Raw genomic sequence first — 461373 nt, forward strand, 5'->3', positions numbered from 1 at the left:
GCTTGAGCCCGAGGTGAACCAGGCCAATGCCCTGATCGTGCTTTCGGGTGCCGGTTTCGGCGACGTCGGCCAGGCCATCGACAACGGCGACATCGCCCGTGCCGAAAAAGCCGCCGAGCGCTGGGCGCGCATCTTCCCCGGCCATTTCTACATCGAGATCCAGCGCGCCGGCCAGCCGAACCAGGAACAGCAGGTGCGCCATTCGGTGGCGCTGGCGTCGCGCCTGGGCCTGCCGGTGGTGGCGACCCACCCGGTGCAGTTCATCAGCAAGGACGAATTCATCGCCCACGAAGCGCGCACCTGCATCGCCGAAGGCGAGATGCTGGCCAACGCCAAGCGCGTGCGCCGCTTCAACGAGGAGATGTGCTTCAAGTCCCAGGCCGAGATGGCGGAGCTGTTCAAGGACTTGCCTGGCGCCCTGGCCAACTCGGTCGAAATCGCCAAGCGCTGCAACGTCACGCTCACGCTCGGCAAACCGCAGCTGCCGGACTTCCCGACGCCGGCCGGCATGACCATCGACGACTTCCTGGTCGCCGAAACCAAGAAGGGGTTGGAGGAGCGCCTGGTCCAGCTGTTCCCCGATCCGGCCAAGCGCGAGGCCGAGCGCCCGCGCTACGAGGCGCGCCTCGAGTTCGAGAACCAGACCATCATCAAGATGAAGTTCCCGGGCTACTTCCTGATCGTTGCGGAGTTCATCCAGTGGGGCAAGAACAACGGCGTGCCGATCGGCCCGGGCCGCGGTTCCGGTGCAGGCTCGCTGGTGGCGTACGCGCTGAAGATCACGGATCTGGACCCGCTGAAATACAACCTGCTGTTCGAGCGTTTCCTGAACCCGGAACGCGTCTCGATGCCCGACTTCGACATCGACTTTTGCCAGGAAAAGCGCGAACTGGTCATCCAGCACGTGAAGGATTTGTACGGCCGCGACGCGGTCTCGCAGATCGCCACCTTCGGCACCATGGCGGCCAAGGGCGCGATCCGCGACGTCGGCCGCGTGCTCGATTTCGGCTACAACTTCTGCGACGGCATCTCGAAGCTGATCCCGTTCAAGCCGGGCAAGCCGGTGTCGATTGCCGAGGCCATCGAGGAAGAACCGCTGCTGAAAGAACGCCTGGAGAATGAAGAGGAGGTCAAGCAGCTGCTGGATCTCGCCCAGCAGGTCGAGGGCATTACGCGCGGCATCGGCATGCACGCCGGCGGCGTGCTGATCGCGCCCGGCAAGCTCACCGACTTCTGCCCGCTCTACACCCAGGGCGGCGACGCCGGCGTCGTCTCCCAGTACGACAAGGACGACGTCGAGGCCGTCGGCCTGGTCAAGTTCGACTTCCTGGGCCTGACCACGCTGACCATCCTGGACCGCGCCGTGAACTACATCCGCGCGCTCGATCCGGCGGATGCGGATTTCAACCTGGAGACGCTGCCGCTGACCGACCGGCCCTCGTACAAGCTGCTGAGCGACGCGAAAACCGTCGCCATCTTCCAGCTGGAGTCGCGCGGCATGCAGGGCATGCTCAAGGATGCGCGTCCCGACCGCTTCGAGGACATCATTGCGCTGGTCGCCTTGTATCGCCCTGGCCCGATGGACCTGATTCCCGACTTCTGCAAGCGCAAGCACGGCGAGAAGTTCGACTATCCCGATCCGCGTACCGAATCCATTTTGTCCGAGACCTACGGCATCATGGTCTACCAGGAGCAGGTCATGCAGATGGCGCAGATCGTCGGCGGTTACTCGCTGGGCGGCGCCGACATGCTGCGCCGCGCGATGGGTAAGAAGAAGGCCGAAGAGATGGCCGAGCACCGCGAGATCTTCCGCGCCGGCGCCGCGAAAGACGGCCTGTCGACCGAAAAGGCCGACGAGATCTTCGACTTGATGGAAAAGTTCGCAGGCTACGGCTTTAATAAATCGCACGCCGCCGCCTACGCGCTGCTGTCCTACCACACGGCTTACCTGAAGGTGCACCACACGGCCGCCTTCATGGCAGCCAACATGTCGCTGGCGATGGAAGACACCGACAAGATCAAGATCCTGGTCGAGGATGCGATCGATGTCTGCAAACTGACCATCCTTCCGCCGGACGTCAACGAATCGCAGTTCCGCTTCACGCCGGAAGGCGCGCCGCGTTCCGTGACCGGCAAGCAGGTCTCGAACATCCGCTACGGCCTGGGCGGCGTGAAGGGTGCGGGGCAGGGCGCGATCGAGGCGATCATCGCCGCGCGCCAGGAGGGCGGCAAGTTCAAGGACCTGTTCGACTTCTGCAAGCGCGTCGACCGCAAGCAGATCAACCGCCGCACCATCGAGTCGCTGATCCGCGCCGGCGCCATGGACGCCTTCGGCGTCGACCGCGCGATCCTGCTGGCTTCCGTCGCATTCGCGATGGAAGCGGCGGGCCAGGCCGCTGCCGCCGCGAACCAGGTGAGCCTGTTCGGCGGCGACGATTCCGACCTGGTGGCCCCGCCCGACTATGTGAAAGCCACGCCCTGGACCGACCGCCAGAAGCTGGCCGAAGAGAAGATCGCGCTCGGCTACTACCTGTCGGGCCACATGTTCGACTCGTATTCGCAGGAAGTGCGGCGCTTCGCCAAGACGAAACTGAAAGACCTGGAACCGTCGCGCGAGCCGCGCATGATGTGCGGCGTGATCACCGGCGTGCGCACCCAGATGACCCAGCGCGGCAAGATCCTGATCGTGGCGCTGGACGACAAGACCGGCGTGGTCGAGGTCACGGTCTACAACGAGGTGTTCGAGCAGAACCGCAACGCCTTCAAGGAAGACGAATTCCTGCTGGTGGTCGGCAAGGTGTCGGAAGACCGCTTCAACGGCGGCCTGCGCATCACGGCCGAAAAGGTGTTCGACATTGCCGCCGCCCGCATCCACTACGGCCACAAGCTGGAAATGGACATCGAGTGCGGCATCAGCACGGCCAAGATGGCCGAGGTGCTGTCGCCGTATCGCCACCCGGATGGGCTGCCGGTCAGTTTGCGCGTCAAGCCGCAAGGCGTGGAGTGCATTTTGCAGCTGGGCGACGAATGGCGCGTGGCGCCGTCGGATGCGCTCAAGCATGCGCTCGAGCTGAACCTGGGGGCGAAGGACGTGGCGGTCGAGTATTGATTGCGGCGCGGCGCGGTGCCGGTTGGCGCCGCGCCTATTCGTCCGCCGCTTGAACGCGTGGACGGCGCATACGCTGCACGCATGCAAACAATCGGGTGTAGCCGTCCACCCTACGACGCGCTACAGAGGTCGTGGCGGCGCGTTTGTTCATCCGTGCCCACGCGTGACCCATGCGCAGTTGCGGCGGTAGGGTGGACGGCTCTACCCGGCAATGCATTCAGCCTGCGGCCATGATGCCGTCCACGCGTTCAACGCACGCATGCGCAGCCGCGCCACACCGCGACGCCGCTTATGCCACCGCCTTGCGCTGCAAGACCTTGATCTTCCGCGCCAGGAATTTACCCAGCACGAAACCCAGGTTCCCCGCCAGCAGCTTGCGCACCTGCGAAGCGGCACGGCGGTCGGCGCGGCGGTCGTGGCTGTCCAGCACCGTGCCTTCCATCGCCGCCAGCACCGTTTCCAGCGGGTTGAACAGGTTCTGCGCCAGCAGCGCCTGCACGTCCGCACGCGCCGCCTTGCCCTCGCGCCAGCCCATCTCGTAGGTGCGCTTCAGGATCACGTTATAGAAGTGGATGGTCGCCGCGTCGATGTGCAGGCGCAGCGACTCGCTCACCGGCAGGGTCTCGAAATGCTGGCGGATGTGCAGCACGGCCTTGGCGAAGTCGGTGCACCACTTGTGCGACAGGCCGCGCTTCATGCTGCCCGGATGCTGGCGGTAGTCGAAGCAGGGCTGGGCCAGGCGCACCAGGCTGGCGCAGTCGGCGATCAATTGCGGCGTGGTGGTGATGTCCTCGAAGGTGCGGCCGGGCGGGTACAGGGGATCGGGCTGGCGCGCGTAGATCTCGCGCCGCATCACGTTGGCCCAGGCATAGCACTGGCGGTCCATGAAGAAGGTGCGCAGGATCGCTTCGCGGTCGGTCACCAGGGCGCCGGCCGGGTAGCCGCGCTCGATCAGGCGCGTGCGGCGCATGTTGTGCGGGTGCCAGTCGTTGAAGTCCACCGCGATCACGTCCGGGCGGTGCCGGGCGATGATGCCGTCCAGCGCGGCGATGGTGCCGGGCAGGACCAGGTCGTCGGCGTCGAGGAAGAGGATGTATTCGCCGGTGGCGGCGTCGAGCAGGCGGTTGCGGGTGGTGGCCAGGCCGGCATTCGCCTGGCGGATCAGGCGGATCGCCAGGGCGGGGTAGCCCTGCTGCAGGCTTTCGACCACCTGGGGCGTGGCGTCGCGCGAGCCGTCGTCGATGACGATCAGCGCATGTTCGGGCCCCATCTGGTCGAGGACCGAGCGCAGCGTCGCCTCCAGGTGCTGCTCTGCGTTGTAGGCGGGGACGAGGATGGAAAGCCTGGGTGCGGTGTGCATCGATCTCTTTCTGCGCCGATCCGGCCCGGGGCGTACGGCTGTGCACGTGTTGGCAGCCGCGCCGTCATCAGCGATAATGATTTGAAAATTTTTGTCGCCCGGTCCTGCCGGGCCGGCAAGAATATCCTACCTCTGAGCTGATGGACAATAAGTTGATGAAAACGATGGCCCCGTCGCGGCTATGGACAGGCGCCCTTGTCTTCATGGTGCCCGCGCTTTGCCTCACCACCGACCCGGGCATCGGCCTGGCGAGCTTCCTGCTTCTCCTGAGTGCCCTGTTCATGCCGCGCGCGGCCGGCGCCGCACTGCGCCGCCACTGGCCCGAGATTCGATGGGTGGTGCTGGCGTTTTTGTTCAACTTCGCGCTGGTGCTGCTGTACTACGTGCTGCGGCCCGAGCAGCCGCTCAGTTCCCTGGAAAAGCCGCTGCGCATGCTGTGCGCCGCCAGCGCGCTGGCCATGGTGCTGCTGGCGCGCCCGCCGAGCCGGGCGCTGTGGTGGGGCGTGATTGCTGGCGCCGTTGGCGCCATGTGCTTCGTCGGCTGGCAGCGCATCGTGCTGGCGATGGAGCGCCCGGGCGGCATGATCAATGCGATCACCTTCGGCGACATCGCCCTGACCATGGGCATGGTGGCACTGGCGGCCACCATCGACTTCCGGCGCGAAGGAAAGACCGTCCTGTGGCCCTTGCTGGGCGGCCTGGCCGGCATCCTGGCGCTGGTGATGACCGGTACCCGCGGCGGCTGGATCGCGCTGGCGCTGGCGGCCCTGCTGTGCATGCGCCTGGCCCACCTGGGCAGCAGCCGCAACGTGCGCCTGCTGATCGGCGCCGGCGTGGCGCTGGCCGCCGTGCTCTACTTCGTGCCGGCCACCGAGGTGCAGCTGCGCGTGCAGCAGGGGATCGATGACGTGCGCCGCTGGGAAAGCGGCGAATACAAGTTCACCAACATGGGCATCCGCCTCGAACTCTGGAAGGGCGCCGGCATGCTGATCGCCCAGCACCCGTGGGTGGGCCAGGACCCGGCGGTCGCGCACGAGCAGGTGGTGCGCTGGGTAAAGGACGGCACCCTGTCCGACGTGGCGCTGGCGCCCCAGCACCTGCATAATGACGTCTTGCAGGCGCTGGCCAGCGGCGGCGTGTTCGGTTTGCTGGCCCTGATCGGCATCCTGGCCGCGCCGTTCGCCTTCTTTGCGCGCCAGGCGAAGCTGGCCGCCCTGCGCGGCGCGCCGCCGAATGCGCCGGCCCTGGCCGGCATGCTGGTGGCGCTCGGCTACTTCGCCTTCGGCCTGACCGAAATGATGTTCTGGTCCGGCAAGGCCTGCATCTTTTACGCGCTGATGATTTTCATCCTCATGGGCCTGAGCCTGAACCAGAAAGAAGAATTTGGAAACTAGCACCATCGTCAAACGCCTGCTGGCGATCGTCAAACCCTACCGCTCGCGCGCCTTCCTCGCGCTGCTGGCGATGGCCGGCACCGCCGCCACCCAGCCGCTGCTGGCCAAGGCGCTCGAACTCCTGCTCGACAAGGGCTTCGGCCCGCACAAGGTGGCATTCAGCCTGTGGCTGGTGCCCGGCATCCTGATTTCGATCTTCGCGCTGCGCGGCGTGTTCACGTTTTCCACCGCCTACCTGAACAACTGGGTGCTGAGCCGCGTGCTGAACGACCTGCGCCGCATGGCCTTCTCGCGCGTGCTGCGCCTGCCGGTGGCGCGCTTCCATGAGGAGTCGACCGGCAAGATCATCAACACCGTGATCGGCGACGTGCGCCAGGTGGTCGACATGATCAACTCGGTGTTCGTGGCCTACGTGCGCGACGTGCTGGTGGTGCTCGGCCTGCTCGGCGCCTTGCTCTACCTGAACTGGCGCCTGACCCTGATCGCGATGGTCGTGGTGCCGCTCACCGCCGTCATCGTGCGCACCACCACCGGCCGCCTGCGCAGCCTGAACCGCGACAACCAGCGCGTGACCGCCGAGATGACGCAGGTGGTGGAAGAAGCCACGCGCGGCCACCAGGTGATCCGCGTGTTCGCCGGCGAAGAGTACGAACGGCGCCGCTTCGAGCAGCGCAGCGAAGCCATGCGCGGCTTCTCGCAGCGCATGACGGTGGCCTTTGCCGCCACCACCCCGATCACGCAGGTCGCCACGGCGGTGGCGGTGTCGGTGGTGATCGTGATGGCGATCCAGTCGGACATGACGGTCGGCGAGTTCACCAACTTCACCACCATGATGCTGATGCTGCTCACGCCGCTGAAGTCGCTGGCCGAAGTGAATGGCCCGATGCAGCGCGGGATCGCCGCCGCCGAAACCGTGTTCTCGATCATCGACGCCCCGGTCGAGCACGACCCGGGCACGCGCACCATCGAACGCGCCCAGGGCCACCTGCAGTTCCAGGACGTGAGCTTTACCTATCCGGGCGCGCAATCGGCGGCGTTGAGCGGCGTGACGCTGGACGTGGCGCCGGGCCAGACCGTGGCCCTGGTGGGCGTGTCGGGCGGCGGCAAGTCGACCTTCGTGAACCTGGTGACACGCTTCTACGACCCGCAGGCCGGCCGCATCCTGCTCGACGGCGTGCCCTACGAGGAACTGCGCATGGCCAGCCTGCGCAACCAATTGGCGATGGTGAGCCAGAACGTGGTGCTGTTCGACGACACGCTGGCGGCGAACATCGCCTACGGCGCCGAGCGCATCGACTACGAACGCCTGGCCGCGGCCATCAAGGCGGCGCACCTGACCGACGTGGTGGCCAGGCTGCCGGAAGGGGTGGAAGCGCGCATCGGCGAGAACGGCATGCGCCTGTCGGGCGGCCAGCGCCAGCGCGTGGCGATTGCCCGCGCGATCTACAAGGATGCGCCGGTGCTGATCCTCGACGAAGCGACGTCGGCGCTGGACAACGAATCCGAACGCGCGGTGCAGGCCGCGCTCGACACGCTGATGGCCGGGCGCACCACGCTGGTGATCGCGCACCGCCTGTCGACCATCGAGCGGGCCGACCGGATCGTGGTGATGGAGGCGGGGCGGATCGTGGAGCAGGGGACGCACGACGAGCTGCTGGCGGCGAACGGGATGTATGCGAACCTGTATCGCCTGCAGTTTGCGGCGGCGTCGAACGGCTGACTGGCTCCGGCCTCGTGCCGGATGAATCATCTGCTGCGTATCACCGCGTGGACACAGGTGCCTGCGCGGCCCGGCCCACCCGACATGTGCTGCGGCCAGCGGCTACGACAACGTAGGGTGGACGGCTCAACCCCAACGCGTGGACCATGTTTGCATGAATGCCGTCCACGCGTTCAAGTAAATGCAGCCCGATCGCGGTATATCATCCACCTCTTGAACGTGTGGACGGCGCCTGGGCCGCAAGCTCGCGGCGCGACGGGTCGAGCCGTCCACCCTACGGTTTCAACACCGTCCTAAAACCGCCGCAAGCCGTTCGCCAGATTGGTGAACAGGTTCGCAAAGCGGTAGAACGTCTTGTAAGCAAACCGCTTCAGTCCCAGCACGAACCCCTTCTCGCGCTGGTTGCGCACGTCGATCCCGATCACCGAGTCCTCGTGCGTCGGATACACCCCATGCGGCACCACGGCGTGAATCAGCTCGCCATGGTCGAAGGTGTATTTCAGGAACAGGTCGATCGGCGCGCGGATCGTGCGCGCATGCGCGAGCAGCTTCTTCGCACCCTGCGGCGTGATCACATACCCGGTCATGCACATGCCGACGTCGAGCTGCTTGACCAGGCTGAAGCCGGCGCTTTTATCCGAGGTCATCACCGTGTGCTTTTCCAGCGGCTCCAGGCGCACGAACGACACCTGGTCGGCAAAGCGGCTCACGTAGTCCAGTCCCGCCTCGAAGTCCGGCGTCAGCTGGAAGTCGTCTTCCAGTACCACGATCGGCTCGTTCAGTTCCACGCTCTTTTCCCAGGCCAGCAAGTGGCTCACGTAGCAACCGAGTTCGCCCGGCGCGGCGCGGCGGCGGCGGTGCACGAGGAAGCTCGCTTCGTCGTAGTTGTTCAGGTAGGGGTGCTTGTCGACGCGGCCGTCGACGGCGTCGATGAACTCGAAGGGGAGCTTGCGCGAACCGAGCTTGTGCGCGACAAGGGCGCGCCGCTCGCGGCTGGACGGCAGACTGATGACGAAGATTTTCAAGGCTGAACCTGTAGGAGTCGCAGGGAGATGCCGGGCGGGCCGGCGCAGGCAGCATGTTACCGCATCGGCCTCATCGCGTGCAGGCAGGGGCCGCTGCAAAAAAACGGCCGCCGCCGGCGCGTCCTGCGCCGGGCGGCGGCCACGCACCATCAACCGGTCAGCGCGCGTAGTGCGCCGCTTCGCCCACCAGTTCGCCGTCGTCGCTGGCGTGCTCCTCGAGCGCCTTCATGTAGCGCGCCAGGGCGTCGTCGAGCGAAGGCAGCATCAGGCCGCGCTCGCTGCCCAGGGCCGAGTAGCCCGGGCGCACCGCCTTGTAGCCGCATTCCGCCGCCGGCTTTTCCACCAGGCGGCTGGCGTCGACGTCGGCGGCCTCGCAGGCCTTGCGCGCCAGCCCGGCCCAGGTGATGGCTTCGCCATTGCTCAGGTGCCAGACGCCGCGCTCGCGGTCGATCAGCAGGTCGAGGCTGGCGTTCACCAGGTCGGGCACATAGGTCGGCGACACCACCAGGTCGTTCGAGGCCTCGAAGCGTTGGCCGCTGCGCAGCGCCTTGATGGCCTGGGTGACGAAGTTGTGGCGGTCCCAGGGGCCGAAGAAGGAGCTGGTGCGGATCACCAGCGCCTGCGGATCGGCTTCCAGCACGCGCCGCTCGGACTCGGCCTTGCTGCGCCCGTACACGCCGAGCGGCGCCACCGGGTCGGACTCGACGTAGGGCGTGTCCTTGCTGCCGTCGAACACCAGGTCGCTGGAGAAGGTCATGAAGCGGATCGCGTGGCGGATGCAGGCCAGGGCCAGCACCGTCGGGCCGTGGGTATTCGCGGCCATGCAGGCTTCGCTCTCGGCTTCGGCATCGTCGACGCGCACGTAGCCGCCGGCATTGATGATGGCCCAGGGCTTGAAGCGCCCGATCGCCGCCTCGACCGAGGCCGGGTCGGTGATGTCCATTTCCTGGCGCGTCAGCACGTGGTGGGCCAGGTTGCGCTTCTCGCAGATGCGGGCATAGGCCGAGCCGAGGGTGCCGGTGGCGCCGACGATCAGGATCGGCTGCACCTGCTGCGACTTGAAGGGATCGCGCACCGCGATGTCGGCCACGGCGGTGCGGGTGGCGACAGGTTTGCACAGGAAGCGCCCTGGACGGCGCCACCAGCCCTGGCCCTGCAGCACCGGGTTGGTCAGCGGGCGGCCGGACGACAACTCGCGCATCAGGGTGGCGACGGCGGTCGGGCGCGGCTCCGGCCCGCGCACGTCGAACGGGCCGGGCTCGTAGTAGCCGCGGCATTCGGTCACCAGGCAGTTCCAGTCGTAGGAGCCGAGCAGGGCCCAGACCGTGACGGCGCGCACGTCGGCGCCGCCGGCGCGCACCTTTTTCGCCGCGTTCCAGATCTCGAGCAGCCAGCGCATCTGGTCTTCGCGGTTGGCGTCGATGTGGGCCTCGGTGATGGCGATCGGCAGGCCGTAGCGTTCCCAGGTTTCCTGCAGCAGCGGGCCGATGCCCGGGGTCGGCGTGGCCAGCACGCGCGGGGTCTCGATGTCGGCATGCGGCACGCCGTCGTACTCGTGGCAGCGGTCCTTCGGATAGCGCTCGGTGCGGTGATCCAGCCAGCGCTCGCTGGTGGCGTAGTAGTTGACGCCGATGATGTCGGGCGGGCAGGGGTTGTCGCGGAACCAGAGCAGGTCGTCGGGCGTGGCGCCGGACTGGATCAGGTAATCCCACATCTTGTGCTGCTCGTCGACCATCCCGCAGAGCAGGTCCCAGGCCAGCCAGCGCCGCTCGTTGAAGAAGTCGGCCAGCCATTGCATCTCCGGCGTGCCATAGGTCTTCGACAGATCGTCGGTCTGGACCAGTTTCGCATCGGGGTTGACGGCGCGGATGGCGCGCATCGACAGGACGGTGGCTTTCGTTTCGATCAGCAGGGCCTGCACGAAAATGCTGTGGCTTTTCCCGTGCGGGTACCAGACGCCTGCCAGACCCGAGAAGCGCGCCGTGGTCAGGATTTCGTTGACCGGGGTGTAGTACTCGGCCCAGGGGTAGCGTGCCGCTACCGCGCCGGCGTACTCGGCGAGCTTTTCGGGGAAGGCTGGGTCGACCAGGCTCGTATGCTCCGGACCGCTGCCATGGTGGACCAGGCCGACGATCGGCGTCACGCCGAGCCGCTGCAGGGCCGGCAGGCGCGCGTCGGACCAGGACCAGTCGGCGTTCTCGATGCCGTTGGGGGCGGTGCGCTCCCACAGGACGGGATAGCGGATGGCCTTGATGCCGAGGGAAGCGAAGCGTTCGATGTCCTGCAGGCGGCTGGCGTGGCCGTTGCGGTCCATCTGGCTGAAGTACGTATCACGCACGCGGTTGACGGTGCATTCGAGTCCGCCCCAAAGCGCCAGCTCGGGTGCGGTATCTGGCTGGATATGCTTGATGCTGTTCATGAGGTTTGACCTGCTTTAGTGAAGACAGGCTTAAGCCTAGCGGCCTCGGAGATGCAGTTATGTTAAGCGGCGAACATAATGGAGACATTTCGGACTAGTCCTACTTTTACCTTCTTTTCTCTTTCCTCTGCTAAATAACCTTGATCTGCATCTAATTGGTGCATTATTGCGATTTACAAAAAGTCAAGGTTGTGTCATTCTTGCCGGTTCGGCGGGGTTTTCGGTATGCTCAAGGCATACGAAAAGGAGCGAGCCGATGTATATGGTGTACTGGACCATGGTGGAAGAAACCGAGACGACCCCGCACGCGCAGGCCTTCGGCACCGAGGAGATGGTGAAGGCGATGGGCTTCATGGAAGAGCTGCGCAAGCGCCAGCGCGCCGGCGAGGGCGTGCGCTTCGTGACCATGTGCTCCGAGCACCCCGACGTGGTGGGCCACCCGGGCGTGGACGTGACCGGGCCGGACTACAACTGGAAGAAGCGGCGGCGCTAGGGGCCCACGCTCGTCTCCAGTGCGCCGCTTTCCGGATTGAGTTAGCCGGGAAACTGGCATATGCTTGAAGAAAAAGGCAGCACAACAAGGCGGCCGGACCATCGGCCAGGCCGCCGTCCTGGAGACAACGATGAACCATCCCGTCATTCCGATCGCGGTCGCGGGGGCGAGCCGCCAGCGCAAGCGCGAGGCGCCGAAGGGCCGCCGCGTCGATCCGCAGGCGCTGGCCGAGGTGCAGGCCCTGCTGGGCGACGCGCCGCGCCGGCCTGAGCTCCTGATCGAGCACCTGCACAGGCTGCAAGACCACTTCAACTGCCTTCCCGCCGGCCACCTTGCCGCGCTGGCCCAGGAAATGCGCCTGGCCCAGGCCGAGGTCTACGAAGTCGCCAGCTTCTATCACCATTTCGAGGTCGTGCGCGAGGGCGAGGCGGTGCCGCCGGCGCTGACGGTGCGCGTCTGCGCCGGGCTGTCGTGCGAAATGGCGGGCGCCGCAAGCCTGCTGGGGCGGCTGCCCGCCATCCTGGGCGCCGACGTGCGCGTGCTGGCCGCGCCCTGCATCGGCCGCTGCGAACAGGCGCCGGCGGCGCTGGTGGGGCAGGGGGCCGTGGCGCAGGCAAGTGCCGAATCCATCCTGGCGCGGGTGGCTACGGGCGCATCCCTGGATGCGGCCGATGCCTACGTGGACTACGCGGCTTACCGCGCCGCCGGTGGCTACCGCCTGCTGCGCGACTGCGTGGCTGGCCTGCACGAGGCCGAATCCGTGATCGGCACGCTGGAGGCCTCCGGCCTGCGCGGCCTGGGCGGCGCCGGCTTTCCGCTCGGGCGCAAGTGGCGCATCGTGCGCGCCGAGCCCGGCCCGCGCCTGATGGCGGTGAACATCGACGAAGGCGAACCCGGCACCTTCAAGGACCGCGTGTACCTCGAGCGCGATCCGCACCGCTTCCTGGAAGGCGCGCTGATTGCCGCCTGGGCCGTGGGCATCGAGGCCATCTACATCTACCTGCGCGACGAATACCACGCCTGCCGCGCGCTGCTGGAAGCCGAGCTGGCCGCGCTGCGGCGCGATCCGCCGGTGCAGGGCATGCCGGCGATCCACCTGCGGCGCGGCGCCGGGGCCTACATCAGCGGCGAGGAATCGGCGATGATCGAATCGATCGAGGGCAAGCGCGGCATGCCGCGCCTGCGTCCGCCGTATGTGGCGCAGATCGGGCTGTTCGGGCGGCCGACGCTGGAGCACAACTTCGAATCGCTGCACTGGGTGCGCGAGATCCTCGAGCGCGGCGGAGAGTGGTTCGCCGGCTTCGGGCGTAACGGCCGGCGCGGCCTGCGTTCGTTCTCGGTGTCGGGACGCGTGCGCGAACCCGGCGTCAAACTCGCGCCGGCCGGCATCACGGTGCGCGAGCTGATTCTTGAGTACTGCGGCGGCATGGCCGAAGGCCACGATTTCTACGCCTACTTGCCGGGCGGCGCCTCGGGCGGCATCCTGCCGGCCAGCATGGGCGACATCCCGCTCGACTTCGACACCCTGCAGCCCTATGGCTGCTTCATCGGGTCGGCCGCGGTGGTGGTGCTGTCGCAGCACGACAGCGCAGTGGCCGCGGCCCGCAACACCATGCGCTTCTTTGCCGATGAATCCTGCGGCCAGTGCACGCCCTGCCGCGCCGGCACGGCCAAGGCGCTGAAGCTGATCGATGCGCCGCAGTGGGACGTCGCGCTGCTGGGCGAATTGTCGCAGGTGATGCGCGACGCCTCGATCTGCGGACTGGGGCAGGCGGCGCCGAATCCGGTGGACTGCGTCATCAAGTACTTCCCTCACGAACTGGACAACATGCGGGGGCTGGCATGAATGCGAACCTCAAGACCATCGCCTTCGAATTGAACGGCCGCGCGGTCGAAGCGCTGCCCGGCGATACGCTGATCGAAGTGGCGCGGCGCGAAGGCATCGACCTGCCGCACCTGTGCTACAAGCCGGGCCTGGAGGCGGTCGGCAACTGCCGCTCCTGCATGGTGGAGATCGCGGGCGAGCGGGTGCTGGCGGCATCCTGCTGCCGCCAACCCACGGCCGGCATGAAGGTCACGACCGACAGCCCGCGCGCCGTGGCCGCGCAAAGGATGGTGATCGAACTGCTGCAGTCGGATATGGCGGAGGCGCAGTACACGCGCAAGAACGAAGTGGACTTGTGGGCGCAGAAGCTCGGCGTCGGCAAGCCACGCTTTGCACCGACGCGCACGCAGCCGCAGCCCGACGCCTCCCACGCCGCCATCACCGTCAATCTCGACGCCTGCATCCAGTGCACGCGCTGCCTGCGCGCCTGCCGCGACGAGCAGGTGAACGAAGTGATCGGCCTGGCCTTCCGCGGCCAGGAAGCGAAGATCGTGTTCGACCAGGACGACCCGCTGGGCGACTCCACCTGCGTGGCCTGCGGCGAATGCGTGCAGGCCTGCCCGACCGGCGCCCTGATGCCGGCGCGCGGCGTGGCGCTGAATATCCCGGACCGGCAGGTCGATTCGGTCTGCCCCTACTGCGGCGTGGGCTGCCAGCTCACTTACCACGTCAAGGAGAACCGCATCCTGTACGTGGAAGGACGCGACGGCCCGGCGAACCACGGACGCCTGTGCGTGAAGGGGCGCTATGGCTTCGATTACGCCCACCATCCGCACCGGCTCACCAGGCCGCTGGTGCGGCGCGCGGGCATGCCGAAGACCGGCGACTTCGTCATGGACCCGGAGCGCGTGCTCGACGTCTTCCGCGAAGCGAGCTGGGAAGAAGCGCTGGCGCTGGCCGGCGGTAAGCTGGCGCGCATACGCGACGAACACGGCGGCGCGGCCCTGGCCGGCTTCGGCTCGGCCAAGGGCAGCAACGAAGAAGCCTACCTGTTCCAGAAGCTGGTGCGCACCGGCTTCAGGACCAACAACGTCGACCACTGCACGCGTCTGTGCCACGCGTCCTCGGTGTCGGCGCTGCTGGAAGGGATAGGCTCGGGCGCGGTCTCGAACCCGGTGATGGACGTCACGCGTGCCGAAGTCATTGTCGTCATCGGCGCCAACCCCACGGTGAACCATCCGGTGGCCGCCACCTGGATCAAGAACGCGGCCAGGGCAGGGGCCAAGCTGATCGTGCTCGACCCGCGCCGCTCGGACCTGGCGCGCCACGCCCACCGCTACCTGCAGTTCAAGCCCGACACCGACGTCGCCCTGCTGAACGCACTGATGCACACGATCGTCGAGGAACGCCTGGTCGACCCGGCCTTCATCGCCGCGCGCACGGTCGGCTATGCCGAACTGGAAGCGAACGTGGCCGGCTACAGCCCGGAGGTGATGGCGCCGATCTGCGGCATCGACGCCGAGACCATCCGCTACGTGGCGCGCCTGTACGCCACGTCGAAAGGCTCGATGATCCTGTGGGGCATGGGCATCTCCCAGCACATCCACGGCACGGATAACGCGCGCTGCCTGATCGCGCTGAGTTTGATGACCGGCCAGATTGGCCGTCCCGGCACCGGCCTGCATCCGCTGCGCGGCCAGAACAACGTGCAGGGCGCCTCCGACGCCGGCCTGATCCCGATGATGCTGCCCGATTACGGCCGCGTCGACAACCCGGCGGCGCGCGCGAAGTTCGAGCAAGCCTGGAACGCCACCCTCGACCCGAAGCCGGGCCTGACCGTGGTCGAGATCATGGACGCCATCTGCGCCGGCCAGATCCGCGGCATGTACATCATGGGAGAAAATCCCGCCATGTCCGACCCCGACGCCAACCACGCGCGCGCCGCGCTGGCCGCGCTCGAGCACCTGGTGGTGCAGGACATCTTCCTGACCGAGACGGCCTATCTCGCGGACGTGATTTTGCCGGCGTCGAGCTTCCCGGAAAAGACCGGCAGCTTCACGAATACCGACCGCCTGGTGCAGCTGGGCCGCCAGGCGATCGACCCGCCGGGCGAGGCCAAGCCCGATTTGTGGATCATCGGGCAGATGGCGAACCGGCTCGGCCTGGACTGGGACTACGGCCACGTGTCGGAAGTGTTCGACGAGATGCGCAAGACCATGCCCAGCATCGCCGGCATCACCTGGGAGCGGCTCGAGCGCGAAGGGGCGGTCGTGTATCCGTGCCCGGTGGAGGAGGGGCCGGGCCAGCCGGTCGTCTTCACCGAGTCCTTCCCGCGCGAAGGCGGCAAGGCGCGATTCGTCCCGGCTGACATCATTCCCGCCGACGAGCGGCCGGATGCCGACTACCCGATGGTCCTGATCACCGGGCGCCAGCTCGAACACTGGCACACCGGCAGCATGACGCGCCGCGCCGGCGTGCTCGATGCGATCGAGCCCGATCCGGTGGCGCTGGTGCATCCGCTAGACTTGCAGCGCCTGGGCGTGGAGCCGGGCGCTGCCATCACGATAACCTCGCGCCGCGGCGAAGTGGTCTTGTATGCGCGTGCCGACGACAGCTCGCCGGTGGGCGCCATCTTCGTCCCCTTCTGCTATTACGAAGCGGCGATCAACCGCCTGACGAACGCGGCGCTCGACCCCTACGGCAAGATCCCCGAGTTCAAATACTGCGCGGTGAAGGTCATGCCGGGCGGGGAGGTGGCGGCGCAGGGTAGCTACGGTGGCGGCCAGATTCTCGCCGGCGTGGCACAATTGGCAATATGAACTGTCCCGACTTGCCACGCTACCGTCCCATCCTGTCCAATGCCCAGGCCCGCCTCACGCACGACGTCGAGGCGCTGGACGAGCGCGGGCGCCGCTCGACGCTCTCGATCCCGGCCGAACGCCCGCTGACCGTGTACGTCGACAAGCGCGAGCTGGTCACGCTGATGACCCTCGGCGGGGCGCCGGAAGCGCTGACGCTCGGCTACCTGCGCAACCAGCGCCTGGTGCGCAGTATCGAGGAGGTGGTGTCGGTGCAGGTCGACTGGGCTGTCGACGCGGTGGCGGTGGTCACCCGCAACGGCATCCAGGGTGTGGAAGAGCGCACCGCGAAAAAGGTGGTCACCACCGGCTGCGGCCAGGGCTCGGTGTTCGGCGGGCTGATGGACGAAGTCGACCAGATCACCCTGCCGCCGGATGCGCGCCTGCCGCAGTCGGTGGTGTACCGCATCGTCGAGACCATCCGCACCCAGCAATCGATCTACAAGCAGGCCGGCTCGGTGCACGGCTGCGCGCTGTTTTCGAATACGGGCGAACTGCTGTACTTCGTCGAGGACGTGGGCCGCCACAACGCGGTCGATGCGATTGCCGGGCTGATGTGGCTGGAAGGGATGGAAGGCGCGGACAAGGTGTTCTACACCACGGGCCGCCTGACCTCGGAAATGGTGATCAAGGGCGCGCAGATGGGCATTCCCTTCCTGCTGTCGCGCTCGGGCACCACGCAGATGGGGCACATGGTGGCGCAGAAGGTCGGCATGTCGCTGCTGGCGCGCTGCAGCGGGCGCCACTTCCTCTTGCTGGCCGGGCAGGAGCGGCTGGTGTTCCAGCCCGAGCTGCTCGAATTGCCGCTTCCCGTCCGCGCATGAGTCGTCCAGTATGACCCTGTGGGAAGCCACGCTGCACGCGTTCGCCTTGCTGTTTTCCGGTGACGCGGCGCTCTGGCACATCGTCTGGGTATCGATCAAGACCAGCGTCATCGGCCTGCTGCTGGCCACGCCGCCGGCCGTGCTGCTCGGCTATGCGATCGCCATGCATCGCTTTCCGGGCCGCCGCATCGCCGTCTGGCTGGCGCAGTGCGCGCTGTCGCTGCCCACGGTGCTGATCGGTTTGCTGCTGTACCTGCTGCTGTCGCGCCGCGGGCCGCTCGGGCCGCTGGAGTGGCTGTTCTCGCAGTCGGGCATCATCGCCGGGCAGTTCGTGGTGGGGATGCCGGTGCTGCTGGCCTTTACGCTGGCGGCGGTGCAGGCGCTCGATCCGCGCTATGCCGAAACGGCGCGCGCGCTTGGCGCCTCGCGCTGGCGCGTGATGACGACCGTGCTGCACGAAGCGCGCTACGGCGTGATGGCGGCCGTGATCAGCGGCTTTGGGCGCGTGATCTCGGAAGTCGGCTGCGCGCTGATGGTGGGCGGGAACATCCAGGGCGAAACGCGCACCATCACCACCGCCATCGCACTCGAAACCAGCAAGGGCGAATTCGCGCAGGGGATTGCGCTGGGCATCGTGCTGGTGACGCTGGCGCTGGTGATGAACGGGGCGCTGATGCTGCTGCAGGGCGAGGCGCATACGGCCGGAGGGAGGGTATGAACGCGCTGCTCACCGTGCGCGGCCTGCGCAAGCGGCATGGCGAACGCCTGCTGTTCGATATCGACGAACTCACGCTCGACGCGGCCAGCGCCTATGTGCTGACCGGGGCCAATGGCGTGGGCAAGAGCACGCTGCTGCGCATCCTTGGCGGGCTGGAGGCGGCGCAGGTCGACAGCGTGAGCTTCGATGGCCATGCTTTCGACTTGCAGCCCTACCCGAAGGCGCTGCGCGCCGCCATCGTCTACGTGCACCAGCATCCGATCATGTTCTCGACCAGTGTCTGGCACAACATCGCCTATGGCCTGCTGGCGCGTGGCGAGTCGAAAGCCGTGGTGAAGAAGACGGTGGAGGAAGCGATGCACTGGGCCGGCGTCGAGTACCTGGCCGACACCGAACCAGCGCGCCTGTCCGGCGGCGAGAAGCAGCGCGTGGCGCTGGCCCGCGCACGCGTGCTGCAACCGCGCCTGCTGATGCTGGACGAGCCGACCGCCAACCTCGACGGCAGCGCACGCGAAGGCGTGATCGCCCTGATCCCGACGCTGATCGAGCAGGGCAGCACGGTGGTGATGGCTTGCCATGACCGCGACCTGATTGGGCTGCCGGGCGTGCAGCGGCTGAAGCTGCGTGACGGTCGGCTGGAATACCGCACCCACAGGGACGACTAGGCTCGTGGACAGGAAACGGGCGTCTTGCCGTCGCAGGCCGTGACGATGTGCGGCACATAGGCCGACAGCAGCACCGCGATCAGCAGCACCAGCATCTGCGGAATGAAGGCCCACAAATACGTGAAGTGCAGGATGATGTCGATGCGCGCGCCGTCCATCCGTTCGTCTTCGCGGTCGATGCCAGCGCGCATCGGGCTGTTCGGGCTTTCCTGGATTTCGTTGCACATGATGTGCAGGACCCGGTCCATTGCGATCCGGTCGACGCGGTTGCGCACCTGCACGCCCCACTGGTACCAGGCGATCGAAAAGAACAGCAGGACCAGGGCGAAGATCCACAGGTCCTGCTGGCGCACCGTCAGGCAGATCTTCACCGACAGGATGGTGGCGTCGACCGCACCCATCAGCACCATGGCGCTGATGATCACGCGCCACTCGTGGTCACGGCGCGTGTTGAACAGGCTCAGGTGCGAGTTGAAGATGAACTGCAGGATTTCCCGTCGGTCGACCATGGCATGCCCCTGGCGAACGTTCCCTTTACTTTGCCAATACTACGCTGCGGTATGGGAAGCGAAGGTCGCTGCGAAGCGTAGCGCCGGCGCTGTGTTCAGAGGATGGCGGAGACGTCGGCTTGGCGCCACAGCCGCGCCGCAATGTCAGAGCGCGGTGGTGCCGATGGCGCTGGCCAGGTTGCGTCTGGCGGCCGTTTCGTAACGCGCGTGGCAGGCCGGCGTCTGGAACAGGCGCCCGCGGTCGAGGAAGCCTTGCAGGATCTCGCGGCGCTTGGCCTTGAACAGTGCGTCGGGCACGTGGGCGTATTCAAGGCGGATCTGGCGCTCGTATTCGGCAAACCGATCCGGTTCGGCGCCGAGGATGGCGAGATCGATGTCGGTCAGCAGCCGGGCATCGTTCGAGGCGGGCAGGGCGTCGTGGCAGGTGGCCATGATCAGGGTGTGGATGCGGGCGCAGGCGTCTTCTGGCAGGCCGGCCGCGAGGAGCGCCCGGTCCGCCCACGCGGCTGATTGCATCTCGTTGTCGCGCGCATGCACGTCATAGACGCTGTCGTGGAACCAGAGCGCCAGTTCAACCTCAAGTGGATGTTCGGCCAGCTCCTTCACCCCATCGAAGTGGGCGAAGCATTCTTCCAGGTGCTGCAGGGTGTGATAATGGCGCTGCGGCTCGCTGTAGGCCTCAAACAGGGCTTGCAGCAGGCCGGCGGGAGCGGGTTTGCCCAACTCCTGCCACAGGGATTGCCAGCGCTGTGCGAGCGTCGCTGTCATGCGCGGCTTACATCAGGATCACGTCGTACTGCTCCTGGTGGTAACCCTTTTCCACCTGCAGCGAAATTTTCTTGCCGATGAAGTCGCCCAGCATGGCCAAATGCTGCGACTCTTCTTCCAGGAACAGGTCGACCACTTCCTGCGAGGCCAGGATGCGGAACTCGCGCGGGTTAAACTGCTTTGCCTCGCGCAGCAGTTCGCGCAGGATTTCGTAGCAGATGGTACGCGAGGTTTTCACTTGCCCCTTGCCCGAGCAGGCCGGGCAGGGCTCGCACAGGATGTGGGCCAGCGATTCGCGCGTGCGCTTCCTCGTCATCTCCACCAGGCCCAGCGCCGAGAAGCCGCTCACCGACACCTTGGTGCGGTCGCGCGCCAGGGTTTTCTTGAGTTCGGCGAGCACGGCGTTGCGGTGCTCGTTGTTCTCCATGTCGATGAAGTCGAGGATGATGATGCCGCCCAGGTTGCGCAGGCGCAGCTGGCGCGCAATCGCGTGCGCGGCTTCCAGGTTGGTTTTAAAAATCGTGTCCGCGAAATTGCGGCCGCCGACGAAACCGCCGGTGTTCACGTCGATGGTGGTCATCGCCTCGGTCTGGTCGACGATCAGGTAGCCGCCGGATTTCAGATCCACGCGCCGGCCCAGCGCGCGCAGGATTTCTTCTTCCACGCCGTACAGGTCGAACAGCGGACGCTCGCCGGTGTAGTGCTGCAGGCGCGCCAGCACGCTCGGGGTATAGATCTTGGCGAATTCGACCAGCATCAGGTAGTTCTCGCGCGAGTCGACCTGGATGGTCGCCGTCTCGTCATGTACGAAGTCGCGCAGCACGCGCTGGGCCAGGTTCAAATCTTGATAGAGCAGGCTCGTGGCGGGACGGGTGCGGGCGCCGTTCTGGATCGCGGCCCAGGTCTTGCGCAGGTAGTCGATGTCGGCCGAGAGGTCGGCATCAAGCGCTTCCTCGGCCTGGGTGCGGACGATGTAGCCGCCTTTTTCCTCGGCCGGCAGCAGGCCGGCCATGCGCGTGCGCAGCAGTTCGCGGTCGGCTTCCTTTTCGATCTTTTGCGAGATGCCGATGTGCTTGTCTTGCGGCAGGTAGACCAGCATGCGGCCGGCAATCGAAATCTGCGTCGACAGGCGTGCGCCCTTGGTGCCGATCGGGTCCTTGATCACCTGCACGGTCAGCACCTGGCCGTCGTAGAGCAGCTTTTCGATGGGCGTGGGCGGCACGTTGGAATTATCGTGCGGACGCGCTTCCCAGATATCGGCCACGTGCAGGAAGGCGGCGCGTTCCAGGCCGATGTCGATGAAGGCCGACTGCATGCCCGGCAGCACGCGCACGACCTTGCCCGAATACACGTTGCCGGCCAGGCCACGCGTCAGCGTACGCTCGATGTGCAACTCCTGCACCGCGCCCTGCAGGACCAGCGCCACGCGCGTTTCCTGCGGGGTGATATTGATGAGGATGTCTTCGTTCATGAGCGCTACGCGTGAGGATATTGTTCAGAGTGTCATGATACACGCTGGGGTGCCTGAACGTGGCGGGCAGATGAAGGGATCGGAGTACGTAGGGTGGACGGGTTTCCCGTCCACGCGTTCAACCAGTGAACGATGCATCGAAGCGTGGAGTGTGACGCGACAAAGGCAAGATCATCGTTCCGGAACGCGAACGCCAACAATCGACGCGTGGACGGCAGAGCCGTCCACCCTACGTCAAACCTGGAACCCAGCCTTGCGCAGCAGGACGGCGGTTTCGAAGATCGGTAAGCCCATGATCCCCGAATGGCTGCCCTCGATATGCTCGATGAACAGCGCGGCCAGGCCCTGGATGCCGTAGCCGCCGGCCTTGTCGTAGGGTTCGCTCGTGGCGCAGTAGGCGGCGATCTGTTGCGCAGTCAATTTCGCAAAGCGCACGTTCGACACCTGGGTTACGTGCTCGGCCATGTCGGTGTAGTGCACCGCCACCGTGGTCAGCACCTGGTGGGTACGCCCCGACAATTGTTCCAGCATGGCCCGCGCTTCGGCCAGGTCGGCCGGCTTGCCGAGGATGTCGCCGTCAATAGTGACCGTGGTGTCGGCCGTCAGCACCGGCCGCAGGGGCTGGCGACGCTGTTGCAGCACCTTCCAGGCAAATGCGCCTTTTTCCAGCGCCACGCGCACCACGTAGTCCTGCGCCAGCTCGCCCTCGAAGACATCCTCGGGCACGTCGATGCCGCGCGCCGGGTCGTTGCGCAGGCTCAGCAAATCGAAGTCGATGCCGACCTGGCGCAGCAGTTCGCGGCGGCGCGGGCTTTTCGACGCGAGGTAGATCTTCTTGTTGTGCGATTTCATGGGGCGAGAATCAAACGCGGTGATACGGATGGTTCTGGGTGATCGACCAGGCGCGGTACAGCTGTTCCGCCAGCATCACCCGCACCACGCCGTGGGGCAGGGTCATGCTGGAAATACGGATCATGCCCTCGGCGCGTGCCTTCAGCTCAGGGTCGAGCCCGTCCGCACCGCCGATCAGGAAGGCGGTGTCGCGCCCATCCTGCTGCCAGTTCAACAATTGTTGGGAAAGACCAACACTTGTCAGGTCCTTGCCCCGCTCGTCGAGGGCAATGATGCGCACGCCTTTCGGCAGCACCGCTTCGATGCGCTCGCGTTCGAGCGCCATCGCGGTGGCCGCCGTCTTGCTGCCGGAACGCTCGACCGGCTTGATTTCCTTGAGCACGATGCGCAGCTCGGGCGGCATGCGCTTCGTGTATTCCCCAAAGCCGGTTTCGATCCAGGCCGGCATCTTGTGGCCGACCGCGGCAATGATCAGTTGCATCGAAGCTTACTCGGCAGCCTTCTTGGTCACGCGCTTGATGACCTTCTTCACCGGTTCGCCTTCGGCGGTGACGGCAGCCTTGACGGTACGCTTCGGCGGCAGGGCCTTCAGCGCTTTCACGGCGGCGACTTCGGCTTTTGGTGGAGCGACCTTCACGGTCTTGCCGACGGCTTTCGAGACTGCCTTGGCAACTGCTTTCTTCGCTGGTGCTTTCACGGCAGCAGTCTTGGTTGCAGCGGTCTTGGTTGCGGTCTTGCGCTCGCGCACAGGCTTGACTTCCGGCTGGTCCTGGTTCGCGGCCAGGTGCTTGGACTTGACCTTCGACTCGGCAGCCTCAAGCGCTTCCGGCGTCGACTTGCGCTTGGCGGCGCCCAGCTTGACCGGCTTCTCGCCCCAGATTTCTTCCAGGCGGTAGTACTGGCGGATCGCCGGCTGCATGATGTGGACGATCATGTCGCCCAGGTCGACCAGCACCCATTCGCCGGTGTCTTCGCCTTCCATGCCAACGACGTCGCCGCCGGCAGCCTTGACCTTGTCACGGACCGACGCGGCCAGCGCCTTGGTCTGGCGGTTCGAGGTACCCGAGACGACGGCGATGCGGTCGAACAGGCTGGTCAGCCCGGTCGTGTCGAACAGCATGATTTCCTGGCCCTTGACGTCTTCGAGGGCGTCCACGACGAGGGTTTGCAGTTTTTTGATATCCATTAGCTTTTGTATAAATTATGTTGTTGAATGTAGTCTAGCACTACCCGCGCGAGGAGCGAGGCTGGCGCTTCTTGCGAAGCGCCCCCCGGTTTGTTCTCTCCCTTGAGCAGTGCCCGGACCTCGGTCGCGGAGATATCCACGGCCAATGTGTGTGCCATGCACACCAGCCCGGCAGGCGTGGTGCGCACTTCTTCGGGCGACGCCAGGCGCCGCGCCATTTCCTCTGCCACCGGCGGCGGCAATGCGTCCTGCTCCAGCCTGTAGCCCGGCCGGGCAGCCACGCCGATGTTGGCGAGGTCAAACAGTTCGCGCCAGTCGCGCCAGCTATCGAGCTTGAGCAACTGGTCGGCGCCCATCAGGAAAACGATGGACGCATCGTCGCCGAGTTCGGCCCGCAGGCCGCGCAAGGTCTCGACGGTATAGGTCGGGGTGCCGCGGTCGATTTCGCGGCGGTCTATCGTGGCCGGCAACCCGGCGTCGCGAAACGCCAGTTCCAGCATGGCGATGCGGTCTTCGTCGCCGGCCTGCAGCGCCGCCTTTTGCCAGGGACGGGCCGGCAGCACGCGCAGTTCGCTCGGGTGCAGCAGTTCGACGAACAGCCGCGCCAGCGCAACGTGGCCGTGGTGCACGGGATCGAAACTGCCCCCCAGCAGGGCGACGCAGGGAATCACGAAGCGAGCCAGTCCCGGTGCGGCAGGAAGTCGGTATACAGCGCCGCTTCCAGGCTGCCGTCTTCCGGATGCCAGTCGTAGCGCCACTTGACGATCGGCGGCAGCGACATCAGGATCGCTTCGGTACGGCCGCCCGATTGCAGGCCAAAGTGGGTGCCGCGGTCCCATACCAGGTTGAACTCGACATAGCGGCCGCGGCGGTAAGCCTGGAAGTCGCGCTCGCGTTCGCCATACGGCGTGTCCTTGCGGCGTTGAAGGATCGGCAGATAGGCGTCGAGGAAACCGTCGCCCACCTTCTGCACCATGGCAAAGGCCTCGTCGAAAGGCAGTTCGTTGAAGTCATCGAAGAAAATGCCGCCGACGCCGCGCGCTTCCTTGCGGTGCTTGATATAGAAATACTCGTCGCACCACTTCTTGAAGCGCGGGTGCAGGTCGTCGCCATAGGGCGCCAATGCGTCGTGGCAGACCTGGTGGAAGTGGCGCGCGTCGTCGACGTTGCCGTAGTAGGGCGTCAGGTCCATGCCGCCGCCGAACCACCAGACCGGCTCTTGCCCCTCGGCCGTGGCCTCGAAGAAGCGCACGTTCATGTGCACGGTCGGGGCGTAGGGATTACGCGGGTGCAGCACCAGCGATACGCCCATGGCTTCCCAGGCGCGGCCTGCCAGTTCCGGACGCGCCGCAGCGGCCGATGGCGGCAAATTGGTGCCCATCACGTGCGAGAAGTTGACCCCGCCGCGTTCCAGTACATTGCCTTCTTCGATCAGGCGCGAGATGCCGCCACCGCCTTCCGGGCGCTCCCAGCTGTCTGTCAAGAAAGGCTTGCCGTCCACGTCTTCCAGGCCCGCGACGATGCGTGATTGCAGGTCGAGCAGCCAGGCTTTGATGGCGGAAGGGGATGGGGTGGACATGGGATCAGGGTGCGAAACGAAATAGGTGGCGATTGTACACTGTGCGGAATGTACACATCGAAATTGCGCGGGTGGTGTGCAGATGGTAAGACAGCGTGGGCACAAGTGCCCACCCTACGAATCTTGGTGGTATGCAGATGGTGAGACAGCGTGGACACAGGTGCCTTGCGTGGCCCGGTCCACCCTACGAAACTGCATCGTACGATACGATCGGCCGAGCAGTATCCCGTACGGTGGGGGTTTCGAGGCCGGGGGCCTCGGAACCGAAGTGCCCACGCGGTTACGTGCGTGTCCGGTGGCTTGCGGCGGCGATGATTCGCCCGCCGGCTTCCGAACTCGCCCGATTACGAAATCACTTCACCCCACGCCACCCGATATCGCGCCGGAACTGCGCGCCATCGAAGCGAATCTTCTCTACACCTTCATACGCCTGCTTCTGCGCCATCTTGACGCTGTCGCCCAGCCCCACCACGCACAGCACGCGCCCGCCGTTCGACTGCAGCTTGCCATCCACGATCTGGGTGCCGGCATGGAAAGTGATGCATTCCGCCGTTTCGGCCGCAATCCCTTCGATGACATCGCCCTTGCGCGGGCTGTCCGGGTAACCGGCGGCCGCCATCACCACGCCCACGGCGGTGCGGCGGTCCCATTCCAGGTCCACCGCATCGAGCGTGCCGTTGCAGGCGTGTTCCAGCACGTTGACGTAATCGCTCTTCAGGCGCGCCATGATCGGCTGGGTTTCCGGGTCGCCCATGCGGCAATTGAATTCCAGCGTACGCGGGTTGCCCTCGGCGTCGATCATCAGGCCGGCGTACAGGAAGCCGGTGAACTGGATGCCGTCCTTGGCCATGCCCTGGATGGTCGGGTTGATGATCTCGCGCATCACGCGCGCATGCATGGCCGGAGTGACGATCGGGGCAGGGGAGTAGGCGCCCATGCCGCCCGTGTTCGGGCCCTGGTCCGCATCCTTCAGGCGCTTGTGGTCTTGCGAGGTGGCCATCGGCAGAACGTTCTTGCCGTCGCACATCACGATGAAGCTGGCTTCTTCGCCGGCCAGGAATTCCTCGATCACGATGCGGGCGCCGGCGTCGCCAAAGGCGTTATCCGACAGCATGTGGTCGACGGCGGCGTGCGCTTCTTCCAGCGTCATGGCCACCACCACGCCCTTGCCGGCGGCCAGGCCGTCGGCCTTGATGACGATCGGCGCGCCGTTCGCATCCACGTAGGCATGCGCCTCGGCGGCATCGGAAAAACTCTGGTACTTCGCGGTCGGAATGCCATGACGCTGCATGAAGGCCTTGGCGAAATCCTTGGAGCTTTCCAGCTGCGCCGCTTCGCGCGTCGGCCCGAAGATCTTCAGGCCGCGCGAGCGGAACAGATTGACGATGCCGGCCGCCAGCGGCGCTTCCGGCCCGACCAGGGTCAGCCCGACGTGCTCGGCCACCACGAAGTCGGCCAGCGCGGCCGGGTCGGTGATGTCGAGGTTCACCAGGCGCGAATCGAGCGCGGTGCCGCCATTGCCCGGCGCCACATAGACCACCTGGACGCGTTCGGATTGGGCCAGTTTCCAGGCCAGAGCATGTTCACGGCCCCCAGAGCCGACTACCAGGATTTTCATACGTGGCTTTCGCGCTTGTTCTTCGGATTTACTCTTCGATCACTGCGTTGGTGTAGATCTCCTGGACGTCGTCCAGGTTTTCCAGCGCGTCCAGCAGCTTCTGCATCTTGATGGCGTCGTCGCCGGTGAACACGGTTTCGGTGGCCGGCTTCATGATGACTTCGGCCACTTCGGCCTTGAAGCCCGCCGCTTCCAGCGCCGTCTTCACGTTCGAGAACGCGAACGGGTCGCACAGCACTTCGAAGCCGCCTTCCTCGTCCTGCACCACGTCGTCGGCGCCGGCTTCCAGCGCCGCTTCCATCAGCTTGTCCTCGTTCACGCCCGGCGCGAACAGGAACTGGCCGGTGTGCTTGAACATGAAGGCGACCGAACCCTCGGTACCCATGTTGCCGCCGAACTTGCTGAAGGCGTGGCGCACTTCGGCCACGGTCCGCACGCGGTTGTCGGTCATGCAGTCGACGATGATCGCCGCGCCGCCGATGCCGTAGCCTTCGTAGCGGATCTCTTCGTAGTCCACGCCTTCCAGGCTGCCCGAGCCGCGCTGGATCGCACGCGTGACGTTGTCCTTTGGCATATTGGCGTCGGCTGCCTTGTCGACGGCCAGGCGCAGGCGCGGGTTGGCGTCGAGGTCGCCGCCGCCCATGCGTGCGGCAACCGTGATTTCCTTGATGAGGCGGGTCCAGATCTTGCCGCGCTTGGCGTCGGTGGCGGCTTTCTTATGCTTGATGTTGGCCCATTTGCTGTGTCCAGCCATGTCGAGTATTCCTTAGACGGTGCGGGGCTTGCGACCGTTTGACCAAAAGCCCCTTATGCAAGAGTGGCCGACATTCTAGCATGCACCCCGCCCCGGAATCTGCCTCCCCACGTTATGGAAACAACAAGAGTGTGCCCCACGCAACGAGCCCGAGTCCGCCGACACAGGCCACCACCGTCCCGCCCGGCAGCAGCTTCTCGGCCAGCAGCAGCCCGGCCAGGCCGAGCAGGGCGGCGAAGTTGGTGACGCCGGCCACGAACAGCAGCAGCATCAGCAGCCAGCACGAGCCGCAACAGTAGAGTCCGTGGCTAAGGCCCATGTGCAGGGCGCCCCGCAGGCCCGAGCGCCAGCCGGTGAGCACGAAACCGAGCGGATTGCGGCATACCTGCAGGCAGGCATGCTTGGCCGGCGTCCACTGGTAGAGCCCGGCCGCTACCAGGATCAGGCCGCAGGCGCTGGCGTTCATCACGGCCATGCCGGTATCGAGGGCGCCGGCGTCGTGCAGGGCCCACTGGGCCAGGGTGGCCAGGGCGCCGAAGCCGCTCCACACGGCCAGGTAGCCGCCCACGAACAGCAGGGTTGCCAGGTTCGGGTGGCGCACCGACTGCGCCAGGCGGTTGATGCGGGCAAACAGCAGGATCGCCGGGGTGGCTGCAGGCAGCACCATGGCCGAGAGCATGGCGCCCCACATCGCCAGCACCAGCACCAGTTCGTAGGCGCGGTAGGGCGGCGTGCTCAGGGGCCGGCTCGTGTGCGCCAGGCTGGCCGGTTCGGCGGACGAGATGTGCAGCGCCTGGAATACCAGGCAGGCCCAGCACAGGGCCACGATGCCGGCCAGCCAGGCGATGACGAGCGGGCGCTCGCGCCCCGGCTGGGTATCGACGCGGACAAGGGCGGTCATCTGTACGCTCCCGTGGCCCGGTTCGGACGGCCGCGCGGCCGCCGCATGGTTATGCTCGAGTTCGGCATTGTCGCTCCTCATGAATGGTAGATGTAGAGCTTCGACTCTCCGCATGGGCTTGCGTTCCGGGCTTCTGCCGAGCTCGATTTTGTGCTTGGCCGTACAATCGACGGATGACCCAGTCCGCGCCAGGCACATCTGCCGCTTCCATACCACGTGCTACCCTCGTCGGCGGCCTCGCCATCGCCATTGCCGGGGCCGTCCTGTTTTCCACGAAAGCCGTGGTCGCCAAATTGCTGTATCGCTACCACATCGACGCAGTAACATTGATCGCCTTCAGAATGCTGTTCTCGCTTCCGGTGTTCGCTGGCGTGGCGATCTGGAAGATGCGCACGCAGGCCCCGCTGAGCTGGACTGACCGCTGGCGCATCGTCGGGCTCGGGCTCATCGGTTACTACCTGTCGAGCTACCTCGATTTCCTGGGGCTGCAATACATCTCGGTCGGGCTCGAACGCCTGATCCTGTTTCTCACGCCGACCTTCGTGCTGGCGATCACCGCCATCTTCCTGAAGCGCCGCATCACGGCCCTGGAGTGGGGCGCGCTGGCCCTGTCCTACTGCGGCATCGTGCTGGTGTTCGTGCACGACCTCGCGGGCGGGGCCGGCAGTACGGTGATCGGCTCGCTGTTCGTGCTGGGCTCGGCCATCACCTATGCCGTCTACCTGCTCGGCTCGGGCGAGATGGTGAAGCGGGTCGGCTCGCTGCGCCTGGTGGCCTACGCGATGTGCGTGTCCAGCGTGGCCGGCATCGCGCAATTCTTCCTGCTGCGCCCGGCATCCCTGCTGGTGCAGCCGCTGCAGGTGTATGGACTCTCGCTCGTCAACGGCGTTTTCTGTACTATCTTCCCGGTGTTCATGACCATGGTCGCGGTGCAGCGCATCGGTGCCGCCACCGCCTCGCAGGCCGGCATGATCGGGCCGGTGTCGACGCTGTTCCTCGGCGCTTTGCTACTGGGAGAACCGGTCACGGCGGTGCAGCTGGCGGGAACTGGCCTGGTCCTGGTGGGTATCTACATGTTGTCCCTGAAAAAATAGAAAGAGACGAAATGAAGCCGCGCATTGCCCTCATCGCACACGACAAGAAGAAAGACGACATGATCACGCTGGCCGCCGGGTACCGGGACTTCCTGGCCGGCTGCACGCTCACCGCTACCGGCACCACCGGCGGGCGCCTGATCAACGAGCTCGGCCTGGCGGTCGAGTGCAAGCATTCCGGGCCTTTCGGCGGCGATTTGCAGATCGGCGCCCAACTGGTGACCGGGGAAATCGACTGCGTGATATTTTTGCGCGACCCGATGACGCCCCAGCCGCACGAACCCGACATCAACGCCCTGGTGCGCGCCTGTGACGTGCACAACATCGCCTGCGCAACGAACGTGGCCACGGCGCACCTGGTCCTGTCCCGACTGATGAACGCCAACAACGAGGAGAAAAAACCATGATGGCCAAGGCAATCCGACTCACGCGCACCGGCGGTCCGGAAGTGCTGGAATACGTCGATGTCGAAGTGGGCGAACCGGGCCCGGGCGAAGCGCGCGTGCGCCAGCATGCGATCGGGCTGAACTACATCGACGTGTATTTCCGCACCGGCCTGTACCCGATGCCCCTGCCCAGCGGACTGGGGCAGGAAGGCGCGGGCGTGGTCGAGGCGGTGGGCGAGGGCGTGACCCACGTGCAGCCGGGCGACCGCGTGGCCTATGCCGGGCGGCCGAACGGCGCCTACAGCGAACTGCGCACCATGCCGGCCGATATCCTGGTGAAACTGCCGGACGCGATCGACTTCGAGACTGCCGCCGCGATGATGCTGCAGGGCCTGACGGTGCAATACCTGTTCAACAGCACCTACAAGTTGCAGGCTGGCCAGACCATCCTGTTCCACGCGGCGGCCGGCGGCGTCGGGCTGATCGCCTGCCAGTGGGCACGGGCGCTGGGCGTGAACCTGATCGGCACGGTCGGGTCGAAGGAAAAAGGGGAGCTGGCGCTGGCGCATGGCGCCGCACACGTGATCAACTACAACGAGGAAGACATCGTGGCGCGCGTGCTGGACATCACCGGCGGCAAGAAGGTGCCTGTGGTCTATGACTCCGTGGGCAAGGACACCTTCATCCGCTCGCTCGACTGCCTGCAGCCGCGCGGGCTGATGGTCAGCTTCGGTAACTCGTCCGGGGCGGTGCCGGCATTCACCATGAACGAACTGGCTTCGCGCGGCTCGCTGTATCTCACGCGGCCGTCGCTGGGGTCGTACGCGGCCACGCGGCCCGAGCTGGAAGCGATGGCGGCCGATCTGTTCGAGATGGTCGCTAGCGGCAAGGTGAAGATCGACATCCACCAGCGCTTTGACTTGGCCGATGCGGCCCAGGCCCACATCGCGCTCGAAGCCCGCCGCACGACGGGCTCGACGATCCTGCTGCCATGAGGGAGTTCAGCGACGACCGCGAGCCGAACGAGCCAGATGCCGGCGGCACGCCGAAGTTTGGGCGTTTATTGATCGTGCTGGTGCTGGCGGTGCTTCTCATTATCGCGATCACCTTCGGCTCCGAGGCCTATTTCTCATAGGCGGATTCGACCGTACGGTGGGCACTCCGTGCCCACGCGGTTACGTGCGTCTGCTGTTGGCTACGTGCAGTGACGATTCGCTCGTACCGTATCCGCGAGCCGAGATCGATCGTGGTCGCATGACGCCGCGCGAGCGACATTTCACGGCAGAAGTCCGAGTGATGAGCACGTAACCGCGTGGGCACGGGGTGCCCACCGTACGAACAAAATGTCGTAGCGAGCTCAAGCTTGGCCAATAAAAAAGCCGGGGATCAACCCCGGCTCTTCATTTCGGCGACCGGTTTTACCAGCCCCGCATCTCACCCATTCTTGCGCTGCAACTCCACCCGCCTGACCCCACCGCTCGGCCCCGGGAAGCCCGCAAATGCGCTCTGCACCAGCGCCGGCATCACTTCCGGCGTCGACAGTTCGCGGCTCATGTTGTGCACGGTGACATCGAACAAGCGCTTGTCGCCCGCATCCTTGATCGACACCTGCAGCTCGCGCCGGTACTGGTGCTGGATCGACACTTCATACGTCGGGAAGGGATTCCAGAACGGGTCGTAGAACGGGTGATACCAGCCCGCCCAGCGCCCGCGCGGACCGAAGCGCGGGCCCATGCGGTAATACGGATAGCCATACATCGGCACTGCCGGTTCGATCACGCGCACCGGCACGTCGGTGGTCGTGAAGCGCATGCCCACTTTCAGGGCCGCCGGCCCGGTTGGCGCTTCGCGGAAACCCAGTTGCGCCAGTTGCCCGCGCACCAGGTTCTGGTAGCTCTGGTATTCCAGGGTGTTGTCGATGGCCGGCGGCGCTTCGAAGACATAGCTCTTGTCCTCGATCTGCGCCGGCCACTGGTGGAAGGTGGTGACATCGCTGCGGATGGTGGTCGCGCACCCGCCCAACAGCAGGGCCATGGCGGCCGCGGCTGTCATCATGATCAAGCGTTTCATTCGTTTCTCTCTCTTCAATGGATAGACGGTCTTTGCCTATCCTTAGCTTGCGCCCGTTGCCGCTTTTTTACAGATAAATTTTACACCCCGTTACCAGTGCCACATCCCGACACATGCCGATACACGGAATTCAGGCGCGTCCCGCCAAACCTTGTTGGTAGAATAAGACCTTCTTCTTCGACCGTATTTTTCGGAACCATCCCATGCGCACCGATACGCCCCAGACGATCTACCGGAAAGACTACACCCCGCCCAGCTACCTCGTGGACACCGTCGAACTCGGCTTCGACCTCGATCCCGCCCGCACCATCGTCGCCAACCGGCTGACGATGCGCCGCAACCCAGACAGCGCCCAGCGCGAAATCGAGCTCTATGGCGAAAACCTGGAGCTGGTGGCGCTGCGCATGAATGGCAGGGAGCTCGGCGAGCAGGATTACCGCATCGAAGGCAGCCTGCTGACGATTCCCGATACGCCCGAAGAAGTCACGCTCGAGATCGAAACGATCTGCGTGCCGGAGCAGAACACCACGCTGAACGGCCTGTACACCTCGAACGGCAGCTTCTACACCCAGTGCGAGGCCGAAGGCTTCCGCGCTATCACGTATTTCCCGGACCGCCCGGACGTGATGGCCAAGTACACGGTCATGCTGCGCGCCGACAAGGAAAAATACCCGGTGCTGCTGTCGAACGGTAACCTGGTCGAAGAAGGCGAGCTGGGCGACGGCCGCCACTACGCCAAGTGGGAAGACCCGTTCAAGAAGCCTTCCTACCTGTTCGCCCTGGTCGCGGCGCGCCTGGTCTGCCAGGAAGAAACGTTCAGGCTGGCCGATGGCCGCGACGCCCTGCTACAGGTGTGGGTCGAAGAGGGCAACCTCGACAAGACCGACTACGCCATGCAGTCGCTGAAGAACAGCATCCGCTGGGACGAAGAGCGCTGGGGCCTGGAACTCGACCTGGATCGCTTCATGATCGTCGCCGTCAGCGACTTCAACATGGGCGCGATGGAAAACAAAGGCCTGAACATCTTCAACACCAAGTTCGTGCTGGCCAATCCGCGCGTGGCCACCGACATCGACTTCCAGGGCATCGAAGCCGTGGTCGGCCACGAATACTTCCACAACTGGACCGGCAACCGCGTGACCTGCCGCGATTGGTTCCAGCTGTCGCTGAAAGAGGGCCTGACCGTCTTCCGCGACCAGGAATTCTCGGCCGACATGGTCGGCACCGACACCGGCCGCGCCGTCGGCCGCATCGACCAGGTGCGCACCTTGCGCCAGGCCCAGTTCCCGGAAGACGCCGGCCCGATGGCTCACCCGGTGCGTCCCGACTCCTTTGTCGAGATCAACAATTTCTACACCGTGACGGTGTACGAAAAAGGCGCCGAAGTCGTGCGCATGTACCAGACCCTGCTGGGCCGCGAAGGCTTCCGCAAGGGCATGGACCTCTACTTCGAACGCCATGACGAGCAAGCCGTGACCTGCGACGATTTCCGCCGCGCCATGGCTGACGCGAACGGCCGTGATTTGTCCCTGTTCGAACGCTGGTACAGCCAGGCCGGCACCCCGGTCGTGCGCGCCGAAACCCGCTACGACGAGCTCGCCAAGACCTACACGCTGACCTTCTTCCAGTCCTGCCCGGCCACGCCCGGCCAGACCAGCAAGTTCCCCTTCCACATCCCGGTAGCCGTGGGCCTGCTGGGAGCGGACGGCAAGGACATGCCGCTCACCATTGATGGCCAGGATGCCGGTACGACGGCCGTGCTGGAACTCACCCAGTCCGAGCAGAGCTTCGTGTTCGAGAACGTACAGGAACAGCCGACCCCGTCGATCCTGCGCGATTTTTCCGCGCCGATCATCCTCGACTACAACTACGGCGACGCCGACCTGCTGCACCTGTTCAACAACGACAGCGACCCGGTGAACCGCTGGGAAGCCGGCCAGCGCCTGGCCATGGGGCGCCTGTTGAAACTCACTGGCGAAGCCGGCGTCGGCGCGCCGCTGCTGCTGGACGATACCTTCCTGCTGGCCATGGGCAAGATGCTGAGCGACGAGACCCTCGACCCGGCCTTCCGCGAGCAGGCCCTGCTGCTGCCCTCGGAAACCATGGTCGCCGAGCAGATCGCCGTGGTCGACCCGCTGGCGATCCACCTGGCGCGCCAGTTCGTGCGCGCCAACATCGGCACCCGCCTGCGCGAGCAATTGCTGGCCCAGTACCACGCGAACGCCACTCCGGGCGAGTACAGCCCGGACGCACTGTCGATCGGCAAGCGCGCCCTGAAGAACCTGTGCCTGGCCTACCTGACGGCGGCCCAGGACGAAGAGGGCATCCGGCTCGCCCAGGACCAGTTCGAGAATGCCGGCAACATGACCGACCGCGTCGCCGCCCTGAGTGCGATGATCCATGCGCGCGTGCCGACGGTCGATGCCGCCCTGCAGCGCTTCTACGACGAGTTCGAGGACGAAGCCCTGGTCATCGACAAGTGGTTCGCCATGCAGGCGTCGAGCGCCACGAGCGACGTGGCCGCCGTACGCGAACTGATGCGCCACCCGGCCTTCAACCTGCGCAATCCGAACCGCGCGCGCAGCCTGGTCTCGAGCTTCTGCGCCAACAACCCGGTGCAGTTCCACGCGCCGGACGGCAGCGGCTATGCCTTCTGGGCCGAACAGGTGATCACCCTCGACGGCCTGAACCCGCAGGTGGCGAGCCGCCTGGCGCGCGCCATGGACCGCTGGCGCCGCTACACCCCGGCGCTGCAGGAACAGATGAAGAAGGCGCTGCAGCAGGTGGCAGGGCAGCAACGCCTGTCGAACGACGTGCGCGAGGTCGTCGGCAAGGCACTGGCGAACTAAAGAACCTTGATAAACCTACTGCGCGTCGGATTTTTGCTCTGCGATGCTCGCTGTACAGTCGTACAGCTGCGCTTCTCGAGCAAAACTCCTTCCGCTCGCTACGGTTTCTCAAGGTTCTTAAAAAAAATTTAACAAACCAAAGGAAGTTCATGAAACGCGTCAGTCTCACGCAACACCTCGTGGAGGAGCAACGCCTCCACAACACTATTCCGGCCGAGCTGCGCCTCCTGATCGAGGTTGTGGCCCGCGCCTGCAAGCGCATCAGCTATGAAGTCAGCAAGGGCGCGCTGGGCGACATCCTCGGCAGCGCCGACACCGAGAACATCCAGGGCGAGGTGCAGAAGAAGCTGGACGTCATTTCCAACGAGATCCTGCTGGAAGCGAACGAGTGGGGCGGCCACCTGGCGGCCATGGCATCGGAAGAAATGGAAAGCATCCACCCGATCCCGAACCGCTATCCGAAGGGCGAGTACATGCTGCTCTTCGATCCGCTCGACGGCTCATCGAACATCGACGTCAACGTGTCGATCGGCACCATCTTCTCGGTGCTGAAGGCCCCGGAAGGCATGGGCGAACCGACCGAGCAGGCCTTCCTGCAGCCGGGCACGGCCCAGGTGGCGGCCGGCTACGCGGTGTACGGCCCGCAAACCATGCTGGTGCTGACCACGGGCGACGGCGTGCACTGCTTCACCCTGGACCGCGAAATGGGTTCCTGGGTCCTCACCCAGAGCAACATGCAGATCCCGGCGAGCACGAAAGAGTTCGCGATCAACATGTCGAACAAGCGCCACTGGCACCCGCCGGTGCAGCGCTACGTCGACGAAATGCTGGCCGGTAAAACCGGTGCGCGCGGCAAGGACTTCAACATGCGCTGGATCGCCTCGATGGTGGCCGACGTGCACCGCATCCTGAACCGCGGCGGTGTCTTCATGTACCCGGCCGACATGCGCGACCCTTCGCAACCGGGCAAGCTGCGCCTGATGTACGAAGCCAACCCGATGGCGATGATCGTCGAGCAGGCCGGCGGTGCGGCCACCGACGGCGTGAACCGCATCATGGAGATCCCGCCGACCAAGCTGCACCAGCGCGTGCCGGTGTTCCTCGGTTCAAAGGAAGAAGTCGAGCTGGTGACCCGCTACCATCAGGATCAGTAAAGCCGAGCAGTAATTTTTTGGCAAATCCCGCGCGAAATTGCCGAGCCGGACTAGCACGTTTGCTACGTTGTTGCTAGAATACGGCTCTTCGCCGGGATAGCCTGGCGTAGAGCCGCTGTAGCTCAGTCGGTAGAGCAGCGCATTCGTAATGCGAAGGTCACCAGTTCGATTCCGGTCAGCGGCACCAGAATTCATCAGTAAGATCAAAGGGTTACATGCTTTTGCGTGTAACCCTTTTTTCTTTTCCACCTACCCCGACAGCAACAAGTCCTTCATGCTCAGGCCTGGCTGCGCGCGCCTGAAGCCGACACGCGATCGAGGATGTCGTATAGGACCATGCCGGCCAGCATCGCCAGCGTGAAGATCGCTGGCTTGGCGCCGCCCGAAGCAAGCGATGCCAGGGCCGGTCCAGGACAATACCCAGCCAGTCCCCAGCCGGCGCCGAACGCCAGTGAACCCATGACCAGGCGGCGGTCGACATGCGTGGCTGTCGGCAGGCGCATGGCGGCCCCGAAGAGGGTGCGTTCGCGCTTGCGGGCGTAGCCGAACGCGACAAGGCCAACCAGGATGGCGCCGCCCATCACGAAGGCGAGCGATGGATCCCAATGGCCAGCAAGGTCGAGAAAGCCGAGCACCTTGGCGGGGTTGGTCATGCCCGATACGATCAGTCCCATGCCAAAGACGAGGCCGGCCATCAGTGCCGTGACGATATGCATATTGCTTCCTTCAGGGGAGCGCATGGCGGACTACGTAGACCGTGACGAAGCCGGCGAGCATGAATGCCGCCGTTGCGATCAGCGAGCGCGGTGACCTGCGCGAAATGCCGCATACGCCATGGCCGCTGGTACAGCCGGCACCATACCGGGTTCCCAGGCCAACGAGCAGGCCGGCAACCACCAGGGTGCCTTCATCCGCGGCGACCGTCGCTTCAGGCAGCGCCGAAACCAGCCCGTAGCAGACGGGCGCCGCCACCAGGCCCGCCAGGAATGCCAGGCGCCACCCCATGTCGCCGCGCGCCGGCCGCAGCAGGCCGCCGAGGATGCCGCTGATGCCGGCGATCCTGCCGTTGAAGAGAACGAAGACAGCTGCTGCCAGGCCGATGAGAACGCCGCCGCCGAGTGCTGTCCAGGGCGTGAAATGTATCCAGTCAATCATCTTCGCGCTTCTTCCCTGGTTGGCAGAACAGGTCATTCAGGACACCCATGATGGCGATGGCTTCCTTGCTGTCGATCCGGTAGAAAATCTGTTTGCCCTCGCGCCGCGTACTGACGAGACCTTCATCGCGCAGGACACCAAGTTGCTGGGACAAGGTCGGCTGCTGGATGCGCAACAGCGTCTCCAGCTCGCTGACGCAATACTCCCCCTGTGTCAATTGGCAAAGCAGGAGCAGCCGGTCGGGGTTGCCGAGGACTTTCAACATGCCGCACGCCCGCGTGGCAGCCGCTTGCATGGCATGGAGATCCAGTTTCAAGGTGTCGGCCATCGTCGTTCTTTCCTTTGCATCGATTTATCAGGGGATAGTATATGATTTTACGATATATATTTCAATATAATGATTGCCCCGGTCGGGCAGCAAAGTGGCATCCTTGGCCTGGCCAGGAGCCTTGCACCCCTGCCTGCGTGATCGAACCGGTTTGCCGCGCCGTGACATACCGCGTATTAAAATATAAAAAAGACATTTACATTTGTATGAATGTGATTGTCTTGGTAGAATATCGTCCGTTTGAAGGCATCACCTCTTGATCAACTGCGTTGCCTGGCTCTGACTGCCAGATATTCACAACGCACGCTCCCGGCACGCCTCGCACCTTCCTGAGCAGGACGGCAATGCCATTTGTCGCCGCGATAAGCAAGGTCTGCCCCTGACGCGTCCATTTCCCGCCCGATAAGGCACAAGGGCAGCGCCATGCTGATCTGTCACGGACAGTGGACAGCAGCGTGGGCGGCTGGGGCCGAAAGAAAGGAATCAATGACAAGAACGAACACCGTGCGCGCCACTGCCCTGGCCGCAGCCATTTTCGTTTGCATACCCGTCCGCGCCGACAGCGAAGCTAAGTCGCCGCTCAAGATCGGCGGCGCAGTCCGCTTCAATTACGTCTACAAGAGCTGGCAGGACGAGTATTCGAGCGGATTCTTCGGCCTGGATACGGCGCGCCTGAACGTCGACTACGACGATGGGCGCTTGATCGGATCGGCCGAATACCGCTACAACAACTACCCGACAGGGCAGGGCGGCTACTGGCAGCACTTCCTGCACCACGGCTGGGTCGGCATGCGCTTCGCCGACAAGAGCACGCTGCATGTGGGCCTGGACAAGCAGGCCTTCGGGCTGTATCCCTTCGCATCGAACAATTTTTACTCGTCGATCGCCTTCTATGCCGGCTTCGAAGACAAGTACGACCTGGGCCTGACCTATGCCAGCCGGCCCGGCCCCTTCGAGTGGCAGCTCGGCTTTTATCCGCGCGACGGCGGCTCCTACGGTGGCGGCGGCAACACGGCCGGCGCCTCGAACCGCTATTCGTACAACATCGTGGCCGACGACGACGAGCAGGGCTTCGGCACCGGGCAGCACGACAGCGAACGCAACACCCTGGTCGGGCGCATGGCCTGGCATGTCGGGCCGGATGCGCGGCACGAAGTCGGCATTTCGGGCCTCAGCGGCGAGATCCGCAACGGCGCCGGCGACACGACCCGACGCAATGCGGCGGCCGTCCACTACGCCGGGCCGGTGGGCCCATTCAAGCTGATGCTCGAGGCCTTGCGCTACCGCTACCGCACCAGCCATGACGCCAGCCAGACCTACGGCGGGCTCGACCCCAACAGCTTCGTGATGCTCGGCGCCTTCGGCTACCCGTATCCGCTGGCCACGAAAGGAAATATCTACATCGCCAACCTCAGCTACGACATTCCCGGCAAGCTGGGGCCGTTCGGCGGCTTCAAGGTCTACAACGACTACGGCATCCTGAAGAAACAGGTCGGCGGCTACAAGGATTCGGTGCAGAACGTCACCGGCCTGAGCTTCTCATCGGGGAAATGGGTGTTCTACATGGACTTCATGCGCGGCAAGCACCATCCCTACCTGTCGCCGGATGCCGGCGGACTGGGCGCGACGCCTGCCAAATACGACCGCTCCACCCGCCGCGTCAATCTGCAGGCCGGTTACTATTTCTGATGTCACGGGGCCGGTGTGCCTCTGCGGCGCCCGGCCGGCATGGTCAGTGACCATTTGTACCAAGCAATTTATCTTTCCTGTACGCCGTGCTTTTCACTGTCATCTTCACTGAAAAGCCATCGATCCCACAGCTCTGTTAGTCAGCGCACTGTCCGGCCTTCCCAGCTGTTATAACTTTTGTATCACGACGCGGTTTTCCCGACGGCCGCAATCGTGCAGTACGCCAGACCGGCGTACGCTGTGAGACGGGATGCGAAAGTGACGTGCTACGAAGGAAATTAACGGAACTTTTGAGGTTGCCAGATGTCGTCGATTTCATTCGTTGATGGAAGGCACAATCTGAATGACCCATTGATGTAGCGCAGTCCATTTTCGCGCCTCCGTTTTGTTTCGAGCGCAATCGGGGAGAATGTGGATCGGTATCGGTCTGCTCCGCGGTGATCACATTTTTTACGAGGACAAAAGTCATGGATAATCAGAAATCGAGCGAGGGAAAAGGCGTTGAGGCCGGCCGTCAAGGTGCAGGCAGCAGCATTGGCAAAGACCAGCAATCGGGCCTGAACAAGGACCTGCAATCGGGCGCCAGCAGCCAGAAGGGCGCCAGCGGCTCGTCGGGCAGCACCGGTTCGTCGTCGGGCAGCATGAGCGGCGGTTCGTCGTCGAGCGCCAGCCCATCGACGAGCTCGGTCAGCTCGAGCGGCAACACCGGCGCAACGGGCGGCAGCGCTGCCGGTTCGTCGGGCAGCATGGGTTCGTCGTCCTCGTCGTCGTCGACGGGCGGCACCTCGGGTTCGTCGGGCGCCATGGGCTCCTCGTCGACCGGCAGCTCGCCATCGAGCGCCGCGGGTTCGACCTCGGGCGTGGGTTCGAGCTCGGCCTCGGGTTCGTCGGCTTCGACCGGCGCAATGGGCGGCTCGTCGGCAAGCACCGGCAGCGACGCATCGAAGGATTCGTCGAAGGATTCGTCGTCGAAAAACGCGAGCGTGCTGTCGTCGGTCAAGCCTGAAGAAATGCACAAGTCGATCGACAAGGCCGCCGAGGCAGCCCAGCCGATGGTCGAGCGCGTCGTCAGCAGCGCCCACGCCGGCGTCGACAAGCTGAGCGGCCTGCTGAGCAGCGCCCAGGAAAGCTTCGGCTCGCGCAAGGAACAAGTCAACGACACCTACCAGCAACTGGCCGACTCCGGCCGCGAGTATGTCCGCAACAAGCCGGGCACCGCCATCGCCATCGCAGTCGGCGTGGGCTACGTCCTCGCCAAGCTGCTCGGTGGCAGCAACCGCCGCGACTACTGATCGCGTCCAGGCCGGTCGCGACCGGCCGCGATCGGCTGACCGCGCTTGAGGCAGCGTTGCGCTGCTTCACGCTGTCCCGTCTTTGAACTCCCGGCCAGCAGGCGCTGGCCGGGGTTCGCATTCCACAGCATTCAGAACGGAGAACTTATGCAAACGCATTCGGTGAGCGGGACCACGCACGCCCCTGCGGGCGGCATCCCGGCGCAACACCTGCCTGACGGCGCCGTCGAGGCGCACCGCTCCGGAGTATCGTGGGGCGCGATTTTCGCGGGCGCCGTGGCTGCCGCTGCGCTCTCCCTCGTGCTCTACCTGCTCGGCTCGGGCTTCGGCTTTGCCGCTGCGTCGCCCTGGTCCGACAATTCGGGCGTTGCGCTCGGCATCTCGGCCATCCTGTGGCTGACCTTTACCCAGCTTGCCGCCTCGGCTGTCGGCGGCTACCTGGCCGGACGCCTGCGCGTGAAATGGGCCAGCGTCCGCACCGACGAAGTCTACTTCCGCGATACCGCGCACGGCATGCTGGCCTGGGCCGTGGCCACGCTGCTCACCGCCGCCTTCTTCGGCGGCCTGATGGGCAAGATGGCCGGCAGCGCCGTCGATGCCGGCGCCGGCGTCGCCAGGACAGCCATTGCCAGCGGCGCCGCCGCAACGGCAGCGGTGGCGAACCAGGATGGCGGCAATGGCAACGGCGCCGGCACCAATCCGCTCGACTATTTCTCGGACATGATGCTGCGCAGCGACAAGCCGGGCACGGTCGGCGATGCCAACCTGCGCCGTGAAACCGTGCGCATCCTGGCCAACAGCGTGCCGAACGGCAGCCTGGCTACCGAAGACCGCGCCTATCTCGCTACCCGCATCGCCGAGCGTACCGGCCTGGACCGCGTGAGCGCCGAACGGCGCGTCGACGACGTCTATGCCCGCAGCGCGGCAGCGGCGGCCAAGGCCAAGGCGACAGCAAAAGAGGCCGCCGACAAGGCCCGCAAGGCAGCGGCCGGCACGGCATTGTGGCTGACCGTGGCCCTGTTCATCGGCGCCTTCGTTGCCAGCTGGTGCGCCACGATCGGCGGCCGCCTGCGCGACGCCTGAGCGCCGCATTCAACCAATCAGAAGGGAGCACACCATGCGTTCGATACTACTCTGGCTGCTGGGCGTACCGATCCCGATCATCATCCTGCTCGCGATCATCTTCTAACAGCACATTGTATTAAATAGCAGCACCCTGGAACAATAACGCCGGCACATGCCGGCGTTATTGTTCCGATTGTGCGTAGGGTGGCCGGCTCCACCCGGGATGGTGATCGCTCTCCGGCTTGTGCGCCGTCCACGCGTTCAGGCGGTGCTGGCGGGCCGGCGGGGCATATCGAACGCCGCTTGAACGCGTGGAAGGCGCCAACGCTGCATAGGGTCGGGCACCCGGGTCGAGCCTTCCACCCTACGAAACGACCGGCGCCGCGCCCGTTCGTGGCCAAGGCGGCACCTTTACTTCATCGCTGTCGGCTCGCTCACTTTTGCCGGCTCCTCGTGCGGATGCCTGCGCGCCCGGTTCACGCCGCGCCACATCAGGTTCTTGAAGTCGTCCACATAGGTGAACACGGCCGGTACCACCAGCAGGCTGAGCAGGGTCGAGGTGATCAGCCCGCCGATCACGGCAATCGCCATCGGCGCGCGGAAGCTCGGGTCGCCCGACAGGCCCATGGCCAGCGGCAGCATGCCGGCGCCCATCGCAATCGTGGTCATGATGATGGGCCGCGAGCGCTTGTGGCAGGCGTCGACCAGGGCATCGAAGCGGTCCATGCCGGCCTTGCGCGCCAGGATCGCGTAGTCCACCAGCAGGATCGAGTTCTTGGTCACTATCCCCATCAGCATGATCAGGCCGATCATGGTCGGCATCGACAGCGCGCTGTTCGTCAACAGCAGGGCGACAAACGCGCCGCCGATCGACAGCGGCAGCGCCGCCAAAATCGTCAGCGGCTGCATGAAGTCGGCAAACAGCAGCACCAGCACGCCGTAGATGCACAGCACGCCAATGGTCATGGCGATGCCGAAACTGGCGAACAGCGCCTGCATTTCCTGGGCGTCGCCGAGTTCCGCAATCGTCACCGAAGCGGGCAGCGTGTTAAAGGCGGGCAGGGCGCGCGCCTCAGCATTCACTTCGCCCAGCGAGCGGCCCGACAGCTCCACGTCGAGCGTCACGTTGCGGCTGCGGTTCAGGCGGTCGATCTGGGCCGGGCCGCTTTCCATGGTGATGCTCGCCACGCTGGCCAGCAGCACGGGACCGTTCTTGCCGGGTACCGTCAGGCGCCCGATGGCGTCGAGGTCGGCGCGCACCGCGTCCGGCAACTTGACGCGGATCGGCACCTGGCGTTCGGACAGGTTCATCTTCGCCAGCGACTGTTCATAGTCGCCGGCAGTGGCCACGCGCACTGTTTCGCCAATCGCTGCCGCCGTCACGCCCAGGTCGGCGGCGCGCGCAAAGTCGGGACGCACGATGATTTCCGGACGCACCAGCGAGGCGCTGGAGCTGACGTTGCCGATGCCCTGCAGCGTACGCAGGTCGCGTTCCGCGCGCTGGGCGGCGGCGGCCAGCGCGACGGGGTCCTCGCTCCTGAGCACCAGCTGCATCTTGCTGCCGGTGTCGGCCTGGCCGACGGTGAAGCGCGCGCCGGGGATGGCGGACAATTCCGTCCGCATCCGGCGCTCCAGCACATCGAGCTTGTCGTCGCGGTCGCTGCGGTGCACGGTGGTCACGGTCAGCACAGCGCGCCGCGCCTCGGCCGCCGCGCCGGGTGCAAAGGCGTCGCCGCTGGAGCCGCCGCCAATCGAAGAGAACACGCCGGTCACGCCCGGCACGCGCATCGTTGCCAGGCGCGCCTGCTCGGCCACCGCGTGCGTCTGCGCCAGGGTCGCACCCGGTGGCAGCTCGACGTTGATCAGTGTCTGGCCACGGTCGGCCGCCGGCACGAAGCCTGTGGGCAGCAGCGGCACCAGGGCAATCGAGGCAACGAAGAACACGGCGGTGGCAAGTGCGGTCAAGCCGCGGTGCCGCAGGCACCACTGCATGGCGCCCATGTAGCGGCGCATCAGCCGCCCGTCCTTCTGCTCGTGCTGCTTGGCGGGCTTCAGGATGTAGGCCGCCATCATCGGCGTGAGCAAACGCGCCACCACCAGCGAAGCCAGGATCGCCAGCACCGCGGTCCAGCCGAACTGCTTGAAGAAGCGGCCCGGAATCCCGCCCATGAAGGCGGTCGGCAGGAACACCGCCACCAGCGAGAAGGTGGTGGCGATCACCGCCATGCCGATTTCGTCGGCCGCCTCCAGCGCCGCCTGCATCGGCGATTTACCCATCTGCAGGTGGCGCGCGATGTTCTCGATCTCGACGATGGCATCGTCCACCAGCACGCCGACCACCAGGGCCAGCGACAGCAGGGTCACCATGTTCAGCGTGTAGCCGAACAGGTACTGGCCGAGGAAGGCGGGAATCACGGACAGCGGCAGCGCGGCAGCGGCCACCAGGGTCGCGCGCCAGTCGCGCAGGAACCACCACACCACCAGCACGGCCAGCACCGCGCCTTCGTACAGCATCTCCATCGAAGCGTCGAAGTTTTCCTGCACCGGCTCGGCGTTGTCGACCACTTCCTTGATGATCACGTTCGGGTGCGCCTTCTGCAGGTCGGCCACGGCCTGGCGCGCGCCTTCGGCCACCTCGGTTTCGCTGGCACCGCGCGTGCGGAACACCTCGAAGCCGATCACGCGGCGCCCGTCCTGCTCGGCCAGCGCGCGCGGCTCGCTGACGGTGTCGATCACCTTTGCCACTTCATCGAGGCGCACGCGGCGGCCGTCGGGAAGAGGGATGTCCATGCGCGCCAGTTCCTGGGCGCTGCCGACGGTGGCCAGGGTGCGCACCGATTGCTCGGCGCCGCTGACGTCGCCGCGACCGCCCGGCGCCTCGCGCTGCACGTTGCGCAGCTGGCGCGACACGTCCAGGGCCGAGACGCGCAGCGCCGCCATGCGCGCGTCGTCGAGTTCGACGCGGATCTCGCGGTCGACGCCGCCGATGCGTTTCACGGCGCCCATGCCGGGTACGCTCAGCAGGCGTTTCGATACGGCATTGTCGACGAACCAGCTCAGTTCCTGGTCGTCCAGCGCGCCTTTTTCTCCCCCTGCACCGGGCTTGGCGGTGGCAGTAAAGGTGAGCACCGCGCGGCCGGCGGTGGCGGTCTTGGTCACGCTCGGCTCGCGCATCTCGGCCGGCATGTCGGCGCGCACCTGGGAGACGGCGTCGCGCACGTCGTTCACCGCGTCCGACAGGTTTTTATCGAGGATGAATTCGACGGTGACCGTGGCCACGCCATCGAGCACGCGCGTGTAGATGTTCTTCACGCCTTGCAGCGTGGCGACCGAATCCTCGATCTTGCGCGCGACCTCGGTTTCCAGCTGGGCCGGCGCGGCGCCGTCGAGGGTGGCGGTGACGGTCACGATCGGCAGTTCGATATCGGGGAAGAACTGGATCTTGTTCGATTTGAAGGCGAGCAGGCCGGCCAGCGTGAGCAGGGCGAACAGCAGGATCGCCGGGATCGGGTTGCGGATCGAGAGGGCGGAGAAATTCATCGATGGCCCCTCAGCGCGCAGCGCCGCCGGCGGCAGTACCGGCTGCAGTACCGGATACGATGCCGGCCGGAGCGTTTGCCGGGGCGGCGCCCGGCGTTACCGTCGCCGGTGCATTCGCCGCCGGCGCCTTTCCAGGCGCCTGGACATTGCGTACCAAGTCACCATCGTTCAGGAAACCGGCGCCGCTGACCACGATCTGCGCGTCCGGCGCCAGCCCGCCCAGCACCTCGATGCGCTCGCCCAGGCGGCGCCCGGTCGTGATCTTTTGCTGGCTCACGCGGCTGTCCACATTCAGGCGGAACACGTAATTGAAACCGTCGCGCACGGCGATCGCCTGCTGCGGCACGGTCAGCGCGTTCGAGGCGCCCATCTCGAATTCGCCGCCGGCGAACATGCCAGCCTTCAGCGGCGCGGTGCTGCTCATGGCCGGCGGCAAGTCGACGTAGACCAGGGCGGTGCGCGTCTGCGCGTCGACGGTCGGCGCGATCATGCGCACCTTGCCTGCCACTTCGCTGCCGTTGGCGGCCTTGACGACGGCGCGCGTGCCGGGCTTGATGCGGTCGATGTCGGCCGCCGTGACTTCGGCGCGCCATTCCAGCCGGCCCTGGCGGATCAGGCGGAACAGCTCCGTGCCGGCGCCGACCACGGCGCCCACGGTGGCATTGCGCGCCGAGATCACGCCGCTGTCGGGCGCCACCACGGTGGCGTACTTCAGGCGCAGCTGTTGCTGGGTGAGGGTGGCGCGCGCCGCAGCCACGCGCGCGGTGGCGGTGTTCGCGGCGGTGAGGTATTGCGCCACCTGCTGCTCGCTCATCGCGCCCGAGCTGCGCAGGGCTTCGCCGCGGCGCGCATTGGCCGCGGCTTCCTCGGCGTTCGCCTGTGCTTCCTGCAGCGCCGCGCGCGCCTGGGCGACGTCGGCGTTCACGGTATCGGCCGAGAACACGGCCAGCACGTCGCCCTTTTTCACCACGTCGCCCACGTTCACGCGTACCTCCGTCAGGCGCAGGCCGTTCGACTCGCTGCCGATCACCGCTTCCTGCCAGGCGGCCACGTTGCCGTTGGCGCCCAGGCGCAGCGGCAGCTCGGCGGTCGCGGGGCGCGCGGTGGTGACGGTCAGTGCCGGCGTGGCCGGGGTGTCCTTCTGCTTGTCGCCGGCATCGCGGCCGCAGCCGGCCAGGGCCAGGACGATCAGCGCGGCCGAGCCGGCACGCAGGGGGAGGCGGGAAGTCGTGAATCGCATGTGCTTGGTTTCCATGTCTGCTGGGCCGCTGCCGGCAATATCGAAGCAGTTTATCGCAAAGGCAAGGCGTTTCCGCTCGCGTTCGAGTCCTGCCTCTAATCCCGTTACAATGGGTTTTTTGCGATGGAGGTGGAGATGAAACGATTCCTGTCGTTCGCGGCCCTGTCCTGTGCGCTGCCGCTGCACGCCGTGGCCCAGCACACCGCGCCGCCTGCCGATCCGCCCTGCCGCGCCGCGCCGCAAGCCGACGCACCTGCCTCGGCCGCCCTGCCGCCCCGCGCCGGCACCCAGCCCATGCCGGAGCGCGGGACCGTAGCGCCGGTGAACAAGCTGCCTTCGCATGTGGAGTCGGCTTCTTCGCGGAGGATGGCGGCGGTGAATGCGCGCCAGGAGGCGCAGGAGACGAAAAAAAATCCCGAGCCGCCTTGCCGACCGATGGCTACGCAGATCGCGCCGGCAGAGGATGGAAAGAAGAGTTAAGGGATACGTTGCACCATAACGGTGCAATTCACGCCGCACACGCACCCTGATGATGCGCTGCGGCATAAATCCTTGTCGAAGTGGTGCCGGGGCAGCAGAAGGGAGTTGATTACCGAGAGGAGATACGGTATTGATACCGTAGTTTTACCGTATTGCGGTGCACAATAAACCGCGTTATATTGGAACTGTCTCCTCCAGTTTTCTCCGAATACTGGATTACCGCCCGGTACCGCAAGGTACTCGGGCGTTTTTTTTGGCTGATGGCTTTACTGTAGGGTGGGCCGGGCCGCGCAAGGCACTCCGTGCCCACGCGGTACGCACGGGTCCGCGAGTCGTTGGCGGCGAGGTGTCGCTCGTGCCCATATGAGATGGACGGAAAGCCTTGCATGGCGATAGGGCCGGGCTCCGCGTCAGCGGGCGACGAGTCACCGCACGTAGTGCAAGCATGGGCACGTAACCGCGTGGGCACGGGGTGCCCACCCTACGGACCGGCCTGGCCGCAGGCCAGGCTCCATGTCATCGGGCGATGAGTCGCCGCATGCAGTGCAAGCATGGGCACGTAACCGCGTGGGCACGTGTTTGAGGCCCCCAGCCTCAAACACCCCACCGTACGGTCAGCGCCGCGGATGCATGCCGGCTTTTGCGTTACTCGACGCCCTCGCCCTGGAAACTCCCCGCACGCCAGGTCAGCACCAGCGTATCGCGGTGCCCATGTTCGCCCAGCGGCTGGATCGGCGTCGACTCGTGGATCACGGCCGCGTCGTCCAGCAGCAGCATGGTCCACGGTTCGGTCATGGTGAAGCGCTGTCCGCGCGGCCCGTTCGCTTCGAACACGCGCGTCTCGCCGCCCTTGATGCCGGCGCGGTCGATCAAGATCACCGCCACGTAATCGACGCCGTCGCGGTGCGCGCCTTCCGGCGTGGGGCGGCCGATGCCGTCGGCGGTGTCGATGCGGAACTGGTGGGCTTCCACGTACCAGGGCTGGGCGCCCTTCACGTCGGAGCACACGGCGCCGAGCGCGCGCAGCAGGCGCCCCCAGGACGGCTGGGCGATGGTGTCGTCTTCGATCGGTTCGAACAAACGGTGCATGCCGCCGTGCAGGGCGTTGTACTCGACCGGCTGCCAGTGCGCGCGGTGCGCGGTCTGTTCGAGCGCGGCGCCGCTGTCGACGAAGCAGGAGTGGCGGCGGCGCCGGTAGCGGCCGCCGTCCTTCAGGTAGTTGTCGAGTTCGAGGTGGTCCCAGCTCGGCGCCAGCGCCTGCAGCTCAGCCAGCGTGCAGCCGGCCAGGCGCGCCACGTCGGCCGGGCGCACGAGCGCGTAGCCGTCGCCGCGCAAAGCCTCGACGAGGCGGGAAGGGTCGGTGTAGGGTGGTTCGGAGGTCATCATGCCCGGTAGCGTAGCACCTTTCGCAGCGGGCAGTGAAGGGCGGCCCGGGCTCCTTCTCCCGGTCAAGCCGCTTGTTGTTCCCAGGTCTCGTTACCAGGTCTTGTTCAGCGTGATGCGGAACGAACGCGGCTCGATCGGGTGGAAGTGGATGTCGTCGGCCGGCGCCGCCTCGCCCGCCAGCTGCGACGCATAGTAGTAGTCGATGGCCGAGGCGCGCCGGTTGCCGAGATTGAAGCCTTCCAGTTCCACCTGCAGGTCCTTGCCGATGCGGTAGCCGATGCGGCCGTTCAGCGTGGTGCTGGCATGCGAGCGCACGCTGTTGTCCTCGATGAGCGGACGCGGGCCGAAGTAGCGCAGGCGCAGCGCGCCCGACCAGGGGCCGAGCTTGTCGACAGTGAGAGCCAGCTGGCCCACGCCCTCGACCGCGCCGGGAATCCTGGTTTCGCCCGGCGCGGCGCCGCGGTAGCGCGCACGGGCAAATGCGGCGTCGAAGTCCACGCCCAGCCAGGCCAGGGGCCGCCAGTAGTTCGAGAACTCGATGCCGTAGCGGCGGCTGGCGTCGCCGGCTTCGGTCATGCCGGCGTCGCCGATGTAGGTGAGTTCGGAGTCGAAGTCGAGGCGGTACAGCGACACCGCTGTCTGCATCTTCGGGATCGCTTCGGTGCGCAGGCCCAGTTCCATGCCGCGCGAACGCGCCAGTCCCGGCGCGCGTCCCACCGGTTCGAGCGTGGCCGGGTCGATGCCGGCCACCGTGCCGCGTGCGTCGTTGCTGTGGAAGCCGTGGCCGTAGTTGGCGTAGAACTCGGTCGACTCGAAGGGCGCCAGGATCAGGCTGAACGAGGGGCTGACCTGGGTGTCATGCGTACGGCCGCTGTTCTCGATGCGGTCGCTGCGCACGTCGAAGCGGTAGCGGTCGGCGCGCAGGCCGGCCACGGTGCGCACCATCTCGCCCCAGCGCGTGGCGCTTTCGACGAACAGGGCGCCGCTGGTCTCGACGATATGGTCTTCGCGCGTGGTGTTCAGGCGCCGGCGTGCGCGCGTGTCGTACAGTCCGTTGAAGATGTTGTCGTTCTGGAGGCGCGCGCCCACCGTCAGGTCGGAGGCGATGCGGTCGCCGCGGTGCACGTGCCAGGTCTGGGTGGCGTCCACGCCGCCCGTGACGCGCCGGTCCGGCTGGGCGAACTGGTCGCCGTTCACCGGGTCGTTCATGAAGTACGTGAAGTTCGAGTACAAATCGAGCTGGTTGCGGATCACCCAGGCGCTGAGCTTCGAGGCCGAATCGGCGTCGGTCTGGCGCCAGATGCCGGACAGGCTGTAGCGGCGCGCATTGCCGCCATCGGTGTCGTCGATGGCATCGAAGCGGCCGATCCTGCCGTCTTCCACTGCGCGCAGCGGAACCTGGTCCGTTGCGTTCCAGCGGCCGCGGTAGCTCATCGCCGTCACGCTCCAGCCGTTGTTGGCGAAGCCGCGGCTGTAGCGCAGCACGGCATTCGTCTTGCGGTAGTCGTCCGGGCGCGTCCACGGGCCGTCGTTCTTCATGATTTCGAGCGCATACAGCAGGGTGCCGCCGGCCACTTCCGGCGACGCGGCCAGCATGCCGCGCGCAAAACCATCCTGGCCCAGCGTGAGGCTGGCGATGTTCTTCACCAGGCGGTTGGCATAGCTGACCTGGGCGCTGCCGGCCGAGGAAAAATCGCCGTCGCGCGCCGAGTAGGGGCCCTTGCGGTAGTCGAGGCGGGCGACCAGTTCCGGGACCAGGAAATTCACGTCGGTCCAGCCCTGGCCGTGGGCATGACTGCGCTGATTGACCGGCATGCCGTCGAGCGAGGTCGCCAGGTCGGTGCCGTGGTCGAGGTTGAAGCCGCGCAGGTAGAACTGGTTGGCCTTGCCCTCGCCGCTGTGCTGGCTGGCGATCAGGCCCGGCATCGCCTCCAGCATTTCGCCGGGGCGGTAGGCGGTGCGCGCCGCCAGTTCCTTCTGGCCGACGGTGCCGGCATTCGCCGAGTCGGCGATGCCGAGCTGGCTCATGCGCGAGCCTTCGACCAGCACGCGCTGCAGCACCAGGTCGTCGGCCTGGGCGGCATGGTGGACGAGGAGCGCGGCCAGCGCGCACGGCAAGGGACGCAGCCTGGTCATGGTGTCAGCGGGTGGCCTGGTCGGGGTTGGCGCGGTCGAAGGTCAGGGTGCGCACGGCATTGCCGTCGTTGAGGTTCACGGTGTTCACCTGGTCGGGCAGGAAGTCGACCAGCACCGCGTTGTGGATGGCGCCGGCCTTCCACAACGGCGTCTTTTCGATCTCCTGGTAGACCGTGACGCGCTCGGCGTCGGCCGACACGCCGACCCAGCGCACGCGCAGGCGCGACTTGTCCTGGCCCAGCACCCAGAAGCGCGACTCGATGTACTTGCGCAGCACTTCCTGGTCGTCGGGTTCGGTCAGGTCGAACTGGCGCCCGTACATGTTGGCCAGCAGGGCGTCGATGTCGTGCGCCATGTAGGTGTGCACGATCTCGGTGCTGCCGGTGCGGGCGTTGAACGACACGTCGGCGATGCCCGCGTGGAAGCGGTGCGCCGACGCCGCCGTGCCGGCGCACAGCAGCACGGCGCACAGCAGCATCTTCAAGCGTTTCATCATTGCGCGGCCTTTGGCGTCTCAGGCGCGCCATTCGCCGGCGCCGCCTTTGTCTTCAGCGGCGTATTGTAGTCCTTCATCAGGTCCGTCCCGCTGCGGTTGGTCTTGAACAGCTCCAGGCGCGACGGATTTACCTTGCGCGGCCAGGCGTTGTTGTCGACGTTGATGTCGGCCGTCTCCCAGAACGGGTCCTGCGTCAGGCCCACCATCGGCTCGTCGGTGACGATCAGCTTGGTGATCTTCTTCGGCGAGTAGCGCCAGACTTCGGCCGGAATGCGCTCGATGGTCTTCTTGCCGCTCGCGAGCTGGATTTCCAGCACCAGCGGCGTCACCAGCCCGCCAACGTTGGTGAAGTCCACCAGGTACAGGTGCTTGCCCGAGGACAGAAGCGCCTTTTCCCAGTCTTCCAGCTTCTCTTGCGACTCGTTGAACTTGTTGCGGTCGGCGTTCGTGACGGTGAAGTCGTCGTGCGCGTTATAGAAATCCTTCAGCTCGGGGTGCGCGTCCACGCGGCGCGGCATGCCCTTGTTGCGCTGCTCGGTGAGCGAAGCCGGTTCGGCATCGCGCAGCTTGCGGCGCCAGGCCTTTTCGATGTCCGGATTCTGGGTGCTGACCGTGTACTCGCTGATGCCGTCCACGCTCACGTCCACCGCATCGGTGGTGTAGAACCAGCCACGCCAGAACCAGTCGAGGTCCGTGCCCGAGGCGTCTTCCATGGTGCGGAAGAGGTCCGCCGGGGTCGGGCGCTTGAACTTCCAGCGGCGGCCGTATTCCTTGAAGGCGAAGTCGAACAGCTCGCGGCCGAGCACCGTCTCGCGCAGGATGTTCAGGGCGGTGGCCGGCTTGGCATAGGCGTTCGGGCCGCGCTGCAGCACCGACTCCGAATTCGTCATGATCGGGGTCTGGTTACGGCTCTTCATGTAGTCGGTGATGTCGCGCGGATCGCCGCGGCGCGCCGGATAGTTTTCTTCCCAGGCGTTTTCGGCCAGGTACTGCAGGAAGGAGTTCAGGCCTTCGTCCATCCAGGTCCACTGGCGCTCGTCGGAGTTGACGATCATCGGGTAGTAGTTGTGGCCGACCTCGTGGATGATCACGCTGATCAGGCCATACTTGGTTGCCTTCGAATAGGTGATCTCGCCGGTCTTCTTGTCCTTGGTCGGACGCGGGCCGTTGAACGAGATCATCGGGTACTCCATGCCGCCGATCGGGCCGTTCACCGAAATCGCCACCGGATACGGATAATCGAAGGAATACTTGTTGTACTGCTCGATGGTGTGGATGATCGCCTGGGTCGAGTACTGCTCCCACAGCGGATTGCCTTCCTTCGGATAGTAGGACATGGCCAGCACGTCCTTGTCGCCACTCTTCATGCCCTGGGCGTCCCAGATGAACTTGCGGCTCGAGGCAAAGGCGAAGTCGCGCACGTTCTGGGCCTTGAAGCGCCAGGTTTTCATCGTGCCGGTGCGCTGCTTCTCGTTGGCTTCGGCTTCGGCCTGGGTCACGATCAGGACCGGCTTCTTCGCCGTGCGCGCCTGCTTCAGACGGTCGCGCTGGGCGGCGGTGAGCACCTCGCCGGCGTTCTGCAGCTCGCCGGTGGAGGCGACGATGTGGTCGGCCGGGACCGTGATCTCGACGTCGTAGTCGCCGAACTCCAGCGTGAATTCGCCGTCGCCCAGGTACTGCTTGTTCTGCCAGCCGGCCACGTCGTAGTAGGCGGCCATGCGCGGGAACCACTGCGCGATTTCGAACAAATCGTTCTTGTCTTCCTTGTCGAAGCGCTCGAAGCCCATGCGGCGGCCGATCACGCTCGCTTCGGGGATGTTGAAGCTCCACTCCATGGCGAACGACACCTTGGCGCCCGGCTTCAGGGGCTGGGGCAGGTCGATGCGCATCATGGTCTTGTTGATCGCGTAGTGCAGGGGACGGCCGTCGCCGGACTTGACGCTGCCGATCTTGAAACCGCCGTCAAAGGCGCGGCTCTCGTAGGCGAAGCGGATGGCGTCGAACTTCACGCCTTCGGCGCCGCCCTTTTGCCAGGCATCGCGCGAGGGAATGGTCGAGATGTTGCGGTTGTCCGAGTCGCCGCGGAACATGTTCTGGTCCAGCTGGACCCACAAATAGTGCAGGGTGTCCGGCGAGTTGTTGTGGTAGGTGACGGTGCCGGCGCCGGTGACCGCGCGTTTCGCTTCGTCGAGCGTGGCGCGCAGCTTGTAGTCGGCGCGCTGCTGCCAGTAGGCGTGGCCCGGGGCGCCGGAGGCGGTGCGGGTGGTGGTGGGCGTCGGCAGCAGCTCGTCGAGCTGGCGGAACTTGTCGTCGAACGGGTCGGCGGCGTGGGCGGAAGTGGACAGGGCCAAGGTCAGCGCGATGGTGTGCGCGAGGTGTTTCATGTTCATGAATATGTCGCTTCGTTTAAAACAAAACAACCGGTGGCCGCGCTCTATGCGCGACCACCGGCTTGGATCGTACGGTGGGCACTCCGTGCCCACGCGGTTACGTACATGTGATGTTTGTGTTGGCGGTGATGATTCGCTCGAAACATCAAGCAGGGCCGCAGGCCGTTGCAAGCGTTTCGAGCGACACCTTGCGGCAGCGGGCTCGCGGAACCGTGCGTACCGCGTGGGCACGGAGTGCCCACCGTACGGGTCAAGGTTCGCGGCCCGAGTACAACCTGCGGCCCGCATCTGCCAACAACCCGGTCACTGCACCGGCGGCACCGTCTCCTTCTTCGGCTCTTCCTTGGCAGCGGCGTCCTTCTCTTCCTCCGTCTTCAGCTTGGTATTGAAGTCCTTCATCAGGTCATTGCCACCGCGTTCGGTCTTGAACAGTTCCAGGCGCGACGGGGTCAGCTTGCGTGGCCAGGCGTTGTTGCTCTGGTCGATGTCGGCGGTTTCCCAGTACGGGTCCTGCACCAGGCCCGTCATCGGTTCGTCGGTGACGATCAGTTTCGTGATCTTCTTCGGCGAATAACGCCACACTTCGGCCGGAATGCGCTCGATATACTTCTTGCCGCTCGCGAGCTGGATCTCCAGCACCAGCGGCGTCACCAGCCCGCCGACGTTGGTGAAGTCCACCAGGTACAAATGCTTGCCCGAGGACAGGAGCGCCTTTTCCCAGTCTTCCAGCTTGTCCTGCTGTTCGTTAAATTTATTGCGGTCGGCATTCGTGACGGTGAAGTCGTCGTGCTCGTTGTAGAAGTCCTTCAGCTCGGGATGCGCATCGACGCGGCGCGGCATGCCCTTGTTGCGCTGGTCGGTGAGCGAGGTCGGCTCGGCATCGCGCAGTTTGCGGCGCCAGGCCTTTTCGATTTCCGGATTCTGCGAGCTGACCGTGTATTCGCTGATGCCGTCGATGCTCACATCAACCGGGTCGGTGGTGTAGAACCAGCCGCGCCAGAACCAGTCGAGGTCCGTGCCCGAGGCATCTTCCATGGTGCGGAAGAAGTCGGCCGGGGTCGGGCGCTTGAATTTCCAGCGGCGCGCGTATTCCTGGAAGGCGAAGTCGAACAGTTCGCGGCCCAGCACCGTTTCGCGCAGCACGGTCAGGGCGGCGGCCGGCTTGGCATAGGCGTTGTTCCCGAACTGCAGGACCGACTCCGAATTGGTCATGATCGGCACCTGGTTGCGGCTCTTCATGTAGTCGGTGATCAGGCGCGGTTCGCCGCGCATTTCCGGCCACTGCTCTTCCCAGGCTTCCTGGGCCAGGGTCTGCACGAAGGAGTTCAGGCCCTCGTCCATCCAGGTCCACTGGCGCTCGTCGGAGTTGACGATCATCGGGAAGTAGTTGTGGCCCACTTCATGGATGATCACGCCGATCAGGCCATACTTGGTGCGCTTCGAGTAGGTGACTTCGCCGGTCTTCTTGTCCTTGGTCGGACGCGGGCCGTTGAACGAGATCATCGGGTATTCCATGCCGCCCACCGGGCCGTTCACGGAAATCGCGGTCGGGTAGGGGTAGTCGAAGGAATACTTGTTGTACTGCTCGATGGTGTGGACGATGGCCTGGGTCGAATACTTCTCCCACAGCGGATTGCCTTCCTTCGGATAGTAGGACATCGCCATCACATCAAGGTCGCCGCTCTTCATGCCCTGGGCGTCCCAGATGAACTTGCGGCTCGAGGCAAACGCGAAGTCGCGCACGTTCTTCGCCTTGAAGCGCCAGGTCTTGGTGCCGCTGGCCCTGGTCTTTTCGGCCGCTTCGGCCTCGGCCTGGGTCACGATGACCACCGGCTTCTTCGAATTCTTCGCTTTCGCCAGGCGGTCGCGCTGGGCGGCGGTCAGCACCGCGCCCGGGTTCTGCAGCACCCCGGTCGAGGCCACGATGTGGTCGGCCGGCACCGTCAGCTCGACGTCGTAGTCGCCGAATTCGAGCGTGAATTCGCCGGCGCCGAGGAACTGCTTGTGCTGCCAGCCGTACACGTCGTAGTAGGCCGCCATGCGCGGGAACCACTGGGCGATCTCGAACAGGTCGTTCTTGTCTTCGTCGAACTTTTCAAAGCCCGAGCGGCCGCCGAGCACCTTCTGCTCGTTGATCTTGTAGTTCCACTCGACGTCGAAACTGAAGCGCTGGCCCGGTTTCAGCGGCGTCGGCAAGTCGATGCGCATCATCGTGCCGTTGATGGTGTGGGCCAGCTGGCGGCCGCCGGCCTTGACGCCGGTGATCTTGAAGCCGCCGTCGAAGCTCAGGCCCTCGAAGGTCGTGCGCAGGGCGTCGAACTTCATGCCTTCTTCCGGGCTGCGCGGCTTGGCCCAGGCCTCGCGCGAGACCACGGTGGCCGAGCGGCGTGCGCCGGAGTCGGACTTGTAGATGTTCTGGTCGAGCTGCAGCCACAGGTAATTCAGCGTATCCGGGGAATTGTTGTGGTAGGTGATCGTTTCGGCAGCGCTGATCGCGCGGTTCGCTTCGTCGAGCGTGGCGCGGATCGTGTAGTCGGCGCGCTGCTGCCAGTAGGCGTGGCCGGGGGCGCCGGAGGCGGTGCGGATCGTCGTTGCGGTCGGCAGCAGCTCGTCGAGCTGGCGGAACTTGTCGTCGAAAGGTTCGGCCGCAAAGGCGGACGCGCCGAGGCATAGCGCAGCCAGCGCGAATGGCAAACGGATCATGTTTCCCCTGTTTTTATGATGGATTTTGGAGAAAGTATTCTAATCGTATCTTTCGAGCAAGCTTGGGCTGATTTGTAAAAAAGCTGATACATGAGACGCGCCAGCCGGGACGGGTTCTTGTTACGGCGCTCCGGCAGCAGGCATCACGACGCGCATGATCTGCAACATCGAGGGGCCGAGCAGCACCACGAGCAGGGCGGGGAAGATAAAGAAAATCAGCGGGAAGAGCAATTTCGTGGCAATCTTTGCCGCATTTTCTTCAACGATCTGGCGCCGCCGCGTGCGCAGTTGCTCGGACTGGATGCGCAGCGCGCTGGCGACGCTGGTGCCGAAACGCTCGGCCTGGATCAGCATCTTGACCAACGCATCCACGTCCTCGACGCCGGTACGCAGCGCCAGGTTGCGCAAGGCCTTGTCCTTGGCGCCCCCGGCGCGCAGTTCCAGCGTCACGAGTTGCAGTTCTTCGGCCAGCACCGGGCTTTTCCGCCCCATCTCGGTGCCGACCCGGGCCAGCGCCGCATCCATCGCCAGGCCGGCTTCCACGCATACCGTCATGAGGTCCAGGGCATCGGGAAAGGTCTCGAAGATCTCGCGCTGGCGCAAGAAGATTTTGCGTTTGAGAAAAACATCTGGCAGATAGTAGCCGCAGGCAGCGGCGCTGACCAACCACAGGAAAGTGACTGCCGCGCTGCGCTCGGGGTCGTGGCGCAGCAGCAGGTAGGCGAGCATCGGCAAGCCCAGGGTCAGCATGGTCTTGCCAGCGTGGAACATGCCAGGAATGGCGGGTGCGCGCCAGCCGGCGTGAATGAAACGCAGGCGCATCGGAGAATTCTCCCAGCCTTCGGCCGGCACGGACAGGTCGGCCAGGGGCCGCACCAGCCGTGCCAGGCGCTGCATCCAACTGACGCCCTGCTCGGCCTGGCGCGCGTCAGGTTCGGCCAGGGTGGACAGGCGTGCCTTGAGCGGGTCGCGCATGAGCAGCACCAGGGCCAGCGCGGCCACGCCAAACACCAGCACGAAGGTCACGGCCAGGATCAAGATCTGTTTAGTACTCATCGTGCTTCCTTACAGTCGGATGCGGACGATCTTGCGGATCGCCAGCACGCCCAATACCATCATCAGCGCCGCTGCGCCAAGCATCTTGCGTCCGCCGGACTCGGTGACCAGCATGCCCATCATCTCGGGATTGGCCGCGTACATCATGGCGCCGGCGCCGAAGGGCAGCAGGCACAGCACCCAGGCCGACATGCGGCCCTCGGCCGACAGCACGCGCACTTGTCCGGCCAGCTTCTGGCGCCCGCGCACGATCGAGCTGATCGACGCCAGCAGTTCGGTCAGGTTGCCGCCGGTTTCGCGCTGGATCAGGACCGCCACGACGAAATACTGCAAGTCCATGCTCGGCACGCGCTGGGCCAGGTTGTTCAGGGCGTCGCCCATGGCAACGCCAAAGTTGACCTCGTCGAAGGCGGTCTTGAATTCCTCGCCGAGCGGCGCGGCGGTTTCGTCGCAGACAAGCTTGAGCGCGGTCGGGAAGGCGTGGCCGGCGCGCAGGGCGCGGCTCATCATGTCCAGCGCGTCGGGCAGCTGGCGTTCGAACTTTTCCAGCCTGGCCTGCCGCGCACGCACCAGGTTCAGCAGCGGCAGGCCGGCGGCGCCGAACGCGCACGCCAGGACCGCCAGGCCCGGCAGGCCCGCGAGCGAGGCCAGCACCAGGCCCAGCACGAAGCCGCCCGCGCACAGCAGGAGCAGGCGCTCGGCCAGGTAGCGCGCGCCGGCCTGCACCAGCATGCGGTCGAGCCGCCCGATGGCCGGCAGCCGGCGCAGCACGCGGTCGAGTTCGGGGTTGGCGCTGAGACGGCGCTCCTTGACGATGGTGACGTCGGAAGCGCGGGCGTCGCCGCCGATGATGTCGCGCAAGCGGCGCTCGACGCGTCCGGCTTCCAGACTGCGGTGCGCCTGCCAGGCGCTGGCAGCGCCCCATACCAGCAGCATCACTGCCCCGAACAGCAGGCCGATAAACAGGAGGAAGGTGGTGTCCATGCCGGTCCTAGCGTGGCTCGAAGATCTGGGCAGGCAAGGCCACGCCGAAGGTGCGCAGGCGCTCGGCAAAGCGCGGACGCACGCCGCTCGCGCTGAAGTGCCCGATCACGCTGCCGTCGTCGGCAACGCCGGTCTGCTTGAAGGCGAAGATTTCCTGCATGGTGATGACGTCGCCTTCCATGCCCGTGACCTCCGAGATCGACAGCACCTTGCGCTTGCCATCGGTCAGGCGCGACACCTGGACCACGACGCCGACCGCGGAGCTGATCTGCTGGCGCATGGCCTTTGGCGGCAAATTGCCGGCGGCCATGCTGATCATGTTTTCGAGGCGGGTGAGGGCGTCGCGCGGGGTATTGGCGTGGATGGTCGCCATCGAGCCTTCGTGGCCGGTGTTCATCGCGCCGAGCATGTCGAGCGCCTCGGCGCCGCGCACCTCGCCCAGGATGATGCGGTCGGGGCGCATCCGCAGCGAGTTCTTCACCAGCGAGCGTTGCGTGACCTCGCCCTTGCCCTCGATGTTCGGCGGGCGGGTCTCGAGGCGCACCACGTGCGGCTGCTGCAGCTGCAGCTCGGCCGCGTCTTCCACCGTCACGATGCGCTCGTTATGGCTGATGAAGCCCGAGATCACGTTCAGCATGGTGGTCTTGCCGGAGCCGGTGCCGCCCGAGATCAGGATATTCACCTTGGCTTTGCCCAGGCCCTGCAGCACCTCGGCCATGTCGGCCGTCATGCTGCCATAGGAGACCAGGTCGGCCAGGCGTAGCGGGTCGGCCGAGAAGCGCCGGATCGACATCACCGCGCCGTCGATCGCCAGCGGCGGGATGATCGCGTTCACGCGCGAGCCGTCCGGCAGGCGCGCATCGACCATCGGGCTCGATTCGTCGATGCGGCGGCCCACGCCCGAGACGATCTTGTCGATGATCTTCATCAGGTGGGCCTCGTCGTTGAAGGTGACGTCGGTCAGTTCCAGGCGTCCGCGGCGCTCGACGTAGACCTGCTTGTGCGTGTTCACCAGGATGTCCGACACGGTCGGGTCCTCGAGCAGGGTCTCGAGCGGGCCGAAGCCCAGCATCTCGTTCTGGATGTCGCGCGTCAGGGTCTTGCGCTCGGCGTCGTTGATGACGACCATTTCTTCTTCGAGCAGGCGCTCGACCAGCAAGCGCAGTTCGATCCGGATCTGGTCCGGGGTCAGGCGCTGCATGCTTTCCAGGTCGATGCGTTCGAGCAAGGCCTCGTGGATGCGTGCCTTGAGCTGGTGGTAGGCGCGGTTGTCGATCGGGCCGCGCTGGGCGGCCGGGCGCGGGGCGCCGCCGCCGAGGCGCTCGCGCAGGGAGTAGGCGGGCAGGTTCATGTGCGTGTTTCCTGGTTCAAGCGGCGCGGCGGCCGAACAGGCGCGCCATCAGGCCGGCCGGCGCGGCTGCGCCGGTGGTGCCGCCGAGATCGGCGGCCATCGCCTGCAGCGCCGCGCTCAGCGGGCTGTCCGGAACCAGGCGCGTCACCGGCACGCCCTGGTTGACCGACTTCGCGGCCGCGTCGTAGTGGTTCGGCATCGTGCGCAGGGCGATGGTATCGAAGGCTTCCTCGAGGTCGCGCAGGCGGATGTCGCTGTTCTTGTCGTGGCGGTTGACGATCAGTTCGATCTTGTCCTTGCCATAGTCCAGGTTGCGGAACACCGTGAGCAGGCGCTTGCCGTCGCGGATGTAGGGCAGCGTCATCTGCAGCACCGGGTAGACCGTGTCGGCATGGTCGAGCGCACGGATGCTCACCGGATCGAGGCTGCGGCCGACGTCGAGCACCACGAAGTCGTACTGGCGGCGCGCCAGCTTGACGATGGCGTCGATGTGCTCGGGCTTGACGTCGCTGGCCTGGGCCGGGTCGGCCGGCGCCGCCAGGATGCCGTAGTTCGGGGTGACGGAGACCATGCTCGAGGCCAGGAACGAGGGGTCGAGGCGGTGGATCTGGTTGGCCACGTCGGACAGGGTCGCCAGCGGCTTGGTGTCGGAGACGAACAGCGAGGCATCGCCGAACTGCAGGTTCATGTCGATCAGGGCGACCCGCTTGCCGGAGGCGGACAGTGCATAGGCCAGGTTGGTGGCCAGGAAGGTCGAGCCGCTGCCGCCCTTGCAGGAAATGAAGGCCAGCACCCGGCCGGCGCTGGCGCCCTGCTGGCCCAGCTTGTCGGCGATGCGGTCGAGCGCCTGCCCGAGTACCGCCGCTTCCGGCATGGCCGGCAGGACCTCGCGCACGCCCGCGCGCATGGCCTGCAGCAGGAACTGCTGCGACAGGTCGCCCGACAGCACGATGAAGGACATGCCGGGGAACAGCTGGCCGAGGCGCTCGAGCTGGTCGAGTTCGCCTTCGTCGGCGCGTGGCTGGTCGACCACCAGCACATCGGGCACGGCCTCGTCGGGCAGGGTGGTCAGGCGTGCGGGGGTACCGCCAATCATGTCGACTTCGTCGGCAGCGGGGCGGCTGCGCAGTTGGCGCGCCAGGTCGATGAGGCGGCGCTCATCGCGCGAGAGAACGGCGATTTTCACGGATTGTCCTTACTTGCTGCTGCCGAAGGTCGGGCTGTCGCCTTGCGGCACCGGCGTGACATAGGAGCCCTGGTAGTTGGCATAGGCTGCCGCAGCCGCAGCGCCGTCGATGGCGCCGGCGGCGCGCTGCGGCTGCGGCGCGATGGCCTGGCTGGCCATGATGGCGCGCACGCTTTGGCCGCCCGCGGAAGGCGTGCCGGCGACGCAGCCGGCCAGGGTCGACACAAGCGCGAGTGGCGCCATGGTGGACAGGAGGCGTTTCATTGTTTTCCCTTGGTGTTGGCGGATGGGGACTGGGATTCGTGCTGGCCATTGAGCAGGAACTCGGCGCGGCTGGGCTGCACATAATCGTCGGTCGGCAGGCGCGGCGCATCCGGCAGCGGCTGGGCCAGACGCGGCGTGACGATGAACACCAGTTCGCTGCGGTCGTTCTGGAAGTCGCTGCTGCGGAACAGGGCGCCGAGCACCGGCACTTCGCCCAGCAGCGGGAAGCGCTTGATGTTGCTGGTGACGTTGTTGCGAATCAGGCCGCCGATCGCGAAGCTCTGGCCATCCTGCAGCTGCACGGTGGTCGTGGCGCGGCGCGTCGTGAATGCCGGCAGGATCGCCGTGGCGTTCGCCGAGCCGTTCGTGCTGATGCCGATGCCTTCGCGGTTCAGTTCCGATACTTCCGGCGCCACGCGCAGGTTGATGCGTCCTCCCGCCAGCACGGTGGGCGTGAACTTCACGGCCACGCCGTATTCCCTTTCCTCGAGCGTGATCGTGTTGCCGCCGCCGATGCCACTCTGCGCGACGGGGATGAAGATCTTGCCGCCCGCCAGGAAACTCGCCTCTTGGCCGCTTACCGCCATCACGGTCGGCTCGGCCAGGATCTTCACCAGGCCATCGCGGTTCTCGCCATCGATGGCGAACTCCTTCATGCCGTTGTTCTTGATGTCGGTGATGACACCGGCGCTGCCGCTCAGCAGGTTCGACAGCAGGCCATGGGTCCAGCCGCCGCTGATCTTGCGGTAGCCGACGCTGGCGCCGAGCTTGTCGACCAGCGACTTCGACACTTCGGCGATCTTCACTTCGAGCATCACCTGCTGTGGGGCTGCCACGCTCAGCATGTTGAGGACCGGCTGGGCGGCGGGTGCGGCGGCGGGCGCCGCGCCGGAGCCAGCCGCGGCGGCACCGGCGGCAGGGGTGCCGCTCTGGAAGGCCGTGGCCAGCGCCATCAGCTGGCTGGCCACGGCCGCATCGCTGACCATGCCCGACAGCACCAGGGTATTGCCGCTGCTGCCGACCTGGATCTGTTTCTCATCCGGGAACAGGCTGTCGAATTGCGCGCGCAGTGCGCCGGTGTCGAGGCGCACGTTCAGGTCGAGCACGGTGGAACGGCCGTCACGGCCGGAAACGATCAGGTTGGTCGTGCCGATGCTGCGGGCGACGATCACGACTTCCCTGGCATTCGGCACCACCACGTTGGCCACCTCGGGCGCGCCGACCGTGACCTGGCTGGCGGGGCTGCAGAAGCGCTTGAGGACCGATTTGCCGCGCACCAGGTCGAGGCGTTCGCTGGCGCCCGTGCGGCCGCCCAGGTCGATGCAGTCGGCGGCAGCGGCGTGGCCGGCGCCGAAGGCCAGTGCCAGGGCGCAGGCGAGCCGGGTCATGTTGTTGGTGAGGTTCATGGACGGGTATTCTTCAGTTGAGTGCTTGCGGGGCGGCATCCAGGCCGCGGATCACGAGGACGCTGTCGGCCGGGGCCGGCGCCGCCGGTGCCCTGGCCGGCGCGCGCGGCGCCGATGGGGCCGGCCGCGCCGCGGCGGCAACAGGGGCCGGCTTGGCTTCAGGCAGGCCGAGGACCGATTCGCGGGTGGCGCCGCTGGTGTTGGCCGGCTGCGGATCGACCTGGTTGCGCAGCACCAGCGAGAGCGAACCGATGCTGCGCGCGAGATCGAGCTTTTCCACCTGGTCCGGAGCCAGCTCCAGCGTCACGGCATTGACCACGCGCGGCTTGGTATCGTCGCGGTTCGATTCCTGGGCCACGGCCAGCACCAGGATGCGCTCCAGTACGATCTTCGAGATCGAGGGCTGGCGCGCGCCGTTGTCGAGCGCCGTGCTTTCCAGGTTGACCAGGATGTCGACGTAGTTGCCGGGCAGGGCGAAGCCGGCCACGCCGACCACGTCGTTGACGCGCACGGTCATGGCGCGCTTGCCGGCCGCCACCACGGCCGAGAGGCCGCCCGTGGTACCGGGCGGGGCCAGCTTCGACTCGAGTACCGGTTCGCCGCGGCCGATGTCGGCACGGGAAATGCGGTTCTCGAGCTGGGCGATGTCGGTAATGGCGCCGGGCGGCACCGAACCGGCTGGCCAGTCGAGCAACTGCAGGTTGGCCGCGACCAGGCGCGTGCCCTGGCCGATGTCGGCGCTGGCGACGACGATGCGGGTGCCGGCGGCACCCTGTTCGCCCATCCATTTGGCGGCGACCAGGACGGCTGCCAGCGCCAGGAACAGGGCCAGGCCGATGATCAGCAGCGGTTTCGAATTACGCATTCAATGGTTCTCCATCTTGCCGCGGTCGCGGCGTTCGAACTGCAAGGGCTGGCCGGACTGGGTGCCGGCCACGAAATAATTGTCCCAGGCCCAGTCCAGGGCTTCCCGGCTCAGTTCCGGGACCCGGTCCTCGTAGCGCGCCAGGTCGCGCAGCTGGCGCAACAGGTCGCGCGGGTAGCAGGCCAGCAGCGGCACGCCGCGCCCGGCATGGCAGGCCAGCAGGTAGTCGAAGGCGGCGCTGTCGAAGGCCACGCCGGTATCGGCGCAGGCCTGGCGAAACAGCTGGGCATACTCGGCCTCCGATGCCGGCGGCACCTCGATCTTGTAGCCGAGCCGGCGCAGGAAGGCGCCGTCGGACAGGCGCTGGGGAACGAAATTCGACGAGAACACGACGATCACGTCGAACGGCACCTGGAAGGTATAGCCGGTGTGCAGGCTCAGGTAATCGACGTTCCGGTCCATGGGCACGATCCAGCGGTTCATCAGGGACTCGGGCGTGCAGCGCTGGCGCCCCAGGTCGTCGATGACGAAGATGCCATTGTTCGACTTCAGGTGCGGCGGCGCCTGGTACAGGCGGGTATGCGGGTCGAAGCGCAGGTCGAGCATGTCGAGTGTGAGCTCGCCGCCGGCCAGCGCCGCCGGACGGCGCACGCCGCGCACCCAGCGCAGGTCGGGCGCGTTGCCGCGGTCCAGCCCGGCGGTAGCCGGCGTTTCTTCCTCCACCTGCACGTGCTGCATGCTGTCGAAGAAGGGAATCACCTCGCCGTCGACCATCAGCGCGTGCGGCACGGCGATGCTGCCCGTTAGCAGGTCGCGCAAGCGTTCGGCCAGGTAGGTCTTGCCGCTGCCGGCCAGGCCGTGCAGGAACAGGGCCCGGCCGGAATTCATGGCCGCGCCGAGCTGGGCCAGCACATGCGGATTGGCGGTGATGCCGGCGAAGGCCGCGGCCATCGCCTCGCGCGTGACCTGCATGCCGGCCACGCTTTGTGCCCGCACCTGTTCGTTGTAGGCGGCCAGGGTGACCGGCGCCGGGCCGGCATAGGCGTTGCGGGCCAGGGCGGTGGCGGCGCGCGCGCGCCCGGCCTCGGTCAGCGTATAGGACAAATCGGCATCGGTGCCGCTGGCGCCGGTGCGCGCGATCTCGCACAGCTTTTCCGCGCGCAGGAAAGCGATCAGCGGATCGATCACGGCAGCGCCCAGCTTCAGGTGCGCGGCCAGTTCGGGCAGGCGCAGCTGGCCGCGCCGGTACAGGACCTTGGCGATCAGCTCGCTCAGGAACAGGAAAGGCAGGCCGGTCTCCTCGACGCTGCGCGGGGCGCGCGCCGCGGCCGGTGCAGCGGTATGCGGGCTCACAGCGGCAGTTCTCCATGGGTGCGCAGCCACAGCACGCAGGTAACCGTGGCGGCGGCGATCGCCACCGCATATGGCAGACGGCCGGTGCCGCCGGTCGGGGCGGCAAGGCTGCCGCCGAGCGCCGACAGGCCGCTGTGCAGCGCCATGGCCCAGGCGTTGCCGAGCACGCGGCGCAGGCTGCCCTGCCAGGCGGCGACCAGCAATGCCAGTACGCCGCCGGCAATGAGGGTCGCCACGGCGATGCTCAGGATCTGGCCGGCGCCGACAAAGGCGCCGACCATGGCCAGCAGCTTGACGTCGCCCGCGCCGATCAGGCGCAGCGCATACATCGGCAGCAGGAAGGCCAGGCCCAGGCCCAGGCCGCCGAGCGCCGACAGCATGCCCAGGCTCCCCGCCGGCGTGCCGAACAGGCCGTCGCCGGCCGGCAGCAGGGCATGCAGGGCCAGCGCCGCCAGCGCGCCGGGAAAGACCACGGCGTTCGGAATACGGCGCGCGCGCACGTCATGCCAGACGGCGGCGGCAAGCAGCGCGAACAGGAGCAGGAAGGGGAGCAGGGACAAGATGGAATCCGGTGGTGAAAAAAAATCCGGAACGGCCGATCCGTTCCGGATTGATCGGCGCCGCAGCGCCGGATGTGCCGCTTAGACGCCTTTTTTGTTCTTGATCATGTCTGCCAGCGACTGGAACAGGGTCTTGATGTTGGTGCCCAGTGCGGTGACCGCAACGGCGATGACACCAGCGATCAGTGCGCCCAGCAGTGCGTACTCGATTGCGGTGACGCCGTCTTCTTCCTTGATGAAGTTCTTGATGAATTGCATGGTAATCCCTAGATAGTTAATGTGAGTTTGCTCGGCTTATGCGCTCGTCCATACGGCCAGTGCCGCGATGACGCCGACAACGGCAACCAGGGCTGCCAGGACTGCGTACGCCATGGCCGGGCTTCCCGTACGTTCGTAGTGCTGTTCCGGGAAATCGTCCTCGTCGTACACTTGCGCTCCTGTTCAGTTGCCGCTGCGCCGCATGATTCGATGCGCAGCGCACGGATGGCATACTACGGGGAGGCGCCAGGCCGAACATCCGTCAAATATCCTGAATGGGGTAGGAATTTATGCCGGCAGGCCTGGTACATTTGTCCTGGATCGGCTAATCCAGGCCGTGAGTGGTGGCGTAGACGTAGAGTTCGAGTCGGTTGGCGACATCGAGTTTCTGATAGATCGTGCTCAGGTGGTTGCGCAGGGTGCGCTCGGAGATGGCGGCGCGGTCGGCCAGTTCCTTGTTCAGGGCGCCCTTGCCCTGCACGATCATGCCGATCACCTCGCGCTCGCGCGCGGTCAGCGAAGCGATGCGGGCAGCTTCGGGGTTGGCGCGCGGCGCCGGCGCGGCAAGCTGGCCGAGCATGGACTGCATCAGGTCATGGTCGAGCCAGATGCCGCCGCCCGCCACCTTGCGGATCGCACCGAGCACGTCGCGGGTCGGGGCATCCTTGCCCACCACGCCGCGCGCACCGAGTTTCACGGCCGACAGCAGCGTGGCCTGGTCGCGGTTCCCGCTCAGGATGACCACCCGTGCCCCTTCCGCCAGCAGGGCAGGCAGGAGCGTGAGCGAACTGCTGCCTTTCAGGTCGAGGTCGAGCAGGACGATATCGGGCTTGAGCGCGGCGCACAGGGCGGCCGCTTCGGCCGCGTCGGCGGCGCTGCCGGCAAGCGCAAGCGCCGGCGACTCGGCCTCGATCAGGCGTTCTAGGCCCCATAGCATGGTCTTGTGGTCATCCACCAGCAGGATGCGGATGCTGCTCATTCGTTACTCCGGAAAACAGGTCATAGGGGCAGGCGCATGCGCAGCAAGGTCTCCTCGCCCGCCGCTTCGACATCCAGGCTGCCGCCCAGCGCCTGCACCCGTTCCGAAATCGACTTCGGTACGAAAGGCAGGGGGGTGTGGCGCGCCTCGCGCGGATTGGCGATGCCGATGGCGAGCTGGCCTTCTTCCTGCCCCAGTGTCACGGTGGCGTAGCGCGCACGGGTGTGCTTACAGATATTGTTGACGCCCTCGGTGATGATCTGGAACACTTCGGCGGCCATGCGGTCGTGGATGGGCGGGGCATCGGCTGCCACCAGTTGCACATCGACGTTGTAGAAGGCGTGTACCTGGTTCAGTTGGCGACGCAGCGCGATCAGCAGTTCGGGTTCTTCCTGGCGACCGTTGCGGAAGCGCTGGGCGAACTGGCGCATGTCGTCCAGTACGTCGGAACACATGGCCAGCAGGCGGTCGAGCTCCGGGCCGACCGGGTTGCTGGCGTCGGCCTGGCTGCGAATGGCGGCCACCGCATGGCGCAGGCCGATATAAGGCTGGATCGTGCTGTCGTGCAGGTCGCGTGCGATGGTCTGGCGCTCGCGGAAGGCCGCTTCCGAGGCCAGGCGGTCGAGCAGGTCGATGGTCTCGATCACGGGAAACGCCTGCTCGACGATATGCTTGAGGAAGCTGGCGTCGCTGCGCCGCAGGCGCTCGTCGGCGGTCACGAAGATGCGGCCCGTGCCTTTGCGCAGCGGCAGCGGCGCGCTGATGAAGGCGCGCGCGTCGAGCAGGTCGGCGATGCGCTCGGCGGCGGCCGGATCGGCGCCTTGCCATTGTTGCCGGCCCGCCGCCAGCGCCGCGGCCTGTGCGCTGCCCGGGAAACCGCGCATGGCGCTGCGGTACAGCAGGGTGCTGCCATCCTCGCATTCCAACAGAAGCTGCACTGCCGCTTCGCTCACGCGCTGGCGGCTGATGGCGCGGCCGCTGCGCGGATGTTGCGCCGTGCTGAGCATCCAGTGTCCGGCCTTGTCCTGCATCAGGAGCACGCAGGTGCGGCCGCCGTAGAACAGCAGGATCTTCGCCATCAGCGAGTCGAGGGTGTGCTGGACGCCGAAACGGGGATTCGACAGCCGGCTGACGTCGCGCAGCAGGGCCAGGCGGCGGCGCTGGTCGAGGGCCGAGCCGCCCCAGAAGGCAATCATGTAGCCCAGTGCCAGGACAAAGGTGGCGCGCAGCAGCAGCAGGTGCAGCGATGCGAACCCGTGTACCGCGAACACGGCTGCGCTCATGACGGCGGCGGCGCCGAGCGTCAGGCGGGCGCCGGCGTCGAACCCATGGCGGAACGAAGCCGCCAGGATCGCAAAGAACAGGAAGGAGAAGAACGGGCTGGGCGCGCCTCCGCTGGCGTACACCATCAGGCCATACCAGCCGATATCGATCCAATAGACCGTCGGGCCGTGCCAGAATCCGGAGCGGTGACGGGCGATGAACAGCAACACCAGGCTATGCAGGGCATAGGCGAGGAAGACCAGCCAGGCCCAGCGGCCAGTGGCCAGGCCGCCGACCAGGCCCGGATCGGGACTCACATACAGGGTCAGCAGCGCCGACACCGAGAGCAGCAGGCGCATGCCGAATACCATCCAGGCCTCGGCGCCCGGCGCGAGTCGCTGGTCCTGGAAACGCCCCCGGGCGGCGCCGGGCCAACGGGCGAGCCTGCCTACCCATGACATCATGTTGTTGCCAGCTGACACAGCAAATAAATCGTTTTCAAAAGCATACGGCAACGGATATTGCACTGTAGAATTCACTAGTTTACTGTAATCAATAACAAAAAACTACTAAAAGTCCGAAAGATGGGCAATATGATTTCCAAACGTCAATCCGGCGCGACAATTGTCGAGATGGCGATCGTGGCACCGGTGTTCCTGCTGGTATTGCTGGCCTTGGTCGAGTTCAGCATGATGTTCTTTGCGACGCTGACGATGCAGTATGCGGTGCGCGAGGGCGCGCGCTATGCCATTACCGGCCAGCGCAACCTGGACCCGAATACCGCCAGCCAGCAGCGTTACCTCGCCGTCATCCAGAGCATCCGCGACAATTCCCTTGGCATGTACGACAGGCTGCAACCGGTGATTTCAGTCGACGGCAAAGCATATTCTGCGAAAACCTATAACGAAGGCATGTTCGGCGCGGCTGGAAACATCATCGTCCTCAAACTCGATTGCAGCTGGACCGTTACCACGCCCATGCTGGCCAGTTTTTTCGAGGATGGCAAGTATAACTTCGCGGTCGCCGCCACGATGCGCAACGAGTATTTCCCATGAAGCGCTCGCGTCACCAGTCCGGCATCGCCGCCGTCGAATTCGCCCTCCTGTTACCCATCCTGCTATTGTTGCTGCTGGGCGTGATCGATGGCGCACGGGCCTTGCAAGCGAATATCATCATGGTCAATATCGGCCGCGAAGGCGCCAACCTGGCGGCACGCGGCAGCATTCCCCTCGACACCGGAAGCCAGGATATTCTCTACGCCCTGATGGCAAGCGCGCCGCCCCTGAACGTCGAGCGCCAGGGCATGGTGTACATCACCCGTGTCATGGGTGTTGTCAGCGGCGGCAGCAAGTACAGCGTCGTGCTCGACCAGTACCGCTGGGATGATGCCAAGCGCAAGCTGGGATATCGTTCGAACGGCTACCTGCCCGATAGCAGCGTCTACAAGTGCACGAGCTGGAGCGGTACGGGGGCGTGCAGCGGCATCGACGAGAAAAAACGCCCGCTTACCACGGTCATGAGCGGCAAGCTCGGCGATGGCGAAGTCGTGCACGTCGTCGAGACCTTCTACCAGTACGACACGCTGGCGGCCGATGCCAGCACCTATCTCGGCCTTCCCCTGTTCGGCCCCGACCTGTATTCCATGACGGTTTTCTGATATGCCTTCTTCGTTCGAGCGCCAGCGTGGCGCGGTTGTCGTCATGGTCGCACTGTCCATGCTCGTGTTGCTGGCGCTGGCCGGCCTGGTGGTCGACGGCGGCCTGGCGTATCTGGTCAAGGCGCGCCTGAACGCGGCCGTCGACGCGGCGGCCCTGGCCGGCGCCCGCGCGGTCACCGCAGGCGACAACCAGACCGCCCAGGCAAGCAACGCCCGCGCCGCCGCGGCCGATTTCTTTGCCGCCAACATGCCGGATAACTACCTGTTGTCGAAACCCGAACTGCTGCGCACCGATGTCAGCTTCGATACCGGCAAAGTAACGATCGACGTCCATGCCCAGGCGCCGATGCCGGTATCGTTGATGCAGGTGCTCGGCTTTACCGAACTGACGCCGGTGGCCAGCGCCCAGACCATCCGCAAGGACCTGGACATGGCGCTGGTGATCGATACCTCGGGATCGCTGTCGTCGTCGGGCCCGGCGGTCAAGGCTGCTGCCAGGAGCTTCCTGAACAAATTCAATGTAACGCAGGACCGGGTTGGACTCGTGCATTTCGCCTATGGCGCCGAGATAGACGAGCCCATCAGGCAAGATGCGCGCGGTTTTGCGCGCGCGACCATGCTGGACAAGATCGACCAGTACAAATTTTCAGGCAATACCGCCTCGGTGGAAGGCATGTGGCAGGCTCGCAACCAGCTCAAGAGCATCCCGGAAAAAAAGCGTTCCAGCCTGCGGGTGATCGTCTTCTTTTCCGATGGCGTACCGAATGCGCTGGGCACTTTCCTGACATTCAAGAAAGCGCCGCCCTGTAACCAGGCGGGGATTATCGATGTCAACGGCAAGGGATTGTATAAGCTCGACAACAGCGTTGGCCAGTTGATCAGCGGATGCAGCGTCACCCGTAACGGAAAGCTGGCGGACACGGTCGGCGCGCTTCCGGACTGGTACAACGCGCATAACGATCCGGCCAACCCCAACAATCCGGCCGGACTGGAGTTTCCGCTGGTGACGAACTATCCGCGCCAGGTAACGGCCGACCTGAGCACGACGATCAGCATGCAGCGCAACATCGACCGTGCCGCGCGCAACCTGCCCGAGGCGGTTGCCGCGAAAGCCAGGGACGAAGGAATCTATGTGTTCACGCTCGGAATGGGCAGCGACCTGAAAGCCAAGAGCGGGGTCGACAAGGAAGTGGGCGAAGACGTACTGAAGTGCATGGCCAACGTTGCCGATGGCCCCAAACACTGTTACGACGACAAGAAGCCGGTCGGCATGTATTGCTACGCCGCTACCGAGGCGGGCCTCACCCCATGCTTCTCGCGCCTGGCCTCGGCAATCCTGCGCATCTCGAAATAACAGCGAGGGTCAGGTATGGCATTCGGACACGGCCTCTGCTGTATTCCGGTGCCCGGCCTCGTATAAGGCTGAGCTCCTGTCCGAATGCCGGGCCTTCTCAACCTGGCCCGGCTGTTGTTGTCATCGATCCGCTGCCTCCAGTATTTGCCGGATCGCCGCGGCCACGATCTCCGGATGCGTGGCCTGCATCTGGTGCGAGGCATCGGCCACCACGGTCTTCGCTTTCGGGTACAGGCCGTTCACGAAGGTCCGGGTCTCGTTGTCGAAGTTGAAGGCGCCGAAATCGACGGCGATCGCGGTCGCCGACACGGGCTTGTTCACCAGGCGGATGATGGGCTTGTCGTCGATGCGCGGCAGGGCGGCGACCATTTCGCCGGTCTCCCAGATGCTGTCGATCTCGTCGCGCACCGTGCGCGAGAAGAACAGCCATTTGCCGGCGCGGGTGTAGAGCGGAAATTCCTGCGGCCGCTTGACCACGCGCGGATACAGCGCATCGACCAGCACCAATCCCTTCACTTCCTCCGGATAGCGGCGCGCGAACAGCTGCATGTACAGGCCGCCGAGCGAATGGCCGACCAGCACATACGGCGGCTGCAGGCCCTTGCGCTTGAGTGTGGCGCGCAACTGCTCGACGATGGTGGCGCCGTCGCGCGGGGCGCTCGTGGCTTCGCTGTTGGCATAGCCGGGGCGGTTGTAGGCGAACACGGTGGCGCTGTTCTTGACGCCATCGAGTACCTTGTCCCAGCCGGCGAGGGTGGCGCGCGAGCCGTTTTCGAAGACCACGGTTGCTTTTGCCGACGGGTTGCGGATGGTGAGCGTTTCGAGCTTGCGGCCCTCGACGGTGTCGACACGCGCCAGTTCGACGGCGGCCGGTACGGGTGCGGTGACGAGGGCGAGCGTGCAGAAAGCAGTGCACAGGAGCGGGATGCGGGTGGCGGAGAGCGTCATGGTGTCGGCGTGCGGGTTGGGGAAACCGCATCCTCGACCCCGGCCGGCGCGTGGTCATGCCGATTGCGACGAACGGCAAGCGGGCGCGATGAATCGCCAGCCGGCGCGCCGATTTCTAGCATGCAGGCAATGTAGCGCTGGCATTTGAACGGCTATGCGAGCATGGAAATCACCCTCCAGTCAGCTCTACCTTGCCGAAAGGATTCACCCAATGAAGCACGACCAGGCGCCGCGCCGGGACTTCCTGCGCTACGTGGGCACGCTCGCCGCCCTCTCCGCTCCCGCGATGGGGGCCGCCGCGGCCGAAAAGGACCGCGTCACCTTCCCGCCGATCGAGACGAAAAGCGAAAAGCCCGAGAAGACCGAGCCGCCCGGCGACCCGATGAACGAGCGGGTCGGCATCGCCATCGTTGGCGTGGGCCGCATTTCGGTGAACGAGGTGCTGCCCGCTTTCGCGCAGAGCAAGCACACGAAACCGGTGGCGCTGGTGAGCGGCGACCGCGCCAAGGCGCTCAAGATCGCGCGCCAGTACAACATCCCGGAAAGCGCGGTGCTCGACTACAAGGACTACGACAAGCTGGCCGGCATGCTGGAAGTGCAGGGCGTCTACATCGCGCTGCCGAACAGCATGCACGCCGAGTACACGATCCGCGCCGCGCGCGCCGGCAAGCACGTGCTGTGCGAAAAACCGATGGCCAATACCGTGGCCGAATGCCAGGGCATGATCGACGCCTGCAAGCAGGCCAGGCGCAAGCTGATGATCGCCTACCGCCGCCAGTACGCGCCGGTCGAGCGCACGCTGGTGAAGATGATCCGCGAGAAGAAGCTGGGCGAGCTGCGCGAGTTCGTGTCGTGCAATTCGCAGAACATGGGCGATCCCCAGCACTGGCGCCTGAAGCGCGCCCTGGCCGGCGGCGGCGCGCTGCCTGACGTGGGCCTGTACTGCATCAACGAGGCGCGCTTCCTGAGCGGCGAGGAGCCGGTGGAAGTGATCGGCCATACCTGGTCGACGCCGGGCGATGCGCGCTTCAAGGAGGTCGAGGAATCCTGCCAGTTCGTGCTGCGCTTCCCGAGCGGCTTCGTGGCCAGCTGCAGCACCGGCTACGCCTCGCACAAGTCGCAGATGTTCCGCCTGAACGGCTCGACCGCGTTTGCGGAGATGAACCCGGCCTACGCCTACAACGGCAACAGGCTGCGCATCTCGCGCGTGGAAGGCGGCAAGGAGCAGGGCCAGGAGCAGACGTCCGAGATTCAGGTCGAGGAAGAGAACCAGTTCGCCAAGGAGCTCGACCACTTCGCCCAGTGCGTGCGGCAGGACAAGCAGCCGCATACGCCAGGGGAAGAGGGGCTGCAGGACCAGCGCATCATCGAGGCGATTTACGCGTCGGCGAAGAGCGGGCGGGCGGTGAAGCTGACGCCGCCGCCGGGCAAGACGCGCGGGCCGGAGCCGGAAGAAAAGGCCTGAGCCGCTTTATTCGGGATCGAAGCCGCGCACCGGGAAACTGGCGTCACGCTGGATCCAGTTGCGCGGCGAGTATGCGGTATTCGCATCGGTCGCATGCAGCGTGAACGCATGGCGCGATACGGGCGAGCGGTTCGGCGCGCTGTAGTGCGGCAGCAGGCCATGGAAGCAGACCAGGGTGCCGGCTTTCGCTTCCAGCGGCACGGCGGTACTGTCATCCGGCCACGGTGTGCTGTCCAGCTTTTCCATGTGGATGCGGTCGCCGTCGCGCAGGAAACGCTCGCGCAGCGGACCGCGGTGGCCGCCCGGCTCGGCCCACAGGCAGCCGTTGTCGACGGTGGCGTCTTCCAGCGCGAACCAGAAGGTGGTGACGCTGATCGGGGTGGAATCGAAGAAGGTCGCATCCTGGTGCCAGCGCACTTCGCCGCCGATGCCAGGTTGTTTAAAAATGTACATGGACTGCCAGACCTGCGGCCGCGTCAGCCCCAGGTCGCGCGCCACGGCGGCCAGCTTCGGGTCGCGCGTAAAACGTTCGAACACCGGGTCGAGGTCGTGCATGGCGTGGCCGATCTTGTTGATCGACAGCGCCTTGGCCTGGCGCAGCTGGCCGTCCGGGCCAAAGGCTTCCTCTTCGAAGAAGCAGCGCACCGTATTGTCCGAGCCGAGGAACCAGGCGTCGCTGGCGCGTTCCTGGTTGCGCGTGGTGAAGATCGCACGCGGGTTACTCAATTCGTCGCTGGGGTCGAAGGCGTCGACGATTTCTTCCGCACGCTGGCGCAATGCCGCGATCTCGTCGAGGGACTTGAAGTTGGGAAGGACGATGAAGCCGTCGCGCTCGAAGCCGGCGCGCTGTTCGGGTGTCAGCATGGTGGGTACAGGGTTGGTTGGGCGCAGGCGCGGATTCAAGTCGACACTGGCCGCACGTTATCGAGCGTGAACGTGAAGGCGGTGCGGCCGGCGCTGGAGGTGACGTCGATCTTGCCGCCGTGCGCACGCGCGATCTGGTCGACGATGTACAGGCCGAGGCCGAGTCCTTCGCTGCCCGGGCGCGAGGTGGCGCGCCAGTAGGGCTTGAACAGCTGGGCGATGACTTCCGGCGGCAGGTCCTGACCTTCGTTCGACACCGACAGCACGAACGTGCCGTCCTCGTGGCGCGCGTCGATGTGGACCGGCGTGCCGGCATTCCCATGGACCAGTGCGTTCGCCAGCAGGTTCGACAGCAACTGGGCCAGGCGCTCGGGGTCGCAATCCAGGCATAGCAGGTCGGGGATGGAGGCGGCGATCACGCGCTCCGGGTGCAGGCCGCGCATTTCGTCGATCACCTGTTCCAGCGTCAGGTGCACGCTGTCGTGGCGGCGCAGCTTCAGGCGGATGCCGCTGCCCATGCGTCCGCGCGTGAAGTCCATGACGTCGTCGACCAGCGAGGCCATGCGCCGCGCGCTGCGGCGGATGCGCTCGACCACGGGCCGCAGCGCCGGGTCGGCCACCTTCAGCGCGAGCAAGTCGGCGCCCAGCGCGATCGAGCCGAGCGGAGTGCGCAGGTCGTGGCCCAGCACCGCGATGAACTGCTCGCGCAGTTCGGCGGTCTCGCGTTCCGACGACAGGTCCGAGCGGGCGGCCTGCTGGCGGTTCTCGGCGTCGAGCTGCTTCGAGATCAGTTCGGCAAACAGGTGCAGGGTCGAGACGGTGACCGGGTCGGACAGCTTGATCGGTTTCGGGTCGAGCCCGCACAGGGTGCCGAAGTAGCGGCCGTCGGTGCGGAACACGGGAATCGAAAAATAGCTCTGGAAGCCGTAGATGCGCGGCGTGTGGTGGCCGGCGTACTGCGTGCTCTCGGCCACGTGGTCGATGATGACCGAACGGCCGGTGTCGCGCACTTCCTCGCACAGCGTGGTCGTGACGTCGAGTTCGTCGCCCGGTTTCAGGCCGAATTCGAGCTTGTCGAGCACGGCGCAGGTGATCCAGGCGTCGTCGGTGACGTGGGCGATGCAGACGAAGCCCAGGCCGGTCATGGCGGCCACGGTTTCCAGGATCTTCGGCACGGCGCCGATGGCCTGGATTTCGTCCACGCTCTTGCGAAGGTCTACTGCCATGCGCTTCCCCGGCGGGTAAATGTGTTAACCCGGGATTCTAACACCGTCGCGCAGCGGGCCGACGGTCCAGGCGCCGTCGGCATACACGCGTTCGTCGCCTAGATACACGGCATCGGTGACCACGAACACGTCGATGTGATAGCGCGCATCCTTGCGCTTGAAGCCCGGCTTCGGATACACGCCGTGCTTGGCGCCCAGCGACAGGTGGATGCCGCACATGCGCTCGTAGGTGCCGATGTCGTCCACGCGGCGCTCGCGCGTAAACGCGCGGTTCATGCCGAAGCCGAGTTCGCGCACCCAGACTTCGCCTTCCTCCATGCGGATGTTGTCGAGCACCTGCTGGAAGGCCGGCGTTGCGTTCTCGGTGCCGACCACGCGGCCCTGTTCCACGATGATGGTCACCGGCGTCTCGGGCCGGTTCGAGCGGTAGTTCGTATCGCCGAACACGTGGATCTGCGCGCGGCCATTCACCGCTTCCAGGTCGAGCGCTTCGGTGAAGACTTCGCCGATCGGGAACTGGCCGCCGACGTTGTGCATCTCGCTGTAGTCGCCGATGTTCAGCTTGGCCGGCTCGAAGCGGGAGGCGAACACCAGCTCCTCGCCGCCGCCGACCACGCGCCCCATCGGCGCGGTGTCGATCTTCGCCTTCAGGCCACGGCCCACGCCGCGGAAGTAGGCCGGCTCGTAGGCCAGCGCTTCGATGTAGTGCTCGGACTGCGGTCCCGGCATGCGCGACAGGTGCACGTGCTCGATCACTTTCAGGCCCAGCTTGAACAGCTCGACGCGGATGCGGAAGGCCTCGAGGCGGAAGTTGGTCGACTGGATCAGCACCACCAGGTCCTTTGCCGACAGCGCGCGGAAGCGTGCCAGTACATCTTCAGGCAGCGTGCTGTCGAAGTCGATAAAGTCGGCCTCCGGCAGGTTGCGCCGGTAGGCCTCGACCAGGGCGCGCGCCAGGCCGGTGCGTTGGTCGTAGACCACCAGCGCGCGCTGCGCCGGGCCGTGCTCGATGGCGAAGCCGAGGATGTCGCGCAGGTGCGCGGTGGCGGCATCGATGGCGTGCGCGGGCAGGTCGGGCGAGGCGATGTCGGCGGAAGCGGGGAGGGAAGTCATGGCGTACGGCGTGAGGGCATGTCGGATGCCGTCCATTATACGGTTCCGGCCCAAAGTTCCCCTCAATAGCGCGTCTTTTGATCCCTGAAGTGCCGCCTCGTGCTACCGCCCGAATGGCGCGCCGTCGCGGCTATGGCAGCGTTATGATTTAGACAGAAATCAATACTTGAATCACATGCATATTTCATTCGGCAGCGGAGCGCAATGACATACAGATGGGAAACGCCGTCCAGCATCTGGCTGGAGGACGAGAAGAGCGGACAGTTCGCGCTCGAGGCCACCGAGGGCCTGGGCCGCGTCGACTGGCAGGCGCATGCGCGCGGCCGGTTGCCCGATCTCGCCCATCTGCTCGGCGCCTCGCTGCCGGCGTCCTGCGCCTGCGCGCCGATCTATCCCGAAGGATTTGCGTTCTGTCCGACCTGCGGCCAGGCGCTGCACAAACTGGGTGGACGCGTGCTGCGCCAGCCCGACTGGTGGGGCGCATCCGGCGACCAGGCCTTGCCGCGCCACGTGCCGCATGGCTTGCCGGTGACCTCGCTGGCGCTGGGTGACAGCCTGGAAGAACGTCCAGCGGCGCCCGCGATCGGCCGCGCCGAGTTGTCGATGCCGGTGCCGCCGAACGCGCATTGCGTGTTTGCGGCCGCCACCTGGGGCTTCCCCGAACAGCGCCTGCTGGCCATTGCGCCGGCGCGCGGCGTGCTGCAATACTGGGACCCGCTGGCTCAGTTGTGGCACGTGATGGCGGCCGAGAACACGGTCAGCGAACTGCGTTTCAGCGCCGGCCAGTACGGCTGGCTGCCCGCCCTGAATCCGGCGCGCGGCGAAGTCGGCGTGGTGCCGCTTGATACCGGCCTGGCGCGGCTGTGGATCAACCCGGTCAACGACAGCTACCGCCTCGAACCCCTGTTCGCCGGCACGCTGGCTGCCGCGCCGGGCGCGATGCGCCGCCACGTCGGCTGCCCTTTTGTGGCCGACGGCCGGCTGCAACTGCTGGCCACCGATGGCGATGTGGCCAATGGCGAGATCCTGCCCTGCGACGATGCGCCCACAAGCGGCTGGATGCGCCCGATCGGCTACGACAACCGCCTGTTCTGGCTGCACGAGGGCGGGCAACTGGCCTGGCGGCCGGGCGAGGCGCCGCGCTGGATGCCCTGGTCCGGCGGCTGGTCGCCCAGGCTGGAATTCGGCGGCCCCACGCAAAGCCGCGACGGCCGCCTGTGGCAGATCGGGCACGACGGCCAGGCCTATTCCTTCCTCGAACTCGGTGCAGAGCAACCGCAACTTGAAGCCATCGACGGCGCGCGCCTTGGCTTCGCGAACCTGCTGTTCCGCCGCGGCCACGCCGTGCTGGACGAACCCTGGTCGGCCGAACACGTGGAAGACGTGCACGAGGATGACACCCTGGTCCTGCCGCTGCTGCGCAGCTTCAACAACAATCGCAGCCAGCCGAGTGGGCTGGTGCTGCGCTTCCACAAGTACACCGGCCGCGCCGAGGAAGCGCTCACGGTGCGCACCATCGCCCGCACCACGATCGAATGGATCGGCAAGCGCAACGTGATCCTCGACGAAGTGGCGCGCCTGAGCCGCCCGCTCGAATGCGTGCCCTTCGTGTACGACGGCGCGCTGTGGCTGCACCATCCCGACTGGAACGCGATGCGCGGCTGGCGCCTGGAAGAGCTGTCGTGAGCGGCCTGTTGCATCGCGTGCTGGTCCTGCTTGCGCTGCTCTGCGGCGCGCTGCCGGCCTTTGCCACGCCGCAGGTCTTCCTGGTCCAGAACTCGGGCTGGATGGAACCCTTCTACGCCGACCCGCAATCGCGCTTCAAGCCGCTGGTGACGGAACTGGCGCTGGCGGTGGCGCAGCCGGGCGATGCGCTGGTGCTGGCCGCCTTCAACCAGTCGCTGCCTGGTGCGCCGTCGCCGAAGGCGCTGGTGTCCGCCAAGGTAGGCGAGGGCATGCGTGCGCAAGTCACCAAGGCACTTGCTGGCCTGGACACTGCGCGCAAACCCGGCGGCGCCCTGGCCGATACCGACCTTGGCGAAGCCGTGAGCGCGGCCATGAGCCAGGCACTGGGTGGCAAGGACGGCATCGTCTGGCTGGTCACGAACAACCGCAACAGCCCGAACAACGACCAGGCCACGGCCCAGCGCAACCGAGAGTTCTATGAACTCATCCACCGCGGCGGCGCGATCCGCACCGCGTTGGCCTTTCCGCTGCGCATGCAGGTGCAGGGCCAGCATTACCGCGCGAACGGGCTGATGGTGTACGCCTTTGCGATCGGTCCCACCGGCGCCCAGGCGCTGGAACGCTTGCTGGCCAGCGGCAGCATCGCCAGGATCATCACCGAGCCGCCCGCGCGCCTGAAGCCGCTGGATCGCAACACCGTGCGCCTGGTGCCGCGCAAGGTGGAAGATGCGCCGGGCGTGCGCTTCTCGATGGGGCAGGGCGGCGTGCTGCGCGCCGACGTGGCGTCAAGCGCGGTATCGCCATCGGCAAAGATCGGTTGGAACATCGAGAACACGATGTACCCCTACACCATCGCCAGCGCCAGCCTGAGCGCACGTTCGAAGCTGGGCGGCGAGGACAAGCCCGTCACGCTGGGCAGTGCGCGCGTGAACGCCCTCGTTCCCGGCAAGCCGCAGCCGCTGGCCTCGACCCTGCAGCTGCCGGTGGCCCAGCTGCCCAGCAAATGGTCGATGGATGCGGTCAAGTCTGCCGGCTCGGCCTACGTCCTGCCCGGCACCATCGAAGTGCACCTGGCCGACCAGAAGCTGAATTTGTCCGGCGCCTTCCGCGAGCGCATGGCGGCGCTGTTCCCGGGCGACCCGCTGCCCGACATCTTCACGCCGCCGGCCCAGGTGCAGGCGTCCACCGCCGTGCTGCCGATCGAGGTGCGCGTGCATTACGGAATGGCGCCGCTGCTGGCCGTGGGCGGCGGCCTGCTGGCCCTGCTGGCGCTTGCTGGCGCCGCGGCGTACGCCTGGATGCGGCCGCAGCGCGCCTACGTCACCGTCGAAGACGAACTGCGCACCATGCATGCGCGCGCCGGCGCCGACCAAGCGATTTACGACAAGGCGGGCAATGAAGTCGCGCGCCTGAAGACAACCCTGTTCGGCCACCAGCTGACGGACCTGCGCGAAGGTGCGCAGGTGCGCCTGGGCCGTTAAGCCCAAAAAAAGGAAACCACCATGCAAGCGACTCCGTCCACTACGCCATCCGGCGGCCAGGCCGATCCCGGCTTCAAGCTGCCCGAGGAGAAGAACGCACCCGATGCGGCGCTGCCCCAGACCACGCCCGAAACGGCGGGTGGCCCGGTGGAGGTCGTACCCGGCCCGCTGCCGCCCGCCGTCACCGACACCTCCACGCGCGACCTGTCGATTGGCGCGGCCGTGTTCGTGGTGCTGCTGGTCGTGTACTTCTTTGTCCGCAACGCCTACGTGCACCACATGGTCGTGCGCCGCGTGGCGCCGTCGACGGCGGGCAGCGCCGGCTGGCTGCTGTTCGTCGGCCTGGCGTTTTTGTCGGCCGCCGCGGTGCTGGCCATCATCAACGCCAGCCGCTATCTCACCTGGGGCGTGACCGCGCCGCTGGTCGTGGTGGGCGCGGTGGCGCTGGTCGCCGCACTCTTCATCGGCCGCCGCTGAAATGGACAGACACATGGCAGAGATCCCCACCGCAGCAAGCATGCATCGCAAGGCCGAACTAAAGGTCGATTTGCGTCCGACCCTGTTCATCGGCGCCGGCGGCACCGGCATGGAAGTCATGATGCGCATCCGCCGCCGCATCCTGTCGGCGGTCTGGAACAAGCAGCATCCGACCCGCGTGGAGTCGATCGCCGACTTCCCGGTCGCGCGTTTCCTGCACTTCGACCTCGACAACAACGCCATCATCGACGAAGGCAAGTCACAGCGCACCGACCCCTGGTACGAACTGGTGCGCCTGACGGATGAAGAGCGGCTCGTCGAGCCGCTCGACCTCCCTCAGTACCACGAGTCCGACGACAGCCTGGCGCGCTTTCCGCTGATCGAAAGCTGGATGCCGCTGCGTCCAAAGAAGCTGCGTTCGCTCGGCATCGATCCGTCGAAAGGGGCGGGGCAGATCCGTTCGGTCGCGCGCCTCTACCTGTTCGATAAATACCCCAAGCTGCGCGGCCGCATCAAGGGCGCGCTGAATTTCTTGAGCAGTAACGCCGGCATCGAGCGCAAGGAGAATTACCAGCGCCTCGGCCTGCAGGTCGATACGTCCAAATTCCGCATCGTCGTCATCGGCTCGAACGCCGGCGGAACCGGCGCCGGTAGCGCCATCGACCTGGGCTGGATGGCGAAAGCCATCGCGCGCCAGGAAGTGTCCGACAGCCAGGTCGACCTGGTGATGTTCATGCCCTCGGGTTTTGCCAAAGCGAACAAGGAGCGCACCGAGGCGAATGCCTACGCCACCATGATGGAGCTGGAAACGACGATGCGCGACATGAATGCGCGCGTATCGTGGATGGACCCGGACAGCATCCAGGGCAAGGGCGCGCCCTTCGACGACGTGTATTTTGTCGACACGGCGAATCTCGCCAACAAGGCGACCCAGGACGTGAAGGACGTCTACCAGATGGTGGCCGACACCCTGTTCGAGGATTTCGCCTCGGCCGATTTCGCCAACCGCAAGCGCTCGGTGGCGGTGAACCAGCAGCAGCACAAGCTCGGTCCCTACAATCCGCGTGTGCCGGAAGCGCGCTTCGGCGACATGCGCCTGTCTTACTCGAAGGTGTATTCGGCCTTTGGCCAATCGGTCCTCGATACCCAGCAAAGCCTGCGCGAGGACATCCGCGCCTACGAGCTGGCGGCGCTGATGGTGAAGGAGTTCTTCGGCCTGGTCGGGCGCGACGGCGCCCTGGCGCGGCGCGCCGGCGACGCGGAGCGCGACAGCTTCATGCGCGAGCAGATGGAGATGCGCGAGCGTCCCTTCAGCGAATTCCCCGACTTTAAAAAGGGGACGGTCGACGTCACCCCGTTCCAGGAATACGCGCTCACCGAGCAGCTGTTGATGGACAAGGATGGCCGCTCGCTGCTGGAGCGCGTGGAAAGCAAGGTGCAGCTCGAGATCGACCGCATCATGGCCGGCTACGACATCAAGCTGTGGCGCGAAAAGGTGGCCGAGCTGCTGCCGCAACTGGAACGCGACGCCATCCGCGAAGCCGGCGCCACCGCCGAGACCAGCGAAGACCGCATCAAGCGCCACACCGGTGAACTCACCGGCCGCCTGAAGACGCGCGTGCGCGAACGCCTGTACGCGCTGCTCGACGACCGCAAACAGGGCGGGCTGGAATTCGTGCTCTCGCTGCTGGAGCAGGTAAAGGCGCGCCTGCTGCAACGCGATCTGATCAACGCGGAAAAGAATGGCCGCCGCTACCGCGACATCCGCGATGCGTTGCGCACGCGCCAGGTTGAAGAATCGTTGAACAACCTGGGCCAGGCCGCCGGCCGCCTGTTCGGCAAGGATGCCCAGGCGCGCGAAGTGATGGCCCACCTGAAGCGCGACATCGCCGATTACCTGCGCTTTCACTTGCTGGCGGTGTCGGCCGGCCAATCCATCGAGGTGATGCGCAACATGTCGGCCTGGCTGGGCGACCCGCAATCGACCGACGAGCAGGGCAACGCGCAGTGGAGCGGCATTGCCGGCGAATTCCAGGAAGGGCGGCGCCACGTGCAGGAGATCCTGCATGCGGTCGACAACCGCATCGCCCAGCTGCGCAGCGATGCGCGCCATGAGCACGCCACCTACATCAAGCTGGCCGGCGACGTGCAGCCGGCGCCGGTGCGGCTCACGGGCGATGTCAGTGCATGGAGCGAGGAAGTGCTGCTGGAGTTCGGCGGCTCGGGCAAGCTGTTCCCGCAGCTGGGCGACGAGCGCATGCGCTCGGACCTGCTGCTGAAACTGTTCCGCCGCGCGCAGACGCAGTTGTCGAGTTCCGACCTCGGCGCCGAGCCGAGCGACCCGCTGCTGGACCGCCTGAACGCGATGACGCCGCAGGAGCGCCAGCGCGTTTTCGCCGAATGGATACGCAGTGCCATGCCCTGGGTGAACGCCCGCTTCTCGGCCGAGTTCACTCCGAATTCGGACCAATTCAAGTGTTTTATCGGAGTGGGTGATGTAGGCGCCTGGCGCCGCATGGAGCTTGAAATCCGCGCCGCCGTGCCGACCGGCTTCTTCCACGGCGACCTGGTCTCGATCGTGAACACGGGCGTGCCCGGGCGTGCGGTGTGCTACATCGAATTGTCCGGCATCCCGATGACGGTGCTGCGCGGCCTGCCGACCTGGCGCGCCTCGTACCAGATCGAGAACCCGAAGATCCCGACCCATCTGCACTTCGATTCGACGCGCTTCCGCCATCCGATTTCGCCATCGATGGACGAGTTGAATCGCCTGGCCGACGACTACGAGTGGTTCCTGCAGGCGATCGCCCTCGGCGTCATTCGCAGGAAAGCCGACCTGGGCGACCGCGAGGCCAGCTTCCAGCCGCGCGGCCAATACCTGTTCGAAGTCGAGCCGGGTTCCGGCGAGTGGCTGCAGATCGGGAACGAGTTCGCGATCCGCTCGAACGGCTTGCCGGCGTATTACCGCGAGCAGGTGATCGCCGCCGTGCGCAACCGTTTGGCATCAAGCGGCCCGCACCAGCTGGTGCTGCTGGCCGCGCTGATGCGCCACTACCAGCTGCGCGTGTACGAGCCGCGCCTGGAAGTCGACGAGACCGGCGCCCAGCTGCCGTCGCCTTCGCTGCCGAACATCACGGCCCGGCGCCTGTACGACGCCTGGCTCCGGCGCGCGAATGCGCTCGATCCATCGCTGACGAGCGCCGCCATCGACGCCGCGCTGGCCACGCTGCCCGAGTGGACGGAAGCGGTGCCGGATTCGGCGTCGGACGCCTATAACTGGGAAGTCGAGCGGCCAATCGACAAGCGCGTGATCAAGGCCGAGTTCCTGGCCAGCGATGCACGCGCGGCGCAGGCGGTCGAGCGGCGCACGCACGTGGCCGCACCGGCGCCGGTGCCGGCAATGGCCGCCGGTCCGCGCTACAAGCTGTTCGTGGGCGGCGCCCAGCGCGGGCCGTTCGCGGTCGAGGAGATCGTGCAGCAGCTCGCGCGCGGCGAGGTCGACCTGGCCACGCGCGCCTGGAACATGGCGCAGGACACCCGTTTCGGCAAGTGGCAGACCGTGGCCGACATTCCCGGGCTTCATGCTTCGCAGTCGGACGCCATTCCCGATCCGGACGATGGCATTCCGGACCCGCAGTAGAAAGGGCGCCTGTGGCAGAAGCATCGGTTTATCGCTGTATCCAGTCCTCGTGCGGCCGCAGCTGGCCGCGCCGGGTGAACTTTTGCCCCTACTGCGGTACGGCGCAGCAGGAGGGTATCGAGCGCGGGAACGTGGCGGCGCATGCCGCGCCGGCTGCGCCGGGCGTGCGCATCGAGAAGCCGGCGCACGACGGCGTGCCCCTTGCCGCCGCTGCCGCCAGCACTGTTTCGCCGCGTGCGCCGGACAGGCCGGCGGCCGGCCCGGCGCCTGTGCCGCCGCCAAAGCCCGCATCCACGCCCGCGCCCGCATCCACACCGCGCGCCGTGCCAGCGCCGCCGGTTCCGCCAATTTCGCCGGTTCCGCCACGCGCCCGGCCGGCGCCCGGCGTGCGCGCATCCGCCTCCCAGCCGCCGCAGCGCAGGCCCGTGCGCCTGCGCTGGTGGCTGCTGGCGCTGGCCCTGCTGTGGGTGGTCTGGCTGGTCGCCAATCCGGGTAAGCGCCGTATCGAGGCGCAGATGGACAAGGCGATCGGCCTGGCCACGTCCTGCAAGCCGCGCGAAGCCCAGAGCGAACTGATCGCGCTGCGCAAGACGCGCGCCACGCCAGAACAGTTGCAGCACGTGCAGCAGGTGCTGAACGACGCCGCCGCCGATTGCACCCGCAAGCGCCAGCGCGACAAGGCCTGGCGCGAAGCGAAGACGGCGGTCGAGTCGGCGCTGGCGGCGTCCTCGTTCGACAAGGCGCGCCAGCGCTTGCGTGCGTTCACCAAGCGCTGGGGTGACGACGAGAATGCGCGGGCTCTGCGCGACAGGATCGAGGAACGCAGCCCCGAGCATCCGCGTGCCGACGGCCGGTGATGCTCATCCGTGAGCCGTGCAATGCCAGCAAGGTGTATGCTGGCTGGAACGCGAACACAGGAGGGATCATGAACACCATGACCATGTTGGGTGCGCTGCTGGTGCTGGCCCTGGCCGGCTGCTCGCCGCGCGAGGACGGCGAGGCAGGCCCTGCGCAACAGGCCGGCAAGGCCATCGACGAGGCCGGCGACAAGGTGGCGCGCGAACTGCGCGCGCCGCTGGAAAAGGCCGACGAGGCGGCCAAGCGCGTGGCCGAACGCGCCGACGAAGCACGCGACCGTTTGGCCGAACGCACCGAAGAGGCGCGCGAGAAGATCAAGGATGCGACCGATGAAGCCGGGCGCGGGTTGCAGAAAGCCGGCACGGTGGTCGGCGAAAAGGTCGAGCGCGCCGGCGAAAGAATGCAAGAATCCGCGAAGTAACCGGGTTTGTAGGGTGGGCACCTGTGCCCACGCGGTGCGGCACGTCCATGTCGAAATGCCGGGCGGAGCATCGTTGACGTTCGATCACCCGGGTGTTGGTTAACGTCGCGTCAAATCACCCGGTGAGACCGCGTGGGCACAGGTGCCCACCCTACGAACCCCAACATCGGAAACCCCAACCCCGATCACGCGCTTGCGCGCAAATCCTGCCACCCCGCCGTTACAATCGACATCTCCACGAACCCCGCGCGCCAGGCCTGCTCGAGATTCTGCTCGATCTCTTCCATCGAGGTCTGCGCCAGGCCGCTGAAGCCGCGCAGCCCGTACGCGCGGTTGCGTCCGTGGCCCTTGGCCATGTACAGCGCCATGTCGACCAGGTTCACCGCGCGTTCCCACGGCAGCGGCTGGCCGGCCGGGGCCAGCGGGTAGGGCGCGAAGCCGATCGACACCTGGGCGCTCAAGGTTTCGCCGCCATACTCGATGCGGGTCTCGGCAATGCCGGCCAGCAGGCGGCGCGCCACTTCGTCCAGGCCGCTGCGCGGGATCGCCGGCAAAAAGGCGAGGAATTCCTCGCCGCCCCAGCGCACGATCATGTCGGTCTCGCGCAGGATCTCGCGCAGGCTGGCGGCAATCTTGATCAGCACCGCATCGCCGGCGCCGTGGCCCCAGGTATCGTTGATGTGCTTGAAATGGTCGACGTCCATCAGGAACAGCGCGCTCACCAGCTCGTCGCCGGACGTGCCGACGCCGCGCTTTTCCAGCTGCTGGTGGGTGCGCATGAAGTCCTGGAAGTGGCGGCGGTTGTACAGGCCCGTGAGCGGGTCGCGCACGCTCTGCTGCTTGAGTTCCAGGTTCTTTTCGTGCAGCTGGGCGTTCGCATGGCGCACCTTGCGGTACAACAGGCCGACGATCACCGACGCCAGCGCGAATACCAGTGCCAGCAGCCACCAGATGCGCTGCTGCAGGCGGCGGTTGTCGATCTCGGCCGACTTCACCTGGTTCTCGCGCTCGAGCAGTTCGATCTGGCGCTGGCGCTTGTCGGCGTCGTACTTTTCCTGCAGCTCGAGCATGGCCTTCTGGCGGCGCTTCTCGAACAGCTCGTTCGACAGCGTGCGCTCGCGGTGGTAGGCCTTGATCGCGCCCGCATGGTCGCCGGCGCGCTCCAGGGCGCCGCCGTATTCGGCCAGCACCGTCTGCAGCTCGGGCTTGTCGCCGTTTCGTTCGTAGATCGCCAGGCCTTCCTCGAACGCGCGCTTGCCCTCGGCGATGCGGCCGCTGGCCAGGTAGGCCTGGCCGATGTTCACGCGCGCAGTGGCGCCCCCGGTCTGGTCCTTGATGGCGAGCGCCGCCTCGAGCGCCTGCTCGCCGTAGGCCAGGGCATTGCGGTAATCGTGCAGTTTCAGGTAGCAGTCGGACAGGTTCACCAGCGAGCGCGCCACCATCGACCGGGCGCCGATGCTGCGCTCGAGCGACAGCGCCGCCAGCTGCGCCTTCAGCGCGCGCTGCATCTGGCCGGTGTCCATCGCCAGCCCGTATTCGGTGCCCTTCAGGGTAGCCATGCGGCCCGGCGAATTGATCTTCTCGGCCGCCACATAGGCCTCGGCCAGCGACTCGGACGCCTTGTCGTATTCGCGCATCTGCACGTACAGGCGCGTCAGGGAGTTCAGCACGATCACCATGTGCACCGGCCCGCCATGCTGGCGCGTATAGGCCAGCACGGCCTGCATCTTTTCCAGCGCGCGCGGGAAGTTGCCGTCCTCGGCAAAGGCCTCGGCCGCCGATACGCCCACCCGCACGCGTACTTCGACGTCGTCGGTGGCCAGCGCGTGGCGTTCGGCTTCCCAGATCAGTTCGTGCGAGAGGGCGAGTTCGCTTTGCGCGTACTTGATGTAGCCCTTGCGTACCAGGCCCTTGGCGATGGCGGCGTCGTTCTTTTCGCGACGGCCGAATGCGATCAGTTCATCGCAGGTCGCCAGCGCCTGGTCGTTGCGCCCCACCTTCTGGTAGGCCACGCACAGCTCGGCCAGCATGTCGGACTTGTCGGCCACCGAGCCGGCGCGCGCCTCCGCCTCGATCCTGAGCAGCATCGGCAGGGCGCGTTCGGGAATGAAGCGGTTGACTTCGCGGATCTCGGCCAGGCGCGTCCCGAGCGGCGCCGGGGCCTCGGCAAAGGCAAGGGAAGACGTCAGCAATAGCGATGCCAGCAGCGCGCACAAGCGCTTCGATGGCTTTTTCGTCTCCCAAACTGCCGGCATAGCTTCCTCGATCTGGTCGTCGCGCCCTCTGATGAAAGGCGCCATCGACCATTATAATCGTGTTGCAAAGTGGAAATATCGTTTTTTTTATGCCGATATCGTAAAAATGCGACGCCAAAACGGCAATGTTGGCGGCTGCATATTTCGCAGTGCAGCATGGAGATAAGCGGGACTGTTAATCGTTCGCCTGCAGCCCGTCGCGCGTGAGCTGCTGCAGCAGGTAGAGCCGCTGGTACAGCCCACCCTCGATCTCCATCAACGCCTCGTGCGGCCCGGATTCGGTGATCCGTCCGTGGTTCAGCACCACGATGCGGTCGGCATCGCGGATGGTCGACAGGCGGTGCGCAATCGCAATGATGGTTACCCGCCCGCGCACTTCCTCCAGCGCCTGCTGCACGATCTGCTCGGTGGCGCTGTCGATGCGCGAGGTGGCTTCGTCGAGCAGCAGGATGCGCGGTTCGCCGGCCAGCGCGCGCGCAATGGCGATCAGTTGCTTCTGGCCCGAGGACAGGCGCGAACCGCCTTCGCCGAGCGAGGTGTCGTAACCGTTTTCCAGGGCCGCGATGAAGTCGTGCGCATGCGCCGCGCGCGCCGCCGCCTCGATCCGTTCGAAGGGCAGGCCGCGCCCCATGTCGATGTTCTCGCGCGCCGACGCGGCCAGGATGAAGGGATCCTGCGGCACCAGGCCGACTTCGTTGCGGAAGCGTTCGTTGTCGATGCCGGCGATCGGCTCGCCGCAGATCTCGATTGTTCCTTCGCCGTTCTCCCCGTCGGCGCTGTAGTAGCGCAGCAGCAGCGACAGCAGGGTCGACTTGCCGCTGCCGGTGTGGCCGACGATGCCGTAGAAGGCGCCCTGCGGGATGTCGAGCGAAATGTCGTGCAACACGTTCTGGCCCGGCACGTAGGCAAAGCTCAGGTGGCTGACCCGCACCGCCGGCGCATCCTTCGATGCCGCCATCCGCGTGCGGCCCGTGCGGCCGGCCGCGTGCTCGGCGGCGCCGGCCTCGGCCAGCAGCGCCTCCACGCGCGCGCTCGCCACCACCGCCTGCTGCAGGCCGCTGAACTGCATCGTGATCTGGATGAGCGGCTCGACCACGCGCGCGATATAGCTGATGAAGGCATACAGGATGCCCACCTCCACCGCGCCGATCTCGCGCCGCCCGAAGGCGAAGATCACCACCGCCAGCAGCACCACGTTCAGCAAATCGAGTGCGGGGCGCAGCAGGAAGGCGTTCACGCGGATCTCGGCGATGCGCGACTGGTAATGGCCCTCGTTGGTACGCGCAAAGCGCTCGCCGAAGCGGCCCGCCGCATTGCTGGCCTGGAGCACGCTCATGCCGCCGATCGATTCGGCCATCTGCCCGTTGATGTCGCTGCGCAGGGCGCGCGCACGCGTCACCGCCGGCGCCGACAAACGCTGGTAGAGCCAGACGATGACCAGCACCGCCGGCAGCAGGGCCAGCACGATGATCATCAAACGCCAGTCGAGCCAGGCCATGGCCACCGTGGTGCCGAGCAGGACGATGGTGCTGTCGAGGATGGAGAACAGCACCTGTATGTAGAGGTTCTTCACCGCCTCGGTGTCGTTGGTCACGCGGCTCACCAGCTGGCCGGTGATGGCGCGGTCGAAGAAGGCCATCGGCAGGCGCAGCACGTGGCCGTACACCCATTCGCGCAGGCGCTGCACCGAGCGCATCGCCAGGCCGGACAGCCGCACCAGCTGCAGGTAGCGCAGCCAGGTCGAGAGCCAGCCGGTGATCAATACGCCGCCCAGCAGCAAGGCCATGCGCGTCCAGTCGGCGTGGCGCGGCACCAGGTGGTCGTCGATCAGGGCCTTGCCCAGGATGGGGCCGACCACTTCCAGCGCGGCGGCCAGGACCAGCCAGAACGTGGCCCATTTCAGGTGGCGGACGTCGGGCCAGGCGGCGCGGCGCAGCAGGGCGGCGGCGCGCTTGGCTTCGGCGCGGCCGGCCTTGTCGACGGTCTTCGATTGTTCAGCTTGCATCGATGCTCGCCTCCAGTTGTTGATAGCGCCACTGGCTGGCATACCAGCCGTCCAGTTCCAGCAGGGTGTCGTGGTTGCCGGATTCGACCACGCGGCCATTCTTCAGCACCACGATCAGATCGGCATTCACCACGGCGGACAGGCGGTGGCTGGCGATGATGGCGGTCAGTTCCGGGCGCGAGGCACGCAGCTCGTCCAGGTGCTCCAGGATGTTGGTCTCGGTGCCGGTGTCCACCGCCGACAGCGCGTCGTCAAGCAGCAGCAGCGAGCTGTCGGCCAGCAGCGAGCGGGCGATCGCCACCCGCTGGCGCTGGCCGCCCGAGAGCGTGATGCCCTTTTCGCCGACCGGCGTGTCGTAACCCTGCGGGAAGCGCAGGATGTCGTCGTGGATCGCCGCCATCTTGGCCGCCTCCTCGACTTCGAGGCGGCTGGCGCCGGGGCGGGCCAGGGCGATGTTCTCGGCGATGCTGGCCGAGAACAGGAAGGATTCCTGCGGCACCCAGCTGGTGGCCGCACGCAGCGCCGCCAGGCGGTAGTCGGGCAGCGGGTGGCCGCCCCATGTCACGCTTCCCTGCTGGGGCTCGGCCTGGCGCAGCAGCACGCGCAGGAGCGTGGACTTGCCGGCGCCGGTGGGGCCGACCAGGCCCAGGGTCATGCCGGGGCGCAGCGCCACCGACACCTTGTCCAGGGCGGGCTGCGATGCGCTGGAATACGTGAAGCTGACATCGCGCAGCACCAGCGGGCCATCCTCGATGGCGTCGAGGCGGCCCTCGTCGACCACGGTGAGCGGCGCGTCGAGCATCGGCTGCAAACGCGCCAGTCCGGCGCGGCCACGCTCGATCAGCGACAGCACCCAGCCGGCCGCGAACATCGGCCAGATCAGCTGGCCCAAATACATGGTGAAGCTGGTCAGGGCGCCGATGGTCAGCTGGTTTTGCCAGACCAGGTAGCCGCCCAGGCCCAGGGTCAGCGTGCTGGCGGCAGTCAGGGTCAGGCCGACGGCCGGCTCGTAGGCCGCTTCCCATTTCTGGGCGGCCAGGCTGGCGGCGGAGGCTTTACCGGCCAGTTCGCCGAACTGCGCGGCGCTGCGCGCTTCCAGGCCCAGGGCGCGCAGGGTGCGCACGCCCGAGAGGGACTCCTGCACCTGGTCGTTCAGGTCCGAGAAACGCTTGAGCGAATCGGTTTCGGCGGTGTGGATATGGCGCGAGATATACCAGAAGGCCAGGCCCATCAGCGGGAAGGGCAGCAGGGCGATCAGGGCCAGGCGGTAGTCGACCCCGAGCAGCATCACGCCCAGCACCATCACCAGGGTCAGGGTGCCGTCGAAGCCGGCCAGCATGGCTTCGCCGGCGGCCATCTCGATGGCGTCGATGTCGTTGGTGCCGAGCGCCATCAGGTCGCCGGTGCGCTGCTTCTGATAAAACGCCGGCCCCTGGCTTGATAAGCGCGCATACAGGCGCATGCGCAGCTCCACGCCGAGGCGGTAGGCCGCCGAATACAGGCGGATGCGCCAGCACACGCGCAGCACGTAGATCGCCACGCCCAGGGCCAGCAGCTCGACGATGCCGACGATCAGGTCGTGGCGCGACAGCGTGTGCGCGGCCAGGCCGTCGATCATGGCGCCGACCTTGCGCGGCACCAGGATGCTGCAGACCGCGACGCCGACCAGCATCACCGCGGAAGCCGCGTAGGCCTTCCAGTGGCGCCGTACGAAACCGGTCACCAGACTCGCTAAACTCATGGAATTTCCTTGCTTTGCCGCCCGCGAAAAAGAAAGCGGGCCGAAGCCCGCTAGTCTACTTTCTTTGCCGGAGCAGCGCAGCGCGCCTGCCAGGCGCCTGACACAGCCTTGTGTTCAAGCAGTTGAGCGCTCAGTTGCCTTTCCTGCGGCCACGGCCGCTGCGGATTTCGGTCACCTTCGGCGCACCGTTCGATGGCGGGACCACCGGCGGCGTGGCGTCGACCGGCTCCACTTTCGGCAGCTCGATCTCGACGTCGACATCGACCGGCACGCTGGCGGCCACCGGGTGCGGCGCGAGCGGAACGTCGAGGATGTCGCTGGTGGCCTTGGCAATCGGGGTCGGCTCGACCGGCGGGGCAATGCTGGATGTCACGATGGGCGAGGTGTCGGGTGCGATGTCGGCGGCGGAGACCGAGACCGGTGCCGGCTCGCTCATTTGCGCACTCATTTGCTCACTCGGTTGCTCGGAGGCCGAGGCGGTAGCCGACGCGGTAGCCGACGCGGCTTCCTGCACCACCTCCTGCGCCGCCGCGACGGCCGATTCCACGACGTCGGCCGGCGCAGCCAGTGCCGGCGCATTCGCCGCCGCTTCCACCGCATACGTTTGCAAGGCCGCGCCGCGCAGGCCGGCGGCAATGTTGAACAGCTCGTGGCCGTAATCGAACAGGGTGCGCAACTGGCGCTGCGACTGGGCGCCGATGGTCAGGAGGTCGCGCGGATCGCGCACGGCCAGCAACTGGCGCATGGCGTTCGAGGAATGCTCGGCGGTGGCGCGCGACAGGTCGAGATTGAGCGCGAATACGCGGCTGGTACGGTCGAGTACACCGTCGCCCACGCTGCGCAGGAAGGCGAACTGGCGGTCGAGCTGGGTCTGGCGTGCTGCTTGGAACTGTTCTGGAAGTGAAGTCATCGGTATTCCTTATCGTTCGGTTATGGCGCACTGCAACATCCGGTCAGTGTAGACCTGTTGCAGAGCGTTGGAAAGCACAATCTGCCTCAGCCAGCTCGTTGTCGTATCCATACAATCTTGCACTGCAGCACTGTTACAAAGTGACACGCTAATCTCCTTTGCATGAGCAGGGAAATGGCTACAATGATTTCGACCAGACTGAGGAGTGGCCATGGACCTTGTTGTGCGCAATGCCAGCCTGCCGGACGGACGCACCGGCATCGATATCGCCGTGCAGGACGGCCGCATCGCCGCCCTCGGCCCGGCGCTGGGCATGCAGGGTGTGCGCGAGATCGACGCCGGCGGCGACCTGGCCAGCCCGCCTTTTGTCGACGCCCATTTCCACATGGATTCCACCCTCAGCTACGGCATGCCGCGCGTCAACGCATCCGGCACGCTGCTGGAAGGCATCGCGCTGTGGGGCGAACTCAAACCACAGCTGGTCCAGGATGCCCTGGTCGAGCGCGCGATGCAGTATTGCGACTGGGCCGTGGCGCGCGGGCTGCTGGCGATCCGCACCCACGTCGACGTCTGCGACGAACGCTTATTGGCGGTCGAGGCCCTGCTCGAAGTGAAGCGCCGCGTGGCGCCGTACATCGACCTGCAACTGGTTGCCTTTCCCCAGGACGGCCTGCTGCGCAGCCTAGGGGCCTTCGACAACCTGAAGCGCGCGATCAGCATGGGCGTGGACGTGGTCGGCGGCATTCCCCACTTCGAGCGCACCATGGCGCAGGGCGCCGAGTCGGTGCGCCTGCTGTGCGAATTCGCGGCCGAACAGGGCTTGCGCGTGGACATGCATTGCGACGAGACCGACGATCCGCTGTCGCGCCACATCGAGACCCTGGCGTATGAAACCTGGCGCCTCGGTATGCAGGGCAGGGTGGCCGGCTCGCACCTGACCTCGATGCACTCGATGGACAACTATTACGTGAGCAAGCTGCTGCCGCTGATGCGCGAATCCGGCGTGGCGGCGATTGCCAATCCGCTCATCAACATCACCCTGCAGGGCCGCCACGACACCTACCCGAAGCGGCGCGGCATGACCCGCGTGCCCGAGCTGCTGGCCGCCGGCATCGACGTCGCCTTTGGCCACGACTGCGTGATGGACCCCTGGTATGGCCTGGGTTCCGGCGACATGCTGGAAGTGGCCCACATGGGCCTGCACGTGGCCCAGATGACCGGGCAGGACGCCATGCGCGCCTGCTTCGAGGCCGTCACTACCACGCCGGCGCGCATCCTCGGCCTGGAAGGCTATGGCCTGGCGCCGGGCTGCCATGCCGACTTCGTGCTGCTCGACGCCGCCACGCCGGTGGAGGCGATCCGCCTGCGCGCCGCGCGCCGGCTCGTGGTGCGGCGCGGCAAGGTGGTGGCCGAAGCGCCGTCCATGCGCGCGGCCCTGCACCTGCCCGGGCGGCCCGCAAGCGTCGACTTTCGAATCGGACGCTGAATCGGCGGGAGCCGGTGCTAGAATCCCCAGCCCATGTAGTTTTTGATAAGTTTCCAACCGAGCCGTGAAAGATATCCAGATCCGCCCCGCCACCAGCGCCGATTTCGACGCGATGTGGAACATCTTCAGCGCCCACGTCGCCGCCGGGGAAACCTACCCCTTTGCGGCAGATACCTCGCGCGACGCCGCGCATGCCTACTGGCTGGGCGCCAACGTGACCACGCGCGTGGCCGTGCTCGGCGCGCGCGTGCTCGGCATGTACCGGGTGGTGCCGAACCAGCTCGGGCGCGGCCACCACGTGGCGAACGCTTCCTACATGGTCAGCCCGACGGCGCAGGGCGTGGGCGTGGGCCGCCTGATGGGCCAGGACAGCCTGGACGAGGCGCGGCGCCAGGGCTACCTGGCCATGCAGTTCAACTACGTGGTCAGCACCAACACGGCCGCCGTCATGCTCTGGAAAAAGCTCGGCTTCTCGATCGTCGGCACGCTGCCGAAAGCCTTCCGCCACCGGCGCCTGGGCTATGTCGATGCGTATGTGATGTACCAGCTGCTGCAGGACCCGGACCACTGGCCCACCACCGACGAATAAGCGCGCTTGACACCGCTTCGCACTCTGTGCGGTGCAGCACGGACGAGCCATGGCGCGGTGATACGATGAAGAGGTCGACCTGACCCTTTTATCGAAAGTTTCATTCCATGCCGAACCTCGAGCCAGACAAGAACGCTGCCTTCTACGTGGTGCTCAACGCCGGCTCCGGCCATTCCGAGACCGAGCTGCGCTGCTCGACCATCCGCGACGTGCTGGGCGAAGCCGGCCGCACCTGCCATCTCGAGATCGTGGAAGACGCCGCCGACCTGGCCGACACCGCGCGCCGCATGGCGCAGCAGGCCAAGGAGAACGACGGCGTGCTGGTGGCGGCCGGCGGCGACGGCACCATCAACACCGTGGCGCACCAGGCGGTCTTGCAGGGCTGCGTGTTCGGCGTGCTGCCGCAGGGGACCTTCAACTACTTCGGCCGCACCCACGGCATTCCCGAAGACCTGGCCGAGGCGGTGCGCTCGCTGCTCACCTCCACCGTGCAGCCGGTGCAGGTGGGCATGCTGAACGACCGCATCTTCCTGGTCAACGCCAGCGTCGGTTTGTATCCCACCCTGCTCGAAGCGCGTGAGCACGACAAGCAGCAGTATGGGCGCAGCCGCGTGGTGGCCATCCTGTCGGCGCTGAAGACCGCGCTGGGCCGGCACCGCGCGCTGCGCATCGCCCTCGAGACCGAAGGCAACACGCGCAAGCTGCGCACGCCCACGCTGTTTGTCGGGAACAACCGCCTGCAGATGGAGCAGGTCGGCATGGAGCCCCTGAAGTCGGCGCTGGAAGACGGCGAACTGGCGGCCATCGCGCCGCGCCGCGTCGGCAAGCTGGGCATGCTCGGCCTGCTGCTGCGCGGCGCCCTGGGCCGCCTGGGCGAGGCCGAGAACGTGATCGCCTTCTCCTTCAAGCGCCTCACCGTCAAGCACGCGCGCCTGTCGCCGCGGCGCACCGTGAAGGTAGCCACCGACGGCGAGGTCACGCGCATGAAGATGCCCCTCGAATTCCGCGTGCTGGAAGGGCGCCTGGCGCTGCTCAAGCCGCCGCACGCCCAGGCCGACTCGCGCGACGCCGCCTGATTTTTTTTATCCAACAGCCGGGGGGAAGTCCGTAGGGTGGACTCCTGAGTCCACGCGGTCGTGCCTTCGTACACTGCAGTACTTGCGAACAGCGTTGCAGTACGTGTTATGGGCTTACGGTCCATATATCGACATGCGTAGGGTGGACCGCGTGGACTCAGGAGTCCACCCTACGAGGATGTGAAAAAATCGCCATGGCTGCGTTGCCTCGTCTCGCCGTACGTTCGTACTGTCTTCGACTCGGCGCCTTACCCTGACGTTTTTTTCACATCCTCTACGGAATCGCGCGAAGCCGCCAGAGTGCTATTGCACGCGTTGCAGGCGGATGCCGAAGATGTCGGCGCGGTTCCAGGGGCCGCCGCTGCCGCCGGCGCCGCTGAAGCTGGCGTTGCTGTCGAGGTAGCTCATGTTGTAGAAGTCGCTCATGCGCAGGGTGTAGGCGCCGGGCTGCAGCCTGGCCGCCAGCGGCGTCGACAGCACCGTCGGCGTGTGCGTCTTGTCGAACTTCGCGTGCGGCAGCTGGACCACGCCTTGCGCCACGGTCTTGCCCTGGGCGTCGATCACGGCCAGCCACTTCACGCCATTGCTGATGCCCAGGTTGATCTGGTTGGCGCCGTTGTGATAGCGAATTTGCACGCGGTAGTCGCCGGGCTCGCCGATTCTGACGTCGCGCACCTCGAAACGGTCCGTCGGCTGGCCCCAGTCGGCCAGGCGAGGCGCGGCGTAGCGGCCGGCGGCGGGCGTGATCTTCAGGCTGGCCTGCACGCGCGGGTCGGTGACCGGGATCTCGACCGCCGGCGCCACGCAGCGCGGCACGCTGTGGTGGCTGCGGTTGCCGGAGCCGGTGAACTGCGCCTCCACCGCATAGCAGGCGTGCGGGGCGGCTTCGCGGTCGGCCCAGGCGCCGGCCGGCACGCGGGCCGCCACCAGCTTGCCGTCGCGGTAGACGTTGTAGACCGTGGCGGCGCCGGTGCTGGCTCCATCGCTCCCTTCGCCGGCGCCGATCCGCAGCCGCGCGCGGCCGTCAGGGCCGCGTTCCAGCGTCTCGATGCGCGGTTCGCGCGGGGCGAACACGGCCGGGGATTCCACATACGGATCGGCGTTCACGCGCCGGATCGTGCTATCGCCGCCCGCCAGTGCGCCGAGACGGATCTCGATCATGTCGCCGTCGCGCAGCGCCGCCCACGGGATGGTGGCGGCCGAGGGCTGGCCGTTGTGCAGGATGGACGCCACCTGGTAGTAGCCCTTGCCGCTGCTCGCCGGCGGCAGCAGCAAACGCACGCCGATGCGCTGGCCGCGCAGGCGCAGGTTGTGCAGCGTGGCCTGATCGCTGTCCTTGAAGGTTTCGCGGCGCAGTGTCGCGGTGACAAAAGGCGCCAGCCTGATCCCGTCGTCGCCGGCGGACACGCCGAACACATTCTCGACCACCATGCCGATGTAGGCGCCGACCGACCACAATTGGCGGCGCGAATTGATCACCGGCCCGATCAGCTCGGGATGCTGCTCGTCGAGCAGCAGCGGCTGGCCGGACAGCCACTCCAGATTTTCCATGTTCGAGATGTTCAGGGCCGCGCCGCGCATCAGCGAGTCGTAGGCGGCATCGGCCACGCTGGCATTCTTGCCCAGCACCGCCGCCTTCAGGCCGTAGCCGGTCACGAACGGCCACATCGCGCGGTTGTGGTAGACCGGCGTACCCTGCTGCTGGGGCCAGATCACGGGCGGGCCCATCGGGCCGTGCGGGTAGCGCGCCAGGATGCTGCGCGTCTGCGCTTCGTCGGCAATGCCGGTAATGATCGCCAGCGACTGCCCCAGCCAGTCGAACTTGTGCATGGCGGCGCCGTCGAAATGGGCGGCGCTGAGGCTGCTGTACATGCCGGCGTCGGCCAGCCACAGCTTGGCGTTGACGGCCTGTTTCAGCTCGGCGGCCCAGCCCGCGTAACGCGCGGCGCGCGTCGCGTCGCCCTGTTCGCGCGCCAGCTGCGCCGCCAGCATCAACGCCTGGTAGTGCGTGGCATTCGTCGACACCGACTTGGCGCTCGCCATCGAGGCCAGGTCGTCGACGATCCAGCTGGCGTAGCTGTTCTCGCGCCAGTCGAGGAAGCTTTGCTCGCCGGTGTATAGCCCGTCCTGCGGGTCGAAGGCGGCGACGCGGTCGATCTCGATCGTGTTCGACAGCGCCTTCAGGGCTTTCAGCGCAAAAGCCTGGTGTTCGGCCGGGGGCAGGGTGCGCAGCACTTCCTCGGCGGCGAAGGCCCAGGTCATGCGGTCGGTGCTGACCGGCCAGCTGCCGCCGCTGCCGGTGTCCTGCACGATCTGCAGGCCATCCGCCGAGCCGGCCACCTGCGGCGCCTGCGCGATGCCGGCGCGCCAGCCGGCCAGCTTGAAGTCCAGCGAATTGCGCACGCGCTGCGGGTCGAGCAGGGCCAGGCCCAGGTCGGCCGCGTAGGACAGGTCGCGCGTCCACACGTAATGCCACTTCTCGCCGGTCTCGAAGCAGTCGCAGGGAATCGCCGCGCCGCCGTTGTAGTTGCCGTCCCTGATGGCGCTGACGGCATCCTGTGCCATCTCGCTGCCGGCCAGCGCGAACAGGGCGTCGAAGGCGAGATTGCCGCTGCGGGTGTAGGGGCGGTCGGCGGTTTCAGAGTAGATGGCGTGCTGCGGCACCGGGTCGCGCAGCTGCATGGTGCTGGAATGGGTGTAGCTGCGCAGCTGGGCTTCGGGATCGACCAGCGAAAAGCGCGCCTTTTCAAGCTTGCCATCCCAGGTCGGCCAGGCCAGCGTCGACACGCGCGTGCGGCCGGCATGCGGGTCGGGTGGCGGCGCCGCGGCCGGGGTTTCCAGGCGCGTCACGGTCAGCTGCGGCGCCTGCGGATTGCGCGCGTCGAGCGTGAAGCGGTAGGTGCCGGTGCTGCGTACGAACAGGGTCGCCTCGGGGCCGGCCTGGGTCTCGAGCGGCAGCGTGGCACCGGGCTTGACGGCGACGCTCTTCCCCGCATCCGGCACCCACTCCTGCTTCCACTCCTTGTCGCCGATCTTGAAGCCGTGGTTGCCGTGGCTGACCAGGATGTCGGCCTGGTAGATGCCGCCGCCCTGGTACTGCAAGGGATTGTCGACGCCCCAGGCGTTGAAGCCGCCGCGCACGTAGAACGCCTGGCGCAGCGGGCCGGGGTCGGCAGCGACGGCGGAGATGGTGTTGGCAAAGAGGGCTGCACCCAGCAGCCAGCGGTGTGAGGACATGCGGGTTCCTGTCAGCGGTATTCGTTGCGTTCGACGATGCCGCGCAGGACGTCGCGCCCTTGCAGCATCGGGAAGTCCTGCGGGCGGTAGGCCTTGGGCTGCGCGAAATGCAGCGGCCCGATCGCGGCGGCGTACGAGGCGCGTAGCGGTTCCGCAGGCAGGGCGCGCCCGTCCAGCAGCACGCGCTTGCCGGCCAGCGTCAGTGTCGCGGGCTTGCCGGGCGCAAGCGCAAACGCGACCTGCGAGCGGCTCTTGTCCGGGTTCAGGTAGGCCATGCGCAGCGTGCGCGCCGCCTTGCCGCGCAGCGTGAAGGTCCAGCGCTCGGCGCCGTCCGCGCGTTCGAAGTCCACCTCCACCGCTTCGTCCACGCCGAAGGGCAGGGCTGCGCCGAAGCGATTCCACTGCGTGGGGATGGCCGGCTCGAAGCGCAGGGTGTCGGCGCTCAGGTCCGGGCGGAAGCCGACGTAATCCTGGTAGGCGTTGCGTGCGTATTCGGCCACGCTCCACGACTGGGCAAAGGTGCCGGTCGGCCGCAAGCTGCCATCCTCGCGCGGCAGGGCGTCCAGGTTCTCGCTCATGCTGCCGAGCGTGCCCAGGCCGAGGATTTGCTGCCCGAGGTTTTGCGTGAGTTGCCAGCCCAGGTCCTGGTAGCCGAAACGGTTCAGGGCGGTCACCGTGAAGCCGGCGTTCCAGCCCCAGATGGTGCCGTTGTGGTAGGCCGCATCCTTGTGGTGGAAGGCCGGGTTCTCGTGGCGCGGGTGGAAGTAGGGATCGTCCTGCGAGAGCGAAGCGATGCCGTAGGGGTAGAGCAGCGCCGGCACGCTGCGCTTGAGCACCTGCGCCTGCACGGCGTCGGGCACGAACCCGCCGAAGGGGATCGAGGACAGCATCAGGGCGTTCGGGCGCAATTTGGTGTCGCGGCTGCCGTCGGCGCGCAGGCGGTCGGCCATTGTCTTGCCGTCCCAGAAGCGTTTCAGGAAGCTGGCCTGCACCTTGTCGGCCAGCGCCGTCCATGCGCGCGCCCGCGCTTCGTCGCCGGCCCAGGCCGCGAGGGTGGCGCCGCTTTGCAGCGCCGTGTGCCACAGCGCCTGGATCTCGACCGCATGCGGGCCGCGGTCCGACCAGGGCTGATGGGTCGGGTTTTCGATGCGCGCATCCATCCAGGTGTCCGACGCCGCATGGCGCAGCAGGCCGTCGGCATCCACGTAGTTGGCGAGCGCGCCCTCGACATACGGCACCGCCAGCTTGTACATGTCAAGAGCAAAGGCGCGGTCGCCCGTGTAGCGGATGTATTCCATCGCTTCGCGCAGCATCCAGGGCGTGCCGTCCACCGTGTTGTAGATGATCTCGTCGGGAGACACGCGGTTCGGCACGCGGCCGTAGTCCTTGTCGCGGGGTTCGCGCAGGTTCTGGTAGCGCGCGAAGTTGGCCAGCACCGCCTTGGCGTCCGCGAACTCACCCGACACCAGCAGGGTGCCGGGCAGGGCGATGAAGGTGTCGCGGCCCCAGTTCTCGCGGAACCAGGGCAGGCCGGCCCAGATACCGGCGCCGTATTCGTTCACCACGAACATGCGCGCCGAGGCCTTGGCCCAGTTCAGCGCCTTGTCGTAGGCCTTGTCGTTTGTTGCGAGGTAGCTGCGGGTCAGGGCCTCGTACATCGCCTGGCGCTCGGCGCCGATCGCATCGCCTCGCACCAGCGCGCGCGCCCGCGTGGCGGCTTCTTCAGGCGTGGCGCCGAAGGCGGCGATCACGGTGAACGAGCGTGCCGGGGCCTGGGTGGCCAGGGTCAGGTCCGCACCCAGGGTGAACGGCCGGTCGGCCGCCAGCGCCATGAATTGCGTCGCCCCGGCGCCCGGCGCCACGCTGACGATGCCACCCGCCTGCGTGACCGCGCCGGCGGTCGTCAGGAGCGGGCGCAGCGCCAGCGTGGCATCCTTTTCATTCGTGACGCGCAGGGCCAGCGCATGCTTTTTCGACAGCAGCGCCAGTTCCTCGGTTGCCCCGCTCGCGTAGCGCACGCGGTGGCCCCAGGGAAGCACGTCCTCGGCGGCGCGGGTGCGGTCGTTCTGCACGCCGCCCGTGAAGCTCATGTAGTTATGGAAGACCGTACCGCTCTTGAACACATAGCCTTCGCCCTTGTCGTAGCTATGCGTAAAACCTTCGAAGTAGCCGGCCAGGTTGTCGCCGGCGACAAAACGCGCCTGCTGCCCGGGCGCGGCTTCGATTGCCATGTCGGCGAAAAAGGCGTCGACACCCGGCTTCTCGACGGCGCCGGCGCTGCCGAAGGCGCAAGCCAAGGTTAGAGGCAGGGTCAGGGCCATCATCGAGCGGGAGAGGAACTGCGGCATCATGCCCCCGGCAGTTCGACGACGACCACCGACTTCGGCGCCAGCTTCAGCTGCGTCGCCAGCTCGACCTGCTGGCCGGTGAGGATGTCCTTGCCGCCGGCTGCGCCCTTGAGCATCTCCTGGAAGCGCGCCGTGTCCAGCGTTGCCGCCTTGTCGCCGTTGTTCATCGCGACCATGATGCGCTTGCTGTCGTTGTAGCGGAAGTAGACCCAGGTATTGTCCTCGGGGCCGAACTGCATGGTGCGCCCGCTGTGGATGACGGCTTCGTTCTTGCGCCAGGTGGCGAGCTGGCGTACCAGGTCCTGGGCGGCGCGCTGCTGATTCGTCAAGCCGGCGCCGGTAAACGCGTTGACCTTGTCGCCGGCCCAGCCGCCGGGGAAGTCGCGGCGGTAGCTGGCGTCGTCGCGGTGCGTGACGGTGCTGGTCATCAGGATTTCGTCGCCGCTGTAGAACTGCGGGATGCGCGGCATGGTCATCAGGAACACCATGTTCATGCGCCAGCGGCCGAAGTCTTCGCCGACCGCGCTGTACATGCGCGCGATGTCGTGGTTGCTGCCGAACAGGACCAGGTTCTGCGGCTCGGGGTACAGGTAGTCGAGCGAGAGCGTCTCGTAGACGTCGTTCAGGCTGCCATCTTTCTTGAGCCCATTGCGCATCGCTTCCATCAGCGGGAAGTCCATCAGGCTCGGCAGGTAGCTGACGTAGCCGTCGTGGTTCACCTTGCCGCGCTGCCAGCGCGCCACCACCGGCGGACGGTTGTTCCACTCTTCGCCGACCATGTTCAGGTTCGGGTACTCGGCCATCAGGCGGCGCGTGTATTCGGTCAGGAAGGCGCCGTCGGAATAACCGTAGGTGTCGATCCGCAGGCCGGACAATTTGGCGTACTCGATCCACCAGATGTTGTTCTGGATGAGGTAATTCGCTACCAGCGGATTGGTCTGGTTCAGGTCGGGCATGGTGTCGACGAACCAGCCGGCGGTGAAGTTCCGGCTGTCGGCCTTCGAGGCGTACGGGTCCTGCACGGCCACGTGGTGGTGGCGGGTCGGCACGAACTTGCCGCCGAAGTTGATCCAGTCCGGCGTCGGCACGTCCTTCATCCACCAGTGGTTGATGCCGATGTGGGACAGCACCACGTCCTGGATCAGGCCGATGCCGCGTTTCTTCGCTTCATCCGACAAACGCACGAAGTCCTCGTTGCTGCCGTAGCGGGCGTCGACCTTGTACAGGTCGGTGGCGCCGTAGCCGTGGTAGGAGTAGGCCGGCGCATTGTTCTCGACCAGCGGCGTCGGCCACAGCTGGGTGAAGCCCAGGTTGGCGATGTAGTCGAGGCGGTCGATGGCGCCCTGGATGTCGCCGCCATGGCGGCCGCCGCCGTTCTTGCGGTCGGCCTGTTCCAGCAGGCCGGCCACGCTGTCGTTGCCGGGCAGGCCGTTGGCAAAGCGGTCCGGCATGATCTGGTAGATCGCGTCGCCCGTCGTGAAGCCCTGGCGCTGGGCGGAGCCAGGCTCGCGCGCCAGCAGGCGGTAGGGATGGCGTTCGGTGCGGCCAGCGCCCGTGAAGACGATCTCGAACTGGCCGGGCCTGGCGTCGGCGCCGATCTCGAGGTCGACGAACAGGTAATTGGCGTTGGCGACCCGCGTGGCCGAGACCAGGCGCACGCCCGGGTAGTCGATGGTGGGCAGCATGCCGCCGATGTCCTTGCCATGCACCATCAGCTGCAAACCCTTGTGCTGCATGCCGGTCCACCAGAAAGGCGGTTCCATGTGGTCGATGGCGGGCGCGGGCGTGGCTGCAAAAGCGGCGGCATGGGACAGGCTCAGGGCGACGAACAGGCTGATCAGGGAAGGCTTCATGGCGGAATAGGCGAGGTAAGTGAAGGAAGCGCGAGCGCGCGGGGGAGGAGGTCGTAGTTTCGCTACATAATTATTAGGCCGATGCGTGGGGAACGCCCGGTTGTCTCTCTATTATTGTGCCAAGCATACTATAGTGATATGCACAGGACAACGCGGATGTGTATCTAGTTTAGGTACATACAGCCAAAAAACCGATGTCACTCGCCGCTGGACTGGGAACGTCTGGCAAGACCAGTAGGAATTTCATTTAAGCAACACCATCCTCGTCAATGCACCGCAACAGTGCATTTTTGCACCTACTTGGTGAAAAGATACTAATTTGTAGTCCGACTACACTCGTGCGTACGGCGCTCTGTAGCCGGAATACAACGTCTTCTGTTGTTCATTCTATACAATAGCAACATACGCTACGGAATCGCGTAGTGCCGAGCAACTCCCGTTGACAGTGCATCTAGTTTTAATACAGAATTGTTGCCAGAACGTCTAAAAAGACGTTGGAATTGGATCCCGTGCCGTGGCTCTCCAGCTGTTTCCGGGAAATTACATAGTTTATTGAGGGGACAAATGAACAACTTCGCAAACAAGCGCGCTGCGAACACGGCAGGCCGTGCATTCCCGCTGAGCCCGGTTGCAGCCGGCTGCACCGTATTCCTGATGGCACTGGCCGGTAGCGCCTTCGCCCAGGAACAGCAACCGACCACCACCACCGGCGCTGCCACTACGGCAACCACGGCTGACACCACCAACAACACGCCGAACAGCGCCGTGCCGCCGGCGGAAGACACCACCGTCAGCACCACCACCACCCCGGTCACCACCGTCAGGGTCACCGGCATCCGTCGCGGTATCGAAGCGGCGATCTCGATCAAGAAGAATTCCACGTCGATCGTCGAAGCGATTTCGGCCGAAGACATCGGCAAGCTGCCGGACCAGAGCGTGGCCGATTCGATCGCGCGCCTGCCGGGCGTATCGGCCCAGCGCGGCCGCAGCTCGGGCAAATCGTCCGACATCTCGGTGCGCGGCCTGTCGCCAAGCTTCAACGGCACCCTGCTGAACGGCCGCGAAATGGCCTCGACCGGCAATGCCCGTTCGCCTGAGTTCGACCTGTTCCCGGCCGAACTGATGGGTTCTGTCGTCATTTATAAAACCCCGGACGCGAGCGTTGTCGGCCAGGGCCTGGCTGCGACCATCGACCTGCGCACCGTGCAGCCGCTCGACTTCGGCAAGCGCACCGTCGCTGTCAGCTACAAGAAGAGCCAGCTGGGCGTGAAACAGCGCGACGGCCTTCCTGAAGGCGACGGCAAGCGCTACACCCTGTCCTACATCGACCAGTTCGCGAACCGCACCTTCGGCGTGGCCGTCGGCCTGACCCGCTACGACGAACTCGGCGGCGGCCAGTCGAAGTTCAATTCCTGGGGCACGGCCGCCATGGATTACAACGGTGCCAGCGTGACGGCGCCGAACGGCTTCGGCTACGACACCGAGCAGAACAACCACAAGCGTGACGGCGCCTTCGCTTCGCTGCAATACCGTCCGAACAAGAACTTCAAGTCGACCGTCGACCTGTTCTACTCGGCCGGCGAAACCGGCCTGAAGAAGACCGGCTTCGAAGGCGGCGTGGCCGGCAACGGCGGTGGCAAGTATGAACTGCCGCACGTGCTGACCAACGCCACCATCGCCAACGGCGTGGCTACCAGCGGCACCATCACCAACTGGAAGGGTGTGGTCCGTAACCACTACGAAGGCGCGGAAGACGACCTGAAGACGATCGGCTGGAACAACGAGCTGAAATTCGGCGACTGGACCACGATGGCCGACCTGACCTGGTCGAAAGCCACCAAGCTGGGTTCGCGCTACGAAACCACGGCCGGCACCCTGCCGGGCCAGCAGGATACCCTGGCGTTCAGCGGCTTCAACGGCGCCAACGTCACCGAAGTGAAATACACCCCGGGCCTGAACTATTCGGACCGCAACGCCGTCAAGCTGACCGACACCATGGGCTGGTCCGGCGGCGCGGCGTCGCCGCAGGCAGGCTACCTCGGCCAGCCTTACGTCGAGGACGAAGTCAAGGCCATCCGCCTGTCGGCCAAGAAGGCCATGGAGTGGGGCCCGCTGATCGCCACCACCTACGGCTTCAACTACACCGCGCGCGACAAGGCCCGTAGCGGCCAGGATGGTCGCCTGGTGATTATCGGCGGCGACCCGAACGGCTTCGCCGACGTACCGGGCGGCGGCGTGGCGCCGGCTGGCGCCTCGGGCTTCAACGTGGTCACCTGGGATCCACGCGGTTCCCTCGGCACCGTGTACCAACTGGCGCCGAAAGTCGACGCCGACATCCTGAACAAGTTCTGGGACGTGAAAGAGCGCATCTCGACCGCCTACCTGATGGGTGACCTGGATGGCGAGGCATTCGGCCTGAACTACCGCGGCAACGTCGGTGTGCAAGCCATCCACACCGACCAGACCGGCGGCGGCTACCAGATCGACAATGGCCTGTGCACCGGCAATACCGCCGAGACCTGCCCGGGCAAGCGCGTCACCGACGGCGAGAAGTACTGGGATGTCCTGCCAAGCATGAACCTGTCCTTCGACCTCGGCAACGAGCAGCAGCTGCGCCTGGGCCTGGCCAAGGTCGTGTCGCGCGCTAACCTGGACGACCTGCGCGCCGGTTCGAACGTCACCCTGGGCAACCTGCAGGGCACGTCGATCCTGACCAGCAGCGGCGGCAATCCGCACCTGAAGCCGTTCCGCGCCAAGGCATTCGATTTGTCGTACGAGAAGTACTTCGGCAACAAGGGCTACGTCAGTGCCGCGTTCTTCTACAAGAAGCTCGATACCTACATCTTCCGTACCTCGCGCTTCTACGACTTTGCCGACACCATCACCCCGGGCACCTCGCTGCCGTCGACCGGTGAATACGCAGGTTCGACCATCGGTCGCCTGACCGAGCCGCAAAACGGCAGCGGCGGCAACATCAAGGGCTATGAACTGGCGGTCAACCTGCCGTTCTCGATGCTGACTCCTTACCTGGATGGTTTCGGCGCGCTGCTGAACCACTCGGACACCAAGAGCAGCATCACCCTGCCGCGCGAAGGCTTCGCCAACGTGACCGGCAGCGGCGTCAGCATTCCGCTGCCGGGCCTGTCGCGCAAGGTCTCGAACCTGCGCCTGTACTACGAGAAGAACGGCTTCCAGGTGGCTGCCGCGGCGCGCAAGCGTTCGAACTTCCTGGGCCAGGTGTCGGACTACCAGGACAACACCCAGCTGACCTTCATCAAGGGTGAAACCATTGTCGACCTGCAGGCATCGTACGAGGTCCAGAGCGGCTGGCTGAAGGGCACGAGCCTGTTCGTCCAGGCCCAGAACTGGAACAACGCACCGTTCCTGGAGTACACCGACGACGAAAACAACCCGACCAACCGCGTCGACTACGGCCGTACCTACCACTTCGGCGCCAGCTACAAGTTCTAAGCTGACCCTGAACTGAGTTACAGTAACGACCCCTGCCGGGCTCCCGCCTGCCAGGGGTCGTTTTCTTGACCTGAGCGAAACCACCATGCAGAACCTACCCATCAAGGACATCGTCATCGTCGGCGGCGGCACTGCCGGCTGGATGACGGCCGCCGCACTCTCGACCATCCTGAATGGCCGCTACAACATCCGCCTGGTCGAATCCGACGAGATCGGCATCGTCGGCGTCGGCGAAGCGACCATCCCGATGATCCAGCGCTTCAACCGCGTGCTCGGCATCGACGAGGCCGAATTCATGCGCGCCACGCAAGGCAGCTTCAAGCTCGGCGTCGAGTTCGTGAACTGGGGCCGCAAGGGCGAGCGCTACATGCACGGCTTCGGGCGACTGGGCCAGGACCTGGCCACCGTGCCCTTCGAGCAGTACTGGCTCAAGATGCGCGCGCTCGGCAAGGCGGCGCCGCTGGAGGAATACTCGATCGCGCGCATGGCGGCGAAAGCCGGCAAGTTCATGCCGGCCCGCCACGACGTGCCGAATTCGCCGCTGGCCGACATCGCCTACGCCTACCACTTCGACGCCAGCCTGTATGCGCGCTACCTGCGCAAGCTGTCGGAATCGCGCGGCGTGACGCGTGTCGAGGGCAAGATCGTGCGCGCCACCCAGCGCCCCGGCGACGGCTACATCGACGCGGTGGAACTGGAAAATGGTGCCCGCATTGGCGGCGATTTGTTCATCGACTGCTCGGGCTTCCGCGGCCTGCTGATCGAACAGACGCTGCAGACCGGTTATGAAGACTGGAGCGGCTGGCTGCCGGCCGACCGCGCGCTGGCCGTGCCCTGCGAATCGGTCAAGACCATGACGCCGTTCACACGCGCCACCGCCCACCAGTCGGGCTGGCAGTGGCGCATCCCGCTGCAGCACCGCACCGGCAACGGCCACGTGTACTGCAGCCGCTACATCAGCGACGACGAAGCCGCGGCCACGCTGCTGGCGAACCTGGATGCGCCGGCGCTGGCCGATCCGCGCCTGATCAAGTTCCAGACCGGGATGCGCAAGCAGGCCTGGAACCGCAACGTGGTGGCGGTCGGCCTGGCCGGCGGCTTCCTCGAGCCGATTGAGTCGACCAGCATCCACCTGATCCAGTCGGCGATCTCCCGCCTGATCGAGTTCTTCCCGGACCGCGGTTTCCAGGAGGTGGAGCGGGCGGAGTTCAACCGGCAGTCGCGCTTCGAGTACGAGCGTATCCGCGACTTCATCGTGCTGCACTACCACCTGAACCAGCGCACCGACTCGCCGTACTGGCTGGCCTGCGCCAACATGGCGATCCCGGACACGCTGCGCCAGAAGATGGATTTGTATCGCGCGCGCGGCAAGGTGGTACGCGTGGACAACGAATTGTTCTCGGAAGTGGGCTGGATCCAGGTGCTGGAAGGGCAGAACATGCCGGTGAACGCGTATAATCCGCTGGTTGACGTGCAATCGGAGGCTGACATCGCCGACTACCTCGACAGCGTGCGCGGCGTGATCGCCAAGTGCGTGAGCGTGATGCCGACCCACGAGGAGTACATCGCGCGTCATTGCGCGGCGCCGAAGATGTAACATTGTTCGTTTTTCCCGGCTTGCCGGCGACCGGTTTCATATGCAGCCCCTTGCGCAAGGCGCACGGGGCTTTTTTGTCGTTGTTTCCCCGGTTTTGTTAATTGTGTCCGTCCGTTCCCGGCGAGGGAGTAAACTGGCGGTTTAGTATTGTTTTTCGAAAGTCATCCATGTCCGACACCCCTATCCCATCGTTTTCCGACCTGAACATCCCGGCGCCCATCCTCAAGGCGCTGAAGGAAGTCGGCTACGAAGCACCGTCGCCGATCCAGGCCGCCACCATTCCCCTGCTGCTGGAAGGACGCGACGTGCTGGGACAGGCCCAAACCGGTACCGGCAAGACCGCGGCGTTCGCGCTGCCGGTGCTGTCGCGCATCGACACCAAGCAGACCGCGCCGCAGGCGCTGGTGCTGGCGCCGACGCGCGAATTGGCGATCCAGGTAGCCGAAGCCTTCCAGACCTACGCCGCGCACATGAAGAACTTCCATGTGCTGCCGATCTACGGCGGCCAGAGCTACGGCCCGCAGCTGCAGGCGCTGCGCCGCGGCGTGCAGGTCATCGTCGGCACCCCGGGCCGCGTGATCGACCACATCGAGAAGGGCTCGCTCGACCTGTCGCAGCTGAAGACCCTGGTGCTGGACGAAGCCGACGAAATGCTGCGCATGGGCTTCATCGACGACGTCGAGCAGATCCTGCAGCAGATCCCGGACGAGCGCCAGATCGCGCTGTTCTCGGCCACCATGCCGCCGGCGATCAAGCGCATCGCCAAGACCTACCTGCGCGACCCGAGCGAAGTGACCGTCGCCGCCAAGACCGGCACCGCCGAAAACATCACCCAGCGCTACTGGCTGGTGGCCGGCATGCAGAAGCTCGACGCGCTGACGCGCATCCTCGAGGCCGAGCCGTTCGACGGCATGATCATCTTCGCCCGCACCAAGCTCGGCACCGAAGAGCTGGCGACCAAGCTGCAGGCACGCGGCTTTGCCGCCACGGCGATCAACGGCGACATGGCCCAGGTGCAGCGCGAGCGCACCATCGAGCAGCTCAAGAACGGCAAGATCGATATCCTGGTGGCCACCGACGTCGCCGCGCGCGGCCTGGACGTGGAGCGCATCAGCCACGTCATCAACTACGACGTGCCGTCGGACCCGGAAAGCTACACCCACCGCATCGGCCGCACCGGCCGCGCGGGCCGCAGCGGCGACGCCATCCTGTTCATCACCCCGCGCGAGCGCGGCCTGCTGAAAGCCATCGAGCGCGCCACGCGCCAGCCGGTGTCGCCGCTGACGCTGCCGACCGTGAAGGCCGTGAACGACGTGCGCATCGCCAAGTTCAAGGACCAGATCACCGCGACCCTGGAAGCGGGCGGCCTGGAACAGTTCCGCGAGCTGATCGAGGAATACGAGCGCGAGCAGAACGTGCCAGCGGTGGACATCGCCGCCGCCCTGGCAAAGCTGGGCCGCGGCGACGTGCCGCTGCTGCTGGAAAAGCCGGACCGCGAAGCCCGTCCGTCGACCTGGGAAGACCGTCCGGCGCGCACCGACTTCGTCGAGCGCCTGCCGCGCGCCCCGCGCGACGCCGGCTGGGAAGAGCGTCCGGCACGGGCGCCGCGTGAACAACGTGAGCCCGGCTTCCGCAAGGAGCGCGTGATGCGCGAACCGGAACCGGGCATGGCGACCTACCGCATCGAAGTCGGCCACGCGAACGGCGTCAAGCCGGGCAACATCGTCGGCGCGATCGCCAACGAAGGCGGCATCGAATCGAAATACATCGGCCGCATCGAGATCTACGACGACTTCACCACGCTGGACTTGCCGAACGATCTGCCGAAGGACCTGGTGGATCACCTGAAGACCGTGTGGGTGGCCGGCCAGCAGCTGAACATCACGCGCGACGGCGAAGAAGCACCGGCGCCGAAGAAGGCGGCCGGGCCGAAGAAGTCGTTCGGAGCCGAGCGCCGGATGGCGGAGAAGCCTGGCTTCAAGAAGCCGCGCAAGGCCTGATGGTTGCGGCGTTGCCGCAATAGGGTAGGGTGGACGGGTTGCCCGTCCACGCGTTCAACGAACGCTGGCATTATCGGCTGTTATTCAGGCTCCTGGCCTGTGAAACCGTAGGGTGGGCACTCCGTGCCCACGCGGTACGTGCTCTTCCGCGAGTCCGCGGCAGAAACAATTCGCTCCGAAGCGTTTGCCATCATCATTGCGCTAACGATGTTCTCTCAGACGCTCTGCCATATGAATACGGCCCGGACAAATGCCGGGCCGCGTATGTTCGTCGTTCCGCGTGGGCACGGAGTGCCCACCCTACGTCAGCGGCCCGAGTGAATGTCGAGCCGCAATGGCGCATCGTTCGTCAATGTGCCGTCGCCATCGCCGGCTTAATCGTCGCAACCGGCGCCCCATCCTTCACCAGCAGCCACAGCACGCTCGACACCGCCAAACACCCGCCGCAAATCAGGAACAGGACACTCTTGTCCGCCGCGTCCTTCAACACGTAACCCACCACCGTGGTCGCCAGCTGCGGCAACACCACCGACAGATTGAACAGCCCCATGAAGTAGCCCATGCGGCGCTTGTCGACCTTTTCGCTCATGATCGCGAACGGCAAACTGACCACCGCCGCCCAGCCGATCCCCACCACCGCCATCAGCACGTACAGCGACGCCGGCGAGCGCGCGAACAGGGCAATGCCGAAGTAGGCCACCGCCATGACGCCGATGCACGCAGCCTGGGTGCGCACGCGGCCGATGCGCGCGCCGAGCGGCGCCAGCACCAGCGCCGGCAGCACGAAGCCGACCACGTTCATGATGGCGAACGAAATCGCGATCAGGTGGCCCGACTGCGCCGCCGATTCGGCGACCGTGGCGCCAGGCGCGACCACGTGCTGCTGGATAAAGGAGATGATGTAGACGAACATCGCCTGCACGCCGAACCAGCTGAAGGCGTGCGCCGTCCACAGCTTCCACAGCTGCGGCCAGTCGGTGGTGGTCGACGCAGCCGTGGCAGCAACGGCTTCCCTGGTCTCGGGCGCCAGCTCGCGCGGCTCCTTGATCAGGAACACCGGCACGATCGAGAACAGCAGCACGATCACCACGCCCACCGAGATCAGCGCGTAGTTGTCGATGTAGGCGCCGATCAGATACGCCGTCACGCCCCAGAAGCCGGAAATCGTCTGCATCCAGGTATAGCCGCGCGTGCGGGCGTCGCCTTCCGGCGTGACGTCGGCAATGATGGAGCGGGTCGGGTTGAAGCTGATGTTGATCGACAAATCCAGCGTCAGCGCCACGATCACGGCGATCACCAGCAAATTGGTCACGCCGAACAGGTCGGCCACCATCTCGATGCGCGGCAGCAGGAACACCGACAGGGCGGCGAGGGTGCCGCCGATCAGGATGAAGGGCCGGCGCCGCCCGCCCCAGAACCAGGTCTTGTCGCTGATGAAGCCGATGATCACCTGGCCCAGGATGCCAGCCAGCGGGCCGGCGGCCCAGACGATGCCGATCTCGTGGATGTCGAGGTGGTACTTGGTGCTCAGCAGCCAGCTGAGCGCGGAAATCTGGATGCACAGGGCAAAGCCCATGGCCGTGGCCGGCAAGCTGGTCAATGCGTAGAATGGATTGCTCAGCCGGCGCTGCATGTCGAGCATGGGGTCTCCTTGCTTTGTTATCTATTGTGTTATTTGACTACAAAAGGCCGTCGCAACAGGCCGGACATGCCGATTCTACTATGTCAGTGTTGGATTGACACTCGGAAAACACCATGTTATTTTGCTACAAATTATCCTGCAACCAGCCCGTCCACATGGCCTCCCGGACGGGAACGCTCCCCGCCACCCTCCAGCACCGCGCCTGACCAGCCGGCACGCAGTCATGGCGCGGCGTTTGCCACATACAGAGAGCCCGGTTTCAAGGCCGGGCCGCTTGGGGACATCGATGGACATGCACACCAACGCGCTCAAGAAGCCGCGCCTGTCGTTCTGGCAGCTGTGGAACATGAGCTTCGGCTTCTTCGGCATCCAGTTCGGCTTCGCGCTGCAGAATTCGAACACCAGCCGCATCTTCTCGACCCTGGGCGCGAATCCCGACGACCTGGCGCTGTTCTGGCTCGCCGCGCCGGTGACCGGCCTGCTGGTGCAGCCGGTGATCGGCTACATGAGCGACAACACCTGGCACCCGAAGTGGGGCCGGCGCCGTCCCTTCTTCTTCATCGGCGCCTTCCTGGCGGCGATCGCCCTGTTCCTGATGCCGAATTCCTCGGCGCTGTGGATGGCCGTGGCCGTGCTGTGGATGATGGACGCGGCGATCAACGTGTCGATGGAACCCTTCCGCGCCTTTGTCGGCGACAAGCTCGACCCGACCCAGCAGACCGCGGGTTACGCGATGCAGACCTTCTTCATCGGCTGCGGCGCCGTGATCGCTTCGCTGCTGCCGGCCATCTTCACCCACTTCGGCGTGTCGAACGTGCCGGTCGACGGCATGATTCCTGACACCGTGCGCTATTCCTTCTACGCCGGCGCGGTGGTGTTCATGGTGGCGGTCAGCTGGACCGTGTTCACGGCCGACGAACTGCCGCCGCCGGACCTGGCCAGCTTCCAGCAGCAGCGCCAGCAGGCGCGCCACATCGGCACGGCGCTGGCCGAGATCGTCGGCGGCTTCGGCAAGATGCCGAAGACCATGGTGCAGCTGGCCTTTGTGCAGTTCTTCACCTGGATCGCGCTGTTCGCGATGTGGATCTATACCGGCAGCGCGATTGCCGACGCCGTGTGGGGCACGCGCGATGCGCAGTCGGCCGCCTTCCAGGAAGCCGGCAACCAGGTCGGCATCATGTTCGCGGTGTACAGCGGCGTGTCGGCGCTGGCCGCCTTCATCCTGCCGGTGTTCGCCCGCGCCACCAGCCGCAAGGTCGTGCACTTCGTGTGCCTCGCCATTGGCGGCTTGAGCCTGGCGAGCATTGCGCTGATCGATACCAAGGAGATGCTGATGCTGCCGATGGTGGGTGTCGGCATCGCCTGGGCCTCGATCCTGACCATGCCGTATGCGATCCTGGCGGGCTCGCTGCCGGCGGAGCGCATGGGTTACTTCATGGGGCTCTTTAACTTCTTCGTCGTGATTCCGCAGATCGTCAGCGGCCTGCTGCTGGGCTTCGTGACGCGCGAGTTCTTTGGCGGGCATACCGTGCAGACGCTGGTGCTGGGCGGCGTGTGCATGCTGGTGGCGGCGCTGTTGACGCTGGCGGTGACGGATAAAGCGCCGAACCAGGCTTGATCGGAGTCCGGAACGCGTCCCGTACGGTGGGGTCATTGATGCCAGTGGCATCAATGACGAAGTGCCCACGCGGTTACGTGCGCATGTTTGCACCTGTGGCCGTAGAAGATCGCTCGAAACACATCCGCAGTCAGGATGCCGTGTCCGCAGCATGTCGTACGAGCGAACATTCCACGCCGTGTATGCCAGACGCGCACGTATCCGCGTGGGCACGGAGTGCCCACCGTACAAGAAGCCTGCGACATCATTTTTGCTCCTGTCGTATCGTAACGTTTTATCAACAAAACGTTGATAACCGAATTCATACACAGGAGCCAAGCATGACGATCCAAACCGTGGCGACCACGCCGTTCGCCGGACAGCGTCCGGGCACCTCGGGCCTGCGCAAGAAGGTCACCGAGTTCCAGCAGCCGGGCTACCTCGAGAATTTTGTGGAAGCCATCTTCCTGACCCTGGGCGACCTCACCGGCCAGACCCTGGTGCTGGGCGGCGACGGCCGCTATTTCAACCGCAGCGCCATCCAGACGATTTTGCACATGGCCGCCGCCCACGGCGTGGGCCGCATCCTGGTCGGACAGGGCGGCATCCTGTCGACGCCGGCGGTAAGCTGCGTGATCCGCAAGCACAATGCCTTCGGCGGCATCGTGCTCTCGGCCAGCCACAACCCGGGCGGCCCGGACGGCGACTTCGGCATCAAGTACAACATCGGCAACGGCGGCCCGGCGCCGGAAAAGATCACCGAGGCGGTGTATTCGCAAACCCAGGGCCTCCTAAGCTACCGCATCAGCGACGCGCCGCCCGTGAACCTCGATGAAATCGGCACCACCCAGCTGGAAGGCATGCAGGTCGAGGTGATCGATTCCGTGGCCGACTACGCCGAGCTGATGAAAGGCCTGTTCGACTTCGACGCCATCCGCGCCCTGTTCGCGCGCGGCTTCACGATGCGCTTCGACGGCATGAGCGCCGTCTCCGGCCCGTATGCGAAAGCGATCATCGAAGGCATGCTCGGCGCGCCAAGCGGCACCGTCATCAACGCCGAGCCGCTGGAAGACTTCGGCGGCCACCATCCCGACCCGAACCCGGTGAACGCCGCCGAACTGATCGCGCTGATGAGCGGCCCCGACGCGCCGGAATTCGGCGCCGCCTCGGACGGCGACGGCGACCGCAACATGATCGTCGGCCGCGGTATCGCCGTCACGCCATCGGACAGCCTGGCCATCATCGCCGCGAACGCGACGCTGGCGCCGGGCTACGCCGCCGGCATCAAGGGCATCGCACGCTCGATGCCGACGTCGACCGCCGCCGACCGCGTGGCCGCGGCGCTCGGCATCGCCTGCTTCGAAACCCCGACCGGCTGGAAGTACTTCGGCAACCTGATGGACGCCGGCATGGTGACCCTGTGCGGCGAAGAGAGCTACGGCACCGGTTCCGATCACGTACGCGAAAAGGATGGCCTGTGGGCCGTGCTGTTCTGGCTGAACATCGTGGCTGCCAGCGGCAAGACCGTGAACCAGCTGGTGAGCGAGCACTGGGCGCGCTTTGGCCGTAACTATTATTCGCGCCACGACTACGAAGCCGTCGATGCCGCCGCCGCCGACGCCATGATGAACACCTTGCGCGACAAGCTGCCGGCGCTCGAAGGACAGGCGCTGGGCGATTACCGCGTCTCCGTCGCCGACGACTTCGTCTACACCGACCCGGTCGACCATTCGGTGGCGACGAAGCAGGGCGTGCGCATCATCATGGACGATGGCTCGCGCATCGTGTTCCGCCTGTCCGGCACCGGCACCGAAGGCGCCACCATCCGCGTCTACCTCGAACGCTACGAGGCCGACCCAGGCCGGCACGACCTGGAAACCCAGGACGCCTTGTCCAACCTGATCGCGATTGCCGACGACGTTTCCGGACTGCGCCAGCGCACCGGCCGCCAGCAGCCGAGCGTGATCACCTGATCCAACCCACCACAGGAACCCCTGCATGAAACTACCCGCACTTGCCGCCTCGTTGCTGATCGCGTTTGCACCGCAAGCCCAGGCCCAGGCCCAGACCGGCATCGCCGCGCCCTGGGCGGCGCCGGCCAAGCCTTTCGCCTGGGAGAACGCGACCGTCTACTTCCTGCTGACGGACCGCTTCAACAACGGCAATCCGGCCAACGACCTGGCCTACGGACGCAAGAAGGATGCGGCGGTGCTGCGCGGTTACATGGGGGGCGACCTGGCCGGCATCACGGCCAAGATCAAGGAGGGTTACTTTACCGACCTGGGCGTGACCGCGATCTGGATCACGCCGCCGGTCGAGCAGATCCACGGCGCCACCGACGAGGGCACCGGCAAGAGCTATGGCTTCCACGGTTACTGGGCGCGCGACTTCACGGCGGTGGATGCGAACCTCGGCACCGAGGACGACGTGCGCACCCTGGTCGATACCGCCCACGCAGCGGGCATCCGCGTGCTGCTCGACGTGGTGCTGAACCACACCGGCCCGGTGACCGCGCTTGACCCGGTATGGCCGGCCGACTGGGTGCGCACCGGCCCGACCTGCACCTACAAGGATGCGCGCACGACCATGGATTGCACGCTGGTGAAGAACCTGCCCGACATCCTCACCGGCAGCAACAAGGCTGTAAGCCTGCCGCCGCAACTGGCGGAGAAGTGGAAGAAGGAAGGGCGCTACGAGCGCGAAGTGAAAGAGCTGGACGACTTCTTCAAGCGCACCGGCTACCCGCGCGCGCCGCGCTACTACCTGATGAAATGGCACGCCGACTGGGTGCGCAAGTACGGTTTCGACGGCTTCCGTGCCGACACCGTGAAGCACACCGAGCCGGGCCTGTGGAAGGAACTCAAGACCGTATCGAGCGCGGCCTTCGAGGACTGGAAGCGGGCCAACCCGAGCAAGAAGCTGGACGACACGCCGTTCTACATGACGGCCGAGGTGTACGGCTACGCGCTGCAGCACGGCCATGCCTACGACCTGGGCGGCATGACGGCCGACTACCCGGCCCAGGGCTTCGACAGCCTGATCAACTTCGCGATGAAGTCCGACGCCAAGGAAAGCTACGAAAAGCTGTTCAGCACCTATTCGCAGGCGCTGCACGGCCCGATGAAGGACTCCTCGGTGCTGAACTATCTGAGTTCGCACGACGACGGCGCCCCGTATGACGCCATGCGCGAGCGTCCTTACGAGAGCGCCAACAAGCTGCTGCTGGCGCCGGGCGCCGCGCAAATCTACTACGGCGACGAAACCGCGCGCCTGCTGAAGGTGGAAGGCGCCGAGGGCGACGCCACGCTGCGCTCGTTCATGAACTGGGACGAGCTGGCCTCGAACGCCCAGCGCGGCCTGAACCGCGTGCGCGACGTGCGCGAGCACTGGGCGAGATTGGGCCGCTTCCGCCAGGCGCATCCCAGCGTGGGCGCGGGCGTGCACCAGATGATCCAGCACTATCCCTACGTTTTCAAGCGCACGTACGAAACGAAGGAGGTGACCGACCGCGTGGTGGTGGCGCTCGGCCTGCCCGTCGATAAACCGACCGCCGTGCCGGTGACCGGCGTCTTCATGGATGGCCAGACCGTGCGCGACTGGTACTCGGGCAAGACTGCGGTGGTGAAGGGCGGGAAGGTGCAGTTCGATGCGCGCAATCCGGTGGTGCTGATCGGGCAGAACTAGCCGTCAACCCGGCCTGTCCGGTTGCAGCCTGAGCCGAACGGCTTGCTTCGGCCACGAGCAGACGTCTGGCGGGGCTCAGGGCCTCCGTTCGAGCGTCACCTCAGCGCTGAAGGACACGGCCGCGTTGGAGGCAGTGCTCATCGATCCCTCGAAGCTGTAGACGCCATTGCCCGAGGTACGGACGCGCACGTTGCCTGCGCTCATCTGAACGGTATTTTGGCCGTAGGCGGCTGCATACGCCGGCGACCGGATTTCCACTTGCATGCTACTGGCGGGATCCTGCAGGAAGCCGGCGCGGTCACGGACGGCAAAATCGCCAGCACTTATCGAGTAGGGGAATACACTGGCGCGCCGCGGTAAGGTCATCCTTATTTCAGCATGGCCTCCTTGATAAGGGGCCACGATCATGACGGTGGCGACTACAGGCTCAGCTCCATTGCCTCCGAGCGATATAAAGTCCTTCAGCGCGCAGACATCCTGGGTCGCCTGCAACGGCGCCAATGATGGCAACGCCAGCGACACGCTTCCCGATTCGAATACCGTGGCGCGCGAGTAGCGGCGCATCTCCTCCCCTGCGCTTGCCCCTCTGCGGCCCAACAGCATGCCTTCGGCGGCGGGCTGCAAGACATATGGCGTGCCAGCCGAGTCGACCAGGACGTCGCCCTGCAGCCGCAGTCGAGTTGTCGTCCGGTCACACTCCTTGCGTACGATGTCGCGTCCGGTCTGTACGAAAAGCGCCGGATAGCTATGTTGCCCTGAAAAACCTTGGTCAACCCCATACCAAACACCTTGCAAGTCCAGCGGCGTGCCGTTTTGTCCGTTGCTTCCCCCACCGCAGGCTGCAAGTACGAGTAGCGGGGCAAACAATGCGATAGTTTTAGCGTGCATCCAGACCTTTCCGGTGGAAGAAGAGTGAGCGACATATTCTTGTCATGCCGATACTAAAATTGTACAGCACAGGAATCGGCGGAATTCTCACTTTTTGTCACCGTGCCGGCGTGTTCGGTGGGCGTGCGGTGCATGCCTGGCGCGACGGAACGCGTGCATCCGGAATCTCGACTAGACTTTGCCTATTCGACCATACGAGGACCGCCATGACGCCTGTCTTTTCCCGCCGTGTTACCTATCTTGCCTGCGCCGCCGCGCTGTCCCTGTTCGCCGCCGGCGCCCATGCGGCCGCGCCTGCTGATGAACCGGCCTACGGCCCCGAACTCGAAGGCTTCGACTACCCGGCCCCGGTCAAGCAGTTCAACTTCACCTCGCAGGGCGTGAAGCTGCACATGGCCTACATGGACATCGCGGCGCAAGGCAAGGCCAACGGCCGCACCGTGGTCCTCCTGCACGGCAAGAACTTCTGCGGCGCCACCTGGAAGGCGAGCATGGACGCGCTCAGCGGCGCCGGCTACCGCGTGGTAGTGCCGGACCAGGTGGGCTTCTGCAAGTCGAGCAAGCCCCAGCATTACCAGTACACCTTCCAGCAGCTGGCCGAGAACACGCGCGCGCTGCTGGAATCGATCGGCGTGAAGAACGCCACCATCCTCGGCCACTCCACCGGCGGCATGCTGGCCACGCGCTATGGCCTGATGTTCCCGCAACTGACCGAGCAGCTGGTGCTGGTCAATCCGATCGGGCTGGAAGACTGGAAGGCGCTGGGCGTGCCTTCGCTCGGCGTCGATAAATGGTACGGGCGCGAGTTGCAGACCACGGCCGAGAAGATCCGCAACTACGAAAAATCGACCTATTACGTGAACACCTGGAAGCCGGAATACGAACCCTGGGTGCAGATGCTGGCCGGGATGTACCGCGGCAAGGGCAAGGAGATCGTGGCCTGGAACTCGGCCCTGCTGTACGACATGATCTATACCCAGCCGGTGGTCTACGAATTCCCGTTGCTGAAGATGCCGACCCTGCTGCTGATCGGCCTGAAGGACACCACCGCCATCGGCAAGGACGCGGCGCCCGAAGCCCTGCGGCCGAAGCTGGGCAATTATCCGGAGCTGGCGCAAAAGACCGTCAAGGCGATTCCGCAAGCGACCCTGGTGACCTTCCCGGAGATGGGCCATGCGCCGCAAATGCAGGACCCGCAGGCCTTCCACGAAGCGCTGCTCAAGGGCCTGGCCGCGCCGAAGTAAGCGTCAAGGCAGGGGCGGCGGCTTGCTGTATCATGTCGCCCCCGCCCACGAAAGCCGCACATGCTCATCATCACAATCAAACAGGGCAAGGAAAAGTCCATCCTTGCCGGCGACCCCTGGATCTACCTGTCCGCCATCGACAAGGTCGACGGCAGGCCGCAGGAGCGCAACAAGCCGGGCGCCACCGCCGTCGTGCAATCCTCGTCGCGCCAGTTCCTGGCGCGCGCCGCCTACAACGCCAAATCGCAGATCGCCGCGCGCGTCTGGACCCTGCGCGAGGACGAGCCGATCGACCATGCGCTGATCAAGCGCCGCGTGCAGGCAGCCGTCGAGCGCCGCCTGACGGCCTGGCGCACGGCCGATCCGCAGGCGCTGGTGCTGCTGGCCGATGGCGACAAGGACGGCTTGCCGGGCCTGCTGGTGCACGGCTACGGCGGCGCAGACGGCTACCTGGTGTGCCAGTTCAACTCTGGCGCTGCCGATCTGTGGCGGGTGGCGATCGTGCAGGCCCTGGTCAAGGCCACCGGCTGCGGCAACGTGTTCGAGCGCAGCGACGAGCTGCTGCGCAAGGGCGAAGGCCTGCCCGTGGTGTGGCGCGCGCTGGCCGGCGAGGAGCCGCCGCAGCGCCTGATGGTGCGCGAGGGGAAGGGGCTGGTGCCGATGGATATCCGCACCGGGTTCATCTATCCCCGCTGAGCCGGAGGCAGCCGGCTGGCCCTGTCCCGTCAGGGTTGCCAGTTGCAAGAAATTCAATCCTCGTGCTAGCGTACGGTCCTCATCCATTGGAGGCCCCATGAACCGTCGCACTGCCGTGCTGTCCGCCCTCACTCTTTCCCTGCTGCTGTCCGCCTGCAGCAGGGACAAGGACGACACCGCCGAGGATGCCCAGGCCCAGGCCGAAGCCACGGCGGAGGGCGAGGGCGCGCCGGCCGACGATGCGCCGGCGCCGCCGCCGCCCCGGATACAGTACTGGCCGGTCCTCGGCCCGCTGGTGGCCGGCAGCTACAGCGGCTCATGCATGCGCAAACCCGACCTGGCCAGGACCGACGCCACGATTACCGTCGGCGCCGACGGCAAGGCCGCGTCGAACGGTCTCGCACTCGATTTCATCGAAGCGCCGAAGGTCTCGCTGATGCGGGTGCGCGACGACAAGGGGGCGTACGGCACGAGCGCGATGTTCGCCATGCGGCCGGAAAAGGACGGGTTCCTGAACGTGTCTTCGCTCGACGGCGGCACGGTGAGCATCGAACGCGAGAACACGGGACTCATGTGCAGCAAAGTAGGCGGAACCGACAAGCTGAACAGCCAGCCGCTGCACCTGGCGCTGGCCGGCCTGATCAACGGGAAGAAGCAGACCGTCGGTTGCCGCGACCTCGCGAACATCATGGTGGTGCGCGATGTCGACGTCGGGATCGAGGGCAGCGTGATCCGGATCGGCGACGCAGCGTACGACATGAAGCTTGCCGCCACCGAGATGGTGAGCTTCGACGAGGCCGGCGAGAGCATGTCGCTGAGCGTGATCATGGCCGACCAGAGCACGGCCCAACTCATCTACGATGGCGCCGGAGCGCTGACCCACGTGAACGCGCGCAACAAGACCGAGGCCACCCACGCCTGCGAGCAGAAGCGTTGACGCAACGACCGCCGGCGCGGTCCCCAGCAGATACCCATCTGGTAGCAATCAAACAATGCTATCCTGTGCGCCTCCAGAGGTATCCCAGCCGTAGAGCAATGAGCACCGTACCAGACAACGACAAACAATCCAGCCGTGCTTCCTACGCCGATGGTCCGCGCCTGCTGGCCGACATCGGCGCCACCCATGCCCGCTTTGCGCTCGAGACGGCGCCCGGCGTGCTGCGCCAGACCGCGGTCCTGCGCTGCGATGCATTCAGCGGCATCGTGCCGCTGCTGAACGCCTACCTGGACGAGCATGGCGGCGAGCGCATCGCGCACGCGGCCTTTGCCATGGCCAATCCGATCAGCGGCGACCTGGTGCGCATGACGAACCGCGACTGGCAGTTCTCGACCGACGAGGTGCGCCGCACCATGGGCTGGTCGACCCTCCTGATCGTCAACGACTTCACGGCGCTGGCGATGGCGCTGCCGGGGCTGCAGGCCGGCGACGTACTGCAGGTGGGCGGCGGCAAACCGGCGCCGCATGCGGTGGCGGGCGTGCTCGGCGCCGGCACCGGCCTGGGCGTATCCGGCGTGATCCCGACCGCCGACGGTTTCATCACCCTGGGCAGCGAAGGCGGCCACGTGAACTTCGCCCCGGCCGACGAGCGCGAGTTCGCGATCCTGCAGTACGCCTGGCGCGAGTGGCCGCACGTGTCGAACGAACGCATCCTGTCCGGCCCCGGCATGGAGCTGGTCTACCGGGCGCTGGCCGAACGTAACGGCGTGGATGCGCCGGCCCGTACCGCGGCGGAGATCGTCAGCTGCGCACTCGAAGAAAACGATACGCTCTGTCTCGAAGTGCTGGAATGCTTCGCCGGCATGCTGGGCGGCGCGGCGGCGAACCTGGCCGTGACGCTAGGCGCTTTCGGCGGCATCTTCATCGGCGGCGGCATCGTGCCGCGCATCGCGCAGTGGTTCGCCACGTCGCCGTTCCGCGCGCGCTTCGAGGCCAAGGGCCGCTTCACCGACTACCTGGCGCAAATCCCGACCTACGTCATCATGACGCCGAACCCGGCCCTGCGCGGCGTGTCGACGATTTTGTCGGAACACCTGCGCGGGCGCAGCGGCGCCAACACGCTGATGGAGCGCGTGCAGCACCTGCAGCACGAACTGTCGCCGGCCGAGCAGCGCGTGGCAAGCCTGGTGCTGGAGCATCCACGCAAGGTGCTGTCCGAGCCGATCGCCGAGATCGCGCGCCTGGCCGACGTGAGCCAGCCGACCGTGATCCGCTTCTGCCGCTCGCTCGGCTTCCAGGGCCTGGCCGAATTCAAGCTGAAGTTCGCCGGCAGCCTGACCGGCTCGATCCCGGTGCGCCACAGCCAGGTGCGCATGAGCGACAGCACCCACGATTTGTCGGCCAAGGTGATCGACAACACCGTGTCGGCGATCCTGAAATTCCGCGACGGACTCGACGTGCACGCGATCGACCGCGCCATCGAGCTGCTGCGCCGCGCCAACAAGGTCGAGTTCTACGCGATGGGCAATGCGCGCGTGGTGGCGCTCGATGGCCAGCACAAGTTCTTCCGCTTCCGCATCCCGACCACGGCGCACGGCGACGCCCATTTGTTCCAGCTGGCGGCCGAACTGCTGCAGCCGGGCGACGTGGTGGTGGCTATTTCCACGGCCGGCCAGGCGCCCGAGCTCTTGAGCGCGGTGGACGCGGCGCGCGCCGCCGGCGCCAGCGTGATCGCCATCACCAGCAGCAAGTCGGCGCTGGCAAAAAAGGCGAACGTCTGCCTGGCGGTCGACCACACCGAGGACAGCACGACCTTCCTGTCGATGATCTCGCGCATCCTGCAACTGCTCCTCATCGACATCATGGCGGTCGGCATTTCGCTGGGCGACCAGGCCGGCGAGAACGGCGACATCGAAAAGCGCAGGCTGCTCATTTCGCACCTGGACGTATGAGCATGACGATCAGCCTGCGCGACGTCACCGAAGACAACTTCGAGGCGCTGATGGACATGGAGCTGCCCGAGCACCAGCGCGACCTGCTGCACTCGAACGCCTATTCGATCGCGCAGGCCAGGTTCTACGACGTGTTCGTGCCGCGCGCGATCTACCAGGACGAGCGCCCGGTCGGCTTCGCGCTCTACAACCGCGAGGACGACGGCCGGCCCGGCTGCTACGGCATCTACCGCTTCATGGTCGACTATCCGCTGCAGTCGCAGGGGATCGGGCGGCGCGCGATGGAACTGCTGATCGCGGAGATCAAGGCGCAACCCGACGTCACGCTCATCAATATCTGCTACCACCCGCGCAACGAGCGCGCCAGCGCCTTTTACAAGAGCTTCGGCTTCGTGGAGGTCGGGATCGACTGCAACCACGAGATGGTGGCCGAGATCCGGTTGCGTTGAAGCCAGCAGCGTCTGGTTCGGGTAGAAGTTGCTGCGCGCCATTGTTATAATAAAAATAATATGTGATCTGCATGGTCTAGAATGTCAAGACAGTGTTAATTTCGCGCTGCGGCATTTTTTGAAGACAGCTATGCATTTCGATATTGAACGAATCCCGACCGGCATCCCGGAACTGGATGCTGTCCTGCGCGGCGGCCTGATCCGACAGCGCGTGCACCTGATCGAAGGCCGGCCCGGCACCGGCAAGACCACGCTTGGCCTGCGCTACCTGATCCACGGCGCGCAGACCGGCCAGCGCTGCCTCTACCTGACCCTGTCCGAAAGCCACGAGGAATTGCTGGCCACGGCGCGCAGCCACGGCTGGTCGCTGGACGGCATCCAGATCGAGGAAATCATGCCCCTGCCGCCGGAAACGGTCTCGGCGCAGACCATCCTGCTGCCGACCGACACCGAACTGTCGGCCCTGGTCGGCCGGATCGCCGACATGATCGCGGAGAGCGGGGCCGAACGCGTGGTGATCGACTCGATGGTCGAGGTGCGCCTGCTGGCGCGAGACAGCCCGCACTACCGTCGCCAGATCATCGACCTGCGCCAGCGCCTGGCGCGCCTCGATGCCACTGTCATCCTGCTCGACGACCTGACGGCCGACGGCCGCGAATACGAACTGCAAAGTGCGGTGCACGGCGTGGTCACGCTGGAGCAGCTCGAGCGCAGCTTCGGCGCGGCCCGGCGCCGCCTGCGCGTGGTCAAGCTGCGCGGCGGCGACTTCCAGAGCGGCTGGCACGACTATGCGATCCAGAAAAGCGAAATCCTGGTCTTCCCCAGCCTGATCGCGCAGGAGCACCAGCGCGAGGACGGCGTTCGCGATATGTCCAGCAAGGTCGCGTGCCTCGACCGGCTGGTCGGCGGTCCGCTGACCGCGGGCAGCTCCACCATGATCGTCGGCCCTTCCGGCTCCGGCAAATCCACGGTGGCCCTGCAGTACGCCCTGGCGGCGGTGGAAAGCGGCTGCCACGTCGGTTACTTCAGCTTCGACGAATCCGAAAGCACCCTGCGCTCGCGCATGGTCGCCCACATGCACCAGGATGCCGCACCCGACGAGGAGCGCCGGTTTCACCTGCAGCGCATCAATCCCTCACGCATCTCGCCGGGAGAATTCATCTGGAAAGTGCGGCGCATCGTCGAAGACCGTAACGCGCGCCTGGTCATCATCGATTGCATCAACTCCTACCTCGACGTCATCCGCGAGGAAAAGTCGCTGCTGCTGCAGATGAACGAACTGTTTTCCTACCTGAGCAACATGAACGTCACATCGATCATCATCGGCGCGCATTCGGCCAGGCTCGATACATCCAAGGAGCCGGATGCGCTGAGCATCATCACCGACAACATCGTCTCGCTGCGCTACTACGAGCACGAGAACGTCGTCCACAAGGCGATCTGCGCCCTGAAGCGGCGCGACGGCCGCCACGAGCACGACGTTCGCGAGCTGCACCTGACCGATGCCGGCATCGAGATCGGCGAGCGGATCACGGTGCCGGTGGACGAGATCGGGGTGGCGAACTTTGACTCCTGACGACCGTGCCGCCGGCGCTGCCAGCGCCGTCGCCGTCGTGTTTGCGCCGCTCGAAGGCGATGCGGCGGCACTGCGCGGGATGCTGGAAGCCGAAGGCGTGACGGTGCGCGCCTGCGGCGACGCTGCCAGCCTGTATGCCAGCCTGGACGAACAGGCATGGTGCGCCATCGTCACCGAGGAAGGGCTGGCCCGGTGCGCGCTGGACGACCTCGACGCCGCGCTGCGGCGCCAGCCGGCATGGTCGGATTTGCCGCTGCTGGCCCTGGCCGGACCGGACCTGGCGCAGGTCGACAGCCAGCGCTTCGCACGCCTGGCGCGCATCGGCAACGTCACCCTGCTCGAACGGCCGACCTCGCGCGAAGTGCTGTTGATGTCGATCCGCTCGGCCCTGCGCACGCGCCGCCTGCAGTTCGCGGTGCGCGCGCAATGGCAGGCGCTGGAGCGGCATGCGAGTACGCTCGAAGCCGCCGTGGAAGAACGCACCGCCTCGCTCGAGCGCGAGATCGGCGAGCGCCGCCGCGCCGAGCGCGCGCTGGCCGAGGCGCGCCGGCTGGAGTCGCTGGGGCGCCTGACGGGCGGCGTGGCCCACGACTTCAACAACATCCTGCAGGTGATCTCGGGCTCGGAAACCCTGCTGCGCATGCTGCTTGCCAAGGACGCCAACGAGCGTACCGGGCGGGCGCTCGACAGCATCCGGCGCGCGGCGGGACACGGCGCGGCGCTGACCCAGCAGCTGCTCGCCTATGCGCGGCGCCAGCCCCTGAACAACGTCACGCTGGACCTGTCGCTGTACCTGCATGCCGCGGCCGAGATGCTGGACGCGGCGGGCGGTCCGGCAGTCGCCCTGGAGCTGCTCCTCACGCACGCCTTGTGGCCGGTATCGGTCGATCCCGCCCAGCTCGACGCGGCGCTCCTGAACATCGCCGGCAACGCGCGCGATGCCATGCCCACCGGCGGCCGGCTGGTACTGGCGGCCCGGAATGTCGCCTTGCCCGACCCGGCCTGGCCGGAAGGCGAGGACCTGGCCGGCGACCACGTCTGCATTACCCTGAGCGACGATGGCGAAGGCATGTCCGAGGAGACCGCGCGCCAGGCCTTCGAGCCGTTCTTCACGACCAAGTCGGTCGGCAAGGGGACCGGCCTGGGCCTGTCCCAGGTGCATGGCTTCGCCAGCCAGAGCCGCGGCCTGGCTTTTATCCGGCGCGAACGGCGCGGGACCACGGTGGGCATCCTGCTGCCGCGCAGCGCCGGCGAGGCCCAGGCGAGCCAGGCGGCCGCGGCCGAGGTGTCCGCGCATGCGCTGGCCGGCGCGCGCATCCTGTGCGTCGAGGACAATCCGGTGGTGGCGGAAACCATGTCGTCGCTGCTGTCCGTGCTCGACGCCGAGATCGTGCTGGTCGACAGCGCCGACGCCGCCATCGAGGCCGACTTCAGCGAGATCGACCTGGTTCTCTCGGACGTGATGATGCCGGGCAGTATGGATGGCATCGGCCTGGTGCACTGGCTCGCCAGCCATCATCCCGGCCTGCCGGTGGTGCTGACCAGCGGCTACCTGGTCGACCCGGGCCGGCTGGAAAAGCTGCATGTCCAGTTCCTGCGCAAGCCCTACACGCTGGCAGCGCTGGGCCAGGCCATCTCCAGCGCACTCGAGCACGCCGAAGACTGACGAAAAGGTTCATTCCTCCAGCAGCACCTTCAGCATGCGCTGCGGGTTGGCGATGAAGTCGTGCATGACGCGGTAGTGTTCGGTGTCCTCGTACGCCACCTTGACGATGCCATGTGCACTGCACTCGTAGATGACGGCGTTCGGGTAGGCCATCAGGATCGGCGAATGGGTCGCGACCAGGAACTGGCTGCCCGCGCGCACCAGGTCGTGCAGGCGGCTGAGCATGGCGAGCTGGCGCTGCGGGGAGAGGGCGGCTTCGGGTTCGTCGAGCACGTAGAAGCTCTTGCCGCCGAAGCGCTCCATGAACAGGGTAAGAAAGGCTTCGCCGTGCGACTGTTCGTGCAGCGACTTGCCGCCGTAGGAGTCGATGATCCTCGGGCCGAAGCCTTCGCGGTCCAGCCTTTCGATCTCGCTGCTGACGTTGAAGAAGCTTTCCGCGCGCAGGAAGTAGCCGTCGCGCGGCGGCATGATGCCGCGCACCACGCGCAGGTGCGCGTGCAGCGCCGAATGCGATTCGCGGGTGGCGAAGTGGAAGTTGCGCCCGCCGCCTTCGGCATTGAAACCCATGGCCACCGCAATCGCTTCCAGCAGCGTCGACTTGCCCGAGCCGTTCTCGCCGACGAAGAAGGTCACCTGCGGATGCAGGGCCAGGCGGCCGAGGTGCCGCACCACCGGCAGCGAAAACGGGAATGCGTCCGCATGGACAGCGGCCGAAGGCTTCAGGCTGACTTCCGACAGGTAGGGGCGCGTTTTCATGGTGGACTCAAGGCGGCGCGGTGTGCGTCCATTTTAACGCCGGGCAGCGACATGCCATGACAAGCCGCTTCCTTTGGCTGCGGCATGCTGCGCTTGCGTACGGTGTCTTTCCATCGACCGATGGGAGTTCAGACCGGGCGCGTGACGATAGCGCGAGCGTTGTTGGCGCTTGGCTGGCGGGTAGGTTTTGCTTGCGGTATCGGGGCTGTTGCCTGATGCGGAAGTGGTGTGTTTGATCCGCGTGGGCACGAGTGCCCACCCTACGGGAAGCGTTCCGGGCGAGTTCATGAGAAAACCAGCAAGACTTGCTCGCGCTTGCCGATAACGTCTCCCGTAGGGTGGGCCGGGCCGCGCAAGGCACTCCGTGCCCACGCGGATCATGCACACCCACACCGCATCAGGCAACAGCCCCACATCCGCCCGCCTTCAATCCTCCACGAACACCACCGCCGTCCTCGGCGGAATGCTGAACGTCCCATTGGCGCTGTCGTAACCGGCGGTGGCCGCGCGCTTGTCGCCGGCGTTCGCCGCCGTGTGCACCGGATGCAGGCGCAGCTGCCGGCCGCGCAGCCCGGCATCGGTGATTACGTGCGCCACCTTGTCGACGTTGATCAGGTAAGTCAGGCTGCCGAAGCGCGCGCCGGCGTAGCCCTTGCCGTCGATCGTGGCCGCAACCACGGTCGGTTCCTGCTGCGGCCCGGTGTTGAAGAAGCGCAGGCGCTGCGCCACGTCCTCGGCCGTGCGCATGCGCAGCAGCGTGGTGCCGGCGCGGATCGCGAGCAGATCGCGGAAGGCGTCGCGCGCAAAGGCGATATCCGCCGGCTGCGCGCGCAGGGCGGCATTCGCCAGCAGCGGCTTGAACAGCGGCCAGTCCTTGGCGTTGTCGTCCGCAGGCGGCAGGCCGGTGCCGAAATGGTTGGTCCCGTAGGTCCAGTCCAGGCGGTTGAACCAGTCGCCCGAATTGAAGCTGTTGCGGTCCAGGGACTTGGAACGCAGGATGTCCGAGCCGGCGTGGTAGTAGGCGATGCCCTGGCTGAAGGCGGTCGTTGCCAGCGCCAGGACCTGCACGCGGGCGCGGTCGGCGCTGCTGGTTTCCAGCGGCAGTTTCAGGGCGTTGTTGTCCCAGAGGGTCTGGTTGTCGTGGTTCTCGACGTAGTTGACGGTCTCGCCGGGTTCGCTGGCGTAGCCGGCCGGCTGGCCGCTGTAGTCGATGTCTTCCAGCTTGCGCGTGCTGCCCTCGAAAGTAGCGAGCGGGTAGCTGCGCAGGGTGCCGGCCAGGCCGATGCGCACCATGTCGGCGGCGCGCAGCAGATCAAGGGCAGGGCGCGTGCCGGCTTTCGCATTCGCGTCGTAGACCAGGCCGTTGATCCAGCCCTGGCGGCTGACCAGCGCCTCGCCCGAGTCACCAGCGCCGCCGCCGCGCACGGCATCGCGTGCGCGGTCGCTGAAGGTGCCGATGCCGCTGCCGTTCAGCGACAGCTGCGACGCCTGCACGAAGCGCGCGCCGTCCGCCACTTCGCCGAAGTTCCAGCCTTCGCCAAGCAGCTGCACGCTGCGGCCGGTGGCCTGGTCCACCGCGCTTTGCAGGCGTTCCATTGCCGCGCGCGGCTGGTGGCCCATCAAATCGAAGCGGAAGGAATCGATCTTGTAGTGCTTCGCCCACAGCACCGCCGAATCGATCATGAGTTTGCCCATCATGCGGTTTTCGGTGGCGGTGTTGTCGCAGCAGGTCGAGCGCTCGATGCCGCCGACCTTGTTCAGTCGGTGGTAGTAGCCGGGCACGACGCGGTCCAGCACTGATTTGCTGTCTTGCCCGGCGACGAAGGTGTGGTTGTAGACCACGTCCAGGCCCACGCGCAGGCCGGCGCGGTGCAGGTTCATCACCATCTCGCGGAACTCGACGATGCGGCGCGCGCCGTCTTGCGGGTCGCTGGCGTAGCTGCCTTCCGGCGCGTTGTAGTGCCAGGGATCGTAGCCCCAGTTGTAGCAGTCGGTATGGGCGGTCTTGCGGATCAAGGCCTGCTGGGTGTCGCTGTCGGGTGCACCGGTGGGCTGCGGCAGGGCGCAGTTCTTTTCCGGGACGCTGGCGAGGTCGTAGACCGGCAGCAGGTGGATGTCGGTCATGCCGGCCTGCGCCAGGGCCTTCAGGTGGCGCATGCCGTTCGAGTCCGCTTCGCCGAAGGCCGTGTACTTGCCGCGCTTCGGTTTGGGGACGGTCTCGTCGTCGCGCGAGAAGTCGCGTACGTGCAATTCATACACGGCCATGTCGACCGGCGACTTGACCGTTTGCGGCGCGCGTTCCTTGTACCAGCCCGCGGGCTTGAGGTTGGCGGCGTCGAGGTCGGCGATGTAGCTGCGCTGCGAATCCGTGCTCAGGCTGACCGAATACGGGTCGGTGACCAGGTTGCGCACCAGGCCGGCCTGTTCGCTGACGACGTCGACGGCATAGGTGTAGTAGCGGCCGGAGAGATCGGCGGGAAGCTGGGCGCTCCAGACGCCGGTGGCGGCGTCCATCGCCAGCTGGTGCACGGCGCCGGCGCGGCCGCTGCCGCTGTCGAACACGCAGACGGCGGCCTGTTGCGCGGTGGGCGCCCAGAGCTTGAAGCCGGTGCGCTTCTTGGTGGGTGTGGCGCCGAGGTCGGGAACTTGTTCGGCGGCGGCGTACAGGTCGTCGAGGGCGCCGGCGGCTTGCAGGCGGGTCGCGGCGAGGATGGTGCCGTCGGCGGCTTCGCGTGTCAGTACCAGCTGTTCACGGTGCAGCGCGGGCAGGCGGGCGAGGTCCTTGTCGGCCAGCTTCAGGACGGGGCCGGCGGCGAGGTACCTGAAGCGCTCGGCGGCGTCTTTTGGAACGGCGTTGGTGATCTGCAGGTCGAACGCACCGGCAGCGCCTTTCATCTTGCGGCCGACGATGGCGTCGATGGCGGCCGTGGGGGAGTGGTGGAGCCTGAACTTGCCGTTGCCCGGCGAGTCGGGCCACTTCGCCAGTTCGCGGTTCAGCCAGACGGCGCGCGCTTCCAGCGTGTGCGGGGCGGCGGCCAGCGTGGTGGCGGCGGGGCCGTTGCAGGCGTCGAGCGGAATGGCGGCGTGGGCGGAGGAGGCGAGGGCGGTGGCGAGAGCGAAGGGGGCAGTTCGGATCATGTTGTCGATTGTGGTGACGCGCGCGAATGCGAGCGTGGTGGACCGTAGGGTGGACGGCTTGGCCGTCCACGCGTCGATAGTTAGCAGCGAGATCATCGAGCACGGCATTGGAACCGGTCGTGATCAACGCGTGGACGGCAAAGCCGTCCACCCTACCGTTATACCTTCGCCGCCGACGGCGACTTCGATGAATCGAGACTGCGATAGTGGTCTACCATCTTGTACCGCTTCGCATACAACCCGAACGCGATCGCCGCCAGCGCCGCGAACCCGGCAAAGAAGAACATCTGGAACGCGATCACGCTCAGTCCCGAGCCGGCAATCGAATTCATCACCGTGTCGTTCTTCACCGCCGCATTCACCACCAGCACCCACAGGTTGCCGACCGTGACGGCCAGGCTCCACAGCGCCATGATCGCGCCCTTCATCGAAGCCGGCGCCTGGCTGTAGGCGAACTCCAGGCCGGTGGCCGAGACCAGCACCTCGCCCATGGTCAGCAGCGCATACGGCAGGATCTGCCAGGCCATCGAGGTTGGCGTGCCGGCGTCCATCGACACCTGGATCGCGCCGATCACCAGCCACGACAGGGCCGAGAAGGCGATGCCCGAGGTCATGCGGCGCAGCGGCGTCGGCGTGATACCGATCTTTTCCAGCATCGGGAACAGCACCAGGTTATTGAAGGGAATCAGCAGCATCACCAGCAGCGGATTGAGCGCCTGCATCTGCGCCGGCAGCAGGGTGAACTCGTTGCCGAACACCGAGAAGGTGGTGATCATCGAATTGGCCTGCACGATCCAGGTCGAGGCCTTCTGGTCGAATAGCGACCAGAACGGCGTGACCAGCGCGAACACGACCAGGATGCGCAGCACCGCGCGCACGCCGTCGACCGCGTCGTCCGGGTGGTGGCCGCGTGCGCGTTCCAGCTGCATCGAGATGCCCATGCCGACAAAAGCCAGCAGCAGCACCAGCGCCGTGCAGGCCGCGATCACGAAGCCCCAGCTCGGCGACATCAGCAGCGACGCGATCGCGCCGAACACACCGACCATGGCCACGGTGCGGCCGGCGCCGTTGGTGGAGAGGGCAGTGCGCGACACGCGCGAGAACGAGTGCGGGTTCGGTGCGGCGGGCGGCACGTGCACGTACTTCTTCTTCCCGCTCCAGAACACCATGGTCGCGATGAACATCATGATGCCCGGGATGCCGAAGGCGACCGCGGGCCCGTAGTTCTTCAGGAACAGTGGCATCAGCAGGGACGCGAAGAAAGAGCCGAAGTTGATGATCCAGTAAAAGGCGTCGAACACGATCTTCGCCTTGTCCTTGTTGGTCTGGTCGAACTGGTCGCCGACAAACGAGGACACCAGCGGCTTGATGCCGCCCGAGCCGAGCGCGATCAGGCCCAGGCCGAGGTAGAAGCCGTTCACGTTGTCCTCGAAGATGGCGAGGCAGGCGTGGCCGGCGCAGTAGACGAGGCTGAGCCAGAACACGGTGTTGTACTTGCCAAAGAAGCGGTCGGCCAGCCAGCCGCCCAGCAGCGGGAAGAAGTACACGCCGATCACGAAGGTGTGGAATACGTGCTTGGCTTCGCCGGTACGCTCGGACTCCGGCAGGAACAGCAATAGCGTCGAGATCAGGAAGGGTGTCAGGATGTTGCGCATCCCGTAGAAGCTGAAGCGCTCGCAACCTTCGTTGGCGATGATGTACGGGATCTGGCGGGGCATGCGTCCGCTGGAGGGCGTGGTCGGCTGGTTCATGGACTCGTCCTGGAGGTGAATGAACCCGGGATGCTATGACGCCCTTGCGGTCTTGGCAACCGGAAAATTAATGTCGGGCTAACTGAACCGTAGTTTAGCTACTTTTGTTTCATTCTGTGCAAATAGTATTTGCATGTAAGCCTTTGAATGCAAAGAATATTTGCATGTGATGATGGTGTTTTCGAAGATTGTAATGTTGCAAAAGCTGCTGTATATTGCGTAAAAACCAGCAGCCCCAAACCGAATTTCCAACTTTACTTCCCACGTCATGACCCAGACTTCCACGCAAACGAACGACTGGTGGCGCGAAGCCATCATCTACCAGGTCTACCCGCGCAGCTACCTCGACACCAACGGCGACGGCGTGGGCGATATCCCAGGCATCACCGCGAAGCTCGACTACATCGCCAGCCTGGGCGTGAACATCGTCTGGCTCTCGCCTTACTTCAAGTCGCCGATGAAGGACTTCGGCTACGACATCTCGGATTACTGCGACGTCGACCCGCTGTTCGGCACCCTGGCCGACTTCGACGCGATGGTCGCCAAGGCCCATTCGCTCGGCCTGAAGATCATGATCGACCAGGTGATGGCGCACACCGCCGATGCCCACCCGTGGTTCGTCGAAAGCCGCTCCAGCCGCGACAATCCAAAGTCCGACTGGTACGTCTGGGCCGACGCGGCGCCGGACGGCAACCCGCCAAACAACTGGATGTCGGTCTTCGGCGGCTCGGCATGGCAGTGGGACACGCGCCGCAAGCAGTACTACATGCACAACTTCCTGGTCAGCCAGCCGCAGCTGAACTTCCATAACCCGGACGTGCAGAAGGCCCACCTGGACGCGCTGCGCTTCTGGCTCGAGCGCGGCGTGGATGGTGTGCGCATGGATGCCTGCAACTACCACTTCCACGACACCGAACTGCGCAGCAACCCGCCGGCCACCAAGCGCGACACCGCCTCGGTGACCGACGTGAACCCCTACGGCATGCAGTCGCACATCTACGACAAGACGCGTCCGGAAAACATCGCCTTCCTGCAGCAGATCCGCGCGCTGCTGAACGAATACGGCGCCGTGTCGATCGGCGAAGTCGGCGCCGACGACGCGCTCGCCTGCATGGCCGAGTACACGGCCGACGGCGACAAGCTGCACATGGCCTACAGCTTCAATTTGCTGACGCCGGAATTCACGGCGAAGCACATCCGCACCCAGGTCGAGGAATTCGAGGCGCGCGTGCAGGGCGGCTGGGCTTCCTGGTCGGTGGGTAACCACGATGCGATCCGCGTGGTCACGCGCTGGCGCGGCGAGGATGCACCCGTCGCGTTTGCGTCGATGGTGCTGGCGATGCAGCTGGCCCTGAAAGGCACGCCTTGCCTGTACCAGGGCGACGAGCTGGCGCTGCCGGAAGCGGATGTGCCGTTCGAGCTGCTGCAAGACCCGTACGGCATCACCTTCTGGCCCGAGTTCAAGGGCCGCGACGGCTGCCGCACGCCGATGCCGTGGACCGATGCGGCGCCGAACGCCGGCTTCACCGACGGCACGCCATGGCTGCCGGTGGCCGAGCCGCACCGCGCCAATGCCGCCTCGGTGCAGGAAAGCGATCCCGCGTCCGCATTGAATGCCGCGCGCCGCATCATCCATTGGCGCCAGAGCCTGCCGCAGCTGACCCGCGGCGGCATCTCCTTCTTCGATGCGCCGGAACCGATCCTGGCGCTGCGCCGCACGCTCGACGGCGAGCCGACCATCCTGGCAGCGTTCAACCTGTCGGGCGCGCCGGTGTCGTTCGACTGGGCCGAGACCGCGCAAGCGCAGGACCTGGAAGGCCACGGCTTGCCGGGCGAGGCCGCGGGCGGCCGCGTCACGCTGCCGGCCTACGGCGCCTGGTTTGGCCGGGCCGCGCAAGGCACCGTCGCCTGATGGGGAGCGGGCACGAGCCTGAAAAGTTCGCGCGCACCGCCTTTGCCGATGGCCCGCGCCTGCTGGCCGACATCGGCGCCACGCATGCGCGCTTTGCCTTGCAAACGGCGCCGGGCGTGTTTCGGCAGGTGTCGGTGCTGCGCTGCGAAGACTTCGACGGCATCGTGCCGCTTCTGCGTCACTACCTGCATCAGCATGCGGGCCTGAAGCTGCACCACGCCGCCTTTGCGGTGGCGAACCCGGTGAACGGCGACCAAGTGCGCATGACGAACCGCGCCTGGGAGTTCTCCACCGAGGCCCTGCGGCGCGAGCTGGGCCTGTCGACGCTGCTGGTGGTGAACGACTTCACCGCGCTGGCAATGGCCATTCCCGTGCTGGCGCCGAACGACCTGCTGCAAATCGGCGGCGGGACGCCGGCATCGAACGCGGTGATCGGCGTGCTGGGGCCGGGCACCGGTCTCGGCGTGTCGGGCGTGATCCCGACCGCCGACGGCTTCGTTACCCTCGGCAGCGAGGGCGGGCACATGAATTTCGCACCGGGCGACGAGCGCGAGTTCGCGATCCTGCAGTTCGCCTGGCGCGAGTGGCAGCACGTGTCGAACGAGCGCCTGATCTCGGGACCGGGCATGGAGTTGACCTACCGCGCGCTGGCCCGGCGCAATGGCATCATGGACGCGCCGGCGCGCACGGCGGCGCAGATCATCGCCGGCGCCCTGGACGAAGGCGATGCGCTGTGCTTCGAGGTGCTGGAAGTCTTTTGCGGCATGCTTGGCGGGGCTGCGGCCAACCTGGCGGTCACGCTGGGGGCGTTCGGCGGCGTGTACATCGGCGGCGGCATCGTGCCGCGGATGGGGGAGTGGTTCGCGCAGTCCCCTTTCCGTGCGCGCTTCGAGGCCAAGGGGCGCTTCTCGGATTATTTGTCCAGCATTCCCACCTACGTCATCACCACGCCGAATCCGGCCTTCCACGGCGTGGCCACGATTTTGTCGGAACACCTGCGCGGACGCAGCGGCGCGAACACGCTGATGGACCGCATCAAGCACCTGCGGCAGGAACTCACGCCGGCCGAAGGGCGCGTGGCCACCCTGGTGCTGGAGCAGCCGCGCCTGGTGCTGAACGAGCCGATCGCCGACATCGCGCGCCTGGCCGACGTGAGCCAGCCGACCGTGATCCGCTTCTGCCGTTCGCTCGGGTTCCTGGGCCTGGCCGACTTCAAGCTGAAGTTCGCCAGCAGCCTGACCGGGGCGATTCCGGTGCGTCACAGCCAGGTGAGGAACAGCGACAGCACCCACGATTTGTCGGCCAAGGTGATCGACAACACGGTGTCGGCCATCCTGAAATTCCGCGACGGGCTGGACGTGCGCTCGCTCGACCGTGCGATCGAGCTGGTGAGCCGGGCACGCCGCGTGGAGTTCTACGCGCTGGGCAACTCGCGCGTAGTGGCGCTCGATGGCCAGCACAAGTTCTTCCGCTTCCGGATTCCGACGGCGCTGTACGGCGACGCGCATCTGTTCGCGCTGGCGGCGGATTTGCTGGGGCCGGGGGACGTGGTGATTGCGATTTCGAAGTCGGGGCAGGTGCCGGAGCTCCTGCGGGCGGTGGATATCGCGCGCGCCGCCGGGGCCGATGTGATTGCGATCGGCAGCGGGCAATCGCCGCTGGCGCGCAGGGCAAGCGTGTGCCTGGCGGTGGACCATGCCGAGGACAGCACCAGCTTCCTGTCGATGATTTCGCGGATCCTGCAGTTGCTGCTCATCGACATCATGGCGGTGGGCTTATCGATCGGTGCGCACAATGGGCGCGAGAAAGAGGCGGCACAGTCGGAGGTGGGCAGGTTGTTGATTTCGCATATGGGGAGTTGATTGCCCGGGCCCCGTGTTGCGGCATTGGTTTGCATGAGGAGTACCGCGTGGGCACGAGTGCCCACCCTACGAAAAGCAAGGGCAACTGCGGCATCAAGGTTGTAGGGTGGGCACTCGTGCCCACGCTGTACGGCATGTGAAAGTCGAAACGTTCAACGGAGCCACGTATCGTAGGGTGGGTTCTCGAACCCACCACCCCGCACCACGGCAGAAAGAAGAAGGTGCCGCCGACCGTGGGAGGAGTCACCACGCGTCTACCGCGAAACGCTGGTGAATCGGCCGGCAGCACCCCCACGATAATCCCCACCCAAGCGCCGAGTTTGATACAGCTCAATCGTGCTCGGCTGGCCGGCGCGGCGAACCCTCAGTCCGCCGACTTCAGCCGGATCTTGTGTATCCCACGCCGCCAATCGTCCAGCGACAGCACCGAATCGGTCTCGGTGTCTTCCACCAAAATGTCATTCCCGGTCCGCGCCACCAAAAAACTCTCGCGCCGCAGCACCCGGTCCGTGCGGTTCTCGACAAAGCTCAGCTGCCAGTAGGCGCGCCCGTTGAGCATGCGCGGCTGCGGGTCGTCCTCGATGACCGCGCCATGCGCCTTGCCCTGCGAACGCTTCTCGATCTCCGCCGACCATTCCTTCACCTCAGGCAGGGCCAGCAGGGCCGCCATGGCCTGGTCGCGCGTCACGGCCGGCTCGGCCGGCTGCTGCACCGGCGGCGGAGCGGGTGGCGGAGCGGGCGCCGGCTTTTCCTTGCAGCCGGCCAGGGCGGCGGCGGCAAGCACGGAAACGGCCAGCAGGCGGGGGAGGGCGGTCAGGGGGCCGCGTGAAATCATGATCGAACCTTGTCAAAAAACCTGCGGCCATACTAGCCGATGTGTGGATGCCGGACAAATCACCCGTCCGCCGCAGCCGGTGCGTGCGTTGCACGGTGTGGTCGATTCTCACCAATTGTTGCCGTAAGCCAACAATTTGATTCGCCCGTAAAATTAATGGAATTGAGCAAATGTAATACGCCATTCCTCCCATCCAACGCGCCGCGGCGCGTCATGTTTTTCTGTAAATCCATGAAATTCTTATCGAATATGAAAATCGGGCATCGCCTCGCGCTCGGTTTTGCCGTCGTGCTGGCCCTGTCCATCCTGGTCACGGCCATCAGTATCGTCAAACTCAACAGCGTGGCCGCCGCCGCCGAGCAGATGCTGGACCAGCCGATCAAGAAGGAACGCCTGATCGGCGACTGGGCCAGCAACATCGCCGTGGCCGTGATCCGGACCTCGGCCATCATCAAGAGCAGCGATCCTTCGCTCACCGATTTCTTCGCCAGGAACATCGAGGAGACCAACGCCAAGGCCACGATGTACCTGAAAGACGTCAAGGCGCTGCTCACCACGCCGGAAGAAACGGCGATCTTCGAAAAGATGATTGCGTTGCGCGACGGCTATGCCGGCGGCCGCAAGGAAGCCGTGCGCCTGAAGAGCGAGGGCAAGAGCGAAGAAGCGATGCAGGTGCACGACAAGGTCTATATTCCCGCCGCCAACGCCTACCAGGCGAATATCCAGGCCCTGGTGGCGCTGCAGCGCAGGCAGGTCGACGCGTTGCGCGACGAGATCCGCACCACCCGCAACGACAGCTCCCGCACCATGGTGCTGCTGGGCGTGCTGAGCGTGGCCTTCGGCGGCCTGTGCGCCTGGTGGCTGACCCGTTCGATCACGCGTCCGGTGCAGTCCGCCGTCGCCCTGGCGCGCCGCGTGGCCGCCGGCGACCTGAGCAGCCGCAGCGAAACCCATGCCAGGGACGAGATCGGCGTGCTGCAGAACACCCTGGCCGACATGAACGCCAAGCTGCACGGCCTGGTCACCGGGATCCGCAGCGGTGCGCATGCGATCGCCACGGCTTCGTCGGAAATCGCGGCCGGTAACCTGGACCTGTCTTCGCGTACCGAGCAGCAGGCCAGCTCGCTCGAGGAAACGGCCAGCTCGATGGAAGAACTGAATTCGACCGTGTCCCAGAACGCCGACAATGCGCGCCAGGCCAGCATGCTGGCCACCTCGGCCAGCGAAGTGGCGGGCCGCGGCGGCGTGGTGGTGGCGCAGGTGGTCGACACCATGGCCTCGATCAACGAATCGTCGAAGAAGATCGCCGACATCATCGGCGTGATCGACAGCATCGCCTTCCAGACCAACATCCTGGCGCTGAACGCCGCCGTGGAAGCGGCGCGTGCCGGCGAACAGGGCCGCGGCTTTGCCGTGGTGGCCACCGAAGTGCGCAACCTGGCACACCGCTCGGCCGGTGCGGCCAAGGAAATCAAGGAACTGATCGACGCCTCGGTGACGCGGGTCGATGCCGGCGCGCGCCTGGTCGACCAGGCCGGCGCCACGATGACGGAAATCGTCGGCAGCGTCCAGCGCGTGACCGACATCATCGGCGAAATCAGCGCCGCCACCGGCGAGCAGACTACCGGCATCGGCCAGATCAACGAAGCCATCAATGGGATGGACCAGGTGACCCAGCAGAACGCCGCCCTGGTCGAACAGGCGGCGGCCGCATCGAACGCGATGCACGAGCAGGCCGGCCAGCTGCTCGAAGCGGTCAGCGTGTTCAAGCTGACGGCGCATGAGCAGCCTGTGCCGGTGCGCAGTGCGCGCGCCGGCCAGCGCGCGGCGGTGCGCCCGCTGCTGGCCTGAGGGCCGATCAACCAGTAACGGGGTCAGCAGGGGATCAGGCTTCCCCTGCGATCTCTTCCTTCAGCGAGGCCATGTCGATCACGTAGCGGAAACGCACGTCGCCCTTCTCGACCTTTTTGTAGGCATCGTTGATGTCCTGGATGCGGATCATCTCGATCTCCGGTCCGATATTGTGCTCGGCGCAGAAGTCGAGCACGTCCTGGGTCTCGGCCAGGTTGCCGATCAGCGAACCCGACACCGAACGGCGCATCTGCGCCAGCTGCATGTTGTCGAGCGGCGCCAGCGGTTCCAGCGCACCGACCACGCACAGCACCGCGTCCTGCTTCAGCAGGGCGGTAAAGGGATTCAGGTCGTGCTTCTCCGGCACGGTCGAGAGGATGAAGTCGAAGCGCGCTTCCAGTTCCTCGAAGGCGTCCTTGTCCTTTTCCAGCACAGCCTTGAAGCCGAGCTTCTGCGCTTCCTCGATCTTGTCCTTGGTGGTAGTGAACAGCGTCACCTCGGCGCCCAGGGCTTTCGCCAGCTTGGCCGCCATGTGGCCGAGGCCGCCCATGCCGATCACGCCGACCTTGTCGCCCGCCTTGACGCCCCAGCGGCGCATCGGCGACCAGGTGGTGACGCCTGCGCACAGGATCGGCGCGGCCACTTCCGGACGCAGGTTGGCCGGGATCTTCAATACGAAATCTTCCTTTACGACCACGATGTTCGAGTAGCCGCCGAAGGTGTTGTCGCGGCCGTAGATGTTCTCGCCGCCGGCTTTCGCCTTTGGCTTCATTGGGCCGTTGTAGGTGGCCAGCCAGCTGTTCGGGCTGCCGCAATAGTTCTGGTCGCCTTCCTTGCAGGCTTCGCACTGGCCGCAGCTGTCGATCATGCAGCCCACGCCCACCAGGTCGCCCACCGCATGGCGCTTCACGGCGGGGCCGACGCGGGTGACGCGGCCGACGATCTCGTGGCCGGGCACGCAGGGGTAGACCGTGTTCGACCATTCGTTCTTGACCTGGTGAATGTCCGAGTGGCAGACGCCGCAGTACAGGACGTCGATTTCGACCTCGTGGGCGGCGGGGTCGTCGCGTTCGAATTCGTAGGGTTTCAGGCGGCTGAAAGAGTGCTTGGCCGCGTAGCCAGTGACCTTGATCATGTTCGCTCCGGTGGGAAAGGTGATCGGAGACGATAGGCCGCATGCATGGATGCGTCTGTTAGATTGCGCGCAGACGGGGCGATCGCGGCGGTTTCGGTGATGTTTGTGGGGAGATTCGTGGTGGTGCGTGCGGGCGTTATCGGGGCTGTTGCCTGTGCCGTTAGTGGTGTGTTGAATCCGCGTGGGCACAGGTGCCCACCCTACGGTCACCGTTATCGGCGAGTTCATACAAAACCCGAATCGCCGTTGGCAGCAAGATCATCGGAAACCCGGATACGCAGCGTGTCCCGTAGGGTGGGCACTTGTGCCCACGCGGATCATGCATTCCGCTAACATAACAGGCAACAGCCCCAATACCAGGAGAACGCATGAGGTTCATAAACCCACCCACCGCCGCCATGCTGCTGGCGTTCACACTGCACACCACCGCCCACGCCGCCCCCGACCCCCGCGCCCAGGCCGAAATCGCCCACCTGCTCGACTACGTGGCCACCCCCGGCTGCCAGTTCGACCGCAACGGCAGCTGGCACGACGGCGCCGAGGCGCGCAGCCACCTGCAGCAGAAATACGACTACCTCGTCAAGCGCAAGCTGGTCACCGACGCCGAATCCTTCATTGCCCGGGCCGCGACGGAAAGCAGCATGAGCGGCAAGCCCTACCAGGTGAAATGCGGCAGCGGCAAACCCGTCGCCAGCGCCACTTACCTGAAAGAAGAACTGCAGCGCTTCCGCAACCGCGCGCCGAAATAAAAAAAGCCTGCAAGGCGCACACCCTGCAGGCTCGACGTTCAATTCGGCAGTTCCGCCTCTGCAAGCTGCAGGCCATGCTGCTCGCACCAGGCCCCCAGCACCGCGCGCGTCTGCGCTTCGCGGAACACATGCCAGTGCCCGCTCAAACCGTTCTGCTCGACCAGCTCGCTGAATTCGCGGTAGCCGCCCGCGCGCTTGAACATCTCGCGCACACGTTCCGCATCGTCCGGCAGCGCGGCGTCGGCGAAATCGAACACCAGTTCCAGCCCCAGCGCGAGGCTGCCCACGCGCGGCACCGGCACGTAGCGGTCCGAGGTGTCGATGTCTTCCGGCAGCGGCGCCAGCTCCTCGTCCAGCGCGTCCGAGCGCAGGTACACCGCGCCCGTATCGAGGCAGACCCAGCCCTCATCCGGGGTGTCCGGGTCCGATACGGTCAGGACCGCGTCCTCGAGTTCATCTGCATTTACTGTAACCAAACTATTCTCCTAAAACAAAAAGCCCGCAGGGCATACACCCCGCGGGCCTTCAGCATACAACAGCATGGCGCCGGCGAACCGGCGCCGGGCATTACATCATGCCGTCCATGCCGCCCATGCCGCCCATACCACCCATGCCGCCCATGCCGCCGGCTGGCTTGTCTTCGGCGATTTCCGAAACCATGCAGTCGGTGGTCAGCATCAGGCCGGCGATCGACGCTGCGTTCTGCAGGGCCGAGCGGGTGACCTTGGCTGGGTCCAGCACGCCCATTTCGACCATGTCGCCATAGGTGCCGTTGGCGGCGTTGTAGCCGTAGTTGCCTTCGCCAGCCAGCACGCCCGAGACGACGACCGATGCTTCTTCGCCGGCGTTCTGGACGATCATGCGCAGCGGCTCTTCCATGGCGCGCAGGACGATCTTGATGCCGGCTTCCTGGTCAGGATTGTCGCCGGTCACTTGCAGGTTGGCGCGGGCACGCAGCAGGGCAACGCCGCCGCCTGGCACGATGCCTTCTTCCACCGCAGCGCGGGTTGCGTGCAGCGCGTCTTCCACGCGTGCTTTCTTTTCCTTCATTTCGACTTCGGTGGCAGCGCCAACCTTGATCACGGCAACGCCGCCGGCCAGCTTGGCCACGCGCTCTTGCAGTTTTTCGCGGTCGTAGTCCGAGGTCGCTTCTTCGATCTGGATACGCACTTGCTTGACGCGTGCTTCGATGTTTTCAGCCGAACCTGCACCGTCGATGATGATGGTGTTTTCCTTGCCGACTTCGACGCGCTTGGCTTGGCCCAGTTCGGCCAGGGTGACCTTTTCCAGGGTCAGGCCGACTTCTTCGGCGATGACCTGGCCGCCGGTCAGGACAGCGATGTCTTCCAGCATGGCCTTGCGACGGTCGCCGAAGCCTGGGGCTTTCACTGCAACGGTCTTCAGGATGCCGCGGATGTTGTTGACGACCAGGGTCGCCAGCGCTTCACCTTCGATGTCTTCGGCGATGATGACCAGCGGACGGCCAGCCTTGGCAACTTGCTCCAGTACCGGCAGCAGGTCACGGATGTTCGAGATCTTCTTGTCGCACAGCAGGACGAACGGATTGTCGTGGATCGCGACTTGCTTGTCCGGGTTGTTGATGAAGTAAGGCGACAGGTAGCCGCGGTCGAACTGCATACCTTCGACGATGTCCAGCTCGTCGTTCAGCGACTTGCCGTCTTCGACGGTGATGACGCCTTCCTTGCCGACTTTTTCCATCGCTTCAGCGATACGCTCGCCGATCGAGTAGTCCGAGTTGGCGGAAATGGCGCCGACTTGCGCGATTTCTTTCGAGGTGGTGCATGGCTTGGCGATCTTGGCCAGCTCTTCGACGGTGGCAGCAACGGCCTTGTCGATGCCGCGCTTCAGGTCCATCGGGTTCATGCCGGCGGCAACGAACTTCATGCCTTCGCGCACGATGGCTTGTGCCAGCACGGTTGCGGTGGTGGTGCCGTCACCGGCGTTGTCGCTGGTTTTCGAAGCGACTTCCTTGACCATCTGCGCGCCCATGTTCATGAGCTTGTCTTTCAGTTCGATCTCTTTCGCGACCGACACGCCGTCCTTGGTGACGGTTGGGGCGCCGAACGAACGGTCCAGCACGACGTTGCGGCCTTTCGGGCCCAGGGTGACCTTGACTGCGTTGGCGAGGATGTTGACGCCTTCGACCATCTTGGCGCGCGCTGCGTCGCCGAATACTACTTCTTTAGCTGCCATTTTCTGTTTCTCCGATTATGCGGTAGATGTTTTGTGGGAGGATTACGAGACCAGGACGGCCATGATGTCTTCTTCGCGCATGACCAGCAGTTCCTGGCCATCGACCTTGACGGCCTGGCCCGAGTACTTGCCGAACAGGACGCGGTCGCCGACCTTGACTTCCAGTGCGCGCAGCTGGCCGTTGTCCTGGACCTTGCCGGCGCCGACAGCCAGGATCTCGCCCTGGTCTGGCTTTTCAGCCGCGGCATCAGGGATGATCAGACCCGAGGCGGTCTTGGTTTCCTGGTCGAGACGCTTCACGATTACGCGATCGTGCAGTGGGCGAAGGTTCATGCAAAACTCCTTATTCAGTGTGTGGACTAGCTGTTAATCTGCGTTGGTCGCCGCATCGCCGATTTGTATTGACGCTGCGGCGGGAAAGAGTTGTTAGCACTCTCAACTAACGAGTGCTAATTATAGGGACGATAATTCGGCATTTCAAGTTGCCATGTTGTGAATTTGGCTGTGCTTGGTTGATCCGGATCAAACTGCCCAGACGTCATGCTGCATTCAGCAGTCAAGCGAAGGTGTGGCGAAAAACATAAACGCGGAGGTTAGCATTGATTCGGCGCCACTCGCCGCACTCTTGGCTGGTAATGACATAGATCAAACTCGACCGAACCGCACCTTGACGGCAGCCGAACGGTGGACTTCAACGGATGAGCTTACAATGCGTGCCATCCGTGCCCTGCCGCGTGTTTCCGAGAGTTGCCTGTGCCTCGACACCTTTCCTGCCTCCTGCTTGCCGCCGCAATTGCCACGACTGCCGCCGGCGCCGTCCAGGCCGCCGGGCCAACGCCTGACGCCCAGTGCGCCGCGCTCGACAAGCTCGCCTACCCGGCGGCGGACCGCCCGAGCACCGCGCAGCAGGCGGCGCTGGCAAGCTGCGACGCGCCGGCCCTGTACTACGGCATCCGCCAGCCGCGCGATGTCGCCAAGGCGCGCCACTGCGCCTTCACGCCCGACAAGGACGACGACGTATTCTCGAAAAAAGCCGGCGTGCTGATGATGCTGTACGCGAACGGGCAGGGCGTCGCGCGCAACCTGGCCTTGGCAAAGAAGGCAGCCTGCGCGGCCGGTGGCGCACCGGCCGAGCTGAGCGGGCGCCTGGCCCACCTGGACGAACTCGCGCCCGGCAAGAGCGAAGCGGGCAAGCCCATCGACTTTTGCGACGACATCACCAGCGGCATGATGATGGGTTATTGCGCCTCGCTGGATGCGGCCCAGGGCGACGTCAAGCGCGAACAAACGCTGGCGGCGATTGCCGCGCAGTTCAAGCCGAACGAACAGGCCGCGTTCTCGCGCCTGCTGAACAGCCTGTCGCGCTTTGTCGAGGCGCGCGGCGGCAACGAAGTCGACCTCGGCGGCACGGCGCGCGGCATGCTGGTCGCCCAGGAAGAAGACGCCCAGAAGGATGCCTTCCTCGCTGCGCTGCAGGCTTTCGAGCGCGGCAAGCTGCCGCGTTTCAGCGCAGCCCAGGACCAGGCGCTCGACCGCGAACTGAATACGGTTTACGGGCAGTTGCGGCGCCTGCCGGTCCAGGAATACACGACCATCAGGATGGCGGACATCCAGGCGACCCAGCGCATCTGGCTGGTTTACCGCGACGCGTGGGTGGAATTCGGCAAGCTCAGGTATCCTGCTGTCCCGGCACACGCCTGGCGCGCCCACTTCACCCAGCAGCGCACGGCCATGCTGAAGGCACTCCTGGAAGAGCTGAGCTAGCAACTGCCACGCTCTCTTGTTGACTGTCAAACCTTATCAGACCTATAGTTACGAATGATTTCCGAATTCCAAGACCTATCCGACAAGATCGAGCGCCTCGCTGCGCTGGTCGGATCGCTGCGCAGCGAAAATGCGCAACTGCGCCAGACCAACGTGCTGCTGAACGAAGTGAACACGGCGCTCATCGAGCGCCTGGTCGAAGCCCAGCGCCGCGTCGAAGCCGTGATCGAGCAATTGCCGGCGCCGGCAGGAGAAGCCGAAGAAGACGGGGACGACTCCACGAACGCCGAGGCCACCCGATGATTTATCTCGATGTCACGATCATGGGCCAGCCCTACCGCCTGGCCTGCAAGGAAGGCGAGCAGGCCACGCTGCGCGACGCCGTGCGTTACCTCGACGGCAAGATGACCGCGCTGCGCGACTCCGGCAAGGTAAAGGGCAACGACCGCATCGCCGTCATGGCCGCGCTCAGCGTCGCCGCCGAATTCCTGTCGGTCAAGTCGCCGCAAGGTCCACTTTCCGATATGACAATGCTAGAAGTGAAACAAAAGCTGGAAGTCATGCACAGCGTGCTCGACCAGGCCCTGGCGCCGCAAGAAAATTTGCCGTAACGGTCCAAATACGTTTGACATCCCGCTTCAAGCGAGTAAACTGCGAGGCACCCTGCGGTGTTCGAGATTGCCATATATTCCTTGAACCATTTGTATGCATAGGTTGCGGGATTATGTGCGATGGGCGTGAGCGTCGCTAGTTCGACGAACCCGAAATTGCGCTAACTGCGACCACCTTGAGCCGTCAGGTTCTGGGATGCCGGCATATACGGCACAGGCGGGGCTATATTCCAAAAGACGGTTGCGGGCATTGCGCTTGCAGCCGTTTTTTTCATGCGCGCACGCTTTTCCTTGCGTGCGTTTTTATTTGGCGAGAGGTCACGCACATGCGCTACTGGTTGATGAAATCCGAGCCGGATGAAGTCAGTTTCGACGACGTTCTTGCAGCGCCGGGGCAAACCGTCGCCTGGTTCGGGGTGCGCAATTACCAGGCCCGCAATTTCATGCGCGACGCCATGCAAATCGGCGACGGCATCCTGTTTTATCACTCCAGCTGCGCGGTGCCTGGCGTGGCCGGCATCGCCGAAGTGGCGAGCGGGCCGTATCCCGATGCTTCCCAATTCGATCGCGACGGCCATTACTTCGATCCGAAAGCCACGCCGGAACAACCGCGCTGGATTTCGGTCGACGTGAAAGCGAAAGAGCAGGGGCGTTATCTGCCGCTGTCGGAAATGCGCACGCTTCCCGAATTGGAAGACATGGTCTTGCTGCAAAAAGGCAGCCGCCTGTCTATTTCGCCGGTGACGCCGGGACAGTGGAAAGTCATCCTCGATTTGATCCGCGGTTAAATCCCTGTGCAGACAGCTACGGCGCGCTATCAAGCTCGCTGCAGACCATCGAAGTCTGTTACAACGAGCAAGCGCTACCGGCGTCTCGCTACTTGTCCTGCTAACAACAGGATCGTACACTGAGCCATATCGACTGTCCGCTATCGGGCAGGAGCGAACATTGGGCAGCACGGATCACTTTCACATTCCAGGTTAACTCTATGCAAATAATGATGTTTGCTGTACCCATAGGTATTTGGCTAACGATTTCATTAGTCATTTGCACTTTGCTTTGGTTAGGGTTCATGCCGCCGATTTGGATTACTTGGGATTTCGCTAGCTAATTTAGGCTTGTCCATAGTCTTGAGTCCAGGTTTAGTCACAGGCGGGCATGGTGCTTTCCCGTTTCCCGGAGGCGCTATAGTTCTGCTTGGTGGTACTAGGGACAATTCAGAAACTTTTCCATCGTTCAATTTACAGCTATGGATTTTAACGTTTTTGATATTTTCAGCTGTCAGCTGGTATTTGAAAAAATCTGAGACGCCCGACTAGCTTGCACGACGTTAATGAGGTGGCATGTAGGCGCATTTGCAGACTCGCCCACGAATTGACAGATGAAGAATGTTTGCTTATGGTCGTTAGCGGACGTCGCAATGAGGCCGCTTCCGGCCAAAAGCAGACGGTCGCATACGGTAGAGTTGCGGAGAATCGAAAGTAGATAGGCCATGAATAAAAGACGAGACGGCATGTTTTGCATCATAAATTTTGTCAGCTTACGCGGCCAGTAGGAGACGACAGTGGACGCAGCTAATCGATTGTGGCGACCTGCCATTAGGCCGGGCCTGGGTTTCGGGCTGGTATTGGTATGCGCGGCGACCTTCGCCGGTATGCGCTACATCGGCATGTTCGGTCCGACGTCGTTGAGATCGGCCCTGCCATTGAGCTTTACCATCATGGCACTGCTGCCCTGGATACTCCTCGGGATAGACGGGCGCCGTCGCATCGGACTGCGCCGCGCCGATGCACTGCGCTGGCTGCCGGCCGCCATCGCTGCCGGCGCGCTTGCCTCGCTGGCTTGCTTCGCCCTCGGCCTGCTGCTGTTCGGACACAGCGCGGATAACTGGTTTGTCAGCGTCGCGGCCAACTATCGCCGCGTCATGAACACCGCTGACATGGGCGTTGTCACCCTACACCTAGTGTTTACGTTGCCTGCCGCGCTTTTCTCACCAATCGGTGAGGAGCTGTTCTTCCGAGGCACTTTTCAGGAAGCGCTGGAACAGCGCTTTTCCGCCAACAAAAGTACCGCAATTGAGTCAGCCGTTTTTGGACTGGTGCATCTTTGCCACCACGGCCTTCTGCTTGGCGCGGCAGGACTGTCTGTGCGCCCGGTTTCTGGCACGCTGTGGGTGCTGCTGATGTTTTCGGTGGCGTGGATGTTCGCGACGCTGCGCAAACGCAGCGGTTCGCTGTACCCCGCCATGGCCTCGCACGCCGCGTTCAACGTCACCATGAACCTGGCGATCTTCGCTTGGCTCTGGTTCTAGCGCTGCCGTTCAAGCAGGAACACCGTTTCGTCCAGCGCTGCACCTACGCGATGAGTTTTATGGCTCTCAAGGTGGCTGGCGTCGAACCTGCGAAAACGGATGCTGACCAGGTGCGCATTTTGAGACCGCTTTGGGTCGACAACTGCCGTACACTGAACGGCCGAGATCGGCCAAAAGCGGACCTACCCACGACACAGCCGGAGAAACGTACCGGGAGATGGGGTGCTATAAGCGTTCAAAGGTCGTCCGAGCAAAATGCTTGGGCCATGCCATCGGTCCGTCTGCGAACACAGCAGTCATCTTAGTGTCGGGACGATCATCGTGTATGTCCGCCGTCGACCGTCGCGCAGCTATGAGCGGATCTTATTGGTTCTTATGACCTAGAGCCCTCAAGACTGCAGGGGAAGTGGAACGTGCGCATCGAGTTCCGGCTTGTGCGTCAAGTCGGGCTCGCCAATGCGGTATCCCCGGTCAAGTGACGCCAATACTAAGAGTTGCAGGAACATTGGTGGAATGAACAATGCCCACGCGGTGACCATGAGGTATAAGGGAGTGACCGTTAGGCCACAGATTCCTATCGATGCAAGGGTGCCCGTATGGATAGCCACCGCCGATACGACAAATCGGGCACGGCACACCGGAATCTTTGTCCAAGGAACCAGATACATTAATGCGGCAGCTAAGTAAAGAAGCGCTACCGAACCTGCAGAAAACAGGATGCCGATGCAAATGCCGGTAGCGAGCAACAGCAAATACCAGCCAAGAACATGAGTATTACGTGACGGCCTGCCGGCGTCAGCTGCAGTCCAGTGCACTCTGGCTCGAAATAAAAGAAGTCCCGACAGGGTAAGTCCCGGCATTCCGAGGAAGACGTGAAGTCCCCAGGATCCGTGCAGTTGCACTGCTCCCGCTTGGCTGAGCACCAATCCAAGTACCGTGCAGAAGAACGATGGGAATATGCTGTTTGCAGCAAACCGCCTAGTCTTCTCGTCAATCATCGACATACAAGCTCCTTCATCGGTTTGTTTGCAGTTGCCGGCGTAACGTCATTCAACTCTGAAGCAGTTATATCCAAACAGCAACTTCAAAGTAACGGTGGCTTGGGCGCGATCAAAATTTGCAGATTTGCTTTTGCAATCGCTTCGAGAAGCCAGCCACATCAGTTGTGGCTCCTCAACGTATCTTCCTCGTTCGCCTCTACGATTCCCATTTGCAATGTTTGTTTTGTCAAATGGTTGAGTTAGCAGGAGGATTGACCCGTGCTCATCGGAACAGTAGTGCGAACCTTACCTGTTGCACGGCGGCGCAGCTTGCGATGGAAGCGATCGGAAGACGGCGCCATCGCCATCATCACTGCCGTCGTCATCATTATCATGATCGGTATGTTCGGGCTAGCTCTCGACCTCAGCCGCAGCTACAACAGGAAAGTGGAACTACAAAGTATCGTCGATGCCGCTGCCCTGGTCGCTGCGGGCGCCCTGAATGGGACCGACGAAGGTATCGACAAAGCGGTTGACGAGGCTGAGAAAGCTGCGGTATTCAATACCTTCTCATATGCCAACAGCGGCGTGATTTCCTGGTCCAGCGCTGCACTTACTTTTTGCACGCGGCCCGATTGTGGCCCCAGCGAGTGGATGAATGCCGAAACAGCGAAGCCCAACGCTTCGAAGATTTTTTTTGCTCGGGTCGACACATCAGTCCTCGACCCCAATCCTGGGAAAATCCAGAACTACTTGATGCCCATCCTGTCATCAGACTTGGTGGAGACAGACGTAGCAGCCTCGGCTGTGGCTGGCCGGGATTCGCTGGACGTCTTGCCGCTCGCGATCTGCGCGAATTCGAACACGGATGCAAGCCAGCTCCTCCCATCCGGAGAACTCGTGGAGTTTGGCTTCAGAAGAGGCATCTCCTATGACCTGATGAATCTGAATCCTAACGGAGGGTCCCCCGAAAATTTCCTCGTGAATCCAGTCGCGCCTCCCGGCACGGTTGGTACGACCATGATGAACCGGATGGACGTCGTCGCGCCATTTATTTGCACAGGAAAGATGGCGATGCCCACTTTGCGGGGGGGTGATATTACGGTTGAGCGGGGCTTCCCGATTGACAAGCTCTACGACTATTTAAACTCCCGGTTTGGTACGTATGGCACGTCCTCCAAGTCATGCGTGGCATCTACGGCACCAACCGATCCAAACATCACGATCTTCGATCTTGCCAGCGTAACGTGGATGAAAGATAAGCCAGAAGGTCTCTCCGCCAATTCATTAGTGGCCCCGGATCCCCTACTGACGGTAGCGGAAAAACCAGGGGGCGCGACGAAGACCGCGTATGGACCCTTGTGGTCATATGCGAAGGCAGCCAAGTATTCATCTTACCTTGCATATAAGGGCAAGGAACCCTCTGGGGGCTATGCTACCTTCAATGCTACGGCTGCAGATTGGGCCCTTCTCTACAATCCTGGGAAGCCTGAACCAAAGTCCTACACAGGCATACCCTACCTCGCAAACGGTGGAAAGACGCCGTACAAGCCCTACCGCAACACACGGGTGCTTCGCATTCCCTTATTGCACTGCCCGGTATCAACGGAATCCAAGACAACGGCAGAGGTAGTCGGGATTGGGAAATTCTTCATGACGGTCCCCGCAAGTTCATCTGCCCTGCACGCGGAGTTTGCCGGAACGGACACCGAGATCGCTACGGGCGGAAATGTGAGGCTATACCGATGAGAAAAGCACTCAAGGCGATTAGACGCCAGTATGAAGATGGGTCAATCGTAGTCGAGACGGCGCTCGTGCTTCCTATACTCGTGCTATTTCTTGGGCTGCCGTCCATTGTTCTGGCCTTTTATTTTCGTCAGTACTCGGCTGCGCAAAAAGCTGCGCATGACGCAGCGCTTTATCTGTCGACCGCGCCAATCGTGGAATTCACAACGCCAGGGTCGGATGGCCAATTTGCTGCTCTGACCGTGGCTAAAAGGATTATTGCGCAGGAGATGGCCGGCGTCATCCCTGACGAAGTTTCCGTGGATCCCTACATTACATGCCAATACCGAATCGGAACGACCCTGAAGGGGAATGCATGTACCCCGCAGCTTTTTAAAAACGATGCCAGCCCATTGGTGCGATTCGATGTGGCGATCAACCTACCTTTCATTAACCCACTCACGGGCCAACCAATCGCTTCGATGTCCATAAACCCTATTCCATCGATGCCTTACGTAGGGAACTAAGATGAAACGGATCGCATTCAAGGGACGAAGAAGGCAGGCGGGAGTGGCGGCCGTTGAATTCTCACTTGTCGCAATTATTTTTTTTACGCTTGTGTTCGCCACACTTGAGCTAGCACGCGTCGAGTATCTCCTTAATACGCTGGGAGAAGTGACTCGCCGCGCCGCTACCGCCGCTGCAAACGTCGACTACACAGATAGCACCGCATTGGAGAGGGTCCGAGCCTATGCTGTGTTCCGTAATTCATCTGGGCCGCTGGTGCTTGGAGAGCCCGTCATCTCTGACCACGTCAAGATCGATTACCTGTGGCTCTCAAAAGCGGACTGGGACTTCAAACACATGAATACTCTTCCGGCATGCCCTGAGGGGAACCGCTCGAACTGTATGGCTAATCCGCATGCCGACAACTGCATTCGTTTCGTGCGTGCGAGAATTTGCGCTTCCATGGATTCGGAAGGTAATTGCGAGCGCCTACCCTACCAGATGGTTTTTCCGCTCCTCGACCTTTCCAAGATGAACATGCCTGAATCGGAGACAATTGTGCCGGCAGGTAACCTCGGTGCCACTCTCGGTTCGATACCATGTACCTGACGTATCGCCTACGACGCAGGCGCGCGTTATGACATATCCGCTTCGGGTCGTAAGCGGACGCTACAATAGGTCTGCAAACGGCCAGAAGCAGACATTACATAAAAATTTCCATGTCAAAGAATATCAATGGTTTGTAGTTCGGGGAAGAATTTCACTCTGGAGTGAAGCTCCTAACGTCATGCTTGAATTCGATCCTGAGGGAAGTGCTTACTGTGTTCTCTCAGCAAAAGACGCGTCAGAACTTGCCCAGATCGTTATGGACCGAGGCAGGGGCCGTCGAGTAAATCGCCCATGACTCAGAGCCACTGATCGCGCTAGTTTTTGCCTCGGTTCCCCACTGTAAGCTGGACGTCACCCATGCAGTTGCTTTCGTCCAGATTCTGCAGACGATGGCAGACGCGGTCAGGCAAGAACCGCAGTGAGATCCATTAAACTGACGAACGTCCGTTTCGGGGCGATAGCTGACGTACACTGACCAAGCGAAAGCAATCGGCAGAAACGGCCCTTTGTAAATGCCTGAGACAATACAAACCGACAGGATCTGATGCACGCGATTTACTTCAGATGGAAAGTTGCGCTTGGCCGTGAAGCAGACTTCGAGCATGCCTGGCTCGAATTGACCGAACTGATACGCGATACGCACGGCGGCCTTGGCTCGCGCCTGCATCGGTGCACCGACAGCCATTATTTTGCGTATGCCCAATGGCCATCCGAACGCGCCTGGGCGACACAGCCCGAACCGACCGCACGCATGATCGAACTGTGAAACCGGATGCGTGAATGCGCCGAACTGGTAGACGGCCCACTCCGGGGTGAGGTTGTCGCCGACCTGCTGATATCGCCCGCTCCCGGCTAAGGGAACAGGCAAGAGCATTTGCAGGCGCAAGCGACGTCAATCACTGTCCCGCGGTGCCAGGCGCAGCGCTTCCTTGCAATCGACGCTGCAGCTGGTCCTTGGCCACCGCAAGCGCGTTGTCCGGCGCTGCTGCGATATCCGGGATGACGCCCGTTCCTTCCCAGTTGGTTCCGGTAATCGGGCTGATGGTGCGCCGGCTGGGGATCACGGCATAAAAATGTTCGCCCAGGCGATAAGGACGCGCGGCATGGGCGCCGCCCCAGGTCCGCTCGCCGATCACGGTGGCGCGTTTCATTGCCTGCATCGTGTACACGAATGCTTCGGCTGCAGACTTCGTATTCGTGTCTGTCAGGATGTAGACCGGCTTCTTGCCGCCATAGCGTTTGCCGTCAAGCTGATCCTGGGTCCAGTACTGCGTGGTGACGTTGGTGGCACGCTCCCAGGTATCGTTGAGGCGAGTGCGCTCGTCAACGAAATAGCTGATCAGCAGCGCCACCGAATCGCCGCCGCCGCCGCCGTTATTGCGCAGATCGACGATGAGGCCATCGGTATCGGCGAGTGCATTCATCGCCGAGGCGAGCTTTTCGGAGATTAGGAAAACCGGACCGAACGTGGAAATCTGCAGGTAGCCGATATTCGGGCTCAGGCGATCGACCTTGTCGATGCCGAGGTTCGACGCGAGGACCCTTTGCAGTACCGCAGGCGGCACTTGCTTTTCCCACTCCGCCCGCGTCTTGGGTGGCGGCGGCATCGTTTCGTCAAGCGGCACCGGGCGGGCGCTGAAATCGACCGACATGTGCTTGTCGCCGACAACGGTCTTGATGTCCTCCGACAGCTGTTTGGCCAGCTGTTTGCCGTCCGTGATGCCATCGTACTTGCCTTCGCGCTGGTGCTGGCGCAGCACCGCCTCGGCTTGTTTGGCTTTGTCTGGGAAAACGTAGTGGGTATTGAGCTTGGCAACCAGTGTGTCGACGATCTCCGATGTGGTGGCGCGATTCAATTCCATTGCCGGCGGGGGATTGGCGATTGCGCCTGTCATCGTCAGCATCAGCAAAGCCGGTATGGCCATCCATTTCTTGTTCATTTTTTTCCTTTGAATCCAGCACGCGGGTTTTGATATTGGGTCGGTAAATCAAAAAACGGAAACGTCATCAATAAGGCAATGGAGCGAAACAAGAATAGCACAATAATTACTAGGCGATAGCAATTTATGTTACTCCAATAAGGCATCGGGTGAGGCGGTGTCGGCCAAGCCGCGACGTCGGCATGCAACATCATAAATATTTTCTTGCAATAATTCGATGATTGGCTAACAATCGAACCATGAGCACTGTATTCAAAGCCTTGTCCGACCCAACCCGCCGCAAGGTCCTGCAATTGCTGCAGCAGGGCCCCATCGGCGCGGGCGAACTCGCGGACATGTTCGACGTCTCCAAGCCCACCATGTCGGCGCACTTCGCGGTGCTCGTCAATGCCGGCCTGATCGACGCCGAAAAGGAAGGGCGCAACATCACTTATCGCCTCAAGCTGTCCGTGCTCGAGGAGGCGTTGCTGGCGTTTGCGCAAACGTTTGGTTTGCAGGTCACCCGGCCGGAAGATGGCCATCCCACAACGACATCGAAACAGGAGACACCATGAAATCTGCTGCATCGTTTGGCCGGCCGCTGCTTGGCGCGGCGTTGATTCTTGCCGTATCGGGGGCGCTGGCCTGGGCCGCGCCCGAGCACATCAGCGACGAGCTGAAGCAGCGACTCGTGGCCGCCTTGCTGGGTGCGGTGGTGGTGATCTACGCCAACGCCATTCCGAAATCGCTGACGGCGCTGGCGCAACTGCGCTGCTCGCCCGAGCGCGAACAGGCCGCACGCCGCTTCGCCGGCTGGAGCCTGGTTCTGGGCGGCATCAACTACATGCTCGCCGCGCTGTTCGCACCGCTGGGCGCGATGCACCTGGTCGGCGGCAGCCTGCTGGGCGTGGCGCTGCTGGCGGCTGTCCTGCGCTGCTACGGCGTGGGTTCACCTGCTGCACGCGGTTGAGGAGGCGGCCATGTTTGCGATGCTGATGGGCTTGAAGTCGATTGCGCCGCGTGAGTTGCATGCGCTGCAGGAGCATAGCGGGCAGGGCGCGCCGACCGTGGTCGACGTGAATGCGCGCCACTCCTGGCTGAAAGCGCGCGTGCCGGGCGCGATCAATCTGCCGCCGGATATCGAGGCAGCCATGCTGCCGGCAGACCGCGCCGCGCCACTGGTGTTCTATTGCTCGAATCCGCTGTGCCGCAAGGCGCCGCAGGCGGCGCGCAAGGCGGAAAAGCTGGGCTATGCGGACGTGCGCGTGATGTCGGCCGGTATTACCGGCTGGGTCGGCGCCAGCCTGCCGGTCGACAGCGGCGGCTGACGATGCGGATCACGCCGCCGGGCAGAGCGCCCGTGCGGCCTGAGCCAGCCGTTTATTTGCGCTTCATGCCGGGAATTTGGCCTGCCGCGGGCGCGCCCGCCTTGTTCGGGTCCAGCGCTGCCGGCAAGCCGAGCTGCTTGCGGCAGCTGTTGCGCATGGCCAGCTCCTGGGCGGCGACTTCCTCCGCGGTCCCCGGCGGCGCCTTGCCGGGGTTGGCCTGCATGTACAGTGCGGCCTTTTGCGCACGCGCGCTGAATTTCTCGATAAAGCAATCGCAATACGCCGGATACTTCGGATTGCCTTTCAGGTCGGATTCGCCGCCGTAGGCCGCCGGCATGTCGGCCGCCCTTACGCACATGTCATGGTAAGTCTGCTGTTGTGCCTGCGCTGCCGGCGACATGGCCAGCAGCGGGATGGCAGTTGCGAATGCGCGTGCGAACAAAGTACGGACCGACATGTTTCCTCCTGAAATAAATAATGAAAACGCAACAGGCAGTATAGTGTGAAGATATTGTTGGGAACACGCTGATGTGCTCCGTTCGGCGCGGTCATGCGCCATGGCTGAAAACTTGACGACATTGCAACCCTTGCTCGACCTGATCAACCTCATCCCACGCGACTGGATCCTTCCACCCGCCAACCTGTTGCTGCTGATCGTCATCGGTCTCCTGATCCGGCGCCGCTGGCCGCGTACCGGCAACATCCTTGCCGGCGCCAGCCTGGCGCTGCTGGCCTTCCTGTCCACCACCGGCGGCGCGCGCCTGCTGGTGACGCCGCTGGAAGCGATGAGCACGCCGCTGCGGGCGCCGGAAGCGGCCGGCGCGCAGGCCATCGTCGTGCTCGCCTCCGGGCGGCTGCAGCGCGCACCCGAATACGACGACCGCGACATTCCCGACTACATCGCCCTGGCGCGCGTGCGCTATGCGGCGCATTTGCAGCGGCGCACCGGGCTGCCGCTGCTGGTCAGCGGCGGCAACGGCGCCAGCGGCATCGATCCACCCGCGCGCGACCGTGCCTATGTGAAAGCGGATGCCATGGCGACCGCCTTGCGCGAGGACTTCGGCGTGCCCGTGCACTGGATCGAGCGCCACTCGCGCGATACGAACGAGAACGCCAGCGACAGCGCCGTGCTGCTGCGCGCCGCCGGCGTCAGGCGCATCCTGCTCGTGACCGACGCCATGCACATGCCGCGTTCCTGCGCCGCGTTTGAACGCGCCGGGCTCGATGTCGTAAGTGCGCCGACCATGTTCTTCAGCCAGCAGGCACGCGGCAGCAGTTCCTGGGTGCCTGGCGCCGAGGGCATGCGCCGCTCGCGTTATGCCTTGTATGAATGGATGGGAAGCATCTGGTACCGCCTGCGCGCCGGCGGCAAGGACGGCCGCGAAGCGTCCATCGCAGCGAAGTGTTACGGTTCATGAGGGTGTCGACGATGCAGCTTTTCTTTTTCGTTTCCATCCACCGGGCGGGGGACGCATGGACCCGTTGATGATCCTGGCCCTGCTGGCCATGGGCTGCTTCGGCGGTTTCGCCGCCGGCCTGCTCGGCGTTGGCGGCGGCATGATCCTGGTGCCCTTCATCACCATGGTCCTGGCCGCGCGCGGCGTGCCCGACGAGCTGGTGGTGCACATGGCGATTGCCACCTCGCTCGGCACCATCATGTTCACCTCGCTGTCCTCGGTACGCGCGCACCACAAGCATGGCGCGGTGGTGTGGCGCATCGTGAAGTTGCTGGCGCCGGGCATCCTGATCGGCTCGACGGTTGGGCCGTGGATCGGCAAGCAGATGAACACGGCGACGCTGTCGATGTTCTTCGGTGTCTTTGTCGCGTTCTCGGCGACGCAAATGCTGGTCAACAAAAAGCCGGCTGCCGCGCGCGATTTACCAAAGGCGCCGGGCATGTTCGCGGCGGGCGGCGTGATCGGCGTGCTGGCGGGGCTGGTGGGGGCGGGCGGCGGCTTTGTCTCCGTGCCCTTCATGACCTGGTGCGGCGTGCGCATCCACAACGCGGTGGCCACCAGCGCGGCGCTCGGGTTTCCGATCGCGCTGGCGGGCACGCTGGCGAACGTTGTGTATGGCTGGGGCGAGCCGGGCTTGCCGGAGTATTCGCTCGGGTTCATCTATGTGCCGGCCTTGTTGATCATCGTGGCGGCCAGCGTGGTCATGGCGCCGATTGGCGCGCGCACGGCGCACCGGATGCCGGTGCGGCAGTTGCAGCGGATATTCGCGCTGATCCTGTATTCGCTGGCGGCGTACATGTTCTGGAAGGCCGCCACGACGTAAGCGGCGCTCCCGCCAAGGCTACCCGCGCGGGAACATGTCCCCCGGCGTCACACCCGTGAACGAACGAAACGCCGCGATAAAGGCCGACATGCTGTCGTAGCCGCAAACGACAGCAACATCGGTCACGCGGTCGCCGCGCTCGAGCATGGGCAAGGCGGCCAGGATGCGCAGGCGCTGGCGCCAGGCGCGGAAGGTCAATCCGGTCTGCTGCAGGAAAAGGCGGCTCAGGGTCTTTTCCGATACCCCCAGCCGCCGCGCATGGTCGAGCAGCCTTGTGTCGTTGTCCAACTGCGCCTCGAGCGCGCGGCAGATCGAGCGCAGGCGCGGGTCGCCCGGCCAGGGCACCGCGAGGTCGGCTTCGGGCGCGCCTGCCAGCTGGTCGAGCAGCACGCGCACCAGCCGGCCGTGGGCGCTCGCTTCGTCGTACTCGGCCGGATAGCCGCTGAAGGTGCGTATCAATTCGCGCAATAGCGGCGTGACTTCCACCACCCGGCAGGCGGCGCCGGCATCCTCCAGGGTCTCGGGCGCGACATACAGGCTGCGCAATTCCGTGCCCGCGAAGCTGTGCACCGCATGCGGCACGCCGGCCGGAATCCAGATGGCGTGCAGGGGCGGCGCCATGTAGCGCGCGCTGTCGGTCACCACTTCGATGACGCCGCGCGCCGCATACGACAGCTGCGCCCACGGATGGCGATGGCGCTGGCCGATGGCGCGGTTCGGCAGGCCCAGGGCATGGCCGTACACGGGCCGCGGCAGGGTGTGGAAAGCCCGCAGTTCCTCCAGGTCGCGCGATGCGATGTCCGTTTGGCGATGTTTCATATCCGGTCAGCGTTAAACCTCAACAGCGCGCTACGGTACAGTACCGGCCATCGATTCACAACGGGTAGCGGCCTGTCGTCATCGGCCCTGGCCGTGTCGCGCCTGCGCTGCCTGTCCGACGCCTCCTGTCTTTCCCCATGTTGAAACAACTCCCACGCACACGCCGCGTCGTCCGGCGCAACGGCAAGCCCTTCGCGGCCAGCCCCTTGCTGGCGGACGCCCTGCCGCGCTGGCGCTCGCGCTTCCTGCAGCGCCTCCTCGTGTGCGGGTTCGCCGTTCTGACGGCGCGCGCGGTCTGGCTGCAGTGCGTCACCGGCGACTTCCTGCAGCAGCAGGGCGCCTATCGCTACGCGCGCACGCTGACCCTGGCCGGCACGCGCGGCCGCATCCTCGACCGCGACGGCGCGACCCTGGCCGCCTCGGTGCCGGCGGTGTCGGTGTGGGCCGTGCCGAACGCATTGCGTGAGGCCGCACCCGATACGGTCGACGCGCTGGCGCGGCTGCTGGGGATGGACGGTGCCGAGATCCGCAGGCAGGCCAGCCGCACCAGGCAGCTGGTTCCCCTCAAGCGGCAGGTGGAGCCGGAAACCGGGCGGCAGCTGGCGGCCCTGCGCATCCGCGGCATCGGGCTGACTGAGGAAACGCGCCGCGTCTACCCGCAGGGCGAAGTGGCCAGCCAGATCGTCGGGTTCGTCGGCCGCGAAGGCAATGGTCTGGAGGGGATCGAACTGGCGCGCGAAGACCGTTTACCCGGCAAGCCGGGCGACCGCCGCGTGATCCGCGACCGGCTCGGGAACATCGTCGAGGAGACGGGCACGGTCTCGCCGCAGCCTGGCCAGGATGTGGTCCTGTCGATCAGCAGTGCGCTCCAGTACACCGCGTTCAAGGAGTTGAAGGCGGCCGTCGAGACCTTCCAGGCGCAGGCGGGCAGCGCCATCGTAATCGACACGCTCACCGGCGAAATCCTGGCGCTGGCGAATTACCCGAGCTACGACCCGAACATCGCTTCGGAACGCCAGCGCGCGGCGATGCGCAACCGGGCGCTCACCGACAGCTACGAGCCGGGTTCGGTGCTCAAGCCGTTCACGGTGGCGCTGGCGATCGACCAGGGACAGGCAACGCCCGATACCCTGGTCGATACCGGCGCCGGCCGCCTGGTTATCCACGGCGCGCCGATATCCGATACCAGCGCCCATGGCGTGATCAGCGTCAGCGATGTGCTGCGCTATTCGTCCAACATCGGCACCGCGAAGCTGGCGCTCGGGATGCGCCCGCGCGACATGTGGGAAATGTTCACCAAGCTCGGCTTTGGCCAGCCGCCGCAGCTGGGCTTTCCCGGTACGGCGGCGGGGCGGCTGCGCCCCTACGCCTCGTGGCGGCCGATCGAGCAGGCGACCATGAGCTACGGGAATGGCATCGCCGTGTCGCTGGTGCAGCTGGCGCGCGCCTATACCGTCTTCACGAACGACGGCAAGGCGATTGCCCTGACGCTGGACAAGCAAACCGGTACGCCGGCGGGCACGCAGGTGATCGCGCCGGCCACCGCGCATGCGATGCGGCGCATGCTGGAAAACGTGGTGACGAATGGGACGGCGAAGGGAGGGCGGATTCCCGGCTACCGGGTCGGCGCCAAGACCGGTACGGCTTATAAAGCGGTGAACGGGCGCTATGTGTTGCCGCGCAAGTACGTCGCCTCGTTCGTCGGCATCGTGCCGATGTCGGCGCCGCGTTTCATCGTGGCGGTCGTGATCGATGAGCCGTCGGGCCGCCAGCACTATGGCGGGCAGGTGGCGGCGCCGGCCTTTGTGGGGATTGCTTCGAAGGCCTTGCAGGTGGCGAACATCGCGCCGGATGCGGCCGTCGATGAGGCGATGCCGCCAGCCGCGGCGGGCGACATCGAGGACTGATCTATCAGGTCGAGCGCAGCGTCTGCTTGCCGTCGCGCGAGGAATAGGCCCAGGCCAGCATGACCAGCGCCGCCACGATCATCGGCAGCGACAGCACCTGCCCCGAGGTAATCGGCAGGCCCATGACCGTGGTTTCCCAGTCCGGCACGCGGAACCATTCGGTGAAGAAGCGCGCGCAGCCGTACAGCAGGGTGAACATCGCGCCCACCGCCAGGCGTGGACGCGCCTTGCGTGCGAATGGCCACAGGATCAGGAACACCAGGATGCCGTCGATCAGCATCTGGTACAGCGGCGACGGGTGGCGCGGGGTATCCAGGAAGCCGATGCCGTTCGGGTTCGGCCACAGCATCGCCCACGGCAGGCTCGGGTCGGCGATGCGGCCCGGCAGTTCGTGATTGATGAAATTGCCCAGGCGCCCGGCGGCGTAGCCCAGCGGCACCATCGGCGCGATAAAGTCGTAGACGTCGAGGATGTTGCGCTTCGATTTGCGGGCCCACAGCGCCATCGCGATCAAGACGCCCAGGAAGCCGCCGTGGAAGGACATGCCGCCCTTCCAGACCTTCAGGATTTCCAGCGGATTGGCGAAGAAATAGCCCGGCTGGTAGAACAGCACCTCGCCCAGGCGCCCGCCGAGCACGACGCCGAGCATGCCGTAGAACAGCATGTCGTCCAGGTCTTCCGGCTTCCAGCCCTGCGCGGCGATGTGCGGCTGCTTGATGCGCACGCGTCCCAGGATGATGAACATCGCGAACGCGAGCACGTACATCAGGCCGTACCAGTGGATGTCCACGGGGCCGACCGAAAACGCGATCGGGTCCGGATTCGGGTGTACCAGCATATTATTCTTTCCTCAGTAATTCCAAAAAGCCCCGCAGCACCGGCGAGGCATTCTCGCGGCGCCAGGCCAGTCCCAGTTCTACCAGCGGTGTCGGATGGGCAAGGGCACGGTATTCTACGCCGGGACGCTGCAGGTTCGACACGGATTGTGGCACAAGTGCCAAGCCCATGCCCGCAGACACGAGGCTGACGATGGTCTGCATCTGGATCGCTTCCTGGCCGATCGATGGCGTGAGGCCGGCGTCGTGGAAGCAGCTGAGGATGGCGTCGTACAGGGCCGGAGCACTTTTGCGCGGGAAAATAATGAGCGGCAGATGGGGCAGGGCGTGCAGGTCGACCGGCTTGCCGTCCGCGGGAAGCAGGCCAGCCGGCGCACACAGCACCAGCGGTTCTTCCAGCACGCTGGCGTAGTCGAGCAGGGCCTGCGCCTTGTCGGGCAGCGGCGGAATCAAGAGGCCGGCGTCGATCCGGCCCTGCAGCAGGTCGTCGACCTGCAGGTCGGTGGTCGCTTCCTGCAGCACCAGTTCGACGTTCGGAAACGCCGCAGTAAAGTCGCGCAGCAGCGGCGGCAGCACGCTGTAGTCGGCCGGCGTGACAAAGGAGAGGGCCAGGCGACCCGACTCGCCGGCGGCGGCACGGCGTACCAGGTCCGGCATGGCGGCGGCTTGCTCCAGCAGGCGGCGCGCCTCGGGCAGCAGGGCGGCACCGGCAGGCGTGAGCTCGACCTGGCGCCGGGTGCGCAGGAACAGCGGCGCACCCAGGGTTTCCTCGAGCGCGGCAATCGTTTGCGACAGCGGCGGCTGGGTCATGTGCAGGCGCTGGGCGGCACGGCCAAAATGCAGCTCTTCGGCCACGGTCACGAAATAGCGCAGCTGGCGCAGTTCAAGATTCATCGATATGTGTTTCCATTGTTTTTATTGCGATTGATACGTTTTGCGTATCACAGCCCGGCAAATCTTATATTTGACGCCCCTTGGTGCGCAAGGCATTCTCTCAAGACTGTTTTTAAGGAGTTATGCCATGGCCAACCCACCGCGTTACAACCGCCGATCCAGCAATATCACCGAAGGCGTGGCCCGCGCGCCGAACCGTTCGATGTACTACGCGATGGGCTATCAAAAGGACGATTTCGACAAGCCGATGATCGGCATCGCCAACGGCCACTCGACCATCACGCCCTGCAACTCGGGCCTGCAGAAGCTGGCCGACGTCGCGATCGGCGCCGTGAAGGAAGCCGGCGGCAACCCGCAGGTCTTCGGCACGCCCACCATTTCCGACGGCATGTCGATGGGCACCGAAGGCATGAAGTTCTCGCTGATCTCGCGCGAGGTAATCGCCGACTGCATCGAAACCTGCGTGAATGGCCAGTGGATGGACGGCGTGGTCGTCATCGGCGGCTGCGACAAGAACATGCCGGGCGGGATGATCGCCCTGGCGCGCGCCAACGTTCCGGGGATCTATGTCTATGGCGGCACGATCAAGCCGGGCAACTGGAAAGGCAAGGACCTCACCATCGTGTCGGTGTTCGAGGCGGTGGGCGAATTCACGGCCGGGCGCATGAAGCAGGAAGACTTCGAGGGCATCGAGACGAATGCCTGCCCGTCGTCGGGTTCCTGCGGCGGCATGTACACGGCCAACACCATGTCGTCCTCGTTCGAGGCGCTGGGCATGTCGCTGATGTATTCGTCGACGATGGCGAACCCGGACGACGAAAAGGTCGGCTCGGCGGCCGAATCGGCGCGCGTGCTGGTGGAAGCGGTAAAGCGCGACCTGAAACCGCGCGACATCATCACCCGCAAGTCGATCGAGAACGCGGTATCGCTGATCATGGCCACCGGCGGCTCGACCAACGCCGTGCTGCACTATCTCGCCATTGCCCACGCCGCCGACGTCGAATGGACGCTGGACGACTTCGAGCGCGTGCGGCGCAAGGTGCCGGTGATCTGCAACCTCAAGCCTTCCGGCCAGTACGTGGCGACCGACCTGCACAAGGCAGGCGGCGTGCCGCAGGTGATGAAGCTGCTGCTCGATGCCGGCCTGCTGCACGGCGACTGCATCACCATCACCGGCCGCACCCTGGCCGAGGAACTGGCCGATGTCCCGTCCGTCCCACGCGCCGACCAGGACGTGATCCGCACGATCGACGGGGCGCTGTACGCCCAGGGCCACCTGGCCATTTTGAAAGGAAACCTGTCGCCGGAAGGGGCGGTGGCGAAGATCACCGGCCTGAAGAACCCGGCGATTACCGGCCCGGCGCGCGTGTTCGACGACGAATACTCGGCGATGGACGCCATCCTCGGCGACAAGATCAACGCCGGCGACGTGCTGGTGCTGCGCTACCTCGGCCCGAAAGGCGGTCCGGGCATGCCGGAAATGCTGGCGCCGACCGGCGCGCTGATCGGCAAGGGCCTGGGCGAATCGGTGGGCTTGATTACCGATGGACGCTTCTCGGGCGGTACCTGGGGCATGGTGGTCGGCCACGTGTCGCCGGAAGCCTTCGAGGGCGGGACGATCGCGCTGGTGCAGGAAGGCGATTCGGTGACGATCGACGCCAACCAGTTGCTGATCCAGCTGAACGTGCCTGAAGAAGAAATCGCGCGCCGCCGCACCGAATGGACCCAGCCGGCGCCGCGTTATACGCGCGGCGTGCTGGCCAAGTTCGCCAAGCTGGCGTCGAGTGCGAGCAAGGGCGCGGTAACAGGGTAATGTGGACGACGACCGGGGACGATTCCCCGGTTCTTATTTGCGCTTGTCGAACGACTTCTTTACGCGTGCCTGGCGGCGCCTGTCGTCTTCGTCATGGGCTTTCTTCTTGTCCCAGCCGAGCAGCTTTTCGATGTACTCGAACCAGATGAAGGCGAACACCATCAGGCCGACGATCCACCACCAGGACAGCTCGGCAAAGCGCCAGACTTCAAAGAAGCGCAGGACGACGAGAGCAAGAATCAACAGGATCAGTGGCATGGCGGGTTCCTCCGGAATGCGGCCATCTTACAAGCGTTTTCAGTGCTCTGTGGCAAAATAACGCCCTGTGGCGGAAACGCCTCCCCAAAACGTAAGCGTCGTTACAGAGTGTGACGGCGGCTTATCACCGCTGGGAAACGCGGTAAAATGCGGGCATTAACCATGGAGAGTCCTAGATGAAACGGTCCCTGATGTTGTGCGTAGTGTTGTCGGCCCTCGCATCCTCAAGCGCGTTCGCGCAAGCCGACCTGGCGAAAGCGAAGAACTGCATGGCTTGCCACGCCGCGGCAACCAAGCTGGTGGGTCCGGCCTACAAGGACGTCGCTGCGAAATACGCCGGCCAGAAGGGCGCCGAAGACAAATTGGTGGCCAAGGTCATGAAGGGTGGCTCGGGCGCCTGGGGCCCGGTGCCGATGCCGGCCAACCCGCAGGTGAGCGAAGCGGAAGCGCGCAGCCTGGTGAAGTGGGTGTTGGCGACCAAGTAATTCAGAAGCATCGCGATGAAGCGCGCCGGCGTGAGCCAGGCGCGCTTTTTTTTTCGTCCCGCGATCCTGGGCGGACGCTGGCGATACTGCTGGCGTGACCCTTCGCCCGGTGAATTCGCCGAAACGTGTGCAATATTGTTGGCTTGACCCGTAGCGTGGGCACTCTGTGCCCACGCGGTTACGTGCATGACCGTTCTACGTTGGCGGTTATGTCTCGCTCGCGGAGCATGCGAAAGGCCAGTGGCTTCGGATTGAGCTTACGAGCGACACGCCACGGCCGGTGGTGCAAGGATGAACACGTAACCGCGTGGGCACGGAGTGCCCACCTTACGTTGACGCAAGTGGCTTCGGCGACAGGTCGATATGCGGCAGAGACCTCGATCAACGAATCACATCCAGCTTGCTCTTCTTCCCGCCCTTGTACGTAAACAAGGTCAGCGCCCCATTCTCGATATCGCCCTTGCTGTCGAACCTGATATCCCCCGTCACGCCCGTGTAGCGGATCTTCTTCAGCTCAGGCAAGTATTTCACCGGTTCGACCGACTTCGCATTCTGCATGGCGGCTGCCATCACCATCACCGCGTCATACACATACGGCGCATACAATTGCACGTCCTGGCCGGTTTTCTGCTTGAAGCGGGCGCGGAAGTCGCTCATGGTCTTTTCCTGCGCGGCGCCGGTCACGCCGCCGGCCTCGGCGCAGATCACCTTGCCTTCGGCGCCAACCGCGTCTCCAGCCAGGCGGCCCAGGGCATCGGTGCAGATCCCGTCGCCGCCCATGAACTTAGCGGTAATGCCCAGGTTCTTCATCTGCTTGAGCATCGGCCCGGCCACCGCGTCCATGCCGCCAAAGAAGATCAAATCCGGCTTCTTGGCACGGATCGAAGTCAGGATCGCCGTGTAGTCGGTGGCGGTGGCGCTGGTGAATTCCTTGCCGACGATGTTCACGCCGCTGCCCTTGGCATTCTTCGCGAACTCCGATGCCACGCCCTGGCCATAGGTGGTGCGGTCGTCGATGACGGCGATGTTCTTCGCCTGCAGCGTGTCGACCGCGTAGCGCGCCAGGGTACCGCCCAGCTTGGCATCGTCGGCCACCACGCGGAAGGCGCCGGCATAGCGCTGGCGCGTGTACAGCGGCGACGTGGACGCCGGCGAAATCTGCGGGATGCCGGCCTCGTTGTAGATTTTCGAGGCCGGGATCGAGGTGCCCGAGGCCAGGTGCCCGATCACACCTTTCACTTTCGCGTCGACCAGTTTCTGGGCCACGGCCGTGCCTTGCTTCGGATCGGAAGCGTCATCCTCGGCCACCAGCTGGAAGGTGATCTTCTGGCCGTTGATCACGATGCCCTTGGCATTGAGTTCCTCGACCGCCATGCGCGCGGCGTTTTCCATGTCCTTGCCGAGGTGGGACACCGGACCCGAGGTCGGGCTGACGTGGCCGATCTTGACGACCTGCTGGGCGCTGGCGCTCCCGGCAACCAGCAACGCGACGGCAAACGGGATGCACTTCGTGGTCATACGGTCTCCGATAGGTGGATGGCGTCAGCCTGCAAACCGCCAGCGTGCGCCGGTTTTGGATGAATGCAGAGCAAAAGGTACAACAATTTATAGGCGTGGAAAAGCGATAAAAGGGGGCTGCGCGGCGGTGGGGCGGAGGAGGGGCGCGGTGCACGCGGGCAGGGCGCAAACGAGCGGCATCCGCCCCGTGGCGGGGCAGGTTGCGTGCGGCGAAATCGAGTTATTTTTGTCCGAACTGGACGGAAGCGACCTGCTGGGCGACGACCTGCTCGACGGCCTGGCGCACGCCTTGCTGGATTTGTTCGTTGGCCGAGGACAAGGCGCTGCGGACGATGGCGTCGATTTGCGTTTGCAGCTGCAGCACCACGCGCTCGGCGATGCGGCGTTCGAGTTCGTCCCAGTCGGGTTCGGCGGCCGGCGCCGGGGTGGCCTCGGCAGCCGGTTCCGGCGTGATCTCTGCGGCGGGCGCTGGCGCTCCCTGCGGAATGGACTCGGCAAACGGTGCAGGCGCCGCGGCCGGCTCGGGTTCGAAGACCGGCTCCTGTTCCGCCGGTGCTGCTTCTGTCGCCGGCTCCAGCGCGGGGATCGGCGCCGCCTCGACGGTCGGCTCCACAGGCGCCGTTTCAGGCTTGGCCGGCGGCACCGGTTCCAGCACGAATGGCTCCAGCACAACTTCAGTCAACACGGGAATGCTGCTATCGAAGGCTGGATTCTTGTTCATGATTGGTTGGCGACGAAGTGAGTCAGCGGGTAGGACTGCTTCTTGTAGGCGACGTAGCGCTGGCGGCCGGCGGCCGCGTCTGCTTCGTCGGTCGAGATGATCTCGAACACGCGGGCGAATTCGGCAAACGTCGACGGCGTGCGGCGCGTGAGGTTGACCAGCATTTCGCGGTGGGGCAGGTCGACGTCTTCGCGGTCGGTGATGACGATCGGCGTCTCGGCGGCGAGCGGGTCGCCTGCGAGCACGTGGGGGATGAAATCGGTGTCGGACAGCGTCCACAGCGCTTCGTTCAGGGCGGCGGCCTGGGCCGCGTCTTCGGCAAGCAGCACGACCTTGGCGCGCGTCGACCAGGCCTTGCGCGCGAGGCGGCAGGCGTAGATCAGCTTGTCGGGGATGTTGGTGTGGAAGTCGATCCGGGTCATGGATGGGATTGTAAACCGGAGCGGGTGCAGATGGTGAATTCGCGTACAGGAGAGGTTTCCCGTACGGTGGGCACTCCGTGCCCACGCGGTTACGTGCGTGACCGTTCTACGTTGGCGGTGAAGATTCGCTCGCAGAGCGTGCAAACGGCCAGGGGCTCCGTTTTTGGGTTACGAGCGATACCTTACCGCCGCAGGTGCAAGCAGGCGCACGTAACCGCGTGGGCACGGAGTGCCCACCGTACGGGTCGCGCCGGCGACGTTGGCTGCCGGCGCGTAGATCAAGCGTTCATGCCGTTATGCCGCAACAACGCATCAATCGACGGCTCCCGCCCACGGAACGCCTTGAACGATTCCAGCGCCGGACGCGAACCGCCCACCGCCAGGATCTCGCGCTGGAAACGGCGCCCGGTTTCCACCGAGATCTCGCCGCCGCCAGCCGCGACCGCTTCTTCGAACGCCGCATACGCATCCGCCGACAGCACCTCGGCCCATTTGTAGCTGTAGTACCCAGCGGCATACCCACCCGCAAAGATATGCCCGAACGAATGCTGGAAGCGGTTGAACGATGGCGGAATCATCACCGAGAACTTCTGGCGCACATCGTCGATCAATTGCTGCACGGTCTGCTGGCTGTTCGGATCGAAGTCATAGTGCAAATGCATGTCGATCAGCGAGAACTCCACCTGGCGCAGGGTCTGCATGCCCGACTGGAAGTTTTTCGCGGCCAGCATCTTGTCGTACAGCGCGCGCGGCAGCGGTTCGCCGGTCTTCACGTGAGCGGTCATGCCTTGCAGCACATCCCACTCCCAGCAGAAGTTTTCCATGAACTGCGACGGCAGCTCGACCGCATCCCACTCCACGCCCGAGATACCCGACACCGACAGTTCCTCGACTTCGGTCAGCATGTGGTGCAAGCCGTGGCCGAACTCGTGGAACAGGGTCGTCACTTCATCGTGCGTGAACAGCGAGGGCTGCAGCTTGCCATCGACGCTTGCCGGCGGCGTGAAGTTGCAGGTGAGGTAGGCCACCGGGGTTTGCAGGATGCCGCCGGTCGTCATGCGGCGTCCGCGCGCATCGTCCATCCAGGCGCCCTGGCCCTTGCCAGCGCGCGCGTACAAATCGAAGTAGAACTGGCCGACCAGTTCGCCATCGCGCTCGATACGATAGAAGCGCACGTCCGGATGCCACACCGGCGCGTCGTCCGGCTTGATCGTGACCGAGAACAGGCTTTGCACCACCTTGAACAGGCCTTCGATGACCTTGTGCTCAGGGAAGTATTCCTTCACTTCCTGGGCCGAGAAGGCGTAGCGCTTCTCGCGCAGCTTTTCCGAGGCATAGGCCACGTCCCAGGCCTGCATGTCCTCGATGCCGAGCTCGTCCTTGGCAAAGGCGCGCAGTTCGGCAAGGTCTTTCTCGGCGAACGGACGCGCGCGGCGCGCCAGGTCTTCGAGGAAGCTGATCACGTGCTCTGGGCTCTCGGCCATCTTCGGCACCAGCGAGACCTCGGCAAAGTTGCGGTAATCCAGCAGTTTCGCTTCCTCGTCGCGCAGCTTCAGGAGCTGGGCGATGTTCGAGGTGTTGTCCCATTTCTCGAGTTCGCTGAACACGGTACCGGCATCCGACGCCTTGGTGGCGCTTGCGCGGTAGATCGTTTCGCGCAGGGCGCGATTATCGGCAAATTGCAGGACCGGGAAATAGGACGGGAAGTGCAGGGTGAATTGCCAGCCGGTCTTGCCTTCGGCTTCGGCAGCGGCGCGCGCGGCGGCTTTCGCATCCTCGGGAATGCCGGCCAGGTCCGCCTCGTTCTCGACCACGTATTTGTAGTCGTTGGTCGCATCCAGCACGTTCTGCGAAAAGCGCGTCGAGATGGCGGCGTGCTGTTCCTGGATGTCGCCGAAGCGTTCCTTCTTGTCTTGCGGCAGCTCGGCGCCGCCCAGGCGGAAGTCGCGCAGGGCGTTCTCGACGATGCGCTTGCGGGCCGGCGACAAATTGGCGTACTCGGCGCCGGCGCGGATCGCCTTGTACTTGTCGAACAGCACTTCGTTCTGGCCCAGGGTGGTCCAGAACTCGGTGACTTTCGGCTGGTTCTCGTTGTAGGTGGCGCGCAGTTCCGGCGTGTCGGCCACGTGGTTCAGGTGGTTCACGATGCCCCAGGCGCGGCCCAGGCGCTCGGTCGCTTCCTCGAGCGGGATCACGAAGTTATCCCAGGTGACGTTATCCGACGGCGCCTCGAGCTTGGCGACGGTTTCGGTGGCTTCTGCGATCAATTGTTCAATGGCAGGCGTGACGTGTTCCGGACGGAACAGGTCGAAACGCGGCAGGCCCGAGAGATCGAGAAGGGGATTGCTGGTGTTCATAAGGTTCCTTCCTTTGTTCATGCGACGCCCGGCGCGGGGACCATCCCCGCGGCCGGCGCAAGCCGTTCCTGTTGCTTGCCGAGCACGCGTTCGGCGGACTCGACGGTGTTCATCAAGAGCATGGTGATCGTCATCGGACCGACGCCGCCCGGCACCGGGGTGATGTGGGCAGCGACTTCGGCCACGGCGGCGGTATCGACGTCGCCGCACAGCTTGCCGTTGTCGTCGCGGTTCATGCCGACGTCGATCACGATCGCGCCCGGTTTCACCATGTCGGCGGTGACGGTATTGCGGCGGCCGACGGCGGCGACGATCACGTCGGCCTGGCGGGTGTGGTAGCCCAGGTCCGGCGTCGCGCTATGGCAGATGGTGACAGTGGCATTCGCTTGCAAGAGCAACAGCGCCATTGGCTTGCCGACGGTGTTCGAGCGGCCGATGACCACGGCGTGCTTGCCGCGCAGGTCGTAGCCGGTGGATTCGATCAGCTTCATGCAGCCGTACGGGGTGCAGGGGCGGAAGCCTGGCAGGTTGGCGACCAGTTCGCCGGCCGACAGCACCGAGTAGCCGTCCACGTCCTTGCTGGTGGCAATGGCTTCGATGACCTTGTTCGGGCTGATGTGCTTGGGCAGGGGCATTTGCACCAAGATGCCGTGGATGCTCGGGTCCTCGTTCAGCGCGGCAATGCGTGCCAGCAGGGCGGCTTCGGTGAGGTCGGCATCGTATTTTTCCAGTACCGAATGGAAGCCCACGTCGCCGCAGGCCTTGACCTTGTTGCGCACGTAGACCTGGCTGGCCGGGTCTTCGCCGACCAGGATCACGGCCAGGCCGGGCTTCTGGCCGGCGGCGGTGAGTTTGGCCGCGCGCTCGGCGATTTCGGCACGCAGTTGTTGGGAAAGTTTCACTCCGTCGATCAGTTGGGCTGGCATGGTGGGGCTCATCACTGGACAAAGATGAAATTATAAAGCCCACCGGGTATCGCGCGCCGCGCTATGCGCTTCGTTGTCATATTCGTAGGGTGGACCGGGCCACGAGAGGCGGCTCTGCCGTCCACGCGTTCAACGCACGGTCGCATCCCACGGTGCTTATCGGAGGGAAGATTGCATTCCACGCCATTCACACGCCGGTTGAACGCGTGGACGGGAAACCCGTCCACCCTACAATCCCATATTGTGAAATGCTATATCGTATTTTGAAAAAGGCACGCTTCGCTGGTAAAATCCGATGGCTTAAATTACGTTAACTGTTCATCAAATCCGCCGCCGGCGATCTGGGGATCGGGGTGGGGCCACAAAAGGAGACGCATTACCATGTCAGCTCAACTCGACCAATTGACGGCCCAAGCCGCCAATGACCCGGACGCCCTCGAGACCAAGGAGTGGCTCGACGCGCTTGAGGCGGTCATCGAAAACGAAGGTACCGAACGCGCCCACTACCTGATGGAGCGCCTGGTCGACCTGGCGCGCCGCCGTGGCGCCCACATCCCGTTCTCCAGCAACACCGCCTACGTCAACACGATTCCGGCGCACCTGAACGTCAACTCGCCGGGCAACCTCGAATACGAAGAGCGCCTGCGCTCGTGGATGCGCTGGAACGCGATGGCGATGGTTGTCAAGGCCAACCGCGCCGACGGCGACCTGGGCGGCCACATCTCGTCGTTCGCCTCGCTGGCCAACATGCTGGGCATCGGCTTCAACCACTTCTGGCACGCTCCGACCGACACCCACGGCGGCGACCTGCTGTACATCCAGGGCCACTCCTCGCCGGGCATCTACGCGCGCGCCTTCCTCGAAGGCCGCATCTCCGAAGAGCAACTGCTGAACTTCCGCCGCGAAGTCGACGGCAAGGGCCTGTCCTCGTACCCGCACCCGAAACTGATGCCGGACTTCTGGCAGTTCCCGACCGTCTCGATGGGCCTGGGCCCGCTGATGGCGATCTACCAGGCGCGCTTCCTGAAGTACCTGCATGCCCGCGGCATCGCCGACACCGCCAACCGCAAGGTCTGGGTCTTCTGCGGCGACGGCGAGATGGACGAGCCGGAATCGATGGGCGCGATCGGCATGGCCGCGCGCGAGCGTCTCGACAACCTGGTCATGGTCGTCAACTGCAACCTGCAGCGCCTCGACGGCCCGGTGCGCGGCAACGGCAAGATCATCCAGGAACTCGAAGCCGACTTCCGCGGCGCCGGCTGGAACGTCGTGAAAGTCATCTGGGGCTCGCAGTGGGACGCCCTGCTGTCGAAAGACAAGGACGGCATCCTGCAGCGCGTGATGATGGAAACCGTCGACGGCGAATACCAGAACTACAAGGCCAAGGATGGCGCCTACGTGCGCAAGCACTTCTTCGGCAAGCACCCTGAGCTGCTGAAGATGGTCGCCAACATGAGCGACGACGACATCTGGCGCCTGACCCGCGGTGGCCACGACCCGCACAAGATCTACGCCGCTTTCAAGAACGCGCAAGAGAACAAGGGCACGCCGACCGTGCTGCTGGTGAAGACCGTCAAGGGCTTCGGCATGGGCAAGTCGGGCGAGGCGCGCAACACCGCGCACCAGACGAAGAAGCTGGACGACGAAGCCATCCGCGAAATGCGCGACCGCTTCGCGATCCCTATTCCCGACGACAAGCTGGCCGAGATCCCGTTCTTCAAGCCGGCCGACGACGCGCCGGAAATGAAGTACCTGCACGAGCGCCGTGCGGCCCTGGGCGGCTACCTGCCGCAGCGCCGTTCGAAGGCGGACGAGCAGTTGGTGGTGCCGCCGCTGGAATCGTTCAAGGCCGTGCTGGAACCGACCGCGCCGGGCCGCGAGATCTCGACCACGCAGTCGTATGTGCGCGTGATTACCAGCCTGCTGAAGGACCCGAGCCTGGGCCAGCGCATCGTCCCGATCCTGGTCGACGAATCGCGTACCTTCGGCATGGAAGGCCTGTTCCGCCAGATCGGCATCTTCAACCAGCAGGGCCAGTTGTACGAGCCGGTCGATAAAGACCAGGTCATGTACTACCGCGAAGACAAGGCCGGCCAGATCCTGCAAGAGGGGATCAACGAAGCGGGCGGCATGAGCTCGTGGATCGCGGCAGCGACCTCGTACTCGTCGAACAACCGCACCATGGTGCCGTTCTACACCTTCTACTCGATGTTTGGCATGCAGCGCGTGGGCGACCTGGTCTGGCTGGCGGGCGACATCCGTGCGCGCGGCTTCCTGATGGGCGGCACCGCAGGCCGCACCACGCTGAACGGCGAAGGCCTGCAGCACGAAGACGGCCATAGCCACATCATCGCGGCCACCGTGCCGAACTGCCTGCCGTACGACCCTACTTTTGGGCACGAAGTGGCGGTGATTATCCGTGACGGCCTGCGCCGCATGGTGGAAGAACAGGAAGACGTGTTCTACTACATCACCATCATGAACGAGAACTACGAGCAGCCAGGTCTCACCGCCGGCACCGAAGAGGGCATCCTGAAGGGCATGTACCTGTTCAAGAAGGGCGGCGAAACCGAGCACCGCGTCCAGCTGATCGGTTGCGGCACCATCCTGCGCGAGTCGATCTTCGCCGCCGAGCTGCTCTCAAGCGACTGGGGCATCGCCGCCGACGTCTGGTCCGCACCGTCGCTGACGCTGCTGGCCCGTGACGGCCAGGACTGCGAGCGCTGGAACATGGTGAACCCGGAAGCCGAACAGCGCGTGCCATACGTGACCTCGCTGATGCAGGACACCACCGGCCCGATCGTCGCGACCACCGACTACATGCGCATGTTCGCCGAACAGATCCGCGCCTACATGCCGAAGGACCGCACCTATAAAGTGCTCGGCACCGACGGCTTCGGCCGCTCGGATTCGCGTGTGAAGCTGCGCGAGTTCTTCGAGGTGAACCGCTACTACGTCGTGGTTGCCGCCCTGCGCGCGCTGGCCGACGAAGGCAAGATCGACAAGTCGGTCGTGGCCCAGGCGATCGCCAAGTACGGCATCGATGCGAACAAGCCGAATCCGGTGACCCAGTAATGCAAGTTGTGTTGCGCCGCTCCGCCCTCTGAGGAGGGAGGAGCGGCGTGCACCCTATAAAAAATAACGGAGCTAACACTATGAGCATTGTGGAAGTCAAAGTCCCGGACATCGGCGACTTCAAGGAAGTCGAAGTCATCGAACTGATGGTCAAGCCGGGCGACACGATCAAGGTCGACCAGTCGCTGGTGACCGTCGAATCCGACAAGGCGTCGATGGAGATCCCGTCGAGCCATGCCGGTGTGGTCAAGGAAATCAAAGTCAAGGTCGGCGACAAGGTTGCCGAAGGTTCGCTCGTGCTGATGCTGGAAGAAGCGGAAGGCGGCGCTGCTGCACCGGCGGCTCCGGCTGCTGAAGCTGCACCGGCTCCTGCTGCCGCGCCTGCGCCGGCTCCTGCTGCTCCAGCACCCGCACCAGCTGCTGCGCCAGCACCTGCGCCAGCTCCGGCACCAGCTGCCGCACCGGCGCCTGCCGCCGCACCAGCCGGCGATGCCTCGAAAGCCCACGCCTCCCCATCGATCCGCAAGTTCGCGCGCGAACTCGGCGTCGACCTGTCGCGCGTGCCGGGCACCGGTCCGAAGAACCGCATCACCCAGCAGGACGTGCAGAACTTCGTCAAGGGCGTGATGGCCGCACCGGCCGCCGCGCCGGCAGCCAAGGGCGGTTCCGGCGTCGGCCTGGACCTGCTGCCATGGCCGTCGCTCGACTTCTCGAAGTTCGGCGCCACCGAAACCGTGCCGCTCTCGCGCATCAAGAAGATCAGCGGCCCGAACCTGCACCGCAACTGGGTCATGATCCCGCACGTCACGCAGTTCGACGAAGCCGACGTCACCGACCTGGAACAGTTCCGCGTCGATTCGAACGCCGCGCTGGCCAAGCAGAAGTCTGCCGTCAAGCTGACCATGCTGGCTTTCGTGATCAAGGCCTCGGTCGCCGCGCTGAAGAAGTACCCGCAATTCAACTCGTCGATCAGCGAAGACGGTTCGGCCCTCATCGTCAAGCAGTACTACAACATCGGCTTCGCGGCAGACACCCCGAACGGCCTGGTGGTCCCGGTCGTGAAGGACGCCGACAAGAAGACCGTGTCGCAGATCGCTACCGAGATGGGCGAACTGTCCGCACAGGCCCGCGAAGGCAAGCTCTCGCCAGCCAACATGCAGGGCGCGAGCTTCACCATTTCGTCGCTGGGCGGCATTGGCGGCACCGCCTTTACGCCGATCATCAACGCGCCTGAAGTGGCCATCCTCGGCCTGTCGAAGTCGGCCATGAAGCCGGTCTGGGACGGCACCACCTTCCAGCCGCGCCTGATGCTGCCGCTGTCGCTGTCGTACGACCACCGCGTCATCGACGGCGCCGGCGCTGCCCGCTTCGCCGCCTACCTGGCCGAAGTGCTGGCCGACCTGCGCAAGACCCTTCTGTAAGGAGCGCCGAGCATGAGTACTGTTGAAGTAAAAGTCCCGAACATCGGCGATTTCAAGGACGTCGAGATCATCGAACTGATGGTCAAGCCCGGCGACACGATCAAGGTCGACCAGTCGCTGGTCACCGTGGAATCGGACAAGGCCTCGATGGAGATTCCGTCGACCCACGCCGGCGTGGTGCAGGAACTGAAGGTCAAGGTCGGCGACAAGGTGAACGAAGGTTCGCTGCTGCTGATGCTGGATGAAAGCGGTGCGGGCGCCGCGGCGCCTGCCGCTGCTGCGCCGGCCCCTGCCGAGAAGCCTGCCGAATCGTCGAAGCCCGACGCGCAGATCGGCGCGCAAGCCGTTGCGCCGACCGCCGCCGCAGGTCCGACCGACTCCTACGCACCGGCGCATAAAGCCGATGCCGCCGCCCCGAACGCCGTGCCTGCGCCGAACGCGGCCAGCTACAGCGGCCAGGTCGACGTCGAATGCGAAATGATGGTGCTGGGCGCCGGCCCTGGCGGCTACTCGGCCGCCTTCCGTTCGGCCGACCTGGGCATGAACACGGTGCTGGTCGAGAAGTACGCCACTCTCGGCGGCGTCTGCCTGAACGTGGGCTGCATCCCGTCGAAGGCACTGCTGCACGTGGCGCACATCATGGACGAGACCGCGCACATGGCCGACCTCGGCGTCTCCTTCGCCAAGCCGGACGTCGACCTCGACAAGCTGCGCGCGCACAAGGACAAGGTCATCAAGACCATGACCGGCGGCCTGGCCGGCATGGCCAAGGCGCGCAAGGTGAACGTGGTGCAGGGCGTGGGCCAGTTCCTGTCGCCTAACCACATCGAAGTCAGCGCAGCCGATGGCAGCAAGAAGGTCGTGAAGTTCGCGAAAGCGATCATCGCCGCCGGCTCCGCGGTCGTGAAGCTGCCTTTCGTGCCGGAAGACCCGCGCATCGTCGACTCGACCGGCGCGCTGGAACTGCGCCAGGTGCCGAAGCGCATGCTGGTCATTGGCGGCGGCATCATCGGCCTGGAAATGGCAACCGTCTATTCGACCCTCGGTGCGCGCATCGACGTGGTCGAGATGATGGATGGCCTGATGCAGGGCGCGGACCGCGAGGCCGTCAAGGTCTGGCAGAAGTTCAACGCCCACCGCTTCGACAACATCATGTTAAAGACCAAGACCGTCGGCGTGGAAGCGCTGCCGGAAGGGATCAAGGTCACCTTCGAATCGGCCGAAGAAGGCGTCGCCGCACCGGAACCGCAGCTGTACGACATGGTGCTGGTGGCGGTTGGCCGCAGTCCGAACGGCAAGAAGATCGCCGCCGACAAGGCCGGCGTGGCCGTGACCGACCGCGGCTTCATCGGCGTAGACGGCCAGATGCGCACCAACGTGCCGCACATCTTCGCCATCGGCGACCTGGTGGGCCAGCCGATGCTGGCGCACAAGGCCGTGCACGAAGCGCACGTGGCTGCGGAAGCGGCGCACGGCGAGAAGGCTTACTTCGACGCCAAGGTCATTCCGTCAGTGGCCTACACCGATCCGGAAGTGGCATGGGCCGGCATCACCGAAGACGAAGCCAAGCAGAAGGGCATCAAGGTCGAGAAGGGCCACTTCCCGTGGGCTGCCTCGGGTCGCGCCGTCGCCAACGGCCGCGCCGAGGGCTTCACCAAGCTGCTGTTCGACGCCGAGACCCACCGTATCATCGGCGGCACCATCGTTGGCACGAACGCCGGCGACATGATTGGCGAGATTGCGCTGGCAATCGAGATGGGCGCGGATGGCATCGACATCGGCAAGACGATTCACCCGCACCCGACGCTGGGCGAGTCGATCGGCATGGCGGCAGAGGCCTATGAAGGCGTCTGCACGGACTTGCCGCCGCCGCGCAAGCGCTAAACGTCAGCAGTTCGCAGTAAGGAAAACGGGACCGGATGGTCCCGTTTTTTATGATCAGCCGCTACGCGAAAATGGATGGTGACGCCAACCGTACGGTGGGCACTCCGTGCCCACGCGGTTACGTGCGTATCCTTTTTGCGTTGGCGGTGATCGTTCGCCCACCGGCCCAACCATCATCGGGGACGCTGGCCGGGTTTGACGTTCGCGGGCGACATGCCACGGACGCGGGCCAACCGCAGACGCACGTAACCGCGTGGGCACGGGGTGCCCACCGTACGGGATATGTTCCGGGCCGCGTCACATCTGCCGGAACAGATCGACGTAGTTCCGGCTCACCACCAACTGCTCCTCTCGCCCCTTGAGCTTCACATGCAAGCGCCCGCGAAAGTCCGTCCGCGTGCCCGCCACATGCTTCGCCGCGACAATCACCCCGCGGTGAATCTGCCAGAACTGCTGCGGATCGAGTTGCTCCTTCAGCTTGGCCAGCGGCGTGCGGATCAGGCTTTCGCCGTCCGCCAGGAAGATGCTGGTGTACTTGTCGTTGCTCTGGAAGTAGATCACCTCGTCGACCGCAATCAAGCGCGTTTCCTGCCCCTGCGCCGCGCGTATCCACTGCAGCGGCGCCGGCGCGGGAGAAGCCGCAGGCGCGGAAACGCCCAGCTGCCGCAGCAGCGCCTGCAAGGCATCCGGCGCCACGCTCGGCGCCGGCGCCGACGAGCGCAAGGCCTCGCGCAACCTGTCCACGGTACGCTGCAGCCGCTCCAGCCCGATCGGCTTCAACAAATAATCAAACGCCGCGTGCTCGAACGCATGCACCGCGTACTGCTCGTGCGCGGTGGTGAACACGACCCGCGGTGGACGACCGCCGGCGCACAGCCGCGCCGCCAGCTCGATCCCGGTCAGCCCCGGCATCTGGATATCGAGAAAAACGACATCCGGCGCCAGCTCGTCGATCAGCTCCAGCGCCTGGATGCCGTTGGCGGCGCGCGTCACGCGCAGTTCGGGCCAGGCCCGGGCCAGCTGGGCAGCGAGGTAGTCGAGCAGATGCGGTTCGTCGTCGGCGATCAGGGCGCGGGGGGAGTCGATGGCGTCACCTTCGTGAGTGGCAGCAGCAGGCGCGAAGTCACGCCGCAGGCTTGGTTTTCGATTAATTGTAGCTGAGCGGTCGGGCCATGCAGCTGGTGCACCCGCTCGCGCAGGTTCGACAGGCCGACGCCGCCGCCAGGGCGCGGCGGTGCATGCCCCAGGCCCATGCCGCTGTCGCTCACCTCCACGCACAGCGCATCGTCCACCAGCCGCGCCCGCACCAGGATCTCGCCGCCTTCCATCTTCGGCTCGATGCCATGCATGATGGCGTTCTCCACCAGCGGCTGCAGCAGCATCGGCGCGATCGGCAACTGGCGCGTGTCTGAATCCGCCTCGATGCGGTAGCGCAGGCGCGCGCCCATGCGTACGCCCAGCACGTCGAGGTAGGCGCGGACCAGGTCGAGCTCACCGCCCAGCGTGGCCGATTCGGCGCGGCTGGCGGCCAGGCTGGCGCGCAGGTAGTCGATAAAGCGCTCCAGCATGCGCCGCGCCTGGGCCGGCTGGGTGTCGATCAGGCTGACCACGTTGGCCAGGGTGTTGTACAGGAAGTGCGGTTCGATCTGGGCCTGCAGCGCGCGCAGTCTGGCCTCGGCCAGCATGCGCCCGGCGGCGGCGATCTGCTCCTGCTGGCGCGCGGCTTGCGTCTCGCGTTCGATGCGGCGCTCGCCGGCAAACAGCACCAGGCGGATGATGACCGCCGTACCGACGGCATACACGGCGATGGTGATCATCGGCCCCGAACGCAGCACGTCGAGCGGATGGGCGTTCGACAGCACGACGCGCATCAGCCCAATGCCGAGCAGGGCGCCGATGCCGGACACCGCCATCTGCGCCAGGCGCGGGCGCCAGCCCTTGCCCGACACCGCCAGCGGCGCAAAGCGGCGCAGGCCGTACAGGGCGCCGTGGATCAGGAAGCCGACCACGTTGGCGCCGACCAGCATGACGGCCAACCGCGGCCCGAACGGCCCGGGCCGGCCAGCCAGCCACTGTTCGGCGGCGGCGAGCGCCAGGCCGATCAGGCAGTTCCAGACGAAGGTATAGACCAGGTTGCGCAGCGGCGACGCGCGGATGCGGCGAAACGGCGCCAGCACTTCAAGCGGATGCACGCCGCGCGGCGCGGATTCGGGAGGGTGGGAAGACATGGTCATGGGGTGGTCAAGTAGTCAGGAAATTACCATGAAAGCAGTGCGGCGTGCGATAGGGCAAGCTGGCCAGGGCCAGCGGTCCGTTACTGATCTTCGCCGCGTCGAATACACTCAGTACGCCCACGCCGCGCCGGGTGTCCTGGGCCACGCCGACCAGGTAGCCGTCGCGTTCATGGCGGGCGCCGCGGCGCGGCACCAGCACGTGTTCCTCGACCTGCCAGCCGGCGCCGAAGCGGTAGCTGTCGACCTTGCCGTTGTCGGTATCGACCACGTTCACCGTGTCGAGCACCAGTTCGCGGTTGGCGCGGTCGCAGCTCAAGAGGGCCAGGCGGCGGTGGCGCGTGCCGACCACCTGCGGCATCACGCGCGGGAATTCGCTGGTGCCAAGCAGGCGCGCCGTCGTGGCCCGGCCGCTGGCGTAGTCGAGGCAGACCTGCACGGCCTGGCTGCGGCCCGGCGCGTTGTCGGCGCGCGTGCCGCTCATCAGGCTGCCCAGGCCGGCGAGGGCGTCGCCCGCGTGCAGCACCACGTCGAAGCGGGTGCAGTCGCCGTCGTCCCAGGCGTTCCCGAGGTGGAAGACCATCTGCGGCGGCAGCTCGAAGACCTGGCGCAGCGTCAGCGTGTCCTTGGCCACCACGACCACGCGCGTCGGCCGCGCCCTGGCGCCGCTGCCGGCCCAGCTGTGCCGCTCGGCGAAGCTCAGTGCGGAATCGCCGCTGAAGTCATAAGGCGGCACCACGAACACCAGGTGCTTCGCGCTGACGGCGAAGTCGTGCACCATCGCCAGTTGCGGCACTTCGAGCACGCCCGTGCGCAGCAGCGTACCGGCGGCATCGATCTGGTACAGGGCCAGGCGGTTGGCGCCGGGCAGGGCGCCGAAGTTCCACATGCCGCCTTGCGGATCGAGCTTCGGATGCGCCGAGAAGGGCATCGCCTTCACGTCCTCGCGCCAGGTCTTGATGCCGAGCGTGGCCAGCGTGCCTGGATCGACCTCGGTGGCCGAGCCGCCCTCCCACAGCGCGTACAGGCGGCCATTGAAAGGGAGCAGGTTGGTATTCGCCGCGTTCAGGGTGTCGTTGTCGCGAAAGCCGCGGCGCGCGAACATGGTGCCGAAGGCGGGGTACAGGAACTGGCCGGCCTCGGACTCGTCGCGGAAGCGCCGGGTTTCGACGAAGCGCCCGTGGTGGCGCACCTTGCCGCCGCCGATGGTCCAGCCCTGGACGAAGCCGTCGCCGTCGAACCAGTGGTGGTAGCGCTCGCCGCCGAGTTCGAAGCGGCCGGGCCCGTTGCGGTAGAAGTTACCTTGCAGGTCCTTCGGCAGGCCTCCTTCGACCACGGCCAGGCCCGACTGCTCGCCCACCTGGTCGGCATACACGGCGAGCGACTTGTCGCGCGCCAGGGCGGCGTGGAAGCGCTGGTAGGTGGCGGCGTCGGCGCGGGCGTTGCCGGTGAGGGCGAGGGCGCCCAGGCCCAGGCCAGCGGAAAGGAAGTGGCGGCGGTCCATGGCAGCCTCAGCGCAGCGAAACGGTGACGGCGGCGCCGGCGGCCGGCACGGTGAAGCGCGCCTGCTCGAACGACGGCGGCCCCATGTTGCCGAGGGCGTTGTTGCTGAAGGCGTAGTCCTCGGACGGAATGCCCATCATGTTCTTGTCCATCTTGCCGTTGCCGTTGGCGTCGTGGAACAGGGCGAAGCCGTAGGCGCCGGCCGGGACGTCCTTGACGACGACCTTGGTGCTGCCATTCGCGGCCGGGGCGGCGCCGGCTTTTACGGTGCGTTTCAGGAAGCCGTCGGCCGAATCGTAGAGCGCGACCATGATCTGGCCCTGGTCGTTCTTCACGCCTTCGACGGTGATGTTCAGGTCGCCGGCATGGGCGCTGGCGGTTGCGGCGGCAAGGACGAAGGCGAAGCAGGTGGCAAGGCGGTGCGGTGTCATGGCGTTCTCCAGTGGCGTTGTAGGTGAAGCCACTGTAGCGGTGCGCCTTGTCGGCCGTGGGCCGATGCGACGAAGGACGGCCCTGCCGGCGCCAGTTGCATGCCGGCGGCGCGAGTTGCTGGCCCTAGCGTCCGACGCCGTTGTTGGTGCCGTTGTTGTTCATGCGCTCGTTCTCGAGAGCTTGCTTGTCGATTTCAACCGTATCGGTTGCGCCGCGCTCCGATCGCTTGCGGGGAATCATCGAGCCGGTCCGCCCATAGGCGTCGGAAGCGCGTTCCTTGCGTGAGGATTTGCTCGGATCGGTGTCGGCAGTGCTGGCGCACCCGACAAGAGACAACATCAATCCTGCCAACAAAAGCAGTCCTTTCATCATTGCTCCTTAGAAGTTGAGACGGGCGGAATGCCCATGAGAACGAACTCTAGCATTGCACGAACAAACACATTCTCTTCAATTGTCACATTTGCATGCATGCCGGCGGTGCCAGTTGCCAGTGCCGATGTTGAACTGCGCCGCCGGCTTGCTATGATGAAGATGCAGCGGTCATCGATGGAGACAACCATGGAAGAGCACGGCAACGAATTCATCGGGACGGTGTTCGTCCTGCCCGAATCGCGCAGTTTCGAGCTGAAGACGACGCTGCACGGGACGCCGGTCACGCTAACCGGGACGGTGTCGCAGCAGCTGGCGGCCCAGTTCGCCGGCAACCTGGCGGCCGGCGCGCCGATCGACGTGCGCCAGCTGGCGTTGCAGCCGCGCCGGGTGGAAGTGCTGACGCGCGAGATCCACGAGCGGCACCGGGCGCCGCGCAAGATGCACTTCCTGATGCGGGTGATCGACGGGGCCTAGCCTTGCTGCTGCCGGGCTGCGCTGCTGCAGTCTAGCGGTCGGCTTCAGCCTGCCTGTCGAGCGTGACCGTCTGCACCTTGCTCGGCTCCGACTTCTTGCGGCGGATGAGCGAGCCGGTCGGCAGGTCGTCATTCGAGGCGCGCTCCCTGCTCACCACCTGGCTCCCGTCCGTTCCCGATGCCGTTCCAGACGGGCTCGCACACCCGGCGATCAACACGACCACGCTTGCCAGCAGACAGAGTTTCTTCATCCTTCGCTTCCTCCATGTAGAACGGGCACTGCGCCCGTGATTGCCAACTCTAGCATTCCACAGGTGGACGGAAACTCTTCAATTGTCACATTTACATGCACGGCGGGTGGCGCAGGGGCCCGCTTCCTACCATTTCCTACTTCAGCTTCACGGGCGCCACCGTGGTGCCTTCCTTCACCTCAATCGCCGCATCCTCGAAGCCCGGCGGCCCGAACTTGCCGCGCGCATCGCGGCTGAAGCCGTAGTTCTCTTTCGGAATGCCGATGAAGCTGCGGTCGAGCTCATTGTTTTCGTTCTCGTCCTGGTAGGCCATGACGGCCCAGTTGCCGGCCGGGATGTCCTTCAGCGTGATCACCGTGTCCGTACCCTTGGCCGGGGCCGAGCCGCTGTAGCCGCATTGCTTCAGGAAGCGTTCCTTGTCGCACAGCGCGACGTTGATCTTGCCCTTGCCGGCCATGACGCCCGAGACGCGTACCTCGACCGTGGCGGCCGATGCGCCCGCCGTCAGCGCGCAAAACAGGGTGCAACCGAAAACCAAGCGTGAAAACATGTGTCGTCCTTTATTCATGAGGGGTGATAAGCCGCTTCCCCAGCCGTGCGCGGTGTGCGCCATGGTAGGCTGTGGGTATCCCGGCTTCTTGTTGATTCGTTAAACCATGCTGCTCAATACGCTCATCGTCGTGCTCACCGTCGTGTTCATGGAACTCTTCTCCATCGTCGCGCACAAGTACGTCATGCATGGCTTCGGCTGGGGCTGGCACAAGTCGCACCACGAGCCGCGCACCGGCTGGTTCGAGAAGAACGACTTGTACGCGGTGGTCTTCGCCGGCGTCGCCATCGCCCTCATCTACGCCGGCACGCGCGGCTACCATCCGCTCGAGTGGATCGGCGCCGGCATGACGGCCTACGGCCTGCTCTACTTCGTCGCCCACGACGGTTTGGTGCACGGGCGCTGGCCCTTCCGCTACGTGCCCAAGCGCGGCTACCTCAAGCGCCTGTACCAGGCCCACCGCATGCACCACGCGGTCGATGGCAAGGAAGGCGCGGTCTCCTTCGGTTTCCTGTACGCGCCTTCGGCCGACAGCCTCAAGCAGCAGTTGCACGCGCTGCATGGAGGCCGCCTGCAGCGTCACCCTCAGCGCCGCCAGCCGGGCGGCTCCACAGCCGGGCAGGGCGCGGCGAACTCGTCGTCCGAATCCGTGAACTGAGCGCATCGCACCCGCCGCGCAGCAGCAGCCACAACTTGGTGAGCTTGCTCGTGCCGGCGCGCGTGTCCCAGGCGTGCGGCCCGCGCCGCTTCACCACGATGCCGATCTGCCGGTACACCAGGCGCGCCGTGGCAATCGCCCAGGCCGAACGCAAGGGCAGCGCAGCCAGGCCTGCATAGGCCGATTCGTAATACGGCTCGGCATGGTCGACCAGGCGTGCGGCGATCTTCGCCAATGCCTCGCGGTGGCGCGGCAGCGCGATCTCGTCCTGCGGGATGCCGGCTTCGCGCAGCCAGGCAGCCGGCAGGTAGCAACGGCCGATGTGCGCATCGTCGACGATGTCGCGCGCGATGTTCGTCAGCTGGAAGGCCAGGCCCAGGTCGCAGGCGCGGTCCAGCACGGCCGGGTCGCGCGCGCCCATGATCGAGGCCATCATCAGGCCAACCACGCCGGCCACGTGGTAGCAGTAGCGCAGGGTGTCGTCGATGGTCTCGTAACGGGCGCCCTCGACGTCCATGGCGAAGCCGGCCAGGTGGTCGTAGGCATGGCGCGGTTCGATGCCGTGCCTGAGCGCGACTTCCTGGAAGGCGGCAAAGGCCGGATCGTGCATGCGTTCGCCGGCGTAGGCGCGGCGGGTCTGGTCGCGCAGCAGGGCCAGCTCCTTGACGGGATCGTGCCCGGCGGCATGTGGCGCCGGCGCGCTGGCGGCAGGGGCGAAGCCCAGCTCCTGGCCATCAACCACGTCGTCGCAATGGCGGCACCAGGCGTACAGCATCAGCACGCCGCGCCGGGTCTCGGCATCGAACAGTTTCGCCGCCGCCGCAAAGCTTTTCGACCCGACCTCGATGGTCTGGGTCGCATGCTGCATCAGCGCTTCGCTCATGCCGCCACCTCGCCCAGCATCAGGCCGGCGGTGGCCTTGGCCGAGCCGATCACGCCTGGCACGCCGGCGCCGGGGTGGGTGCCGGCGCCGACCAGGTAGACATTCGCCAGCTCGGCGTCGCGGTTGTGCGGACGGAACCAGGCGCTTTGGGTGAGGATCGGCTCCAGCGAGAAGGCCGAGCCGTGGTGGGCGTTGAGCTGGTCGCGGAAGTCGAGCGGCGTGAAGATGCGGCTGGTGACGAGCTGGCTGCGCAGGCCCGGCATGTAGCGCTTTTCCAGATACTCGAAGATGCGATCGCGGTAGAGCGGGCCTTCGACTTCCCAGTCGATCGGCGCATTGCCCAGGTGCGGCACCGGCGCCAGCACGTAATGGCTGCCGCAGCCGGGCGGCGCCAGCGAGGGGTCGGTGACGCAGGGCGCGTGCAGGTAGAGCGAAAAATCGTCGGCTAGCGATTCGCCGTTGAAGATGTCCTTGATCAGTTCGCGGTAGCGCGGGCCGAAGCACACGGTGTGGTGCTGCAGCTGCGCATGGTGGTGGTCCAGCCCGAAGTAGAGCACGAACAGGGAATTGCTGAAGCGTTTCTTCTTCAGCGCATCGGCTTCGGCCGTGCCGCGCGCATCGTGGCCGAGCAGCTTGGCGTAGGTGTGGACCACGTCGGCGTTCGAGGCCACGGCGTCGGCCTGGAACAGGCGGCCGTCTTCCAGGCGCACGCCGGTGGCGCGGCCGTTGCTCGTTTCGATGCGTGCCACCGGCGCGTTCAGTTCGAAGCGCCCGCCAATGTCCTGGAACAGTTTTACGAGTCCTTTCACCAGCGCCCCGGTGCCGCCGCGCGGGAACCACACGCCCCAGCGCCGTTCCAGCGCGTGGATCAGGGTGTAGATCGAGGACGTGGCAAAGGGATTGCCGCCCACCAGCAGCGAGTGGAAGGAAAACGCTTGGCGCAGGTGCTCGTCCTGGATGAAGCGCGAGACCATGCCGTACACGCTGCGCCAGGCCTGCAGGCGCGCCAGCTGCGGGCCGGCCTGGATCATGTCGCGGAAGGACAGGAAGGGTACGGTGCCGAGCTTGATGTAGCCTTCCTCGAACACCGCCTTTGAATACGCGAGGAAGCGCTTGTAACCCTCGACGTCGGCCGGGTTGCGCGCGTGGATCTGGCGGTCCAGGGCTTCCTGGTTGTTCAGGTAATCGAAGTGGCTGCCATCTTCCCAGCACAGGCGGTAGAAGGGCTCGACCGGCAGCATCTCGACGTAGTCCTCGATGCGCTTGCCGGCCAGCGTGAACAGCTCCTCGATGCAGGACGGATCGGTGATCACGGTGGGGCCGGCGTCGAACACGAAGCCCTGGTCTTCGTACACGTAGGCGCGGCCGCCCGGCTTGTCGCGCTTTTCCAGCAGGGTGGTCTGGATGCCGCGTGCTTGCAGGCGGATGGCCAGCGCCAGGCCGCCGAAGCCGGCGCCGATGACCACGGCGGTTTGTTGTTGGTTCATTCGGAATTCCTGATCTGACGAGGGTGGATCTTGCGGGCCGCCTCGAAGGCGGCCACCAGGGGTACGGGCGGTTTGCCGCTGAGGATGCGCGCCTTGTCGCGCAGGCGCAGGCGGCCGGCATAGAAATGTTCGATCAGGCGCGGCGACAGGCGGTAGAAGCGCCCCATCACGCGCCAGCGTTTGTCGGGGCTGCCGGCCAGGAACAGCATGCGGTTGAGCAGGCGGAAGAAGCGCTGGGCGCGCCACTCCTGTTGCGCTTCGTCGCGGATCGCGGCGAACAGGCGCGGGGCGCTGAATTCCGAGAAACCGGCGATGCGCTCGGCCAACCGCACCGCATGCGGCAGCGAGTAACCCGTGGTCGAGTGGAACAGGCCGGCGCGCAGGCCGGCGCAGGGCTGGCCATCGAGCTCGCGCCAGTAGGCGTCGAAGTCGCCGGCCAGCACGATGGGGAGCGAACCGTGTTCCTCGCGTAGCACCTCCGTGATCTGCCAGCCGCGCGCCTGCGCATACGCAGCGATGTTCGCGCGCAGGCGTTCCGGCTCCCAGGCGCCGGTGTCGACGTAATGGGTGTCTTCGATCAGCAGCGTGTGCGCGTCGAAGGGCAGGGTGTAGACGAAGCGGTAGCCACCCTGCTGCTCGACGCTGGCGTCCATGATGATGGGGGCAGTGAGGCCGTGCGGCGCGGCCAGGCGCACTTCCTGTCCGAGGAAGGTCTGGTAGCCGAGCGCAAGCCGATCCGACGCGCGCACGCCGCGGCCGTCGATCACGGCGCGCGCGCGCAGGACTTCGCCGCCGGCCAGCGTGACCGTGGTCGGGCTCAAGGCCTCGATCCGCACGCCGGTGCGCAAGGAGGGGCCGAGCGCCGCACCGATGACGCGCGCGAACGCGTCGGACGTGACGCTGGCGTAGCCGCTGCCCAGCGTGCGCGCATAGTCGGGAAAGACCACGTCGTAGCGCGGCCAGCGCCTGGCGACGACCGGCGCGATCCAGGCATGCTGCTCGGGTGTCAAATCGCCGTCGTGGAAGGACCAGGTGTGGTTGCCGCCGATGCGCTCGCTCGCTTCCAGCAGCAGGATGCGCAGGCCCGGGCGCAGGGTGTGCAGGCGCCAGGCGATCAGGCCGTTCGCCAGGCCGCCGCCGGCCAGGATCAAATCGTATTGCGCTGCGCTTGCCATGACGGGTTTATCCAAGGCTGGCCACGCCCGTCTCGGCCCTTGCCGCCGGCCCTGCCTGCACCGGCGCCTGGACGGGCTGGCGCACGGCGAGCCGCTGGCCCAGCGCCTCTTCGACCAGGCTGGCCGCGCGCGGCGTGCCGCCGGCGCGTGCCAGGTCTTGTGCCAGCGGCGCCATGCGCCTGGCGAAGCCGGCATCGTCGAGCAGGCGGCGCAGCAGGCGGCCGATCTGCGCCGGGCTGGCAAAGCGCGGCGACGCCGACAGGCCGATGCCGGCATGGCGGATGCGCGCCGCCGCGCCGGGCTGGTCGAAGGCGATCGGCAGCGCCAGGATCGGGGTGCTGGCGGCAATCGCATCCATTACCGTGTTCGAGCCGGCATGCGAGATCACGACGTCGGCGCGCGCCAGGACTTGTTCTTGCGGCGCAAAGGCGACCACCCAATCGGCCCCCGCGTCGCGCAGGGCCTGGGCCTGGCGTTCGTCGAGGCCGCCGCAGTGGGCGACCAGCAGCTGCACGTCCTGCTTGCGGCACGCCTGGACGATGCGCTTGAACAGCCCGAAGCGCCCGCCCTGCAGGGTGCCGAGCGAAGTGAAGACGAAGGGGCGGCCGGGATCGATATCCGGCATGCGGCGGCCGTCGTCAGGAACTTGCGCGGCCCGCGTGAAGCGCAGCGGGCCGACATGATGGAAATGCGGCGGCAGCGCCTTGCGCGGGAAGTCGAAGCTCTCGACCGTCTGGCTTATCTGCAGCAGCGGCGACAGGCATTCGTGCATGGCGCTGCGCGGCGCCAGGCCCAGGCTGCGCGCCTGCGCCGCAATCACCTCGGCATGCGGCGACATCAGCCAGTCGTAGACGCGGGTGCTGCCCTCGACCATGTGGCGCGCGCGCTCGCTGTCCTCGAAATCGAAGGGCATGACCGGCAGCGGGATGCCGGGCTCGCGGTTCACCGGCAGCGCGTTCGCCACCGAGGCGAAAGGCAGGCCCATGCCCTCGGCCACCAGGCCGCCGGCCGCTTCCATCTGGTCGCACAGCAGGGCGTCGATGCCGAGCGCCTCGATGGCGGGCGGCAGTTCGCGGCACAGCATGTTTGTCGTGCGCGCCATGTCCTGGATCACGCGGCGCAGGCCCAGCGGCCCGCCGGGATTGGCGGCGCGTTCGATCGAGGCGGCCAGCGTGCCGGCCGGGTGGGTGTCGCGGCCGACCGCGTGGAAGCCGAGGCGCGGGTCCTTCAGGTAGGCGCCGGCGTCAAGCTGGTGCAGGAAGGTGATGCGGTGGCCGCGCGCAGCCAGTTCGAGGCCGAGCGCCGCCATCGCGTTGTAGTGGCTGTAGAACGCCGGTGCGACCACGCCGAAGTGGGCCATGCGGGGGAATCTCCAGTTACACGGGTTGATTCGACGGGGTGCAGGCGGCCATGGTCAGTGGCGCACCGCGTAGTCTGGCTGCTGGCCGGCGAAATACTGCCCCGCGCCGCCGCCGAACAGGCTGCCCACGAAGCGGCGCGTGCCCTGCTTGCTGCCGATGGCGTCGGTCAGGCAGCGGTCGGCCTCGTGCAGGTGGTCCATCAGGCGCCGCCGCGCTTCGTCGAAGCCAAGCGTGTTGATGAAGGTGGCCTTGTTGACGTCCTTGCCGGTGTCCTTGCCGGTGATGGTCGGGTCCATGCCGGGGCCGTCCTGGAAGTCGTCGCGCAACTGGAAGGCGTGGCCGGCCGCCAGCGCAAAGGCGCGCAGCGAACGGGCCACGCAGTCGTCAGTTTCGGCAATGATGGCGGCCATGTCGACCGCGGCGCCGAGCAGCACGCCGGTCTTCAGTTCGTTGGTGGTGGCGATGTCCTCGGCCGAGCGGGCGGTGGCCTGCAAATCGAGGAACTGGCCGCGCACCAAGCCCTGCGCGCCGATGGTTTCCGACAGCCGCGCCACCAGGCGCGCGCGCACCGCCGGCGGGATGTCCTGGGCCGAACCGAGGATGCCGAAGGCACGGCTGAGCAGGGCGATCGAGGCGAGGATGGCGACGTCTTCGCCATACTGCACGTGGATCGTGGGCTTGCCGCGGCGCAGCTGGGCGTCGTCCATGCAGGGCATGTCGTCGAGCACCAGCGAGGCCGCGTGCACCAGCTCGACGGCGCAGGCGACGTCGATCAGGGCCGGCGAATCGCAGCCGAGGTCGCGCGCGACCAGCATCAGCAGCAGCGGGCGCATGCGCTTGCCGGAACCGAGGGCTGCGGCGCGCATGGCGGCGGCCAGGCGGTCCGAGCTCGGGCCTGCATCGGCGAGCAGGGCGGCCAGGCGTTCTTCCACTTCCTGGCGCACCATGTCGAGTTCCGCCCCGGTGAACTCCGTCGGGGCGTCCATCTCGCGCTTGGCGAATCTTTCTGCTTGCGTACCCATGCGCGCTCCTCCGCCAATGTGGATGTGTGAAATTGATGAATTCGGAGCCAATCATACCGGAAACTTGACTGAATAATAATCAACAAATTCAACGGTGCGCGGTATAGACAAGTTTGGCGTTTTGGCCGTGGCGCCGTCATTCGTGTGCATCGAAGCCGCTGCAGGCAATTATTCCATGGTCTGGCCTGCCGCGGCCCGCTGCGAGCGGCAAGCCGGGGCGCAAACTGTTTGAGACGCCGCGCAAAGTGCCGGGTCCGTTCGCGCCGGCCAAGGGGAACGGCATAATGGCAGCTCATCAATAAATTGCCCTGAGACCTCGTGCGCCTGTTTGCCAAAACCTGCCTCTGCCTGTCCGTTCTATCCACCGCCGTGCCGCGCCTGGCGGGGCCCGATACGCCTGCCGTATCCGCCACCGCATCCGCTGCACGCGTTACTGTCGGCAAGCTCGAACGCCTGGCGCTGGCGCCATCGAAGTTCGTCGAGGCACGCCCGGTGGAAGTATGGGTGCCGGACGATTACGCTCAGAAGATGCGGGCCGGCAAGCGCTTCCGGGTGCTCTACATGCACGACGGCCAGATGCTGTTCGATCCGTCCACGACCTGGAACAGGACCACCTGGCACGTGCACGAGACCGTTCTTCCAAACTTACGCAAAGCTAAGCATCGTTAACTTTTCTGTTGGATTCCTGGTTCACAGGGGCCGGTTTCACTCTGCGCATGAAGCACAGGGCCAGCGCCTTCCCCTCCACAGGCCGACACGGTGGAACTCACCGCCATGTTTCTTAAATTGATTGCCGCGTTAACGTCGCGGTCATGGTGCGTTGCGCATCCAGGGCAGGTCCACTGGCGTACGTCCAGGCTGAGTGCATCGCGCTTGTAACCACAGCAGGAACAGGTCTTGCTGCTGGGGTACCAGCGATCGATGACGATGATTTGCCCACCGCGCCGCTGCGCTTTGTACACGAGCTGGCGGCGCAGTTCGGCAAAGCCCATGTCGGCTATCGCACGCGACAGGCAGCGGTTCCCGAGCATGCCCTTGACGTGTAGATCCTCGATGCCAATGGTGTGATAGCGCCGGGTGATACTTGCGCTGAGCTGGTGCAAGCCGTTCGCACGCACGTTGGCGATCCTGGCATGCAGGCGGGCCAGTTTGGCTTTGGCCTTCTTGCGATTGCATGAACCCTTTACCTTGCGCGATAGCGCGCGTGACAGTCGACGCAGGCGATCCAGCAAGGTTCGCAATGCCTTGGGTCCGACGACTTTCTCTCCTGTCGACAAGGTGGCCAGGTGCGTCACGCCGAAGTCGATGCCGACCGCGCCTCCGTTTTCGGCTGGCGGCAGCTGTGCGTCTGAGGTGTCGATACTGATGCTGGCATACCAGTGGCCGGCCGTGCGTGAAACGGTCGCAGAGACAATCCGTCCTGTGTAGCGCAGGCTTTCACGCATCCTCAGCCATCCGAGTTTCGGAATACGGATGCGTTTGCCATCGACCCGGAACTGGTCGTTGGTCAGTGTGAACCGGTCGTTGGTGCCCTTGCGCCGGAATTTCGGGTAGCGTGCCCGTTTCTCGAAGAAGTTCTGGAAAGCGCGGCCCAGTTGCATGATCGCCAGCTGTGGCGCATTTTTCGTCACGTCCAGCATCCACGGAAATTGCGTGCGCTTGATGGCGTTGAGCTGGCGCCGCAATGCCGCCTCGTTTGGCTTGGGCAAGGCTGGGTTGAGCCTGCACGCTTCGAATTGCCGTCCCCATTCGGCCAGTGCCCAGTTGTAGGCGAACCGCGCGGTTCCGGCTACACGCGCCAGATATGTAGCCTGCACCTTGTTGGGGTCGAGCCGAATACGATGGGCCAGGATCATCACGCCTCCTTTACCCATGTTCGACACTGTCAATCAGTTATCGGTTCCGATGACTGCGCCTGTCTTACAGCTGCGCAGAAAACACAATACAAGTGCTTTTTACGGGTGGTAATGAGGGGAGCAAACTTATCCATCTTGGATAAGTTTGCGTATTTTTAGACAAATTAGCGGTTACTGCTAAACCCTGGCGCGATTGAATCGCGAAGGAAAAGTGGAGGACACGATCATCGTCGGCGTCTTCAACATCGCGCAGAACCGCTACTTCGAATACTTCCCCGAGAAATTTCTCGACGAGATGACGGCCCGAAGCACGCGCCGGAAGCCGACGACTACCTGCGCTTCCTGGTGCAGGAACTCAAACCCGTGATCGACGCCAGATACGCCACGCGCACCGACGCCGCCGGCACCTTCGTCATGGGCTCGAGCATGGGCGGCCTGATTTCGGTGTATGCGATGAGCGAATACCCGCAGGTGTTCGGCGGGGCGGCCGGCCTGTCGACGCACTGGCCCGGCACCGGCAAGCACAACGCCGCCTTGCCGCTGGCAGCCTACAACTACCTGAACCGCAAACTGCCGCCGCCGCAGGGGCACAAGCTCTACCAGGACCACGGCGGCGTCGGCCTCGACGCGCTGTATGCGCCGTACCAGGCTTTCGTCGACCAGATCGTGCGCGACAAGGGTTATACGGCGTCGAATTACCTGAGCAAGGTGTATCCCGCCGACGACCACAACGAAAAGGCCTGGGCCGCGCGCCTGGAAGTGCCGCTGGTCTTCCTGCTGGGTAAATAAACAGCCGGGCTTTTTGCTACATCTTGACAAACTTTCCCGCGCGCAAATGCATATCATTCGCCGGCATACTTGCCATTGCTGATGTCTTCATCCTGCAACGCTGTTAGAATGCCTCATCAATACGAATGAGAATCATTGTTATTCATGCGCTGCGAACAATCTCATGACACGGCTGGCGCCCATCTGCTGGTGGTCGACGACCATCCGGACATCCGCCAGTCGCTCACCCTTTACCTGCAGCGCCAGGGCTGGCGCGTGCTGGCCGCGGCCGATGCGCGCGAAGCCGACGCGCTGCTGGCGCGCGAGCGCATCGACCTGGTGGTGCTGGACGTGATGATGCCGGGCGAGAACGGCCTGTCGCTGTGCCGCCGCATCGCCGGCGCGCAGGCGGCGCCGGTGATCCTGCTTACCGCGATGGACAGCTCCCGCGACAAGCTGGCCGGTTTCGACAGCGGCGCCGACGATTACGTGGTCAAGCCGTTCGACCCGCCCGAACTGGTGGCGCGCATCCGCACGGTGCTGCGGCGTTGGCGCAGGGGAGGCGGCGCAGCCACGCCGGCCGCACCGAAGGCCCGCCCGCGCTACCGCTTCGACGGCTGGACGCTCGACCTCGGCCGGCGTGAACTGTTCGACCGCGACGGCAAGCCGGTGGCGCTGAGTGGCGCCGAGTTCCGCCTGCTGCAGGTACTGGTCGAGCATCCCGGCGTGGTGCTCAGCCGCGACCGCCTGCTCGACCTGGTCGGCGACGGCGAGGCCAGCAATTTCGACCGCAGCATCGACAGCCAGGTCAGCCGCTTGCGCAAGAAACTGGAACCCGATCCGCGCCGTCCCGGCCTGCTGAAAACCGTGTGGGGCAACGGCTACCTGTTCGCTCCGGCCGTCAGCGCCTCGCTGGCGCCGGCATGAGGCCTGGGCGCATCCTGCATCGCCTGTGGCCCGACACCATGGCCGGCCAGCTGATCGGCCTGCTGCTGTGCGGCCTGCTCGGCGCGCACCTGCTCGCGGTGCTGGTCAGTTCGAAAGGCGACGGCGGCATCCACACGCTCTCGCGCAAGCAGGTGGTCGACGACACGGTCGTTGCCTGGCGCCTGGCCCGGCATACGGAAGCGAATGCCGCGCTGGCCGCCTTCGATTCGCCGACGGTGCGCTTTCGGCGCACGCCCGCGCAGCCGGCCATGCCGCCGGCCAGCAGCGACGCGGTCGCGCAGCGCGAAGCAGCCATCATCGGCGAGGCCTTGCGCGCGCAGCTGAAGCTGGCGCCGCAGGACGTGCGCATCGGCTGGCACAGCATCCATCTCGACACGCCGGACCCTGAACTGGCGCTGGCCCTGCGCCTGCCCGACGGCGCCTGGCTGGAAGGCATGCAGCGGCCCACGGTCGACCGCCAGTGGTGGCGCCCGCTGCGCTTCTCGGTCCCGGTCAGCACCTTGCCGGTGCTGGTGATCGTGATCGTTTTCGTGCGCCGCATCCTGCGCCCGGTGCAGGCGCTGGCGCAGGCCGCCGACCGCGTCAGCCGCGGCGAATACGGCGCGCCGCTCGCCTTGGCCGGCCCGCGCGAGGCGCGCGAGGTAACGGCATCGTTCAACATCATGCAGTCGCGCCTGGCGCGCTATCTCGACGACCAGCGCCGCATGCTTGCCTCGATCAACCACGACCTGCGCTCGCTGGTAACGACCCTGCGCCTGCGCGCCGAACTGATCGACGACGAGCCGCTGCGCGCGGCGATGCAGCGTACCCTGCGCGACATGGCGGCGATGATCGAAGAAAGCCTGCGCTTCGCGCGCGACGACGCCATCGACGAGCCGAGCGTCGACATGGATATCGGCCTGCTGCTGCGCGACCTGGTGGCGGACCAGCGGGCGCAGGGGCGCGACGTGACACTGTGCGAGCCAAAGGAGCCGGCCCTGGCCTGCCGCTGCCGCCCGCTGGCCCTGAAGCGTGCCCTGACCAACCTGGTCGAGAACGCGGTGCGCTACGGCGGCGGCGCGCGCATCCGCTACGCGCGCACGCGCCAGGCCGGGCGCCATCCGCACCTGACGATTGCGATCGAGGATGACGGCCCGGGCATCGCGCCCGAACAGCTGGAGAACGTGTTCAAGCCCTTCTACCGGCTCGATGCGGCGCGTCATCCGGAGACGGGCGGCGTCGGGCTGGGACTGGCGATCGCGCGCTCCTGCGTCGAGGCGCATGGCGGCCAGCTGGTGCTGGAGAATCGGGAAGGGCAGGGCTTGCGGGCGCTGGTCACGCTGCCTGTCTGAAAGCGGGGGGGCAGGTCCGGGATCCCGACCCTCTCAAGCTGACCCTCGCTGTTGAAATAAAAAATGCCGCCCGACTTGCGTGGGGCGGCGTGCGCGTGTGCGCTAGTTGGTCATGGTCAACTGTAACTGGTCCAGGTCTGGGGAATATCGATCTGGCCGGTCTTGGCGGCGTTTGCATAGGCGCGCATTTCGGCGACGACGGCTTCCAGCTGTTCGTTGCCCGGGTTCTGCAGGAACCCCTTCATGCGTTCGTGCAGCGCGGCTTGCTGGTCGCGCCATTCATAACGGGAAGTCTTGCTCATACTGCCCCCTTGCAAATGAACACTGTGATGTTCTTGTTGAGATCCATGACATCCTCCTTGATAAGGGAGTCAGGTTCTCACACAACCATGCCCGGGTTCGGTGCGCTGACGCACATTTGCTCAGCAGTATCGGCAGGAAATGGCGCTATCGCAAGACCGCGCGATAGAACATGGTCAGCCGTTCATCGAGCAGGCGGTGGGCCTCGGCGCTCGATGGCTGGGCGTTGGGAAATACGAAGCGCTGCACGCTGTCGCCCGAGATAATGCTGATCAGGAAAGCCGTCAGCTGGCCGAAGGGCAAATCCTCGCGCAGCTGGGCGCGCACGTCGGGGCGGGCGAAGTAGCGGTCGATCATTTCGCGCGTCAGGCGCGGGCCGGCGCCGTAGAAAGTGTCGGCCAGCTCGGGGTTGCCGGGCGCTTCGGCAATCACCACGCGCTGCATCGCAATCAATTGATCCTTGCACAGCAAATCGAAGAACTGGTGGGCGAAGTCACCGACCACGTCGCGCAAGGGCCGCATGTCCTTGTCCATGTCGCGCATGCGGAAGAACTGGTCGCGGCGCGCCACCAGCACGGCATTCAGCAGGCCGGCCTTGCCGCCGAACTTCACATAGATGGTGCGCACCGCAACGCGCGCGGCGCGGGCGATGGCTTCCAGGCTGGTGCGGGTATAGCCGTTGGCCAGGAACAGGCGGGCGGCGGCGTCGATCAGGTCCTGGGTGCGTGCTTCGACGTCACCTGCCTTGGGACGGCCGGCGCTGCGCGGGCAGGCTGCCGTTGACACGTTTGCCGGCGGGTTTTCTTCAGTCGATGCGAGTGCTTGCAATGGTTTGCTCATGCCCTCACTGTAAATCACCAACAAATGAAATGCAACCGTTTCATTTCTTGACGAACCCAGGCGAATGCCGAATAATGTAGGACAACACTTATTCCCTTTTCGGAGTTGCCTTCATGTCCCAACCGCAGACTTCGGGCCCGCAAGCCCCGCTCGGCGCCGTTCCACCCAACGCACCAGCCGCTGCCGGCAAGACCCCGCCCAACAAGCGCGTGCTGGTCGTGGTCGGCCTGATCGCCCTGGCCGCCGTCGTCGCCGGCGGCCGCATGTGGTACCGCAGCCATAACTTCGTCGAGACCGAAAACGCCTACGTGGCAGGCCACGTGCACCCGGTGTCGTCGCGTATCGCCGGCGTGGTCACGCGTGTGCTGGTCGAAGACAACCAGCACGTGAAAGCAGGCGACCCGATCGCCGAACTCGATCCGGCCGACCAGCACGTGCGCGTCGAGCAGATCGAGGCGCAGATCGCCAGCGCGAAACAGCAGGTGATCCAGGCCGATGCGCAAGTGGCGCAGGTCAAGGCGCAAGCCGAAGCGGCATCCGCCCAGGTCGGCCAGTCGCAGGCACTGCTGGTGCGTGCGCGCCAGGACGCCGAGCGTTTCGGCCAGCTCTACAACACCACCATGAAGGCGGTCTCGAAGGCCGAGGTCGACGCCGCGAACGCCGCGCGCGCCGCCGCCACCGCCGATGTCGCCGCGCGCCGCGACACCGCGAACGCCGCCAAGGCGAACATCGCCGCCGCCACCTCGGCGCGCGACGTGCTGAATGCGCAGATCAAGGTGCTGCAGGCGCAACTGAAGGACGCGCAGCAGCAGGTCGGCTACAGCCGCATCGTGGCGCCGGTCGACGGCCGCATCGGCCGCCGCAGCGTGGAAGTCGGTGCGCGCGTGCAGCCGGGCCAGCAACTCGTCGCCGTGGTCGAGGACAAGGTCTGGGTCACCGCCAACTTCAAGGAAACCCAATTGGCCGGCCTGAAGCGCGGCCAGGAAGTGGAACTGGCCGTCGATGCGCTGCCCGACGAGCACCTGGTCGGCCGCGTGGACAGCTTCTCGCCGGCCTCGGGCAACCAGTTCGCGCTGCTGCCGGCCGATAACGCGACCGGCAACTTCACCAAGATCGTGCAGCGCGTGCCGGTGAAGATCGTGTTCGACCAGAAGGACGTGCAGCGCCTGTCCGGCCGCCTGGTGCCGGGCATGTCGGTGGTCGCCGAGATCGATTTGCGCCAGAAGGCCGAAGCCACCCATACCGCCGCCAGGTAATCGCCCGAGCCAACACGCCAAGGACCACCCATGAGTAGTATGACCAAGGCCGCCCCGGCAGCCTTCCCGGGCGCGCCGGCTACCGGCGCCGCCATCGGGCTGCGCACCTGGATCGCGGTCGCCGCCGGCATGCTCGGCGCCTTCATGGCGGTGCTCGACATCCAGATCACCAACTCGTCGCTGCGCGACATCCTGGGCACGCTGTCGGCGACCCAGGAAGAGGGGTCCTGGATTTCCACCGCCTACCTGTGCGCCGAGATCGTCGTGATTCCGATGACGGCGCTGTTCGCGCGCGCCTTCGGGGTGCGCAACTACATGATCGGCACCACCGCGCTGTTCCTGGTCTTCTCGACCCTGTGCGGCGCGGCCTGGAACCTGGAAAGCATGATCGCTTTCCGCATGATGCAAGGCTTCACCGGCGGCGCCCTGATCCCGATGGCGATGACCCTCGTGATGACGCGCTTGCCGTCGTCGAAGCGCGCGGTCGGCATGGCCATCTTCGGCCTCACCGCCACGCTGGCGCCGGCCATGGGCCCAACCCTGGGCGGCTATCTGTCCGAACTGTACAGCTGGCCCTCGATCTTCTACATCAACTGGGTGCCGGGCGTGCTGCTGATCGCGGGCATCATGTGGGGCCTGGACAAAGAGAAGGCGCAGATCGGCCAGCTGGTGCACGCCGACTGGCTCGGCATCTTCCTGATGGCGATGGGCCTCGGTTGCCTCACCATCTTCCTGGAAGAAGGCAACTCGAAGGACTGGTTCGATTCGAGCTTCATCATCAGCTTCGCTGCGCTGGCGCTGATCGGCATCCTCGGCTGGGTCGCGAACAGTTTCATCCGCCAGCAGTCGTTCGTGAATTTGCGTCTGTACGGCCAGCGTAACTTCCTGGTGGCGACCGTGCTGTCGGCCGTCACTGGCATGGGCCTGTACGGTTCGTCGTACCTGCTGCCGCTGTACCTGGGCCAGATCGCCGGCTACACGCCGATGCAGATCGGCGAAGTCATCGCCTGGGTCGGGCTGCCGCAGCTGATCGTGATGCCGTTCGCGGCGGCTCTGTCGTCGAAAGTCGACAACCGCATCATGTGCAGCTTCGGTTTGCTGCTGTTCGGCGGCTCCTGCCTGATGAACGCCTTCATGGACGCCACCACCGGCTACGACCAGCTGATGGTGACCCAGATCATCCGCGCCATCGGCCAGCCCTTCGTGATGCTAACGCTGTCGAACTTCGCCATGCAGGGCATCGCCCCGAAAGACATGCCGTCGGCCTCGAGCCTGTTCAACATGACGCGTAACCTCGGCGGCTCGGTCGGTATCGCACTGCTGGCGACTTCGCTGACCAACCGCGAGCACTTCCACTCGGCGCGCATCGGCGAATCGGTGTCGAGCTATGCACCGGCGACCCAGGAACGCCTGGACCAGATGACGCAGGCCTTCATGGCGGGCGGCATCGACCCAGCCACGGCGGCCAACCAGGCGCTGGCCGCGCTCGACCGCATCGTGCGGCGCGAATCGTATGTGATGGCCTACAACGACGGCTTCTGGATCGTCGGCCTGATCCTGATCTCGTGCATCGCCGTGGTCTGGCTCGCCGACAAGGTCAAGTCCCCCGGCGGCGCCGGCGGCGGCGGCCATTGAACCCCATTCGATTGAAGAGAAAAACGATGTTCGATTCCCTTGCCAAGAACCTCCCGCGCCGCGCGGCGCTTGCCATTGCCGCCGCCATGCTGGTGTCCGGCTGCTCGACGATCGGTCCCGACTTCGTGGCGCCAAAGCCTGCCGAAGGCGCGGCCTTCCGTCATGCCGAGGCGGCCCCGGTCAGCGATGGTGCCCGCCTGCCCGCCAACTGGTGGACCGTCTTCAACGACGCCACCCTGAGCGAGCTGGAAGCGTGCGCCCTGCGCGACAGCCCGGGCGCGAAGGCCGCGGCCCAGCGCCTGCTGCAGGCGCAAGCCCAGCTGGGCGTGGTGCGCGCCGGCCAGGCGCCGAACGTGTCGGTGAATGCCGGCGTCTCGAACGCGCGCACCTCGGCCGAAACGGCGCAGGGCCTGGCCCTGGGCGGGCGCTCGATCGAAGGTAACAATTATTCGGTCGGCGCTTCGCTGTCGTACGAGCTCGATATCTGGGGCCGCGTGCGCCGTATCGTGGAAGCGGCTGATGCGCAGGCACTGGCGGCCCAGGACGACCGCGACGCCGTGCTCCTGATGCTGACCGGCCAGGTGGCGCAGAGCTACTGGCAGCTGCGCGGGCTGGATGCGGAACAGGCGATCCTGGCGGATGCCTTGTCCGCACGCCGCGAAGCGCAGGAGCTGATCGAAGCGCGCTTCAATGCCGGCCTGTCGAACGAGCTGGACGTGTCGCGTGCCCGCATCGAGCGTGCGAATGCCGAAGCCGATCTGCACGAAGTGCAGCGCCAGCGCAATGCGGTCGAGCATGCGCTGGCGGCGCTGGTTGGCGTCTCGCCGAGCACGCCGCTGGTGCCTAGCGCCGCGAAGACGGCGCTGCCGCTGCCGCCGTCCATCCCGGTCGGCTTGCCGGCCAGCCTGCTGAGCCAGCGTCCGGACCTGGCCGCGAGCGTGGCGAATCTGAAAGCGGCGAATGCGCAGGTCGGCGTGGCCGAGGGCATGTTCTATCCTTCGCTGACCTTGACCGGCAACTTCGGCTACGCGTCGGAGTCGCTGCGTGACCTGGCGGGCGGCAGCGCGCGCCAGTTCTCGGTGGGGCCATTGGCCCTGTCGCTGCCGGTCTTCGACGGCGGCCGCAACCGCGCCAACCTGGCGCTGTACCAGGCGCGCTATGAAGAAGCGGTGGCGAACCACGAAAACCGTTTGCTGACGGCGCTGCGCGAAGTGGAAGACGCGCTGTCGGATGTACAGCAGCGCCAGAAGCAGGGCGACGTGCAGGCCCAGGCCCAGGAAGCCGCGGCACGCGCGCTGCTGGTGGCGCAGGCGCGCTACGAGCGCGGCGTGTCGACCTACCTGGATGTGATCGACGCCCAGCGCAGCACGCTGGCGGCGGACCGCGCGGCGGCGCAGATCCGGACCCAGCGCTTGCTGGCCTCGGTGGCCGTGGCCCGTGCGCTGGGTGGCGGCTGGGAACAGGCGCCGGCGCTGGCGACTGTGCGGTAAATAGTGTCGCAAGCGGGCCAGAAAATATCCCTGGCCTGCGCCCCTACCCGTACGGTGGGCACAGCGTGCCCACTGTACGGGTGACGTTCGCGGCGAGATCGTCGCATTCACACCTAACAGGATTACAATCCCCCGCTGCATCCACACCAACAGGGGACACATGAAATACCTTCTCGCTCCACTCGTGCTGGCCTTGGCCGCCGCCGGCGCCGCCGCTACAGCTGCCGCCGAAGCACCCGCCACCAAACCCGGCCCCGCCAGCGTCGCCGAACTGACCACCATGGCCAAGCGCTTCGCCCCCGTCGAACTGCGCGCCGACACCTCCAAGCTCTCGCAAGGCGACCGCGCCGCCATCGCCAAGCTGGTGGAAGCCGCGAAAATCGTCGACACCCTACAACTGCGCCAGCGCTGGGCCAACAACGAAGCCCTGTGGGCCGCCCTGCAAAAAGACAACTCCCCGCTCGGCAAGGCGCGCCAGGATTACTTCTGGCTGAACAAGGGCCCGTGGTCCATCATCGACGGCAACCGTTCCTTCATGCCCGCCGAGTACGCCGGCATCGCCATCCCCGCGCGCAAGCCCGACGCCGCCAACTTCTACCCGGCGGGCGCCACCAAGGAAGCCCTGGAAGCCTGGATGAACGCGCTGCCGGCGAAGGACAAGGAAGCCGCCCAGTGGTACTTCACCGTCATCCGCAGCGACAAGGCCGGCAAGTTCCGCACCGTGAAGTATTCCGAGGAATACAAGCCGGAACTGGAAAAGCTGGCCAGGCTGCTGCGCGAAGCCGCGAGCCACACCGACAACGCCTCGCTGAAGAAATTCCTCACCCTGCGCGCCGACGCCTTCCTGTCGAACGACTACCTGGCCTCGGACTTCGCCTGGATGGACCTCGACAGCCCGGTCGACATCACGATCGGACCCTACGAGACCTATAACGACGAACTGTTTGGCTACAAGGCCGCCTTCGAGGCCTACGTCAGCGTGCGCGATCCCGAGGAAACCCGGAAGCTGGACTTCTTCGGCAAGCACATGCAGGAGCTGGAAGACAACCTGCCGATCGACAAGCAATACCGCAACCCGAAGGTCGGCGCCATGGCGCCGATGGTGGTGGTCAACCAGGTCTACGGCGCCGGCGACGGTAACATGGGTGTGCAGACCGCCGCCTACAATCTGCCGAACGACGAGCGCATCATCCGCGAGCGCGGCTCCAAGCGCGTGATGCTGAAGAACATCCAGGAAGCCAAGTTTGAATCGACCCTGAAGCCGATCACGAAACTGGTATTGCGCCCGCAAGACCAGAAAGACCTGGATTTCAACTCCTTCTTCACCCACATCCTGGCCCACGAAATCACCCACGGCCTCGGCCCGCATGTGACGAAACAGGGCGGCAAGGAATCGACGCCGCGCCAGGACCTGAAAGAGACCTACTCGACCATCGAGGAAGCGAAAGCCGACGTCACCGGCCTCTGGGCCCTGGCCTACATGATGGACAAGGGCCAGCTGAAGGACACGCTGGGGCAGGGCGAGGCAGCCGAGCGCAAGCTGTACAACACCTTCCTGGCCTCCTGCTTCCGCACGCTGCACTTCGGCCTGACCGATTCGCACGCGCGCGGCATGGCAATCCAGGTGAACTACCTGCTCGACAAGGGCGCTTTCGTCTCGCACGGCGATGGCACCTTCTCGGTCGACTTCAAGAAGATCAAAGGGGCCGTGATCGACCTCGACCGCGAGTTCCTCACCATCGAGGCGACCGGCGACTATGCGCGCGCCAAGGCGATGATGGCGCGCTATGTCGTGATCCGTCCGGACGTGCAGAAGGCGCTCGACAAGATGAAGGCGGTGCCGAACGATATCCGCCCCGCCTTTGTCACGGCGGCCTCGTTGAGCGGCGCCGGCAAGTAAGCACACTGCACTGTGTTGAAAATGGCACAGCCGGAAAGGCAAACTGTCGCGTTCGCGCCGCAGAAGAGGGCGCTGGCGTTGCCGGTTTGAACACGGACAAAAATATTTCTGATTGGGAAGATATTCTCGGTTCTAGAATTGCTTGAGAGCATTTGAGCTCGATGCGTTCTAGCGCAGTACATCCAGTACAACCGGAAGTCTTCCATGTCCAAGTATCTTGCCGCTGCCGCCTTTGCCACCCTGTTCGCCGGTGCCAGCGCCGGCGCCCGGTCCGCCGAACTGACCGCCCTCGAAGGGCGCTGGCTGCAGGCGGCGGCGCCGGTCCTGTCCTATTCCCGGCAGCTGGCGCTGCCGATCGACATCGTGGTCCAGCCCCAGCCGCGCGCCAACGACGTGCCGCTGGCCATGGGCTTCGACAAGGGGCGCTGCAAGCTGGTGCTGACCCTGCGCGGCAATCCCCAGGCAGAAACCATACTCGACGGCGTGCCCGATGCGCAGCGCGGCGAACTGATCGAGGCAATGACGGCGCACGAGGTGGCGCATTGCTGGCGCCACGTGCGCGGCGCCTGGAAGGCCTTGCCGGCCGGCTTCGTCGAGGTGGGCGAGGAGCGCGCCGCCAGCAGCGAACTGCTGGCCGCCTCGAAGGCGATGCGCGAAGCGCGGCGCGAGGAAGCCTATGCCGACCTGGCGGCCCTGGCCTGGACCCGCCAGCGCAATCCCGATGCCTACGGCCGCGTGCATGCCTGGTTCGAAGCCGTGCGCAAGGAGCAGCCGGTGGCACGCAGCGGGCACGACACCCGCCTCTGGGTGGAGCTGGCGCGCGACGCCAGCCGTCTGGCCGATACCGGCGCCCCGTTCGACGATGCGGCGCCGCTCTGGCGCGAGGGCTTGCTGAAGGCCGAGTAAATCTTCCGCTGGCGGCCGCATGCGCCGCCGCAGCGCGTCCATAGTTTTTCCGGCAACGGTACGCTGTCGCACAGAAGTTGGTGGGGGTGCGGCGTTTAATGACGCCATCACAACAACCGACATGAGGGACACTGCCATGAACTCCTTGCTTGCAACCCTGCTTGCCACCGCAGCCGGCGCCAGCTTCGCCGTCGCTCCTGCCCAGGCCCAGACCCAGGACGCGGCGGGCTACCGCGATGCCGTCCAAAAAGTGTCGGCCGACTACAAGACGGCCAGCGCCAAGTGCGATGCCATGAAGGGCAACGACAAGGACGTCTGCATGGCCGAGGCCAAGGTGGCCCGTGCACGCGGCGAATCGCAGGCCGTGGCCAAGTACGAGAACAACGAATCGGCGCGCTCGCACGCCCGCGAAAAAGTCGCGGACGCCGATTACGACCTCGCCAAGGAAAAATGCGATGCCCGGAGCGGCGCCGACAAGGATAGCTGCATGGACAACGCCAAGTCGGTGCACACCGCCGCCCTGGCCGATGCCAAGGCCGGCCGCGACGGTTCCACGGCGCTCGGTGCCAGCGGCAGCGCCGGCCTGATCGCCAGCACCGACACCAAGGACCCGGCCAAGGCCGCAGCCGTTGCCAAGTGCGAACAAGCGACCGGCGGGAGCAGCGCCGGCTGCCTGGTCGACAGGGAGGGCAACGTGACCACCATGGCCAACCGCGCCGAGAACGCCACCGACCGCGCCGCCGACAAGACCCGCGCCGCCGCCTCGACCGCCGTCGACAAGACCAAGGAAGTCGCCTCCACCGCCGTCGACAAGACCAAGGCCGCCGCCTCCACCGTTGCCGAGAAGACCGGCCTGGACGGCGCCGGCGAACGCCTGCGCGCCGCCGGCTCGACCATCGCCCAGAAGACCGAGAGCGCGGTCGACAACCTCGGCGACAAGACCCGCCAGGCCGCGGCCAGCGCCAAGGAAAACACGCAGGAGGCGATGCAAACCGCCGGCGAGAAGACGCGCGACACAGCCGCTGCTGTAGCCGACCGCACCGACCGTGCCACCGACAAGGCGGCCGACAACACCCGCGAGGCAAGCCGCGACGCCACCCGCGGCACGGCCGTGGCCGCTTCCGACACGGCGATCACCACCAAGGTCAAGGCGAACATCTTCAAGGAACCCGACCTGAAATCGATGGCAATCCACGTCGAGACCGAGAAGGGTGTGGTGATGCTGAGCGGCTTCGTCGAATCGAAGGCCGAGGCCGACAAGGCCGTGAAGGTGGCCAAGGAAGTCGATGGCGTGACCAGCGTGAAGAGCGCAATCAAGGTCAAGTAAGAGGTCAAGTAAGCGCTCGCCCATGTGCTGTGCCGCGCTGCGTGGCCGTTTGGCCCCGGCGCGGTTTTCCCGACGCGGCTGTCCTTGAAGGCAATCGCGTGTCCATCGCTGTCGTTTTTTTACCGTCGCCCGCAGGCAAACCGAACGGCGGCGGTGGCCCTGGCGCCTACCCACCCGGGATGGCGCGGTATAATTTTCGGGTGAATAAACTCGAAGCCTTTGGATTCATCGTGGCCCAGGCGGCCCGCGGTGACATTACCTTCCCTACCAGCGTGAACGCCGTGCTGCGCCTGCAGCAGGCGCTCGACGATCCCGACTGTCCGCTCGACGACGCCATCCGCCTCGTGCTGGCCGAACCGCAACTGGCCGCGCGCACCGTGGCGCTGGCCAATTCGGCCGCGTTTTCCGGCGGCGGCGGCCCGCCCGTCACCAATGTGCGCGCGGCCGTGATCCGCATCGGCTACCGCCGCCTGCAGGCCCTGGTGGCCAGCCTGGTGGTGCGCCAGTTCGGCAGCCGCATCAAGGACCCCGGCCTGCGCATCAAGGCCGAGCAGTTGTGGGAGCACACGGTGCACGTGGCGGCGCTGGCCCAGGCGCTGGCGCGGCGTGTCACCTTCGTTAATCCCGACACGGCCCTGTTCGCCGGCATCATCCACGAGGTCGGCGGCTTCTACCTGCTCTCGCGCGCCGACGAATTCCCCGGCCTGCTCGACGACGACGTTGAGAAATGGGGCGAGCTGTGCGAAGACGTGGTCAGCCTCGAGGTGCTGAAAAAGCTGTCGGTGCCGGCGCCGGTGGCCGACGCCATCGGCGAACTGCGCCGCGGCTGGATCAACATGCCGCCCTCGACCCTGCTCGACACCCTGCTGCTGGCGAACCAGTATGCGCCGGTGCCGTCGCCGCTGGGCGCGGCGCCGGCCGAGCTGCCGGCCCACGGCGACAGCGCGCTTGACTTCGTGCTCGACGAAGAGATGCTGGCCGAGGTACGCGCCGAGGCGGCCGCGACCCAGGCAATCATGGGCGGGCCGCTGCTGGTCTGATCCGGGCCAGACTGGCGGCGGATTTTTACAGGAACCAAGGACAAGGCCAGCCGTTCTAACGCATGAGAGTCCATCTCGTGCGGAGGGAACGTGGTGCGTCGCGTGGTCCTGGTCTGTCCGAAAACGGCGTCGTCATTCCTGCGGCTGCTGTGCCTGGCCTGCCTGCTGGCGGTGGCGCCGGCCTGCGCGCAGTCACGCGCATCCGCTGCGGGCGGCGCCCATGACGCTGCTCCTGCCGCTGCTCCTGCTCCTGCCGCTGCTCCTGCCCCACTCGCCGCCTCCGCTGTCGTCTCGGTTTCCTTGCTCACCATCGACGGCCCGATCGGCCCGGCCTATGCCGACTACGTCGAACGCGGCATTGCCCGCGCCGCGCAGGAGCGGCGCGCCCTTGTCGTGCTCCAGCTCGACACGCCCGGCGGGCTCGACACCGCCATGCGCAGCACCGTGCGCGCCATCCTGGCCGCGCCGCTGCCGGTGGCTTGCTACGTCGCGCCCAGCGGCGCCCGCGCGGCCAGTGCCGGCACCTATATCTTCTACGCCTGCCACATCGCCGCCATGGCGCCCGGCACCAACCTGGGCGCAGCCACGCCGGTGCAGGTTGGTACAGGCGGTCCAGGCACGGCCGGTCACGGCACGGCCGGTCAAGGCACCGGCAGGCAAGGCACCGCCAGTCAAGGCATGGCCAGTTTGAGCACGGCCAGCCCAGGCGCGGGCGGTCCAGCTACGGCCAGTCCCGGGCCCACCGGCCCCGGCCCGCCCGCAGCCGGCAAGGACAAGGCGCCGTCAGCCATGGAGGCCAAGGCTGTCAACGATGCCGCCGCCTACATCCGCGGCCTGGCGCAACTGCGCGGGCGCAATGCGGACTGGGCCGAGAAATCGGTGCGCCAGTCGCTCAGCCTGTCGGCCGGCGACGCGCTCGCCGCCGGCGTCGTCGACATCGTCGCGCGCGACCTGGCGCAGCTGCTGGCGCTGGCCGACGGCCGCGTCGTGCGCGTGCAAAACGCCGACTGGCGCGTGGCCGTGGCCGGCGCCTGCGTGCTCGACGCCGCGCCCGACTGGCGCACGCGCTTCCTCGCCGTGATCGCCAACCCGAGCGTGGCGCTGATCCTGCTGACGGTCGGCATGTACGGCCTGCTGTTCGAATTCATGAGCCCGGGCGCGGTGCTGCCCGGCGTGATTGGTGCGATCTGCCTGCTGCTCGGGCTCTACGGCATGCAGCTGCTGCCCATCAATTACTCGGGCCTGGCGCTGATCTGCTTCGGCCTGGCCTGCATGGTGGCCGAAGCTTTCCTGCCCAGCTTCGGCGTGATCGGCCTGGGCGGCGTGGTCGCCTTTGTGATCGGCGCGCTGCTGCTGATGGACAGCGAGGCGCCGGGCTTCGGCCTGCCGCTCGGCTTCGTGGCGAGTGTCGGCATCACGGCGGCGCTGCTGGTCGGCGCCACGGCCCAGGTGGCGCTGCGCACGCGGCGCCGGCCCGCACCCGGCGTCACCGCGGGGCTGGAAGGAGAGATGGCCGAGATGCTGGGCGACGCCGTGCGCGAGGGCTGGGCGAACGTCGGCGGCGAGACCTGGCGCGTGGTCAGCGACACGCCGCTGCGCAAGCGGCAGCGCGTGCGCGTGGTCGGGCGCAGCGGGCGCGTGCTGCGGGTCGTGCCTGCCGATGCATCGGCGAGCGCCCGCGCGCCGCCTGCCAACTAACGGCGCGCCGCAGGCATCCTGTGCGCCCATCGAGGAGACTGCCATGCTGTTCGAACTGGGTTTCGGCGTCGGCTTCCTGCTGATCCTGCTGGCGCTGCTGTTCGCGCTCTCGGTGCGCATCCTGCGCGAGTACGAGCGTGGCGTGGTGTTCCAGCTGGGGCGCTTCTGGTCGGTCAAGGGGCCGGGGCTGATCCTCCTGATCCCGGTGCTGCAGCAGATGGTGCGGGTCGACCTGCGCACCGTGGTGCTCGACGTGCCGAAGCAGGATGTCATCTCGCGCGACAACGTCTCGGTAAAGGTGAACGCGGTGCTGTACTTCCGCGTGATCGACCCCGAGCGCGCGATCATCCAGGTGGCCAACTTCATGGAGGCAACCAGCCAGCTGGCCCAGACCACGCTGCGCTCGGTGCTCGGCAAGCACGAGCTCGACGACATGCTGGCCGAGCGCGAGCGCCTCAACATCGACATCCAGCAAGTGCTCGACGCCCAGACCGACGCCTGGGGCATCAAGGTGGCGAACGTCGAGATCAAGCATGTCGACCTCGACGAGTCGATGGTGCGCGCGATCGCCCGCCAGGCCGAGGCCGAACGCGAGCGGCGCGCCAAGGTGATCCACGCCGAGGGCGAATTGCAGGCGTCGGAAAAGCTGATGCAGGCGGCCGAGGTACTGGCGCGCGAAGGAGGGGCGATGCAGCTGCGTTATTTGCAGACCCTGTCCACCATTGCGGGAGACAAGACGGCGACCATCGTGTTTCCGCTGCCGGTCGACATGCTGGGCAGCCTGATGGAAAAGCGCGGGCGCTGAGCCTGGATGGTATGCCATGCTCGTCAATGCAAAATGGCACGAGCATGGGGTATTTCGCAGCTGCCGAAGGCGGCATCGGAGCCGCCGGGCGCCCGGCACGTACTGTTCAATTCCAGGAGGCGAAGGTGCCGGCCCTGCGCCGGCCTGTACGCGGCAGGCCTTGCTTATCGCTGGCGCAAGGCGGCCTGGGGAACAGGCTTGCGCTCCATGGCAAGCATCCACAGCGCCAGCCCCACGCCGGCCACGGCCATGCCGGCCGCCACCCACTGCGGCGACGCATAGGAATAGCCCAGCGTCAGCGGAATCCCGCCGAGGAAGGCGCCGGTGGCGTTACCGATATTGAAGCCCGACTGGCCCAGCGACGAGCCAAGCATCTCGGCTTCGCGCGAATGGCCGATCAAAAGCATCTGGATCGGCGGACCGAGCGCCAGCGCGTTCGCACCGGTGGCAAAGGCCAGCACCAGCATCGCCGGCTGCGACGTGGCCAGCAAGCCGTTCAGCAGCAACAGGACTGTCATGCTGGTGAGCAGCAGGGCCACCGCGCGCAGCGGTGCGAAGCGGTCGGCCAGGCGCCCGCCCAGGGTCACGCCCACGGTCATGCCAACGCCAACCACCGTCATGATCAGCGGGATCTGGCCTGGGGCAAACCGGGCCATATCGGTCAGCAGCGGCGCGATGTAGCTGAACCAGGCAAAGAAGCCCCCGGTGCCGATCGAGGTGATCGCCAGCGCCAGCCACAGGCTCGGCTTGCGGAAGATCTTCAGGTCCTTCCTCAGGCCGGCGCTGGGCGTGGCCTCGAAGTAGGGTACCCATTGCTTCAGGCTGAGGGCGGTGGCCAGGCCGATGGCGGCCACGACCAGGAACACCAGGCGCCAGCTGACGTTGTGCCCGAGCCAGGTGCCGAAAGGCACGCCGAGTACGTTGGCCAGGGTCAGGCCGGTGAACATGGTTGCCAGCGCGGCGGCCACCTTGCCCGGATCGGCCAGGCGGCTGGCCACCACGGCGCCGACGCCGAAGAAGGCGCCGTGCGGCAGGCCGGCCAGGAAGCGCGACGCCATCATCAGCCCGAAGTTCGGCGCCAGCGCGGACAGGCCATTGAATACCGCAAACATCAGCATGAACCAGATCAGCACGCTGCGCGGCGGACGGCCGGCCACCAGCGCCACCAGGGTCGGTGCGCCGACCACCACGCCCAGCGCGTAGGCGGAAATCAGATAGCCGGCCTGGGGAATGGTGATATCGAGGCCGGTGGCGATGTCGGGAAGGATACCCATCATCACGAATTCGGTCATGCCAATACCGAACCCGCCCAGGGCCAGGGGAAACAGGCTTTTCTTCATCAAAATACGGAATCTTTTCTTGTAGGTTGCCCGCGACACGCCAGAGACGGTCGAAGGTGGTCGGCCACTATAGCGGCTGGCGGGTGAGCAGTCAGCTTTCGTGTCGTGATGTCTGGTATTCCGTGCACTGATAGTGCCGGCGTACTCATCCTTCGTCGTCGCGCAGCCAGGCAATGCGGCCATGCCCGGCCTCGTTCAGGCGCGCGGCAAAGGCGCCCGCCGCCGCCTCGGGCAGGCTGAAGGCAAACACGACGTCATTGCCGTGCGCCACGTCCAGCAGCGTGGCGCCGGCGCCGTCGATCTCGCGCCGCACCAGGCCCTCCAACGGGTAGGGCGCGCTGCAGCGCAGGACCGTCTTGCGGATGATGGCGATCTTGTCGGCCTGCAGCAGCGCCTGGGCCACGCTGTCGGTGTAGGCACGCACCAGGCCGCCGGCGCCCAGCTTCACGCCGCCGAAGTAGCGCACCACGGTGGCGAGCACGCCTTCCAGGTCCTGGTGGCGCAGCACGTCGAGCATGGGGCGGCCCGCGGTGCCGCTCGGCTCACCATCGTCCACGGCCGCCGACTGGCCGCCGGCCAGCAGCGCCCAGCACACGTGAGCCGCACCCGGATGCTGGGCACGCAAGGCCGCCACGACCTGCTGGGCGCCGGCCCGGTCCGCCATCGGCTGCACGCAGGCGATGAAGCGGCTCTTCTTGATGAGCAGTTCGTGGTGGACGGGGGCGAGGATGGTCTGGGGCATGGTGCCTTGTGCCGGAAGCGAAACAGGAAGCGGAAACAAAAACGCCAACCGTGCTGGTTGGCGTTTTTGTCGATGCTTTACTACTGAAATTCTTTGGTAGGCCGTGCGGGATTCGAACCTGCGACCAACGGATTAAAAGTCCGCTGCTCTACCAGCTGAGCTAACGACCCGAAGAAGGCAAGATTATAGCCGGACTCTGGCAAGACGCCAAGGGTTTCGTGCAAATCATGCGAAATCGCAATACCAAGGCCGGTTTTTGGTGGCAGGCAGCGTGCAGACCCGCGGGCCGGCGCAGCGATGCGGCGCGTGATGAAGCTACATGTCGAGCTCGCTTCGCGCCGGCACCGGCCGGGTGTTCAGGTTTCGACTTCCTTGTCTTCTTCCTGGGCTTCGTGCATTGCTTCCGGTTCCAGCTTCTCGGCATCGACGTTCAGGCGGATGAACAGGCCCCAGCTTGCCAGCAAGACCCCGGCGGCGACACCGATCGAAGCGACCTCGGGCAGCAAGTCCGGCTTGGTGTGCAGGAACTGGAACACGCCGATCAGGCACTCGACCGCCAGCGACACCACCACCACGATCAGGAAGCGCGACAGGAAGCGCCGCACGCGGGTGGGCGCGCTGGTGTGCACGGTGCGCTGGACTTCCTCTTCGAGTACGGTCTGGCCCAGTTCGAGGGCGGCAACCGCGATGGTAACCAGACCGACGCATTCGAGGATCACCTGGAAGCGTTCCTTGACGGCGTGGTCATGACCGGGGCCGATTGCAGTCCAGATTTCAATTCCGGCCAATACGATCAATGCGAAGCCACAGGTGAAGAAGAGCAGAGCGGCAAGAACGTAGCCGACGGTGCTGAGTTTATGGAGTGCTTTCATGGGAATGTCTTGTATTCGAATTTTGTGAACACTTTAGCATCATTGCAACGAGGCACGCGTTCCGCTACGCGCTGCGTATGTGGGGACGCCGGCGGCAGTGAAAACGACAACGCCAACCCTCCGGTTGGCGTTCTTCTTGCGCCTGCCTGTCAAGTCAGTCAGGCGGATTTGCGGCGGCGCGAAACGCCCAATGCACCCAGGGCCAGGCCGACCAGGGCGATCGAGGTGGGTTCAGGAACGTCTGCGGCAACTGCGGTCTCGCCCGCCGTGATCGACAGGCCCGTGTTTTCGTAGCCGTAAGCCGCCACGGATGCAGGGAAACCATTGCCTGCGGTCGTGTTGATCAGCGCCCAACCGTAGTTCAGGATGCCCGTCGTTTCGTTGAGGAAGCGCAAGCCGACATATTCCTGGCGGCCGGCCTGGAAGTTATCGCCCCGGGTCTGGAACTGGTTGAACTGGCCGGTCGAGGAGATCAGGTCGCCGAATTGCAGCACGCGAGCCTGCGCCGAGGTGCCCGGCGTGCCAGTGGCGAGGATGCCCGACGGCGCGGGGGCGCCATAGAAGGTCAAGCCGGAAGTGTTGTTGTAAGGATTGAAGTCATAGCCGACAAATTCGGTCGAGCTATATTCGCCCGTGACGAAATTGAAATAAACGCCGTCGATGTTGTTAGGAACATTGATGGGGGCATTTGCAAAATCGACGGAGATGACAGCGGCATGCGCTGTGGGTGCGAGGAACAGCATGGCAACAGCACCGGCGAGCAGGCTGCGTGCGATCTTGGAGGTTTTCATGGGTTTTCCTAGTTTGGGTTGTGATTGACTCACGCAGCTCTTCAGCAGGCGCTTAATTGTCGATCAGCAAAAATCGAACCAGGCAAATCATTCTCAATAGAATCAAGCGCTTGTATGTACGATGTCGATCATTTTTTGCCTAAATGTAAAAAGTTTCGACAAGTAAATGATGCCTGCTGCGAACTTGCAGTACGGCTTCCTGGTCTGTGTCGCAAAGAAAGCTAGTGTTTGCTTGTCGGTTTGCTGTCACAGCAAACCGTGATTTTGCTCAACAATGACGTGGCTCAAGGTAACGCGGGGATCAAACCGCATGATGACAGATGCTTTTCTGCACTTTTGCATGACGCCATTTTGTCCATACCGATTACCAAGGAGTGCATCTGGTCATGAGCATGGCATTGACCCAACGGATCGCTGCTGCGTTGTCCGGGTTCTCGAGCACACGCCGCCTCTACGAACTCGTTATCGACGACGGACGTTCGGGCCCGCCGGCAGGCGGCCTGCTGGTGGAGGCCTTTGTCGCGTCCGATGGCCTGCAGGAAGTCGGTGTGCGCGACATCATCGTGCTGTCGACCAGCATCCACATCGATCTCGATGCCTTGCTGGGCGAACCGGCCGCATTGGAAGTCTGCCTGGCCGATGGCAAGCGTGAACGCTACGGCGGCGAGATCTGCGAAGTGGCCATGCTCGGCAGCGACGGCGGCCTGGCGCGCTACCGGATCCGGCTGTCGCCATGGATCTGGCGCCTGGGCCAGGTGCGCAACAGCCGCGTCTGGCAAGACAAGCGCGTCACCGACATCGTCGACGCCGTGTTTGCCAGCTACCGGCCGCTGGCGCGCTGGCGCTGGAGCGAAGACACCGGCCCCTTCCTGCGCGACACCCCGGCGCGCAGTTACTGCTGCCAATACCGCGAGTCCGATCTCGACTTCGTGCGTCGCATCCTGGCCGAGGAAGGACTGGGCTGGCGCATCGAGCAGGACGCAGACGGTCCAATGCTGGTGCTGTTTGGCGACAGCAGCCATCCGCGCGCATTGCCGCAAGACTTGTCGAGTGCGGCAAGCGGCGGTATCCGCTACCACGCGGCACGCGCGGTCGAGCAGGACGATACGGTGCAGGCCATGGCCATGCAGCGCCGCCCGCACGCCTCGCTCGCCATGATGCTGAGCTACGACCACGAGGCCAAGCAGATCGTCGCCGCCGGTTCGCCCACGCGCCTGAAGCGGCCCCGCAATCTCCCCGAGCTCGAAGCCTTCGACGTGCCGGGGCTGGATGCTTTCGCGACGCTTGCCCAGGCGCGCCACTACGCCGACCTGCACATGGAAGGAAAGGAAGCGCGCGCCGAGCTGTGGCAGGGCCGCTCGACCGTGCGCACGCTGCGCGCGGGAACCCGGCTGACGGTGCATGGCCTGCCCCTGCGCGCACTCGGAGCCCGTCCGGCGTTTGCCGTCACGCGCGTGCTGAGCGTTGGCGTGAACAACATGCCGCCGTCTGCGCAGCATGCCCTGGCCGAACTGTTCGGCCCGATCCCGGAACTACTCGAAGAAAGCGTGCAGCGCGACTGGCCGCAGGATGTCCGCCTGGCGATCGCCCAGGCGCGCGAGACCGGCTACGCGAACTGTTTCGACGCCATGCCTGCCGATCTGCCGTGGCGCCCGCAACTCCCAGGCAGCGACGGCCGCAGCAAGGCCAAACCCACGGCGCACGGTTCGCAGAGCGCCATCGTGATCGGCGCCGACGGCAGCGACCGGCCGAACGGCGCCAACGAACTGTACTGCGACCGCCTGGGCCGGGTGCGCATCCGCTTCCACTGGCAAAACGGCACCCATGCCAGCTGCTGGGTGCGCGTGGCCCAGCGCCTGGCCGGCGGCGGCATGGGCAGCCAGTTCCTGCCGCGCATCGGCCAGGAAGTGCTGGTGCAATTTCTCGAGAACGACATCGACCGCCCGATCATCGTCGGCGCGCTCTACAACGGCCAGGGCGAAGGCGGCATTGCGCCGACGCCGGGCGGGCGGCGCGATACCGGCGACCGCTCGAAGGTCTTCACTTTTGCACACGACCACCATCCTTCTGCACAGGGCAATCTGGCTGGCGGCAACAGTCCGGTGTGGCATGGCGCCTCCCCCGCCGACGCCGGCCATCGCAATGCGGCTGCGCAATGGGGCATCCGCAGCAAGGAGTTCGGCGGCAGCGGCTATAGCCAGTTGCTGTTCGACGATACCGATGGACAGGGACGGGTACAGCTGAAGTGCACGCATGCCGCGACTGAGTTGAATCTCGGGCACCTGATCCATACCGCGGACAATTATCGCGGCAGCTTCCGTGGACTCGGGGCGGAATTGCGGACTGACGCGTATGGCGCGGTGCGGGCGGGGGCTGGGTTGCTGGTGTCGAGCTACAGGATTGCGCATGCGGCCGCTGCACGCGATCCCGTGGGAGAGAACGCTAGGGCGGTTGGGCTGCTGCGACAGGCGACCAAGCTGGCTGAAAGCTTCAACTCCGCTGCGCTGACGCATCAAACGGTCGGGCTGGCATCACACCTTGGCGCTGACAAGCCGAATGCGAGTTTGCTGGATGAGCAGTCGGGGCCTTTGAAAGCCTTGCTGGCGGCGATGTCGGGCATGGTGGGTACCGCGTCGCTGGAGGAGGCCTTGGCCGATGTCAGTGCGCGCAATACCGCGGCAGGTGCGGACAAGGTCCCGCATTCGACCGCCGGAGTGATCGCGATTGCGGCCAAGGATGGGTTCGGAGCAAGTGCCGGGCAGAGCCTGCAATTGTCGAATGGCGAGACGGTTTCCCTGATGAGTGGGCAGGACACGCAATTTGTGTCTGGTGGACAGATGCGCGTGCATACCGGACAAGCGATCGGCGTGCTGGGCGGGGCGGTGAAGGCGGGCAAAGGCGGCGTTGGATTGCAACTGATTTCGGCGAAGAATGATATCGATATTCAGGCGCAGGGCGATGAATTGAAAGTGCAGGCGCGCGATGAGGTGAATGTGATCAGCGCGAATGCGCATATCGATTGGGCGGCGGCGAAGAAGATCAGCTTATCGACGGCGGGCGGGGCGAATATCACGATTGAGGGCGGGAATATTACGGTGCAGTGTCCAGGGAAGATTGTAGTGCATGCGGGGAAGAAGAGTTTTGTCGGTCCTGCTCGGCTAGAGTATCCGATGCCAAAATCTGGTATCTGTGAGGACTGCATTTTGAAAGCTGCACTTCAAGGATCACCTTTTACTCCACGAACATAATGACTATTAATTCTGATTGGATCTGTCTTCGCACTAAATTGGAGCGTGACCTGTCCTTACTCTTCGCTTCTTGTCCCGCAACAAATCTATTAAAACACTACGCATTAGTAGATGCTGCTCAAGTGCCGGCAATGCGTAACGATACACATTTAATAGCGCGTCTGCAAGGCGTGACATTGTTTTCGCTAACTAAGGAGCATGGAATTGAAAAATACGGACCAATATTGATTCCACTTCGCGAAGTAAGCAGTAAAAGTATCGACGCAAGTCTCATTTCAGCAATGAAAAATGGCTGGACAGTTACTTGGCTTAGCTCGGCTTTACCTTTGATTGAACTTGCAAAACATCTTGCCCAATACATGAACGGGCGCTTTGCTGATGGGCGGGAAGTTTTAGTTCGCTACTACGACCCAAGAGTCTTACCCATTTTCTTCGACTGTGTGGAAAAAACTTTGAGCGAAGGGCTTATGGCACCTATCAGGCACTGGGCATGGTGGGACCGCCAGATGAATCTCATTACTCGAATTGGCGGTCAATTTGAGTCTGTAAGCAAATTTGCGGAAATTAATATTTCCGAACAAATGCAGGGAATATTTTCAAAACGGGCAACAGAAGACCTAATTCAAGGTATGTTGCTTGAGCATGCAGATAAAGATGAGTTTTCGTCGTGGCTCCCTCAAGTGCTTTACTGTGCAGTTGTAAAACATGTTTCAGTTGCCAAACACATCGGCCTAACTTCGTTAAGCAATATTTATCTGTATACGTCACTCGCATTGCGAGTGCACCCACGATTTTTTTCGCTTTTGTGCTTGGAATCAAATAGCGATTATCTAAATGCGATCGAACTCGACTTTCCGCAGCTTGTTCTCGAGGTAAGCGACGCCGACTGGGATATCCTAAGCAACGATGGGAAGCTTGAGTTAGAGAAGTTGCGACAAAATTTAACGGCAGAAATATGCCTTGACGTAAAATCCTTATAGGTCAATAACATGACGAGTGTCTCAAAAAATAAAGTTCATGCAAGCACCGGGGCAGCTCTTGCATATACAAACAAAAAACTTGATCCTTCCTGTACAGATTGCTCGGATATCCCTCCCGTATGTGCAATTATTCTGTATCCAAATTTGGCAACACCATTGATCTTACATTCTAGTGAAAAAATATTGAATTTTTTTATTGCTGCAGAAGGAAAGTCTAAAGTACTTTTCGGCATCAATCCAGCGTCAATATCCTATCCACTGCCAGCTCCGCTTGCTTATCTTTATGTAGATAAGCATCTTCGCATCTATTCAATCAATGAAAAGAACCTTAAAGAAGATACGAAGGATGGTCGATTTTGGAAAGATGGAAAGATTTGTGCAAAGGCTGCGCAATACGTAAAGGTTTGGTGTATTGGACCTCTTGATAAAGGGGTAGTTAAAGATATTACGGGTAAAACTGTTGCGCATCTGAGGTCTAAAACAGTACAGGAATTTAATAACAGGAAATCTGCTTACGAGGACGCTGCCGATCCCTTGGTTCAGAATTCCGACTTGGAGTGGTTATATCAGATACAAATCGAGTTGGAAAATCTCCCGATGAAAATCTCGGAAGAAGAAATGGTAACACTTGCATGGATGATCCCGATGGCAACTCGTTATAGGAAGGAGAGAGAGTTGCAAGGTATTGAGGACTGGGAATATCAAGATAAGCTCATCCATGATTTTCTGGAGGCGCAAAAACGTAGTACAGAAAAAAATCACGTGCCAGATTTATATGAATTTGATGTTGCTACAGCATCGTCCAGTAAATTTCCGAAAATTAAACAGCGCATACCCCATCGTTTAAAAGCCTGGCATCCAATCATTATAAAAAGCAAGCACTCGTTGAAGATTGGCCACCTAAGTGACGTTCACATAAATAGCCGACAATTCTCTCTTGCTGCATCTGATGTTCAAGTCATTGAAGGTGTGTCAAGACGAATAGGAGAGAAAGTAGATAATTGTTTCGTTGCGTTGAAAGAGCTTCTTGAAAAGATGAAAGGGGCCGGGGCTGACGCTATATTTATAACTGGGGATCTCTTGGATTTCAACCGTAATCTTGATCCTCGTCAGGTGGTCGGTTCTAGTCCTAAAGACCAGTGGCCAATTTATAATTTGTTGGAAAATATTGATGATGGCAAGCTTTATCCTCGAGGACTTGACGATATGCTTGTCTTTTCTCTCATCCGATACTGTTACGAAAAACTAAATCTTCCTGTATATGTCACAACAGGAAATCATGAGGCGTACGATGTTCCTTATGGACTTTCGCCTCGAGCAAACCCGTTTGTCATGGGTTCTGCTATTAAGCAAATTACCTCGCATACTACAGCGGTTGTTCCTGCACGGCTACGTGCTTCAATTTTAAAAGGTGACCATGCCTTGAAAATTGCGAGAAAAACTTCTGATCAAATTAAATCAATTCCATATCTAGGGCCAGATTGGTCGAATCTAGTGGGAGGGTGGGAGGAGCTGCTGAAGAAAGCCTCCAAGAAAATGGGCGTCACTACCGATCCGCATGATTTCAAGTTGTTTGATACAAAAATGAATGACGGTATCCCTGCTGATCATAATCTTACGATCTATGAAGCATGCTTGGTGTATGGTCCTTCATTTCCTCAAGTTGTAAAGCCGTTCAACTTTTATCCAGAGAATTTCGACTGGTTTTTCAATCTTTTTACGCCGTTATCGGATTTTCGAGTAGATTATCAAAACCAAGTACTCGTCGGGCTTGATTGGGGTAATAGTGAGATAATGGTGAACCTCGATGTGTCTGGTAAGGAGCTCTATAATACACCGTGGAACTCCGCAGGAATCATGGGGGCTCTCATGGGACTGCCACGCGCAAATGAATCACTAAATGAAAGACAACGAAACTTGATTGAAGAAGCTCGTCGCAGTCATAAGCGAGTCATGTTATTTGCACACTTCACCTTAATTAATTACGATTTGCCTTTTTCGTTAAGCTACAAAACACCAGAGTTCTTGCCACGGGACGACATATTCAATGAATTCACCAAAGGTACATTCAGTAAAGGCCGAGATTGGCTTTATCCAAGGCTGAATAACGGGATTCATTATACCTTGTCCGGGCATTCGCATCGCAGTGGTGTATATCGTTTGAGTATGTCCGAATCTGGGACAATGTCAGCCAAAGGTTATCAACCGGCAGAGTGCGACAAGTTAAGTGAAACCGTATCGCTGACGTATAAAGATTTCTTCAAAGCTTCTTCGACGTCACGTGTTGTAGTGTCTTCTTGTGGCGGACCAATTGGTGTTCAGAACCTTAAGGGCGAACTTTATGGATGGAACCTCATGCCACCCTCTGGAACTTTGGTGAATATTGATGTCGATGACCCTACAGAACTACAGCGTATTGTACCTACGAAGTATAACGGTGCTCGTCCAAGATTTTGCGTTGCTCTCGATTATGTTCAAGTACATTGCAAGAAGCAAGTGTTAGCTTGGATTCCAACTGGTAATCAAGGGCATTACTGGATGATTATTGGAAATGTTCTCGAAATTCAGCATTGCATTACAAAAGCTACGATATATGTATGGGACGACAAATCGCAGAATTTTGCTGAATTTTTTTGTGGAGTGGCACCAATGCCTGGGCACGCTACCTTATATAACTTCCATATCGCGGATCATGCAGGCTTTTTTAAAAAGGCCTTATCAAGAAAAAGCGAAGATTTACACAGGAAACATGTATTTATACAGGTGAATTTTGACCATGCATTAGCTATGAATCCACTATATAGTCACTACAATTTTGATGATCCATGGATATTTCGTATTGATGTGCAAAGTAGTGAGGGGCCTCAACCGTTTATTACGCCAGCCGGCGAGAGGCGTGCAGAGATTCCCGATTGGGAATGGGTTGCGATGACTAATCCATCAAGATACCCAAAGCAAGAAACGGGATTATTATAATTAGGGGGAGGCAATGAAATTTTTTCGGCGAAGACTACTATTCTCAGCTTCTTCCATCATCATTAGCAGTGTTTTCTGTCTTGCGTGCAAACCTGTGGTAAAGACAAAAAAGCGGGAAAGAGGAGAACTCATGTTGACTAACCCGACAGCGGCCGAGTTAAAAATACTGTCAAGTACGAAGCCCCATCAAGTGGAGAGCGTTGGTGAAATTACACTTAAAATTAGCAATAGGACTTTTAGTGGTGAAGTGCAGCTCAATGAATTTATTTGGAATGATATTGAATTTGAAAATTGCGATTTCATCAACTGCTCAATGACCAGAGGAACGATTCGAAATGCTCGATTTATAAATTGTCTCTTTTTTGCTAATCTATGGCAAGACCGAAATTGGGAAAATGTCTCCTTTCGCGACTGTGCTTGGCACGGCCCGTTTAAAATGGGAGCAAGGAAAGGAGGTGAATTAATCCAGTTCGAGGAATGCGAGTTCATTGGGGCAACAGCAGAGGAACTTGGATACGGAGGAAGAGTTGAATATTTTGGAAGTATTGGTGGAACCAATGGGAAGGCACTGTACCGCCAATGCAAATTCGAACGAACTTTTGTCCATGGAGGGTTATCGACCGAATTTCTCAAAAGCGAGATGTCAGACGTTGTCTTTTACGGTCAAGACAATTCGAGAGTCGTACTCGAAAATGTTATAGGATCGGGTGTAGTCGAATTGGGAAATAATATCTTTGCGACAGTGAAATTTAAGGAGTCGATATTTTCTGATCGTTTGACGCTCGAAGGTGCAACGATTGGGGCAGCAGTTTTTGAGGAGGTAAATGCAAACTTGGATCTGTCAATGGTTAAGGCCGAGTCTATCGTCCTAGCTCATGTAACATTTAACGGGTCTGAGGAGCCAAAGCCACAATTGCAATATGGATTAAATTGTGAATCTTCTAAGATCAAGCGTCTTACAATCGAAAATTGCAGTTTTTCACGTCTAGGTGCGGAATTGCATTTATCAGGAGAGGAGACTTCGGAAGAGCTAACAGTAGGGCCGTTGGCAACCTCTAAAAATGTGTACTCAACAGATATTGAAAATCTCGTTATACGCTCGACACCCATTATAAATGGCCATTTCAAGTATATGCGTATAACGGAGCTTACGATGGAAAATTTGCGAATCACTTCTGCGGATTTCTCCAGATCGATAATTGGGCTGTTTACTGCAAATAATGTTGTCTTGGCTGAGAATTTGGAATTGGGCGATGTAATTGTCAAGAAAAACGCAAGCAGCATCCGATTTCACTCATCCAGTTAAACAAATACTTCAAGAAGCACATGCTTTATAGTTAATTCGTATTCGAATATGAACTCAAAATCCAAAACAAAAAAGGCGCCATGATCACTCATGACGCCTTCAATGCTGCTGCTAAATTCGTGGTAGGCCGTGCGGGATTCGAACCTGCGACCAACGGATTAAAAGTCCGCTGCTCTACCAGCTGAGCTAACGACCCGAAAGAGGCAGTATTATAGCCGGCGATTTTGATTTGCGCCAGAGGTAACTTGCATCACCCGCCAGACAGAGCCGAGGTCACCTTCAGCACTTCCTCCGCCGTGGTCACACCCTCCATGATCTTCATCGCCCCGGCAATGCGCAGCGGCTTCATGCCGTCGAGCACACTCTGCTGGCGCAAGGCCGCCAGATCCGCCGACGCGCCGATCAGCTGCGTGAATTCTTCCGACACCGTCAGCAACTCATACAAGCCGGTCCGTCCGCGATAGCCGGTCTGCCGGCATTCCGGACATCCTATAGGCCGATAGACCGTCTCCGGCTTCGGCAAGTTCCACGTGCCGCCGATACTTTGCCAGACGTCGTCGCTCAATTCGCCATCCGGCGCCTTGCACTCCGAGCACAGCGTACGCACCAGGCGCTGTGCCATCACCCCGATCATGGTCGCTTCCAGCAAGTAATCCGGCACGCCCAGTTCCAGCAAGCGCATGATGGCGGACGGTGCATCGTTGGTGTGCAGGGTCGACAGCACCAGGTGTCCGGTCAGCGCGGCCTGGATCGCCATCTCGGCCGTGGCCAGGTCGCGGATCTCGCCGACCATGATGATGTCCGGGTCTTGCCGCATCAGCGCACGCACGCCATCGGCAAACGACAAATCGATACCGGGCTGCACCTGCATCTGGTTGAACGAAGCCTCGACCATTTCGATCGGGTCTTCCACGGTGCACACGTTGACCTCGTTGGTCGCCAGCGCCTTCAAGGTCGTGTACAGCGTCGTGGTCTTGCCCGAACCGGTCGGGCCGGTCACGAGAATGATGCCGTGCGGCCGATTCGTCAGCGCATCCCACCGCTGGGCATCGACAGGTGGGAAGCCGAGTTCAGGCAAGGTCTTGACCACCACTTCCGGATCGAAAATGCGCATGACCAGCTTTTCGCCAAACGCGGTCGGCATGGTCGACAAACGCAACTCGACTTCCTGGCCGCTATGCGTGCGGGTCTTGATGCGGCCATCCTGCGGACGGCGCTTTTCGATCACGTCCATGCGGCCCAGCAGTTTGATGCGCGCAGTCATCGCCAGCATGACGGCGGCCGGCACCTGGTATACCTGGTGCAGCACGCCGTCGATGCGGAAACGAACCGCGGCGAATTCGCGTTTCGGCTCCAGGTGAATATCGGATGCGCGCTGCTCGAAGGCATAGCCCCACAGCCAGTCGACGATGTTGACGATGTGCTGGTCGTTGGCGTCGAACTGTTTGTTCGCCTTGCCCATCTCGACCAGTTGCTCGAAGTTGTTGCGCAGCGCGACATCCTGCGCATTTGTCTTGCTGGCGTCGCGGATCGATTTGGCCAGGCTGAAGAACTGGGAAATGTATTGGGCAATATCCAGGGGATTGGCCAGCACCAGTTCGATGCGCCGGCGCGAAATCCTGGCGATCTCGTTTTCCCATTCGATGGCGAAGGGATCGGCCGTGGCCACCGTCAGCGTCGTGGCGCTCATGTCGACCGGCAGGATATTAAACCGCGCCGCATAGCTGGCCGACATCACGTCCGCCACGCGGGTGAAATCGATTTTTAATGGGTCGATGCGAATGAAGGGCAGGCCGACCTTGGCCGCGCACCATTCGGTGAGAATGTCGAGCGTCAGCAGGCGGTGCGGCGGCTGGTTCGACAGCAGCTTGCATTGCGCGACGGCGGTGAGCGGATGCATCGAGCCGGCTGCGTTTTTCAGAATGCCCTGGGCCTGGGCGAAATGGGCCTTGACCTTGTCTTTTTCGACGATGCCGTCAGCCAGCAACCAGGAAAAGATCGCCTGCAGGTCCAGGCGCCGCGGCCGCTGGGACGGGCGGGGGAGGGAAGCGGTTTGCGGTGCGTTGGCGTTCATCGATCCCTCTGTTCAATGCGTGTTAGCGCGATGCCTCGATGCCTGCTTGAAGTCCTTTGACCCAGGATTTGGCCGGCAATTTGGTGGCGGCCACGATCTGCGCCGCGCGTGCGGCCAATGCCGCGCTGTCGAGTTGCGGCGCGTTCTTGAAGCATAGCGCCACCACGTTGCCGTCGTGGACTTCGGGCAGGCAAATCACCTTGTCGAAAGCGAATTTCATCGCCTTCAGGTTCTTGTTGTAGCTCGGATGGTCGCCGAACAGGTTCACCGTCATGATGCCGCCCGGCGCCAGGCAATCGCTGCAGGCGCGGTAGAACTCGGGCGTGTCGAGTACCGGACCCTTGGCGGTGGCATCATATAAATCGCATTGCAGCACGTCGAAGGCGCCGTGGTTTTCCGGGTCCTCGACGAAATCCAGCGCATCCATTTCCAGCACATTGAAGCGCTCGTCTTCAAGCGGCAGTTTGAACATGGTGTTACAAATGGCGATCACCGAAGGATTGAGTTCGACGGCGGTTACCAATGCGTCCGGAAACTGGCGGTAGCAGAATTTGGTCAGCGTGGCGGCGCCCAGGCCCAGTTGGGCGATACGGCGCGGCGATTCGATGAACAGCATCCAGGCCATCATCTGCTGCGCGTATTCGAGTTCCGGCCAATCCGGTTTGCGGATGCGCATGGCGCCCTGCACCCATTCGGTGCCGAAGTGGAGATAGCGTACGCCGTCCTGTTCGGACAATGTCACGGGCGCGAATTTCGGTTTGCGTGCGGGCCGGCGCGAGGATTCGGCGAGTTCGATGGATTTACGTTTGATGAGCATAGGGCGACCTGTTGAATCGGCCTATTATCGGGGGAGGGGTTCCCGCTGCGCAAGCGCAACGGGATTGGAAGGCGGCGCGGAGAAGGAGGGGGCGTTCTCCGAGCCGATACAACTAAGCTACAACGATGACTGATTAATACTGCTGGTCCGGCTCGACCGACACGCGCAGGCGGATGCGGTTGCCCGGGTCACGGCTCATGAAGGCGGTGTGGTTCTGGCCGCGGTATTCGTACGTCACGTCATAGCCGGTGGTGCGCGATTCGAAGGAATCGACGGTGCGGCACTGGCGCACGGCCTGTTCTTGCACGCCCTGGTCGTAGTTGCGGCCGTTGTTTTCGACACGGTCGCCAACCACGGCGCCGGCGATCGCACCGGCGGCGGCGGCGGCGACTTTACCGCTTCCGCTGCCGACCTGGCTGCCCAGCAGGGCGCCGGCAATGCCGCCGACCACCGAGCCGCCGGCGCCGCGCTGCTGCTGGACCGGTACCTGCACGTATTCGGTGCGGCATTCCTGACGCGGCTGGCGGATTTGTTCGACGCGCGGCTGTACCCGCACCACGCGGCCGAAATCCTCGAAGTCGGCAGCCTGGGCGAGCGGCAGCGCGCACAGACCCAGGGCGGAAATCATCAGTTTGCTTGTCATGTTCATGCTGAACCTCGTTCATCCGGTGCTGTTGGTAAGGGCGGATTTTTTCATCCACGGATGTATGTTAATCCTGCTGGCCGCGTAAAACCAATCTACGTAGCAACAAAATGTAACAGCGAACGGCAGAGCAGCCCTACCGCGCCAGAATGACAAAACGCGTCAAATCGTGCGGATTCGGACTGAAATGCGCCAGATTTTTTCAATTTTGGGCCGCAAAGTCACATTCGGGTTGCTTCGGTAACTACAAAACGTTACCCTTACACAAATTAGGGTTTATTGGCGCGTGGAAACGATTTAGGAGAGCAGCGTTGCCGCCCGGGCGTGCATGGTGAGCAGTCCCCGGCGATTCGAACCACTACACCAGGTCGACTTGAGGGAAAAATGAGTTTGTTGATGAGAGTGCCGTCCAATCTTGTGCAGTCCATTCGGGCCTATCGGGTGCCGGAACTGCAGGAAGAGGCGGCGCGCATGGGCCACCATTTCCTGTATGCGCACTGCGCCAACACGTTGACCAAGCAGCAAGTGTGCGCCCGCATCGGCGAACAATTTTACTTTCCTAAACCCTCCAGCAAGAATTTCGACGCCCTGCGTACCACGCTGACTGAAACGATCCACGGCGCCGGTCCCCAACCGGGCTTCCTCGTCGTACTGGAGCAATTGCCCAATACGCAAAAGTTCGACAAGGAAGCACGCGAAACCCTGCTCGACGTGTTCCGCGACACGGCCGAATTCTGGGCCGAGAAACGTGTTCCCTTCCGCGTTTTCTATTCCTTCGAGATCGACGCGGCCGGCCTGGAATCCGGCCCTTCATCCAGTCTGTAATCGGCCGGTCGAGGCCGATTCCTGCTTTTCCATACCACAGTTGCGCCACGCGCATACGGTACAATGCGCGCTATGAAAAACATCGTCATCCTCATCTCCGGCCGCGGCAGCAACATGGAAGCGGTCGTGCGGGCGGCCCGGTCGGAAGGCTGGCCGGCGCGGGTGGCGGCAGTGATCAGCAACCGGGCCGACGCAGGCGGCCTCGCGTTTGCCGCGGCGCACGGTATCCCGACCGCCGTGGTGCCAAGCATGAACTACCCGGACCGCGCCAGTTTCGACGCCGCCCTGCAGCACGAAATCGACCGCTTTGCCCCTGACCTGGTGGTTCTGGCCGGCTTCATGCGCATCCTGACGGCGCCCTTCGTGGCCCATTACGAAGGACGCATGCTGAACATCCATCCTTCGCTGCTGCCGGCCTATCCCGGGCTGGACACGCACCGCAAGGCACTGGAAGCCGGCGAGCGCGAGCATGGCGCGACGGTGCATTTCGTCACCGCCGAGCTGGACCACGGCCCGATGGTGGCCCAGGCGCGCGTGCCCGTGCTGCCTGGCGACACCGAAGACAGCCTGGCAGCGCGCGTGCTGGCCGAAGAACACAAGCTGTATCCCTACGCCGTTCGCCTGTTCATCGAGGACAGGCTGAGCATCGAACAAGGCGGCGTGCGCATCGCGCAGCCCGCCTGATTTTTATACGTATCTGATTCAAGGAATTCCATGAGATTGCCACCAGCAATTCTCGGCAACACCGAAGAGGTGCTGCGCGAGATCTTGCGCTTTACGGCCCCGGCCGACGTTACCCTGTCGCGCTACTTCAAGGACCACCAGCGTCTCGGCCCGCGCGAACGCGGCGTGGTTGCCGAAGCGGTGTACGCCGTGCTGCGCAACAAGACCTTCTTTACCGATTTCGGCGGCACCGGCGGCACGCCGTCGATGCGCCGCCTGGCCCTGCTGGGCCTGTCGGAAACCGTCGGCATCGACGCCCTCGGCGGCTTGAGCGAAGACGAAACCGCCTTCCTGAACCGCATCAAGGAAATCGACCGCAATTTGCTGCCGCCACTGGCGCGCGCCAACATGCCGCAGTGGCTGTACGACAAGCTCGTCGCCCAGTTCGGCGAAGGCGAAGCCCAGGAGCTGGCCGCCGTGCTGAATACCCCGGCGCCGCTCGACCTGCGCGTGAATGCCATCAAGGCGAACCGCGACGAAGTCATCGCCAAGCTGGCCGAAGCGCCGATCGTGGCCGAGCCGACCCCGTATTCGCCGCTTGGCCTGCGCGTCAAGAAAAAGCCGAACCTGCAAGGCCTGCCGCTGTTCAAGGAAGGCGCGATCGAGGTGCAGGACGAGGGCAGCCAGGTGCTGGCCCAGATCCTGGCCGCGCGCCGCGGCGAAATGGTGGTCGATTTCTGCGCCGGCGCCGGCGGCAAGACCCTGGCCCTGGGCGCGACCATGCGCAACACCGGCCGCCTGTACGCCTTCGACGTGTCGGAAAAGCGCCTGTCGAAGCTGAAGCCGCGCCTGGCGCGCAGCGGCCTGTCGAACGTGCACCCGGTGCTGATCGCGCACGAGCGCGACGCCAAGATCAAGCGCCTGGCCGGCAAGATCGACCGCGTGCTGGTCGACGCGCCATGCTCGGGCCTGGGCACCCTGCGCCGTAACCCGGACGTGAAATGGCGCCAGCCGGAAGGCGCCGTGGCCGAGATGCAAGAGAAACAAGCGTCGATCCTCGACGGCGCTGCGCGCCTGCTGAAGGGCGGCGGCCGCCTGGTGTACGCCACCTGCTCGCTGCTGAACGAAGAGAACGACGTCATCGTCGAGCAGTTCCTGGCGTCGCACCCGGACTTCGAGCTGGTGCCGATGAACAAGGTGCTGGCCGAGCAAAAGATCGACCTGGAAATGGGCGATTACCTGAAGCTCTTGCCGCACAAGCACCAGACCGACGGCTTTTTCGCCGCCGTGCTGGAGCGCAAGCCGATGGCCGCCAAGGCGCCGAAGGCGGCCGCGCCTGAAGCCGACGCGGAGTAAATCACAACGTGCAAACGATGCCGCTGACCGACCTGCTGCAGGACCTGCTCGAGGACATCAGTAACCCGCGCATCCTGTGGCAGGCGCTGGCGATCGTGGCTGCGGTGCTGGTCGGCCTGCTGCTGGCGCGCCTGATCCGGCGCAGCTGGCTGCACGAGGACGACAACGCCGGGGCGATTCGCCGCCTCGGTGTCGAAAGTTTCGGCCGCGTGCTGGCGCCGCTCCTGATCACGGCGGGGGTGTGGCTTGCAAAGCTCATCCTGGCCCGCTACCAGAACGTGCACCTGCTGGCCGTGGCCTTGCCGCTGTTCGCGTCGATGGCCCTGATCCGCATGGTGTTCTACCTGCTGCGGCGGGTGTTCGCGCGGCGTGGCCCGCTCGGCACCGCGCTGCAGACCTTCGAGAAGGTGCTGGCGCTGGTGGTCTGGGTTGGTGTTGCGCTGTATCTCACCGGCCAGTGGCCGGACATCTTGCATTTCCTCGAGAATCGCCAAATCCCACTCGGCAAGAACTCCGCTTCGCTGCTGGCGATCCTGCAAGCAGTGGTCTCCGTCGTCGTCCTAATGATGCTGGCCCTGTGGGCCGGCGCCGCGCTGGAAGAGCGCCTGATGCGCCTCGAGGGCATGCACACCTCGCTGCGCGTGGTGCTGGCGCGCATGGGGCGGGCGATCTTGATCCTGGTGTCGGTGCTGGTCAGCCTGGGCCTGGTCGGGCTCGACCTGACGGTCTTGTCGGTGTTCGGCGGCGCGCTCGGTGTCGGCCTCGGTCTCGGCATGCAGCGTATTGCCAGTAACTATGTGTCTGGCTTCATCATCCTGTTCGAGCGCAGCCTGTCGATCGGCGATCCGATTGCCGTCGACAAGTATTCCGGCCGCGTGGCGCGCATCAATACCCGCTACACCGTGCTGCAGGCGCTCGACGGTACGCAGACCTTGCTGCCGAACGAAATGCTGATCACCGGTGTCGTAACGAACCAGTCGGGCACGAACCGAGCGGTGCGCCTGAACACGAAGATCACGGTCGCCTACGACAGCGACCTGAACGCGGTGATGACGCTGCTGGCGCGCCAGGCCGACGAGGTCGAGCGCGTGGTGGCCGAGCCGGCGCCTTCAGTGCAACTGAACGCTTTCGGGCCGCATGGCTACGAGCTTGAACTCGGCTTCTCGATCGTCGATCCGGAGAAGGGCAGCGGGGGTGTGATCTCGGCCGTGAACCGGAACATCTATGCGCTGGTGCATGCCGGCGCCATCCGTCTCGGCCTGCCACCGCAGAATCCGCCTCCAGCGCAACAGACCTAATGCATATTCACTAACAGGATGGCGCACGTTAGGTAAAGAAGCGCATTTATATGCGTTGTTCGTGCCGTGCGTCATGAGAAAGTGCGTAGAATGCGGGGTTGTTTGGCCGGCGCGTGCGCGCTGCCTCGCGCGACTGCCTCACAGAAAGATCGGCGCGCAGTACAGTCTGACCTTAACTTGGAGCAGTAATGACCTTTAGCAATATCCTGCATTCTGTGCTGGAATTCATGACCACCGGCCTCGTCGGCCTGAGTCCCTGGGAAGTCGTGATCTACACGCTGGTGGTGACGCACATCACCATCGCCGGCGTCACCATCTACCTGCACCGTCACCAGGCGCACCGCGCCCTGGAATTGCATGCGATCCCGAGCCACTTCTTCCGCTTCTGGCTGTGGATGACCACGGGCCAGGTGACCAAGGAATGGGCCGCCATCCACCGCAAGCACCACGCCAAGTGCGATACCGAGGAAGATCCGCACAGCCCGCAAACCCGCGGCATCAAGAAAGTGCTGCTGGAAGGCGCGGAGCTGTATCGCGCCGAGAGCAAGAACAAGGAAACGCTGGAAAAATACGGTCACGGCACGCCGGACGACTGGATCGAGCGCAATCTCTACACCCGGTATAGCTGGGCCGGCGTCTCGGCGCTACTGGTCATTAATTTCGTGCTCTTCGGCGTGATCGGCATCACCATCTGGGCCATCCAGATGCTGTGGATTCCGATTACCGCGGCCGGCATCATCAATGGCCTGGGCCACTGGTGGGGCTACCGCAACTACGATTGCAACGATGCGGCCACCAACATCTTCCCGTGGGGCATCCTGATCGGTGGCGAAGAGCTGCACAACAACCACCATACCTATGCCACCTCGGCCAAGCTGTCGAGCAAGTGGTATGAAATCGACCTCGGCTGGGCCTACATCCGCGCTATGGAAATGGTTGGGTTGGCAAAGGTGAAGAAAGTCGCACCGAAGCCGAAGCTGGCCAAGGACAAGGTTGTTGCCGACCTGGAAACCCTGCAGTCGGTGATCACCAACCGCTACGATGTGATGGCCAAGTACGCCAAGTCGGTCAAGCACGCCTTCCACGAGGAATTCGAGCACCTGAAGCACAAGGCCGAGCTGGAAGCGCGCTTCCTGAAATCGTCGCGCAAGCTGCTGCAGCGCGAGCCGGGCAAGCTGGAACTGTCGCAAAAAGCCCAGCTGATCGAGCTGTTCAAGCACAGCAAGGCGCTGGAGACCATGCACCAGATGCGTGTGGAACTCGGCGCCATCTGGGAGCGTTCGCATTCGACCCGCGACCAGCTGCTGCAGCAACTGCAAGACTGGTGCACGCGTGCCGAAGCCTCGGGCATCAAGTCGCTGCAGGAGTTCTCGATGCGCCTGCGTAGCTACGCATAAACGCCTTTCTGCGTTATCGACAACGGCTCCTGCGGGAGCCGTTGTTATTTATTTTGTAGCCACGGTGCGTATGCAATCTGCGTGCATACTGTCGAGTTTCTTTACAACCGCTGTGATTGGGACAGACAGGATTCCTACAAGTAATTGATTCCAATCGTAAATATATTTATGGCACAGGACTTGCTTCTCATTTCGTATTCGCAAAACCGATTTCCATCGATAAAGAGCTAATTATGAAATTTCTGAACAAGCTAGCCTGCACCGCTGCCTTGGCCCTGTCATTTGCCAATGCCAATGCTGCCGTCAATAGCGCAGTCATGAACGACTGGGTCTTCAATCCGAATGGCGGCGGTTTTGCCAGTGGCCACAAGATCAACGAATACCTGGATGTGAACGGCAATGCCTTCATCCAGCTGACTCCGAACGGCACGGGTTCCTTCACGTTCGTCGAGCACGCTGTTTTCAACATCACGCAAGCCGACAGCAAAGCCGCGCTGTTCCCGGTGAAGTATGCAGGCGGCAATATCAGCGCCGTCTTCCAGGCCTCCGGTACCGGCACCTTCAATGGCGCCTTTGCGTTTACCGGCGGTACCATCACGATGTACCAGAACCCGGTCGACGGGGAATATGGCTCGACCGCGGGCGTCTATGGGGCCAACCTGGGCACCGAAATCGCCAAGTTCAATGTGCTGGCCGGCGGTGGCGGCCTGGTGGATGCAAGCGGCCGGCCAACCGGGAATGGCCAGGTCAGTGTGCTGGCGTCGGCCGACGTCGGTGCCATCAAGGCCGGGTATTTCTTCGACGGCAAAGGCAAAGACCTGTCGACCGAGTCCATCCTGTCGTTCGCTTTCACCAATGCCAACAATGTGGCCAGGCCGGACGCGGTCCTGGTGAGCGAACTGGTCTGCGAATTCTCCGGCTTCAAGGGCAAGGGCTGTACCAAGGGTACCTACGCCAACAAGCCAGGCGAATACTTCCTGTTCTCGAACAATGGCCAGTTCAAGCTGGCGACCGAAGTACCGGAGCCGGGTTCGCTGGCCCTGTTCGGCATTGCCATGCTGGGCGCCGGCGTCGTGGCCCGCAAGCGCGCCAACAAGGCATAAGCGCTCTACAAGCGTTCAGGAAGAAGAGCGGGCTTGCCCGCTCTTTTTTTCGCCCGTAGCCTTACCCGCAGCGGGCGCAACGGGCAACAAAAAAGCCGCACACTTGCGTGGGCGGCTTTTCTTGTACTGAACCAGGATCGATTACTTGATCTTGGTTTCCTTGTACGGAACGTGCTTGCGTGCTTTCGGGTCGAACTTGATGATTTCCATCTTCGCCGGCATCGTGCGCTTGTTCTTGGTGGTGGTGTAGAAGTGACCAGTACCTGCGGTCGATTCCAGCTTGATTTTGTCGCGGCCAGTTTTTGCCATGATAGCTCCCCTAATTAGACTTTTTCGCCACGAGCGCGCATGTCGGCCAGAACGGCGTCGATGCCCAGCTTGTCGATAACGCGCAGGCCGGCGTTCGACAAACGCAGCGAGACCCAACGGTTTTCGGATTCGACGTAGATGCGACGGTTCTGCAGGTTAGGCAGGAAACGGCGTTTCGTTTTGTTGTTTGCGTGGGAGACGTTGTTGCCAACCATAACTCCCTTGCCAGTAACTTGGCAGACACGTGCCATAGCGCACTCCTTAAGAATAAACTTCCGAATTCGGAAAAACGAGAGTATAGCGTGAAAACCATCGCGGAATCAATCACTTGCGAAAAACAATGGTGTCTTGATTGCTCCATCAGATTTAACAATTGTAAAAACAGGGCTAGCGCCTTGTTTTCATGCGGTTAACTGAACAGTGAGGCCGTAGCTACCAACGATGCTCGCTGTCGATTGCCAACAACATGGCTTGTGTTTCCAAAACGCAAAATGTTAAAGTAATGCCACTTTTAAATTCCTTTTTGATAAAGAAAGCGGCGTATGCGCATCCTTCCGAGTCTGTTCCTGGGTCTGGCATTTTTCACTTCCCAGGCCGCCATGGCCAATCCTGCCACCAACCAGCTCGGCGAATGCCTGAAGAGCAGTACCAACGGCAAGGATCGTACGGACTTGGCGCGCTGGATCTTTATCTCGATGTCGGCCCATCCGGAAATGAACAAGCTCACCACGGTCACCCCGGCCACCCGTAACGATGCCGACAGGGGCATGGCCCAATTGGTGACCCGCCTGCTGACCGAGAATTGCACCGAACAAACGCGCGCAGTCATGCAGGCCGAAGGCAGCCAGGGCATGCTCTCCGCTTTCCGTTCGCTGGGCGAAGTGGCGATGATGGAATTGATGTCGAATGCCGAGGTGTCCGCCACGATCAGCGGCTACACGAAGTTCCTCGACCAGGGCAAGTTCGAGGCGCTGCTGCGCAAGTAACGCGGATGTGAAGTGACGGCGGTAGTGCACAGCCGTCACAGCTGCCCGTGTTCGGCAAACGAATGTACCTGGGTCCCGGCCACCACGAAATGGTCGAGCACGCGCACATCGATCAGGGCCAGTGCCTGGACCAGGGCATGGGTCAGGCTGAGGTCGGCCTCGCTGGGCGCGCATTCGCCCGACGGGTGGTTGTGGGCCAGCATGACGCCGGCGGCATTCCGGCGCAGGGCCGCCTTGACCACTTCGCGCGGGTAGACGCTGGTATGCGTCAGCGTACCGCGAAACATTTCCTGTGCATCGATGAGGCGGTTCTTGACGTCGACGAACAGCACCACGAAGGATTCGTAGGCCTGCAGTCCGAACTTGCCGCGCAGGTAGTTCTTCACCACATCCGGCGAGCACAGGGCCTGGCGGAAGAGTTGCTCGGCAATCGCCCGGCGCGACAGTTCCATCACCGCCTGCAGCTGGGCATACTTGGCCATGCCCAGGCCATTCACCTCTGAAAACTCCTGCGGCGTGGCATGCAGCAGGCGCTGCAGCGAACCGAAGTGTTCGAGCATGTGCTGGCCGAGTTCCACGGCGTTGCACCCGCGTACACCCACGCGCAGGAAGATCGCCAGCAGTTCCGCATTCGACAGCGCTACCGCGCCTTCGCGCGCCAGCCGTTCGCGCGGCCGGTCCTGTTCCGGCCAGTCGTTGATACCCATGTTGCTCCTTGTACCATGAAGGAAGGGGAGGCGGCCGGCGCCCGCCGCGGCAGGGCGGGGGGCTGCACGACTCGCCGCCACGCATTATGGGCAGCGTGCAAAAGGCGGTGCTGATCTGACGCTGATGTCGGCGACGTGCGTCGCGATTCAGGGCTGGCGCGTGAACGACACGGGCTGCGTCGTTTGCTTGCGCCGGATCACGACCGTACCGGCCAGCTTGTCGTGCCATCCCTGTTTTTTCGGATCAATGGCCACCCACAGCAGGCCCAGGCCAAGCGGGATGGTCGAGACGTAATAGCCGAGATACCGTCCGATCGACTGGCCGGCCGTGGGCTTCGCGCCAGTCCTGGCATCCACCACCTGCGTGGAGAGCAGCATCTTGCCCGGGGTGGCGCCGCGCGCGATCCAGAAGGCGATGACCGCAATCGCAGGCAATACATAGGAAATGAGGAAGTCGGCCGGACCCTGGATAAAGCGTTCGCTCACCCAGTAATCGCGGCCATACACGGCCAGTAACAAGGGGATGGTGATGAACACGGCCAGGATGGAATCGATCACGGCCGCGGCAACGCGAATCCAGAATCCTGCATATTCATAGTGCGTTTCATCGACCATTACCCAGCTCCGGAAAGGCGGCCAGGCGGCCGCGCGGAGCAACGGTAGCATCAGGCATGGCAGGGCGCAATATGCGTACTGCGCCCTGTCGATGGAACGGTGTCCTCAGCCGGCGGGTTCGTTCAAGGGCTTCTCGAAACGCACCTGCTCCGACATCCCCGCTTTGCGCCGCACGACCACGGTATCGGCAAGCTTGCCGTGCCAGCTCTGCTTGCGGGCATCGAATACGACCCAGAGGTAGCCGAGAAAACAGGGCAAGGTACCTCGCGCGGCGCATTTGCTGCCGAAAAAAGCAGCGCCCGGCGGCGGGAAGGGCGGCAGTGCCTTACAATAGCGCCTTGTCCGTCATCGTGTCCGTCACTTCCAAGAACATGTCCAACGCTTCCCCGGCCGTCGTTACCGAATCGGCTTACCTGACCCTGCATTACCGTCTTTCCAGCGCCGATGGTACCGACATCGTCACCACCTTCGGCACCAATCCCGCGACCCTGATGCTGGGCCAGAACCAGCTGGCGCCTTTCCTCGAAGAACGCCTGCTCGGCATGGCGGAAGGCGAGCACAAGACCTTTACCCTGAGCGCCGCGGATGCCTTTGGCGAGCGCAACCCGGAGCTGATCCAGTGGGTGTCGAAAGCCACGCTAGACGAAAACTCGGTGCCGGACGCCGACTACAAGGCGGGCGACCTGGTCGACTTCGCCGCGCCCGGCGGCGGCCGCTTTGCCGGCATGCTGCGCGAAATGGGTGAGGATGCCGCGCTGTTCGACTTCAACCACCCGCTGGCCGGCCAGTCCCTGCAATTCGAAGTAAAACTGCTGTCGGTCCTGTAAAAGGAAAAGTTATGGAAAACGAGATTCTGCTTGCCCAGCCGCGCGGCTTTTGCGCCGGCGTCGACCGTGCCATCGAGATCGTCGAACGCGCCCTGTCGCAGTTCGGCGCGCCCATCTACGTGCGCCACGAAATCGTCCACAACGCCTATGTCGTGGCCGATCTGCGCAACAAGGGCGCCATCTTCATCGAAGAGCTCGACGATGTCCCGGCCGGCAACACCCTGGTGTTCTCGGCCCATGGCGTGTCGAAAGCGGTGCGTGCCGAAGCCGAGTCGCGCGGCCTGAAGATTTTCGATGCTACCTGTCCGCTGGTGACCAAGGTGCACGTGGAAGTGTCGAAGATGCGCAAGCAGGGCGCCGAGATCATCATGATCGGCCACGACGGCCACCCGGAAGTCGAGGGCACCATGGGCCAGGCCGAAGAGGGCATGCACCTGGTCGAAACCGTCGATGACGTGGAAAAGCTGCAGGTCGCCAATCCGGAAGCGCTGGCCTATGTCTCGCAGACCACGCTGTCGGTGGACGACACCCTGGAAATCATCGCCGCCCTGAAGCGCCGCTTCCCGAACATCATCGAGCCGAAGAAGGGCGACATCTGCTACGCCACCACCAACCGCCAAGAAGCCGTGAAGTTCATGGCACCGCAGGTGGAGGTCGTGGTCGTGGTCGGCAGCCCGAACAGCTCGAACTCGAACCGCCTGCGCGAAGTGGCCGAGAAGATGGGCACGCCGGCCTACATGGTCGACGACGCTACCAAGATCGAAGCGTCCTGGATCGAAGGCAAGAAGCGCATCGGCGTCACGGCCGGCGCCTCGGCGCCCGAGGTGCTGGTGCAGGCCGTCATCGACCGCCTGAAGGCCCTTGGTGCGGCCAGCGTACGCGCGCTCGAGGGCGTGGAAGAGAACGTGACCTTCCCGCTGCCGAAGGGCCTGGACGGCGTGCGCGCCGAGGTAGCGTAAATTCCTGCGATAGCACCGATGGCTGCGACGATTTCCGTTGTTCGTTTTTCAAAAAGCTGGCTATGATGGCGACGCTCGGAATTTTTGTCGTGGCAACTGTTTGACCTTGCTGGCATTAACCCTGCTGGCATAAAGATTGCACCGTCTTTGCCAGGTAAAACGACGTCAAGCCAAAGAGCGGCACTTCGGGATTCCCGACGTGCCGTTTTTGTTATCAAAAGAAAGAGACAGCGAAACGATGGAGACTTTTGTCCAGCAGATACTCAACGGGCTGGTGCTAGGCAGCATGTATGCACTGGTCGCGCTTGGGTACACGATGGTCTACGGGGTACTGAACCTGATTAACTTCGCCCATGGCGACGTGTTGATGATCGGCGCCATGGTCGGCCTCTCGATCCTGCATGCCCTGGAAAGTCATTTCCCCGGCTTGCCCGGCTACCTGCAGCTGGCCATTGCCATCCTCGGCGCCATTCCCGTGGCGATACTGGTCAACGTGCTGATCGAGCGCGTAGCTTACCGCCGCCTGCGCAATGCGCCGCGCCTGGCGCCCTTGATCACCGCCATCGGCGTCTCGATCCTGCTCCAGACGTTTGTCATGGCCATGCCGTTCTGGGGCCGCAACCCGCTGCCTTTCCCGCAAGTGCTGTCCTCGGACCCGATCATGATTGGCGGCGCCATGATTTCGCAAACCCAGGTGCTGTTGCTGGCGCTGGCGGCCATTTCCATGGTTGCACTCGTGCTGCTGGTTGAACGCACCAAGATGGGGCGGGCGATGCGCGCGGTGGCGGAAAACCCTCGCGTCGCCAGCCTGATGGGCGTCGATTCGAACCGCGTGATCGTCGCCACCTTCGCCATCGGCGCCGCACTGGCGGCCGTGGCCGGCGTGATGTGGGGCGCGAACTACGCCACGATTTCCTTCACCATGGGCGTGCTGCCGGGCCTGAAGGCCTTCTGCGCCGCCGTGCTGGGCGGGATCGGCAATATCTACGGCGCCATGATCGGCGGTCTTCTGCTCGGCATCATCGAAGCGCTGGGCGCCGGCTACATCGGCGACCTCACCGGCGGCTTCCTCGGCAGCCATTACCAGGACATCTTCGCCTTCGTGGTGCTGATCCTGGTGCTCACCGTGCGTCCGTCCGGGATCATGGGCGAGCGCGTGGCCGACCGTGCGTGAGGAGTCGATATGTCCTTGATTACCTTCGACCTCCAGCACCAGCCGCGCCGGGCGCGCATCAACATGGCCCTGCTGCTGGCCCTGATGATCGCCTTTCCCTTCTTCGCTTCGCAGTACGGCAATTCCTGGGTCCGCATCATCGACCTGGCGCTGCTGTACATCATGCTGGCCCTGGGCCTGAACATCGTGGTCGGCTTTGCCGGCCTGCTCGACCTCGGCTATATCGCCTTCTTTGCCGTTGGTGCCTATCTGACCGGGCTGTTCGCCTCGCCGCAGTTCGCGGCCCTGCTCGAATCGCTGGTCTATAACTATCCGGCGCTGGGGGAATGGCTGACAACCCTGTTCGGCGAAGAGATCCGGCAAAACGGCATCCATTTGTCGGTGTGGGCGATCGTGCCGCTGGCGGCGCTGGTGGCCGCCTTTTTTGGCGCGCTGCTCGGCGCGCCCACGCTGAAACTGCGCGGCGACTACCTCGCCATCGTCACGCTCGGCTTCGGCGAGATCATCCGCATCTTCATGAACAACCTGATCGAGCCGATCAATTTTACGAACGGTCCGCAGGGAATCAACATGGTCGACCCGATCCGCATCTTCGGCGTGTCGCTGGCCGGGGAAGCGGGTTCGCAGTCGACGGTGTACATCGGCGGCTACGGCATGCCGTCGGTGAACGCCTACTATTTCCTGTTCCTGGGGCTGTGCATCGCCACCATCTTCATCACCAGCCGCTTGCAGCATTCGCGCCTGGGCCGGGCCTGGGTGGCGATCCGCGAAGACGAGATCGCGGCCAAGGCGATGGGCATCAATACCCGTAACGTGAAGTTGCTGGCGTTCTCGATGGGCGCCTCGTTCGGCGGCGTGGCGGGGGCCATGTTCGGCGCCTTCCAGGGTTTCGTTTCTCCAGAATCGTTCTCGCTGACCGAGTCGATCGCCGTGCTGGCGATGGTGGTGCTGGGCGGCATCGGCCACATCCCGGGCGTGGTGCTGGGCGGCGTGCTGCTGGCGGCCTTGCCGGAAATCCTGCGCCACGTGGTCGAGCCGGCGCAGGTTGCCCTGTTCGGCGAAAAGCTGGTCGAAGCCGAAGTGCTGCGCCAGGCGCTGTACGGCCTGGCCCTGGTGCTGATCATGCTGATCCGTCCGGCCGGCCTGTGGCCCTCGCCGAACAAGGAAGAACGCCCGAACGCGGCCCTGGCGCGCGAAGAAGAAGAGGAGGCGGCGGCATGAGCGAGGTCCTGTTGAATATCTCCGGCGTCAACAAGCGCTTCGGCGGCCTGCAGGCGCTGACCGACGTCGCGATCCAGGTGGAACGCGGCCAGATCGTCGGCCTGATCGGCCCGAATGGCGCCGGCAAGACCACCTTCTTCAACGTCATCACCGGGCTGTACCAGCCCGATAGCGGCACCTTCGAGCTGGCCGGTCAACCGTATTCGCCATCGGCGCCGCATGCGGTGGCGAAGGCGGGGATTGCGCGCACCTTCCAGAACATCCGCCTGTTCGGCGAAATGAGCGCGCTGGAAAACGTGATGGTAGGCCGCCACGTGCGCACGAAGCAGGGCGTGTTCGGCGCCATCTTCCGCCACAAGGCGGCGCGCGAGGAAGAAGCGGCGATCCGCGCCCGGGCCCAGGAACTGCTGGATTTCGTCGGCATCGGGCGCTTTGCTCATCGCACGGCGAAGTTCCTGTCGTATGGCGACCAGCGCCGCCTGGAAATCGCGCGCGCCCTGGCCACCGACCCGCAGCTGCTGGCGCTGGACGAACCGGCGGCCGGCATGAACGCCACCGAGAAGCTGGCCCTGCGCGAGCTGCTGGTGAAGATCAAGAACGAAGGCAAGACCGTGCTCCTGATCGAGCACGACGTGAAACTGATGATGGGCCTGTGCGACCGCATTACCGTGCTCGAGTACGGCAAGCGCATCGCCGAAGGCTTGCCGTCCGAGATCCAGAAGAATCCGGCGGTGATCGCAGCCTACCTGGGAGGGGCCCACTGATGAGCGGCAGCATCCTGAAAATCGAGGGCCTGCAAGTGGCCTATGGCGGCATCAAGGCGGTCAAGGGCGTCGACCTGGAAGTGGGTAAAGGCGAGTTGGTGACCCTGATCGGCGCGAACGGCGCCGGCAAGACCACGACCCTGAAGGCGATCACCGGCACGCTGCCGACGGCCAAGGTGGATGGGCGGATTTCCTACCTCGGCGAGCCGCTGACCGGCAGCCAGTCCTTCCGCCTGGTGCAGCGCAAACTCGCCATGGTGCCGGAAGGGCGAGGCGTGTTCACGCGCATGACGATCCACGAGAATTTGTTGATGGGCGCCTATACGCGCGACGACAAGGCCGGGATCGAGGCGGATATCGAGAAGTGGTATGCGGTGTTTCCGCGCCTGAAGGAACGTTCGGCGCAGCTGGCCGGGACCTTGTCGGGCGGCGAGCAGCAGATGCTGGCCATGGCGCGCGCGTTGATGTGCCATCCGACCCTGCTGCTGCTGGATGAGCCGTCGATGGGGCTGGCGCCGATCATGGTGGAGAAGATCTTCGAGGTGATCCGTGATGTGTCGGCGCAGGGGATCACGATGTTGCTGGTCGAGCAGAATGCGAAACTGGCGCTGCAGGCGGCGCACCGGGGGTATGTGATGGAGTCGGGGACGATCACGATGACGGGGAATGCGCAGGATATGCTGCACGATCCGCGGGTGCAAGCGGCATACCTGGGGGAATAGGTGAAGATCAGAGGTAGTTCCTGTAGCCACAAGTAGCGACCGTAAGGTGGGCACACCGTGCCCACGCGGAAGTTAGCGCTTTGTTAGCGGCATTAAAACCGATCAGGTCGCATGCCGCAAACATGTCCCGGGCCATACCGCGAACCCTGACCAGGACCGCACACATCAACGCCGCGCTCGAGCGCCAACACGGCGCAAACATCCGCGTGGGCACTTTGTCCTTAATGCCCCCGGCATCAAGGACCCCACCGTACGGGATACGCCAACGATCTGTAAACGACAAACGGGGCCGGCTGACATCGTCAACCGGCCCCGTCTTTTACTACTGCTGAATGCTTACGCTGCGGCAGCCGCTGCGGTGTTGGCAGCAGCAGCCGGTGCCTTGGCAGCCACGTTCGAGTACTGCGAGATCGCGGCGTTCATGTTGCTTTCGATCGCTTCGACAGCCTGCTTGGTGGTCTTGCTGAACTGCTCGTAGCCGGCGTTGGCGTTGCTGATCGCGGTCTTGACGGCGGCCACGAAGGTTTCCGAACCGGCCGGGGCGTTCTTGCTCACTTCGTCGACCAGGGCGATGACCTTGCGGTTGGCTTCGACGATCTGGCCTTCGGCGGCTTTCGAGAACTCGGCGCCGGTGCCGCTGGCGATCGAGGCCAGCTGGCGGCTGTAGGTCAGGGCTTTTTCGGCATTCGGCTGGGCCTGGGCGGCGGACAGCTGGAAGAATTCCTGCGGGTCCTTGGCGGCCAGCAGCTGGCGAGCGGCGCTCGAGCTGTCCGACAGGGTGGCGCGCGCCGTGTTGATGTTCAGTTCAACCAGCTTCTCCATGCTTTCGAAGGTCTTCGAGGTCAGCGACGACATCAGGGCGAATTGCGATTCGAGGTTTGCTTTGGTGGCATTCGAGAACTGCTCTGGGATTGCAAACATAGGGTTCTCCAAACAAGACGTTATAGGGTGAATGCTGCTTAAGAATACTGCTCAGGAAGACTACCTGGACCGGTGAAGCGGGAAGCTGGCCGGTGCATCGGAAGGATTGTGCACCGCAACAGAGCGAATTTTTCCTCACTTTGGCGAGCAGGTCAAGCGTTTTTGGTGCGACGCACCATCCCGGCCGGCTTTGTTGTGTTCTTGCATCGGATGAAATACTTCTCAACAATAAAAATGAGGCCTCTGCCATCGTACCTATCGTGCGTGAGGATTTTTCTGCTACGCAAATTTGGATGGGCAGGCATGCTAGACTTGTCTTTCATGCCATCTCGCCCACCACCTTCCGCCGCCATGTCCGAGACGACCGCACCTTCGCGCCAGGCCCAGCGCTGGCTGGCGCCGCTGCCGCTGTTCTTCGTGGTCTTGTGGAGTACCGGTTTCATCGCCGCCAAGTACGGCCTGCCGTATGCGCCGCCGCTCACCTTCCTGATCCTGCGTTGCCTGGGCGTGCTGCTGGTGCTGGTTCCCATCGTGCTGATCTGGCGCGCGCCCTGGCCGGGCGGGCGCATCCTGCATGTCGCTGTGGCCGGCCTCTTGCTGCAGGCGGGTTACCTGGGCGGCGTCTGGAGCGCGATCAAGATCGGCATGCCGGCCGGCCTGTCGGCCCTGATCGTCGGCATGCAGCCTATCCTGACCGCCGTGGCGGCGCCGCTGATCGGCGAGCGGGTGCGTCCGCGCCAGTGGCTCGGGCTGGCGCTGGGCCTGGCGGGCGTGGCGCTGGTCGTGTACGCCAAGCTCGATTTGGCGCACCTGTCGGCCTTGCCGATCGTGTATTGCGTGCTGGCGCTGCTGTCGATTACCGCCGGCACCATGTACCAGAAGCGCTACTGCCCGCAGTTCGATCTGCGTACCGGCACCGTGATCCAGTTCGGCGCGACCGTGGCGGCGCTGTTGCCGCTGGCGCTGCTGTTCGAGGAATTCGACCTGCCGCTGGCGACGGTGGAGTGGAATGTCCACTTCGTCGGCGCCTTGTTGTGGTCGGTGTTCGCGCTGTCGATCGGCGCCATCTTCCTGCTGTTCCGCCTGATCAGCCGCAGCGCCGCCACCGAAGTCACGAGCCTGCTCTACCTGACCCCGCCCACCACCGCCATCATGGCCTGGCTGCTGTTCGGCGAGGCCCTCGGCCCGCTCGGGCTGGCCGGCATGGCGGTGGCCGTCGCGGGTGTCGCATTCGTCGTCAACAAGGAGAAACGATGATTTCCAACCCACAGCAAGAAGCGGTCGATGCCGCCATCACCTCGCGCCGTTCGATCCGCGCCTTCCTCGACAAGCCGGTGGCGCGCGAAGACCTGGAACGGATCCTGGAAGTGGCGGCGCGCGCGCCTTCCGGTACGAATACCCAGCCCTGGAAGGTGTACGTGCTGACCGGCCAGGCGCGCCAGGACTTGTCCGATGCCATCCTGGCCGTGCACACCGACCCGGAACAAGCGCGCCAGCACACCGAAGAATATGCCTACTACCCGCGCGAGTGGGTCTCGCCCTTCATCGACCGCCGCCGCAAGGTGGGTTGGGACCTGTACAGCCTGCTGGGCCTGACGCGCGACAACAAGGCCGGCATGGCGGCCCAGCATGCGCGCAACTTCGCGTTCTTCGACGCGCCGGTCGGCCTGATCTTCACCATCGACCGCATCATGGAGCAGGGCTCCTGGCTCGACTACGGCATGTTCTTGCAAAACATCATGGTGGCGGCGCGCGGGCGCGGGCTCGATACCTGCCCGCAGGCCGCCTTTACCCAGTACCACCGCATCATTGCCGCGCAACTCGGGCTGCCGGCGAACGAGACCGTGGTATGCGGCATGGCGCTGGGCTGGGCCGACCCGGGCAAGATTGAAAACTCGCTCATCACTGAGCGGGAGCCCCTGGCCGGCTTCGTTCGTTTCGTCGAATAAACTACAACCCCTGTAAATACCTGAATTAAAAGGCAGTTTTGTTCACTGTGCGTGCGCCACACACTGTTGAACCTCGCGTTGAAGTGCGGCAAAATGGTGACGAAATCGTGAATTCTGCTTGTGCCTGTGGCTGAGCGGACTACACTTGGCTCATGACTCATCAGTTCGGCACGCGGCAAGGTAAAGGGGTAGAAATGATCAAGCTTGCATTGGCGATGCTCGTGTCGCTGTTCCTGGTGGTGGAGCCGGTCTCCGCGGCAGGAGCGGGTGCGGGAGCGCAAGCCCAAAAGCAGGCCAGTTCGGCCAAGCAGAAGCGCCAGGCCGCCAAGAAACCGGTCAAGAAAAAAGCCGCCGCCAAGCCCAAGCGCGCCCGCAAGGAAGCGGTGGTGGCCGACAACAAGCGCGGGCGCCTGGTGCGCCGCGTCGAGGTAGTGAACGGCAAGCGCCGCGTGACCTACCAAGGCGTACGCAAGGCGACCCCGGCCGTGGCTGCGATGCGCACCGCCGGCGACATTGCCGGCCTCCACAAGACCGACGACCCGCTGTCGCTGCGCTCGAATGTGGCCTTCGTGCTCGACCAGAACAGTTCCGAAGTCCTGTTCGAAAAGAACGCCAACGTGGCGCTGCCGATCGCCTCGATCACCAAGCTGATGACCGGCCTGGTCGTGGTCGAAGCCGGCCAGGACCTGAACGAAACGCTCACCATCACCAACGCCGACGTCGACCGCCTGAAGTACAGCAGCTCGCGCCTGCCGGTCGGCGCGCGCATGACCCGCAACAACCTGTTGCACATCGCCCTGATGAGTTCCGAGAACCGCGCCGCGTCCGCGTTGGGGCGTAACTATCCGGGTGGCATCGAGGCCTTTGTCGCGGCGATGAATGCCAAGGCGAAAGAGCTGGGCATGAACGACACGCGCTACGTCGATTCCAGCGGCCTGTCGAGCCAGAACGTCTCGAGCGCGCGCGACCTGGCCAAGCTGGTGGCCTTTGCCCACCAGAAGCCGCTGCTGCGCCAGTATTCGACCGACCCGAACTGGGTGGTGGAGGCAAGCGGCCGGCCGATGCGCTACTCGAATACGAATTACCTGGTGGCGCTGCCGGACTGGAACATCGGCCTGCAAAAGACCGGCTTCATCAACGAAGCAGGGCGCTGCCTGGTGATGCAGGCCATGATCCAGGGCCGCAATGTGATCATGGTGTTCCTGGATTCAAAGGGCAAGATGTCGCGTACCGCCGACGCCGGCCGCATGCGCCGCTGGCTGGAAGCGCTGACGCCGGACAGCATCGTGCCACCCGTGCACGCCGCCGCGCCAGCGGCGAACAGCGCAGTCAATACCTCGTTTTCGACGGTGACGGCGGCGACCGTACTGCAGAAGCGCTGACCGGAGAAGATCCTCAGGCGGCCGAGGCCGGGCGGAAACCAAGCGTCGCCGAAATCTGCCCGGCGGTCTGCACCAGATCGTCGAGCCAGTCTTCCTGCAAGCGGTCGGCCGGGGCCGAAATCGACAGGCCCGCCACCAGCTTGCCGCCGTCGTCGTAGATGCCGGCGGCCATGCAGCGCACGCCCAGTTCCAGCTCCTCGTTGTCGCGCGCATAGCCGCGTGCGCGCACCAGGCCCAGTTCGCGTTCGAGCTTGGAGAGATCGGTGATGGAATTCTTGTTGTGCCCGGCCAGGCCGGTGCGGGTGGCATAGGCGCGGATGGCTTTTGCTTCGTCCACCGACAGGAACAGCTTGCCGGTGGAAGTCAGGTGCAGCGGGCCGCGGCCGCCGATCGCGCGCACCACCTGCATGCCCGAGCGCTCGGAAAAGGCGCGGTCGATGTAGACGATCTCGTCGCCCTGGCGCACCGACAAATTCACGGTCTGCTGGGTCTTCTTGTGCAGGGCGCGCATGAAGTCGAGCGCCGCTTCGCGCACCGACAGCCGGCTCTTCACCACATTGCCCAGTTCCAGCAGGCGCATGCCGAGGCGGTAAGTGCCCGGCTCGACGCGGTCGACGAAACGCGTGACCACCATGTCGTTCAGGATGCGGTGCGCGGTCGACGGATGCAGGCCGGAGACCTTCGAGAGTTCCTTCAGGCTGACAGGGTCCGGATAGGTGGCCAGGGCGTCGAGCAGGGCGACCATGCGTTCAATCACCTGGATCGAGGTCTTGGTTGGTTCAAGGGTGTCGATTTTCATGATGTGGTTGGTGCAGTGCAGTATCGTTTTACTTTATACCATAATGCGAAAAACGGCGACGGATTCACTAGTGCCCGGCATCTAACACAAGCCGATTCCCGCCACGGGAGGGTTTTTAGCAGTAACCGCTAATTTGTCTAAAAATACGCAAACTTATCCAAGATGGATAAGTTTGCTCCCTCATGACCACCCGTAAAAGCACTTGTATTGTGTTTTCTGCGCAGCTGTAAGACAGGCGCAGTCATCGGAACCAATAACTGATCGACAGTGTCGAACATGGGCAAAGGAGGCGCGATGATCCTGGCCCATCGTATTCGGCTCGATCCCAACAAGGTGCAGGCAACGTATTTGACGCGTGCAGCCGGGACCGCGCGGTTCGCCTATAACTGGGCACTGGCCGAATGGGGACGGCAATTCGAAGCGTGCAGGCTCAACCCAGCCTTGCCCAAGCCAAACGAGGCGGCGCTGCGGCGCCAGCTCAACGCCATCAAGCGCACGCAATTCCCGTGGATGCTGGAAGTGACGAAGAATGCGCCACAGCTGGCGATCATGCAACTGGGCCGCGCTTTCCAGAATTTCTTCGAGAAGCGGGCACGCTACCCGAGGTTCCGGCGCAAGGGGATCAACGACCGGTTCACATTGACCAACGACCAGTTCCAGGTCGATGGCAAACGCATCCGTATTCCGAAACTCGGATGGCTGAGGATGCGTGAAAGCCTGCGCTACACAGGACGGATTGTCTCTGCGACCGTTTCCCGCACAGCCGGCCAATGGTATGCCAGCATCAGTATCGACACCTCAGACGCACAGCTGCCGCCAGCCGAAAACGGAGGCGCGGTCGGCATCGACTTCGGCGTGACGCACCTGGCCACCTTGTCGACTGGACAGAAAGTCACAGGACCCAAGGCATTGCGAGCCTTGCTGGATCGCCTGCGCCGCCTGTCATGCGCTCTGTCGCGCAAGGCAAAGGGTTCATGCAATCGCAAGAAGGCCAAAGGCAAATTGGCCCGCCTGCACGCCAGGATCGCCAACGTGCGCGCGAACGGCTTGCACCAGCTCAGCGCAAGTATCACCCGGCGCTTCCACGTCATCGGCATCGAGGATTTAAACGTCAAGGGCATGCTCGGCAACCGCTGCCTGTCACGTGCGATAGCCGACATGGGCTTTGCCGAACTGCGCCGCCAGCTCGTGTACAAAGCGCAGCGGCGCGGTGGGCAGGTGATCGTCATCGATCGCTGGTATCCCAGCAGCAAGACCTGTTCCTGCTGTGGTTACAAGCGCGATGCACTCAGCCTGGACGTACGCCAGTGGACCTGCCCTGGATGCGCAACGCACCATGACCGCGACGTTAACGCGGCAATCAATTTAAGAAACATGGCGGTGAGTTCCACCGTGTCGGCCTGTGGAGGGGAAGGCGCTGGCCCTGTGCTTCATGCGCAGAGCGAAACCAGCCCCTGTGAAGCAGGAATCCAACAGAAAAGTTAACGATGCTTAGCTTTGCGTAAGTTTGGAAGAACGGAAGGCATAATGACAGTTCTGCATGTCATGACGGAAATTAAATGGAAGAGCCAGTCAGCGAGTTCAAGAGCAAGAGCGGGTTTCGGCGCATCATCAACGCCTCCAATTATTCGATCCAGGGCCTGGCCACGGCCTGGCGCATCGAACATGCCTTCCGCCAGGAGGTATTGGTGTTCGTACTGGGCGTGATCTTCGCCTTCATCCTGCCGGTGTCCGGCTTCCAGAAGCTGGTGCTGATCGGCGTGCTGCTGCTGGTACTGATCGTCGAGCTCATCAATTCGGCCTTCGAGGCCGTGGTCGACCGCATTTCGCTGGAGCGCCATCCGCTGTCGAAGAATGCCAAGGACTTCGGTAGCGCTGCCGTCGGGCTCACGGTGGTATTGGCCGCGATCACCTGGGCGACGATTCTTTATAACCGGTTTGGGTGATAACTCGACAAGCTTATATAAAATGCTCCACAATAGGCACGATGTCTTCCGGCGGCGTCATGGTGGCGCCGCCTGCGCAACGTCCTGAATGGAGATGAACATGAGCTTACGCCTTGGCGACACCGCACCTGATTTTGAGCAAGATTCCAGCATCGGCCGACTCCGCTTCCATGAGTGGGCAGGCGATTCCTGGGTCGTCCTGTTTTCGCACCCTGCCGACTTCACCCCGGTCTGCACCACCGAACTGGGCCTGACCGCCAAGCTGAAGCCGGAGTTCGACAAGCGCAACGTGAAGGCCATCGCGCTGTCGGTCGACGCCGCTGAACAGCACAAGAGCTGGATCAAGGACATCGAGGAAACCCAGCAGACCGTGGTCGGCTTCCCGATCATCGCCGATGCCGACAAATCGGTCTCCGCGCTGTACGACATGATCCACCCGGAACAATCGGCCACCGCCACCGTGCGCTCGCTGTTCGTCATCGACCCGAAGAAAAAAGTGCGCCTGACCATCACCTACCCGATGAGCACCGGCCGCAACTTCGACGAAGTCCTGCGCGTGATCGACGCCCTGCAGCTGACCGACGGCTACACCGTGGCCACGCCGGGCAACTGGAAGGATGGCGACGACGTGATCATTCCGCTGACGGTGCAGGACCCGGCGGTGCTGGCGGAAAAATATCCGAAGGGCTTTACGTCGCCGAAGCCGTACCTGCGGTTGACGCCGCAGCCGAACAAGTAATCGGCGTTCGTCCCTCCGATTAACCCACACACTGGTCGGAGGGAGTAGGGTGGGCTCTTGAGCCCACGCGGTGCTCCAGTAATGTGTCGATATGCATCCCGGTAGGGGAACGTACACGGGCGTCCCGGTTGGGCCGCGTGGTATCAACCGATGGGACCGCGTGGGCACAGGTGCCTTTCGCGGCCCGGCCCACCCTACAAATTCAACGTCCCGCCTTGCCCCTAAGCTCAGCCTCCGCATAAGCAAATAAGGAAGCTGTCGTTTGTCCCACGGCTGACCCGGCTTACTCTTGGGTTCACCTGAGGGACCATGCATGTTAATCACCTATATCACCGCCGGCTTCGCAGTCGGCTTGCTGGTGGGCATGACGGGCGTCGGCGGCGGCTCGCTGATGACGCCGCTGCTCACGCTGCTGTTCGGCGTTTCGCCCACCGTTGCCGTGGGTACCGACCTGGCCTTTGCCTCGATCACGAAGAGCGCCGGCACCATCACCCACCGCTTCAACAACACCGTCGACTGGACCATCGTGCGCCGCCTGTGCCTGGGGGCGCTGCCGGCGGCGCTGGTGTCGACGCTGGCGCTGCGCCACTTCGGCGCGCTCGAGGCCCACATCGGCCAGGTGATCCGCTACGCGATCGCCGGCTCGGTGATGCTGACGGTGGTGGCGCTGCTGCTGCGCCGGCGCATGATCGCCTGGATGACGGCCCACCCCGGACGCCAGCTGCAAGGCCGCAGCCTGACCGTCGCCACCGTGGTCTCCGGCGCCATCCTCGGCGTGCTGGTGACGGTGTCCTCGATCGGCGCCGGCGCCATCGGCGCGACCCTGCTGGTGCTGCTGTATCCGAAGCTGACGCCGGCCGAGGTGGCCGGCACCGACATCGCCTACGCCGTGCCGCTGACGGCGATCGCCGCCCTCGGCCACTGGTGGCTGGGCTCGATCGACTGGATGCTGCTGCTGACCCTGCTGATCGGTTCGCTGCCCGGCATCACCCTTGGTTCCATGCTGGCGCGCAAGGTGCCGGAGCGCTTCCTGCGCGCGCTGCTGGCAGTCACGCTGACCGGCGTCGCGGCCAAGCTGGTCTACTGATCAGAACTGGAAATAAATGAAGCCGCCCTGGCCGCGCGTCATGGCGGCCACCATGTACAGGGTGGCGACCAGGCCCACGCCGAACAGCCAGGCCGGCTGCGCCGTCACATAGGCCATGAAGCGGTCGCGCCAGTGCACCGGCGTGAAGTGCAGGCCTGCGGCGGCGGCCAGGGCCAGGAAACCGGCCACCGACAGCGGGAACTGGCCCGCGGCCGGCTGCACCAGGCGCAGCATGTAGTCGCCGGCCGCGTCCAGGTCGGTGCTGCGGAACAGCAGGCGCGTCAGCACCACCACCACGAAGATGAAGGCGACCTGCAGCGCCAGGCGCCGGCCGCGGTAGACCAGCGGGGCGCCGCGCCGGGCGCGCGCCATGTCGCGGTGGTGGCCGATCGCCACCATCGAGCCGTGCAGCAGGCCGTACACCACGAACTTCCAGCCGGCGCCATGCCACAGCCCGATCGCCACGAACACGATCAGCAGGTTCACCCAGGTCGGCACCACGTGCCACTTCGAGAGCGGCTCGTACAGGTAGTTGCGGAAGAACGAAGACATGGTGATGTGCCAGCGCTGCCAGAAATTCGCGATGCTGGTGGCCAGGTAGGGCCGGTTGAAGTTCACCGGCAGGCGGTAGCCGAACAGGGCCGCGGCGCCGCGCGCCATGTCGGTGTAGCCGCTCAGGTCGAGATAGACCTGGAAGCTGTAGCCGAACAGGGCCAACCACAGGAAACCCGTGGAAAAGTCGCCCGGCCGCGCAAAGGCGGGGTCGACCAGGCAGGCGCCCAGGGTATCGGCGATCAGCACCTTCTTGACGATGCCGCGCATGATCAGCGCCAGCCCTTCGAATTGCTGGGCCTGGGTCGCCACGCGCGGCGTCGCCAGTTGCGGCAGGAAGTACTCGGCGGTGACGATGGGCCCCGACAGCAGGCGCGGGAAGAAGGCCATGAACAGCGAAAAATCGAGCAGGCTGCTGGGGCGCGCGATGCGGCCGGCGTACAGCGCCACCGGATAGGTGAGCGCCTGGAAGGTCAGGAAGGAGATGCCGACCGGCAGCAGGATCTGCACGAAAGGCACCAGGCTGCCCATGCCGAGCCAGTCGGACAGGGAATTGACCATGGTCCCGAAGAAGTTCAGGTACTTGAAATAGCCCAGCAGGCTGAGGCTGAGCACCACGGCGCCGGTGATCGCGCGCTTCTGGGCGCCGCGGTCGGTGTTGTGGGCTACGGCATTGCCGGCCACGTAGTTGATGGCGGTGAGGGCCAGCAGCAGGCCGCAGAAACGCCAGTCGATGGTCGCATAAAAATAATAGCTGGCCGCCGTCAGCAGCAGCTTTTGCGCGCCGTGCCGCCCCTGCAGCAGGCGGTGTACGGCGAGCACCGCCGTGAGGAAGACCAGGTAGCCGAAGCCGGTAATGTCCATCGTGAAGTTCGCTTCCGGGTTCAGTGTGATGCGGCGGAGTTGTGGGCAACGACACCGGCCGGGCGCACCAGCTGCGTGTCGTTCACCAATGCCTGGTAGATCAGCTGCGAGGCCGCTTCTTCGCCGGCGGCCGTGAAGTGGGCGGCGTCGACGAAATACTTCGGCCCACCCGGCATGGCCTGGCCCAGGTCGACCAGCGGCACCTTGCGGCTGCGCGCCACCTCGGCGATCACGCCATTGAACAGGTTGCCTGCCTTGTTCAGCCCCTCGTAGTCGAGGCAATGGTTGTAGTACAGGGCGCTGGTGGCCAGCTTGCGGCCGGCCGCGCCGTCCTCAGGCCGGAAGCCGCGCGCCACGGTCAGCAGGACCGGCGCGATGCCGGCGCCTTCGAGCTTGGTGACGATGCTGTCCAGCCCCTGGCGGTAGGAGTCGGGAATGCGGTCGGTCGGGTCGACGATGCCGGCGCGCCCCGGGGAATCGCGCAGCGCCACGGTGTTCTTGGAAATGATGGTGCCGCTCAGGGTCCAGCCCGGCAGCGAAGGCGCCGGCAGCGGCTGCAGCGGCGACGAGACCCCGGCGCTGTTGCGGCAGATATAGGCCATGTCGTTGAAGCCCGCATACACCAGCACCGCGGTCGGGCGCAGCGGCATGATGCCGCGTTCGACCAGGATCTCGATTTCGCGCAAGGTGTAGCCCTCGACACCGGCATTGATGACGTTCACCGTGCGGCCCGGCATGGCCTGGCGCAGCTGGCGTTCGAGCAGGGCCGGGAAGGTGGCGCTGTTGGTCTTCGCATACGCGCCGGCGACGGTCGAGGCGCCGACGACGACCAGCCGGAATTCGCCGGGAGCTGGTTCGGGCGTGATCTCGGCGCTGCGAAAGCCCAGCGAATTGGTGCTGAATTCGCGGCCCTCTTTTTGCGACACGTCGCGCAGATTGGGACGGTAGGTCTTGACGCCGTAGTGCTCGTTCATCGCCACCCGGCTCTGGCCGGTGGCCAGGTCGAGCGCGCTGCGCCCGGTTTTCAGGTAGGCGCGCGCCTGCAGCAGGACTTCGCCGCCCACCAGCAGGGCCAGCGCCACCAGGCCGGCGCGCAGCAGGCCGCTCGAACGCCAGCTGGCGTCGTTGGCCGCGCCGCCCGGGGCGGCCGCAGGCCGGTCCTTCAAGGCTTCGAGCGAGGCAATCGACTGCGCCTCCCAGTTGTCCGGCACCGTGCCCAGGTACTGTTCCAGCGCCAGCGACAGCTCGACCAGGTTGATCGAGTCGCCGCCCAGGTCGAGGAAACTGTCCTGCGGGCGTACGTCGGGGTTGCCGAGGATGTCGCGGTAGGCATCGATCAGGCGCTGCTGTCCTGGCTGGGCCTGGGCCTGGGCCGCGGCTTCGTGGCCTAGGCGCAGCACGGTGCGGTAGTCGAATTTGTTGGAGGGCAGGACCGGCAGCGCGTCCAGGTGCAGCACGGCCAGCGCCGACAGCGGCAGGCCGAAGCGCTGTGCCAGCGCCTGCCTGAGTTCCTGCTTCACCCCGGCCGGGTCGGCGGCGCCGGTCAGCGCCACCACCACCAGGGCGTCGTCGCCGCTGACGATGCCCTGCAGGCCGCGTGCATGGACCCAGCGTTCGATCTCGTCGAGGCTGATGCGCAGGCCGACGATCTTCGAGAAGCGGCTCTTGCGGCCGACGATGGCATAGCAGCCGTTTTCCTTGCGGCAGGCCAGGTCGCCGGTGCGCAGGACATCCGGGCCGCAGCCCAGCGCCAGGTCCGCAGCCGATTCGGCATAGCCCATCATCACGTTCGGGCCGCGGTAGACCAGTTCGCCCGGGGTGTCGGCGGCCAGCACCGGTTCGCCATCTTCGCCGATCAGTTCGAAACTGCCGCCGGGAATCGCGACGCCGATGGCATCGATGTTGTCCAGCAGCTGCTCCGGCGGCACGTAGGCCATGCGCGGGCTGGCCTCGGTCTGGCCGTACATGACAAAGACCTGCTTGCGCGCGGCCGCCGCCCATTGCGCATACAGGCGCACGCGCTCGGCCGGCAGGCGTCCGCCGGCCTGGGCCAGGTAGCGCAGGGAAGGATAGTGGCGTCCGCGAAAGCCCATCCGTTCCAGCAGGTCGAAGGTAAACGGCACGCCCGACAGGCTGGTGGCCGCTTCTTCCTCGAAAAAGGTCCAGAACTGCGGGTCGGCGACCGAGCGCGCGGTGAGCAGGATGGTGGCGCCGGCGTGCAGGTGCGAATTCAGGACCGACATGCCGTAGGAGTAGTACAGCGGCAGGCTGGTGATGGCGCGGTCGTCGGCGCCGATGCCGAGGTAATCGGCGATCGCGGCGGCGTTCGACTGGATATTCGCACGCGACAGGCGCACCAGCTTCGGGCTGCCGGTCGTGCCCGAGGTCGACAGCAGGATGCACAGTTCAGGGTGTAGCGCGGGCGCAGGCGCCGCCGGCAAGGCTTCGAAGCCCCAGCCATGTTCGCCTTCGCGGTAGACCAGCGCCGCGCCATAGGTGAGGCTGGTGCGCGGGTCGGCTGCGGTCGAACCCGGTTCGGCCAGCACCACCGGGTAGCCCGCATGCAGGCAGGCGAGGTAGGCGACCACGCAGTCGACGGTGTTGGCAGCTTCGAGGATGACCAGGCGGCCAGGGGCCGGCAGGCGTGCGGCCTGGGCCTCGACGGCCTCGGCCAGTTGCGCGTAGCTCAGGCGCACCCCGGTATCGGTGACGATGGCAGACGCGGCGCCACGTTCGCGCAGGCGCCTTGCAAACAGCAGTACCGACATGGATACGTCTCTCCCGAATGGCGCGTAAGCCGTTCCCATGCCGGCAATGGCGCGGTCAGGGCGTCCTGGATGGTGACTGTGGATAGATTTTCCACTTACTGTAAGTATAAAAGAAATTGTTATTAAGTAAAGCGGGTAAAGTTATTCTGTTGTAAAAATATAATTTCCTTAAGGAATTTTTCTTACGGGCTTGATGAAGAGAGAGGGCATCGGTGGGGTAGTGCTTAATCGTTAGCGCCCGGTTAATAGCGTATTCATCTATACAAATGACGTTTCTTTCGTTTGTTTTATGAGTAGCAAGTGAGAATATGGACGCCTATTAGAAGAAAATGTAATAAGGCATCCATGAAAAAGCCACGCGCACCCGGCCGGGTCATTCCCGGCTTCGGGCTCTCGCTCGGGTTCACGATCTTTTATCTCGCATTGATCGTGCTGATCCCGTTGTCCGCCGTGTTCCTGAACACCTTCACCATGAGCTGGGAAGCGTTCTGGCGCGCCGTCACCTCCGAGCGCGTGATCGCCTCCTATAAACTCAGCTTCGGCGCTTCGCTGATCGCGGCAAGCTTCAACGTGGTGTTCGGCGGCATTGTCGCCTGGGTGCTGGTGCGCTACCGTTTTCCCGGCAAGCGCTTCGTCGACGCCCTGGTCGATTTGCCATTCGCGCTGCCGACCGCCGTGGCCGGCATTACATTGACGTCGCTGTACTCGGCCAACGGCTGGATCGGCCAGTACCTCGATAAAGTCGGCATCAAGGTCGCCTTCACCCCGCTGGGCGTGGTGGTGGCGCTGACCTTCATCGGCCTGCCCTTCGTGGTGCGCACGGTGCAGCCGGTGCTGGAAGAAGCCGAGCGCGAGCTCGAGGAAGCCGCCGCCAGCCTGGGCGCCAGTCCGCTGCAAACCTTCATTCGCGTGGTGTTGCCGGGCATCGTGCCGGCGCTGCTGACCGGCTTCGCGCTGGCATTCGCGCGCGCCACCGGCGAGTACGGCTCGGTGATTTTCATCGCCGGCAACCTGCCGATGGTCTCCGAGATCACGCCGCTCTTCATCATTACCAAACTGGAGCAGTACGATTACGCCGGCGCCACCGCGATTGCGGTGGTGATGCTGATCTTCTCGTTCATCCTGCTCCTCACGATTAACTTGCTCCAGGCATGGACGCGCAAACGGGCAGGCAAGAAATGAGTGCCGTACTTGACAAACCAACCGTGGCCGCGCCGCCGCACCATGTGCGCAGCGCGCCGGCCAACACCTTCGAGCCGCGCTGGGTGCGCTGGACGCTGATCGCCGTCGCGCTCGCCTTCCTGACGCTGTTCCTGTTCGTGCCGCTGGTGGCGGTGTTCACCGAAGCCCTGAAGCGGGGCTGGGACACCTACGTCGAAGCCATCCTCGACCCGGACGCGATTTCCGCCATCAAGCTGACCCTGATCGCCGCCGGCATCGCCGTGCCGCTGAACCTGGTGTTCGGCGTGGCGGCCTCGTGGGCGATTGCCAAGTTCGATTTCAAGGGCAAGAGCGTGCTGCTGACCCTGATCGATTTGCCGTTCTCGGTGTCGCCGGTGATCGCCGGCTTGATCTACGTGCTGCTGTTCGGCGCCCAGGGCTGGTTCGGCGAATGGCTGGCCGCGCACGACATCAAGATCCTGTTCGCGGTGCCGGGCATCGTGCTGGCGACCGTGTTCATTACCTTCCCCTTCGTGGCGCGCGAGCTGATTCCGCTGATGCAGCAGCAGGGCACCGAGGAAGAAGAAGCGGCGCTGGTGCTGGGCGCCTCGGGCTGGCAAACCTTCTGGCGCGTGACGCTGCCGAACATCAAGTGGGGCCTGCTGTACGGCGTGATCCTGTGTAACGCCCGTGCAATGGGCGAGTTCGGCGCGGTGTCCGTGGTGTCGGGCCACATCCGCGGCGAGACCAACACCATGCCGCTGCAGGTGGAAATCCTCTACAACGAATACAACTTCACGGCCGCGTTCGCGATCGCGTCGCTGCTGGCGCTGCTCGCGCTGGTGACGCTGGCCGTCAAATCCTTTATCGAATGGCGTCTGCACCAATCTCGCAGCGCAGACAACGGCACCACGGAGCGCACGCAATGACGATCGAAGTCCAACACATCCGCAAGCAGTTCGGCCAGTTCAAGGCGCTCGACGACGTTTCGCTGCAGTTCCCCGACGGCCAGCTGACCGCCTTGCTCGGCCCTTCGGGCTGCGGCAAGACCACGCTGCTGCGCTGCATCGCCGGCCTCGAGCATCCAGACTCCGGTTCGGTGCTGCTCGACGGCCAGGACGCCTCGCACCGCCACGTGCGCGAGCGCCAGGTCGGCTTCGTGTTCCAGCACTATGCGCTGTTCAAGCACATGACCGTGTTCGAGAACGTGGCGTTCGGCCTGCGCGTCAAGCCGCGCAAGGAACGGCCGAGCGAAGCGCAGATCCGCGAGAAGGTGAAGCGGCTGCTGGAACTGGTGCAGCTCGACTGGATCGCCGACCGCTATCCGCCGCAGCTGTCGGGCGGCCAGCGCCAGCGCATCGCCCTGGCGCGCGCGCTGGCCGTGGAGCCGCGCGTGCTGCTGCTCGACGAACCCTTCGGCGCCCTGGATGCCAAGGTGCGCAAGGAACTGCGCCGCTGGCTGCGCCGCCTGCACGACGAGCTGCACGTGACCTCGATTTTCGTCACCCACGACCAGGAAGAAGCGCTGGAAGTGGCCGACCAGGTGGTCGTCATGAACAAGGGCCGCATCGAGCAGCTCGGCACACCGGAAAGCGTGTACAACGCGCCTGCCTCGCCCTTCGTCTACAGCTTCCTGGGGAACGTGAACCTGTTCCACGGCCGCGTGCACGAGGGCGTGCTGGCCAGCGGCGACGCCCTGTTCGACGCGCCGCAGCTCAATGGCGTCAGCAATGCCGACGGCATCGGCTACGTGCGTCCGCACGACCTCGACGTCGAGCGTTACACGCCGGGGCAGGAGGGCATCGTGGTCAAGCTGCGCCGCGCGCACGCGATCGGCCCGCTGGCCCAGCTCGACCTCGAGCGCGAAGACAATACCCAATTGATCGAAGCCGTGATTCCGAACGAGCGCTTCGCGCGCCTGGGCTTCAAGGAAGGCGAGACGCTGGTGGTGCGTCCGCGCCGCATCGAAGTGTTCGTCGACGGGGGAGGCGGCATATGAACTTCCAGCAGCTGCGCTCGGTGCGCGAAGCGGCGCGCCGCAACTTCAACCTCACCGACGTGGCGAACGCGCTGTTCACGTCGCAGCCGGGCGTGTCGCGCCAGATCCGCGAACTCGAGGAAGAACTCGGCGTCGTCATTTTCGAACGCAACGGCAAGCGCCTGACCGGGCTGACCGCGCCGGGGAAGGGCATTTTGAAGATCGTCGAGCGCCTGTTGGTGGAAGCGGAAAACCTGGCGCAGGCGAGCCAGGAATTCGCCGACCAGGACAGCGGCACGCTGACGATTGCCGTCACCCATACCCAGGCGCGCTATGCGCTGCCGCAGGTGGTGCAGTCCTTCCGCAACGCCTTCCCGAACGTGCGCATCGCCCTGCAGCAGAGCGCGCCGGAGCACATCGCCGAATACGTGCTGTCGGGGCGGGCCGACATCGGCATCGCCACCGAGGGCTTGTCGGCGTTTCCGGACCTGGTGTCCTTCCCGTGCTACCGCTGGAGCCACGTGGTGGTGGCGCCGGACGGGCATCCGCTGCTGGCGAGCACGCCGCTGCGCCTGGAGGACCTGGCGAATTACCCCTTGATTACCTACGACGTCGGCTATACGGGCCGCGGCCACATCGACGAAGCCTTCCGCACGGCCGGGCTGTCGCCGGACATCGTGCTCACCGCCATGGATTCGGACGTCATCAAGCAGTACGTGTCGCTGGGGATGGGCGTCGGCATCATCGCCTCGATGGCGTTCGACCATGGGCGCGACAAGGGCTTGCGGGCGGTGGAGTCCTCGCACTTGTTTGCGCCGAATGTGACACGGCTTGCCGTGCGGCGCGGGGCGTATTTGCGGGCATATGCCTACCACTTCATCGAGCGCTTCGCGCCGGGGTTCACGCGCTCGGATATCGAGCGGACCTTGCAGGTGGAAGTCGAAGCGTAGGGTGGACGGCTCCGCCGTCCACGCGTCCAAGCAACGTTTGAACGGTCGCGAACTTTATTGTCCGGGATTCGTGATGCGCGCGTGAATGGCATCGATCGCATCGGTCACTTCACGCGACAACACGATCTGAGCCGCATCGATGTTCTCCTTCAGCTGCGCCAGGTTGGTCGCCCCGATGATGGTCGCCCCCACGAACGGGCGCGAATAACACCAGGCCAGCGCCATCTGCGCCGGCGTCAAGCCGTTCGCCTTTGCCAGCGCCGCATATTCGCGCGTCGCTTCCAGCACGGCGGGCCGCACATAGCGCGGGCTCCAGTTCGGCGGGAAGATCGTCAGCCGCCCATGCGCCTTCGGATCGTCGATGTACTTGGCGGTCAGCTGCCCAAAGGCGAGCGGGCTATAGGCCAGCAGGCTCACTTCCTCGCGGAAGCAGGTCTCGTCCAGCAGCGTTGTCTCGAAAGCGCGCGCCGTCAGGTTGTACAAATTCTGGATGGTGGCGATGCGCGGCAGACCTTTCACTTCGGACTGCTTGATCCACTCGCTCACGCCCCAAGGGCTTTCGTTCGACACGCCGATGTGGCGGATCTTGCCGGCCTTGACCAGCTCGTCCAAGGCGCCCAGCGTTTCCTCGATCGGCACGCTGTTGCGTTCGCGCCTGGGATTGAAGCTGTTCGAGCCGAAGATCGGCACGTTCCGGCTCGGCCAGTGCACCTGATACAGGTCGATGTAATCGGTCTGCAGGCGCTGCAGGCTGGTCTCGACCGCCGCGCGCACGTTGGCTGCATCGAGGTCGTGCGACGCGCCGCGGATCCAGGCCATGTTCGCATTCGGCCCGGCGATCTTCGAGGCGATGACCACGTCGTCGCGCCGCCCGCGCCCCTTCAGCCAGCTGCCGATGAAGCGCTCGGTCGATCCTTGCGTTTCGGCGCGGCCCATGACCGGGTACATCTCGGCGGTATCGATGAAATTGATGCCGCGTTCGAGCGCATAATCGAGCTGGGCGTGCGCATCATGCTCGGTGTTTTGCTCGCCGAAGGTCATCGTGCCCAGGCAGACCTTCGACACGTTCAGGTCGCTGCGTCCCAAGCGTTTGCGTTCCATGCTCATCCCCTCAAGGCATCCGCGCACTCGCGCACCAGCGCCGGGCCGCGGTAGATCAGGCCGCTGTACAGCTGCACCAGCTGGGCGCCGGCCTCCATCTTCGCCCTGGCATCCGCGCCCGACAGGATGCCGCCCACGCCGATGATCGGGATGTCGTCGCCGAGTTCCTTCTTCATCGCGCGCACCACGATGTTCGACAGATCGAACACCGGCATGCCCGACAGGCCGCCGGCTTCGTGGCCGTGGCGCAGGCCGACCACGTGGTTGCGGCTGAGCGTGGTGTTGGTGGCGATCACGCCGTCGATCCGGTGGCGCAGCAGGGCGCCGGCGATGTTCTGGATCTGGTCGGCGTCGATGTCCGGGGCGATTTTCAAGGCCAGCGGCACGTAGCGGCCGGTGTCGTCGGCCAGGCGCGTCTGCTCACGCTTCAGCTGGGCCAGCAAATCGTCGAGTTCCGAGGCGCCCTGCAGTTGGCGCAGATTCTTGGTGTTCGGCGAAGAAATGTTCACCGTCACATAGCTCGCGTACGGGTAGACCTTGCGCAGGCAATGTACGTAATCCTCGGCCGCGCGCTCGATCGGCGTGTCGGCGTTCTTGCCGATGTTCAGGCCGAGCACGCCTTGCTTCTCCTGGTGGAACTTCGAGGCCTGGACATTCGCGACAAAGGCGTCGACGCCGCCGTTGTTGAACCCCATGCGGTTGATGATGCCCTGCGCGGCCGGCAGGCGGAACATGCGCGGCTTCGGGTTGCCGGCCTGGGCGCGTGGGGTAACGGTGCCGATCTCGATCGAGCCGAAGCCGAGGGCGGCCAGGCCGTCGATGTAGGCGCCATCCTTGTCGAGACCGGCGGCCAGGCCGACCGGGTTCGGGAAGGTGATGCCCATCACGGTGCGCGGATCGGGCGCGGGCTTCCTGAACATTCCCGTCATGCCGCGTTCGGCGGCGCGGCGCAGGGCCGGCAGGGTCAGGTTGTGGGCGGTTTCGGCTGGCAGCGTGAACAGCAGGGGACGGGCGAGGGTGTACAGGAGTTTGTCGGACATGGAACGCTCGTAGAAAGGATCGCAAGCATTGTACCGTGCGCGTACCGACAATCGTAGGGTGGACGGCTCGTCATTCAGTCCCCCGGACTGAATGACTCCACGCGTTGATAGTTTGCAGCAAGATCATCCGGCACGAAAACGGAGCCGGTAACGAACGACGCGTGGACGGGAAACCCGTCCACCCTACGTGAAATAGCGTCCTGCAGCGGTCAGCGCTCGAGGATGCCCCATTTCCCGCCGATGCGCGCTTCCAGCGGCCGGAAATTCGTTTTATACGCCATCTTCGGACTCTGCTCGATCCAGTAACCGAGGTAGACATACGGCAGCCCCAGCTCGCGCGCCTGGCCTACCTGCCACATCACGTTATAGGTGCCAAAGGAGGCGCCCGGCACGTCGGGGTCGAAGAAGGTGTAGACCGACGACAAGCCGTCGGACAGCACGTCGATGATCGACACCATGCGCAAGGTGCCGTCGGGTTCGCGGAACTCGACCAGGCGCGTGTTGACCCGGCTTTGCAGCAGGAACTGGGCGTACTGGTCGCGGCTGTCCTGGTCCATGCCGCCGCCGACGTGGCGCGTGGTCTGGTAGCGCAGGTAGAGCGCGTAGTGCTCGTCGGAGAAGGCGAGGTTGGCAACCATCGCGCTCAGGTCGCCATGGCGCTTCCAGGCGCGGCGCTGGGTGCGGCTGGGGGCGAACTCGGCGCAGCGCACGCGCACCGGGATGCAGGCCTGGCAGCCGTCGCAATACGGGCGGTAGGTGAAGATGCCGCTGCGGCGAAAGCCGTTCTTCACGAGCTCGGAATACACGTCGGCATTGATCAGGTGCGAAGGCGTGGCCACCTGCGAGCGTGCCTGGCGCGCGTCGAGGTAGCTGCACGGATAGGGTGCGGTCGTGTAGAACTGCAGCGTGGAGAAGGGCAGGTCGTTTAGGTGCGTCATGCAAGACTCTCGGGACGGCGTGATGGACCTATTCTAACGAAAGCAGGGGCGCGCACTGTTAAGAACCTATCCCAGTAGGGAATGAGTCGTTGCTGACGCGCCTGGAAAGCGGGGGCGGCGTTGCTCGTCCTTGCATGGCTCGCCATGCGGCGTCCTCGCGCCTAGCCCGCGCTTCCCAGTCATCGCCAGCAACTTCCTCCTCCCTACTAGGATAGGTTCTAAGTGCTCAACGGAGCGGCCACTTCCCAATGTTCGATCGCCGGTTCGCGGATTGCCGAACGCAGATGCTGCAAAAAGGCGCTGCGCGCGATCGGCGCCGCGCCCAGCGAGGCCAGGTGGCCGGTCTCCTGCTGGCAGTCGATCATGCGCACGCCGTGCGCGCGCAGGAAGGACACCAGGTAGGCCAGCGCCACCTTCGAGGCGTCGGTGACGCGCGCGAACATCGATTCGCCATAGAACATGCGGCCGATGCACACGCCATAGGCGCCACCAACCAGTTCGCCGTCGAGCCAGACTTCCGACGAGTGCGCATGGCCCATCTCGTGCAGGCCGCCATAGCCGGCGATGATGTCCTCGGAAATCCAGGTGCCGGGCCCGTCCTTGCGAGGGGCGGCGCAGGCGCGCATCACGGCCTCGAAGTCGCTGTCGAAGCGCACCTGCCAGGGGCCGCCACCGGTACGGCTGCGCTCGACGCGGCGCAAGGTTTTCTTCAGGCTGTCGCTGACCTTGAAATGGTCGGTGTACAGGACCATGCGCGGGTCGGTGCTCCACCAGAGGATGGGCTGGCCTTCGGAAAACCAGGGAAAGATGCCGTTGCGGTAGGCTTGCAGCAGGCGCTGCGGAGACAAGTCGGCGCCGGCCGCGAGCAGGCCCGGCGCATCGATGGTGAGCGCCTCGGACACATCGGGGAAGGGCGTATGCGCCTCGAGCCAGGGGATCATGCGGCCTCGCTGCTCAGTCGGGTTCGCGTGGGGCGATCATCGGGCGAACGATATCGTGGGTATGCACGCCATGGCCCACGTCCTTCCCGCCCTCGCGCATTTTGACGCGGTCGGCAAAGAACAGTTCCAGCGTCTTGCGAATCGTCGGGAAGGCCAGGTCGTCCCAGGGAATGTCGCTTTCGGTGAACAGCTGCACTTCCAGGCTTTCCTCGCCGGGATGGAAATCGAGGTCGACCAGGCGCGCCAGATAGAACATGTGGACCTGGTGCACGTGCGCCACGTTCAGCAGGGCGAACAGGGGGCCGAGTTCGATGTTGGCGCCGGCTTCTTCCTCGGTTTCGCGCGCGGCGGCTTCGCCCGTGGTTTCGCCGTTTTCCATGAAGCCGGCCGGCAGGGTCCAGTAGCCGTAGCGCGGCTCGATGGCGCGCCGGCACAGCAGGATCTGCAGCTGGCCCTCGTGTTCCCAGACTGGAATGGTGCCGATCACGTTCTTCGGGTTCTGGTAATGGATGGTGCCGCACTGCGAGCACACATGGCGCGGCCGGTTGTCGCCCTCGGGGATGGCCAGCGCGACCGCGTGGCCGCACTCGGAACAGAATTTCATAGATAGTGACGAAAATGGACGTGTGCTTACTTTACACCGAATGGCCCCGGCTGTGCCGCGAGTGCAGCCCGGCAGTGGCGATCCGCCTGGCCACCGGAAGAAGCGTGTGTGCTGCAATCGCACATCGGCGGAGGATTGCATTTGCCTAAACGGCCGAAGCCGCGTATAATTCATTTCATCAGACGCGGGGTGGAGCAGTCTGGCAGCTCGTCGGGCTCATAACCCGAAGGTCACAGGTTCAAATCCTGTCCCCGCAACCAAATTCGAAGCCGTTGATTCCTTGGGATCAGCGGCTTTTTCGTTTTCCGTCCGGAAAAACACTCGATGTAAATCAAATACACTGCGTTTCCACGGCACTTGCCGAGCCCGGTATTGTCGAACTGGAGACTGGCTCGGCTGTAGAAACGCAGCGCGCCGGTGATTCCATGCTGATTGCAGCAAACAACGGACTCGACCATGATTACTGTTGACGACATCAACGAGGCCTGGGGCTGGGTGGGGCTGACCGCCGTCGAAGTGCTGGGCGCCAATGCCTTCGGCAATTTGATCATCCGCGACGCCGACGGCAGCTACTGGCGCCTGCGCCCGCAAGACCTGTGCTGCGAACCGGTGGCCGAAGACCGCGCCGCATTCGATGCCCTGTCCTATAACCAGGATTTCCTGAACGACTGGTACATGCCGGAACTGGTGGACCTGGCCGAATCCACGCTCGGCCCGCTCACCGAAGACCGCACCTACTGCCTCAAGATCCCGAGCGCGCTCGGCGGGCACTACGGGCGCGAAAACCTGGCCACGGTGCCCTTGTCGCAATTGATCCGGTTCTCGGGAGAAGGCGCCCAGCATCTCGAAGGCCTGCCGCGCTGGTGTTGAATAGGGTTTGTAGGGCGGGGACTCGTCCCCACCGTTCCCACTACAAACTCGCCCACAAATACGCCGCCGCCATGGTCCGGTGCGGTGCATACGCCGCCAGCCAGTCCTGTGCCTGCGCAATCGACGGCTTCTCCGCCATGCCCTGCGCCCGCCCGATGGCGCTGCGCACCGCCACGTCTCCCTCCAGCGAACAATCCGCGTAGCCATAGCCGCGCAGCAGCGTGTAGTTCACCGTCCAGGGTCCGATGCCCTTGATCGCCAGCAGTTGCGCCACGCTGTCCTGCGGATCGTCGTTCAAACGCACATCGAGTTCGCCATCGGCCACCATGCGCGCCACGCGCAACAGCGTTTCCGCCTTCGCGCGCGAAAACTTGCGGCTGGTAAGCGTGTCGAGCGCGAGCCGGGCAACGTCCGCGGCCTCCGGATAACACCACAGCCCGCTGCTGTGCGGCCGGCCCGCCTGCGCGATGAAAGTCCGGCGCAAGCCGATGGCAAACGGCAGATTGATCTGCTGGCCGATGATGGCCCAGGTCAGCGCCTCGAACACTGTCGCCGACTGCACGATGCGCAGCCCCGGCAGGCGCTCGACCAGCGGACCGAAGAAGGCATCACCGCGCACGAATGCGGCAAACGGTGCCGGATCGATGCGCAGCGCCAGCATGCTGCGCAGCGCTTCCCCGGCAAGTGCCTGCGTGGCCGCGTCGAGCGCGCCATCCGCCTCGATGCGGCAGCGCGCCTCGTCATCGAGGAAGTCCACGGTGAACAGCAGCGGCACCCCGCCCAGCAGCACCGCCTTGCGCAGGGTGCGGCCGCTGACCTGTTCGGCCAACCCTTCCGCATCGCGCGCATGGAAGGCGAGTACCTCGTCCACCCGGTATTGCAGCGGCAGCGCCAGGGACAAGGTTTGCGTGGACATTACTTGCCTGCGCGGGCCACTGCGGTGCGACCCAGGCGCGGCACGAAGCCGGTCACCAGGGCCGTGCCGACCAGCACGATGCCGGACCCGGCCAGCGTATGCCAGCCCACCGCTTCACCCAGGAATAGCGCGCCCCACAGGATGCCGAACACCGGGTTCAGGAAGGTCACCGTCAGCGCCGAGGTCGGGCCGACATCGTCGATCAGCTTGAAGTAGATCAGGTAGGCGATGCCGCTGCACAGCACGCCCAGCGCCAGCACTGCGGCCCAGACGCCCGGCGTGGGCGTTGCCGGTGCAGGAAAGAAGGGCAGCGCCGGCAGCACGAACAGGGCCGCCGCCCACATGGTGCCATGGGCATTCGCGAACGGATCGACGCTTTTGGCCGACTTGGCGTACAGGCTGGCGATGCCGTAGCACAGCGCCGCCGCCAGCGCGGCAGCCACGGCCAACGCCGCGCCCGGGCGGGTCGACACATCGTCGAAGCCGACCAGCAGCGCCACCCCGGCCGTGCCCAGCACCAGGCCGAGGCCGGTGCGCGGCGTGATGGTGCCGCGGCCCCAGAGCGCGCCGAGCAGGGCGCCCCACATCGGCGCGGTGGCGTTCAGTACCGACAGCACCGAGGCGCTCAGGGTGCGCGCGCCCCAGGCGAACAGCAGGAAGGGCAGGGCGGAATTGAAGAAGCCCAGCATCAGGTAATGCTTCCAGTTGGCGCGGATGTCGAGGCGCTTGCGCAGCACCAGGCCGACCAGTGCCAGGAACAGGGCGGCGAACAGCACCCGGTATTCGATCAGCACGGCGGGCCCGAGCACCGGGGCGCCGATGCGCATGAAGAGGAAGGAGCCGCCCCAGATGGCGGCCAGCAGCAGCAGACGCAGGAAATTCGAGGTGTTCATGTTGTTATTGTCGGCAAAGGCAGGGACAAAGGCGCATCGTGACGCGCGCTGCCGTGGCGCGCATCCCTGTTATTGCTCTGGAATTGTAGCCGCTTGCCTTAAGTACCCACCCATAAATAAATGTGTTTTTGGCTGCCATAACCGGCGCGTTGCTGCGTTGGCTCGTGCTTGCAGTGCTCGCACTGCGGCGCGCTCGCCGCCTTGCACCGCATCCGGTTCTGTTTGCCAAAATTCACATTTATTTCCGGTTGGGTACTTAGCTAGCGCAGATGTCGGTGCCGGCCGGCTGCGGCGCGGCCGCGTGCGGCACCAGCATCGCTTGCGGCACGCCGTTCTTGATGGCCGTCATTTCGGCCAGGATGGCAATCGCGATCTCGGCCGGGGTCTTGCTGCCGATATACAGGCCGATCGGACCGTGCAGGCGGTCGAGCTGTTCGTCGTCCAGGTCGAACAGTTTCAGGCGCTCGCGGCGGCGCGCATTGTTGACGCGCGAGCCGATCGCGCCCACATAAAAGGCGTCGGACTTCAGCGCTTCCATCAGGGCCAGGTCGTCGAGCTTGGGGTCGTGGGTCAGCGCCACCACGGCGCAGCGGGCGTCGAGGCGCGATTCGATGACCAGGTCGTCGGGCATGGCGTGCACCAGCTCCACGCCCGGCACATTCCAGTCGGCGCGGTATTCCTCGCGCGGGTCGCAGACGATGACGCGGTAATCCATGCCGCTGGCCACTTGCGCCAGGAAGCGCGACAAGGGACCGGCGCCGATGATGAACAGGCGCCAGCGCGGGCCGTGCACGGTGACCAGGGCTTCGTGCTCGACGCGCAGCACGGCGTTCGGAGCGGCCGGGCTGAGCGTGACCACGCCCGTGTTCAGGTCGATGCGGCGTTCCAGCAGTTCGCCGCCTTCGAGGCGGTGCAGCAGTTCGCCGATGCCGCTGGCGGCGCTCAAGGGTTCGATGGCCAGCTCGATGGTGCCGCCGCAGGGCAGGCCGAAGCGGTGCGCGTCGTCGGCGCTGATGCCGTAGCTGACGATGTGCGGTTTGGCCTCGGGCGAGATGCCCTTGGCGCGCACGTTCTCGATCAGGTCGTCCTCGATGCAGCCGCCGGAGACCGAACCGATCACGCGGCCATCGTCGCGCACGGCGAGGGTGGCGCCGATCGGACGCGGGCTCGAGCCCCAGGTCTTGATCACCGTGACCAGTTCGCAGCGGTGGCCCGCGGCGATCCAGCTGGCGGCGGTTTTCAGTACGTCGAGGTCGAGGCTGTCCATGGTTCAGGGGCTGGCGCTGCTGGCGCTTGTGGAGTATGGATGACAATCATACAAAAAAAGCGGGCAGGGTGTCGGCGGGGAGGATGGGACGGCGGGTCTTTCCTTTGGATGCGCAGGCGGGGCGAAGGCTGTGCGGCCTGAACATGGCCAACACGGCGCAGATGTTCGCGTGGGCAGTGGGGCTGGCTAAATGCCAGCACCACAAAGTGCCCACCGTACGGTTGAAGCCAGCAATACTTGCCAAGAATCGAGAACATCACCGGTACGGTGGGCACCCCGTGCCCACGCGGAACGATGCGTCATGTTGGCGCGATTTGAACGTGAAAACGTGCCAACCCGGCCGCATCCCATGAAGGACCCGCGGCCTCCAACGATCAAGGCGCAATCGCCCTTTTCGCCGCCCGCTTCGCCTTCACATCCGCCACCGCCGCATCGATCGCCGCCAGCCTTGCCGCCATGCCCGGGTGGTTCGCGGTATGCCCGTTCGCTACGCTGGCCGGGTAGGCCGCCGCGAAGCGCTTCCAGAATGCCGACACGCCTTCGATGTTGTAGCCGGCGCGCGCCAGCAGGTAAATCGCCAGGCGGTCCGCCGCCGCGTCCGATCCGGCCGGCATGGCCTTGATGCCGGCGGAACCGTTCAGCATCGACAGGTCCGGCGTCACGCGCGTGAGGTTGGTGATCACGCTGTCGATGGTGGCCGAATTGCGCTGCGCCGCCGGGTGGCCTAGCATGTTGTGCGCCATGGTGCGCGCCAGCACGTAGGCCAGCTCGTCGTCGCTCTTCGCCACGGCGATCATGCCGCGCGTGACCATGACGCGGCCGCCGTCGGCATACGCGTTCACGTTGTCCGCATTGCCCAGTTCGATGGCAAAGCTGCAGGCGCGCGTGACCGGGATGGTCAGCTCGCGGGTGCGGCCGTCGCGCTCGATCGTGAACGGCAGATTCGATTGCGCCGCCACCAGCGGGCCGAACACGGCGCCGACGGTGCTCGGGGCGGTCGGCCCGGTCGGCAGCGGCTTGCCGCCGGCCGAGACCAGGCCGTCGCCCAGGCGCAGGCCGGCTTTCGCCGCACCGCTGCCGGCCAGCACGCCGGTTACCTGCAGGCGTTCATCCATGCCGAAGGCCACGTGCGCGGCCTCGTTGTATTCGCCCGGGTAGGAGTAGCGGTTCTTGGCGGTAAAGCCGAGCAGGTTGCGCGCGTGGCGCGTGCACAGCTCGGCATTGTCGATCAGCAGCGGCGCGGCCACGCGGTATAGGCGGTCCTGCAGCGCCGCCATCTTGGTGAGCGTGTCGGCCGCGGCGGCCATTTGCGGGGTGAGCGGCTGGGCCTGCGGTGTTTCGGTGGCGGCATTCGGGAAGCCGCCGGTCTGGCCACCGGGGCCTGGCGTGGCGCAGGCGCTCAGCAGCGCGGCGACGGTAACGGCCAGCGCCGCAGGGCGCAGGCGATGGATGCGGATCATGGTCCTCCTCGGGTTATTGTTTTCCGGTGCTGCCGAACCCGCCGGCGCCCCGTTCGCTGGATGCGAACTCCTCTACCACGTTGAAGCCAACCTGCAGGACAGGCACGATCACCAGCTGGGCCAGACGGTCGAGCGGCTGCAGCGTGAAGCTGGCAGCGCCGCGGTTCCAGGTCGACACCATGAGCTGGCCCTGGTAGTCGGAGTCGATCAAGCCTACCAGATTGCCCAGAACGATGCCGTTCTTATGGCCGAGCCCACTGCGCGGCAGGATCATTGCCGCATAACCCGGATCGGCGACATGGATTGCCAGGCCGGTCGGGATCAGGACGGTCTGGCCCGGCTCGATGACGAGCGGCGCATCGATGCAGGCGCGCAGGTCGAGGCCGGCGCTGCCGGGGGTTGCATAGGCCGGCAGCAGTTCCTTCATGCGCGGGTCGAGGATTTTGACGTCGATGGTCTTCATGCGTGTTACTTCGTGAATCGGTGAATTTAAGTCAGCAGCGAGCGCTGTTCGAGGCGCTTGCCGATTTCGGACACCAGCTGGCGCGCCAGCGTGAGCTTGTCGGCGCGCGGCAGCACGGTGTGGCCGCTGTCGTCGAACAGGACGATGGAATTCTCATCCTGCCCGAAGGTGTGGTGGCCGATGTTGCCGACCAGCAGAGGAATCCCCTTCTTTTCGCGCTTGGCGGCGCCGTACTCGACCAGGTTTTCCGACTCCGCCGCAAAGCCGACGCAGTAGGGCCAGCCCGACAGCGAAGTGGTCGCCGCCACCGCGGCCAGGATGTCCGGGTTCTGGGCGAATTCCAGCTGGGGCGGGGCGCCGCCTTCCTGCTTCTTGAGCTTCTGTTCGCTGGCATTCGCCACGCGCCAGTCGGCCACCGCCGCCACGCCGATGAACACATGCTGGCCTTCGACGCCCGCCATCACCGCGTTGTGCATCTGGGCGGCCGACAGCACGTCGATGCGGCGCACGCCGTGCGGCGTGGCCAGGGCCGTCGGGCCGGACACCAGCGTCACCTCGGCGCCGGCTTCGCGCGCCGCGCGGGCGATCGCATAGCCCATCTTGCCCGAGGACAGATTCGTGATGCCGCGCACCGGGTCGATCGCCTCGAAAGTCGGGCCGGCCGTGATCAGGACGCGCTTGCCCGCCAGGACTTTCTGCTGGAACGAAGCGACCAATTCCTCGAGCAATTGCTCGGGTTCCAGCATGCGGCCCAGGCCGACCTCGCCGCAGGCCTGCTCGCCGGCCGCCGGGCCGAAGATGCAGACGCCATCGCCCTGCAAGGTGGCGATATTGCGCTGGGTGGCCGGGTTCTGCCACATCTCGACGTTCATCGCCGGGGCGACGAGCAGCGGCACGCCGTGCGGACGCGCCAGGCACAGCGTGGAGAGCAAATCGTCGCAGGCGCCGTGGGCGAGCTTGCGGATGAAGTCGGCCGAGCAGGGCGCGATCAGCACGGCGTCGGCGCCGCGCGTGAGGTCGATGTGCGCCATGTTGTTCGGCATGCGCGGGTCCCATTGGTCAGTCCAGACCGTGTTGCCCGACAGGGCCTGCATGGTAACCGTACCGATGAAGTGGGTCGCCGCTTCGGTCATCACGACCTGCACTTTGGCACCCTGTTTCGTCAGCGCGCGGCACAGTTCGGCCGCCTTGTAGCAGGCCACGCCCCCGGACAGGCCGAGGACGATTTTCTTGCCCTGCAAGTCCATGCTCATGTCAGCCTCCTTCAGTGTTGGTTCAGTTCTTGCTCAGTTTTTATTCACGCGACGCAGCTCGTCCAGGATGAACAGCGCGGCGCCGATCGAGATGCCGATGTCGGCCACGTTAAAGGCCGGGAAGTGGCCCCAGCCACGCCAGTAAAAGTCGAGGAAGTCGATCACGTGGCCGTAGGCGACGCGGTCGATCACGTTGCCCACGGCGCCGCCCAGGATCAGGGCCAGCGACCAGCAGAACAGGCGCTGGCCGGCGTTACGCTTGAGCAGATACAGGATGAAGCCGATCGCGCCAATGGCAATCGCGGTGAAGAACCAGCGCTGCCAGCCGCCCTGGTCGCCCAGGAAGGAAAAGGCCGCGCCCGGGTTATACACCAGCACCAGGTTAAAGAAGCTCGTCACCGGCAGGGTCTCGCCATAGGTGAACAGCTTCGAGACGGTGATCTTGGTCAGCTGGTCGACCAGCACGATCAGCAGGGCGATGCCCAGCCATGGGGCGATGCCGGCGCCGGATTTGTGGATCGTGGAAATGCCTGGTTTCTTCTTGGTTGCCATGGGCTTGTTTGCGAAAGATTAAGGAATCAGGTGTAAAAAAACCGCCATGCCGGGTAAGACATGGCGGTTGCTTGACGACAGCTTACGCGAAACGGCGTGCTTCGCCCTTGCCGAACAGGTTCGCCACGCAGCGGCCGCACAGGCCAGCATGCGCGTGGTCGACCCCGACGTCGCGGCGGTAGTGCCAGCAGCGCTCGCACTTCTGCGCTTCCGATGGCGTCACCTGCACGCTTTCCTCTGCCTCGTTCGCAGCCTGCTCGACGCTGGCCTGCGAGGTGATGAAGACGAACTTCAGGTCGTCGTCCAGGCTGGCCAGCAGGTCGTGCTTCTCGCCGGCCGCCTTGATGGTCAGCTCGGCCTGCAGCGAGGAACCGATGGCGCCCGAGGCACGCACTTCTTCCAGCTGCTTGGTCACATCCGCACGCACGGCGCGCAGCTGGGTGTACTTCGCCAACAGCGCTTCGGCATCGGCCTGCTCCGGGAAGTTCCACAACGTTTGGGTGAAGATGGTCTCGTCGCTGTCGGCAAAGGTCTGCTGGCCCGCGAACACGGCCCAGGCTTCCTCGGCCGTGAACGACAGGATCGGCGCCATCACGCGCAAGAGCGAGTGGGCGATGTGCCACAGCGCGGTCTGGGCCGAGCGGCGCGCAACCGAATCCACGCCAGTCGTGTACAGGCGGTCCTTCAGGATGTCGAGGTAGAAGCCGCCCAGGTCTTCCGAGCAGAAGTTCTGCAGGCGCGACACCACAGGGTGGAACTCGTAGCGCTCGAAGTGGGCGGCGATATCGCGCTGCAGGCGCGCCGTTTCGGCCAGCGCGTAGCGGTCGATCTCGAACATCTCGGCCAGCGGCACGGCGTTCACTGCCGGGTCGAAGTCCGAGGTATTCGCCAGCAGGAAGCGCAGCGTGTTGCGGATGCGGCGGTAGGCTTCGGTGACGCGCTTGAGGATTTCTTCGCTGATCGCCAGTTCGCCGGTGTAGTCGGTCGAGGCCACCCACAGGCGCAGGATATCGGCGCCCAGGCTGTCCGAGATCTTTTGCGGCGCCAGCGTGTTGCCCAGCGACTTACTCATCTTCTTGCCGTTTTCGTCGACCGTGAAGCCGTGGGTCAGCAGCGCCTTGTACGGCGGCACGCCATTGAGCATCGACGAAGTCAGCAGCGACGAGTGGAACCAGCCGCGGTGCTGGTCCGAGCCTTCCAGGTAGAGGTCGGCCGGGAAGGCGGACTGCTCCTTGTGCGAGCCGCGCAGCACGGTCTGGTGGGTGGCGCCCGAGTCGAACCAGACGTCCAGCGTGTCCTTGTTCTTCTCGTAGATGTCGGCATCAATGCCCAGCAGCTCGCGTGGGTCGAGCGCCTGCCAGGCGTCGATGCCGTTCTGTTCGATCAGCTTGGCGACCTGCTCGAGCAGCTCAGGCGTGCGCGGGTGCAGGGCGCCGGTTTCCTTGTGGATGAAGAAGGCCATCGGCACGCCCCACTGGCGCTGGCGCGACAGGGTCCAGTCCGGACGGTTCTCGATCATGCCGTGCAGGCGCGCCTGGCCCCAGTCCGGGAAGAACTGGGTCTTCTCGATGCCGGCCAGCGCGGTTTCGCGCAGGGTGGCGCCGCCGTCCTTCGGCGTGATGTCCATGCCGGCGAACCACTGGTTGGTGGCGCGGTAGACGATCGGGGTCTTATGGCGCCAGCAGTGCATGTAGCTGTGATCGAACATCTTGAGTTCGAACAGGGCGCCGGCGCCGCGCAGGGCGTCGCAGATGGGTTTGCTGGCTTCCCAGATGGTCATGCCGCCGAACAGCGGCAGGCTGCTCGCAAAGCGGCCGTCGCCCATCACCGGGGTCAGGATCTCGTCGTCCTTCATGCCGTGCGCCTTGCACGAGATAAAGTCTTCCAGGCCATAGGCAGGGGCCGAGTGGACCACGCCGGTACCGCTGTCGGTAGTCACGTAGTCGGCCAGGTAGACCGGCGAAGTGCGGTCGTAGAAGGCGTCCTGCGCGTGCAGTGGGTGCTTGAAGCGGATGCCTTCGAGCTTGGCGCCCGTGGTGGTGGCGATGACCTGGCCTTCGAGCTTGTAGCGTTCGAGGTTGGCGGCGACCAGGTCTTGCGCCAGGATCAGCAGCAAGGCTTGTCCATCGCGCTCGGCTTGCACCAGCGCGTAGGTCACTTCCGGGTTCACGTTCAGGGCCTGGTTCGACGGAATGGTCCACGGGGTGGTGGTCCAGATCACGATGAAGCCATTGTTCGTCGGCAGTTGCGGCAGGCCGAAGGCGGCTGCCAGCTTTTCCGGTTCGGCGAACGGGAAGCCGACGTCGATCGCCGGGTCGCGCTTGTCCTGGTATTCGACTTCCGCTTCGGCGAGGGCCGAACCGCAGTCGAAGCACCAGTTGACCGGCTTCAGGCCGCGGTAGACATAGCCCTTGTCGAGCAGCTTGCCGAGGGCGCGCAGCTCGTCGGCCTCGTTACCGTAAGCCATGGTCATGTAGGGGTTTTCCCATTCGCCGAGCACGCCCAGGCGGATGAAACCGGCGCGCTGGCGGTCGATCTGTTCCAGGGCGTAGGCGCGTGCCTTTTGAAGAACTTCCGCAGTAGGAAGATTTTTGCCGTACAGCTTTTCGATCTGGATCTCGATAGGCATGCCGTGGCAGTCCCAGCCCGGCACATACGGCGCGTCGAAGCCGGCCATCGTGCGCGATTTGACGACCATGTCCTTGAGGATCTTGTTCACGGCGTGGCCGAGGTGGATGTCGCCGTTCGCATACGGCGGACCGTCGTGCAGGATGAACTTCGGACGGCCGGCGGCTGCCTTGCGGATGCGCTTGTAGATCTGCTTGTCCTGCCACTGTTTCACCCAGCCCGGTTCGCGCTTGGCGAGGTCGCCGCGCATCGGGAAGGGAGTGTCGGTCATGTTGACCGGGTATTTGCTCTCAGGCTTCTTGGTGCCTTTCTGGGCAGGGGCATTCTGGACGGGTTTGCTGTTTTCGGACATATGCTTTTTTCAGTAGGAGTATTCGGTGTTGGCTACGCTGGCATGGCGACGCTGGTCGCGCCAGGCAGGCAGCCGCGCTGGGCGGAGGCCTTGCGCGTCAAATTCGGTCGGTGGCGGTGAGGGCGCCGGCGCGTGCTGTTTCGCTGCCGCCGTTTTGCTGGCCTCCCGCGTCGCGGCGGGCGAACCAGGCGCGGGCCTGCTCGGCGTCGCGGTCGATGGCGGCGGTGAGGGTCGGCAGGTCGACGTATTTTTCTTCGTCGCGCAGCTTGTGCAGGAACTCCACGCGCACCAGCTTGCCGTAGCAGGACTGGGCGTAGTCGAAGATGTGTACCTCGAGCAGCATGCGGCCGGCGTCCTCGACGGTCGGACGCACGCCCAGGCTGGCGACCGCCGGCAGCGGCGCATCGGTCAGCCCGTGCACCTGCACCACGAAGATGCCTTGCAGGGCGGGGCGGTGCATGACGCGCAGGTTCAGGGTCGGGAAGCCGAGCGTGCGGCCGAGCTTCTGGCCGTGGATAACGTGGCCCGAGATCGAGTAGGGGTGGCCGAGCAGCCCGTGGGTTGCCGCGAGGTCGCCGGCAGCCAGGGTCGCGCGCACCGCCGACGAAGAAATGCGCTGTTCGCCTTCGCGCACCGTGGGCAGGGTTTCAACCTGGAAGCCGTAGCGTTTTCCCGCTTCGATCAGCATCGCGACATTGCCGGCGCGCCTGGCACCGTAGCAGAAGTCGTCGCCGACCATCAGCCATTTCACGTGCAGGCCTTCCACCAGCACGCGCTCGGTGAATTCCTGCGGCGACATGGCGGCAAAGTGTTCGTTGAAATGCTCGACGATGACGCGGTCGATACCGCCGTGTTCCAGCGCCTCGAGCTTGTCGCGCAGGTTGGCGATGCGCGCCGGTGCGCGGCTCAAATCGTTGGCGCGGCGCGCGAAGTATTCGCGCGGATGCGGTTCGAACGTCATCACGGCCGCTTCCAGCCCGAGGCTGTCGGCAGCCGCCCGCACGCGCGCGAGCAAGGCCTGGTGTCCGCGGTGGACACCGTCGAAGTTGCCGATCGTGAGGGCGCAGGGTGCGCGCGCCTGGTCATTGGGAAGTCCGCGAAATACCTTCATTGGTTCCAGAGTGCCATGCTCGCCCGTCAATCCGGGGTGAAATACCTGATTATACGGTATCGGCTTGTTGCATAGCGGAAGAGGGCGGGAGGTGGGATGTGAACGTGCTGTCGCGCTCATCCTTACGGGTTCTCTGCGTTAGCTTAATCGTACGGTGGGCACAGAGTGCCCACCGTACGGGTAACGCCAGCACATTGGCGGGCGCCACGGACTAGCATGCTGTTCGACTTCGGCCCACAAAAAAACGCCGCCCCGAAGGGCGGCGCTGTCACGCATCAAAGCAGTTGAACAATCAAGCCAGCGGCTTGTTGATCGCCATGATCCAGTAGCGTGCCAGGTCGGCGGTGCCGTCCTTGCCTGCCACGGTTTTCAGGGTGCTGATGGCTTGCTGCTTCTTGCCGGCAGCGGCATAGGCTTCGCCCAGGCGCAGCTTGGCTTCGTCAGGGTACTTCAGGCCGCCTGCCTTGATGGCGCTTTCCATCAGTTTCAGGCCCTTGTCGGCCTGGCCCGACTGCACCATGCTGTAGCCGAGGCCAACCAGGTTGTCGTTGTCCTTGGCCGCCGTGTACTCGGCTTCCAGGGCAGCGATGCCCTTGTTCTGGTCAGCCAGGGTCTTCTCGGCCAGGTCCTTCAGGCGCTGGTGACGGGCTGCGTCGGGGCCGGTGCCCAGGGCGCCGCTCTTGTAGCCCTTGTCGATGATCTTCAGGGCTTCGGCCGGGGCCTTGGCCTGCAGCACGAGCTGGGCCATTTCCATGTACTCGCTCGGCTTCTTGAGCAGGTTGTTGGCCAGCTTCAGGCGGTAGACGTCGACGGCCAGGCGGCCCGAGAAGCCGGGTTTGCCTTGGACGCGGTTCAGCAGGTCGTTCCAGTACTGGGCCTTCGGATAGCTGGCGGCCAGCTTCTCGATGGTGTTGACGTAGCCGACCTTGTCGTTCTTTTTCAGCTGGATGTTAGCCAGCATGCCGAGCATGTCTTCGTTCATGCGGCCCGATTTCTCGGCGGCGCGCAGCTCGGATTCCAGGGCGGCGACATTGCCCTGTTTGTAATAGTTCTGCAGCAGGTAGGCGCGCAGTTTCGGATCGTCGCGGTCCTTCAGCTGGCGCTGGATGGCTTCGTTTGCCTTGTTCAGGTCGCCGCCGCGCATGTAGATGCCGATCAGGCCTTCCGAGAACTGGCCGCGTTCGCTGGCCGACAGCTTGCCGGAAGCGATCAGGGCTTCGAAGGATTTGGCGGCGGTGTCGTAGTCGCCGGCCGACGAGGCTGCCGAGGCACGGACGCGCTCGATCAGGAAGCTTTCGTTGGCGGTCTTGTTGGACACCTTGTCCGCTTCGCGCAGTTTTGCCAGGGCGTCCTTGTGCTTGCCCTGTTTCATCAGCGCCTGGGCTGCCTGCAGCGGTTTGCCGATCTCGGCGCGCACGGCTTCTGCCGCGTGGACAGGGGCCAGGCCAATGACGGGAGTTGCTGCGGTGAAGCCGAGGGCGGCCAGTGCGAGGCCGAGGTGTGCGAGACGGAATTTGCTCATGTGTCGAAAATCCTCTTTGGAAATGGACACGGCAGGGAAACCCTGCCGTGTTGGTCAAACCTGGTGCGGTTACTGGAACTGCTCGTTACCGACCATGCCGATCTTGGTGACGCCGAGACGCTGGGCGGTAGCCATGACACCGGCAACAACCTTGTACTCGACCAGCTTGTTCGGACGCAGGTGCACTTCCGGCTGGTTGGGCTGGGCTGCCACTTCATTCATCTTGGCTTCCAGGGTCGCACGATCCGGGATTGCCTGGCCGTCCCAGAGAACGGTACCGTCGAAGTCCACGTCGATCGTGACGACTCGGGGCTCTTCAGTCTGCGGCGGCGGGGTGCCGACCGGCATGTTCAGATTGACCGAGTGGTTTTGCTTCGGAATCGTGATAATCAACATGATAATCAAGACCAACAGAACGTCGATCAAGGGGGTCATGTTCATTTCCATCATCGGTTCCGGATCAGCTCCTTTGGCGGAGCCTGAACCTACGTTCATACCCATGGTGTTTCCTTTTCAAATGTTGGGGAGGCGGGCGCGAACCGGGCCGAAGCCCGGTTCACTGGTTGGCTTGTCAGCCGCCCTTGTCAGGTGGTTCGATAACGAAACCGACCTTTTGCACCCCAGCACGCTGTGCCGTGTAGATGACCCGGCCAATCGATTCGTATCGAGTGGTCTGGTCGCCACGCACCTTCACTGCAGGTTGCGGCACTTTCACCGACTGCTCCGCGAAGAACTTGAACAGCTCGTCCGTGTTCGCGATGCGCGTCTGGTTCCAGTACATCTCGCCGTCTTTGTTGACGGTGATGTTGATGTCTTCCGGCGCGGTCTTGGTGACCTGGTTCGTTTCCGCCGGCAGATTCACTTTTTGCAGCTGCAGGACCACCGGGCTGGTGATCAGGAAGATGATCAGAAGAACCAACATGATGTCGACGAGCGGCGTCGTGTTGATTTCTGACATCACGGCATCATCATCTCCGGAATCGGAGCCGACACTCATTCCCATAATTTATCCAATCTTGTTAGACGGACCGGGTATTAGCCGATCTTCTTGGCCGACGCAGCAGCGCGAGCGGCTTCCGAGGTGTTCATCGCGCCCGAGATCAGGACCGAGTGCACGTCGGCGCTGAACGAACGGATGTCTTCCATGGCCGACTTGTTGCGGCGGACCAGCCAGTTGTAGCCCAGAACGGCAGGAACTGCAACGAACAGACCGAAGGCGGTCATGATCAGTGCTTCACCCACAGGACCTGCAACCTTGTCGATCGACGCGTTACCCGACATACCGATGTTGGTCAGCGCGTTGTAGATGCCCCAGACGGTACCGAACAGACCGATGAACGGCGAGGTCGAACCAACGGTTGCCAGGAACGACAGGCCATCTTGCAGACGCGACTGGACGCGGTCCACTGCGCGCTGGATCTGCATGGTCACCCAGGTCGACAGGTCGATCTGCTCGAGCAGGGCGCCGTCGTGGTGCTGGGTTGCCTTGGTGCCGGTTTCAGCGATGAAGCGGAATGGCGAACCTTCTTTCAGCGCGGCCGAACCGGCAGCGATCGAGTTGGCTTTCCAGAACTTCGACGACGTTTCCTTCGACTGGCGCATGATCTTCGACTGGTCGATCAGCTTGGTGATGATGATGTACCACGAACCCATCGACATCAGCGACAGGATGATGATGGTGCCCTTGTTGACGAAGTCGCCTTCTTCCCACATGGCCTGGAAGCCGTACGGGTTGTGGACTTCTTCTTTTTCGCCAGCGGCAGCGGCCGGAGCGGCTGCGTCGCCTGCAGGAGCGGCGGCGGCGTCAGCGGCCGGAGCGGCAGCGGCGTCGGTGGCCGGAGCGGTTGCCGCCGGGGCTTCTGCGCCTGCAGCCGGTGCGTCAGCGAAGGCCGGTGCCGAGACCAGGGCCGATGCCGCCGTAACCGAGAACAGGACAGCCGCCAGAACAGCGGACAAACGGGTATTCTTAAACATGCTTCCTCCAGAAATATAAAATAGACAGTTCGCTGATCAGATGACAACGAAAATCATAATGTGAGACGGTGAGCTGTCTCGGTTTATTGGTCCAGCGACCAGACGTACTGAACTGGAGCCCATGCCTGCTGAGGCTGACCGTTAACGACGGCCGGTTTGAAACGGCACTTGCCGATGGCTGCCTGAGCGGCCCTGTCCAGATCACGCGAACCGCTCGATTTCGTGACCTTGGAGTCGATTGCGCGGCCATCCACACCGATCAGGAACGAAAGCGTCGTCGTACCTTCTTCTTCGTTACGTGCTGCCGACTTCGGATACTCTGGCTTGGCGCAGCTGCTGAAGTCTGCGACTGCCGGGGTGCTGACCGGTGCCGGTGCCGGGCCTGGAGGCGCAGCTGGCGGAGCCGGTGGTGCCGGTGGTGCCAGGTTGGTCGTCGGTGGCGGCGTGTTCGTCGCGGCTACAATGGTGTTTTGCGGCGGCGGCGGTTGCTGCACCTGGACCTCGACCGGCGGGATGAATGGCGGTGGCGGTGCCTTCATTTCCGGCGGCGGCGGCGGCGGCGGGGTTTCTGGTGGAGGAGGCGGCTTCACCTCTTCGATCAGCTTGGTTTCCACTGCTTCCTGCACCTTCGTGATCACCTTCGTACCGAGACCATTAATGATCCCCCAGGCGACCAGGACGTGCAACAGGACCACAATGGTGATACCAGTGAGATTCTTCCCCGGTTCCTTATCATGTGAAAAATTCATGCCTGCTTTCTCCAATACCAACTCTTTTTGTTGCTACTAAACCCACAAAACACGACGAAAAGACAAGGCCGCATCCGGGACATCGGCGAATTATACCTACGAATTCTTTTTTGCACAGGTATTTTTGAGGCCCTGAAACGCACGTAAATGCCTGTAAAAACAAGCAATACAGCTCATCCGGCCGCACTCTCACTGTGCAAAAAAGCGCACTCAAATGCTAGCAAAAATTACAAGAAACCACCTTGTTTCGGTATCAACTGTAGAACATCAGGAAAGACCAGCACCTAGACCGAATTTTGCACGCCATATTTGCTGCTTAGCAAATATCATATAGTGCAATGCTGAGCTTTTTGCAAACTATAGCCAGTTTCACCAAAGTGGGGCGTGCGTTAGGTAACACAGCAATAGCGTGCACGGGGCATGGGCATGAGCCCCGATGATGTCGATACAACTTATTGATATGGCTCAGTAGAAGAGTTGCAAAAAGGCACGAATTCCTGAGAATTCGTGCCTTCGGACTCGGTTTTGGAGGGATGGGAAGGCAGAGTGCGGTCAGCGGCTGCGTTTCTCGCGCCGGCAATCGAGGAAGCTCACCACATGGCCGGCGGTGTCGACGGTTTCCAGGCGCACGTCGAAACCCCAGAGCCGGGCCACGTGCTTCAGCACCTCCTGGGCCTGGCCGTTCAGGGGGCGGCGCTGGAACTGGGTATGGCGCAGGGTCAGGGCGCGGTCGTCGCGGGTGTTCACCTGCCAGACCTGGATGTTGGGCTCGCGGTTGCCGATATTGTATTGTTCGGCAAGCTGCTGGCGCACGTAGCGGTAGCCGGCTTCGTCGTGAATGGCGGAAATGGTCAGCTTGTCGCTGCGGTCGTCGTCGAGCACGGCAAAGAAATGGAAGTCGCGGATCAGCTTGGGCGACAGGTACTGGGCGATGAAGCTTTCGTCCTTGAAATTACGCATCGCGAAGTCCAGGGTCTTGCGCCAGTCGCTGCCGGCGATGTCCGGGAACCAGGAACGGTCTTCATCGGTCGGGTTCTCGCAGATGCGGCGGATGTCGCTCATCATCGCGAATCCGAGGGCATACGGATTGATGCCGGAGTAATACGGGCTGGTTGCCGCCGGCTGGAAGACCACGTTGGTATGGCTTTGCAGGAATTCGAGCATGAAGCCGTCGCCAACGATCCCCTCTTTATGTAGTTCCTGCAAAATCGTGTAGTGCCAGAAGGTGGCCCAGCCTTCGTTCATGACCTGGGTCTGGCGCTGCGGATAGAAGTACTGGGAAATCTTGCGCGTGATGCGCACCAGTTCGCGCTGCCAGGGTTCGAGCAGCGGCGCGTACTTCTCGATAAAGTACAGCAGGTTTTCCTCGGGTTCGATGGGGAAGCGCGGCGGCGGGGTATTCCGTTCCTCTTCCTCGCGCCGCGGTACGGTGCGCCAGAGGGCGTTCACCTGCGACTGCGCATACTCTTCGCGCTCTTTCTGGCGCGCCGCTTCCTGGGCCACGGACAGTTTCGCCGGCCGTTTGTAGCGGTCGACGCCGTAGTTCTGGATCGCGTGGCAGGAATCGAGCAGGTCTTCCACCGCGTCGATGCCATAGCGCTGCTCGCATTCGGCAATGTAGTTCTTGGCAAACACCATGTAGTCGACAATCGCCTCGGCGTCGGTCCAGGTACGGAACAGGTAATTGCCCTTGAAGAAGGAGTTGTGGCCATAGGCGGCGTGGGCGATCACCAGCGCCTGCATAGTCAGGCTGTTTTCCTCCATCAGGTAGGCGATGCAGGGATTCGAGTTGATGACGATTTCGTAGGCCAGGCCCATCTGCCCGCGTTTATAGCTTTTCTCGGTCGTGAGGAAATGCTTGCCGAAGGACCAGTGGTTGTACGACACCGGCATGCCGACCGAGGTGTAGGCATCCATCATCTGCTCGGCGGTGATGATCTCGAGCTGGTTCGGGTAGGTGTCGAGGCCGAACTTCTGCGCGACCCGGCGGATTTCTTCATGCGCCTGTTCGATCAGGTCGAAGGTCCACTCCGACTGTTCGGGCAGGGCCCTGGGGTTGGGGGTACGGTCGTCTGGCATATGCGTGCCTATATATATAGTAGGGCGGTTAGCGAAGGGCTCCCCGCCTATTTCGGCTGTTTCTTGAACAACTCCCGGAACACCGGATAAATGTCGGCCGGCGTCACGATCTTCTGCATGGCGAAATTCGGGTGGTGGGCCGCCACTTCGGTATATTGCTCCCACAAATTCTGGGGCGGGCCGTCGGTGATCTCGACATAGGTGTAGTACTGGACTTTCGGCATGATGCCGTTGCTCAGCAATTGCTTGCACAGCACGGAATCGTTGTCCCAGTTGTCGCCGTCCGAGGCCTGGGCCACGTAGGTGTTCCAGTCGGCGCTGGAATAGCGTTCGCCGATCACCTTTTGCAGCAGGTGCAGGGCCGAGGACACCACAGTGCCGCCGGATTCGCGCGAGTGGAAGAATTCGTCCTCGTCGACCTCGGCCGCGGCCGTGTGGTGGCGGATGAAGACGACGTCGATGCGTTCGTACACGCGCTTCAGGAACAGGTATAGCAGGATGAAGAAGCGCTTGGCCGTGTCCTTGCGGGTTTCGTCCATCGAGCCCGAGACGTCCATGATGCAGAACATCACGGCCTGGGTGCTGGGTTTCGGCACCTTGATGCGGTTGCTGTAGCGCAGGTCGAAGGGGTCGATGAAGGGAATCGCATTGATACGGGTGTGGTAGTGGTGGATCTGGCGCCGCAATTCGATCACGCGCGGATCGTCTTCGCTCACTTCCTGCTCGTGCAGCGCCTGCAGTTCTTCCTTGGCGCGCTCGAGTTCGCGCCGGCTCGGGCCGCCGACGGCGATGCGCCGGCCCAGGGCGCCGCGCAGCGAGCGCAATACGTGGATGTTCGAGGGGGTGCCGGACACGTTGTAGCCGGCGCGCTGGGTCTTGAAGTCTATCGTCTGGGTCAATTGCGTCTTGACCATGTTCGGCAGTTCAAGATCCTCGAAGAAGTAGTTCATGAATTCTTCGCGCGAGAGTTCGAAGATGAAATCGTCCTCGACCGTTTGCTCGCTGTTGCCGGCGCGTCCGCGCCCCGAGCCGCCGCCGCCGCTGCGCGGGCGGTTGAACTGGTCGCCTTTCTGGTATTCGGTGTTGCCGGGATTGACGGTTTCCCACACGCCGCCGTGGGCATGGCCGAAATGAGGTTCGTTGACGTCCTTGACCGGGATCGAGACCTTTTCGCCGTTCTCGATATCGGTGATCGAGCGGCCCTTGATGGCGCGCCCGACCGCATCCTTGATTTGCGCCTTGTAGCGGCGCAGGAAGCGTTCGCGGTTGACGGCGGACTTGTTCTTGCCCTGCAAGCGTCGGTCGATGAGGTAAGTCAAAACATGCCTCCTGCTGAAATTCGGGGCGGGCCGGCAGTTGTGTCAACGCCTGCGCGGCACCCCTATCTTAATCCTCCCCGTGCGCATGAGGGGTGCGCACGGCTGGCAGGGTCGTCAAAAATGCGCATGCCAGGCTTGGGATGCCAGCCGGCAGCGCCTCGACTTTCCTTCCCGAAACAGGCGCCAGAGGCGGGCGCCCGTTCCGTCATGCCATCACGAGGATTTCCGCACGCGCAGATACCATTCGCACAGCAGGCGTACCTGCTTGGCCGTGTAGCCCTTTTCGACCATGCGGTTGACGAAGTCGGCGTGCTTGGTCGCATCCTCGGCGCTGGCCTTGGCATTGAACGAAATAACCGGCAAAAGTTCCTCCGTATTCGAGAACATTTTTTTCTCGATGACGGTGCGGAACTTCTCGTAGCTGGTCCAGGCCGGGTTCTTGCCGCCGTTGGTGGCACGTGCCCTCAGGCCGAAGTTGACGATCTCGTTGCGGAAATCCTTCGGGTTCGAAATGCCGGCCGGCTTCTCGATTTTTTCCAGCTCGGCATTCAGCGATTCGCGATCGAAGCTTTCGCCGGTGTCCGGATCGCGGAATTCCTGGTCCTGGATCCAGAAGTCGGCAAAGGTCACGTAACGGTCGAAGATGTTCTGGCCGTATTCGGAATAGCTTTCCAGGTAGGCGGTCTGGATTTCCTTGCCGATGAAGTCGACGTAGCGCTGTGCCAGGTGTTCCTTGATATACGAGTGGTAGCGCTGTTCCTGCTCCGGCGGGAATTGCTCGCGCTCGATCTGCTGTTCCAGCACGTACAGCAGGTGTACCGGATTGGCCGCGACTTCGGTGTTATCGAAGTTGAAGACCTTCGACAGGATCTTGAACGCGAAGCGCGTCGACAAGCCGTTCATGCCTTCGTCCACGCCGGCATAATCGACGTATTCGTGCAGGGACTTGGCTTTCGGATCGGTGTCCTTCAGGTTTTCGCCGTCGTAGACCAGCATCTTCGAGTACACGCTGGAATTCTCGGGGTCCTTCAGGCGCGACAGGATCGCGAACTGCGCCATCATGCGCAGCGTTCCCGGCGCGCAGGGGGCACGCTCGAGCGAGGAATTGCGAATCAGCTTGTCGTAGATCTTGATCTCGTCCGACACGCGCAGGCAGTAGGGCACCTTTACGATATAGATACGGTCGAGGAAAGCCTCGTTGTTGCGGTTATTGCGGAAGCTCTTCCACTCCGATTCGTTCGAGTGCGCCAGGATGATGCCTTCGAAGGGAATCGCACCGAAGCCTTCGGTGCCCTTGTAGTTGCCTTCCTGGGTGGCGGTCAGCAGCGGGTGCAGCACCTTGATCGGCGCCTTGAACATCTCGACGAATTCCATCAGGCCCTGGTTTGCCAGGCACAGGCCGCCGGAATAGCTGTAGGCGTCGGGATCGTCCTGCGAATAATCCTCGAGCTTGCGGATATCGACCTTGCCCACCAACGACGAGATATCCTGGTTGTTTTCGTCGCCCGGTTCGGTTTTCGAAATCGCGACCTGTTTCAGGATCGACGGATAGCGCTTGACGACGCGGAACTTGTTGATGTCGCCGCCGAATTCGTGCAGGCGTTTCACGGCCCAGGGGCTGGGGATCGAGCGCAAATAGCGGCGCGGGATGCTGTAGTCTTCTTCGAGGATGACGCCGTCTTCTTCTTCGTTGAACAGGCCCAGCGGCGACTCGTTCACGGGCGAACCCTTGATCGCGTAGAAGGGCACCTGTTCCATCAGGTGTTTCAGCTTTTCCGCGATCGAAGACTTGCCGCCGCCAACCGGCCCCAGCAGGTAGAGGATCTGCTTGCGCTCTTCCAGGCCTTGCGCCGCATGGCGGAAGTAAGAGACGACCTGCTCGATGACTTCCTCCATCCCGTAGAATTCCTTAAAGGCGGGATAGATCTTGATGACCTTGTTGGCGAAGATGCGCGACAGCCGCGGATCGAGCCGGGTATCGACCAGCTGCGGCTCGCCGATCGCCGCGAGCATGCGCTCGGGCGCGCTGGCATAGGTCAGCGGGTCTTTCTTGCACAGGGCAAGGTACTCCGACAGGGAATATTCTTCTTCCCGGGTACGCTCATAACGGGCTGCGTAGTTGTCAAAAATGGTCATGTGCATGTCCTTTAGTTTGCTAACGACGATCACTGTCACGACAGTCGGAGCGATGCCGACTGCCAAGTCCCGTTTTTTCTTGGCGTACTTCCTTGTTATGAGCGGGCGCCCCGGGTAGCGACGCGCAAATGGCGGCGGCTCGGGCGAAAACTTCTTGTTATAGGCGGCTTGTGACCGGCTTTTCCTTTGTGGAGAGTCTTCTTGTATTGCTGAAATTTATTATGTGCCTATCCGTTCTCGAAGTCAAAGCAGTATCGTGTGCACGACCGTAACAGCAACAAGTCTTTGATTGTGAAGGAAAAACAAGGTTTTTCAGGCAGTATGGAAAAGGGCGAAAAATGGTTCGGGCGAACCCCGCCAGAGGGTTGTTTCGCCCTGTTTTCGCGGTGCAAACTGATGAGTTGTCAAAAGCCTCGAATCGATAGTGCACGATGCCGCCAACAGGTGGCGCACGCATACTGCATACTGTTTCCAGCCCGTTCTTCACCCCGCCTATCGAATGAAAACAGGGCTGCGGCGGCATGCGGTACACTTGCCGGTCGAGCCCTATCATACCGACTTTAGCTGGAGAAAATCATGCTGACCGAGCAACTGCGCACCACCCTACAACAGATGCCGAAAGCGGAGCTCCACATCCATATCGAGGGCTCGCTGGAGCCTGAACTGATCTTTGCGCTGGCGCAAAGGAACGGTGTATCGCTGCCTTATCCCTCGGTCGAGGCGTTGCGCCAGGCCTACGCTTTCAGCGACCTGCAATCCTTCCTCGACATTTATTACGCCGGCGCCAGCGTTTTGCTCACCGAGCAGGACTTCCATGACATGACCGCGGCCTACCTCGCCAGGGCCGCCGCCGACAACGTGCGCCACGCCGAGATCTTCTTCGATCCGCAGACCCATACCGCGCGCGGCGTGCCCTTCGAGACCGTCATCAACGGCATCTGGCGTGCCTGCCAGGAAGGCCCGATCAGCGCCACGCTGATCATGTGCTTCCTGCGTCACCTGTCCGAAGACGACGCGCTGGCCACGCTGGACCAGGCGCTGCCGCACCGCGATAAATTCATCGGCGTCGGCCTCGACTCGTCCGAAGTCGGCCACCCGCCGGAAAAGTTCGCGCGCGTGTTCGAGCGTGCGCGCGGGCTCGGCCTGCGCGCCGTGGCGCATGCGGGCGAGGAGGGGCCGCCGGCCTATATCGAGAGCGCGCTCGACGTCTTGCAAGTCGAGCGCATCGACCACGGCGTGCGCTGCCTGGAAAGCCCCGAACTGGTCGAGCGCCTGGTGCGCGAACGGATGGCGCTCACGGTCTGCCCGCTCTCGAACATCAAGCTGCGCGTGTTCGACGTGATGGCCGCGCATAACCTGCGCACCCTGCTCGACAAGGGCCTGGCCGTCACCATCAACTCCGACGACCCGGCCTATTTCGGCGGCTACCTGAACGAGAACTTCATTGCCGCCTTCGATGCGCTGCCGCTGGACGTCTCGCATGCGCGCCAGCTGGCGCGCAACAGCTTCGCCGCCGCCTTCCTCGACGACGAACAGAAGCGCGCCTTCCTGGCCGAAGTCGACGCCTTCTTCGAACACGCGGCGGCCGACACCGTCGTCAACCCGACTTAACGCAGCGATAAAAACAAGGAGCCGCCCGTGCTGATCCAGTCCCTCCGCATGACCGCACGCGACTGGCGCGCGGGCGAACTGCGCTTTTTGCTGGTGGCGCTGATCGTCGCCGTCGCCGCACTCTCATCCGTCGGTTTCTTCATCGACCGCATGCGCGCCGGCCTGGCGCGCGACGCCAACCAGCTGCTCGGCGCCGACCTGCTGGTGAATGCCGACCAACAGGTGGCGCCTGCCTGGCGTGCGGAAGCCCAGCGGCGCGGGCTGCTGCTGGCCGACACCGTCACCTTCCCCAGCATGGCGCAGGGCGGGGAGGGCGAGGATTCGCAGGCCCAGCTGGCCTCGATCAAGGCTGTTTCTAGCGGCTATCCGCTGCGCGGCGAACTCAAGATCACCACCAATCCAGATGACGCCAGCAGCGCCATCGGCCAGCGCACGCGCGAGGTGCCGGCGCCCGGCACGGTCTGGGTCGACGCCAATTTGCTGCCGGCCCTCGGCGTGAAGGTCGGCGACGCGCTGCAGCTGGGCGACAGCCGCCTCACCATCGCCCAGCTGCTTGCGGCCGAACCGGACCGCGGCGCCTCGTTCGCCAACTTCGCGCCGCGCGTGATGCTCAATCTCTCCGACCTGCCAGCTACCGGCCTGGTCGACAACTTCGCGCGCGTGACCTATCGCATGCAGGTAGCGGCGCCTTCCAAGAACGACCTGGCGCGCGTGCGCGAGTACGAAACCTGGGTGCGCGCGCGCATCAAGGCCGACAACGTGAAAGGCGTGCGCGTCGAGTCGCTCGAAAACGGCCGCCCCGAAATGCAGGCCACGCTCGACCGTGCCGACCGCTTCCTGTCGCTGGTGGGCCTGCTGTCGGCGATGCTGGCGGCAGTGGCCGTGGCGATGGCGGCGCGCCGCTTCATGCAAAGGCACCTCGACGCCTGCGCCATGCTGCGCTGCCTCGGCATGACCCAGAACCAGGTTGGCGCCATGTACCTGATCGAGTTCGCACTGGTCGGCCTGGCGGGCAGCCTGGTTGGCGTGGCGATGGGCTTTGCCGCCCACTTCGTGCTGCTGGAACTGATCGGCGCCTTGCTGCCGGCCGATTTGCCACCAGTGTCGTTCCTGCCAGCGCTGCAGGGCATCGCCACCGGCATGCTGCTGCTGGTCGGCTTCGCGCTGCCGCCGGTCCTGCAGCTGCGCAACGTGCCGCACAACCGCGTAATCCGGCGCGAACAGGCCGTGCCCCAACCCATGGCGCTGGCCACCTATGGCCTCGGCACCGGCGTGTTCGTCGCCCTGCTGCTGTGGCAGGCGGGCGACCCGAAACTGGCCTTGCTCACCGCCGGCGGCTTCCTGGCCGGCTTTGCCTTCTTCGCCCTGGTTGCCTGGCTCGGCCTGCGCCTGCTGCGCCGGTTGCGCGGCGTGTCCAGCAACCAGAGCTGGCGCTTTGCCGTGACCTCGCTGCAGCGCCGCCCCGGCGCCACCGTGGTGCAGGTGGTGTCGCTGGCACTGGGCCTGATGGCGCTGCTGCTGCTCACCGTGGTGCGCGGCGACCTGGTCGCGGCCTGGCAGCGCTCGACGCCGGAGAATGCGCCGAACCGCTTCATCATCAACGTGCTGCCCGACCAGAAGGAGGATGTGACGAAGCGTATTGCGGACGCCGGCGTCGAGCAACCGGTGCTGTACCCGATGATCCGTGGCCGCCTGACCGCGGTGAACGGCCGGCCGGTCACTTCCAGCACCTACACGAGCGACGACGCGCGCCGCCTGGCGAACCGCGAATTCAATCTGTCGACCATGGCCGATGCGCCGGAGGGCAACGACATCGTCGCCGGCAACTGGTATCGCGATGCGCCGGGCGTGTCGGAAGCCTCGGTCGAGCAGGGCATCGCCAAGACCCTGGGCCTGAAGCTGGGCGACGTGATGCGCTTCGACATGGCCGGCATCGTGGTCGATGCGAAGATCACCAGCCTGCGCAAGCTCGAATGGGGCTCGATGCGCGCCAACTTCTTCGTCATCATCAACCCGCAGGCGATGGCGAACGCACCGGCCACCTACATGACGGCCTTCCACCTGCCCGAGCGCGGCGCGAACCTGGCCAGTTCGCTGGCGCGCGCCTACCCGAACCTGACCGTGATCGACGTCAGCGGCATCATCCGCCAGATCCAGGAAGTGGTGGACCAGGTGGTCACCGCCGTGGAGTTCCTGTTCCTGTTCACGCTGGCCTCGGGCGTGCTGGTGCTGTATGCGGCGCTGATGGGGTCGCAGTCCGAGCGCACGCGTGAAGCGGGGCTGTTGCGGGCGCTGGGTGCCACGCGCAAGCAGCTGGCGACGGCGCAGCGCATCGAGTTCGTGCTGGTCGGCGGCCTGGCTGGGCTGCTGGCGGCAACCGGCGCCGCGGCGCTGGGCTGGGGGCTGGCGACTTACCAGTTCAAGTTCGAATGGGCCTTCGAGCCGGGCGTGTGGCTGGCGGGGATTGCGGTCGGCGCGGCCTGCGCGCTGGTCGGCGGCTGGCTGGGCCTGCGCAGCGTGCTGCGCCAGCCGCCGTTGCAGACCTTGAGGGAAGCGTAGGGTGGACGGGTTTCCCGTCCACGCGTTCAACGTACTCATGCGTCGGCATTGCGATTGTTCTGGCGGAGTTTGAACGCGTGGAAGGCGAAGCCTTCCACCCTACGAACCCCACGGCGCGGCGCCGCTGCGCTATCATCACTGTATGTCCGAGAACCAAACCCTGTACGAAATCATCGGCGGCGAAAGCCGCTTGCGCGAACTGGTCGACCGCTTCTACGACCTGATGGAACTGGAGCCGGAATTCGCCGGCATCCACGCGCTGCACCCGAAACCGAACGACAGTTCGCGCGAAAAGCTGTTCATGTTCCTGTCCGGCTGGATGGGCGGGCCCGACCTCTTCATCGAACGCTACGGCCACCCGCGCCTGCGCGCACGCCACCTGCCGTTCGGTATCGGCACGAGCGAGCGTGACCAGTGGTTGCGCGCCATGGCCTGGGCGATGGAAGACATCGGCATGGACGACGACTTGCGCATGCGCCTGATGACCTCCTTCTACCAGACCGCCGACTGGATGCGCAACAAGGCCGACTGAATGAGCACCCTTCAATTCGCGGCGTTGCTGGCGGCGGCGCTTGTCGTGATCGTGCTCCAGGTGCTGGTGCTGCTGCGCGCACGCGGCGGCAGCGCGCAGGGCAACGGCCAGCAGTTCGAACGCGTCGAGCGCGAGCTGCGCCTGGAGCTGCAGCACAGTGCGCAAGCCACGCGCCAGGAACTGGCCGGCCACATGGCCCAGCACCAGGCGGCCACCGTCCAGCAGCTCGACAGCATGCGCCAGCAGATGCAGCTGCATGCGGCCGGCGGCCGCGAGGAACAGGCGCGCGCCCTGAAGCGCTTTGCCGACACCCTGCAGCAGACCCTGGCCAACCTCACCGAATCGAACGCCCAGCGCATGCTGGAAGTGCGCGCGACCCTGGAAACCAAGATCCGCGACCTCCAGACGGACAACGCCAGGCGCCTCGAAGAGATGCGCCAGACCGTCGACGAAAAGCTGCACACGACGCTGGAAAACCGCCTCACCGAATCCTTCCGCCACGTCTCCGAGCGCCTGGAAAAGGTGCACCAGGGCCTGGGCGAAATGCAGCAGCTGGCGATCGGCGTGGGCGACCTGAAGCGGGTGCTGACCAACGTGAAGACGCGCGGCACCTGGGGCGAAGTGCAGCTCGAGATGCTGCTCGAGCAGGTGCTGACGGTCGACCAGTACGCGAAGAACGTCGAAACCGTGCCGGGTTCGAACGCGCGCGTGGAATTCGCGATCAAGCTGCCGGGCGTGGTCGATGGTGGCGCACCCTTGTGGCTGCCGATCGACGCCAAGTTCCCGAAGGAGCAGTACGAACGCCTGCTCGACGCCCAGGACCGGGCCGACGCCGACGGCGTGGCGCGCTACGGCGCCGAGCTCGAACGCGCGGTGCGGGGCGAAGCCAAGACCATCTGCGACAAATACGTGTCGCCGCCGCAGACCACCGATTTCGCCATCCTGTTCCTGCCGACCGAAGGCCTGTACGCCGAAGTGATGCGCCGTCCTGGCCTGGCCGACGAATTGCAGCGGTCCCTGCGCGTGACGATCGCCGGCCCGTCGACCCTGACGGCTTTGCTGAACAGCCTGCAGATGGGCTTCCGCACGCTGGCGCTGGAAAAGCGCTCGTCGGAAGTGTGGCAGGTGCTGGGCGCGGTGAAGACCGAGTTCGCCAAGTTCGGCGACGTGCTGGCCGCCACCAAGGCGACGCTGGAAAAGGCCGCGAAGAACATCGAAAACGCCGAGGTGCGCAGCCGCCAGATGGCGCGCAAGCTGAAATCGGTGGAGGCCCTGCCGAGCGAGGCGGCGCAGCTGATGCTGGGGCCGGACGGCGCGGACCGGGACGACTGAGCGCGCGCCCGTCATAAGGGCCCGACGCATCCTCTGCCATGCGCGCCACCATGCCCCGCCATCGCCGGCTCCATACCGGCAACACCTGGTTCTTCACGCTGGTGTCGTTCCGGCGCAATCCTGTCCTGTGCCTGCCGCCGATTCGCTCGGCATTGCGCCGGGCCATCGTCGACGTCCGCGGCACGCGTCCCTTCGATATCGACGCATGGGTGCTGATGCCGGATCACCTGCATTGCATCTGGACCCTGCCCGAGGGCGATGCCGACCATGCGGCACGCTGGGCGATGATCAGGAACGCCGTGTCGCGCGTTGCCCTGGTGTCCACGGTATCGACCGGTACGCGCAATCCGTCGCGCATCGAACACCGCGATGCGTCGGTCTGGCAGCGGGGCGTCGATGCGCACCAGATCCGCAACGACCGCGAGTTCGCGCGTCACGTGGATTACATCCATTTCAATCCGGTGCGGCATGGACATGCGGCGCGTGCGGCGGATTGGCCGTATTCGACGTTTCACCGGTACGTGAAACAGGGTGTGTATCCGGCCGATTGGAGTGGGACGCCGCAGGTGGAGGCGATGTGGATCGAGTAGGGTGGACGGATCCTCCGTCCACGCGTTCAAGCTGCGCCGGCGTTCCCGATACTTACCGGATTGCGCTCACTCCCAACACAATTCCAGCATCTCCACCGGCCCGCACCAGTCCGCCGGATACCTTCCTTCCTTCACGAATTTGCCGAAACTCGAATACGGCCACAATGAAGCATGCGCAACATGCCCATGCCTCACAGGGTTGATATGAATGTAATCGGCGTGCCGTTCGAAATCGCACCCATCCCGGATCTGGTGTTCCCAAAACCGCCTCTGCCAGATGGTGGAATCCCCACGGCGTTTCATGGCCGCAGAACGCGGCGCTGCATCGTTATAGCTGCGGCACACGTACGACACATGATGTTTGATTTCACGCCAGCGTTGCGAAAAATCGGTATCGTCTGGCGGCAGCGTCCAGATGCAATGAAGATGATCGGGTAGTTGCACCCAGGCGTCGATGGTGAATGGCCGGCGTGCGCGGACGGTGTGGATGGCGTCGCGCAAGGCGGTAAGAATAGCATCGTCGCAGAGGATGGGGCGGCGGCGCCAGGCGACGAGTGTGAAGAAAAAGGTGGAGCCGGTGAGGGCGCGGCGGAAATGGGACATCGCGCCATCGTAGTGGCGTGGTCATCGCCGCCGGATGAGATCGGTCAAATGTACGGCAAGGCGCGGTAGTGCGTGAGTTGGTTGAACGCGTGGACGGCGCAGCCGTCCACCCTACACGAGACCTTCGAACAGCATCACGTCGACCATGTCGCCAGCGGCGACATTTCCCTGCCCGTCATGCAGCACCACCATGCAGTTCGCTTCCGACATCGAGCGCAGGATGCCCGAGCCCTGCGCGCCGGTGATGCGCACCTGCGGCATGCCGTCTTCGCCATGCGACAGGATGCCGCGCTGGTATTCGGTGCGGCCCGGCTTCTTGCGGATCGCGCCTTCGGACCGCGCGCGCAGCAGCGGCAGCGGGGCGTCGGCGCCCATCATGCGCAGCAAGGCTTCGCGGGCGAAGAAGTAGAACGACACCATCACCGCCACCGGATTGCCGGGCAGGCCGAACAGGAAGGCGCTGCGCCCGTTCGAGCCGATCCGGCCAAAGGCCAGCGGACGGCCCGGACGCATGCCGATCTTCCAGAAGGTGACGTCGCCCAGGCGCGCCATGATCTGGCGCGTGTAGTCGGCCGCGCCCACCGAGACGCCACCCGAGGTGATGATGGCGTCGGCGTTCTCGCAGGCGGTGCGCAGGGCCGCTTCCAATGCTGCAGGGTCGTCGCGCACGATGCCCATGTCGACGATCTCGCAGCCCAGGCGCTGCAGCATGCCGTAGATGGTGTAGCGGTTGCTGTCGTAGACGCTGCCGGTGTCCAGGGCCTGGCCGATCGAGCGCAGTTCGTCGCCGGTCGAGAAGAAGGCCACGCGCAGGCGCCGCACCACGGGCAGTTCGGCGATGCCGAGCGAAGCCACCAGCCCCAAATCGGCCGGGCGGATGATCTTCCCCGCGCGTAAGGCAGGGCTGCCGGCCTTCAGGTCTTCGCCGGCAAAGCGCCGGTTGTCGCCGGCGCGGATGGTGCCGGCGGCCAGCACGATTTCGCTTGCGCTCTCCTGGGCCACGAATTCCTGCGGCACCACGCTGTCGCAGCCTGCCGGCATGACGCCGCCGGTCATGATGCGCACGCATTCGCCCGGCCCCGGCGCCACATCGGAAGGACGGCCGGCATACACGGTGCCGACCACTGTCAGGCGCGTGTCACCGTCCGGCACCAGGTCAGTACCGCGCAGCGCATAGCCATCCATCGCCGAGTTGTCGTGCGCCGGCACGTTGATCGGCGAGACGATGTCGCGCGCCAGCACGCGGCCGAGGGCGGCGCGCAGGGCCACCTGCTCGACGGCGCCGACCGGCTGCACGAATTCGCGGATGATGCGCTGGGCGTCGCGCACCGGCAGCGCCTCGGGATCGTAGGCGGACAGGCAGCTCGTGACGTCGGCCAGGCGCGGCGGACGGGTAGGGTCCAGGCTATGCAGCTCGTCGAGCGTGTTGATGTTGCGGAAGGCGTCGGCATCCTCGAACAGGACCTCGACCGCCTTCACGTCCTTGTACCAGCCGTCCATGCGCCGGCCACCCTCGGCCAGGTACGACGACAGCACCGGCAGAAGCGATGTCTTGACCAGGCAGAACACCGGATGCGCCTGCACCCGCATTCCCGGTTCCCCGGTCGCGGCAAAGGCCAGGTCGGCATCCTGCGCTTCCAGCGCGGCCAGCAGGCGTTCGGCCAGGTCCGGCGGCAGGAAGGGCGAATCGCAGGGGGCGGTCAGCAGATACGGTGTCGTGCAGCGCCGCAGCCCGGTTTCCAGCCCGGCCAGGGGGCCGGCGAAGCCGGCTAAATCGTCCTGCCACACCGGCACGCCGAAGGCGGCATAGGTGTCGAGGTTCTGGTTGGCGTTGATGGCCACGCTCCCCACCTGCGGCGCCAGGCGCGCCAGCACGTGGGCCGCCATGGTGCTGCCACGGAAGGGCTGCAGGCCCTTGTCGACGTGACCCATGCGCGAGCCGCGTCCGCCCGCGAGGATCAAGCCGCTGATCGATGCTTTCTTGTTCATGTGATGTTCAAGGCGGACCCTAGCCGCCGATGTAGGACATTTCGACGCGCCGCGCGCCGCGCTGCAGGCCATCGGTATTGATGGTGCGCGTTTCCGAATAGCGGTCGTCGCGCCCGCGCCAGAGGCGGGCGACGGCGCCCGAGATCGCCAGGTCGTCGTGCCCGGCGCGCAGCAGGGCGCGCAAATCGTGGCCGCGGGTGGCGAACAGGCAGGTGTAGAGCTTGCCTTCGGTCGACAAACGCATGCGGCTGCAATCCTTGCAGAAGGCGCCGGTGACCGAGGAGATGACGCCGATTTCGCCGCCGCCATCGAGGTAGCGCCAGCGCGCCGCGGTTTCGCCGGTGTAGTTGGCGCTCAGGGGCGCCAACGGCAGCTCGGCGCCGATGCGCCGCACCACTTCGTTCGAGGGCACCACTTCGTCCATGTTCCAGCCGTTCGAGGCGCCCACGTCCATGTATTCGATGAAGCGCAGGATGACGGGCGAGCCTTTGAAGTGGCGCGCCATCGGCACGATCTGGTCGTCGTTGCTGCCGCGCTTGACGACCATGTTGACCTTGATCGGCCCCAGGCCCACGGCATGCGCGGCCTCGATCCCGGCCAGCACGTCGGCCACCGCGAAGTCGACGTCGTTCATGCGCTTGAAGACGGCGTCGTCGAGGGCGTCGAGCGAGACCGTCACGCGGTCGAGGCCAGCGTCCTTCAGGGCCTGCGCCTTGCGCGCCAGGATCGAGCCGTTGGTGGTGAGGGTCAGGTCGAGCGGACGGCCGGAGACCGTGGGCAGGGCGCGCAGCATCGCCACCAGGTGTTCCAGGTTCTTGCGCAGCAGCGGTTCGCCGCCGGTGAGGCGGATCTTTTCCACGCCGTGGGCGATGAAGATGCGCGCCACGCGCGTGATTTCCTCGAACGACAGTAGATCGCCGTGCGGCAGGTAAGGGTAGTCCTTGCCGAAGACTTCCTTCGGCATGCAATACACGCAACGGAAATTGCAGCGGTCGGTGACGGAGATGCGCAGGTCGTGCAGCGGACGCGCAAGGGCATCGGCCAGCTGGCCGGTGGGGTGTTCGGGAGTTGCGGGAACGGACAGCGCGGGCGAGCGCAGGTCGTTCAGCATGATGATTTTTTCAGCCATGCGATACGATAGCATGCGAGGGAAAAGCGCACAGGCGACGGGCCGGAATCGGGCACGGCCGCAAGCCGGTGCTGGACAAGAAGAAAAGGGAGCCCGCAGGCTCCCCTTTCAATTACAGCAACGCTGTCGGGATTACTGGCGCGTATCGACCTGGATCAGCGGCTCGTCGACCGGCGCCACGACCGGCTTGCGGGCGCGGCCAAGGCGGACCGGAGCGGCGGCTGCCGCGGCGGCTTCCTGGGCTGCACGCAGCTTTTCAGGATCGGTCGCGGCCAGGGTCAGGCCGGCGCTGCCGAGCATCTCGTCGAGATTGCCCGACGCGGCTGCCGGTGCCGGAGCAGGCGCAGGAACAGGCGCAGGTGCAACGGCGGCCTGGACCGGTGCCGGCTCGGCTTTCACCGGCGCGGCGGCTGGTGCCGGCTCTGCTGCGGCCGGGGCCGCAGCAGGTTCGGCAGCCGGTGCGGCAGCTGGTTCGGCCACGGGTGCGGCCACCGGTGCGGCCACAGGTTCAGCCACAGGTGCGGCCGCAGGTGCAGCCACTACGGGCACATCGGCAATCGCAACAGGCTCGGTCGCCGGTGCGAATGGCTCGACAGCCGGCGTCGCCTGACGCGGGGTCATCGATGCCGCGGTCGGGAAGAACCACGCGTCGGCAGTCGGCGCCTGCACCGTAGGTGCGGCGGCTTGCGCCGGCGCAGCGGCTGGAGCAGGGGCGGCCGGCGCGGCTTTCGCCACAGCCTTGGCCTGGGCGGCGGCTACCGAAGCAGCGGTCGGGAAGGGCCATGGTGCCTGCTTGTCCTGCTTCGGTGCGCGCGGCTTGCGGCCTGGCTTCTCGGCGCCGGCGGCAGCCTGGACCTTGGCGGCTTCTTCGTCGGCTACCGGCATGAAGACCGGGGCGCCATCGTGTTCGCCGTGTTCGCCCGCTTCCATGCCCTCGGCCTGGTCGCGGTCGCGGCGGTTGCGGTTGCGGCCACCACGGCGGCGGCGGCGGCGCGGCTCGTCGCCGCCTTCGGCATCGAGTTCCTCGCCGTTAGGACCGGTCGAGACGACGGCTTTCACCGCGTGGTCGAGCTGGTCGCCATGCGGCGTGGTGGTCGACAGTTCGCTCACCGGCGTCGGGATTGCCTCGACCGCGTTCAGCTCTTCGACCTTGGTTTCCACAGGCTGGCTGCGCTCGCCACGCTCGCGCGGCTGGCGCGGTGCGCGTTCCGGACGCTCGGCACGCTCGCCGCGTTCCTGGCGTTCGCCACGGTCCGCACGCGGTGCGGCAGTGGTCGCTGCTACGGCGCCCTGGGCGGTATCGAGCGGCTCACGCGGTGCGCGCGGCTCGCGTCCTTCACGCGGCGGACGTGGTGGACGCGGGGCTTTTTCCTCGCGCTCGGCCTTGGCGGTCTCGTCGACGCCAGGCTTGGCGCTCAGGTCGCGTTCTTCACGCTCGCGGCCAGGCTTGCCGTTGCGGCCATTGCGGGCGCGCGGGCCACGGCTATTGCGGTCGCCGCCACGTTCGGCCGGGGCAGGGGCGGCCGGCTTGACCGGCTCGACTGGCGCCGGCGGCGGGGCGACGGGTTCCGGGGCGCCGAAGAAGAAGCTCTTCAGCTTGGCCATGAAGCCGACCGGCGCCGGGGCGACCGGGGCAGCCACGACCGGAGCGGTAGCCGACGCCTCGACCGGCTTGGCAGGTTTCACAGGCTCGCTGCGGTCGACCACCGGGGCCGGCTGGGCCGGGGTGATGCTCTTGACCACGGCTTCCTGGCGCGGCTTGGCTTCTTCCTTCTGGCGCTTGCTGTAGGCCATGTCGGTTTCGGCGGTTTCGGCCAGGGTGTAGCTCGACGGCGCTTCTTCCAGGCGCGGATCGTCGTGCTTGATGCGCTCGAGCTTGTAGTGCGGGGTGTCGAGGTGCTTGTTCGGCACCAGGATCACGGTGATGCGGTGGCGGTTCTCGATCTTCAGGACTTCGCCACGTTTTTCATTTAACAGGAACGCGGCGACGTCGACCGGCACCTGCACGTGGATGGTGGCCGAGTTTTCCTTCATGGCCTCTTCCTGGATGATGCGCAGGACTTGCAGGGCCGAGGATTCGGTATCGCGGATGTGGCCGGTGCCCGAGCAGCGCGGGCAGGTCACGTGCGAGCCTTCCGACAGCGAAGGACGCAGGCGCTGGCGCGACAGTTCCATCAGGCCGAAGCGGGAAATCTTGCCCATTTGCACGCGGGCGCGGTCGTGGTGCAGCGCATCCTTCAGGCGCTGCTCGACTTCGCGCTGGTTCTTCGCCACTTCCATGTCGATGAAGTCGATGACGATCAGGCCGCCCAGGTCGCGCAGGCGCAGCTGGCGCGCCACTTCGTCGGCCGCTTCGCAGTTGGTGTTGAAGGCGGTGGTCTCGATGTCAGAGCCGCGCGTGGCGCGTGCCGAGTTGACGTCGATGGAGACCAGGGCTTCGGTGTGGTCGATGACGATCGCGCCACCCGATGGCAGCGGCACGGTGCGCGCGTAGGCGGTTTCGATCTGGTGTTCGATCTGGAAACGCGAGAACAGCGGCACGTCGTCGCTGTAGCGCTTCACGCGGTGCGCCATGTCGGGCATCACGTGGCTCATGAACTGCTGGGCCTGGTCGTAGATGTCGTCGGTGTCGATCAGGACTTCGCCGATGTCAGGCTGGAAGTAATCGCGGATGGCGCGGATGACGAGCGACGATTCCTGGTAGATCAGGAAAGGACCGGCGGCCGACTTGCCGGCGCCTTCGATCGCGCGCCACAGCTGCATCAGGTAGTTCAGGTCCCACTGCAGTTCTTCGACATTGCGGCCGATGCCGGCGGTGCGGGCAATCACCGACATGCCGGTTGGCAGGTCGAGCTTGTCCATGGTTTCGCGCAGTTCCTGGCGCTCTTCACCTTCCACACGGCGCGACACGCCGCCGCCGCGCGGGTTGTTCGGCATCAGGACCAGGTAGCGGCCGGCCAGCGAGATGAAGGAGGTGAGGGCCGCGCCTTTGTTGCCGCGTTCCTCTTTCTCGACCTGCACCATGATTTCCTGGCCTTCGCGCAGGGCTTCCTTGATGCTGCAGTTACGCACATCGACGCCATCGCGGAAATAGGAGCGGGCAACTTCTTTGAAGGGGAGGAAACCGTGGCGGTCTTCGCCGTAGCTGACGAAGCAGGCTTCGAGGGAGGGTTCGATGCGGGTGATGACACCCTTGTAGATATTCGACTTGCGCTGTTCGCGTCCGGCCGTTTCGATATCGATGTCGATCAGTTTCTGGCCATCGACGATCGCTACGCGCAGCTCCTCTTGCTGCGTAGCGTTAAACAACATACGTTTCATTTTTATAAACTCCGCGGCCCGTGGGCCGTGCCAAAGCCGCCTTGCCAGGGCGGCCAAAGTACAGGGACATACGCGGGAGGGGAGTGTTGGAGGGGGTGGTTGCCCGGGCGTGGGGGCCGGCAACGCAAACGCGTCGCTGCCGCCACAGGGCGCAAATGGGGTCGATCGTCATGCCGAGGGCACGCCGCAACTGTAGCTGTACCCGGGCCGCTTCAGGAGCGGCGCAACAGAGTCAGCCAGGCGGTGCGCGCAACAACCAGCCAAACCGTGCCAGCGCTCTTCATACTGCAGACTTCGAGCAGGCGAAAAATCAGCCTTTACTCGCTAGCCTTACGGATGAGGCCTACATCAGGTCGGGCGAACGACAAGCGTTATCGACACCATCAACCGGCGAGCCTGCAATACACAGGCTTGCCGGTACTTATCCTTACAGTTCCAAACAATCCAATCCGGCACTCCTGCGCGTGATCCGATTACAACTGCGGTGCAACCCTGATCCACGCAGGAATGTGCGTACACGTTTTTTCCATCGAATTTGCTGTCAGCGGGGCCGATGGAACGCGCCCCTGTGTAAAATATCGTTTTAATTCTTACACCTGCAGAGGTTTCACCGCCGCCTGTCGATTATATATTCAAAATGAAGGACTTAGAGAGAATTTCTGGGAAGACAGGGCAAATGAAGATGCAAAATGATGTTGTTCCCCCTTCATCACAGGCGTTAGCAGCAAGTTTCGTCACCATCACCGAAGAAGAAGCCGGCCAGCGTATCGATAATTACCTGCTACGCGTGTGCAAGGGCGTACCGAAAAGCCATATCTACCGTATCCTGCGCTCGGGCGAGGTGCGGGTCAACAAGGGGCGTATCGACCAGCTCTACCGCCTGGAAGCGGGCGACCTGGTGCGCATTCCGCCGATCCGGATTGCCGAAAAGGCGAGCGCGGCTCCGGTGCCGGGCGCCGAATTCCGCATCGTGCACGAAGACAACCACCTGCTCGTGATCGACAAGCCGGCCGGCGTGGCCGTGCATGGCGGCTCGGGCGTGTCCTATGGCGTGATCGAGCAACTGCGCGCGGCGCGTCCCGACGCCAAGTTCCTGGAACTGGTGCACCGCCTCGACCGCGAAACCTCGGGGCTGCTGCTGCTGGCCAAGAAGCGTTCGGCGCTCACCAATTTGCACGAGCAAATGCGCGACGGCCACACCGACAAGCGCTACCTGGCGGCCGTCACCGGCGACTGGGTCAACAAGCGCCAGCACGTGAAGTTGCCCTTGCATAAATACAGCACACCGGACGGCGAGCGCCGCGTGGTGGTGCAGGCCGGCGGCATGGAATCGCACACGGTGTTCAGCCTGCTGCGCAAGTGGCCGGAGTTCGCCCTGCTGGAAGCCGAGCTGAAGACCGGGCGCACGCACCAGATCCGCGTTCACCTGGCTTCGTCGGGCTTCCCCATCCTGGGTGACGAGAAATACGGCGATTTCGCACTCAACAAGCAGTTGCAGAAAGCCACGGACAAGCGCGGTGCGCTGCGCAGGATGTTCCTGCACGCCTATAAAATCACCTTCACGCACCCGGATACCGGAGCAAAGATGACGCTGCAGGCACCGCTGCCTGCCGAGTGCGACCGTTTCTTGGTAAGCTTGGGTCAGCCGATGAATTGATGTTGGACCGTGTGGATACCGGCGTAGGGTGGAAGGCTCTGCCTTCCACGCGTTCAGCACGCGTGCGCGGCTGCGCAGGGTGTGAAACGCAACGTGCACGAATGAATGAACGGTAACAATCGACCCGTGGAGTCATTCAGTCCGGGGGACTGAATGGCAAGCCGTCCACCCTACGGGTTAAGAATAATCACAGGAGCCGGCACGTCCGGGAGCAATGGCAAGAAAGCAATTTGATCTGATCGTGTTCGACTGGGACGGCACGCTGATGGACAGCACGGCCGCCATCGTCAAGTGCATCCAGGCGGCGGCGCGCGACGTCGGCCTGCCGGTGCCGAGCGACGAGGCGGCCTCGCACGTCATCGGCCTGGCCCTGCCCGAAGCCATGCAGGTGGCCGTGCCCGACATGGAGCCGGCGATGTACCCGCGCATGGTCGAGCGCTACCGCCACCACTTCCTCACAAAAGACCACGAACTGGTGCTGTTCAAGGGCGTTCGCGAGATGTTGGCCGAACTTTCCCAGCAGGGATACTTCCTGGCGGTGGCCACGGGCAAGAGCCGGGTGGGCCTGAACCGGGCACTGAACGCGGCCGGGCTGCTGTCGATGTTCGATGCCACCCGCTGCGCCGACGAAACCTTCTCGAAGCCGCATCCGGCCATGCTGCAGGAACTCACGCGCGAACTGGGCCAGGACATGCGCCGCACGGTAATGATCGGTGACACCACCCACGATTTGCTGATGGCGAACAACGCGGGCGCCGCCGGCATCGCGGTCGAATACGGCGCCCATCCGGTCGACCAGCTGCTGGCCTGCCATCCGGTGTTTTCCGCGAAAACCGCGGTCGAGCTGCACGCCTGGCTGGCCGAGAACGCATGATGGAAGTGTTCATCTGCGATTCGCACGACCTGGTCGACGGCGGCCAGGGCGTGCGCTTCCCGGTGCGCGCCTTTGGCGACCCGGCAACCGGCTTCGTAGTACGCTTCGGCGGCCAGGTCTATGCTTACCTGAACCGCTGCGCCCACGTGCCTACCGAGCTCGACTGGGTAAAAGGCCAGTTCTTCGAGTCGAGCGGCGAATTCCTGATGTGCGCCACGCACGGCGCCGTCTACCGCCCCGAGACCGGCGTCTGCGCGGGCGGGCCTTGCCGCGGAGCGCGCCTGCGAGCAATTGCCGTGCGCGAAGCCGACGGCCAGGTGTTGTGGCAACCCGACGAGCGCATCGGCGCGCCGGCATGATGGACTGGACAAGCGCACGCCCTTAACTTTATCGACTGCTTATGAGCGACAACATCAGGAACGATGGCGAAAGCCGGCTGGCAGCCAACCCGACCGCAAGCAACTGGGAACGCGAAACCCTGGAGACGCTCGTCTTCGCCACGATCAAGGAGCGGCGCGCGGCGCGGCGCTGGAGCATCTTCTTCCGGCTCGCCTTTTTGCTGGTGCTCATCGTCGGCCTCTGGACCTACCTCGGATTGAGCTTCGGCAGCGACGATGAAAACCTCGGCCGCCATACGGCCCTTATCGAAATTAACGGCGAGATCGAAGCAGAAGGCAGCGGTTCCGCCGACAATGTGATTCCTTCGCTGAACAAGGCCTTTGCCGACGCCGGCTCGGCGGCGGTGGTGATGCGCATCGACAGCCCCGGCGGCAGCCCGGTCCAGGCCGGCATCATCGTGGACGAGATCCTGCGCCTGAAAAAGGGTTATCCGGACAAGCCGCTGTACGTGGTGGTCGACGAAATCTGCGCCTCGGGCGGGTATTACATAGCCGCCGCGGCCGACAAGATCTACGTCAACAAGGCCAGCATCGTCGGCTCGGTGGGCGTGCTGATGGACAGCTTCGGCTTTACCGGCACCATGGAAAAGCTGGGCGTCGAACGGCGCCTGATGACGGCCGGCGCCAACAAGGGTTTCCTCGACCCCTTCAGCCCGCAGTCGGAGAAGCACCGCGAGCATGCGCAGGAAATGCTGAACGAAATCCACCAGCAATTCATCTCGGTGGTGCGCGCCGGCCGCGGAGCGCGCCTGAAGGAAACTCCGGAAACCTTCTCCGGCCTGTACTGGACCGGCGCCAAGGCGGTGGACATGGGCCTGGCCGACGGCTTCGGCACGGTCGACACCGTAGCGCGCGACATCGTGAAGGCCGAGGACATCGTCGACTACACGGCCCACGAAGGCTTGCCGGAGCGGGTGCTGAAGAAATTCGGCGCCTCGGTGGGCGAGGGCGCGGTGAAGACCATGTCGCACACGGTGTTGCCGCAACTGAAGTAAGGTGGGCACCGGTTCGGATGGAAGCGATCCCGGATTGAACTGATCTTACTCAATTGCTCCTTGAAAGTTCCGCAAAGTGTCCTATAGTGGACTTCGTGGTTCTTTCCAGGGAGGGCGACCAATAACAAGTGCCAACCTGTTCGCAATGTTTCATTCGTTGACGCTCGCACCGCATGCGTGCGGTATTTGAGAGAATTCTATTCCTCACACCACCTGCCCTCCAGGGGAAGTGAAAACGACGGTGCAAGCCGTCGTTTTCTTTTGTGGAGGACGTCGAGAGCAGGAATTCAGGCGCGGGCGTCGTCGGATTCGACTGCGTGGAGCAGGGATGTGCCGTCGTCGTGCTGGACGAAGCCGCCGGCTTCGAGCCAGGACTGGAAATCGCGCTGGGCGCGGGCAAACCAGGCGGCGCGCAGGGGCGCGTCCGTCTGGCCATGCAGGTGGGGAACATTGCCGCCGCGGGTCCAGCGGGCAAACGCGAGGCGGGTCGGGAACATGACCGTGTGCGAACGCGCCAGCGACAGGCGCATCGCTTTCACCGATGCCGGCGCAACTGGGTGGACATTGTCCTGGGTAATTTTCACTGGTTGCATTATCGTCATCCTCTGAGTAGCCTGCTGGTTATTCCTACCGCATCCCTCATCAATTCCGCCGGTTGCGTTAGGCCGATTCCTAATGGAGTTGAAGTCTATCAATGGTTGGTCTGCTCCGATTGATCTAGCTCAAACGAGCGCCTCATCTTTATCCGGGTAGTAATTTCTCCGGCCTTTGCCGCGCATGGGCCATCTGGTACAGTCTCGCCCATGAGTAAATTATCCCTGGACCGTATCCTGCAATCGCAGGGTTTTGGTACCCGCAAGTATTGCCGCGCCCTGATCGAAGACGGCGACGTTGCCGTGAACGGCGTCATCGAAGACAACTACAAGGCCACGATCGACACCGCCGGCCTGGTGCTGACCGTGTTCGACGAAGAATGGGTCTACCGCGAGCATGTCTATATTGCCTTGTACAAGCCGGCAAACTTCGAATGTTCACGCAAACCCAGCCACCACCCGGGCGTGCTGACCCTGCTGCCGGAACAGTTCGGCTGGCGCGAAGTGCAGCCGGTCGGCCGCCTCGACCACGACACCACCGGCTTGCTGCTGATGTCCGACGACGGCCCCTTCATCCACGCCCAGTCCTCGCCCAAGCGTCACGTGCCGAAGATCTACCAGGCCACCACGGCCGAGCCGGTCACGGCCGAGCTGGTCGAGCAATTGCTGACCGGCGTGCAATTGCACGACGAGCCGGCGCCGCTGAAGGCCGTGTCCTGCGTGCAGCGCGGCGACCATCAGCTGGAAATCGTGCTCGAGCAGGGCAAGTACCACCAGGTCAAGCGCATGCTGGCCGCAGCCGGTAACCACTGCAGCGCGCTGCACCGCTCGGCGATCGGCGGGTTGACGCTGGAAGCGCTGGGGCTGAAGGAGGGGGAGTGGTGCTTCCTGGAGCGGGAGCAGCTGGATTTGCTGGTGCCGGCTGGTTGATGTGAGGCTGCGGTGACGCGTGGGCTTCGATATAGGCCGCAGTACTGCGGGCGTGGGTTGAACATGTGAGGCTGCGGTGACGCGTGGGCTTCGATATAGGCCGCAGTATCGCGGACGTGGGTTGAACGCGTGGGCTTCGATACAGGCCGCAGTACTGCAGACGTGGGTTGAACGCGTGGGCTTCGATATAGGCTGCAGTACCGTGGACGTGGTATGAACGCTTGGGCTTCGATATAGGCCGCAGTATTGCGGACGTGGGTTGAACGCGTGGGCGGCGCTCACGATGCGGCTGTTCTTCTTGCCCGGTATAGCCGACCACCCTACCGTGCGACAATAAATCTGAACTTCTTGCAAACTTGTATTGACTCGCGTCAGATCGTGGTCGGCGCGAGCTTGCGCTGACGGACGCGACGACGCCTTTTTGCAACCGTTGATTTCGTTTCAGCTCCAGATGCCGCTTCCATTCCGACCCTTCCTGCTCACGCTGCCCCTGATCTGCGCCGCCGGCGCCCATGCCCAGGACACACCGAAAGTCCTGGCCGACTGCGCCAACATCCAGGACAGCACCGCGCGCCTGGCCTGCTTCGATACCCTGGCCGCGATTCCCGCCCCGCGCACCGAGGCGGCGGTGGTGGTGAACCCGGCGGACGGCACCCCGGCCGCGACCGTGCCCGTGGTCACGGCCCAGCCTTCCGCCGAAAGCAGCGCCAAGTTCAGCCAGCTCGACCATTGGGAGCTCGACGGCCCCTACCGCCGCGGTGTCTTCAAGTTTCGCCCGCACTACGCGAGCTACCTGATCGCCACCCGTAGCTACCGCCCGAACGAGGCGCCGTATGCGCCTTACCGCGAACTGAACGACGATGCCGATCTGTCGAAGGCCGAGCTGGCTTTTCAGCTGAGCTTCAAGATGAAGATGATCGAGGGCGCTTTTGGCAAGCCGGTCGACCTCTGGTTCGGCTATACCCAGAACAGCTTCTGGCAGGCAGCGAACAGCAAGGCCTCTAGCCCCTTCCGCGAAACCAATTACCAGCCGGAGGTCATGGCGATCACGCCGCTGGCGCTGAACCTGGGCGGCGTCGACCTGCGCTTCGCCGGCCTCGGCTTCGTGCACCAGTCGAACGGCCAATCCGGCACGCTGTCGCGCAGCTGGAACCGCTTCTATGCCCAGTTGGGCGTGGAAAAGGACGGCTTCTCGGCCACCGCGCGCGTCTGGAAACGCCTCAACGAAAGCGACGACGACAATCCGGACATCGTCGACTACATGGGCCGCGGCGACCTGGCGCTGGCCTACCGCCGCGAGGGCCACATCTATTCGTCCACGCTGCGTTATAACTTCCACACCGACAAGGGTGCGATCCAGGCCGGCTGGGCCTTCCCGCTGGCGGGCAACCTGAAAGGCTATGCCCAGGTCTTTGCCGGCTATGGCCAGAGCCTGATCGACTACAACTACTTCCAGCGCTCGGTCGGCTTCGGGGTGCTCGGCACCTTCTGACGGCAGGCGGGCAGGGGAGCGCACGAGAATCGCGCTCCCCTTGCGGGCGGGCCGCATGCAGCCGGCGCCGCATGCGGCTAGCGTGCCCCTCCCCAGAACTCGCCGCCCACCCCATCCCCGCGCAGGTCCACTTCCACCGGCCGTGCCATCCTGCGCATCGTCTTCGCCACCCGCACCGTGCCATCCGGCTCGTGTAACCGGTACCACAGGAAGGCGACGCCGGACAGGCGCAGCTTCTGCCCGGTAAACAGATTGTCTTTCACGATCGTCATGCCCTCCAGCCGCAGGTCGAGGTCGAGCACGCGCAGGCCACTGGTGCGTTGCGCATAGCCGAGATAGCGGGCGGCGTTGAACAGGGGGCTTTTGTCCCCCGCCTCGCCGGCCTTGAGCGATTCGACAAAGGCGTCGACCGTCTTCAGCAGGGAGGCGCCGGCGGTCTCCAGGGCGGCCAGGTTCTTCTTCTCCTCGCCCTTGGCCGCGTCGGCCAGCCGGCCGACGATCACGATCCGGTTCGCCAGTCCGCCGCGCTCGGCCACCAGCGCACGCACCCTGCCGAGCAGGGTGTCGTACCCCTTACCGTCGAGCTCGCCAAGATAGCCGGAACCGAGCCCGCCGATGCGGTCCGGACAGTGCTGCTGCAGCGCGGTGACGAACATGCCGCGCGCGCCGTCGCCATAGGCAATACCGGCGGCGCTGACATCCGACTTGAAGAGAGCGGCCAGGTCGGCAGCGGCGCGCAGCGTGGCCGGCACCACCGTCAGGCCGATCGCAAGAGCGCCGCCCGCATCGAACTTCTGCGGCGCGCGGGCAGCGATGACGCGGTCGAGCTCACGGTTGCGCTCGGCCAGGTCGGCCGCATGGCGCACCAGTGCATCCTGCACCAGGCGCGCTGCCAGTACGCCCTGGGCGGTGCCGGCCTCATAGACGGCTACGCGTTCGCCGGCGGGCAGGGCAGTGCACACCTCGACAGCCAGTTCTTGCGCCAGGTCAAAGGCCTTGACCAGGCCAGCGGCGCCGAACTTCGTCACATTCGTTTCGCCGCGCAGGGCTTCGCTCGAAGCCGGCGGCAGGCGAGCCAGCACTTCGGCGCGTTCGGCTTCGGCGGCGGCTGCACGCGCCTGTGCTTCACGCTGGACCATCAACGCATCCGCCGTAGCCTGGTAGATCTGTAGTTCGAGAGCGGCCTTGAGCGCATCGATCTGGGACTTGGTCTGTGCACAGGCAGGCCGGGCCAGGAACATTGCCAGGAGTATTGTAAGCGAGCGGGAAAAGAACATGTCGGTTACCTCCGAATTAGTGCCATACAGTAACCATTGAGTCTGCTGTACTTACGCAAGCTGACGTTTGAGTGTGCTCAATATAGATTTGGAAATTCCTTGTCGAGAGAGCGAACTCGTTGACGACAAAAAGCAACAATTCCACCGTCAACCCATTCGGATCATCTTGTTACATTTTGTGAGAATTGCATTAAAACAATAGTTCATTCTTTTCAACCATTTTTTACTGCTTCTTCAATTTCTCATAGGAGAGCAGGCTCATCGATAAGATTTTGGAAATGTGAAAATTCACACTGCCGAGAAGCCCAAGGAAATTCACATTGAAAAAAAGGAATTTGTAGTAGATTTTTTCGCATTTACACGGTTTTGAGTTCCCCGGGGAAAGCTTGGACTGAGGAAATACCCATGTGTACAATGCGAACCTGTTGGTTGAAGTCGTCTTTTCCTGTCTCATGCGTTGCGTCAATACGCTGGTAAAAGTCGCATACAAAACACAAGCCAGCATTCGAAACGTACGCCTGCCGAGTCACCGGAAAAATCGATGTCAGTCACCCTCCCCAGGGCATTGAAGCGCATCAGCTTCATCGCCATGCTTCCTCTTTTCGTTACCGCCTGCGCCAACATGGAGCCAGGCATGCGCATCGACGTCGATCGCGTTCCGAGCACCCATTCCGCGCCGATGCCGGAACCCGTCATCAAGCTGATCACACCCGACCTGATCCAGGAAGAGCGCACGGCCAGGGAGCAGAACGCGGATCAACGCGTGCAAGCCCTGTTCGGCGATGCGCGCCCTTACGTGATCGGCGCCGGCGACCTGTTGTCGATCCTGGTCTGGAACCACCCTGAGCTGAACATCGCCGCCACCGGCGCCCAGGCCCTGTCGAGCTCGGGCGCCCAGTCGCCGGCCGCCTTCGTGGTCGATAGCCAGGGCATGATCCAGTTCCCTTACGTCGGCCCGATCAAGGTTGCCGGCCTGACCGAACTGGAGGCGCGCAGCCTGCTGTCCAAGCGCCTGATCGAATCGATCAAGAACCCCGACCTGACCCTGCGCGTGCTTGCCTACCGCAGCAAGAAGATTTATATCGACGGCGACGTCAAGGCGCCCGGCAGCCAGGCCATCGACGATGTGCCGATGACGCTGCTCGAAGGCGTGAGCCGTGCCGGCGGCTTCCTACCGACAGCCGACCAGAGCCAGGTGATCGTGGCGCGCAAGGGCATCACTTATCCGGTGAACGTTCCGCAGCTGGTGCGCCAGGGCGCCGACATGTCGCGCCTGATGCTGGCCTCCGGCGACGTGGTGCGCGTGCCGAGCCGCGACGAAAGCAAGGTCTACGTACTGGGCGAGGTCAACCGTCCGTCGGCGCTGCCAATGAACAACGGCAAGCTCACCCTGGCCGCCGCACTCGGCGAAGCCGGCGGCCTGAACCAGCTGAGCAGCTCGGCACGCCAGGTGTACGTGATCCGCGGCGCAAACCTGTCCGAACCGACCGTCTACAACCTCGACGCCGGCTCGCCGGTGGCGCTGGCCATGGCCGAGGGCTTCGAACTCAATCCGAAAGACGTGGTGTACGTGGATGCCGCCGGCCTGGCGCGCTACAACCGCATCGTGAACCTCATCCTGCCGACCGCTGCGACGGCGGCCACTTCCGTGGGGCAGATCAACCGATGAATAACATTCTTGTCGTTTGCATTGGCAACATCTGCCGTAGCCCGATGGCCGAAGTGCTGCTCCAGCAAGCACTGCCGGGCCGTATTGTCCGTTCCGCCGGCCTTGGCGCGCTGGTAGGCAAGGGCGCCGATCCGCATTCGATCGCGCTGATGGCCGAGCAGGGCATCGACCTCAACGGTCACGTGGCCCAGCAGATTTCCCAATCGCTGGTGAGCGACGCCGATGTCATCTTCGTCATGGATACGGAGCAGAAACAGCACATCGAAAGCCAGTTCCGCGGCGCCCGCGGCAAGGTCTTTCGCCTGGCCGAAGCGGCCGGCGTGGATATCCCCGATCCGTACCGCGAGGGGATCGACAGCTTCCGTAACGCTTACCGCCTGATCGCCGACGGCGTGCAGGTGTGGGCAGGGCAGATCAAGCAGATTGGCTGACGGCGATTCGCCGCTGCTCTCCATAGATTCGACTATTCCGAGTTCCCATGAATAAACCGGCAGTAACCAACGTAATGAACCCTAGCCAGGGCGTCGAGCAGGAGGACGATTCGATCGATCTGGCTTCGTATATTGATCTCGTCGTCGAGAATCGGTGGCTGATTGCGATCGTGGCACTGATCGTCACCATTCTCGGCGCGACATATTCGGTTATCGCAACTCCGGTCTATCAGTCGAACATCCTGGTACAGGTTGAAGACGGCTCCGGTTCATCCGGCATGCTGTTAGGCGATCTGGCGAATGCGTTCGAAATGAAATCGGCGGCAACGGCGGAAATCGAGATTCTGCGTTCGCGTTACGTCATCACGCACGCTGTAACGAACGCACAGCTGGATTTGACGGCCGAACCGAAGCGTTTCCCGATCTTCGGTGATTGGGTCGCACGCCGGACGACGGGTCTTACCGAACCTGGCCTGTTTGGCATGGGCAACTTCACTTGGGGATCGGAAGACATCGCTGTATCGACGTTCGCGATTCCGGTCCGCTTCGAAGGCGAAACCTTTGTCTTGACTGCAGGGGAGAATGGCGCTTACTCCATTGCACATGACGAATCCGGTATTGCCGGCACCGGCCGCGTTGGCGAAACGCTCTCGCTGAAGACTCCGGACGGTGACATCAAGCTTCACATTGATCAGCTGCAAGCAAAGGCAGGAGCACAGTTCCGAATCGTGCGTGAGCCGGTTCTGCAAACTGTCGAACAGTTGCAGAAGTCGCTGATGATTGCGGAACGCGGCAAGCAGTCCGGCATTATCGGCATCTCGCTCGAGGGTAGCGACCGCGCCAGGACCACGCTTACTCTGAACGAGATTGGCCGCGAGTACCTCCGCCAAAACGTCGAGCGAAAATCGGCTGAAGCGGAAAAATCGCTGATCTTCCTGGAAAAGCAACTGCCGGAACTCAAGCGCAATCTCGAGCAAGCAGAAGCGACATACAACGCGATGCGTAACAACCGCGGGACGGTTGACCTGGGCGAAGAGGCCAAGTCGATTCTCCAGCAATCCGTGTTATCGCAGACAAAGCTTGTCGAGCTCAAGCAAAAACGCGATGAACTGCTAACCCGTTATCAGCCGGCAAATCCGCTGGTCAAGGCCGTGGACGAACAAATGCGTACCTTGAATGCCGAGATTGGGGCAGTCAATACACGCATCAAGAAGATGCCGGCCATCGAGCAGGACGTGCTTCGCCTGACCCGGGACATCAAGGTAAATACCGAGCTATATACGTCGCTGCTCAACAGCGCGCAGCAGCTGAAGCTAGTCAAGGCGAGCAAGGTTGGCAATGTTCGTTTGCTCGACGAAGCGGTCATGCCACTGCGCCCTGTACGTCCGCAACGCGCGTTAATCGTCGGCAGCGCGCTGATTGCTGGGCTAGTGCTCGGCGTAGCATGCGCTTTCGCACGCCGTACCTTCTTTGGCGGCATCGAAGACCCAAGCGAGATCGAGCGCATGCTGGGATTGACCATCAGTGCCGCGATTCCACACAGCGTAAAACAGGAAGCGCTCATCAGCGAAATGAATGCAGGCGCAAAGAAAGTGTCGGTACTCGCAAAGGACGATCCGACTGACCTCGCCGTCGAGAGCCTGCGCAGCTTCCGCACCGCGCTGCAGTTCTCGATGCTCGGAGCGAAGAACAGGATTGTAATGATTACCGGCCCGACGCCGGGTGTCGGCAAGTCCTTCGTCTCGGTCAATTTTGCTGCAGTTCTCGCCTCTGCCGGTAAAAAGGTACTGCTGATCGACGGTGACCTGCGCAAGGGTTATTTGCAGCGTTATTTCGGCCTGGACCGGAAGAGCGGGCTATCGGAAGTGATTTCGCACGAGCGTACCTTTGAAGAGACGGTGCATCGGAACGTTGTTGAGAAACTCGATTTCCTGTCGACCGGTATCCTGCCACCGCAGCCATCGGAATTGCTCGAACATGCCAATTTCCAGGCGCTGCTGGAAGAGCTGTCGTCCCAGTACGATCTGATCGTCATCGACACCGCGCCGGTCCTGGCAGTGGCGGATAGCCTAGTCATCGCTCCGCACGTAGGCACCATCTTCAGCGTCGTGCGCGGCGATGTCAGCACCATGGGCGAGATCGACGAGACCGTGAAGCGTCTGACGCAAGCGGGGCATAACGTCGCCGGGGTAGTCTTCAACGACTTGCGTCAGCGGATTGGTGGGTATGGTTTTGGCTCTAAATACGGCCGTTACCGCTATGCCCAATATAAATATTAAGGCACGCAGTTTCTTCCATAATTGCCGAAGACTCGATAAGTGAAATTAAGCTTGCATCGCCATAAAATTCGCTCCGCACTTGGCGCAGTGAGCATACTTTGGGGTGGGAGTATATCCGGGGCCGGGATCGCGCTGCTGTGTAACCTCTACTTGGCCTACAAATTAGGGCCACAGGGGTTTGGCGAATTTTCTGCGGCCTTCATGGTGGCGACTATTGTCGCTCCTTTGGGAGGGCTTGGTGTGAACAGCTTCATTTTGCGGATATTTGGACATGAAGGATGGGGAGGGCTCTTGTGGGGGCGCGCAATCATCATGTTCACTTTTCTAACCACTATTCTAGCTGTCGCGGTCATGCTGATATATGCATCAGTCAGATATGTTACCGGCAGCAACGATGCGTTACTGCTATTCATAGTTGCCCCAACTATTCTTGGGCAGGTGGCAATTTCGATCGTCTCAAGCAAACTACAGTTGGAAGAAAACTACCGAGGGGTCGCAGCGTGGCAAGTTTCCAGCAACGTCGCTCGATTATTTTTTCTGCTATTAGTAGGTACAGTATTTGAATTATCGACAGGATTTGCTGCGACAGTATATTCAGTCGTATCGTTGCTGCTTACCGTAGCGGCAATCCCTCATGTTATTGCATTAGGAAATTCGAACTTAAGATTACAAGGGCATGGGACTGCGCCTGCTAACGTACATTCCAAGCATCAGCCCTCCATGGGCGCTGTTGCCAAGGAGTCTTGGCAGTTTGGACTTGGTGGTTTTTTGTACCTTGTTTACTACCAAGGCCCCATTGTCATGCTCGCGCCTCTCTCAAATACAGAGGACGCTGGAATTTATAACGCGGCTTATCTCATCTTGGGTGCATGTTACTTATTTCCGGGTGTGGTTTTCCAAAAATATCTCCTTCCGAAGCTACATCGTTGGACCGCTAGTGGACACTCACAGCTGCAAGCAATTTACTTCAATGGTAGTGGCGTAATGCTCGGAATCGGTGCGTTGGGCGGCATAATGGTAGCCCTTTCGTCAGATTTTTTGATTGGGCTGCTATTTGAACGGAAATTTTCAAGTGCGGCACATGTCGTTGCTTTACTGGCGATCTGTATTCCATTGCGCTTTTTTGCATCAAGCGCAGATGCGGTATTGACATCGGGCGCCCGGCTCAAGGAAAAAATAAAAATCCAAGCTATTGCTGCTACATTGTGCATCGTACTTAATTTGATTTTAATTCCAAAATTTGGAATTGATGCAGCAATTCTAGTAACGATTTTTTGCGAGATTTTTGTGACGGGCTCTCTCCATAAGTTCGCTTATGCGGAAATGTATAATAAAAGCAAACAGGACGACATAGAGGGTAAATTGTGAAATTTTCATTCCTTATGGCTGTAAATCGCGATAATCCATACCTTGATGCAGCCATCAAAAGTGTACTTAATCAAACTGACCCGGACTTTGAATTCTTTATTGTTGCTAATAATTGTAGCGACGAACTTTGGAATTACTTGAATTCGTTTGCGGATGCTCGATTGAGACTGTTCAGAACGCGAATTGGACAGCTATCTTTCAATCTTAATTACGGGTTGAATAAGATCGGGACTGGCTATGCGCTACGTATGGATGCTGATGATATTTCGATTCCTGAAAGACTTGCCTTAACCAAACAAGCGCTTGTTGAGAATAATTATCCAGACATATTGGCTGGATCGGCCATGATCATCGATCAAAACAGCGCGCGTACCGGTACCGTTACCGTGCCGTTAGCGCATGATGAGATTGTGCGAAAACTTTGGTACAAGAACCCCATCGTCCATCCTGCATGTGCGTTGCGTGTGGAGTCAATTCTTAAAATTCGTGGCTATAGCGGCGGATTTCTTTCCGAGGACTACGAACTTTGGATCCGTGCTGCCAGGGCCGACGCCATTAGATTTACAGGTATTGCCTCGCAACTCATTGAATATCGTGTCCATGGAGACCAGGCACGTGGTCAGACGTTGGCATATGCAGAGGCAGCAGGCGTGCGGGTACGTGAATTTGTACTGAATCGTGACATCAAGTTTCTTTTTGGTGCTTTGTATTCAACCTCAAAATATTTCTACCGTTCGATCGTAAGCAGCTTTGTTCGCAAGGCGTCATAGTTATTAAAGTGGTGTAAAATTTTCTCCAAGATGAACTCAACGTTTCCTGTTTCACGGCAACGTGTATTGTATGTACTTGCAGTTGCGTGCTTTTATGTGATCGCGAGTATTGTGGGTGCCCGTGGCGAAGACATCGGGAGCGATACTCAGAACTATATCTCGCTGTTTCAACGAACACTCGCATGCGAATGTGTCGTTGATACGGTAGAGCCGCTGTTTGGAGTAATGACGCATTTTAGTACGTACCTGAGCAGCGATGAAACTTTTTTTCTTGGAATTGTTTCGATCTTTCAATTGCTAGCTGCTTTGTGGCTCGCGACTGTTCTTCATCGTTTATTAGGATTTCATTCATACGACATCCGATTCCTTTCTTTGTTCTTGGCATCACTGTTTCTGTCCCCATTTTTTCAGGCTGGACAAATTAATGTCATTCGACAGGGTTTGAGTGCATTTTTCGTAGTGTTGGCTATTCTGGCAATCACTGAGCGAAAGTATTTGGCTAGCTTAATGTTGAGTATCATCGGCATCGGTTTTCATTACTCAGCATTGCTATATCTTTGTGCGATTCCATTGTTGCTGATCCGTCACTCTCATCGACGCCTAGTTTTCATCATTCTTGTTTTTCTGTACGCGACTGGTCTTACGCAATATTTGGTGAGAGTATTTTCGGAATTGCTTGGATTGCCTGTATATGCATTTGTATCTGATTATGGCGAGACCTCTGACTATGTAGGGGGAGTACGTTTAGACTTTCTGGCATTTTCGCTCATACCTATTATTGTGTCGTGGTTTGTGAACTCAATCACTGGAAATGAGATGAGTCGCGAGCGCATCCGTTATGTATCCAATATTTACATGGTTTTGTTGGTCCCATTCTTATTGTTTGGTTGGGCCGCTTATTCGGATCGCTTTGCATATGGGGCGTGGCTTCTAATGCCGGCTTTTTTGACAATATTTTTGGTTCGAATTTTGCCACGCAGGGCTTTTGTGCTTCCGATAATTATCCTCATATCTGGGGCGTTGTACTTTGTTAACTCTATAAACGTTTCTGCTTAATAGACGAGCGAATAAAACGTTAGCTGACATTTCTAAATATGCAATTGGCAAATCTTTACGGTTGGGGTTCTTATGGCGACAATGCGTTCTCTTTTTATTCAACTGGCGCCTTATTGGGTCCAGGATCTGGCAGTCTCATACTATAGTTGGAAATTGAATCGCCCTCGTCGCTCAGGATCATATGCCGCCTCGAAGGAATTCTTTTCTCGTATGCAAAAGGCATCGAATAGAGAAATAGGACAAATCGCGTCTGCCCGCTTGGTTCAATTTTTAGATTATGCATGTAAAAATTCGCAGTGGTTCAATACGGTAAATTCAACGTCCCTTTCTGATTTTGCGATTCTTGAAAAGCGCGACGTCATACAAAATCTCGATCGGATCCGGACAATCGATGAGCGAGATGCTATCATCAGTCTTACTGGTGGGACAACTGGCGCTTCTATGAAAGTTCTATACGATCCTTCAGATATGCAGGAACGTATCGCTTTACTTGATTTTTTCCGAGAACAGTTCGGTTATCGTTGGGGAGCTAAGACAGCTTGGTTTAGCGGTAAGTCGATTGTCACGCCAGAAGATGTAAAAATAGGCCGTTGCTACAGAGATGACTTATTTAATAAGATCCGCTATTTCTCCACGTTTCATGTGAATGTGGCGAACTTCGATAGCTACTGGAAAGCTTTAAATAAGTTTGAGCCGGAGTTTATTGTTGGGTTTCCATCAAGCATCTACGAAATTTGCATTATCGCGAAAGAACGAGGGTTAAGTCTAAAAAATCCAGTACGGGTGTATTTTCCAACTGCTGAAACAGTCTTGGCAGTTCATAGGGAAACGATTTCGGCAGTGCTTGGATGTACGGTTGCAGATCAGTATGCGTCGTCCGAAGGGGCGCCTTTCATCCTGCAATGCTCAGCAGGGCGTATGCATATGTATCCTTTGTCGGGAATTTTTGAGGTCGTTGACGATGATGGTCAACCGGCACGAGAAGGTGAGATGATCGTGACGTCGTTTACCACCAAGGGCACGCCGTTAATTCGTTATCGGATTGGCGATCGTGTTGCGTTGGAGGATGAAACCTTCGTGTGCTCTTGTGGTTCTGAACATCCAGCTATCAAATGGTTGGAAGGCAGGACTACTGATTTTGTGTGGTCTCCCGAAAATGGCAAGGTCAGCTTGTCTAATTTATCTAATGCCACCAAAGACGTTGCAGGAATAATCTGCTTCCAGATTAGCCAGAAAGAGAGAAATTCGATTTCGGTGAGCGTTGTTGCTAGTGATGCGTTCGATTCGAATGAGAGGAAGAAATTCGTGGAAGCTTTACGTCTACGAGTGGGAGAAAAAATGAAAATTCATCTGAAACTCGTTGATGAGATCCCCCGCGAGCGCAGTGGGAAATTCCGAGTTCTAAAAAATTCATTGGTGGAGATGCGCTCGTTTTCGGAAGTTGAAGATAGTGTTTGTCATAATTAATGATTTTTCGTGGTGAGTAATTGAAATTCCTTATCTTGGCGAGTTACGCTAGTTCGGTTCTGAATTTTCGCGGTGCTTTATTGGAGGCCTTGCAGCAACAAGGGTGTGAAGTCCATGTTGCCGCTCCAGGACTATTTTCAGGCAGTGCTGATTATACTGAGCTGGATAAAAAAGGATATGTTATCCACAATGTTTCGATGCGACGTACTGGAATTAATCCGGTTGGCGATCTACTTACGTTTATAAGCATACTCGGTCTTATTTTCAAAGTGCGGCCTGATGCATTGCTGAGTTATACGGTCAAGCCAGTTGTTTACGGTACATTGGCGGCTACACTGTCACGCGTTCCAAAGCGCTTTTCCCTGATTACGGGACTTGGATATGCATTTGGTGATGCTAGAAGTCTCCTCGGCCGCTTGGTCCAAAAAATCGCGCAGGGACTCTACAAAGTGTCGTTGTTAGGTGCGACGAAGGTATTCTTTCAAAACCCCGATGATCAGCAGTTGTTTCGCCATCTTGGGTTACTCAAAGCGAATTCGAAATCTGCGGTTGTAAACGGGTCGGGAGTCTGTCTTGTTAATTTTGCAGAGTGTGAGCCACCTAAGGATCTTCAGTTTCTTCTGATCGCGCGTCTATTAGCAGCAAAGGGGGTGCGGGAATATGTTGAGGCAGCGCGTAAGATCAAACGCAAAGCTCCAGCAACGCGCTTTGTTTTAGTTGGTTGGATCGACGATAACCCCGATGCAATCAGTCAGGAGGAACTCGACACCTGGATTTCCGATGGGACTATCGAATTTCTCGGGAAGTTGTCGGATGTGCGAGAAGCATTGAGTAAGTGTAGTGTGTTCGTATTGCCATCTTATCGCGAAGGAGTTCCTCGGACTGTACTTGAGGCCATGGCGATCGGTCGCGCGATTATTACTACAGATACACCGGGTTGCAGGGAAACTGTGATTGAGTCGCACAATGGATTTCTTGTCCCGTCGAAATCCGTAGATGAACTATATTTTGCGATGTTGCGGTTTGTTGAAAATCCTGTGCTGGTCTACGAGATGGGTAAGAATTCTCGGCACTTTGCTGAAGAAAAGTTCGATGTCGAAAAAGTCAATCGAGCGATGTTGATCGAGATGGGTTTAGGCCAGGATGCACACTAGGTATAAAGAATGAAACGACTAGTTGATTTTTCTGTTGCTCTGCTTTCGATAGTTTTACTTGCCATTCCATTGTGTCTTGTGGCCTTGCTCGTGCATATTAGGTTAGGCAGTCCGATAATTTTCCGCCAGCGCCGGCCTGGCCTGAGCGGGCGGACTTTCGAAATGGTCAAATTTCGCACTATGACGGATGAGCGTAATGTGCATGGTGAACTTCTTCCCGATGTTGAGAGACTAAACAAGTTCGGGAAATTTTTGCGATCGAGTAGCATCGACGAGCTTCCAGAGTTATGGAATGTCCTTAAGGGTGAGATGAGTCTGGTAGGGCCACGTCCTTTATTGGTGGAGTATCTTGATCTTTATAACGAGGAGCAGGCGCGACGACATGAAGTTAGACCCGGGATCACAGGCTGGGCTCAAGTCAATGGGCGAAATGCCCTGAGTTGGGAAGAGAAGTTTAAGCTTGATGTTTGGTACGTAGACAACCGATCTTTTTGGCTTGATATAAAAATCCTCTGGCAAACCGTACGAAAGGTTTTCGTGCGCGAGGGTATTAGTGCAGCAGGGGACGCCACAATGCCTCGTTTTACTGGACCAACTGATAGGTGAGACGAATGCAACTTGCAATTCTTGGTGCTAGTGGACACGGGAAGGTTGTGGCAGACGCTGCCATTGCTGCCGGTTGGCACGAAGTCGTTTTTTTTGATGATCGCTGGCCAGCTTTCGCCGATATTGGCCCATGGAAGGTTGCAGGCGATACCGAGAGGTTGCTCGGATGTTTGGGTAAATTCAATGGCGTAATTGTCGCGATCGGAAATTGCGAAACGAGAGCTGAAAAACAACGCATGTTGCAGGCGGCAGGAGCTCAAATGGCTGTGATTATTCACCCGCGCGCTACGATCAGTCCGCATGCTCGGATAGGCGCGGGTTGCGTTGTTATGGCGGGTGCGGTCGTCAACATCGATGCCTCTATTGGAGAAGCAGGGATTGTCAATACGGGCGCTACTGTTGATCACGACTGTATATTGCAGGAAGCAGTGCATGTTAGTCCTGGCGCTCACTTGGCTGGGAATGTAGCTGTCGGCCATGGCAGCTGGATCGGTATAGGTGCTGTGGTTCGCCAGGGAATCAACATTGGTTCGGGGGTTACGGTCGGAGCAGGCGCCGTCGTAGTTAAACCAGTTCCAAATAACGCAATAGTCATTGGTAATCCGGCTGCGCCTATTCGGCGAGCTTAGCAACAGGTTTCTAGAAAAGAATAAAGATCAGGTATCCATGTTAAACACGAAGTTTTCCCCTTGGCCCAGCTTCACCGCCGAGGAAGCATCCGCAGTCCAGCAAGTCCTGCTGTCGAACAAAGTCAACTACTGGACCGGCACCGAAACCCGCCAGTTCGAAAAGGAATTCGCTGCCTGGAGCGGCACCGCTCATGCCGTGGCACTCGCCAATGGCACGCTGGCCCTCGACGTCGCCCTGAAAGCCATGGGCATCGGCCCTGGCGACGAAGTCGTGGTCACGCCGCGCACCTTCATCGCCAGCATTTCCTGCGTGGTGAACGCCGGTGCGACGCCGGTGTTCGCCGACGTGGAGCCCGATAGCGGCAATATTTCGGCCCGCACGATCGCGCCCGTCCTGACGTCGCGCACGAAGGCCGTCATCTGCGTGCACCTGGCGGGCTGGCCCTGCGACATGGACCCGATCATGGACCTGGCCGACCGGCACGGCCTGCGGGTCATCGAGGACTGTGCCCAGGCCCATGGCGCCATGTACAAGGGCCGCATGCTCGGCTCCATTGGCCATGCGGGCGCCTGGAGCTTCTGCCAGGACAAGATCATGACCACGGGCGGTGAGGGTGGCATGGTCACGACGAACGACGAAGCGTTGTGGCGCGTGATGTGGTCGTTCAAGGACCACGGCAAGAGCTATGAGGCCGTGTACGAGCGCGAGCACCCGCCGGGTTTCCGCTGGCTGCACGAAAGCTTCGGCACCAACTGGCGCATGCTCGAAATGCAGGCGGTGATCGGCCGCATCCAGCTGGCGCGGATGGCTGCGTGGACCGAGGCCCGCACCGCCAACGCCATGGCGATCTGGAACACCTGCCGCCTGCACGAGGTGGTGCGGGTACCCGCGCTGCCGCAGGAGCTGACGCATGCGCATTACAAGTGCTATGCCTACGTGCGTCCGGAGCAGCTCGCCGATGGCTGGAGCCGTGACCGGATTGTCGAGGAAATCAACAAGCTCGGCGTGCCTTGCTACCAGGGTTCCTGCTCCGAGGTCTACCTGGAGAAAGCCTTTGACGAGACGGGTTTCCGCCCGGCCGAGCGCCTGCCTGTTGCCAGGGAGCTGGGCGAAACGAGCCTGATGTTCCTGGTGCACCCTACGCTCACCGGCAAGGAAATCGACCAGGCCTGCACCGCGATCCATCAGGTGCTATCGGCCGCGAGTCGAATCGCGGCCTAGCAAGACAACGCGGGCATGCATGGGCGCGCCTGGTCGCTATCAATACAAGAAGAGGCACGAGCCTCGCTGAAAGTGATGATGAGTAAGTTTGCCGATTTGTTACTGTCGCTGCCGCGCGCCGCCAAGCGCGCTGTCGCATTACTGATGGACGTTGCGCTGTGCGTTGGTTGCGTATGGGTCGTATTCGGTCTCAGGCTGGAAGACTGGGACTTCATGCATGAGCCGCAGCTGCGGGTCCTGGGCGCTGCCGTTGGCGTTGCCATTCCAATCTATATCGTCACCGGCATGTACCGCGCCATCTTCCGTTTTTCGGGCAGTGCCGCGTTGATGTCGCTCGTCAAGGCGAGCACGGCAGTGTGCCTGCTGTTCCTCCTGATGTTCACCTTTATCGGCGTGGCGGGTGTGCCGCGCAGTATCGGGCTTGCCGTTCCGTTGATGCTGTTCGTGACCATTGGGGGCAGCCGCCTGTTTGTGCGTTATTGGCTGGGCGGGCGGTATGTCCGCAACCTCGACCGCCGTGCGCTGCCGCAAGTGTTGATCTACGGGGCCGGCTCGGCCGGGCGCCAGTTGGCGGGTGCGCTCGCCGGCGGCCGCGAAATGGTCGTGCGTGGTTTCGTCGACGATGCCCGCAACCTGCAGGGCGGCACCATCGATGGCCTGCGCGTGCATGCGCTGGCGGAGTTGCCGAGGCTGGTCACGCGCCGCGGCGTGACCGACCTGCTGCTGGCCCTGCCTGCGGTGAGCCGTACGCGGCGCGCCGAGATCATGCGCCTGATCCAGGAGCTGAAGCTGCCGCTGCACGTGCGCACCTTGCCGCGCCTGGCCGATCTGGCCCAGGGCAAGGTGCGGGTGCGCGACCTGCACGAGCTCGATATCGAGGATTTGCTGGGCCGCGATCCGGTGCCGCCGGATGACGACCTGCTGCACCGTAATATTCGCGGCAAGGTCGTGCTGGTGACGGGCGCCGGCGGTTCGATCGGCAGCGAATTGTGCCGCCAGATCGTGAAGCTCGAGCCTGCGGTCCTGGTTCTGGTCGAGGTCAGCGAGTTTGCGCTGTACACGATTCACCAGGAACTGCAGCCGATCGCGGCGGAGGGCGGCATACGCCTCCTGCCGATGCTGGCCTCGGTGCGCGACGAGGCGCGCATGCGCGAAGTCATGCGCACCTGGCGCCCGGATACGATCTACCACGCGGCGGCCTACAAGCATGTGCCGCTGGTCGAGCACAATCCGGCCGAAGGCGTGCGCAACAATGTGCTGGGCACGCTGGTGACCGTCAAGGCGGCGGCCGAGTACGGCGTCAGCGACTTTGTGCTGATCAGTACCGACAAGGCGGTACGCCCGACGAATGTGATGGGGGCGAGCAAGCGGCTTGCCGAACTGGTGCTGCAGGCAATGGCGCAACGCGGCGGGGCAACGCGCTTTTCGATGGTCCGCTTCGGCAACGTGCTCGGATCGAGCGGCTCGGTGGTGCCGCTGTTCCGCGAACAGATCAAGGGCGGCGGGCCGATCACGCTCACCCATGCCGACATCACCCGCTACTTCATGACCATTCCCGAGGCGGCGCAGCTGGTGATCCAGGCCGGCGCCATGGCCGAGGGCGGCGATGTCTTCGTGCTCGACATGGGGGCGCCGGTGCGCATCATCGACCTGGCGCGCCGTATGGTCGAGCTGTCGGGCATGTCGCTGAAGAGCGCCGAGCATCCCGACGGTGATATCGAGATAGCGGTCAGCGGCTTGCGCCCGGGTGAAAAGCTGTACGAGGAATTGCTGATCGGCGATAACCCGACCGCTACCGCGCATCCGCGTGTCATGCGCGCGCGCGAGGAATCCATCGAATGGGAATTGCTGATGACGAAGATGGCTGCGCTCGAAACGGCGCTCGCGGCAAACAATGTGGCGCAGATCAGGCAGATACTCCACGGGCTGGTATCGGGTTACCGGCCGGCGGACGAGATCGTGGACTGGGTGCACCTGGAGCAGGTGCGCCAGGCGCAGGAGGCACGGCTGGTTGCCAACAGCTGAGTGCGGCAACCGGGCGCGTCAGATCGCTGGATCAGCTGAGGCGGGGGCGCAGGTCGATACGGTCAGGCGCGCGCTGCATGCGCAGGGCAGGGGCGGCAGCGGTTTCCGCGAGGTCGCACACGGACATCAGGTCCTCGGCCCATTGCGGATACGTCGGTTCGCCTCCCGCGTTGATCGCTGCCTGGTATTCCTGCAAGGCTTCTTTCGCCATCTGGCGCAGTCGTCCGATCCTGTCCATGGGTGCCCCCGTATCCGAATGAGTGGTGATAACGATTCAGTGATGATGCAGTGAGATTCTCACACTTTCTCACATCGCTGGATATTACCTTAACTCTGCTGTTTGCTGTCGCACGCTCGAGTGTGATCGACAAAGTTGTTGCAAGGAAACATCATTTCTGCGTCCGGCGTCGACATGAACCCCTGCAATTGTTCTTTAGTAAAAATTTGATATTGATCCAAGTGAAAACATCGCGACGTCATCTCTACTGTGCAGTACTTGCTTCGCCTTTCCTGACAGCCAGTGTGTCGGCACAGACCAGTGCGGTTCCATCGTGGATTGGCAGTGGTGTGCCTTCCCTGGCAACTTCGGGCTCATCCGGCACGCTGAACGTGCCGGATGGACGCACACTGCCAGACGGGACCATGGTATTTGGCCTGACCAACTACGTAGGTCCAAGTTTTACACGATTCAAAAGCGGTGAAAACTATCACTTTGCATTGGGCTTGCTGCCGCACCTGGAAATTTCCGGCCGGCTTGCCGAGCTGGACGCGTACGTCGGGGATCGTAACGGCGCGCGCGACCTGTCCGCCAACGTCAAATTCATGCTCCCGCGTTTCTACGACTGGCAGCCCGACATCGCCATCGGCGTCAACGACATCAGCGGTGGCGCCACGTATTTCAAGTCGACCTACGTGGCAATGAGCGACCGGCTCGGGCCGCTACGCTGGACCATCGGCGCCGCCAAGGGCGAGGATTATCTCGGCAATTATTTCGCCAGCGCCGAACTGCCGCTCTGGCGCAGCGGCGCCTCGGTCATCCTCGAGCGCAACGGCAGCGCCAATAACCTTGGCCTGCGCTACGCGAGCCCGGCCATTGCTTTCCTCGCGAACGCGCGTGTGGTCGCCAGCGCCCAGCGTGCCTTCCGCACCACCACGCCTGCCGGCAAGCCGTACGAGCGCTCGGCGTTCGGTGTCAACCTGGTGATCCCGGTTGGCGAAAACGGCCGGACCTGGGATGTGCCGGCACGCCCGGCCGCCGTCGCCGTCGCGGCCGCGTATCCGCAAGCCGCGCCGGTAACGATGCCAGTGCAGCAGGGCGCCGGGCCAGCGGCGCCGGCGCCCGCCGCCCTGCCTGCCCGCAGCACCATGGCAAGCGCTGCCTATGCCTCGAACCAGCCTGCACTGCCGCCGCCACCGGCGCTGGTTCAGCAGCCGCCCATGCTTGCCGGCGACGCGATGCTGCGCATCCGCACGGCCCTGGTCGAAGCGGGGCTGGAGCGCGTACGCATCGGCAAGCGCGGCGCCGAGCTGGTTGTCGAATACGAAAACCACCGCTACAACCAGAACGAAGTCGACGCCATCGGCATCGCACTCGGCGCCGGCGTGGCGCTGGCGCCGGCCGAAATCCGCTATGTCTCGGTCGTCACCAAGAAGAGCGGCCTGCAGCTGTACAAGACCACGGTCGAACAGACCAGCTACCGCCGCTTCCTCGACGACGGGCAGTGGCGCGAGGCGCAGTCCGCGCTGTCGTTCCAGCTGCGGCCCGACGGCGGGCTGGGTGTGCAATGGCTCGACACGCAGGAAGGGCCGCGCGGCTATTCGCGCATCCGGGTCGAGCCGCGCACGACGCACTTCGTCGGCACCGAGAAGGGTTTGCTCGACTATAGCCTGGCCGCCAACGTCCAGGCCATCGTACCGGCCTGGACGGGGGCCGAGCTGTACACGAGCTACGTGCGCACCGTGGCCGAATCCGGCGACGTGGCGCATGGCTTCCTTGGATGGGCCCAGCAACGCGACGGCCTGCGTACTGCCGTGCTGAGCCAGTCATTCTGGCTGACCGACAGCATCGTCAACGTGACATCGGCCGGCAAATACATGTACGACCTCGAAGGCGTGCAGAACGAGACCACCTGGTTCCCGGGCGAAGGCGCCGACCAGGTGCGCGTGCAGTACACGCACCTGCGTGAAAAATTCCGCTACCGCACCGACCACATCGAGGCCGGCGCCGTCTCCTACCTGTGGGCCTATGCGCCCCTGAATGCGACCGTCGAAGCCGGCTACCAGCGCTATCGTGGCGAAGACCAGGGCCCGTTCCTGCAGCTGAGCCGCTGGTTCGGCGACGTGCAGGCGCAGGCTTACGTCAAGAAGAGTGAAATCGAAACCCGCATCGGCTTCGGCATCGCAGTCCCCCTGACCCCGCGCAAGGGCATGAAGCCTGGCTGGACCCACCTGGAAGGTGCGGCCAGCTACATGGTGCGCCTGGAAACCAAGTATGCCCGCAGTGGCGAATGCAACTGCATCAACATTGGTGTCGTCGAGGAGCTGCCGATGGTAAATGGCGCCCGCGCCAACCTGTTCAATGGGGGCCGGATCGGACGCGAATACTTCGTGCGCCAGATGCCGCGCATGCGGGAAGCATTCCTGACCTATACCGCATTGGAAAATTGAATTCTGAAATCCATGTTTTTAATAATAGCCCCGCCGGTTTCGCGCATTTGAATTGGCAAAAGGGGCAGGGAAGTTCGCGTGATAATTGGTGAGTTATCAGTCACTTAGCGGCCGAGCAGTTGCTGCCAGAAAACTACTGTTCTATAGTGTAGGGCTGGCAAATGAAGCGGGCGTATCACGTATGTTGAAAGCCGGGCCTGGACCGGCGTGCAGCAAGCACGAAGATTTTTAAATTAAGTAAAACAACTCGAAAAAGGATGGTTTGAATGAACAAGAGCTTTCAACTAAACACCGCTTTGAAATTGGTGTTGATGGCTGGTATGGTGTCGACCCTGGCAGCCTGCGGCGGCGGTGGGGGCGGCCACAATGAACCGCCGGTTTCCACCACGCCACCACCGCCGCCTGTCACCACGCCGCCGCCTGTCAGCTACGCGATCACGATGACCGGTACCGCCGCTACTGGCGCGGCAATCGCCAACGGCACCGTCACCACCGCCTGCAAGACCGGTTCGGCCACTGCGCTGACGAATGCCGACGGCTCGTTCACCGTCAAGGTTCCGGCACCGGCCGAAGGTCCTTGCATCCTGTCCCTGACCCAGAACGGCGTGACCCTGCGTTCGATCGCCTCGGGCGACGGTGCCAAGGCCAACATCACCCCGCTGACCGAGATGTTCGTTGCCTACGTGGCGACCTCGTCGGGTACCGGCGTTGCCGCCACGCCGGTCCAGCTGGCCCAGAGCGCCAACGTCCGCATCATCGTCGGCAACGCCACCATGATGCAGGCAACCGCCAACCGCGTGGCCCTGATCGCCTCGACCGCAGCCAACGGCGTGGCAGTTCCGAGCGACTTCCTGAGCGCTACCCTGGTTCCAAAGAGCGCAACCAATCCTGGCAATGCCCAGGATGCGGTACTGGAAGCCCTGAAAGCAGCCGGTATTTCCGGTGCAAACGGCTCGGTGGTGGCCTCGGTGCTGGAAAACCTGCGCAAGGATGCGATCCTGAATACCGTTACCGGCGGGACGGGGAGCGGTGGCTGATAAGTCATCATAAAAACAAGAAAGCCGCGACCGGCGTTGCGGCTTTCTTGAATGATGCGAAGGTGTGAGTTGGGCAGCCAGGCAGATATGCTGCCCAACTCCACTGAAATAATTTTCGGCAACAATATTTTAATGTGCGAAATTTTGCCGTGCACCGGGCCCCATTTCTGATTCCGGATGTCGGCGGCAACACATTAAATGTGGTGCCCACGCCTCAAAATATGTAACAAATTGTCTGTGAATATGATGGAAATTTCCGCAAAGCCTTTATATGCGGAAAATAAAGTTTCGTTTACTTTAAAAAAACGTATATAAATCAATAGCTTGAGTATGCCGGCCTGGATCTTTTCAAGTTAATGCACCTACGCACGATTGCTGGGAGGAGGGTGCTTTCTTCAAAGAAATGAGATAGAATTGCTAAGTTATTCAAGTGTCATCGTGGATCGATTGGAAACTCATTTCATAGTCTCTGAAGTCGGCTTGACGGTATCGCTGGTCTTCTCGCTGGTGCTCGTTGCAACGACGCGCTGGCACGGCCGGTTTACGCTGGATGCAACGCGCGGCGTACAGAAGTTCCACAGCGCTCCAACGCCGCGGATCGGCGGACTGGCCATCATTTTCGGCCTGTTCGTGGCCTGCGCCTTGTCGTCGGATGCGCAGCAGGACCTGTTCGCGCCGCTGCTGCTCGCCTCCCTGCCCGCCTTCCTGTTCGGCATCGCCGAAGATTTGACGCGCCGCGTCTCGATCGGCGCGCGCCTGCTCGCGACCATGGCCAGCGGTGTGCTGTGCTGGGCGCTGACCGACGTCCATATCCTGGAAACCGGCCTCGACCCGCTCGACGCGGCCCTGGCCTGGCTGCCGCTGTCGGTGCTGTTTACCGCGTTTGCGGTGGGCGGCGTGGCGAATGCCGTGAACATCATCGACGGTTTCAATGGCCTGGCCAGCGGCACCGTGGTCATCGGCCTGGTGGCGCTCGGCTTCATTGCCGACGGTTACGGCGACGCCGAACTGGCGCGCCTGTGCTTCCTGATCTGCGCCGTGACTGCCGGTTTCTTCCTGGTTAATTTCCCGTTTGGTAAATTGTTCCTCGGCGATGGCGGTGCCTACCTGCTCGGCTTCCTGCTGTCCTGGCTGTCGGTGATGCTGGTCTACCGCAATCCCGACATCTCGCCCTGGGCGCCGCTGCTGGCCTGCGCTTATCCGGTATTCGAAACCGTGTTCACCATCGCGCGCCGCCTGTGGTGCCGGCGCCATCCGGGCCAGCCGGACAGCTGCCACCTGCACAGCCTGGTCAAGATCGCGATTACTGGCCGCTATTTCCGTGCCTTCAGCGCGCCGCTGCGCAATGCCTTCGTATCGCCATTCTGCTGGGCCATTGCCGCCGTGCCGGCCTGGTTGGCGGTGCGCTTCGCCGACAATTCCCCGGCGCTGCTGCCAGCCACGCTGGCCAGCTTCGCGCTGTATCTCGGCTTCTACTGGTACGTGGCGCATGCCGCCCGCGCCCGCCGCCGCCGCGCCATGCGCAGCCAGGCGCGCGTGGCCGCTTCCATCGCCGCGCTGGCCGCCGAGCCAGAGCCGGTCCAAAGCTGATCCGGCAAGGTCCGCATTTCTCTTCACCAGCTTGAAGCGATGCGGACGGTCTTCCGGCAGGCGCCGAATTACCGGCCTTTCCCCCTCTTGTTTCGTCTATGGCTCTACGGCAACAGCGGCGATAATCGCATCCTGGCTATTTTGGCGGTAACAGGGAGCGGACATGGCGGAAGACAGCGACGCAGAGAAGACAGAAGACGCATCGCCCAGAAAATTAGAGAAAGCGCGTGAAGAGGGCGATATTCCGCGCTCGCGCGAAGTCGCGACCTTTGCCGTCCTGATGACTGCCGGCGCCGGCCTGTGGATCACGGGCGGCAGCCTGGTCGGCCGCCTGGAAAGCGCGCTCGCCTCCGGCCTGACGCTCGACCGCGAGCAGGTCTATAACTCCGCCGTGCTGCTCGAGCGCATCATCAACGACGTCGGCGGCGTGCTGCTGGCCTGCCTGCCGCTGGCCTTTGCCATCATGCTCGTTGCCCTGGCGGCGCCGATGCTGGTCGGCGGCTTCAATTTCAGCTCGAAAGCCTTCATGCCGAACTTCATGAAGCTGAACCCGATCTCGGGCATCGGCAACATGGTGTCGACGAATTCCCTGATCGAACTCCTGAAAGCCATCGCCAAGACCCTGGTGGTGGGTGCCGTGGCCTGGATCGTGATCCGCAGCGAGACCGATGCCGTGCTGGGCCTGGCGGTCGAGCCGCTCGGCACCTCGAGCGGCCACCTGGGCGATTTGCTCGCGCGCACTTTCCTGTACATCGTCGGCGCACTGGGCGTGATCGCCCTCATCGACGGGCCGTACCAGATTTGGCATTACAACAATAAACACAAGATGACGCGCCAGGAAATGATTCAAGAATCGAAAGAATCCGACGGCAATCCTCAGATTAAAGGGAAGATTCGCCAGATGCAGCGGCAAATGGCGCGCAACCGCATGATGCAAAATGTGCCTACTGCAGATGTGGTCGTGACCAACCCGACCCACTACGCGGTGGCGCTGAAGTACACCGACGGCCAGGCCGGCGCGCCGCGCGTGGTGGCCAAGGGCGTGGACGAAGTGGCCGCCAAGATCCGCGAGCTGGCGCGCGAGAACAAGGTGGCCCTGCTGGAAGCGCCGGCCCTGGCCCGTGCCCTGTACAAGCACACCGAGATCGACGACGAGATCCCGGAAACGCTGTACTCGGCGGTGGCGGAAGTGCTGGCCTATGTGTTCCAGGTACGTAACTACAAGGCTGGCGGCCGTTACCCGGATCGCCCGACCAAGCTGGCAGTGCCGCCGGAGATGGACCCGCTGAACCCGGCTTCGCAAAAGAAACCCGATTCCACCCGATAACGGAGTAATGCATGAATAGTTTGAGACTGCCAGCATGGCTGACCGGCCTCGGTAGCAGGGGCAGCGCCCTGGCTGCGCCGATCCTGATCATCCTGCTGCTGGCAATGATGATCCTGCCGCTGCCGGCGTTCGTCCTCGACCTGTTCTTCAGCTTCAATATCGCCCTGTCGGTGATCGTTCTGCTGACCGCACTGTACACGGTCAAGCCGCTCGACTTCATGGCTTTCCCGGCGATCCTGCTGGTGTCGACCATGCTGCGCCTGTCGCTGAACGTCGCATCGACCCGTATCGTGTTGACCGAAGGCCACACCGGCGGCGCCGCGGCCGGCAAGGTCATCGAGGCTTTCGGCCACTTCCTGATTGGCGGTAACTACACCGTCGGTATCGTGGTGTTCGTGATTCTTACCATCATCAACTTTACCGTCGTTACCAAGGGTGCGGGCCGTATCGCCGAGGTCGGCGCGCGCTTCGCCCTGGATGCGATGCCGGGTAAGCAGATGGCGATCGACGCCGACCTGAACGCCGGCATGATCGGCGAAGCCGAGGCGCGCAAGCGCCGTGACGAAGTGGGCCAGGAAGCCGAGTTCTACGGCGCCATGGACGGTGCCTCGAAGTACGTCAAGGGTGACGCCGTGGCCGGTATCATGGTTACCCTGATCAACGTGATCGGCGGCCTGATCGTCGGCGTGGTGATGCACGACATGGCCGTCGGCGACGCCGCCAAGACCTACACCCTGCTGGCCATCGGTGACGGCCTGGTGGCCCAGATTCCCTCGCTGATCATCTCGATCGCCGCCGGTATGGTGGTCTCGCGCGTGGCCAACGACCAGGACATTGGCGGCCAGATGGTCGGCCAGCTGTTCGCCAAGCCGGAAGTGCTGTACATCACCGGCGCCATCATCGGCGGCCTGGGCCTGATCCCGGGCATGCCGAACCTGGTGTTCCTGCTGCTGGCCGGCTCGCTGGTTGGCTCGGGCTACCTGCTGGCCAAGCGTGCCAAGGAGGCCCCGCAGCGCGAAGCCGAAGCGGCGGCCGACGAAGCGGCAGCCGGCGCCAGCACGGCGGCCAGCGCCGAGACCGAAGAAGCGACCTGGCAGGACATCATGCCGGTCGATACCCTGGGCCTGGAAGTGGGCTACCGCCTGATTCCGCTGGTCGACAAGACCCAAGGCGGCGAGCTGCTCAAGCGCATCAAGGGCATCCGCAAGAAGTTCGCCCAGGAAGTCGGCTTCCTGGCGCCGCCGGTGCACATCCGCGACAACCTGGAACTGAAGCCGTCGAGCTACCGCATTACCATGAAGGGCGTGGAAGTGGGCACCGGCGAAGCGATCAACGGCCAGTTCCTGGCGATCAACCCGGGCATGGCCAGCGGCACCCTGCCGGGCCAGCAAACGGTGGATCCGGCCTTCGGGCTGCCGGCTGTCTGGATCGAGGCTGGCCTGCGCGACGAAGCGCAGAACCTCGGGTATACCGTGGTCGACGCCGGTACGGTGGTGGCCACCCACCTGAACCATTTGATCACGACGCATGCGTCGGAGCTGCTGGGGCGCATGGAAGTGCAGGCGCTGCTCGACCACCTGGGCAAGGAATCGCCAAAGCTGGTCGAAGACCTGGTGCCGAAGGTCGTGTCGCTGTCGACCCTGCAGAAGGTCTTGCAGAACCTGTTGCTCGAAGGCGTACACATTCGCGACATGCGCAGCATCATCGAAACGCTGTCCGAACATGCGGTCCAGACCCAGGACCCGACCGAGCTGACCGCGCTGGTGCGTATTGCGCTGGGACGTGCGATCGTGCAGCAGCTGTTCCCCGGCACCAACGAATTGTCGGTGATGACGCTGGACAACCGCCTCGAGCGCTTGCTGATGCAGGCGCTGGGCGCCGGCGGCGACGGCACCGGCATCGAGCCGGGCCTGGCCGATACCATCGCCCAGCAGGCGCACAATGCGGCGCAGCAGCAGGAAGCCATGGGCCACACGCCGGTGCTGCTGGTGCCAGGCCCGCTGCGCGTGCTGCTGTCGCGCTTCCTGCGCCGCGCGCTGCCGCAACTGAAGGTCTTGTCGCATTCGGAGATTCCGGAGACCAAGACGATTCGGGTGACCAGCCTGGTGGGTGCGCAGTAAATAAGAGCAGTGGCGCCGGAGCGAACACCGGCGCCATTTTTTTCGTACGTTTTCACGGGGCCGCGTCTGCCGCAATCCGGCCCAAACGCCGTTCGCGCCTGTCTACGCTGCACCCCTTCCGAGAAATAACCCCTTTTTCCCCGCTTTCTCTCCAGATGCTTGCTTGACGGCATCGTCAATAATCATGGCATTAGACAGGGATGCTGCCTGTCGCACCAACATGATGCAGTGCGGAGAAAAAGATGAATGTGAAGAAATTTACTGCTGCGAGTTCCCGGGAAGCCTTGCGCAAGGTGCGCGAAGCGCTCGGGCCGGATGCCGTCATTCTTTCCAATCGTCCCGTCGATGGCGTGGTCGAGATCCTGGCCTTGGACAATGATGATGTCGCCTCACTGGCCGCACCCGCGCCGGAGTCGGACATGGCCCAGCCTCAGCCGCGCCTGAGCCAGCTCGATGCTGCCGAGCGTGACGCGCCGGCCTTCGTCAACCGTCGCGGCAGTGCGCCGGCCGTGGCGCCGGAACAAGTGTTCGCGCGCCGCGCCGCCCAGGCCGAGCCGGATTTCGCACCCGAGCCGGAGTTTGCCGTGCGCCGCCCGGCTGCTGCTGCTGTTGCTGCTGTTGCGCCGGCCTTCGACATGGCCGCCATGAGCCGGATGATGCAGGATGCCATGGCGCAGGCCAAGGAATCGGCGGCCGCCGAGATGAGCGGCATGATGAGCGAAATCCGCGCCATGCGCGGGATGATGGAAAGCCAGCTGGCCGAGCTGTCCTGGGGCGGCACCCAGCAGCGCGAGCCGCACAAGGCCGTCGTGCTGCGCGAGATGCTGGCCGCCGGCTTCTCGGCCTCGCTGTCGCGCTACCTGATCGACAAGCTGCCGGCCGACAAGGATGCGGCGGAATCCATGCGCTGGATCAAGACCGTGCTGGCGCGTAACCTCACCACGATGTCCGACGAAGAGTCGCTGCTCGACCGCGGCGGCGTGTTCGCCCTGGTCGGCCCGACCGGCGTGGGCAAGACCACCACCACCGCCAAGCTGGCGGCGCGCTGCGTGCTGCGCCATGGGGCCGAGAAGCTGGCGCTGATCACCACCGACGCCTACCGTATCGGCGGCCACGAACAGCTGCGCATCTACGGCAAGATCCTCGGCGTGATGGTGCACTCGGTAAAGGACGAAGCCGATCTGCGCATCGCCCTGAAAGAGCTCAAGAACAAGCACACCGTGCTGATCGACACCATCGGCATGTCGCAACGCGACCAGATGGTAACCGAGCAGGTGGCCATGCTGGCCGGCGCCGGCGCCGACGTCAAGCGCCTGCTCTGCCTGAACGCGACGTCGACCAACGAGACCCTGAACGAGGTCGTGCGCGCCTACCAGGGCAGCGGCCTGTACGGCTGCATCATGACCAAGCTCGACGAAGCCGCCTCGATCGGCAACGTGCTCGACGTAATGATCCGCAACAAGCTGAACCTGCACTACATCTCGAACGGCCAGCGCGTGCCGGAAGACCTGCACCTGGCCGACCGCGCCATGCTGGTCGACCGCGCCTTCCGCAGCCGCCGCGACGCCGGCAGCCAGTTCGAGGATGCCGACCTGCCGATGATGATGGCCAATACCGGTAACCTGAACAACGACCACACCTTGCGTGGAGTGTACTTTGGCTAGTTTCGATTTCGACCAGGCCGAAGGCCTGCGCCGCATGCTGGCCGGGCCCAAGCCGCGCGTGGTGAGCTTCTTGTCGGCGACGGCGGGCGACGGCAAGCGGCCGATGCTGGTGAACCTGGGCGCCTCGCTGGCCCGGGCTGGCAACGATGTCCTGATCGTCGACGCCTGCCAGGGCGGGACCGGCATTGCGCATGCCCTCGACCTGGACCGCCACACCAGCCTGTTGCAGGTGGCGCGCCAGGAGTGCGCGCTGAACCAGGTGGTGCAGCGTGCGCCACAAGGCTTCAGCGTGGCCACCCTCGTGCGCGAAGGCGCGGCGCCGCGCGCCGGCAGCGACGAAGCACGGCGCCTGGCGAAGGCCTTCGACGTGCTGGTGCAGGGGCAGGGCGGCATCGTCATGGTCGACGCCGAACTGCAGCGTGACGGCAGCTTTGCCGTACCGGTGCTGGCCGAGTCGGAAATCGTGGTGCAGGTCTCGGCCAGCGCCGCCTCGATCACCAGCGCCTATGGGCTCATCAAGCGCCTGGCGCAGGAGTTCGGGCGGCGTCCGTTCGGCATCCTGGTCACCGGCGCCAGCGAAGCGGAGGCCCGTGTCGTTTACGATAATATGTCGCAGGCGGCAAGCCGTTACCTGGCAGTAAGCCTGACCTCGATGGGCTCGGTGCCGGCGGACGAATACCTGCACCGCGCCGCGCGGCTTGGACGGTCCGTGGTGGACGCGTTTCCGATGGCCGGGGCCTCGGTGGCATTCCGTCAGCTGGCCGGGCGCTTCGCCCTGCCGGACCTGGCCGGACGGGGACGCCGCGACGGCGCGCGCTACTAGACTTACAGAAAAAGACCACGCATGTATACCGTCAAAGGGAAAGCGGACAAGAACCATTTGCTCGCCCAGCATCAACCGCTGGTCAAGCGCCTGGCGCACCAGATGAAGGCCAAGCTGCCGCCGTCGGTCGAGGTCGACGACCTGATCCAGGCCGGCATGATGGGCCTGCTCGACGCCATCAACCGCTACGAGGACAACCACGGCGCCCAGTTCGAAACCTATGCCGTGCTGCGCATCCGCGGCGCGATGGTCGACGAACTTCGCGCCAACGACTGGATGCCGCGCAGCACCCGCCAGAACATGAAGAAAGTGGAATCCGCCATGACCGCTCTGCAGCAGCGCCTGGGCCGCGCGCCGACCGAACTCGAGGTCGCCAGGTCGCTCGAGATTCCGCTCGAGGAATACCAGGAAATGCTGTTCGAAGGCGGCGGCCACCAGCTGGTCTACTACGAGGACTTCCACGACGACGACGGCAACGACAGCTTCCTCGACCGCTACGCCGTGGATGAGGACGACCCGCTGCGCGCGCTGCTCGACACCGACTTCCGCTCGGCCGTGATCGAGGCCATCGACGGCCTGCCGCCGCGCGAAAAGATCCTCATGGGCCTGTACTACGAGGAAGAGCTGAACCTGAAGGAAATCGGCGCCGTGCTCGGCGTGTCCGAGTCGCGTGTCTCGCAACTCCATACACAGGCGGTGGCGCGGCTGCGTGCGTCGCTGCGGGAGAGACTGTGGACTTCGCCAGCCTGATCGGCCTGGCGCTGGCGCTGGCCGGCCTGTTCGTCGGGCACATGCTCGACGGCGGCCGCTTTGCCTCGCTGATCCAGCCGGCGGCGTTTGCCATCGTCGTGGTCGGCACCTTCGGCGCGGTGCTGCTGCAATCCGAAGCCAGGACCTTCCGGCGCGGCATGCGTATGCTGCGCTGGGTATTCTTCCCGCCGAAAAGCGGGCGCCAGCCGCTGGCGCAGGCGATTGCCCTCTGGAGCCTGTCGGCACGCCGCGACGGGCTGTTGTCGCTGGAACAGTACATGGGCACGAATGACCTGTTCGTGCAGAAGGGCCTGCGGCTGGTGGTCGACGGTATCCACCCGGACAAGCTGCGCAATTTGCTGGAAACCGAGATCAACGCCTATGAATTCGGCGAGCGCCAGGCGGCGCGCATCTGGGAGTCCGCCGCCGGCTACGCGCCGACCATCGGCATTTTGGGCGCGGTGCTGGGGCTGATCCATGTGATGGAGAATCTGTCCGATCCCTCGCGCCTGGGCTCGGGCATTGCCGTGGCCTTTGTCTCGACCGTGTACGGTGTGGGACTGGCCAACCTGTTTTTCCTGCCGGTGGGGAACAAGCTGAAGGCCATCGTGTCGGACCAGGTGGCGCAGTACGAAATCCTGCTGGAAGTCTTCCACGACCTCGCCACCGGCAACCATACCCGCGTGGTGGAAGAGCGCGTGGCCAGCCTGCTGGCGAAGCGCTGAGGCAATGGCGCGCAAACGCTACGACGAGGACGGCAACGCCGGCCATGGCGCCGGCGCCGGGGACAACCACGACCGCTGGCTGATTTCCTACGCCGACTTCATCACGCTGCTGTTCGCTTTCTTTGTCGTGATGTACGCGGTTTCGGTGGTCAACGAAGGCAAGTACAAGGTGCTGTCGGATGCGCTCGGCAGCGCCTTCGGCGGCAACCCGGAAACGCCGCAGGCCAGCAGCGCCATCGACGCCTTGCCGCTGAGCGGCATCATCGCGCGCAAGAGGGCCGAGGCCGCGAAGCGCGAGCGCGAGCGCATGAACACCCTGGCGCGCGACCTGAACAATTCGCTGATGCCCCTGGTCCAGGCCGGCAAGGTGCGCGTGGTGCAGACCGGGCGCGGGGTCAGCGTCGAGATCAATGCCAGCATCCTGTTCGCCGAAGCCCAGGCCGCGCTCGGCGAAGAGTCGCGCGAGACGCTCGGCACCGTGGCGGATTTGCTGAAGAACGACCCGCATGCGATCGAGGTCGAAGGGCATACCGACAACGTACCGATCGCCAGCCCGCTGTTTCCGTCGAACTGGGAATTGTCGGCCGTGCGCGCCAGCAGCGTGGTGCGGCTGTTCATCGACAACGGGATTGCGCCGGCCAGGCTGACGGCCGTGGGGCATGGGGCGAACCAGCCGGTGGCGTCGAACGGGGACGAGGCGGGCAGGGCGCGTAACCGGCGGGTGGCGATCACGATTTTGACGGCGGTGCCGGCGACAGTGGAGCCGGTGGGCCGGTGAAATAATATTTCATTGGAGCGGCTTTGGTGAAATTTTCTTTCACCCAAACATTCTATACCGCGTGGGCACAAGTGCCCACCCTACAACAGCAGAGTTCGTAGGGTGGGCACTTGTGCCCACGCGGTCTCACCGCTCGCCACCATCACACACACCTTGGCAAATTCCGCTCCCGCCCGCACAATGCATGAGACCAGCCTCACGGAGTAATCATGCAACGCAGACCCTTCCTGCTCACCGCCCTGGCCGCGCTGAGCCTTCTCCCCGCACTGGCGGGCGCCGCCGGAGCCGACCGAGTGAACGTCAAGCAGACCATCGACATCGAGTCGAACAACGGCCGCGTGCTGGTGCTCCTGACGGTGTTCAACTACGGCAAGCAAACGATCTGGATCCCACGCGAAATCGCGGAAGGAAAGGAATTGACCGGGCGCCGCTTCGACGTGCGCGGTTTCGATAACCGCCCGCTCGACTACACTGGCAAGATGGTGAAACGCGCCGCCCTGACGGCTGCCGACTACCAGGCCGTGGAACCCGGCAAGACCCTGAAGAGCACGATCGACATCACGCCCTCGTACGCATTCAAGGCGGGCCGGCACACCTATAACATCGGTTACGCCGGTCCCTTCCTCACCGATGCGAACAAGCCGGACCAATTGGCGGAAAGCCCCGCCAAGCCGACCACCTTTGCCCACTCCGGCAAATAGCGAATAAAAGGCGAATAAAAAGGGAATAAAGCGCATCACGAAGCCGGCTCCAGGAGCCGGCTTCGTTACATCGGCCGCCCGATCAGTTCAATGCCGGGGTGTTTTCCGAGAAATACTCGTGCGAGTCGGCATTGTCGACCGCCAGGTTCGGATTGCTGATCGCCAGGCTGGCGGCGCCGCTCTGGCCATACACGTGGTCGTCGGTGCCGGCGACCGCGTTGAAGTGGCTCATCTCGTGCACCAGGGTGCCGCCTTTCGAGTCGGTACCCGTCAGCGGCGCCGACCAGAAGGCCTTGCAGACGTAGATGCGGTAAGGCTGGGTCGGGTACACGTAGGCGTAGGCGCTGTCGTTGCAGTTGCAGTCGACGATCACGTTCTTGGTATCGAAGGCGTTCTTGATCGCGGCGTAGTGCGACTTGACCGTGTTCTGGCGAGTCGAGGTCACGGTGCCGAACCATTTCTTGTAGCGCGTGCCCATCACCCCATTCGTCATGTAGGTGTTCGAGTTGTTGGTCATGGTCTTGGCCGCCGAGATCGCCGAGGTGATGGTGCTTTGCTGCGAGGCGCTGCACGAGCTGAAGCTCAGGGCCGCCGCCTGCACTTCGCCGCCCTGCAGTTTCAGGGCCTGCATGATCGGCGAGGCCGAGCCGCGCGGCAGGCGGCCTTCGATGTAGAGCGAGGCGGTGTCCGATTCCAGCACGTCCGCCGTGGCGCCGCCCGCGGCCGTCACCTCGCCGCCGATGCGGCTCTTGTTACCCAGGAACAGGTCGGGCGAAGCGGCGCGGTAGCGCACCGCGTAGTCGCCGCTGACGCTCATGTCGTACAGCGCCGACAGCTCCACCTTCACCGTGTGCGAGGCGCCTGGCTTGAGCAGGTAGTAGTCGGCCTGGGTCGGGGCCGGGCGCTTGACCAGGGCGCCGGTGTACGGCACGGCCGCGCCGTCGCGCTGTACCTCGAACAGCGGCGCGCTCATGCCGGCGAAGGGCGTGCGCCACTTCAGCACGTACTGCGGGCTGTTCGAGGTGTTCGTCATGGTCACGTTGACGACCACGTTGTCGCTCGCGCCGAGCATGTTTTTCTCGGGCGTGACCGCGACCTTCACGCCGTTCGATCCTGCCTGGGCGCCGAATGCAACGCCCAGTGCCGCCATACCGACTACCGCCTTCCAGATGCTGTTCCTGCTCATGTGGCTTCTCCGTATGTAAGTTTGTGTTGGCCCAACCGCAGCCTTGTTATTAATGAGTTTTCGCCGAAAGCTTGATCACAATCTAACGAAAACTCACATACATACTGATCAATTCATGAGTTCCTAGCAATTCAAATCGGATAGTGCGCACCTTTCTTTGCGAAAAAATAAGAAATATCAATAATTGCAAGAAAAGTGTGGCATGTCGCCGGTTGTCGTGCTAGGTCGTACATACATCAGGGCAAGGCCGGCGTGTTCTCCCCGAAGTACTCATGCGAATCGGCATTGTTGATCGCACGCTCGGGCGAGGTCCGCGCCAGGTCGGCCGCGCCGCTTTGCCCGTACACGTGGTCATCGGTACCCGCCACCACATTGAAGTGGCTCATCTCGTGCAGCAGGGTGCCGCCCATCGAATCGGTGCCGGTCAGCGGCGCGGTCCAGAAGGCCCGGCACACGTAGATGTTGTAGGGCTGGGCCGGATAGACATAGGCGAAATAGGGCTCGTTGCAGCCGCAGTCGACCTTCACCGGCTTCGTCTCGAAGCCGTCCTTGATCGCGCTGAAATTGCTCGTTACCGTGGCCACGCGCGTCGCTTCATGCGGGCCGAACCAGTTCACGTAGCGCTGGCCCTGCTGCTTGCGGCTGGTGAGGTACTCCAGGCCATCGGCCGCCATCGCCGTGCCGGCGGCAAAGGCATTCGTGATCGAGGTTTGCTGGGCATTCGAGCACGAGCTGAAAGTGAGGCCGGCACTGGCCGCAGGCAGGGCCGACAACTGCGGCATCACCGTGCCGCGCGGCAGGCGGCCCTCGATCCAGATGGCGGCCGGGTTCGAGGCCAGGTCGCCGACCAGGATCTGCGTGCCGGCGCCGGCCTTGGCGCTCGGCGCCGCGTTGCTGGTCAGGTAGCGCACCGAATAGGCGCCGGTCACCGCCATCTCGTACAGGCTCGACAGTTCAACCCGGGCGCTGCGCGATTCGCCTGGCGCCAGCACGATGTAGTCCGCGTCAAGCGGCGCCGCACGCTTCACGTGGCGCCCAAGGTAGCGCACCGGCTGGCCGTCGCGCGTGATCTGGAACAGGGCATGTTCGGCCGGCACGAAGGGCGTGCGCCATTTCAGCAGGCGCTGCGGCGTGGAGCCGGTATTCGTCAGCGTGACCGTGACGTTGACCTCGTCGCCCTTGCCGAGGGAACTCTGCTCAGGCGTGACACTGACGGCGATGTTGGCATGAGCGGGCAGGGCGCAAGCCAGCAGCAGGGTGCAGGCAGTGTGAATGGCAAGGTGGCGCATCGATTCCTCCGTCAAAAAATAGACCAAGGAATACTGTGTGCCTGTTATACGGTAGAGAATTTGCGCAACTGCAAGGTTTTCGTAAGGTGGGTTGTCGAACCCACCTGGCTGTTACCATCCGCCTGCAGACCCACAACCTGGACAGGAATTCTGGTAAGCCATCCGGAGCCACTGCAAGGTCGCCGGATTTATTTCTCGGCCGGCTTACTCAAGGAATAAGTGATGCGCGCATTATCCGACCAGCTGTTCTCGCCCAGCCGTGGCAAGGTGTCGTGCGATCTGGCGAAGGTCAGCGTGCGCTCGCCGTCCTCGATCGTGACCGTGTCGTAGGAAGGAGTGGGTACGCCGATGCTCGTCACATCCATCTCGGCGCACAGGTCGGCAAACAGGCCGACGGTGCCCAGCACCAGCCGGAACTTGAAGCTCTCGGCCTTTGCCATGGCGACCTGGGCCATGCAGGCCAGGCGCAGGTCGCCCATGCGCGCGACATTCGCCGGCAGCCCGGGTGAGCGCACCTGTATGTTGGGATGCAAGAAGCTGCCTTTCGGGAATTCCTTGTTGGCGACGACCATCGCATCGCCATCGTCCACCACGCCGTCCTCGGGCAAGGTAAAGCTGGCGGCCGAGGCCATCGCGAGCGGAAGACGTTTATCCTCCAGGACGATCTCGACCTGGTTACCTTCTTGCGCCGGATCGATCTTCGGCAACCGGAAGCTCAGCTGCGCACCGGGCGCCTGGGCAGGGGCCTGCTTCGCGAATACGGCCTGTGCCTTCTGCAGCACTTCATAGCGCCAGGCCATTGCCTGGCCCGGCGCCGATCCGCTGACGTGAACAACCTGGAGGCCGCTGCCCGCTGCCCGCTGGCTCGGCCGCCTGGACGTTGGCGCCGAGCACAAGGGCGGCAAGGAGAAAACGCATGGACATGTCAATGGACCTGTTATCGAAAAACCCGAACATAACAGCTGGCCAACGCTGCAAGCTCGCTTAAGCGACAGAACGTCAGAATGACGGGGCAGGCCGTACGAAGCGGGGGGCAAATCTGCTATCCGGGCGTTCCATTTTACGCGGCCATTTTTACAGGCGCATCGTCGACATATTCCCGACCTTCTTCAGGCGTGGTTGTTGGTGCAGCATGACGGGCTGCCCGCGCATTTCCCCGTTTAATCAGCGGCAGTTCGAAAAACCGGTAAGAGTAATGAGCAAGTACAACAGTCAATACCGAAAGCGCCAGCGCCATCATGAATGGCGACGAAAAACCGTGGTTAGCAGTGGCCAACTGTTGCCAGAGGTAGATGCCATACGAAATCCGTCCCACGTGCGCAAGGCGCCCATTGGTAAACAATGAGCGGATGCCGGCGCGGTGGACCGGCGTGCCGAAAACGATAATACAGATCAGTACCGGCAAGACAAATGCAAGCAGTCGCCTGAGCGCGAGTGGCTGGGGAAGCAGGCCGATGGCAAGGACAAGCAAGACGATAGCAAGCCACCCGAGTAGCGGAAGTCTGGCAAGCAGCGGACTGAGTTTTTCCCAATACAGGGCAAAAAGGCATCCCGCCAACATGAAGAGCATATAGCCCAGGTAGGTGGTAATGGCGCTGTTTTTCCACACCAGGGCAAGGACGACAAGGGGAGCGGCGAGCACTGCCGTTTTCAGTGCAGCATTGGCGGTACGCACATGGCGGCCGGCCAGGAACAGCAATGGGAATATCAGATAAAACTGCTCTTCGTAGGCAAGACTCCAGGTATGGCCGATCTCCCAGGGGCAGGAAGGACCGAGCTCACGGAAATTGCACAGGAAGGCAGCCACCTTCAGGAACTGGACAATACCCAGGTCGAATACACCGAAGTGATTCAGGACGGCTATGCAGAGGAGATACACCGCCAATGGAGGCAGGATCCGGTAAGCACGCCGGATATAGAAACCGCGCATGCTGACGGTTCCCGATGCCGCGGCTTCGCGCATCATGCCACGGCAAATCACATAGCCGCTGATGCAAAAGAATAGTTGGACGCCCAGCGGACCAGACTTTCGTATCGCCGACAGGATATCGGGAAAAGCGTGTTGATACCACGGGTCCAGGAAGCGCACCAGGTGGCTGACCACCACCATCGTAATGGCGATAAAGCGCCACACGTCGATATGCTGGATTCGACCCTTGTCCACTTTTAAACTTTCAAGAAGGAAACGACAGATAGTAGCTTGAAAGTTATCATCCAGCCATAAAGTTTTTATAAAAAAACATCGGCGATGGCCGGCTTATGTTGGATAGCCGGGCTCAGGTTTCGGCAAGATGCTGGTAGACGAAGGATTTCAACGCAAGCTCGGTGTTTTCATCCATCCCGGAGTCGAAAGCGATGCCGTAGCTCATTTGCTGGGAAAGCCGGCCCTTGATGCCGCGAATCGTTCCGCTCAGTTGCACCGTATGGGTTCTGCCGCCGATCTTGAAGCGGAACGCCAGCTTGAGAACGGTGCCGGTATCGCCCAGCACGAAGCCGGTGGAAATCGCGCAGCCTCCGCTCGACAGGTTGGTGATGATGCCCGGAACGGTGCCGTCGACGAGGGTGATCGAGGTGGGCAGCTTGACCTCGACACGCAAGGACTCGCGGAACGGCTTGCTGACCGCTTCGGTCGGATAGCGCAGGAACAGGTGTCCGCTTGGCAAGGATGCAAAGCGCATCAGCGAGGTCTTGAAGGCGCATACCGTGCGTCCGAAGATGACCTGCGCGGTCATCGGCAAGCCTTCGAAGTGCTGCCAGCTCTGGCCATTGGCTGCGCGCACCGCCGGCGCCGACACGATAATCGACTGCAATGGAATGCGGCCATAGAAGTCGACTGGCGCCGAGCGCGCCTCAAAGTCGCCTGGAAACTGGAAGGTCAGGACCATGCCTTCGGCATTGTGCTTCAGCGACTGGAGCGGATCTCTGATGGAGGCAAATCTGCCGTTTTTGTCATCGCTGGGGTCGACCAGGTCACCTTGCTTGTCGCCGGCAAGGGCAGCACGCATGGGCCGGGCCAGCAGCATGCGGTTCAGTGCAGTGGTATCCGGGATGACGAACCCTGCCGGGGCAAGCAGTTCCCCTGTTCGTAGATATAGCGCCCATGGCAAGGGTTTCCCCAGCGGCATGTCGTTCTCGGATACATAGACGAACTGTTGCTTGCTCATTTGGATTACTCGTTACGCTGCCGGACGCTCTGGAGCTGGATGTTGACATAAATCAATGTCAATGACAATGGATATGGCAGCAACGTTGTTGTCACTATACAAGGGCTGCGCACGGGTGAGGAAAGGAGGGTGCCTTATCGCGTCATTGCAGCCCAACAATGCATTTGCTATCGTTGAATTTCTTCTCGCAGGCTGGAGCAAGTGCGACGTTGGCGCCTGCACGGGAATCGGCCAACACCGAGCCGCCGGCATGATGATGCGGACCGGGCACGGCAGCCGCACAGGCAAGCATTGTCGCCTCGCTACACGTCAGATCACACCGAGACGAACCTGCGCCCCGCGCCCGCTCCGAAGCTCAGTCCCTTCGCCCCGTACAAGGGCGATTCAGCCGCGCCGGCAGGGGTGCGCAGCGCCTGCAGCACAGTCTGGTTGTGCGCCAGCTGGCGGTTGATCAGCAGGCCATTAACGCGATTCAGTTCCTTGGCTTCAGCGGCGGCTGTCAGCAAGCCCGACCATTGCGTGCGCGTGGCGGCGTCGGCATGGGATGCCACCCACGCTTCCATGCCCGCTTCGCCGGCTTCGAATCCCATCCCGCCCAGGGTCGCATGGCGCTGGCGCGACAGCTGCACCAGTTCCTGTACCAGTACGACCTTGCCTGGAGTGAGTTCGGCCAGCGCGTCCGCGTCCGCCGCCACCAGTAGCTGCTGTTCCTGCTTCATCAGTTGGATCAGCGCGACAACGCGCTCGTGTTCGGCAGGGAGGGTGGCTTGCGGACGGGTCATGGGTCGTTATCGGTTGCGTGAGTGGAGCAGGTCGCGCACGGTATCGAGTAAGCCGTCCGCGATCCTTTCGGAATTGACTTGGAACTGCCCATCGGCAATTGCCATCTTGATACGTTCAACTTTCTTGGCATCGAACACTTCGTTCGCCTTGCCGCTTGCTCCCACGCTCTGGGCTTGCGACGACAGGCGTACGCTGTCGGTCGGGACCGAGGCGCTGGCAGCCGCTTTTTCAGCCTGCTTTGCGGCGGCGGCTTGGGTCTGGTTCTGTTGCTGAAGGGCTTGCGCGCCTTTGAGGGTGTCGTTGATTTTCACAGCCTATCCTTTCGCGTCGGAGCAGGAACTCCGGGATCTCACTGTGTAACGGCTTTCCATCCACAAACTTTAGCGCTTGGAGCCTTTCAAACGAGGTTTTTTTACAATGTCACTTCAACCACGCCGCCGGCGCGCGCCGTACCGCTGATGATCGCGCCGCGCAGGGTGCGTACCTGCACGACTTGCCCTTCGCCGGCATTGCCGATGGCCTTGCCTTCGCCGGTGACCGAGAAATTCTCGCCGCGCGACACGATCCGCACCGTCTGGTTCTGCTGCACAACCGGCTTGCTCTTCAGGGAATCGAGCCGTAGCGGCGCCCCGGCGGGCAGCGATACGACCGGCGTGCGGCCGATGGCCTGCGCCATGTCGGTGATGATCCCGTTCGGCATGGCGGCGATGTCGCCTTGCATCGTTGTCAGCTGCCCGGCGTCGATCGCCTGGCCCTGGGCCAGGGGGACGGCGGCGGTGACGTAATCGGCCAGCACGCTGACCTGTGCTTGCAGGAACACCTGCCACACCGGCGCCGTGCAGCGCACGCCCACCGTGGTCTTGCCCCAAGGGCGGGCACCAGGCTGCTGAAAGGCTTCCGGCGCCGGGCAGGCGGCCAGCGACAGGCGCGGGTCGACCGCACCCACCTTGACGTTCACCTTGCCTGGCAAACCGGCGCTTTGCGCCTGCAGATAGTGTTCGGCCACCTTGCGCAGGGCGGCGCCGTCCTGGCGCAAGGCGGTTACCTGGGCAAAGGCGGCAGGCACAGCCAACAAGATAGCAGCGGAAAACAGCAGCGAACGTTTGAACATGGCAGCCAACGTGGTTCTGAATGACGCCATCTTAAGTGGCTTGATGCCACACCGAAACTTCGAATAAGCCGGGTTTGGCGCTCCTGCTTCTTCGATTGGCTGGTGTTGCCCATACGTATGATTCACGCTGTCCCAACAAGATATCGGTCCGGAGGCGGCATGATCGGCAAAATCGACAATTACTTACGCTTCAATGAAACAGCGCTGTCCCTGCGCTCGCAGCGCCAGGAATTGCTGGCTTCGAACATCGCGAACGCCGACACCCCGCACTTCAAGGCCCGCGACATCGACTTCGCCAGCGCCATGCAGGGCGCACTGTCGAAAGGCAGCGGCAACAGCGGCCTGGCCGCCACCAACAATGCGCACATGCAGGGCGCGGCGGATGGCAAAACACTGCCCGACGGCACCCCGGTGCTGTACCGCGGCGTGGTGCAGGGCGCGGTTGACGGCAACACGGTCGACATGGATGTCGAGCGCAACCAGTTCGCCGACAACGCGCTGCGCTACGAAGCCGGCATCACGATGATCAACCACCAGATCCGCGGCCTGCTGGCGGCGATCCAGAACGGGCAGTAATCATGTCGCTCTTTAATATCTTTAATGTTTCCGGCTCGGCCATGAGCGCCCAGGCCCAGCGCCTGAACACGGTGGCCAGCAACCTGGCCAATGCCGACAGCGCCACCTCGGCCAGCGGCGAAGCCTACCGCGCCAAGCAGGTGGTGTTCGAGGCGGTGCCGATGGCCACCGGCGGCACCGGGGTCAAGGTGCGCGAAGTGGTCGAAGACCCATCGCCGCTGAAACAGGTCTACGACCCGAAGAACCCGCTGGCCGACGAAAAAGGCTATGTGTCGATGCCGAACGTGAACCCGGTGGACGAAATGGTCAACATGCTGTCGGCCTCGCGCTCGTACCAGAACAACGTCGAAACCATGAACGCGGCAAAAAGCATGCTGCTGAAAACCCTGACCCTTGGTCAATAACCTGAGCGACTGATCCATGTCCACCGTAAACAGCGCCGGCTCCGGCACCACCATCAACGATTTGATGTCGACCATGAACGTGAAGAAGGGCGCCACCGATAGCGTCCAGGCCGACACCGACAAGTTCATGACCCTGCTGGTGACCCAGCTGAAAAACCAGGATCCGCTCAACCCGATGGACAATGCGCAGATGACCAGCCAGCTGGCCCAGCTGCAGACCGTTACCGGCGTGAACAAGCTGAACGATACCCTGGAAAGCCTGAAGTCGAGCTACCAGTCGAGCGAAGCGATGCAGGCGACGAACCTGATCGGCCACGGGGTGCTGGTCGAAGGCAACAACATCAACCTCACCGGCGGCAAATCGGTGTTCGGCGTCGAACTCGCCACCGCGGCCGACAGCGTGAAGGTGGTGGTCAGCGATCCCAGGACCGGCAAGGACGTCGCCACCATCGACCTCGGCGCCATGGAGGCGGGCGCCACGCCGCTGGCCTGGGACGGCAGCTCGGATGCGGTCGACGCCGCGGTGCTGGCCGACGGTGGTTACAGCTTCCGCATCGAAGCGTCGCGCGGTGGCCAGCCGCTCACCGACGTCAAGGGCCTGAGCCTGGACAGCGTCGCCAGCGTCAGCACGAATACCAAGGACGGGGTCAAGGTCAACCTCGCGGGCAAGGGCGCCATTACCCTGGCCGACATCAAACAAGTCCTGTAAGCCGAGCCGCTTACCTTTATCTTATCTGGAGAACTAAATGTCTTTTCAACAAGGTCTGAGCGGCTTGAACGGCGCTGCCAAATCCCTGGACGTCATCGGTAACAACATCGCCAATGCCAGCACCGTCGGTTTCAAGAGCGCCCAGGCGCAGTTCGCCGACGTCTATGCCAACTCGCTCAGCGGCGCCACCGGGGTCAACGCGGGGATTGGCACCAAGGTGTCGCAGATCGCCCAGCAGTTTACCCAAGGTAATGTCGAATCGTCGAACAACTCGCTCGACGTGGCGATCAATGGCCAGGGCTTTTTCCGCACCGTATCCTCGGGCGCGGTCCAGTACACCCGGAATGGCCAGTTCTCGCTCGACAAGGAAGGCTATATGGTCAACGCCCAGGGCGCCAAGCTGACCGGCTACGGCGTCGGCGTGAACGGCGGCGTACTGGCCGGCGCGCCGAATCCGCTGCAGATCAGCACCTCCGACCTGAAGCCGGTCACGACCAGCAAGATTGGCATCGAGATGAATCTCGATTCGCGCGCGGCGCCGCCGACCGTGACCCCGTTCGACGCCAACGATCCGAACAGCTATAACAAGCAGACCCCGATCGATGTCTACGACTCGCTCGGCAACCCGCATGTGCTGTCGACCTTCTACGTGAAGAACACGGCCGGTAGCTGGGACGTGTTCGTGGCGAACGACGGTGTCGAAGTGAACAGCCTGGCCGTAGCCCAGGCGGCACAGGGCAATACCGCCGAATTCGCGGAAGTTAACGCCGCACGCGCCGAGTGGGACGCGGCATCGAAAGCGATCCCGCCGGTGCAGGCGACGATCACGGCGGCATTGACGCGCTACGCCACGGCGGCGTCGGCGATGGTCGCGGCGGCGGCGACGGCGGTACGCGGCGAGCCGGGTGCGGAAGCGGCGATCCGCAGTGCCGGGGACACGGCGGCGCTGGTGGCCGGGAATACGCCGGACATGGTCGACAAGGCCATCGCGGCGGCGGTGCGCGTGCCGGCCAAACCGGTCGGTACCCTGAATTTCGACCAGAATGGTTCGCTCAACGCGACTACCACGACCGATGGCGGCAAATTCACGGTCGATTTGCCGATCTTCCCATCCACCGGTTCGACGCCGGTCCAGTCGATGGAACTGAGCTTCACCGGCACGACCCAGTATGGCACCACCACCAGCGACAAGCGCCTGGTCCAGGACGGCTACGCGGCCGGTAGCCTGCAGCGCTTCTCGATCGGCGACGACGGCATCATCCTCGGCCAATACAGCAACGGCCAGTCGAAAGCGATGGGGCAGGTGGTGCTGGCGAATTTCGCCAATACCAACGGTCTCGAGCCGCTCGGCAACAATGCCTGGTCGGAGTCGTCCGATTCCGGCATTCCGATGATCGGCGCCCCGAACTCGGGCAGCTTCGGCGTGCTCCAGTCGTCGGCGGTGGAAACCTCGAACGTCGACCTGACGGCCGAGCTGGTCAACATGATCACGGCGCAGCGCGTGTACCAGGCGAATGCGCAGACCATCAAGACCCAGGATTCGGTGTTGCAGACCCTGGTCAACCTGCGCTAATCGAAGTAGGGCATCGACCATCGACCGCTAGTTGGACGCGTGGACGGCGAAGCCGTCCACCCTACGGCGAACCGTTTTTTGTAGGGTGGACGGCTTCGCCGTCCACGCGTTCAACGAACAGAAATAACCCGGCACGATAAAGAAGGAACACACATGGACCGCTTGATCTACACCGTCGCCTCCGGCGCCAAACACGTTCTCGAGCAGCAGGCCACGACCTCGAACAACCTGGCGAACCTGAACACGACCGGTTTCCGCGCCCAGTTGGACACTTTCCGCGCCGTGCCGGTGCAGGGCGAAGGCCTGCCGACCCGCACCTTTGTGGTCAACAACACCGTCGGCGCCGACTTCAGTTCCGGCCCGCTGCAGATGACCGGGCGCGACCTCGACGTCGCCATCAAGGGCCCGGGCTGGATCGCCGTGCAGAACGCCGACGGCACCGAGTCGTACACGCGCAACGGCGCCCTGCAGGCAAGCCCGAACGGCGTGCTGACCACGCCTTCCGGCCAGACCATCATGGGCGAGGGCGGCCCGATCACGATTCCGCCGGACGTGACCGTGACGGTCGGCGGCGACGGCACCATCTCCACCATCTCCAACGTGGAGCGCCCCGCCGCCCCGGTCATCCTCGGCCGCCTGAAGCTGGTCAACCCGGACCAGAACAGCCTCACCCGCGGCGACGATGGCCTGTTCCGCATGAAGGACGGCAGCAGCGCCCCGGCGGACCCTGCCGTGCGCGTGGCCGGCGGCGCCCTGGAAGGCAGCAACGTGAACGCGGTCGATGCCATGGTGTCAATGATCGGCCTGGCAAGGTCCTTTGAAACGCAAATGAGCCTGATGAAGAACGCCGAGAATAACGCCGCGAAAGCCAGCCAGATCCTCGCTTTGAACTAAGTGTTTCTCCAGCATAATTCTGTTGTGCGTGGGGCGTTGTTGCCACCAGCGCCGCCGCCAACAGGAGAAACCCATGATTCGTTCGCTGTACATCGCCAAGACCGGTCTCGAGGCGCAGCAAACCAACCTCGACGTCATCACCAATAACCTCGCCAACGTCAGCACCAACGGTTTCAAGAAGTCGCGTGCGGTGTTCGAGGACCTGCTTTACCAGACCCAGCGCCAGCCAGGCGCCCAATCCTCGCAGCAAACCAACCTGCCATCCGGCCTGCAGCTCGGTACCGGTGTGCGCGCCGTCTCGACCGAGCGCATCTTCACCCAGGGTAACCCGCAGGAAACCGGCAACTCGAAGGACGTCATGATCAATGGCGGCGGCTTCTTCCCGGTGCTGCTGCCCGACGGCACCCAGGCCTACACCCGCGACGGCTCGTTCCAGACCGACGCCAACGGTACCCTCGTCACCTCCAGCGGCTACCCGCTGCAGCCGCCCATCACCGTGCCGGCGAATGCCGAGAGCATTACCGTCGGCCGCGACGGCACCGTGTCGGTGAAGACCGCCGGCTCGACCGCCATCACCCAGGTCGGCAACCTGCAATTGATGACCTTCATCAATCCGGCCGGCCTGGAGTCGAAAGGCGAGAACCTGTACCTGGAAACCACCGCCTCGGGTAACCCGAACGCGAACACCCCGGGCACCAACGGCGCCGGCGTGATCATGCAGGGCTATGTGGAAACGTCGAACGTGAACGTGGTCGAGGAAATGGTCAACATGATCCAGACCCAGCGCGCTTACGAGATCAACAGCAAGGCGATCACGACGTCCGACCAGATGCTGCAAAAACTGGCCCAGCTCTAATCCGACTTCTTTTACGCCCAACCATGAAGAAAATCGCTTTCATCGCCACGTTCTCCGTCGTCATCGCCGGCTGCGCCACCACGCCCAGCTCGATCGTGCAGGAAACGCGCAGCGCCCGTCCGGCCCTGGCCGAAGTCGCGCCGCCGCTTGATGGCGCCATCTACAACGCCGCGCGCTACCGCCCGATGTTCGAAGACCGCCGTGCGCGCCAGATCGGCGACCTGTTGACCATCAACATCGTCGAGAAGACCTCGGCAAATAAAGCCGGCACCAGCTCGGGCAACAAGACGGGCAGCGCCAGCTTCGGTCTGCCGGGCCCGCTGCAATCGAAACTGGGCGCGAACGTGGCCACCGAAGGCGGCATCAAGTTTGCCGACGGCGACAACCAGAGCGCCAGCAATGCCTTTACCGGCACCATCGGCGTGACCGTCACCGAGGTGCTGTCGAACGGCAACCTGATCGTGGCCGGCGAAAAGCAGGTGGCGATGAACAAGGGCATCGAGTTCATCCGCTTCTCGGGCATGGTCAGCCCCGACACCATCCAGAACGGCAATGTCGTGTCCTCGACCTTGGTGGCCGATGCGCGCGTGGAATACCGCACCAGCAGCCAGCTCGACCGCGCCGAGATGAACTCGATGATGTCGCGCTTCTTCCAGTCGCTGCTGCCGTTCTAAGTCTTTCTGATTCCGGAGTGATCATGCGTTTGAATTTCCCGCTGCTGGCGCTGTGCGCTGCCCTGACCGCGACGTCTACCTTCCTGGCGCCGCTGGCGCATGCCGAGCGCCTGAAGGACATGACCAGCATCGCCGGCGTGCGCCAGAACCAGCTGTCGGGCTATGGCCTGGTGGTGGGCCTGGACGGCACCGGCGACCAGACCAGCCAGACCCCGTTCACCGTGCAGTCGATCATCGCCATGCTGCAGCAGAAGGGTGTGAACCTGCCGCCGACCGGCCAGCTGCAGCTGAAGAACGTCGCGGCCGTGATGGTCACGACCTCGCTGCCGGCCTTCGCCCAGCCGGGCCAGAACATCGACATCACCGTGTCGTCGATCGGTAACGCGAAAAGCCTGCGCGGCGGTACGCTCTTGATGACCCCGCTGCACGGCGCCGATGGCCAGGTCTACGCCATGGCCCAGGGTAACGTGCTGGTCGGCGGCGTGGGTGCCTCCGCCGGCGGCGGTGCGCAAGTCCAGGTGAATCACCTGTCGGTCGGCAAGATCTCGGCCGGCGCCACCGTCGAGCGCGCGGTCGCCTCGAACCTGGGCGAAAACAACCAGATCCGCCTGGAGCTGAACAACACCGACTTCGCCACCGCCAGCCGCGTGGTCGAGGCCGTGAACAACCAGTTCGGCGCCGGCACCGCCACCGCCCTCGACGGCCGCGTGATCCGCGTGCGCACCCCGGCTTCGTCGGATGCCCGCGTCAGCTTCATTGGCCTGCTGGAAAACATCGATGTCAAGCCGGCCGCCGCCGCCGCGAAAGTGATCCTGAACGCGCGCACCGGTTCGGTGGTGATGAACCAGGCCGTCACGCTCGACACCTGCGCCATTTCGCACGGCAACCTGTCGGTGACGATCGGCGCCGACACCAACGTCAGCCAGCCGGCGCCGGGTTCGCGCGGCCAGACCGCGGTGACCACCACGCCTAGCGTGGAAATCAAGCAGGACCCGGGCAAGGTGCTGCTGGTGAAAGGCGGCGCCTCGCTGGCGGAAGTCGTGAAGGCCATGAATTCGATCGGCGCTTCGCCGCAAGACCTGCTGGCCATCCTGCAGGCCCTGAAAGCCGCAGGTTCGCTGCGCGCCGAACTCGAGATCATCTAAGGACCCGCCATGATCGGTAACAGCCCATCCACGAACGACCTGAGCAGCAAGTTCGCGCTCGACGCGCAAGGCCTCGGTTCGCTCAAGCAGTCGGCGAAAGCCGGTTCGCCCGACGCCCTGAAGGGCGCGGCGACCCAGTTCGAAGCCATGTTCATCAACCAGATGATGAAGAGCATGCGCGACGCCACCCCGCAGGATGGGCTGATGGACAACCAGCAGACCAAGATGTTCACCTCGATGCTCGACCAGCAGCTGAGCCAGAACCTGGCCAAGCGCGGCATGGGCCTGGCCGACGTGCTGACCCGCCAGCTGTCGGTGCAGACCGACGCCAAGGCGCTGGCCATCGGCAGCGAAGCCTCGACCACGGTCGGCCGCGACGGCGTGGCCGCCGCGCTCGAGATTCCGCTGAAGCCAAAAGCCGGTCCGCTCAAGGAAGGCCTGGACGCGGGCCTGCAGACCCAGGGCATCAGCGCCAGCGGCCGCACCCAGGCGCCGCACGTGCAGGCCTTCCAGGAAAAGCTGGGCGCCCACGCCGCCGCGGCCGAACAGGTCACCGGCGTGCCGGCCAAGTTCATGCTGGGCCAGGCCGCGCTGGAAACCGGCTGGGGCAAGCGCATGATCCGCAATGCCGACGGCACGAACAGCAACAATCTGTTCGGCATCAAGGCCGGCCCTGGCTGGAAAGGCAAGGTCGCCACCGCCGTGACCACCGAATACGTGAACGGCGTCGCCCAGCGCCGCGTGGAAAAGTTCCGCGCCTACGACACGCCGGCCGACTCGTTCAAGGATTACGCGCGCATGCTGGCGAACAATCCACGTTACGAAAAGGTCATCAACAGCGCAGGCAGCCCCGAAGCATTTGCCCACGGCCTGCAGCGCGCCGGCTATGCCACCGACCCGAACTACGGCCACAAGCTGAGCAAGATTATCAAGAACTCACTGGCATGACGACATACGCAAGGCGTTCAAGTTTCGACGCAACTTGCCGTAAAAGACAACATCAATAGAGAAACGACATGTCCGGAAACCTTCTCAGCATCGGCAAGACAGGCTTGTACGCGGCCCAGGCCGCGCTCAGCACGACTGGCCACAACATCACCAACGCCAATGTGGCCGGCTACAGCCGCCAGGGCGTGGTGCAGGCCACGTCGACCCCGGTCGAGACCGGCTCCGGATTCGTTGGCACCGGCACCAAGATTGCCGAAATCAAGCGCTACAGCGACGATTTCCTGAACACCCAGGTGCGCACCGCAGGCGCCAGCAAGGCGTCGTTCGACACCTATTACGCGCAGATCAGCCAGGTCGACAATTTGCTGTCGAATACCACCTCGGGCCTGTCACCGGCGATGCAGAACTTCTTTGCGGCAGTGCAGGACGTCAGTGCCAACGGCGGGTCGGCAGCGTCGCGCCAGTCGCTGCTGTCGGCAGGCGCCTCGCTGGCCGGCACCTTCCAGCAGATTGACATGCGCCTCGAGGAAATTGATGCCGGCGTCAATACGCAGATCGAATCGAACGTCACCCTGATCAATTCCTATGCCCGGCAAATCGCAGACCTGAACAACAAGATCGCCGGTTATGGCACAGGCAGGCAGCCGAACGACATGCTCGACCAGCGCGACCAGCTGGTGACGGAGCTGAACCAGCACGTCAAGGCGACCGTCACGGTCGGGAACAACAATGCCCTGAACGTCTCGATCGGCAATGGCCAGCCGCTCGTCATGGGCCAGCAGTCGTTCCAGCTGGCGGCGTTGAAGTCGCCGACCGACTTGTCGCGCGTGACGGTAGGCTATGTTACCGGCGACAAGACGGTGGCCTTGCCGGAAAATGCGCTGGCCGGCGGCGAGCTCGGCGCCTTGCTGGAGTTCCGCACGAACACGCTGGACCGCGTGCAGAACGCGGTCGGCCGCCTGGCGATCGGCCTGGCGACCAGCTTCAATGACCAGCACAAGCTCGGAATCGATCCGGCGCGTGCACAGGGCCAGGATTTTTTCAGGACGGGCCAGGCCTACGTGGCGGCGGCCGTGACCAACGTGCGGCCGGCCACGGCGGCTGTCGATGCCGCCATCGCCGACCCGGCGCTGCTTACCGACAGCGACTACCGGGTGGAGACGGACGGCAGCAGCTTCTACGTCACGCGCCTGTCCGACAAGGAGCGCACCAAGGTCGATCCCTATGATGCGAACGGCACGACCTTCAGCAAGGACGGCGTGGATTTCCATTTTTCCGGCACCCCGATCGCCGGCGACAGCTACCTGGTGCGCCCGAGCGCCAACGGTGCGTCGAGCCTGCAGCTGGCGCTGTCGGACGTGAGCCAGATCGCCGCCGCCGCGCCGCTGGCGACCGCGGTTCCGCAGTCGAACAAGGGAAGCGGCCAGATCAGCGCCGGTAGCGTCGACGCCGGCTATTTCGCGGCGCCACCGGCGCTGCCCGTGACGCTGAGCTACACCGGCGGCATGCTGTCCGGATTTCCCGATCCGGCCGCGGTGACCGTCGATGGCAAGGCGGCCGAGCCCGATGCCGACGGCAATATCGCGTTCAAGGCCGGCGCGACCTACAGCTTCAATGGCGTGAGCGTGAAGCTGTCGGGCGCACCCATGGATACCGACAGCTTCAGTATCGCTGCCAACACCGGCGCCAGCGCCGATACCCGCAACATGCTGGCGCTGGCCGGGCTGCAAACGAAAAACATCCTGAATAATGGCAGTGCCACGTTCCAGTCGGCATTTGCCCAGACCGTCAGCTCGGTCGGCAACAAGACGCGCGAAGTGCAGGTCAGCGCGAGCGCGAGCGAGGCGCTGTTCAAGGAAGTGCAGGCCTCGGCCGAGAATGTTTCAGGTGTCAACCTGGACGAGGAAGCGGCGAACCTGATGAAGTACCAGCAGGCTTACCAGGCCGCCGGCAAGGTGATGCAGATTGCCACCAGCATCTTCGACACCTTGCTGTCGATCGCACGCTGAACCCGGAACGCAAGCGGAGCACACCATGCGCATCAGTACCCGAACCATCTATGAAAACGCCACGAATCAGCTCAACTCGCTGCAGTCGCAACTGGCGAGGACGCAAAACCAGCTGTCGGCCAATACGCGCATCCTGACCGCGGCCGACGACCCGATCGCTGCGGCGCGCGCGCTCGAGGTGACGCAGTCGCAGTCGCTCAACACCCAGTACGCCACCAACCGCAACAGCGCCAACAGCGCCCTGGCCCTGGTGGAGCAGGCGCTGAACGAAGGCGGCAACCGGGTGATGGATGTGCAAACCTTGCTGGTGCAGGCCGGCAATGGCGCGCTCAACAAGAGCGACCGCGAGAAGATCGCCGGCGAAATCGAGGCGCGCATGCAGGATCTGCTGGGTGTGGCGAACAGTACCGACGGTAGCGGCCATTATCTGTTTTCCGGCTACCGCAGCACCACGGTACCGTTCGTCGAGGTCGAGGGCGGCGCGGACTACCAGGGCGACCAGGGCCAGCGCATGCTGCAAGTGGGCGCCTCGCGCACCCTGGCCATCAGCGAGACCGGCAATGCGGTGTTCGAAGGCGCACGTACCGGCAACGGCAGCTACCAGACCGTCATGGCCGCGGGCAACAAAGGCTCGGCGGTGGCCACCAGCGGGTCGGTGGTCGATCCTTCGCTGCTCAATGGTCATGCGTACACGCTGTCGTTCCAGCAAACCGGAACGCCGGCCGCGACCACCTATACCGTGACCGACAATACGACCGATCCGCCGGAGCAGCTGGTCAGCGGCAAACCCTATATCGAGGGCCAGAAGATCACCGTTGGTGCGGTGTCCTTCGACGTCAAGGGCAGCCCTGCCGACGGCGACAGCTTCGAGGTCAAGCCGTCGCAAAAGGAGTCGGTGTTCGCGACGCTGTCGAACCTGGTGACGGCCTTGCGCACGTCGACCGACGACGAAGCCGGCCGCGCGGCACTGACCAACAAGCTGACGGTGGCCGGTGAAAACCTCGGCTCCGCGCTCGACAATATCCTGTCGGCGCGGGCCTCGGTCGGTTCGCGGATGAAGGAAGTGGACTACCTCGAGAGCGCCGGCGCCGACCTGGGCGTCCAGTACGCATCGACCCTCTCGAAGCTGCAGGACCTCGACGTGGTCAAGGCCATTTCGGATTTCTCGACCCAGCAGTCAACCTTGCAGGCAGCCCAGGTGTCGTTCAAGACCATGTCGGGGCTGTCGCTGTTCAATTACATCAGCTGATTGCGGCGGCGGCGAGCGTAAGCGGCGCCCAGCATCGCCACGCCGAACAGGGCCAGGCTCGATGGTTCCGGCACGTCGGCAGCGATGTTCGAGCCGTTGAGTCGCAGGCTGGCGCTGCGCAGGGTGAAGTCGCTCACAACCCACGATTCGTCGTAGAACGACAGGTAGAACTTGCCGCTGCTGGCGATGTTCGAGAACACATCAGCGTGGCTGGCAGCGTCGATGTGGAAGGTCTGGCTGATGACAGTGTTGCTTTTGGTCATGCTCATCAGGTTGCTCGAAACATGATCGGCCTGGTCGCCAACGCCCACGAACCAGTTTTCATAGGTTTTCGTCTTGCCGAGGCTGAAGAAGTCATTGGTATTGCTGAAGCTTAACGTCAGGTCGAAGCTGTCGATGCTTTTGTAATCGATCGTGCTGAAATCGAATTCGTCGTTGAACTTGGTGCAGCCCGACGCCGTATCCTTGACGGTGACTGCGTTGCCCGTCACTTTGTCGCAAGGCTTGCGTATGCCGGTATTCGGGTTGACATTGCCGTTCGCGCTGCCGTAGTTCTTGTCGACCGATCCTAGCTCAATAACACTTGCATTGGCGGAAGCCGCAGCGGCGAGCAGCAGGGCAGGAAGGGCGCGCTTGATCATTGCTTTCATTATTTCTCCAGTTGGTACAGGTATCGAAAAGGACTTCCTTACCTGTTAGGCAAACATCGTGCCAACTGGAAATTATCTTGTAAATTCAGAAACTTAGATTCTTTGTCGCTTTTTTAAAGTTACACAGTGTAAAGAATTTCGACAAAGAATTAAAATTTTCGATATGCCAACTGTATTTACGATGGCAATCTGTCGTCATTGCATACCATTTCTTGCAATTTTTCTTGCGACAGCGCGGCGCTGAAGTAATAGCCCTGCATCTGGTCGCAATGATGGGCACGCAGGAACGCGAGCTGCTCGAAGGTTTCCACACCTTCGGCAATGACCTTCATTTTCAGGTTGTGGCCGAGCGCGATGATGGCGCGCGTGATCACGGCATGGCCGTCGTGCAGGCCGCCGCCCAGGAAGGACCGGTCGATCTTGATGAAGTCGACCGGGAATTTCTGCAGGCGGCTCAGGCTCGAATAACCGGTGCCGAAGTCGTCGATCGACAGGCGCACGCCCAGCGTCTTCAGTTCGGCCAGCGCCTCCGTCGCCTCGGCTGGCCGGTCCATCAGCTGGCTTTCCGTCACTTCCAGTTCCAGCATGTGCGGGTCGACCCCGTGGCGCTTCAGCACCTCGGCCAGGTGGCGTGCAAACTGGCGCTGGCGTAACTGCCGCGCCGACAAATTCACCGAAATCACGAAGTCGTCGATGCCGAGCGCGCGCAAGGCTTTCAGGGCGCCGCATGCCTCGGCGATCACCCACTCGCCCAGCGGCACGATGAGGCCGGTTTCCTCGGCTACGGGAATGAATTCGTCTGGGGAAATCATGCCTTGTTCGGGATGGCGCCAGCGCACCAGGGCTTCGGCCCCGACCACCTTGCCGGTGCGCAGGTCCACCTTCGGCTGGTAGCCGAGCATCAGTTCGTCGTTGCGGATGGCGCGGCTCAGGCTTGCCTCCAGCATCAGGTGCTGGTGCACGATCTGGTTCAGCTCCGCCGTATAGAACTGGGCATTGTTCTTGCCCAGGGCCTTGGCGTGGTACATGGCGGCATCGGCGGCGCGTATCACGCGGTCGACGCTGTCACCGTCGAGCGGGAACAGGCTGACGCCGATGCTGGTGCCGGGCACGATTTCGCGGCCGGCCACGTCGATCGGCGCGCGCACGCTGCGGCGGATGCGCTCGACCAGGTCGGCCACATGCTCGGCGCTGGGCTGGTCGTTGATCACCAGCACGAACTCGTCGCCGCCGACGCGCGCGACCGTGTCGTGTTCGCGCACGTTCGCTTTCAGGCGGCTGGCAATTTCTTGCAGCACCACGTCGCCGGCTTCGTGGCCGAAGTTGTCGTTGATGTGCTTGAAGTTGTCGAGGTCGAGAAAGGCCAGCGCACCCAGCACCCCATATTCCAGCGCATGGTCGATCGCCTGCTTCAGCTGGTCTTGCAGCAGGGTGCGGTTGGCCAGGCCGGTGAGCGGGTCGTGGTGGGCCAGGTGGTGCAGGCGGCGCTCGTAATAGCGCGCTTCGGTGATGTCGTTGATCACCGCCACGAAATGCGTCACCTCGCCATCGATGTTCGTCACCGGGTCGATGCGCAGGTCGTTCCAGAACACTTCGCCGTTCTTGCGTACGTTGCGCAGCACCGAGCGCACGCTTTCCTTGTGCACGAGCGCATCGTGGATGCGCCTGTGTTCCGACACGTCGCAGCCTTCGATGCGCATGAAGCGCGGGTTGCGGCCCTTGATTTCCGCCAGCGTGTAGCCGGTAATCTGCTCGAAGGCGGGGTTGACGTATTCGATCTTGTTGTCGCCGCCTTCGCAGCAGGTGATCAGGATCGCGTTCACGCTCGAGAACATCGCGCGCTCGCGCACCCGCAGCCCCTGCTCGGTGCGCTTGCGTGCCTCGATGTCGAGCCCGGTGCCGAATACGCAGGGCAGGCTGCCCAGGCTGGTGCGCGCGCAATGGAACAGGAAGGTGGTGCGCTTGCCGTGCTTGCTGATCAGTTCGGCTTCGTGCGAGGAACTGCCGTAGTCGAACGCGTCCAGGATCTTTTGCACGATCATGGGCCGCTCTTTTTCGTCGAAGAAGAACTTGACGTTACTCGTCGGCAGCTCCTCGCTCGACATTTCCAGCGCTTCTTCAAGCTGGTGGTTCCACAGCAGCAGGTGGCCGCTCTGGTCGATCACATAGAACACGCAGGGCAGGCCTTCGATGATGTCGGCCACCGGCAAGTCCTGGATCAGCGAATAGCGCGGCGGGCTATGGCCGTTGCGCGGAATGACGATCACGCTGTAGGCGCCGGGCTGGCCCGGATCGTAGGATTGCGGCGCCACCGTCACGCGGATCGGCAGGCGGTGGCCGTTGGCGCACAGCAGGAAGCCGACCGATTCGGCATCGGCGCGCGCCGCCATCGACACGCCGCCGCCGGCGCCATCGTCGTCGAACTCGACCACGCGGTCCAGGGTCTGGTGGCGGATGTCCGACGCTGTGTAGCCAGCGAGCATTTCGCAGGCCCGGTTCCAGCTCGTGATGACGCCGGCGGCGTCGACCACGAAGACGGCAAGGGGCAGGGGTGAGAGATTCAAGCGATTCTCCTGGACCGCCGCGCAGGTGCAGTGCGGCGCTTACCATGTATTTACAGTCCATGATACCGCTTTGATCAGGTGTGCGCGCGGACATGTTTCTGGCGTGCGGACGGACAATCAAGCAGCCGTGTCGGAATGGCAGGCCCCGCTGTCCTGCACACGGTCGGTATCGAGGGTCTGCACGTCACAGGCAGGCGCGCCAGCCTGTGCCTGTCGCGTGCGATGGCTGGTCCTGTGTAAGCATGGGCTCGACGGCTAAGGCAGCGCCCGCGGCCCGGTTGCCGGCGCAGGCCCCGGGGGGCGGTCGGCGGCGGTCCGCGCGAGCCGCCGCCCAGCCTCGATTCCCTCGTTGAACAGGTTGACGATCGGCGTACCCAGGTAGGGCAGGCTCAGGCTCAGGGTCAGGAGCCCGACCCCGAGCGTAACCGGGAAGCCGATCCCGAAAATGTTCAGCTGCGGCGCCGCCCGGGTCAGGATGCCGAGCGCGACGTTGACAATCAGGATCGCGGCGATGATCGGTAGCGCCAACTGCAGCCCTGCCGAAAAGATGCGCGAGCCCAGGCGCACCAGTTCCAGCGGTGCCGCCAGCGACAGGGGCGTGGCCGAGATCGGCAGGCTGGCAAAGCTTTCGGACAGGGCCGCCAGCAGCACCAGGTGCGCGTTCACGGCGAGGAAAGCCATGGTCGCGACCATCGACATGAACTGGCTGATCGCCGCCGAGCGGCCATGGGTGGAGGGGTCGAAGAAGGAAGCGAAACCGAGACCCATGGTGGAACTGGCCAGTTCCCCCGCATACTCGAACGCGGCGAAGACCAGGCGCATGGAAAAGCCCATCGCCAGCCCGATCAGCAGCTCCTGCACCAGGATCAGCAGGCCGGCGTACGACATCGGATCGAGGGCGGGCAGGGCCGGCACCGTGGGTGCGATCACCAGCGCAAGCAGCACCCCGAGCACCACCTTTGCCGACACCGGCACGCTGGTATGGCCGAACACCGGGGCGGAGGCGACCAGCCCGAGGATGCGCGTCAGGGGCCACAGCAGGCCCGCGATCCAGGCATTGATCTCGCCCGATGTCAGGGTCAGCATCGAACGCGAACCTAGCCGACCATGCCGGGAATCCCGGTGAAGACCTGGCGCATGTAGTCGAGCATGACCGACAGCATCCACGGCCCCGCCACCACCAGGGCGATGAACACGCCGACCAGTTTCGGAATGAAGGAAAGGGTCGCTTCGTTGATCTGAGTCGCGGCCTGGAAGATGCTCACGACGAGGCCGATGATCAGCGCCACCAGCAGCAGCGGCGCCGACACCAGCAGGGTGATTTCCATGGCCTGCTTGCCGAGGGTCATGACGGATTCCGGAGTCATCGCCGCCTTCCTAGTTGAAACTCTGGGACAGCGAGCCCAGCAGCAGTTGCCAGCCGTCGACCAGCACGAACAGCATCATCTTGAACGGCAGCGAAATCACGGCCGGCGACATCATCATCATGCCCATCGCCATCAGCACCGAGGCCACCACCATGTCGATGATGAGGAAGGGGATGAAGATGGCGAAGCCGATCTGGAAGGCCGTCTTCAGCTCGCTCGTGACGAAGGCCGGGATCAGGACGCGCAGCGGCACGTCTTCCGGGCCCTGCAGGGCCGGCGTGCGCGAGATCTTGGCGAACATGGCGAGGTCCGACTGGCGCGTCTGCTTCAGCATGAAGTCCTTCAGGGGCGCGGCGCCGCGGTTCATCGCCTCCGTCATCTGGATGCGGTTTTCCTGCAGCGGCACATAGGCCTCGGTATAGATCTTGTCGAAGGTCGGCCCCATCACGAACAGGGTCAGGAACAGGGCCAGGCCGACCATCACCTGGTTCGGCGGCGCGGTCTGGGTGCCGATCGCCTGGCGCAGTAGCGACAGCACGATGATGATGCGGGTAAAACTCGTCATCATCAGCAGCGCGGCCGGCAGGAAGGTAAACGCCGTCATCAGGAGCAGCGTCTGCACCGGCAGCGAGTACTCGGTGCCGCCGCCCGGGGCGGGGCTGGTGGTCAGGGCGGGAATGCCCGGCTGGGCCAGCGCCGCCAGCGGCAGCAGGGCGGCCAGGCCGGCGACCAGCAGGAATGTCTTATGTCGCATTGCGTTTGTCGATCGTCTTTTTGAGCCAGTCGGAAAAATTCGTGACCGGCAATGTATCGGCGGCCAGGGTGGCGCCCGATTGTACGCCAGCCTCCTGCCGCGGCATCGTGGCGAGCGCGTTCACGCGCCCCGGCGAGGCGCCGACCACGATCCACTGGTTGCCCACTTCCACCACCATGATGCGTTCGCGTCCGCCGATGTTCAGCGCCCCGACCAGGCGCAGGTTGGCGGAATTGCCGGTGAGCCTGGGCCCCCAGCGCTTGGCCGCCCAGGCCAGCGCCGCCAGCAGGCCCAGCACCAGCAGCAGGGCGAAGATGGTCTGCATCAGCATGCCGGTGGAGGGAACGTGGGCGGGCTGGGGAATCGTCGCGGGCCGTGCCGGGGTGCCGGGGATGGCGGCCGGGGCCGCGGGGACGACGGTGGCGGGCGGGTCGTTCACCGGGTTCTGCGCCGTGGTCGGCACTTCGCCGACGGTGGTGGCGCGTTCCGGCGGCACGATATCGACCTGGGCGTCGGAGGAAGCCGGCGCGCTGGCCGGCGCAGTGGCCGATGAGGCGGCCGGCGCTTGTGCAGCAGGCCTTGCCGATGCGGTGGCCGCCGGCGCCTGCGCCGAGGCCGCCAGCGGCAGCCAGCAGGCCGCCGCCAGCATCGCGCTCGCCCCGCACCCGCGCAACAGGGACAATTGCGGACATCCATGTCCGGTCATGCGGGCGAGGGCAAGCGTGGGCATCATTTATTCAATTTTCTGATCCGTTCCGATGGCGTGATGATATCAGTCAGGCGGATGCCGAACTTGTCGTTCACGACCACGACCTCGCCCTGGGCGATCAGGCAGCCGTTCACCAGCACGTCCATCGGTTCGCCGGCCAGGCCGTCGAGCTCGACGACCGAACCCTGGGCCAGTTGCAGCAGGTTCTTGATCGCGATTTTCGTGCGGCCCAGTTCGACGGTGAGTTGCACCGGAATGTCGAGGATGAAGTCGATGTCATTCGGCGTTTCCGGACGCGGACTCCGGGTACCGAAGTCCTGGAACACGGCGGCCGTGGCGGCCTGCTGCTTCTGCAATGCGGCGGCTTCGGCAGCGGCCTGCTCGGCTATCGCGGCACCCCAGTCGTCGTCGAGGTGTTGATCGTCCTGGTTGTCAGACATGGTGTTTCTCCTGATTGAAGCTGTCGGTATTTGCCAGCAATTTCTCGACTTTCAGTGCATATTGCCCATTCGCGACGCCGTACGTGCATTCCATCACGGGCACGCCGTCGACGGTGGCCTGGATGGTGTCGGGAACGGAGATCGGAATGACGTCGCCGATCTTCATGTTGAGGATGTCGTCGAAATTCGCCTTGCCATGGCCGAGTTCGGCCACCAGTTCGACCTCGGCGATCTGGATCTGCTGCGTCATCAGGCGGATCCAGCGTTTGTCCACTTCGAGCGCCTCGCCCTGCAGGCTCGACGTCAGCGCATCGCGGATCGGCTCGATCATCGAGTAGGGCATGCAGAAGTGGATCTGGCCCGATACCGGCCCGAGCTCGATGGTGAAGGTGGACGATACCACGACTTCGTTCGGGGTCGCGATGTTGGCGAACTGGGTGTTCATCTCCGAGCGGATGTACTCGAATTCGATCGGGTAGACCGGTTCCCACGACTTGCCGTAGGCCTCGAACACGATGTCCAGGATGCGCAGGATGATGCGCTGCTCGGTCTGGGTAAAGTCGCGGCCTTCCACGCGGGTGTGGAAGCGGCCGTCGCCGCCGAACAGGTTGTCCACCAGCAGGAATACCAGGCCCGGATCGAAGACCATCAGCGCGGTGCCGCGCAAGGGCTTCATGTGGATCAGGTTCAGGTTGGTCGGCACCACCAGGTTGCGGATGAATTCGCTGTACTTCGACACCCGCACCGAGCCCACCGAGACCTCGGCGCTGCGGCGCAGGAAGTTGAACAGGCCGATGCGCAGCAGCCGCGCGAAACGCTCGTTGATGATCTCGAGTGTCGGCATGCGGCCGCGCACGATCCGCTCCTGGGTCGCCAGGTTGTAGGTGCGGACTCCCGAGGTGTCTTCAGGCGCGGAGATGTCGTCCTGATCGCCGTTGACCCCCTTGAGGAGGGCATCGACTTCTTCCTGTGAGAGGAAATTATCGGCCATGATGTTTCTTTACTGGATGATGAACGAGGTGAACAACACGTCGGAGACTTCCTGTTCGTCGCCTTCTTCTTCGAACGGCACTTGTACCACGGCCTTGATCTCGGACGCCAGCTGCTGCTTGCCTTCGACGGTGCTGATCTCGGACGCCTTCTTGCCCGACAACAGCAACAGCACGCGGCTGCGCACCTTGGCCATGTTTTCCTTGATCAGGGCGCTTTGTTCCGGGCTATTCACCTGCAGGGTAAACTGAACCTGCAAATACTGGTCGCCGTTCTCGGGCTGCAGGTTCACCACGAACTGTTCCACCGGAATGTACTCGGCCTTCTGGGCTTCCTTGGCCTTCTTCTTTTTCTTCGGCGCTTCTTCGTGGGCCTCGGCATCGCCGCTGCCGTGCAGGAAAAACCAGCCCGCGCCGGCGCCGCCGCCCAACAGGAGCACGCCCGCGATCGCGATGATCATGAGCTTCGTCTTCGACCGACCGGCTGGTGCTGCCGCGTCTGCGTTCGGGTCGGCCTTCGTTTTCGGATTCGCTTTCAAGATGCCTCGTGCCAAATGGGTTGCGTAATTATGGCATTATCGAGAAAAAGTGCGCAGCGGCAAGCCTTGAAAAGAAAGGGGAAGGTGGGCTATCTCGGGGTTTGTCATCCGCCATCGGCCGATGCGGAAAGGCGTAGGGTGGACGGCTCCGCCGTCCACGCGTCGATAGTTAACGGCAAGATCATCGCACGCGGGGCCGATAGCGATCACGATCGACGCGTGGACGGCAAGCCGTCCACCCTACAGCCGCAAAAAAACGGCCGCGCAAGCGGCCGCTGTTCGATCAGGCGAAGGTGTCGACGGCCCCGGCGCCACCGAGGATGCTGGTGCGCTGGCGAGGCGTCACTTCGGCCACGGCGCTATCGCCGCCGCCAGCACCGCCGCCGTTACCCGAGCGCCCGGAGCCTTGTTGGCCCTGCTGCTCGTTACCATTATTCCCCGAATTCACGCTCGCATTCCCCAGCGCGATCCCGCTCTCGCTCATCATCTCGCGCAAGCGCGGCAGGGAGTTTTCCAGGGCCTGGCGCACCTCGAGCTGTTGCGACGAGAAGGTCACGCTGGCCATGTCGTTCGACACGTTCAGCACCACCTGCACCGGGCCCAGGTCCGGCGGGTTCAGTTCCAGCGTCGCGCTCTGCTCTTCGCCGCCCACCATCCAGATCACTTTCTGGCCGACCTGGTTATCCCAGGCGGGCGTGCCCACGCGCGCGCTCAGGCGGTCGGTCGGCACGGCGCCCGCGGCCTGGGCGTTTTGCAGGGCGTTCGTCTGTGCCACCAGGTTGGTAAAGGTTTCCGGCGCGGCCGTTTCCTTCAGGGCGGCCGTGCTGTCGTGCAGCCTGGCGGCGAACTGGCCGGCGTCCGCCTGCTCGCCGGCCTTGCCCAGCTCCATGGCGCGCAGGTCGATGCCCTGTGCCGCCTTGTCCTGGCCGTCGGCCGCTGCCGCCAGGGCATTGGTGTCGAGCTTGATGGCAGGCTCGCCTTCGAAGCCCAGCTTGCCCTTCAGGCCGGAACTGGCGCCGCCGGCGGCGCCGGTATCGAACGCCGGCGTGGCTTTCGCCGCCGCCTGCGGCTGGCCCAGGCTGGCCAGCATGGCGAGCATGTCGGTGACCGAATCGGCCGCCTTGCTGTCGCCCTGCGCCCCTTCCTCACCTTCGCCGCTGTCGGTAGCGGCCTTGGTGTCGGTGCTGGCCTGGGCGGCATCAACCTTGTTGGCGCCGTCTGCCTTGGCGCTGTCCCTGGCCGGTTCTTTCGCGGCTTCGCGTGCCGGCGCCCTGGCTTCGTTGGCGGCTGGCTTGCCGGCTTGCGCCTGCGGTTTCGCCACAGCTTGCGGCTGGGCCGGCTGCGGCTGCATCTGCGGAGCCGGTTGGGCTTGCACCTGCGCCTGGCGCTGCTCCAGCTGGCGCTGCTCGATCTGACGCGTCAGCGTGGCGCCGAAGTTCACCCCGTCGGTGTTCAGCACGGCATTGCCGCGCATGTTCTGCGGTTGAGCATTCAAGCCGTTCAGGCCGTTCGCGCCATTGGCCTGGAACGCAAGGGAAGTGGTGTGCATCGTCATGATTCGTTCAACGTTGGTTGCGGACGGTACGCGCAGCGTGGTCATCCATCATTTTCTGGTCGCGCTTGTCGGCGATCTTCTGGGCTTCAGCCAGCGCACGCTCGTTCAGCGTGCGGTAGGACAGTCGCTTGCGCTCGCTTTCCTGCCAGGCTTTCTTTTCCTGGTCGCCCTTGTACTTCGCGTGTTTCACGACTTCGGCCTGGCCATTGATCGCGTTGTCGAGCTTGCCGACAAAGGCGACAAAGTTCTGGTAGGCGAAGGGCGTGATGCCTGCCATCTGCTGCTGGTCCAAGCGGTTCGCGTAATCGTCGCGGTAGCCGAGCAGCATCTGGTACTTCTGCTCGGCTTCTTCGACCGCCTTCAGCGCGGCGCCGAGACGCTTGGCCGCGTCGTCGGACTCGCGCTGGGCCAGTTCGATCAGGGTTTCAAGGGCGGAGGTATTTGCCATAATGGATTAGTATATCCACGCAGCAACCATGCCGATCAGCTGAACAGAGAGGTTAATTGCCCCAAGCTCTGGTCCAGGCCGGTGTTTTCGAAGATTTCCTGGCACAGGAATTCCTCGATCTTTTCGTTCAGCGCAATCGCCTGGTCCAGCACCGGATCGCTGCCCGGTGCATACGCGCCCACGCTGATCAAGTCGCGCGAGCGCTGGTAGCGCGAATACAACTGTTTCAGTTTGCGCGCCGCCAATTGGTGCTCGTGCGTGGTAATGCCGTGCATGGCGCGGCTGATCGATTGTTCGATGTCGATGGCCGGGTAGTGGCCGGCTTCGGCCAGGTGGCGGTTCAGCACGATGTGGCCGTCGAGAATACCGCGCGCCGCATCGGCGATCGGGTCCTGCTGGTCGTCGCCCTCGGACAGCACGGTATAGAAGGCGGTGATCGAGCCGCCGCCCTCCAGGCCGTTGCCGGCACGTTCCACCAGCACCGGCAGCTTGGCGAACACCGAGGGCGGATAGCCCTTGGTGGCCGGCGGCTCGCCGATCGCCAGGGCGATCTCGCGCTGGGCCATCGCATAACGCGTCAGCGAATCCATGATCAGGAGCACGCTCTTGCCCTTGTCGCGGAAGTGCTCGGCAATCGCCGTGGCATAGGCCGCGCCCTGCAGGCGCATCAGCGGCGGGCTGTCGGCCGGAGCCGCCACCACCGCCGAGCGCGCCAGGCCTTCCGGCCCCAGGATCTGCTCGATGAATTCTTTTACTTCGCGGCCCCGCTCGCCGATCAGGCCGACCACGATGATTTCCGCCGTGGTATAGCGCGCAATCATGCCCAGCAAGACCGATTTACCGACACCGGTACCGGCGAACAGGCCCAGGCGCTGGCCGCGGCCCACGGTCAGCATGGAATTGATGGCGCGCACGCCCACGTCCAGGGTGTCCTTGATCGGCGCACGGTCGAGCGGGTTCACGGGGCGGGCATTGATCGGCGCCATGTCGTTGGTGCCGAGCGGCCCCTTGCCGTCGAGCGGGCGGCCGGCGCCGTCGACCACGCGGCCCAGCAGTTCGATGCCGACCGGCAGGTGGCGCGCGCGGTCGCTCGGGCGGCGCCGCGGGTGGGCCACCGTGCCCGGACGCGGCACCGGCGTTTCCACCGGAAACACGCGCGAACCCGGCACCACGCCTTCGACATCGCTTTGCGGCATCAGGAACAAACGGTCGCCCTCGAAGCCGACCACTTCGGCCTCGATCTTCGTGCCGCTCGACAGCGGGATGGTGCAGGCGCTACCGACAGCCAGGCGCAGGCCCACGCACTCCATCACCAGGCCGGCCACGCGCGTGACGCGGCCCGACACCTGCATCGGCTCGACAAAGCCGAGCAGGGCGTCGCAATCGGACAAATACGATTTCCAGCGCGCCGTGTGGCGATCAAGCGTGGCCGTCGTCATCAGCCCAGCCACTCCACGTTCTTGCCCAGCGCATGCGACAGGCGGGTCCAGCGCGCCTGGGCCGTGGCATCGATCTGGTTGCTGGCGGTATCGACCTTGCAGCCGCCGCGCGCCACCTGCGGATCGGCGACCAGGCGCCAGCCGCCCTTGTCGATCTCGTCGCCCAGGCCGGCGCGCACGATCTCGATGTCGTCCGGATGCACGGCCAGCACGGCAGGCTGCTGCAGCACCGGCAGGTATTCGATGGCTTCGCGCACGATCGGGATGATGATTTCCGGGCGCACTTCGAAAGCGGTGCGCACCATCGAGCGCGCCAGGTGCAGGGCCAGGTCGAGCACGTCGGAGGCGATGCTGTCGTCGGCCTGCGCCAGCGCCGTGGAGAAGCTGGACGCCACCGCGCGCAGGCTCTCGATGTCGGCCGACGCTTCCAGGCGGCCCTGTTCCAGCGCCTCGGCGTGACCGGCCGCGTAGCCGGCGGCGCGGCCTTCTTCCAGCCCTTCGGCATGACCCTCGGCGCGCGCCGCTTCGCGCAGCGCTTCGAGCTCGGCGGCGGTTGGCAACTGAAGTTGAGGGACTGCCGCCGCGGCGGCAACGCCTTGGGCTGGCGCTCGTGCCGCTGCCGCCGCGGCGGCAGTTGCCTTTTCCCGCTCCTCGGCCGCGATGCGGGCTGCCAGCGTGCTCGGGCGCTGGTCGCCGAAGGAGTTCATTTCCCAGCGCTTGAAGGCGCCTTGCGTGTCTTTGTTCATCGTCGCAGTTTAGCCGATTAGACGAAGGAGTCCTCGCCCTTGCCGCCCAGCACGATCTGGCCTTCGTCCGCCAGGCGGCGCACGATCTGCAGGATCTGCTTCTGCTGGGCTTCCACTTCCGACAGCCGCACCGGACCCTTCGACTCCAGGTCTTCGCGCATCATTTCGCTGGCGCGCTGGCTCATGTTCCTGAAGATCTTTTCGCGCAGGTCCTGCGAGGCGCCTTTCAGGGCGATGATCAGCATGTCCGACTGCACTTCGCGCAGCAGCAGCTGGATGCCGCGGTCGTCGATGTCGATGATGTTGTCGAACACGAACATCTCGTCCATGATCTTCTGCGCCATGTCGTTGTCGTAGTTCTTGATGTTTTCCATCACCGCGCTTTCCTGCTCGCCGGCCATGAAGTTCAGGATCTCGGCCGCCGTGCGCACGCCGCCCAGCGACGACTTCTTGATGTGCTCGTTACCCGACAGCAGCTTGGTCAACACGTCGTTCAGCTCGCGCAGGGCCGCCGGCTGCACGCCGTCCAGGGTGGCGATACGCAGCACCACGTCGTTGCGCAGGCGGTCGGTGAAGTGGCTCAGGATCTCGCAGGCCTGGTCGCGCTCGAGGTGGACCAGGATGGTGGCGATGATCTGCGGGTGCTCGTTGCGGATCAGTTCCGACACCGACTGCGCGTCCATCCACTTCAGGCTTTCGATGCCCGAGGCGTCCTTGCCGCCCAGGATACGGTTCAGCAGCACGGCCGCCTTGTCGTCGCCCAGGGCCTTGGTCAGCACTTCGCGGATGTACTCGTCCGAGTCGAGGCCGACCGTCGAGTGGGCATCGGCTTCGTCGCGGAAGCTTTCCAGCACGTTCACCACCTGCTCGTGCTGGACCGCCTTCATCGAGGCCATCGCCGCGCCCAGCTTCAGCACTTCGCGCGGGCCGAGGAACTTCATGACCTCGGCCGCTTCTTCCTCGCCCATGGCCAGCATCAAAATGGCCGCTTTCTGGATACCGTCTTGTTTGTCGCTCATTGTTCCGACCCCACCCATGCCTTGATCACGTTTGCCACGATGCGCGGATCGTTACGCGCCATCTCTTTTGCCATCGCCAGGTTGGCGCGATAGCTGCGTTCCCGCGGTTCTTCTTCCGGAGGCAGCGGCATCCCGTCCGGACCCAGGGCCGGCTTGCCGCCGCTGCCCAGCTCGACGGTGCTGCTGCCGTCGTCGTCGTCGCTGTCTTCGCTCTTTTCCTTCTCGTCTTCCGGCACGGCGGTCACTTCGTCGAACTTGTTCATCACCGGCCGCAGCAGCGGACGCAGGATGCGGAAGTACAGGAAAGCCAGGATTGCCGCAATCAGCAGGTACTTGCCCACTTCCATTGCCAGCGGCAGGTTGGAAGGGTCCTTGTACCAGTCCGGGCCGGCTTCGTCCGGCTTGTCGACACCTTCGAACGGGGCATTCGCCACGTTCAGGGTATCGCCGCGCGCTTGCGAGTAACCCATCGCCTGCTTCACCAGCTCGTTGATCTGCGCCACTTCGGCAGCCGGCAGCGGCTTGACGGTGACCTTGCCGGTGGCCGGATCGACGGTACGGCGGTAATTCACCACCACACCCACCGTCAGGCGCTTGATGCCGCCCATCGGACGCTGCTCGTAGCGGATCGTCTTGTCCACTTCGTAGTTGGTGGTCGCATCCTTGCGGCTCGGGCCGCTCTGCGCCGGTGCTGCACCCGGCGCACCAGGAGCGCCCCCTTCAATCGGCGCGGTCGCCACGCCCGGCGGCTGGTTCGACAGCGCCCCCGGGATGCCGTTGGCGTTGCCGCTCGACGGGCCGGTCTGTTCCGAGGTCTGCTGGCTGCGGATCGCCTGCGGTTCCGGCGGCGAGTTCGGCTTGTACATCTCGGCGGCGGTGTCGACCTGCGCGAAGTCCACTTCGGCGGTCGCTTCGGCGCGCACATTGCCCTTGCCGACGATCGGCGAAATCAGCGATTCGACCTGCTTGATGATGTTCTGCTGCACCTGCTCGACGTATTTCAACTGGCTGGCGTCGAGCTGCTTGCCCAGTCCACCGGCCTTGGGCTGTTCCGACAGCAAATTACCGTTCTGGTCGACCACGGTCACGTTGCCGATGGTCAGTTCAGGAATGCTCGATGCCACCAGGTGCACGATGGCGCTGACCTGGCCCGGGTCGAGGGCGCGGCCCGACTGCAGGTTCAGCAGGACCGAAGCGGTCGGCTTTTGCTGGTCGCGCACAAAGACGGACGGCTTCGGCAGCGCCAGGTGGACACGGGCGCCGGCCACCGAACCGAGCGACTGGATCGAACGGGCCAGCTCGCCTTCCAGCGAGCGCTGGTAGTTCACCTGCTCGACGAACTGCGACACGCCCAGTTTCTGGTTTTCCAGCAGCTCGAAGCCGACGTTGCCACCCTTCGGCAAGCCTTGCGCTGCCAGCTTCAGGCGCAGGTCCGGCACTTGCTCGGCCGGCACCAGGATGGCGCTGCCGCCTTCCGAGAACTTGTACTTGACGCCCATCTGGTCGAGCGAGGCGGTGATGGCGCCGCCGTCCTTGTCGCTGTAGTTGGCGTACAGGACGCGGTAGTCCGGAGTCTGGCTCCACATCCAGAGCGCGACGACGACGGCCAGCACGGCCGCCACGCCACCACCGGCCACCACCTTCTTGCCCATGGGGGTTTTATGGAAGGGTTGCGGCTGGGCTGGGGTGTCGATCAGTTCGTCAGCAGTCGTGGCGGCCATGTGCTTGTCCGTGAGGGGGAAAGAAATCAGGAGCAGATTATGAAGCCGTAGAGCAACATTCAAACCCCGGAACAAGAGGGGCTTTCCCCTCCTGATCGGCGCCATTTGTTGCGCGCGCGCTGGTATTCTGACAGCCTGAAATTGCCTGTTTGCATTTTATGCACGGGCAGGCACGATAATGCGGACTGAGGAGAACCCATGAGCATAGGCGGCATCGGCGGCATCGACAGCAGCCGCATCGAGTCCATGATGAACCAGCTGAAGGCGGCGGCCAGCAAGCCGGCCGCGCCGTCGCTGGGCGCTGGCGCGGTGGGCGGCCTGGGAGGCATGGGCGGGCTCGGCAAGGCAGCGGGCGTCGCCGCCAACGAAGGCGCCTCGAAGGTCAGCTTTTCCGACGCGCTGAAGAATTCGCTGGAACAGGTGAGCAATTCGCAAAAACATGCGGAAGAGCTGGGCCAGAAGTTCGCGCTGGGCGACGACAGCGTGAGCTTGTCCGACACCATGATCGCCATGCAAAAATCAAGCATTGCTTTCCAGGCGACGGTACAGGTACGCAACAAGCTGGTGTCGGCCTATCACGAAATCATGAACATGCAGGTGTGATTCTGCCGGCGGGGGAAGGTGGCCGGCGTTTCAGGCCAGGCCCGCCAGGCGCGCATTGCGTTCGCGTTCGAGCCTGGTGATGTAACGCTGCAGCGCCGCCATGTCGGTACGCGGCATGTCGGTGAACATGCAGCCGACGCGGCGGCTGGTCTTGTTGTTGAGCATGGTGAGTTCGATGGCATTGCGCACCTGCAAAGTGGTGTGCACGAAACCGGCGTCGGGCAACTCGATGCGGCAGCCGTCGAAGCTCTGGCCTACGATCGCATTCAGGATCATCTTGTTGTCGAGCAGGGCGAGGCCGCCGGCGCCGATGTCGCTCAGCGGGAAGCTGGCATCGCCGCCGCCGAGTTCCGGGGGCGTGGGGATGAATACCTGCACCGGGTTGCTCACCGGCGTGGCCACGCGGTAGAACTCGCGCCGCTGCAGGCGGATCAATGCCTCCGGGAGTTGGGCGGCCAGCGCCGCCGCGCCAGCGAAGGCGCGCTCCTGCAAGCCGGCAGCGCGAAACAGGATGCGGATCTTGTCGAGATAGGTTTCGCACATCACCTGGCCGGCGCGCAGGATGCGTTCGTTCTGCTCGCGGTCGATCGACCGGTCGAGGATGAGCGCGCCGCGTTCTGCATCGACCTCGAGCACCGAGGTAACGCAGACATCGGCCTCGCCCTTGATCTTCATCCGTATCAACTGCTTTTTTTCGCCGATCTGGCGCAGCAGCGCGATGATCTCCTTGCGCGAGCGTACTTCGTAATCACGCCAGTCATCCGAGTCCGCATCATGTATTGCTTGCATCTTGTTCCGCCGGTCTTGCAGGTGAGTCGATGAAGAGTGCGCTGTCGGGCGGGGCGGAAAGCGGCCAACCGTGCTGTTGCGCTGTCTCAATATGATATAGCCATGCCAACAGTTCCGCAATTGCGCGGTACAGGGCGGGCGGAATCTGGCCGTCGAGATCGACGTCCATCAGCAGCGCGACCAGTTCCTTCGATTCGTGGATGAACAGGCCGGCTTCCTGCGCCTTTTCGATGATGCGCCCGGCCACCAGTCCGCGTCCCTTGGCCACCACGGTTGGTGCGCCGGCGCCGGCCGTGTAGGCCAGGGCGACCGCGCGCTGCTGGCGCGCGCCGTCGCTGCCGCCGTGCTTGGCCTGGCCGTCATCGTGCACCCTGTCCTTCATGGGGCGCTCCTGGTACGGATGTGCAGCACGGCCAGCTCGCCGCCTGCCGCGGCCAGCGCGTCTTCCAGGCGCGCTGCGCCCGCGCGCAGCGGACCCAGCGCGCCGTCGTCTACCTGCAGGTCGATGCGAACCTGGCCGCCGCGCAGGCTCACGCGGGCCTGCACTTCGCCGAGTCCGGCAAAGCGCAGGCGCAGGTCGCTGTGCCAGGCTGTTTCCTGTTGCGCGGCGTCGCGCCCGCCGTCGTCCTGGCCCGCTTCCCGCGCTACCTTCCATTCGAATGGCTGGCCCGCAGCGAGTTGACCCTGCCACGCGACCTGTCCTTGTTCATGGCTGGCCAGCTGCATGTCGATCAGACGCGCCAGGGCCGGGTCGGTGGGTGGGGTACCGGCCGGCTTGTGTGCTTGCGGCTCGGTCATGAGTTCGGCCAGTGCGCGCTTGCCCTCGCTCCATTCGGCCACGTGCGATTCGTAGAACAGGCCGCTTTTCGAGATGGCGCCTTGCAGCCGGGCGGCAAGCTGGGCAGGGTCCGGAGGCCCTGGCGGCAGCAGTGGCGTGGTGCCGGCAACGGCCGTGCCCTGGCCCGTCGCGCCCTGCAGTACCTGCGCCAGCAGGCGTGCGCCCGGGCTCAGGTCGGCGGCACCGGCGCCTGCCAGCGCGCTCGCCAATGAGGCCGCGGAGGCGGCCCCGGCGCCGGGCAGCAGCGGGCTGGCTTGCAGGGTGGTATTGCCGAGCTGGAAGGTCGGCTGGGGCGAGGCCGCCAGCACTTTCATCGGCAGTGTGGCCCCGGGCTGGGTGCCGGACGGCAGCGCCATGCGTACCGCCGTGTCGGCCACGCGCACCATGAAGCTGCCGTCGCCGAGGCGGGACAGCACCGTGACCGGTACCTTGCTGCCCAACATGGTCGCCAGCGAGCGCTGGAAGGCTTCGGTACGCGGATCGCCCGTGCGTTCGGGCGCCGCCACCGGCTGCGCCGGCAGCGGCGCACTGACGCCCGGGCCCGAAATCCGTTCCACCATCGCTCAGCCTGCCGCTGCGTCGGTCATGGCGCCGGCCGCCGTGTCAGACGCTGCCGTAGGCGCCGGCCAGGCGGCGCTGGGCGCCGGCATTGCCGAGCAGGGCGGACAAATGGGCAAGCCATGGCATGGTCAGGTCGCGGATGCGCTGGTCATCGGCAAGGATGCGCCGGATGCAGTCGGCCTTGGCCTGGCGCCCGGCCGGGTCCAGCTCCTTGCCCTGGCCATTTTTTTCACAACCTCTGAGGGTGTCGATGTGCGCCGCGCATTGGCGTTCGAGTTCAGCCAGGCGGTCCCAGTCGCCGGCTTCGGCGGCGGCAAGCATGCGCCCGCCAAGCGCGGCGACGGCGGCATATTCGGACAGCACTTCCTGGCCCGTCATCATCAGGCGCCTCCGGCACGCGCCGGCGCGTCGGCCGCCGCCGGCTGTCCGCCGATCCGGGTCCAGCTTTCGCGCAGGCCGGACAGCAAGGTCTGTACTTCGTCGAGCAGCGCGGACTTGTTGTGCAGGTTGGCGCTGAGCAGGCGGTCGGACATGTAGGCGTAGAGCGCGTCGAGGTTGGCGGCGATGTCACCGCCGGCTTTCTTGTCGAGGCTGGCGCGAAGGCCATTGTCGATGATCGACAGCGCCTTCGAGATGGCGGCACCCTTTTCGGCGACACGGCCAGCTGCCATATGGACGCCTGCGCTCCTGATCGCCGACAGGGCGCCGTCGTACAACATGACGATCAACTGGTGGGGAGAGGCGGCGATGACTGAAGTTTCCAGGCCTACTTTCGCATAGGCGTGCACGCCACGCTGCGTTGATCCGAACATCGGGTTCTCCAAATACGTCGTTTGTATGCGCGTCGCAGGAATGCCGCGCAGGTGTTGATGCCGCGGCAGGCAGGGCGCAAGAGGCCGCTTGCCATCCATCGGCGACGGTGGTTTCCTTGCTTAACGGCAGGATTTAACGGGACTTGAGTAGCGTGGATGCCGTTTTGTTCGGGGCGCACCGGGCCGGCGCAGCCGTGCAGGGCGGCTTCAGTTGGGGCGCGCCTGCTTGCGCCGTTCGTGGTGGCGGCGGTGCAGGGGCGATTGCAGGGCGCGCGCGAGGATGTCGCGCGGCACTTTGCAGCTGTCGAGATACTGGAAAGCGAAATCGACGCCGCGGATATCGACCAGATACAGGGCGTACTCGGCAGCCAGGGCGGTTTCTTCGTCGATTCTTCGCTGGATCATGAACTTCTCCCTTCCTGCCGCCAACAGGCGCTGGCAGGCACTATGCATCGTTGACACGATCATATGCCGCTGCCATGGGCGCGCACTGCAGGAAGTTGTTAGCAATTGTTTCGGCTGTAGGACGGCATCCGGGAGCCGGATGGCGGTGCTGCATCGCGCGTGGCATGTCGTCGCTTGGCTTGATGCGCAAGGATGAAAGCGGCGGCAGCGTCCGCTTCCAGAGGACGTGCATACAGGAATCCCTGCCCCTGGTCGCAGCCCGCTTCGCGCAGCACCGCGGCCTGGGCCTCGGTTTCCACGCCCTCGGCGATCACGCCCAGGTTCAGGCTGTGCGCCATGGCCGTGATCGCCTGGACAATGGTGCGCGAGTCGCTGCTGTGCTCGATATCGTCGACAAAGGACTTGTCGATTTTCAGTTTGTCGATGGGCAGGCGGCGCAGGTAGCTGAAGCTCGAATAGCCGGTGCCGAAGTCATCGATGCTGAGCGCCACGCCGAGCGACTTGAGCTTGTGCATGATGACCATGCTGTGGCCCGGGTCGGCCATCGACACGCTCTCGGTCAGTTCGAGTTCGAGCAGTTCAGGCGAGAGCCCGGCTGCGGCCAGCTGTTCGCTGACGATGCCGACGATGTCGCTTTGCATGAACTGGCGTGCCGACAAATTCACCGCCAGCGGCGCCGTCGGCACGCCGGCGCTGCGCCAGGCCGCCAGCTGCGCCACCGCGGTCCTGACGATCCATTCGCCGATCGGCGCGATCAGGCCGGTTTCCTCGGCGATCGGCACGAACTCCGCCGGCGACACGACGCCGTGCTCGGGATGGCGCCAGCGCAGCAGCACTTCGAAGCCGGCCAGGGCGCCGCTGTCGAGCGCCATCTTGGGCTGGTACTGCAGGAACAGTTCAGCGCGTTCGAGCGCGCGCCGCAGCTGGCCTTCCAGGGTCAGGCGGCGTCCCAGTTCGCGCCGCTGGGCGGGCTCGAAGCGGACGATCCGTCCTCCGCCCTGGGATTTGGCATGACGCATGGCCGTGACCGCATTGTTGAACAGGGCGTCGGGCTCGGCGCCGTCGCGCGGGTAGCAGGCGACACCGACGCTGCAGGTGATGGAGATATCGGCGCCGGCCGCAAAGGCATGGCTGCTTACTGCCTGCATCAATCCGTCGAGGCGCGCCAGCAGGCGCGTTTCGCCGCCGGGATCGTTGAGCAGCATGACAAACTCGTCGTTGCCCGAGCGCGCCAGCATGTCGCCTTCACGCAGGTGCGCCTGCAGGGTACGTGTCACCGCCACCAGGGTCGCATCGCCCACGGCGTGGCCCAGCACTTCGTTGACCCGCTTGAAGCGGTCCAGGTTGAGGCAGGCCACGACGCCGCCGGCCTGCTCCCCTTCCCATGCCGGGATGCTGTCACCGATGGTGCGCAGCAGGGCCTGGCGGTTGGCCAGGCCGGTCAGGGCGTCATGCGTCAGCAGGTACTTCACCTGCCCGGCCGCGACCGGTACCGGCGCCAGGGCGGCGTTGTGCAGCAACTGTTCGTGCAATTCCTGGGCGGCGCGGGCAAGCTGGCGGTGGTAGATCAGTTCCTCCGCCATGCGCGCCAGCGCATGCAGCTCTTCGAGCTGGCCGGCGTCGAGGGTGCGCGGACGGGTGTCGAGCACGCACAGGGTGCCGAGTTTCGCACGCTCGACCGAATACAGTTGTACGCCGGCGTAGAAGCGGATGTGGGGCTTGCCCACGACGAGGGGGTTGTCGGCGAAGCGTTCGTCGAGCAAGGCGTCCTCGACCACCAGGGCCTGGTCGCTCAGGATCGCATGGCCGCAGAAGGAAACATCGCGCGAGGTCGTCTGGCCGGCAAAGCCACAGCGCGACTTGAACCATTGGGTATCGCTGCCGACCAGGGAGATGAGCGCGGTCGGCATATCGAGCAGCTTGCTGGCCAGGTGGGTGATGCGGTCGAAGGCCACTTCCGGCTCAGAACCGTAGAGTTCCGTGGCATACAGTGCGGCCAGGCGTTTTGCTTCGTCTACCGGGATCTGAGGTCTTTGCATATGTCACAATTCACCGGGGCGGGCGCGTCCGTTATGATGATTTCATTACGCCAGAATACGAATGAAGATGCAATGCGCGCACGGCTGGGAAACGCGATTTCATGCACAGTGAATTGTGAAATCCAGTCGCTCAAGAATGGCCACCGCGGATGGCCTTCGGGCACCATGGCGCCGCCGCCGGGGCTTCAGGCCAGGCCGGCCAGGCGGGCGTTACGGGTGCGTTCGAGGTTCAGGATATAACGCTGCACGGCGGCCATGGCGGCGCGCGACATGTCGAGGAATTCGCAGCCCAGGCGGCGCGTGGCACGGTCCTGGTCGGGCGCCTCGCTGCAGTTGCGTACCTGCAGCGAGGCGGTGACGGTGCCGATCTCCGGCAAGGCGATCTCGCAATCCTGATAGACCTGTCCGATCGCGCTGCCAAGCGCACGCGCGTCGTCGCGCAGCGCGATGCCGCCGCAACTGATGTCGTGCAGTAACACAGCCAGTTTGCCGCCGGCCCGGGGAATGAGGGCATGCAAGGGCTTTGCCGACGGCGCCGGCATGCGGTAGTAGGCGCGCCGCTGCAGGCGGATCAGGCTCTGCGGCAGGGCGGCGCGGAAGGCTGCCGCGCCGTCGACGCGCACCTCGTGCAGGCCGGCGGCGCCGAACAGGATGCGGATGTTATCGAGCGTGGTGTCGCAGATCACCTCGTCGGGGGCCAGCAGCGCGGCGGCCTTGTCCGGGGCGCCCTGGAGCAGCAGCGCGGTGTCATCGGCCTCGAGCAGGCGCAAGGTCGCCAGCGGCGCCGCGGGGGCGGTCGCGTCGAACAGCCGCAGCGGTCTTTCCTGCTCGGCCAGGCGGCGCAGTACGGACAGGATATCGGCGCGCGATGCGAGCGCGAATTCCTGCCAGTGTTCGGGTTGTACGTCGGTGAATGCTTGCATTGCCAATTGCTGATTGCCGGAGCGGCGCGGAGTCGGGAGGCGGGAGCCGCAGAACGTGTGAAAAAATGGCCATGGCGGCGTTGCCTCGTCTCGCCGTACGCTCGTACTGTCTTCGACTCGGCGTCTTGCCCTGACCATTTTTTCACACGCTCGCAGGGAGGCTCCGGCCTATTGCCTTAATTCAATACTTACTTGAGTTCAATATAATATAGGCAAGAGACAGATCCGGCAATCCATCCCGGTCCCGGTTTCTCACACGCCGCCGTAGGCGCGCTGCAGTTTGCGTTCGGTACCGGTATTGCTGATCCGCCTGGACAGTTCCGCCATCCAGGGGCTGACCAGATCGCGGATGGCGCGGTCGTCGGCCAGGATTTTCTGGATCAGGGCGATTTTGCGCCCGCGGCAGGCAGGCGGCAGGGGCGGCGCAGGCGTGCCGCGCAAGACCGCGATGTGGCGGGCGCAGCTCGATTCGAGTACGGTCAGGCGGTCCCAGTCGGCCTCTTGCGCGGCCGCCAGCATCTGTCCGGTGAGCATGCCCACTTCTTCGAACAGCTCGATGATGTGATCGCTGTTCATCATGGCTCAGGCTCCGGCGATGGCAGGGGAACGGTGCGCTCCGGCGCTCCTGGCGGCGTGCGGATCGATCGCTTCCCAGCTTTCCTTGAGTTCGCGCAGCAGACCCTGTACCTCACTGATCGGCGCGGCATGGTTGTGCAGGTTGGCGTCGAGCAGGCGCTCGCCCATGTAGACGTAGAGTGCGTCGAGGTTGGCGGCGATCTCTCCGCCGGCATCCTTGTCCAGGCTGGCGCGCAGGCCGTTATCGATGATGAGCATGCCTTGCGAAATGAACTTGCACTTGGCCGGCACGTCGCCCGTGTTCATCGCGTGCAGGGCCTTGGCCAGGGCCGCCAGGACACCATCGAAGAGCATGACGATCAACTTGTGCGGGCTGGCCGCATTGACGCCGGTTTCCAGGCCGATACTGCCGTATGCGCCGGCGCCGCTGCGGGTGGTCGATCCAAACATGTGATTCCTTCCTTCTCGTGGAGTACGGCACGCGCGGCGATCGATTCGCAACGCGGCCTGAAGAATGCACAGTGTAGGGGAAGGGGCGCGGCCACCATCGCGCCATCAGAGGTGAATTTACCTGCCAATTCGCGCTGCCGGCGCGCGCTCAGCTATTGTTGGCCAGCAGGCTCAACTGTTGCGTGAGGAAGGAACTGGTGGACTGCATGCTGGCAATGGCGGTGTCGAGCGCCGAAAACTGGGCGCGGTAGCGCTTCTCGGTCGCCTCCAGGCGGGTATTGACCGAGTCGCGCTGGTCGCCCAGGTCCTCGATCTGCTTGTTGATGCTGGTGTTCTTGTTGCTGAGTACGCCGACCGGGCTCAGGATCTTACCGAGCAGTACGTCCATCTGGTAGCCATAGCCCTTGGCCGTGGCCGAGGTCGCGAACAGCTTGCTGATGTCCTTGGCCGGATTGGCCGCCGCCGCGCTGAACTTGGTAGCATCGAGCGCCAGCGTGCCGTCTTTCTGGAAGCTGATGCCGGCGTCGGACAGCGTGCCCATGCCGCCGGGCGCGCCCGGAATGCCTGTGCTGAACAGGGCCCGCATCTGGCTCTGCACGCTGCGCATGGTGCTGTCGCCGTTCAGGGCCGCGCCGACGCCCGTGGCCACGTTGTACGCGGTGGCGTCGGTAATCGCCTTGTTGGCGTCGTTGTAGGCCTTGATGAAATTCTCGACCGCGGCCTGGGCACCGCTGCTGTCGCGCGCCAGGCTGATTTTCGTGCTCTTGCCGGGCTCGGCCTTGGCCAAATCGAGGGTCACGCCCTGGATCGCGTCGGCGATCTTGTTGCTTTGCTTGGTGATCGGGACGCTGTCGACCACGATCACTGCGTCCTGGGCCGCCACGATCTGGTTCATGCTGCTGCCGCCCGCGCCGGTGGGGTCGTAGGCGAAGGCGTTCAGCGACGGGTCGCCCGCCGTCACCTTGAGCGCGCTGGCGGTGCCGGTGTCGTTGCTGGTGAAGGTCAGGATGTTCTTGCTGCCGTCGTTGATGATGCTGGCGCTCACGCCCATGTTCGCGTTGTTGATCGCGTCGCGCATGCCGGCCAGCGTATTGTTGCTGCTGGTGATCGTCACGGTCTTGGCGGCCTTGGCGCCATTCGGCGTGAACACCGGCGGCTCGGCGCTGTCGTAGCTGCCGAAGTCGAAGGTCAGGGTGCCGCTGCCGACGATGTCGCTGGTATTCGAAAAGCCGACGCTGGTCTTGAGCTTTTGTGCCTGGGCCAGGCTTTGCACTTCGACGTTGTAGTTGCCGGGCACCGCACCGGCGCCGGGGGCGGCGGCGAGCAGGGTGCTGTCGGCCACGCTTGCCTTGACCGGGGTCAGCTTGTCGGTGGTCGCGATCGCCTTTGCGGCCGTCTGCAGGGCGGCCAGGGCATTCTTGACAGTGCCGAGCGTGGACAGCTTGGCCTGGTAACTGGCTTCCTTGGTATCGAGCGCCTTGAGCGGAGCGCGCTCGACCTCCATCAATTGCTTGACGAGGCTGGTGACATCGAGGCCGGAACCGACTCCCGTGGAAGAGATTGCCATGTAGTTACTCCTGTTGAAAGCGCTGCCGGGCTGACGAAGCCAAGCGGCAACCGGTCATTCTACGCGGTTTCGCGCACCAGCAAACCCTGTAGTTTATCGAGCGCCTTGGAGATTTCCAAAGCTTCAACGGTGGGAATCTGGCGCAAGACCGTATCGGTCTTCGTATCGATCAGCTTGATCACCGGGGTGCCGGTGTCCTCGTCGATGCTGAAACGCAGGTCCTGTGCGCCCGGGCCGATATTGTCCTGGATCTTCTTGACGGCATCGCGCAGCTCGTCCATCGTGGCCGGCTTGCCCGATGCCGCGACCGGCCTGGCGCTGGCGGCCGGCAGGACCGGCTCCGTGTTGTTGTAAATGTGCCGCGTCGGGACTGGTGCGGTGGCGGCGCCGCTGGCGGCCGGGGTGATCGAATCGCTTGCCATGGTGGATCCATTTCGTGACAAAGGCGCGCTGCCTGCCGGGAGCGCGCCTTTGTTGCATCAGTCGGATGTGAGGCGATTAGCCACGCAGCAGGGACAGCACGCCGTTCGGCAGCGAGTTGGCCTGGGCCAGCATCGCGGTACCTGCCTGCTGCAGGATCTGGCCGCGCGTCATCGACGCGGTTTCAGCCGCGAAGTCGGCATCCTGGATGCGGCTGCGCGAGGACGACAGGCTTTCCGACGACGACTGCAGGTTCGACACGACGGCGCTGAAGCGGTTCTGGTAAGCACCCATGTTGGCGCGCGAAGTGTTCACCGACGACAGCGCCTTGTCGATCGTGTCGATCGCCGCCTGCGCGCCGGTGGCGGTGCTGACGTCGACCGAGCTGATGGTGCCGGTCGACTTGGTGTCGGCGGCTTTCAGGCCGGTGTAGGCGGCCAGGCCGGCGTTTGCATTGTTCTCGCCGCCGACCACGATGCCGTTGACGTTCGAGCTGCTCAGGGTGACCGAGCCGGTGAAGGTGCCGGCGGTGATGCCGGTGGCAGCCGCTGCCGTGCCGGTGCCGTCTTCCAGCTTGATGTCGCGGCCGTCGGCGGCGCTCAGCGAGATCTTGCCGGTGACCGAATCGGCCTTCGCCGTCACGCCGGTCTTGTCGCTGACCGCATTGATGGCGGCGGCGGTGTTCGCGCCCTGGCCGGATGCGGTACCGCCGTCGGCGATGGCGCCGACTTCGACGCCGTTGATCTTGAAGGCGCCGGCGGCATAGGCGCCCGCGGTCGGCGCAGTGCCGGCAGTGGAGGTGCCTGCGACGCTGGCGGTCAGGCCGGTGCTGTCGGTGAATGCAGTGACGGCAGCTGCATTGGCGCTCGAGTCGGTCAGCTTCAGTTCGATGGCCTTGCCGTTGGTCGAGGTCAGCTTGACCGCGCCCGTGTCGTCGACCGTGGCCTTGACGCCGGTCTGGTCGCTCACCTTGTTGATCGCATCGGCCACCTTGGTGCCTTTGTCAATGACTGCGGTCGAACCACCGGCAGTCGGCGGATTGGTGGCGCCATTGAATTGCGTGCCGGCTTCGATTTCGCCGATGTTCACGCCATTGATCGAGAAGGTGTTGGCCGCCAGCTTGGTGGCGTCGGTTGCCGCCACGCCGGTCGCGGCGATCGAAGTCGCCACCGTCGCATTCGCGGTCGCGGTCACGCCCGACTGGCCGGCTGCGGCGTTAATGGCCTGGGCCACTGCGTACGCGCTGCTCGAGGACTGGCCGGCCTGGGCGCCGGCGGTCGAGGCGCCGATCTGGGTGCCGTTCAGGGTCAGGTCGCCGGCGGCCAGGGCCTTGGTGGTCAGGCCCGAGGTCAGCGAGGACGAACCGGTGGTGCCGCTGCCGAGCTTGGTGGTCTGCAGGTTGGCGATTTCCTTGATCTGGATGCGGTCGTTGCTGCTGTTGTTGGCGCCGACCTGGAAGCTTTGCGCGCTGAACGAACCGTCGAGCAGGTTCAGGCCGTTGAAGTTGGTCGATTTCGCCACGCGGTCGATTTCTTCCTTCAGCTGGCCGACTTCGGTCTGGATCGCAGCGCGGTCGGTGTCCGAGTTCGAACCGTTCGAGGACTGCACGGCCAGGTCACGCATACGCTGCAGCAGGTCGGTGGCCGAGGCCATGCCGGCTTCGGCGGTCTGGGTCAGCGAGATGCCGTCGTTGGCGTTGCGGGTTGCCTGGTTCAGGCCGTTGATCTGCGAGGTCATGCGGGTCGAGATCGCCATGCCGGCGGCATCGTCCTTGGCGCTGTTGATGCGCAGGCCGGTCGACAGGCGCTGCAGCGAGGTTTCCAGCGAGGTTTTCGACGTCGACAGGTTACGCTGTGCGTTCAACGACGAAATGTTGGTGTTGATCATGCTTGCCATGTTATTTCTCCAAACTCTGTTTTCGAGGGGGGCAACTTGCCACTTCTGCTGGGCTGCCACGCTTTTGAATGACAATCTCACTGCAGTTGAATCAGGTAACGGAAGGGATTCGAAAAAGTTGATACCCAGAACGAACTTTTTTCAAATTTTTTTCGCGGCGCCCCGGCCGGCCCGCAAAAAGGCCGCCGCGCCGGGCCCCGGACGTATAATTATTCAGAGCAGCAAGACAAGATTCCAACCTGAGGGAGCAGAGACATGGGGCAACTGGCATTGGTAGTGATCGCGCGCGACGAGGCCCGGCATATTGCGCGTTGCCTGGAGTCGGCGCGACCTGTCGTCGACACGATGATCGTGCTCGATACCGGTTCCGCCGACGCCACCGCGCGCATCGCCGCCGAACACGGCGCGCGGGTGGAGCAATTCGCCTGGACCGGCGATTTCGCCGCCGCCCGCAATGCGGCGCTGGCCCTGTCGGGTGCGCGCTGGAACCTGGTGCTGGACGCCGACGAGTGGCTGGCCGCCGATGCCGACGGCGCGCGCCTGCTGGCCCAGGCCTGCGCCGGCGAGCCGCTGGTCGGCTTGCTGCCGGTGCGACTGGCCTTCGACCTGGCGGGGCGCACGCTGGCCGCGACCACGTGGCGTGCGCGCCTGCTGCCCGGCGACGTGCGCTATGCCGGCACGGTGAACGAGGCGCCGGTAAGCGCCTTGCCGCGCCAGCGCATCGCGCTGCCGATCCACAACGACGGCATGCGCCAGGCCGGACGCGCCGCCAGGAATGCGCAGCGCGCGCAGCTGGTGGCCGCGGCGCTGGCGGCCGCCCCCGACGATGCCGGCCTGCTCTACCAGGCCGGCAAGCTCGACGAGGCACGCGGCGCGTATGGCGCCGCCGCCGGCCACTACCTGCGTGCGCTGGAGCTGGCGCAGCCGGGCGACGCCTGGCGCCATGACCTGGTGGTGCGGGCGCTGTTTTCCTTGAAGATGGGGAAAGAACATGCATTGGCGGTCCAGTTGGCCGAGCTTGAAATGGCAAACTGGCACGACTCGCCGGACTACCATTTTGTCCTGGGAGACTTGTTGCTCGACCTCGCCCATTGCCAGCCCGAGCGGGCCGACGAGCTGTTGCCGATGATCGAGGCCAGCTGGCTGACGTGCCTGGAACTGGGCGAGCAGCCCGACATGGAGGGCGCGGTCAGCGGCCGCGGCGGCGTGTTGGCCGCCCACAACCTGGCGCTGCTGTACGAGAGCCGCGGCGATGCCGGGCGCGCGGCCCATTACCGCGCACTGGCCGAAGCCTGACCAGGCCGCCGGGCGGCTGGCTCAGTCCGCCACCACCACCCGGTTCTTCCCGCTCTGCTTGGCCTGGTACATCGCCTTGTCCACCCGCGCCAGCAAGGTCGCCTGGTCTTCGTTCGGCAGGCGCAGGGCCACGCCGGCCGAAAAGGTAATCAGCAGCTTCTCGTTATCGTGCAGGAAGAAATGCTTGGTCAGCTCGCGCTGCAGGCGCACCATGGTCTGCACCGCCGATTCCACCGTGGTGTCGGTCATCAGGATCATGAATTCCTCGCCGCCGAAACGGGCGATCACGTCGATCGAGCGCAGCGTGCCTTTCACGACCCTGGCCAGGTGGCGCAGGGCGTTGTCGCCGGCCAGGTGGCCGTAGGTATCGTTCAGCTTCTTGAAGTTGTCGAGGTCGAGCAGGGCCACGCACAGCGGCGAGCCGCGGCGGTCGGCGCGCGCGCTTTCGCGCTCGAACACGTCGTCCAGGCCGCGCCGGTTCAGGGTGCCGGTGAGCTGGTCTTCGCGCACCAGTTCGCTCAGGTGCTGGAGCCTGGCTTCGAGTTCCTTGATGCGTCCTTCGGCTTCCTGCACTTCCTGGTGCGCGGCCAGCATGCGGTCGCGCGAGGCCAGGGCCTCGGCCTGGGCGTTGCGGGTTTCGCGCAGCACTTCGTCGAGCACCTCGTTCAGCTCGCCAATGTCGCCGGCGTGGCGGATCCGTTCGGAGAATCCACCGAGCTTGTCGCTGAAGTCGCCGGTCGAGGCCGCCACCGAGCTGAGGCGGTCGATGAAGGTCATCATCATGTTCTTGACGGTCGACTTCACGTCCGCCAGGCCGTGCTTCAGCTGGCCCTGCTTGTAGATCACGTCCTTCAGGCTGCGCGTGGCGTCTTCCAGCGCGCGCGCGTCGATCGGGCCGGCGATCAGGTCCTGCACGGCGGCGATCTGGCCGCGCATCCAGCTGTCGTCATCGAGCAGCCCGCTGACGTTTTCCAGCAGCAGCTTGAACAGGCGCAGCAGCAGTTCCTGCTGCTCGCCCGAATCACCGCTGTGCAGTTCGATCTGGAAGCAGAGTTCCTTCAGGCGCCCCGCGATTTCCTGCAGCGCCGCTTCGCTGTGCGCGATCTTGACGGCCGCGCCGAGCGATTCGGCCTCGGTCGCCAGCGCCGACTTGGCCGGCAGCAGCGAGGCCAGGGCAAAGGCCAGCGTGCGGCTCAGCAATTCGCGCAGCAGGACCGTGTCGCGGCTTTCCATGCCATAGGTGACGCCGGGCGGAATGCCGCGCCGCAGGTGCTTTTCGACCAGCTGCGACAGGGCGCGCGCATAGGCTTCCCAGTCGCGTCCCTTCACGGCGCGGTTCAGGCGGCGCCCGTATTCGGCCAGCTCGCCCGGCGTATCGGTGATCTGGGTGGCGAACCCGGCCAGCACGTCCTCGGGCGCCGGGCCGGTCAGCGGGATCGCCTGGACCGGCGCCTGGATTGGTGCGGCAACTGGCTTCGGCAGCCCGGCGATCTCGTTGTAGATCTCGGCGTAGGCGTCGGGCGTAGGGGCGATGCGGCGGGTGGCGAGGCGGCGGAAAGCCTCGCGGGCGATCTCGACAGGACTCTGGACAGGCGGGTTGGACGGATTGGACATGTTACAGCGCAAGTATTTTCAAGTTTGGCGTAATGATAAGCAGTTTTTCCTTACGTCATTACGCAAATAGAGGGCAAAAGACCTCTTACTTGACGCTAATGTTTCCTTTATTCCACAAGCTGGTTCCGGATCGCGTAGGTCGTCAGTTCGGCACTGGTTTTCAGCTTCATTTTCGACAACAGGCGCGCGCGGTATTCGCTGACCGTCTTCACCGACAGCGACAGGTCGCGCGCGATCTCGCTCACCGTCTTGCCCGAGGCGATCATGGTCAGGGTCTGGAATTCGCGGTCCGACAGACTGTCGTGGACCGGGGCCTCGTGGTCGCTGCCGACGCTGTTCGCCAGCGCCTGGGCCAGGGCCGCGCTGACATATTTCTGGCCGCCCGCTACCTGGCGGATCGCCTGCACCAGCTCGCGCGGCGCGCTCTGCTTGGTGAGGTAGCCCGCGGCGCCCGCCTTCAGCGCGCGGATCGCATACTGGTCTTCGCGGTGCATCGACAGCATCAGCACCGCCAGGTCCGGTTTGTCGTCCTTGATCTGCTTCAGCACCTCGATGCCGTTGCGGTCGGGCAGGGAGATGTCGAGCAGCATCACGTGCGGCTTTGCGCGGCGAAACAGCTTGACGGCGTCGAGTCCGTTCTCGGCCTCGCCGGCCACGACGATGTCGCGCTGCTCGGCCAGGATCTGCTTCAGGCCTTCGCGCACGATGGCGTGGTCGTCGGCGATGAACACACGGATAGTTGCTTTTTCGGTCATTGTTACGTGTTACTTTCGTTCACATCTCGGGGCGGCGCCAGTGTCAGCCTGATCTTGATGGTCACCATCGTGCCACCTCCCGGCGCCGCCGACAAGCTCAAGGTGCCGCCCAGCGCCCGTGCCCGCTCGCTCATGCCGCGCAGGCCAAAGGAGTGCGGCTTGAGGCGGTCGGCCGGCAGCATGCCGCGCCCGTTGTCGGCAATGACGAGCGTGAGGTGCTGGCGCTGGCGCCGCAGCGTCACCGTCACCCGGGTCGCGCCGGCATGCTTGGCGACGTTCGTCAGCGCTTCCTGGAAGATGCGGAACAGGGCCGCCGCATGGTCGGGGTCGAGCTCGATGTCGCGCTCGGCGCTGCGGAAGATGCAGGCAACGCCGGTCGTCTTCTCGAACTCGCGCGCCTGCCACTCAAGGGCGGCGACGATGCCGAGGTCGAGCGTGGACGGCCGCAGATCGAGCGAAATGCGGTGCACCGCCTCGATGCTGCGGTCGACCAGGCTGTCGAGATACGCCGCCTTTTCCTGCAGCCCCGGGTCTTGCGGCAGGCGCGCGCTCAGCATGGCCAGGGCCATCTTGATGGCGGTGAGGTTGCCGCCCAGGTCGTCGTGGATTTCGCGGGCGATGCGCGCGCGTTCCTGTTCCTTTACCTGCTCGCTGTGCTCGGTCAGCTCGGCCAGCCGCGCGCGCGAATGCAGCACGTCGAGCTGCTCGTTCTTGCTCTCGGTGATGTTGGTCATGATGCCGTCCCACTGCACCGCCCCGTGCGCCGCCGGGTGCGGGGTGGCGCGCAGGTTGATCCACTTGACGTCCTTCCAGGCCTCGATCCAGATGCGGCCTTCCCAGTTCCAGCCCGACAGGCTGATCTTGGAGACCGCCATCGTTTCCAGGTAACCCTTGCGGTCTTCCGGCAGGACCAGGCGCAGGAACAAATCGGGATCGGCCTGCAGCGCCGCCGGCTGTACGCCGAGCAGGGCGGCGCAGCCTTCGCTCAGGTAGGGATACTCGTGGCGGCCGTCGGCGCCGAGCACGAACTGGTAGACCAGGCCCGGGGTGTGGTCGACGATGGCGTTGTAGCGCGCCTGCGACTGGGCCAGGGCGGTGGCGGCGGCCTGCTCGGGCGAGAGGTCGTCGCCGATCGCCAGCAGCAGGTCGCGGCTGTCGCGCTGGATGCGCAGGAAGGTCAGCTTGGCCGGGTACAGGCTGCCGTCGGCGCGGCGCAGGCGCGTGCGCAGGCAGCGCTGCTCGCCGATCTCGTCGCCCAGGCCGGCCAGCAGCCCGTGCAGGGCGGTGCCGTCAAGTTCGGGCGCGACCAGGCTGACGCTGGCGCCGTGCAGGCTGGCGTTGTCATAACCCAGGTTCTGGCGCGCGGCGCCGTTCACGTCGACCAGGGCCAGGCTGGCGGCGTCGATCAGGAACATTTCGGAGGTGGCCGCCTGCATCGGGGCGGCCAGGGTCGGCTCGGCTGTGTTCATGGGCGTTCGGATTCGGTGGATTGGCGGCGCCGGCGCCACAGCGACACGAAGCGCCGGAAGGCGCGCGCGCTGCGCGTGGCGTGGCGGCTGCCGAAGGGCACCGACGGCCGCAGCTGGCGGCGCAACAGGCGCAGGTTGCGGCGCAGGCTGCTGCGCAAGGCAGACACGCCGCGCCGCAGTCGCACATACGTCGGGCTGGCGCGCAGGCGGGCGATGACGTGATCTTTGAACATGATGAAGCGATTGTGCCGCCGCGCAAACCAGACCAGCGCCAGCAAGGAAGGCAGCGTGAGCACGTACAGGCGCGCCACCACCACCGCGCCGCCCAGCTTGGCCGCGACGAAGGTGGCCACGCCCCACATCGGGTGGCCATGGGCGATCGCCAGCAGGGCCAGCAGCTTGACCGGCAACAGCAGCAGGCCTGGCAGCGCAAACACCAGCAGGGCCGGGTAGGGCGGCAGGCGCCGCACTGCGTTTTCCAGCCAGGCCAGCGGCGGCCAGTCGGCGATGCCGCTGGCGAAGCGGCTGCCGGCGCGCCACAGCCATTCTTCCAGCACGAGCAGCAGCGCCGCAAGCGTCAGCAGCGGTGCGAGCAGCGGGTGGCGGGCGGATGGCGTCGGCTTCATCCCTGCGATGATAAAGCAATCCGGCGGCGCTTCCGGCCCCATATCCTTATAATAAGCTTATGAATAAGGCATTCGTAAAAGAGAGCGACAACGACGACGATGACGACGCCGTCGCACTGGCGCAGGCGATTCCGCCTGGCGCCAAGAACTACATCACGCCCGCCGGCTACAAGGCCATCAAGGACGAGCTGCTGCAGCTGATCGACGTCGACCGGCCGGAAGTGGTGCGCGTGGTGCACTGGGCCGCCTCGAACGGCGACCGTTCGGAAAACGGCGACTACATCTACGGCAAGCGGCGCCTGCGCGAAATCGACCGCCGCATCCGCTTCCTCACCAAGCGCATGGATTCGGCCTTCGTGGTCGATCCGAGTGTCCATTATGGAAACGATCAAGTGTTTTTTGGCGCGACTGTTTCCTATTCGAATACAGCCGGCGAAGAGCATACGGTGACCATCGTCGGCGTCGACGAGCTCGACCCGCTGCGCGGGCGCATCAGCTGGGTGTCGCCGGTGGCGCGCGCGCTGACCAAGGCGCGCGAGGGCGATATCGTCACCCTGCAAACGCCGCAGGGCGTGGAGGAACTGGAAATCCTCAGCGTCGAGTATCCGGAGCCGATCGCCGACTGATCCGCGCCCGAATCGGGCATGGCTGGTAAGATGCGGGCCATGAACCGACCTCACGACCCCGCACGCGAGTCCGACGTCCTGGCCGCGCTGCGGCAAGGGACAAACGACCGCCACGAACGCCTCGACAGTGGCTTGCCCCTGTCGAAACCCGATGCCACCCTGGCCGACTATGCCTATCACCTGCAACTGCTGCGCGCCTGGCTGGCGCCGATGCAGCCGTGGCTGGCCGGCTTCCACGACGGCCCGCAAGGCGCCGGCGGCTTGCCGGCAGCGCCGCACCTGTTCCTGATCGAAGCCGACCTGGCCGAGCCGTCGCTGGCCGGTTTGGTTGCGCCGGACTTCCCGTTGCAGTCAAGCTGGCCCGATGAAGCCAGCGCCGCCTACCGCTGGGGCGTGGCGTATGTCGTCGAAGGCTCGCAGCTGGGCGGCGCCGTGCTGTATAAACGCCTGGCCGGGCAACTCGCGCCGCACCCGCTGCGCTACCTGCGCGGTTCGGGCGAAGCAGGCCCGGGCCCGCGCTGGCGCGCCTTCATGCTGGCGCTGCGCGCCGAAGTGCGGGGCGAAGAAGAAGTCGCCGACGCCTGCGCGGGCGCCTGCGATGCCTTCGACCGTATCCTGGCGCTGGGCAGGGTCTGACAGGCAGCGCGATGGCAGGCGCACGCTTCCTCTGGCTGGCGCTGCTGTTGCCGTTCAGCGGCAACGCCTGGGCGCTGTGCGCGGGCGGCCACCCGAACCTGACGCTGGCCCAGGAGATGCGCGAGGCGCGCTTCGTCGTGATCGCGCGGCCGCAGACATTCATGCATGTGCAGGACCTGGCCGAGGACCCCGACGGCTACGTCGCCACCCGCGTGCGTTTGAAGGTCGACGAAGTCCTGTACGGGAAGGCGCCGGCCGAAGTAACGCCACTGGCGAGGAATCGCGCCACGCTGCGGCAAGTGCGCGGCATTGCTGCCGGCCGGCGGTGATGCGTAGGGTGGTCGGCTCTATTCGGCGGCGTGCGGACACGCGGCTGTTGCGCCGCCCACGCGTTCAACCGGCCTCCGCTCAGCCGCGCATCTGTTCCGGCGTGGATTGCACGCGTGGACGGCGCGATCGCCGGAAGATGTTCATCCGAGCGGGTGGAGCCGTCCACCCTACGAAAACAGCCCACCGAGGTGGGCTGTTCGTTTGTATCGATTGAAACTCAGGCCCGCTCGCGCTCGACCCGGTTGACCCCCGCCACCCGCCGCAAATTGCGGATCAGGTGCGCCAGGTGCACCCGGTCCTTCACCTGGATGGTGAAGCGCAGCTGCGTCATCATGTTTTCGTCGTCCTCATCCATGCCGACATAGGTGATGTTGCCGTCCGACTCGCCGATCTCGGCCGCCACGCGCGCCAGAATCCCCTTTTCGTTGTTGATCAACAAACGGATGCGGCAGTCGAAGCGGCGGTTCAGCTCCTCGCCCCACTGCACGGCAATCCAGCGGTCCGGCTCCTTGGCGCGCAGGCGCTTGGCCGGCAGGCAGTCGGCGGTGTGCACCACCAGGCCCTGGTCGCGCCGCAATTGGCCGACGATGCCGTCGCCCGGGATCGGCAGGCAGCATGGCGCCAACTGCACCGACACGCCTTCGCTGCCGTAGATCGTCACCGGGTCGATCTCGCCCGACAGCGGCGTGGAAGACGGCAGGGTGTCGTCGCCGCCATCCATCAGGCCGAAGATGTGGCGCGCCACCAGCGCCGGCATGCGCTTGCCGATGCCGATGTCGGCGTACAGCTCGTCCATCGACTTGGCCGAGGATTCGGCCAGCACGCGCTCGATGGTCGAGGCTGGCAATTCGCCGGTGACGCCGCGCGCAGCCAGCGCCTGGGCCAGCAGGTCCTGGCCGAGTTCCACCGATTCGTTGACGTTGATGGTGCGCAGGTGGTGGCGGATCGCCGAGCGCGCCTTGCCAGTGCGCACATAGCTGAGCCAGGTTGGGCTCGGGCGCGAATCCGGGTCGGTGACGATCTCCACGATGTCGCCGTTGTGCAGCTCGGTGCGCAGCGGCTGGGTTTCGTTGTTGATCTTCACCGCCACGCAATGGTCGCCGATGCCGGTGTGGATCGAATACGCGAAGTCGAGCGCCGTGGCGCCGCGCGGCAGGGCGATGATCTTCGACTTTGGCGTGAACACGTACACCGAATCCGGGAACAAATCGACCTTCACGTGTTCCAGGAACTCGGCCGAGTCGCCGGTCTGCTGCTGGATGTCGAGCAGGGACTGCAGCCAGGCGTGGGTACGCTGCTGCAGGTCCGACATGTTCTGGTCACCGGTTTTATACAGCCAGTGCGCCGCCACGCCGCTTTCCGCGGTGCGGTGCATGTCCTGGGTGCGGATCTGGAATTCGACCGGGGTGCCGTAGGGGCCGATCAGGGTGGTATGCAGCGACTGGTAGCCGTTGATCTTGCGGATCGCGATGTAATCCTTGAACTTGCCAGGCATCGGCTTGTACAGCCCGTGCAGGGTGCCGAGCGCCACGTAACAGTTGGGGATGTTGTCGACCACGACGCGGAAACCATACACGTCGAGCACCTGGGAGAACGACAGGTGCTTGTTGCGCATCTTTTTATAGATGCCGAACAGGGTCTTTTCGCGCCCATACACCTCGGCCTGGATGCCGGCCATGGCCAGGGTCTGCTTCACCGACTCCAGGATCTTTTTCACCACCTCGCGCCGGTTGCCGCGCGCCGCCTTCACCGCCTTGGTGAGCGTGCGGTAGCGCAGCGGGTACAGGTGCGAGAAGGCCAGGTCCTGCAGCTCGCGGTAGATGTTGTTCAGGCCGAGGCGGTGCGCGATCGGCACGTACACTTCCATCGTCTCGCCGGCGATGCGGCGCTTCTTGGCCGGCACCATCACGCCAAGGGTGCGCATGTTGTGCAGCCGGTCGGCCAGTTTGATGAGGATGACGCGCACGTCCGAGGCCATGGCCAGCAGCATCTTGCGGAAGTTTTCCGCCTGCGCTTCCACCAGGCTCTGGAACTCGATCTTTTCCAGCTTCGACAGGCCGTCGACCAGGTTGGCGACCGGTGCGCCGAAGCGTTCGATCAGCTCTTCCTTCTTGACATCCTGGTCTTCGATCACGTCGTGCAGCAGGGCGGCCATGATGGCTTGCGCATCGAGCTTCCACTCGGCGCAGATCTCGGCCACCGCGATCGGGTGCGAGATGTAGGGTTCGCCGGACTTGCGTACCTGGCCAAGGTGCATCTCGTCGGAGAAGCGGTAGGCTTCGCGGACTTTCTTCAGTTCGGCCGGGGTGAGGTAGTCGGACAGTTTGTCGATCAGCTGGGTGACCGAGGCTACGCCGGGGGCAGGCGCCTCGGCAGTGTCGTGCGGCTTGCCGGAGCGCCTGGCGCGGGCAGGAGGATTGCCAGAATGGGTCGTATCTGGGGGAAACAGGTTCATACGTTATGTCGATCAGCCGCAGTGTAGGGACAGAATAACAGAATTACGGACTGCCGAATGTGACGAACCCGCGGTGGGGGCCGCGGGTTCGTCGGGTGTCACTACCAGTCTGTGACTGGAAATCACATCGCGAAAATTACATCGGCACTTTCTTCAGCATTTCCAGGCCAACTTTACCGGCGGCGATTTCGCGCAGGGCGACGACGGTCGGCTTGTCCTTGGCTTCGACTTTCGGGGTGTGGCCCTGGAGCAGCTGGCGTGCGCGGTAGGTCGCGGCCAGGGTCAGCTGGAAGCGGTTCGGGACGTTTTTCAGGCAATCTTCGATGGTGATGCGGGCCATGGTGGTAACTCCAGAATAGATGGAAGCAGCGGCGCGGGCGACGCTGGAAAAATTACGGTTGTTGCAGTACGTGGATACCCAGCTGGGCAAACAGCGAGGCGTTGCGGGCGGCCTGTTGGGCGAAGCGGCAACGTGTCGCCTGGACAATCGCCTGTAGTTGGGCCAAGGCGACGTTGAACTCTTCGTTGATGATAGCATATTCGAACTCGGGAGCGTGAGCGATCTCGCCCCCGGCCGCCAGCAAACGGCGCGTGATGATGTGCGGTTCGTCGGTGCCGCGCTTGTGCAGGCGCTCTTCCAGGGCCGCGATCGACGGCGGCAGGATGAAGATGCCGGCAGCATCCGGGAACTGCTTCTTCACCTGGCGCGCACCCTGCCAGTCGATTTCCAGCAGGATATCGGTACCGGACTTCATTTTTTCTTCCACGCTCAGGCGGCTGGTGCCGTAGAAGTTGCCGTGCACCTCGGCCCATTCCAGGAATTCGCCGCGGTCGGCGCGGCGCTCGAAATCCTCGGCGGTGGTGAAGTGGTAGTGCACGCCGTCTTCCTCGCCTACGCGCGGCGCGCGCGTGGTGGTCGAGATCGAGAGCTGGATGTCCGGTTCCTGCTTGAGCAGCGCGTTGACCAGGGTCGATTTGCCGGCGCCGGACGGGGCGGCGACGACGAACAGGCTGCCGGAGAAGGCGGTGGTGAGCATGGTGTGTTCCTTTGATTCGTGTGTTCTTGGTGGCGGCTTCGCCGAAGCCGCGATTGTGCATCATATAGCTGAACGCGTGGACGGCAAAGCCGTCCACCCTACGAATTGATCTTACCCGTAGGGTGGACGGGTTCCCCGTCCACGCGTTCAAACGGTGTGGGCAAGCCACACCATCATTCAGATTGTACTTACTCGAGGTTCTGCACCTGCTCGCGCATCTGCTCGATCAGCAGCTTCAGCTCCATCGACGCATCCGCCAGCTCCTTCACCGAGGCCTTGGCGCCCAGCGTATTCGCTTCGCGGTTCAGTTCCTGCATCATGAAGTCGAGGCGCTTGCCGACCTGGCCGCCCTTTTTCAGGATGTGCCGGGTCTCGTTCAGGTGCGCCGACAGGCGCGACAGTTCTTCCGATACGTCGATGCGGATGCCGTACAGGGTCACTTCCTGGCGGATGCGCTCGAACACTTCCTGGCGGCTCAGCACCGACGGATTGCCGTGGCCGGCCAGGCCCAGGGCGTCCTGCATGCGCTCGACCGCCTTCTGCTGGAACTGAGAAATGACCTGCGGGATCAGCGGAGTGATGCGCTTGACGATGGCTTCCATCGCCTCGATGCGCGAGATCAGCATCGCTTCCAGCGCCGCGCCTTCGCGCCGGCGGCTGTCGACAAAAGCCGCGATGGTGCGGGCGGTGAGGGCGGCGACGTCGGCCTGGAGCGACTCCTGGCCCACGTGCGATTCCTCGACCACGCCCGGCCAGCGCAGCAGCTCGGCCACCGTCATCGGCTGGGCCTGGGCGAAGTGACGGCTCACTTCACCTTGTAGGCGCGCCAGGTCGGCCAGCAGTTCGTGGTTCAGGGCCTGGGTGCCGCCCGCTGCCTTGCGCCCGAAGGACAGGCGCGCCTCGACCTTGCCGCGCGTGATGGCGGCCATGATCGCGGCGCGCAGGTCCGGTTCAAGCGCACGCAGCTCGTCGTTGATGCGGAACTGAAGATCGAGGAAGCGCGAATTGACGCTCTTGATTTCGATCGTGAGGGTGCCGGCAGCGCCTTCGCTGGTGGCAACCGCATAGCCAGTCATGCTTGAAATGCTCAATGGAGTCCCCGTTTTCACGGCGCCCGGCTACCGGCAAACGACGCGCGCGATGTGCGCGTATTTACCTTGCCCGACGCTCATTATTCTTTACAAGACCGACATTTATCCACACAATCGCCGTGTTATGCAAGGAACTCTTCAGTATGGCCGCACAAAATAACGCACCCTTGCCGGATGGGCTGGAGATTGCCGGATATCGCATTGTAAAGAAAATCGCGTCTGGCGGGTTCAGTATTGTCTATCTTGCATATGATGCCGAGGGCAGCGCGGTCGCCATCAAGGAGTACCTGCCGAGCGCGCTCGCGCTGCGCCAGCCGGGCGAGCTGGCGCCGACCATCCCGAAGCCGAACGCACCGTTGTTTCGCATCGGCCTGAAATGCTTTTTCGAGGAAGGGCGGGCGCTGGCGCGCATCGTCCACCCGAACGTGGTGCGCATCCTGAACTTCTTCCGCGCCAACGAGACCGTGTACATGGTGATGGCCTACGAATCCGGCCATTCGCTGCAGGAACACATCGCGCGCGTGGTGGGCAAGGGCAGCCGCCTGAAGGAAAGCTTCATCCGCAAGGTCTTCAAGGGCGTGTGCCAGGGCCTGCGTGAAGTGCACGCCAACAAACTGCTGCACCTCGACCTGAAGCCGGCCAACATCTACCTGCGCAGCGACTGCTCGCCGATCCTGCTCGACTTCGGCGCCGCGCGCCAGGCGATCAACAAGGACCTGATGGCGCTGGCGCCGATGTACACGCCGGGCTTCGCCCCGCCCGAGCTGTACGTGAAGGGTTCGGCGCTGGGGCCGTGGTCGGACATCTACAGCATCGGCGCCGCGCTGTTTTCCTGCATGAGCGGCGGGCCGCCCCAGGCCGCCGACGCGCGCCGGCAGGAAGACAAGATGGGGCCGCGCTTCGACTACCTGGCCACCATCTATTCGCCGGAACTGGCCGGCGTGGTGCGCGCCTGCCTGTCGCTCGACCCGATGGCGCGCCCGCGCAGCGTGTTCGAAGTGCAGAAGGTGCTGCAGACGGCGCCGGCGCTGCTTGAGGAGACCGCGCCCGCATCCGCTTCGGCTTCGGACCCTGCGGCTTCCGTGGCCGCCGGCCCGGGCGGTTTGCGCGGCCTGTTCGGCCGCCTCGGCGCCTTCGGCCGTGCAAAGAACGGCAGCAACGATTAAGGAACCCCGATGCAGTTTTCCGTCTACCAGCAAAGCCACATCGGCGCCCGCCGCGTCAACCAGGACCGCATGGGCTACTGCTTCACGCGCGACGCGCTGCTGCTGGTGCTGGCCGACGGCATGGGCGGCCACCTGCACGGCGAGATCGCCGCGACCATCGCCATGCAGACCCTGTCGATGATGTTCCAGATGCAGGCGCGTCCCACCATCAAGAAGCCCGAGCGCTTCCTGGAGGAGGCGATCACCCAGGCCCACCGCGACATCCACGCCTACGCCGCGCGCCATAACCTGGCCGACACCCCGCGCACCACGGTCGTGGCCTGCCTGGTGCAGCACAACTGCGCGCTGTGGGTCCACTGCGGCGACTCGCGCCTGTACTGGGTGCGCGGCAACCGGGTGCTGGCCTGCACGCGCGACCACTCGCACCTCGAATACCTGATCGACAAGGGCAAGGCCAGCCCGGCGGACCGCGCCGGCCACCCGGACCGCAACAAGCTCTATAACTGCCTGGGCGCCCAGACCCCGCCGCGCGTCGACATCGCGCAGCAGGTCGGTTTGCAGACCGGCGACGTGCTGCTGCTCTGCTCCGACGGCTTGTGGTCGTCGGTACCGGATGCGGAGATCGTCGGCAAGCTGGCCACCCGCAGCGTGGTGCAGGCGGTGCCGGAACTGGTTGCCAGCGCGGTGGCGCGGGGCGGCCCGCGCTGCGACAACACGACGGCCCTGGCGATCGCCTGGCAGGGCATGGACAACGCCGACGCCCACCTGCCGAACGTGGTCTCGACCCAGATGCTGCCCGAGGACCAGGTCAGCAGCACCATCGGCAGCGTCGACGCCGTGGTGGGCACAACTTCGGACCTCGACCCCTTCGATGAAGACGCCATCGAAAAGGCGATTGCCGAGATCAACCAGGCCATCGAGAAGTCGTCCCACCTCCTCAAATAAACCAGGGTTTGCCATGACATTCATCCGCACGGGCGGCCGCGCCGTCGACCAGCTGCGCAGCATCCGCATCACACGCCACTACACGAAACACGCCGAAGGCTCGGTGCTGATCGAATGCGGCGACACCAAGGTGATCTGCACCGCCAGCATCGAAGACAAGGTGCCGGGCTTCCTGAAAGGGAAGGGCCAGGGCTGGCTGACCGCCGAATACGGCATGCTGCCGCGCTCGACCCACTCGCGCATGGACCGCGAAGCCGCGCGCGGCAAGCAGTCCAGCCGCACCCAGGAAATCCAGCGCCTGATCGGCCGCTCGCTGCGCGCCGCCTTCGACCTGGAAGCCTTTGGCGAACGCACCCTGCACCTGGACTGCGACGTGATCCAGGCCGATGGCGGCACGCGAACGGCGTCGATCACCGGCGCGATGGTGGCGGCCCATGATGCGTTCTCGACGCTGGTGGAACGCGGCGTGCTGACCGCGGTGCCGGTGAAGCATTTCGTGGCCGCGATCTCGGTCGGCGTGGTGCAGGGCACGCCGGTGCTGGACCTCGATTACGTGGAGGATTCGGGCTGCGATACCGACATGAACGTGGTGATGACGGAGGAGGGGCACTTCATCGAGGTGCAGGGGACGGCCGAAGGGGCGGCGTTCGACCGGGCGGGGATGAACCGCCTGCTGGACCTGGCGCAGGCCGGCATTGCCGATCTGGTGACGATGCAAAAGCAGTCGCTGGGCATCCTCTAGCCCGCGGCCGAAATTGTACGGTGGGCACCCCGTGCCCACGCGGTTACGTGCTTTTCCTTGCACCTGCTGCGGCGATGGTTCGCTCCGCGGCGTTGACTATGGACGACATGCCAACAATGCGCTTTTGGATGCCGTGCCATATGCGCCGTTTTCCGATTAAACCCGCGTTAACAATGATCATCGTTCCGCGTGGGCACGGAGTGCCCACCGTACGGTCGCCGTCGCCGCTCATTCACCGCAAGCGGTAAAATACCGCCTTCGCTCCATCCCGCCCGCAAACCACCATGACCCAACGCCTGATCCTCGCCTCGAACAACGCCGGCAAACTGAAGGAATTCCAGCAAATCCTCGGCCCGATCGGTTTCACCCTGCACCCGCAAGGCGAATTCAACGTCCCCGAGGCGGAAGAGCCGTTCGCCACCTTCGTCGAAAACGCCTTGACTAAGGCGCGCCACGCCGCGCGCCTGACCGGCCTGCCGGCCCTGGCCGACGACTCCGGCGTCTGCGTCAACGCCCTTGGCGGCGCCCCCGGCGTGTACTCGGCGCGCTTTGCCGGCGAACCGAAATCCGACGCCCGCAACAACGAAAAACTGGTGGCCGACTTAGCGCAACACGAAGACAAATCGGCCTATTACTACTGCGTGCTGGTCTACGTGCGCCACGCCGACGACCCGCAGCCGATCATCGCCGACGGCCGCTGGGACGGCGAGATCATCGCCACCCCGCGCGGCGACAATGGCTTCGGCTACGACCCGCACTTCCTGATCCCGGCGCTGGGCAAGACCACGGCCGAACTCACGCCCGCCGAGAAAAACGCACAATCGCACCGCGGCCAGGCCCTGCGCGCACTGGTAGAGAAACTGAAATGATCCCGATCAAAGTCGCCGGCGTGAACGTTGGCGAAGCACGTTCGCCGGCACAGGCGGCCCTGCAATACCTGCAGCCCGGCTCCCTGAACCTGACGGCCCTGCCGCCACTGTCGCTCTACATCCACTTCCCCTGGTGCGTGCGCAAGTGCCCTTACTGCGACTTCAATTCGCACGAGGCCAAGGGCGAATTGCCCGAAAAGGAATACCTGGACGCGCTGCGCCTCGACCTGGAACAATCGCTGCCGCTGATCTGGGGCCGCCGCATCCACACGGTCTTCATCGGCGGCGGCACGCCGAGCCTGATGTCGGCCGCCGGCCTGGACCGGCTGATGTCGGACCTGCGCACGCTGCTGCCGCTGGAGCTCGACGCCGAGATCACGATGGAAGCCAATCCCGGCACCTTCGAAGTCGAAAAATTCCGCCAGTACCGCGAGAGCGGCATCAACCGCCTGTCGATCGGCATCCAGAGTTTCAACGGTGAGCACCTGAAGGCCCTGGGACGCATCCACGACGAGCGCGAAGCGCTGCGCGCGGTGGAGATCGCGCACAACACCTTCGATAACTTCAACCTCGATCTGATGTACGCGCTGCCCTCGCAGACCCTGGAGCAGGCGCGCCACGATTTGCAGACCGCGCTGTCGTTCGCGCCGCCGCACCTGTCGCTGTACCACCTGACGATGGAGCCGAACACGGTCTTCGCCAAGTACCCGCCCAGCCTGCCGGACGACGACGCCAGCGCCGACATGCAGGACATGATCGCCGAGACCATGCCGGCCGCCGGCTACGAGCACTACGAGGTGTCGGCCTATGCCCAACCGGGCCGGCGCGCACGCCACAACCTGAATTACTGGAACTTCGGCGACTACCTCGGCATCGGCGCCGGGGCCCACTCGAAACTGTCGTTCCCGCACCGCATCCTGCGCCAGGCACGCTACAAGCAGCCCGGCTCTTTCATGGAAGCGGCCAAGCGCGGCAACCCGGTGCAGGAAGAACACGAGATCGCCCGCGCCGACATGGGCTTCGAGTTCATGCTCAATACCCTGCGCCTGACCGAAGGCTTCGACCCGAACCTGTTCGGCGAACGCACCGGCATGAGCATCACCGCGATCTCCAAAGCCCTGGATGCCGCCGAGGCAAAAGGGCTATTGACCCGCGACTTCAAGCTCATCAAACCTACCGAGCTGGGTCAGCGCTTCCTCAACGACCTGCAGGAAATGTTCCTCGGCGAGACGAAATAACGGACATCGGTGGATGCGGTGGATACAACCGCGAACGTCGGGATACGGCCACGAACATCGATTGGCGTAGGGTGGGTTCTCGAACCCACCAATCCGAACGGCCGCGCTCCCGACACAAAACGACCGGACGCGGGTCTTACCCCTGCGTCGCCCCCGCCAACGCCACAATCGTCTTCGCCAAGCCCTCCACCACCCGCGCCATGCTGTCGTAATCCAGCTTGTCCGGCGTATCCTGCGCCGTGTGGTAGTAGGGATAGCGCATGAACGCCGTATCGGTAATCATCAGCGCCGGATACCCGTGCCGGTTATACGATGAATGATCCGATAAGGTCACGCCCATCGTATGCGCTGGCGCCGCCAGCCCCTGTGCCGGGAAGTCCGACGCTTGCTGAAACGCTGCCAGCGCCTGCCGCACCAGCGCCGACGATTCGATCGTGCCGACAAAGGCAATGAAGTTCCCCGTGTCCGGATACTGCCCATCCAGCCCCGGCGGCAGCTGCTGGCTGCCTGCCGCGTCCGAGTAATAGCCCATCGTCTCCAGCACCAGCGCGCCTTCGACCGCCAGGCCTTGCCGTTTCAGCTCGGCCGCATGCTGCATGCTGCCCATTTCCTCGCCCAGGAAGAAGGGCGGTTCCTCGTTCACGAAAAACACGAAGCGCACCTCGGTGCCGCTGGCCGGCTGCACCGTCTTGAGCAGGCGCGCCAGTTCCAGCACGGCGGCCGTGCCGCTGCCGTTGTCGTTGGCGCCGGGCGCTCCTTGGGCCGAATCGTAATGCGCGCCGACGATGAAGATGCGCTCCGGCCGCTTGCCCTTCGCCACGTTCGCCACCGCCACCTCGATGTTGCGTACCCTTTGCCCGCCGGCCTCGTATTCTTGGCGCCCCGGCATGTAGCCGGCTTTTTTTAGCGTGGTTTCGATGTAGACGGCGGCGCGCTCGAGCTGGGCCGGCCGGCGCGTGTTGTGTTCTTCGGAAGCGACGGCGCGCACATGCTGGCGCATGCGCTCGGCCAGGTCGGGCGCGGCAGCGGCGTTCTCGGGCGTGAAGGTCATGACCGCCACCAGGATGAGCAGGATGAGCGCAACGATAACTTTCCAGTGTGATTGAAAGAAGTTTCGCATGGCAGTATGTGGCGCCGCATGAGCACCTGGGTGGCGCCCTTCGGTGGCATCCTCAGTGACATTCACTAGTAGACCTGTTCAGTGTAGCCAAGTTCAACCCAGCACCACCACACGAATCCGTGGCGAAAAACGTAGGGTGGTCGGCTGCACCCGGCATGCTGCATGACCGTGACGTGTGCGCCGCCCACGCGTTCAACGCACGCCGCACATGGCCCGCGCTTGCACACGGTGTTCGAACGCGTGGACGGCGCCAACATCGCTGCCGATCAAACACCTGGGTGAAGCCGTCCACCCTACGGCTGTCCCGTGTAGCCAAGTTCAACTCAAACCAGTGCATGTATCCGCGGCGAAAAAAAACCGGAGCACTTGGCTCCGGTTTTTCATGTAACAAGCTGAACGATCAGCGCGACGCCTGCGCCTCCGGCGCCGGCTCGCTCCACCCGCCACCCAGCACGCGGTACAGCGTGACCTGGTTCTGCAAGCGCGCCAGGTTCGCTTCCACTGCCTGCTGCTGCGCCTGGAACAGCGAACGCTGGGCATCCAGCAAATCAAGCTGGCTGGCCGCGCCGCTGCGGTAGCGCAGGTCGGACAGGTTGAAGCGGTCCTGCTCGGCCTCGGCCACCGCGCGCTGGGCGCGCAGCTGCTCGCTGTAGGTGGCCTGGCCGGCCAGCGCGTCCGCCACTTCGCGGAACGCGGTCTGGATCGAGCGCTCGTACTGGGCCACGGCGATGTCGCGGCCGGCACGGGCCGATTCCACGCCGGCCGTCACGCGGCCATAGTCGAAGATCGGCAGCACGGCCTGCGGCGCGAAGCTCCAGCCGAAGGTGCCGCTCTTGAACAGGCCCGACAGTTCGTCGCTGACGCTGCCGGCGCTGCCGGTCAGCGAAATGCGCGGGAAGTAGTTCGCGCGCGCCGCGCCGATGTTGGCGTTCGCCGCGATCAGCTGCTGCTCGGCCGAACGGATGTCCGGACGCACGGTCAACAGATCCGACGGCAGTCCGGCCGGCAGGTCGGGCAATTCGGTCGTTGCCAGGGTGGCGCCCTGCGGCAGGTCGGCCGGGATCGGCTGGCCAACCAGCAGGGTCAGCAGGTTGTTGTCCTGCTGGCGCAGGCGGCGCAGTTGCGCCAGGGTGGCGCGTGCCGTTTCCACCAGCGAGGCCGACAGCTGCAGATCGAGCTTCGACGACACGCCGTTCTCGAAGCGCAGCTGGGTCAGGCGCAGCGATTCTTCACGGGTTTTCAGGGTCTGCTCGGTGAGTGCCAGCAGTTCGTCGTCCGCCAGCAGCGACAGGTAGCTGTTGGCGACCGAGGCGATCAGGCTGATGTGCGTGGCCTTGCGCGCTTCCTCGGTGGCGAGGAATTGCGCCAGCGCCGCTTCCGACAAATTGCGCACGCGGCCGAACAAGTCCAGCTCGAAGGCGGATACGGTCAAGCCGGCCTGGTACACGCTCTGGATCGGCAGGTCTTCGCCGGTGGTCTGGCGGCTGCCGGTGACGGCCGCCGACACGGTCGGCAGGCGGTCGGCACGGGCGATGCGGTACTGGGCGCGGGCCTGCTCGATGTTCAGGATCGCCACGCGCAGGTCGCGGTTATTCGCCAGCGACAGCTCGATCAGCTGGCGCAGGCGCGCATCGGCAAAGAAGCGCTGCCAGGCGAGGTTCGCCGGCGCTTCGCCGGTGGCGGTCGGCAGGGCCGCGCCGCCGGCTTGCGGCAGTTCCGGGAAGCTTGGTGCCACCGGCGCGGCCGGGCGCTCGTACTTCGGCGCCAGGTTCACGCAGCCGGCCAGGGCCAGCGCCAGGACCAGCGGAGTAAAACGTTTAGTCTTGGTCATTACAGTCATTGGATTTTTTCCTTCGCTACGCTGCCGGTGTCTTCGTGGTGCGTGTACAGGTCGTTCTGGCGCTTGCTACCCTTGAACAGCGTACGCACCACAACGAAGAACACAGGCACGAAGATCACGCCCAGCACGGTTGCGGTGATCATGCCGCCCATCACGCCGGTACCGATGGCGCGCTGGCCGGCACCGCCGGCGCCGCTTGCGATCACCAGCGGCAGCACGCCGAGGATGAATGCCAGCGAGGTCATGATGATCGGACGGAAACGCAGGTGGGCCGCTTCGAGTGCCGCCTGAATCGGCGACTTGCCCTGGGCCTGCAGGTCCTTCGCGAACTCGATGATCAGGACCGCGTTCTTCGCCGCCAAACCGATAATCGTGATCAGGCCGACCTTGAAGTAGACGTCGTTCGACAGCCCGCGTGCATAGGCCGCCAGCAGCGAACCCAGGATACCCAGCGGCACCACCAGCAGCACGGCCACCGGAATGGTCCAGCTTTCGTACAGCGCGGCCAGGGCCAGGAACACCGCCAGCAGCGAGAAGGCGATCAGGATGAACACGGTCGAACCCGACAGGATTTCCTCGCGCGACTGGCCGGTCCATTCATACGCGAAGCCAGGCGGCAGCTGGGCTGCCAGGCGCTGCATTTCTTCCAGTGCCTGGCCGCTCGAATAGCCCGGAGCCGGTTCGCCGGTGATCTTCATCGACGGATAGCCGTTGTAGCGGATGGTCTGCATCGGACCCGTGACCCATTCGGTCGAGGCGAACGAGGACAGCGGCACCGGGCGGCCCTGGGCGTTCAGGGCGTTGATGCGCAGCAGGTCGTCCGGTTGCATGCGGTTCGGCGCGTCGGCCTGCACGATCACGCGCTGCAGGCGGCCGGCGTTCGGGAAGTCGTTCACGTAGCTCGAACCCAGCGAGGTCGACAGCGCATTGTTGATCGCGCCGAAGGTCACGCCCAGGGCCTGCGCCTTGTCGCGGTCGATGTTGAGTTTCAGCTGCGGCGCGTCTTCCAGGCCTTCAGGGCGCAGGCCGGTCAGGACCTTGCTCTGCATTGCCATGCCCAGCATCTGGTTACGTGCCTTCACCAGCGCTTCGTGGCCGTTGCCGCCGCGGTCCTGCAGGCGGAACGAGAAGCCGGTGCCGGTACCCAGTTCAGGGATCGGCGGCGGGCTCACCACGAAGATGAACGAGTCGCGCAGGGCGCCCATGTGCATCGTGATGCGGTTCGCAAAGGACTGCGCATCCTGGCCATCGCCCTTGCGCTCGCTCCAGGCCTTCAGCGGAATGAAGGCGAGACCCATGTTCTGGCCCTGGCCCGAGAACGAGAAGCCGGTCACGGCCACGATGTTCGCGTATTCCGGCTGCTTCATGACGAAGTCTTCGAGCGCGTGCAGCACGACGCCGGTACGTTCGGCGGTGGCGCCTGGCGGCAGCTGGATGTTGGCGATTACGTAGCCCTGGTCTTCGTTCGGCAGGAAGGAGTTCGGCAGGCGCGTGAACAGCAGGCCGACCACGCCGACCAGCACCACGAACACGACCATCCAGCGGCCGGCGCGTTGCAGGATCGAGCCGACGAAGCCCTCGTAGCGCTTGGCGCCGGCGGTGAAGTTACGGTTGAACCAGCCGAAGAAACCCTTCTTCTCGTGGTGGTGGCCGGCTTCGACCGGTTTCAGCAGGTGGGCGCACAGCGCCGGCGTCAGCGACAGCGCCAGGAAGGCCGAGAAGGCGATCGAGGTCACCATCACCGCCGAGAACTGGCGGTAGATGTTACCGACCGCGCCGGCGAAGAAGGCGAGCGGCACGAACACCGACATCAGGACCACGGTCACGCCGATGATGGCGCCCGAGATCTGGCCCATGGCCTTGCGGGTTGCCTGCAGCGGCGGCAGGCCTTCTTCGGACATGATGCGTTCGACGTTCTCGACGACCACAATCGCATCGTCGACCACGATACCGATCACCAGCACCATGCCGAACATGGTCAGCACGTTGATCGAGAAGCCCAGCGCCAGCAGGCAGGCGAAGGAACCCAGCAGCGCGACCGGAACGACGATGGTCGGGATCAGGGTGTAGCGGAAGTTCTGCAGGAACACGTACATCACGACGAACACCAGCGCGATCGCTTCGAGCAGGGTGTGCACGACCTGTTCGATCGAGATGTCGATGAAGGTGGTCGAGTCGTACGGGATCGTGTACTTCATGCCATGCGGGAAGAACTTCGACAGTTCCTGCATGCGGGCCTTGATCAGGTCGCCGGTTTCAAGGGCGTTACCCGATGGCGACAGCTGGACGCCGATACCGGCCGACGGCTTGCCGTTCAGGCGCGCCGACGTGGCATAAGCCTGGCCGCCGATTTCGATGCGGGCCACGTCTTTCAGGCGCACGGTGGAACCGTCCGGATTGGCGCGCAGCACGATGTTGCCGAACTGCTCGACGGTCGCCAGCTGGCCGGCCACCACGACGGTGGCGGTGATCTGCTGGCCCTGCGCCAGCGGCAAATCGCCGATGGTGCCGGATGCGACCTGGGCATTCTGCTGGCTGATCGCGGTGTTGACGTCGGACGGCGCCAGGTTGAAGCCGACCAGCTTGGCCGGATCGATCCAGATACGCATCGCCTTTTCGGTACCGAACAGCTGGGCCTGGCCCACGCCCTTGATACGCTGCAGTTCCGGCAGGACGTTACGCGAAGCGTAGTCGCCCAGTGCCACCGGGTCCCAGTTCGGATCGTCCGACGACAGGATGGTGAACAGCAGGAAGTTCGAACGCGACTTGTCGACGCGCACACCCTGCTGGGTCACGGCCGGCGGCAGGCGCGGAGTCGCACGCGACAGGCGGTTCTGGACGTCGACCTGTGCCAGGTCGGGGTCGGTGCCGGTCTCGAACGAAATGGTGATGGAACCGGTGCCGTTGGCCTGGCTGGTCGATTCCATGTAGATCATGCCCTGGGCGCCGTTCATCTCGCGTTCGATGACGGAGATGACGGAGTCCTCGAGCACCTGTGCCGACGCGCCCGGATAAGCGACGTTGACGACGATCGCAGGAGGCGCCACGGTAGGGTATTGCGCGATCGGCAGCTGATTGACGGCTACACCGCCAAGCACCATGATGAACAGCGCGATCACCCAGGCAAAAATAGGGCGGTCAATAAAAAAACGTGCCATGAAAAGTCCTGTTCGTTTTACTCAGTGATGACTCGGCGAGCCATTACTGGCGGCTCTGGCCTGGGGTCGTCGCGCCGGCGGCCGGCGAACCGGCATCCGGGGTGCGCGAACCGGCCGCGGCATTCGTGGCGGTGGCGCCGGCGGCGTTCGGCTGTTGCGCCGGGTTGCCAGCTGCGGCGGCCGGAGCGGCGTTGGCATTCGGCGCGGTCCAGGCGACCGGCTGCACCGGGGTGCCCGGCGGCAGCATCTGCAGCTTCTGGAAGCCGTCGACCATCACGCGTTCGCCTTCCTTCAGGCCGTCGGTGACGACCCAGTTGCTGCCTTCCTGCGACGCGATCTTGACCGTGCGCGGGGTAGGCTTGTTGTCGGCGCCGATCACCATCAGCGAGTCGCCGGTCTGGCCGCCGCGGGTCACGGCCTGCTGCGGGACCAGGATGCCCGACGGCAGTTCGGCCTGCGCCAGGCGCACGCGCACGTACTGGCCCGGGAGCAGGGCGTTGTCCGGGTTCGGGACTTCGGCGCGCAGGGTCACCTGGCCGCTGGTCGGGTCGACGGTCACGTCCGAGAACAGCAGCTTGCCCTGGCGCGACAGCACGGTGCCGTCGTCGAGGATCACCGAGACCGGAATGGCCGAGTCGATGCCCTTGCCGCCGGCCTGCTTGCGCAGGCGCTGCAGTTCCGAGGCCGACTGGGTGATGTTCAGGTACATCGAATCGGTTTGCTGGATCAGGGCCAGCTGGGTGGCTTCGGCGGCCGAGACGAGGGCGCCTTCGGTGACCAGCGCGCGGCCGATGCGGCCCGAGATCGGTGCGTACACGTTCGAGTAGCCGACGTTGATCTGCGAAATCTTCAGCTGGGCCTGGGCCGAACGGACGTCGGCACGTGCCTGTTCGGCGGCGGCGACGGCGTTGGTGTATTCCTGCTTGCTGATGGCGTTGGCCTCGACCAGCGGCTTGTAGCGGTCGACGATGGCCGATGCCGCGGTCAGGTTGGCCTGGGCGCGGCCGACCGAAGCCTGGGCCGCGTTCAGCTCGGCCTGGTAAGGGGCCGGGTCGATCTGGTACAGGGACTGGCCCTGCTTGACGATGCTGCCTTCGGTAAAGGTACGCTTCAGCACCACGCCATTCACGCGGGCACGGACTTCAGCCGTGCGGATCGCTTCGACGCGTGCCGGCAGTTCGGTTTCGAGGGCAACCGACTGGAATTTGGTGGTGATGACCCCGACTTGCGGCGGCGGCATCTTGGCGCCGGCGGCGCCTTGTTCGGCATCTTTCTTGCCGCAGGCCGACAGCAGGGTCACTGCCATCAGCGTGCAGGCGGCGATCCGGGTCAGGGACAGAGGAGAGGAGTGGGCAGAGCGCATTACGTGTGCTTCCTTCTGGTTTTATTAAAAAGACAAAACCGCCCTCAAGGTCTCTGTCGAGACCCTGTGCACGGTATGTCACTGGCTTTTACGAAATTTTTTATATACTATCACGAGTGTATGTTTAATGCGTGTGACATCAATAAATTGGAGTGAGACATGGCCCGCAGGACCAAGGAAGAAGCGGCCGCTACGTGGGACAGCATTCTTGATGCAGCAGAGCAATTGTTCGTTGAGCAAGGGGTCTCGCGGACGACCTTGCAGCATATCGCAAGCGCTGCCGGCGTGACGCGCGGCGCGATTTATTGGCACTTTGACGATAAAAGCGCGCTGTTCAATGCCATGATGGAAAGGGCGACGCTGCCTTTCGAGTGCGCTTTCAGCGTGCTCGAGTGCAGCGGCGGCGCCGATCCGCTGCGCGACATGCGCACCTTTATCCTGGAAATCTTCCGCGTCACCGAGCAGAACCCGCAGGCGCGCCGGGTATTCGAGATCGCTACCCTGAAGGTCGAGTTCGTCGACGAGCTCGACGCCGTGCGCGTGCGTCGTAGCCAGAGCCAGCAGGAGTGGATGGCGCGCGTCGAATCCTTGCTTACCCTGGCGCGCGAAAAAGGACAAATCCATGGCGCGGTGCCGACCCACGTGGTCGCGCTCGGCTTGTGGTCGATGATGGACGGCCTGCTGCGCAACTGGATGTTCGAGCCCGACTCGTTCGGCCTGCTCGACACCGGGGCGCAGATCCTCGATACCCTGTTGCAGGGATTGCGCGCATAAAAAAACCAGCAGCAGCCGCAAGGCCGGTGCTGGCGTTCCTGTCGAAACGGATGGCGCCTGGCAGCGAAGGCCGCCAGGCTGTTACCCGATCAACGCAATTCTTCGATCATCTTCTTCAGCTTGGCCGAATCCGCCACGAACGCGCGGATGCCTTCGGCCAGCTTCTCGGTGCCCATCGCGTCTTCGTTCAGCATGAAGCGGAAGGTCTTTTCGTCGATGGCGATCTTCTCGATGTCGGCGCTTTCGTCCGCCACCAGCTTGCGCTCGACCGCGGCGTCGCTGTCGGCCAGCTTCTGCAGCAGGTCCGGCGAAATGGTCAGCAGGTCGCAACCGGCCAGCTCCAGGATCTGCGAGGTGTTACGGAAGCTCGCACCCATGACTTCGGTCTTGTAGCCGAACTTGCGGTAGTACTGGTAGATGCGCTTGACCGACTGCACGCCCGGATCGTCGGCGCCCTGGTAGTCGGTGCCGGTGGACTTCTTGTACCAGTCGTAGATGCGGCCGACGAAGGGCGAAATCAGCTGCACGCCCGCTTCGGCGCAGGCCACGGCCTGGCACAGCGAGAACAGCAGGGTCAGGTTGCAGTGGATGCCATCGCGCTCCAGGATCTCGGCGGCGCGGATGCCTTCCCAGGTCGAGGCGATCTTGATCAGCACGCGCTCGCGTGCCACGCCGGCCTTTTCGTACAGGGCGATCAGTTCGCGGCCCTTGGCAACAGTCGCTTCGGTATCGAACGACAGCGCCGCATCGATCTCGGTCGACACGCGGCCTGGCACGTACTTCAGGATTTCGACGCCGAAGGCGATCAGCAGGCTGTCGACGATCGCTTCCACCGACGCGCCATTCGCGTCGGCGACGGCCTTTTCCAGCAGCGGACGGTATTCCGGCTTCTGCACGGCCTTCAGGATCAGCGACGGATTGGTAGTCGCATCCTGCGGCGCATAGGCCTTGATCGACTGGAAATCGCCGGTATCGGCCACGACCGTGGTGTATTGCTTCAGTTGTTCGAGTTGATTCATATAATTTGCCTATTTAACAATGTAACCGAATATTCTGTGCATACGTAGGGTGGGCACTCGTGCCCACGCGGTACAAACGCCTGCATATCGAACATCCAAACGTAGGGTGGGTTCTCGAACCCACCAACACGGCCAATCAGCAATCCGTCGCCTCGATAAACGCGGCTACCATCGCCTCCAGCCCGATACGATCCTCTTCCGTAAACCGCTCCAGGATCGGACTATCGATATCGAACACCCCCACCAGCCTGCCATCCTTGATCACCGGCAGCACGATTTCCGCATTCGACGCCGAATCGCAGGCGATATGCCCCGGAAACGCATGCACGTCCGGCACGACAACGGTCTTGCGCTCGACGGCGACCGTGCCGCACACGCCGCGCCCGAACGGAATGCGCGCGCAGGCAGGCTTGCCCTGGAAAGGCCCGACCAGCAGGTCCTGGCCTTCGCCCTTCTTCGACGGCACGGTGAAATAGAAACCGGCCCAGTTCAGGTCGGCAAGGGTGTCATAGACCAGTGCGGAAAACTGCGAGGCGTTCGCGGTCAGGTCGCGTTCGCCTTCGAGGACGCTGGCGACCTGGCGTACCAGCAGGTCGTAGTCGGGACGGGTGCTGCGTTCTGGATTGATGTGCATGGACGGGCCGTGGTGCTGGACGAAAACCGCTATTCTACAGCCAGCCCGGACGATCCTGGGCGCGCACCCTGCGCACCCTGGTGGATGCCCGCTGCGGGCGCTGCCGCGTCAGCGCAGGCGCGCCGCCAGCTCGGCCATCTGCGCCTTCCACTTTGCCGCCTGTTGTCCCGACCACAGCTGCGCCAGCTCGGACGACCCGGGCTGGCCAACCCGCGCCAGCGCCTTGTGCGCGAGCGGCGCCAGGCTGGCGATCTGCGCACGCGGCTGGCGCTCGAGCCAGGCCGACAGCGCACGCGGCAAGGTAGCGCTGCGCTTTCCGCGCGCCGCCGCCACCACCTCGGCCGCCGCAACCACCATCGCGCCGTCGGGGGCATCGACCACGTCGGCGGACAAGGCCGCTTCCAGCGTGGACGCCAGCGCCGCCTTGCCCTGCGAGCCGGTGCACTCGCCGATCCAGTCCAGCGCGTCGTCGTTCTCGAAACTGCCGGTGCCCCAGGCGCCTGCCCAGGCGGACGAGGACAGGGCCATGCACAGCGTGAATGCAGGGAGGATTTTCATTGTTTGTCTCGTTGTCCTGGTGCTGCAAGGTCGGGCCGTTCGGCATAGGATGTATTTACTAATGACAAGTATAAACTTGCATTTCTTTTATGACAATGTAAAACATTCATCAACGACAAGGCCCCGGCAACGCATGGCGCTGCCGGGGCCGGGGTGCAACAACGCAGGCGGATCAGTTCAGCACGATCTCGAACAGCGCCGTCGTTCCGCTGATCTCGTTCGACACCACCAGCATCGGCTTGCCGTTCGGCGATTTCGAAGCCGGAATCACGACCAGGCCTTCCGGACCGCGGTCGCCGCCGTTCACGATGCCGTTGTCGCCGTTCGCGTTCTTCACCACTGTGCCGCTGCCGGCGCGGGTGTTGATGTAGGTGACATACCTGGCCGCTGCGGGCGTGGTGACGTCGTACACCATCACGCCGCCGACGCGCTCCAGGCCAACGAAGGCAAAGGTCTTCTTGCCGAAGCGCTGCACCACCACGCTTTCCGGTTCCGGCCCCTTGTTCGGACTGCGCGCATCGAGGGCGTCGGCTTCGTCGTGGCCGGTGTTGAACGGGAAGTCGTAACCCGGCGTGCCGGCCAGCTGCGCCGTGATCGTCTCGAAGCCGTCGCCAGAGTCGTACACGCGTGCGCCGGTCGCGGCATTCCAGATCGAGAACGAACGGCCGCCGAAGGCGTAGAGCTCGGTGCACTGGCCGGCCGCGTTTTTTCCCGTGTTATTGCCGCTGTTGTTGCCGTTCGGCGTAGTAGTGATGCGCAGGCGGCCCAGGTTCGAGTCGCGCGTCAGGTTCGCCAGGTCGCCGCTGAAGCGGGCCGGGTCAAGGCCGACCGTGCCGCAATAGTCGCGCACGCGGGTTTCCTCGTTGAAGCCAGGCCAGTCGGCGCGGGCGTCGCCTTCGTTGGCGGTGACCAGGTAGGTCACGCCGCCCACCGCATAGTTGGCGATGCCGTCCGGCAGGTACATGCCCTTTACCGGCACCGGCGCGATCTTCACCAGCGGGGTGCCGCTATTGGTGTTCACGCCGCCGTCCTCGTTGCTGACGTCCATGCCCAAGCCGGCCAGGCTGTGGTCCTTGTAGCCGAGCGGACGCACGGCGGTGACGTTCGCCGCGGCGATATCGACCACGGCGATCGCATTGTTTTCCTGCAGCGTCACGTAGGCGGTCTTGCTGTCGGCGCTGACTGTCACGTATTCCGGCTCCAGGTCTTGCGCCACCGTCGCCCCGGGTCCGTAGATGCGCACGCCGCTCGCGCGCAGGGCGTCGGCCTGGCTGTTAAAGGCGCCGAAGCCGGCGCGGCGCTCGACCGGTTTGCGCACGTCGCTCACGTCGATGATGCTGACCGAGCCTTCCGGATCGGCGGAATCGGCCTGGCCATAGCTGTTCGGCTCGCCCTCGTTGGCGACGACCACGTAGCGTCCGTCCGGCGTAAAGGTCAGCATGTCGGGCAGGGCGCCGACGCCGACGGTCGACAGCGTGCTCAGGTCGGCCGCGCTGACAAAGGCGACCGTCCCGTTGGCGGTCTTCGGATTGGCCTGGATCGCCAGCGCCACGACACCGTTCGACACCGTCACGCTGTTCACGCTGGCCAGGTTGGCGCCGTAGGATTCGGTGCGCAGGGTGCCGACCTGTATCGGGTTGCGCGGATCGGCGATGTTCCACACCTCGACGGTGCCGGTGCCGGAACCGTTGACCACGAACAGGCGCTTGCTCAGCGGGTCGTAGGCCGGGATTTCGTGGGTGTCGGCCAGCTTGCCATCGACCAGGTCGCCGCCGAAGCCGGCGATTTTCGCCAGGCTCAGGCTGGCGGGTGTGGGGTCGATCAGCGGCAGTCTGGCGGCGGCCTGGTCCAGGGCTTCGGCGAAGCTGCTGTTGTTGTCGCTGACGGCCGTGCCGAGCTTGACCAGCAAGCCGTCGATGGCGTTGCCGGCTGTGGCGGTGAAGGCGGTGGCGACCGGGTCGAAGCCGGACGGCAGCGCCACCGAGGCCGGCAGCAGGGTGGCCAGCTGCGCCGTGGCAGCCGCCGGCGCTTCCTTGCCGATGGCGCGCAGCGCGGCTGGATCGGCTTTCATGCGGGCGAACCAGGCGCTCGGGTTCTGGCCCGCCAGCACGGCCGTTTGCAGGCTGCTCAGCGTGGTGACGTTCGCCACGCCTTCGCTGACGGCCAGCGCGTGCAGGCGCTGGGTGTTCCCGGCGCCGCCCGCACTGCCGATGCGCCCGCCCGACACTTCGATGGCGCAGGGCAGGGCCAGGTCCTTCGATGGCGTGACCGCCCAGGCGCCGTCGCTGCCGGTGCTGATGCCGTCCTGGCTGCCGGCCGCACATTGCACGGCAACGCGCGCACCCACCAGCGGCGCGCCGACCGCGGCCACGCCATGCAACTGGATCGCATCGCCGTCATCGGCGCCGCCGCATGCCTGCAACATCACCATCGTTGCGACCGCCACAGCGATCACGGTTCCTCGCCCCTTGTATGCCTGCATTTTGCGTCTCCTTGGAAAGGCTTGCATTCTAGGAAAGGCACATGACAGGATCGTGACGCCTGGCGGCAAACGGTTTTCATGGAATGTGCTCGGCGTCCGGCGGCGGAACGATCCAGCTGTGCATGCGCTCCTCGTACACGGACACGGTCGGCGCGGGAAAGTCGGGTTCGGCGAACGCCCCGACCGGAATCATGACGAAGCCGGGCAGCGCCTCGGGTTCGTAGTACACCGTGGTGCCGCAGATCGGGCAGAAGTGGAAGACCGCGCGCGTGCCTTCGTCGCCGGTGCGCACATACCGCGTCGAGCAGCCCGCGACGGCGACGTTCTCGCGCGCGAAGCGCGCCTGCTGCGCAAACGGGCTGCCGGTGCGGCGCTGGCAGGCCAGACAGTGGCAGATCGATTTGCGCACCGGGTCGCCGCTGGCCTGGGCCGTCAGCTGGCCGCAACTGCAGGATGCAAGTCTGGTTGACATGGTGTCCCCGGCAGGTCGTCGTTGCGCTTACTGTTCAACGCCTTCGGACTGGCTGTCCTGGACCATCATGATCAGGTGCTTGCTGAGTTCTTCGTTGTCGCCGCCCAGCCTGTCGCCATTGTGCAGCGTTACCGTCACGATGCGTGATTCGATGTCCATCTCGAGCTGGCTGTAGAAATTGAAGATGTAGCCGCCATGCCCGACCAGGTGCCTGCCGTTCACGGTGCGCACCCATTCGCCCAGCCCGTAGCCGGTGGCTTTCCCGCCGGGCAGCACGTAACTCGCATTCATGCGTTTGACGTTCGCCGGCGAGACCAGTTTCCCGCCTTGCAGCGCCAGCATGAAGGTGGTGAGTTCATCGACGGTGCTGACCATGCCGCCTGCCGCGTGGAGGTTGCTGTTGGCGAGCAGCCAGGCCGGTTTCGGGCCGGCCTGGTAGCCGGTGACCAGGCCCGGATGGAAGGTCTTGTCGTCGCCCGAGCCGGTGTGTTGCAAACCCAGCGGCCGGCAGATGCGGCTGTCGATGAAGGCGTAGAACTCCTGGCCCGACACGTGCTCGACGATCTGCCCCAGCAGGTGGTAGCCGGTATTGTTGTAGGCGAACCGGGTGCCAGGCGCGGACAGCAGCGGACGCTTGCGCGCCGGCGCCACCAGTTCGTCGAGCGTGTGTTCGAGCCTGGCGGTGGTGCGCCAGTAACCGGAATCCATGGTGAGGTTCGGGATGCCGCTGGTATGCGTCAGCAGGTGCTCGACCGTCACCTTGTTCCATTGTCCTGGCGCCTTCGGCAGGTAGCGCGAGATGGGTGCGTCGAGCGCGATCTTGCCTTCGTCGACCAGGAGCATGACGGCAGTGGCCGTGAACAGCTTGGTCGTCGAGCCGATGCGAAATACGTGCTCGGGCTGGATCGGCACGCCCAGCTCCACGTTGGCCATGCCGTAGCCCTTGCGCAGCAGCAGCCTGCCGTCCTTGATCACCAGCGCGGCCACGCCGGGCAGGCCAGGCCGGAAGCGGCTGGCGACGATGCTGTCGAGCGACTCTTCGAGCAGCGTCGGGCTTGCCGGCGCCGCCATGACAGCAAGGGGAAAGCAAAGCAGCAACGCCAGGCGTTTCATCGGGTCTCCTGAGTACGTCATGAACGGAACATCGGCGTGATCTGGAGTGCGGCCTGATCGCCACACCGCGCCGCAGTCAGCCAGCGGAGGCGTCGGCAAGGAAGCATGCCACCGCAACGGCCATTGTGCCAGCGAACAGGCTGCCGAACGCGATTTTCACTTTCGTCCAGCCATGGCCCAAGCCCGCCTTGCAGGCCTGCTTCGCGCCCGTCATGGCAGCGTGGAGTCCACGGCGGCGGGCGCCGACAGCGCCCGCCGCAAATCGTCCAGCGTGGCCGGCTTGGTCAGGTGCAGGTCGAACCCGGCTGCGCTGGCGCGGCCGAGGTCGGCCTGCTGTCCATAGCCGGTCAGGGCCACCAGGCGCGTGTCATTGCCGCCGCGCCGGATCGCCGCCGCCAGCGCATAGCCGTCCATGTCGGGCAGGCCGATATCGAGGATGGCCAGCGCCGGCCGGCAGCGCATGCATTCGGCCAGCGCCGCTGCCGCGGTATGCGCGACGCGCACCTCGTGGCCGAGCTGCTCCAGCAGCAGGGCGGTGGTGGCGGCGGCATCGGCGTTGTCGTCCACCACGAGTATCGATTGACGCTGCGCTGGCGCCGCATGCACCGCGGCCGGCGCAGGCGCGGCCTGCGCGGCGAGCGGCAGCTCGACCACGAAGCGGCTGCCGCAGCCTGGACCGTCGCTGTGGGCGCGGATGCGGCCGCCGTGCAGCTCGACGATCTTGCGTACGATCGCCAGGCCCAGACCGAGCCCGCCGGTGCTGCGCGCCAGCTGCTGCGGCGCCTGGTAGAAGGGCTCGAACACGCGCGCCAGCAGTTCGGGCGGCATGCCGATGCCGCTGTCGGCCACTTCCAGCCGCGCCCAGCCCTCGCTGGCGCTCAGGCCGACGCGCACCACGCCGTTGCCGAAGCGTTCCGCGTTCGACAGCAGGTTGTTGACCACTTGCGCCAGGCGGCTGTCGTCGCCGTTCACCCACAGCGATTCGGGCGCCGCCAGTTCCACCGTCATGCCGGGGCGGACGGTGGCGGCGTGGCGCACGAGTTCGGCGAAGTTGAGCGGCTTCACGTCGAGCTGCATCTTGCCGGTGGCGATGCGCGAAACGTCGAGCAGATCGTCGACCAGGCGCTTCATGTGCTGGACCTGGCGCCGCATGATGGTGCGTTCGCGCTCGCTGGACCGCTCGCCGCGCAGGTCCATCAAATCGAGCGAGGCGACGATTGGGCTGAGCGGGTTGCGCAGCTCGTGGCCGAGCATGGCGAGGAATTCGTCCTTCGCCCGGCTGGCTTCGTGGCTGGCGGCCAGCGCTTCCTCGAGCGAGGCAAGCAGGCGCGAGCGCTCGGCTTCGTGGGCGGCGCGTTGGGCCGCGGCGGCCTCGATGGCCTGGCCCATGAGCGCGAATTCCTTCACGCGTGACGGCGCGATGTGCGCGTCTGCGCCGGCGCCCAGGGCCGCCGTTCCTTGCTGCAGGCTGCGGAAAGTGCGGGCGATGCGCGCCGACAGCAGCCAGGCCGCGCCGATGCTGGCCAGCAGCGAGGCCGCCAGGCCCCAGCCATAGATGGCCACGCCCTGGAAGGCCGCCGCACCGATGGTCGTCTTCGGGACGCCCACCGCAATCGTCCAGCCGTAGTGGGAGACCCGGGTATAGGCGCTGGCGACGGCTTCGCCTTCGAGCGTGGTGGTGTCGCCCACGCCCTCCGGGGCCGCGCCCTGCATCAGCCTGGCCAGCGAAGGGCTGGGCGGGCGGGTGACGGTGGCCGCCTGGTTCGGCGAACGCGCCACCACCGCGCCGGTGGCGTCGAACACGCCGATGACCGACCCGGCCGGGGCGTGCTGGCGCTCGATGACGCGCAGGATGCGGTCGGGCTGGATCACGGCGGTGAGGGCGTACAGGCGCCCGGCCTGGTCGCGGATCGGCACGCGCACCGGGAAGGCGGCGCGCCCGCGCGGGCCATGGGTGACGCGGCCGACCAGCGGCCTTTGCACGGCCAGCAGCTGCTCCAGGCTCTCGGGGTCGGCCACGCGTCCGCCGGCGGCGCCGAAGGGATTCGTGGTGCGGAACAGGACCTTGCCGTCGGCATCGGTCAGGATCACGGCCAGCCACTCTGGCTGGGCCGCCGCCTGGGCGCGTGCGGCTTCGTAATAGGCGCGCAGGTCGCCGGCATCCATGGCCGGCGTGCGCGCCATGCTGGCCAGGGTGGCGATGGCGCCGTCGAGTTCCGCGTCCACCGCGCTCGACAGGGCGCGCGCCTGGTCCAGCATCGCACGCTCCTGTTCGCGCTGCTGGTACTGGTCGGCCATGTCCAGCGACCACAGGCCGAGCAGGGCCAGCGGCAACAGCCCGATCGCACTCAGGAGGATGAGCAGCCGGCGCAGCGAAAAGGTGAAACCGGGAGTCGACTGCATGGTTGGCCTTGTGGCAAAAAGGCATTATAAGGCGAAACGCGCGGTGTCAATGCGTGGTGGAATGCCCGGCGGAAATCTCCCGCGGTGATTTTGACAATGCCCGCTGTTCCAGGCGACGCGTTCAGGCGCGCCGCAGGAAAGGCGCCACTTTCTTTTCCAGCAGCCGCACCAGCTCGGGCTGCATGTAGGCGTAGTCGTCGGGAATGTCGAGGCAGACGACGCGCTTGCCGTTCAGGTGGCGCTGGAACTGCTTCGACAGCCGGCTGCGGTGCACCTTTTCCATCACGAAGACGATTTCGGCCCAGGCCAGTTGTTCCGGCGACACCGGAACATCCGCATCGGCGCCCACGCCGGCCGAATCGGTCTCGATGCCGGGCCAGGTGGCGAACACCTGCTCGGCGGTCGGGCTGCGCAGGCGGTTATGCGTGCAGATGAAAAGGGCGCGCAAATCGAACGGTTCAGCCGATGAAGGAATCGAACTGCATGTCGAACTCCTGCAACGCCTTTTGCGCGTTCTGCATCTTGCGCCGGAATTCCGGTCCGCGCTGCAGCGCCAGGCCCACGGCCAGCACGTCGATCACGACCAGATAGGCCAGGCGCGCCGAGATCGGCGTGTAGGGGTCGATGTTGAAGACCAGGTCGATCGGGATCAGCACGGTCGCCATGTCGGCCAGCGGCGTGCCCGACGGCGCCAGCACGATCACGTCGGCGCCGCCGCGCCGCGCCAGCTTGGCCGAGCGCGTCAGCGAGGGGTTGTTGCCGCGCTGGGAGATCGCCACCACGCAGTCGCCTTCGCGCAGCAGGGCCGCCGCGATCGAGTGGATCGCCGGGTCGGTGTAGCAGACGGTCGGCACGCCGGAGCGGAAGAATTTGTGCTGGGCGTCGGCTGCGACGAAGCCCGAGGTGCCCTGGCCGTAGAACTCGATCTTGTTCGCACGCGACAAAATGTCGAGCGCTTTCTGGACCGATTCGGCATTCAGGTTGTTGCGTAAATCGAGCAGGGTATTGATCGAGCGGCTGCAGATTTTATTGACCAGGTCCGCCGCCAGGTCGTCCTGGGCCGGCTGCTCGTTGGCGGCGGGCAGGGCCAGGGCCAGGCCTTGCGCCAGCTTCAGCTTGAACTCGTGCCAGCCGTCGTAGCCGAGGGTGCGGCAGAAGCGCACCACGGTCGGCTCGGACACCTGCGCGCTTTTTGCCAAGGCCGTGATGTTCTGGCTGACGGTGGCGCTTGGCGCTTCCAGTACCGCCAGCGCCACCTTGCGCTCGGACTTCGAGAGCGAGTCGAGCTGGGTGCGGATCGAATCGAGCAGCATGGCTGGTTCAATCCTCAGGCAGCGCTTCTTCGCGCCACTGCAGGCCGTCGCGGCCGATCAGGGCGCTCGATGCCGCCGGGCCCCAGGTGCCCGATGCATACGGCACCGGTGCGCTGTCGTCCTGCTCCCAGTGTTCCAGGATCGGCTCGACCCATTCCCAGGCTGCTTCGAGTTCGTCGCCACGCATGAACAGGGTCAGCTGGCCGCGCAGCACGTCCAGCAGCAGGCGTTCGTAGGCTTCCATGCGCGGCGCCTTGAACTGTTCGCGGAAGTCGAGTTCGAGCTCGGCCTGCTTCAGGCGCATCGAATCGCCCGGCGTCTTGGCCATCAGGTTCAGCGACAGGCCTTCGTCCGGCTGCAGGCGGATCACAAGGCTGTTCGGCTGGAAGCTCGACGTCGGCTGGTTGAAGATCGAATGCGGAATCTGCTTGAAGCGCACCACGATCTCGGCCAGGCGGTCGGCCATGCGTTTACCGGTGCGCAGGTAGAAGGGCACGCCGGCCCAGCGCCAGGTGTCGACTTCCGCCTTCATGGCGACGAAGGTCTCGGTCTTCGAGCTTTTCGGTGCGTCCGGCTCGTCGCGGTAGCTCGGCACGGCCTGGCCGTCGACGTAGCCGCCGCGGTACTGGCCGCGCACGATGTTTTGCGACAGCGTGGTCGGGGTAAAACGCTTCAGCGAGCGCAGCACCTGCAGCTTGGCGTCGCGCACGGCGTCCGGTGCAATCGAGGTCGGCGGCTCCATCGCCACGATGCACAGCAGCTGCAGCAGGTGGTTCTGCAGCATGTCGCGCAGCGCCCCCGAGTTGTCGTAGTAGCCGAGGCGGTTGCCGACGCCGATCTTTTCCGCGATGGTGATCTGCACGTCCGAGATCCACTCGCGGCGCCAGAGCGGCTCGAACAGCACGTTACCGAAGCGCAGGGCCAGCAGGTTCTGCACGGTTTCCTTGCCCAGGTAGTGGTCGATGCGGTAGATCTGCGATTCGGCGAAGACCTTGCCGACGTCCAGGTTGATCTGCTTGGCCGACGCCAGGTCGCGGCCCAGCGGCTTTTCCAGCACCACGCGCGAATGCGGCGTGGCCAGGCCCGTCTCGGCCAGGTTGTCGCAGATGCGCGCGAACAAACTTGGCGGCGTGGCCAGGTAGTAGACCCGGGTAATCGCTTCGTCGTCGCGCAGCGCCGCCACCAGCGGGCCGTAGCTGTCGGCCTGGGTGGCGTCGAGCGCGACGTAGGTGATGCGCTGCAGGAAGCGCTGCCATTTGTCCTCGACCACGGTTTCCTTGATGTGCGGCTTGGAGTTGGTCTCGACCATGTCCAGGAAGGCCTGCTGCGAACTGTCGTCCTTGCCGACGCAGATGATGCGCGCCGTGTCGGGCAAATCGCTGGCGACGTCGCGCGCATACATCGCGGGCAGGAGCTTGCGCATCGCAAGGTCGCCGCTGCCGCCAAAGAAAACGAGGTCGAAATCGGAAAGGGCCATGGTGGTATCGAGGGCAAATGAGTAAGGATAAGGTTCATGTAAATTTACTACATGAATATGCTCTTTGCAAGAAATTCTACTACGCGATGCCGGAAGGAGGGATGGTGCCACAGGTGTGGCAAGCGGGGCGCGCCCGTCGCGTGACGAGACACCTGAAAGCGTGTAGGGTGGACGGCTCCACCCTGGCAAACGAATAGACGGCACGCCTGCGCCGTCCACGCGTTCAACGCACGGCCAAGCCGGCGCGGCCGATGCCGAAGGGGGGGCTTCGTTTTGAAGCGTGTGATATGGAGCACGGTTTGAACGCGTGGACGGCGCACGCGTTCCGGATAACCAGCTGTCAGGGTGTAGCCGTCCACCCTACGTGATCGCCACAGCAGAGACGACGAATCAGCGACGATACTCCGGTCCGACCTGCCCAGCCACATCCACGCGCAGCGCCAGCACCTTGCCGGTCAGCGGATACTGCTCCTTCTCGGCATTCGAGCGGCCATGGCTGGCGCTGGTCACGTACAGCGTGCGCAGGTCCGTGCCGCCAAACGCCACCGCTGTCGGGCAGCGCAGCGGCAACTGCACTTCGCGCAGCAGTTCGCCGGTTGGCGAGAGCTTGAGCAAACGCGCACCTTCGAACATCGCGACCCAGTAGTTGCCTTCGCTGTCCACCGCCGCGCCGTCCGGACGGCCGCCGTACTCGGGCGCGTTCTTGTCGGCGTCAAACGTGACCAGGTTGCGGTTCAGCGTCGCCTGGCCCGCCTCGGCGTCGAAGTCGTACAGGTCGATACGGTGGCTGGTGGTATCGGCATGGAACATGCAGCGCCCGTCCAGCGACCAGGCCAGGCCATTCGAATTCGTCATGCCGCCCGACCAGGCCAGGCGGAGTTGGTCGCGTTCGAGCACGTACATCTCGGCGGCCGGCTTGTCACGCGGCTCGTACATGGTGCCGACCCAGAAGCGGCCCATCGGGTCGACGCGGCCGTCGTTGAAGCGCACCTGCTTCGTGTCGTACGGGGCCGGGCAGATGTCTTCCATCTCGCCGCTGGTGGTATTCAGGCGCACGAAGCCTTTACGGGTGGCCACCACCAGGTTGTTGTCGGCGTCGGCGGCGATCGCCGACGGCTCCGAGCCCATCTTCCAGGACGTGAACTTGCCGCTGGCCGGGTGCACGCGGTTCACGGTGAGCCCGTTGATGTCGACCCAGTACAGGGCCGATTCGACGTCGTGCCACAGCGGGCATTCGCCGACCTGCATCGCTTCGTCGTGGACGACTTCGATCTTCACATTCTTCATGGTGGTTTCCGCGTGTTTGCTCGTGCTTTTGCTCGTGCTGTTAATCGTTAAACGGCGGCCTTTGCGCGCGCGATCAGGCCGTTGGTGGAACTGTCATGCTGCTCGGGCTGCGCGTCGCCTGCCAGTTCGGCCTCGATCTTCTTGGCCAGCACCTTGCCCAGCTCCACGCCCCACTGGTCGAAGCTGTTCAGGTCCCAGATCGCGCCTTGTACAAACGTCTTGTGCTCGTACAGGGCCACCAGGGCGCCCAGCGTGGCCGGGGTCAGGTATTCCATCAGGATCGTGTTGCTCGGGCGGTTGCCGGGGAAGGTCTTGTGCGGCGCCAGGCGCTCGACTTCGCTCAGCGACAGGCCCTGGCCCTGCAGGTCCTGGCGCACCTCGTCCAGCGTCTTGCCCTTCATGAAGGCTTCGGACTGGGCGAAGCAGTTCGCCAGCAGGGCGGTGTGGTGGTTGTGCAGCTCGTGGGCCGGGCGCAGGGCGGCGATGAAGTCGATCGGCGTCAGGTCGGTGCCCTGGTGCAGCAGCTGGAAGTAGGCGTGCTGGCCATTGGTGCCGGGCTCGCCCCAGATCGCCGGGCAGGTCGGCGTATCGACCGGCTCGCCGTCGCGCGTCACGCGCTTGCCGTTGCTTTCCATATCGAGCTGCTGCAGGTAGGCCGGGAAGCGGTTCAGGTCCTGGTGGTAAGGGGCGATGGTGACCGAGGTCGCGCCCAGGAACTGGCGGTTCCAGAAGCCGACCAGGGCCAGGATCATCGGCATGTTCTGCTCGATGGGCGCCGTGCGGAAGTGCGTGTCCATCTCGTGGGCGCCGGCCAGGAAGGCGGCGAAGTAGCCGTAGCCGACAGCCAGGGCCACCGGCAGGCCGATCGCCGACCACACCGAATAGCGGCCGCCGACCCAGTCCCAGAACGGGAACATGTTCTCGGGGTCGATACCGAAGGTCTTGATCGCTTCCACATTCGTCGACACCGCGACGAAGTGTTTTGCCAGCGCTTCTTCAGGCGCATGGGCGAGGAACCACTTGCGCGCGGTCTGCGCGTTCATCATGGTCTCGGCCGTGGTGAAGGTCTTCGAGGCGATGATGAAGAGGGTGGTTTCGGGATCGACCTGTTCCAGGGCCGCGTCCATGTCGTGGCCGTCGACGTTCGAGACGAAGTGCAGGGTCAGGCGCGGGTGGCTGTACTGGCGCAGGGCCAGGCAGACCATCTTCGGGCCGAGGTCGGAGCCGCCGATGCCGATGTTGACGATGTCGGTGATGGGTTTACCGCTATGGCCGACCCAGGCGCCGCTGCGCACGGCATCGGTAAACGTCTTGATGCGCGCCAGCACGGCGTGCACGTCGGCCGTGACGTCCTGGCCGTCGACATTCAGCTGCGCCTCGCGCGGGGCGCGCAGGGCGTTGTGCAGGACGGCGCGGTTTTCGGTGTTGTTGATCCTGGCGCCGGCGAACATGGCGTCGCGCAGTTGCTCGACGCCGCGCTCGCGCGCCAGGCTTGCCAGCAGTTCAAGCGTGCGCCCGTCCAGCCGGTTTTTTGAATAGTCTAGGAACAGGCCCGCGGCATCCAGCGAGAGGCGCTCGAAGCGCTGGGGATCGGCCGCGAACAACTGGCGCATCTGCCAGTCTTCGGCCTCGACGGCGTGGGTTTCAAGGGCCTGGAAGCTGGCGGTGCTGGTCAAGGAAGGCTGGGGCATGGCTCGCGCGTGATAGTGTTTTGGACAGATTATCGAATAATACAGGAATCGTTCGTAAATTCACTACACAATGGATGAGTCCGGACTCGCGGATGTTATTCGATATGCCAACGTTGTACCGCGTGGGCTCAAGAGCCCACCCTACAAAAGCGGTCAGCGCCGGCGGCCCGGTTTTCGTAGGGTGGGCACTCGTGCCCACGCGGTATGGAACCGCCGAGCAATTGCAATCCCAACCCCACCCGATACCCCCAACCCAATTCTGTAGTAAAATTTCAGAGTCAAATTTTCGAAGGAACGATTATGGCGCTGCACCCTGTAGTTGAACAGGTAACGAACCGGATCATCAAGCGCAGCCGCGCCTCGCGTGCGGCCTACCTGGCGCATCTCGAGGCCGCACGTGTCCAGGGCGTGCAGCGCGGGGCGCTGTCGTGCACCAACCTGGCCCACGGCTTTGCCGCTTTCCCCGCCAACGACAAGCTCAAGCTGCGCGAGCAGAAAAAGCCGTCGGTGGCCATCGTCTCGTCGTACAACGACATGCTGTCGGCCCACCAGCCCTTCGAATACTTCCCGAAGGTGATCAAGGAAGCCGTGCGCGACATCGGCGCCGTGGCCCAGTTCGCGGGCGGCGTGCCGGCCATGTGCGACGGCGTCACGCAAGGCCAGCCGGGCATGGAACTGTCGCTGTTCTCGCGCGACACCATCGCCATGGCCACCGCCGTCGCGCTGTCGCACAACATGTTCGACGCCGCCCTCTACCTCGGCATCTGCGACAAGATCGTGCCGGGCCTGTTGATCGGCGCGCTGCACTTCGGCCACATCCCGGGCGTGTTCGTGCCGGGCGGCCCGATGACCACCGGTATCTCGAACAAGGAAAAGGCGGCGATCCGCCAGCGCTACGCCAAGGGCGAAGCCACGCGCGAGGAACTGCTGGAAGGCGAATCGGCGTCCTACCACGGCGCCGGCACCTGTACCTTCTACGGCACCGCCAACAGCAACCAGATGCTGATGGAAATGATGGGCCTGCACCTGCCGGGCGCCGCCTTCATCACGCCGGGCACGCCGCTGCGCGACGCACTCACCGCCGCGGCCTCGCACCAAGCGGTGGCGATCTCGCAGCAGGGCGGCAGCTACATGCCGATCGGGCACATCGTCGACGAGAAGAGCATCGTGAACGCCATCGTCGCCCTGCACGCCACTGGCGGCTCGACCAACCACACCCTGCACCTGGTGGCAATCGCGCGCGCGGCCGGCATCGTGATCGACTGGAACGACTTCGACGAACTGTCGAAGGTGGTGCCGTCGCTCACCAGGATCTACCCGAACGGCGAAGCCGACGTGAACCACTTCCAGGCCGCGGGCGGCCCGGGCTTCGTGATCCGCGAACTGCTCGACGCCGGCCTGGCCCACGAGGACGTCAACACCATCCTCGGCCGCGGCCTGCGCAATCACTGCAAGGAGCCTTTCCTGGGCGAGGACGGCAAGGTGGTCTGGCGCGACCTGCCGCAGCAGAGCGGCGACGAAAGCGTGCTGCGCCCGGCCTCGAACCCCTTCGCCAGCAATGGCGGCATGGTGCTGGTCCAGGGTAACCTGGGCCGCGCCGTGATGAAGGTCTCGGCCGTGAAGCAGGAATACCACGTGGTGGAAGCGCCGGCGCTCACCTTCGATTCGCAGGAAGAGTTCATGCAGGCCTACAAGGACGGCAAGCTGAACCGCGACTTCGTCGCCGTGATCCGCTTCCAGGGGCCGCGCGCCAACGGCATGCCGGAACTGCACGCCCTGACCCCGGCGCTGTCGAACCTGCAGGACGCCGGCTTCAAGGTGGCGATGGTGACCGACGGCCGCATGTCCGGCGCCTCGGGCAAGGTGCCGGCGGCGATCCACGTGTCGCCGGAAATCCTGGCCGGCGGCCCGCTCGGCCTGGTGCGCAACGGCGACATCATCCGCGTCGACGCCACCAACGGCACGCTCGAAGCCCTGGTGCCGGACGACGCCTGGGCCGCGCGCACCATGGCAACGGCCGACCTGTCGAAGAGCCATATCGGCATGGGCCGCGAGCTGTTCGCCATGTTCCGCGGCCATTCGAGCCCGGCGGAAGAGGGCGCGGCCACCTTCCCGCTGCCGTCGCCGATTCCCACCACCGTACCGCTGCATGAAGGCGTCGATGCCAACGAAGTCGTGCCCGGTTCCGACGAAGACTTTCTCTTTAGGACGCAGAAATGACCATGACCGTACTTGACATCATGCGCTCGGCGAGCGTGATCCCCGTGATCGCCATCGACGACCCGGCGCACGCCGTACCCCTCGCCAAGGCCCTGGTGGCCGGCGGCATCCGCGTGCTGGAAGTGACCCTGCGCACCGCGCACGGCCTGCAGGCGATCCGCGACATGGCGCAGGTCGAAGGCGCCATCGTCGGCGTCGGCACCCTGACCCAGCCGGACGAATTCGCCGCCGCGCGCGACGCCGGCGCCGTGTTCGGCGTCTCGCCCGGCCTGACGCCGACCTTGATCGAAGCGGCGAAAAAGAGCGGCCTGCCGCTGCTGCCGGGCGTGATGACGCCGTCGGAAGTGATGGCGGCGCGCGAAGCCGGCTTCAGGCAGCTGAAGCTGTTCCCGGCCGTGCCGGCGGGCGGCGTCGGCATGCTCAATGCAATCGGCGGCCCGCTGCCGGACGTGACCTTCTGCCCGACCGGCGGCATCTCGATCGACACCGCGCCAGCTTTCCTGGCCTGCAAGAACGTGGCCTGCGTGGGCGGCTCCTGGCTGACGCCGAAGGATGCGCTGGCCAGCGGCGACTGGGATCGCATCACCGAGCTGGCAAAGGCGGCGGCGGCCTTGCGCAAGCAGTAAGCCGGTACGCCACACGCTGGCGGGAAGCGAGGGGGACGGCGACAGGGACCTGTGGCCGTCCCCCTTCGTTTTTGCCGGGGCTGTCAGGTGCTCGTAGCCGTGGCGTTTGTATCGGTTCATGCAGCTTACGACTCGCCAAATGTAAGTCCAACTCTGCTATTCTGGCGATCCTGTTAACTTTTTCATACTGAACGAACCGCCATGAAGCGTCTCTCGATTCTTGCCCTGCCTTTGTTGATTGCCGCAAGCCTGACCGCTTGCAAACGCCACCAGAACGATGCCCAGGACGCGGACAAGCAGGCGCCTGCGGCCACGACGCAGGCGGCAGAGACGCCTGCCGCGGTTCCGGCGCCTGCCGCCGAGACGCCTGCGGCGGCGCCCGCCACGGCGGCAGCCAAGCCTTTCGATTTGCAATCGGTCCCGGTGACGACCAAGGAATTGCCTCCTTTCCCGTACGTCGCCATGCCTGCCGAGCTGAAACCAAGCGATGTGAGAGTGGAGAGCGATCTCGATTTCGATCGTGCCTACGTGATCGCCGGCGAAGAACTGCGCCGGGTCGAAGGCAAGGTCATGCACCGGAAATTCTCGCTGAGCGACATGAAGTGGTCGGAGCTGGCCGCACACCGCAACTATGAAATGGCCCTGAAATCGCTCGGCGCGACGCGGGTCGACGCCGTCCACCCGAGGAACGAGAAGTTCATCGAGCGCAATGGCGGCAGCTACCAGGCCATGTACGGCAAAATGAACCTTCCGTATATCGATGCGAGCACGGACCCGGATGCGCCTAATTTCGAGCAATGGCTGATCCGCACGCCCCAGACGAACATCTGGTTCACGCTGTATGTGGACGGCGGCCAGGTCGGCGTCGTGACCGTCGAAGAAAAGGCCATGCAACAGCAGGTGCAGGCCTTGCCCGCCGCCCAGCTGTCCAGCGCCCTGAAGAAGGACGGCCACGTCGCGCTTTACCTGAACTTCGATACCGACAGCCAGGTCATGCGCCAGGAAAGCCAACCGGCGGTGGACGAGATCGTCAAGCTGATGCAGGGCGAGCCCAGCCTGAAGCTGCGCGTCGAAGGCCATACCGACGCCACCGGCGACGCGGTCCACAACCGCAAGCTGTCGCTGGCACGCGCCGAATCGGTGGTCCAGGCGATCACCGCGAAGCAAATCCCCGCCGAGCGCCTGAGCGCCGTCGGCAAGGGCCCGGACCAGCCGCTGGCCGACAACACGACCGAAGAAGGCAAGGCGAAGAACCGCCGCGTCGAACTCGTGCGCGTGTGACCGGGCCGCGCGCCGGCCGTGCTGCATGCCGGGCGCGCTTTCCATGCGGCGCCTGTGGAATCCGGGCAGGCGCTTTCCTGCGCCGGATTCCAGGATAAGGATGCGTAAAAGCCGGGATTACCGGCGCTCGCTCTGGCGGCGGCTCCGGAGCGTCAACACCAGTGCAGTAAGAATCCCCGAGCCGACGAACGCGTAGAAGATGATGTTGAACGCCTTTTCAACATTCATTCCGGGATCAAGAAAGAATATTGATACATAGACAACGGTCACCGCTAAGAAGGCGATGCCAAGTGAGATGAATATGGTTTTCATGCAAACGGCTCGATGATAGGGCAATTGAAATACTGCCCAGCTTTACTGCCGCCTGCCTGCACAACTTCTTCCGCAAAGGAAGCGCAGTTATGGGCCACGATGCCCCACAACCACGGCTTTTGTACCAGTTCATGCAGCTTCTCATGCGCGCCTTTAGGATTGGGCAGCTTGATATGCCAACGGCGAATTTCACGCTTGCCGTTCTCTTTCAAGTACCGCATATAGTTGCTATCTGGTATGAATTTAGGTGCCTTGTAGAAACCAGAAATATGTACATACCAACTCCAACTACCGCTGATGTGCAGCAGCGTATGACCGCAAGCGTTGACGCCATCGCCTGACACAATAACTGCACAAACGTGCCGGAAGTCGCGTTCTTCCAGCGGGCATATAACCATTGCAGCGCCTTCATACTTGGACATATCGCCCTCGGGTTAGCAGACCTTGTTGGCGCTGCAATCCCAGCCGCCCGAGGTATTGCCCTGAGCACCGCCCCGGATGCTCTGCTTCGTGTGGCTCCACTTGATTTTCGCGTAGGCCAGATGAACCTGTTCGCTGATAATCCCGCCGTTGCCGCTGTCGGGTGTGATGTTCGCAATCATCAAGTTCTCTAACTCGATCTTGAAGTACGGGATTGGCTTGCCGTCGCCGTCAGCCCGCATGAACTCAAACACCGCCCTGGGGATGGTCTTGCCCGCTGCGCAGGTTTGCAGCAATACCGGGCTGGCAATGTCGGCCAGCTTCTTGAAGGTGATCGGGTAAAGCTCGGCCCTGCCGCTGGTGTGCCCACCAGCAGTCGATAGTGTTTCGGCTCTTGGCTGGTGGACTACATAGACGACATTGTTTACCTCGATCCATTGCTTATGTTTCTCGTCTTCCGATTCCCCGTTGATCCCCTCGATTTTCAGATAGGCGTCAATCATTCGTTCCTCCGTTACGGGTTGAGCAAGCGGACGATTGTCGCCTGGCTTGGCCGTGGCGACATTGGGAGTCGTCAACGACAGTCGTCTATAATTCCAGCAATCTCGTTAGATGGAAAGTCACCCGATATGCGTACCAGGGCGCGCCCTTTGACCGAGGGCGAAATCGCGCTGGCGTCCCTGCTGTTCCGCGACGCCATCGATTACCGGCGCGTGCGTATTCATGCCCGCCGCTACATGCCGTTCCAGCCGAAGAACTGCGCCATGACGCCGAACGGCAGCATGTACTTTCACGCCTCCTGCTTCCTCGACGATTACTCCCAGGCAAATCCCATCGGTCAGCACTGGTTCATGCACGAGATGGTGCACGTCTGGCAGCACCAGCTCGGCTATCCGGTGCGCCTGCGCGGCGCCGTGCGCCTGGGCCTGCGGTACAGCTACGAATTGCGCGAGGGCGCGACGCTGGCCGACTACAACATGGAAGCCCAGGGGGACCTGCTGGCCGATTACTTCGTGCTGAAATTCCTGCGCCGGCCAGACGCCATGCGCCAGCGCCAGTACGGTAACGGGCTGGCGCTGTACGAGCGGGTGCTGGCCGGCTTTTTGGCTGATCCGCGCGACCGTGCCAGCCTGCACCGCGGCCTGGCTGGCCGCATTGCCCGCTTCGCCTGACCAGCTCTGTCCAGCCTGTTACGGCGTTCTTGTCTACCCATCCAGCATTGAGTTTCCTCAATGCTGCCATGCGGCAACAGCCTAGGCTTGGAATCCCTGCCTGCTCTCCTGTTTTCCGACGCCATGAAGCTGTTGCCTATCCTGCTACTGACCGTCCTGCTCGCGCTCGAGGCACAGGCAGCGCAGGCGGCGCGGCGCATCGGCGAGGCCGAGGTGCGTGCCGGGGCGAACGGGGTGCCATGTTTTACGATTTCGAAGCGCGAAGAGCAACGCGGCGGCGCGCCGGACTTCCAGGCGGTGACGGTCAGCGACAGCAGTGGCAAGCCGATGTGGAAAATGGCGATGCCGCGCGAGCGTACGTTTCCCGTCACCCATAGCATGTGCATCCCCTACGCCGGGCGGGTGCAGGCCTTGCCGCAAACGCCGGCGGCGGCGCTGGAACCAGGCAAGGCGTATCAGGTGCTGATCGATGCGCGCAAGGCGAACAACGCTGGCAGTCCGCTGCGCTACCTGGCCTGGTTCTGCCTGGCGCCTGGGAGCGCCCCGGTTGGAACGGGCATTTCCCCGATAGGCATGCGCGGCGACTGCCAGCCAGGCAAAAAAACTGCGCCGCGCCAGTCCCGATAAAACTTTTGCCTGCCTGTTGGTTCGATAAGCTTTTATTCGAAGCGGCCGTGCACTGGGCACGGGTTCCTGCAATTCATTTTTCATTCATGTGAATTGCTCTGCAATAAAAAGAAAACAAGTAGCGTATCGATCAGATAATGCCGATGCCACTTTGTTATCCGCTTCGTTAATAAACAAGAATTGAACTGTCGCTTAAAAGCTAAACCCGCGGTAAACCCGGCATCAATCCTTTGCCGTACGGAAATCATCTGTATAGACTTGTCTCAACTTGCTTGTCAGTCGATGTGTTGTGTCAAACCTGGCAGCGCAAATCATTCACACCGCCTGTTATCGAATCACCCACGCACTGTTGCGTCATCGCGGTCTTGATATCCGACCCCTGATAGACGATTCCTGAAACATCTTCCACACCTTGCTGACATGACTATCCGAACCCGCCTGATAGCGACCATGGCATTGCTGAGCGTCCTGATGATCTTCATCGGGACCGCCGGCATCCTGGCCCTGAACGACACCAATGCCGTTCTCAAGAACGTCAACGAAAACTCGATGGTCTCCATGAAGTCCATCATGGATACCCAGATCCAGATCGACCGCGCGCGCCTGTCGATCGACCGCGTCGCGCTCCAGCCGGATGCGGAAAACGCCGCCGATACCCTGACCCGTGCCGAAGGCTTCCTCGATGCCAGCGACAAGGCCTGGGGGCGTTACCTCGCCCTGCCGTTCGACGACGGCGAGCAGGCAATGGCGAAAGGGGTCGACGCGGCGCGCCAGGCCCTGGTCAAGGACGGCATCCGCGCCGCCATCAAGGCGCTGCGCGAGAAGAACCAGCCCGAGATCGACCGCCTGATGCTGAGCGAAGTCACGCGCCTGTTCCGCATCTACACCGACAGCGCCGAAAAGCTCTCGTCCTACCAGCTGGAATCGGCCACCCGGCAGTATACAGAAAGCCAGGCGGCCTATCACCGCAACATGGCGTTCTCGGTCGCCGCCATCGTGATTGGCCTGCTCGCAGCGCTGATCTCGACCGTGCTGCTGCTGCGCGCCGTGATGACGCCGTTGACGCAGGCCCTGGGCCACTTCAACGCCATCGCCGCCGGCAAGCTGACCAACACCATCGATGCCACCCGCAAGGACGAGATGGGCGCACTGATGCGCGGCCTGGCTGCAATGCAGGACAGCCTGGCCGACACGGTACGCGGCGTACGCAGCGGCAGCGACGCGATCGCCACCGCCAGCGGCGAGATCGCCGCCGGCAACCTCGATTTGTCGAGCCGCACCGAGCAGCAGGCCGCCAACCTGGAAGAAACGGCATCCTCGCTCGAGGAACTGACTTCGACCGTGCGCCAGAATTCGGAGAATGCGCGCCAGGCCAGCCAGCTGGTCGGCTCGGCATCGCAGATCGCGGTGCAGGGCGGCGAGATCGTCTCGCGCGTGGTGGACACCATGGCCTCGATCAGCCAGTCGTCGGACAAGATCGCCGACATCATCGGCGTCATCGACAGCATCGCCTTCCAGACCAACATCCTGGCGCTGAATGCCGCCGTGGAAGCGGCGCGCGCCGGCGAACAGGGCCGCGGCTTCGCCGTGGTCGCCACCGAGGTGCGCAACCTGGCGCACCGCTCGGCCAGCGCCGCCAAGGACATCAAGCAGCTGATCACCGATTCGGTGGAGCAGGTCTATACCGGCAGGGCGCTGGTGAACGAAGCGGGAACGACGATGCAGGAAATCGTCGCCAGCGTGCGCCGCGTCACCCAGATCATGGACGAGATCAGCGCCGCCGGCAGCGAGCAGGAAGTCGGCATCGAGCAGATCAACACCGCCGTGGCCGAGATGGATGTCGTGACCCAGCAGAACGCCGCCCTGGTCGAGGAAGCCGCGGCCGCATCGCAGTCCATGCAGGAGCAGGCTGCGAAGCTGGCCGGGATGGTGAGCGTGTTCCAGGTGGCCGGGAATGCGGCTCAACCGGTGGCGCAAGCCGCGGCGCAACGGCTGGCGGCGCCGGTCCGGGCCGCCAAGGCGCCTGCTTTGAAGCCGGTGCGCAAGCTGGCACACGCGGCTGACAGTGAAGGCGAATGGGAGCAGTTCTAGGAACAGTTCCGAGGCTGGCCGCTCAGCGCGCGGCGCCGGATGGCGCCGTCATGCCCAGGTGTCCGGCCAGGGCTTCCAGCCCACCGGCCAGCACCCGGCACAACAGCAGCAGCGGCAGGTAGACGACGAAGGTCCAGGCGTTCTCTTCGCCCAGCAGCGCGCGGTAGCCGGCCACCACGGCCAGCACCACGAACATGTGCGACAAATACAGCTCGTAACTCAGCTCGCCCATGCGCGCCAGCCAGCCCAGGCCGCGCCGTGACGCCGGCGGATGCGCATGGAAGGCGAGCAGCAGCAGGCAGGCGCCGAGGCACAGCCAGTACAGGCCGGACTGGTACAGGTGGCGCCAGGTTACGTCGCTCCACACGAAGGCCAGCACCAGGCACAGCGCGCCGCACACGGCCATCGCCCGCGCCTGGCCTCGCGACGGCGACCAGCGCCGCGCCAGCAATGCCGCCAGCACGCCCCAGGCAATGGCCGCCATGCCGGGCAGGTAAGCCTTCTCGCGCCAGACGTCGTCCTGCGGCGGCACCAGGTCGCGCAAGGGCGACAGCGCCAGCGCCCACAGCAGCAGCACGCCCACCAGGAGCTTGCGCGGCAGCCACAGGCACAGGAGCGGGAAGCCGAGATAAAAGGCTTCTTCGATCGACAGCGACCACAAGACATCCCAGCCCGCCGGCGCCCAGCCGGTGCGCCTTTCGTACAGGTTGAAGGTAAAGGTGAGCGCCGAGGCCAGCAGGCCGAAGGTGGATTGTTCGCCCTCGGGCGCGAAGCCCGGCACACCGAGCCAGGCCAGCGCCGCCAGCACCGCCAGGACCAGCCCGAGCAGGGGCAGGATGCGCCTGGCGCGGGCGGCGTAGAAGCGGCGCAGGTCGACGCGCTCCAGGCTGCCGTCGCGGTCGATGATGCGCGTCGTGATCAGGAAGCCGGAGATGACGAAGAACACGAACACCGCTTCGTAGCCGTTGAAGCTGACGGCGTCGACCAGGCGCTTTGGCCACCACTGGCCAAGCAGGCTGGGGCCGAGCGGCAGGCGGAAGGGCAGGGCCAGGTGGTGCACGATCACCAGCAGGATGGCCAGGCCGCGCAGGCAGTCGATGCCGGCGTTGCGGCTGCGCGCAGGCGCTGCATGTGCGGCCGCCTGCCGCGTGCCGTCTTGCGGAGCCAGGGTGCCGGTGTTCATCGGGTAGCGGAGTCCTGCCGGGTGATCGACGCGATATCGTCGAGGATCGCATAGCCGGCCGCCACGCGGGCGGGGATCGGGTAGTTTTTGTTCGCCAGCATGACGATACCGATGCGCTGCTCGGGAACGAAAGCCGCATAGGCGCCGAAGCCGCGCGTGGAGCCGGTCTTGTTGAACAGGGTGCCGGGCGGCGCCGGCGTCGGCGTCAGCTTTTGCGCCGGATTGGCGTCGTGGATCATGCTCGCCGCGTTCCCGTCCAGCAGGCGCTGCATGGTGAGCGGGCCGCGGTACTGCTCCCAGCCGAGGCCCTGCACCATCGTTCCCACCGCGTAGTAGCCGATGTGGGTGCCTTCGACGGCGCGTCGCGTTGCCTTGTCCAGGCTGGCAGGGTCGATGTTGGCCTGCAGGTAGCGGACCATGTCGGCGGCGTTCGACTTCACGCCATAGCTCTCCGCATCCAGTGGTCCAGGATTCACCCGCACCGGCTTGCCCTGGTCGTCGTGGCCCCAGGCGTAGTCGGGCATGGCCGCTGCGGGCAGGCGGATGGCAGTGCGGTACAGGCCAAGCCTGGGAAACAGCCCGCGTTCGAGCGCGTCGCTGAAGTCGGTGTGCAGCGCGGTGGCGGCGATCCTTCCCAGCAGGCCGATGCTGGGGTTCGAGTAGCGGCGCTGCGTACCTGGCGCGGCGTCCGACTGCCAGGCGCCCAGCCAGGCCAGCAGTTGCGTCTCGTCCTCCACCTCGTCGGGTACCTGCAGGGGCAGGCCGCCGGCGGTATAGGTGCCGAGGTCGAGCAACGTGGCCTTGTCGAGCGCGCTGCCCTGCAAGGCGGGCAGGTACTTGCCGGGATGGTCGTCGAGCAACAGCTTGCCGCGCGCCTCGGCATCGGTGGCCAGCATGGCCGTGAAGGTCTTGCTGATCGAGCCCAGTTCGAACAGCGTGTGCTCGCTCACTGGCCTGGCCGGCGCTGTGGCGGCCAGGCCATAGTTGAAGAACAAAGCCTGGCCGTCGACCGTGACGGCCACCGCCATGCCGGGCACGCCATGCTGTTTCATCAGCGGCTGCACGGCGCGGTCGACGATGCGGCGAATGGCGGCGGCGTCCGGCGTGGCTGCTGCGGCGGCGGGAAAGATACCTGAACAAAGGAGGGCGATGGCGAGGCGGCGGATGGACACGATGGCTCCGTTCTGACAGTGGCTGGCCGCACAGTATAAAAGCGCCGGCAGGGCGCAGACAGCAGCGTCGTCCCGCCCACGCCGGGTTTCGTCACATGGCCGCTCGTACTGCATCCAGGTGGCGTTCGCTGACGGCTACCACGGCGCCGCAGCGCAGCGTGAGGCGCCAGGTGGCATCGCCGCTGCTGTCCAGGCGCGCGATCTGCTCGCGCCGCACGATGGCGCTGCGGTGCACGCGCAGGAAGGCGCCCGGCGCCAGCAGGGCTTCCAGGCTGCCCAGCGTGATCCGGTGCAGCACGCTGCGCGCGGCCAGGTGCAGTTCGACGTAGTTGCCGGCCGACGCGGCCCAGCAGATCTCATCGATGGCGATGCGCTCGATGCGTCCGACCGAGCGCACGTTCAGGTGGTCCGGCCTGCCCGCATGCGCATAGTCGCGCAGGGCCGCGCCATAGGCCGCGCGCTGGCGTCCGCGCAGCAGGGCCGCACTGCGTTCCACGGCCTGGGCCAGGCGCGCATCGTCGACGGGTTTGAGCAAGTAGTCGAGGGCGTGCACCTCGAAGGCCTCGACCGCGTGCGCGCTGTGGGCGGTCACAAAAACGATCAACGGCGGCTCGGGCAGGCGGGCCAGTTCGCGCGCCAGCACCAGGCCGGATTCTTGCGGCATCTGGACGTCGAGGAAGACCAGGTCGATCTCATGACTGGCCAGGACCGTGCGCGCCTCCGCGGCGCTGGCGCATTCGGCCACCAGTTGCCAGTCCTGATGGGCGCACATCGCCAGGCGCAGGTTGCTGCGGCCGGGCAGTTCGTCGTCGACGATCAGGTAGCGTACGGGCATGGCGCTAGTCCTCTCCGACCAGCGGCAGGCGCACTTCGGCAACGAAGCGCTCGCCCTGCAGCCCGGCCTGCAGCGAGGCGCCCGGATGCATCAGGCGCAGGCGCTCGCGCGTGTTGGCCAGCCCGAGTCCGGCGCCGGGATTGGCCGGGGTGCCGGGGCCGGCCGGGTTGGTGACGCGGATCGCCAGGGCGCTGCCGACCTGGGCGAAAGTCATGCGGATGTCGCCGGGGCCGGCGCGGCAGTCGAGGTCGTGGCGCAGCGCGTTCTCGATCAGCGGCTGCAGCAGCAGCGGCGGGCAGGCGGCGTCGTGCAGGAGGGGGCCATCGCCTTCGATCCGCACCTGCAGCCACTCGCCATAGCGCAGGCGCTGCAAATCGAGGTAGCCGCGCACGAAGTCCAGTTCCTCGGCCACCGTGGAGCTGCTGCGCGTACTCGCCGCCAGCGCATAGCGCAGCAGTTCGCTCAGGCGGCCGATGCCGCCCAGGGCCAGGGCCGTGTCGCCGCCGCGCACCAGGGCGCTGATCGCGTTCAGGGCGTTGAACAGGAAGTGCGGTTCGAGCTGGGCGCGCAGGGCCAGCATGCGCTGCTCTTCCAGTGCCAGGCGCAGGTGCAGCATGTCGGTTTGCGAGCGCTGCCAGGCCAGCTCGCGTTCGCGTGCGCGGCGGCAGGTATGCAGGGCGAGGACGGCGGCAAAGGTGCCAGTGGCCGAGAACCAGCCGACCAGCAGCATCTTGCGCAGCAGCTGCCAGACGTCGCCGAGGCTGGCGATATCGAGGTAGCCGCGCATCCACGCCATCCAGGTCCATTGCGCGGGCTGGAACACCAGCACCAGGCCGAGGAAGAGGGCGAATACGTGGCGCGGCCGCTCGGTCAGGCCGGGCCAGCGCGACAGCGCCAGCGACAGGCCGGCGCTGAGCACGATCAGCGGCACCGCGTATTCGAGGAACCAGGTGGCGAGCAGGGCGGGGTAGTGGCTGTCGATGCCGCCGCGCAGGTTGTCGCTGTAGGTTTGCAGGGCGCCGAGCATGCTGATCGCCGTCCATAGCAATACGGCCAGGGCGATGGTCCTGGGTGCGGCAGGGGAAAAGTCGGGGCGGTCCTTCATCGACAAAAGTATAACAGTGGCAACAATTGTCGGACCGCCGCCGCTGCCGCCGTCGTCACACGAAACCGGGGTTTCGTCCCCGCGCTGCTGCCCGTGTGCGGACGGCGCTGCAGAATCGGGCGCTCATCATCCTTTTCGGGAGGTCGCTTGAAACGCCTGATCCTTGCCCTGTTCTTTCCGCTTTGCCTGGGCGCCGCCGCCGCACCCCTGCCTTACCGGCTGGACGGCACCGAGGTGCGCGACATCCACTCCGCCAGCCTGAAGCGCGACTACCAGCTGCTGGTGGCGCTGCCCGACTCGTATGCGAATTCGCAGCGCCGCTACCCGGTGCTGTTCGTCACCGACGCCAACTACGCCTTTCCGGTGGTGCGCGCCATTGCCAGCCGCCTGGCCAAACACGCCGGCATGGAAGAGGCGATCGTGGTCGGTTTGTCGTACGCGAAGGGCGACACGCCCGGCTACAGCCGCCGCCGCGACTACACGCCCTCTACGCCGCGTTTCCAAACCTACGTCTCGGACATGCCGGGCCGCGCTCCCGCCTTTGGCGAAGCCGGCGCCTATGGCCGCTTCATCGCCGGCGAGGTGTTCCCGCTGATCGCCGCGCAGTACCGGGCCGACATGCGGCGCAAGGCCTTCGTCGGCCATTCCTACGGCAGCCTGCTGGGACTGGAGATCCTGATGACGAAGCCGGCCACCTTCGAGCACTACATCCTCGGCAGCCCTTCGCTGTGGTTCGACCGCGGCGTGCTGTTCGCGCGCGAAGAGGCCTACGCCAGGGCGCAGCGCGATTTGCCGGCCTCGGTGTATTTCGGTATCGGCGGGCGCGAGACGCTGGCGCCGGGCAAGCGCCGTTCGCGTTCGGAAGAAGAGGCCGACATGGTGGCCGACCTGAGGGAATTCGATGCGGCCTTGACGAGCCGCCGCTATCGAAGCCTGCGCACGCGGCTCGAGGTCTTCCCGGGCGAAGACCATGCCAGCGTGTTTCCCTTCGTGTTCACGCACGGCCTGCGCGCCTGGCTGGACAAGCCGCGCTGAGCGTCTGCGTCAGGCGCCATGGCGCGCACGCGGCAGGTGCACGGTGAAGGTGGTGCCGTCTTCCGCGGACGACGCGACAGTGAGCGCGCTGCCATGCGCTTGGACGATTTCGTGGGCAATAAACAGCCCAAGCCCAAGGCCGGTGTCGTCGCGTGCCTGGTGTGAGGTGGCCGATGAGGTCGATGCGCGGCACAGCGGTTCGAAGATGCGCGGCAGGTCGTCTTCCGGAATCGGTCGCCGCCGTTGTGCACGGTCGCCACCACCTCTCTGTCGTCGTCGCCATTCAGGACCACGTCGACGAACCTTCATGATAGGAAGGCGGCAGAGGGTGTTTAGCAGCAACCGGAAATTTGTCTAAACATACGCAAACTTATCCAAGATGGATAAGTTTGTTCCCCTCATTACCACCCATAAAAGCACTTGTTCTGGCCAGCTGTATGACAGGCGCAGTCATCGGAACCCGAAACTGAACGACGGTGTCAAACATGGGGTAAAGGAGGCGCGATGATCCTGGCCCATCGAATTCGGCTCAACCCCAATAAAGTGCAGGCAACGTATCTGGCGCGTGCAGCCGGGACCGCGCGGTTCGCCTACAACTGGGCACTGGCCGAATGGGGGCGGCAATTAGAAGCGTGCAAACTCGACCCAGCCTTGCCCAAGCCAAACGAGGCGGCGCTACGGCGCCATCTTAACGCCATCAAGCGCACGCAATTCCCGTGGATGCTGGAAGTGACAAAGAATGCGCCACAGATGGCGATCATGCAACTGGGTCGCGCTTTCCAGAATTTCTTCGAGAAACGGGCACGCTACCCGAAGTTCCGGCGCAAGGGTGGCAACGACCGGTTCACATTGACCAACGACCAGTTCCAGGTCGATGGCAAACGCATCCGTATTCCGAAACTCGGATGGCTGAGGATGCGTGAGACCTTGCGCTATATAGGACGGATTGTCTCTGCGACCGTTTCACGCACGGCCGACCACTGGTACGCCAGCATCAGCATTGACATCTCCGACGCACAGCTGCCGCCAGCCGAAAACCAAAGCGTGGTCGGCATCGACTTCGGAGTGACGCACCTGGCCACCTTGTCGACGGGAGAGAAAGTTGTTGGGCCAAAAGCACTGCAAACATTGCTGGATCGCCTGCGCCGCCTGTCACGTGCTCTGTCGCGCAAGGTAAAAGGTTCGTGCAATCGCAAGAAGACAAAAGCCAGACTGGCTCGCTTGCACGCCAGGATCGCCAACGTGCGCGCAACCGGCTTGCACCAGCTCAGCGCAAGTATCACCCGGCGCTTTCACACCATCGGCATCGAGGATCTGCACGTCAAGGGCATGCTCGGCAACCGGTGCCTGTCACGCGCGATTGCCGACATGGGCTTTGCCGAACTGCGCCGCCAGCTCGTGTACAAAGCGGTGCGGCGCGGTGGCCAGGTAATCGTCATCGATCGCTGGTACCCCAGCAGCAAGACCTGTTCGTGCTGTGGTTGCAAGTTTGATGCACTCAGCCTCGATGTACGCCAGTGGACCTGCCCTGGATGCGCAACGCACCATGATCGCGACGTCAATGCGGCAATCAACCTAAGAAACATGGCGGTGAGTTCCACCGTGTCGGCCTGTGGAGGGGAATGCGCTGGCCCTGTGCTTGATGTACAGAGCGAAACCGGCCCCAGTGAAGCAGGAATCCAGCGAAAAGTTAACTATGCTTAGCTTTGAGTAAGTCTGGGAGAACGGAACTGCGCCTTGTTCGACAGGATGATGCGCTTGGTGCCGTCCGGCTCGACGATGTTGATGCGGCCCACGGTAATCTCGTCGAAGGTCTCATGGCGTGCAGGCGTCCTGGCGCCGGTGAGCGTGACGATGGCGGCCAGGGCGGCTGCCATGGTGGCTGCGCCGGTAAGAAAAGTGCGAATCTGTGACATGGTTTCTCCTCTGGTTGGCGAATCAACGCAACTTGGTTTTCAGGCGGCGCAGGCGCCATTCCAGGAACAAGCCAATGAAACCGCTGGCCAGCACGATCGCGCCGATGTATTGCAGCAGGCGGTTAGCGGGCGCCTGCACATATCTGGTATCGATCAGGTCGAAGCGGCGGCGGCCGTTTTGCGCCGGCTCGCTATATACGGTGCCGCGGCTCTCCGGCCACTCCACGGTCATGGGCCGCGCCCGGTCGCTGCGGAAGGCCGCCATCTGCTTCGACGTTTCCGGTTGCGTCAGGAGGCCGGCCGCCATCTTCAGGGCCACGATTTCGTCGTGCTTCTCGAAGATGTTTTCCGGCTCGCCGTTGAGAATCACGCCGGGCGAGGTGTATTTGTAGATTTTGTTGGAAAAGAAAATGCCGTCATTCGCGGCCAGCATCAGGGCAAAGCCGAGTAGCCAGGCTGCGCCGGAACCGACCAGCCACTTCTTCGAATCCTTCAGTTGGGTGGCGCTTGCCACCGTGGTGAACCGGGTCACGGCGGGAATATGGTTGAGCGTCGTCGACAGCACGTCCCTGTCGACCTCCTTCAGGAAGCTTGCCTCATCCATCCCCAGGCCGGCGAGGATGGTGGAAAACATCTCGGCCGAGGGCACGGATTTATCGTTTTCCAGTTTCGACAAATAGGATTGCTCGATGCCTGCCGCCTGCGCAAACTGCGGCTGGGTGAGTCCTTTCTCGGTTCGGATCTGTTTCAGTCGTTCGCCAAAATTCATGATCAGCTTTCCTTTTATTGATGGGAAAGTCATATTCTTTGCCATTCATGCATGACTTGAAAGATGAATATCCGCGAATACAGATGAATATGAAAGGAATCGACTCCAGTCAGGCTGATTCTGGTTCATGGCACACGACGCACAGCTTGTTGCCGTCCGGGTCCCTGACATAGGCCGCGTAATAATGCGCGTGGTATTCCAGCCTGAGGCCAGGTGCGCCTTCCGTTGCGCCGCCATGCCGCATCGCCGCCTCATGCGCCGCGTCCACCACCGCCCAGCTGGCGGCCATGAATGCCACCATCTGGCCATTGCCCGCGGCATGCGCCATCCGGTCATACGGCGCGCCGATCAGGAACAGGGGACGCGGCCCCGGCTCAGATTGCCAGCCCGCCCATGGCCGTTCGCGGTCGCAGAAGCGCAGGGATTGCCGAGGACGTCCATCAGCGCCGTATAGAACGACAGGGCGTGTTCGAAATCAGCGACGCCGACGAAAACATGTGAATACATGGCAGCCCGCGGCTTGCCTTACTGCGCGTTCAGGAAGGTCTTCATCTCCGCCTGGAAGCGCGCCGGCTGGTCCCACATGATGAAGTGGGCGCTGTCCGGGATGCGGGTCAGGGTGAGCGCCTTGACCGGCGAATACGCGCCCCTGTAGGCGGCGTCGAACTGGGCGGCCGGGATCGGCACCGTTTTGGGCTGGACGTAGAGCACCGTCACCGGCACCGTGATCTTCGCCAGCTCGGGAATCAGGTTGGTGACGATCAGCTCGCGGTACGCGCGGATGCTCACGTCGGCGTCGCTGCTCATTGAATCGCTCACCGCGCCGGCGCGCATCGATTCGGTGTCGACCATGCCGGCGATGGTGGCGTTGGCATTCGTACGGCGTTGCTCGGGCGAGGCCGCGCGCATGCCGGCGGCAACCTGGTCTGCCACCGCCGCCACCTTGTCGGGGCCCGCGCCCGGCCCGGCGAAGAACATGCCGAGATAGGGGAACATGTCGACCACCATCAGGCGCGACAAGCTGTCCGGATGGCGCGCGGCCAGCATCATGCCGATGGTGCCGCCCATCGAGTGGCCGATCACGGCCGGCCCCTTCAGGTCCGCTTCCTTGATGTAGCGCGCGATTTCGTCGGCCACCGGCGCGGCCACGTTGCCTTCCTTGTTGGCGCCTGCTGGCTGGCCGGCGAAGCCTGACACCTGCACCAGGTGGTAGCGGTAGCCCGGCACGGCGGCGACCGTCGAGGCCCAGGTGCGCGGCGAGGAATTCAGGCCGGGGATCAGGACCACGTCCGGACCGGAACCTTCGGTACGCACCGTGATGCGTTCCGAGGCGAAGGGCGCGGCCAGCGCTTGCGTGAGCGGCAGGGCGGCGCCGGCGGCCAGGGCGGCGATGAAGGTACGGCGCGAAAGCAGTGTGAAGCGCATGCAGATCCCCAGGTTCGTTGTTGGATAATTATTCGTGGCGCAGGCAATCGACCGGCAGCAGGCGCGAGGCCCGCCGCGCCGGATAAAAGCCGAAGAACACGCCGACCGCGCTGGCAAAGGCGCAGGCCACGATCACGGCCTTCAGGCCGACCGCCACCTCGAAGTCGGCAAAGGCGGTAACGGCCGCCGCGCCGGCCGCCGCAATCGCGATGCCGACCGCGGCGCCGGCCAGGCAGATCACCACCGCCTCGACCAGGAACTGCAGCAGGATGTCGCGCGGCTTGGCGCCGATGGCCATGCGGATGCCGATCTCGCGGGTGCGCTCGGTCACCGAGACCAGCATGATGTTCATGATGCCGATCCCGCCCACCAGCAGCGAAATCCCGCCGATCACGCCCAGCAGCAGGGCAATGCCCGTGCTGATCTTGGCGCCGGTGGCGGCGAAGGTCGCCATGTTCTGCACGCGGAAGTCGTCCGGGTCGTCGAGCTTGATGCGGTGGCGGTCGCGCAGCGCTTCCTTCATGTCCTCGACCGCGTCGTTCATCAGCGCTTCCGAGCGGCCCTGGGCGGCGATGTAGTGCACGTTGTCGGGGAAGGGCCCGCGCACCATGTAGGCGCGCGCCGCCGTGATCGGCACCAGCACCATCTCCGACAAGTCGCCGCCGTCGATCTGGCGCCCTTCGCCCTGCAGCACGCCCACCACCTGGAACGCCACGTTCTCGATGCGCAGGTAGCGTCCCAGCGGGTCGAGACGGTAGAAGAACTGGTCGGCCACCTTCTGGCCGATGACCACGGTGCGCGAGGCGGCGCGCACGTCGTCGTCGGTGAACATGCTGCCCTGGTCGATCTTCCAGTTGCGGATCTTGAACATGGCCGGCGTCACGCCGAACACCAGGCTCGACGACGTCTCGTTGCCGGCGGCGAGCTTGAAGCTGCCCTGCAGCGCGGGCGCGGCGCCCGACAAACTCGGCAGGCGGCCAAGGGCCTCGGCGTCGGCCAGCGTCAGCGAGGGCGCGGCGCCGCTGCGCATGCGCTCGGCCTGGGTCCGGTCGCCGCCCGGGAACACGTAGACCATGTTGGTGCCCAGCGCCTGCAGTTCCTTGGCGATGAAGCGCTGCATGGTGTCGCCCAGGGCCAGCATCAGCACCACCGAGGCGATGCCGATCACGATGCCGAGCATGGTCAAGGCGGTGCGCAGGCGGTTTGCCGCCATCGAGCGGAAGGCTTCGACGATCACTTGCAGGAGCTTCATGCATTGCTCCCCTGGCCTGGCGCATGCGCCAGGTGCTCATGGCTGGCGGCCAGCTGGCGCAAGCCTTCCCCGGCCGGGCCGTCGTACAGCACGCGGCCATCCTTCAGGCGCACCAGGCGCCGGCTCCAGGCGGCGATGTCGGGTTCGTGGGTGACCAGCACGATGGTGATGCCGCGCTCGCGGTTCAATGCCTGGAACCCGCGCATGATCTCGTCGCTGGTTTGCGTGTCGAGGTTCCCGGTCGGCTCGTCGGCGAGGATCAGCGGCGGGTCGCCCACCAGGGCGCGCGCGATCGCCACGCGCTGTTGCTGGCCGCCCGAGAGCTGGTTCGGCGTGCGCTTGCCGAAGCCGGCCAGGCCCACGCGTTCGAGTTCGGTCGCGGCCTTGGCCAGTGCGCGTGCGCGCGGCACGCCGGCGTAGATCAGCGGCAGCGCCACGTTCTCGGCCACGCTCATGCGCTTGATGAGGTTAAAGCTCTGGAACACGAAGCCGATGGTGCGGTTGCGGATCTCGGCCAGCTGGGCGCGGCTCAGGGCGCGCGTGTCGGCGCCATCGAGCAGGTAGTCGCCGCCGGTCGCCTGGTCCAGGCAGCCAAGGATGTTCATCAGGGTCGACTTGCCGGAGCCCGACTGCCCCATCACCGCGATGAAGTCGCCGCGCCCGACCTGCAGGTCGACGCCGAACAGCACCGGGGTTTCGACGCTGCCGGAAAAATAGCTCTTGGTGACGGCGCGGATGTCAATCAGGGCCTGATGCATCACATGCCCTGGCTAGGCGCCAGCGACCGCGTGACCACGCGCTCGCCGGCCTTCAGGTCGCCGCTCACGATCTCGGTATAGCGGAAGTTCGACAGGCCGATGCGCACGTCCACCGGCTTGGGCTGGTTGCGGGCGTCGAGCTTGTAGATCTTGAAGACGCGCGCCGTGTCGCTGCGGTCCTGCAGCGCCAGGTCATCGTCCGGCGCCGCGGCCGGGGCCGCAGCCACGGTCTTGTTCGCATCCTGCTTTTCACGCTCGGCCTTGCGCTCCTTTTCCTGCTCCTCGTCGGACAGGCGGAAACGCAGCGCCGCGGTCGGGATGCGCAGCGCCTTGGGGCGGTTGTCGACCACCAGGCGCACCTGGGCCGTCATGCCGGGTTTCAGCAGTTCGTCGGTGTTGTCGACGTCGAGCACGACGTTGTAGGTGACCACGTTCTGCACCACGTTCGGCGCCAGGCGGAACTGGCGCATGGTGGCGTTGAACTCGCGGTTCGGATAGGCGTCGACCACGAAGCGTCCGGCCAGGCCGCTCTTGAGTGCGCCGACGTCGGCTTCCGAGACACTGGTGTCGATCTGCATCTTGGTGAGATCCTGGGCGATCTGGAACAGGTTCGGCGTGTTGAACGAGGCGGCGACGGTCTGGCCCAGGTCGATGGTGCGCTTGATGACCACGCCGTCGATCGGGCTGCGGATCACGCTGTTGTCGAGGTCGGCCTGGGCGCGGTCGACCTGGGCCTTGGCCAGCAGGATGTTGGCGCGTGCCACGTCGAGCTCGCGGCGCGACTGGTCGAGCGCCGAGCCGGACACGAAATTCTGCGCCACCAGCTGGCGGTTGCGTTCGTAGTTGGACTGGGCCAGGCTGAGCGAGGCCTGGCTCGAGGCCAGGCTGGCGCGCGCCTGCCCGACCTGGGCGTTGAAGATGGTGGGGTCGAGCTTCAGCAGCACCTGCCCCTTCTTCACGCGGTCGTTGAAGTCGGCCTTCAGCTCGACCACCGTGCCCGAGACCTGCGAGCCGACGTTGATCAGCGCAACCGGGTTGATGGTGCCGGTGGCGGTGACGGTGTGGGTGATGCTGCCGGTATCGACGGTGGCCACGCGGTAGGCCAGCGGCGGCACCTTCGGCTCCTTGCCGCGGCTGGCGACGGCCAGGGCCACGGCGCCGGCGCCGAGGAGGAGGGCGGCCACGATGACCCGTTTCTTCGTGAAGATCTTCATTCGGTTCTGCCTGTCACAATCCGATGCCAGAGATTAATTTTGAACAGTGTCGAAGATTTTTGTTGTTTCGGCAATGCATTATGGGTATGCATGTCGCGAAATCGGATATGCACGCCGCCAGCCGGGCGCGGGCGATGAAAGGTGGCCGAAAGGCGGAGCGAGGGTAGGGCGATCCGTTAAAATGTCACCTTCATTACCGATTTATCCATTACCAATCCAGGCGAATCATCATGACTCAGGACGAACTCAAGCAAGCCGTTGCACGCGCCGCCATCGACTACGTGGTCGAAGGCGAAATCATCGGCGTGGGCACCGGCTCGACGGCCAACTTCTTCATCGACGAGCTGGCGAAGATCAAGGACCGCATCAAGGGCACCGTCGCATCGTCGGAAGCCACCGCGGCGCGCCTGCGCGGCCACGGCATTCCGGTGTTCGACCTGAACGAGGTCGAATCGATTGCCGTCTACATCGACGGCGCCGACGAGATCACCGACGAAGGCGCGATGATCAAGGGCGGCGGCGCGGCGCTCACGCGAGAAAAGATCGTCGCCTCGGTGTCGAAGCAATTCGTGTGCATCGCCGACGGCTCGAAACTGGTGCCGACGCTCGGCAACTTCCCGCTGCCGGTAGAAGTGATCCCGATGGCGCGCGCGGCCGTGATCCGCCGGCTGGCGGCGCTCGGCGGCCAGCCGCGCCTGCGCACCAAGCCAGGCAGCACCGACGCTTTCATCACCGACAACGGCGGCGAGATCATCGACGTGGCCGGCCTGGCGATCGCCGATCCGGTGGCGCTAGAAACGCAGATCAACGGCATCGTCGGCGTGATCGCGGTCGGCCTGTTCGCCCAGCGCGGCGCCAACGTCTGCCTGCTCGGCACCGCCGACGGCGTCAAGACCCTGTCCTTCTGATCCTGACTGTTCATTCCACGGAGACGCGATGAAACGACTGCTGGCGCTGGCGGCCCTGGTCCTGGTGGGTGGCTGCGCGATGTTCAGGTCCAGTCCCATGCCCACGGCCGCGGCGCCGGCGCCAGTCAACCGTGCTCCCGCGGCGGGCCTGGCCGACGCGAATGGCGTGCCGATCGAGCGCGTTCCCTACCGGGTGGGCGTGTCTTCGAACACGGTCGAGCAGCTGGCGCGGCAACATGCCTGCATCGGAAGCAGCGGCGCCGGCCTGATCACCGCGGAAGGGCCGGTCGAGGTCTACCGCATGCAATGTGCCGACGGCAAGGTGTTCATGGCGCGCTGCGAGCTGCGCCAGTGTCGCAAGATGTAAGACCGTGCCGGCTTCGGGAAGGCTGTTGCTTTCCTGATGCTTGCCGAGGCGCAAGTCGATGTGAAGCCTCCGAATGAATCGTGTATATTGGCGGGTTTAGTGACTGACCAGTCATTTTTTGGCGGGCTCTTCGGCCTGCCGATTCCTTCCTTTTATCCATGAATCCACTTTCCGCCCAATTCGACCGGATCGACCCGCGCCGGATCTATCTCCAGCGTTTCCTGTTGCTGTGCCTCTTTCTTTGCTACCCGCTCTCGCGCATGGTGCCGGTGGCCTGGGGCTGGGAAAACGGGGTCGTGGAAAATACCCAGGTCGTGGTCTTGCTGGCCGGCCTGTTCTTCGCCGCGCGCGCCTGGCTGCGCGGCCCGAACGATGTGCGCTCGGCGCTGGCCCTGTGCGCGATTCCGATCTGGATGATCCTGGCCGGCCGCGAACTGAGCTGGGGCGCCGTGTTCCTGCCGCCGCTGGGCTTTACCCCCGACGGTCCGGTCTACTCGTCGAGCATCCTGCCCTACCGGCCGGCAGTCCCCTTCGTGGCCGGTTTGCTGGTGCTGGCTTCCCTGGTCATCGGCTGGCGCCGCGGCGTGCATCGCCACCTCAAGAATATCGTCGCGCACCGCGCCTTCCCCTGGCTGTGCGTGCTCATCGTGCTCGGCGCCGCGCTCGGTTCGACCATCGGGGAGGGGCATCTGCCCAGCTTTGCACGTGACCTGGTCAAGCGTTCGGAAGTGCTGGAAGAGATGGCCGAATGCGTGGGCTACCTGGCGATGGTGACGGCGCAAAGCGTACTGCTGCGCTTCAAGGCGCCGGCGCTGGCCGGTGCGCGTACGGTAGAAGCCTGATCCGGCGTACTCCTTCATGCAAATGAATTCGTCCGTGCGCCTGCAGCGCATCTTGCTGCTGTGCCTGTTGCTCTGTTATCCGCTGTCGCTCGTCATTCCGCTGGCGTGGAGCTTCGAAAACGGGATCATCGAAAATGCCCAGGTAGTGGTCTTGCTGGCCGGCCTGGTGCTGGCCGGCCGTGCCTGGCGGCGCGGCTCGAAGGGCGGCGCCGCCATGCTGGGCCTGTGCGCAGTGCCGGTCTGGTTCCTGCTGGCCAGCCGTGAACTGAGCTGGGGCGCCGTGTTCCTGCCGCCGCTGGGCTTCGGACCCGAAGGGCCGGTGTTTTCGTCGCGCGTGCTGCCTTACCGGCCGCTGGTGCCGGCGATTGCCGGCTTGCTGGTGCTGGCGTCCCTGGTCGTTGGCTGGCGCCATGGCGTGCACCGTTACCTGAAGCGGGTGATCGTGGGCGGCGGCTTCCCCTGGATGTGCGTGCTCGTGGTGCTTGGCGCCGCGCTCGGCTCGACCTTCGGGGAAGGACATGTGCCGGCGTTTGCGCGCGATTGGGTGGCGCATTCGCAGGTGCTGGAAGAGTTGTGCGAGCTGGTGGGGTACATGGCGCTGGTGCTGGCGCAGGGTGTGGTGCTGCGCTACAGGGCGCCGGTGAAGACGCCTGTATCGAAGCGCGCCGCCGAGAGCATCAACTAGGCTGCGCCGCTCAAGTATTGGTTTCGTGTAGGGTGGACGGGTCTCCCGTCCACGCGTTCGACCTGCGCATGCTTTACCACGGTGCTTCTTTGGTTTGAACGCGTGGACGGCGAAGCCGTCCACCCTACGGAGACCCACGTGAGCACGCACACCGTCTGCACCATCGGCCATTCGAACCAGTCCATCGAGGAATTCATCGAACTGCTGCGCCTGAACGAGGTCGAATGCGTGCTCGATATCCGCACCGTTCCCAAGTCGCGCCACAATCCGCAGTTCGGGCAAGACCAGTTGCCGGCCTCGCTGAAGGAAGCCGGCATCGGCTACCGACAGATTCCCGGCCTGGGCGGGCTGCGCCGTCCGCGTCCGGATTCGCCCAACGGCGGCTGGCGCAATACCTCGTTCCAGGGCTACGCAGACTACATGCAGACGCCGGAATTCAACAGGAACGTCGACCTGGTGGTTGACCTGGCCGAAACAACCCGCTGCGCCCTGATGTGCGCCGAAGCCGTGCCCTGGCGCTGCCACCGTTCGCTGGTGGGCGATGCGCTGCTGGTGCGCGGCGTGGAGGTGGAAGACATCATCGGTAAACAAAAACGGCGTCCGCACAAGCTGACGCCGTTCGCGCAGGTGGAGGGCACCCGCATCATCTACCCGCCCGAAGGGGGCGAGCAGCTGGGACTCGATCTCTGATTACGCGGTCGGCGGCACGTAGCCAACCGCCTGGTCCGCGCCTTCGCCGAAGAAGTGCTTTTCCATCTGCGTGGCCAGGTACTTGCGCGCGCGGTCGTCGGCCAGGTTCAGGCGGTTTTCGTTGATCAGCATGGTCTGGTGCTTCAGCCATGCCTGCCAGGCTTCTTTCGAAACCTGCATGTAGAGCTTCTTGCCCATTTCGCCTGGCACGGGCGGGAAATCCAGGCCTTCGGCTTCCTTCTTGAGTTTGATGCAATTAACGGTGCGGGCCATGGTCGTGCTCCTGATGTTCGATGTAAAAACAGCGATTATAAAGTCTTGATGAAAATCTGACTCTTGCGCTGCCAGTTATACATGTGGGCGCGGTCCTTCGGCAGGTCGTCGACGGTGGCCGGCTGGAAGCCGCGCTTCTTGAACCAGTGCGCGGTGCGCGTGGTCAGCACGAACAGCTTGGTCAGCCCGGCGGCGCGCGCGCGGTTTTCCATGTGCTTCAGGATGCGCTCGCCGTCGCCCTGGGCCTGGACGTCGGGGTTCACGGTCAGGCAGGCCATCTCGCCCATCTTCGCGTCCGGGAAGGGATACAGGGCCGCGCAGCCGAAGATCACGCCGTCGTGCTCGATGACCGAGAACTGCTCGATCTCGCGCTCGATCAGCTCGCGCCCGCGGTAGACCAGCGTGCCGTCGGCTTCCAGCGGTTCGATGAGCTTGATAATTCCGCCGACGTCCTCAATTGTGGCCTGGCGCAGGCTTTCCAGGTTTTCGTGGCTGATCATGGTGCCCACGCCGTCGTGGGTGAACAGTTCGAGCAGGGCCGAGCCGTCCATCTGGAAGGGCACGATGTGGGCGCGGTCGACGCCGCTGTTGCAGGCCTTGACCGCATGCTGCAGGTAGAACGAGGCGTCCTGCGGCAGGAAACCGGCCTGCAGCACGGCTTCGGCCTGGTGCGACGACAGTTCGCGGATCTCGGCGCCGGCGGCATCCGTCATCATCGGCGTTTCGGTAATGTAGATCAGCTTGTCGGCATGAAGGGCGATGGCGGCCGAGGCGGCCACGTCTTCCATGGTGAGGTTGAACACCTCGCCGGTCGGCGAGAAGCCCAGCGGCGACAGCAGCACCAGGTTGTCCTCGGTCTGCAGGATCGGGGCGATCTTGTCGGCCGCGATCTTGCGCGTCATGCCGGTGAGCTCGAAGTCGACGCCATCGATCACGCCGAGCGGGCGGGCGATCACGAAGTTACCCGACACGATGCTGATCTGGGCGTTCGACATCGGCGTGTTCGGCAAGCCCTGGCTGAAGGCGGCCTCGATGTCGAGACGCAGTTCGCCCGCGGCTTCCTTGGCGCATTCCATGGCGGCGGTGTCGGTGATCCGCACGCCGTTGTGGAAGCGGCCTTCGACATTGCGCAGGCCGAGCTGCTCGGCCACCTGCGGCCGCGAACCGTGCACCAGCACGATGCGGATGCCGAGTGCGACCAGCAGGGACAGGTCTTGCGCCAGCACCGGCAGGGCGCCGGCGGCCACGAGTTCACCCGGGAAAGCGACGACGAAAGTCTTGCCGCCAAATGCATGAATATACGGCGCGACAGAGCGCAGCCACTGGACGAATTGGGTAGGGTTTTCCATTTGCCGCATTATAATTCGCTGCGCGACTTGCGCACCAAATACCTCGTAAAAACAATGTCTGAACAGAGTAACAAGCCTTCGCCGGACGCGGCGCGCGCAGCATCTTCTCCATCCGAATCGAACCCGCGGCGCGAGCGCGCCGGCGGCGAGTTGCGTGCGCCGATGACGCAGACGCCGGACGGGCGTTTGCAGACGAAGGGCGAGCGCCGGCATGCGGGCGAGGGCGGTGCGCAAGTGAAGGGAGGCGAGCAGGGCGAACGCCGCGCGCAGCGTGCGCCGCGGCCGCAGAACGAGCGTGGTGCGCAGGGCAAGCCGGCGCAGGACGGGCAGCCGCGCGAGCCGCGCCAGCCGCAGGGCGAGCGTGCCGAGCGTGCACCGCAGGGCGAGCGCGCCGAACGTGCGCCACGTCCACCGCGCGACGACGCCAGGGCGCCGCGCGCGCCGCGCGTGCGCAATCCGCTGCCGCCGATCAGCTATCCCGAAGACCTGCCGGTATCGGGCCGCCGCGCCGAGATCGCCAAGGCGCTGATGGAGCACCAGGTCGTGATCGTCTCGGGCGAGACCGGTTCCGGCAAGACCACGCAGCTGCCGAAGATCTGCCTGGAGCTGGGCCGCGGCGAGAACGCGCTGATCGGCCATACCCAGCCGCGCCGTATCGCCGCGTCGTCGACCGCGAAACGCATCGCCCAGGAACTCGGCTCGCCGCTGGGCGAGCACGTGGGCTTCAAGGTGCGCTTCAACGACACCCTGCAGCCGGGCGCCTCGGTGAAGCTGATGACCGACGGTATCCTGCTGGCCGAAACCCAGACCGACCCGCTGCTGCGCGCCTACGACACCATCATCATCGACGAGGCGCACGAACGCAGCCTGAACATCGACTTCCTGCTCGGCTACCTGAAGCAGCTGCTGCCGCGCCGTCCGGACCTGAAGATCATCATCACCTCGGCGACCATCGACGCCGAGCGCTTCGCGCGCCACTTCGCCCAGGAAGGCAAGCCGGCGGTGCCGGTCATCGAGGTCTCGGGCCGCCTGTACAAGGTGGAGGTGCGTTATCGCCCGGTCGACCGCGACCCGGTCGTGGTGGGCGGCGGCGTCGACAACAAGCCCGCACCGAAGGCGCAGCAGGCGCGCGACAAGCGCGACCTGATCGATGCCGTGGTCGATGGCGTGGATGAACTGTGCCGTATCGGCCAGGGCGACGTGCTGGTCTTCCTGCCGGGCGAGCGCGAGATCCGTGACTGCGCCGAAGCCTTGCGCAAGCAGCATCCGCCGCACGTCGAGATCCTGCCGCTGTTCGCGCGTTTGTCGGTGGAAGAGCAGGACAAGGTATTCCGCACCACGAATGCGCGCCGCATCGTCCTGGCGACCAACGTGGCGGAGACCTCACTGACTGTGCCCGGCATCCGCTATGTGGTCGACGCGGGCCTGGCGCGCGTAAAACGCTACAGCTTCCGCAACAAGGTCGAGCAGCTGCAGGTGGAACCGATCGCGCAGTCGGCCGCGAACCAGCGCGCCGGCCGTTGCGGCCGCGTGGCCGATGGCGTCTGCGTCCGCCTGTACGAGGAAGACGATTTCCTGCAGCGGCCGAAGTTCACTGAGCCGGAAATCCTGCGCTCGTCGTTGGCGGCCGTCATCCTGCGCATGAAGTCGCTGCACCTGACGGATGTCGAGACCTTCCCCTTCATCGAGCCGCCGCAGGGCCGCGCGATCGCCGACGGCTACCAGTTGCTGCAGGAAGTCGGCGCCGTCGACGACACCAACGAGCTGACGCCGCTCGGCCGCAAGCTCGCGCGCCTGCCGCTCGACCCGCGCGTGGGCCGCATGATCCTGGCCGCCGTCGACAACGACTGCCTGAACGAGATGCTGATCATCGCCTCGGCCCTGTCGGTGCAGGACCCGCGCGACCGGCCGATGGAATACCAGCAGCAGGCCGACGAAAAGCACAAGAAGTTCGCCGACGAGAAGTCCGAGTTCAACAGCTACCTGAAGATCTGGGCCTGGTTCGAAGACGCCATCGCGCACAAGAAGTCGAACCGCCTGTTGCAGGAAAACTGCCGCGCCAACTTCCTGTCGCAGGTGCGCCTGCGCGAGTGGCGCGACGTGCATTCGCAATTGCTGACCATCGTACGCGAGCAGGGCTGGCGCCTGAACGCGGCCGCCGCCACCTACGACCAATTGCACCTGGCGCTGTTGACCGGCCTGCTGGGGAACATCGGCTTCAAGGGCGAGGACGAGCCGGGCGCCGGTTACCTGGGCGCGCGCGGCATCAAGTTCCACGTGTGGCCGGGTTCTTCGCTGGTGAAGAAACCGGGCAAGTGGATCATGGCGGCCGAACTGGTCGAGACCACGCGCCTGTACGCGCGCACCGTGGCGCAAATCCAGCCCGAGTGGCTGGAAAAGATCGGCGGGCACCTGCTGAAGAAATCCTGGGGCGAGCCGCGCTGGGAAAAGCGTCCGGCGCAGGTGAGCGCGCTGGAACGCGCGACCCTGTACGGCATCGTGGTCTACAGCGGCCGGCGCATCAACTACGCGCTGCACAACCCTTATGAAGCGCGCGAGATTTTCATCCGCGATGCGCTCGTCGCCGGTGACTACGACACGCGCCAGCCCTTCTACGCGCACAACCTGAAATTGATCAAGGAGATCGAGAACCTCGAGCACAAGTCGCGCCGCCAGGACGTGCTGGTGGACGACCAGCTGATCGCCGCGTTTTATGACGCCGAGATTCCGAAGGACGTGGTGAACGGCGCCGGCTTCGAGAAGTGGTACAAGGACGCCTCGCGCGACAACCCGAAGCTGCTGTACCTGAACCGCGAAGAACTGATGCGCCACGAGGCGGCCGGCGTGACGACCGAGCTGTTCCCGAAGACGATGAACGTGACCGGCATCGAGATGGGCCTGTCCTATCACTTCGAGCCGGGCAGTGTGCGCGATGGCGTGACGCTGTCGGTGCCCTTGTTCGCGCTGAACCAGATTCCGCAGGAGCGCGCGGCCTGGCTGGTGCCGGGCATGCTGAAGGAGCGCGTGCACCTGATGCTGAAGTCCCTGCCGCAGAAGCTGCGCCGCCACTGCGTGCCGCTGCCGGATTACGCGGCGCGCTTCGTCGAGCGTATCCATGCGGCCGGCGTGTTCGGTCGCGGCGACCTGATCGACGTGCTGATTGCGGACGTGCGTGCCGAGACCGGCGTGAACGTGCTGACCGGCGACTTCAAACTGGAGACCCTGCCGGCCCACCTGTTCATGAACTTCAAGGTGATCGACGAGCATGGGCGCCAGCTGGACATGGGGCGCAATCTCGCCACCCTGCAGGCGGAACTGGGCAGCCAGGCGCGCGAGAGTTTCCAGAAGATGGCGGAAGCGGCGCCGGCGGCCGTGGGCGGTCTGCGGCCTGCCGTGGCGACGCCGGCGAGCTGGGGCAAGGGCAAGGCGCCATCGACGCCGGTTGCCGCTCCTGCCGCTGCCTCGGCTGCACCTGCGCCTGCTCAGGGCAAGGGGAAGGGCGGGAATACGCCTGCTGCGGCTGCGGCGCCTGTGGTCAGCCAGCACACCGGCTTGACGAGCTGGAGCTTCGGCGAGCTGCCGGAACTGCTGGAGATCAAGCAGGGCAAGCTGACGCTGATCGGCTTCCCGGCCCTAGTCGACAAGGGCACGCATTGCGACATCGAGGTCTTCGACGATCCGAACGTGGCGGCGCGCACTCACCGCATCGGCCTGCGCCGGCTGTTTGCGCTGCAGTTGAAGGACCAATTGAAGTTCGCCGAGAAGAACATCCCGGGACTGCAGGGCATGGGCATGCAGTTCATGACCGTGGGTTCGCAGGAGGAGCTGCGCGACCAGATCATCCAGAAGGCGATCGACATCGCCTGCCTGCAGGACCCGCTGCCGCACGATGCGGCCTCGTTCAACAAGCGCAAGGACGAGGGCAAGGGGCGCATCGGCTTGCTGATCAACGAGATCGCGCGCCTGGTGGGGTCGATCCTGGCCGAGTTCCATGGCATGCCGAAGCGCTTGAATGGGCTGGCTGCGCCGGTGGCGGCCGACATGCAGGCGCAGCTCCAGGCGTTGGTGCACAAGCGCTTCATTGCCGACAACGAGTATAGCCAGCTGGCGCACTTCCCGCGTTACCTGAAGGCGATGAACGTGCGGCTGGAAAAGCTGCGCGGGAATCCATCGCGCGATGCGCAGTTGATGGCGGAGTGGCAGAACGCGGCCAGCCAGTACCAGCGCATTTCCAAGCAGCCGGGCAAGAGCCTGGACCCGCGCATGACGGAGTATCGCTGGATGCTGGAGGAGTTGCGGGTGTCCTTGTTTGCGCAGGAATTGAGGACGCCGATGCCGGTGTCGGCGAAGCGGCTGCAGAAGGTGTGGGAGTCGATGATCCGCTAAGGCCGTTTTCGGCCAGCGGCAGTGACCGTACGGTGGGCACTCCGTGCCCACGCGGTTACGTGCTCATCCAGCGTCCGCTGCGTGAATGCTTCGCTCCGGAACGCCGGCGATATTGTTGGCGCTAACGTGACGCTTTTGGATGCTGTGGTGGCGTGATGCGGCTTGCGTCACAGTGAGAAGCCAACACGGCGCAGGCGTTCGCGTGGGCACAGAGTGCCCACCGTACGGTTCAGGCCGCAGGCCCTGTGAAACGAATTCGCCACGCATCAGGTGGCGAATTCGCCTGGCTATTCTCAGCCGATATTGCTGCCCCTGATCTTGCTCAGGTCCTTGTCGTCGCCCAGGTTGCCCGGACGTGGATCGATGCTGCCGCCACCGCCGGTGCCCAGCGCCGAATCGTCGCTGATCCCGGTGCCGCTGCCCATCGTGCCTCCACCGGCGGCGCCCAGGCTGCCACCCGCACCCGTACCGCTGCCCGCATGCCCGGCACCCAGCCCGCCACCCGCACCCATGCTCGAGGCCGAGCCGCTCAGCCCGCCTACCGTTCCGCTCATGACCACGCCCGGCCCCATCGTCGGGGCGCCGCCGCGGGCCGGGTCGGTGCCATAGAAACTGTGGATCCCGTTAGCCCAGGTGACGTCGGCCATGTCTGGCCAGGAATCCTTGTTGAAGCCGGGCGCCGTTTTCAGGCGTTCCTTCTCGACGTTCAGCACGAAACGCTTGTTCACGGTGTCGAGGTGCAGGGCCTGCCAGGGCACGGCGAACAGTTTTTCGCCCATGCCGAGGAAGCCGCCAAAGGCGAGCACGGCGTAGGCAACCTGGCCGCTGTTCATGTCGAGCATGATTTCCTTGATGTCGCCGAGGTCTTCTTCCGCCCCGTTGACGACGCTGTCGCCGATCAGCGTGTCGGCGCCCATCAGCGAGGGGCCGGGACCGGCGCTGCCGGTGTCCTTGTACATGCCATATTTGTCACGATCTGCGTAGCCCATCTCGTTCTCCCTGGTCGGTATGGAAAATATGGTTGCAAGCGCTTGCCTGTCGAGGATAGGGGCCGGCCTTGCGGCACCCATGATATGGCTCAATCGTGCCGGGGCGCGCGCGTTTGCCTGTCACGGCAGCGTCATTCGAGCATGCCTAAGATATCGCTATGCGCGCTGGCGCACAGAAGAAACTCAGCTGTGTAGTTATTCTGCCAAGTAATGTTTCGGAGGCTAAAGAGATGACCGTCACTTCGCGCTGCAACCACCCCGGCCCACTGGGCAAACTGATCCCGACCCGTTCGATCTCGTCGCTGCTGACGCGCCTGCTGCGCAAGCGCTGATCGCGTCCTGCAAGCCTTGCCGGCCGCGCCAGGACGCTCGTCCCGCGCGGCCATCGATGCTTGCCGTAGTAGCGACGGCGCTTACGGATTCCCCGCGCCGCCGGCCACGCCGTACACCTGCCCGGTCGTGTAGCTCGACTCGTCCGCCGCCAGCGTCACGAACGCCAGCGCCAGTTCGGCCGGCTGGCCCGGGCGGCCCATCGGCGACTCTTCCCCGAACTTCTTCAGGTTTTCCGGCGTCTGCCCGCCGCAGACCTGCAACGGCGTCCAGATCGGCCCCGGTGCGATCGCGTTCACGCGGATGCCCTTCTTGCCCAGCTGCTTGGCCAGCGACTTGGTGAATGCCACCTGGGCCGACTTGGTCGATGCATAGTCGAGCAGGTTCTCGGAAGGGCTGTAGGCCTGCACCGAGGCGGTGTTGATGATGCAGCTGCCCTGTTTCAGGTGCGGGATCGCCGCCTTCGTGATCCAGAACATCGCATACACGTTGGTCTTGAAGGTCCAGTCGAACTGCTCGTTGGTGAGATCGAGGATGGAGTCGTGCGACTGCTGGCGCGCCGCGTTGTTCACCAGGATATCGAGCCCGCCCAGCTGGCGCACCGCCTCGGCCACGAGCTTGCGGCAAAAGGCTTCGTCGCGGATGTCGCCGGGAATGGCTACCGCCTTGCGGCCGGCGTCCTGGATCAGCTTTACTACTTCGCGCGCATCGGCTTCCTCGGCCGGCAGGTAGTTGATGGCCACGTCCGCGCCTTCGCGCGCAAAGGCGATGACGGCGGCGCGGCCGATGCCCGAGTCGCCGCCGGTGACGAGCGCCTTGCGCCCGGCCAAGCGCCCGCTGCCGCGGTAGGTGGTTTCGCCGTGGTCGGGGCGCGGGTTCATCTTGCTGGCCAGCGCGGGCCAGGGCTGCGACTGCACGGCGAAGGGCGGGCGCGGGTAGCGTGCGGCGGCATCCTTTGCGCGGCCGGCGGGCGGCTGGCCTGGCGCGGCATCGCCGCTCTGGGCCATGGCGGGGGAAGTGGCGACTGCGGCGGCCGAGGCGGCAAGACCGGTGGCGACGGTGCTGACGAAGCGTCGGCGCGATGGCTGCGCACCATCGGCCGGCTTCTCGTTGTTCGAATCCATGTGTGCTCCTGGGTTGGTGGAAGTGGCGCCGCGACCCGACGGTGTCGGCGGCTGTAATCGATGGTAGCGATTCCCGGCAGAGCGCGGCATACGGTAGGCGCGAGGCCCCAATGCAAACCCGGCCGATCGGGTAGACTGCCGGGTTCAGCAACGAGCGGGCGGTAAGCAGTGAAACGAATAACGGTCATCGCGGCGCTGGCAGGCGCCGTTCTCCTGGGCGGCGGCGCGGCCTGGTACTTCACAAACAGCGGCGACGCCAGCGCACCGCGCCGCGCCTTGCTGCCGCTGCCCGAGGCGGCAACAAAGCCCGCATGGACGGCGCGCGTGACGCCGCTGGCCGGCGACGGCATCAACGGTGTGGTCGATGGCGACAGCGCCGTCAGCCGCTTCAGCGACCCCTTCGGCGTGGTGGTCGACGTGAAGGGCAACGTCTTCATCGCCGATGGCGGCGACAGCAACCGCATCCGCCGCATCGGTGCGGACGGCGTGGTCGGCACCTACGCCGGCGGACGCGAAGGCTTTGCCGACGGCATGCGCGAGGCGGCTGCCTTCAACACCCCATCCGCGCTGGCGCTGGACCGCGCCGGCAATCTGTACGTGGCCGACACCGGCAACCACGCGATCCGCAAGATCGCGCGCGACGGCAGCGTGACCACGCTCGCCGGCGATGGCCAGCCCGGCTACCTCGATGGCATCGGCCGCACGGCGCGCTTCAACGGCCCGGTGGGCGTGGCGGTCGACCGGGACGGCAACGTGTTTGTCGCCGACACCTACAACGACCGCATCCGCCGCATTGCCCCGGACGGCACGGTGACCACGGTGGCCGGGAATGGCCGGCCGGGTGCGATGGACGGCGCCGCCGCCACGGCCGGCTTCGACACGCCGGTCGGCATTGCGGTCGACAAGAGCGGTACGCTGTTCGTGGCCGATACCGGCAACAACGCGGTCCGCCGCATTGGCCTCGATGGCGTGGTGACGACGGTCGCGGCGCCGATCCCCGGCGAGCCGAAGCCGGTGCTGACCCGGCCCGCCGGGCTGGCGCTGACAAAAGACGGCTACCTGTACGTGTCCAGCGGCGCCGGCGGGCGCATCGTCCAGATCGCGCCGGACTTCACCTATCACGCGCTGCCTGACACCGACCGTCCGCCAGAAACCAGCTATGGCAGCGACGGCACGGTGCGCCTGTTCGGGCCGCGCGGCATTGCCGTGCGCCGCGATGGCAGCCTGGTGGTGGCCGACGCCCAGGCGCTGCGCGTGTTCTCGCTGGCCGCGCCGCGCGCGGGCGAAGCGGTACCGACACCCCTGCCGGCGGCGCCGGTCACGCGCACCGAGCCGATGCCCTGGCCGGTGGGGCCGCAGACCGAAGTGCACGAAGTGGTCGGCGTGATGGGCGAGGTGCGCGGCAGCTACGATGGCGAGAGCCGCCACCACTTCCATGCGGGCCTGGACATCCGCGCCGACGTCGGCGCGCGCGTGCTGGCCATCGTGCCCTCGAAAGTCAGCGACCCGTATCCGAACTGGGCCTTCGGCAACCTGGTCGAGGGCATGAGCGTCGGGCCGCTGTCGTACATCCACATGCGCGTGGGGCGCGAGAGCAACGGCAAGGCGCTCGATCCGCGCTTCCATTTGCTGCTCGATGCGCGCGGCAAGCCCGAGCGCGTGCGCGTGCAGCGCGGCACCCGCTTTGCGGTGGGCGATGCGCTCGGCACCATCAACCCGATGGCGCACGTGCACATGGAGCATTACCCGGCCGGGGCGCCGTCGAATCCGCTGCTGCTGCCTTTCATCGGCCTGCGCGACACGATCGCGCCGACCATCAACGGCATCGCCCTGTACGACGGTGGCGGGCGGCGCATCAAGGCGGGGCGCAAGGGCGAGCCGCTGCGCATCGAGCGCGCGATGGGCGACGTGAACATCGTGGTCGATGCGTATGACCAGATGGACGGCAACCTGGCGCGCCGGCGCCTGGGCTTGTACAAGCTGGGCTACCAGGTGCTGCGGGCGGATGGCACGCCGGTGGCCGGTTTCGAGCAGCCCTTGATCACGCAGGTGTACGACCGCTTGCCGCGCGATCAGGAGGCAGTAAAGCTGATGTATGCAGACAGCAGCGGGATCACGGTATATGGCAGCAAGACCACGCGCTTTGCGTATGCGGTGAGTAATACCCTGCAGGGTGGGCAGGCGCTGCCGGGGAGCTGGAAGGTGGGCGGGCTGACGCCGGGCGAATACATCCTGCGGGTGTATGTGGCCGACTACGCGGGGCTTGTCGCCGTGGAAGGGCGGGACCTCTCCGTATTGGTGGAGTAGATACTGCAGCCTCGACTGCCTGCGCTTATTCGTACAGGGTGCCGAGGGCGACCGGCTTTGTCTCGGTGAACACCACGCCATCGGCCGGCCAGTCGGCAAACCGGTAGAGCGCGACCTTGTACCGCCCCATCGTATTGTTCTCGAAAGGCTGTCCTTCGCTCATCGGCAGCAGCCGCTCGGTACCGGCCGCGTCGCGATGCAGCACCCGCGGCGGCCCACCGGACAGGCGGTAGACGAATTTGACGCCGGCGCAGTGCTTGCCCAGCAGCCGGAAGCGGTAGCCCGATACACGCTGCGCATCGATCAACTGTGCGCACGCCGCGCGCAGTTCGGCGGACGGATAGATGCCGTCGGCCTTTTCCCGGATCGAGTAGCGTCCGCTGAAAGCGTAGTGGCCCTTCTGGCGGTTCAGGCGCAGCACGGCATCCTCGTCAAACGCGGTCTTGAGCATGGGCAGCACGGCGCGGCCGATTTCGTCGACCGCAATCTCGACGTTCGTCGTCTCGCCCACGATTTGCACGCGCAGGCCCTCCATCGGGACATCCGGCCGCAAGGGGCGGATCTGCATGTGCGCCTGGATCAGCGGCCGGGTGCGCAGATAAGGTTCGAAGAAGCGGGCCGCCTGGTAGGCGCGCCGGTAACTGTGCCATTCCGAGTCGCGCGCCGCGTTCACGAACACCTTGGGCGGTTCCGGTTCCGGTACCTGCTCCGGTTGCGGCGCGGCCCGGGCCTGCACAAGCAAGGCTGCAACAGCCAGCGCCAGGCCGGCGAACATCGTTTTCCTCATCGAATCCTGTCAAGGCGCAGTGCGCGCGCAGTGGTAATCCAGCAGCGCCATTCTATGGCCGCCCCGGAAGTGCTTTCCATGTGCCGAAAGTCATGGCCGGGCGGCCAGACGCTTCCTACGCCGCAGGGGCTCGCGTAAAATTGCATTTTGGACATATCATAACGCAAACATGCACCCACTCCCTTTCCATGAACGGCCGCCTGCCGCCACGCGCTACGCCGGCGCGGCGCTTGCCGCCGGTGGCATTTGCGCCATCTCGGAACTGGCGTCGCGCTGGGTGCGCGGGACGAGTGGAGACAATCTGCACAATCCGATCGGCATGGCTGCCACCCAGGTCGCGACCATGTTTACGCCGGCGCCTTCGCTCGTCAGGGCAGGTTCGGAAAGAGCGGAGCTGGCGCTGCGCCTGTTCGTGGGCGCCGAGGCGCTGCTGATCGCGCTCTTCATCGTCCTGCTGTACCGCTGCACCTTCCGCAAGGGCGGCCCGGGTACGATGCTATTGATCGGAGTCCAGCTGGCCATCGGCATGGTGCTCGATTCGCTCGTCTTCAGCCTGCTGGCGACGGTGCAGCTGGCGGCGCTGCTGCCGCTGCGCACCGGCCTCGCCGGGCTGGCCGCACAGTTCGTGGTGGGCATGGCGCTGGATGTGTACCTGCTGCTGTACGCCGAGTCGCAGTTGAGCGACGGCAGCGTCCGCACGGTGCTGGCAGTGCTGGTCTTCGAACGCTGCATGCTGCCGCTGGCGTTCGGCTTCGCCTGGCTGGTGCGCAAGGACCGCGAGGTGCGCCTGAAGCTGGCCGCATCGCATGCGCAGCTGCAAGCTACCCAGGCGCTGCTGGGCGACACGGTGCGTGCATCCGAGCGCATGCGCATTGCGCGCGACCTGCACGACTCCATCGGGCATCACCTGACTGCGCTCAACCTGCACCTCGACTTGGCGCTACGCCAGGCCGGGACCGGCGCCGGCGCGTCCCTGCACACCTCGCGCGAGCTGGCCCATGGCTTGCTGTCGGAAGTGCGCGGCGTGGTCGGCATGGAGCGCGAACAGCGCCAGGTCGGTATCGGCCAGGCCCTGCGGCTGTTATGCGCAGGCATTCCGGCGCCGGCGATCGCGCTCGAATTGGCCGACGACATCGACGCCTGTTCGCCGGCGGCGGCCCACGCCCTGTTCTGCTGCGTACAGGAGGCACTGACGAATACCATGCGCCATGCGCGTGCGTCGAGACTGGTGATCCGGGTAGCGCGCCGTGGCGAAGCGCTGGTTGCGTCGGTGGCCGACGATGGCCGCGGCAGTGCCGCGCCCGAGGGCAACGGCCTGGCCGGCATGCGCGAGCGGGTGGCGGAACTGGGCGGCATGCTGCGCATCGACGGCAGGTCCGGCCGCGGCTTCGCGCTGTCGATCGAACTGCCGGCGTACGGGGTGGCGGCATGATCCGGGTTGTGCTGGTGGACGACCAGACGCTGGTACGCAGCGGCATACGCGGCCTGCTGGAGCTGACGCCCGACATCCGCGTAGTGGCCGAAGCGGCCGACGGCGCCGGCGCGCCAGGCGTCATCGCCGCGGCGCAAGCGGACGTCCTGCTGCTGGACGTGCGCATGCCCGAGGTTTCCGGCATCGAATTGCTGCAGCGCGAAGGCGCGGCACTGCCGCCCACGATCCTGTTGACCACCTTCGACGATGACGCGGCCTTGTTCGAAGGCATGCGTGCCGGCGCCCGCGGCTTCCTGTTGAAGGACATTTCGCTCGAACGCCTGGCCGATGGCATCCGCAGCGTGGCGGCGGGCGCAACCCTGTTCCGTCCCGCGCTGACCGAGCGTACCCGCGCCAGCTATGAACGCAGCAGCAGCGGGATCGGGCCTGCACCGGCAGCGGCGCTGACCGGCCGCGAGACCGAGATCCTGGCGCTGATGGCGGCGGGCTTCAACAATGCCGAGATCGCCGCCGCGCTGGGGCCGAGCGAAGGCACCATCAAGAACCACGTGTCCAGCATCCTCGCCAAGCTGGGCGTGCGCGACCGCGTGCGCGCCGTGCTGCGTGGACTGGAGCTTGGATGCATATGAAGTCCGTCCCTGCCTGCGCGCTGGCTGCGCTGCTGGCCAGCGCCGGCTGTCGTGCCGACTCGCCTTTCCTGATGCCCGAGCACTCCAGTGAATTCGCTGTGGGGGCGGCGTGGGTGTACCGGGAAGAGGACCAGGGCAGCGCGCGCCGCGCCGCGTTTTTGCAGCCCCATTTCCAGGGCGAGTGGAGCAATGGGGTATTTGTGAACGGGCTGTGGCTGGGCAGGCAGCTCTCGGGCACGCCGCACCTGCGCTATGGACCGATGCTGAGCCTCGGACGCGTACGCACTTCGCAGGATGGCAGCGATGGCCGCCTGCGGCCGGTGATCGGCGCCTTCTGGGAATACCAGGTCCTGCATAACCTGGCCATCAGGACGCATGGCTTGCGCCTGGCCGGCAAGCATGGCGGCGGCCTCCTGGATGTACAGCTGGCCTCGGCCGATAGCGTTGCGCCGCACCAGACGCTGGGCTTCACGGCCGGCCTGCGCCTGGCCGACCGGCGCTACCTGCAAGCCAGGTTTGGCGTCGGCGAGGGAGCGTCGGGCGGGGTGAAGGACGTGTATGTCGGGAGCTTCTGGGAGTGGGACCTCAATACCAGGTACACCGTCCGTGCCGCACTCGATTACGCGCGGCTCGAAGGCAGTGCGGCGGCCAGCTACTGGACCGCCAGGCGCAACAGCCTGGCGTCGTCGGTGCGGCTGACCTACCGTTACTGACTGTCAGAAGCTGAATCTGGCGCCGGCCTCGAGCTTGCGTACGATGAGCTTCGAATCGGCGGTGCGTATCGTGCCGTAATCGTTCAGTTCCAGCGTCAGGGCAGCCCTTGGCGTCAGGTCGTAGGCCGTGCCGATCCCGAACATCGGCCGCACCTCGTGGCGGCGCGTGGCCGTGCCGCCTTGCTCGAGTTTCTGGAAATGGCGCGCCGCGCCCAGCTTGCCGCTGAACGACCAGGCATCGTTGACGCGGTAGCTGGCGCGTACCGCCGTGTACACCAGGTTGGTTTTCAGGGTGGTGTCGTAGAGCGCGCCGGTCTCGGCCTTGTCGAACGTCGCTTTTCCATACGACGCGAAACCGCCTTCCAGCGCCCAGGTGTCGTCGAACGCATAGCCGCCGTACAGTCTGCCGAACAGGGTCATGTCCTCGCCGGCGGGTGCGCCAGGCGCGGTCCGGTACTTCAGGCTGGTGCCGTTGCCGAGTGCGGCGCCGACGTATGCTTGCTGCGCATGCGCCGACGATGCGAACAGGGAGGCGACGACGAGGGGCAAGAGTGATTTGAGCATGGTGCTTTCCTTGGTTGGTGGAGCCCAGATTCTAGGAAAGCCGCACACGGCGCACATGTGCCATCGGTCATGCATATTGCGCAGACGCGGTGCGGGCGGGAGGCCGCACCACGATCCGCCATGCTAGCGCAGCAGCTTCAGCCCCGGCGGCAGCGCCTCGCCCAGCATGCGCGTCTCGCTGGCCTGGTCCAGTTCCACTACCTCGCGCACCATCGCGGTCCACGACGAGGGCGCGCCAGTTGCCCCGAGACGGCGCAGTACCTCAAGCCGCACCGGCTCCGATACATCGCGCGAGCGGTCGCCCGTCATGCGCGCGATGTGCGTGGCCGCAAACCCCGCCGGCTCGACCTTCTTCCAGTCCAGCTTCAAGAGCTTGCCCAGCCATTCCTCGGCCGCCTCGCTTGGGGCCACTTCATGCGCGCTGCCGTGGAAGGACTGGCGCGCACCGACCCGGCCCAGCGCCCACAGGTAGCGCGTATAGCTCGCCGCCGTCTTCGCATCCAGCTTGGCGCCGCTCGATGGAATGGCGGCGATCTGCTCCATCATCCAGTTGCCGATCTCCGCCTTGTAGGCCGAGGGAATGCGTTCCAGCGAGGCGCCCAGGCGCAGCATGTCCTCTTCGCTGCCATCGACCAGCGTGATCGGCCGCTTGCCGCGTTCCGACGCATCGGCCTGCAGGTTGAAGGCGAAGTCGTCGAGCAAACGCAGTTGCGCTTCGGTGTCGAGACCGCCGGCCACGCGGCGCCACAGCGTCCACCACTCGGCGCGTACCTGGCTGTCCTTGTGGTACTGCACGCCATGTTCGAACATGGCCCATAACCCCTCGATGCGCCAGCCGTCGAGCGGGTGGCCGAAGCCGGGACGCAGGCTGTAGCCGGCCAGGTTCAGCCAGGCGCGTTCGTGCTCGGCCGACCTGCGCCGGCCCTTGGCGCGCTCCATCAGCGCGTCGAACAAGCGGCGCAGCAAGGGCGTGGCCCAGCCTTCGCGCCGGCCCAGCAGGTGTTCCAGGCTGGCGCGCAGTTGGCGCACTTCCTTCGGGTCGACCTGTTTCGAGCGGGTGCCAAAGATGCGGTCGATCTTCTCGATGGCAGCGCCTAGTTGCGGCGGCAGCGTTTCCTCTTCCGGCGTTTCAAGGATGTCGCCACCTTCGGCCTCGCGCAACTGGAAAGCCAATTGCCAGCGCTGGCCATCGGCGGCCACGCAATGCACTTCCAGCGAACCGACTTCGCTCAGCGTGGCCGCCAGTTGCACCGGGATGTCGCTCAGGGCCGCCGCACCGGGCGCGGCGCGCAGCACGGTGGCGATCGGTGGCAGGCGCACCACATCAAGCGGCGCCAGGGACACCAGCTCGCCTGGCTGGGGCGCCTGGCCGGCATCGGCAATCGTCGACACCAGGTGAAAGCGCACCGGCCGCCCCAAACGCAGCGCGAACGTGCGTTCATGCAGCAACACTTCGGTGGCGGCCGGCGTCCCGCGCGGCAGCAGGCAGACCGCGCGCAAGGCGCCGCCGCTGGCCCGTTCGCCTTCCAGCAGCAGGTAGTAGCTGCGCGCCGCGCCGCTTTCGATGGATGGCGCCTGGCCCTGGCGCGCCAGCGAATAGGCGACGCCGCCACGGGCCACGGCCACGTCGGGGTTTTCGTTGTGCAGGATGGTGAGCGGGGCGCCGCGCCATTGCGCCAACACGGCGGCCAAACGTTCGGCCAGCGCCGCGCCACGGAACACGCCGCCGTTCAGCAGCAGGGTGTCCGGCACGGGCAGGGCGTCGTCGTCCGCAGGCAGGCCAAGCGCTTCGCGCGCCGCCACGGCGTGCTGGCGCAGGAAGCTGGCCAGGTGCCGCGTGACGGCCGGATCGCTCGCATACGGCAGCCCGAATTCGACGATGCCGGCACGCGCGCGGCGCGCGCCTTCCTGTTCCGCGTTGAGCGGGAAGAAGCCGTCCAGTACCACGCGTTCGATATCTTCGCGGCGCAAATCGGCCTTGCGGCTGCCGCCGATCAAACGCGAGCCGGAACCGAGCAGGGTGACGGTGACCAGTTCCGGCGCATCGGGCGCCAGCAATTGCTCCTTGGCGGCGCGGCAGCGTTCGGTCAGCTGGGCCAGGCGCGCGGCCGACAGACGTTCGCGTGGCGCGTTGTATCCAGCCGCGTCGCCAGCCGCCTCGTTCATGCGCGCTTCCACCAGATGGGCCAGCGCGAGGTCCATGTTGTCGCCGCCGAGGATCAGGTGGTTGCCCACGCCGATGCGGGTGAGCGTCGGTTCGCCATCGACCAGTTCGACCTTGACCAGGCTGAAGTCGGTGGTGCCGCCACCGACGTCGGCCACCAGCACCAGGCGCGTCTGCGCCAGGTCTTGCGTCAGCGTGGCACGGTGGCGGTACAGCCAGTCGTACAGCGCCGCCTGCGGTTCTTCCAGCAGGCGCAGGTGCGGCAGGCCGGCCAGCCTGGCCGCTTCCAGCGTGAGGGCACGCGCGCCTTCGTCGAACGAGGCCGGTACGGTCAGTACCAGTTCCTGCCGTTCGAGGGGATGATTGGGAAAACGGGTATTCCAGTTGGCGCGCAGGTGGGCCAGGTAGCTGGCGCTGGCGGCCACCGGCGACACCTTGGGTACGTCGGGCTCGGCGCCCCAGGGCAGGATGGCCGCCATGCGGTCGACGCCGGGATGCGAAAGCCAGCTCTTGGCACTGGCCACCAGCCGGCCCGGCGTCGCGGCGCCCAGGTTACGGGCAAGGCGGCCGACGGCGACCTGCCTGATACCGGCCACGTCGTCTTGCAGCCAGGGCAGCTGCAGTTCGCCGGCGGCGAGTTCACCCTCGGCAGGATGGTAGCGGTTCGAGGGCAGCAGCGGCGCGCCGGCCACTTCGCCGGGCGCCACCAGTTGGTCAATGAGGAAAAGAGAAACAGGTTCCGCGGCAATGGATAGCCCGCCTGGCGGCGCGCCCTCCATTGCCGCGTAAGCCAGCACCGTATTCGTGGTGCCGAGGTCGATGCTGACCAGGTGGGTCACTGGGTATCAGAGGCGTTACGAACGTCGAACTCGACTTTCCAGCGCTGGCCTTCCGGCGACAGTGCCGCCAGTTCCAGCGTGCCCGCCTCGGTGGCCAGCGCGTGCAGCTTCACCTGCACCACGTCGCCCGGCGTACGGCCCTCGGCCGGCAGGGTGGCCTGGATCTCGTTCATCTCCTGCAGCTCGTCTGGACCCCAGAAATCGAGCACGTCGCCGATCTGGTCTTGCCGGCGCGTGGTCGAGCCGAAGAAGCGGAAGTGCACCGGCTCGCCCACCACCAGGCCGAATTCCTGGCCCGGCAGTTCGAGTTCGCTCCCTTCTTCCATGCCGAAAGGCGCCACGCACAGGGCCTGGATCGGCGGCTCCATGCCGGGAATCGCCGGCATCGAGGACTCCACGCCCACGTAGTAGGAACGTGCCGTGCCGCCGCGGATGCGCACGCCGCCGCCGCGGCGGGCATAGCTGTAGTAGGCCGCGCCACGGGCGACGGCCAGGTCGAGGTCGGCGCCTTCGAGCATGCGTGCCGGTTCCGCGCCTTCCATGTAGAGCCAGTCGTTGATGGTGTCCATCACGCGCTGGGCGAGGATGCTTGACTTGAACACGCCGCCGTTGAACAGCACCGCGCTCGGATGCAGGAAGGTGTGTTCGGCCGACACGCGGCCCGCGAAACCTTCCAGTTCGGCGGTGGCGCCGGCCTGGCGCGCCAGGAAGGCGCTCAAGTGCTTGGTAATCGCCGCATCCTGCGCGTAGGGCAGGCCAAGCTGCGTCAGGCCGGCGCGGGTGCGCGTGGCCGGGCGGGCAGACGCTTCCACGCGCGGGAAGAAGCCGTCGGTGATGAAGGCGGTGACTTCCTCGCGCGTGAGTTCGGTGCGGATCGAGCCGCCGATGAGTTTCGAGCCGCGGCTCGGTACCACGATCGGCCAGGTGGTGGCGTTCGGGTCGGCCAGCAGGTGTTCCTTGGCGCCACGGCAGCCGTAGGTGAGGGCGCGCATCTGCCAGGCATCGAGTTGCGTGCCGTTGGCGGCGAGTTTACGCGCCACCAGGTGCGCCAGCGCCAGGTCCATGTTGTCGCCGCCGAGCAGGATGTGGTCGCCCACGGCCACGCGGTGCGGTTCCAGCTTGCCATCGCGTTCGAGGATGGCGATCAGCGAAAAGTCGCTGGTGCCGCCGCCCACGTCCACGACCAGCACGATGTCGCCTGCCTTGACCTGCTTGCGCCAGGCCCCGTTGCTGCCCTGGATCCAGCTGTACAGGGCCGCTTGCGGTTCTTCGAGCAGGGTGGCCGAGCTGTAGCCGGCGTTGCGCGCCGCTTCCGCCGTCAGTTCGCGCGCGCCCGGGTCGAAGGAGGCGGGAATGGTGACGGTGACTTGCTGCTGGTCGAACGGCGCTTCCGGATGCGCGTGGTCCCAGGCGCGGCGCAGGTGCTGCAGGTAGCGCGTGGAGGCTTCCAGAGGCGAGACGCGCGTGACTTCTTCCGGCGCATCCGACGGCAGGATGGCGGCGCGGCGGTCCACGCCTGGGTGGCACAGCCAGCTCTTGGCGCTCGACACCAGGCGGATCGGCGTGGTGGCGCCACGGCTGCGCGCCATTTCGCCGGCAACCGCCGTTTCGCCTTCCGTGGACCACGGCAGGGCCAGTTCGCCCGGCGCCAGTTCGTCTGGATGCGGCAGGTAGAGGAAAGAGGGCAGCAGCGGCAGCGCCTCGACGGTGCCCGGTGCGCTCAGCTGCGGGATCGGCAGCACGCCGTGCGCGGTCTGCTCGCCGTCGCTCGCTTCCAGGTCGACGTAGGAGAGGGCGCTGTGCGTCGTGCCCAGGTCGATGCCGATGGCGTAACGGGCGCTCACAGTTCCACCTCGGCCGGGGCGATGACGCTGGCGTCGTGTTCCTTGGCCAGCTGCGGCAGGCGCACGTCGGTTGCGCGCCAGCCGCGGTGGCTCAGCGTGCCCTTGAACGGCGCCTTGCCGACCACGTTGCCGGTCAGGCGCACGCTGGCGGCATCAAAGCCTTCTTCCAGTGTCACGCGCGCGCCTTCGGCTTCGCTGCGCACCGGGGCGATGGTGAAGTGTTCCTTCAGGACGCGGGCGCAGCCTTCGTGCACCACGCGCGCGGCGGCGCCGATGTCGGCGTCGGCATAGCTGGCCAGGTTTTCGTTGGCGAAGTCGATCAGGCGCGCTTCGCGCTGCAGCAGGGTCAGGAGCTGCAGGGCCGATTCGGGCGTGTTCACGCGCAGCGGCGTTGGGGCCGGAGCGACGGGCGCCGGGGCCGGCGTCGGGACCGGGGTTGGAGCAGGGGCGGGCGCGGCCACGGGGCCAACCTGGTCATCGCGCACGCGCGCGGCAAATTCGGCGTCGCCGGCGGCCTTGAAGAAGGCGCCGAAGGCAAGCGACAACCGGCTCCAGAAGCCTGGCAGTTGGGTCGGTGTATTCATTCCTGGTGTTCTGTAGGTGAGGGACGGGACGCTGTTGGACAGCACCGGGGTCCGGAAAACGCGAATGATACCAGTTCGACCATGAGTGGCGCACGCGTGCACCTCAGTCCTGCCGGGGCTGCGGCCGGCACGCTTGCCAAAATGCGTTGACTTTATCTTCTGTTTGTTCTTTAATTTCTGTCATAACAGAAAAGAGAGAAAATCATGGATATCAGCCCGACCGAACAAAAGTTCATCCTGCATTGGGGCGAGATGGGCACCCGCTGGGGCGTGAACCGCACCGTGGCGCAGATCCATGCGCTGCTCTACCTGGCCGAGCGTCCGCTGCCGGCCGACGACATCGTCGAGGTGCTGGGCGTGGCGCGTTCGAACGTCAGCAACAGCCTGAAAGAACTGCAGAGCTGGAAGCTGGTGCGCGTGACCCACGTACTGGGCGACCGGCGCGACCACTTCGTGGCCTTGCAGGATGTATGGGAAATCTTCCGCGTGATCCTGGAAGAGCGCAAGCGGCGCGAGATCGACCCCACCCTGAGCGTGCTGCGCGAGTGCGCCATCGAAGGCACCCAGGACGAGCAGCTCGATGCCGCCACGCTGGCGCGCATGCAGACCGTGCTCGACTTCCTGGAAATGCTGAGCACCACCTTCCAGGACTACCAGCACCTGTCGCCGCAAACCCTGCAGCGCTTCATCAAGATGGGCGGCAAGGTGGCGCGCTTCCTCGGACCGAACGACAAGGAGCCGGCATGAACATCCTGACCCTGTATTTCGACGGCCGCTGCCCGTTCTGCGTGAAGTCCATGCTGAAGCTGAGGAAGTGGAACACGGCCGGGCGCCTGGCATTCGTCGACATCACCGAGCCCGGCTTCGACCCGGCCTCGCTCGGCGCGGACATGGCGGCACTGAACCGCGAACTGCATGCGCGCACGCTTGATGGCCGGGTGCTGGTGGGTATCGACAGCATGCTGGCGGCCTATACCCTGGTGGGGCGGGGCTGGATGGTCTGGCCCTTGCGCATTCCCTTCCTGCGGCCGCTGTTGGCCAAGCTGTACCGCTGGTTCGCGCGGCATCGCTACGCGATTTCGCGCCGCCTCGGCATCCGCCTTCCGCAGGGCTGCGACGGCGATACCTGCGGCATCGGCAGTCCCTTCCTCAACTAGGAGCGCGGCATGAACATGACCTTACGCGGATGGTTGATCCGCTGGCTGCTGCTGGTGTCGATCGCCCACGTGCTGGTGGGCGCCGTGCTGCCGTGGGTGGCGAC

The 461373-nt window shown here is 64.4% G+C and carries 403 protein-coding genes, 4 tRNA genes, 1 other RNA gene and 2 pseudogenes (2 of these 410 only partly in view); 192 read left to right on the forward strand and 218 right to left on the reverse strand.

The window, feature by feature from the left end:
* Window positions 1-3109, forward strand: the 3' portion of a protein-coding gene (gene dnaE, locus ACWYRN_RS12865; protein ID WP_488687824.1) for a DNA polymerase III subunit alpha. 389 nt of this gene lie to the left of the window's left edge; 3109 of the gene's 3498 nt are visible here — the last part of the coding sequence; its start codon lies beyond the left edge, outside the window; it ends in the stop codon at window positions 3107-3109.
* A 289-nt stretch (window positions 3110-3398) separates the two neighbouring features.
* Here dnaE and ACWYRN_RS12870 read toward each other — a convergent pair whose 3' ends face one another.
* Entirely contained in the window at window positions 3399-4469 is a 1071-nt protein-coding gene (locus ACWYRN_RS12870) for a glycosyltransferase family 2 protein (RefSeq protein ID WP_488687825.1), read from the reverse strand.
* 155 nt (window positions 4470-4624) lie between these two features.
* Between ACWYRN_RS12870 and ACWYRN_RS12875 the strand changes: the two genes are divergently transcribed.
* Window positions 4625-5863: an O-antigen ligase family protein gene (locus ACWYRN_RS12875; RefSeq protein WP_488687827.1), complete on the forward strand. Its 1239-nt coding sequence runs from the start codon at window positions 4625-4627 to the stop codon at window positions 5861-5863.
* Window positions 5853-7583 (forward strand): lipid A export permease/ATP-binding protein MsbA, encoded by a 1731-nt coding sequence (msbA, locus tag ACWYRN_RS12880; RefSeq protein ID WP_488687829.1) that lies wholly within the window; start codon window positions 5853-5855, stop codon window positions 7581-7583. The genes ACWYRN_RS12875 and msbA overlap by 11 nt, the downstream gene beginning before the upstream one ends.
* Before the next feature lie 293 nt (window positions 7584-7876).
* On the opposite strand, the gene ACWYRN_RS12885 is transcribed toward msbA, so the two are convergent.
* Both ACWYRN_RS12885 and ACWYRN_RS12890 read right to left on the reverse strand, forming a co-directional pair.
* A complete protein-coding gene (locus tag ACWYRN_RS12885; protein WP_229437194.1) occupies window positions 7877-8608 on the reverse strand; it encodes a glycosyltransferase family 25 protein in 732 nt (243 codons plus the stop codon).
* Window positions 8609-8765: 157 nt separating this feature from the next.
* Window positions 8766-11027 (reverse strand): family 1 glycosylhydrolase, encoded by a 2262-nt coding sequence (locus ACWYRN_RS12890; protein WP_488687831.1) that lies wholly within the window; start codon window positions 11025-11027, stop codon window positions 8766-8768.
* Window positions 11028-11283: 256 nt separating this feature from the next.
* Here ACWYRN_RS12890 and ACWYRN_RS12895 point away from each other — a divergent pair, with 256 nt between their 5' ends.
* The 6 genes from ACWYRN_RS12895 to ACWYRN_RS12920 all read left to right on the forward strand — a co-directional run bounded on the left by ACWYRN_RS12895 (window position 11284) and on the right by ACWYRN_RS12920 (window position 18410).
* The gene (locus tag ACWYRN_RS12895; protein WP_229437192.1) at window positions 11284-11520 is read left to right on the forward strand and encodes a hypothetical protein; all 237 of its coding nucleotides are present in this window, start codon (window positions 11284-11286) and stop codon (window positions 11518-11520) included.
* 130 nt (window positions 11521-11650) lie between these two features.
* Window positions 11651-13366, forward strand: a complete 1716-nt coding sequence (locus ACWYRN_RS12900) for an NADH-ubiquinone oxidoreductase-F iron-sulfur binding region domain-containing protein (RefSeq protein ID WP_488687832.1) — start codon at window positions 11651-11653, stop codon at window positions 13364-13366.
* Window positions 13363-16164: a formate dehydrogenase subunit alpha gene (fdhF, locus tag ACWYRN_RS12905; protein ID WP_488687834.1), complete on the forward strand. Its 2802-nt coding sequence runs from the start codon at window positions 13363-13365 to the stop codon at window positions 16162-16164. Before ACWYRN_RS12900 ends, fdhF begins: the two co-directional genes overlap by 4 nt.
* Entirely contained in the window at window positions 16161-17027 is an 867-nt protein-coding gene (locus ACWYRN_RS12910) for a formate dehydrogenase accessory sulfurtransferase FdhD (protein WP_488687835.1), read from the forward strand. Before fdhF ends, ACWYRN_RS12910 begins: the two co-directional genes overlap by 4 nt.
* 10 nt (window positions 17028-17037) lie before the next feature.
* Window positions 17038-17745, forward strand: a complete 708-nt coding sequence (locus ACWYRN_RS12915; protein ID WP_229437188.1) for an ABC transporter permease — start codon at window positions 17038-17040, stop codon at window positions 17743-17745.
* Window positions 17742-18410: an energy-coupling factor ABC transporter ATP-binding protein gene (locus ACWYRN_RS12920; RefSeq protein ID WP_488687837.1), complete on the forward strand. Its 669-nt coding sequence runs from the start codon at window positions 17742-17744 to the stop codon at window positions 18408-18410. Before ACWYRN_RS12915 ends, ACWYRN_RS12920 begins: the two co-directional genes overlap by 4 nt.
* Here the strand turns inward: ACWYRN_RS12920 and ACWYRN_RS12925 are convergent.
* The 11 genes from ACWYRN_RS12925 to ACWYRN_RS12975 form a co-directional block, all read right to left on the reverse strand.
* Complete coding sequence (locus tag ACWYRN_RS12925) at window positions 18407-18919, reverse strand: hypothetical protein (RefSeq protein WP_488687838.1); 513 nt, start codon at window positions 18917-18919, stop codon at window positions 18407-18409. The two genes, ACWYRN_RS12920 and ACWYRN_RS12925, sit on opposite strands and share 4 nt — an antisense overlap.
* A 144-nt stretch (window positions 18920-19063) precedes the next feature.
* Complete coding sequence (locus ACWYRN_RS12930) at window positions 19064-19687, reverse strand: HD domain-containing protein (protein WP_488687840.1); 624 nt, start codon at window positions 19685-19687, stop codon at window positions 19064-19066.
* 7 nt (window positions 19688-19694) lie between these two features.
* Window positions 19695-21158: a ribonuclease G gene (gene rng, locus ACWYRN_RS12935; RefSeq protein ID WP_488687842.1), complete on the reverse strand. Its 1464-nt coding sequence runs from the start codon at window positions 21156-21158 to the stop codon at window positions 19695-19697.
* A 234-nt stretch (window positions 21159-21392) separates the two neighbouring features.
* Entirely contained in the window at window positions 21393-22010 is a 618-nt protein-coding gene (locus tag ACWYRN_RS12940) for a Maf family protein (RefSeq protein ID WP_488687843.1), read from the reverse strand.
* A gap of 10 nt (window positions 22011-22020) precedes the next feature.
* Entirely contained in the window at window positions 22021-22491 is a 471-nt protein-coding gene (rlmH, locus tag ACWYRN_RS12945) for a 23S rRNA (pseudouridine(1915)-N(3))-methyltransferase RlmH (protein WP_229437182.1), read from the reverse strand.
* Window positions 22492-22497: 6 nt separating this feature from the next.
* Window positions 22498-23196 carry a ribosome silencing factor gene (gene rsfS / locus ACWYRN_RS12950; protein WP_488687845.1) on the reverse strand — a complete coding sequence of 233 codons (699 nt, stop codon included), beginning with the start codon at window positions 23194-23196 and terminating at the stop codon, window positions 22498-22500.
* The gene (locus ACWYRN_RS12955) at window positions 23196-23867 is read right to left on the reverse strand and encodes a nicotinate-nucleotide adenylyltransferase (protein ID WP_488687847.1); all 672 of its coding nucleotides are present in this window, start codon (window positions 23865-23867) and stop codon (window positions 23196-23198) included. The genes rsfS and ACWYRN_RS12955 overlap by 1 nt, the downstream gene beginning before the upstream one ends.
* Complete coding sequence (gene hemF, locus ACWYRN_RS12960) at window positions 23864-24775, reverse strand: oxygen-dependent coproporphyrinogen oxidase (protein WP_488687849.1); 912 nt, start codon at window positions 24773-24775, stop codon at window positions 23864-23866. The genes ACWYRN_RS12955 and hemF overlap by 4 nt, the downstream gene beginning before the upstream one ends.
* A 352-nt stretch (window positions 24776-25127) precedes the next feature.
* Window positions 25128-26393 carry a phosphoribosylamine--glycine ligase gene (gene purD, locus ACWYRN_RS12965; RefSeq protein ID WP_488687850.1) on the reverse strand — a complete coding sequence of 422 codons (1266 nt, stop codon included), beginning with the start codon at window positions 26391-26393 and terminating at the stop codon, window positions 25128-25130.
* 28 nt (window positions 26394-26421) lie between these two features.
* Window positions 26422-27147: a YebC/PmpR family DNA-binding transcriptional regulator gene (locus ACWYRN_RS12970; RefSeq protein WP_488687852.1), complete on the reverse strand. Its 726-nt coding sequence runs from the start codon at window positions 27145-27147 to the stop codon at window positions 26422-26424.
* 112 nt (window positions 27148-27259) lie between these two features.
* On the reverse strand, window positions 27260-28048 hold the full coding sequence (locus ACWYRN_RS12975) for a DUF2182 domain-containing protein (RefSeq protein ID WP_488687853.1): 789 nt from the start codon (window positions 28046-28048) through the stop codon (window positions 27260-27262).
* Between the two features lie 173 nt (window positions 28049-28221).
* Here ACWYRN_RS12975 and ACWYRN_RS12980 point away from each other — a divergent pair, with 173 nt between their 5' ends.
* Genes ACWYRN_RS12980 through ACWYRN_RS12995 form a run of 4 tightly spaced genes read left to right on the forward strand, consistent with a single transcriptional unit; the run spans window position 28222 to window position 30663 of the window.
* The gene (locus ACWYRN_RS12980) at window positions 28222-29142 is read left to right on the forward strand and encodes a DMT family transporter (RefSeq protein ID WP_488687854.1); all 921 of its coding nucleotides are present in this window, start codon (window positions 28222-28224) and stop codon (window positions 29140-29142) included.
* 11 nt (window positions 29143-29153) lie between these two features.
* Window positions 29154-29549, forward strand: a complete 396-nt coding sequence (locus tag ACWYRN_RS12985; protein WP_488687856.1) for a methylglyoxal synthase — start codon at window positions 29154-29156, stop codon at window positions 29547-29549.
* A complete protein-coding gene (locus tag ACWYRN_RS12990) occupies window positions 29549-30523 on the forward strand; it encodes a quinone oxidoreductase family protein (protein ID WP_488692814.1) in 975 nt (324 codons plus the stop codon). The genes ACWYRN_RS12985 and ACWYRN_RS12990 overlap by 1 nt, the downstream gene beginning before the upstream one ends.
* The gene (locus ACWYRN_RS12995; RefSeq protein ID WP_488687857.1) at window positions 30520-30663 is read left to right on the forward strand and encodes a hypothetical protein; all 144 of its coding nucleotides are present in this window, start codon (window positions 30520-30522) and stop codon (window positions 30661-30663) included. The genes ACWYRN_RS12990 and ACWYRN_RS12995 overlap by 4 nt, the downstream gene beginning before the upstream one ends.
* A 299-nt stretch (window positions 30664-30962) precedes the next feature.
* Here the strand turns inward: ACWYRN_RS12995 and ACWYRN_RS13000 are convergent, their stop codons facing one another.
* Window positions 30963-31598: a DUF4136 domain-containing protein gene (locus tag ACWYRN_RS13000; RefSeq protein WP_488687858.1), complete on the reverse strand. Its 636-nt coding sequence runs from the start codon at window positions 31596-31598 to the stop codon at window positions 30963-30965.
* Window positions 31599-31801: 203 nt separating this feature from the next.
* Between ACWYRN_RS13000 and pepN the strand changes: the two genes are divergently transcribed.
* From pepN to ACWYRN_RS13015, 3 genes are all read left to right on the forward strand, one after another.
* Window positions 31802-34447, forward strand: a complete 2646-nt coding sequence (pepN, locus tag ACWYRN_RS13005) for an aminopeptidase N (RefSeq protein WP_488687859.1) — start codon at window positions 31802-31804, stop codon at window positions 34445-34447.
* A 149-nt stretch (window positions 34448-34596) separates the two neighbouring features.
* Window positions 34597-35601 (forward strand): class 1 fructose-bisphosphatase, encoded by a 1005-nt coding sequence (locus ACWYRN_RS13010; protein WP_488687861.1) that lies wholly within the window; start codon window positions 34597-34599, stop codon window positions 35599-35601.
* A gap of 111 nt (window positions 35602-35712) precedes the next feature.
* Window positions 35713-35788 (forward strand) — tRNA-Thr (locus ACWYRN_RS13015).
* Window positions 35789-35879: 91 nt separating this feature from the next.
* Here ACWYRN_RS13015 and ACWYRN_RS13020 read toward each other — a convergent pair.
* Genes ACWYRN_RS13020 through ACWYRN_RS13030 form a run of 3 tightly spaced genes read right to left on the reverse strand, consistent with a single transcriptional unit; the run spans window position 35880 to window position 37084 of the window.
* Window positions 35880-36317: a YeeE/YedE family protein gene (locus ACWYRN_RS13020; protein WP_488687862.1), complete on the reverse strand. Its 438-nt coding sequence runs from the start codon at window positions 36315-36317 to the stop codon at window positions 35880-35882.
* Between the two features lie 10 nt (window positions 36318-36327).
* Window positions 36328-36756 (reverse strand): YeeE/YedE family protein, encoded by a 429-nt coding sequence (locus ACWYRN_RS13025; protein ID WP_488687863.1) that lies wholly within the window; start codon window positions 36754-36756, stop codon window positions 36328-36330.
* Window positions 36749-37084 carry a metalloregulator ArsR/SmtB family transcription factor gene (locus ACWYRN_RS13030; protein ID WP_488687865.1) on the reverse strand — a complete coding sequence of 112 codons (336 nt, stop codon included), beginning with the start codon at window positions 37082-37084 and terminating at the stop codon, window positions 36749-36751. The genes ACWYRN_RS13025 and ACWYRN_RS13030 overlap by 8 nt, the downstream gene beginning before the upstream one ends.
* A gap of 486 nt (window positions 37085-37570) precedes the next feature.
* Here ACWYRN_RS13030 and ACWYRN_RS13035 point away from each other — a divergent pair, with 486 nt between their 5' ends.
* From ACWYRN_RS13035 to ACWYRN_RS13045, 3 genes are all read left to right on the forward strand, one after another.
* Window positions 37571-38773 carry a hypothetical protein gene (locus ACWYRN_RS13035; RefSeq protein WP_488687866.1) on the forward strand — a complete coding sequence of 401 codons (1203 nt, stop codon included), beginning with the start codon at window positions 37571-37573 and terminating at the stop codon, window positions 38771-38773.
* A gap of 467 nt (window positions 38774-39240) precedes the next feature.
* Window positions 39241-40065: an ElaB/YgaM/YqjD family protein gene (locus ACWYRN_RS13040; RefSeq protein ID WP_488687868.1), complete on the forward strand. Its 825-nt coding sequence runs from the start codon at window positions 39241-39243 to the stop codon at window positions 40063-40065.
* Window positions 40066-40212: 147 nt separating this feature from the next.
* Complete coding sequence (locus ACWYRN_RS13045) at window positions 40213-41148, forward strand: hypothetical protein (protein ID WP_488687869.1); 936 nt, start codon at window positions 40213-40215, stop codon at window positions 41146-41148.
* Between the two features lie 393 nt (window positions 41149-41541).
* Here the strand turns inward: ACWYRN_RS13045 and ACWYRN_RS13050 are convergent, their stop codons facing one another.
* Window positions 41542-44670, reverse strand: coding sequence for an efflux RND transporter permease subunit (locus tag ACWYRN_RS13050; protein WP_488687870.1), 3129 nt, complete (start codon window positions 44668-44670; stop codon window positions 41542-41544).
* A 10-nt stretch (window positions 44671-44680) separates the two neighbouring features.
* Window positions 44681-45910, reverse strand: a complete 1230-nt coding sequence (locus ACWYRN_RS13055) for an efflux RND transporter periplasmic adaptor subunit (RefSeq protein WP_488687871.1) — start codon at window positions 45908-45910, stop codon at window positions 44681-44683.
* 135 nt (window positions 45911-46045) lie between these two features.
* Between ACWYRN_RS13055 and ACWYRN_RS13060 the strand changes: the two genes are divergently transcribed.
* Window positions 46046-46390 carry a hypothetical protein gene (locus ACWYRN_RS13060; protein WP_488687873.1) on the forward strand — a complete coding sequence of 115 codons (345 nt, stop codon included), beginning with the start codon at window positions 46046-46048 and terminating at the stop codon, window positions 46388-46390.
* Between the two features lie 645 nt (window positions 46391-47035).
* Here the strand turns inward: ACWYRN_RS13060 and ACWYRN_RS13065 are convergent.
* The 18 genes from ACWYRN_RS13065 to ACWYRN_RS13150 all read right to left on the reverse strand — a co-directional run bounded on the left by ACWYRN_RS13065 (window position 47036) and on the right by ACWYRN_RS13150 (window position 67490).
* Window positions 47036-47776: a 2OG-Fe dioxygenase family protein gene (locus ACWYRN_RS13065; RefSeq protein ID WP_488687874.1), complete on the reverse strand. Its 741-nt coding sequence runs from the start codon at window positions 47774-47776 to the stop codon at window positions 47036-47038.
* A 90-nt stretch (window positions 47777-47866) separates the two neighbouring features.
* Window positions 47867-49912: a TonB-dependent receptor gene (locus tag ACWYRN_RS13070; protein WP_488687875.1), complete on the reverse strand. Its 2046-nt coding sequence runs from the start codon at window positions 49910-49912 to the stop codon at window positions 47867-47869.
* 4 nt (window positions 49913-49916) lie between these two features.
* On the reverse strand, window positions 49917-50408 hold the full coding sequence (locus tag ACWYRN_RS13075; protein WP_488687876.1) for a DUF6702 family protein: 492 nt from the start codon (window positions 50406-50408) through the stop codon (window positions 49917-49919).
* Window positions 50405-52798, reverse strand: coding sequence for a M1 family metallopeptidase (locus tag ACWYRN_RS13080; RefSeq protein WP_488687878.1), 2394 nt, complete (start codon window positions 52796-52798; stop codon window positions 50405-50407). The genes ACWYRN_RS13075 and ACWYRN_RS13080 overlap by 4 nt, the downstream gene beginning before the upstream one ends.
* Before the next feature lie 303 nt (window positions 52799-53101).
* Window positions 53102-55501, reverse strand: a complete 2400-nt coding sequence (locus ACWYRN_RS13085; protein ID WP_488687879.1) for a M1 family metallopeptidase — start codon at window positions 55499-55501, stop codon at window positions 53102-53104.
* Window positions 55502-55621: 120 nt separating this feature from the next.
* A complete protein-coding gene (locus ACWYRN_RS13090) occupies window positions 55622-56557 on the reverse strand; it encodes a type II secretion system F family protein (RefSeq protein WP_488687880.1) in 936 nt (311 codons plus the stop codon).
* Between the two features lie 9 nt (window positions 56558-56566).
* Window positions 56567-57541 (reverse strand): type II secretion system F family protein, encoded by a 975-nt coding sequence (locus ACWYRN_RS13095; RefSeq protein ID WP_488687882.1) that lies wholly within the window; start codon window positions 57539-57541, stop codon window positions 56567-56569.
* A gap of 7 nt (window positions 57542-57548) precedes the next feature.
* Window positions 57549-58892: a TadA family conjugal transfer-associated ATPase gene (locus ACWYRN_RS13100; protein ID WP_488687883.1), complete on the reverse strand. Its 1344-nt coding sequence runs from the start codon at window positions 58890-58892 to the stop codon at window positions 57549-57551.
* 16 nt (window positions 58893-58908) lie between these two features.
* On the reverse strand, window positions 58909-60078 hold the full coding sequence (locus tag ACWYRN_RS13105; RefSeq protein ID WP_488687885.1) for a CpaE/TadZ family protein: 1170 nt from the start codon (window positions 60076-60078) through the stop codon (window positions 58909-58911).
* A gap of 9 nt (window positions 60079-60087) precedes the next feature.
* Window positions 60088-60342 carry a hypothetical protein gene (locus ACWYRN_RS13110; protein WP_488687886.1) on the reverse strand — a complete coding sequence of 85 codons (255 nt, stop codon included), beginning with the start codon at window positions 60340-60342 and terminating at the stop codon, window positions 60088-60090.
* Window positions 60339-61748, reverse strand: coding sequence for a type II and III secretion system protein family protein (locus ACWYRN_RS13115; protein WP_488687887.1), 1410 nt, complete (start codon window positions 61746-61748; stop codon window positions 60339-60341). The genes ACWYRN_RS13110 and ACWYRN_RS13115 overlap by 4 nt, the downstream gene beginning before the upstream one ends.
* Window positions 61749-61761: 13 nt before the next feature.
* Entirely contained in the window at window positions 61762-62613 is an 852-nt protein-coding gene (cpaB, locus tag ACWYRN_RS13120; RefSeq protein WP_488687888.1) for a Flp pilus assembly protein CpaB, read from the reverse strand.
* Window positions 62614-63966: a DUF8689 domain-containing protein gene (locus ACWYRN_RS13125; RefSeq protein WP_488687890.1), complete on the reverse strand. Its 1353-nt coding sequence runs from the start codon at window positions 63964-63966 to the stop codon at window positions 62614-62616.
* Entirely contained in the window at window positions 63963-64526 is a 564-nt protein-coding gene (locus ACWYRN_RS13130) for a prepilin peptidase (protein ID WP_488687891.1), read from the reverse strand. The genes ACWYRN_RS13125 and ACWYRN_RS13130 overlap by 4 nt, the downstream gene beginning before the upstream one ends.
* 81 nt (window positions 64527-64607) lie before the next feature.
* Window positions 64608-64784: a Flp family type IVb pilin gene (locus ACWYRN_RS13135; RefSeq protein ID WP_488687892.1), complete on the reverse strand. Its 177-nt coding sequence runs from the start codon at window positions 64782-64784 to the stop codon at window positions 64608-64610.
* 36 nt (window positions 64785-64820) lie between these two features.
* The gene (locus ACWYRN_RS13140; RefSeq protein ID WP_488687894.1) at window positions 64821-64955 is read right to left on the reverse strand and encodes a hypothetical protein; all 135 of its coding nucleotides are present in this window, start codon (window positions 64953-64955) and stop codon (window positions 64821-64823) included.
* A gap of 154 nt (window positions 64956-65109) precedes the next feature.
* Complete coding sequence (locus tag ACWYRN_RS13145; RefSeq protein WP_488687895.1) at window positions 65110-65763, reverse strand: LuxR C-terminal-related transcriptional regulator; 654 nt, start codon at window positions 65761-65763, stop codon at window positions 65110-65112.
* Between the two features lie 20 nt (window positions 65764-65783).
* Window positions 65784-67490, reverse strand: coding sequence for a sensor histidine kinase (locus ACWYRN_RS13150; RefSeq protein WP_488687897.1), 1707 nt, complete (start codon window positions 67488-67490; stop codon window positions 65784-65786).
* Window positions 67491-67610: 120 nt separating this feature from the next.
* Here ACWYRN_RS13150 and ACWYRN_RS13155 point away from each other — a divergent pair, with 120 nt between their 5' ends.
* Genes ACWYRN_RS13155 through ACWYRN_RS13165 form a run of 3 tightly spaced genes read left to right on the forward strand, consistent with a single transcriptional unit; the run spans window position 67611 to window position 70037 of the window.
* On the forward strand, window positions 67611-68081 hold the full coding sequence (locus tag ACWYRN_RS13155) for a TadE/TadG family type IV pilus assembly protein (RefSeq protein WP_488687899.1): 471 nt from the start codon (window positions 67611-67613) through the stop codon (window positions 68079-68081).
* Window positions 68078-68683: a TadE/TadG family type IV pilus assembly protein gene (locus ACWYRN_RS13160; RefSeq protein WP_488687900.1), complete on the forward strand. Its 606-nt coding sequence runs from the start codon at window positions 68078-68080 to the stop codon at window positions 68681-68683. Before ACWYRN_RS13155 ends, ACWYRN_RS13160 begins: the two co-directional genes overlap by 4 nt.
* A gap of 1 nt (window position 68684) precedes the next feature.
* On the forward strand, window positions 68685-70037 hold the full coding sequence (locus ACWYRN_RS13165) for a vWA domain-containing protein (RefSeq protein WP_488687901.1): 1353 nt from the start codon (window positions 68685-68687) through the stop codon (window positions 70035-70037).
* 120 nt (window positions 70038-70157) lie between these two features.
* On the opposite strand, the gene ACWYRN_RS13170 is transcribed toward ACWYRN_RS13165, so the two are convergent.
* Window positions 70158-70985 (reverse strand): alpha/beta fold hydrolase, encoded by an 828-nt coding sequence (locus tag ACWYRN_RS13170; protein WP_488687903.1) that lies wholly within the window; start codon window positions 70983-70985, stop codon window positions 70158-70160.
* 211 nt (window positions 70986-71196) lie between these two features.
* Here ACWYRN_RS13170 and ACWYRN_RS13175 point away from each other — a divergent pair, with 211 nt between their 5' ends.
* Window positions 71197-72450, forward strand: coding sequence for a Gfo/Idh/MocA family protein (locus tag ACWYRN_RS13175; RefSeq protein ID WP_488687905.1), 1254 nt, complete (start codon window positions 71197-71199; stop codon window positions 72448-72450).
* A 6-nt stretch (window positions 72451-72456) separates the two neighbouring features.
* Here ACWYRN_RS13175 and ACWYRN_RS13180 read toward each other — a convergent pair whose 3' ends face one another.
* From ACWYRN_RS13180 to ACWYRN_RS13190, 3 genes are read right to left on the reverse strand one after another with little or no spacing between them, the layout of a single operon-like run.
* Window positions 72457-73314, reverse strand: coding sequence for a phytanoyl-CoA dioxygenase family protein (locus tag ACWYRN_RS13180; protein WP_488687906.1), 858 nt, complete (start codon window positions 73312-73314; stop codon window positions 72457-72459).
* Between the two features lie 35 nt (window positions 73315-73349).
* On the reverse strand, window positions 73350-74540 hold the full coding sequence (locus tag ACWYRN_RS13185; RefSeq protein ID WP_488687908.1) for a GAF domain-containing sensor histidine kinase: 1191 nt from the start codon (window positions 74538-74540) through the stop codon (window positions 73350-73352).
* Between the two features lie 24 nt (window positions 74541-74564).
* Complete coding sequence (locus ACWYRN_RS13190; RefSeq protein WP_488687910.1) at window positions 74565-75653, reverse strand: M29 family metallopeptidase; 1089 nt, start codon at window positions 75651-75653, stop codon at window positions 74565-74567.
* 204 nt (window positions 75654-75857) lie between these two features.
* Between ACWYRN_RS13190 and ACWYRN_RS13195 the strand changes: the two genes are divergently transcribed.
* The 6 genes from ACWYRN_RS13195 to ACWYRN_RS13220 all read left to right on the forward strand — a co-directional run bounded on the left by ACWYRN_RS13195 (window position 75858) and on the right by ACWYRN_RS13220 (window position 84216).
* A complete protein-coding gene (locus ACWYRN_RS13195; RefSeq protein ID WP_488687911.1) occupies window positions 75858-77339 on the forward strand; it encodes a hypothetical protein in 1482 nt (493 codons plus the stop codon).
* The gene (locus ACWYRN_RS13200) at window positions 77336-78820 is read left to right on the forward strand and encodes a hypothetical protein (RefSeq protein WP_488687913.1); all 1485 of its coding nucleotides are present in this window, start codon (window positions 77336-77338) and stop codon (window positions 78818-78820) included. Before ACWYRN_RS13195 ends, ACWYRN_RS13200 begins: the two co-directional genes overlap by 4 nt.
* Window positions 78821-78841: 21 nt before the next feature.
* Entirely contained in the window at window positions 78842-79297 is a 456-nt protein-coding gene (locus ACWYRN_RS13205; RefSeq protein ID WP_488687915.1) for a hypothetical protein, read from the forward strand.
* A 13-nt stretch (window positions 79298-79310) separates the two neighbouring features.
* Window positions 79311-82937 carry a tubulin-like doman-containing protein gene (locus ACWYRN_RS13210; protein ID WP_488687916.1) on the forward strand — a complete coding sequence of 1209 codons (3627 nt, stop codon included), beginning with the start codon at window positions 79311-79313 and terminating at the stop codon, window positions 82935-82937.
* An 11-nt stretch (window positions 82938-82948) separates the two neighbouring features.
* On the forward strand, window positions 82949-83794 hold the full coding sequence (locus ACWYRN_RS13215) for a hypothetical protein (RefSeq protein ID WP_488687918.1): 846 nt from the start codon (window positions 82949-82951) through the stop codon (window positions 83792-83794).
* A 68-nt stretch (window positions 83795-83862) separates the two neighbouring features.
* Complete coding sequence (locus tag ACWYRN_RS13220; protein WP_488687920.1) at window positions 83863-84216, forward strand: hypothetical protein; 354 nt, start codon at window positions 83863-83865, stop codon at window positions 84214-84216.
* Between the two features lie 185 nt (window positions 84217-84401).
* Here ACWYRN_RS13220 and ACWYRN_RS13225 read toward each other — a convergent pair whose 3' ends face one another.
* The 4 genes from ACWYRN_RS13225 to ACWYRN_RS13240 form a co-directional block, all read right to left on the reverse strand.
* Complete coding sequence (locus ACWYRN_RS13225; protein ID WP_488687922.1) at window positions 84402-86471, reverse strand: tetratricopeptide repeat-containing diguanylate cyclase; 2070 nt, start codon at window positions 86469-86471, stop codon at window positions 84402-84404.
* A gap of 175 nt (window positions 86472-86646) precedes the next feature.
* Entirely contained in the window at window positions 86647-88476 is a 1830-nt protein-coding gene (locus ACWYRN_RS13230) for an ABC transporter ATP-binding protein (protein WP_488687924.1), read from the reverse strand.
* Window positions 88466-90217, reverse strand: a complete 1752-nt coding sequence (locus ACWYRN_RS13235; RefSeq protein ID WP_488687926.1) for an ABC transporter ATP-binding protein — start codon at window positions 90215-90217, stop codon at window positions 88466-88468. The genes ACWYRN_RS13230 and ACWYRN_RS13235 overlap by 11 nt, the downstream gene beginning before the upstream one ends.
* A 130-nt stretch (window positions 90218-90347) precedes the next feature.
* Window positions 90348-91127, reverse strand: coding sequence for a phasin family protein (locus ACWYRN_RS13240; RefSeq protein ID WP_488687928.1), 780 nt, complete (start codon window positions 91125-91127; stop codon window positions 90348-90350).
* Window positions 91128-91338: 211 nt separating this feature from the next.
* Here ACWYRN_RS13240 and ACWYRN_RS13245 point away from each other — a divergent pair, with 211 nt between their 5' ends.
* The 3 genes from ACWYRN_RS13245 (at window position 91339) to ACWYRN_RS13255 (ending at window position 94278) form a co-directional block, all read left to right on the forward strand.
* A complete protein-coding gene (locus tag ACWYRN_RS13245) occupies window positions 91339-92613 on the forward strand; it encodes an amidohydrolase family protein (RefSeq protein WP_488687930.1) in 1275 nt (424 codons plus the stop codon).
* Window positions 92614-92677: 64 nt separating this feature from the next.
* Entirely contained in the window at window positions 92678-93202 is a 525-nt protein-coding gene (locus ACWYRN_RS13250; RefSeq protein WP_229439757.1) for a GNAT family N-acetyltransferase, read from the forward strand.
* A 107-nt stretch (window positions 93203-93309) separates the two neighbouring features.
* Window positions 93310-94278 carry a diacylglycerol/lipid kinase family protein gene (locus tag ACWYRN_RS13255; RefSeq protein ID WP_488687933.1) on the forward strand — a complete coding sequence of 323 codons (969 nt, stop codon included), beginning with the start codon at window positions 93310-93312 and terminating at the stop codon, window positions 94276-94278.
* A 303-nt stretch (window positions 94279-94581) separates the two neighbouring features.
* Here the strand turns inward: ACWYRN_RS13255 and ACWYRN_RS13260 are convergent, their stop codons facing one another.
* The 3 genes from ACWYRN_RS13260 to ACWYRN_RS13270 are packed head-to-tail and all read right to left on the reverse strand — an operon-like array spanning window position 94582 to window position 101716.
* Window positions 94582-97515 (reverse strand): MGH1-like glycoside hydrolase domain-containing protein, encoded by a 2934-nt coding sequence (locus tag ACWYRN_RS13260; RefSeq protein ID WP_488687935.1) that lies wholly within the window; start codon window positions 97513-97515, stop codon window positions 94582-94584.
* An 11-nt stretch (window positions 97516-97526) separates the two neighbouring features.
* Complete coding sequence (locus tag ACWYRN_RS13265; protein ID WP_488687937.1) at window positions 97527-99866, reverse strand: amylo-alpha-1,6-glucosidase; 2340 nt, start codon at window positions 99864-99866, stop codon at window positions 97527-97529.
* On the reverse strand, window positions 99863-101716 hold the full coding sequence (locus ACWYRN_RS13270) for a glycoside hydrolase family 13 protein (RefSeq protein ID WP_488687939.1): 1854 nt from the start codon (window positions 101714-101716) through the stop codon (window positions 99863-99865). Before ACWYRN_RS13270 ends, ACWYRN_RS13265 begins: the two co-directional genes overlap by 4 nt.
* Before the next feature lie 564 nt (window positions 101717-102280).
* On the opposite strand from ACWYRN_RS13270, the gene ACWYRN_RS13275 reads away from it, so the two are divergent.
* The 3 genes from ACWYRN_RS13275 (at window position 102281) to ACWYRN_RS13285 (ending at window position 108784) form a co-directional block, all read left to right on the forward strand.
* A complete protein-coding gene (locus tag ACWYRN_RS13275) occupies window positions 102281-105187 on the forward strand; it encodes a TonB-dependent receptor (RefSeq protein WP_488687941.1) in 2907 nt (968 codons plus the stop codon).
* Window positions 105188-105272: 85 nt separating this feature from the next.
* Window positions 105273-106784, forward strand: coding sequence for a tryptophan halogenase family protein (locus tag ACWYRN_RS13280; protein ID WP_488687943.1), 1512 nt, complete (start codon window positions 105273-105275; stop codon window positions 106782-106784).
* 167 nt (window positions 106785-106951) lie between these two features.
* Window positions 106952-108784, forward strand: coding sequence for a DEAD/DEAH box helicase (locus ACWYRN_RS13285; protein WP_488687945.1), 1833 nt, complete (start codon window positions 106952-106954; stop codon window positions 108782-108784).
* Between the two features lie 349 nt (window positions 108785-109133).
* Here ACWYRN_RS13285 and ACWYRN_RS13290 read toward each other — a convergent pair whose 3' ends face one another.
* A complete protein-coding gene (locus tag ACWYRN_RS13290; protein ID WP_488687947.1) occupies window positions 109134-110426 on the reverse strand; it encodes an MFS transporter in 1293 nt (430 codons plus the stop codon).
* Between the two features lie 286 nt (window positions 110427-110712).
* Between ACWYRN_RS13290 and ACWYRN_RS13295 the strand changes: the two genes are divergently transcribed.
* From ACWYRN_RS13295 to ACWYRN_RS13305, 3 genes are all read left to right on the forward strand, one after another.
* Window positions 110713-112044 (forward strand): MFS transporter, encoded by a 1332-nt coding sequence (locus ACWYRN_RS13295; RefSeq protein WP_488687948.1) that lies wholly within the window; start codon window positions 110713-110715, stop codon window positions 112042-112044.
* A 320-nt stretch (window positions 112045-112364) separates the two neighbouring features.
* On the forward strand, window positions 112365-113996 hold the full coding sequence (locus ACWYRN_RS13300) for an alpha-D-glucose phosphate-specific phosphoglucomutase (protein ID WP_488687950.1): 1632 nt from the start codon (window positions 112365-112367) through the stop codon (window positions 113994-113996).
* Between the two features lie 25 nt (window positions 113997-114021).
* The gene (locus tag ACWYRN_RS13305) at window positions 114022-115707 is read left to right on the forward strand and encodes an alpha-amylase family glycosyl hydrolase (RefSeq protein WP_488687952.1); all 1686 of its coding nucleotides are present in this window, start codon (window positions 114022-114024) and stop codon (window positions 115705-115707) included.
* 75 nt (window positions 115708-115782) lie between these two features.
* On the opposite strand, the gene ACWYRN_RS13310 is transcribed toward ACWYRN_RS13305, so the two are convergent.
* A complete protein-coding gene (locus ACWYRN_RS13310) occupies window positions 115783-116595 on the reverse strand; it encodes a hypothetical protein (RefSeq protein WP_488687954.1) in 813 nt (270 codons plus the stop codon).
* Between the two features lie 206 nt (window positions 116596-116801).
* Here ACWYRN_RS13310 and ACWYRN_RS13315 point away from each other — a divergent pair, with 206 nt between their 5' ends.
* From ACWYRN_RS13315 to ACWYRN_RS13345, 7 genes are all read left to right on the forward strand, one after another.
* Entirely contained in the window at window positions 116802-117839 is a 1038-nt protein-coding gene (locus tag ACWYRN_RS13315) for an alpha/beta fold hydrolase (protein ID WP_488687955.1), read from the forward strand.
* A 60-nt stretch (window positions 117840-117899) separates the two neighbouring features.
* A complete protein-coding gene (locus ACWYRN_RS13320) occupies window positions 117900-118535 on the forward strand; it encodes a class I SAM-dependent rRNA methyltransferase (RefSeq protein WP_488687957.1) in 636 nt (211 codons plus the stop codon).
* 97 nt (window positions 118536-118632) lie between these two features.
* On the forward strand, window positions 118633-119472 hold the full coding sequence (locus ACWYRN_RS13325; protein ID WP_488687959.1) for a hypothetical protein: 840 nt from the start codon (window positions 118633-118635) through the stop codon (window positions 119470-119472).
* A gap of 98 nt (window positions 119473-119570) precedes the next feature.
* Window positions 119571-121424: a glucokinase gene (gene glk / locus ACWYRN_RS13330; protein WP_488687960.1), complete on the forward strand. Its 1854-nt coding sequence runs from the start codon at window positions 119571-119573 to the stop codon at window positions 121422-121424.
* Window positions 121425-121426: 2 nt separating this feature from the next.
* On the forward strand, window positions 121427-121873 hold the full coding sequence (locus tag ACWYRN_RS13335; protein ID WP_488687962.1) for a GNAT family N-acetyltransferase: 447 nt from the start codon (window positions 121427-121429) through the stop codon (window positions 121871-121873).
* Window positions 121874-122003: 130 nt separating this feature from the next.
* Window positions 122004-123449, forward strand: a complete 1446-nt coding sequence (locus ACWYRN_RS13340; RefSeq protein WP_488687964.1) for an ATPase domain-containing protein — start codon at window positions 122004-122006, stop codon at window positions 123447-123449.
* Window positions 123439-125115 carry a response regulator gene (locus ACWYRN_RS13345; RefSeq protein ID WP_488687966.1) on the forward strand — a complete coding sequence of 559 codons (1677 nt, stop codon included), beginning with the start codon at window positions 123439-123441 and terminating at the stop codon, window positions 125113-125115. Before ACWYRN_RS13340 ends, ACWYRN_RS13345 begins: the two co-directional genes overlap by 11 nt.
* A 9-nt stretch (window positions 125116-125124) precedes the next feature.
* On the opposite strand, the gene ACWYRN_RS13350 is transcribed toward ACWYRN_RS13345, so the two are convergent.
* The 3 genes from ACWYRN_RS13350 to ACWYRN_RS13360 form a co-directional block, all read right to left on the reverse strand.
* Entirely contained in the window at window positions 125125-125871 is a 747-nt protein-coding gene (locus tag ACWYRN_RS13350) for an AAA family ATPase (protein WP_488687968.1), read from the reverse strand.
* A gap of 426 nt (window positions 125872-126297) precedes the next feature.
* A complete protein-coding gene (locus tag ACWYRN_RS13355; protein WP_488687970.1) occupies window positions 126298-129009 on the reverse strand; it encodes an alpha-1,6-glucosidase domain-containing protein in 2712 nt (903 codons plus the stop codon).
* Window positions 129010-129167: 158 nt separating this feature from the next.
* Complete coding sequence (locus ACWYRN_RS13360) at window positions 129168-130760, reverse strand: POT-type proton-dependent oligopeptide transporter (protein ID WP_488687971.1); 1593 nt, start codon at window positions 130758-130760, stop codon at window positions 129168-129170.
* A 268-nt stretch (window positions 130761-131028) separates the two neighbouring features.
* On the opposite strand from ACWYRN_RS13360, the gene ACWYRN_RS13365 reads away from it, so the two are divergent.
* The gene (locus tag ACWYRN_RS13365; protein WP_488687973.1) at window positions 131029-132672 is read left to right on the forward strand and encodes an alpha-glucosidase; all 1644 of its coding nucleotides are present in this window, start codon (window positions 131029-131031) and stop codon (window positions 132670-132672) included.
* On the forward strand, window positions 132672-134534 hold the full coding sequence (locus ACWYRN_RS13370; RefSeq protein WP_488687975.1) for a glucokinase: 1863 nt from the start codon (window positions 132672-132674) through the stop codon (window positions 134532-134534). Before ACWYRN_RS13365 ends, ACWYRN_RS13370 begins: the two co-directional genes overlap by 1 nt.
* 364 nt (window positions 134535-134898) lie before the next feature.
* On the opposite strand, the gene ACWYRN_RS13375 is transcribed toward ACWYRN_RS13370, so the two are convergent.
* Window positions 134899-135369: a hypothetical protein gene (locus ACWYRN_RS13375; protein ID WP_488687977.1), complete on the reverse strand. Its 471-nt coding sequence runs from the start codon at window positions 135367-135369 to the stop codon at window positions 134899-134901.
* Window positions 135370-135618: 249 nt separating this feature from the next.
* On the opposite strand from ACWYRN_RS13375, the gene ACWYRN_RS13380 reads away from it, so the two are divergent.
* Window positions 135619-137220, forward strand: a complete 1602-nt coding sequence (locus tag ACWYRN_RS13380) for a methyl-accepting chemotaxis protein (protein ID WP_488687979.1) — start codon at window positions 135619-135621, stop codon at window positions 137218-137220.
* A 34-nt stretch (window positions 137221-137254) separates the two neighbouring features.
* Here the strand turns inward: ACWYRN_RS13380 and ACWYRN_RS13385 are convergent, their stop codons facing one another.
* The gene (locus ACWYRN_RS13385) at window positions 137255-138355 is read right to left on the reverse strand and encodes an NAD(P)-dependent alcohol dehydrogenase (RefSeq protein ID WP_488687981.1); all 1101 of its coding nucleotides are present in this window, start codon (window positions 138353-138355) and stop codon (window positions 137255-137257) included.
* A 368-nt stretch (window positions 138356-138723) separates the two neighbouring features.
* On the opposite strand from ACWYRN_RS13385, the gene ACWYRN_RS13390 reads away from it, so the two are divergent.
* Window positions 138724-139104: a YfeK family protein gene (locus tag ACWYRN_RS13390; RefSeq protein WP_488687982.1), complete on the forward strand. Its 381-nt coding sequence runs from the start codon at window positions 138724-138726 to the stop codon at window positions 139102-139104.
* Window positions 139105-139142: 38 nt separating this feature from the next.
* On the opposite strand, the gene ACWYRN_RS13395 is transcribed toward ACWYRN_RS13390, so the two are convergent.
* The 3 genes from ACWYRN_RS13395 to groES all read right to left on the reverse strand — a co-directional run bounded on the left by ACWYRN_RS13395 (window position 139143) and on the right by groES (window position 141651).
* On the reverse strand, window positions 139143-139580 hold the full coding sequence (locus ACWYRN_RS13395) for a hypothetical protein (protein WP_488687984.1): 438 nt from the start codon (window positions 139578-139580) through the stop codon (window positions 139143-139145).
* A 91-nt stretch (window positions 139581-139671) separates the two neighbouring features.
* Complete coding sequence (gene groL, locus ACWYRN_RS13400) at window positions 139672-141318, reverse strand: chaperonin GroEL (RefSeq protein ID WP_488687985.1); 1647 nt, start codon at window positions 141316-141318, stop codon at window positions 139672-139674.
* A 42-nt stretch (window positions 141319-141360) separates the two neighbouring features.
* The gene (groES, locus tag ACWYRN_RS13405) at window positions 141361-141651 is read right to left on the reverse strand and encodes a co-chaperone GroES (RefSeq protein ID WP_229440121.1); all 291 of its coding nucleotides are present in this window, start codon (window positions 141649-141651) and stop codon (window positions 141361-141363) included.
* A gap of 420 nt (window positions 141652-142071) precedes the next feature.
* Here groES and ACWYRN_RS13410 point away from each other — a divergent pair, with 420 nt between their 5' ends.
* From ACWYRN_RS13410 to ACWYRN_RS13435, 6 genes are all read left to right on the forward strand, one after another.
* Window positions 142072-143082, forward strand: coding sequence for a lysozyme inhibitor LprI family protein (locus ACWYRN_RS13410; protein ID WP_488687988.1), 1011 nt, complete (start codon window positions 142072-142074; stop codon window positions 143080-143082).
* Window positions 143083-143136: 54 nt separating this feature from the next.
* Window positions 143137-143385, forward strand: a complete 249-nt coding sequence (locus ACWYRN_RS13415; RefSeq protein ID WP_488687990.1) for a hypothetical protein — start codon at window positions 143137-143139, stop codon at window positions 143383-143385.
* Window positions 143382-143693 carry a cell division protein ZapA gene (locus ACWYRN_RS13420; protein ID WP_192049165.1) on the forward strand — a complete coding sequence of 104 codons (312 nt, stop codon included), beginning with the start codon at window positions 143382-143384 and terminating at the stop codon, window positions 143691-143693. The genes ACWYRN_RS13415 and ACWYRN_RS13420 overlap by 4 nt, the downstream gene beginning before the upstream one ends.
* Window positions 143694-143739: 46 nt before the next feature.
* A non-coding RNA gene (gene ssrS, locus ACWYRN_RS13425) (6S RNA) lies at window positions 143740-143921 on the forward strand.
* 98 nt (window positions 143922-144019) lie between these two features.
* On the forward strand, window positions 144020-144481 hold the full coding sequence (locus ACWYRN_RS13430) for an EVE domain-containing protein (protein WP_488687992.1): 462 nt from the start codon (window positions 144020-144022) through the stop codon (window positions 144479-144481).
* Window positions 144482-145257: 776 nt separating this feature from the next.
* Window positions 145258-146004: a CPBP family intramembrane glutamic endopeptidase gene (locus ACWYRN_RS13435; RefSeq protein WP_488687994.1), complete on the forward strand. Its 747-nt coding sequence runs from the start codon at window positions 145258-145260 to the stop codon at window positions 146002-146004.
* Between the two features lie 389 nt (window positions 146005-146393).
* Here ACWYRN_RS13435 and ACWYRN_RS13440 read toward each other — a convergent pair whose 3' ends face one another.
* Window positions 146394-147008, reverse strand: coding sequence for a hypothetical protein (locus tag ACWYRN_RS13440; RefSeq protein ID WP_488687996.1), 615 nt, complete (start codon window positions 147006-147008; stop codon window positions 146394-146396).
* 255 nt (window positions 147009-147263) lie between these two features.
* Between ACWYRN_RS13440 and ACWYRN_RS13445 the strand changes: the two genes are divergently transcribed.
* From ACWYRN_RS13445 to ACWYRN_RS13455, 3 genes are read left to right on the forward strand one after another with little or no spacing between them, the layout of a single operon-like run.
* On the forward strand, window positions 147264-148733 hold the full coding sequence (locus tag ACWYRN_RS13445) for a pilus assembly protein TadG-related protein (protein WP_488687998.1): 1470 nt from the start codon (window positions 147264-147266) through the stop codon (window positions 148731-148733).
* Window positions 148730-149236, forward strand: coding sequence for a TadE/TadG family type IV pilus assembly protein (locus ACWYRN_RS13450; protein WP_488688000.1), 507 nt, complete (start codon window positions 148730-148732; stop codon window positions 149234-149236). Before ACWYRN_RS13445 ends, ACWYRN_RS13450 begins: the two co-directional genes overlap by 4 nt.
* A gap of 1 nt (window position 149237) precedes the next feature.
* Window positions 149238-149825, forward strand: a complete 588-nt coding sequence (locus ACWYRN_RS13455) for a TadE/TadG family type IV pilus assembly protein (RefSeq protein ID WP_488688002.1) — start codon at window positions 149238-149240, stop codon at window positions 149823-149825.
* Window positions 149826-150060: 235 nt separating this feature from the next.
* On the opposite strand, the gene ACWYRN_RS13460 is transcribed toward ACWYRN_RS13455, so the two are convergent.
* Entirely contained in the window at window positions 150061-150711 is a 651-nt protein-coding gene (locus tag ACWYRN_RS13460) for a hypothetical protein (protein ID WP_488688004.1), read from the reverse strand.
* 10 nt (window positions 150712-150721) lie between these two features.
* A complete protein-coding gene (locus ACWYRN_RS13465; RefSeq protein ID WP_488688006.1) occupies window positions 150722-151765 on the reverse strand; it encodes a S41 family peptidase in 1044 nt (347 codons plus the stop codon).
* A gap of 239 nt (window positions 151766-152004) precedes the next feature.
* Here ACWYRN_RS13465 and ACWYRN_RS13470 point away from each other — a divergent pair, with 239 nt between their 5' ends.
* Genes ACWYRN_RS13470 through ACWYRN_RS13480 form a run of 3 tightly spaced genes read left to right on the forward strand, consistent with a single transcriptional unit; the run spans window position 152005 to window position 153072 of the window.
* A complete protein-coding gene (locus ACWYRN_RS13470; protein ID WP_488688008.1) occupies window positions 152005-152319 on the forward strand; it encodes an autorepressor SdpR family transcription factor in 315 nt (104 codons plus the stop codon).
* Window positions 152316-152714: a hypothetical protein gene (locus tag ACWYRN_RS13475; protein WP_488688010.1), complete on the forward strand. Its 399-nt coding sequence runs from the start codon at window positions 152316-152318 to the stop codon at window positions 152712-152714. The genes ACWYRN_RS13470 and ACWYRN_RS13475 overlap by 4 nt, the downstream gene beginning before the upstream one ends.
* A gap of 10 nt (window positions 152715-152724) precedes the next feature.
* Window positions 152725-153072, forward strand: a complete 348-nt coding sequence (locus ACWYRN_RS13480) for a rhodanese-like domain-containing protein (protein ID WP_229440113.1) — start codon at window positions 152725-152727, stop codon at window positions 153070-153072.
* Window positions 153073-153124: 52 nt separating this feature from the next.
* Here the strand turns inward: ACWYRN_RS13480 and ACWYRN_RS13485 are convergent, their stop codons facing one another.
* On the reverse strand, window positions 153125-153529 hold the full coding sequence (locus ACWYRN_RS13485; protein ID WP_488688012.1) for a hypothetical protein: 405 nt from the start codon (window positions 153527-153529) through the stop codon (window positions 153125-153127).
* Window positions 153530-153641: 112 nt separating this feature from the next.
* Between ACWYRN_RS13485 and ACWYRN_RS13490 the strand changes: the two genes are divergently transcribed.
* Both ACWYRN_RS13490 and ACWYRN_RS13495 read left to right on the forward strand, forming a co-directional pair.
* Window positions 153642-154490 carry a YdcF family protein gene (locus ACWYRN_RS13490; RefSeq protein WP_488688014.1) on the forward strand — a complete coding sequence of 283 codons (849 nt, stop codon included), beginning with the start codon at window positions 153642-153644 and terminating at the stop codon, window positions 154488-154490.
* Between the two features lie 55 nt (window positions 154491-154545).
* The gene (locus tag ACWYRN_RS13495) at window positions 154546-155352 is read left to right on the forward strand and encodes a sulfite exporter TauE/SafE family protein (protein ID WP_488688016.1); all 807 of its coding nucleotides are present in this window, start codon (window positions 154546-154548) and stop codon (window positions 155350-155352) included.
* An 18-nt stretch (window positions 155353-155370) separates the two neighbouring features.
* Here ACWYRN_RS13495 and ACWYRN_RS13500 read toward each other — a convergent pair whose 3' ends face one another.
* On the reverse strand, window positions 155371-156171 hold the full coding sequence (locus ACWYRN_RS13500; protein ID WP_488688018.1) for an AraC family transcriptional regulator: 801 nt from the start codon (window positions 156169-156171) through the stop codon (window positions 155371-155373).
* 137 nt (window positions 156172-156308) lie between these two features.
* On the opposite strand from ACWYRN_RS13500, the gene ACWYRN_RS13505 reads away from it, so the two are divergent.
* A complete protein-coding gene (locus tag ACWYRN_RS13505) occupies window positions 156309-158078 on the forward strand; it encodes a peptidoglycan D,D-transpeptidase FtsI family protein (RefSeq protein WP_488688020.1) in 1770 nt (589 codons plus the stop codon).
* 4 nt (window positions 158079-158082) lie between these two features.
* Here the strand turns inward: ACWYRN_RS13505 and lgt are convergent, their stop codons facing one another.
* Window positions 158083-158916 (reverse strand): prolipoprotein diacylglyceryl transferase, encoded by an 834-nt coding sequence (lgt, locus tag ACWYRN_RS13510; protein WP_229440014.1) that lies wholly within the window; start codon window positions 158914-158916, stop codon window positions 158083-158085.
* A gap of 1 nt (window position 158917) precedes the next feature.
* A complete protein-coding gene (locus ACWYRN_RS13515; RefSeq protein WP_488688022.1) occupies window positions 158918-159808 on the reverse strand; it encodes a LysR family transcriptional regulator in 891 nt (296 codons plus the stop codon).
* Window positions 159809-159935: 127 nt separating this feature from the next.
* Between ACWYRN_RS13515 and ilvD the strand changes: the two genes are divergently transcribed.
* A complete protein-coding gene (gene ilvD, locus ACWYRN_RS13520; RefSeq protein WP_488688024.1) occupies window positions 159936-161621 on the forward strand; it encodes a dihydroxy-acid dehydratase in 1686 nt (561 codons plus the stop codon).
* Between the two features lie 33 nt (window positions 161622-161654).
* On the opposite strand, the gene ACWYRN_RS13525 is transcribed toward ilvD, so the two are convergent.
* Window positions 161655-161879 (reverse strand): TIGR04438 family Trp-rich protein, encoded by a 225-nt coding sequence (locus ACWYRN_RS13525; protein WP_488688026.1) that lies wholly within the window; start codon window positions 161877-161879, stop codon window positions 161655-161657.
* Between the two features lie 176 nt (window positions 161880-162055).
* Here ACWYRN_RS13525 and ACWYRN_RS13530 point away from each other — a divergent pair, with 176 nt between their 5' ends.
* A complete protein-coding gene (locus ACWYRN_RS13530; protein WP_290421760.1) occupies window positions 162056-162364 on the forward strand; it encodes a c-type cytochrome in 309 nt (102 codons plus the stop codon).
* A gap of 381 nt (window positions 162365-162745) precedes the next feature.
* Here the strand turns inward: ACWYRN_RS13530 and ACWYRN_RS13535 are convergent, their stop codons facing one another.
* The 5 genes from ACWYRN_RS13535 to folD form a co-directional block, all read right to left on the reverse strand.
* Complete coding sequence (locus tag ACWYRN_RS13535) at window positions 162746-163882, reverse strand: branched-chain amino acid ABC transporter substrate-binding protein (protein ID WP_488688028.1); 1137 nt, start codon at window positions 163880-163882, stop codon at window positions 162746-162748.
* Window positions 163883-164102: 220 nt separating this feature from the next.
* Window positions 164103-164567: a hypothetical protein gene (locus ACWYRN_RS13540; protein WP_488688030.1), complete on the reverse strand. Its 465-nt coding sequence runs from the start codon at window positions 164565-164567 to the stop codon at window positions 164103-164105.
* 32 nt (window positions 164568-164599) lie between these two features.
* Window positions 164600-165025 carry a DNA polymerase III subunit chi gene (locus tag ACWYRN_RS13545; protein ID WP_229440008.1) on the reverse strand — a complete coding sequence of 142 codons (426 nt, stop codon included), beginning with the start codon at window positions 165023-165025 and terminating at the stop codon, window positions 164600-164602.
* A gap of 278 nt (window positions 165026-165303) precedes the next feature.
* Entirely contained in the window at window positions 165304-167382 is a 2079-nt protein-coding gene (locus tag ACWYRN_RS13550; protein WP_488688033.1) for a M3 family metallopeptidase, read from the reverse strand.
* A 17-nt stretch (window positions 167383-167399) separates the two neighbouring features.
* Window positions 167400-168308: a bifunctional methylenetetrahydrofolate dehydrogenase/methenyltetrahydrofolate cyclohydrolase FolD gene (folD, locus tag ACWYRN_RS13555; protein WP_488688035.1), complete on the reverse strand. Its 909-nt coding sequence runs from the start codon at window positions 168306-168308 to the stop codon at window positions 167400-167402.
* A 381-nt stretch (window positions 168309-168689) separates the two neighbouring features.
* Between folD and aceE the strand changes: the two genes are divergently transcribed.
* The 3 genes from aceE (at window position 168690) to lpdA (ending at window position 174688) form a co-directional block, all read left to right on the forward strand.
* The gene (aceE, locus tag ACWYRN_RS13560) at window positions 168690-171383 is read left to right on the forward strand and encodes a pyruvate dehydrogenase (acetyl-transferring), homodimeric type (RefSeq protein WP_488688037.1); all 2694 of its coding nucleotides are present in this window, start codon (window positions 168690-168692) and stop codon (window positions 171381-171383) included.
* A gap of 80 nt (window positions 171384-171463) precedes the next feature.
* Window positions 171464-172804, forward strand: a complete 1341-nt coding sequence (gene aceF / locus ACWYRN_RS13565; RefSeq protein ID WP_488688039.1) for a dihydrolipoyllysine-residue acetyltransferase — start codon at window positions 171464-171466, stop codon at window positions 172802-172804.
* Window positions 172805-172816: 12 nt separating this feature from the next.
* Window positions 172817-174688: a dihydrolipoyl dehydrogenase gene (gene lpdA / locus ACWYRN_RS13570; RefSeq protein WP_488688041.1), complete on the forward strand. Its 1872-nt coding sequence runs from the start codon at window positions 172817-172819 to the stop codon at window positions 174686-174688.
* A 297-nt stretch (window positions 174689-174985) separates the two neighbouring features.
* On the opposite strand, the gene ACWYRN_RS13575 is transcribed toward lpdA, so the two are convergent.
* From ACWYRN_RS13575 to ACWYRN_RS13595, 5 genes are all read right to left on the reverse strand, one after another.
* The gene (locus ACWYRN_RS13575) at window positions 174986-175732 is read right to left on the reverse strand and encodes a LytR/AlgR family response regulator transcription factor (protein ID WP_488692816.1); all 747 of its coding nucleotides are present in this window, start codon (window positions 175730-175732) and stop codon (window positions 174986-174988) included.
* 20 nt (window positions 175733-175752) lie between these two features.
* Window positions 175753-176922, reverse strand: coding sequence for a sensor histidine kinase (locus tag ACWYRN_RS13580; RefSeq protein WP_488688043.1), 1170 nt, complete (start codon window positions 176920-176922; stop codon window positions 175753-175755).
* Window positions 176923-176929: 7 nt separating this feature from the next.
* Window positions 176930-178423 carry a carotenoid oxygenase family protein gene (locus ACWYRN_RS13585; protein ID WP_488688045.1) on the reverse strand — a complete coding sequence of 498 codons (1494 nt, stop codon included), beginning with the start codon at window positions 178421-178423 and terminating at the stop codon, window positions 176930-176932.
* A gap of 7 nt (window positions 178424-178430) precedes the next feature.
* On the reverse strand, window positions 178431-178853 hold the full coding sequence (locus ACWYRN_RS13590) for a DUF2141 domain-containing protein (RefSeq protein WP_488688047.1): 423 nt from the start codon (window positions 178851-178853) through the stop codon (window positions 178431-178433).
* Window positions 178854-178977: 124 nt separating this feature from the next.
* Window positions 178978-179223, reverse strand: coding sequence for a hypothetical protein (locus tag ACWYRN_RS13595; protein ID WP_488688049.1), 246 nt, complete (start codon window positions 179221-179223; stop codon window positions 178978-178980).
* Window positions 179224-179412: 189 nt separating this feature from the next.
* Between ACWYRN_RS13595 and ACWYRN_RS13600 the strand changes: the two genes are divergently transcribed.
* Window positions 179413-179700, forward strand: coding sequence for a hypothetical protein (locus ACWYRN_RS13600; protein WP_488688051.1), 288 nt, complete (start codon window positions 179413-179415; stop codon window positions 179698-179700).
* A gap of 31 nt (window positions 179701-179731) precedes the next feature.
* On the opposite strand, the gene ACWYRN_RS13605 is transcribed toward ACWYRN_RS13600, so the two are convergent.
* Window positions 179732-179950: a hypothetical protein gene (locus tag ACWYRN_RS13605; protein ID WP_488688053.1), complete on the reverse strand. Its 219-nt coding sequence runs from the start codon at window positions 179948-179950 to the stop codon at window positions 179732-179734.
* Window positions 179951-180086: 136 nt separating this feature from the next.
* Window positions 180087-180500 (reverse strand): DUF2141 domain-containing protein, encoded by a 414-nt coding sequence (locus tag ACWYRN_RS13610; protein WP_488688055.1) that lies wholly within the window; start codon window positions 180498-180500, stop codon window positions 180087-180089.
* A 184-nt stretch (window positions 180501-180684) separates the two neighbouring features.
* On the opposite strand from ACWYRN_RS13610, the pseudogene ACWYRN_RS13615 reads away from it, so the two are divergent.
* Window positions 180685-180951, forward strand: a pseudogene (locus tag ACWYRN_RS13615) (sterol desaturase family protein); the annotation flags it as partial.
* Window positions 180952-181036: 85 nt separating this feature from the next.
* Here the strand turns inward: ACWYRN_RS13615 and crtB are convergent.
* From crtB to ACWYRN_RS13640, 5 genes are read right to left on the reverse strand one after another with little or no spacing between them, the layout of a single operon-like run.
* Window positions 181037-182041, reverse strand: a complete 1005-nt coding sequence (crtB, locus tag ACWYRN_RS13620; protein WP_488688057.1) for a 15-cis-phytoene synthase CrtB — start codon at window positions 182039-182041, stop codon at window positions 181037-181039.
* Entirely contained in the window at window positions 182038-183528 is a 1491-nt protein-coding gene (locus ACWYRN_RS13625; protein ID WP_488688059.1) for a phytoene desaturase, read from the reverse strand. The genes crtB and ACWYRN_RS13625 overlap by 4 nt, the downstream gene beginning before the upstream one ends.
* Window positions 183525-184703, reverse strand: coding sequence for a lycopene beta-cyclase CrtY (gene crtY, locus ACWYRN_RS13630; protein ID WP_488688061.1), 1179 nt, complete (start codon window positions 184701-184703; stop codon window positions 183525-183527). The genes ACWYRN_RS13625 and crtY overlap by 4 nt, the downstream gene beginning before the upstream one ends.
* A 7-nt stretch (window positions 184704-184710) precedes the next feature.
* Entirely contained in the window at window positions 184711-186063 is a 1353-nt protein-coding gene (locus ACWYRN_RS13635) for a glycosyltransferase (RefSeq protein ID WP_488688063.1), read from the reverse strand.
* Between the two features lie 54 nt (window positions 186064-186117).
* The gene (locus ACWYRN_RS13640) at window positions 186118-187086 is read right to left on the reverse strand and encodes a polyprenyl synthetase family protein (RefSeq protein WP_488688065.1); all 969 of its coding nucleotides are present in this window, start codon (window positions 187084-187086) and stop codon (window positions 186118-186120) included.
* 318 nt (window positions 187087-187404) lie between these two features.
* On the opposite strand from ACWYRN_RS13640, the gene ACWYRN_RS13645 reads away from it, so the two are divergent.
* Window positions 187405-187755: a hypothetical protein gene (locus ACWYRN_RS13645; RefSeq protein WP_488688067.1), complete on the forward strand. Its 351-nt coding sequence runs from the start codon at window positions 187405-187407 to the stop codon at window positions 187753-187755.
* Here the strand turns inward: ACWYRN_RS13645 and ACWYRN_RS13650 are convergent.
* Window positions 187752-188942, reverse strand: a complete 1191-nt coding sequence (locus ACWYRN_RS13650; protein WP_488688069.1) for an RNA-guided endonuclease InsQ/TnpB family protein — start codon at window positions 188940-188942, stop codon at window positions 187752-187754. The genes ACWYRN_RS13645 and ACWYRN_RS13650 overlap by 4 nt on opposite strands.
* Before the next feature lie 345 nt (window positions 188943-189287).
* On the opposite strand from ACWYRN_RS13650, the gene ACWYRN_RS13655 reads away from it, so the two are divergent.
* The 3 genes from ACWYRN_RS13655 (at window position 189288) to ACWYRN_RS13665 (ending at window position 191989) form a co-directional block, all read left to right on the forward strand.
* Window positions 189288-189731, forward strand: coding sequence for an alpha/beta hydrolase-fold protein (locus ACWYRN_RS13655; protein ID WP_488688071.1), 444 nt, complete (start codon window positions 189288-189290; stop codon window positions 189729-189731).
* Between the two features lie 144 nt (window positions 189732-189875).
* The gene (locus ACWYRN_RS13660) at window positions 189876-190637 is read left to right on the forward strand and encodes a response regulator (protein ID WP_488688073.1); all 762 of its coding nucleotides are present in this window, start codon (window positions 189876-189878) and stop codon (window positions 190635-190637) included.
* Entirely contained in the window at window positions 190634-191989 is a 1356-nt protein-coding gene (locus ACWYRN_RS13665; RefSeq protein WP_488688075.1) for an ATP-binding protein, read from the forward strand. Before ACWYRN_RS13660 ends, ACWYRN_RS13665 begins: the two co-directional genes overlap by 4 nt.
* Before the next feature lie 116 nt (window positions 191990-192105).
* Here ACWYRN_RS13665 and ACWYRN_RS13670 read toward each other — a convergent pair whose 3' ends face one another.
* Both ACWYRN_RS13670 and ACWYRN_RS13675 read right to left on the reverse strand, forming a co-directional pair.
* Window positions 192106-192291: a hypothetical protein gene (locus ACWYRN_RS13670; protein WP_229438241.1), complete on the reverse strand. Its 186-nt coding sequence runs from the start codon at window positions 192289-192291 to the stop codon at window positions 192106-192108.
* Window positions 192292-192436: 145 nt separating this feature from the next.
* Window positions 192437-193129 (reverse strand): TetR/AcrR family transcriptional regulator, encoded by a 693-nt coding sequence (locus tag ACWYRN_RS13675; RefSeq protein WP_488688078.1) that lies wholly within the window; start codon window positions 193127-193129, stop codon window positions 192437-192439.
* 113 nt (window positions 193130-193242) lie between these two features.
* On the opposite strand from ACWYRN_RS13675, the gene ACWYRN_RS13680 reads away from it, so the two are divergent.
* The 9 genes from ACWYRN_RS13680 (at window position 193243) to ACWYRN_RS13720 (ending at window position 205186) form a co-directional block, all read left to right on the forward strand.
* The gene (locus ACWYRN_RS13680; RefSeq protein WP_488688080.1) at window positions 193243-194385 is read left to right on the forward strand and encodes an HlyD family secretion protein; all 1143 of its coding nucleotides are present in this window, start codon (window positions 193243-193245) and stop codon (window positions 194383-194385) included.
* Window positions 194386-194415: 30 nt separating this feature from the next.
* Window positions 194416-196020 carry a DHA2 family efflux MFS transporter permease subunit gene (locus tag ACWYRN_RS13685; RefSeq protein WP_488688082.1) on the forward strand — a complete coding sequence of 535 codons (1605 nt, stop codon included), beginning with the start codon at window positions 194416-194418 and terminating at the stop codon, window positions 196018-196020.
* A 26-nt stretch (window positions 196021-196046) separates the two neighbouring features.
* Window positions 196047-197510 (forward strand): efflux transporter outer membrane subunit, encoded by a 1464-nt coding sequence (locus ACWYRN_RS13690; protein WP_488688083.1) that lies wholly within the window; start codon window positions 196047-196049, stop codon window positions 197508-197510.
* A gap of 160 nt (window positions 197511-197670) precedes the next feature.
* Window positions 197671-199410 (forward strand): dipeptidyl-peptidase 3 family protein, encoded by a 1740-nt coding sequence (locus tag ACWYRN_RS13695; protein ID WP_488688084.1) that lies wholly within the window; start codon window positions 197671-197673, stop codon window positions 199408-199410.
* A 204-nt stretch (window positions 199411-199614) separates the two neighbouring features.
* A complete protein-coding gene (locus tag ACWYRN_RS13700) occupies window positions 199615-200316 on the forward strand; it encodes a hypothetical protein (RefSeq protein ID WP_488688086.1) in 702 nt (233 codons plus the stop codon).
* A 136-nt stretch (window positions 200317-200452) separates the two neighbouring features.
* Window positions 200453-201643 carry a BON domain-containing protein gene (locus ACWYRN_RS13705; RefSeq protein WP_488688087.1) on the forward strand — a complete coding sequence of 397 codons (1191 nt, stop codon included), beginning with the start codon at window positions 200453-200455 and terminating at the stop codon, window positions 201641-201643.
* Window positions 201644-201843: 200 nt separating this feature from the next.
* Window positions 201844-202683 carry an HDOD domain-containing protein gene (locus tag ACWYRN_RS13710; RefSeq protein WP_488688089.1) on the forward strand — a complete coding sequence of 280 codons (840 nt, stop codon included), beginning with the start codon at window positions 201844-201846 and terminating at the stop codon, window positions 202681-202683.
* Window positions 202684-202773: 90 nt separating this feature from the next.
* A complete protein-coding gene (locus ACWYRN_RS13715; protein WP_488688090.1) occupies window positions 202774-204381 on the forward strand; it encodes an NfeD family protein in 1608 nt (535 codons plus the stop codon).
* A gap of 43 nt (window positions 204382-204424) precedes the next feature.
* The gene (locus tag ACWYRN_RS13720; RefSeq protein WP_229438252.1) at window positions 204425-205186 is read left to right on the forward strand and encodes a slipin family protein; all 762 of its coding nucleotides are present in this window, start codon (window positions 204425-204427) and stop codon (window positions 205184-205186) included.
* 164 nt (window positions 205187-205350) lie between these two features.
* Here ACWYRN_RS13720 and ACWYRN_RS13725 read toward each other — a convergent pair whose 3' ends face one another.
* The 5 genes from ACWYRN_RS13725 to ACWYRN_RS13745 form a co-directional block, all read right to left on the reverse strand.
* Window positions 205351-206526 carry an MFS transporter gene (locus ACWYRN_RS13725; protein WP_488688091.1) on the reverse strand — a complete coding sequence of 392 codons (1176 nt, stop codon included), beginning with the start codon at window positions 206524-206526 and terminating at the stop codon, window positions 205351-205353.
* A gap of 145 nt (window positions 206527-206671) precedes the next feature.
* Complete coding sequence (locus ACWYRN_RS13730; RefSeq protein WP_488688093.1) at window positions 206672-207268, reverse strand: IMPACT family protein; 597 nt, start codon at window positions 207266-207268, stop codon at window positions 206672-206674.
* A gap of 94 nt (window positions 207269-207362) precedes the next feature.
* A tRNA-Lys gene (locus ACWYRN_RS13735) sits at window positions 207363-207438 on the reverse strand.
* A gap of 186 nt (window positions 207439-207624) precedes the next feature.
* On the reverse strand, window positions 207625-208140 hold the full coding sequence (locus tag ACWYRN_RS13740; protein WP_488688095.1) for a hypothetical protein: 516 nt from the start codon (window positions 208138-208140) through the stop codon (window positions 207625-207627).
* Between the two features lie 158 nt (window positions 208141-208298).
* Window positions 208299-208931: a PEP-CTERM sorting domain-containing protein gene (locus tag ACWYRN_RS13745; protein ID WP_488688097.1), complete on the reverse strand. Its 633-nt coding sequence runs from the start codon at window positions 208929-208931 to the stop codon at window positions 208299-208301.
* Window positions 208932-209317: 386 nt separating this feature from the next.
* Here ACWYRN_RS13745 and ACWYRN_RS13750 point away from each other — a divergent pair, with 386 nt between their 5' ends.
* From ACWYRN_RS13750 to ACWYRN_RS13765, 4 genes are all read left to right on the forward strand, one after another.
* Window positions 209318-212179 carry a type VI secretion system Vgr family protein gene (locus ACWYRN_RS13750; protein ID WP_488688099.1) on the forward strand — a complete coding sequence of 954 codons (2862 nt, stop codon included), beginning with the start codon at window positions 209318-209320 and terminating at the stop codon, window positions 212177-212179.
* On the forward strand, window positions 212179-213159 hold the full coding sequence (locus tag ACWYRN_RS13755) for a DUF4123 domain-containing protein (RefSeq protein WP_488688101.1): 981 nt from the start codon (window positions 212179-212181) through the stop codon (window positions 213157-213159). The genes ACWYRN_RS13750 and ACWYRN_RS13755 overlap by 1 nt, the downstream gene beginning before the upstream one ends.
* Window positions 213160-213168: 9 nt before the next feature.
* Window positions 213169-216135, forward strand: a complete 2967-nt coding sequence (locus ACWYRN_RS13760) for a metallophosphoesterase (protein ID WP_488688103.1) — start codon at window positions 213169-213171, stop codon at window positions 216133-216135.
* 130 nt (window positions 216136-216265) lie between these two features.
* On the forward strand, window positions 216266-217441 hold the full coding sequence (locus ACWYRN_RS13765) for a hypothetical protein (protein ID WP_488688105.1): 1176 nt from the start codon (window positions 216266-216268) through the stop codon (window positions 217439-217441).
* 120 nt (window positions 217442-217561) lie between these two features.
* On the opposite strand, the gene ACWYRN_RS13770 is transcribed toward ACWYRN_RS13765, so the two are convergent.
* The 4 genes from ACWYRN_RS13770 to ACWYRN_RS13785 form a co-directional block, all read right to left on the reverse strand.
* Window positions 217562-217637: transfer RNA gene (locus tag ACWYRN_RS13770), tRNA-Lys, on the reverse strand.
* 54 nt (window positions 217638-217691) lie between these two features.
* Window positions 217692-219515, reverse strand: a complete 1824-nt coding sequence (gene tfpB / locus ACWYRN_RS13775) for a type IV pilus assembly ATPase TfpB (protein WP_488688107.1) — start codon at window positions 219513-219515, stop codon at window positions 217692-217694.
* 22 nt (window positions 219516-219537) lie between these two features.
* On the reverse strand, window positions 219538-220332 hold the full coding sequence (locus ACWYRN_RS13780) for a spermine/spermidine synthase domain-containing protein (RefSeq protein ID WP_488688109.1): 795 nt from the start codon (window positions 220330-220332) through the stop codon (window positions 219538-219540).
* Between the two features lie 133 nt (window positions 220333-220465).
* Window positions 220466-220981, reverse strand: coding sequence for a glycine zipper 2TM domain-containing protein (locus tag ACWYRN_RS13785; RefSeq protein ID WP_488688110.1), 516 nt, complete (start codon window positions 220979-220981; stop codon window positions 220466-220468).
* A 378-nt stretch (window positions 220982-221359) separates the two neighbouring features.
* Between ACWYRN_RS13785 and ACWYRN_RS13790 the strand changes: the two genes are divergently transcribed.
* The 6 genes from ACWYRN_RS13790 (at window position 221360) to pepA (ending at window position 227617) form a co-directional block, all read left to right on the forward strand.
* Entirely contained in the window at window positions 221360-221800 is a 441-nt protein-coding gene (locus ACWYRN_RS13790) for a barstar family protein (RefSeq protein ID WP_488688111.1), read from the forward strand.
* A 72-nt stretch (window positions 221801-221872) separates the two neighbouring features.
* Window positions 221873-222484: a phosphoribosylglycinamide formyltransferase gene (purN, locus tag ACWYRN_RS13795; RefSeq protein ID WP_488688113.1), complete on the forward strand. Its 612-nt coding sequence runs from the start codon at window positions 221873-221875 to the stop codon at window positions 222482-222484.
* Window positions 222485-222514: 30 nt separating this feature from the next.
* A complete protein-coding gene (locus ACWYRN_RS13800; RefSeq protein WP_488688114.1) occupies window positions 222515-223819 on the forward strand; it encodes an RsmB/NOP family class I SAM-dependent RNA methyltransferase in 1305 nt (434 codons plus the stop codon).
* A gap of 17 nt (window positions 223820-223836) precedes the next feature.
* Window positions 223837-225117 (forward strand): mechanosensitive ion channel family protein, encoded by a 1281-nt coding sequence (locus ACWYRN_RS13805; RefSeq protein WP_488692817.1) that lies wholly within the window; start codon window positions 223837-223839, stop codon window positions 225115-225117.
* Between the two features lie 227 nt (window positions 225118-225344).
* Complete coding sequence (locus ACWYRN_RS13810; RefSeq protein WP_488692818.1) at window positions 225345-226514, forward strand: DesA family fatty acid desaturase; 1170 nt, start codon at window positions 225345-225347, stop codon at window positions 226512-226514.
* Between the two features lie 233 nt (window positions 226515-226747).
* Window positions 226748-227617, forward strand: coding sequence for a flocculation-associated PEP-CTERM protein PepA (pepA, locus tag ACWYRN_RS13815; RefSeq protein ID WP_488688116.1), 870 nt, complete (start codon window positions 226748-226750; stop codon window positions 227615-227617).
* 141 nt (window positions 227618-227758) lie between these two features.
* On the opposite strand, the gene rpmG is transcribed toward pepA, so the two are convergent.
* A complete protein-coding gene (gene rpmG, locus ACWYRN_RS13820) occupies window positions 227759-227929 on the reverse strand; it encodes a 50S ribosomal protein L33 (protein ID WP_182991897.1) in 171 nt (56 codons plus the stop codon).
* An 11-nt stretch (window positions 227930-227940) separates the two neighbouring features.
* Window positions 227941-228177, reverse strand: a complete 237-nt coding sequence (rpmB, locus tag ACWYRN_RS13825; protein ID WP_005665737.1) for a 50S ribosomal protein L28 — start codon at window positions 228175-228177, stop codon at window positions 227941-227943.
* 291 nt (window positions 228178-228468) lie between these two features.
* Between rpmB and ACWYRN_RS13830 the strand changes: the two genes are divergently transcribed.
* Window positions 228469-228912, forward strand: coding sequence for a hypothetical protein (locus ACWYRN_RS13830; protein ID WP_488688117.1), 444 nt, complete (start codon window positions 228469-228471; stop codon window positions 228910-228912).
* A 35-nt stretch (window positions 228913-228947) separates the two neighbouring features.
* On the opposite strand, the gene radC is transcribed toward ACWYRN_RS13830, so the two are convergent.
* From radC to ACWYRN_RS13845, 3 genes are all read right to left on the reverse strand, one after another.
* Entirely contained in the window at window positions 228948-229619 is a 672-nt protein-coding gene (gene radC / locus ACWYRN_RS13835; RefSeq protein WP_488688119.1) for a RadC family protein, read from the reverse strand.
* A gap of 147 nt (window positions 229620-229766) precedes the next feature.
* Window positions 229767-230234 carry an RDD family protein gene (locus tag ACWYRN_RS13840; RefSeq protein WP_488688120.1) on the reverse strand — a complete coding sequence of 156 codons (468 nt, stop codon included), beginning with the start codon at window positions 230232-230234 and terminating at the stop codon, window positions 229767-229769.
* Between the two features lie 105 nt (window positions 230235-230339).
* The gene (locus tag ACWYRN_RS13845) at window positions 230340-230492 is read right to left on the reverse strand and encodes a hypothetical protein (RefSeq protein WP_488688122.1); all 153 of its coding nucleotides are present in this window, start codon (window positions 230490-230492) and stop codon (window positions 230340-230342) included.
* Window positions 230493-230605: 113 nt separating this feature from the next.
* Between ACWYRN_RS13845 and ACWYRN_RS13850 the strand changes: the two genes are divergently transcribed.
* The 6 genes from ACWYRN_RS13850 (at window position 230606) to ACWYRN_RS13875 (ending at window position 235901) form a co-directional block, all read left to right on the forward strand.
* Window positions 230606-231061: an FKBP-type peptidyl-prolyl cis-trans isomerase gene (locus ACWYRN_RS13850; protein WP_229438272.1), complete on the forward strand. Its 456-nt coding sequence runs from the start codon at window positions 230606-230608 to the stop codon at window positions 231059-231061.
* An 11-nt stretch (window positions 231062-231072) separates the two neighbouring features.
* Entirely contained in the window at window positions 231073-232020 is a 948-nt protein-coding gene (ispH, locus tag ACWYRN_RS13855; protein WP_488688123.1) for a 4-hydroxy-3-methylbut-2-enyl diphosphate reductase, read from the forward strand.
* Window positions 232021-232258: 238 nt separating this feature from the next.
* The gene (locus tag ACWYRN_RS13860; protein ID WP_488688124.1) at window positions 232259-233194 is read left to right on the forward strand and encodes a branched-chain amino acid ABC transporter permease; all 936 of its coding nucleotides are present in this window, start codon (window positions 232259-232261) and stop codon (window positions 233192-233194) included.
* 9 nt (window positions 233195-233203) lie between these two features.
* Window positions 233204-234415 carry an ABC transporter permease subunit gene (locus tag ACWYRN_RS13865; protein WP_488688126.1) on the forward strand — a complete coding sequence of 404 codons (1212 nt, stop codon included), beginning with the start codon at window positions 233204-233206 and terminating at the stop codon, window positions 234413-234415.
* Window positions 234412-235179, forward strand: coding sequence for an ABC transporter ATP-binding protein (locus ACWYRN_RS13870; RefSeq protein WP_488688128.1), 768 nt, complete (start codon window positions 234412-234414; stop codon window positions 235177-235179). The genes ACWYRN_RS13865 and ACWYRN_RS13870 overlap by 4 nt, the downstream gene beginning before the upstream one ends.
* On the forward strand, window positions 235179-235901 hold the full coding sequence (locus tag ACWYRN_RS13875) for an ABC transporter ATP-binding protein (protein ID WP_488688130.1): 723 nt from the start codon (window positions 235179-235181) through the stop codon (window positions 235899-235901). The genes ACWYRN_RS13870 and ACWYRN_RS13875 overlap by 1 nt, the downstream gene beginning before the upstream one ends.
* 336 nt (window positions 235902-236237) lie before the next feature.
* On the opposite strand, the gene phaP is transcribed toward ACWYRN_RS13875, so the two are convergent.
* Window positions 236238-236822 (reverse strand): TIGR01841 family phasin, encoded by a 585-nt coding sequence (gene phaP, locus ACWYRN_RS13880; protein ID WP_229438278.1) that lies wholly within the window; start codon window positions 236820-236822, stop codon window positions 236238-236240.
* A gap of 351 nt (window positions 236823-237173) precedes the next feature.
* Between phaP and ACWYRN_RS13885 the strand changes: the two genes are divergently transcribed.
* From ACWYRN_RS13885 to ACWYRN_RS13895, 3 genes are all read left to right on the forward strand, one after another.
* Window positions 237174-238079: a DMT family transporter gene (locus tag ACWYRN_RS13885; RefSeq protein WP_488688133.1), complete on the forward strand. Its 906-nt coding sequence runs from the start codon at window positions 237174-237176 to the stop codon at window positions 238077-238079.
* On the forward strand, window positions 238076-238771 hold the full coding sequence (locus tag ACWYRN_RS13890) for a nitroreductase (protein WP_488688134.1): 696 nt from the start codon (window positions 238076-238078) through the stop codon (window positions 238769-238771). Before ACWYRN_RS13885 ends, ACWYRN_RS13890 begins: the two co-directional genes overlap by 4 nt.
* Window positions 238772-238965: 194 nt before the next feature.
* On the forward strand, window positions 238966-240153 hold the full coding sequence (locus ACWYRN_RS13895) for a serine hydrolase (protein ID WP_488688136.1): 1188 nt from the start codon (window positions 238966-238968) through the stop codon (window positions 240151-240153).
* Window positions 240154-240166: 13 nt separating this feature from the next.
* On the opposite strand, the gene ACWYRN_RS13900 is transcribed toward ACWYRN_RS13895, so the two are convergent.
* Window positions 240167-240952, reverse strand: coding sequence for an IclR family transcriptional regulator (locus tag ACWYRN_RS13900; protein WP_488688137.1), 786 nt, complete (start codon window positions 240950-240952; stop codon window positions 240167-240169).
* Window positions 240953-241246: 294 nt separating this feature from the next.
* On the opposite strand from ACWYRN_RS13900, the gene ACWYRN_RS13905 reads away from it, so the two are divergent.
* From ACWYRN_RS13905 to ACWYRN_RS13920, 4 genes are all read left to right on the forward strand, one after another.
* The gene (locus ACWYRN_RS13905) at window positions 241247-242437 is read left to right on the forward strand and encodes an RNA-guided endonuclease InsQ/TnpB family protein (protein ID WP_488688139.1); all 1191 of its coding nucleotides are present in this window, start codon (window positions 241247-241249) and stop codon (window positions 242435-242437) included.
* A 74-nt stretch (window positions 242438-242511) separates the two neighbouring features.
* Window positions 242512-242898 (forward strand): diacylglycerol kinase, encoded by a 387-nt coding sequence (locus ACWYRN_RS13910; RefSeq protein ID WP_488688141.1) that lies wholly within the window; start codon window positions 242512-242514, stop codon window positions 242896-242898.
* Between the two features lie 100 nt (window positions 242899-242998).
* Window positions 242999-243637 carry a peroxiredoxin gene (locus ACWYRN_RS13915; protein ID WP_488688142.1) on the forward strand — a complete coding sequence of 213 codons (639 nt, stop codon included), beginning with the start codon at window positions 242999-243001 and terminating at the stop codon, window positions 243635-243637.
* A gap of 313 nt (window positions 243638-243950) precedes the next feature.
* Window positions 243951-244724 carry a sulfite exporter TauE/SafE family protein gene (locus ACWYRN_RS13920; protein ID WP_488688143.1) on the forward strand — a complete coding sequence of 258 codons (774 nt, stop codon included), beginning with the start codon at window positions 243951-243953 and terminating at the stop codon, window positions 244722-244724.
* Here the strand turns inward: ACWYRN_RS13920 and ACWYRN_RS13925 are convergent, their stop codons facing one another.
* Together ACWYRN_RS13925 and ACWYRN_RS13930 are read right to left on the reverse strand one after the other, a co-directional pair.
* Window positions 244725-246140 carry an MBOAT family O-acyltransferase gene (locus ACWYRN_RS13925; protein ID WP_488688144.1) on the reverse strand — a complete coding sequence of 472 codons (1416 nt, stop codon included), beginning with the start codon at window positions 246138-246140 and terminating at the stop codon, window positions 244725-244727. It lies immediately after the preceding gene.
* Between the two features lie 20 nt (window positions 246141-246160).
* Window positions 246161-248908, reverse strand: coding sequence for an AMP-binding protein (locus tag ACWYRN_RS13930; protein ID WP_488688146.1), 2748 nt, complete (start codon window positions 248906-248908; stop codon window positions 246161-246163).
* A 345-nt stretch (window positions 248909-249253) separates the two neighbouring features.
* Between ACWYRN_RS13930 and cysT the strand changes: the two genes are divergently transcribed.
* The 4 genes from cysT to ACWYRN_RS13950 are packed head-to-tail and all read left to right on the forward strand — an operon-like array spanning window position 249254 to window position 252997.
* Complete coding sequence (gene cysT, locus ACWYRN_RS13935) at window positions 249254-250090, forward strand: sulfate ABC transporter permease subunit CysT (protein ID WP_229438289.1); 837 nt, start codon at window positions 249254-249256, stop codon at window positions 250088-250090.
* A complete protein-coding gene (cysW, locus tag ACWYRN_RS13940) occupies window positions 250087-250998 on the forward strand; it encodes a sulfate ABC transporter permease subunit CysW (protein ID WP_488688148.1) in 912 nt (303 codons plus the stop codon). The genes cysT and cysW overlap by 4 nt, the downstream gene beginning before the upstream one ends.
* Window positions 250995-252068: a sulfate/molybdate ABC transporter ATP-binding protein gene (locus tag ACWYRN_RS13945; RefSeq protein WP_488688150.1), complete on the forward strand. Its 1074-nt coding sequence runs from the start codon at window positions 250995-250997 to the stop codon at window positions 252066-252068. Before cysW ends, ACWYRN_RS13945 begins: the two co-directional genes overlap by 4 nt.
* Window positions 252065-252997: a CysB family HTH-type transcriptional regulator gene (locus ACWYRN_RS13950; RefSeq protein ID WP_488688152.1), complete on the forward strand. Its 933-nt coding sequence runs from the start codon at window positions 252065-252067 to the stop codon at window positions 252995-252997. Before ACWYRN_RS13945 ends, ACWYRN_RS13950 begins: the two co-directional genes overlap by 4 nt.
* 54 nt (window positions 252998-253051) lie before the next feature.
* Here ACWYRN_RS13950 and ACWYRN_RS13955 read toward each other — a convergent pair whose 3' ends face one another.
* The 5 genes from ACWYRN_RS13955 to ACWYRN_RS13975 form a co-directional block, all read right to left on the reverse strand.
* On the reverse strand, window positions 253052-254098 hold the full coding sequence (locus ACWYRN_RS13955) for an aldo/keto reductase (protein ID WP_488688154.1): 1047 nt from the start codon (window positions 254096-254098) through the stop codon (window positions 253052-253054).
* A gap of 2 nt (window positions 254099-254100) precedes the next feature.
* Window positions 254101-255138 (reverse strand): quinone-dependent dihydroorotate dehydrogenase, encoded by a 1038-nt coding sequence (locus ACWYRN_RS13960; protein ID WP_488688155.1) that lies wholly within the window; start codon window positions 255136-255138, stop codon window positions 254101-254103.
* Window positions 255139-255347: 209 nt separating this feature from the next.
* Window positions 255348-256076 (reverse strand): arginyltransferase, encoded by a 729-nt coding sequence (locus ACWYRN_RS13965; protein ID WP_229438295.1) that lies wholly within the window; start codon window positions 256074-256076, stop codon window positions 255348-255350.
* Window positions 256077-256294: 218 nt separating this feature from the next.
* Window positions 256295-257017 carry a leucyl/phenylalanyl-tRNA--protein transferase gene (gene aat, locus ACWYRN_RS13970; RefSeq protein WP_488688156.1) on the reverse strand — a complete coding sequence of 241 codons (723 nt, stop codon included), beginning with the start codon at window positions 257015-257017 and terminating at the stop codon, window positions 256295-256297.
* Window positions 257018-257030: 13 nt separating this feature from the next.
* Complete coding sequence (locus tag ACWYRN_RS13975; protein ID WP_488688158.1) at window positions 257031-257621, reverse strand: NUDIX hydrolase; 591 nt, start codon at window positions 257619-257621, stop codon at window positions 257031-257033.
* 183 nt (window positions 257622-257804) lie between these two features.
* On the opposite strand from ACWYRN_RS13975, the gene ACWYRN_RS13980 reads away from it, so the two are divergent.
* A tRNA-Met gene (locus tag ACWYRN_RS13980) sits at window positions 257805-257881 on the forward strand.
* Window positions 257882-258077: 196 nt separating this feature from the next.
* Window positions 258078-258491: a T6SS immunity protein Tdi1 domain-containing protein gene (locus tag ACWYRN_RS13985; protein WP_229438298.1), complete on the forward strand. Its 414-nt coding sequence runs from the start codon at window positions 258078-258080 to the stop codon at window positions 258489-258491.
* Window positions 258492-258531: 40 nt separating this feature from the next.
* Here ACWYRN_RS13985 and ACWYRN_RS13990 read toward each other — a convergent pair whose 3' ends face one another.
* The 17 genes from ACWYRN_RS13990 to ACWYRN_RS14070 form a co-directional block, all read right to left on the reverse strand.
* Window positions 258532-259407, reverse strand: coding sequence for a DNA-3-methyladenine glycosylase 2 (locus ACWYRN_RS13990; RefSeq protein ID WP_488688160.1), 876 nt, complete (start codon window positions 259405-259407; stop codon window positions 258532-258534).
* Entirely contained in the window at window positions 259407-260300 is an 894-nt protein-coding gene (locus ACWYRN_RS13995) for a DMT family transporter (protein WP_488688161.1), read from the reverse strand. Before ACWYRN_RS13995 ends, ACWYRN_RS13990 begins: the two co-directional genes overlap by 1 nt.
* Window positions 260301-260556: 256 nt before the next feature.
* The gene (locus tag ACWYRN_RS14000; protein ID WP_488688162.1) at window positions 260557-261567 is read right to left on the reverse strand and encodes an XdhC family protein; all 1011 of its coding nucleotides are present in this window, start codon (window positions 261565-261567) and stop codon (window positions 260557-260559) included.
* Window positions 261568-261941: 374 nt separating this feature from the next.
* Window positions 261942-263027 (reverse strand): M48 family metallopeptidase, encoded by a 1086-nt coding sequence (locus ACWYRN_RS14005; RefSeq protein ID WP_488688164.1) that lies wholly within the window; start codon window positions 263025-263027, stop codon window positions 261942-261944.
* 13 nt (window positions 263028-263040) lie between these two features.
* Window positions 263041-263490 carry a dUTP diphosphatase gene (gene dut, locus ACWYRN_RS14010; protein ID WP_488688166.1) on the reverse strand — a complete coding sequence of 150 codons (450 nt, stop codon included), beginning with the start codon at window positions 263488-263490 and terminating at the stop codon, window positions 263041-263043.
* Between the two features lie 26 nt (window positions 263491-263516).
* On the reverse strand, window positions 263517-264737 hold the full coding sequence (coaBC, locus tag ACWYRN_RS14015; protein ID WP_488692819.1) for a bifunctional phosphopantothenoylcysteine decarboxylase/phosphopantothenate--cysteine ligase CoaBC: 1221 nt from the start codon (window positions 264735-264737) through the stop codon (window positions 263517-263519).
* 39 nt (window positions 264738-264776) lie between these two features.
* Entirely contained in the window at window positions 264777-265295 is a 519-nt protein-coding gene (gene lspA, locus ACWYRN_RS14020) for a signal peptidase II (RefSeq protein WP_488688167.1), read from the reverse strand.
* A gap of 82 nt (window positions 265296-265377) precedes the next feature.
* Window positions 265378-268275: an isoleucine--tRNA ligase gene (gene ileS, locus ACWYRN_RS14025; RefSeq protein WP_488688169.1), complete on the reverse strand. Its 2898-nt coding sequence runs from the start codon at window positions 268273-268275 to the stop codon at window positions 265378-265380.
* A gap of 97 nt (window positions 268276-268372) precedes the next feature.
* Window positions 268373-269386, reverse strand: coding sequence for a bifunctional riboflavin kinase/FAD synthetase (locus ACWYRN_RS14030; RefSeq protein ID WP_488688170.1), 1014 nt, complete (start codon window positions 269384-269386; stop codon window positions 268373-268375).
* 292 nt (window positions 269387-269678) lie between these two features.
* Window positions 269679-270908 carry a tetratricopeptide repeat protein gene (locus ACWYRN_RS14035; RefSeq protein ID WP_488688171.1) on the reverse strand — a complete coding sequence of 410 codons (1230 nt, stop codon included), beginning with the start codon at window positions 270906-270908 and terminating at the stop codon, window positions 269679-269681.
* Between the two features lie 69 nt (window positions 270909-270977).
* A complete protein-coding gene (locus ACWYRN_RS14040) occupies window positions 270978-271409 on the reverse strand; it encodes an ExbD/TolR family protein (protein WP_229438308.1) in 432 nt (143 codons plus the stop codon).
* Between the two features lie 70 nt (window positions 271410-271479).
* Entirely contained in the window at window positions 271480-271911 is a 432-nt protein-coding gene (locus ACWYRN_RS14045; protein ID WP_488688172.1) for an ExbD/TolR family protein, read from the reverse strand.
* A gap of 32 nt (window positions 271912-271943) precedes the next feature.
* Complete coding sequence (locus ACWYRN_RS14050) at window positions 271944-272882, reverse strand: MotA/TolQ/ExbB proton channel family protein (protein WP_488688173.1); 939 nt, start codon at window positions 272880-272882, stop codon at window positions 271944-271946.
* 83 nt (window positions 272883-272965) lie between these two features.
* Window positions 272966-273631, reverse strand: a complete 666-nt coding sequence (locus ACWYRN_RS14055; protein WP_488688175.1) for an energy transducer TonB — start codon at window positions 273629-273631, stop codon at window positions 272966-272968.
* 552 nt (window positions 273632-274183) lie between these two features.
* Window positions 274184-275710 carry a SpoVR family protein gene (locus tag ACWYRN_RS14060; RefSeq protein ID WP_488688177.1) on the reverse strand — a complete coding sequence of 509 codons (1527 nt, stop codon included), beginning with the start codon at window positions 275708-275710 and terminating at the stop codon, window positions 274184-274186.
* A 47-nt stretch (window positions 275711-275757) separates the two neighbouring features.
* Entirely contained in the window at window positions 275758-277029 is a 1272-nt protein-coding gene (locus tag ACWYRN_RS14065) for a YeaH/YhbH family protein (RefSeq protein WP_488688179.1), read from the reverse strand.
* A 213-nt stretch (window positions 277030-277242) separates the two neighbouring features.
* The gene (locus ACWYRN_RS14070; RefSeq protein ID WP_488688180.1) at window positions 277243-279165 is read right to left on the reverse strand and encodes a PrkA family serine protein kinase; all 1923 of its coding nucleotides are present in this window, start codon (window positions 279163-279165) and stop codon (window positions 277243-277245) included.
* 576 nt (window positions 279166-279741) lie between these two features.
* On the opposite strand from ACWYRN_RS14070, the gene ACWYRN_RS14075 reads away from it, so the two are divergent.
* The 5 genes from ACWYRN_RS14075 (at window position 279742) to ACWYRN_RS14095 (ending at window position 285789) form a co-directional block, all read left to right on the forward strand.
* Complete coding sequence (locus ACWYRN_RS14075; RefSeq protein WP_488688182.1) at window positions 279742-280776, forward strand: adenosine deaminase; 1035 nt, start codon at window positions 279742-279744, stop codon at window positions 280774-280776.
* Window positions 280777-280803: 27 nt separating this feature from the next.
* Complete coding sequence (locus tag ACWYRN_RS14080; RefSeq protein WP_488688183.1) at window positions 280804-283335, forward strand: ABC transporter permease; 2532 nt, start codon at window positions 280804-280806, stop codon at window positions 283333-283335.
* A 142-nt stretch (window positions 283336-283477) separates the two neighbouring features.
* Window positions 283478-283867, forward strand: a complete 390-nt coding sequence (locus ACWYRN_RS14085) for a group II truncated hemoglobin (RefSeq protein WP_229438317.1) — start codon at window positions 283478-283480, stop codon at window positions 283865-283867.
* Entirely contained in the window at window positions 283868-285199 is a 1332-nt protein-coding gene (locus ACWYRN_RS14090) for a DNA recombination protein RmuC (RefSeq protein WP_488688184.1), read from the forward strand.
* A gap of 38 nt (window positions 285200-285237) precedes the next feature.
* A complete protein-coding gene (locus tag ACWYRN_RS14095; RefSeq protein ID WP_488688186.1) occupies window positions 285238-285789 on the forward strand; it encodes an REP-associated tyrosine transposase in 552 nt (183 codons plus the stop codon).
* A gap of 66 nt (window positions 285790-285855) precedes the next feature.
* On the opposite strand, the gene ACWYRN_RS14100 is transcribed toward ACWYRN_RS14095, so the two are convergent.
* The 4 genes from ACWYRN_RS14100 to ACWYRN_RS14115 all read right to left on the reverse strand — a co-directional run bounded on the left by ACWYRN_RS14100 (window position 285856) and on the right by ACWYRN_RS14115 (window position 292831).
* Window positions 285856-286392: an REP-associated tyrosine transposase gene (locus ACWYRN_RS14100; RefSeq protein ID WP_488688188.1), complete on the reverse strand. Its 537-nt coding sequence runs from the start codon at window positions 286390-286392 to the stop codon at window positions 285856-285858.
* Window positions 286393-286503: 111 nt separating this feature from the next.
* Window positions 286504-288381 carry a molybdopterin molybdotransferase MoeA gene (gene moeA / locus ACWYRN_RS14105; RefSeq protein WP_488688189.1) on the reverse strand — a complete coding sequence of 626 codons (1878 nt, stop codon included), beginning with the start codon at window positions 288379-288381 and terminating at the stop codon, window positions 286504-286506.
* A 19-nt stretch (window positions 288382-288400) separates the two neighbouring features.
* Window positions 288401-289510: a GTP 3',8-cyclase MoaA gene (moaA, locus tag ACWYRN_RS14110; protein WP_488688190.1), complete on the reverse strand. Its 1110-nt coding sequence runs from the start codon at window positions 289508-289510 to the stop codon at window positions 288401-288403.
* 132 nt (window positions 289511-289642) lie between these two features.
* Window positions 289643-292831: an Rne/Rng family ribonuclease gene (locus ACWYRN_RS14115; protein ID WP_488688191.1), complete on the reverse strand. Its 3189-nt coding sequence runs from the start codon at window positions 292829-292831 to the stop codon at window positions 289643-289645.
* Between the two features lie 676 nt (window positions 292832-293507).
* Between ACWYRN_RS14115 and ACWYRN_RS14120 the strand changes: the two genes are divergently transcribed.
* The 4 genes from ACWYRN_RS14120 to ACWYRN_RS14135 all read left to right on the forward strand — a co-directional run bounded on the left by ACWYRN_RS14120 (window position 293508) and on the right by ACWYRN_RS14135 (window position 296755).
* Window positions 293508-294488: an RluA family pseudouridine synthase gene (locus tag ACWYRN_RS14120; protein ID WP_488688193.1), complete on the forward strand. Its 981-nt coding sequence runs from the start codon at window positions 293508-293510 to the stop codon at window positions 294486-294488.
* A 214-nt stretch (window positions 294489-294702) separates the two neighbouring features.
* Window positions 294703-295362, forward strand: coding sequence for an HAD-IIIA family hydrolase (locus ACWYRN_RS14125; protein ID WP_488688194.1), 660 nt, complete (start codon window positions 294703-294705; stop codon window positions 295360-295362).
* Entirely contained in the window at window positions 295359-295721 is a 363-nt protein-coding gene (locus tag ACWYRN_RS14130; RefSeq protein ID WP_488688196.1) for a Rieske (2Fe-2S) protein, read from the forward strand. Before ACWYRN_RS14125 ends, ACWYRN_RS14130 begins: the two co-directional genes overlap by 4 nt.
* Before the next feature lie 41 nt (window positions 295722-295762).
* Window positions 295763-296755 carry a S49 family peptidase gene (locus ACWYRN_RS14135; RefSeq protein ID WP_488688198.1) on the forward strand — a complete coding sequence of 331 codons (993 nt, stop codon included), beginning with the start codon at window positions 295763-295765 and terminating at the stop codon, window positions 296753-296755.
* Window positions 296756-297042: 287 nt separating this feature from the next.
* Here ACWYRN_RS14135 and ACWYRN_RS14140 read toward each other — a convergent pair whose 3' ends face one another.
* Window positions 297043-297348: a hypothetical protein gene (locus ACWYRN_RS14140; protein WP_488688200.1), complete on the reverse strand. Its 306-nt coding sequence runs from the start codon at window positions 297346-297348 to the stop codon at window positions 297043-297045.
* Window positions 297349-297558: 210 nt separating this feature from the next.
* On the opposite strand from ACWYRN_RS14140, the gene ACWYRN_RS14145 reads away from it, so the two are divergent.
* Both ACWYRN_RS14145 and ACWYRN_RS14150 read left to right on the forward strand, forming a co-directional pair.
* Window positions 297559-298278, forward strand: coding sequence for a pseudouridine synthase (locus ACWYRN_RS14145; protein ID WP_488688201.1), 720 nt, complete (start codon window positions 297559-297561; stop codon window positions 298276-298278).
* Window positions 298279-298729: 451 nt separating this feature from the next.
* Window positions 298730-299770 carry a phospholipase A gene (locus ACWYRN_RS14150; RefSeq protein ID WP_488688203.1) on the forward strand — a complete coding sequence of 347 codons (1041 nt, stop codon included), beginning with the start codon at window positions 298730-298732 and terminating at the stop codon, window positions 299768-299770.
* A 77-nt stretch (window positions 299771-299847) separates the two neighbouring features.
* On the opposite strand, the gene ACWYRN_RS14155 is transcribed toward ACWYRN_RS14150, so the two are convergent.
* The gene (locus ACWYRN_RS14155; protein WP_488688204.1) at window positions 299848-301047 is read right to left on the reverse strand and encodes a hypothetical protein; all 1200 of its coding nucleotides are present in this window, start codon (window positions 301045-301047) and stop codon (window positions 299848-299850) included.
* 541 nt (window positions 301048-301588) lie between these two features.
* Here ACWYRN_RS14155 and ACWYRN_RS14160 point away from each other — a divergent pair.
* The 12 genes from ACWYRN_RS14160 to ACWYRN_RS14215 all read left to right on the forward strand — a co-directional run bounded on the left by ACWYRN_RS14160 (window position 301589) and on the right by ACWYRN_RS14215 (window position 315723).
* Window positions 301589-302716: a polysaccharide biosynthesis/export family protein gene (locus tag ACWYRN_RS14160; protein WP_488688205.1), complete on the forward strand. Its 1128-nt coding sequence runs from the start codon at window positions 301589-301591 to the stop codon at window positions 302714-302716.
* Window positions 302713-303147, forward strand: a complete 435-nt coding sequence (locus ACWYRN_RS14165; RefSeq protein WP_488688207.1) for a low molecular weight protein-tyrosine-phosphatase — start codon at window positions 302713-302715, stop codon at window positions 303145-303147. The genes ACWYRN_RS14160 and ACWYRN_RS14165 overlap by 4 nt, the downstream gene beginning before the upstream one ends.
* A 47-nt stretch (window positions 303148-303194) precedes the next feature.
* Entirely contained in the window at window positions 303195-305426 is a 2232-nt protein-coding gene (locus ACWYRN_RS14170) for a polysaccharide biosynthesis tyrosine autokinase (RefSeq protein WP_488688209.1), read from the forward strand.
* A 39-nt stretch (window positions 305427-305465) separates the two neighbouring features.
* The gene (locus ACWYRN_RS14175; protein WP_488688211.1) at window positions 305466-306794 is read left to right on the forward strand and encodes an oligosaccharide flippase family protein; all 1329 of its coding nucleotides are present in this window, start codon (window positions 305466-305468) and stop codon (window positions 306792-306794) included.
* Entirely contained in the window at window positions 306791-307564 is a 774-nt protein-coding gene (locus tag ACWYRN_RS14180) for a glycosyltransferase (RefSeq protein WP_488688213.1), read from the forward strand. Before ACWYRN_RS14175 ends, ACWYRN_RS14180 begins: the two co-directional genes overlap by 4 nt.
* Window positions 307565-307660: 96 nt before the next feature.
* Window positions 307661-308620 (forward strand): EpsG family protein, encoded by a 960-nt coding sequence (locus tag ACWYRN_RS14185; protein ID WP_488688215.1) that lies wholly within the window; start codon window positions 307661-307663, stop codon window positions 308618-308620.
* A 72-nt stretch (window positions 308621-308692) separates the two neighbouring features.
* A complete protein-coding gene (locus ACWYRN_RS14190; RefSeq protein ID WP_488688217.1) occupies window positions 308693-310087 on the forward strand; it encodes a phenylacetate--CoA ligase family protein in 1395 nt (464 codons plus the stop codon).
* Between the two features lie 20 nt (window positions 310088-310107).
* Window positions 310108-311241 (forward strand): glycosyltransferase family 4 protein, encoded by a 1134-nt coding sequence (locus ACWYRN_RS14195; RefSeq protein ID WP_488688219.1) that lies wholly within the window; start codon window positions 310108-310110, stop codon window positions 311239-311241.
* A 9-nt stretch (window positions 311242-311250) separates the two neighbouring features.
* Window positions 311251-311847, forward strand: coding sequence for a sugar transferase (locus tag ACWYRN_RS14200; protein ID WP_488688220.1), 597 nt, complete (start codon window positions 311251-311253; stop codon window positions 311845-311847).
* 5 nt (window positions 311848-311852) lie between these two features.
* On the forward strand, window positions 311853-312476 hold the full coding sequence (locus tag ACWYRN_RS14205; protein ID WP_488688221.1) for an acetyltransferase: 624 nt from the start codon (window positions 311853-311855) through the stop codon (window positions 312474-312476).
* Between the two features lie 37 nt (window positions 312477-312513).
* Window positions 312514-313698, forward strand: a complete 1185-nt coding sequence (locus ACWYRN_RS14210) for a DegT/DnrJ/EryC1/StrS family aminotransferase (protein WP_488688222.1) — start codon at window positions 312514-312516, stop codon at window positions 313696-313698.
* Window positions 313699-313773: 75 nt separating this feature from the next.
* Window positions 313774-315723, forward strand: a complete 1950-nt coding sequence (locus ACWYRN_RS14215; protein WP_488688224.1) for a polysaccharide biosynthesis protein — start codon at window positions 313774-313776, stop codon at window positions 315721-315723.
* Window positions 315724-315754: 31 nt separating this feature from the next.
* Here the strand turns inward: ACWYRN_RS14215 and ACWYRN_RS14220 are convergent, their stop codons facing one another.
* On the reverse strand, window positions 315755-315961 hold the full coding sequence (locus ACWYRN_RS14220) for a hypothetical protein (RefSeq protein ID WP_488688225.1): 207 nt from the start codon (window positions 315959-315961) through the stop codon (window positions 315755-315757).
* Window positions 315962-316365: 404 nt separating this feature from the next.
* Between ACWYRN_RS14220 and ACWYRN_RS14225 the strand changes: the two genes are divergently transcribed.
* The 11 genes from ACWYRN_RS14225 (at window position 316366) to ACWYRN_RS14275 (ending at window position 329905) form a co-directional block, all read left to right on the forward strand.
* Window positions 316366-318390 carry a YjbH domain-containing protein gene (locus ACWYRN_RS14225; protein ID WP_488688226.1) on the forward strand — a complete coding sequence of 675 codons (2025 nt, stop codon included), beginning with the start codon at window positions 316366-316368 and terminating at the stop codon, window positions 318388-318390.
* A gap of 266 nt (window positions 318391-318656) precedes the next feature.
* On the forward strand, window positions 318657-319427 hold the full coding sequence (locus ACWYRN_RS14230; RefSeq protein ID WP_488688227.1) for a hypothetical protein: 771 nt from the start codon (window positions 318657-318659) through the stop codon (window positions 319425-319427).
* A gap of 480 nt (window positions 319428-319907) precedes the next feature.
* Complete coding sequence (locus ACWYRN_RS14235) at window positions 319908-321017, forward strand: MraY family glycosyltransferase (RefSeq protein WP_488688229.1); 1110 nt, start codon at window positions 319908-319910, stop codon at window positions 321015-321017.
* A gap of 163 nt (window positions 321018-321180) precedes the next feature.
* Window positions 321181-322344 carry a flagellar biosynthesis protein FlhB gene (flhB, locus tag ACWYRN_RS14240; protein WP_488688231.1) on the forward strand — a complete coding sequence of 388 codons (1164 nt, stop codon included), beginning with the start codon at window positions 321181-321183 and terminating at the stop codon, window positions 322342-322344.
* A gap of 11 nt (window positions 322345-322355) precedes the next feature.
* Window positions 322356-324464, forward strand: coding sequence for a flagellar biosynthesis protein FlhA (flhA, locus tag ACWYRN_RS14245; RefSeq protein ID WP_488688233.1), 2109 nt, complete (start codon window positions 322356-322358; stop codon window positions 324462-324464).
* A 242-nt stretch (window positions 324465-324706) separates the two neighbouring features.
* A complete protein-coding gene (flhF, locus tag ACWYRN_RS14250; protein ID WP_488688234.1) occupies window positions 324707-326128 on the forward strand; it encodes a flagellar biosynthesis GTPase FlhF in 1422 nt (473 codons plus the stop codon).
* Window positions 326121-326951 carry a MinD/ParA family ATP-binding protein gene (locus ACWYRN_RS14255; RefSeq protein ID WP_488688236.1) on the forward strand — a complete coding sequence of 277 codons (831 nt, stop codon included), beginning with the start codon at window positions 326121-326123 and terminating at the stop codon, window positions 326949-326951. The genes flhF and ACWYRN_RS14255 overlap by 8 nt, the downstream gene beginning before the upstream one ends.
* 21 nt (window positions 326952-326972) lie before the next feature.
* Window positions 326973-327701 carry an RNA polymerase sigma factor FliA gene (locus tag ACWYRN_RS14260; protein WP_305823561.1) on the forward strand — a complete coding sequence of 243 codons (729 nt, stop codon included), beginning with the start codon at window positions 326973-326975 and terminating at the stop codon, window positions 327699-327701.
* Window positions 327683-328426 (forward strand): flagellar motor protein, encoded by a 744-nt coding sequence (locus ACWYRN_RS14265; protein ID WP_488688238.1) that lies wholly within the window; start codon window positions 327683-327685, stop codon window positions 328424-328426. Before ACWYRN_RS14260 ends, ACWYRN_RS14265 begins: the two co-directional genes overlap by 19 nt.
* 4 nt (window positions 328427-328430) lie before the next feature.
* Complete coding sequence (gene motD / locus ACWYRN_RS14270; protein ID WP_488688240.1) at window positions 328431-329204, forward strand: flagellar motor protein MotD; 774 nt, start codon at window positions 328431-328433, stop codon at window positions 329202-329204.
* A gap of 209 nt (window positions 329205-329413) precedes the next feature.
* Window positions 329414-329905 carry a hypothetical protein gene (locus tag ACWYRN_RS14275; RefSeq protein WP_488688241.1) on the forward strand — a complete coding sequence of 164 codons (492 nt, stop codon included), beginning with the start codon at window positions 329414-329416 and terminating at the stop codon, window positions 329903-329905.
* 82 nt (window positions 329906-329987) lie between these two features.
* Here ACWYRN_RS14275 and ACWYRN_RS14280 read toward each other — a convergent pair whose 3' ends face one another.
* The 8 genes from ACWYRN_RS14280 to flgA all read right to left on the reverse strand — a co-directional run bounded on the left by ACWYRN_RS14280 (window position 329988) and on the right by flgA (window position 337438).
* A complete protein-coding gene (locus tag ACWYRN_RS14280) occupies window positions 329988-331091 on the reverse strand; it encodes a M35 family metalloendopeptidase (protein WP_488688243.1) in 1104 nt (367 codons plus the stop codon).
* A gap of 236 nt (window positions 331092-331327) precedes the next feature.
* Window positions 331328-332380, reverse strand: a complete 1053-nt coding sequence (locus ACWYRN_RS14285) for a M35 family metallo-endopeptidase (RefSeq protein WP_488688245.1) — start codon at window positions 332378-332380, stop codon at window positions 331328-331330.
* A 188-nt stretch (window positions 332381-332568) separates the two neighbouring features.
* Window positions 332569-333180, reverse strand: a complete 612-nt coding sequence (locus ACWYRN_RS14290; protein ID WP_488688247.1) for a hypothetical protein — start codon at window positions 333178-333180, stop codon at window positions 332569-332571.
* A 260-nt stretch (window positions 333181-333440) separates the two neighbouring features.
* Complete coding sequence (locus ACWYRN_RS14295; RefSeq protein ID WP_488688249.1) at window positions 333441-334514, reverse strand: acyltransferase family protein; 1074 nt, start codon at window positions 334512-334514, stop codon at window positions 333441-333443.
* Between the two features lie 142 nt (window positions 334515-334656).
* The gene (locus ACWYRN_RS14300) at window positions 334657-335544 is read right to left on the reverse strand and encodes a PilZ domain-containing protein (RefSeq protein WP_488688251.1); all 888 of its coding nucleotides are present in this window, start codon (window positions 335542-335544) and stop codon (window positions 334657-334659) included.
* Between the two features lie 314 nt (window positions 335545-335858).
* Window positions 335859-336326: a flagella synthesis protein FlgN gene (locus ACWYRN_RS14305; protein ID WP_488688252.1), complete on the reverse strand. Its 468-nt coding sequence runs from the start codon at window positions 336324-336326 to the stop codon at window positions 335859-335861.
* Between the two features lie 6 nt (window positions 336327-336332).
* The gene (flgM, locus tag ACWYRN_RS14310; protein ID WP_488688254.1) at window positions 336333-336638 is read right to left on the reverse strand and encodes a flagellar biosynthesis anti-sigma factor FlgM; all 306 of its coding nucleotides are present in this window, start codon (window positions 336636-336638) and stop codon (window positions 336333-336335) included.
* A 101-nt stretch (window positions 336639-336739) separates the two neighbouring features.
* Complete coding sequence (flgA, locus tag ACWYRN_RS14315; RefSeq protein ID WP_488688256.1) at window positions 336740-337438, reverse strand: flagellar basal body P-ring formation chaperone FlgA; 699 nt, start codon at window positions 337436-337438, stop codon at window positions 336740-336742.
* Between the two features lie 159 nt (window positions 337439-337597).
* Between flgA and flgB the strand changes: the two genes are divergently transcribed.
* The 11 genes from flgB to flgL all read left to right on the forward strand — a co-directional run bounded on the left by flgB (window position 337598) and on the right by flgL (window position 348475).
* A complete protein-coding gene (gene flgB, locus ACWYRN_RS14320; protein WP_305823551.1) occupies window positions 337598-338014 on the forward strand; it encodes a flagellar basal body rod protein FlgB in 417 nt (138 codons plus the stop codon).
* 2 nt (window positions 338015-338016) lie between these two features.
* Window positions 338017-338418 carry a flagellar basal body rod protein FlgC gene (gene flgC / locus ACWYRN_RS14325; protein ID WP_488688258.1) on the forward strand — a complete coding sequence of 134 codons (402 nt, stop codon included), beginning with the start codon at window positions 338017-338019 and terminating at the stop codon, window positions 338416-338418.
* Window positions 338419-338434: 16 nt separating this feature from the next.
* Window positions 338435-339127: a flagellar hook assembly protein FlgD gene (locus ACWYRN_RS14330; protein WP_305823549.1), complete on the forward strand. Its 693-nt coding sequence runs from the start codon at window positions 338435-338437 to the stop codon at window positions 339125-339127.
* A 37-nt stretch (window positions 339128-339164) separates the two neighbouring features.
* Window positions 339165-340700 carry a flagellar hook protein FlgE gene (locus ACWYRN_RS14335; protein ID WP_488688259.1) on the forward strand — a complete coding sequence of 512 codons (1536 nt, stop codon included), beginning with the start codon at window positions 339165-339167 and terminating at the stop codon, window positions 340698-340700.
* A 153-nt stretch (window positions 340701-340853) separates the two neighbouring features.
* Window positions 340854-341594, forward strand: a complete 741-nt coding sequence (gene flgF, locus ACWYRN_RS14340; RefSeq protein ID WP_305823547.1) for a flagellar basal-body rod protein FlgF — start codon at window positions 340854-340856, stop codon at window positions 341592-341594.
* Between the two features lie 73 nt (window positions 341595-341667).
* Window positions 341668-342450 carry a flagellar basal-body rod protein FlgG gene (flgG, locus tag ACWYRN_RS14345; protein WP_488688261.1) on the forward strand — a complete coding sequence of 261 codons (783 nt, stop codon included), beginning with the start codon at window positions 341668-341670 and terminating at the stop codon, window positions 342448-342450.
* 23 nt (window positions 342451-342473) lie between these two features.
* Entirely contained in the window at window positions 342474-343124 is a 651-nt protein-coding gene (locus ACWYRN_RS14350; RefSeq protein ID WP_488688263.1) for a flagellar basal body L-ring protein FlgH, read from the forward strand.
* Between the two features lie 23 nt (window positions 343125-343147).
* A complete protein-coding gene (locus ACWYRN_RS14355) occupies window positions 343148-344269 on the forward strand; it encodes a flagellar basal body P-ring protein FlgI (protein WP_488688265.1) in 1122 nt (373 codons plus the stop codon).
* 9 nt (window positions 344270-344278) lie between these two features.
* Entirely contained in the window at window positions 344279-345217 is a 939-nt protein-coding gene (gene flgJ, locus ACWYRN_RS14360; protein ID WP_305823543.1) for a flagellar assembly peptidoglycan hydrolase FlgJ, read from the forward strand.
* A gap of 68 nt (window positions 345218-345285) precedes the next feature.
* A complete protein-coding gene (gene flgK, locus ACWYRN_RS14365; RefSeq protein ID WP_488688267.1) occupies window positions 345286-347226 on the forward strand; it encodes a flagellar hook-associated protein FlgK in 1941 nt (646 codons plus the stop codon).
* Between the two features lie 25 nt (window positions 347227-347251).
* A complete protein-coding gene (gene flgL / locus ACWYRN_RS14370) occupies window positions 347252-348475 on the forward strand; it encodes a flagellar hook-associated protein FlgL (RefSeq protein ID WP_488688269.1) in 1224 nt (407 codons plus the stop codon).
* Here flgL and ACWYRN_RS14375 read toward each other — a convergent pair.
* The 15 genes from ACWYRN_RS14375 to fliF form a co-directional block, all read right to left on the reverse strand.
* Window positions 348463-349125 (reverse strand): PEP-CTERM sorting domain-containing protein, encoded by a 663-nt coding sequence (locus tag ACWYRN_RS14375; protein WP_488688270.1) that lies wholly within the window; start codon window positions 349123-349125, stop codon window positions 348463-348465. The genes flgL and ACWYRN_RS14375 overlap by 13 nt on opposite strands.
* A gap of 176 nt (window positions 349126-349301) precedes the next feature.
* Complete coding sequence (locus ACWYRN_RS14380) at window positions 349302-351689, reverse strand: sensor domain-containing protein (protein ID WP_488688271.1); 2388 nt, start codon at window positions 351687-351689, stop codon at window positions 349302-349304.
* A 255-nt stretch (window positions 351690-351944) separates the two neighbouring features.
* Window positions 351945-352775 (reverse strand): flagellar biosynthetic protein FliR, encoded by an 831-nt coding sequence (gene fliR, locus ACWYRN_RS14385; RefSeq protein WP_488688272.1) that lies wholly within the window; start codon window positions 352773-352775, stop codon window positions 351945-351947.
* 11 nt (window positions 352776-352786) lie between these two features.
* Window positions 352787-353056, reverse strand: coding sequence for a flagellar biosynthesis protein FliQ (fliQ, locus tag ACWYRN_RS14390; RefSeq protein WP_488688274.1), 270 nt, complete (start codon window positions 353054-353056; stop codon window positions 352787-352789).
* 10 nt (window positions 353057-353066) lie between these two features.
* Window positions 353067-353810, reverse strand: a complete 744-nt coding sequence (fliP, locus tag ACWYRN_RS14395; RefSeq protein WP_305823536.1) for a flagellar type III secretion system pore protein FliP — start codon at window positions 353808-353810, stop codon at window positions 353067-353069.
* Window positions 353800-354543, reverse strand: a complete 744-nt coding sequence (fliO, locus tag ACWYRN_RS14400) for a flagellar biosynthetic protein FliO (RefSeq protein ID WP_488688275.1) — start codon at window positions 354541-354543, stop codon at window positions 353800-353802. The genes fliP and fliO overlap by 11 nt, the downstream gene beginning before the upstream one ends.
* Entirely contained in the window at window positions 354540-354959 is a 420-nt protein-coding gene (fliN, locus tag ACWYRN_RS14405; protein ID WP_488688276.1) for a flagellar motor switch protein FliN, read from the reverse strand. The genes fliO and fliN overlap by 4 nt, the downstream gene beginning before the upstream one ends.
* Window positions 354952-355950 (reverse strand): flagellar motor switch protein FliM, encoded by a 999-nt coding sequence (fliM, locus tag ACWYRN_RS14410; RefSeq protein ID WP_305823533.1) that lies wholly within the window; start codon window positions 355948-355950, stop codon window positions 354952-354954. The genes fliN and fliM overlap by 8 nt, the downstream gene beginning before the upstream one ends.
* A gap of 9 nt (window positions 355951-355959) precedes the next feature.
* Window positions 355960-356409: a flagellar basal body-associated protein FliL gene (gene fliL, locus ACWYRN_RS14415; RefSeq protein WP_488688278.1), complete on the reverse strand. Its 450-nt coding sequence runs from the start codon at window positions 356407-356409 to the stop codon at window positions 355960-355962.
* A 361-nt stretch (window positions 356410-356770) separates the two neighbouring features.
* Window positions 356771-358042 (reverse strand): flagellar hook-length control protein FliK, encoded by a 1272-nt coding sequence (locus ACWYRN_RS14420; protein WP_488688280.1) that lies wholly within the window; start codon window positions 358040-358042, stop codon window positions 356771-356773.
* A gap of 7 nt (window positions 358043-358049) precedes the next feature.
* Complete coding sequence (fliJ, locus tag ACWYRN_RS14425; RefSeq protein WP_305823530.1) at window positions 358050-358490, reverse strand: flagellar export protein FliJ; 441 nt, start codon at window positions 358488-358490, stop codon at window positions 358050-358052.
* Window positions 358491-358525: 35 nt separating this feature from the next.
* Entirely contained in the window at window positions 358526-359929 is a 1404-nt protein-coding gene (gene fliI / locus ACWYRN_RS14430; protein ID WP_370663700.1) for a flagellar protein export ATPase FliI, read from the reverse strand.
* Entirely contained in the window at window positions 359929-360675 is a 747-nt protein-coding gene (gene fliH, locus ACWYRN_RS14435) for a flagellar assembly protein FliH (RefSeq protein ID WP_488688282.1), read from the reverse strand. The genes fliI and fliH overlap by 1 nt, the downstream gene beginning before the upstream one ends.
* Window positions 360676-360692: 17 nt before the next feature.
* Window positions 360693-361694: a flagellar motor switch protein FliG gene (gene fliG / locus ACWYRN_RS14440; RefSeq protein ID WP_305823528.1), complete on the reverse strand. Its 1002-nt coding sequence runs from the start codon at window positions 361692-361694 to the stop codon at window positions 360693-360695.
* A complete protein-coding gene (fliF, locus tag ACWYRN_RS14445) occupies window positions 361691-363415 on the reverse strand; it encodes a flagellar basal-body MS-ring/collar protein FliF (protein ID WP_488688285.1) in 1725 nt (574 codons plus the stop codon). Before fliF ends, fliG begins: the two co-directional genes overlap by 4 nt.
* Window positions 363416-363613: 198 nt before the next feature.
* Between fliF and fliE the strand changes: the two genes are divergently transcribed.
* Window positions 363614-364018, forward strand: coding sequence for a flagellar hook-basal body complex protein FliE (fliE, locus tag ACWYRN_RS14450; RefSeq protein WP_488688287.1), 405 nt, complete (start codon window positions 363614-363616; stop codon window positions 364016-364018).
* 30 nt (window positions 364019-364048) lie between these two features.
* On the opposite strand, the gene ACWYRN_RS14455 is transcribed toward fliE, so the two are convergent.
* From ACWYRN_RS14455 to ACWYRN_RS14515, 13 genes are all read right to left on the reverse strand, one after another.
* Entirely contained in the window at window positions 364049-364807 is a 759-nt protein-coding gene (locus ACWYRN_RS14455; RefSeq protein WP_488688289.1) for a flagellar brake protein, read from the reverse strand.
* Window positions 364791-365189: an EscU/YscU/HrcU family type III secretion system export apparatus switch protein gene (locus tag ACWYRN_RS14460; RefSeq protein WP_488688291.1), complete on the reverse strand. Its 399-nt coding sequence runs from the start codon at window positions 365187-365189 to the stop codon at window positions 364791-364793. The genes ACWYRN_RS14455 and ACWYRN_RS14460 overlap by 17 nt, the downstream gene beginning before the upstream one ends.
* Complete coding sequence (locus ACWYRN_RS14465) at window positions 365186-366202, reverse strand: flagellar hook-length control protein FliK (RefSeq protein WP_488688292.1); 1017 nt, start codon at window positions 366200-366202, stop codon at window positions 365186-365188. Before ACWYRN_RS14465 ends, ACWYRN_RS14460 begins: the two co-directional genes overlap by 4 nt.
* A 46-nt stretch (window positions 366203-366248) precedes the next feature.
* Window positions 366249-366587, reverse strand: a complete 339-nt coding sequence (locus tag ACWYRN_RS14470; protein WP_488688294.1) for a flagellar protein FliT — start codon at window positions 366585-366587, stop codon at window positions 366249-366251.
* Entirely contained in the window at window positions 366587-367018 is a 432-nt protein-coding gene (fliS, locus tag ACWYRN_RS14475; protein ID WP_305823521.1) for a flagellar export chaperone FliS, read from the reverse strand. Before fliS (ACWYRN_RS14475) ends, ACWYRN_RS14470 begins: the two co-directional genes overlap by 1 nt.
* A gap of 207 nt (window positions 367019-367225) precedes the next feature.
* Window positions 367226-367423, reverse strand: coding sequence for a hypothetical protein (locus ACWYRN_RS14480; protein ID WP_305823520.1), 198 nt, complete (start codon window positions 367421-367423; stop codon window positions 367226-367228).
* 98 nt (window positions 367424-367521) lie between these two features.
* Window positions 367522-369462, reverse strand: coding sequence for a putative bifunctional diguanylate cyclase/phosphodiesterase (locus ACWYRN_RS14485; RefSeq protein ID WP_488688296.1), 1941 nt, complete (start codon window positions 369460-369462; stop codon window positions 367522-367524).
* Between the two features lie 185 nt (window positions 369463-369647).
* Window positions 369648-370385, reverse strand: coding sequence for a flagellar brake protein (locus ACWYRN_RS14490; RefSeq protein ID WP_488688298.1), 738 nt, complete (start codon window positions 370383-370385; stop codon window positions 369648-369650).
* A gap of 252 nt (window positions 370386-370637) precedes the next feature.
* Window positions 370638-370964, reverse strand: coding sequence for a flagellar protein FliT (locus ACWYRN_RS14495; RefSeq protein ID WP_488688299.1), 327 nt, complete (start codon window positions 370962-370964; stop codon window positions 370638-370640).
* A 3-nt stretch (window positions 370965-370967) separates the two neighbouring features.
* Entirely contained in the window at window positions 370968-371411 is a 444-nt protein-coding gene (gene fliS, locus ACWYRN_RS14500; RefSeq protein ID WP_305823516.1) for a flagellar export chaperone FliS, read from the reverse strand.
* A 148-nt stretch (window positions 371412-371559) separates the two neighbouring features.
* Entirely contained in the window at window positions 371560-372978 is a 1419-nt protein-coding gene (gene fliD / locus ACWYRN_RS14505) for a flagellar filament capping protein FliD (RefSeq protein ID WP_488688301.1), read from the reverse strand.
* A gap of 59 nt (window positions 372979-373037) precedes the next feature.
* Entirely contained in the window at window positions 373038-373400 is a 363-nt protein-coding gene (locus ACWYRN_RS14510; RefSeq protein WP_488688303.1) for a flagellar protein FlaG, read from the reverse strand.
* 76 nt (window positions 373401-373476) lie between these two features.
* Window positions 373477-375294, reverse strand: a complete 1818-nt coding sequence (locus ACWYRN_RS14515) for a flagellin N-terminal helical domain-containing protein (protein ID WP_488688305.1) — start codon at window positions 375292-375294, stop codon at window positions 373477-373479.
* 255 nt (window positions 375295-375549) lie between these two features.
* Here ACWYRN_RS14515 and ACWYRN_RS14520 point away from each other — a divergent pair, with 255 nt between their 5' ends.
* A complete protein-coding gene (locus tag ACWYRN_RS14520; protein WP_488688307.1) occupies window positions 375550-376590 on the forward strand; it encodes a glycosyltransferase in 1041 nt (346 codons plus the stop codon).
* Window positions 376591-376611: 21 nt separating this feature from the next.
* On the opposite strand, the gene ACWYRN_RS14525 is transcribed toward ACWYRN_RS14520, so the two are convergent.
* The 4 genes from ACWYRN_RS14525 to ACWYRN_RS14540 all read right to left on the reverse strand — a co-directional run bounded on the left by ACWYRN_RS14525 (window position 376612) and on the right by ACWYRN_RS14540 (window position 381054).
* On the reverse strand, window positions 376612-378204 hold the full coding sequence (locus tag ACWYRN_RS14525) for a GGDEF domain-containing protein (protein WP_488688308.1): 1593 nt from the start codon (window positions 378202-378204) through the stop codon (window positions 376612-376614).
* Window positions 378205-378311: 107 nt separating this feature from the next.
* On the reverse strand, window positions 378312-378959 hold the full coding sequence (locus ACWYRN_RS14530; protein WP_488688310.1) for a response regulator: 648 nt from the start codon (window positions 378957-378959) through the stop codon (window positions 378312-378314).
* Between the two features lie 2 nt (window positions 378960-378961).
* A complete protein-coding gene (locus tag ACWYRN_RS14535) occupies window positions 378962-380428 on the reverse strand; it encodes a sensor histidine kinase (protein WP_488688311.1) in 1467 nt (488 codons plus the stop codon).
* Complete coding sequence (locus ACWYRN_RS14540) at window positions 380425-381054, reverse strand: hypothetical protein (RefSeq protein ID WP_488688313.1); 630 nt, start codon at window positions 381052-381054, stop codon at window positions 380425-380427. Before ACWYRN_RS14540 ends, ACWYRN_RS14535 begins: the two co-directional genes overlap by 4 nt.
* 59 nt (window positions 381055-381113) lie before the next feature.
* Here ACWYRN_RS14540 and greB point away from each other — a divergent pair, with 59 nt between their 5' ends.
* Genes greB through ACWYRN_RS14555 form a run of 3 tightly spaced genes read left to right on the forward strand, consistent with a single transcriptional unit; the run spans window position 381114 to window position 382645 of the window.
* Window positions 381114-381680: a transcription elongation factor GreB gene (gene greB, locus ACWYRN_RS14545; RefSeq protein WP_229438395.1), complete on the forward strand. Its 567-nt coding sequence runs from the start codon at window positions 381114-381116 to the stop codon at window positions 381678-381680.
* Window positions 381681-381719: 39 nt separating this feature from the next.
* Window positions 381720-382316, forward strand: a complete 597-nt coding sequence (locus tag ACWYRN_RS14550) for a biliverdin-producing heme oxygenase (RefSeq protein WP_488688315.1) — start codon at window positions 381720-381722, stop codon at window positions 382314-382316.
* A gap of 11 nt (window positions 382317-382327) precedes the next feature.
* Window positions 382328-382645 carry a hypothetical protein gene (locus tag ACWYRN_RS14555; RefSeq protein ID WP_488688317.1) on the forward strand — a complete coding sequence of 106 codons (318 nt, stop codon included), beginning with the start codon at window positions 382328-382330 and terminating at the stop codon, window positions 382643-382645.
* A 218-nt stretch (window positions 382646-382863) separates the two neighbouring features.
* Here the strand turns inward: ACWYRN_RS14555 and ACWYRN_RS14560 are convergent, their stop codons facing one another.
* The 4 genes from ACWYRN_RS14560 to ACWYRN_RS14575 form a co-directional block, all read right to left on the reverse strand.
* Window positions 382864-385101, reverse strand: coding sequence for a RelA/SpoT family protein (locus ACWYRN_RS14560; protein WP_488688319.1), 2238 nt, complete (start codon window positions 385099-385101; stop codon window positions 382864-382866).
* A 136-nt stretch (window positions 385102-385237) separates the two neighbouring features.
* Window positions 385238-385441 (reverse strand): DNA-directed RNA polymerase subunit omega, encoded by a 204-nt coding sequence (gene rpoZ, locus ACWYRN_RS14565; RefSeq protein ID WP_005665923.1) that lies wholly within the window; start codon window positions 385439-385441, stop codon window positions 385238-385240.
* Window positions 385442-385493: 52 nt separating this feature from the next.
* Window positions 385494-386138, reverse strand: a complete 645-nt coding sequence (gene gmk, locus ACWYRN_RS14570) for a guanylate kinase (protein WP_488688323.1) — start codon at window positions 386136-386138, stop codon at window positions 385494-385496.
* Window positions 386139-386326: 188 nt separating this feature from the next.
* Complete coding sequence (locus ACWYRN_RS14575; RefSeq protein ID WP_229438404.1) at window positions 386327-387214, reverse strand: YicC/YloC family endoribonuclease; 888 nt, start codon at window positions 387212-387214, stop codon at window positions 386327-386329.
* 158 nt (window positions 387215-387372) lie between these two features.
* Between ACWYRN_RS14575 and ACWYRN_RS14580 the strand changes: the two genes are divergently transcribed.
* From ACWYRN_RS14580 to hemW, 5 genes are all read left to right on the forward strand, one after another.
* The gene (locus ACWYRN_RS14580; RefSeq protein WP_488688324.1) at window positions 387373-388395 is read left to right on the forward strand and encodes a serine/threonine protein kinase; all 1023 of its coding nucleotides are present in this window, start codon (window positions 387373-387375) and stop codon (window positions 388393-388395) included.
* A 9-nt stretch (window positions 388396-388404) separates the two neighbouring features.
* Window positions 388405-389340, forward strand: a complete 936-nt coding sequence (locus ACWYRN_RS14585) for a PP2C family protein-serine/threonine phosphatase (protein WP_488688325.1) — start codon at window positions 388405-388407, stop codon at window positions 389338-389340.
* Window positions 389341-389353: 13 nt separating this feature from the next.
* Complete coding sequence (gene rph, locus ACWYRN_RS14590) at window positions 389354-390082, forward strand: ribonuclease PH (RefSeq protein WP_488688327.1); 729 nt, start codon at window positions 389354-389356, stop codon at window positions 390080-390082.
* 284 nt (window positions 390083-390366) lie between these two features.
* Entirely contained in the window at window positions 390367-390951 is a 585-nt protein-coding gene (gene rdgB / locus ACWYRN_RS14595; protein ID WP_488688329.1) for an RdgB/HAM1 family non-canonical purine NTP pyrophosphatase, read from the forward strand.
* Window positions 390948-392189 (forward strand): radical SAM family heme chaperone HemW, encoded by a 1242-nt coding sequence (gene hemW, locus ACWYRN_RS14600; RefSeq protein WP_488688330.1) that lies wholly within the window; start codon window positions 390948-390950, stop codon window positions 392187-392189. Before rdgB ends, hemW begins: the two co-directional genes overlap by 4 nt.
* Window positions 392190-392325: 136 nt before the next feature.
* Here hemW and ACWYRN_RS14605 read toward each other — a convergent pair whose 3' ends face one another.
* The 4 genes from ACWYRN_RS14605 to ACWYRN_RS14620 all read right to left on the reverse strand — a co-directional run bounded on the left by ACWYRN_RS14605 (window position 392326) and on the right by ACWYRN_RS14620 (window position 399670).
* Window positions 392326-393240 (reverse strand): M28 family peptidase, encoded by a 915-nt coding sequence (locus tag ACWYRN_RS14605; protein WP_488688331.1) that lies wholly within the window; start codon window positions 393238-393240, stop codon window positions 392326-392328.
* 469 nt (window positions 393241-393709) lie between these two features.
* Complete coding sequence (locus ACWYRN_RS14610) at window positions 393710-395140, reverse strand: efflux transporter outer membrane subunit (RefSeq protein WP_488688333.1); 1431 nt, start codon at window positions 395138-395140, stop codon at window positions 393710-393712.
* A 5-nt stretch (window positions 395141-395145) separates the two neighbouring features.
* Window positions 395146-398307 carry an efflux RND transporter permease subunit gene (locus ACWYRN_RS14615; protein WP_488688335.1) on the reverse strand — a complete coding sequence of 1054 codons (3162 nt, stop codon included), beginning with the start codon at window positions 398305-398307 and terminating at the stop codon, window positions 395146-395148.
* 43 nt (window positions 398308-398350) lie between these two features.
* A complete protein-coding gene (locus ACWYRN_RS14620) occupies window positions 398351-399670 on the reverse strand; it encodes an efflux RND transporter periplasmic adaptor subunit (RefSeq protein WP_488688337.1) in 1320 nt (439 codons plus the stop codon).
* A gap of 159 nt (window positions 399671-399829) precedes the next feature.
* Here ACWYRN_RS14620 and ACWYRN_RS14625 point away from each other — a divergent pair, with 159 nt between their 5' ends.
* Window positions 399830-400444, forward strand: a complete 615-nt coding sequence (locus ACWYRN_RS14625; protein ID WP_488688339.1) for a TetR family transcriptional regulator — start codon at window positions 399830-399832, stop codon at window positions 400442-400444.
* A gap of 89 nt (window positions 400445-400533) precedes the next feature.
* On the opposite strand, the gene tal is transcribed toward ACWYRN_RS14625, so the two are convergent.
* The 12 genes from tal to pgi all read right to left on the reverse strand — a co-directional run bounded on the left by tal (window position 400534) and on the right by pgi (window position 414893).
* Window positions 400534-401463 carry a transaldolase gene (tal, locus tag ACWYRN_RS14630; RefSeq protein ID WP_488688341.1) on the reverse strand — a complete coding sequence of 310 codons (930 nt, stop codon included), beginning with the start codon at window positions 401461-401463 and terminating at the stop codon, window positions 400534-400536.
* 136 nt (window positions 401464-401599) lie between these two features.
* On the reverse strand, window positions 401600-402097 hold the full coding sequence (locus ACWYRN_RS14635) for a GAF domain-containing protein (protein WP_488688343.1): 498 nt from the start codon (window positions 402095-402097) through the stop codon (window positions 401600-401602).
* A 108-nt stretch (window positions 402098-402205) separates the two neighbouring features.
* Entirely contained in the window at window positions 402206-402655 is a 450-nt protein-coding gene (locus ACWYRN_RS14640; RefSeq protein ID WP_488688344.1) for a DUF4259 domain-containing protein, read from the reverse strand.
* A gap of 172 nt (window positions 402656-402827) precedes the next feature.
* Window positions 402828-405137, reverse strand: coding sequence for a choice-of-anchor I family protein (locus ACWYRN_RS14645; RefSeq protein WP_488688346.1), 2310 nt, complete (start codon window positions 405135-405137; stop codon window positions 402828-402830).
* Window positions 405138-405213: 76 nt separating this feature from the next.
* Window positions 405214-405609 (reverse strand): GFA family protein, encoded by a 396-nt coding sequence (locus tag ACWYRN_RS14650; protein ID WP_488688347.1) that lies wholly within the window; start codon window positions 405607-405609, stop codon window positions 405214-405216.
* A gap of 27 nt (window positions 405610-405636) precedes the next feature.
* Window positions 405637-406722, reverse strand: a complete 1086-nt coding sequence (locus tag ACWYRN_RS14655) for a serine hydrolase domain-containing protein (RefSeq protein ID WP_488688348.1) — start codon at window positions 406720-406722, stop codon at window positions 405637-405639.
* Between the two features lie 210 nt (window positions 406723-406932).
* The gene (locus tag ACWYRN_RS14660; RefSeq protein WP_488688349.1) at window positions 406933-409125 is read right to left on the reverse strand and encodes a hybrid sensor histidine kinase/response regulator; all 2193 of its coding nucleotides are present in this window, start codon (window positions 409123-409125) and stop codon (window positions 406933-406935) included.
* Window positions 409126-409246: 121 nt separating this feature from the next.
* Window positions 409247-409573, reverse strand: a complete 327-nt coding sequence (locus ACWYRN_RS14665) for a low molecular weight protein tyrosine phosphatase family protein (protein ID WP_488688350.1) — start codon at window positions 409571-409573, stop codon at window positions 409247-409249.
* 10 nt (window positions 409574-409583) lie between these two features.
* Window positions 409584-410438, reverse strand: coding sequence for an SIS domain-containing protein (locus ACWYRN_RS14670; protein WP_488688351.1), 855 nt, complete (start codon window positions 410436-410438; stop codon window positions 409584-409586).
* Between the two features lie 7 nt (window positions 410439-410445).
* A complete protein-coding gene (gene zwf, locus ACWYRN_RS14675; RefSeq protein ID WP_488688352.1) occupies window positions 410446-411915 on the reverse strand; it encodes a glucose-6-phosphate dehydrogenase in 1470 nt (489 codons plus the stop codon).
* Window positions 411916-412305: 390 nt separating this feature from the next.
* Window positions 412306-413202 (reverse strand): SMP-30/gluconolactonase/LRE family protein, encoded by an 897-nt coding sequence (locus ACWYRN_RS14680; protein ID WP_488688353.1) that lies wholly within the window; start codon window positions 413200-413202, stop codon window positions 412306-412308.
* Window positions 413203-413249: 47 nt separating this feature from the next.
* Window positions 413250-414893: a glucose-6-phosphate isomerase gene (gene pgi / locus ACWYRN_RS14685; RefSeq protein ID WP_488688354.1), complete on the reverse strand. Its 1644-nt coding sequence runs from the start codon at window positions 414891-414893 to the stop codon at window positions 413250-413252.
* Window positions 414894-415193: 300 nt separating this feature from the next.
* On the opposite strand from pgi, the gene edd reads away from it, so the two are divergent.
* From edd to ACWYRN_RS14700, 3 genes are all read left to right on the forward strand, one after another.
* Entirely contained in the window at window positions 415194-417113 is a 1920-nt protein-coding gene (edd, locus tag ACWYRN_RS14690; RefSeq protein ID WP_488688355.1) for a phosphogluconate dehydratase, read from the forward strand.
* Window positions 417110-417739, forward strand: a complete 630-nt coding sequence (gene eda / locus ACWYRN_RS14695; protein WP_488688356.1) for a bifunctional 4-hydroxy-2-oxoglutarate aldolase/2-dehydro-3-deoxy-phosphogluconate aldolase — start codon at window positions 417110-417112, stop codon at window positions 417737-417739. The genes edd and eda overlap by 4 nt, the downstream gene beginning before the upstream one ends.
* Before the next feature lie 201 nt (window positions 417740-417940).
* On the forward strand, window positions 417941-419020 hold the full coding sequence (locus ACWYRN_RS14700) for an OmpA family protein (RefSeq protein WP_488688357.1): 1080 nt from the start codon (window positions 417941-417943) through the stop codon (window positions 419018-419020).
* 117 nt (window positions 419021-419137) lie between these two features.
* Here ACWYRN_RS14700 and ACWYRN_RS14705 read toward each other — a convergent pair whose 3' ends face one another.
* From ACWYRN_RS14705 to ACWYRN_RS14715, 3 genes are read right to left on the reverse strand one after another with little or no spacing between them, the layout of a single operon-like run.
* Entirely contained in the window at window positions 419138-419332 is a 195-nt protein-coding gene (locus ACWYRN_RS14705; RefSeq protein WP_488688358.1) for a hypothetical protein, read from the reverse strand.
* Complete coding sequence (locus tag ACWYRN_RS14710) at window positions 419329-419754, reverse strand: hypothetical protein (protein ID WP_488688359.1); 426 nt, start codon at window positions 419752-419754, stop codon at window positions 419329-419331. Before ACWYRN_RS14710 ends, ACWYRN_RS14705 begins: the two co-directional genes overlap by 4 nt.
* Window positions 419755-419766: 12 nt before the next feature.
* On the reverse strand, window positions 419767-420255 hold the full coding sequence (locus ACWYRN_RS14715; RefSeq protein WP_488688360.1) for an Hcp family type VI secretion system effector: 489 nt from the start codon (window positions 420253-420255) through the stop codon (window positions 419767-419769).
* A gap of 126 nt (window positions 420256-420381) precedes the next feature.
* Here ACWYRN_RS14715 and ACWYRN_RS14720 point away from each other — a divergent pair, with 126 nt between their 5' ends.
* From ACWYRN_RS14720 to ACWYRN_RS14730, 3 genes are all read left to right on the forward strand, one after another.
* Complete coding sequence (locus ACWYRN_RS14720; protein ID WP_488688361.1) at window positions 420382-420924, forward strand: Rhs element Vgr protein; 543 nt, start codon at window positions 420382-420384, stop codon at window positions 420922-420924.
* A gap of 123 nt (window positions 420925-421047) precedes the next feature.
* Window positions 421048-421551, forward strand: coding sequence for a hypothetical protein (locus ACWYRN_RS14725; RefSeq protein WP_488688362.1), 504 nt, complete (start codon window positions 421048-421050; stop codon window positions 421549-421551).
* 450 nt (window positions 421552-422001) lie between these two features.
* A complete protein-coding gene (locus tag ACWYRN_RS14730; RefSeq protein WP_488688363.1) occupies window positions 422002-423642 on the forward strand; it encodes a methyl-accepting chemotaxis protein in 1641 nt (546 codons plus the stop codon).
* Between the two features lie 22 nt (window positions 423643-423664).
* Here the strand turns inward: ACWYRN_RS14730 and ACWYRN_RS14735 are convergent, their stop codons facing one another.
* The 4 genes from ACWYRN_RS14735 to ACWYRN_RS14750 all read right to left on the reverse strand — a co-directional run bounded on the left by ACWYRN_RS14735 (window position 423665) and on the right by ACWYRN_RS14750 (window position 427937).
* Window positions 423665-424825 (reverse strand): acyltransferase family protein, encoded by a 1161-nt coding sequence (locus tag ACWYRN_RS14735; RefSeq protein ID WP_488688364.1) that lies wholly within the window; start codon window positions 424823-424825, stop codon window positions 423665-423667.
* Window positions 424822-425997: a class C beta-lactamase gene (ampC, locus tag ACWYRN_RS14740; RefSeq protein WP_488688365.1), complete on the reverse strand. Its 1176-nt coding sequence runs from the start codon at window positions 425995-425997 to the stop codon at window positions 424822-424824. Before ampC ends, ACWYRN_RS14735 begins: the two co-directional genes overlap by 4 nt.
* Window positions 425998-426088: 91 nt before the next feature.
* Window positions 426089-426832: a LytR/AlgR family response regulator transcription factor gene (locus tag ACWYRN_RS14745; protein ID WP_488688366.1), complete on the reverse strand. Its 744-nt coding sequence runs from the start codon at window positions 426830-426832 to the stop codon at window positions 426089-426091.
* A 4-nt stretch (window positions 426833-426836) separates the two neighbouring features.
* On the reverse strand, window positions 426837-427937 hold the full coding sequence (locus tag ACWYRN_RS14750) for a sensor histidine kinase (RefSeq protein ID WP_488688367.1): 1101 nt from the start codon (window positions 427935-427937) through the stop codon (window positions 426837-426839).
* 147 nt (window positions 427938-428084) lie between these two features.
* On the opposite strand from ACWYRN_RS14750, the gene ACWYRN_RS14755 reads away from it, so the two are divergent.
* A complete protein-coding gene (locus tag ACWYRN_RS14755) occupies window positions 428085-428972 on the forward strand; it encodes an alpha/beta hydrolase (RefSeq protein WP_488688368.1) in 888 nt (295 codons plus the stop codon).
* Between the two features lie 9 nt (window positions 428973-428981).
* Here the strand turns inward: ACWYRN_RS14755 and ACWYRN_RS14760 are convergent, their stop codons facing one another.
* The gene (locus ACWYRN_RS14760) at window positions 428982-429281 is read right to left on the reverse strand and encodes an ATP-binding protein (protein WP_488688369.1); all 300 of its coding nucleotides are present in this window, start codon (window positions 429279-429281) and stop codon (window positions 428982-428984) included.
* A 195-nt stretch (window positions 429282-429476) separates the two neighbouring features.
* Here ACWYRN_RS14760 and ACWYRN_RS14765 point away from each other — a divergent pair, with 195 nt between their 5' ends.
* Window positions 429477-430676, forward strand: a complete 1200-nt coding sequence (locus ACWYRN_RS14765) for an RNA-guided endonuclease InsQ/TnpB family protein (protein ID WP_488688370.1) — start codon at window positions 429477-429479, stop codon at window positions 430674-430676.
* Here the strand turns inward: ACWYRN_RS14765 and ACWYRN_RS14770 are convergent.
* From ACWYRN_RS14770 to ACWYRN_RS14800, 7 genes and pseudogenes are all read right to left on the reverse strand, one after another.
* Window positions 430673-430888 (reverse strand): hypothetical protein, encoded by a 216-nt coding sequence (locus ACWYRN_RS14770; protein WP_488688371.1) that lies wholly within the window; start codon window positions 430886-430888, stop codon window positions 430673-430675. The two genes, ACWYRN_RS14765 and ACWYRN_RS14770, sit on opposite strands and share 4 nt — an antisense overlap.
* Window positions 430889-430910: 22 nt before the next feature.
* Window positions 430911-431657 carry a helix-turn-helix domain-containing protein gene (locus ACWYRN_RS14775; RefSeq protein ID WP_488688372.1) on the reverse strand — a complete coding sequence of 249 codons (747 nt, stop codon included), beginning with the start codon at window positions 431655-431657 and terminating at the stop codon, window positions 430911-430913.
* A gap of 109 nt (window positions 431658-431766) precedes the next feature.
* Window positions 431767-432164: pseudogene (locus ACWYRN_RS14780) on the reverse strand (VOC family protein).
* An 18-nt stretch (window positions 432165-432182) separates the two neighbouring features.
* Window positions 432183-433082 carry an alpha/beta fold hydrolase gene (locus ACWYRN_RS14785; protein ID WP_488688373.1) on the reverse strand — a complete coding sequence of 300 codons (900 nt, stop codon included), beginning with the start codon at window positions 433080-433082 and terminating at the stop codon, window positions 432183-432185.
* A 28-nt stretch (window positions 433083-433110) separates the two neighbouring features.
* Window positions 433111-434334 carry an ABC transporter permease gene (locus tag ACWYRN_RS14790; RefSeq protein WP_488688374.1) on the reverse strand — a complete coding sequence of 408 codons (1224 nt, stop codon included), beginning with the start codon at window positions 434332-434334 and terminating at the stop codon, window positions 433111-433113.
* Window positions 434331-435092, reverse strand: a complete 762-nt coding sequence (locus ACWYRN_RS14795; protein ID WP_488688375.1) for an ABC transporter ATP-binding protein — start codon at window positions 435090-435092, stop codon at window positions 434331-434333. The genes ACWYRN_RS14790 and ACWYRN_RS14795 overlap by 4 nt, the downstream gene beginning before the upstream one ends.
* Window positions 435092-436306, reverse strand: a complete 1215-nt coding sequence (locus ACWYRN_RS14800; protein WP_488688376.1) for an efflux RND transporter periplasmic adaptor subunit — start codon at window positions 436304-436306, stop codon at window positions 435092-435094. Before ACWYRN_RS14800 ends, ACWYRN_RS14795 begins: the two co-directional genes overlap by 1 nt.
* 230 nt (window positions 436307-436536) lie before the next feature.
* Here ACWYRN_RS14800 and rpiA point away from each other — a divergent pair, with 230 nt between their 5' ends.
* From rpiA to ACWYRN_RS14825, 5 genes are all read left to right on the forward strand, one after another.
* Complete coding sequence (rpiA, locus tag ACWYRN_RS14805; RefSeq protein WP_229439255.1) at window positions 436537-437214, forward strand: ribose-5-phosphate isomerase RpiA; 678 nt, start codon at window positions 436537-436539, stop codon at window positions 437212-437214.
* Window positions 437215-437242: 28 nt separating this feature from the next.
* The gene (locus ACWYRN_RS14810) at window positions 437243-437581 is read left to right on the forward strand and encodes a hypothetical protein (RefSeq protein ID WP_488688377.1); all 339 of its coding nucleotides are present in this window, start codon (window positions 437243-437245) and stop codon (window positions 437579-437581) included.
* Window positions 437582-437739: 158 nt separating this feature from the next.
* On the forward strand, window positions 437740-438423 hold the full coding sequence (locus ACWYRN_RS14815) for a hypothetical protein (protein WP_488688378.1): 684 nt from the start codon (window positions 437740-437742) through the stop codon (window positions 438421-438423).
* Window positions 438424-438439: 16 nt separating this feature from the next.
* Window positions 438440-439108, forward strand: a complete 669-nt coding sequence (locus tag ACWYRN_RS14820; protein WP_488688379.1) for a hypothetical protein — start codon at window positions 438440-438442, stop codon at window positions 439106-439108.
* A gap of 138 nt (window positions 439109-439246) precedes the next feature.
* Window positions 439247-439798: a DUF488 domain-containing protein gene (locus tag ACWYRN_RS14825; RefSeq protein ID WP_488688380.1), complete on the forward strand. Its 552-nt coding sequence runs from the start codon at window positions 439247-439249 to the stop codon at window positions 439796-439798.
* On the opposite strand, the gene ACWYRN_RS14830 is transcribed toward ACWYRN_RS14825, so the two are convergent.
* The gene (locus ACWYRN_RS14830) at window positions 439799-440071 is read right to left on the reverse strand and encodes an oxidative damage protection protein (protein WP_229439260.1); all 273 of its coding nucleotides are present in this window, start codon (window positions 440069-440071) and stop codon (window positions 439799-439801) included.
* A gap of 35 nt (window positions 440072-440106) precedes the next feature.
* Window positions 440107-441420 (reverse strand): amino-acid N-acetyltransferase, encoded by a 1314-nt coding sequence (gene argA / locus ACWYRN_RS14835; protein WP_305824265.1) that lies wholly within the window; start codon window positions 441418-441420, stop codon window positions 440107-440109.
* Window positions 441421-441474: 54 nt separating this feature from the next.
* Between argA and hrpA the strand changes: the two genes are divergently transcribed.
* Entirely contained in the window at window positions 441475-445806 is a 4332-nt protein-coding gene (gene hrpA, locus ACWYRN_RS14840; protein ID WP_488688381.1) for an ATP-dependent RNA helicase HrpA, read from the forward strand.
* 293 nt (window positions 445807-446099) lie between these two features.
* Here the strand turns inward: hrpA and ACWYRN_RS14845 are convergent, their stop codons facing one another.
* Window positions 446100-446795, reverse strand: coding sequence for a PRC-barrel domain-containing protein (locus ACWYRN_RS14845; protein WP_488688382.1), 696 nt, complete (start codon window positions 446793-446795; stop codon window positions 446100-446102).
* Between the two features lie 413 nt (window positions 446796-447208).
* Window positions 447209-448249 carry an SDR family oxidoreductase gene (locus tag ACWYRN_RS14850; RefSeq protein ID WP_488688383.1) on the reverse strand — a complete coding sequence of 347 codons (1041 nt, stop codon included), beginning with the start codon at window positions 448247-448249 and terminating at the stop codon, window positions 447209-447211.
* A 168-nt stretch (window positions 448250-448417) separates the two neighbouring features.
* On the opposite strand from ACWYRN_RS14850, the gene ACWYRN_RS14855 reads away from it, so the two are divergent.
* Complete coding sequence (locus tag ACWYRN_RS14855) at window positions 448418-450556, forward strand: gluconolaconase (protein WP_488688384.1); 2139 nt, start codon at window positions 448418-448420, stop codon at window positions 450554-450556.
* A 25-nt stretch (window positions 450557-450581) separates the two neighbouring features.
* Here ACWYRN_RS14855 and ACWYRN_RS14860 read toward each other — a convergent pair whose 3' ends face one another.
* The gene (locus tag ACWYRN_RS14860; RefSeq protein ID WP_488688385.1) at window positions 450582-451343 is read right to left on the reverse strand and encodes a hypothetical protein; all 762 of its coding nucleotides are present in this window, start codon (window positions 451341-451343) and stop codon (window positions 450582-450584) included.
* A gap of 169 nt (window positions 451344-451512) precedes the next feature.
* On the opposite strand from ACWYRN_RS14860, the gene ACWYRN_RS14865 reads away from it, so the two are divergent.
* The 3 genes from ACWYRN_RS14865 to ACWYRN_RS14875 are packed head-to-tail and all read left to right on the forward strand — an operon-like array spanning window position 451513 to window position 454117.
* Window positions 451513-452775 carry a sensor histidine kinase gene (locus tag ACWYRN_RS14865; protein WP_488688386.1) on the forward strand — a complete coding sequence of 421 codons (1263 nt, stop codon included), beginning with the start codon at window positions 451513-451515 and terminating at the stop codon, window positions 452773-452775.
* On the forward strand, window positions 452772-453404 hold the full coding sequence (locus ACWYRN_RS14870) for a response regulator (RefSeq protein WP_488688387.1): 633 nt from the start codon (window positions 452772-452774) through the stop codon (window positions 453402-453404). The genes ACWYRN_RS14865 and ACWYRN_RS14870 overlap by 4 nt, the downstream gene beginning before the upstream one ends.
* Window positions 453395-454117 carry a MipA/OmpV family protein gene (locus ACWYRN_RS14875; RefSeq protein ID WP_488688388.1) on the forward strand — a complete coding sequence of 241 codons (723 nt, stop codon included), beginning with the start codon at window positions 453395-453397 and terminating at the stop codon, window positions 454115-454117. Before ACWYRN_RS14870 ends, ACWYRN_RS14875 begins: the two co-directional genes overlap by 10 nt.
* A gap of 3 nt (window positions 454118-454120) precedes the next feature.
* Here the strand turns inward: ACWYRN_RS14875 and ACWYRN_RS14880 are convergent, their stop codons facing one another.
* The 4 genes from ACWYRN_RS14880 to ACWYRN_RS14895 form a co-directional block, all read right to left on the reverse strand.
* Window positions 454121-454681, reverse strand: a complete 561-nt coding sequence (locus ACWYRN_RS14880) for an outer membrane beta-barrel protein (RefSeq protein ID WP_488688389.1) — start codon at window positions 454679-454681, stop codon at window positions 454121-454123.
* A gap of 123 nt (window positions 454682-454804) precedes the next feature.
* A complete protein-coding gene (locus ACWYRN_RS14885; RefSeq protein ID WP_488692821.1) occupies window positions 454805-457624 on the reverse strand; it encodes an Hsp70 family protein in 2820 nt (939 codons plus the stop codon).
* Between the two features lie 56 nt (window positions 457625-457680).
* Complete coding sequence (locus ACWYRN_RS14890; RefSeq protein ID WP_488688390.1) at window positions 457681-459528, reverse strand: Hsp70 family protein; 1848 nt, start codon at window positions 459526-459528, stop codon at window positions 457681-457683.
* Window positions 459525-460112, reverse strand: coding sequence for a DUF2760 domain-containing protein (locus ACWYRN_RS14895; RefSeq protein WP_488688391.1), 588 nt, complete (start codon window positions 460110-460112; stop codon window positions 459525-459527). Before ACWYRN_RS14895 ends, ACWYRN_RS14890 begins: the two co-directional genes overlap by 4 nt.
* 204 nt (window positions 460113-460316) lie before the next feature.
* Between ACWYRN_RS14895 and ACWYRN_RS14900 the strand changes: the two genes are divergently transcribed.
* The 3 genes in view from ACWYRN_RS14900 to ACWYRN_RS14910 are tightly spaced (at most 9 nt apart) and all read left to right on the forward strand, a layout consistent with a single transcriptional unit that may run on beyond the window.
* Complete coding sequence (locus ACWYRN_RS14900) at window positions 460317-460859, forward strand: GbsR/MarR family transcriptional regulator (protein WP_488688392.1); 543 nt, start codon at window positions 460317-460319, stop codon at window positions 460857-460859.
* Window positions 460856-461269 carry a thiol-disulfide oxidoreductase DCC family protein gene (locus tag ACWYRN_RS14905; protein ID WP_488688393.1) on the forward strand — a complete coding sequence of 138 codons (414 nt, stop codon included), beginning with the start codon at window positions 460856-460858 and terminating at the stop codon, window positions 461267-461269. The genes ACWYRN_RS14900 and ACWYRN_RS14905 overlap by 4 nt, the downstream gene beginning before the upstream one ends.
* 9 nt (window positions 461270-461278) lie before the next feature.
* A protein-coding gene (locus tag ACWYRN_RS14910) for a cell division protein (protein ID WP_488688394.1) crosses the window boundary here: on the forward strand, window positions 461279-461373 show its 5' end (the start). Its footprint extends 352 nt past the window's final position; 95 of the gene's 447 nt are visible here — the first part of the coding sequence; the start codon lies at window positions 461279-461281; the stop codon falls past the right edge of the window.

The organism is Massilia sp. BAP21, assembly GCF_057801335.1.

Coding starts and splice junctions, on each gene's coding strand:
- ACWYRN_RS13600 (WP_488688051.1), top strand. CDS start 179,413: ATGGAAGAGCACGGCAACGAATTCATCGGGACGGTGTTCGTCCTGCCC.
- ACWYRN_RS13380 (WP_488687979.1), top strand. CDS start 135,619: ATGAAAATCGGGCATCGCCTCGCGCTCGGTTTTGCCGTCGTGCTGGCC.
- motD (WP_488688240.1), top strand. CDS start 328,431: ATGGCGCGCAAACGCTACGACGAGGACGGCAACGCCGGCCATGGCGCC.
- flhA (WP_488688233.1), top strand. CDS start 322,356: ATGAATAGTTTGAGACTGCCAGCATGGCTGACCGGCCTCGGTAGCAGG.
- ACWYRN_RS14490 (WP_488688298.1), bottom strand. CDS start 370,385: ATGCAAGCATTCACCGACGTACAACCCGAACACTGGCAGGAATTCGCG.
- ACWYRN_RS13080 (WP_488687878.1), bottom strand. CDS start 52,798: ATGAACATGAAACACCTCGCGCACACCATCGCGCTGACCTTGGCCCTG.
- ACWYRN_RS14165 (WP_488688207.1), top strand. CDS start 302,713: ATGAATAACATTCTTGTCGTTTGCATTGGCAACATCTGCCGTAGCCCG.
- ACWYRN_RS14640 (WP_488688344.1), bottom strand. CDS start 402,655: ATGAAAATCCTCCCTGCATTCACGCTGTGCATGGCCCTGTCCTCGTCC.
- ACWYRN_RS14785 (WP_488688373.1), bottom strand. CDS start 433,082: ATGCGCTTCACACTGCTTTCGCGCCGTACCTTCATCGCCGCCCTGGCC.
- ACWYRN_RS12940 (WP_488687843.1), bottom strand. CDS start 22,010: ATGAAATCGCACAACAAGAAGATCTACCTCGCGTCGAAAAGCCCGCGC.
- ACWYRN_RS14135 (WP_488688198.1), top strand. CDS start 295,763: ATGAGCGACAACATCAGGAACGATGGCGAAAGCCGGCTGGCAGCCAAC.
- ACWYRN_RS13495 (WP_488688016.1), top strand. CDS start 154,546: ATGGACCCGTTGATGATCCTGGCCCTGCTGGCCATGGGCTGCTTCGGC.
- ACWYRN_RS13955 (WP_488688154.1), bottom strand. CDS start 254,098: ATGGAACGCAAACGCTTGGGACGCAGCGACCTGAACGTGTCGAAGGTC.
- fliJ (WP_305823530.1), bottom strand. CDS start 358,490: ATGGCAAATACCTCCGCCCTTGAAACCCTGATCGAACTGGCCCAGCGC.
- ACWYRN_RS14480 (WP_305823520.1), bottom strand. CDS start 367,423: ATGATCCAGCGAAGAATCGACGAAGAAACCGCCCTGGCTGCCGAGTAC.
- aat (WP_488688156.1), bottom strand. CDS start 257,017: ATGATCCCCTGGCTCGAGGCGCATACGCCCTTCCCCGATGTGTCCGAG.
- ACWYRN_RS13680 (WP_488688080.1), top strand. CDS start 193,243: ATGTCCCAACCGCAGACTTCGGGCCCGCAAGCCCCGCTCGGCGCCGTT.
- flgB (WP_305823551.1), top strand. CDS start 337,598: ATGATCGGCAAAATCGACAATTACTTACGCTTCAATGAAACAGCGCTG.
- ACWYRN_RS13995 (WP_488688161.1), bottom strand. CDS start 260,300: ATGAACACCTCGAATTTCCTGCGTCTGCTGCTGCTGGCCGCCATCTGG.
- ACWYRN_RS14810 (WP_488688377.1), top strand. CDS start 437,243: ATGAAACGACTGCTGGCGCTGGCGGCCCTGGTCCTGGTGGGTGGCTGC.
- ACWYRN_RS14605 (WP_488688331.1), bottom strand. CDS start 393,240: ATGACCTTCACGCCCGAGAACGCCGCTGCCGCGCCCGACCTGGCCGAG.
- ACWYRN_RS13050 (WP_488687870.1), bottom strand. CDS start 44,670: ATGAATTTCTCCGCCCTCTCGATCCGCAACCCGATCCCGGCGATCCTG.
- ACWYRN_RS13210 (WP_488687916.1), top strand. CDS start 79,311: ATGGCAGAGATCCCCACCGCAGCAAGCATGCATCGCAAGGCCGAACTA.
- ACWYRN_RS14765 (WP_488688370.1), top strand. CDS start 429,477: ATGATCCTGGCCCATCGAATTCGGCTCAACCCCAATAAAGTGCAGGCA.
- ACWYRN_RS12980 (WP_488687854.1), top strand. CDS start 28,222: ATGACCCAGTCCGCGCCAGGCACATCTGCCGCTTCCATACCACGTGCT.
- ACWYRN_RS14905 (WP_488688393.1), top strand. CDS start 460,856: ATGAACATCCTGACCCTGTATTTCGACGGCCGCTGCCCGTTCTGCGTG.
- ACWYRN_RS13285 (WP_488687945.1), top strand. CDS start 106,952: ATGTCCGACACCCCTATCCCATCGTTTTCCGACCTGAACATCCCGGCG.
- ACWYRN_RS12930 (WP_488687840.1), bottom strand. CDS start 19,687: ATGACAGCGACGCTCGCACAGCGCTGGCAATCCCTGTGGCAGGAGTTG.
- ACWYRN_RS14280 (WP_488688243.1), bottom strand. CDS start 331,091: ATGAGCAGGAACAGCATCTGGAAGGCGGTAGTCGGTATGGCGGCACTG.
- ACWYRN_RS13305 (WP_488687952.1), top strand. CDS start 114,022: ATGAAACTACCCGCACTTGCCGCCTCGTTGCTGATCGCGTTTGCACCG.
- ACWYRN_RS14285 (WP_488688245.1), bottom strand. CDS start 332,380: ATGCGCCACCTTGCCATTCACACTGCCTGCACCCTGCTGCTGGCTTGC.
- ACWYRN_RS13660 (WP_488688073.1), top strand. CDS start 189,876: ATGCGCTGCGAACAATCTCATGACACGGCTGGCGCCCATCTGCTGGTG.
- ACWYRN_RS14055 (WP_488688175.1), bottom strand. CDS start 273,631: ATGAATTTTTCACATGATAAGGAACCGGGGAAGAATCTCACTGGTATC.
- ACWYRN_RS14350 (WP_488688263.1), top strand. CDS start 342,474: ATGAAGAAAATCGCTTTCATCGCCACGTTCTCCGTCGTCATCGCCGGC.
- pgi (WP_488688354.1), bottom strand. CDS start 414,893: ATGCCCCAGCCTTCCTTGACCAGCACCGCCAGCTTCCAGGCCCTTGAA.
- ACWYRN_RS13635 (WP_488688063.1), bottom strand. CDS start 186,063: ATGGCCCACTTCGGCGTGGTCGCACCGGCGTTCTACAGCCACTACAAC.
- ACWYRN_RS13790 (WP_488688111.1), top strand. CDS start 221,360: ATGAGTTTGTTGATGAGAGTGCCGTCCAATCTTGTGCAGTCCATTCGG.
- ACWYRN_RS13340 (WP_488687964.1), top strand. CDS start 122,004: ATGCATTTCGATATTGAACGAATCCCGACCGGCATCCCGGAACTGGAT.
- hemW (WP_488688330.1), top strand. CDS start 390,948: ATGATCCCGATCAAAGTCGCCGGCGTGAACGTTGGCGAAGCACGTTCG.
- ACWYRN_RS13160 (WP_488687900.1), top strand. CDS start 68,078: ATGAAGCGCTCGCGTCACCAGTCCGGCATCGCCGCCGTCGAATTCGCC.
- ACWYRN_RS14515 (WP_488688305.1), bottom strand. CDS start 375,294: ATGGCAAGCATGATCAACACCAACATTTCGTCGTTGAACGCACAGCGT.
- purD (WP_488687850.1), bottom strand. CDS start 26,393: ATGAAAATCCTGGTAGTCGGCTCTGGGGGCCGTGAACATGCTCTGGCC.
- ACWYRN_RS13275 (WP_488687941.1), top strand. CDS start 102,281: ATGAACAACTTCGCAAACAAGCGCGCTGCGAACACGGCAGGCCGTGCA.
- ACWYRN_RS13640 (WP_488688065.1), bottom strand. CDS start 187,086: ATGGGTACGCAAGCAGAAAGATTCGCCAAGCGCGAGATGGACGCCCCG.
- ACWYRN_RS13195 (WP_488687911.1), top strand. CDS start 75,858: ATGACATACAGATGGGAAACGCCGTCCAGCATCTGGCTGGAGGACGAG.
- ACWYRN_RS13035 (WP_488687866.1), top strand. CDS start 37,571: ATGACAAGAACGAACACCGTGCGCGCCACTGCCCTGGCCGCAGCCATT.
- ACWYRN_RS14710 (WP_488688359.1), bottom strand. CDS start 419,754: ATGTCCAAGTATGAAGGCGCTGCAATGGTTATATGCCCGCTGGAAGAA.
- ACWYRN_RS14005 (WP_488688164.1), bottom strand. CDS start 263,027: ATGATCCGCATCCATCGCCTGCGCCCTGCGGCGCTGGCCGTTACCGTC.
- rpoZ (WP_005665923.1), bottom strand. CDS start 385,441: ATGGCCCGCATCACCATCGAAGATTGCCTGAAAAACGTCCCGAACCGC.
- rng (WP_488687842.1), bottom strand. CDS start 21,158: ATGAACGAAGACATCCTCATCAATATCACCCCGCAGGAAACGCGCGTG.
- ACWYRN_RS13470 (WP_488688008.1), top strand. CDS start 152,005: ATGAGCACTGTATTCAAAGCCTTGTCCGACCCAACCCGCCGCAAGGTC.
- ACWYRN_RS14090 (WP_488688184.1), top strand. CDS start 283,868: ATGAGCACCCTTCAATTCGCGGCGTTGCTGGCGGCGGCGCTTGTCGTG.
- folD (WP_488688035.1), bottom strand. CDS start 168,308: ATGCCAGCCCAACTGATCGACGGAGTGAAACTTTCCCAACAACTGCGT.
- ispH (WP_488688123.1), top strand. CDS start 231,073: ATGGAAAACGAGATTCTGCTTGCCCAGCCGCGCGGCTTTTGCGCCGGC.
- flgK (WP_488688267.1), top strand. CDS start 345,286: ATGTCCGGAAACCTTCTCAGCATCGGCAAGACAGGCTTGTACGCGGCC.
- ACWYRN_RS13375 (WP_488687977.1), bottom strand. CDS start 135,369: ATGATTTCACGCGGCCCCCTGACCGCCCTCCCCCGCCTGCTGGCCGTT.
- ACWYRN_RS14655 (WP_488688348.1), bottom strand. CDS start 406,722: ATGAAACGCCTGGCGTTGCTGCTTTGCTTTCCCCTTGCTGTCATGGCG.
- fliF (WP_488688285.1), bottom strand. CDS start 363,415: ATGGCCGCCACGACTGCTGACGAACTGATCGACACCCCAGCCCAGCCG.
- fliO (WP_488688275.1), bottom strand. CDS start 354,543: ATGATGCCCACGCTTGCCCTCGCCCGCATGACCGGACATGGATGTCCG.
- ACWYRN_RS14060 (WP_488688177.1), bottom strand. CDS start 275,710: ATGCCAGACGACCGTACCCCCAACCCCAGGGCCCTGCCCGAACAGTCG.
- ACWYRN_RS13700 (WP_488688086.1), top strand. CDS start 199,615: ATGTCCAAGTATCTTGCCGCTGCCGCCTTTGCCACCCTGTTCGCCGGT.
- ACWYRN_RS14075 (WP_488688182.1), top strand. CDS start 279,742: ATGCTGACCGAGCAACTGCGCACCACCCTACAACAGATGCCGAAAGCG.
- ACWYRN_RS14095 (WP_488688186.1), top strand. CDS start 285,238: ATGCGCGCCACCATGCCCCGCCATCGCCGGCTCCATACCGGCAACACC.
- ACWYRN_RS14485 (WP_488688296.1), bottom strand. CDS start 369,462: ATGCAAAGACCTCAGATCCCGGTAGACGAAGCAAAACGCCTGGCCGCA.
- ACWYRN_RS13525 (WP_488688026.1), bottom strand. CDS start 161,879: ATGCCACTGATCCTGTTGATTCTTGCTCTCGTCGTCCTGCGCTTCTTT.
- ACWYRN_RS14000 (WP_488688162.1), bottom strand. CDS start 261,567: ATGGACAGCCTCGACCTCGACGTACTGAAAACCGCCGCCAGCTGGATC.
- moeA (WP_488688189.1), bottom strand. CDS start 288,381: ATGAACAAGAAAGCATCGATCAGCGGCTTGATCCTCGCGGGCGGACGC.
- ACWYRN_RS14035 (WP_488688171.1), bottom strand. CDS start 270,908: ATGAGCAAATTCCGTCTCGCACACCTCGGCCTCGCACTGGCCGCCCTC.
- ACWYRN_RS13320 (WP_488687957.1), top strand. CDS start 117,900: ATGCTCATCATCACAATCAAACAGGGCAAGGAAAAGTCCATCCTTGCC.
- ACWYRN_RS14260 (WP_305823561.1), top strand. CDS start 326,973: ATGTATACCGTCAAAGGGAAAGCGGACAAGAACCATTTGCTCGCCCAG.
- ACWYRN_RS13020 (WP_488687862.1), bottom strand. CDS start 36,317: ATGCATATCGTCACGGCACTGATGGCCGGCCTCGTCTTTGGCATGGGA.
- ACWYRN_RS12915 (WP_229437188.1), top strand. CDS start 17,038: ATGACCCTGTGGGAAGCCACGCTGCACGCGTTCGCCTTGCTGTTTTCC.
- ACWYRN_RS14455 (WP_488688289.1), bottom strand. CDS start 364,807: ATGCAAGCAATACATGATGCGGACTCGGATGACTGGCGTGATTACGAA.
- ACWYRN_RS14610 (WP_488688333.1), bottom strand. CDS start 395,140: ATGACCAAGACTAAACGTTTTACTCCGCTGGTCCTGGCGCTGGCCCTG.
- ACWYRN_RS13385 (WP_488687981.1), bottom strand. CDS start 138,355: ATGATCAAGGTCACTGGCTACGCGGCCAAGCACTCTTTCAGCCGCCTG.
- ACWYRN_RS13265 (WP_488687937.1), bottom strand. CDS start 99,866: ATGATGCCGCAGTTCCTCTCCCGCTCGATGATGGCCCTGACCCTGCCT.
- ACWYRN_RS14510 (WP_488688303.1), bottom strand. CDS start 373,400: ATGGCAAGCGATTCGATCACCCCGGCCGCCAGCGGCGCCGCCACCGCA.
- ACWYRN_RS13065 (WP_488687874.1), bottom strand. CDS start 47,776: ATGATGACCTCCGAACCACCCTACACCGACCCTTCCCGCCTCGTCGAG.
- ACWYRN_RS12920 (WP_488687837.1), top strand. CDS start 17,742: ATGAACGCGCTGCTCACCGTGCGCGGCCTGCGCAAGCGGCATGGCGAA.
- cysW (WP_488688148.1), top strand. CDS start 250,087: ATGAGTGCCGTACTTGACAAACCAACCGTGGCCGCGCCGCCGCACCAT.
- ACWYRN_RS13900 (WP_488688137.1), bottom strand. CDS start 240,952: ATGAAAATCGACACCCTTGAACCAACCAAGACCTCGATCCAGGTGATT.
- ACWYRN_RS14130 (WP_488688196.1), top strand. CDS start 295,359: ATGATGGAAGTGTTCATCTGCGATTCGCACGACCTGGTCGACGGCGGC.
- ACWYRN_RS13180 (WP_488687906.1), bottom strand. CDS start 73,314: ATGCTGACACCCGAACAGCGCGCCGGCTTCGAGCGCGACGGCTTCATC.
- ACWYRN_RS13875 (WP_488688130.1), top strand. CDS start 235,179: ATGAGCGGCAGCATCCTGAAAATCGAGGGCCTGCAAGTGGCCTATGGC.
- fliE (WP_488688287.1), top strand. CDS start 363,614: ATGAGCATAGGCGGCATCGGCGGCATCGACAGCAGCCGCATCGAGTCC.
- ACWYRN_RS14790 (WP_488688374.1), bottom strand. CDS start 434,334: ATGAAGCTCCTGCAAGTGATCGTCGAAGCCTTCCGCTCGATGGCGGCA.
- ACWYRN_RS14140 (WP_488688200.1), bottom strand. CDS start 297,348: ATGCAACCAGTGAAAATTACCCAGGACAATGTCCACCCAGTTGCGCCG.
- ACWYRN_RS13335 (WP_488687962.1), top strand. CDS start 121,427: ATGACGATCAGCCTGCGCGACGTCACCGAAGACAACTTCGAGGCGCTG.
- ACWYRN_RS12990 (WP_488692814.1), top strand. CDS start 29,549: ATGGCCAAGGCAATCCGACTCACGCGCACCGGCGGTCCGGAAGTGCTG.
- rpiA (WP_229439255.1), top strand. CDS start 436,537: ATGACTCAGGACGAACTCAAGCAAGCCGTTGCACGCGCCGCCATCGAC.
- ACWYRN_RS14290 (WP_488688247.1), bottom strand. CDS start 333,180: ATGGCCTGGCGCTATGAAGTGCTGCAGAAGGCACAGGCCGTATTCGCG.
- fliG (WP_305823528.1), bottom strand. CDS start 361,694: ATGAGCGACAAACAAGACGGTATCCAGAAAGCGGCCATTTTGATGCTG.
- groES (WP_229440121.1), bottom strand. CDS start 141,651: ATGAACCTTCGCCCACTGCACGATCGCGTAATCGTGAAGCGTCTCGAC.
- lpdA (WP_488688041.1), top strand. CDS start 172,817: ATGAGTACTGTTGAAGTAAAAGTCCCGAACATCGGCGATTTCAAGGAC.
- ACWYRN_RS13860 (WP_488688124.1), top strand. CDS start 232,259: ATGGAGACTTTTGTCCAGCAGATACTCAACGGGCTGGTGCTAGGCAGC.
- ACWYRN_RS13675 (WP_488688078.1), bottom strand. CDS start 193,129: ATGAGCAAACCATTGCAAGCACTCGCATCGACTGAAGAAAACCCGCCG.
- flhB (WP_488688231.1), top strand. CDS start 321,181: ATGGCGGAAGACAGCGACGCAGAGAAGACAGAAGACGCATCGCCCAGA.
- ACWYRN_RS14670 (WP_488688351.1), bottom strand. CDS start 410,438: ATGCTGCTCGATTCGATCCGCACCCAGCTCGACTCGCTCTCGAAGTCC.
- moaA (WP_488688190.1), bottom strand. CDS start 289,510: ATGGCTGAAAAAATCATCATGCTGAACGACCTGCGCTCGCCCGCGCTG.
- ACWYRN_RS14850 (WP_488688383.1), bottom strand. CDS start 448,249: ATGGATTCGAACAACGAGAAGCCGGCCGATGGTGCGCAGCCATCGCGC.
- tfpB (WP_488688107.1), bottom strand. CDS start 219,515: ATGAACGCCAACGCACCGCAAACCGCTTCCCTCCCCCGCCCGTCCCAG.
- ACWYRN_RS13240 (WP_488687928.1), bottom strand. CDS start 91,127: ATGACTTCACTTCCAGAACAGTTCCAAGCAGCACGCCAGACCCAGCTC.
- ACWYRN_RS14635 (WP_488688343.1), bottom strand. CDS start 402,097: ATGCACATCAATCCAGAACGCAGCACCCGTCCCGACTACGACCTGCTG.
- ACWYRN_RS12910 (WP_488687835.1), top strand. CDS start 16,161: ATGAACTGTCCCGACTTGCCACGCTACCGTCCCATCCTGTCCAATGCC.
- ACWYRN_RS13485 (WP_488688012.1), bottom strand. CDS start 153,529: ATGTCGGTCCGTACTTTGTTCGCACGCGCATTCGCAACTGCCATCCCG.
- ACWYRN_RS14730 (WP_488688363.1), top strand. CDS start 422,002: ATGGCATTGCTGAGCGTCCTGATGATCTTCATCGGGACCGCCGGCATC.
- ACWYRN_RS13290 (WP_488687947.1), bottom strand. CDS start 110,426: ATGCTCGACATGCAGCGCCGGCTGAGCAATCCATTCTACGCATTGACC.
- ACWYRN_RS13350 (WP_488687968.1), bottom strand. CDS start 125,871: ATGAAAACGCGCCCCTACCTGTCGGAAGTCAGCCTGAAGCCTTCGGCC.
- ACWYRN_RS13415 (WP_488687990.1), top strand. CDS start 143,137: ATGATTTCCGAATTCCAAGACCTATCCGACAAGATCGAGCGCCTCGCT.
- ACWYRN_RS13545 (WP_229440008.1), bottom strand. CDS start 165,025: ATGACCCGGATCGACTTCCACACCAACATCCCCGACAAGCTGATCTAC.
- ACWYRN_RS14900 (WP_488688392.1), top strand. CDS start 460,317: ATGGATATCAGCCCGACCGAACAAAAGTTCATCCTGCATTGGGGCGAG.
- ACWYRN_RS14230 (WP_488688227.1), top strand. CDS start 318,657: ATGAACAAGAGCTTTCAACTAAACACCGCTTTGAAATTGGTGTTGATG.
- ACWYRN_RS14145 (WP_488688201.1), top strand. CDS start 297,559: ATGAGTAAATTATCCCTGGACCGTATCCTGCAATCGCAGGGTTTTGGT.
- ACWYRN_RS12985 (WP_488687856.1), top strand. CDS start 29,154: ATGAAGCCGCGCATTGCCCTCATCGCACACGACAAGAAGAAAGACGAC.
- ACWYRN_RS14550 (WP_488688315.1), top strand. CDS start 381,720: ATGAACCGACCTCACGACCCCGCACGCGAGTCCGACGTCCTGGCCGCG.
- ACWYRN_RS13500 (WP_488688018.1), bottom strand. CDS start 156,171: ATGAAACATCGCCAAACGGACATCGCATCGCGCGACCTGGAGGAACTG.
- ACWYRN_RS13110 (WP_488687886.1), bottom strand. CDS start 60,342: ATGAAACGCCTCCTGTCCACCATGGCGCCACTCGCGCTTGTGTCGACC.
- ACWYRN_RS14870 (WP_488688387.1), top strand. CDS start 452,772: ATGATCCGGGTTGTGCTGGTGGACGACCAGACGCTGGTACGCAGCGGC.
- ACWYRN_RS13295 (WP_488687948.1), top strand. CDS start 110,713: ATGGACATGCACACCAACGCGCTCAAGAAGCCGCGCCTGTCGTTCTGG.
- ACWYRN_RS14120 (WP_488688193.1), top strand. CDS start 293,508: ATGAAGATGCAAAATGATGTTGTTCCCCCTTCATCACAGGCGTTAGCA.
- ACWYRN_RS13370 (WP_488687975.1), top strand. CDS start 132,672: ATGGGGAGCGGGCACGAGCCTGAAAAGTTCGCGCGCACCGCCTTTGCC.
- ACWYRN_RS13475 (WP_488688010.1), top strand. CDS start 152,316: ATGAAATCTGCTGCATCGTTTGGCCGGCCGCTGCTTGGCGCGGCGTTG.
- greB (WP_229438395.1), top strand. CDS start 381,114: ATGAATAAGGCATTCGTAAAAGAGAGCGACAACGACGACGATGACGAC.
- flgF (WP_305823547.1), top strand. CDS start 340,854: ATGGACCGCTTGATCTACACCGTCGCCTCCGGCGCCAAACACGTTCTC.
- ACWYRN_RS14795 (WP_488688375.1), bottom strand. CDS start 435,092: ATGCATCAGGCCCTGATTGACATCCGCGCCGTCACCAAGAGCTATTTT.
- crtY (WP_488688061.1), bottom strand. CDS start 184,703: ATGGCAAGCGCAGCGCAATACGATTTGATCCTGGCCGGCGGCGGCCTG.
- cpaB (WP_488687888.1), bottom strand. CDS start 62,613: ATGCGTAATTCGAAACCGCTGCTGATCATCGGCCTGGCCCTGTTCCTG.
- aceF (WP_488688039.1), top strand. CDS start 171,464: ATGAGCATTGTGGAAGTCAAAGTCCCGGACATCGGCGACTTCAAGGAA.
- ACWYRN_RS14865 (WP_488688386.1), top strand. CDS start 451,513: ATGCACCCACTCCCTTTCCATGAACGGCCGCCTGCCGCCACGCGCTAC.
- ACWYRN_RS13325 (WP_488687959.1), top strand. CDS start 118,633: ATGAACCGTCGCACTGCCGTGCTGTCCGCCCTCACTCTTTCCCTGCTG.
- fliD (WP_488688301.1), bottom strand. CDS start 372,978: ATGGCAATCTCTTCCACGGGAGTCGGTTCCGGCCTCGATGTCACCAGC.
- crtB (WP_488688057.1), bottom strand. CDS start 182,041: ATGAGCGAAGCGCTGATGCAGCATGCGACCCAGACCATCGAGGTCGGG.
- ACWYRN_RS13810 (WP_488692818.1), top strand. CDS start 225,345: ATGACCACCGGCCTCGTCGGCCTGAGTCCCTGGGAAGTCGTGATCTAC.
- ACWYRN_RS14520 (WP_488688307.1), top strand. CDS start 375,550: ATGGGGCAACTGGCATTGGTAGTGATCGCGCGCGACGAGGCCCGGCAT.
- ACWYRN_RS14680 (WP_488688353.1), bottom strand. CDS start 413,202: ATGAAGAATGTGAAGATCGAAGTCGTCCACGACGAAGCGATGCAGGTC.
- ileS (WP_488688169.1), bottom strand. CDS start 268,275: ATGTCCGAAAACAGCAAACCCGTCCAGAATGCCCCTGCCCAGAAAGGC.
- coaBC (WP_488692819.1), bottom strand. CDS start 264,737: ATGGACTTGCAGGGCAAGAAAATCGTCCTCGGCCTGTCCGGGGGCGTG.
- ACWYRN_RS13535 (WP_488688028.1), bottom strand. CDS start 163,882: ATGACCACGAAGTGCATCCCGTTTGCCGTCGCGTTGCTGGTTGCCGGG.
- ACWYRN_RS13185 (WP_488687908.1), bottom strand. CDS start 74,540: ATGGCAGTAGACCTTCGCAAGAGCGTGGACGAAATCCAGGCCATCGGC.
- ACWYRN_RS13230 (WP_488687924.1), bottom strand. CDS start 88,476: ATGCAAGCTGAACAATCGAAGACCGTCGACAAGGCCGGCCGCGCCGAA.
- ACWYRN_RS13610 (WP_488688055.1), bottom strand. CDS start 180,500: ATGTTTTCACGCTTGGTTTTCGGTTGCACCCTGTTTTGCGCGCTGACG.
- ACWYRN_RS13850 (WP_229438272.1), top strand. CDS start 230,606: ATGTCCAACGCTTCCCCGGCCGTCGTTACCGAATCGGCTTACCTGACC.
- ACWYRN_RS13280 (WP_488687943.1), top strand. CDS start 105,273: ATGCAGAACCTACCCATCAAGGACATCGTCATCGTCGGCGGCGGCACT.
- ACWYRN_RS12925 (WP_488687838.1), bottom strand. CDS start 18,919: ATGGTCGACCGACGGGAAATCCTGCAGTTCATCTTCAACTCGCACCTG.
- ACWYRN_RS13515 (WP_488688022.1), bottom strand. CDS start 159,808: ATGAATCTTGAACTGCGCCAGCTGCGCTATTTCGTGACCGTGGCCGAA.
- ACWYRN_RS14070 (WP_488688180.1), bottom strand. CDS start 279,165: ATGACCATTTTTGACAACTACGCAGCCCGTTATGAGCGTACCCGGGAA.
- ACWYRN_RS14375 (WP_488688270.1), bottom strand. CDS start 349,125: ATGAAAGCAATGATCAAGCGCGCCCTTCCTGCCCTGCTGCTCGCCGCT.
- ACWYRN_RS12870 (WP_488687825.1), bottom strand. CDS start 4,469: ATGCACACCGCACCCAGGCTTTCCATCCTCGTCCCCGCCTACAACGCA.
- ACWYRN_RS13205 (WP_488687915.1), top strand. CDS start 78,842: ATGCAAGCGACTCCGTCCACTACGCCATCCGGCGGCCAGGCCGATCCC.
- ACWYRN_RS14735 (WP_488688364.1), bottom strand. CDS start 424,825: ATGAACACCGGCACCCTGGCTCCGCAAGACGGCACGCGGCAGGCGGCC.
- ACWYRN_RS14045 (WP_488688172.1), bottom strand. CDS start 271,911: ATGGGAATGAGTGTCGGCTCCGATTCCGGAGATGATGATGCCGTGATG.
- lspA (WP_488688167.1), bottom strand. CDS start 265,295: ATGGCAACCAAGAAGAAACCAGGCATTTCCACGATCCACAAATCCGGC.
- rsfS (WP_488687845.1), bottom strand. CDS start 23,196: ATGGATATCAAAAAACTGCAAACCCTCGTCGTGGACGCCCTCGAAGAC.
- ACWYRN_RS13440 (WP_488687996.1), bottom strand. CDS start 147,008: ATGTCGATGATTGACGAGAAGACTAGGCGGTTTGCTGCAAACAGCATA.
- hrpA (WP_488688381.1), top strand. CDS start 441,475: ATGTCTGAACAGAGTAACAAGCCTTCGCCGGACGCGGCGCGCGCAGCA.
- flgL (WP_488688269.1), top strand. CDS start 347,252: ATGCGCATCAGTACCCGAACCATCTATGAAAACGCCACGAATCAGCTC.
- ACWYRN_RS13650 (WP_488688069.1), bottom strand. CDS start 188,942: ATGATCCTGGCCCATCGTATTCGGCTCGACCCCAACAAGGTGCAGGCT.
- ACWYRN_RS13780 (WP_488688109.1), bottom strand. CDS start 220,332: ATGCTCATCAAACGTAAATCCATCGAACTCGCCGAATCCTCGCGCCGG.
- ACWYRN_RS12875 (WP_488687827.1), top strand. CDS start 4,625: ATGAAAACGATGGCCCCGTCGCGGCTATGGACAGGCGCCCTTGTCTTC.
- ACWYRN_RS13905 (WP_488688139.1), top strand. CDS start 241,247: ATGATCCTGGCCCATCGTATTCGGCTCGATCCCAACAAGGTGCAGGCA.
- ACWYRN_RS13990 (WP_488688160.1), bottom strand. CDS start 259,407: ATGTCCACGCAAACCTTGTCCCTGGCGCTGCCGCTGCAATACCGGGTG.
- cysT (WP_229438289.1), top strand. CDS start 249,254: ATGAAAAAGCCACGCGCACCCGGCCGGGTCATTCCCGGCTTCGGGCTC.
- ACWYRN_RS12900 (WP_488687832.1), top strand. CDS start 11,651: ATGAACCATCCCGTCATTCCGATCGCGGTCGCGGGGGCGAGCCGCCAG.
- ACWYRN_RS14700 (WP_488688357.1), top strand. CDS start 417,941: ATGAAGCGTCTCTCGATTCTTGCCCTGCCTTTGTTGATTGCCGCAAGC.
- ACWYRN_RS14860 (WP_488688385.1), bottom strand. CDS start 451,343: ATGAGGAAAACGATGTTCGCCGGCCTGGCGCTGGCTGTTGCAGCCTTG.
- ACWYRN_RS13155 (WP_488687899.1), top strand. CDS start 67,611: ATGGGCAATATGATTTCCAAACGTCAATCCGGCGCGACAATTGTCGAG.
- ACWYRN_RS13450 (WP_488688000.1), top strand. CDS start 148,730: ATGAGAAAAGCACTCAAGGCGATTAGACGCCAGTATGAAGATGGGTCA.
- ACWYRN_RS13115 (WP_488687887.1), bottom strand. CDS start 61,748: ATGAACCTCACCAACAACATGACCCGGCTCGCCTGCGCCCTGGCACTG.
- ACWYRN_RS14750 (WP_488688367.1), bottom strand. CDS start 427,937: ATGAAGGACCGCCCCGACTTTTCCCCTGCCGCACCCAGGACCATCGCC.
- ACWYRN_RS14625 (WP_488688339.1), top strand. CDS start 399,830: ATGGCCCGCAGGACCAAGGAAGAAGCGGCCGCTACGTGGGACAGCATT.
- ACWYRN_RS13225 (WP_488687922.1), bottom strand. CDS start 86,471: ATGCCGGCAGTTTGGGAGACGAAAAAGCCATCGAAGCGCTTGTGCGCG.
- ACWYRN_RS13945 (WP_488688150.1), top strand. CDS start 250,995: ATGACGATCGAAGTCCAACACATCCGCAAGCAGTTCGGCCAGTTCAAG.
- ACWYRN_RS14305 (WP_488688252.1), bottom strand. CDS start 336,326: ATGACCCGTCCGCAAGCCACCCTCCCTGCCGAACACGAGCGCGTTGTC.
- ACWYRN_RS14645 (WP_488688346.1), bottom strand. CDS start 405,137: ATGCAGGCATACAAGGGGCGAGGAACCGTGATCGCTGTGGCGGTCGCA.
- ACWYRN_RS14040 (WP_229438308.1), bottom strand. CDS start 271,409: ATGGGTATGAACGTAGGTTCAGGCTCCGCCAAAGGAGCTGATCCGGAA.
- gmk (WP_488688323.1), bottom strand. CDS start 386,138: ATGCTCACCACCGCCTTCTCCGGCAGCCTGTTCGTCGTCGCCGCCCCG.
- ACWYRN_RS13975 (WP_488688158.1), bottom strand. CDS start 257,621: ATGAAATTCTGTTCCGAGTGCGGCCACGCGGTCGCGCTGGCCATCCCC.
- glk (WP_488687960.1), top strand. CDS start 119,571: ATGAGCACCGTACCAGACAACGACAAACAATCCAGCCGTGCTTCCTAC.
- flhF (WP_488688234.1), top strand. CDS start 324,707: ATGAATGTGAAGAAATTTACTGCTGCGAGTTCCCGGGAAGCCTTGCGC.
- eda (WP_488688356.1), top strand. CDS start 417,110: ATGACCATGACCGTACTTGACATCATGCGCTCGGCGAGCGTGATCCCC.
- ACWYRN_RS13930 (WP_488688146.1), bottom strand. CDS start 248,908: ATGTCGGTACTGCTGTTTGCAAGGCGCCTGCGCGAACGTGGCGCCGCG.
- ACWYRN_RS14845 (WP_488688382.1), bottom strand. CDS start 446,795: ATGGGCTACGCAGATCGTGACAAATATGGCATGTACAAGGACACCGGC.
- ACWYRN_RS13625 (WP_488688059.1), bottom strand. CDS start 183,528: ATGAACCAACAACAAACCGCCGTGGTCATCGGCGCCGGCTTCGGCGGC.
- ACWYRN_RS14660 (WP_488688349.1), bottom strand. CDS start 409,125: ATGCAGTCGACTCCCGGTTTCACCTTTTCGCTGCGCCGGCTGCTCATC.
- ACWYRN_RS13355 (WP_488687970.1), bottom strand. CDS start 129,009: ATGATCCGAACTGCCCCCTTCGCTCTCGCCACCGCCCTCGCCTCCTCC.
- ACWYRN_RS13910 (WP_488688141.1), top strand. CDS start 242,512: ATGGAAGAGCCAGTCAGCGAGTTCAAGAGCAAGAGCGGGTTTCGGCGC.
- ACWYRN_RS13090 (WP_488687880.1), bottom strand. CDS start 56,557: ATGAGTACTAAACAGATCTTGATCCTGGCCGTGACCTTCGTGCTGGTG.
- ACWYRN_RS14215 (WP_488688224.1), top strand. CDS start 313,774: ATGATGAGTAAGTTTGCCGATTTGTTACTGTCGCTGCCGCGCGCCGCC.
- ACWYRN_RS13260 (WP_488687935.1), bottom strand. CDS start 97,515: ATGTCCTCACACCGCTGGCTGCTGGGTGCAGCCCTCTTTGCCAACACC.
- fliR (WP_488688272.1), bottom strand. CDS start 352,775: ATGCTGACCCTGACATCGGGCGAGATCAATGCCTGGATCGCGGGCCTG.
- ACWYRN_RS13455 (WP_488688002.1), top strand. CDS start 149,238: ATGAAACGGATCGCATTCAAGGGACGAAGAAGGCAGGCGGGAGTGGCG.
- ACWYRN_RS13830 (WP_488688117.1), top strand. CDS start 228,469: ATGCGCATCCTTCCGAGTCTGTTCCTGGGTCTGGCATTTTTCACTTCC.
- ACWYRN_RS13030 (WP_488687865.1), bottom strand. CDS start 37,084: ATGGCCGACACCTTGAAACTGGATCTCCATGCCATGCAAGCGGCTGCC.
- ACWYRN_RS13730 (WP_488688093.1), bottom strand. CDS start 207,268: ATGCCCCAGACCATCCTCGCCCCCGTCCACCACGAACTGCTCATCAAG.
- ACWYRN_RS14205 (WP_488688221.1), top strand. CDS start 311,853: ATGCAACTTGCAATTCTTGGTGCTAGTGGACACGGGAAGGTTGTGGCA.
- ACWYRN_RS14225 (WP_488688226.1), top strand. CDS start 316,366: ATGGTATTTGGCCTGACCAACTACGTAGGTCCAAGTTTTACACGATTC.
- ACWYRN_RS14820 (WP_488688379.1), top strand. CDS start 438,440: ATGCAAATGAATTCGTCCGTGCGCCTGCAGCGCATCTTGCTGCTGTGC.
- ACWYRN_RS13760 (WP_488688103.1), top strand. CDS start 213,169: ATGACGAGTGTCTCAAAAAATAAAGTTCATGCAAGCACCGGGGCAGCT.
- ACWYRN_RS13390 (WP_488687982.1), top strand. CDS start 138,724: ATGAGGTTCATAAACCCACCCACCGCCGCCATGCTGCTGGCGTTCACA.
- ACWYRN_RS13270 (WP_488687939.1), bottom strand. CDS start 101,716: ATGAAGCCTTCCCTGATCAGCCTGTTCGTCGCCCTGAGCCTGTCCCAT.
- fliM (WP_305823533.1), bottom strand. CDS start 355,950: ATGGCCGATAATTTCCTCTCACAGGAAGAAGTCGATGCCCTCCTCAAG.
- ACWYRN_RS14030 (WP_488688170.1), bottom strand. CDS start 269,386: ATGAAGGTATTTCGCGGACTTCCCAATGACCAGGCGCGCGCACCCTGC.
- purN (WP_488688113.1), top strand. CDS start 221,873: ATGAAAAACATCGTCATCCTCATCTCCGGCCGCGGCAGCAACATGGAA.
- ACWYRN_RS13095 (WP_488687882.1), bottom strand. CDS start 57,541: ATGGACACCACCTTCCTCCTGTTTATCGGCCTGCTGTTCGGGGCAGTG.
- ACWYRN_RS14495 (WP_488688299.1), bottom strand. CDS start 370,964: ATGATGAACAGCGATCACATCATCGAGCTGTTCGAAGAAGTGGGCATG.
- ACWYRN_RS14100 (WP_488688188.1), bottom strand. CDS start 286,392: ATGTCCCATTTCCGCCGCGCCCTCACCGGCTCCACCTTTTTCTTCACA.
- ACWYRN_RS14210 (WP_488688222.1), top strand. CDS start 312,514: ATGTTAAACACGAAGTTTTCCCCTTGGCCCAGCTTCACCGCCGAGGAA.
- ACWYRN_RS13165 (WP_488687901.1), top strand. CDS start 68,685: ATGCCTTCTTCGTTCGAGCGCCAGCGTGGCGCGGTTGTCGTCATGGTC.
- groL (WP_488687985.1), bottom strand. CDS start 141,318: ATGGCAGCTAAAGAAGTAGTATTCGGCGACGCAGCGCGCGCCAAGATG.
- ACWYRN_RS13590 (WP_488688047.1), bottom strand. CDS start 178,853: ATGACACCGCACCGCCTTGCCACCTGCTTCGCCTTCGTCCTTGCCGCC.
- ACWYRN_RS14535 (WP_488688311.1), bottom strand. CDS start 380,428: ATGAACACAGCCGAGCCGACCCTGGCCGCCCCGATGCAGGCGGCCACC.
- ACWYRN_RS13765 (WP_488688105.1), top strand. CDS start 216,266: ATGTTGACTAACCCGACAGCGGCCGAGTTAAAAATACTGTCAAGTACG.
- ACWYRN_RS14585 (WP_488688325.1), top strand. CDS start 388,405: ATGCAGTTTTCCGTCTACCAGCAAAGCCACATCGGCGCCCGCCGCGTC.
- ACWYRN_RS13220 (WP_488687920.1), top strand. CDS start 83,863: ATGAACACCATGACCATGTTGGGTGCGCTGCTGGTGCTGGCCCTGGCC.
- fliS (WP_305823521.1), bottom strand. CDS start 367,018: ATGTTCGGATCAACGCAGCGTGGCGTGCACGCCTATGCGAAAGTAGGC.
- ACWYRN_RS13190 (WP_488687910.1), bottom strand. CDS start 75,653: ATGACTTCCCTCCCCGCTTCCGCCGACATCGCCTCGCCCGACCTGCCC.
- fliP (WP_305823536.1), bottom strand. CDS start 353,810: ATGCGACATAAGACATTCCTGCTGGTCGCCGGCCTGGCCGCCCTGCTG.
- ACWYRN_RS13720 (WP_229438252.1), top strand. CDS start 204,425: ATGCTGTTCGAACTGGGTTTCGGCGTCGGCTTCCTGCTGATCCTGCTG.
- ACWYRN_RS13915 (WP_488688142.1), top strand. CDS start 242,999: ATGAGCTTACGCCTTGGCGACACCGCACCTGATTTTGAGCAAGATTCC.
- ACWYRN_RS14575 (WP_229438404.1), bottom strand. CDS start 387,214: ATGACTGGCTATGCGGTTGCCACCAGCGAAGGCGCTGCCGGCACCCTC.
- ACWYRN_RS14615 (WP_488688335.1), bottom strand. CDS start 398,307: ATGGCACGTTTTTTTATTGACCGCCCTATTTTTGCCTGGGTGATCGCG.
- ACWYRN_RS14330 (WP_305823549.1), top strand. CDS start 338,435: ATGTCCACCGTAAACAGCGCCGGCTCCGGCACCACCATCAACGATTTG.
- rph (WP_488688327.1), top strand. CDS start 389,354: ATGACATTCATCCGCACGGGCGGCCGCGCCGTCGACCAGCTGCGCAGC.
- ACWYRN_RS14560 (WP_488688319.1), bottom strand. CDS start 385,101: ATGAACCTGTTTCCCCCAGATACGACCCATTCTGGCAATCCTCCTGCC.
- ACWYRN_RS14460 (WP_488688291.1), bottom strand. CDS start 365,189: ATGAAGGACAGGGTGCACGATGACGGCCAGGCCAAGCACGGCGGCAGC.
- ACWYRN_RS13685 (WP_488688082.1), top strand. CDS start 194,416: ATGAGTAGTATGACCAAGGCCGCCCCGGCAGCCTTCCCGGGCGCGCCG.
- fliI (WP_370663700.1), bottom strand. CDS start 359,929: ATGACGACGGCCACGCTTGATCGCCACACGGCGCGCTGGAAATCGTAT.
- ACWYRN_RS13580 (WP_488688043.1), bottom strand. CDS start 176,922: ATGACCATGTCTTCCCACCCTCCCGAATCCGCGCCGCGCGGCGTGCAT.
- ACWYRN_RS13150 (WP_488687897.1), bottom strand. CDS start 67,490: ATGATGTCATGGGTAGGCAGGCTCGCCCGTTGGCCCGGCGCCGCCCGG.
- ACWYRN_RS13695 (WP_488688084.1), top strand. CDS start 197,671: ATGAAATACCTTCTCGCTCCACTCGTGCTGGCCTTGGCCGCCGCCGGC.
- ACWYRN_RS13310 (WP_488687954.1), bottom strand. CDS start 116,595: ATGCACGCTAAAACTATCGCATTGTTTGCCCCGCTACTCGTACTTGCA.
- tal (WP_488688341.1), bottom strand. CDS start 401,463: ATGAATCAACTCGAACAACTGAAGCAATACACCACGGTCGTGGCCGAT.
- ACWYRN_RS13890 (WP_488688134.1), top strand. CDS start 238,076: ATGATTTCCAACCCACAGCAAGAAGCGGTCGATGCCGCCATCACCTCG.
- flgA (WP_488688256.1), bottom strand. CDS start 337,438: ATGTTCAAACGTTCGCTGCTGTTTTCCGCTGCTATCTTGTTGGCTGTG.
- ACWYRN_RS14875 (WP_488688388.1), top strand. CDS start 453,395: ATGCATATGAAGTCCGTCCCTGCCTGCGCGCTGGCTGCGCTGCTGGCC.
- ACWYRN_RS14725 (WP_488688362.1), top strand. CDS start 421,048: ATGAAGCTGTTGCCTATCCTGCTACTGACCGTCCTGCTCGCGCTCGAG.
- ACWYRN_RS13145 (WP_488687895.1), bottom strand. CDS start 65,763: ATGAGCAGCATCCGCATCCTGCTGGTGGATGACCACAAGACCATGCTA.
- ACWYRN_RS14705 (WP_488688358.1), bottom strand. CDS start 419,332: ATGAAAACCATATTCATCTCACTTGGCATCGCCTTCTTAGCGGTGACC.
- ACWYRN_RS13745 (WP_488688097.1), bottom strand. CDS start 208,931: ATGAAAACCTCCAAGATCGCACGCAGCCTGCTCGCCGGTGCTGTTGCC.
- ACWYRN_RS13670 (WP_229438241.1), bottom strand. CDS start 192,291: ATGAGCAAGACTTCCCGTTATGAATGGCGCGACCAGCAAGCCGCGCTG.
- ACWYRN_RS13075 (WP_488687876.1), bottom strand. CDS start 50,408: ATGATGAAACGCTTGAAGATGCTGCTGTGCGCCGTGCTGCTGTGCGCC.
- ACWYRN_RS13170 (WP_488687903.1), bottom strand. CDS start 70,985: ATGACGCTCTCCGCCACCCGCATCCCGCTCCTGTGCACTGCTTTCTGC.
- ACWYRN_RS13235 (WP_488687926.1), bottom strand. CDS start 90,217: ATGAGTTTAGCGAGTCTGGTGACCGGTTTCGTACGGCGCCACTGGAAG.
- ACWYRN_RS14895 (WP_488688391.1), bottom strand. CDS start 460,112: ATGAATACACCGACCCAACTGCCAGGCTTCTGGAGCCGGTTGTCGCTT.
- ACWYRN_RS13895 (WP_488688136.1), top strand. CDS start 238,966: ATGATCAAGCTTGCATTGGCGATGCTCGTGTCGCTGTTCCTGGTGGTG.
- ACWYRN_RS13000 (WP_488687858.1), bottom strand. CDS start 31,598: ATGAAACGCTTGATCATGATGACAGCCGCGGCCGCCATGGCCCTGCTG.
- fdhF (WP_488687834.1), top strand. CDS start 13,363: ATGAATGCGAACCTCAAGACCATCGCCTTCGAATTGAACGGCCGCGCG.
- ACWYRN_RS13705 (WP_488688087.1), top strand. CDS start 200,453: ATGAACTCCTTGCTTGCAACCCTGCTTGCCACCGCAGCCGGCGCCAGC.
- ACWYRN_RS14540 (WP_488688313.1), bottom strand. CDS start 381,054: ATGAAGCCGACGCCATCCGCCCGCCACCCGCTGCTCGCACCGCTGCTG.
- ACWYRN_RS13870 (WP_488688128.1), top strand. CDS start 234,412: ATGAGCGAGGTCCTGTTGAATATCTCCGGCGTCAACAAGCGCTTCGGC.
- ACWYRN_RS13865 (WP_488688126.1), top strand. CDS start 233,204: ATGTCCTTGATTACCTTCGACCTCCAGCACCAGCCGCGCCGGGCGCGC.
- ACWYRN_RS14880 (WP_488688389.1), bottom strand. CDS start 454,681: ATGCTCAAATCACTCTTGCCCCTCGTCGTCGCCTCCCTGTTCGCATCG.
- ACWYRN_RS13925 (WP_488688144.1), bottom strand. CDS start 246,140: ATGGACATTACCGGCTTCGGCTACCTGGTCTTCCTCACGGCGGTGCTC.
- ACWYRN_RS14720 (WP_488688361.1), top strand. CDS start 420,382: ATGCGTACCAGGGCGCGCCCTTTGACCGAGGGCGAAATCGCGCTGGCG.
- ACWYRN_RS13315 (WP_488687955.1), top strand. CDS start 116,802: ATGACGCCTGTCTTTTCCCGCCGTGTTACCTATCTTGCCTGCGCCGCC.
- ACWYRN_RS14470 (WP_488688294.1), bottom strand. CDS start 366,587: ATGATGACGGGCCAGGAAGTGCTGTCCGAATATGCCGCCGTCGCCGCG.
- edd (WP_488688355.1), top strand. CDS start 415,194: ATGGCGCTGCACCCTGTAGTTGAACAGGTAACGAACCGGATCATCAAG.
- ACWYRN_RS14800 (WP_488688376.1), bottom strand. CDS start 436,306: ATGAAGATCTTCACGAAGAAACGGGTCATCGTGGCCGCCCTCCTCCTC.
- ACWYRN_RS14580 (WP_488688324.1), top strand. CDS start 387,373: ATGGCCGCACAAAATAACGCACCCTTGCCGGATGGGCTGGAGATTGCC.
- ACWYRN_RS13740 (WP_488688095.1), bottom strand. CDS start 208,140: ATGAAAGCACTCCATAAACTCAGCACCGTCGGCTACGTTCTTGCCGCT.
- ACWYRN_RS14220 (WP_488688225.1), bottom strand. CDS start 315,961: ATGGACAGGATCGGACGACTGCGCCAGATGGCGAAAGAAGCCTTGCAG.
- ACWYRN_RS13885 (WP_488688133.1), top strand. CDS start 237,174: ATGTCCGAGACGACCGCACCTTCGCGCCAGGCCCAGCGCTGGCTGGCG.
- flgJ (WP_305823543.1), top strand. CDS start 344,279: ATGATCGGTAACAGCCCATCCACGAACGACCTGAGCAGCAAGTTCGCG.
- ACWYRN_RS13785 (WP_488688110.1), bottom strand. CDS start 220,981: ATGAACATGACAAGCAAACTGATGATTTCCGCCCTGGGTCTGTGCGCG.
- ACWYRN_RS13175 (WP_488687905.1), top strand. CDS start 71,197: ATGAAGCACGACCAGGCGCCGCGCCGGGACTTCCTGCGCTACGTGGGC.
- ACWYRN_RS13055 (WP_488687871.1), bottom strand. CDS start 45,910: ATGCGATTCACGACTTCCCGCCTCCCCCTGCGTGCCGGCTCGGCCGCG.
- dut (WP_488688166.1), bottom strand. CDS start 263,490: ATGAAGACCATCGACGTCAAAATCCTCGACCCGCGCATGAAGGAACTG.
- fliH (WP_488688282.1), bottom strand. CDS start 360,675: ATGAACAAAGACACGCAAGGCGCCTTCAAGCGCTGGGAAATGAACTCC.
- ACWYRN_RS14190 (WP_488688217.1), top strand. CDS start 308,693: ATGGCGACAATGCGTTCTCTTTTTATTCAACTGGCGCCTTATTGGGTC.
- ACWYRN_RS13950 (WP_488688152.1), top strand. CDS start 252,065: ATGAACTTCCAGCAGCTGCGCTCGGTGCGCGAAGCGGCGCGCCGCAAC.
- ACWYRN_RS13060 (WP_488687873.1), top strand. CDS start 46,046: ATGAAACGATTCCTGTCGTTCGCGGCCCTGTCCTGTGCGCTGCCGCTG.
- ACWYRN_RS13010 (WP_488687861.1), top strand. CDS start 34,597: ATGAAACGCGTCAGTCTCACGCAACACCTCGTGGAGGAGCAACGCCTC.
- ACWYRN_RS12890 (WP_488687831.1), bottom strand. CDS start 11,027: ATGAACAGCATCAAGCATATCCAGCCAGATACCGCACCCGAGCTGGCG.
- ACWYRN_RS14115 (WP_488688191.1), bottom strand. CDS start 292,831: ATGAAACGTATGTTGTTTAACGCTACGCAGCAAGAGGAGCTGCGCGTA.
- ACWYRN_RS13595 (WP_488688049.1), bottom strand. CDS start 179,223: ATGAAAGGACTGCTTTTGTTGGCAGGATTGATGTTGTCTCTTGTCGGG.
- ACWYRN_RS13605 (WP_488688053.1), bottom strand. CDS start 179,950: ATGAAGAAACTCTGTCTGCTGGCAAGCGTGGTCGTGTTGATCGCCGGG.
- ACWYRN_RS14620 (WP_488688337.1), bottom strand. CDS start 399,670: ATGCGCTCTGCCCACTCCTCTCCTCTGTCCCTGACCCGGATCGCCGCC.
- ACWYRN_RS13430 (WP_488687992.1), top strand. CDS start 144,020: ATGCGCTACTGGTTGATGAAATCCGAGCCGGATGAAGTCAGTTTCGAC.
- ACWYRN_RS13920 (WP_488688143.1), top strand. CDS start 243,951: ATGTTAATCACCTATATCACCGCCGGCTTCGCAGTCGGCTTGCTGGTG.
- ACWYRN_RS14775 (WP_488688372.1), bottom strand. CDS start 431,657: ATGAATTTTGGCGAACGACTGAAACAGATCCGAACCGAGAAAGGACTC.
- ACWYRN_RS13840 (WP_488688120.1), bottom strand. CDS start 230,234: ATGGTCGATGAAACGCACTATGAATATGCAGGATTCTGGATTCGCGTT.
- flgC (WP_488688258.1), top strand. CDS start 338,017: ATGTCGCTCTTTAATATCTTTAATGTTTCCGGCTCGGCCATGAGCGCC.
- ACWYRN_RS13465 (WP_488688006.1), bottom strand. CDS start 151,765: ATGAACAAGAAATGGATGGCCATACCGGCTTTGCTGATGCTGACGATG.
- ACWYRN_RS13025 (WP_488687863.1), bottom strand. CDS start 36,756: ATGATTGACTGGATACATTTCACGCCCTGGACAGCACTCGGCGGCGGC.
- ACWYRN_RS14650 (WP_488688347.1), bottom strand. CDS start 405,609: ATGTCAACCAGACTTGCATCCTGCAGTTGCGGCCAGCTGACGGCCCAG.
- ACWYRN_RS13965 (WP_229438295.1), bottom strand. CDS start 256,076: ATGACGCACCTAAACGACCTGCCCTTCTCCACGCTGCAGTTCTACACG.
- ACWYRN_RS13755 (WP_488688101.1), top strand. CDS start 212,179: ATGACTATTAATTCTGATTGGATCTGTCTTCGCACTAAATTGGAGCGT.
- ACWYRN_RS14160 (WP_488688205.1), top strand. CDS start 301,589: ATGTCAGTCACCCTCCCCAGGGCATTGAAGCGCATCAGCTTCATCGCC.
- ACWYRN_RS13085 (WP_488687879.1), bottom strand. CDS start 55,501: ATGATCCGTTTGCCATTCGCGCTGGCTGCGCTATGCCTCGGCGCGTCC.
- lgt (WP_229440014.1), bottom strand. CDS start 158,916: ATGCTGGTACACCCGAATCCGGACCCGATCGCGTTTTCGGTCGGCCCC.
- ACWYRN_RS14355 (WP_488688265.1), top strand. CDS start 343,148: ATGCGTTTGAATTTCCCGCTGCTGGCGCTGTGCGCTGCCCTGACCGCG.
- radC (WP_488688119.1), bottom strand. CDS start 229,619: ATGGGTATCAACGACTGGCCGGAACAGGACCGGCCGCGCGAACGGCTG.
- ACWYRN_RS12970 (WP_488687852.1), bottom strand. CDS start 27,147: ATGGCTGGACACAGCAAATGGGCCAACATCAAGCATAAGAAAGCCGCC.
- ACWYRN_RS13665 (WP_488688075.1), top strand. CDS start 190,634: ATGAGGCCTGGGCGCATCCTGCATCGCCTGTGGCCCGACACCATGGCC.
- ACWYRN_RS14275 (WP_488688241.1), top strand. CDS start 329,414: ATGCAACGCAGACCCTTCCTGCTCACCGCCCTGGCCGCGCTGAGCCTT.
- ACWYRN_RS14555 (WP_488688317.1), top strand. CDS start 382,328: ATGGCAGGCGCACGCTTCCTCTGGCTGGCGCTGCTGTTGCCGTTCAGC.
- aceE (WP_488688037.1), top strand. CDS start 168,690: ATGTCAGCTCAACTCGACCAATTGACGGCCCAAGCCGCCAATGACCCG.
- zwf (WP_488688352.1), bottom strand. CDS start 411,915: ATGGCCCTTTCCGATTTCGACCTCGTTTTCTTTGGCGGCAGCGGCGAC.
- ACWYRN_RS14085 (WP_229438317.1), top strand. CDS start 283,478: ATGTCCGAGAACCAAACCCTGTACGAAATCATCGGCGGCGAAAGCCGC.
- ACWYRN_RS13690 (WP_488688083.1), top strand. CDS start 196,047: ATGTTCGATTCCCTTGCCAAGAACCTCCCGCGCCGCGCGGCGCTTGCC.
- ACWYRN_RS13960 (WP_488688155.1), bottom strand. CDS start 255,138: ATGTCCGACAAACTCCTGTACACCCTCGCCCGTCCCCTGCTGTTCACG.
- ACWYRN_RS13365 (WP_488687973.1), top strand. CDS start 131,029: ATGACCCAGACTTCCACGCAAACGAACGACTGGTGGCGCGAAGCCATC.
- phaP (WP_229438278.1), bottom strand. CDS start 236,822: ATGTTTGCAATCCCAGAGCAGTTCTCGAATGCCACCAAAGCAAACCTC.
- ACWYRN_RS13040 (WP_488687868.1), top strand. CDS start 39,241: ATGGATAATCAGAAATCGAGCGAGGGAAAAGGCGTTGAGGCCGGCCGT.
- ACWYRN_RS13245 (WP_488687930.1), top strand. CDS start 91,339: ATGGACCTTGTTGTGCGCAATGCCAGCCTGCCGGACGGACGCACCGGC.
- ACWYRN_RS13420 (WP_192049165.1), top strand. CDS start 143,382: ATGATTTATCTCGATGTCACGATCATGGGCCAGCCCTACCGCCTGGCC.
- argA (WP_305824265.1), bottom strand. CDS start 441,420: ATGGAAAACCCTACCCAATTCGTCCAGTGGCTGCGCTCTGTCGCGCCG.
- ACWYRN_RS14885 (WP_488692821.1), bottom strand. CDS start 457,624: ATGGAGGGCGCGCCGCCAGGCGGGCTATCCATTGCCGCGGAACCTGTT.
- ACWYRN_RS13360 (WP_488687971.1), bottom strand. CDS start 130,760: ATGAACCAGCCGACCACGCCCTCCAGCGGACGCATGCCCCGCCAGATC.
- ACWYRN_RS13300 (WP_488687950.1), top strand. CDS start 112,365: ATGACGATCCAAACCGTGGCGACCACGCCGTTCGCCGGACAGCGTCCG.
- ilvD (WP_488688024.1), top strand. CDS start 159,936: ATGGCCAACCCACCGCGTTACAACCGCCGATCCAGCAATATCACCGAA.
- ACWYRN_RS14715 (WP_488688360.1), bottom strand. CDS start 420,255: ATGATTGACGCCTATCTGAAAATCGAGGGGATCAACGGGGAATCGGAA.
- ACWYRN_RS14760 (WP_488688369.1), bottom strand. CDS start 429,281: ATGAAGGTTCGTCGACGTGGTCCTGAATGGCGACGACGACAGAGAGGT.
- ACWYRN_RS13045 (WP_488687869.1), top strand. CDS start 40,213: ATGCAAACGCATTCGGTGAGCGGGACCACGCACGCCCCTGCGGGCGGC.
- ACWYRN_RS13550 (WP_488688033.1), bottom strand. CDS start 167,382: ATGAACACCAGCAATCCCCTTCTCGATCTCTCGGGCCTGCCGCGTTTC.
- ACWYRN_RS13530 (WP_290421760.1), top strand. CDS start 162,056: ATGAAACGGTCCCTGATGTTGTGCGTAGTGTTGTCGGCCCTCGCATCC.
- pepN (WP_488687859.1), top strand. CDS start 31,802: ATGCGCACCGATACGCCCCAGACGATCTACCGGAAAGACTACACCCCG.
- ACWYRN_RS14300 (WP_488688251.1), bottom strand. CDS start 335,544: ATGAGCAAGCAACAGTTCGTCTATGTATCCGAGAACGACATGCCGCTG.
- ACWYRN_RS14525 (WP_488688308.1), bottom strand. CDS start 378,204: ATGTCCAATCCGTCCAACCCGCCTGTCCAGAGTCCTGTCGAGATCGCC.
- fliQ (WP_488688274.1), bottom strand. CDS start 353,056: ATGACTCCGGAATCCGTCATGACCCTCGGCAAGCAGGCCATGGAAATC.
- ACWYRN_RS14830 (WP_229439260.1), bottom strand. CDS start 440,071: ATGGCCCGCACCGTTAATTGCATCAAACTCAAGAAGGAAGCCGAAGGC.
- flgG (WP_488688261.1), top strand. CDS start 341,668: ATGATTCGTTCGCTGTACATCGCCAAGACCGGTCTCGAGGCGCAGCAA.
- ACWYRN_RS14530 (WP_488688310.1), bottom strand. CDS start 378,959: ATGACCGAAAAAGCAACTATCCGTGTGTTCATCGCCGACGACCACGCC.
- ACWYRN_RS14150 (WP_488688203.1), top strand. CDS start 298,730: ATGCCGCTTCCATTCCGACCCTTCCTGCTCACGCTGCCCCTGATCTGC.
- hemF (WP_488687849.1), bottom strand. CDS start 24,775: ATGTCCACCCCATCCCCTTCCGCCATCAAAGCCTGGCTGCTCGACCTG.
- fliL (WP_488688278.1), bottom strand. CDS start 356,409: ATGATCATCGCGATCGCGGGCGTGCTCCTGTTGGGCGGCGGCGCCGGC.
- ACWYRN_RS14815 (WP_488688378.1), top strand. CDS start 437,740: ATGAATCCACTTTCCGCCCAATTCGACCGGATCGACCCGCGCCGGATC.
- ACWYRN_RS13100 (WP_488687883.1), bottom strand. CDS start 58,892: ATGAACCTGCCCGCCTACTCCCTGCGCGAGCGCCTCGGCGGCGGCGCC.
- ACWYRN_RS12975 (WP_488687853.1), bottom strand. CDS start 28,048: ATGACCGCCCTTGTCCGCGTCGATACCCAGCCGGGGCGCGAGCGCCCG.
- ACWYRN_RS13480 (WP_229440113.1), top strand. CDS start 152,725: ATGTTTGCGATGCTGATGGGCTTGAAGTCGATTGCGCCGCGTGAGTTG.
- ACWYRN_RS13585 (WP_488688045.1), bottom strand. CDS start 178,423: ATGGACCGCCGCCACTTCCTTTCCGCTGGCCTGGGCCTGGGCGCCCTC.
- rdgB (WP_488688329.1), top strand. CDS start 390,367: ATGACCCAACGCCTGATCCTCGCCTCGAACAACGCCGGCAAACTGAAG.
- ACWYRN_RS14770 (WP_488688371.1), bottom strand. CDS start 430,888: ATGTCACAGATTCGCACTTTTCTTACCGGCGCAGCCACCATGGCAGCC.
- pepA (WP_488688116.1), top strand. CDS start 226,748: ATGAAATTTCTGAACAAGCTAGCCTGCACCGCTGCCTTGGCCCTGTCA.
- fliS (WP_305823516.1), bottom strand. CDS start 371,411: ATGTTTGGATCGACCACCCGCAGCGGCGCCGGCGCATACGGCAGTATC.
- ACWYRN_RS14335 (WP_488688259.1), top strand. CDS start 339,165: ATGTCTTTTCAACAAGGTCTGAGCGGCTTGAACGGCGCTGCCAAATCC.
- ACWYRN_RS14050 (WP_488688173.1), bottom strand. CDS start 272,882: ATGTTTAAGAATACCCGTTTGTCCGCTGTTCTGGCGGCTGTCCTGTTC.
- ACWYRN_RS13725 (WP_488688091.1), bottom strand. CDS start 206,526: ATGAAGAAAAGCCTGTTTCCCCTGGCCCTGGGCGGGTTCGGTATTGGC.
- ACWYRN_RS13985 (WP_229438298.1), top strand. CDS start 258,078: ATGATTACTGTTGACGACATCAACGAGGCCTGGGGCTGGGTGGGGCTG.
- rlmH (WP_229437182.1), bottom strand. CDS start 22,491: ATGCAACTGATCATTGCCGCGGTCGGCCACAAGATGCCGGCCTGGATC.
- ACWYRN_RS13805 (WP_488692817.1), top strand. CDS start 223,837: ATGCCGCTGACCGACCTGCTGCAGGACCTGCTCGAGGACATCAGTAAC.
- ACWYRN_RS14170 (WP_488688209.1), top strand. CDS start 303,195: ATGAATAAACCGGCAGTAACCAACGTAATGAACCCTAGCCAGGGCGTC.
- ACWYRN_RS14745 (WP_488688366.1), bottom strand. CDS start 426,832: ATGCCCGTACGCTACCTGATCGTCGACGACGAACTGCCCGGCCGCAGC.
- rpmB (WP_005665737.1), bottom strand. CDS start 228,177: ATGGCACGTGTCTGCCAAGTTACTGGCAAGGGAGTTATGGTTGGCAAC.
- ACWYRN_RS13070 (WP_488687875.1), bottom strand. CDS start 49,912: ATGACCAGGCTGCGTCCCTTGCCGTGCGCGCTGGCCGCGCTCCTCGTC.
- ACWYRN_RS14200 (WP_488688220.1), top strand. CDS start 311,251: ATGAAACGACTAGTTGATTTTTCTGTTGCTCTGCTTTCGATAGTTTTA.
- ACWYRN_RS12995 (WP_488687857.1), top strand. CDS start 30,520: ATGAGGGAGTTCAGCGACGACCGCGAGCCGAACGAGCCAGATGCCGGC.
- ACWYRN_RS14155 (WP_488688204.1), bottom strand. CDS start 301,047: ATGTTCTTTTCCCGCTCGCTTACAATACTCCTGGCAATGTTCCTGGCC.
- fliN (WP_488688276.1), bottom strand. CDS start 354,959: ATGTCTGACAACCAGGACGATCAACACCTCGACGACGACTGGGGTGCC.
- ACWYRN_RS13800 (WP_488688114.1), top strand. CDS start 222,515: ATGAGATTGCCACCAGCAATTCTCGGCAACACCGAAGAGGTGCTGCGC.
- ACWYRN_RS13505 (WP_488688020.1), top strand. CDS start 156,309: ATGTTGAAACAACTCCCACGCACACGCCGCGTCGTCCGGCGCAACGGC.
- ACWYRN_RS13135 (WP_488687892.1), bottom strand. CDS start 64,784: ATGCAATTCATCAAGAACTTCATCAAGGAAGAAGACGGCGTCACCGCA.
- ACWYRN_RS14420 (WP_488688280.1), bottom strand. CDS start 358,042: ATGACGATGCACACCACTTCCCTTGCGTTCCAGGCCAATGGCGCGAAC.
- ACWYRN_RS13750 (WP_488688099.1), top strand. CDS start 209,318: ATGAGCATGGCATTGACCCAACGGATCGCTGCTGCGTTGTCCGGGTTC.
- ACWYRN_RS14125 (WP_488688194.1), top strand. CDS start 294,703: ATGGCAAGAAAGCAATTTGATCTGATCGTGTTCGACTGGGACGGCACG.
- ACWYRN_RS13255 (WP_488687933.1), top strand. CDS start 93,310: ATGCCGAACCTCGAGCCAGACAAGAACGCTGCCTTCTACGTGGTGCTC.
- ACWYRN_RS12895 (WP_229437192.1), top strand. CDS start 11,284: ATGTATATGGTGTACTGGACCATGGTGGAAGAAACCGAGACGACCCCG.